The organism is Aeoliella fuhlenseeensis (genome assembly GCF_052161615.1).
In the GTDB taxonomy this organism is placed as follows: Bacteria; Planctomycetota; Planctomycetia; order Pirellulales; family Lacipirellulaceae; genus Aeoliella.
In genome coordinates this window covers 1,787,817-2,249,189 of sequence record NZ_CP197417.1, presented here as the reverse complement: position 1 = coordinate 2,249,189, position 461,373 = coordinate 1,787,817, and the positions used below count along the sequence as shown (strand labels likewise).

The window sequence follows — 461,373 nt, the reverse complement described above, 5'->3', positions numbered from 1 at the left end:
GCGTGCCGGCGCCGTGGCCGGCTTTGAGTTCGACGCGCAATAGGATGGGGGCGTCACCTTCTTGGGCTTCTTGCAGGGCGGCGGCGAACTTGAAACTGTGCATCGGGACCACGCGGTCGTCGGTGTCGGCGGTGGTGACCATGGTGGGTGGGAACTCGGTGCCGGGCTTCACGTTGTGGTACGGCGAGTAGGCCATGAGGAACTCGAAGTCCTCGGGCTCGTCGGACGACCCGTACTCGCTCCGCCAGAACTGGCCGGCGGTGAACTTGTGGAACCGCAGCATGTCGTGCACACCCACGCCGGGGAGAGCCGCGCCGAACAGGTCGGGCCGCTGCGTCATGACGGCGCCAACCAAGAGACCACCGTTGCTGCGGCCACTGATGGCGAGGCGATCGGTCGAGGTGTATTTGTTCTCAATCAGCCACTCGGCGGCGGCGATGAAGTCGTCGAAGACGTTCTGCTTCTTCTCGCGCTTGCCGGCTTGATGCCAGGCCTCGCCGTACTCGCCGCCGCCGCGGAGGTTGGGGATGGCGACGACGCCACCTTGCTCCATCCATACGGCGTAGTCGACCGAGAAGGCGGGTGTGATCGAGATGTTGAACCCACCGTAAGCGTAGAGCAGCGTCGGGTTGGTGCCGTCGAGCTTGAGGCCCTTGCGGTGCGAGATGGTCATCGGAATCTTGGTGCCATCTTTGCTGGTGTAGAACACCTGCTTCACTTTGAACTTGCCGGGGTCGAAGTCGATGGCCGGCTTGCGCAATAGGTCGATCTTTCCCGTCTCAGTGTCGAGCCGGTAGATGCTGGTGGGGGTCACCGCGTTGGTGAATGCAAAGTAGGTGTTCCGCTGATCGGCTTCGCCACCGAATCCCATGGCGGTGCCGATGCCGGGGAGCTCGACGGGGCCAAGGTACTCGCCCTCGGGGGTGTAAGTCTCCACTTCGGCGTGGACGTCCTTCAGGTACTGGGCGATCAACTTGCCGCCGACAATGTCGGCGTCGACCAGCGTGGCTTCCTTTTCAGGAACGATTTCGACGAAGCCGTCGGGCTTGGCGGCGTCGATGGCAACGATGCGTTTCTGCGGGGCCGACTCGTCGGTGAGGAAGTAGAGCTTGCTACCTTCGCTCGCCAGTAGGCTGTACTCGTGGTCGAAATTGTCCACCAACGGGCGGAATTCTTTGTCGCCAGTCTCGAGGCTTTTGACCCAGACTTGGTTCTGCGGATCGGTTCCTTTGCCGATCGACAGGACGAGCCACTTGCCATCGTCGGTCACGCTCGCGCCGAACGACCAATCGGGGTGGTCGGGCCGCTCGTAAACCAGCACGTCGTCCGACTGGGGCGTGCCGAGCCGGTGGTAGTAGATTTTCTGATTGAGCGCAACGGACTGGAACTTCTCGCCCTCGCCAGGCTGGGGGTATCTGGAGTAATAGAAACCCTTACCCTCGTGATCCCAGTCCATGCCGCCAAAGCGCACCCACTCAATTTCGTCGCTGAGCATCTTGCCCGAGTCGATTTCCATGACGTGAATGGTCTTCCAATCGGAACCCGAGGCACTTTTGGAGAAGGCAATCAGGGTGCCATCCTCGCTAACGGTAAAACCGGCCAGCGCGACGGTGCCGTCCTCGCTCCAGGTGTTGGGGTCGAGCAGCACCCGGCCGGGCTCGGTATCGCTTTTGGCGACGTAGAGTACCGACTGATCCTGCAGGCCATCGTTTTTGGAGAAGAAGTAATTTCCCCCCTTATGGCTGGGGGCCGAAAACCGCTGGTAGTTGTACAATGCTTCTAGGCGCCCTTTAAACACTTCGCGAGCCTCGATGGCGTCGAGAAAAGTTCGGGCAAATTGGCTTTGAGCTTCGACCCAGGAGTTCACTTCGTCCGATTCGCGCACGTCGGCTTCGAGCCAACGGTACGGATCGGCAACTTTGGTTCCGTGATAGGTGTCCGTGTGATCGACTCGACGCGTAGCCGGATATTCGGCTGCCATATTTCCTCCCTGAAGGACGAGCAAGTTGAGCGGCAAAGAGAGTAGAATGGTGAGCGGGGCTATTGCGATTCGCATGTCAATTCCTGGGTGCGAAGTAGATTCGAGCGGCAATAATAGGTACGGGGGTACTTACGATGGTGTTTCAAGAGCGTTTTCAATTCGAAACCGCCGGTCATGGAGATATGCACGACATCACTTCCCGAGTGGAAGAGGCGATCGCGCGAAGCTCCATTCAAACCGGCACGGCCCACATTTTCAATGTCGGCAGCACGGGCGTGGTGCTGGGGATCGAGTTCGAGTCGGGCCTGATGAAGGACCTGCCCGAGCTTATCAACCGGCTAATCCCGCCGAGCCTCGCCTATAACCACGAGGAGGCCTGGCACGACGGCAACGCCCACTCGCACCTGCAAGCCTCGTGGCTGGGCCAGGAACTGACGGTGCCCGTGACCGAGGGCCGCCCGGTGCTGGGCACCTGGCAGCAAATTGTCCACCTGGAGTGCGACATCAAGCCGCGAACGCGTTACTTGGTGGTAACGGTGATGGGCGAGTGAGAGCAGGCACCGTGTGAGCCGGGTCACGCGCGAACTAACTACTCGCGCTGCGGTAGCTCGCCAGTGCGCTTTGGAAAATCCAGCGGCATAATGCCAGCGAGACGATCGTCGCTAGAAACGCAAAGCCGGCGAGCCAAGCGTACTCGGCCGTGAGTGGTTTAGCCATCATCCGCGCGGGGACATTCACCACCACCAGCACCGGCACAATGTAAGTGAAGCCGATTCGCAGGGCGTCGCCCAAGGCGTTGCCGCCGTAGATCTCCAGTGGGTAGCGCGAGAAGTTGGTGATGTAGAACCAGAAGTCGTACAGCGACTGGTTGCGGCCCAGCCAAATGCTGGTCGCCGAGAGCGAGATCATGATGCTGTAAAGAATCAGCACGCCGCAGACGACGTAGATCGGATAAAGGACGTACTGCACCAAGGTGAAGTCCTGATGATCGATGCGCCCCTCGGCGTAAATCAGCAGCCCGAGTGCTACGAGCACGTTGCCCAGCGACGACCAATTGATCTTGCGCATCGAGAGCAGGAACTGCGTGTCGATCGGCTTGAGCATCGCGAAGTCGAGCCCGCCGGTGCGGACCAGTTCGCTGATCTCCTGCGCGTTGGGCATAAACAGGGCCTGGACGATGCTGTTGATGAACATCGTCGTAGCGATGAAGATGAAGAACTCGTACTTCCCCCAGCCCTCGATACTTTGCGTGTACTGGTACACGAGCAAGTAGAAGCCCAGGTTCATCGCCATCCACGCAATGCTCGACACCACTTCGATTACGAAGTTGGTGCGAAACGTCATGTCGCGAATTAGGCTGTTCCGCGCGAAGGTGAGGAAGAGCTTGGGGTAGAGCAGGATGTCTTGCATGGTGGTATTGTAGCCGGATTCGCCAGAATTCGGGAGTTGACCAAAGCCGCGCGAACTTTGGCGGCGCGGGCTACGTTCTCACATGATCCGCGGCTATTGAAGTATCGCTGGCCAGGGTCTTTAGTGTATCATGGCAACCGCGTTCAGGTGGAGGCCTTGGCTGTTTGGTACAGCGGTTATCAGCAGCGGGCATGTTGACATTCCGATTGGCCCCCAGAGCCTACCACCCCCGCCATGCCCGCTAGTTCCATGATTTACGGCCTCGACGATAAACCTCCCTTTCCACGGGCGGTGGTCCTGGCCCTGCAGCACGTGCTCACCATGTTCGGCTCGACGATCGTCGTGCCTCTGATGTTTGGCCCGCTCTTGTGGCCGATTCCCGAAGGTCTTCCGGAAGAGGTCTTCGCCGAGCTTACGAAGCTTCAACTCACCAACACCGCGCTGTTGATCTCGAGCGTGATGCTGTGCAGCGGCATCGCGACGTTCCTGCAGTCGACGTTCGGCTCGCGGCTGCCGATCATTCAGGGGGTGTCGTTCTCATTCCTCGCGGCGTTCGGATCAATCGTCGCGGCGTCGCACCTTTCGCACCCCATCGATTGGAGCGCCGTGCAGGCGGGCGACGTGAGCCAGGCCACCCTCGAACCCTTGATCGCGTCATGGGAAACGGCCGGCGCGGCGGGCATGCAGTCGATCGCGGGGGCGATTGTGCTTGGAGCGATCTTCGAGATCGCCGTCGGCTTCAGTGGCCTGATGGGCTACCTGCGACGTTTCTTGTCGCCCGTGGTGGTGGGCCCTGTGATCATGCTGATTGGGCTAGCCCTGTATCAGATCGGCGCACCGAACGCCGCCAGCAATTGGCCGATCAGCATCGCGACGATCGTGCTCATTAGCCTCTTCGCGCTGGTGCTCTCACGGCACATAACCCTCTTTCGCTTGTTCCCAATGCTCTCGGCCATCGTAACGATGGTCGCGGTGTGCACGCTCTTGTCGTGGGCTGGCGTTTACACGCGGGGCGTTCCGGGTTACGTCGATACCTCGGCGTTCGATCGCGCCGAATGGGTTCGCACCACAAATCTCCTCCTTCCGTGGGGCATGCCTCAGTTCGCGCTGAGCGCGACCATCGCCGTGATGGCGGGTTACTTGGCGTCGATGATTGAATCGTTCGGCGACTACCACGCGTGTAAGAACATCGCCGGCGCGGGCGACCCCACGCCGGCCGAGATCTCGCGAGGCATTGGCTTCGAAGGCGTGGCGTGCGCGATCACCGGCGTGCTTGGCGGGTTCAGTAGTACGAGCTACTCCGAGAACATCGGCCTAGTCGGACTTACGAAAGTGGCAAGCCGTTACGTGGTGCAGATCGGCGCCGTGATCCTGGTGCTATTGGGCTTGTTCGGCAAGTTCGGGGCGCTCGCCGCCGCGATTCCGCAACCAATCGTCGGCGGGCTCTACTGCACCATGTTTGGACTGATCGCCGCGGTGGGCGTGCGGCAGTTCGCCAAGGCCGACCTGAATAGCGACCGCAACTTGTTCGTGGGAGGCTTCGCGATCTTCATGGGGCTAAGCGTTTCGTTCTACTTCAGCGACTTTAGTACCGGCAAGCAGGATATCGCTTGGCTGCCTGAATCGATCCGCAACATGGTACTGGCCATCGGAAAGACAGGCATGGCGGTCGCCGCTATACTCGGTTTACTGCTCGACAACATCATTCCCGGGACGCAAGAAGAACGCGGGCTCACCGAAGGGCCGAGTATTCTGGTGCCGGAAGGGGATGATGTGGATGTGGAGTGACAAGATAGCATAAACGTGTAATGAACCACGGAGCCACAGAGGGCACCGAGGAGGGCATAATGAGTGGCTTGTACTGCACGATCCTGCTGAAGAAGCCCTTCGACGTAAATGACACTGGATGGCTGACAAAGCTCCTAAAAGCAATTTCGTCGGACGTCGTGGAGTCGCGAAAAGGACTGCACTGGGATTTTGCGGTCGAACACTGTGCTTCCACCCTGAATATCACGCATACTTCGGATCGGAGCTGTGACTACGAGGATATCTACCAACAACTCGCGATCACCTTTGAGGATGCCCCGGACGCCATCGAGCTTGCGTTTGGGTGCCGTCGGGAATGTGACGAAGTAGCATGTGACAAAATACGAAACGCATTACTTGCGGAGTTCGACGCGATCGACTGTGGCACTCGCTACTAGGGCACTCTCCGCGTACTCTGTGCCACTGTGGTTCACTACCTTAACTTGGTTCCTTCTGTAAATTCACTGATCCCGCCTACGAGTGATCTCCTCCGATGCCGACTGCCAACAATCACGAACTTCCCATCATCAACCACACGCCCCAACCCTATACCGGTCCGTCGCGGGACGAAGTGATCGCGCTGCGTAAGCAGTACGTCTCGCCGGGGGTGATCAACTACTATCGCGATCCGCTGATGGTGGTCGAAGGGCACATGCAGTACGTGTGGGATGAGACCGGCAAGCGGTATCTCGATGCGTTCGCTGGCATCGTTACCGTGAGCGTCGGGCATTGCCATCCCAAGGTGGTCGAGAAGGTCCGCGAGCAGACCGGTAAGTTGCAGCACACCACAACCATCTACTTACATCCGACGATTGGGCAGTTCGCCGAGAAGCTCGCCTCGAAGATGCCCGAGGGATTGTCGCGGACTTACTTCACCAACTCGGGGAGCGAAGCGAACGAGATCGCCATCCTCTCAGCCCGCGAATTCACGGGCAACACCGACGTGATTGCCCTCCGAAACTCCTACCACGGCGGCACCAGCACGGCGATGGGGCTCACCGCTCATGGCACTTGGAAGTTCCCCTCGAACCAGGCCATCGGCATTCATCACACGCACGCAGGCTACTGCTATCGCTGCCCGTTCGGGCTCGAGTACCCCTCGTGCGGCGTCAAGTGCGCGCACGACATCGAGAACGTCATCAAGTACCAGACGCCCGGCGTCGTGGCGTGCTTCATTGGCGAACCGATCCAAGGAGTCGGTGGCACGGTCGTTCCTCCACCCGAGTACTTTCAGATCGTGTACGACATCGTCCGCAAGTACGGCGGCATCTGCATCGCCGACGAAGTGCAGGGTGGCTTTGGCCGCACGGGCAAGCACTACTGGTCGCACCAGAACTGGGGCGTGGTGCCCGACGCCATCAGCATGGCCAAGGGCATCGGCAACGGCGCCCCGCTCGGTGCGTTCACTACCACCGAAGAAATCTCGCAGGTCATGACCCGCCGCGTCCACTTCAACACCTACGGCGGCAATCCCATTAGCATGACGCAAGGCCTCGCGACGCTCGAGGTTATAGACGAGGATGGCCTGCAGCAGAACTCGCTGGAAGTCGGCGCGTACCTCATGGATCGACTGCTAGAACTTCAGGACAAGCATCAGGCCATCGGCGAAGTCCGCGGCATGGGGCTCATGCTCGGCGTCGAACTGGTGACCGACCGCAACACCCGCGAACCCGCCACGACGCTGGCCGCCGACGTGCTCGAAGCAATGAAGCACCGCGGCGTGCTGATTGGCAAAGGGGGCCTCTTCGGCAACACGCTCCGCATCAAACCCCCGATGTGCATCACGAAAGACGACGCGGGCTATCTGGTGACTATGCTGGATGAGGTGCTAAGCTCGTAGAACGGAATTTATTCCGTTACTGCCCAGCGAATTGGCGATACCACTCTTAAGAATAACGGAATAAATTCCGTTGTACGACTATGCCCACGCTTGAAACAATCGTCGACGGCCTGAAGCTTCCCAATCCGTTCGTCATCGGTTCGGGACCTCCCGGCACCAACGCCAACGTCATCGGCAAGGCGTTTGACGAAGGCTGGGGTGCTGTGATTTGCAAGACGGTGAGTCTCGACGCCGAGAAGGTGATCAACGTCCAGCCTCGCTATGGCCGGCTGCGTAGTCGCGACACGGGGGAGATTTATGGCTGGGAGAACATCGAGCTCATTAGCGACCGCTCGTTCGATACTTGGATCGACGAGTTCAAAGAGATTAAGGACAAATACCCCGATCGCGTGCTGATCGCGTCGGTTATGGAAGAGTTCAACGAGGACGCCTGGCACGAGATCATTGGGCGGTGCGAAGAGGCGGGCGTCGATGCGTTTGAGCTCAACATGAGCTGCCCGCATGGCCTGCCCGAGCGCCGCATGGGTGCCGCGATGGGCGAAAACCCCGACATCCTTACCGAAGTCTGTAGCTGGGTGATGAAGGTGGCGACGCGGCCCGTGTGGGCGAAGATGACGCCCAACGTCACGCACATCGAAGACCCCACAAGGGCGAGTCTCCGCGCGGGTTGCCAAGGCATCGCGGCGATCAACACCATTCGCAGCGTGATTGGCGTGGATCTCGAAACGCTGAGGCCCGAGCCGACGGTCGAAGGCTACACCACGCCGGGTGGCTATAGCTGCCAGGCGGTAATGCCCATCGCCCTGCGGATGTGCATGGAAGTCGCCACGGTGATCAAGAACGAGTTCCCCGGCCGGACGCTGTCGGGCATCGGCGGCATCGAAACCGGCAAAGACGCCGCGCAGTTCCTGCTCCTAGGCTGCGACACCGTGCAAGTCTGCACCGGCGTGATGAAGATGGGTTACCGCTGCGTCCACTCGATGCAAGAAGAACTACTCGCCTTCATGGAGCACCACAAGTTCGAAACCATCGAAGAATTCAAAGGCCACTCGCTCCAGTACTTCACGACGCACTCGGATTTGGTGAAACGCCAAGCCGACGCCCGCGCGGCCAAGAAGGCCGAGCATACCAAAAAGATGATCAAGAAAGACGCAGACTGGGACGGGGAGGACTTTGTGGATCAGTCGGACGCGCTGGCGCGAGGGTGAGTTCGCGATTTTGAGTTTGCTGACGCCACAACGTTGCACCCGCGCCGTGGCTACTTACACGTAGAGTCTCCTCTAAGACGATGGAAGACCCCAAGTATTATGTGGTCCAAAGCTACCGTCACTTGCTGACGGAAGTCGAACTACGTGCGAATATGGCCCTCATATACGACATTAAGTCGAAGGGCGATTCATTTCTAGACAGGAACAAGCTGGCTTTGCTTCGCGATCCCGAGGTGGCCGCGCTGTTCGCTAAAGGCCGAGAAAATTTTCTGGAAGATGTTCTGAAGCGGCTACTCACGCTACATCCCGATGAGATCGTCCGGTGCTCACAATGCCAACACCTCGTCCGCACTCCAAAGGCGAAACAATGCCTAAAGTGCGGTTACGATTGGCACTAAGCTCGCAAGAATTCGGCCACCGGGAAATCTATGCGACACTGCAAGCGTGAGATTGTTGTGGTATATTCTGCGCATGGATCTTTTATACATCGAAACGTCGATTGTCAGCTTCGCCACCGCTTGGCCCAGCCGCGATATAACTATTGCCGGACTCCAGCAACAGGCGCGGGATTGGTGGGCGGATGAGCGCCATGCGTTTGAGTTGGTCACTTCTCAGCTCACGCTAGACGAAGCAGCGGGTGGTGATCCCGCAGCGGCCGGTGAGCGACTTCGGTTGCTCGAAGGGCTTCCGTTGGTCGACATCAATGCCGACGTTCAGTCGCTCGCTCGCTTATTGATAGCAGCCCACACCATGCCAGAAAAAGCAGCCGCGGACGCTCTCCACGTAGCCGCAGCCGCACTCGGTGGAGTAAAATACCTTTTGACACTCAATTGTCGCCACATTGCCAACGCGATCGAGTTGCCCGGCATCTACGAGATTCTGGACGAGCAAGGTTGTGGGCAGCTTTTGATTTGCACCCCGGCGGAATTTCTCGGAGCCGAGAACGATGACCAACCCCATTCTTAACCAACTCCACGACACTCGTCGACAACTTCTCGATGAAGCTGGGGGTACGCTCGAAGCCTTAGTTGCCGCAGTGCAGAAGCGGCAGCAGCAGTCTGGGCGTCGTATCATAAAGAGCCAGCCGCCACAAACATTCGGCACGCCTGTGAAGCCGGCCATCCAGCCTCCTTCCTCGCCAATTGGTGGTCGTTAGCCAGGACCATGCAAGCCGTCACTTTCCACCAATTCCGCGGCTCCATCACCCTCGCCGATGTCCCCGAGCCCGAGTGTCCGGTGGATGGCGCGGTGATCGATGTTCGCGCGACCGGGCTTTGCCGGAGCGATTGGCATGGATGGCAGGGGCACGACTCGGATATCAAGACCCTGCCGCACGTACCGGGGCATGAGTTTGCCGGTGTCGTCGTCGAAGTGGGTCGCGACGTGAGACACTGGAACGTTGGCGACCGCGTGACCATGCCATTCGTCGCCGGGTGCGGGCGGTGTCCGGAGTGCGCGAGTGGCAACCCTCAGGTGTGCGACCATCAGTTCCAGCCGGGGTTCACGGCGTGGGGGTCGTTCGCCGAGCGCGTGGCGATTCGCTACGCCGATGCGAATTTGGTTCGCCTGCCCGAGGCGCTCGACTTCGCCACCGCCGCGAGTCTTGGCTGCCGGATGGCGACGGCGTACCGCGCGGTGACCGCTCAGGGTCAAATGCGGCCCGGCGACTGGGTCGCCGTGCACGGCTGTGGCGGCGTCGGTCTGGCGGCGGTTTCGATTGCGGCGGCGCTTGGGGCGAAACCCATTGCTATCGACATTCGCGAGGCGCCGCTGGAGCTCGCGCGTTCGCTCGGCGCGGTTCATACGATTGATGCGAGCCAAACGCCCGATGTTCCTGCGGCCGTACGCGAGCTCACGGGGCGCGGTGCTGATGTGTCGCTCGACGCGCTGGGTAGCCGAGTAACGGCTACCAATTCGATCCTCTCGCTCCGCAAGCGCGGACGTCATGTGCAAGTCGGACTCTTGGCCGGCGATCAAGCCAATCCGCCCCTGCCCATGGGACCGGTGATTGCGAACGAACTCATCATCGCCGGCAGCCACGGTCTGGCGGCCCGCGATTATCCGGCGCTGCTGGACCTGGTGGTTACGGGCCGGGTGCCGGCTGGTAAACTGGTCACGCGAACGCTGACGCTCGCGGAAGCCCCGCAGGCGCTAGAGTCGCTAAATAGTTTCGGCGAAGTTGGCGTGGCGGTGATTTCATTGTAGGCCGGATTCCCAAGAACGCGAACGATGTCACCGTACCCTCTCCCAGACCCTCACCGGGTCGGGGAGAGGGTACTTCAATTTGAACTCCCACTCGTAAAGTATCGTGATCCCCGCCGTCGCTAACATTCCCGATCAGCCACTCGCCGACGCGCTCGCGCTGGTGCGCAAGGTGTTCGACGCTAACGAGATCACCGCTCGCCGAATCGAATCGACCAATGTCGTCGAGTACTATCGGCAGAGCGAGCGGGCGTATCGGATGTTTCACTCGGGCGAAGGGGCGCTCCACATTGGTCTCAGCACGGCTGATACTCCAGACGGCGACGTGGGGCATCGCCGGCATGTGGAGTTGTTCGCCGAAGTGATTGAGGACGTCGATGCCGAAAACGTCGTCGAGTTCGGCTCGGGCATGGGCTATAACGTGCGAACTCTCGCGAAAGAGATGCCCCAGCGCCGTTTCACCGGCGTTGATCTCTCGCCCCATCACACGGCCACCGCTCGCCGCGAAGCCCGCGGCATGGCGAACATCGAGTTCGTCGAAGCCAACTATCAGCAGCTCGACATTCCGTCCGGATCCTGCGACGCGCTACTTGCTATCGAAACGCTTTGCCAATGCGGCGATCAACGTGCCGCGGTCGCCGAAGCGTATCGGCTGCTGAGACCGGGAGGACAGATGCTGGTAATCGACTGTTTCCGCAAGCAGTCGCTCGACTTGGTGACGCCCGAACTTTGTGAAGCCGCGCTGTTGGTGGAGAAAACGGCCGCGGTCGATGCGTTTGCCGAGCTCGAAGTGTGGAAGCAAATGGCGACGGAGGTTGGTTTTCGCGTTGCCCGCTGCGTCGATCGCTCGGCGGAAACTTCGCGAGACCTCGCGCGGCTCTATCGACTCGCCCGCCGCTTCTTTAAGATGTCGCTGGCCGTGCAATTGATCCGCCGCGCGATGCCGAAGCTGGCGATCGAAAATGCGGTGTGCGGATTGTTGATGCCTTACACCGTGGGCTACGAGGCACACGGTTACTACACGATCACGCTTGAGAAACCCCGCTAAGTACTTGCTTCACCAATAGAAAGTCCCCTCTCCCAGACCCTCAGCGCGGGTCGGGGAGAGGGGACTCTCAACGCCATGTCCGATTTTCAAACTATCGCTAAAGTAGGCTCCCTCGCCGAGGGTTCTGGCACCACGGTCACCGTAGGCGATAAGCTGCTGGCGCTGTTCTTGCATCAGGGCAAGTACTACGTGATCGACGACCTCTGCCCGCACCAGGGGGCGTCGCTCGGCGCGGGTTATCTCGATGAGGAGGGTGCGGTGACCTGCCCCTGGCACGCGTGGCGATTCAGCGTGTGCGACGGCACGTGGTGCGACAATCCGCGGCTGAAGGTCGACACGTACGAGGTACGCGTCGAAGGAGAGGAGATTCAGGTGCGGTTGCCGGATTAGAAAGTCCCCTCTCCCAGACCCTCACCCGGGTTGGGGAGAGGGATCGTTACCTTACTCCTGCTCTTTGACTTCGATCGTTTGCTTCACGTGGCATTCGACGTTGCTTCCCATGAGCTCGCCCGTGAGCACTAAGTCGAGCGACAGATTCGACTCGACGAGTCGTCCCTCGGCGGTGTTGAACTTCGCGGATCCCTCGGTCGATTGCGCGGTGATCTTCGCATCTTCCATCGGCTTAACGGGGACGTAGGGATCTTCGGGAGCTGTGTCGCTCTTTTGGAGCTCCAAGGTCAGGGCCGGTTCGAATTGCTGGATGTCGCCCTCTGTTTTGGCGGGCTTCCAAGCGAGCGTGCCCTGCATCAATCCCAAAACTCGGTTGTCGACCGTCACCACGCGATTCGCGTCACTGCCAACAGGCAGGGCAATTTGTTCCGCCAACCGGCGGATGCCCGACTCGGTGACTAGTTCGCTCATCGCCCGCGTCGCAGGGATACCGGCGAGGCGTTTACGGACAGTCTCCGGTAGTTCGGGGATGGTCACTTCGCCCGAGGCGGTAATCGTGATGGGCACCTCGGTGGCTAGCAGCGTCTCGAACATCGGCGTCAGCATCGCGGCGAGACCTTCGGGGGCCTCAGTCGATTCCGAGTCGTAGGTGAGCTCTAGTCCCGAAGGCTGGCGAATGGTCACTTGAAATCGCTCGACCTGCTGCACGCCGGTCATCGTGCCGTCGGCATCGACCGAGTCGACTCGCCAGCGGACATCGAGCTTCTGTTCCGCGACGCTCGAGAACGTGCCGGCTTCGCCCGCGTTCGATTGAAACTCTGTCTGCTGCGAAACTTGGTAACGCAGTTCCTGCCCCGCCTCGAACTTCCACTTCGCGGCCTCTTGGGAGAGGGCCGTCGTGCAAGTGCACACTGCGAGAGCAAGTATCGAGAGTGATTTCATGGAGTATCTATCTTCACGTTCAGTTTCGAAATGTCACGCAGAGGCGCGGAGACAGCAGAGGAACGATGTCGTCGCGTGCCCTGATCTTTCCGGCGACATTGTACCACACTTCTCAGCGCATTCATCTCTCTGCGGTCTCCGCGTCTCTGCGTGAGACAAGCTTAAACCTCCAGCGACTCGCCCGGCTCAAGCACCACGGGCTTCGAATTCGTATGCCGGCGAACGCTTTCGGCCCAGGCATTGGCGTCCTGGGCGATGGGGGGCCAAGTGTTGTAGTGACAGGGAAGCACGCGTTCGGCACCCAGCAGTTTTATCGCTTCGAGGCTCGCGGCAGGGCCCATCGTAAACTGGTCGCCGATCGGCACTACGGCAAGCTCAAGCCCGCCTGTGCCAATCAGCCGCATTTCGAGAAACGCCGCGGTGTCGCAGGCGAAATAGACGCGTTTGTCCTCGGCACCAATCACGAACCCACCCGGGTTGCCGGCGTAAGAACCATCGGGAAAGCTCGAACTGTGGTGGGCGATCGTGTACTCAATTCGTGCCTCGGGCAAGTCGTACCCGCCGCCGAGGTTCATGCCGATGGTCTTATCGGCTTCGACACCTTGATTCACCAACCAGTTACAGATCTCGAAGTTCGAAAGCACCGTGGCACCGGTGCGCTTGGCGATACTCACGGCATCCGACAAGTGATCGAAGTGAGCATGCGACACCAGGATGTAGTCGGCCTCGACATCGATGGCCTTGACCGGAGCCGTTGGCGATTCGTTGAGAAACGGGTCGAGCAGGAATCTCTTACCTCCCGTTTCGATGAGCCAGCAGTTGTGTCCGTACCAGGTGATCTTCATGCGGTGTTCCTAGGGTGTAGCTATGACGGGCGTTGTGATGGCGAGTTGTTCCATGGATTACGTCCCCTCTCCCAGACCCTCACCGGGTCGGGGAGAGGGGACTATTCAACTACTCGTCGGTGACGCAGCCTTCACTGGCACTCTTCACGTTCTTGATGTACTTGTAGAGCGTGCCGCGAGTCGCCTTGTAGGGCGGGGCCTGCCAGGCGGCGCGGCGCTTGGCGAAGATTTCATCGCTCACATCTACAGTGATCAAGTTCGCCTCGGCGTCGACCGTGATCATGTCGCCGGTCTCGACCAGCGCGATCGGGCCACCGACCTGTGCTTCGGGGGTCACATGGCCGACGATAAAGCCGTGCGAGCCGCCACTGAACCGGCCATCGGTAATCAGTGCCACGTCCTTGCCGAGCCCCGCGCCCATGATGGCACTAGTGGGGGTGAGCATCTCGGGCATCCCGGGCCCACCTTGCGGACCTTCGTAGCGAATGATCACAACGTCGCCCTTGTTAATCTTCTTGGCCTCAAGGGCGTGCAGCATGTCCTCTTCGCTATCGAAGCAGTTCGCCGTGCCCTTGAACACAAGGCCTTCCTTGCCGGTGATCTTCGCCACCGCGCCATCGGGGCAGAAGTTGCCACGCATAATGCGAATGTGCCCCGTCGCTTTCAGCGGCTTGTCGAATGGCTGCACCACTTGCTGGCCCTTCTTCAGGCCCGGCAGGTCGGCTAGGTTCTCGGCCATCGTTTTGCCGGTGACGGTGAGGCAACTGCCATCGATCAGGCCATGCTCCATCAGCAGCTTGAGTACTGCGGGAGTGCCACCGACGTCGTGAAGTTCTTCCTGCACGAACTTGCCCGAGGGCTTCAGGTCCGCCAGCAGGGGCACGCGGTCGCTCGCCCGCTGGAAGTCGTCGATGGTGAGTTCCACGTCGACCGCGCGGGCCATCGCGATCAAATGCAGCACCGCGTTGGTCGAACCGCCGACCGCCATGATCAGGTTCATCGCGTTCTCGAACGCGGCACGGGTCATGATGTCGCGAGCCTTGATGTCTTTCTCAAGTAGGTTGAGCATCGCCTGGCCGGCGTCGAAGCACTCTTGTAGCTTAGCGGGGTCTTCAGCCGGAATCGTAGAAGAGTAGGGGAGGGTCATGCCCATCGCTTCGATGGCGCTCGCCATCGTGTTCGCGGTGTACATGCCACCGCATGCGCCAGCACCGGGACAACTCTTGCGAACGATTTCCTTCCGCTCATCCTCAGTGATGGTGCCGGCGAGGAATTGGCCGTAGCACTGGAATGCCGAGACGATGTCCAGCTTCGACTCGGCTTCGGTCGCCGCCTTGCGATGGCCGGGTTTGATTGTGCCGCCGTAGACCATCAAGCTCGGACGATTCAGGCGCCCCATCGCCATCAAGCAACCGGGCATGTTCTTGTCGCAACCCGGCAGCGTCACCAAGCCATCGTACCACTGGGCCCCCATCACCGTCTCGATGCTGTCGGCGATCAGGTCGCGACTCTGCAACGAGTAGCTCATGCCATCTGTGCCCATCGAGATGCCGTCGGAGACACCAATGGTGTTGAACCGCATCCCCACGAGCCCGGCCGCTACCACGCCTTCCTTCACTCGCTCGGCGAGTTTCAGCAGGTGCATGTTGCAGGTGTTGCCCTCGTACCACACGCTGGCGATACCTACCTGGGCCCGCTGCATGTCGTCCTCGGACATGCCGGTCCCATACAACATGGCCTGACTGGCCCCTTGGCTTTTGGGCTGCGTGATGTGGCTAGAGTACTTGTTGAGCATGATTCGAGAGTACGTGTGAAGGTGAGTAAGTGTTATTCGAAGTCAAGCGAGCGGGGCCCGTCAGGGCCGTGGTGGTAGGACGTGCTGAAAACGTCCCGCCTCGCTCGTCGAACTAGGGACCGCTGTGACTTCCAAGGGTTCGGCTGTTTTCTACGCCCCGAGCTTACCAGGAGAGGAAAACCGTATTAGATCAAAGCGAAGCCTCGCTTTCTACGGTGGGGAATTTGGGAGTTGAAGAGCAACTCCTCGTCCAGACTTCGCAAAACGCCGGAAAAACCATAGAGAGCACGGAGGACTCGGAGGGAATATTGCGGAAGTTAGCTCGGTCGCGTATGCAGAGGGAGGTTCTGAAACGCTCACCCGCAACCGCGCACGCTAATATGCCCGAACCCAATCCCAACACCGCATCGGCTAAGCTCCGCATCGCGCGCCGCTCCCATTGGTTGGATCGCTCACGCGACTACCATGTTCAACTCGATGGACGCTCGCTAGGCACGCTCAACTCGGGCGAGACTCTCGAATTCGACATCCCACCGGGGTCGCACAGCCTGGAAGTGCGCGTCGGCAAGTGCACCAGTCCGCTTCGGATGCTGAATCTCAAGGAGGGTGAGACCGTTGCGTTCGAATGTGGTTGCCGGCTCAAGGGTTGGCGGGCGCTTACGGCGCCGTGGTACTTGGCGCTCGCACGCAACAAGTATCTAGAGCTCAAGAAAGTGGGTTAGGGGGAAATCCAATTCGATGTCGCCTCTCCCCGACCCGGGTGAGGGTCTGGGAGAGGGGACTGCTAGTTCTACTTCTCGTCGCGCACAAAGTGGCCGAAGCCGGTGTTGGTTTGGCGGAGACGCTGGGTACCACGCCATACGACTTGCGTGGGCCGGCCGTCTTGTTCGTCCACGTCGTGCAGCACCACGGTCCCTTGCAGGCTGTGCCAGTCGCGTCCTTGAATCTCGCGAACCAACCTTAGCGGTATGGCGAACTCGACATCGTAGCCTTTGTCGGTGCGTCTGGCCGCCGCTTGCACGTTCTTGTACTCGTTACCGTTCTTTAGTCGCTTAGCCGTGACCGTGGTATTGCCGGAGGCGTCGGGTGCGGTGGCCATGATGCGAAGGCCCGTCTGGCGGTACTGCTGGTCGCGAGTTCGCTCGCTCACGCCGCGTGGATCGATCAGCAGTTCGATCTGGTCGCCCGGCATCACGCTGTCGTCGGTGATCCGCGCTGCCACATAAGCTCGGTTCCCCACCTGCCGCGCGAAGAATTCGGCCGAGCCATCGCCGGCGCCCTGCCAACCTTGCAAGTTACCCAACAGCAGTGGCTTCGCTGGCATGGCGTTGGTTCGCTCGGTGGGCCACTCGTCGATCTCGCCATCAATCTCAGGCATCTCCGCCAGCACAGGTAGCGAAAAACGCCGATCGATAACCACTGGCACCGTAAGTTCGGCGCGGAGCGGGTCGTCCCCTGTCGAGCGAAGCTTGACGTTGAACACCGAGCGGGCGAGCGTCGCGAACTCGACGGGCTTGGTGAACTCCACGCGAATCCGCCGCTCGGCAACCTTGCCCGGTTCGGCCGTGAGTTCGATCTGCATGGGGTCGACCGTCAATCCACGCAGGGGCATGCCGACGATCTCGCCGGCCATGGCGACGGGCTCCTTGAAGCGATTACGGAGGCGAACCGTGATCTCGCCGCTGGAAAATGCTTCGGATTCGTCTCCTTCGATCAAAATCGGCGCGACCTCAACACCGGTGCCGGACAGAAATTCATTAAACCGCTTGATTCCTTCTTCCGTGACCACATCCGGAGCGAGAATGCCATCGAGTCGAATGTTCGCGACATGCGGGCCATCGGGTTCCATCGTGAGCCATGTGATGTGGTCGAACTCGCCATACTCGTTGCCGCGCATCTGCGAGCCACCACCGGTCGTCGCCAGGGAGTAGTACTGTTGGTTGTTGCGTTGGTACTGCACGTAGTGATGGACGTGGCCCGCGAACACCGTGTGGGGGCGATCGACCAGCATCGCCTCGACGCGTTTCCAATTGGTGCTATCGGGATTACCTGCTGCCAGATTGCGCTCGGCGGTCGTCCATAGTGGTTTGTGGAGGAACACGAGCGTCCAGCGTGCATCGCTGTGCTTCGCTAAGTCTTGCTTCACCCATTCGATCTGCTCTTCACCAAGGCAATCGTGCGGATCTTCGCTCTGCAAACAAACGAAGTGCACGTCCTTGTAGTCGAACGAATACCATTCGACGCCAAAGTGCTCCCGCCAGATCTTATGCATTAGCGGATTGGTGACATCGTGATTGCCGGCGACGAAGAAGAATCGCATCTCCATCTGATCGATGAAACCGAGGAACTCTTTCCACTGGGCTTCAACCTTCTCGCGATCTTCCGAGTACCCTTCGATCAAGTCGCCCACCGACATCACGAACTCGGGTCGCAACAAGTTGATCTTTCGCACGGCGTCCATCCAAACACCGGGGCGGTGGCCACCAGTATGGTCGGTCATGATCGCAATCTGAAAACGTTGCGGATCGTTGAGCACCGGCTTGTCGGACCAGGGCTTCGGTCCTTCGAGTTCCGGCAGTACCACGGCCGGTGGCAGAGCGAGTGATGCTTTCGTTGCCGGCTGATCATCGTCGTGATCGTGGCCGGGATGAGCCTGAGTCACGGAACTCAAGAACGCAAATGACGAGGCGAACAGAAGCGCACAGAACAAGCGCATGGCAGGTCTCCAATCGGCGGGAAGTTGGTCTCGCCAATTGTAACTTATTCCGGCCCGCGATGGCTAAGAACGTATGAAGAGCGGTCCGCAAAACGGCCTAAAGATGCGGCGGTTTGCTGCACGTGCCCCTCCTCGTGCGCTAGCCCTCGATGATGTGCGCGCCCGCTGCCGGACGCGTCGTGAACAGCGTTGGCTCGATGTTCAGCGTCGACTGGTAGGTCTGGCCGATGCGGCGAGCCACGTCTTCGACGGCGTCGGTTTCGACGAGCGTCACCGTGCAACCGCCAAAGCCAGCCCCGGTGAGCCGCGAGCCAATAACGCCGCCACCGGTCCCGATTTGGTGTGCCGTGTCGACCAGCAAATTGAGCTCGTCGCAGCTAACTTCGTAATCGTCGCGGAGCGAATCGTGGCTGGCGTACATCAGTTCGCCCGCTTGCGCCCAGTTGTTGGCTTCGAGGGCGGCGGCCATTTCCTGCACGCGGGCGTTCTCGCCAATCACGTGGCGAGCGCGGCGATAGACCACTTCCTCGATCTGGCTTTCCATCTTGTTCAGCATCACCATTGTCGCGTCGCGAAGCGCGGTTACGCCGAGCTGCTTCGCCGCCACTTCGCACTGGCCCCGGCGAATCGGGTAGGCGCTCGACGCGAGCTCGCGCTTGACGTTCGAGTTGATGATGAGCACCGTGATGTTCGGATTTGAAAACGGTACTTGTTTCGTCGCAAGCGTCCGACAATCGAGTTGCATCAAGTGATCGAGTTCGCAAGCCGCCGAACTGAATTGATCCATAATGCCGCACGGCATGCCAACGTGAATGTTCTCGGCTCGCTGCGTAAGCTTGGCTTTCTCCGGCTTACTCAAGGATCGCCCGGTTGCCGCTTCGACCATTGTCGCGGTCGCCACTTCGAGGGCCGCGCTGCTCGATAGGCCACCACCGAGCGGCACGTTCGCGCGAATCACCGCTTGAAGCGGTCCGCAGGAAAAACCTGCGGCTTTCATCTCCTCCAGTACACCGCGGACGTACACGCCCCACTGCGGCAAGTCGTCGGCCACGGGCTCGCCAACCGGAATGGTGCATTCGCCGTCCATTGCGTCGCTGAACACGCGGAGCGAGTCCCCCTCGCCCTCGGCCCGGCCGGCCGCCATCACGACGTATCGCTCGATGGCCATCGGCATGACGAAGCCATCGTTGTAGTCGGTGTGCTCGCCGATCAGGTTCACCCGGCCCGGGGCCATGACGACCCACTGCGGGGCCACGCCATATCGCTGGAGGTAGGTTGCCTTGGCCTGGGAAACCATTTCTTCCAAGGGGATCGCCGGGAGCATCGTCGAATCTCAATCGCGTGAGGGGAATTGGGGGAAGAGAGGGGAGCCTAATCTACACGCTAGCGGGGCCGTCCTCTAGGCGCGGACCTCAAAACGGGGCCAAAAGCTCGATTATTGGCCCCGTTCGACCCGAGCTGGCGGCAGTGAGCGATTTGGACGTTTTGAACGATTTGGGGCTTGCCGGCAGCATGTCCGTACGATAGGATTTAGGCAGATGAACGTTTTGAACGATTTTTGACCGGAGGATGACCATGGCCCACTTAACCAATCAGCCACCGAGCTTGACGTCGCCAAGCCCCAAAGACCGTTTAGAGCAGCTCAAGGCACGTCGAATCGCCTTCATCGCGAACAGGCGTTTCCAGGATGCCCCGGCTACCTCGGAAATCGAACTTGTGGTCCGTATCGAGCGCGGGGACGAGGATGACGATTCCGGCGGAGGCCAGGGTCTGCCGCCGCACTTACGCCGACTCTGTTCGACGCCGCTGCTGTCGATGGAGGAAGAGCAGGAGTTTTTCTTCCGCCTCAACTACTGCAAGTTTCACGCGGCAGCCGTTCTCGCAACAATACATCCCACACGGCCCTCCAAGGCCAAACTCGACGAAGCAGAAGACTACCTGCTTCGATCTGATCGACTGCGAAACTACCTGCTGAAGGCCAACACGCGGCTGGTCATGTCGATTGCTCGCAAGTTTGCCGACGCCCGGAATCCCTTCGATGATTTGCTGAGTTCGGGTTTGTCGTTGCTAGTCCGGGCTGTGGAGAAGTTCGACTGCCAGCGTGGCTATCGGTTTAGCACGTACGCCACTTGTGCAGTACGAAGAGAACTGCACCGCATGGTCGCCAATGGCCGTCGTGACTCACTTCGGTTCGCTGCCGTCACGTCGGACGTGCTCGACAGCGTCCCAGATGTCGAGGTGGAACACCCAGGCCGAGCAGAAGCTCGCTGGGAGGCACTTAGTCGCGTGTTGAGCTCGATGATGGAAGTGCTAGACGAGCGAGAGCAACAAATCATCCGCGCACGGTTTGGCTTTGATGACGACGAGTCCAAGAATTCGTTCAGCCACCTGGGACAGCGAATGGGCATCTCCAAGGAGCGTGTTCGTCAGCTTGCAAACCGAGCGCTGGAGAAGCTGCGCGACCGCGATGAGATGGCGATGCTCGAAGCGTACTGCTGAGCACTAGAACAACTCCCGCTGGCCGGCGCGCTTCGCCGAATAGCGATCCAGATAGTTCCTCAGCTTGATTTTCCTGGCGGTGTTGTCGCTGCTCATGTAGCGGATCTTGCCATAGATGGGCCGTTCGGGCCCCCACGCTCGGTCGTAACGCCCCAACACCCAGAAGATACCGCTGTAACTATTCGGATTGCGGCCATCAAGGGCGTACTTATTGTTGAGCTCGATCATCACCCGAAGCGCCTGCTCGGGGGTGGCGGACCATTCGAGGATTTTCTTTCCCCACAGCATTCGCAGGTAATTGTGGATGCGGCCTTCGACGACGAGCTGCCTTTGTGCAGCGTTCCAGATCTCGTCGTGAGTGTTTGCATGCTCGAATTCCTCGAGCGTGTAAAGGTGTTCCCGCTCGTCAGCGGCGTGCTCGGATAGCGATTTCTGCGCCCATTCGGGGAGCGCGCTGTATCGCGCGTAGTCGCCCCGGTGCGAGCACATGTTGTAGCCCACCTCACGCCAGGTAATGAGTTCGTCGAGAAACGATTCGGTCGACGAATCAACGCCCCACCACCCCTCACGGCTGCCATTCACTTTACGCGACAGTTTCGCCGGGGACCATTTGAGTTGCTTTGCGACTTCGGCAAACACCTGATGCGCGGAGAGGTGTCCGAAGTGCAGGTAGGGCGAAAAACCACTGGCGGCGTCGGAGTCGGGATCGCCACGCTCTTCGCCGTAGCGTGCCAATCTCGATTTCAGGAACTCGTCCAGGCAGCGTCCCGCCGCTTCTTCCCCTCCTGGGAGCGACGGAACTACCTTAACGTCGTGATCGATGGGAAACTCGGAAAGCTGCGAGAAGTCCTTTGCAAGTGCAGCTACGTCGGCGGCGGGCCAGCGATGGGTGATCTCCGCGGGAAGCTCCGCGAGCTTCGGCAGCTTGTGGCCCTCTAGCGGGTCGGGCTGCGGAAAGTGTTCCAAATGAGTCGGCAAGTCTTTTTGCAGATGCCGCCGGAAGTCGAACGCTCGGGCGAACACTTTGTCTGTCGCGCGCATCGGATACAGACCGTTCGAGTCGACTGCCTCGAGCCGTACGTCGACTTTACGTGCTGCTACGCCAAGCATGCGGGGGAGGAAGAACGCCGGGAAGTCGTCTGCCACGACAACCGCTGCTCGCTTCGCGAGGGCTTCCAGCAGGCCACTGCCATCGCCCGGCGATCGTTCGAGGTACGGGTAATAGAACGCAGATCTGTCCGCGAGAGCCTGCTGATTATCAGCCATCCCTTGAATCACGAAGGCGTGCAGGCGATCGCTAGCCCACTTGTAATCGCACCGCAGGGCTTCGAGGACCACCAACGGCTTGCGCAATTCGCTGGCCCACTCCACCGCGCGCTGTAACGCAAAGTTCCAGTGCGTCCGGCGAAAGGCGATCATCCAGTAGAGAACGAAGTCGCCCGATTCGCAAACCGCATGATCATTGAGCGGTCGGACTCGAATGCCCGGCACTGCAGCATTGTCGAAAGCCGACTCGGGATAACTGGCCATAGCGATGGAAAAGGGGGGGCGGGTAAGTAGATTTTGCTAAGCGTACACGACGCGACACCAAACGAGCAGGCCGGTGAGCGTTTGACGAATCAAACGCCCAACCGGCCTGCAATCGGAGGTCGCGGGATCAATTAGCGATGCGAAACACGTGCTGCGGACGGGCAGGTCGTGGCGGGAGCCGAAACATGCTGAATGTCCGAGGCAGGCTTGGTCGACGACTGGCCCGAATCCTTCGGAAGCAGAACCTTGTCAATGACGTGGATCACGCCATTCGAAGCATCAATGTCCGTCTTCAGCAGGTTGGCGTCGTTGACCATGGCGGCGTCGCCATCGACCACGATGTTCACCGAACCGCCTTGAAGAGTCTTTGCGGTGCCAGCTTCCACGGCGTCGGTGCTGTAAACGCGGCCCGGCACCACGTGGTAAGCCAAGATCGCCTTGAGTTGGTCCTTGTTCTCAGGCTTGAGCAAATTCGCTACCGTGCCTGCGGGCAATTTGGCAAAAGCCTCGTCGGTGGGAGCAAAAACGGTCAGCGGCTCTTCGCCCGACAGGGCCTCGACCATACCGGCCGCCTTGGCAGCAGCCAGCAGCGTCCCAAACGACTTGGCCGCGGTCGCTACTTCGGGAAGCGTGCGGGATTCGGGCAAGATCACCGCGTCAATCACGTGGATCACGCCGTTGTCGCAGACGATGTCGGTCTTCACGACGGTGGCCTTGTCGACCATTACCATGTCGTCAGCCACAGCAATATCAACTCGCTGACCTTGGGCGGTGGTAGCACCGTTGAGCTTCACGACCTGCTCGGCAGTTACTTTGCCCGGCACTACGTGGTACAGCAGAATGCCGGTGAGCTTGTCCTTCGCACCTGGCTTGAGCAGGGCTTCGAGGTCTTTCTTCGGAATGGCAGCAAACGCTTCGTCGGTTGGTGCAAAGACGGTGAAAGGGCCTTCGCCCTTCAGCGTGTCCACAAGCTCGGCAGCCTTGACCGCGGCGACCAGGGTGTTGAATTGGCCAGCACCAACAGCGGTGTCGACAATGTCAGCTGCACGAGTTGTCGTGGCAGCGATGGAGACGACACCAAAGCAAAGTGTCGCCCGAAACAGGGAAGTAAATACGCGAGTCATCACCGGAACTCCTTGAGTACGGTTGGAAAAACAAAAAAGAGTGTGCGAGTTGCGACCTTGCATACTTCGAAGCAAGTGCGTCCGGCCGGACAGCGGGCGTCGTCAGAGTCGTTCGCGACGCCACTATCTCTGTAGGGCCACTGCTTCAAGACGACAACTGAACGGAGAGAAAAAAACCTCTCCTGAAGGAAGCCGATATGGCACCCGGTGGGGCTAAATGCGACCCGTTCTCGACAAGCCCGATTCGCCGGGAACTGCCGAAAGGGACGATTGTCGGCAGGTGCCGTACCCCTAAAATGGGGTGAGACGCACCTAGTGCGTTGAGAGTGCGTTTTCCATTGAATTGGCACTCACCACTTTTCCATATACTTCGCCGAGAATAGGACGCACGACCATGGCCGAAAATAAGCAAGAGATCGTTTCGCTGTTAACCACCGCTTACTGCATGGAGCTGGAAACAGTGATGAACTACCTGGCAAATAGCGTCAACCTGGATGGCGTGCGAGCGGAAGAGATCAAGAAATCTTTGTCGGCAGATATCACCGAAGAACTGGGCCACGCCACGATGCTGGGCAACCGCATTAAACAACTCGGTGGGCTACTGCCAGGCTCGAAGAACGTGAAGATTGGCTCGCAGATTCAGCCTCCCGCCGACACGACCGACGTGGTGGCGGTGATTAAGTCGGTGATCGACGCCGAAGAATCGGCTTGCGAACACTATAAGAAAGTGATCAAGACGGCCGATGGCGAAGACTATGTAACGCAGGATCTTTGCATTCGCATTCTGGCAGATGAGGAAGAGCACCTCACGCTGTTCAAGGGCTTCTTGAAGGAATACGCCAAGAGTTAGCTTTCAAGACATCGAATTCTCACGGCTCCAACAATTGCAGCCCTGAGGGTTCTTACTTCTTGTAACCTAGATCTGATCGAGACCCGCCCGGCGCTGCATCGTAAAGCGAACGTGACGGCGAGTCACTGTGATCAATCCGACAACTAGCATCGCTCCTCCTGAGAACAGGCACGTGTAGAGTGCACCTTGGTGCAGGGTGTTCTCGGGAGTGAGCTCGCCGAACAGCGGAATCAAAAGCGCAAGTCCTAGGTTGCCGTTTCGCATCGAGCACTCGATGGCAAGAGTAAAGGCATTCGCCTTATTGAATCGTAGGACGGACATCAGCGCAAAAGTGAGGTAGAAGGTGCCCAAGACCCAGATAGCCAAGATTGCCGGGGTTCGGAAGCCGTACTGAAGGACCTCGATCTGCCCACCGCCGAGCGCCCCGACCCACACGCCCGCGAGCGCAATGATGCTGCCCCACAGTGCCACTTTACCGAGCACCTGTCGGGCGCTCGGCCAGTAGTGGCCTATGGTCATTCCCGCGACGAGCGGCAGCAGCAACAGCAGCAAAATGCTCTGTATGGTCTCCCAAATTGGCATCTGAAAGTCGTCAGGGAATTCGCGAGCGCCGAAGATTTCGATGACCATCGGCGTGGCGAATAGGCATATGGCCGTCGAGGCACAGGTGGACGTGATGGAGAGTGGCACGTTGCCTCGGCCGATGAACGTGACGACGTTCGTCAGCGCGCCGCTAGGCAGCGACATCATCAGGACCAATCCAGCGGCGACCGTTGGCTCCAGGCGGGTGGACCACGAGAACGCTACCGCGAGACCAGGCAGCACCAGGAACTGTAGCGCCAGCACCATGGCGATCACACCGGGGCGGCGAAACACATCGCGGAATTGTTGAACGGTGCTGGTCGCCCCCATCCCGAACATGGCCAGCAGCAACTGCGAACTGTAAAACCACTGGGCGTACTCGCGGTAGAAGTCGTAGAACGCTTGCATGGCGAGTCGGTAGTCTAGAGGTTCGGCAGCGCGCGGTTAACGCGCGACGTACGGCTTTAGGGCGATCGGAAGGCCCTGCTGGAAATCAACGCGACCGATGTAGCCGAGCTCGCGCTTTGCTTTGTCAATCGAGTATTCCAGGTTTAAGGCCATGAACTTGAATCGAGGCTTAGTGACGATTGGCGGAGTCGTTTTGCCAATCGCCTTGGCGACGACCGCCAGCGGCTTGATCGCCCGCTTCGCCAACCAATAGGGAATGCGAGGCGGCATTTTGGTGCCAAGTGCTTCGCACACCGATCCGATGTACTCGTTGCGATCGACCAGCCGCTCGTCGCGGATGTTGTAAGTCTGCCCCACGGCGACGGGGTTTTCAATGGCGAGCATGATCGCGTCGGCTAAATTGCCGACGTACAGGTTGTCGAGGACCTTCCTGCCATCGCCAATCATCATCATTCTGCCGTTGCGCAAGGTCTCGATCACGCGTGGCAAGACGTGGCGATCGCCGTCGCCGTACATGAACCCGGGCCGGATGACGACAATCGGCAGGTCATGTTGTTCGTAGTACTTCTTGCAGATGAGCTCGGACTGGGCCTTGGTGGTGGTGTAGCCGTCGTAGCCCACGAAGTCGGGGGGCACCGTCTCGTCCTCGCCGTAGTGGTCGCCCCAGCGGTACACGCCGAGTGAGCTGATGTGAACAAAACGATCCAGCGGCCCGCCCCGCTTCTGCACCGCAGCGAGTAAGGTCTCGACGGCGTCTTGATTGATGGCCTTGTACTCTTCAAAGGCACCCCAGTCACCGACTTTACCCGCCGTGTGGACCACGATGTCCATATCGGTCACCAGCGGCGGGACGGTCGGCGCGTTGGTGAGGTCGCACTCGACGATCTCGCACCCGAAACCCTCAAGGGGTGAGGTGTCGCTACCCGGCTGAACGGCTGCGCGAATCTGATACCCGTCCTTCACCGCACGCCGCACGACGTGTCGCCCCACCATACCGCTGGCTCCCGTTACGAGCATTCGCTTGCCTGCCATGGCATGGTTCCTTTCAGGTGATCTGACGTAGGTGGGAAAGTTGGGGAAAGGTACATTTCGGGGCAAAGGCGGCCGCCGAGCCTTGCCGATCTAACATGCGTCAGCGCGCGATCTGCAGCGAATATCGGCCGCCGCATTCACTCGTTCGCAATGCATTTGGAACGGAAACTCTACGAATCGCTAATCCGTGCGGAACGGTTGCGCGGTAGCCGCATCCGTCGAACTATGAAACAGTTTGCCTGACCGGCAAAGTTTCACAAACACCGGTTTTTACCGCGGGCCTCGCCATGATTTCCCGTCTCGAAGCCACACAAGTCGATCAGTTCGTCAGCGAGTTCTACCACGCCGAGCAGCCGGTGGTGTTGACCGGTGCGGTGCAGATTCCCGCGACGGTGGACGAGGTATGCGATCGGCTCAACGCGCGGATTAACGAAGACGCCACGGCGTCGCAACGGCTGCTGTGGTACGACGTCCGGCGCGAATTGCTCGACCAAATCTGCACCACCCCCGCCGTGGTCGACGAACTGATGGACCCTGAGGCCGCGTTCCTCCGTGAGAACTGCGTCCGCATTTGGTTCAACCCCCAGGGACACATCACCCCCTGGCATTACGATGGACACTCGCTGCACGTGTTCAACTTGCAGCTCAAGGGCAAAAAGCGGTGGACCATCGTCGCCCCCGAAACTCCGTTCGCCTGCACGCCATTCTCGCACACCGTCGCGACCAAGCGGCCGAGCCTGAAGGGCAAACGGCTCTTCACCTTCGAAGTCGAAGAAGGGGAGATGTTATTCCTACCGCGTTACTGGTACCACTACGTCGAGTCGCTCGGCGTGATGAATATCAACGTCAACTGGGTGTTGATGCCGAAGGTCCACGCGGTTCCCTCGGCCACTGCCACGCGCGAGGCGGAGATGATGTGGCTCAAGTCTCGCATGGATCCGTGGCTGCCTAAGGGAGCCAAGAAAACGCTCCAGACCTACGCAGGCCACGGCAAGCCGGCGGTCGACAAGCTGACCGAAAACGTGACGGCAGGCGCTGGCATGATGCGTGTTGCGAAGGAATTCGCCCACGTGCCGCTGTGGTCCATCGCGCTCCCCGCGCACATCGCCAAGCTGCGGGCGCTATTGCGTACGAAACGGCTGCTACGCCGACTGCGAGGCCAAGCCTCGTCACCGGTTCAAGCGGGGATCGAAATGCCACGCGTGGCGAACTACTAAACAATGGGTGGTCGGGGACGACCCGGCCCACGCGAATCTCTGCAGTGGGCAACTGCTAGTCCGCTAGCCGTTTGATCGACACGTTTCGGAACTCTACCGGGTCGCTGTGTCCGGCGAAACCGAAGTAGCCGCTCATGCGGTTGATGCCGGGGTGGGGCGAGTCGGCCATGAATTCCTTGGCCTCGGCGAGGTCGGCGTCGAGGATCACGCTGCCGTTTAGTTCGACCTTCACGCGACTGCCATTGACGGTCACCTCTTGGAAATTCCACTCGCCCGTGGGGCGAAGGTAACCCTGCCGTGCGGCCGCGATGCCGTAAGCCGAGCCGTGCGTCTGACGGGGGTCGATGCTGGCGTACTTCGGGTGATCGGTATCGAGAACCTGCAGCTCGCACATCCCTTCGTAGGCGGTGTCGCCAGTGCCGGGCGACCGTATCGCCAAACCGTTGTTACCACCGGGGGGCAAACGGAACTCGACGCGAGCAACGAAGTTCTTAAGTTCGGGATCGGCGAGTAACAGCCCGCCATGCCCATCCTTGCAGCGAATGGCGCCGTCGACCACTTCGTAGCTGTCCGTGGCTCCGTGCCAGCCAGTGAGGTCTTTGCCGTTGAACAGCGGCTCGAAGGCTTGGGATTGGTAACCACTCAGCAATTCGTTGGCTTCGCTCGCCGCGATCTCACGGACGCCCAGATTGCGCCAACGGATCTCTCCGCCGTGCGTCTGTAACTGAATGGGCGCGCTGCGTACTAGCGGTGCCGCGCGGTCCCAGAAGTTCTCCATCGTGGCGTTGTCGACGACCAGTTGGTCGTTCAGCCACACCGTGGTTCGCGCGCCCACTTGGCGGATGCGAAGCTTGTTCCACTCGCCAAACGGGCGATCGGCGAGCACGAACGGATACTTGCCCCGGGCACCTTCGGTATTATTCCACAGCGCCCCGCTCCCTTGATCGGCACCAAGCTTGAACTTCTCGGGCTCGGTGAAATCCCAGATCTGCACTTGGGGTGTGCCTCGCAAGTAAACGCCACTGTCGGCGCGAGCGACCGTCTTGTACTCCAGCACTAGCTCCATGTCGCCATAGGGCTTGTCGGTGGTGAGGAACACGCCGTGACCATCGTTCACGAGTTCGCCACTCTCGACCGACCAATGCTCGCGGGCGTCAGCGTTCCACTCGGCGAGTTTCTTCTCGCGCTCGGCAGGATCCATCGCGGCAAGCGCCACGGGGTCCATCGTCGCTTCGCCGTGCCAGCCAGCGAGGTCGGTGCCATTGAACAATGGCTCAAAGCCCTCGGGCAGTTCGGCGGCACACGCGATGGAGCCGGCGATGAAGGCCAGAACAGTTAGAAGAGGAATATGCCAAGCTTGAGTCATGATGGAATCGCCTGAAATCGAAACTGAAAGGGCAGGGGAGAGCTACGAGTTTAGCCCAGGCAACGTCGCGGGTCATCAAGTGAAGAGCCGCAACCTACAGAGTTTTCCGCATCTCTTGGTGCGGGATCCCCACTTCGACGAACTGCTCGCCAACGGCGTGGTAGCCCAGTTTCTCGTAAAATCCAAGAGCTTCGAGCCGCGCGGCAAGCTCGACGGTCGCGATACCACGCTCCTGCAAGTCCCCTTCGACGGCTGTCAGCAACCTCCGTCCCAGCCCCTGGCCTTGGTACTCAGGGCCGACTGCCATCTGGCGAATCTTGGCGTGGGTTGGTGACTTCACGATGGCAATCGCACACGCCGCGAGCTGATCACCGACATACCAGCCGTAGTGCCACTGATCGCGTTCGGCTGACAAGTCCTCGACGAACAGATCGAGCCCCAGCGGCACGCGGAGCACACGATGGCGGAGCGCGAGCTCCGCTTGGTACTCGGGCGAATCGTGTTGGATTTGCCGAAAGCTCATTTGGTACTTAGCCCACAGTGACTACCGAGCCTAGATCGGCGATTGCCTCGCGAGTCGCCTGCTCAATTGCCTGCTGCCAATCAAGGCCTGCGAACTCCTTGCGAGCGTGGGCAAAGATAATGGCACGCGAACTGTTTACCACCGCGCCCAAACCCCTCGCATCAAACGCCGGAGCCACGTCGGCCGCGGTACCTCCCTGGCTGCCATAGCCCGGCACGAGGAACCACGTGTGTGGCATCCGGGCGCGGAGTTCGGCGAGTTGCTCGGGGTAGGTCGCACCTACCACGGCACCGGCAACCCCATAGCCCTGCTCGCCGGCCGACTCGCTCGAAATCCTCTCAACCAAGTCGCCCATCCGCGCGTAAATGGTGGAACCACCGGCTTCGATATCTTGCAAAAACTTCCCGCCAGGATTGGAGGTCTTCACCAGTACGAAGATCCCAGCGTCACGTGCCTTGGCGGTCGCCACGAACGGCTCCAAGCTGTCGTCCCCCAGGTAGGGACTCACCGTCAGGGCATCCCCCTGCCACGGCGACTTCTCGCCGAGCCAAGCGTCGGCGTAGCCTTCGGCGGTCGAGCCGATATCGCCCCGCTTGCCGTCGACGATCACCTGCAGCCCCCGCCGACGCGCATAGCCGACGATTTCGTTGAGGGCATGCATCCCCTGGAAACCGAGCTGCTCGTAGAAGGCCACCTGCGGTTTCACCGCCGGCACCAAGGGCGCAATCACGTCGAGAATGCCGCACGACCAGTGAAGGTAAGCGTTGGCTCGTTTGGCAATGCTCCCGCCCTGGGCGTGGAACTCACTTGGCAACGACTCCCAGCGGGGATCTAGCCCGACGACCAAAGGGGTTTTCGTGCGCTGGACGGCAGAAGCAAGGCGGTCAAAGAACATCGGCATGGGCGGGGCTCGGCAGGATGCACGGATTCGGCGAGGGGTACTGGCCCCGAAGTTTCGACCTTCGCTTCGGAAAATTCAACCCGGGCGACGTTTTCGCGCCGACGCAACGTTGTTGCTAAATCGACGACATCCTACGTTTTCCGGCCACGCTCGCCCAATCCTCTAAAAGCCCCTCGTGTCGTGTTTCCAGTCATAGATTTTCGAATTTATGGAATAAACAGATACGACAGCACAGCGCGCAGGTCGGTAGACTAGATGTTTATGGATACCATCCCGCCCCGCCAGCTTCCCCGTCTGGCCACACTGCTCTTCGCAGCAGTTCTGTCCTGCGTTGCGACGGCCAATGCCGATGAGATTCGGTTTGGTCGTGATGTCCTACCGATCCTGTCGGATCGCTGTTTTCATTGCCATGGACCGGACGAATCGCATCGCGAGGCGGACTTACGGCTCGACATCGAAGACGAGGCCAAGGCCGATCGCGGCGGGTACTCGGCGGTTGTGCCCGGCGATGCCAAAGCGAGCGCGATCCTCGAACGAATCACCACGGACGACCCCGACCTGTTGATGCCCCCCGCCGACTCGCACCGCAAGCCGCTGACGGCGCGTGAAGTGGCCATCCTGAAAGAATGGATCGCGTCCGGCGCGCCTTGGGGAAAGCATTGGGCATTCGAGAAACCCGAACGGCCTGCGATCGACGACACAGATGGCCACCCCATCGACATCCTGGTCCGCCGGCGGCTGGCGGCCGAGGGTTTAAAGCCGTCGCCCACCGCACCGCCGCATACGCTGGCACGCCGTGTGGCACTCGACCTGACGGGGCTTCCCCCTTCGCCGCTGCACGTCGCCGCGCTCCAGGCCGATGCATCGCCTGAAATGTACGGCAAGATCGTCGACGACTTGCTCGCCTCGCCCCACTACGGCGAGCGCATGGCGATGTGGTGGCTTGACGCTGCACGCTATTCGGACACCGATGGATTTCAGCAAGATGCAAACCGCAATAACTGGCCGTGGCGGGACTGGGTAGTCCGCGAGTTCAACGCCAACACTCCCTTCGACCAATTCACCATCGAACAACTCGCGGGCGACCTGCTACCCGACGCCACGCGCGACCAGCACCTAGCCACCTGTTTCCACCGCAACCATCAGACCAACGGCGAAGGGGGACGCGACCCTGAAGAGTCGCGCGTCGATTACGTTATCGATCGCGTCAACACCACCGGCACCGTTTGGCTGGGACTTACCCTTGGGTGCTGCCAGTGCCACTCGCACAAGTTCGATCCGATTTCGCAGAAAGAGTACTACCAAGTCTCGGCGTTCTTCAACAGCATCGACGAATCGGGAGAGGCAGGCAACAACGCTGGGCCCTACCTGAAATACCAATCTCCACTCGCTGACGCGGTGGTCGACAAGTCACTTAGACTCGTGGAACAGCGGCGTAAAGCCGAGCGGCTGGCTCGTGTAGAGGCCGAGCCCCATTTCGAGGCTTGGCTCGCCGACCAACTATTAACGCTTGATCCAGAATACCAGGGATGGTCGCCACTCGATGCCGAACTGATGTTCTCGAATGGCGGTGCGAAGCTGGAAAAACGCGACGACCACCACATCGTCGCCAGCGGTACTAATCCCGCTCAGGACGAGTACCACGTCCGCGCCAACTCCCCTTACTCCACGGTCACGGCGGTGCGACTTGAAGTGCTCCCCGATCCTGAGTTCGCAGGGGGTAAAATCGGGAGGGGTAAAAGTGGCGAGTTCGTGATCACCACGTTCAAGTTACAGGTAGGTAAGAAAGGTCAGTCGCAATTGCACGACGTGACGCTCGCCACGTCTACTGCCAGCAGCGAAGCCCCGCCCGAAAAGGGAAAGAACCGCAGCAAGAGTTACGGCCGGGCGTCCGACCTGTTGTACGACGATCCACGCAACGGCTGGGCCGTTCCCGATGATCAGCTCGAACAACCTCACGAAGTGGTGCTGACCCTCGCCGAGCCATTGCAACTGGAGGCGGACGACCAGCTCGTGGTCCTCATCTGGCATATTTCGGACGAACTGGGAGCCAACCTCAGCAGGTTCCGTTTGTCCGTGACCGACCAGCCTTCTCAGTTCGCACGCGTTCGCACCCCCATGCCACTGGAAGTGCTCGCGAAGTCGAATGCCACCTCGCCAACCGAGCTCCCCCCCGAGTTGATTACCGACCTCCGCGAGCAGTTCCTTGCCACGTACGAACCGTTTCAATTGGCGAAGCGTGCCGCAGATGCCGCGGACGCGGAGTATCGCAGTCTCAAGCCGCAGGCCGGCGAGGTGAACGTGATGGTGATGGCCGAGCGGAAGGAGCCACGCCCGACGTTCGTCCTCGAACGCGGCGAATGGACACAGCATGGCGAGCAGGTTTCGCCGGGCGTGCCAACCGCCGTGCTCGACTGGCCAGCCGAGCGGACCAAGACTCGGCTGGACCTTGCGCATTGGATACTCGACCGCGACAATCCTTTGACGGCTCGCGTCATTGCCAACCAGCTCTGGCAGCTTTGCTTCGGGGCAGGTCTCGTTCGCACGCCCGAGGACTTTGGTCTCCAAGGCGAGATTCCGCTGCATCCGGAATTGCTCGACTGGCTCGCGGTGGAGCTTATCGAGAGTGGATGGGACATCAAGCATGTTCTGCGACTCATCGTCACGAGTGAAACTTACCAGCAGTCGAGCGATTTCACGCCCGAGCTACTGGAGGTCGATCCCGAGAACAAACTGCTCGCGCGCGGTGCCCGGTTCCGCTTGCCAAGCTGGATGATTCGCGATGTGGCCTTGGCTTCAGGTGACCTGTTGGAATCGCAAATGGGGGGGCCCGCGAACTATCCCTACCAGCCCGCTGGCGTGTGGGAGGCGCTTTTTAAGGAGCGTTTCACCTACCGGCCCAGCCAGGGCGACCTGCAGTTCCGCCGAACGCTTTACGCCTTCTGGCGGCGGTCGTCGACACCGACTTATCTGTTCGACACCTCGCCACGACGGACCTGCGAGGTTCGTCCTCGACTCACCAACACACCGCTGCACGCGTTGTCGCTCTTGAACGACGAGAACCAACTTGAAGCCGCGCGGGCACTGGCCGTTAAGGCCATCGCCACGCACCAAGACCAAACGGCTCGCGTCGACTGGATGGTCCAGCGCGTCTTGGCGCGTTCGCCTTCAGACCTCGAACGTGAAGAACTTTCCAGCCGCGTGGACAGTTGGCTCGCGCGATACAGCGAGTCACCGGCCGAGGCGAAGTCGCTACTCGGATTTGGTCAGCCGGAACTTCGGCTCGAAGACCGAGTGGAAGAAACCGCCTCTTACACCGTACTCGCAAGCCTGTTGCTCAATCTGGACGAGGCGATTACCCATGAATAACAGTCCTGCCGCGGTCCATGAATCGGCCCGTCAACTTGCGCGACGTAGCTTCCTCGGCCAAACTGCCGGGCTGAGCCTCGGTGCGCTGTCGCTCGGACTGCTCGACAAGTTTGCGTCGGCCAGCACGAACCCCCAGCCTATTGGCCGGACCGACGTTCCGCACTTCGCCCCACGGGCGAAGAACGTCATCTTCCTAACGCAATCCGGAGGGCCATCGCAGATCGAGCTGTTCGATCACAAACCTAAGTTGCACGCCCTCGCCGGCACCGAGCTCCCCGACAGCGTCCGCCAGGGCCAGCGCGTCACCACGATGACTGCTAGTCAAAAGCAGTTGATCATGCCCTCGCGCACCAAGTTTGGTCAGTATGGCCAGAGCGGCGCGACGCTGGGCGAATGGCTGCCGTACCACCGCACGATCGTCGACGACGTTTGCTTCATCAAGTCGATGGTCACTGATCAGATTAATCATGCCCCGGCGATGACTAAGTTCCTCACCGGCAATCAACTCGTGGGTCGACCATCGATGGGGTCGTGGGCCAGCTACGGACTCGGCAGTGCCAATCGCAATCTACCCGACTTCGTGGTGCTCATCTCGAAGATGAATCGCCCTAGCGATCAACCTCTCTACGACTACTACTGGGGAAGTGGTTTCCTGCCATCGAAGTACCAGGGAGTCCAGCTCCGCTCCGAGCGCGAGCCAGTACTGTATTTAGAGGATCCGCAGGGCATGCCGCGCGAAGTGCGGCGCGAGATGCTCGACAGCCTTGCTTCGATGAATACGATGCGGCTCGAAGCCACGCGCGACCCCGAGATCGACACTCGTATCCGCCAGTACGAAATGGCGTGGCGGATGCAGTCGAGTGTTCCCGAACTGGCCGACCTCGGTAGCGAGCCCGAGAGTACGTTCGAACTCTACGGCGCCGACTCGCGCCGCCCCGGCAGCTACGCGGCGAATTGCATCCTCGCGCGGCGGATGATCGAGCGAGGCGTTCGCTTCGTGCAATTGTTCCACCCCGACTGGGACCACCATACGCAGCTGAGCAGTTGGTGCGTTGGGCGTTGTCGCGACACCGATCAAGCGAGCGCCGCGCTGGTGACCGATCTCAAGCAGCGAGGCCTCTTGGACGACACGCTCGTTATTTGGGGTGGAGAGTTTGGTCGTGGAGTGGCGGGGCAGGGGGACTGGACGACGCTCGACGCAGGTCGCGATCACCATCCCCGGTGCTTCACCCTGTGGATGGCCGGCGGCGGCGTGAAACCCGGCATGACATTTGGTCAGACCGACGACTTCAGTTTCAACGTCGTCGAAAACCCAGTACATGTGCGGGATCTTCACGCGACGGTGTTACATCTGCTGGGCATCGACCACGAGCGATTCACTTACCGCTTCCAAGGTCTCGACCAAAAACTCACGGGCGTGGAGCCCTCGCGCGTGGTGAACGAAATCCTGGCTTAGCGACGTTCGAAGCAGGGATCCGTCAACCCGCAAAGATCGAGTGAGCGCAATGCGCGGCGCGATGTGATAGGTTGGTGGGAAGTTGGCCTGCAACTTTCCACCACCGACCGGTTTGCCATGCTATCAATCGCGCGATGCATCGTTCTTGGGCTTACCCTGTTCGCCTTCGTTCCGCACGCTGGCGCGGAGCAACTGCCCAACATCATTTTCATCCTCGCCGATGATTTGGGGTACGGTGATCTAAGTTGCTTTGGCCAGAAGCACTTCGAAACGCCCCATCTCGACAAGATGGCCCGCGACGGAATGAGGCTCACGCAACACTACTCGGGATGCACCGTATGCGCCCCTTCACGCGCCTGTCTGATGACGGGCAATCACACGGGGCACGTGCATCAGCGGTTCAATGGCGACGTGCAATTCCGCGAGGATCCACACGACCTCACCGTCGCCACACTGCTTCAGCGGGCTGGCTATCATACGGCGATGATTGGCAAGAGTGGCCTATCCTGCCGAAGTGACGATGGCGCGCTACCCAATCGTAAAGGCTTCGACCACTTTTTCGGCTACATCGGCCACGGCGAGGCCCATCGCTACTACCCGAAGCAGCTCTTCAAGAATGGCGAGACGGTGCGCTACGCCGGCAACCGCGGCAAGGAAGGGAACGAGTACAGCGGCGATCTGTTCCTCACTGATGCACTCACTTACCTAGATACTCACGCGGGCAGCCCGTTCTTCCTGCACCTGTCGTTGCAGCAACCGCACGCCGACCTGCAAGTCCCGCCGGAGTGGCGTGATCGCTTTATCGGCAAGTTCGACGAAACACCTGCGAAGGGAGGCAACTATCGCAGCGAATCGCATCCCAAAGCAACGTTCGCAGGCATGGTGACCTACCTCGACGACACCGTCGGACAGATCCGCGCCAAGCTCAATGAGCTCGGCATCGCAGGTAACACACTGGTGATCTTCAGTAGCGACAACGGCCCGATGTCCGAAGGGGGTTGGGATAAGAACTACTTCCAAAGCGGGGGGCCGCTACGTGGTGGCAAGCGGGACATGTACGAGGGGGGCATTCGTGTTCCTACGATCGCCTGCTGGCCCGGAAACGTCGAGGCGGGTAGCGAGTCGAATCACATCTCGGCGTTCTGGGATTTCCTTCCCACCGCCTGCGAAGCCGCGGGCATAGCAGCACCCGAATCGATCGATGGCATTAGCTACCTGCCCGCGCTGCTCGGCAAGCCGAACCAGCGGAGGCACGAGTACTTGTACTGGGAATTCTACGAGCAAGGCGGAAAGCAGGCCGTTCGGTGGGGCGACTGGAAGGGCATCCGGCTCAACGTCAGCGACAATCGCAACGGACCCATCGAACTTTACGATCTCTCGACCGATCTCGCCGAGGAACACAACGTCGCTAGCAAGCATTCTGATGTGGTCGCTCAGATCGCGAGGTTCATGAACGACGCCCACGTCGAATCGGAGATCATATCGTTCGACAGACCGCGGAAATAGTTGCTTTTACACAGCGGCCTGCCAGTTCTCCCTGCGGCTTTCGTCGAATGGTTCGCGGGCTAGCAGCATCGCTTCGCCTTGACGCAATGGGCCGCATCCCGTACTAACCGCGGGCTCTTCCTTTTCTCTTCGGCGTTTCTTTTCTCAGCTGCGTCTCCCGTGCAGAGTCTCCCGTATGGCCACGTTGATACCCATCGACATCATTCTGCGGTCGCAAGTGATCGACCACATGGTCGCTGCACTCAAGGCGACGAAGGCCGAAGAGCATCCGTTTCCTCATTTCCTCACCATCGGATTTTTCCCTGATGCCGTGTACGACGATCTGCAAGAGTGCCTGCCCGAGGTTTACGAGTACCATCCGTTTGCCTACGAAAAGCACTCCAACGACACCGGTGAGAGCAATCGTCGGCGGTTCCAGTTAGTCAACAAGAAACTCGACACGCTGCCTGACATGAAGCGGCGATTCTGGTACACCGTGCGAAGCTGTCTTGGCAGCACCGCTGTAAAAGAAGCCGTGTTCGAGAAGCTGCGACATGGTCTCGCCTACCGTTATGGAAGCGACGCGACACGCTCTCGAGATCTTCCCGGCTTCGCGCTACCCGAGTTGTTCCACGAGACCCAAGGCTATCGCATCGCGCCCCATCCCGACACGCGCAAGAAGGTGGTGACCATGCAAATCGCGCTACCCGAAGACGAGTCGTGCCGCGACATGGGGACCGAGTTCTATCGCCGTACCCTTCGGCCCGACGCGTGGGTCCGCGAGCCCAAGGGATTCGACATCGTGAAGACGATGCCATTCCTGCCAAACACGGCCTACGCCTTCGTGGTGCTCAATACCATTCGGCTGAAGAGTTGGCACGGACGTTCGACGCTTGCCGGGCAGGCAGGGGTGCGGAATTCGCTGCTCAACATTTGGTACCAGCAGGCCGCGCATGGCAACACCGAAGTGCTTGCCGAAAACCAGTGGCTGGAGCAGCAAAGGCTGGCAGCCTAGGCGATGATATCGTCCACCACATGGCCGGCAACATCGGTCAGGCGGAAGTCGCGGCCCTGGTAACGATAGGTCAGCCGTTTGTGGTTGATGCCCAGTTGATGCATCATCGTCGCGTGCAGGTCGTGCACGTGCACCACATTCTCTTCGGCGTTGTAACCGAGTTCGTCGGTGTTGCCATAGCTGATGCCCGGCTTGATGCCACCACCGGCGAGGAACATGCTGAAGCCCTTGATGTGATGGTCGCGTCCTAGAGCCAAGTCGGCTCCCTTGCTCTGCGACATCGGGGTGCGACCAAACTCGCCACCCCACACGATCAGCGTGTCGTCCAGCATGCCGCGGGACTTCAGATCGTTGATTAGCGCCGCGGTCGCTTGATCGCTGGTCTTGGTGCTGATCGTCATCCAGTCGATCAATCGATCGTGGTGATCCCAGTCGCGATGATACAGGTGGATGAATCGCACGCCGCGCTCCGCCAGTCGGCGGGCGAGTAGGCAGTTGTAAGCAAACGAACCGTCGGCACCCTTCACGCCGTAGCTATCGAGCACGTGCTGAGGCTCGTTCGAAATGTCCGTGAGCTCGGGCACGCTCATCTGCATGCGATAGGCCAACTCGTACTGTGAGATACGTGTGGTAATCTCGGGGTTGTGCACCAAGTCGTTCTGCATGCGATCAAGCTGGCCAATCGTGTTCACCACGTCAAGTTGCCGCGAGCTAGTGATGCCGGGGGGATTCGAGGCGTAGTGCACGGGGTCGCCGGTCGAATTGAACACCACGCCTTGGTACTTGCTCGGCAAGAAACCGCTGTGCCATTGACGCGAAGCGATTGGCTGAGGATTGCGGCCCGCGCGGCTCATCATCACCACGAAGCCTGGTAGGTCGTCGCACTCGCTGCCGAGTCCGTAGTTGACCCACGCCCCCATGCTCGGCCGACCCGAGATCTGGGTACCCGTATTCATGAACGTGTGCGCGGGGTCGTGATTAATCTGTTCGGTCTTCATCGAGCGGACGATGCAGATGTCGTCCGCGATGCTACTGATGTGCGGCAGGAAGTCGCTGATCATCTGCCCGCTCTTGCCATGCTTGGCGAACTTGGCGCGTGGGCCCCAGCAAAGAAGTTCCTTGCCTTGGAGCTGGGCGAGTGGCTGGCCCGCGGTAAACGATGCCGGCATCGGCTTTCGATCCATCGCAGCGAGCTTCGGCTTGTAGTCGAAGAGCTCCAGGTGCGAAGGGCCACCCGCCATGCATAGGAAGATCACTCGCTTGGCCTTCGCTGCGTAGTGCAGCGGATTCACCACGCCTTGCCCAACCGCTGGTGCCGCTGCGGACGTTGCCGCGGCGTCGCGAGCCAGCAGTTCGCCCAGTGCTAGCGATCCAATGCCAAGCGAAGAGGTCTTGAGGAACGTCCGGCGGGTGTTCAGTGAATTGGCGAGCGACATGGCGAATGCTGTCAGGCGGGGTGTACGGGGGGATTCGAAGCAGCCTTGATTATAGCGAAACGCCCCCCATCCCAGTAAACATTGTTGCCCGAAGAATCGCCAAATTCCTGATAACTGGAATGCCGATAATGAAGAGGGAGGTTTGCCGGGCGGAAAGTCCGTCCGTAGAATACCGAAAAATGCGCAGAATCTATTGCCACTTGCCGAACTTTCGATGCCTCGCCGGCTGCGTCTGTACGAATCCGGCGTGAGCGCCGGACGTTGCGCTTGGGGAGCGATGCCACGATGGAGAGTGGCGGCTCCAGTTTTCCGACCTCTCATATCCAGGCACGCGACTGCTTGGAACTCTTGCCTTCCGAAGGACCGTAACCATGGCGACTGACTTTCGCCTGAAAGACCAACTGCCGAACGTCACCAAGCGATTGGTCGACACCTACGATAAGCTCGGCTCGATCAACCACCTCGGCCACTGCCCGCTGCCGAACTACGACGAGGTGATTGGCGTGATCGACGACCTCGACGAAATCCTCTTTCCAGGATTCCGTCGTCGCGAAGGTCTCCACCGGGGCAACGTTGAGTTTTACGTCGGCGATCTCGTCGATCGTTTGCACGACCGCCTCACCCGTCAAATTGGCCGCGCCCTTCGGCACGAGGCAGGTGCCAGCGACGATTGCACGGAGGAAGAGGATTTCGAAGCGCTCGGCCAGGCCAAGACGCTGTTGTTCCTCGACCGGCTGCCCGAACTACGCGCCACGCTGGCGACCGACGTCAAAGCGACGTTCGATGGCGACCCCGCGTGCAAGAGCCCGCACGAAGTGATTTTCTGCTATCCGGGCCTCGAAGCGATCACCGTCTATCGACTCGCCCACTTGCTGTATGAGCTCGACATTCCGTTCATTCCGCGAATGATGAGCGAATGGGCCCACGGGCGGACCGGCATCGACATTCATCCCGGTGCCACCATTGGTAACTACTTCTTCATCGACCATGGCACTGGCGTCGTAATCGGCGAAACGTGCCACATTGGCGAGCACGTGAAGGTCTACCAAGGCGTGACGCTCGGCGCGCTCAGTTTCGCGATGGACGGCGACGGCAATTTGGTTCGCGGTCACAAGCGGCACCCAACGATCGAAGATAACGTGGTGATTTACGCCAACGCAACGATCCTTGGTGGCGACACCGTCATCGGGCACGACTCGGTGATTGGCTCGAGCGTGTGGATCACCAAGAGCGTCGCCCCGCGAACTACTGTGGTCCTCGAAAAACCCCAGCTCCGCATGCGGGCCGAAGTCTAATCGCGTCCGCATAGTGGCAAGCTTGCCCGTACAGACCGGCTGTTGTAGCGGGTTGCCGAACCACTTGTTACACTGAGCCCCATGTTATTGGGGCCAGTGTTTCAAACCGAGATGGTCACCAGCGCACGGCGGGGGCGATACTTCCTGCTGCGCGTGCTGTTCGCCACAGCGCTGCTCATTTGCTTGTGGGGTTCCTACGAGGGCACTAGCGCCTGGAACGCCACGAGTGGTGGTCAGCTCTCTATCCGCCAAGCGTCCCAGCTTGCCGCCGGATTCTTCCAGGCGTTTGCGTGGCTTACGATGATTGCCGCGATGGTGGTCACCCCGGCGATCGCCGCCGGAGCGATTGCCACGGAGCGTGAACGGCGAACCATTGAATACCTGTTCGCCACCGACCTGTCGAACGCGGAGATCGTGCTTTCCAAGCTCGCTGGCAAACTGTTGCTGGTGGGTAAGCTCCTGCTCGTTGCCCTACCCGTGCTCGCCATCTTTCGTTTGATGGGCGGCATCCCAGGCAACGTGCTGGTGATGTACTTTCTTGGCCTCGCAAGCACGGTAACGCTGCTCACCGTCGGCGCGGTTTGCATTTCCGTCTGGACCCCTCGCGCCCGCGACGCCATCATTCGCGTCTACTTGGTCGAGGCGCTCGTCTTCCTCATGCCGTTCATTTGCGGCATGTGGTTCTTCGCCGGACTTGGGACGGGCATGTCAGGATGGGTCTCGCAGGTACTCGGTTACCTGATGGCCGCCTTCATGGCCATCAACCCGCTGCAAATGATGGCGGCTCAAATCGCCGGGGGTATCGCCGCCCCCAACGCTACGATGGCCGTGTGGCAAATGGTAGGCTATCAGTCGGCATTGTCACTCACCCTCGCCACCCTCTCCGTCGTGGCAGTTCGGCGAGTTCACCTACGTGCCCTCAGCGGTGGCGACAAAGTGCGAAGTCGTTGGAGCTGGCAGATGCCGCAGTTCCGCGCGCCACTCGGCGAGCACCCAATGCTGTGGAAGGAACTCTTCGCCCGAACCGCCACCACCAAGCTCGGCGTTCTCGGCCGCATCTCGATCCTCGTGCTCGTCACGTCGATGATTGGTCTCGCCCTCTACGCCTACTTCAACATTGTTACCATGTCGACCGGGTCGGGATGGGCTGACCCCGCCGAGATGTTCCTGCAGTTCACCGCCACCGGCACCGCCATGTGGGGCTCGGGCGTGCTACTGATCATGGGAGTTCGTGCTGCGGGGCTCATTGCGTTCGAAAAGGAACGCGACTGCTGGCTATCGCTCATCTCCACGCCACTCACCGGCTACGAGATCATCCTCGCCAAGGTCGCGGGCAACTTCTACGCGTTCCGCTGGATGCTCGCACCGCTCGCATTCGTGTGGGCGTTGCAGGTTTCGCTCATGCCGCAGTTCCTGATTTCTATTCCCCTCTACATTGTCGCGCTCGGCGTCACCGGGCTCTTCGCCACCACCGTAGGCCTCGCCTACTCGTTGAGAATGAGCACCTCGCTCAAGGCCATCGGCGCGACGATTGGCACGCTGTTCTTCGTCTGCGGTGGCTACTTGCTGTGCTGCTGCGTACCGATGTTTGCTTCGGGTGGCGATGAAGAGCTGGTCAAGATCGCAATGGTCGGGTTTGTTCCCTTCCATCTGTTCGTTCCTGGAATCATGCTGATTGAAGATGCCATATCGGGTGAAGAGTGGATCTTCATCGACTTCTTCCTGGGCATGCTAGGCTACGGTACTGCTTCGTTCGTGCTGCTTGGTACCCTCGTCACCCGCTTCGACGAGTTCGCCGGCCGCTCGGGCCTCAGCGATCGCACGCCCGTGGCCTACCGCGCCACCGACACCGGCGCGCCCCCCGATCCGTTCAGCCCTCCCGTCAAGTCGCCCAACTGAGCCAAACCAGCTACGCCCAACAGGCTCACTGACCAGCCACCGCTCGCTCGTCCGGCAGCGGCAACAAATGGGGCGCCATCCGCGACAACTTCACCCGCCCAATCCCACCGACCTCCAGCAGATCTTTCTGAGTCCGATAAGGTCCTCGCTCTTCGCGAACCTCGACGATCCGCCGCGCGAGAATTTCTCCCACATCCGGAAGCTGGGCCAGCTCGGGCCACCCCGCCGTGTTTACATCGACCAAGAACTGGTACTCCACCGCCGGCTTGCGGTCGATGTCCACGAGCTTCCCTGACATTCCCCCGGCGACGACCCACCACACCAAGCCAATCGCCAGCAACACGGCCATCGCCGCGGCGATGGTCGATTGCTCTCTCGGGCGAAGAAACGGCGGAAGCATGGGAGACTGCTCGCGGTCAACACAAAGCCATAGAATAAATGCCTCGAACTCCCTTTCTCCATGGATGCCATTGTGTCTAGCCAATTCCAGCAAGTCGACTGGTCGCCCGCCATTGAAGACGCCGCACGTTCGCTCATTCGCCTCGCCATCGTCGAGGATCTGGGCACCGCGGGCGACTGGACCACTCAGTCCTTGGTTCCAACGGGTGCCCCCGGCAGCGTGGCGGTGGTAGCGCGCAAGCCCGGCGTCGTGGCGGGGCTGATGGTCGTGCCCTTGGTGCTCGCCGAGTTCGGTGCCAAGGTCGAGTGTGAGTTCCAAGCCGAGGACGGGCAAACGATCCAGCGAGGCCAAACGCTTGCCGTCTTCACCGGTTCCGCCGCCGACATCCTTTCCACCGAGCGAATCGTGCTGAATTTTCTCGGCCGACTCTCGGGCATTGCGACCCTGACCAGGGAGTACGTCCGGCGTGTCGCGGGCACGGAAGCACAGGTCTACGACACGCGCAAAACTACGCCGGGCTGGCGGATGCTCGAGAAATACGCAGTGCGATGCGGAGGCGGCTTCAATCACCGTTTGGGTCTCGACCGCGCCGTGATGATCAAGGACAACCACGTCGCCCTCGCCCAACAGGAGGGAATGACGCTGCCGATGGCCGTCGAGCGAGTTCGGCACAACCTCGCCGAGCAACGGGCCACGGTCGAAGCGATCGAAGTCGAAGTCGACAACTTGCAGCAATTCGAAGCCGTGCTCCGAGCCAAGCCCGACATCGTGCTCCTCGACAACATGACGGGCGCCCAACTACGCGAAGCGGTCCGCCTGCGAAACGCGGAGATGCCGGATTTGGTTTTAGAGGCATCCGGCGGCGTGAACCTCGATACCATCGCTGCAATCGCTGCTACCGGCGTCGATCGCATCAGCGTGGGGGCGCTAACCCACTCCGCAGTGGTGCTCGACATCGGGCTTGATTGGCAATAACAACGACCGAAAATACCCGGTTTCTGGCCGATTTGACTCGGTTATGCAGCAACCTACCTTTGCCCTGAGTGGTGGACTCTGGGGAGGGGCTGCCGCTCATGGGCGCGGCGGGTCCTAGCCAGAGCTAGAGGGGACCCCGCCGCGTTCTTTTTTTACACGTAACCCTGGCGTCGAAGGCCGGCGATCGGGGCGTAAACCTGTCCAATCGATATTCTCGAAATTATCGGGAAAGTTCGTTGACACTTGTGTAAACCCCGTCTATTCTAGGTAGAAGTGGGCTGGAAATAGTTTCGGCCCGGGACGTTTTCTCACAAGTGCTATAGGGAGCTGTGCTCATGAATGTCGAAAAAGCGGCGGTACGGTGGCTCTGCCACTTCGCTCGCTTGACATTCAAAAGCTGCGGCTCCCAGCTCTCGCGTAGCACTCCTGGCGGTTCTATCTAACCGCTAGGTACGCCGTGCTCGATGCTGGATAAGCCGGTCCGTGCGTAACTGCGCCATTCCTGGCGCGGAACTTGCGCGACCGAGCTCCCCTCCGTAGCTTTTGACGCAATCCCGATCATGCTCGCACGACACGGAGGTGTCCGCCACCGCTGCGCTTCGGCGCTCAGTTAGGGGTGGGTTGTGCCCGCAGAATCCGATTGCGACGTCAATGCGTGTGTTTGATGGCAGCGTTGCGCTCTCACGTTTTCACTCTAGTGTCTACGTCCGCGCTCACCGACTCTCCCAGCCGCTTTCATGGCACTGACTTCCTGGCGTTCGAACGTTTCGTCGCTGACGACTCCTTCGAATTCACGCTAGGCAGCAGTTGTTCGTCCGCTTTGGTTAGTGCTGCGCCTCGGCGTGCGCGCTCACCGGTGGACCGGTTGTCGTAATCACTGCTAGCGCCCGTCCTACGGACGAGGCGATGCCACCATTGAACTGAGGGAAACTCCTATGAAAACAGCACGCCATTGCGCGCGCTTCGCAAGCGGCCTGATGCTTGCCCTTTGCACAACATTGTTTGTCACCACACCACAAGCTTCGGCTGCCCTGGGGGACGTTGGATTCGAGATTAAGCTCACAGAGAGCGAAATGGTGCTCGAACACCCCGGCGACATGCAGTACAAGATGTTCGCCATGTGGGATTCGCCCTACCAGCGAATCGCCGCACGCAGCATGCCATGGATCGAAGTGAAGAACGACGTAGGTTCCACCGGCAACCTGACGCAGTTCAGCATGACCATTGGCGATACCAACTACAATTTTTCGAATAGCTACATGGGCCAGTACGCCACGATGAGCAATTCGACTCCGAACGCCAGCTTCTCGTCGGTGGTTTCCACAGGCAACGTGCTGACGCTCACTTTCGCCAACGGTGGTCTCGCACCGGGTCAGATTGCCCGCTTCGGCATTGATATCGACCCGGATGCCAATGTGCCGGGTCTGTTTCCGCATCCCGACTTCCGGTTGGTGCTGTTCGACATGAATAACTTGGACGGCAATGGCGATAGTGACAATTCAATCATGACCGCGACGTTCACCGATCCGAACAACCCGGCGATGACCGCCCTGGCCGAGACCCAACTCCCCGACTACACCGTCACCGGTCCGCAATCGCAGTACTTCAATCAATTCGTCCGGCCTTATGGTGTGATGGAAGGGATTGACGTCTTCACAGGCGGAGGTGGCAACACGCCCATTCCCGAACCCAGTTCGTGGGCACTCGTTGGTCTAGGGCTCGCTGGCGTCGCAGCAGTGCGATGGCGGCGGCGTTAACAAGTCCTGTTTTCCACCGTGAACGCTGCAAGCTTCCATCGAGTGCCCCGGGCGTACTACGCTCGGTAACTCCTGCGAATCTGCACGCGTCGTCTACTGGAGACTACGGTCATGTTGGTGCAATCCGGTTTAGAAGGGTGCGTACGCGAGCGCTATTTGATGGCCTCATGCGGGGCAAGTCGGTCCGTTCATCGAAGGTCGCGATCCACATCGCATCGCCGATGTCGTCCGACGCCATGTCGCCGTCGTCAAAGCCCTCCGTGTAAAATTCCCCGCCGCTAGTTCGGCGGAGTTGATAGCAGACACCTCTCGGCGGCATTGTGGCACTTCCCTCACGCCACAATGCCGCTTCTTGCTGCGCACTTGGCAACTTTACCGACTTTGCCACGTTTACGGCTTTCGCCGCTTGTAGCGAGAAATACCAAAGTACCGGTTCTGTCGGTACCGATTACTTCTCTTGTCCCGAAGACTTTCGGGGCGCGTTGGGGTACGTTCCAAAGGCGGCTGACCCGTGCTAGCACCAGGAACGCGATCCCAGCGTACAACGAACGGCATGGGTTCGTGCGGATCGCTCGGGGAGAGCGCGTCTGCCGAACAACGAATGATTCTGGGGGGAATCTAGATGAGACGATACTTTAGCGCATGCGCTATCCTCACGCTGGGGATAGTGATGGCCAGTGGCACCAATGCTCAGCAGGTAAACACTGCCGGCCACAACGCCACCTCGAGCACTGGCGACGTTGTCTGGGCCAGTGCGCTCGGGCAACTGCAAGGCGACGTAGAGCTCGCCAGTTGCAATTCCTGCGAAACCCTGGGCGACTGCGATTGCGGCCCCAGCGGCGGCGGATTGAGCCTGTGGCCCACCGGCCGCGGCTCGCAGTTCTTTGTCGGCGGCGAGTACTTGTACTTGCGTGGTACGCCCAGCGAAGCCGTTTCCTACTTGGAGCGTGACCTCACCACCTTTACCGACACGTTCCACCAGTTCGACTTCGACTACGACAGCTCGTTCCGCGTCTACGGCGGTTGCCGCAACTGCTGTGGCGAAGAAGTTCGCTTCACGTTCAGCCGCTTCGACACGGGCAGCGACTTCATCAGTCCCACCGAAACCAGCACGACCCAGATCATCGCGCCCTTGGAGCAAACACCCATCATCGACGGTTCGCGCGTCGTCGGCTCGGCCGATATCCGCCTCGACTCGTTCGATCTCGGTTGGTCGAAGACCATTCCGTTGGGTTCGCCACTGGGCTGCGATGATTGCTGCGAACCGTGTGGCGACTGCTGCGATCCTTGCTCGAACTGGTGCCCCGCGTGGGACCTTACCTTCACCGGTGCCGTGCGTGCCGTGAATTTCGACACCGATCGTTTGTTCAACACGGTCGACTCGGGCGACGACCTGCTCGAGTACGGCAACTCGCGATCGAGCTTCGATGGCGTCGGTGCTCGCGTCGGTATGCTGGGACGTCGCTACTTCGGACGTCGCGGTGTGTTCAGCATGTACATGAAGGGCGATCTCTCACTGCTCGTCGGTCAGTACAACAGCACGCAGACTTCGCAAGACGTGTCTGGTAGCGTGCCCGGCCCCGTGGTCACTCAGACCTTCGGCGGCCGCCAAGTGGTGCCCGTCACCGAAATTGAAGCCGGTGCCTCGATGTTCGTGACCCGCAACACGAGCCTGAGCACTGGTTACTTCATCTCGGCTTGGCACGATCTTGGCTTCCGCGACGAGTACGACTTCCAGCTTCAGAACAGCTACGACGATGCCAACATCATGGCGTTCGATGGCTTCTTCGTCCGACTGGAAACGGCGTTCTAATCCCGCAGGGGCGCCTAAGTCAGCTTGCTAAAAACAAACAGCCGGTCCAGAAATGGACCGGCTGTTTGCGTTGATTCGTTCAGCAGCGGACAATTCCACCGCATTTCGCTACCAGAGCGAACTAGGCACCACGGGGGAGCAAACGCTCGCGGCGGTTGCGACGCTGGGCGCGGAGACGGGCGCGACGCTTGGTCTCGCTGGGCTTTTCGTAAAACTCGCGAACACGGATTTCCTTCTTGATACCGCTGCGCTCTACCAACTTGCGGAAGCGGCGCACTGCCTCTTGGGCTGTTTCTCGTTCGCGAAGAGTTAACTTTACCACGGGTACTCCGAACTCCTGGGGCTGTAAGGGCTTACCGGCGGGCGACTCTGTCTCCAGCCGAGTCGCGTAGTATAGCCCATTTCCGCAAATCACGTCCAGAGACCCTGCGGATTCCGAAGCAATTGCCCAAATCGGGCATTTCTACCCGCGATCGAACCCCGACAACCCGCGGAATCGCCCGGTACGCGGGATGGGAACCGGCCCGCACGGCCTCGCGCATCGCTCGGCCGATTCCGCGCAAGTGCTTGACGCCACACGGTTTGATCAAGCACGATTGCCTTCGGGGCGAGCCGCGTCGGCGACTTGCCTTGAGGAACCCTACAGCAGCGGGAGACATAGCGTTGGCCGATCGAAGTCCCTACTTGGTGCCTGCAATCTTGGTGATCCTGCTGTCGATGCCCGCCGCAGCGGTAGCGGAGCAAGACATCAAACTGGCCTATCAAAAGTCGGAAGCGATGGTTCCGATGCGCGACGGCGTTCGTCTCTACACCCAGATCTACACTCCCAAGCAGCAGTCCACCAAGCTCCCAATTCTCTTCCTGCGGACGCCCTACGGCATCTCGGGCGAGGACGGCGGGTTTACTCGCCACTTCGACACTACCTTCAAAGAGCTCGCCAAAGAGGGGTACCTCATCGTGGTGCAGGACGCTCGCGGGCGGCACAAGTCCGAGGGCAAGTTCGAATGGAACCGCCCGGTGCGTCACCATCGCGACCCCAAGGCGATCGACGCGAGTACCGATGCGTACGACTCCATCGACTGGCTGGTGAAGAACATCCCCAACAACAACGGCCGCGTCGGGATGCTCGGCGTCTCCTACCCGGGTTGGTACGTCACGATGGCGCTGGTCGATCCGCACCCGGCGCTCAAGGCCGCGAGCCCGCAAGCATCGCCCTCCGACTACTTCATCGGCGACGACTTCTTCCACTTCGGCGCGTTTCGTTTGCAGCCAAGCGCAGAGCTTCCCTATCTGTTCGACTTCGACGCCAGCACCAACGCTCGCTTCCCATACGACCAGATCGATTGCTACGAGTTCTTCCTCGATCTCGGTCCGCTGTCGAACATGAATCGCAAGTACCTGAATAACGTGTCTCCCACTTGGGATAACTTCATGGAGCACGACACCTACGACGAGTATTGGGTAGAGGGTGGAACACTCCCTCACCTCACCAGCGTCACCGTGCCGACGCTCAACGTGGTCGGTTGGTGGGACGCGGAGAATCTCGGCGGAGCGCTCGACATCTACGACAAGCTGGAGTCGCTCGACAAGAAGAATCTCAATCAACTGGTCGTAGGCCCGTGGGCGCACGGCCAATGGTATCGTGGGCCGGCGGAGAACCTGGGGGCGTACGACTTTGGCTCCGACACCGTGGTCCACTACCAAGCGAACATCGAAGCCCCGTTCTTCGCCCATCACTTGAAAGGGACACCCGCACCGAAACTCGGCGAGGCGACGCTGTTTCAAACAGGCACCAACAAATGGAAGCAGTACCCGAAGTGGCCTCCGACCGATCAGCCCACCACGAAGCTCTACCTCCAGCCCGACCGCAAGCTCTCGTTCGATCCTCCGGCGGAAGACGCTGTGGAGGAGTACGCCAGCTACACGTCCGACCCTGAGAACCCCGTTCCCTACTCCGCCCGGCCGATCATGGGATTCTGGAACGGACTCAAAGACTTTAAAGAACCCCGCTTCGACCGCGCCGGAAAGTTGTGGAAGGTCGAGGACCAGCGCTTCGTCGACGGCCGTCCCGACGTGCTGACGTTCGTTACCGAGCCACTCGAATCCGACATGGAGCTCGCCGGCCATTTGGAAGCCGTGCTCTACGCTTCGACTTCGGGCACCGACAGCGACTGGGTCGTCAAGCTCATCGACGTCTACCCCGAGCAGTACCCCGCAAAGCCGGAGATGGGCGGGTACCAACTGATGATCGCCGACGACGTGCTGCGAGGAAAGTTCCGCAACAGCTTCAGCAAGCCCGAACCGCTGGTGCCAGGCGAAGTCACCGAGTTCGCCATCAACCTTCGCACGCGCAATCATGTGTTCCGCAAGGGGCATCGCATCATGGTTCAGGTGCAGAGCTCGTGGTTCCCTTTGATCGATCGCAACCCGCAGACGTTCATCGACATTCCGCAGGCGACTGAAGAGGACTACCAATCGGCCGAACAACGCGTCTATTTCTCTACCAAGTACCCATCGCATTTGGTTCTCCCGCTAAATCCACTCCACTAGAACTCGCCATGCGGAAACCGCTTCCAGGCTGCTTTGTAATCACGCAACTTTCGATGTTCCTATCGTTTGCAGTCGCGGCGGGCGGTGCGACGCTAGATGGAGCAATTGAAGGCCCGCAGGACCCTGCTACCCCCAAGCGAGTCTTTGCGCTGCCAGTTGTCATCACAGAAGCCGGTGAGACAATTCTGCCCACCAAGCCCGAGATTCTCGCCGCTGCCAGCGATCCAGCAGCATCCTTTCGAGTGGCTGCTTCCGAGTTCTCGTTGAATATCGAGGCGGGTCCGTACTACTGCCTGTTTGCTTTCGCCGACCTCAACGACAACGGCGTCTGGGATCCGGCCACTCCCGAACCGTTCGGTTGGTACACCAATCAACCTTCAGGCGACTTTGTACCTGTAGCCGTGCGAACCGTGGGAATCAGCATCAAGCTGGAAGCTCCGACTCCTATGCCCAAAGCCGCGCAGTCCGCGGATGGTGGATCGCTGGTTCGCGTGAAGGGTTATCCCGTGCTCCAACTCACGGGCGATGCTCACGCACGCGGCTTCGCTCATGGCAAGCTGCTCGCGCCGCAAATCATCGACTTCTTTCGCTTCTACTTCCTCGAAGACAAGATGAAGTCGGCTCGCGACTACGAGCAAGGTTTCGCCAAGTTCCTCCACACCCACTTTCGTTATCCCCCCGAATTCACCGCCGAGTGCGAAGCGGTGATTGAAGGGATGAAGGCCTCGGGAGCAAGCCTGCACATTCCGGAACTCAATCGCGACTTCAACCTCACGGACCTCTACGCCATCAACGGCTACATCGAAACGCGGGCCATGCGAACGAGTTGTACGCAATTCGCCGCGTGGGGCGAGCGAACCAAGTCGACCGACGTCGATGGTGGAATGGTCACGGGCCGGAACATGGATGGCGAGATCGACCTGCGTCGCGTTACCGTCAGCCATTTCTTGCTGATGGCTGTCTCGCCAAGCGAGCCGGGGCAGAAGCGTTTCGTCTCGATGATGTGGCCCGGCTTCGTGGCGACCATTTCGGGTATGAACGAAGACGGATTCTACGCTATGGAGAACGCCGGCATCACGGCCCCGGGGCCGACGGTCCGCGACATGGTGTTCTTTTCGTGGACCATGCGTCAAGCACTCGCGACGCAGGGCGCCAACGCCACGCCCGACGAGGTGCAATCGCTCATCGACAGCTTCGACAACGCCGCCGGTGGATCGTGCGGGCCGGGCTGCATCACGTTGTTCGCAACTCCTTATGAAGGTCAACAAGCTCCCGCCTTCTTCCACGAGGGCGATCGTTTTGGCGATCGGCTGCGCTTCGCGGGCGACGTTGCACCTCACGTTCCTCAAGCTCTCGCGGCGAGCAACCATCCGCTGCTCTACGGTGTTTCCGCGCAGCGTCCAGGCAAGGTGTTCGAGACCACACCCAGTTTTTCGTCGCTCTTCCGCTACGAAGCGGGTTCGCAAAAGCTTGCGGCATGGCAACGGACATCTCGCAGCGTTGGCACAGCCGAAATGCGTGAGCTGCTCCAAACCGTCGCGCACGGCACTACGGAGTACGCGATCATCACCCGGCCGAACAAGCTGGAGTTCGACGTGGCGGTGGCTTCGATGAAGTCCGAACCGTGGGACGCCCCCTACCAGCCGTGGACCACGTTCCATTTCGAAGACGTTTTCGCCCAACCCGTCGCCCGCGATTGATCCGCGGCGCGAGGGTGGCCACAATGGTGTCTTCGTATCTGTCGCTTGCATCCTCATTGGCAAACTCCTGTGGTTAAGTCTCTATCGCTTCGTTTGGCTGGTGGTCGTTCGCGTCTGCTGGTTTGTGGATTGCTCGCTCTCCTAACCATTCTCGGAACTCCTGCTGTCATGGCCGACGAACCTTCTGATTTGGACAATCTGCTTCGCGAGTACTATCAAACACGGCGTTACTCGCAGGGGCGTCCGCAAAGCATTCGCATCACGCCCGACGGCAAATCGGTGCTGTTCCTTCGTTCGACAGCGGACTCTACCGCTCAGAGTTTGTACGAACTGAACATCGCGACGGGCGAAGAGAAGGTTCTCGCTTCCGCCGAATCGCTGCTTGGCGGAAAGCAGGAGACGCTGTCGACCGAAGAGCTCGCCCGCCGCGAACGGCTGCGGATGGTCGTTAGTGGTATCGCAGCATACGAGTTGTCGGACGATGCGAGTCGTGTGCTCCTTCCTCTTTCTGGTGACTTGTACTTGCTGGAGCGAACCTCGGGCGAGATTCGCAAGCTGGAAATTGGTGGTAAGGGTCCGGTGGATCCTCGATTCTCTCCTGATGCCAAGTCGATTGCTTTTGTGCGCGATGGAAACCTCTACGTGCTTGATGTTGCGTCGGGCAAGGTGACCGCGCTGACGACGGATGCCAACGACACCCGCGAGTACGGCGTGGCCGAGTTTGTGGCTCAGGAGGAAATGGATCGCATGCGGGGTTACTGGTGGTCGCCCGATGGAAAGCAGATTGCCTATCAGGAGACCGACCTCTCTGACGTGGAGCTTCTCTACATCGCCGATCCCGCAAACCCTGCTGCCGCTCCCCAGTCGTGGCGTTACCCGCGGCCCGGCAAAAACAATGCGAAGGTGCGACTGGGTGTGGTGAGTACCGCTGGTGGTGACACGCAGTGGGTCGATTGGGATCGTAATGCATTTCCGTATCTTGCGAACGTAACGTGGGCGAAGGGCGCGCCGCTCGCGGTGGTGGTTCAAAACCGCGAGCAAACGCTGGAAAAGCTACTTTCTGTTGAGGTGACTACGGGGACAACGAAGATCATCCTCGAAGAGACCGACTCTGCGTGGGTGAATTTGGAAACCGGCATGCCCAAGTGGCTTTCGGATGGCAAAGGTTTTCTGTGGACTACCGAGCGAAACGGCTCGTGGGAACTCGAACACCGCGATGCGAGCGGCAAATTGGTCGCGACGCTTACTCCGATGACGCTTGGTTACCGTTCGCTCGTGGGCGTTGATCACACGTCGAACACCGCCATCATCGCCGCTTCGCCCGAACCGACCGAGACGCAGCTCTTTCGCGTCCCGCTCGATGGCAAAGGGGAACCGAAGGCGATGACCTCGGAACCTGGTGTGCATTGGGCGGTGCTTTCGTCGAAGTCGGGAGTTTACATCACAGGGGGTAAGACTCTCGCAGGCGAACTTCCGATTCGCATCTTTAGTCCGGCCGGCGAGCAGCTTGGTGAGCTCAAGGGCGTGGGCACCGAGCCGAAGGTGGTTCCGAAAGTCACGATCCTTACTGTTGGTGACAATCCTGCGATGCGAGCGGCGGTCGTTCGTCCGCGTGGCGAGGAGTTCGCAGGGAAGAAGCTTCCCGTAATCGTGAGCGTGTACGGTGGCCCTCATTCGCAAACGGTGACCGCCGACGCTTCGCGTTACTTCGTGCAGCAATGGATGGCCGATCATGGTTATATCGTGGTTTCGCTCGATGGGCGTGGTACGCCGGGGCGGGGTAGGGAGTGGGAGCGTGCAATCAAGGGAAACTTGATCGAAGCCCCGCTCGAAGATCAGGTGCAGGGGCTCCAAGCTCTCGCGAAACAAGTTCCTGAAATGGACATGACACGCGTTGGGATCTCCGGTTGGTCGTTTGGTGGTTACTTCTCGGCGATGGCGGTGATGCAAAGGCCCGATGTGTTTCATGCAGGGATCGCGGGCGCGCCGGTCATCGACTGGCACGACTACGACACCCACTACACCGAACGCTACATGGGCCTCCCTGACGCCAACGCCGCGGGATACGACGCGGCGAACGTGCTCACCTACGCCTCGAAGCTTGACCGCCCGCTACTGGTGGTGCATGGAACAGCGGACGACAACGTCTACTTCCTGCACAGCGTGAAGCTGGTGGATCGTTTGTTCCACGAGGGTCGTCCATACGATTTCCTTCCGCTGCGAGGATCGACGCATATGGTGGCGGGCACCGAGCTTTCGCTTCGTTTGCAGAAGACGATGCTCGACTACTTCGAACGCCATCTGCAAGCCGAGAAGACGGCGGCCGAGTAGGCAGCCAGGGCAGGGGAGTCATGTCGCAGTTCGTCACTATTTCATTGGGTGCGACTTTACTCTTTTCACGTCTTGCAGGAGTTTTGGCGTAAGTCGCATTGTCTCCATGGCTTACGAACTCGCGGGCGAAGCTTGTGCGAAGAGTAATGTCGCAGCGCGAAGCCGCAGGTGCGACTTTACTCTCTTTCGCCCATGACATTCTTCCCTCCCTCCCCGAAGTGATTGGGCAATAACCGCTGCGATTCGACATCACGCGAAACGCATCGACGCCAACTGGGGGAGCACGGCACGTGGGGGCTGATCGGTTGCGTTTGTTTCCCACTGGCACACCGCGGGCCCATGGCGGTCTCCATCACGCTCCGGCCGGTGGTGCGTGTACTCCTCGACCGCTGAAAGAACGCGACATCGCCACCCCGGCGTAAACGCCGGGTCTAATTTCCGCGGACGCCGCATCCAGTCGTTCGCCATCCTCGGTAGCGAACCCCATTGCCCATTAGGCCCGGCATTTATGCCGGGTTTAGCTTGTCGTTGGTGGTAATTTAGGTTGTCAAAGAACGTCCTCTCTCAATCCGTGAGAATGTGTTCATTGGAACACATGCGCGGCTACTTTCAAGTCCCTTTTATGTACAAATGGCCATTTTCTCAAAATAGTTGCTGGCGGCCATTTTCAGCCGTTTCCATCGGGGTTTTGCGACTTACTCAGCAACATTGCCCCACGCCCTTGAGCACAACCTGGAGATTGCTCTCTCCCTAGCCGGAGCCCACCCGCTGGAATTATCTGCGGGGAACCGAGCGAGGATTTTTTAGAAATCTTGCCCCGCTCAATACCAATCTTCGCCACCGCTTACGTTAGGTTGGTGTGCAGCAAGCAGGCGCCGCTTCCGACACTTCACCCCGATCGCCTCCATGCATCCCCAGTCGAGCGTGGAAAACGACTCATCGCGTCCAACACCTGACCGCGCGAGCGCGCAGCTTGCCACGTTCAACCAACTATTGGCGGGATGTGAGTCGGAGTTGATGGCCACGGTTTACGCCATCTTGCCCCATTGGTGCGATGCCGAAGACGTGGTGCAGCGGACACGTTTGGTGATGTGGCAGAAGTTCGACACGTTCCAAACGGGAACAAGCTTTCGAAACTGGGCGGTGCAGATCGCTCGATTTGAAGTGCGCAATTTCCGGCGACGTCAGCGCAACGAACGCTTGTTGTTCAATGACCAACTCATGGACGCGATTGCCGAGGCGAGGTCGACGCTGACCGAAGACCTCGAGTGGCGACGCGAACGACTCGCGATGTGCATCACGACGCTGCGTGAATCGGATCGACGCATCCTTCGCGAATGCTATGGTCCTCATTCGACCACCATTCAAAACGCGGCCGTTCTTTTGGCACGGCCTGTGAATACGGTGTACAAGGCCCTGAATCGGATCCGACGGACACTGCAAGAGTGCGTGTCGACAGGCGGAGAGGGTAAACACGGAAACGGACAATGAGCACTCATTCCACCCATCGCCACCCGCAGTTGCTGCAGCTCCTCGACGAGCTGTGCGATCAAGGCCTGTCCGACGACAAGCAGCGGGAGCTCGAGTCGATCCTGACGAGCGACCGCTCGGCGCGCCTGGCGTACGTCCGTTACATGGATTTGCAAACGGCGGTTCGTGAGCACGCGGGGGGCGAAGAAGACGAAGACGGCCTGTTGCTGCCCGAATCGCTGCTGATGGATCCGTCCATCTATGAAGACTCGGAAATGGTACACGAACGCCGCGTCCGCAATGCATCGGAAGTCGATTCGCGAAGGTCCCGTAAGTGGCTCGGCCGGTTCATTGCGATCTCCGTCTGCGCGAGTCTACTGGCTGTCGTGTGCGGAGGTTTGCTATGGCTCCAGCGCAACGGCTCCCAACTTCCACAAGCGAACCAGGGCACCGAAGAAATAGCGCCGGTGATCTTGGCCAAGCTCGAAGGGGCGGTGGGTGCAACTTGGGCAGGGGAGGAACCCTACATCATCGAAGGGACCTACTTCCCACAGGGGACAGGGCTTGAGCTTCGCGAGGGCCTGGCCGAAATCCAGATGGCCAGCGGGGCGAGAGTCGTCCTTCAAGGTCCGGCGAGCGTGGGCATTGAGAGTGGCAACGCGGTGAAGCTCACCAAAGGGCGAGTCGCTGCGTACGTGCCGGCGGACTGCGGACCGTTTTTTGTGGAATCCGATCGCGGGACGTTGTCGGCGGATGCGGGTGAGTTTGGTGCCGAGGTGGACGACGATGGCTCGGTCGAGATGCGGGTGTACTACGGCAAAGTGACGCTCGCAGTCCGCGACGCCTACGGTCCGCACAGCAGCTTGCGGCTCACGGGCAGCGAAGGGGCACGGCTCGACGCGAACACTGGCGAATTGTTCCCGATGCTGCATCCCGATCATCTGCGTTTCGTCCGCTACTTGTCGCAAGCCGAGACCGTGGTAAGCCTCGCCGAACTGGTCGCCGGCGACGCGGGCACCACCGAGTTGATGCATAGCGGAATTCATTTGAAGGACGGCGAGCGGGTCGGCAGCTACCAAGATACGCTCACCGAAACGAAGGGATACCTCACCACGTCCGGTTTGTCGGGCATTGATGGGGTATTCGTCCCGGACGGAAGCGTCGGTTCGGTGCAGGTCGACTCGATTGGTCGGCGGTTTGCTCACTTCCCGGTGACTAGCGGCAAGGCGTGGAGCGGCGCGATCATGGCCCGACGACCCTCGACCGAGCATCATTTGCCGCCGCTAAAACTAGAGTTTCAAGATGGCGTGTATGGCTACGTCAATTGGCTGCACATTGCGAACAAAGCCGAAGAGCTGTCGCCCGAAGGACATGGCCTGATTGGTATCCATAGCAACGGTGGCATTACGTTCGACTTGCACGCGATTCGTCGCAAGCACCCCAACTGCGAGGCGTCCTTGTTCCGGGCCCTCGTAGGAAACTTGGAGGCGAAACCCGAGCGTTTCGAGGCCGATGCGTGGGTGCTGGTGGATGGCGAACAACGATATTTCCGCCGGGCGTTTAGTCGCGAAGACGGTCCGGCGATGATTGAGATACCCCTGACATCGAAAGATCGGTTCCTGGTGCTTGCAGTGACCGACTCGAACGGCGATACCGCCTTCGATTGGGTAGCGTTTGGTGATGCGGTGATCGAGATGAGGCTTGACCCCCGCTATCGAGAGTTCTAGGCGAAGCTGGTGCCACGGCACCTTAACCGCGGAGAGTGTTGTCCCAGAGTCGGCTCGTGCTGCGCGCTCCCACTTGGGCGTGTGACCACGGGCCAGCAGGTTAGCTCGCTTTCTATTCGAGTGCTTTCCAAGTTCCGCATTTTTAGTCCCGCTTGCCGCTAGCCGGCAAGCGTGGGTGTCTGGTGCTTTGTCGTCACATCACTTTGAGAGGTTATGTCTTATGAGATTGGCACACGCAGTCATGATCGCGACGCTGGGGGCGTTGCTGCTTTCCACTTCTGGCTTTGCAGGCACCATTAGTTTTAGTGGTCGCGATTGGACCACGGTCGACAATGGCGTTTCTACTTACACCGCCGTCGACGCCAACACAGGCCGCATCGTCGGCACCACGAACGATGGACTCGACTCAGGAATGTCGACCCTGTTCTCGGCAAGCGTGGGCGACACGCTCGAGTTCCTGCTCGACATCGACACCGGATCGCTCGGCAGTTTCTGGGACGTATCGGTGCAGTTCGGCTCGAACGATTCGACAGGCTCGTGCTGCGGTGGGAGTCTGGCCGCGGATCGCATCTTGTATCGTAGCGCTCCGAACCAACTTTACTTTCAGTCGTTCGTAAACAACGTTCAGTACTCCAACATCAACACGACGACGCCGACAGATGGCGTGAAGTTCAGCTTCACATTCGATACCGAAACCACGGCCGAGCTGACGATTAGCAACCAGATTTCGCCCGGTGTGTACGCAGTAGCCGCGGTTCAGACGGTGAACCTCACGAACATCGCCGACATCGACACGTTTCGCATCGGTTCGTACGCCAACAGTCAACCGGTGACGATCTCGGAGTTCGGCATCGTCCCCGAGCCATCGTCGTTGGTGCTGGCGGGCCTAGTGTTTGTGATCGCGGGGACCCTTCGTGGCAGCCGAAGGTTCTTGAGTGCCAAGCAGTGATCGAAGGCACTGCTTGCCCACTCCCGTGAATTGGTTTCTCCGTGGGGCGATGCCCGCACCATCCCCTGACTCAGGGTATTCGCCCCACGGGGAAGCAAGTTAATTGTTTGATTCGAGTTGCAATGAACATCGTCTGTAAAACCCTTGATCGAATGCTCGCGGTACTCGCACTTCTCGCTGCGTACGCCGTGATGATGCCGGCTCACGCCGAAGAGGCTCCGGCTCCTTACGGCGCGGTGCCTTCCGAGCGGCAACTCGACTGGCACGCGCAGGAGTACTACGCGTTCTTGCACTTCGGTCCCGACACGTTCACCGACGAAGAGTGGGGCTGGAGCCAGAGCACGCCCGATGTGTTCGATCCCACGGAGCTCGACACCGATCAGTGGGCCCGCGAGCTGAAGGCCGCGGGGATGACGGGCATGATTCTCACCGCCAAGCACCACGATGGGATGGCGCTGTGGGACACGAAGACTACTGAGTACCGCATCGGCAACAGCCAATGGGCTGCGAAGCGCGCGGCGGCGGGGCTCGACGCCGACGTGGTGCGAATGGCGGCGGAATCGGCGAAGAAGCATGGCCTGTGGTTTGGCATCTACCTGTCGCCTTGGGACATGCACCGCGATCCGGCCGTCCCGAAACCGAAGTTAAAGGGCACCAAGTACGAAGAACCCCAACTCTTCGGCGACGCATCGCCCGGCGACTACAACGACTACTACGCCGCGCAATTGACCGAACTGGTCACGATGAAGCTTTCGGATGGCTCGACGATCGACGTTCGCGAAGTGTGGCTCGACGGGGCAAGTGGCAGTGATACTGTCCAGACATTCGATTGGTTGCGGTATCGCGACATCATCCGCGAACATCAGCCTCACGCGATCATGTGGGGGCATCAAGGAGTCGACGCACGTTGGGTAGGCAACGAAGAAGGCCGCGCCCCTGAGACCAATTGGCACACGTTCGACCGGACGCAAGACGGTCAGCGTGCAACCCCTGAAGAGCTGGAGCCCGGCGTTCGCAACGGCGAGTACTGGACCCCGGCAGAAGCCGACGCCCGACTTCGCAGCGGCTGGTTTTACCACGCCAGTGAATCGCCCAAGTCGACCGACGACCTGATCGACATGTACCTGGTGACGGTCGGCCGCTCGGTCAACCTGCTGCTCGATGTCCCGCCCGGCCCTGACGGCAAGTTGGACGCAAGCGACATCACTCGGCTGCAGGAGTTTCGCGCGGCCCGCGAGCGACTGCTCGGCGAGCGATTGGTAGACGACAAGACCCAGGTTCGTACTAGTGGCACGCGTGCGGGCAACGAACAGCGATTCGGTGGCCCAAACGTCGTCGATGGCGACTCGACTACTTACTGGACAATGGACGACGGCGAGCGGACGGGATTCGTCGAACTCGATTTCGCACAGCCCCAGCGAGTAACCGGAGTCGTGGCGAAAGAACACATCGCGCTGGGGCAGCGCATCGGCGAGTACGTTATCGAAGCCGAGCTCGATGGCGCGTTTGAGACGATCGCCCAAGGGACTTCGATGGGGTACCAGCGGATCCACCTGCTAGAGAAGCCGGTGGAGACGTCGCGAATTCGCCTGCGAATCGCTCAGGCAGACGCTGTGCCCGTGGTGTCGGAGTTTGGCGCGCTCAGCGCGTCCCCCGAGCGTCCCACCAACGGTTCGAACAGCGCCCCCTAGTAATAGCCTATCACGGTTTATCAGCTCAAGGAGATGCCATGCAATACGCACCGAATCAACCACACATGGTCGTTCGCTTTCGTAGTAGCTCACCACCAAGGCGCATGGCGTTTACGCTGGTCGAGCTGCTCGTCGTGATTGCGATCATTGGCATTCTGGTCGCGCTGCTGCTTCCCGCGGTGCAAGCTGCCCGCGAGGCCGCGCGGCGGACGCAGTGCGTCAACCAGCTAAAGCAAGCCGGCATCGCGTTTCACAATCATCACGACACGCTCGGCTATTTTCCGTCCGGTGGCTGGGGGTGGTGGTGGATTGGTTTCCCGGAGCAGGGCTACGGCAAAAATCAGTCGGGCAGTTGGCTCTACAGTTTGCTCCCCTTCATGGAGCAAGACGCGCTGCACGACCTGGGGAGTGGAGCGCCCGCCGCCAGCCTGCGAACCTACGCCCGCGACCGCGTGCAGGCACCGTTCGAAGGGATGGTGTGCCCCTCGCGGCGAGTGCTGAACGTGTACGACTACCAGTCGGCGAGCGCCGCCTATCGCTTCTGCAGCCGGCCGATCGAACGGGTGAGCAAGACCGACTACGCCGCGAATGGCGGGAACATCAAGTCGACCGAACTCGCTGACGCCATCGGTGGCGGTCCCGCCGAGAACGCCGGCGGGCTGATGGCAACCAAACCCGTCGATAGCCCGAGTTACCGGATCACTGCCGAAGGGGACCAATTCCGCAATTGGAACGGCATTGCGTTCTATCGCTCGGAAGTGAAGATGCGGCAAGTCATCGACGGAACTTCGAACACTTACATGCTCGGCGAGAAGTGGATGTTCGTCGAGAACTACGAAAGCGGCCTGGACGATGGCGACAACGAACCCGCCTTCGCCGGCAACAACAACGACACCATCCGCATGACCTACTACGATCCGGCGTACGACCAGCAGTACCGCCTGCAGTCCGACACCGAGAACCCCAAGGGCTCGAACGGGCAGGCGTACGGCCGTCGCAAGTTTGGTGGCCCCCACGCCGGCGGGTTCGTCATGGCAATGTGCGACGGCTCGGTGTCGCTGGTGGAGCTCGACATCGAGCCGACGATCCACGCCGCCCGCGGTTCGCGCAATGGCGGAGAAGCTTACTAACGGTTTCAGCAGAAGAGGCCTGCGCAATCGGCGGTTCCGTTTCCTCCTACACTCCATTCGCCCCCCAATTGGTTCTAGGTTAACTCATGACTTCGACCTTCGTACTGCCTACCACGACTCAACGAACTCGCCTACATGCCCGGCTTCGCAACACCCTCGCGGCCGCCGCGGGGCTGGTAGTCTCCATGCTGGTCGTCTCGACTGCGAGCGCCCAGGCAACGTTCGACAGCATGGGACGCAGTTGGACCTCGGCTGCGGGCGAGGGGTTCTACGAATACAACGCTACGTCGATCACGCTCTACGGCGCCGAGGCGGCGGACCAAGTAGTGACGGCGCCCTTGGCGCTCACGCCCGGCACGACGCTGTCGTACGACTATTTCCTGAGTGGCGTGGGCCCCGACAATGGCGGGATGGGTGCCGACGCGTCGCTAAATTTTCGCGAAGGTATGACCGACGCCCCGTGGCCTGGCAATCTCGCAGGACCGCGAATGCTGTTCGATGGTTCGCTCAATCAAATGGACCTGCAGGACGTGAACAACAACGACTACTATTACATCTACTCGCTAACGCCATCGACTACTGGCATCCACGTGAAGCTTTACATGGAATCGGAGACGTCCGCGCAGCTTCGCATCTGGAACGGCATGGGCGAACCGGAAGGCGACCCTGTGTTCTCGTCGGTCGATACGGCGGTGGCGATGGCGTTTGACTCGGCGGTCCAAAGCCTTCGCCTGGGCCTGTGGAACTCGCCGGGCCAATACCTGACGTTCTCGAACTTAACGCTCACCCAAAGCGAGCCACCCACGGGTCTCGCCGGCGACTTTAACGGCGATGGCACCGTAAACCTGGCCGACTACACGGTATGGCGGGATAACCTGGGGGCCCACGAGTCGATCCTGCCCGTCGGCACCAGCGAAGACGAATCGACGCTGATCGACGAGGGGGACTACGCCACCTGGAAAGCACAGTTCGGCGAGTCCACGACACCGACCGGCGCGCTGATTTCGCCGGTTGCCGTGCCCGAGCCCGCGAGCTGGATGTTGGTTTGCTTGGGATGCTCGATGGGTTTTCTTGCGGTGCGAAAGTGCCGCACAGCACACACTCGCCACGGTGCGTAGGGTGTTTTGGGGATCGAGGTGTCTCGATTGCCAGGAATAAGCCGCCCGTTTGTCTCTCCACAAAGTTCGCACGCCCGCGGATGGGTCCCCAGCGCGAAAACCGCTCGGTACAATTGCATTGCCCATCGAGTGAATGGGGCAGGGTGATTGAACGCTGGCCGCCAAGCCAGCCGGTGGCACGGGGGGATTCGCGATGCAGGAAGGTGGCGTTTCGGCGGAAGAGCAGGGGATCGAGGTTCCGGCGTCGGAGGTGAATACCTCGCCGCGGTTGGTGATCGAAGGGGCCGGGTCGTTTAATTACGCCGCGTGGCAGAACTCGGTCCCGCTTCTGTCGCGAATCGCGATCGACAACACCACCGGGGTGGAGCTCTCCTCGCTCGAACTATCCTGCGTGGCGTCGCCAGCCTTCGCCCGCGAGAAACGATGGACCATCGACCGCGTGAACGCGGGCGCCATTCTCGCGCTGCGAGATTCGGAACTGGAGATCGACCCGGCTTACCTCGATTCGCTCGACGAAGCCGAGCGAGGCGTGCTGACGTTCACGCTTCGGCACAAGGGCAACGTGCTGGCCGAGGCAACGTTCCACCTCCGGGTGCTCGCGCGGGACGAGTGGGGTGGCATGGGAACCATGGGCGAACTGCTTCCGGCGTTCGTCACGCCGAACGACCCAGCGCTCATACCACTACTCCGCACGGCCGCCGAAGCCCTGGGGCAGCACGGACACCCCACGGCGCTTGATGGTTATCAATCGCTAGATCCGAATCGGGCGTACCTGCTGGCGGCGGCGGTGTGGTCGGCGGTGGCGGGGCGGGGGCTCGTCTACGCAAATCCACCAAGCAGCTTCGAACAAGTGGGGCAAAAGACGCGACGCGCGGCGACGGTGCTGGGCGATGGCCTGGCGACGTGCCTGGACACAACGCTGCTATTCGCCTCGGCACTGGAAGCCGTGGGGCTCAATCCCGTTATCGTGATGACGGAGGGCCACTGCTTCGTAGGAGCATGGCTCGTCGAGAAGACCTTCAAGCGGCTGGTGGAGCAGGACTGTCTCGAACCACGCAAGGCCATCGCGGCGCGAGAGCTTATCGTCTTCGAGACGACACTCGTCACGCACCAACCACCCGCGCAGTTTGTGGACGCCGTGGCCGTTGCAGCTCGTGCGATCTCGGAAGAAAAAGAGCATGAGTTCGTCGCGGTGATTGACGTGGCTCGAGGCCGAATGTCGCAGGTCCGCCCGCTCGCGTCGCATAGCGAACGAACGGAGCAACCGCGTGAGTCTGCCGACACGGGACCAATGCCACTGCCGAAGGCACCTGGCTTCGACGCGACGCCCGCTTCGCTCGCCGAGGAACGTCCCTCGACCCCCGCAGGCCGAATCGAGCGGTGGCAGCGGAAGCTGCTGGACTTGTCGATGCGGAATCGGTTGCTGAATTTCCGCCCCTCCAAGCAAACAGTGCCGGTTCTTTGCCCCGACGTGTCGCACCTCGAAGACATGCTGGCGAACGGGGCAAAGATGCGAATGGTTTCGCTGGCCGATGGCAATCCGCTCGCCCAGCGCGACGCCGAGCTTCACCACAAGCGGACGCAGAAAGATCTCGACCTCGAGTTCGCCCGCAAAGCGCTCGATCGTGGTGAAGTCGTCTGTCCGATTGACCAACGCGATCTTGACGTGCGATTAACCGCCTTGTTTCGCAAGGTGAAGAACGATCTGGCAGAAGGGGGGACCAATACGCTTTATCTAGCGGTCGGCTTCCTGCGCTGGAAGCAGAGCGCGAGGGAAGAAAAGACCTACCGCGCACCGCTGCTTTTGGTGCCCGTTCAACTTATCCGCCGCAGCGCGTCGTCACCTTACTACCTCACCAGCCACGAAGACGAGGTCCGCTTCAACGCGACGTTGCTCCAGATGCTGAAAAAGGACTTCGACTGCGACCTGACGCACCTTGAGTCGAATCTGCCGATGGACGATAGCGGTGTCGACGTACCGCTGGTTTTCGAACGGATGCGGCACGCGGTGCGGGACATCGCAGGCTTCGAGGTAGTCGAGGAAGCGGCGATTGCGCCATTCTCGTTCGCCAAGTACTTGATGTGGAAGGATCTCGTTGAACGCGTCGGCCAGCTCGAGCACAATCGCGTGGTTCGTCACCTGATTCACGACCCCGATAAGGCATTCGAGTCCGCTGGAGCGGGGCCGATGCCGCAGCCACACGAACTCGACCAGCGCTATCGGCCCGATGAGATCGTTCATCCGCTACCGGCGGATTCCTCGCAGTTAACCGCGGTGATGGCGGCTGCCGAGGGGCACGACCTGGTGATCGTGGGGCCGCCCGGCACCGGCAAGAGCCAGACCATTGCGAACATGATCGCCCAATGTTTGGCGGTGGGCAAAACGGTGCTGTTTGTGGCGGAGAAGACCGCGGCCCTCGACGTGGTGCACCGGCGACTCCGCGAGCACGGCCTCGGCGATTGCTGCGTCGAACTCCACTCCAATAAGGCTGAGCGCCGCCGCTTTCTCGATCAGCTGGAAACCTCCTGGCAAAAAAGAGGCAAGGCCGATGTCTCGGAGTGGGTCGAGATCAACGAAAAGCTACGCGTCCGTCGCGATCAGCTCAACGCGTACGCGGCCGCCGTGCATACTCCAGAAGCCAACGGATGGACAGCTTACCGAGCGATGGGGGAGTCGGTGCGTGGTCGAGACTTAAAGGCTCCTCCACTGACTTGGCCGCGCGACACCCGACACGACCGCACGCTGTACTCTGAACTGGAAACCAACGTTGCCTTGTTGGCGACTACCTTCGCGGCGGTGAAATCCGACCCCGCTTTAGAGCGGGTCCAGATCGCGCAGTGGTCCATGTCGTGGGAAACCGAGTTGCTCGCCGCATGCCAGCAACTCGAAACCGCGGCGAAGGCACTTGGCGATTCGCTACGGCAGTTGTCCGACTTGCTGGAGCTGCCTGAACTTGCGGATGTTTCCGCTCCACAACTCGCCCAAGTCTACCGCCTAGCCCAGGAGATGAACCGGCCACAGCTGCCGGTAGCGGATGTGTTGCAGAACCAAGACATTGAATCGCTCGCGGCGGCTCTGGACGAACGCGGTCGGATGCTGGAACGTAGCAGCCAAGCGAACGAATCCCTTCGCCTCGCCATCGCCGCCTTCTATCGAGCGCTCGGTGGTCCTGACACAGATTCTATCACCGAGGAACAGAAGAAGCCGCTTTATCACCTCGCCAACGAACTGATACGTCCCGAGTTGCCGGCTGCAGAGCTGGTTTTCCACCCTCACTTCGAGCAACTGAAACAACTATTGGCGGACCGCCCGTCGCTTGTAGCTGCTCGCCAGCAAGCCTTCGCGGCCGTCGAAGCTCGTGGGTTCAGCAGCGCGCTCATCGATCGCATCGATGTGGACAGCTTAGAAACAGAGTGGCGAAAAGCATCCGCCACTTTCTGGCCAGCCTCGATCTGGAAGAAGGGTGGCGTTCGAAAGAGGGCCAAGGCCTACATGAGTCCGCAGTCGGAGTTCGCTCCCGATATCGATCTGCCCCTCTTGCGCGACTATCAGCAAGCCGGCGAACGGTTAGTAGAAAATACTGCTTCGCTGGGATTGTCGACTCGCTGCATGACACTCGTCGACAACGACCCGACCGCACTCGCTCACCAGCTCAATTCTGCCAACCGCCTTCGCGAAGTGCTGACCGCGACCGGTCTACCCATTGAAACCATAAGGCAGGCGGTAAACAGCGCACTGGAGCCCTTGGTGCACTCCGCTAAGGGACTCTATCCGCCAGGCCGAGACGTCGAGCTAGCACGCAAGCAGCTGAAGGACAATCTGGCAGCGCTTGAGTTGTCGCAAGAACTCAAGGCCGCGGTGGACAAGGCACCCGATTGTCTCTCGGCGCAAATCAACGCCACGCGTTCACTGCGGGCAACGTTGGACGCGTTGGATGTCCCCCACCCCTCGCACACGCAGGCGCTGACTAGGCTTACCGCGCTCGACGCGAATGATCGTCGCCATCTTGCCCAAGTGTGTGGCCGCATCGCGAAAGAATTTCAGGCGGGTTGGGGTGCGTATACGAAAGCCGCGGGAGCTCCGCCGGTCGGCCTCGACTCCCCGAGCGTAGTCGCCGATGCCGCGACGCAAGCGGCCGCCATCGGCTCGCACCGAACGCAACTCAAGCAGTGGACGGCGTGGGTCGCGGTGAAGGGGCGGTCCCAGGTACTCGGGCTTGGCAGCTTCGTCGACGCGCTGCAAACGGGCGAACTCTCATCGCGTGATGCCGTGGATCGCTTCCGACTGGCCTACGCTCGCTGGTGGCTTCCGACAATCGTCGATCACCGCGAGCCGCTACGTACCTTTCAGCGTTTCCTTCACGAAGAGGCAATCAATGAGTTCTGCATGCTGGACGACCGAGCCCGAGCCGCCGCCGCTCCAAGAACTCGCAAGGCGGTGCTGCATGGGCTACCAGCCAGTGACAAAGTTCCCAAGAAATCGGAACTAGGGCTCCTTCGCCATCAAATGGGACTGAAGCGGCCAAGTAAATCAATTCGCGAGATGATCTCGGGCATGCCCCAGACGTTCGGCAAGCTGGCACCCTGCCTGCTCATGTCACCGCTGTCCATCGCGCAGTACCTGCCCGCCGATCAAACGCAGTTCGACGTGGTGATCTTCGACGAAGCGTCGCAGATCGCCACGTGGGACGCCATTGGTGCGATCGCGCGCGGCAAGCAGACGATCATCGTCGGCGACCCCAAGCAGCTGCCACCGACCAACTTCTTCGGCAAAGCCGAGTCGGATGAAGACAACGAAGAACTCGAGGATCACGAGAAAGACCTTGAGAGTATCCTCGACGAAGCCGCAGCATCGGGATTGAAGCCGCTGCAGCTCAATTGGCATTATCGTAGCAAGCACGAATCGCTCATCGCGTTTTCGAACTGGAATTATTACGGCAATCGCCTAGTCACTTTTCCAGCGGCCGAGTCCGAAGACCGGGGTGTATCGCTCCGATGCATTCAGGGTGCTCTCTACGATCGAGGCAAGAGCCGCACCAACCGCCAAGAAGCCGAGGCCATCGTCGCCGAAGCCGTAACGCGGATGCGGAAGTGCCTGGCCAAGCCTGCGAAACAACGCCTGACCTACGGCGTCGTCACCTTCAACAGCCAGCAGCAATCGCTGATTCAAGATCTGTTCGACGAAGCCCAGCGGCAGCATCCAGAGCTTGATTGGTTTTTCTCCGACGACCGCATCGAGCCCACCGCGGTGAAAAACCTCGAAAACGTCCAGGGTGACGAACGCGACGTGATGATGTTTTCCATCACGTTCGGTTTCGACTCGGCCGGCAAGTTTCCGGTCGACTTTGGTGCGATCAATCGCGATGGTGGCGAGCGGCGGCTCAACGTGGCGGTGACGCGTGCTCGTCAGGAGCTGGTGGTGTTCTCGTCGTTCTTGCCCGACCAACTTCGAGCCGACAGATCGAACGCACGCGGTATTCACGACCTTAAATCGTTCCTGGAGTACGCCCACAAAGGCCCCGAGGCGATGGCGGCGCGGATCGATGGATCGCTCGGCGAGGCCGAGTCGCCGCTGGAGTCAGCAATCGCCGCTGCGATTGAATCGCGAGGCTGGGAGGTTGTCACGCAGGTGGGCGTCTCCGGCTTCCGTATCGACTTGGGTGTTCGTCATCCCGCCAAACCAGGCGCGTACCTGGCGGGCATCGAATGCGACGGCGCGACCTACCACCGCTCCGCCGTGGCCCGCGACCGCGACAAGATCCGCCAGCAGGTGCTTGAGAATCTCGGGTGGAACATCCTTCGCGTCTGGTCGACCGATTGGTGGTACGACGCCGACTCGGCCATCGAAGAGCTCGACGCCAAGCTCAAGTCGCTCTACGAAGCGGCGCTGGTCCAACGGGAGCCCGCGGAACTGGATCCCATCGAAGACTCCGTGGAAGTTGTTGAATTCGATTCCCAGTCGTTACGTGGTCTCGATGACGATTCACTGGCAGCTCGCACTCCGCTCGTCGCCCGTCTCGAGCCCCAGGAGCAACGTCTTTACTACTCGCGCGCTGACATTGGAGAGCATTCCGCCCATCAATCGCGTTTCTTCGATGCCGACTACAGCGATACGCTTCGCGCTATGGCTCTGGCCATTGTTGAGTCGCAGGGACCCATTCGCGATGACGTGCTCGCGCGAGAGATCGCCCGTGCCCATGGTTTCGCGCGGACTGGCAACAAGATCAAAGAGCGTGTGCTGGAACTCGTCCCCAATGTTGCTAGATCGGAAGAACTAGTCGGCAACTTCCTCTGGCCCAATAGCGAAGCCAAGGAATGGATTCCATTCCGTTACGCGGCTGACGATCTGAGTCGCCGGAGCATCGAAGAAATCGCCATCCCCGAACTCATCGGCCTGGTAAAGGAGCACCCGCTCCTTGCGAGCTACGACGACCCCGCCCTCGCGCTTGCCCGCGAAATGGGCCTCGCTCGACTGGCACGCAGCGCCCGCGACCGACTGGAAATCGCCATCGAAGCATCGACCGGCGAAACGTGAGCGAGCATCGGTGAGCTCGCTTCAAAGAGAGATATTGCGACCAGAGTGGTCGCAAGAAGTGGGCGGCACAGGATTCGAACCTGTGACCTCTGCGGTGTGAATCCGGCCAGGAAGTGGCATACTCCGTGCGTTTTCCTCTACGTTCTCTGACACTCTACGCCAGGCACACGCCGATTGCAACCATTGCCGTTCGACTCGCCGTTTCTCGGACAATGGCGGTATGTTGTCCGCGTTAACGAGTAGTGTACTCGGAAACTAATTTGCCGGTAGGATGAAAAGTTGGTTGCCAAGTTTTTGGAGTAGGCTCCTTGTTCGAAACGGCTCACTGAACCTGGGTGTCCACTACTGAGCCGTACGTCACCTCGTCACCATCGGTCACCACGATCAGACGATAGTTATAGTCGTGCTTGACTAAGTAATCGCGGAGTGGCTGGAACGCTTCGTACGAGTCGTCCCAGATGGAAATATCAATCTGTACAAATCGCGGGTCCTGAGCCTGGAGTTGAGCAATAACCTCTTGGCTTAATTGGTCTCCGCGAAGGACAGGCACACCCTTGTAGGGCTTGGGGGTGAGGACAAGGTAGCTGCCCGAGTCGTCGAGCACGGCGTAGTCGGCGAGGTTCGGCGAGCCGTCAGCGAATAGATCGACGTACAAGCGGCCGTACCGCAGCGTCAAGTTGTATGGTCGCTTCGTGCTTCTTCGCTCCTCGGGGAAAGGTGAGTCAACGGCCCGCCGGGACCGCTCTTCCTGCAGGCGACTTGAAATGCCAGCTTGCTCTGCAGTAAGCGTTTCAAGCATTTCATCTAGCTCTCTTAGTTCTCCAAGTGTCTGGGTCAACTCAACCTGAGCTTGCTCAATTGCGGACAGGTAGCCAGCGCGGTCTTCGAGAAGTGCTTCGCGAACGTCCGTCAATTCGCGGAGTCGTTCGAGCGATTGCTTCAACTGAGGGTCGGCAAGTTTCCCCGAGATCGTGCGAATGGCATTCAGCTCCAACTCCAATGGATCGCATTCAGCCTGTAGCAACTGTAGCTGTCGCGTCAATTCATCAACACTCTTTGCTAGGGGCGCATCCGCGGTTACGGCTTCCGCAGCCGTGTTGCGCATTAACACCACAACGAGAATGGCAAGGAATGCAATCCCGCCAAAGGCATTGGTAATAGTATCTAATAGCAGGTCGAAGCTATCATCTGGGCTATTTCGTCTACGACGTCCCATTGGCTAATTCGCCCCCGTCAATTCGTCAATGGCTACCTGATCGGCGGGCAAGAGATCGTATCCGGTTGAGAATCCACGGGTCCTCAACTCGCCGCGTATCTCATTGAAGTCGGCTGTCGCTCCCGGATGCACGATTAGTACGAATCGCGATCGGCTAGGCGACATCTGCTTGGCCCACGTCAGCAGCGCGTCGGGGTGTCTTTTTCCTTTGAATACAAGGGGGCGTTGTTGCTCGCCGGCGATGGCGACGCGGGCTTCGGTCGAAGTAAGCTCGACAAGCCACACTTCTCGCCCTTGTGCATCGATCCGACTGTAGAAGATGCGCTGCGAATTCTTCAGTAGATTGAGTTCTTGCTCCAGTTGTTCGCACAGTTGCGATAATTCGTCGGCGCGCTTCCTGTCAGGACCTCGGCTCTGTAACACGGCCTGCTGCTTATCTCTAGCGGCGAGCAACTCGGTCGCCGCCCGACGGAACTCTTGATTGCTCTCGGTCAGAAGTCGCACCTCCTCCTCCGCCTTCTCCAGGTCATCTGCAACCGACTGTCGCGTATAGTCGCCACTGGCCGTTGGCGCATCTCGCATTGTCGTCACTTCGTTCTGCAACAACCTGAGCCGCTCCGCCTCTCGTAAGATGGCTTTCTCCAGTTCGGCAGCTACCTGGCGTGAGACTTCGGCTGCGTTTTGTGGCTTTCGACTTGCCAACTCAATCGCCATCATCAAAGTGATGAGCAGGAACACCCCCGTGACCGACATGATGATGTCTTGAAACGCGAAGAGCGACAGTGGCGAGCTATTATGGGAGCGGCGTTTCATCGGCGTGGAACGGCATGAGGCGAAGACGGTTCACAATATTGCGTTGGCAGTACTCTGTGCAGTTATCACAGAACTCTTCCTCGTTCTTGTGCATGAACGTCACGAGCAGTTGTAGCGTCAGAGCGGCCACTAGTGCGAGGAGCGTGGTGTCAAAAGCAGTCGCAAGTCCACCCGTCACGCCTTGTAGCGAGGCCGTAATTTGCGTCATGTCCGTTGTTGTTGCCAGAACGTCTCCGAAGCCCCCAATTGCCGAAGATAGCCCCAGCACAGTACCAATAAATCCAAGTACAGGAATCGCCCAAATCAAGCCTCGCAAGAGCGAGTAGCTCGACTCCATGATCGACTCGTCGTGCTCTGCTTGGCTTCGCAGAATCTCATCCACATCACCAACCCGTCCCAAGTTGCGCAGATTGGATAACGCAATGGCTATGCGATTGAAGAGCATAAAGTGCTTTGGGTCGTCTACCGTCTCGTGAATCCGCTCCATGACGGCCTCGACGGTGCCAGTCGACAGCACGAAGTCGCTGGCTTCAGGCACGACGTTGTAGCGCAGCGCTTTTTGCTGAAGCGATAGCTTCATCCACTTGGTCGCCAAGAGGGTGAGGCACCAAGCCGACGCGAAGGTGATGAAATAGGGAGTTGGCCCTCGCTCGCGGAACATATCCGAGACATAGTCAAAGCTCGGGGGAGTTAGATGCAACAGCCCATAAAACGCGGTCGTCAGGGCGGCGGCGATGGCGGCGCTCAACCACGAACCCACTCGGGTAAACCGCGCGCCGGGTAGACCGATCCTGCACTCGGGATCAGAGCGGAGGTACGAGAGCGGCGTATGATGAGGCGAATTGCGCATGAAGGAGATGCTAAGGAAGTAAGGCGAGTGGGTGTTCCCGGTGTCAACTGGCCACCGATTGCGTCCGGCGTGAAGACTCGTGAGATCGTATCTTATCGACCAGCAATTCCTCAGAGCGAAGATAGCCGATGAATAGAGCCAACGACACTGTGGCTGTGGAAAGTGCGAGCCAAGAGTAACGCTCGTCCCCCGCTCCGACGTCATAAATACCATGTAGCAGCGCAACGACTGTCAGCCCAAAAAGAATCCACTTCCAATGCGATTGCGACGCTTTTCGACTCAAGCCTACGAAGTAGCCCGCAATGCCCGTCCAGATCGCGTGCAGCAAAGGCAGGCTGATCCAGCGAGTGATGAGGGCCATAAAGAGCCAGCCATAGGAGGTTTCCGAGTCTCCGCTGCCAGCGGCGTGCTCAGTCGCATACGCATAGGTATAAATAATGGCCTCAACCGTGCCAAAGGCCAGCCCGCTCACCACTCCCAGGTAGGCGTAGGTGCGAGGCGTGGCACTGCCAGGCATCCGCAGGGTGAGGAGCAACACGGCAGCAAGTTTGCCTGCCTCCTCAATCACACCAACGGCCAAGGTCCAGCTTATCACGCGTTTCAGCAGCGAGGCTTCGTTGTCGATAGCCATCCCATCAATAAAGATTGGAAGCGCTAAGGCTTGAACGAGGACAACTCCGAGGACCCCGATCGTAGCCGTGAGTAGCCACGTGCCTAAGAGACGTATCGCGCCAAGGCGACCAGGGTCGATGCACCAGTGAAAGAAGGCGGTCCACAGAAGAGAAAAGTAAAGCGAAAAGGCAACCGAGGCCCCTACCAAGTCAACGTTTTCGACCCCTTGATATTCGATGACCAGTAACGGAAATAGAAGTGCGATAGCGAGGCAAACCACCCAGGGCCGAGCCCACGACCCGTCGTTGAACAGCCGAAACACAGGCAGCAGTTCAGACCACTTCAGTTGCTCGTCTGCATGGCTCTGCCGGCCGTTGTGGCCAGAGAAAAGCCCAGGCACGGTGGCGGCGGGTAGCCAATCGGCGTACCCCTCGGTCCACACCAAAGTCATCGAGTCGATGTTGCCGGCAGCTATTAGCGAGTGCAACTGATTCTCAGTGAAGGGGCCTTGCTTCGACCCACCAATCGCAACGAACCAACCGGAAGTGGATGCGGGTGGTGGCGTCACCGTGCTTTCTGCTGCCTGAGGCATTGATGCAGGAGTGATCTTGGCAGTGCCGGCCCGTTTTGCGAACAACTGTTCGAGCTGCCCCGCCGAGAACCAATTGGCGGAATCTTCGGAGACTTCGTGCGTGCGGCTAAGCTGTCCCCGCTGAGCCAGTTGCATCAGCTTCTCCGTAGAGAATGGCCCGCTAACTCGTCCCCGTATTCTCACATAGTAGGCATCGGCCATACAATTGCTTTCGTCGCTTACGAGTAAGGGAGTCAATTGGAGGGGAGCAGAAATAAGGGCGTGCCAATGCGTGCTGCCTGCCGCTCTAATTCAGTGTCCCACTGGACCACACCACCGCTTACCGTTCCCACCTGCGTGAACTTGATTTGCTCACCTTCCTTAGTGGCGACGGCAATCTCTCCAGTGGCGTTCGATGGAGGCGGCGGTAATGCGATCCACTTTCCATTCGCGTCGCGATCGAGACCCGCGATCCACTGGGAACGAACGGTAGGTGGACTGCACCTTCTAGCGTGAGCTTGCTTGGCTTGGCGGTACGACTCGGTGAAGTCGGGCAAGCCGGCGAGTACGGCTGCTGCTTCGCGACGTGTGGTATCCGCGTCACGATCACCCGGGACAAACCAGTAAACCGACAGATCGACCCCCGATTCATCAATTTCCTGAAGCGTCTGAGCGTAGGCCAACTTGAACAGGTAACTTCCTTCACTTCCCGTTGTCAGGATGCGACGGAGCATGTCCATCGCGAGCACGGCGTCCATCGAAGGCTGGGCGTCTACTCCGCTACGAGCACACACAGCCATATCGTGAAAAGATTTGTCCCAGTTGTCGTCGGTCAGCTTGGCAAGTAGCGGCTGCAGCTGCTTGGAACACTTGGCTTGTGGCGCGAGATCAGTAGTCACGGACTTTGACAGTAGCTCGCGTTTCTGTTCGCTGGCATAGTCTTTGAAATATGCAAATGCCGTCATCCCGCGGACTTCGTCTTCTTGCGGTTCCCTGGAGCAGTAATACCGACGGTCCCCTTGCTCGACCATCCACACATCGTTCACCAGCTTGTTGGAAATTAGGAATGACTTGAGCGAGCTAACGTCAACTTCTGAACGATTGGCTACCATCTGCAAATACTCTTTGCGGCTCGAAAACGCATTACTTAGTTCGCAAGCGGTAGACTGAGCCAACAGTCGATCACCCTCTTCTATTAACGCTTGGGCCTGGCCTGCCGACATGCTGGCCCAGTTGCCGTGCGCCTGCCAGAACGCACTCCACTCGGCCATCGATGCCCACACGGCCTTTTCGTCCAGTACTTGTCGGGCGTGCGTAGCAGTCAGAGTGTCGTCTTTGGACCCTGCCAGCGCTTCGAGGTGTGATGCAAACAGTGGTACATTGCCTACGGCACTAAATAGAGGCTCTTTCGCTTGGCGGGCGTCGTCGAGCTTTGCCTCGCGATTGATGATCGCCCGGAGCTGGGCAAGCAGTGGTTCGCCTTGCCGCTTGAGCGCGAAAGTTACGCCGGCGTGACTTCCCAGGTCGGCATTTAGCTTCGCGAGTTCAGAATGCAGGTCAACTTGCCCTTCGGAAGCATGCTGCTCCAACTCCACTAACTTTGCAGCCCACGACTCAACGGTCGCGAGGAACGCCTCGTCAATCCTCCGCTGTCGCTCCTTCACCACCTTACCAACGGCCACTAATACACCATCAAGTCGTTGCTTTTCCTCGGGTAGTAGCTCCTCCTTTTGCAGACGACTCAGCAAGGCTTGGTCGGGAGACTCAACATCCATCTGCTCAGCTTGCTCCAATGCGGCTGCTACGCGATTCGCGCGCGCCTGTTCGTTCTGGATCGCCGTCTGGACTTCCGAGTGAACGGCGCTAATCCGTGGATGCGAGAGCATGGTGGCGTCAAGCCGTGTCACGTAGTCGTTGGCTTGGGACCAATTGTGTTCGTCCAGAAGCTTGCGGACGTTCGTCTCGTGCTGGGCAATAATCGACTCTTGCTGGCTGGCGTAGCCGTAGTAAAAGATGGCCCCCGCAGTCGCCAGTACACACAGCGTCGCTACGCCGCCAATGAGGAACAGCTTCCGGCGAGCTTGCAGCTTCATCGCGTCGAGCCGCGCGATAGTACGCTGATACAATACCTGCGGAATTGCTTGGTCGAACCGCTCGGCTCGATGCAGTAGCTTGTCAATTTGTTCGTACGACGCGTTTTGGTCCAATGCACTTTCGAGAGCGTGAACCGCCGCGCCGAAGGCGGCATCGTTCGCCACGGCGTCCCGTTCGCGATCGATCCACTCAAGCGATTCCCGCGCCCGGACGGCAAGCGGATCGCTCGGTGTAAGACGGGCGGCCGTGGAAAACTCCTGCCAACGATCCGCCAATTGCATTGCCCGCTCGGTGTCAAACTCACTGTACGCGCGATCGAGGTACTCGACTAACTGCTCCAGCTGACCACGAGCGTGCCGCTGAACTTCACGATCACACAAGTCACTCACTTCGTTGACAATCGATTGAGGAACTTCGCTAATCCACGCCGGCGCGGTGAGTTCTGCGTGCAAAATGCGGAGCGTCTCGACATCGCCCTCGCGCGCGGCTTGCCGAGCATGGCTCCCCACCTCGCGAAGCCTAGCCTGCTCGTACTGCGTGACATCGGAGGCCCAGCCCGGATTCATTTCGTCGCGGCTGGCGATTTGCCTCAGCACGCTGAGTCGAGCCGAGAGCGGTGCGCGGGCCAGTGCGAGCAGTCGATGCTGTTTGATCAACTGCTCGATCGGCATCAATTCGGCGTACGCCAGATTGAGCTCAGCGGCGATGCCAACTTCCAGCTCAGGGGGTAGTTCCATCCCCCACTGCGCAAGCATCCCTTGCCAGTCTTCGATAATTGCTAGGTCGAGTTCACTGACGTGGTCCAGCAGGGCCGGCTCCTGTTCCGCGGCCTGAATTGCTTCGCTGCGGAGCCCCATCCGCAGCAGCCGCTCGACTTCGCGGAGCCGTCGATTCGCATCGCGGCAGGCACTGTTGTAAGCCACCGCGGCCTCGCGCAGCGTACCCGGGTCGGCCGTCTGCGGCGAACTAACAGCGTCGCGGATTTCGTCGATGTACCAGTAGTCGGAGGTCATTTGGGTTGAGGCTCCAATACGATCACGTCTTTCGGTTTCTTGCCCGTTGTAACGAGGTGCAGAGGCACGGTGTCGTCGAACGTGGCATCTGATGGCTCGGCAGACTGTCGCCGAAGCAAGTAGTAGATGTCGTAGTCGACGCGCACATCGCGGAACAGAGCCTTTACTAGCTCGTCATTCAGGTGCCGAAACCTGACTAGGCTGTTTAGTGCATCCTTGAGAGGAAGCAGTCGCTCCCATTGCTTAAATTCTTTACTCTCTTTGTTAGTAGGGGGAGGGGCCGCGGCCGCGATCGCGTGTAATTCAATTGGACTTCTCTCTTCCTTCATCTCCACTAACTTGGCTTCTAGCTCCTTGTTCGAGCGCAGAATTGTTGCAATCGACGCCACATTGTGAATTTCGTCATTTCCAGTCACCTGATCTCTGATTCGGAATTTCCATTCCCATTCAATGGACGGCAAAGCAACTGTGGTTGCGACCCACAGAAGTGTGCAGTCAGACCCTGCCTTCACCTGCAACGCTTGCCCTGCGGTTGCAATCTGCACCGTTTCGATCGGTGTATGAACCATAAAGCGAAGCGCGCCTTGTTCAAGGGCAACGAAGGATGGAACCTTGGGATAGACAATACTTCCGGCAAAGTCGTCCGCCTCGTTGAATCGCCGGGGAGCGAAAATAGCATCAACTTTCTTAGGCATCGCGAATGTCACAATCGTATTTGTACGACTACCGCTAGCTGAGCGGATCCCGATAGCTCCCCAAGTCACTGTCTCAAAGAAGCTCTGATTGCTGGTCGCCAGCCTTTGCCATTGAACGAAGGGGGCAGCGTTCTCTGCTAGCCTGAGTCGAACGGCCGACTGTGTACCTAACTGCAAATCAATTGTGTCCACTGCGTCTATGTGATGCATCGTTAAGGACAGCTCTTTATGCAAGTCTTTGCCATCGACTTGCTTTACAGCCGGAGCGTAGTACGACGCCGCCACTAAGCCCGATCGTGTCCCATGGCTCGCGCCTTCCCAAGCAAATTGCTTCTTCATGCCAACGGACTCGTCAATTTCAGGCGGCGTACATCTCATCTCTATTGGCCGAGCCCTTGCTGCCTCGGCCTTCCGCTTCTCCTCCTCGGCCTTCTTCTCCGCTTCCGCTTTCTTCTTCTCCTCCTCAGCCTTCTTCTCCGCTTCCGCTTTTTTCTTCTCCTCCTCAGCCTTCTTCTCCGCTTCCGCTTTTTTCTTCTCCTCCTCGGCCTTCTTCTCCGCTTCCGCTTTTTTCTTCTCCTCCTCGGCCTTCTTCTCCGCTTCCGCTTTTTTCTTCTCCTCCTCGGCCTTCTTCTCCGCTTCCGCCTTCTTCTCCGCTTCCGCCTTCTTCTTCTCGGCTTTTACCGCGTCGATCGCAACGACTTCCGAGCCTACAAAGTGACGGCTATTCCACCACATATACGCCCCCGCGCTCCCCGCCGCAGCCGACACCAACAGCAGTGAACCCACCGCAAGCATCCACACTTTCGATACCCCGCGCGAGTGTCGGCGACTCCTGTCGACGGGGCTATTAACAGGCCAGCCTCCTGGCAATGGCGGCGGCGCATGCTTCACGACTTGCGACAGATCGACATCTTCCTGCTCGATGTCCACCAGCTCGATCTCCGAATCGTCGACCATCAGCCCAGATGCCGCACTCGTTGGCGCGACGGGACGCGTGTCTGCAAGCTGCTTGCCGCTACGTGCGGCGTCGATCCACGGTCCCGCCTGGGGTGGGTTCATCGGTTGGCACAAATCGAGAGTGCCCAGCTCGTACCGCTTCCGCGCTACCACCGCCTCGGGGGTTCCATCCACGACGCAGCGTATGCGGCACTCAATACCCGGTGCAAGTTTCGTGAAGAACGTCGTGTAAGTTGCAGCCCAAGCTTGCTTTGTCGGCAGTAGCGCGAGGGCTTCGTCCAACAGCCGCAGCATGTCCACATCGAACGGGTAGACGATCCACAGCGTGCTGCTCGGCGACATCGCCATTTGCTGGGCCACGAATCCGCCCCATCCCGCGTCGCCAGTAACTTGCTGCCAGTAGTTGCACGGGCGCGGGGTGGACGATAAGACTGGGAGTTTACTCCGCGACGTCAGCATCCGCGGGTCGCCCGACCAAGTTGTCGGATGAACGCCTTCGGCACGCTGCATCGCGGCGGGGCTTGCCTGAGTTGTAGCGGGGAGCGGGAACGCGGCGTGGTGCGCTAGCTTGTTCGAACGTCCCGAGTAGTCGTTCCCGGCGTCCACCACACGTGACAACACGTGAAGGTTCTGCCCACCGAGTTGCACTCGCAAGTGACTGTAGACGGGGGGATTGGCACTTCGCCCGCTAGCATCGGGAGCAAACAGATGCCGATAGCCGCTGAGCGACTCTAGCAGGTTCGCGAGCGTGCTCGCCATCCCCGGAGTGCTGGCCACCGTACAAAACCCACGGCTGCCTGGCTTCAAACCGCGCGGAGCCGAAGTGTAAATGATCTCTTCAATCATCGCGACGCCTCCGCTTGCTGCCCACCCATGGCCGGGCCCATCTTCATGGAAGGAACCAGTCCACCGGCTTGCGTTGCCAAGATGGTGAGCAACGGTACCTCGCACCACATCGGGCGAATGTTCCGAGGCTTGACGCCCCACACTGTTTTGCGATTTACAATCGCCCGCTCGGGACTGCACCCAGTCGCACTGACGGGAATAAACCACGTTTGCTCGCTGAATTCCTCAGCGGCCGCGACTAACTCGGGCGTGAATTTACTTAGTAGTTGACGAACCAGCAGCGACAACTTCTTGATGGTGCTCAGATCTAGCGCCGATCGCATTGGGCTACCAGGAATTGGCTTCCAGGGCGGAGGAACGTTCGCCACATTCATCAAGGACCACCATGCATCGCACTTGGTGACCGCGACGATCAGCGGTTGTTGGCGACGCTCCGTTTGCTTGAGCCCCGTGTGGTTGCGAATCCGGTTGATGATTTCGTGCAATACGGTTTCTTGCCGGGCCGTGACGGGAGCCTCTTGCACTTGAAAATCGGTGGACTGGCCCGCGCAGGCGTTACGGAAACGTGGGTCTTGCGTCGGGTCAAAGCAGAAGATCACCGCGTGCGACTGCGCTAAGTGCCGAGTCACCGGATTCACTACCGTGTCACGCCCCGGGAGAAACGACTCGCCAGCATTGTCGTACAGACACAGCAATCGCGAAGCGCGGCGGGCGTTGACCACCGAAGGGTGTTGCTGCGTAGGCCGAATCGAGAACAGAAACGGACGCGGGTACGAAACCACCTGCGAACCGTACCGCACTTGGTCGTAGGCGTCGCCCTGTTCTTCAGTCTTACGCAGCTTTACGACTTCGTCCTGCCGCGGATTGAGGAACTGCTGCTCCTCGTACTCAGCCAGGATCAAATTCGACTGCGGATCGGCGTCGGTGTAGCTCACTTGAAAGTCGCGAGGCAACGTTTGCCTCAGCGACCAAGTCATTGCCGCCAGGAAGTAGCTTTTGCCACACGACGGGGTGCCAGCGATGGACACAAACAGAGGCGGCAACTCCAGCAGCGACCTGGGAATGGTCAAATGGCAACGCGGGCAAGCTAACTCCTGGCACGCCATGCCCCTCGGATCGAGCGCGTTCCCTTCGACATTGAACCGCGTTGGCAGAAATCGCAATTGATGATCGCTCGTCAAGCGGGGATCGTTAACGAGATCGGGATGAGCGGCGACCCAGTGCGTTTGGTCGGCGGAGAACGTCTCCCAGCAGTGAGGACAGGTCACGCGAGGGCGAACGGAGATACGAACTTCGGAGGCAGCTGGCATACTTACTTATTAATTTTCGTTATTTGATCTTCAGCGGTTTTCCACGGACGTTGACGCCATTGGTACTCATCTGTTCGCCCAATCGCTCGATGTCCGCCATCAACTCTCTCGACAGACTTTGGCAAGTGGTGTTGGCAAGGTGCGGCTGCAGCGCCTGCCACGCTTCCAAGGTCTGCTGGTAAGCCTCCCCCACATCGCCACGCTTCTCCTGCTGAGCGGCTTTGTCGCTTACTCGACGCGCAAAGGCGATGGCGTCGCCTGGGTTGTCGAACTTCGCGTCCGACTGCACTGAACTCGCTGAACTCGTAGGGGAGCTCTCTTCAGGTGCGGTCGATCCAGCTTCCGAAGGTGTTCCAGCCCCCGTCCCGTTGGTACCCGGCTCGCCCGCAGCTTCACGGCTCGTAGGCTCAGGCTGCGGCGGGGAGGAATCATCTGTTTCGCTTGCGGGCTCACCTGTCACCTCACTGTCTGGTTCCGCGGCGGAAACCTCAGAAACTGGACTCTCCACGACTTGGGTCTCCGTTGCCTCGTCGCATGACTCGGTTTCCTCGGCTGCAGTGGACGACTCACTCACCGGCTCCTGGCGCATGCAGCCACCCGTGCCGATGCACCAACCCAACACGCAAACTGCCAAAACACGATTCAACATCATTCGTTTCCCTCCATCCAATTGGCGAAACTGTCATGATCCTGGGCGGCTTGTGGCGTCGCCATACTTGCCGGCGTAGCACGTGGTTGGCGTCCTTGCTGATCTATGAACCTCGTAAGTAGTTCTTGCGTCCCCGACGTATTTCTTTCAATGGCCAGCAGCAGTCGACTAAGTTGGGCGAAAAGTAGGATCAAGGCGACGACAATGCTTCCGACAAACCAATAACCGAGAGCCATTCCCAGCGCCGTAAATACATCTTCTGTTGAGCGATAGTCAGCCTCCACTGCGGCCACAGCGATTAGGGGAAGGAGGCCAGTAATCAGCACCAATAGGGCAGTGATTCCAGCGACAATTTCGAAGAGGATGCACAAGTACTGTAGAGGCCAAAACCTCGGGTCGATTCTCCGCGACTTGCGATGCTGGTGACCGACGGAATAGTCGGCCTCGACGGGTGCTGGCTCGCTGTGGGATAGAGGGGGTGCAGGGGGCATCTCGAAGCCGGACGGCCCAGGCCAACTTGTGTTCGCGCGGACTTCCGCTACCGGCTCGTATCTCTCCAGCTCGAACCGCTCGCCACAACTCGTGCAACGCGTTCGCTTCCCCAGCACCCCCTCGGGCACTTCGAACTCTTTCAGGCAATGGGTGCAGCGAGTGGTAACTTGCATGAATGACAACGAGGCGGCGGGAATGAGGTAGTTCGCTGGGGAGTGTGGAATGCCGGAGTGGCGTCTATCGGCCCGGCGGACGATCAGGAGACGTACCAATGCGAGCCAGCAAGATCTCGTGCTCGCCGTTCCGAGCGATCACATCGAACCGCAATTTGGCGTTACCTTGCAGCTCTTTGCCCAATTCGATCACCTACTTGAGGTCTTCTATCGACTCGGCGATCTTGGGCAGTGATTTCTCGTAGCGACGGATCGAACTTCTCGCTTTGGTGTGCTGCTGCTTGAGGGCGACCAGCCGACCTGAAATAGCCGCCGCTTCGCTGTTGTCGCTGGGGCGCCGCGATCTGAGCCTGGCCGCCTCGGATTCGATCCGTGGGATGGCACTTCGCGCCGCCGCCAGATTCGACTCGCTTTCGGATTGTGAACGCTGTAGCCCGATAGCCGTTGAGCGTATCGAATCTCCCACCAGCGGCTTGCGACGTTTGCGACTATCGAAATAGCTAGCTCGCACGCGGAGTTCTGCACCCTCCTTTACTTCCGCCAGCTCAATTTCCAACTCGCTCGGAATCGAACCCTCCCGCCGCACTTTCTGCGAGTCGCCGCGCTCGATCGTGGCCTGCCCTCCGGCAAACTCGAACGGCACGTCAATGCCATCGATCGGTCGCATCACGATGCTCAAGTCTCCCGCCGACGGCAGGTTCTTCACCTCAATTGGCACTCGCTGCAGAGGGTTCTCCAAGTCCAGCGCAATTGCCTCTAGCTCTACCGGCTCGCGGAGGCCAATAGTGTGCTGCTCTCCCTGCCACTCAAGCCGAATCATCGCGTTGGCAAGCTCAGCGGCATGGACGGTCGGGTTCTCTGGATTCCAGGTCAAACAGAGCTGACCCTCCTCGACCGAGATCGTAGCGATAGGCTCCTCCAGTAGCCGTCCCGGAGCCGGCGGAAGCGGTCCACTATCGGGCGGACGCGGGACGGGGACAACCATGATCGAACACGTCGCACGATTCTGTGGCTGCCGCTGCACCTCGAACGTGTAGACTCCCGACACCAGCACAAAATCATTCACTAGCCGCACGTCGCACTGCTCGAACGTCACGGCGTCCAGTTGGCCGAACACGATGCTTCGGGCGGTATCCTTATCGGTCGCCGCGCCTTGGGAGTCGAGGATCGTGGCCTTATCAATCAACCCTGAGAAGGGGCTGGCGGATGCGGGAAGGCAGGACCCCAAACATCCAAATGCGATGGCCGTTGCTATTAATATACTATGGCGATAGTGCTTCCTTACCATGTCCCCCCCAAAGAGGCATTAGTAGTCGAGAAAAGGGTAGTCCATTGGACTGCTCATTTATTAACCCTTCAATTTACCCACGGCCCATCGGAGGCACAACCTAATTATGGTTGGCGAGCGGCTTTGTAGTAGTTTTTGGGGAGTGCTGGTCAGAAGAATCGGCGTGCGACCGCTACAGAATTGGATGAATCGCCATGCCGCAGTCGTTGAACCGGTAATTGCAGTCGGCCCCTATTACCCAACCTGCATAGATGCCAGAGCTCGGCGATATTCGTTCCGATCGCTATTGTGCGTTACTTGACGAGTCTCCAGCTCAATTTCACCCTACCGACTGGCGTAACGCAGCGCGGAACGCTGACGATGCAGCCCACTGGAACCCTGGCTATACTTAAACGCTGTTTTCACCTGTCCCCTGATGAGTTCCGTGGTGCATAGCGGTGGATAAGTCTTCTCTAACTGAACGCGACATATGTACCAAGTACATCACGCCGGCCCTCCGGGCGGCGGGGTGGGATGTGCATACACAGATCCGAGAGGAGTTCAAAATCACCGATGGACGCGTGATTGTCCGGGGAAAGACCACGACTCGGGGCCCTATCAAGCGCGCCGACTACGTCCGCTTCTACAAGCCCAATATCCCTATCACCGTCATCGAGGCCAAGGACAACAACCATACCGTTGGCGATGGCATGCAGCAGGCCCTGGGGTACGCCCACCCGGATTGCCTGAATGTGCCCTTCGCCATCAGCAGCAATGGCGACCGATTCTTGGTCCACGACCACACGGGTACGTTCCCGCAGACGGAATTTGAACTCGGGCTCGATGAATTTCCCTCGCCCGACGACCTCTGGCAGCGCTATCGGAAGTGGAAAGGCCTCGATGCCAGTACCGAAGCCATCGTAACGCAGGATTTCCACGACGATGGGTCCGGCAAGATGCCGCGGTACTACCAGCTCAACGCCATCAACCGGACGATCGAGGCCATCGCCAAGGGCCAGGATCGTGTGCTGCTTGTGATGGCGACCGGCACGGGCAAGACCTACACGGCCTTCCAAATCATCTGGCGTCTATGGAAGGCTGGGGCGAAGAAGCGCATTCTGTTCCTCGCCGATCGCAACATCTTGGTCAATCAAACGAAGACCAACGACTTCAATCCGTTTGGTGCCGCGATGACCAAGGTCGAGAAACGCCTCGCCGACAAGTCGTTCGAAATCTATCTCGCTCTCTATCAAGCTTTGACTGGACCAGACGAAAGCCACAAGGCCTATAAGAAGTTTTCGCCCGACTTCTTCGACCTCATTATCATCGACGAATGCCACCGCGGTAGCGCGAAGGACGACTCGGCCTGGCGCGAGATACTCGAGTACTTCACCGCGGCATCTCAGATTGGTCTCACCGCCACCCCCAAAGAGACCAAGTACGTCTCGAACATCAACTACTTCGGCGAGCCAACCTACACTTACTCGCTCAAGCAGGGCATCGACGACGGCTATCTGGCCCCTTACAAAGTGGTCCGCATCGACTTCGATAAGGACCTTGCCGGCTGGCGTCCCACATCAGGTCAACTCGACAAGCATGGCGAGGAGATCGAGGATCGCATCTACAACCAGAAGGATTTCGACCGATCGCTCATCCTCGAAGAGCGTACGAAGTTGGTGGCCAAGAAGGTGACCGAGTTCCTCCAGGGTACCAATCCCTACGACAAGACCATCGTTTTCTGCGAGGACATCGACCATGCCGAACGCATGCGGCAAGCGCTCGTTAATCTCAATCCGGCCCTGTGCGCTGCCGACTCACGATACGTGATGCGCATCACCGGCGATAATGAGGAGGGAAAGGCTCAGCTCGATTTCTTCATCTCGCCCGAAGAACGCTATCCGGTCATCGCAACAACCAGCAAACTGATGACCACCGGCGTCGATGCCAAGACCTGCAAGCTCATCGTGCTCGATCGCCGCATCCAGTCGATGACCGAGTTCAAGCAGATCATCGGCCGCGGCACGCGCATCGACGAAGATTACGGCAAACTCTTCTTTACCATCATGGACTTTAAGAAGGCCACCGAATTGTTCGCCGATCCCGACTTCGATGGCGACCCAGTGCAGATCTACCAGCCGGGCGAAGGCGACGCGCCGGTACCCCCCGAAGAAGGTTCGGACGAGCCTCCCACGGAAGGCGGAGAGGACGAACCCGGGGTAACAATCATCGATCCGATGGAACCCGGTGGCGGAGGTGGCATCCTCACCGACCCGCCCAGACGGCGAAAGTTCGTCGTTGCAGGCGTTTCTGTGACCGTAGTGTCCGAGCGGGTGCAGTACTATGGCCCCGACGGTAAACTGATCACCGAATCGCTGAGGGACTACACGCGCAAGACCGTGCTCAAGGACTACCGGTCGTTCGACGATTTCCTCCAGGCGTGGACTACCGCAGATAAGAAGGCGGCGATCGTCAAGGAACTCGAAGAACATGGCGTGCTGTTCGAGCCTCTTGCAGACGAAGTGGGCAAGGACTTCGACCCCTTCGACCTGGTGTGCCACGTAGCGTTCGACCGTCCGCCGCTCACTCGCCGCGAGCGCGCCGAGAACGTTCGCAAGCGGGATTACTTCGCTAAGTACCAGGACAAGGCGCGGCGGGTGCTCGAATCGCTGCTCGACAAGTACGCGAATCAAGGACTTCGTGCCATCGAAGACATGGACGTCCTCCGCGTAAAGCCGATCGATGAGCTTGGAACCCCCGTCGAACTCGTGCAACTGTTCGGCGGACGCAAAGGGTACCTCGACGCCTTGGCAGATCTAGAACGAGCCCTGTATGCGGAGGCTGCTTAGTTGAAGGGCAAGATTTTCAACATCCAGGACGATGGGCGACTCGTCGAGATGAGTCAAGAGGGATTCGTTTCGGAGGACGCGTTTCAAACTTTGCTCCAGGACTATCCTGATCTCCTGGCTGGCGATCAGATACAGAGTGATTCACCGCGACGCTGGTTATTAGTTAGCCGCGAGTTGGGCGTTGCCGACGAGCTCGATGGCTCGGACCGCTGGTCGCTGGACCATCTATTCATCGATCAAGACGGCATCCCAACGCTTGTAGAAGTCAAACGTGCCACCGACACGCGACTCCGCCGTGAGGTGGTGGGGCAAATCTTAGACTACGCAGCAAATGGTGTCGTCCACTGGCCGCTTGAGAAACTGCGGGCCGCCTATGAACAACATTGCAACACCGGTGGGGTTGATCCTCAAGAGAAACTGATTCAATTTCTTCCCGACGGAGTTGAGCCCGAGCAGTTTTGGCAGAGCGTCAAAAGCAATTTGCAGTCCGGGCGGGTGCGGATGTTGATCGTCGCCGACGAGATCCCCAAAGAGCTGCAGCGAATCATCGAGTTTTTGAACGAGCAACTGGATCCGGCAGAGATACTTGCCGTTGAGATACGTCACTTTGTCGGCCAAGGACTCAAAACCCTTGTGCCACGCGTTATTGGGCAGACTGCAGAGGCTCAGGCCCGCAAACAGGTCAGCGGTACCCGCAAGCCGCCACTCACCGCCGAGGAGTTACAAAGCATCGCCGACGAGAACGGAGTGGGCGAAGTGTTTAGATCCCTGGCAGCCGCGGCACAGACAAAGTTTGACGCAGTCCGCACGACTCGTAGCAACCTCGGATTCGATGGCATCGGCCCCAACGGGTCGTCGAAACTCGCGATGCTGGGACTTTACCCGGCGATCGGCAACGGACAGCAGGGCCTATACATGGAATTCTACGTGGATCGCATCGCTCACTACTGTGGAATACCCCGCCAAGCGTTGCTCAAGTCGCTGCCATCCCCGTTGAAATTCCGTCCGTACGATGACGGAGAAGTGGGCTCCGGGTACATTAAGTCCTTCGCCGAGGTGCAGCCGCTTTTGGCTATCCTGCCAAATCGGCCACAGTAAGCAGAATTAGATCAGGGAAGTCCGCGCCAATTCAAGGAAGATTACACGCCCCCTATGTCGATCTCCACCACCGTTAAATCCATTCAGGACATCATGCGCAAGGATGCGGGCACCTATGGGGATGCCCAGCGGATTGAGCAGTTGGCGTGGATGTTCTTTCTCAAGATTCTCGACGACCGCGAGGCCGAAGAGGAAATCCTGACGGACGACTACAAGTCGCCGCTCAAGGACAAATTCCGCTGGCGCAATTGGGCGGCCGACGAGGAAGGGATGACCGGCGAGGCGCTGCTCGACTTCGTCGACAACCGCCTGCTCAAAGAACTCAAAAGCTTGCCAACCGGCGCGGGGGGTAATCCCCGCGCGGCCGTCATTCGCATGGCGTTCGTCGATGCCAACAACTACATGAAGAATGGCACGTTGATGCGGCAGGTGGTCAACAAGATCAACCAGGTCGACTTCAACAGCAGCAAGGACCGCCACCTGTTTGGCGATGTCTACGAGCAAATCCTCAAAGACCTGCAGTCGGCTGGCAACGCGGGCGAGTTCTACACGCCGCGGGCCGTCACGCGGTTCATGGTCGAGCAGACCGATCCGAAGCTTGGCGACTCGATCCTCGATCCTGCGTGCGGCACCGGTGGCTTTCTGACCGCCGCCATCGACCACGTTCGCACCCACGAAGTCAAAACCGCCAAGCAGGAAGAGAAACTGCAAGCCTCGATCCATGGCGTCGAGAAGAAACACCTGCCGCACATCCTGTGCATCACCAACCTGCTGCTGCATGGCATCGACGTGCCGCTACAGGTTCGGCACGACAACACGCTTCGCCGGCCGCTGCGCGACTATGGCCCCCGCGATCGCGTGGACGTGGTGGTCACCAACCCGCCGTTTGGTGGCATGGAGGAAGATGGCATCGAGCTCAACTTCCCCAAGGCGTTTCAAACCCGCGAGACGGCCGACCTGTTCCTGGTGCTCATCATGCACCTGCTGAAGCCGGGCGGGCGGGGGGCGATCGTCCTGCCCGACGGCACCCTGTTCGGCGAAGGCGTGAAGACGCGCATCAAAGAGCGGCTGCTCAACGAGTGCAACCTGCACACCATCGTCCGGCTACCCAACGGCGTGTTCGCCCCGTACACCGGCATCAAGACCAACCTGCTGTTCTTCACTAAGGGCCATAAGGGCGACACCGCCGCGACGCGCGACATCTGGTACTACGAGCACCCCTACCCAGCGGGGGCGAAGAGCTACAACAAGACCAAGCCGATCCGCCTCGAAGAGTTCGAGCCCGAGCGCCGCTGGTGGGGCCAACCCGACGCCCGCGGTGGCTTCAAAGGTCGCAAAGCGAACGAACAAGCGTGGAAGGTCTCGGCCAAGCAGATTGCCGAGAACGGGTACAACCTCGACATCAAAAACCCCCACTCCACCGACACGGGGCCCGGCGACCCTGACCAACTGCTGACCGAACTGAACGAAGTCGAGTCGAACATCCGCGCAACCCTCGGCCGACTACGCGAAGAACTCGCCACGGCACTGGGGGGCGCGTAAGGATGATCGATTCGATAGCGATGGAGCGCGTGGTCCGCGAGACCACCCCGGCACAGATGCTGTTAGACAACCTCGAAATCTTCGCCACCGCGCCGGGCGGCGTGGCGAAGCTGCGGGAGTTGATTCTTGAATTGGGGCTACGTGGACAACTGACTCAGCAACTCGCCGGGGAAAGTGCGTTGCCGCTTCTTGACACTGTCCGAGTTGCCAGGCAAAAGCTGATGGATGAAGGTGTGCTAAAAACTGCCGCCTTGGTTGAGCCGGTGTCTCCCAAAGACATACCATACGAGTTGCCGGCCAGTTGGGAGTGGATTCAAATCGGTGACGCCCTGCGTTTGTTCAATGGTCGCGCGTTTAAGCCCACCGAATGGAGCACCTCGGGGCTCCCGATCATCCGTATCCAGAATTTGAACAACCCCAATGCACCATATAACTACTGCAATTTTGACGTCGGGGAGAAATTCCATGTTCGCGCAGGGGACTTTCTAATAAGCTGGTCGGGCACGCCGGGGACATCGTTTGGCGCGTTCGTTTGGTCAGGCGGTCACGCTGTACTCAACCAGCACATTTTTCGGGCAGAGATCGTCGGTGATGTCTACCAGAAAGAATTGCTACGGCTCGCCATCAATGTTCGACTGGATGAATTGATCGCTCAAGCGCATGGCGGTGTGGGTTTGAGACACATTACCAAGGGGAAGCTGGAGAAGGTATGCATTGCCCTCCCACCACTCGCCGAGCAAAAGCGAATCGTCGCGAAGGTCGACGAGTTGATGAAGTTATGCGACGATCTGGAGACCCAGAACACCCGCCGCACCCAGGTCCGCACCGCCGCCAGCCGCAGCTCACTCGCCCAGCTCACCACCAGCAACACCCGCAGCGAGCTCGAACAAGCCTGGCAGCGCGTGAACGACCACTTCAGCGCGCTCTACGCCGTCCCCCAAACCCTCGGCGAACTGCGGCAAACCATCCTGCAACTCGCCGTGCAAGGAAAGCTGGTGCCGCAGGACCCGAAGGATGAACCGGCCTCCGAACTCCTAAAACGCGATCTGAAACTACCTGATGGCTACAAACGCAAGAAAAAGATCGTGAAGCGAACACCGGTCAATGCACCCGCTGCACTATTCGTCAAATTGCCGAGTTCGTGGGAGTACGTGATCGTTCAAGATATGTACGATCAAAAGTTGATTATTGACTACGCCGATGGTAACCACGGATCGCTTTACCCGCGAAAGAATGAGTTCGGTGAGGCAGGAGAGATTTTTGTTTCTGCAAAAGACATTAATGGTGGCCGTGTCTACTGGGACAGATGTAGCAAATTGAACACGGAGAAAGCAAAGCAGTTGACGAAGGGTTGGTCAGAGGGTGGCGACATTTTGCTTACTCACAATGCGACTGTCGGGCGCGTCGCACGTGTCGAACCAGAAATGGGACGATTCCTATTGGGCACGTCGGTCACGTACTACCGATTGAACGAGCAGGCGCTCAACAGCGATTATTTCTATTTCGTGCTTCTGAGCCCCCTCTGGCAAGCACAACTCGAAGCCATCATGGCTCAGACTACTCGCAATCAAGTCAGCATCCAGAAGCAGGCATTTTTTCAAGTCCCGCTACCACCTCTGGGCGAGCAATCACGCATCGTCGTGAAGCTGGACAGCCTGTTCGCCGGGCTGGACGAACTCGCCACGCAGCTAGACTCCCGCGGGCGGACGACGCAGCAGTTGTTAGAAGCGGCGATTCACGGGGTACTGGAGGGGGTGTAGTGCTGCGTCGTCAACGGAACATGAGGTACTAGGTGATGCACTTGCTTAGAGTTCAATCGGCCTGCCCAAGATGCGAACTCGTGGTCACAGCTCAGACGCTGGGAGAATCCCTGGAACTCTACTGTTCCATTTGCCAAGCATCGATTGCCAGCGCGACTGCTATCGAGATCCTTGGGTTTATTTACGTACTCACAAACCCGCGGATGATTGATCTCTATAAGATCGGCGTCACAGAAAAAGACCCGAAGCAGCGGGCGCATGAAATTAGTTCCGCAACGGGCGTTCCCGAGCCCTATGAGGTCTTGGTCTACTACCCATCGACATCTCCGATGCAGGACGAAAGAGCAATCCATCTCGAACTTGGCGATGCCCGCAGCAATCCTGCGCGCGAGTTCTTCTCAGGAGACCTGCCAACCATTCTTGAAAGCTGCAAAAGAATAACCGGTTTCGACCCAGTATACTTGGATAGCAGAGTGCAAGCCTTGAATAATCCAGGTTCATTTGACCCCTGGCTACGCTTCCGACAAAAGCAAAGTATGGTGACAACGGAGAAGGTCGTTCGGGTCGTAGTTGAACGGGTACTCGCGATCACACCAACCAATACAATGAAGTGGAGCTACAAGTGCCCCAGATGCGCAGGGCCTCTCAAGAAGGCGAAAAAAGCGCAGTTGGTGGGGCAAGGCGTCTTTGCCTATTGCACTCCGTGCAAGTTGTACGTCAACAACGACGGTTGCTCACTCCGCGGTATCGAGTAACTTCCCGCTTTCAACTCACGGTACCAATTCAGACCTCCCATGAACGAAGAAGAACTGCTTCGCGATTTTGTAAGGGCCGATTCGACAACCGATGGAGTCGCGGTCTTCGTCCGAGAGTTATGGTGCGATGGCCCTGGTACCCCCGTCCATCACTGGACCAAGGTGGAGACGCTTCCAACTACCACCTCCGAGGTCACCATCCGGGCAACGATGAAAGCTTTGTTGGAAAACGAGCGCTACTTCCGCGTCTGCCCCGAATGTTTGGAGCGCAAACCAGATGGCCTGATGATGGACTCCTACTGCCAAAGCTGCGGAGCAGCGAATCACGGTATCGTCTTTTGATGTTCGCCATCATGTATAGGAAAAATCGTCACGTGGAGAAAATATGAGCAGCGCACAACCCACCGTCCGAGAGATGTGTCGCCAAGCCGTTGAAGCCTTAGGCGGCGCCACAACCAACACCGCCGTCAAGAACTGGGTACAGCAGAAGTATCCGGGCACGAAAACCAACACCATCCAGTGCCAACTGATCGCGGCAACTGTGAACCACGATTCCCGCATCCACTACGGCGTAGCGACGAAACCGCGACTTGCCAATGACCCCAACGGCGATATTTTCTATCGGCCAGCAACGGGGCAAGTTGAGCTGTATGACCCAGCAACACACGGTAGTTGGGAGATCTACGAGAAGTCGGACGGCCGGCTCGGAGTTCGTATTGTTGAGGCGACCATCGTTGATCCCGTCGACGTTTCCGGGAGCTCCTTCGCCGCCGAGGCACACCTGCGCGACTACTTGGCCCTTCACCTCGACGAAATCGAGCCGGGCCTGCAGCTCTACGTGGGCGAAGGCGACAAAACCGGCGTGGAGTTCATCACCCCAATCGGCCGGATCGATATACTCGCCATCGATAAGGACGATTGTTTCGTCGTCATCGAGCTCAAAGTATCGAAAGGCCCTGACGCCGTCGCTGGTCAGATATTTCGTTACAAGAACTGGGTCAAGAAGCATCTGGCAGCCGGCAAACCCGTCCGCGGCATCATTATCGCCCAGCACATCACCGACAAAATCCGCTACGCCATCTGTGACGACCCAGAAGTAAGTGCGAGGGAATACGAAATCCAGATCAAGTTGAAGAGCGTGGCGGGGTTGTAGCTTTCGGACGTGAAGCGAGGGGGTAAAGGCGACATCACGGGCGGATAAGTTTACCGCTTCACCTTAGAAGTACGCTATCAGCCATACAATTCGCACCGAGGGGAATCGCTAGTTATCATACGGAGTCGGTTACGCGCAATTCCATCAAAGGAGAATAGCGATGAGGGGCATTTTCGTTGCTGCTGTTCTTGCGGCCTGCCAGGGGGCGATCGCTGGTGAACCAGCCACCATTGATTTCGAGCGCCCATCCATCGGCGCTGGGTTACTTCCTGTATCTGAAACAGAGTGGCCGTGGGAGCATGCACAGGAGAACTGGCCGGTGAGAAGGGGTGGCGTAGTTGGGGCCATTGTCCCCAAAGGTCCAGCAGCAAATGCAGGTATGGTGATAGGAACGATTGTAGAGAAAGTTAACCGAAAGACAGTCGAATCGACCGATGATCTACTTTCCGTCTACGGGGAATTGAAGCCCGGCGACGAAGTGCCTGTCATATTTCATACCTACGAGGCGGCCGGCAGAAATCGCGTCCGGTGGCGAAAACGGACTGAGAAGCTAAAACTGATTACCTACCGCGAGTCCCTGGACCTTCGAGCAAGGAAGTGGCAGGTTGATGCCACTGGTGCTACGGTCTACGACAATAACTCCACTAGTGAATCAAACAATGTGAATGAGGTGAGCGCAATGGTTGTCGAGTCGGGCAAGAACTGGTTGCCCGCGATGCGGTTTCGCTGCACCAACAAAGATTGGCTATTTGTTAAGAAGTACACGGTTGTCGTTGGCGGCGACCGATTTGTGATCGAACCCAAGTACGACAAGATACTGCGTGACAATGACCACGAGGATTGTTGGGAATGGACGATTGTAATGGCAGACGAAAAAGACAATCCCGAAAACTGGAAGATGCTGAACGCGATTGCCGACGCTAGAGGCGAAGTGCAAGTGGTTTTCCACGGCGACACCTACGACAAAACGCACGCACTATCATCAGAAGAACGAGTTGGGATACATGAGATGCGAGACCTGTACTTGAGCAAACTTTCCCAGTAGCCACCGCACTGTTTCTTCTGTGGGTTGATTGCGAGTTCCAACGTCAGACTTTTTATTGGCATGAATTCTCAAAGATCCAAGTACACTCCTGGGGGAGGTGTCGAGGACAATTGCCCTAGCGGCGCACTCACCCAAACAGCTTCCCCACCCCCTCATCGTCCACCGCCACGTGCAGATACCCACTGGTGATACTCACATTGGCATGCCCCGCCGCATCCCGGACCTCCGCGAGCGTCCGACCACCAGCGAGCGCATGACTAATAAACGTGTGCCGCCCGTGGTGAATGGTCAGCCGATCAAGCCGCTTCGCGCCAAGCACTTTGCACGCCGTGCGAAATCGCTTGCGGAGCGTGTGGCGTGACAATGGGCTGCCGAGACGGCCCGAGTTCTGGCATCCCACGAATTGATCGTCAGCCGCGGCGCCTTGAGAGATCCGCTCCTCCTTCCACGCCGCCAGATCTCGGAGCGTCCCCTCGTCCCACCACAGCGGCACCACCCTTGGCCGATTCCCCTTGGCGGCCCCAGCCCGGACCCGAATGTGCGGCCGCGCGAGATCCACCACGATGTCGCCTAAGTGAAGCTGGGCAATCTCACTGACCCGCATGCCGCAACACGCCGCCAGCCGAAACACCACGCGGTTCAGCCGCGTGTTCTTCGACCGCGGCGCCTTCCGGTGCAGATCCGCCAACACAGCTGCAAGCTCTTTACGGGTGAGGATCTTCATGGGATCGGCCAACGGCGAATGGGCGGTCTTCATTGGGAGTTAGGTTCCTGCGCAGGATCGACGATGCCCAAGACGGCCTCGGGCCACGTCCCACCAGTTACCTCAAACCCGGCTGAAACCCAAGCGAATTCGGACCCACTTCGCCCATGTTGGGTCCGAACTCGTAGTCTTGGCCATTTCTGGCCGTTTTACGTACCCAGGAATTCGTCGAGCAATTGCCGATGCCCACGGGCCACGTCCCGCGGCGTGGCTAGGCGATCGAAGGATTCGCCCATCTCGGCCATCACCCGCTCAACTTCCGCCCTGTCGGGCGACACGGCGTCCAGTTGGGGTGAAAACAGCTCGAGGAACGACCCCCGATGACTCGTGTTTTCCAGCCACCCCGGGCAAACTCCTAAATCTTTGACGAACAGATCCCACCCTTCCCGGTGAACCGAAAAATTCCAGGCGTGGATGGTCGCCATCTGTTCCCAGAACTCGGACCGCTCGTCGTTGAGCGAGATTCGCCACAGCCCTAGCATTACCATCACGGCGTGATCGAGTTGCTCCGCCGAGTGCACCACGGCCATGGTATACAGCATCATCTCGGGCCAACGGACGTCCGGCATCGGCAGGTAGATCCAAGGAGATGACTCTTCGACCAGCGTGATCTCCTGCGCGTCGTCTTTCTCCCGAGCAGCCAACAGCCGCTTGAACCGATCGAACTTGGGGATCGACGAGTGCTGATTATGTTTCTCTTCCTGCTCGGCGTTGACCATCTCGTAGAGGCCTTGCAGGGAGGCCTCATCCTTCAGCACTGCGAGCGCCGTACGGATGTCGTTGGTCTTAACCGCCCGGGCGTAGAGCGCCCGGCGCTGCATCAGGTGCCGTCCTAGAAGCTGCTTCTGGTCCCGCTTGGTGTGTTCGCTGAGACCGTCGTAGGCCCGTTCGATGTACCGACGAAGCTGTCGATCGCAGACGTTCCAGTTCTGGGCGGCAGCGTATTGCTTGACCTCCTCGAAGTCGCCTCCTAGGAGCAAGATACGCAGCACTTCGTTCACACGGCGACGCACGGTTGCCATGTCCGACTTGACGATCGCCTTGCCGGGCTTTTTCGCGGGTTCGCTCACTAGGTCGCCCCCTCCAGCACGGCTTTTTGCCCGGTAAACTTCTCCCACCGCTGAACGATGACGTCGCAGTAGAGCGTATCGAGCTCCATCAGAAACGCCTTTCGGTTCGTCTGCTGGCAGGCAATTAGGGTCGAGCCACTGCCACCGAATAGGTCCAGTACGTTCTCGCCGGGAAGGCTGGAGTACTGAATCGCACGGGTGGCCAGTTCGACGGGTTTCTCGGTGAGATGGACCATTGCGGTGGGATTGATCTTCTTCACATGCCATAGGTCGGTAGCGTTGTTGGGCCCGAAGTACTGATGGGCGGCGCCTTCTTTCCAGCCGTAGAAACACCACTCATGAGCGCCCATGAAGTCCTTACGGGTGAGCACCGGGTGTTCTTTATCCCAGATGATCGCCTGGCTGAAGTACAGCTGGTGCTTTTTGAGGAACGGAGGGTAGTTCGCGCAGTTGGCGTAACCGCCCCAAATGTAGAACGCGCGACCAACATCCAGCACACGGGCAATGTTGCCGAACCATGAGTCGAGGAGCATATCGAACTCGGCGTCGGTCACGAAATCGTTGGCTAGCGGGCGGTCCTTCGCGCGGAGTTTCTTCTGCGTGGGTTTTGACTTCTCGGGATGACGCTCGAGATCGAACTTCTGGTGGTGGGTCTTGGTAAAGCTCGAGTTACCGGCGGCGATCGCGTTGTTGCTACGAGGTTCGACCTTTACATTGTAGGGCGGGTCGGTATTCGCGAGTTGGACCGATTGACCGCCGAGCAGTCGGTCAAGGTCTTCGGGTTTTGACGAGTCGCCGCACAACAGGCGGTGGTCGCCCAGTATCCAAAGGTCGCCGGGCTTTGTGATCGCCTCATCCGGTGGTGCGGGGACATCGTCGGGATCGACCAACCCTTCATCGACGTTCTTGCCCATGTACTTGGCGAGATCTTCGGCACCGAATCCGAGCAGGCCCAGGTCGAACTCGGCTGCCTGGAGGTCGAACAGCTCGGTGGGCAGGAGTTCGGTGTCCCAGTCAGCGATCGTCGCTGTCTGATTGTCGGCGATGCGGTAGGCCTTGGCCTGATCGGGCGTCAGGTCTTTCGCCACGTGGACCGGAATGGACTCGTATCCCAGCTTCTTCGCGGCCTTCCAGCGGGTGTGCCCGACGACGATCACGTCCTCCGAATCCACCACAACGGGCTGGCGAAAGCCGAAAGCCTCGAGCGACTTGGCGACCACGTCGACCGCCTGGTCGTTCTTGCGGGGGTTTTTGTCATAAGGCTTGATCGAATTGATGGGGCGGAGTTCGATGTTCATGAGAGTTTCGTCCTGTAAAGGGAAGGTGGTTTGGGGGGTCTCGGAGTTGGAGTTTCCGCGCGGATGGGTCACGCTGGGTGCGAGGTTTTGCCCACCAAGCCTCTGGTGCATCTGGTCAATGAACGGATTGTCGATCGCGTTTTTCTTGTCCCGATGCACCGGGACGGCCTGGGACACATCACCCGGACGGACAACCCCTATTACATAGGGGGTTGTCCGGGTGTGTGCTCACCCGGACATTCCGGGTGTCCTGGTGTGTTTTGTCCGGGAGTCCGGGTGGTGTTATTCGTCGTCATGATTCAGCTCAAACACGGGGTAGGTCTGGCCGTTTGATTTCTTCAACTCGCTCTCTCTCACCTGCTCGGCGGTCTTTAGTTCCATGAGGGCGGCACGGGCACGGGCGTTTGATATGCGGGCGGTCTCGGCGATGGCGGTAAGCGTCTCGGCCCTGCCGATGGTGTGCATAGCTTGAACCACGGCAGACCGATCGGCCTCGGCTTTGTTCTTGCGTTGTTGCTCCGCTCGGGCCTCGCGGGCGGCTTGGGCTTTGCCCTGGGCTTCGGAGCGAGCGTCGGTCGCCAGTCGTAGCTCAACGCCCCAGTGCCGCTCGGACGACTCAGACCGCACGCCCTCGGACACGTCGACGGCCCACAATGCGGAATGGCCAGCAGACCCGCCGACGTTCAACCACAAGCGGTGATCGCCGGTGCCTGGCTGGTACGTCTCTCGGCGACCGAGTAGCCACCATTGGCGGGCCCACTCGGCGAAGCCTGCCCAAGCTAGATCTTCGAGCTCGGGCGGATCGTGTGCGTCGCGGCTGACGCTTTTCTTCAGGTGATGGGCCACGATCATGGTGACGCCCATCGGTTGAACTACGTCGCCCATACTCCGCAGCAACTCGCCTTGGGCCATTAGGTTGCTGCTGTCGGTCGACGGCATGCAGAGATACATCGGGTCGATGAACAACACTTCGATTTCATCATTTTGAATGAACTCGCGAAGCGCGTCGGCGTGTGCGGGTTGGCCGAATTTCGGCAGGTCGGGGGACCATATCAGGTTGTCGCATTCCTCCAGGTGGGCACCAGCGGCGATGCAGACTCGCCGGGCAGTCTCTTGGATGGTCGCCATACCGCTCTCTCCGGTCATCACAGCGACGCGGCACGCGCGGTTCACCTTCAACTTGCCGAGGAAGTAGCCGCCCATCGACAGCGACACCGCAGCGTCAACGATGAATGAGGTCTTGAGCGTCTTCTGCTTGCCACCAATGATGGTCGGCTGACCGGCGACCAGCGTGTTCTCGATCAGGTATTCGACCGAGTAGTCACCTGTGCCGAGCTCTCGCGATGAGATTCGCTGGTAGGTAATCTTCGGTGAGGGCTTCAGTGGCACTGCAATAGACGCGGCCACTTTCGCCTTTGCGTAGTAGTTGGCAATGTCGACGACCTCGGCGACAGGCTTCGGCGGCTTGCATTTCGTTTCGTTCTCGGCCTTTAGTGCCGAAAGGATCGTGGCGAACGAACAACCGCGACTCCGAAGCGACCCGGCGAGGCTGCATAAGTGATCGTGGCGATTGCCGGGCCCATACTCAGTGGAGTCGTCAGCAATCCGCTCGACGCCACTCTCTTGCGAATTTTGGGGGCCCACAGCGGCCAGCAGCTTGTCGATGATCGCCGATGGCAGTTGTGGTAGCCCGATTTCCTCCAGCGACAGATTGGGCTTCCATTGGTACTGCCTCCCGGTCCAATAGAGTCGCCCGTTTTCGTCCTCCGCCGTGTGGTAGCTGGGAGGGATGATGCTTTGAGCGCCGCCGATGGTTCCATCGCTCTGCACTTTGCATCCGATGCGGACGGTCACACTATGCTTGCCGTCTGTCGTCTTGTACTTCACCGTGGCTTTGCCGATCACCAGGAGGCGATTGTCGAAAGCAGCCAGGCGATGCTCACCACCAGTGCGGCCGGAAGTGTAGGCCGGCAGCACCGGGGGCTCGCCATCGAATAGGTCGAGGAAAGCTTCGAGCTCACTGGGTCCGTCAATGTCGAAGTCGATCGCAGCGCCAGGGCCCAACTTCGTGCCGAGCTCAACGAACTCAGTTCGATCAATCAACCGCTCGGCGGTGTCATAGTCGAGCCTTTGCGTTTGCCAGTTGTGGCCCATCGGGGTAGGGGCCTTGCCGCGACAGATCGTCAGCGGCAATTGCCCCTCCAGGTAGGCGAACTCGTTCTTCAAAGTGTCCCTGTAGGCCTGTAGATCCAACGGGCCCGGGGCCACTCCATTAGCTAAAGTGCTCATTGCTGGCCCCCCGTGCTAGAGACGATGCCGGCCCGGGTGATGACGCGACGCCCGATACTCTGCAGGGCGTGGTAGCTTGGTTCGCCGGCTGTACAATCCGGCCGCCAACTAGTTTGGGTTCTGCTGTACATTGTCATTCCCCCAGTCCTTTGAGGGCTTCGCGGGCGTGATCCCGCGCCGATTGCAGATAGACGGCTTCCTCGCGTTCCCTCGCACACTCGGCATTGAACACCGACATGTCCAGCACCCGCGTGATCGTGTCCCGCAAGTCTCGAAGCATATCGTCTGGGCTCAAGGCTTCCAGCTCGTACACTGAATTGCCGCCATCGTTGCGGTCGACAAACCATTCATGGTTGCTGGAAGTTTCCTTGGCGAAGTTTTGCGAGGGCAGGTTATACTTCGCAATCTGCTCGCGGGTCACTCCGGCCTTGATGATGACCGGAGCCTCGACGCCAAAATCATCTCGCAGAATGCGACCGGCCGAGTGGGGTATCATCTCGCCTTCGGGGTCATAGTCCGAAAGCACAACGAGAATCAGATTCTCTTTTCCGCTATGCAAATATCGCGCGTAAACTTCATGGAGCGAATCAATCGAGTTGAACCCTCGCCCACTGGACGTGGGAATCTGAAACCGCCTCGTGACCTGTGTGGCCATATGGAAAACGGTGTTCTTCTCGACCAGCACCTCGACGTAGTTCGGCTGGGTTTGGAGCAGGTCGCGCCAGTAGCCGCCAAACAGAGAGTTGACCTCCTGCTGAACGAATTGGCGAACGTCACTGAACGGGGCGAACGTCTCAGCCGGGCGAGTACCATCCGTGATCGCCTCCCACGGAATTACGCCGCTGATCCGCAGTCTCGTCAGCAAGTCCGACGTGGCAGCGTAGGATTCAGGATCATTCTTGTACGGTAGTTTGCGATTGGTGTTGCGCAGAAAGGTGTAATTGAGCATCGCATAGTGAACGCCACGCAGTGATAGCGGCCAGTAGTTGCGGCGATCCTCGAAGATGACTCTCTTTACGTGGCTGACGTGTTCCGCCTTCTGATTGCTGATACCAAATCGGCGAGAACTTCCTTCTATTCGAAGTGTTGGAACCCCCTCGAAGTCGTAACCTCGCACGGAGCGGTCCCGCATGGCGTACAGGTTATTGGCTGCCTGGTTGCGGTCGACGTCGACAAGCGCTTCGCGGACCTGCTCCGTAACGCTCTTGTGCCTTTGCAAATTGTGGTCACGCAGTAGTGCGATGTACTCATCGCGGGACATATCGGAACGGCGGTGGTTGACGACGCGACACGGCGCGAGAACCTGTCCAATCCGAATCAAGGCGGCGTGCCGGCGATGCCCGCTGAGGATGAAGTTGTCCCTCGTGACGATCAACGGATCATGTACGCCACCCTCCCTACTGATCGACTTGGCGAGTTCGATGATGTCGGGATCGTCGGGGGCAATTCGCTTATATAGCAATTCATTCTCGGGCGACGGCTTGAGCGACGCCACGCGCTTGCGGGTGGTGCGGTAGCTTTGCATCGATTGGGGTTTAGTGCTTGAATCCATCCGTCGTTTCCGTAAGTTACGTCACATGCACTGTGTTAAATTGCGGTGGTTCTTATGAGCTGGGTGAATCTGGCGTCGTGCCGCGTGTTCTCTTCTTGCGCGGGCTCCGCCCAATTCACCAGCAGCGACGCGAACGCGGCAAGGGCGTCATCGCTTAGTTCGGTGTCGGTGGAGGCGATAAGAATCCCGTCGCTATCTTGCCGATTTTGAATATGTTTCGTGGCACTTGCGCCGGCCTTGCGGTCTAGACGCCCTCCGCATCTAGAAACGCTTCCGCCTCGGCAATCTCGCGATCTCTCTGGTCTGGGACGCACGGGATCGCGGCTTGTCCGGTAGCAACGCGGGTTGTGAGATCGACAAACCGGCCCCAAGCCTCATTCGTTGTAAAGCGACGACCACCGATACACAGCGTTTCCAGTCGCACACCACGAACACCACGCTGCGCCCAACGCCAGACGGTACTGACATTAACATCCTGCTGCTGAGCTAATTTCGTCAGACTGAGCCGACTCTCCTCGAACAACTTCATTTCAGGACTCCTTGCCATAAAACGAAAAAACGCCACACCCCGAGGGATATGGCGTAATTCTGCAAGGTTGCGAGGCGGCTTCTTGGAAACATCAACGATTTCAAGAAATTAATCAGTCTGCCGCGTCTTGATGAAGCTTCGAGTGGACGAAATGCAACAGCGAGACTAGCGGACGTGACTCATGCAAACGTTCGATGGCTTTCCGATAGGCATCAGGGGTAACTTTCGGTCCCCGCCCCTCTTTGAGAAGCGTGGCTGCCACTCGCGTTAGCGCTCCACTCTGAGAGATTCCCTTCTCCATTAGCTCACGTACTCGAGACTCGGCCTCCGCGGCTAGTTCGGGGCCGATCTGGGCCTTAGATCGCTTCGAATTGTGGGCTTTGGCCGTATTGAAATACTGGATTACCTCCGACGTGGTATGGCCCGTGTCGGCAACTGTCGACATCTCGTTGACGGGCATCCCACAATAGAAAACTGCCTTCTGGACTTCTTCCGGGTTCTCCTTATCAAAAGCGTCCACCACATTCTTCATCGAGACGAGGAATACCATCGACTTGACCGCAGCCGGTGGAGCGTCACGCGGAAGCCAAGCGATTCCCCCTCCGTAAGGGAATGGGCGTCCCAGATGCGGTTTTGTGAGATGCGGTTCCAAGGTGAGATGGGCGGCGGCTGATGCGATCGCCATTGTAATCCCCATGGAGAACAAGGGGTGATCCGAAGGCATTCTGCGGAGCAGGGGACTTGCCTCAATTATCCACGCCAAGGTTTTCTGTTCCGACTCGGAAAACATTCGTGCTCTCCTCTGAAGTAAGAAAAAGGGGGCGATTCCGTAGAGTGTCCGCCATCCGCACGCGTGTGGGGGAGCTCTCAAGCAGCTATCCGATCGCTCGGGCAACCTCTATTCCCTTTCCGAGGTCGCGCTCTGCGTAGATTTGGGTTACATTGGCGGAGGCGTGGCCGAGTACTATTTGAGCAGCTTCCAGTCCAAAATGCTTACGTATGCTCGTGGCTGCAGCGTGGCGAAGCTGATTGGGGCTCCAGCGATGCTCCGACTGCCAAAGTTGCAATTCCACCTGCTCCTCGGTTGTCAGCGCTTTGCGACTCCCCAGCGTAGGGTGCGGGAAAGCTCGATCACAGGCGCGGTGGATAGCGCGGCGGTACGCTGCCGTATCGTATCGATCTCCCGGGGTGCGATTGGGACTGGTCTTTCGGTTCGTACCCGGACGATTGCCGCGATTGATCGGTACCTTTCGCCTTGCACGCCGCTTCTCCCGCATCTCTGCCGTTGCTTCGCAAGGGCGGAAGCACTCCAAATTGTGCGCTCGGAGCATGTACTTTTGCAATATTTCCTGGCCCCGCGGTCCGATGAAGATCACTCTACTGCGGCCATGATGCTCGGTCTTATGTGACTCTGGTGTAAAGACCCAGACGTCGCTCGATCGGTCAACGTCCGCAGGGCGAAGCGCGCATACCTCCGCCGGTCGCATTCCTGTGAAACGCTGCAATTGAACCATATCGTTCACGACGGCGGACAAGAATGGCAATGTCGCGTCCACCACTCCTTCGTCCACTGGGAGTATCGGTGCCGTCTCGTGCGCCTCGGTTTTGCCCCTCCGAAGGCCGTCCACAGTGGACAGAGCTTGGTACGTCATTTGTGGGACCAACTGCTCGCTGGCCGCCCATTTGAACATCCGCTTCAGACGATCCACATGGTCATTGATGTAGCGGCGACTGAGTCCGTCTTCGACCATGCGTTGCCGAATTGCCTTCAGAGCAACTGGACCAAAATCGGCAGCAGCCTCCTTTCCGTACCAATCTCGCAGATACCGGAGCATCGCCTTGATGCCCGGAACGACTTTGGTGCATCGGCCGTTCTTTTGATAGTAGCCCTTGGCAAAAGAGAGATAGCGGGCAGAAAGGGCGACAACTGTTATCCGCTCCTCCGGCGGCGATTCGGGCTGCCGATCCCGTGCGAGCCACTCCGCAATGAGGCGGTCGTAGTTCCGTTTGCTCGCCACCGTGCCATGCGGTCCGAGATAGTGGGTGTGGCCAGCGATTTGCACTATCGCTTGGCCACTGGCACGATGCTTGCGGTACGAAGGAATGAGCTGTTTTGGACGAGCCATTCGGCGGGTCTCCCAGGTTACCCAGAGTTTTTGAGTACGTACTCGAAAACCTGGCAGGAAAACGCCGCGCCGTCGAACATCGACGGGTGCCACAAATCTTTATCTCGGCGGAACTTACAAACAGTGGGCGGCACAGGATTCGAACCTGTGACCTCTGCGGTGTGAACACAGCGCTCTAACCAACTGAGCTAGCCGCCCGAGGGGGGACGCGGAAGGACGCGTCCGTGAACTTCTTCGTCGAATTGCTTCGACGGGGATTTTAGCATCCGGCGGCAGGGGCCACTAGTGGTCTCACGCCAGTCGCATTTGAACCTCAGTCGGCGCGGGGCGGACTGGTGGGGGGCTCGAACCGCGGGGCGGCTGTCTCGCGCTCGTCGTCGTAGTCGATACGGGCGGCGCTTGAACTGGAATGGACAGCGTCGTTGAACTCGTCCTTCACTCCTTGGATGCCCTTCTTGAATTCCGTTAGGCTCTTGCCAAACGAGCGGGCGACCTCGGGTAGACGCTGGCCGAATAGCAGCAGCGCCACGACACCGACGATCAGAAGTTCCGTATGACCAATACCAAACATGGGAAGGGTTCCGTGCCCAGCGTTGCCAGCGGAGTGGGCTTAGATGAATCAGGCGGGGCCGAAGTCTGGCAACTTCGGTGATGACGCAAAGTCTACTACGGCGTCGCTTCTTTCGAGTCGTCCGACTTCTTTTCGTCGATCTCTTTGATGCCCTTCTTGAATTCGGTGAGGCTCATGCCCATCGAACGCGCCAGTGCAGGTAGGCGGTTGCCGAACAGCAGCAACACCACCAGCATGACAATGATGATTTCCCAATGGCCAAAACCAAACATGGTCCAATACCTCAACGCAAGGAGTGGCTCGTACGTTGTCGCACGGCCGGGTGGGCGGGTACAACTGGACTTGGAGGCCTGTGCCAACCGCCCGTTGCTCACGCCCTATTATAGGCACACAGCAACCCTAATTCTATAACCTGCTACCAGGGCGTCAAACGACGCGAAAACTGCCGATTCCGCTCATTTATTCGGAGTAATCGGCACGGCCGACCATGACGTTTTGGCCAGCCGTCGCGATGGAAAAGAATGCCTACCTATTCGACACACCCTCGCGTGGCTGGCTCGCCACCCACGGGCTGCGACCCGCAGCCGGCGAACCGTAGCGGTAGTAGACTTCGAGGCACATGGCGGCCATCGCTGTGGTATAGACCCGCCCGCCGTATCCCCCCCACACGGTGTTGGGGCTCCAGCTTCCGGCGTTCGAGCCGTCGGTGACCTGGGCGTTCACCAGCTCGCGTTTCATCCGGTCGTTCCACCGGTTCCAGGTGTGGCGAGCGGCAGAGCCATCGTTCTGCGCGTGATGCAGCGCAAGGGCTGCGTAGTACCAGTAGTAGTAGTTCGTCGAACCGTCGCCAGGAAGTTCGGCCTCCAATGCATCGAGCGCCTCGACCTGCCCGGCACTTGCGAGCGGACGGCCGAGCACCTGACGGCAATACATTGCCTCGGCAGTCATCGATCGGCTCCAGTCGGTGCGGACCTGATACGCAGCGAGCCCACCGTGCCGCCCCCGCGCGACGCGGGCGAGGAAGCCGTCGATGCGCGTCCACGTCTCGTCCGGCACGCGGACGCCGGAGAGCTCGGCACTGCGCAGTGCCATGATGACCCAGCCGAGTTGACTGACGTCGCCCTGGTCGCGACCGTCGTCATTATAGCGCCAACCACCCACGGTTTTATTCTCGCCGGCGAGCAAGTGCTCGACGGCTCGAACGACGTAGGGCTCCAGCCGTTTGTCTTTGGTCAGGGCAAACGCCTCGGCGAGTGCGAAGGTCGCCATCGAATGACAGTAGGTCCGCGCGTAGAATGACGACTCGCCCGACAGGCAGCCTCGGGCGTCCTGCGATCGAATGAGGAAGACCAAGCCGCGTGCCACCGTGTCTTGATACGAACCTTCGAGGTGCGAATGCCCCGCGCCGAGGAATGTCAGTAGCGCAAGCGCCGTGATCCCCGTGTCGGCGTCGCCACCTGCGCCCTTCCGATTGTGCCCAAGGACCATCATCTCGCGACCGGCACCCCAACGATCAGCGTCCCAACGCCCGTCGGCGGCCTGCGCCATTGCGAGCCACTCTAGCGCGCGGCCCACCGCTTGCTCGGTTTCGACGCTACCGCCGTGCTCGATGACCGATTGCAATCGATTGGGTGCCACGCGATCGGCGAGCGAAGCGGGCAGGGCAGGGGGCAGTGGCACCGTTGCAGCCACCGGCTGCGCGGGAACTTGCGTGGCAGGAGTCGGAGGAGTTTGCTCGACCACCGTCTCGGGTTCCACCGGCGCTGCGTCAGCGACTTCCTGCGGAGATTCCGTCGGTGGAGTTTCCGCAACAACAGGCTCCGCCGTCACCTCAGGCTCAGGCGGCGCCTCCGCCTCTGCTTGCATGTTCGCTTCTTGGGGAGGACTCTCCACCTTTACGGACTCCGCAGGTTTCTCCTCCGTCTTCTCGACGATCCTCTCCTCGGGTTTCTCTTCTGAAGCCTCGATCAACTCGGGCGCGACATGCTCTTCGGTGGGCTGTTCTTCGACCTCCGACGCTGACGGTGGAGTATCGGGAGCCTCGATCACGTCTTGAGGGGCCAACGAGACAATCGTCACACGAACCGGCGCGTCCTGCCCTCCACCGGGCGGCAAGGAAACGAACCGTATCGATGACGCCAGTCCGATCAAGAGCGCGTGGGCGGCGACAGAGAGCAACACGCAACGCGACATCGGTCGACGCTGCACCCAATGGAATCGCAGCGCCACCAGCGACACGACGCACACCACCCCCAAGACTACCCAGAGAGCTAGGTACCAGACCGAGAAGGCAAGGATGGGTGAGAGGGTGGGCACGCTTGGAACTCGTTGGGGAGTTTCGTCATTTCTCCGAACATAGGGGAGGCGAGCTAACGTTTCGTGGCGCCCGATTTGCTCATCGCCGTCGCAAGTTCGACGGTAATGCCAATTTGTGTCACGTGCGCTTCATGGCATGCGGCCAGCGCGTCGGCCACGTGCTGGAACGGACAGTTCGCGTCGCCGTGCAAGACGACGTCGAGATCGGGCGTCGCCTGGCGAGCAGCCCCAAGAAGGGTTACCAGTGCATTGCGATCGACAGGCTCGCCATCGAGCTCCAATCGACCATCGGCAAACACCGTGACCGCCCGCGGTTTCTTGACCACTGCCGCCTCGCCCGCGTTCGCGACCTTGGGCAGCTCCAGCTCGATGTGGTGGCTCTCCTCGGTGAACTTCGTCGCCACCATGAAGAATAGAATCAGCAGGAACACGACGTCGATCATCGGCGTCAAGTTCAACTGAATCTGATCGTCTTGGATGGTCTTAAGAGGCACAGATTATTTCATCCCAAGGCGAGCGGGGCCCGTCAGGGCCGTGGTAATGTCGCAGTTAAGTAAGTGAGTAAGTGAGTAAGTGAGTAAGCAAATCGAACTACGTCATCCTGAGGGAGCCTAGGCGAGCGAAGGATCTCGTTTGCATTTAGATGTGATTTCCTACGAAGAGTAGCTCGAACGTTCCATGATGGCAGAGGAGATCCTTCAGTCGCTGGGGATCCTCCAGGATGACACCCCCGCCGTGTCCTACGCTGCTTTTTTCTTCTTCGTCTGACTCGCTTCCGCAGAGATCAAATTCACCAACTCCTGGCCATGCTGGTCGATTTGCATCACCAGCATGTCGACGCGACCCACGAAGTACAGGTAGATGACGAGCGCCGGGATAGCGACGAACAGTCCCGCGGCCGTCGACAGCAGTGCTTCGCTAATACCGCCCGCGAGCAACTCGGGACGGCCCATCGCGTCGCTGCCGGCAATGGCGTTGAACGCGGTGATCATGCCGCACACCGTGCCAAGCAGACCAAGCAGCGGGCAGACCGTCGACACACCGTTAATGACGCGCAGGAACTTGCGAAGCACGTTGGCGGTCCGTTCGCCTTCGTCGAGTATTGCCTGCTCGACTTCCACCGCCGGCTTGCCCCACTTCCGTACGCCCGCCGCAAATACGCGGGCCATATGGCTGGGATCGCTTTCGCAGAACTCTAGCGCCTCGTGGCGATCGAGCGTGCCATCTTCCACTTGCGACAAAAAGCAATGGATGAACGCACTGGGCAGGACTCGTTTCTTCCGTAGTGCGAACAGCCGTTCGAAGACGACTACTGCCAGAACAAACGACGCAAAGATGATAGGCCACACGCTGATGCCGCCTCCCAGCAGCATCTCGAGCAGGCTTTTGGTGGGAATCTCGGGCGCTTGAGCAAGTAGCATGGGAGGCCTCGGTTCATGCCACTAGCCCCGATCGATCAGAATCGGGGCTAGGGGGCAGTTCGAATTGACAACGGTTCGCGAAGCTAACGCTCCAGGCCTTATTGAGCCGGCGTGCATTCCAGTTCGCCGACGTTGCCCACCATGTGAAGGTGGTTATGGTCGATGTAAAGCACTTCGCGGGCATCTTCGTCCACCAGGCGGTGCGGCACGGGCCAGCCGACGTTGCGAACGTCTTCGTAGTAGACGGTGCACTTGTAGTGAGCGTGATGCTGCTGAGCAGGGCCGATCAGCGGGTACTGGCGAGGCGGATCGACGTAGTCGGCGATCTTCTCCTTCACGATGCGGACGTTGTTACGATTCCGCTCGTACAGGAACGGCCAGTTGCCTTGTACCGGGTTGGCCTTCTCCATAGCAACCATCACTTCGTCGTCGCTCGGAGGATCCAGCGCGATCGGCTCCATGCCCGAGGTGATCGGTCCGAGGATCGGAACACGCTCGTAGCGTTCCTTGGCCCAGAACTCGTCTTCCTTCTTCTTCTGGAAGTACGGGCTAACAGGAACGGGAATCGCGAGCATGCCCAGGCTGGGACCGAAGGTCGTAAGACCCCAGAAGCAGCCCGAGCTGGAGAGCGACACCGCGCCGATCACCAAGCCCATGACCAGCTTGGCGGCACGAGAAGTTGTGTACGTTACTTGAATGGTCGGTTGCATGGATCAACCTTTGATTGCGAACAGAGAACTGCCGGATGAGATTTTGGATAAGCCCCGAACGCTCACGCGAACGAGTCGTTGCAGTAGTTATCGAGATAATCTGGGTGGATCTTGCGGGTTCTTTGGATTTTGACGAAAAAATTTCCTGCGCGTCATCGGTGCATGCATCTATGCAAGCACCGGCCACCGCGCTCCACCCCGCCCCCTATCCACAGCTCGCTCTTCCGCAACAAAAAAAGCTCGGCCTCTCCGAAGAGAGGCCGAGCTCTGTATCATCGCTAGCACCTAGGCTCATTGAGTCTTGGCGTGGCTGAAGTCGAGATTCCACCAGCCGTCATCCCATTCCAGGGTGACCTTCCGCCATCCCAGAGGAACCTGGGGATAGGGATAGAAGGGACCAATATACGGCCACGCGGTGGGCGAGTACTGCTTGGGATAAGTCACCGCAGCGTAGTTAGGATAGGCTGCGTAGCTAGGCCAAGCGTAGTTCGGCATGTTGGCGTTGTCGTAGCTCGGGCCACCACCGCCACCGGGAACGTATCCCGACGGTTGCGGACCCATGCCACCACCCATACCCATGCCCATGCCGCCGCCCCCTTGGCAAGGACCGCAGTAGCTAGCAGGCATCGGACCACCCTGAGGTCCCATCGGACCGCCGGCGGCACGAATCGCCGAGGCTTGCTGCGGGCTCATGGGACGAGGCATTTGCTGCCCCATGGGACGCTGCATCATCGGACGCTGCATCACTGGCGATTGGGCCATACGAGGCTGAGCGACCGGCTGCGACATCGTCTCGGTGCTGGCAAGCTCGAAGTTCTGCTCGGTGGCCGGTGCGGCCTTGGCAACTTCGGCTTCGGGCGAAACCAGCGTTTCGCTCTGGCCTGCGATCTCAAGCTTCGAGATCACTTGATCCACGCCGGCGACTGTGCTGGCAAGCTCAATCGCCTTCTGCTCCTGTTCCACGCTGGAAACCGAGCCCAGCAGCCAAGCAACACCGTCTTGGTACTTTACGCCAAGCCGGTAGTTGGACAGTTGCCCGCTCGATTTAATCGAGCCGGCCACCTGCTGCGCCATGGCGGTGTCCTCGGGCGTTTGCGCCCGAACCGCGCTGGTAGCCGTAGCTACCAGTAGCGCGCAGGCGTAAACGAAATGAATCGAACGCCTTCCCATTTTCCCCCCTCCTAGGTTTTAGTGAGCTAGTGGATTCTGCGGGGCAGGGGACCACCAACTTCAGCCCGACCCACTTCGTCGGGACTCGAGCATTGAACGATGGCGCTCTCGTGATGCACCTCGAAAAGTGCGCCTACGAGGCGACGCTATAGACTTCGGCTACCGGTGGTAGCGGAGGGGAGTTTTTTTCCGGTTTTGCCGATCATTTCGTGCGCGAACGCTAGCACCAGACACTAGCACCGAGGCCTAGCAGTCCTGCCAAGTCGCGCCCAGCGGCTCATCGCTCAGGGCAAAAGCTTGCAGCACGCGATCGGGCTCGTGGCGATTGCCTTCGAAACACATCACGACCGCCATCAAGCCGAGCGTACACCCGGAAGCAGCCCAAAAAGGCTGCTGCGTTAGAAACCCAACCACTGCCACCAAACCAACGGACACCATCGATAGCGTCATCAGAAAGTTGGTGCACAGGGCACACATGGGCCCCAAATGGCTGCGGCTCGAAACCGCCAGGGCGATACCCACGATATGGACAACCACCCAAAAATGGGGAGGGAGCAACAGGGCGGTTTCCATCGAGGTGGGATCTCCAGGCGGGGCGCACGGGTGAGTGGAGGCCAGAGCTTATGACGAATCGCCCGAATGGGTCAACATCGATTCGCCTCCCCAAAGTGGCCCTGAACCAATGTTGCGGACTATGGCACAGCGGTTGCTTTGAAGTCTTCAGCGGTCTGCGCGCGCTCATGCGCCTGCGCAGGTCGAAATCAAGTTGACCTCCCACGGTCCGCACGAGCGCACACGCTCCGAGGCCAAATTGGGGAGCAGGTAGTCGAGTGCCATCGCTCAGCTGGCACGTAAAAATACGAAGCGCACCACAAGCGAAATGCCGGCGAAACCGCCGAATTTCGGGCCTTGCGCGTGCTCCGATGCCCCGCCCGCTGACGCCGGCGGCCGAATCCTTGCGCGAACGAATTACCCCACTCTCAGGGTCGGGTGTCGGATCGCGACCACGGAACGGCTCCGACAGTCGGGCGCGGTACCGCGCAAAGGCAACCTGCGCTCTCGCGACGAATCGGGGAGATTCTATGTCCCGATCGGCTCTGATTGCTTTCACCAAAATGGTGAAACTGTTTCACCATGCGCGTGGATCGGCATTAAACCCTTTGATAGTCAGCAGTTGAAAGCGTTGTTCGGCCGCGAGCCAACAAACCGAAAGCTGCTAGACCCAAGCGTTGTACGCCGTAACTCCAGCCAAGTTAACAAGTTAAGCCGCCTTCCTACCGACTCACTGTTTTCGTGAGGAGTCATGCGGATCGCTTGCGGGCGCGCAAACTTTTCTTCACATTTCTGCCCGACCGCGTGAGCCGTGGTTTCGCCGGAATTGGCGGATTCGGAGCAAGTCAGTCGGGGCACGTATTGAACTACTGCCGATCCAGGCCGTTTGGTACACCGCTTGCATCTGGTGAGCAGCGGTGTGCGGACAGTTTGGCGATGGAGCGGCCTTTTAGCCCATGCACAAGTGAGCCATCGCAAGACCGTTCGGGGAACCGCACCTCGAAGATCCCACGATCGGATGAGAACGACAAACACAGTCAGGAACGCTAATCCAGTAGTTGTCACGATAGGAATGATGGAGCCATGACTTACGGAACTCGCAATATCGATTACGCTCTCCGCGTCGGCCTGGTCGATGCAGCCGAAAACGATAACTTCAACGACGATCAACCCCTTCAGTACGCCCGCAAGCGATCGGCGAAAGCCATCCGCAAGCGTGGCCGCAAGCCCGTCGCCTCGCCCGGCTGTGGCATTGCCGCTCGATCGAATCGTCGCTACTCGATCTAGCTTGCGTTTCGCACTTCAAGTGCAACGCGCTAGTAGAGCCCCCCGAAAAAAAATAAAACCACGCGTCCTTTCTCGAAGGACGCGTGGTTTTTTTGTTGCATTCGGTATCTTCGCAATCCTTACGGACGGCGAGTTACCTGCGGAGTCTTGGTAAGGACTCGCTTCAGCTCGCTATCGAGTTCGGTGACGTGAATGTTGCGATTAGCCACCTGGCCCTTGTCGTCCACCAGGACCATCAGGGGCAGCGTCATCACACCCATCTCGTTCGCGAGTCGGCCATCGAGACCACCTTCGTCGTACACGTGCTTCCACGGCAGACGATTCTGAGCCAAGTACTGCTCGGCTTGCTTGACGTTGCTGTCGAGGTTCACGCCGATAATGTCGAAGCCACGCGAAGCGTATTGCTGATGCAGCTTCTTCAGCTCGACAATGTCTTCCTTGCACGGCTCGCACCAAGTCGCCCAGTAGTGAATCAGCACGAACTTGCGGCGATAGCCCGCGAGGTCCACGTTGCCACCACCCACGGCATTGCCCTGCAGCGGCAGGACCTTACCAATCGAACCTAGACGGCGAATCGCGCCCTGCGCCTTCTTACCGGCGTCGGTCGTTGGGAAGCTCTTGCCCAGTTTGGTGTACCACTCGATCGCCGCTTCGTCCTCGCCCGAGAACTCCTGTTCCATACCGAGCTGAAGCATCGCCTCGGCCGTGTCGGGAACGTTCGGGTAGTCGGTCGCAAACTTCTCCAGCGACGCCAGCCAGTTCTCGCGAATCTTCGCGTAGTCGGCCTTCGGATCGAGCTGAGCCTTCACGTATTCCGACCACAGCCGCCGGAACTCGACGTGAGCTTGCAGTTCTTCCGAAGCCTTCTCTTGCTTCAGCTGCGCGGCCAGCTTTTCAATCTCGCCAATCGCTTCGACGTACTGCATTGTCTGCACCGCCGCGCTCAGCATGTCGGCTTGCTGGCGTTGCCACTGCTCGCGCTCGGGACCCGCGGGACTCGCCGCGGCGAGCTTGCTCAGCACTTCCAAACGCTTCTTGGTCACGGCAATCTGTTGTTCGTTCGTGCCGCCAAGTTCCGCGTCGAGTTTCTCCAGCTCAGCAAGCTGCGCCTGCATCTCGGCGGTGGGGGCGTTTGCGGCATCGGCACCGGCCACTACAGTCTCAGCCGATGGCAACGAGATCAGGCTCGAAGCTTCCCGCGAATCGGTAACAGTCGGCAAACCAATCAAACGCCAAGTGTCGCCGATCTGAACCATCGCACCGAGGTAAACTTGTTCGGGCTTGCCGGCGTTGTCGACCAGGGCCGAAACGTTCTCGTAGACATGGAGGTCCTTCGTGGCACCTTCGGCACCAGCCGGAACCGTCGCCGGACGGCTAGCCCCGAAGTCGAGGAAGCGAGTGTTCGCCCCCACGACCTTTTGTTCCTTGGCGAACTTCGCAAACTCCGACTGAGCCTTGCGGAGGTCTGCCGTGGTTTGAGTCTTCAGGTCCCCCGTCAGACCGAGTTGCTCGAACTCGTTACCAGCGGGGAGCAGCGTGGCGTACAGCGCGACGTCGCCCTTCTTGATCGCCTCGACCGCTACTTCGGCCACTTCGTAGGGCGAGATCTGCTTCCAGCTATCGATCTTGCCATTCTGATCGCGGTCCATGCCCCAGCGGGTGCCGGCGGTGTGGAACCAGCGGTACTGATCGGCCTTGCCGTTGTAGTCGGCGTCGATGTCGCGATAAACCTCCATGCCACTCTTGAAGTAGCTCCAAGTATCCACCACGTTGTCGCCGTTGGTGTCGCTGAATCGGCGGAGCACTTGGCCACGCGGATCGCTCACCACCCACGCGGTCTTTCCTTCAACTTTGGCGGGTTGGATGGTGCACTTATCGAGATCGGCCTCGGCGGGCTGATCGTACTCGACGTTCGTTTGAATCGGCTTGAGCCCCAGCGCCTGACGCGCCGTGGGGGCCGCGGCCGAGGCCACGGACGAAGCGGCTAGCGTCACCACGACGCTGGCGAAAACAAAGGGCGGGCGAGCGAAATGCATGGCAAATTCCTTCTAATACACAAAGCCGGGCGCGAGGGACCTGACCTACCGGGCGCGGCACTCCGCGCGGAGCGGCGAAGATTATCGAACCTCCAGGGCCGCGGCTAGGTCAATGTCCGTAGGAAAACCGCCCGCGTTACAACAGGGACAATCCGCACCCCGCTGGAAAATGACTGGAGAAAACTCGATTTCTTCGGGGGCGGGGCCCTTTGACACCGGGCGTCCCGAACCTAAAATACTGGACTTGCCACTAGTTGGTAGGCATAAGCGGGTGCGTAGCTCAGTTGGTTAGAGCGCAGCCCTGATAAGGCTGAGGTCCCAAGTTCGAGTCTTGGCGCACCCACTTTCGACACGTCGAGCTGACAGCTTTTCAGCAGTCGTTTCCGAGCGAAGCGACAGCTGAAGGCTGACAGCGTATAATTTGAAGATTACCTGGGGCCGTAGCTCAGCTGGGAGAGCGCTAGCTTTGCAAGCTAGATGTCGTCGGTTCGATCCCGTCCGGCTCCACTCGTACAATCTGACCCCGCTGTGGGTCTTCTTGCTAGCGATACCCTTAGCGGTATCGCGCGAGCCAATGGGCATAAGGTGCCGGCAAGGTCTTCCAGGCTGCGTCTTCCACGCCCAGTTCTTTCGCCGCCGCGTAGGGCCAGTGCGGGTTCGCCAGGAATGGTCGCGCGAGCGACGCGAAATCCACCTTCCCCTCGCGAACCAGCGTGTCCGCTCCCGACGCCCCGGCGATGAACCAGCTCGTCGTCCCTGGCAGACCGGTTTCGCCCAGCACACGCCCGGCGATGTTGCCCAGGAAGTTGGGTCCCCACGGAATCTTCGCCGTCGGCGTGTTAAAGCCGACCGACACGTCCACCGAGTCGAGACCTTCCTGCTTCATCTTCTTGAGCAGCTCGATCGACTCGCCGATCATCTGCTCGTCGTTGCCATCGAACTCCACCACGCCGAGCCGAGCCGCAAGCGGAAGATTCTCGGGCCAGACTTTGCGAACCGCGATGAGCGTCTCGAGCAAGTACCGCCCGCGATTCTCGACGCTGCCGCCATATTGGTCGGTTCGCTGGTTCGAGTAGGTCGACCAGAAGTTCTGGGCGAGGTAACCATGGGCGAAGTGCAACTGCAGCCACTCGAAGCCGAGATCTCTCGCTCGCTCTGCCGTTCGCACGAAGTCTCGCTGCACGCGGGCAATGTCGTCGATGGTCATCTCGCGCGGCACGCGAGTGAGTGCGCCACCGAAGGCAACTGGCGACGCAGCGATGGTTTCCCACGAGTTCGGCTCGCCCAGCGGGATGTGATCATCCCCTTCCCACGGGCGATTGGCCGAGGCTTTGCGACCGGCGTGGGCGATTTGAATCGCGGGGACGGCGCCCCACTTCTTGATCGCGGCGACAATCGGCTCGAGCGCCGCGGCTTGCTCGTCGTTCCACAGCCCCGCGTCTCCCCAGGTGATTCGCCCCTCGGGCGAGACGGCCGTGGCTTCGACAGTCACCATCCCCGCACCGCCGCGAGCGAGCGACGCGTAGTGAACCTGGTGCCAATCGGTCGCCCGACCTTCGTCGGACATGTACTGGCACATGGGAGACACCACGATGCGATTCCGCAGGTGCGCGTCTTTCAGCGAGAACGAATCGAACAAACTAGCCACACCAACTCCTCGCGCCTGTGGAACCCTTCAATGAACGTGCTCCCATAATCGCAATCCCCCCGAACAGGGTCAACGACCTCCCGCCGCCCGGCCACCCCACAGCCCTCATTCCGCTAGGAAATAAAGTCGCAGTTGGCCGAAATCGCATTGGGTGCGACATTACTCTTTTTCTCTTGCAGCGAAGTGAGGGTGTAAGTCGTTCGCATCGAACAGGTTACAAACCGAGTCGCGAGTGGCCCCCGACGAATAAAGTCGCAGGGGTAAACCGCAGGTGCGACATTACCCTTTAACTCCCTCCCCCAAGTCGTTGCGCGAGAGTGGTTGCCATGCGATAGGACACCAATCGCAACGACGATTCGGGGGAGGGCTGGGGTGGGGGCTGAGCCCGCTTGAATGTGACCGTAACGGACCCCACTCACATGCTCATCCTGAAGTAACCCACTCACATGTCATCCTGAGGGAGCCCCAGCGACCGAAGGATCTCACCCCGCAAGCAAACGCTCCCCCTCGCCAACGCAATCCCGAGCGCCAAGCCCGGGCCTCGCCGTTTTCCACTAAAACCAAGTTGTCAATGAACATAGGACCACGCATTCGTGGAACATGCACATGAGAACACAGGTCGTGCGCGCTTTCTAGTGGCTTTCTGGAAAAAAGTGGAAATAGTTTTGGGGGTGGGCAGGGGGCGACAAGTGTGGGCGGTTGAGGCGGTAAGGCCAGGCGGGAAGGCTAAGCTGCGTCGGAGTTTCACTCCGACGCACTTGCGGCTTGAAGGGTAATCTTGCGTAATTCGGAGTCCACATACTCGTAGTGAACCGAGTAGGTGTCGCTCTCGAAGCGAATCCAGTCCTTCTCCTCACCCATAAATTCAACTGCTCCTTCAGAAATCCGCAATCCATTCTCACGTGCAAAACGTAATGCCTCCGACTTCGAAGGGAACCTGCGAATCCTCTCGTCGTCGCCATCGAATGGATTAAATGTCGTCACATGGACCGGCTTTAGAAAGAGCGTCCTTAAAACCTGCCTGTCGTCAAAAACGAATTGCAAGCCCAAATCCGAGACTTCGGCGTGGTACTCATCCGGAAGGTTCTCGTTAGTGCGGTCGTATTCGTACACGACCTGCACATCGTAAGTCTCAAACAAGTCGCATAGAAATTCGCTCTTAAGTTCAGTTTCGAGCAGGTCGAGGTGCTTCATTTTGATTGCCTAACTTGTTCTATGACCGAAACGCCTCAAATCAGCAGGCCACCATTCTATTCGGGGGCCATAAGTACTCTCAAGGCATCTACCTCATGACATCGGGTGGGCGAGCCTGCCTCTCAAACGGCTGTAGCTAAACTGCGTCGGCTTCATCGGCCGACGCGGCGAAGATAACGACCCGCTCGACAACTCGTCTCGCGAAAGTGACGAGAACGATTGCCGATCTACAAGGAGCAGACTCCATTGGAGCCAAGCACGTCGAGGTTGCGGCAGAGTTCGTTATTGGCGGACCGCTTAGGGATCTTTTTTGATCCGTTTCGAAAGTGAAGGACCTGGCCCCGTTCGCTCAATAATCCAGATACACGTAAAGCGCGAGTTTCTTCTTCGCGGCTTGAAGGATAGGCTGGCGGAAGTTGGTTTCGAATTCGTCGCGTTGCGAGGCGTCGGGCACTCGGGTGACGTCGAATGCTTCGAGCTCCTGGGCCAGGTGCTTGGTTTGATCGGGGTCGTGGACGCTGTAGTCGGCGGTTGGGGGACGCTCGTCGGTTAAGAAGGGGTTCACTTCCTCGGCGAGCAGCTGCGCGTCCCACGCCGGGTTACGATAGGGACGATGCCCAACGGCCTGCAGTTCGGACGTGCGATCGACCTGAAAATCGGGATCGCGACGCACGCCTTTCTTGGAAAGCAGAAGAAACCCGCGGGCGAAGTCGACCACGTCGGCGTCGGCCCCGTCTCCTAGACACTTGGCCTTGATGATCTTCGTGGCCGGTTTATCAAAGAGGGCGGCGACGAGCCGATCGATGTCGCCCCGCCGCTCGTCATCGGCGCCCGACGGGTACCACGTGTCGCTCGCCAGCAGCGAGGCAATCGCGGCGATTAATTCGGTTTCGCCCGCAGGTAGCCACGCGAGGCACTTCATGTTCGATCGCCTCCACGACATCACCTGCTGCGCTACGGCCTCGGCCAGCGGAAGCTTGCCGGCACAGCCGTTCTGGAAGGCCTGGAAATCGAAGGAGTGGAGTTGGTAGAGGGCCATGGTAGGAATTCACGATGAAGGAGATCGCTTCGGGACACCTCCGCCGAACTGCCTTGTCATGATGCCATTCGGGATGGATGAGTGCAATGGGACTGGTTGCAGTCTGGGGCCGGGGACGGCCCGGCTCACACGGGGATAGTGGGGCGGCACGATGTTTGGGGCCCATGGAGGACACTCATCGACGACGCATTCACGGCCGGTCTTGGAACAGCGAGACCCCATAGATGGGAAAGCCATCGGCGATGAAATACGAGATGAAGGCATCGAGGCCGGCGTTCTCGGGCCTGTTGTACCAGGCAGCGAAACTCTCGATCGTGTCGAACGCCATGTACTGACCATCGAACTTTCTATCGGCTTCGAGCGCGGCGACGATCTCTGCCAACGGGTGGCCGTTCATGCTCTTCGATTTCTCGACAAGCCAACGCACGAAACTGGTAGAGAATGAATGGGACTCGGCGTCGGTGAGGGTGAGAATATTAGCTGGGCTCGTCATAGGCTCTCCATACCGGTCGGCTACGGTCAGAAACTCCGTCGGCACTGTCTTGAGCTTGGCCCGGCGCACGGCCGAAGCCAAATCCTTTTGCAGCAGGGCGAGTAGTTCGGCGTATTCGTCCATAAGTGCTCTCAAGATGCTGGGTGCCACTGCTGGCTTGTCGAGCCCACGATCGTCGACGACGTCCTCCACCAAGCAGCGAACCACGAGCTCGCCGGGTTGCGGCTGACCAGCAGTGCTGAGGAACTATAAGTCTAACGCACTGCTGGTCATCGGGCAGAGCGGCGACTACCGGGAGAGTCCTCGTGCGGGTCGGAGCTCACTCGGCCCGCGGTGCCCGACAAGCCAGCAGTGGCACCCGGCGGGGTTCTGGGCGGCCGAAGGTCGGTGCCACTCGGGGATAGGGTCGACGAAGGGCGGGTGGGGAGTTGGCTGGTTGGCTACGTCCGGGGCCGGGGACGGCCCGGCTCACACGGGGGGACCAAAAGTGTCTGTGCCAGTGAAGGTAGGTGCGAGTGCCGTGCCCTACTTGCTTGTTTGATCCTGATGCGCCGGGCGGCGGTTGCGGCGTCGTACGCCGTACCCGAGGGCGAGGAGTCCGAGGATTGCGCTGGCGGCGAAGGGTTCGGGGACGGCGGTCGTGGGGGCGAGGACCGACGAGGACTGGCCGAACTGCGATTTCCATAGGGCGTAGTCTTTGGCATCGACGCCATCGAGTCCGTCGCCACGATGGTGGATGGCGTCTTCGCCCGCGGCTCCGAGATGGTCACGCCAGACGGTGTAGTCCGCCAGGTTGACGATGCCATCGTTGTTGAAGTCGCCGGCAAGGAGGGCTTCTGGGGCGACTTGAAGCACACCACTGCCAAGGATCTGCGACCATTCGAAGTCAGCCCCCGAACCAATGGCTCCATGGGTTCCTGGGCTTTGGACCACCCCCCCCAGCACCAGCTTGTTAACGATATCAACACCTTCGTACGTCAATTCGAGTTTCGCGTTTGCCAGCAGGAAGAGGTCCGCTGAATCTGCGAAATAGGGTTGCGTTAGACTAAGAGTTCCCGCATCCACCAAGGTGTCGCCGGTGTAAGTATTCATCCCCGTCAAAGTTAGTTTGCCGGTACCTATCTTTCGCAGTGATCCGGGGCCACTGGTGTGGTCGTGAATGGTTCCATGGAACGTTGAAGATCTGTTTCCACTGCCGACGGTCAGGGCCGCGCCCGAATCGGGGTCGGAAATCGAAATGGTACCCGAGGCCTCCTCGGCTTGTGTCAGACCGCCGGTACGGAAGGTCGCCCTATCGACCATGACGATGCTCTCTGTCGAGGCGAAGACAGTGTCGTTAGTGATGCTGACGAGGCCTCCTGAGCTGATCTCCACGATGCCCGCGCCCGCATCGCTCCCCAACTGCATGCCCCACGCTCCCAATCCCGTGAGTTTGGATCCATTGCCGATGACCTTCAAACGCCCACGGCTAATATCGGCTCTCCAAGATCCGTAGACGTTACCGCCGTTCTGAATCGTCAGGGTTGCGTCGTCTACCGTTACGGCGGCCTCCGATCCGAGCATGGGAAAGGCCTTAAGCTCGATGATTCGGTTGTCGACGATGAGTTCCCCTTCGGCCACGGCCAACCGCCCAATCCACGACACCCGAGTTGGGTCGGCTGGATTCTCAGCGATCGTTAAGGTACCGGTGCCGCGATGCCGAAAAATTCCCGAAGGCTCGCTATGGAGGGTCCCGTTATAGACAGTACTTGCGCCGTTGGCTCCTGTTTCGAAAGTCTGAGTCGACCATAGCAGGGTGCCGCCGCCAGTTAGAGCTCCGATGATGGGGTTGATCGACTCGGAAACGATCTTCAGCCCGTATTCGGTATTCAAGTGAACGGTTGAGTAATGCAAAGCCTGCGGATGATCGAGGTAGAGCTCGCCTTGGTTGATGATGGTGCTGCCCGTGAAGGTATTGGCACCCTCTAGCGTGAGAAAACCAGACCCCGATTTGGTGATGCCGCCTTCTCCGGAGATCGCGCCGGACACTATGAAACCGCTGCGTATGTCCCATTCCGTCATCGAAGGCAAATGGACATTGCTCGCGATCTCAAACATCCGAAAGAACCTTGGTAGGTCGGTGGTTACTCCTTGGGTAATGGTGAGCGTGCCGTTGTCTAGCGAAGCGGATTGCGAGCCGCCTGTGTAAAGCATCAGGGAATCGACGGTTCGGTCACCGGCCAAGTCAATAACCGGATAATTGCGGTATCCCAGTCCCACACTGGCACCGGATGGCGGGACGGTGCCTTTCGACCAATTGGCGGGATCACTCCAGCTATTGCTTGCCGCGCCAGTCCAATAGTGAATCTCCTGGGCTTCTGAGCCCGAGGTCGCTACGCCTTGCAAGATGACTTGAAGGACTACTGTCAGCGCGAGGAGAGATAAGCTCGAAGGCAAGCGGGATGGCATGGCTTGTTGTTCCGTCGCCTCGAAGGGGTTCCCACGAATAGATTCCGCAGCGCATTTTAGTCGGATTGCCGGTTGAACGCACGCACAAAAAAGGGCAGAGAGCGCACCGTGCGCTCTCTGCCTGTTGGGAATCGTGTGGGTCGAACGGTTAAGGGTCGGCTATTGGCCCCCCATCGACTCTTCGATCGTCTTCTGGATTTTCTCGAGGTTGAACGAGCCGGGGGATTGGCTCGGCGGGTATTCCTTCATCGACATGAGGAATTTCGCGCCGAGTTGTTGCATGGGGGCCAGCAAGTAGACGCGGTCGAGGAACCAGTCGTCGTAGGTGTTGGCGTTGTGCTGGGCCCGTTCGAACGGGTCGCGCCGCAGGTTGAACAGGAGCGGGACGCGGAGGTCGGTGAAGGGTTCGCGCCACACGCCGAACGCCTGGCCGCGGTTTTCGAGGAACACGGCTTTCCAGTCGTCGTAACGCATGGCGACGACTTGGCCGTCGTCGTTGACGTAGATGAACTCGTGGCGGGGCGACTCTTCGGTCTCGCCGGTGAGGTACGGCAGTTGGTTGTAGCCGTCGAGGTGGTTGCGGTACTCGCGTCCGTTGAGTTCGACGCCGGTGAGTAGCTTCTCCTTAATGTCGGTGTCGCCTGCGGCGGCGGCGAACGTGGTGAGCCAGTCTTCGTGCGACACGATGCCATTGAGCATCTTGCCGGCGGGGAAGTGGTCGGGCCAGCGGACGAAGCAGGGGACGCGATAGGCACCTTCCCAGTTCGAGTTCTTCTCGCTGCGGAACGGCGTGGTGCCGGCGTCAGGCCAGGTGTTGTAGTGGGGGCCATTGTCGGTCGAGTACATGACGATGGTGTTCTCGGCGAGTCCGAGTTCGTCGAGGTAGTCGAGCAGTTGGCCGACGTGAACGTCGTGCTCGATCATGCCATCGGTGTACTCGTCGTTCCCCTTGTGGCGATGCTCGTCGCGCACGTGGGTGCGGAAATGCATGCGGGTGCCGTTCCACCAGCAGAAGAAGGGCTTGCCGGCGTCCTTCTGCCGCTTGATGAAGTCCTTGGCGGCGGCGACGGTCTCGTCGTCGATGGTTTCCATCCGCTTCTTGGTGAGCGGCCCGGTGTCTTCGATGGTTTGGCCCCCTTTTCCATCGGCTTTGCATCGGAGCACGCCACGGGGTCCAAACACTTGCTTGAACGTGCGACCGTCGGCCATCTTCATGTCGGCGGGGTAGTCTTCGTTCTCGGGTTCTTCTTCGGCGTTGAGGTGGTAAAGGTTGCCGAGGAACTCGTCGAAGCCATGCATGGTGGGCAGGTGCTCGTCGCGGTCGCCCTGGTGATTCTTGCCGAACTGGCCGGTGGCGTAGCCGTTGTGCTTCATGACGGTGGCCATCGTGACGTCGGTCTTCTGCCAGCCTTCTTTGGCGCTGGGAATGCCGACCTTGGTCATGCCGGTGCGCACGGGAACGCAACCCCCGATGAACGCGGCGCGGCCGGCGGTGCAGCTTTGCTGGGCGTAGTAGTCGGTGAACGACAGGCCCTCTTTGGCGAGTCGGTCGATGTTGGGGGTGTGGTAGCCCATCATGCCGCGGCTATTGGCGCTGACGTTCCAGGTACCGATGTCGTCGCCCCAGATGACGAGCACGTTCGGCTTGTCCTGGGCGAAGGTGGCGGGCGCGACCAGCAGCAAGCCAGCCACGCCAAGGAGTAAACCTCTGAAGAGCCTCATGTCGCAACCTCCCGAAGACAAGTTTGAAAGCGCGAACCCGGCCAGTAATTGCGGGCGAGCTCGCCGGTTCCCCTTCCCGGCGGCAGGAATATCGCCTGCCGAGGGCGACCGACTCGCAATTCGCCAGCAATGCGGCCTGCGGGGCGGATCTAGAAAAGGACTACTCCGATCCAATATATCGAGCTTGCGGGCCGGAGATGCAAGATTCCCAAGGGAAACCTTCGCAAATGCTTGCTGGGCGGGTGAGTCGGTGGCCGAAGACATGGGGGTGCGTCGGTCGCAATCTGGCAAGAAGGTGGGATGGAGGGTTGGCGAGGTGTGGGAACGGCTCCCGCCGGCGGAGGCCTTTGGGCGTGGGGGAGTCTCGGGAGGCCGAAAGTCGGCGGCATCTGGCGTGGGGTAAGCCGCGGCCCCCTTGCGTGCTAGCCTGGGATGGTTAAACTACTGGGCTTAGCAGCGACGTGTAACGATAAGTCAAGTGAAACCCGTTTGATGCAAGGGCAATTGGGCCCTTGGGAAAAGGAGTGTAGCGCCCCCCGACCGCGAGAGCCAAATTGGCCCGCTCCGGCCCCGGTGGTCGGTGCTCGCCCTCTTGGTTCCGAGCATCAGGGGTGGTTGGACGCCAGGACACGAAGCACCGGATATTTTAGTTGCCCCCAGCGAGTTTATAGGTTTCGAGTATGCCGCTTACGAAGGAACGGAAAGAAGAGCTGATCGGTGATTTTGGACGCAAGTCGGACGATTCGGGTTCGGCTGAGGTTCAAATCGCGCTGCTTACCAGCCGCATCAGCGAGATGACCGAACACATGAAGCTGCACCCCAAGGACTATTCGAGTCGTCGGGGTTTGCTGCGGATGGTGAGCCGTCGTCGCCGTCATCTGGACTACACCAAGCGACACAACCCGCAGCTATACCTCGACCTGCTGCGTCGGCTTGAGATTCGTAAGTAATCTCGCCAGCCGCGAGTGGTTAGGGCCTAATTATATTCCGCCGGTAGCTTTCGTATCCCGGCCGCCCTGGTGCGGCTGGGTGCTGGGCCGGTTGGCCATTCTCTGTTGCCACCATGCGTCCCGAGTGCCGCTGCGCGTTCTGCGTAGCGTCCGCTGTTGGGCGTATCTCGCCGATCGGAGGCCGTTCTGGCACTCTTGTTCCCTGGGGCTCCTGAAAGCCGGCTAGGACTAGCAAGAAAGAAAAGATTGTGAACAGAGTACGTGTAGAAAAGCAAATTGGCAGTCAGGTGCTCAGCATCGAGACTGGTGCCCTCGCGAAGCAAGCCGCTGGTGCCTGCATGGTTCAATACGGCGAAACCGCCGTTCTGGTAGCCAGCGCCCACGACAAGCCTCGCCCCGGCATCGACTTCTTCCCCCTCACCTGCGACTACCGCGAGCGTCACGCCGCGGCTGGTAAGTTCCCCGGTGGCTTCCTGAAGCGCGAGGGTCGTCCTTCGACGAAGGAAACGCTGACATCGCGATTGATGGACCGTCCGATTCGTCCGATGTTCGCCGATGGCTTCATGGACGAAGTGCAGATTCAAGCCTTGGTGATGTCGAGCGATCGACAGAACGACGGCGACATCCTGGCGATGATCGGGGCGAGTGCCTCGCTGTGCATCTCGCACCTGCCGTTCCAGGGCCCGCTCGGTTCGATTCGGCTGGGTCAGGTGGACGGCGTGTTCGTTCCCTTCCCGACCGCCGACGAACTGGAAGTGAGCGACCTGGACCTGATTGTCTCGGGCACCAAGGACGCCATCCTGATGATCGAGGGCTTTGCCCGCGAGATGTCGGAAGACCGGATGGTCGAGGCGCTGCTCGAAGCCCACAAGTACGTGATCGCGATCTGCGACCTGCAGAATGAGTTGGCCGAGAAGGTCCAGCCGAAGAAGATGGACTTCGTCTCGCCTCCGAGCGATGGCCTCGCCGAGAAGCTTCAGGAGATGTACTACAACAAGCTGCACGCCGCGAAGCAAACTCCCGGCAAGCACGATCGTGCTGAGGCTTGTAGCGTGGTGAAGAAGGAAGCTCTGGAAACGCTGATCCCCGACCCGAACGCCGAGGGTGCTTACTCGTTGGCCTCGTTCGGCACCAAGTGGCACGCTCTGGAAGAGAAGGTCATCCGCGACCTGATCCTCGCCGGCACGCGTGCCGACGGGCGTGATCACAAGACGCTGCGTGCGATTGAGTGCGAAGTGGACGTGCTGCCCCGCGTGCACGGTTCGGCCGTGTTCCAACGTGGCGAAACGCAGGCCCTGATCACCGTGACCTTGGGTACGGGTCGTGACGAGCAGCGCGTGGATGGCATGTTCGAAGAGTACTCGAAGCACTTCATGCTGGACTACAACTTCCCCTCCTACTCGGTGGGCGAGTGCCGTCCGATTCGTGGCCCCGGTCGTCGTGAGATTGGTCACGGCATGCTGGCCGAGCGAAGCGTGAACCCGGTTCTTCCGCCGCACGACGAGTTCCCCTACACGATTCGCGTGATCTCGGACATCACCGAGTCGAACGGTTCGAGCTCGATGGCGAGCGTGTGCGGTGCGACGCTGGGCCTGATGGCCGCGGGCGTGCCGATCACGAATCCGGTGGCGGGTATCTCGATCGGACTGGTGAAGGACGGCGACAACTTCGTGTTGCTCACCGACATCATCGGCGACGAGGACCACTTCGGCGACATGGACTTCAAGATTGCCGGCACTCAGAACGGCATCACGGGCATTCAGCTCGACCTGAAGATCAAGGGCATCACCGAGGAAATCATCCGCGGTACGCTGATCCAGTCGCGCGAAGCACGCATGGAAATCCTGCGGGCGATGCTGTCGACCATTCAGCGTCCCCGTGCCGCCACGTCCGCGACGGCGCCTCGCTTGGTTCGGACGAAGATTGCTTCGGACAAGATCGGCATGCTGATCGGCCCTGGTGGAAAGAACATTCGTTCGATCCAGGAGGACACCGGTTCGCAGATCGATATCGACGAAGACGGCACCGTCACGATCGCCGCCGCCGACGAGGCATCGCTGAAGGCCGCGCTGTCGCGTGTGGAAGCGGTCACTGCCACGGTGCAGGTCGGTCGCATCTACGACGGCAAGGTGACGAGCATCAAGGACTTTGGTGCGTTCATCGAAATCCTGCCGGGCAAGGACGGTCTGTGTCACATCAGCGAGCTGTCGAACGAGTACGTCTCGAGCGTCGCGGACATCCTGAGCGTGGGTGATTCGATCCAGGTGAAGGTGATCGCCGTCGACGAGCAAGACCGCGTGAAGCTGAGCCGCAAGGCCGTGCTGGCCGAAGCCAATGGCGACGGCGGCAATGATGGCGACGACGCCTAGCCCATCGCCAACGAGCGATGCCTGAAAACCAAAGAACGGGCCCCGCTTGCGGGGCCCGTTTTTATTGCAGGATAATGGGAGAACGGATCACGCCACTCTCGCCGCGAACACGATGTCCGACCAAACCGCCACCGCCGTCCAGCGTCTGATGGAGCAGTACACCGAGATCGCTCGGCTAGCGGGGGCGCTTGCGCACGAGATCAAGAACCCGCTGTCGACGATTCGGCTGAACTTGCAGCTGCTGGCCGAAGACATTGAGGTCGAGCCCTCGCCGCATCAGCATCGATCGCTCCGCCGCGTGGCGACCATGCAGAGCGAGTGCAAGCGGCTGCAAGGTTTGCTCGACGACTTTTTGAACTTCGCGAAAGTTCGCCGGCTGACGCTGAAGCCCACGGACCTGAACCGCGAGCTCGACAACTTGCTCGACTTCTTCGCGCCCGAGGCGGAAGCCGCGGGAGTGACGGTGCGGCGGTACTTTGATCGCGAGCTACCAACGGTGCTGTTGGATCGCGATTCGTTCCGGGCCGCGGTGCTCAACCTGCTGATCAACGCCAAGCAGGCGATGGAGCAGGGGGGCGTGCTGACCGTCGCCACCACGGCCGAGGGAGAGTGGGTGCTGCTGCACTTGATCGACACGGGCTGCGGCATGGACGATCAAACGGCGGCGCGAATGTTCGAGACGTTCTTCTCAACCAAGCCAGGCGGCTCGGGGCTGGGACTGCCGACGACGAGTAAAATCATCGAAGCGCATGGCGGCGCGATTCGCGTCGAAACCGAAGAAGGCCGCGGCACGCATTTCACGGTGTCGCTTCCCGTGCCGGCGAGGTTGCCAGGGCAGGGGAGCGGGACGAGGGAAGTGATCGTACCGGAGTAACAAGGAGTTTTTGGCCACGGATGGACACGGATGTAACACGGATTGGGAATACGGAACACTAATCGGCGCTAATCTTCGCTAATAAAGACTCCGAGGAGGCATAAGCTTCGAAGTGCCTTACTCTCTGTTACCTCTGTTTGCTCCTGTTAAACTTACGTCCATCCGTGTTTCATCCGTGTTTCATCCGTGTCCATCTGTGGCTAAGAACCATCGTCGGAACCATCGAAGCAATATAGTCCTCTAAATCGTATGTCGAAGAGCAAAACAGCCCAAGTTGGTCCTCCGATTCACGTCCTCGTGGTGGACGACGATCGCGCGCATGCCGAAACGATCGCGGATAGCCTGTCGAGTCAGGGCTACGCCTGTACCATCGCCACGAGTGGCGAGGAGGGTGCCGAGCTGATGGAGCGGCGTGGGTTCGAGATCGTCGTAACCGACCTGCGGATGCCGAAGTTCGGTGGGCTGGAGATTCTGGCCAAAGCCAAGGACGACCTGCCCGACGCCGAGGTGATCATGGTCACTGGGCATGGCACCATCGAGTCGGCGGTCGAGGCGATGCGCGAGGGGGCGTCGCACTTTTTGCTCAAGCCGCTCGACCTAGGTCAGCTTCGCAGCGTGGTCGACAACGCGGCCCTCGCGCAGCACCTCCGCCGCGCAAACGCCGAGCTCAGCCGGCGACTCGACGAGAAGTTCGGCTTCGAGAGTTTGATCGGCAACAGCCCGCCAATGGTCGAACTGATCGAGCGAATGCGACGCATTGCTCCGACCGACGCGACGGTGTTAATCGAAGGCGAAACGGGGACGGGTAAGGAACTGGTTGCCCAGGCGATTCATCAAAACAGCCCGCGCAAGAATCGGCACTTCGTGGGGCTCAACTGCGCGGCACTCAGCGAGCACATTCTCGAGGGCGAGTTGTTCGGCAGCGTGCCGGGGGCGTTCACCGACGCCCGCGATCGCATGGGAAAGTTCGAGTATGCGGATGGCGGGACGCTGTTCCTTGACGAGGTGGGCGACATGCCAGTGCCGACGCAAATCAAGTTACTGCGGGTGCTCGAGAGCCGCGAGATCACGCGGGTGGGCAGCAACGAGACGGTGAAGGTCGACGTTCGGATTCTCTCGGCCACGAATCGCAATCTGGAAGAAGCGGTGGCGAAAGGGGATTTTCGCGAGGACCTTTACCATCGCTTAAAGGTGATCAGCCTGAAGCTGCCGAGCCTCGCCGAGCGGTCGCAGGACATCCCGCTGCTGGTGGATCACTTCATGAAGGTCCATGCCGCGCGGCATGGCAAGAAGATCAAGAGCATGACCACCGCCGCCCGCCGCCGATTGATGGCGTTTCACTGGACCGGCAACGTGCGGCAACTGTCGAACACGGTCGACAGCATGGTGGTGGTCGACTACGACGAAGTGCTCGACCTCGACGATTTGCCACCGGAGTTCAACCCGCCGGAAAGCGAGTCGGGTGGTTCGAGCGCCGACGGCCTGCACACACTCGTTGGTAAGCCGCTCGCGGAGATCGAAGGCCTGTTCATTGCCGAGACGCTCAAAGTCACGGGCGGTAATCGCGAAGAAGCAGCGACCATGCTCGGGATCGGTGAGCGGACGTTGTATCGGAAGATTAAGGAGTACGAGTTGTAGCAAGTGAGGCGAGCGGGGCCCGTCAGGGCCGTGGTCGGTTGGCACGTGAGCAGATGCATGTCATCCTGAGGGAGCCCTAGCGACTGAAGGATCTCGCGGAATAATCGACACGGATTTTGTCTCACGCAGAGGCGCAGAGACGCGAAGGATGGCTTATTTCCCTTGCAAGTTGGTTCAAGCGAACAGTAGAGCAACCGAGACGATTGCGCTACTCTCAATCGCAACCTAGATCCTTCGGTCGCTGACGCTCCCTCAGGATGACATAACCTTAAGCTCTCACGGACGAACTCTCATGCCTCGCATCCAACAACTCTCTGCTTCGGTCGTGAATAAAATCGCGGCTGGTGAGGTGATTGAGCGACCGGCTAGTGTCGTGAAGGAACTCTTGGAGAACTCGATCGACGCCGGGGCGACGCGGGTCGATGTGCGGCTCGAGGCCGGCGGGCGGGAGCTGATTCGTGTCACCGACAATGGCTGCGGCATCGAGGCGGACGACTTGATGCTCGCGGTGTCGAATCACGCGACCAGCAAGATTGTCTCGGCCGACGACCTGTTCGAAGTCGCGACGATGGGGTTTCGTGGCGAGGCGCTTGCATCCATTGCCGAAGTGAGTCGCACGCTGCTGCGGACGCGCACGGCCGAGTCCGCGAGTGGGTCGGAGCTGCGCGTGAACGGCGGCGTCGCCGAGCCCGTCGTGCCGGCCGGTTGTCCGGTGGGAACGACCATCGAAGTCCGCGACTTGTTCTTCAACACGCCGGTGCGGCAGCGATTCCTTCGCAGCCCGCAAACGGAGATTGGCCACGCGACCGAGGCGTTCGTACGGATCGCGCTGGCGCATCCCGAAGTCCATTGCCGACTGGAGCACGGGCAGCGCGAGGTCCACGACCTGCCACCAACCGACGATTGGCGGGTACGCATCGCGGCGCTGTTCGGGGACGAACTCGCGGACGCGCTGATCGAAGTCGAGAGTGTCGATCCGCCGATCTCGCTCAAGGGCTACGCCGCCAATCCGCAGTACAGCCGAGCGAACAATCGCCTGCAGTATCTTTTCCTCAATGGGCGGAACATACGCGATCGGGCGCTGCAGCACGCGCTGGGCGAAGCCTACCGTGGGCTCTTGCTGACGGGGCGTTACCCGATTTGCTTCCTCAGGTTTGACATGCCGGCGAACTTGGCCGACGTGAACGTCCATCCGACGAAGCTCGAAGTACGTTTTCAGGACGGCGGGAGGCTCTACAGTCAACTATTGAGCACGCTGCGGACTAAGTTCCTGTCGAGTGATCTTCGCGCTGGACCGGGAGGGCAGGGGGTATCGCCGACGTGCGAGGAGGACCTCGCCGCTTCCGGAACGAGTTCGATCGTCGAGTGGGCGAAGGACCAGCTGACGCAGCGGCGGTTCGATTCGGCTTCCGCGCCAAGTCCTTCGATGCGACCGGTGGGCGAGCCGCTGGTGATGCATCGGCTGCCGCAGCCGTTTCGGCCGTTCCCGGAGGCAGGTGGTGTGAGACCTATGCCACGTGCGGAAGAGGTTAGTGCGGAGGGTGGGGCCGACGATATCGCCGACGCTGCGGCTAACCTGCAAGCGGCGGCGGTGGTGCGCGAGTCGGGGGCTAAAGCGATTCAGTTGCACAATCGCTACTTGATCGTCGAAACCGAACATGGCATGGAGATCATCGATCAGCACGCGTTGCACGAGCGGATTTTGTACGAACAGATTCGCGCGAAAGTCGCGGCGGGACAACTCGAATCACAATCGCTCTTGGTCCCCGAACCGGTGGACTTGGCGGCGGACGAGGCGGCGGCGGTGCTCGAGCATCGCGAGTTGCTCAAGAAACTCGGCGTCGCGGTCGAACCCTTCGGGGGCGATACGGTCCTGGTCTCTAGTTATCCGGCAATGCTCGCGAACTTGCCCCCGCGCGAGGTGCTCGGCGAAGTGGTCGATCGGCTGATGTCGTCCGATCGGCTCCCCGAGGCGACCGATTTGCTCGACGAACTGCTCCATACCGTCGCCTGCAAGGCCGCGGTAAAATACGGCGACCGACTAACCTCCGAGGAAATCACGGCCCTACTGGACCACCGCCACTTGACCGAAAACCACCACCACTGCCCCCACGGCCGGCCAACGGCCCTGGTGTTCAGCTGCGACGACCTGGATAAGCAGTTTAAGCGGATTTAAGGGTGAGGCCTGGGGCTTGAGGCTCGGGACTCGGGACTGGAGGAGATAATAGTCGTTTGAAGTGGCAGCCCTTCTCAGTCAGAATAGCGGTTTAGCAAACTTGAAGTATCGGGCAGCCCCCAGCCCCCAGCCCCCAGCCCCCAGCCCATGATTTGCGTTTCCATAGGCCGAAGTCGTCACAAGCACTTGCTCGCGGAGTACCAGGAACTGGTAAAGCGCGGCGCGAAGCTGGTGGAGTTGCGGATCGACTACGTGGCGAGCCGGCTGAACTTGCAGCGATTGCTGAAGGACCGGCCCTGCCCGGTAGTGATCACGTGCCGTCGCGAAGAGGATGGTGGCAAGTGGCAAGGAACCGAAGAAGCCCGACAGATGGTGCTCCGCGAGGCCATCGCGCTGCAGTCCGAGTACGTCGACATCGAAGACGACATTGCCGCCAAGATACCGCGCTACGGCAAGACGAAGCGGATCATCAGCTACCACAACTTCCGCCACACGCCCGACGATCTGATCGAGATCTACGATCGCCTCGCCGCGCTCGACGCCGATGTGGTGAAGATCACGACGATGGCGCAGAATCCCCACGATAATGTGCGGATGCTGGAGATGGTGAAGCAGGCGAAGCTGCCGACCGTGGGCATGTGCATGGGGGACATCGGCACCCCGTCGCGTATCTTGCTGGCAAAGTACGGCGGGCCTTTTACCTACGCGACCTTCCATCACGAGCGAGTCCTCGCGCCAGGGCAACTGTCGTTCGACCAGATGAAGGACATCTATCGCTACGAGTCGATCAATGCCGACACCGAGGTGTTTGGCGTGATCGCCGATCCGATTGCTCACAGCCTGAGTCCGCACATCCACAACGCGGCGCTCGCCGAGCAGGGGATCAACGCGGTGTACGTGCCGTTCCGCGTGCCAGCCGATTCGCTGGGGCAGTTCATCGAGGACGTGCCGAAGCTCGGCATTAAGGGCTTGAGCGTTACTATTCCGCACAAAGAGACCGTGTTCAAACATGGCATCAAAGCGACGCCGGCTGCGAAAGGGATTAAGGCCGCCAACACGCTGCTGTTCCGCGATGGCGAGTCGATTGGTTGCAACACCGACTGCACCGCCGCGATGGATTCGCTCGAACTAGCCATGGGCGGGCTCGGCCAGAAGCCGAGTCCGCTGCAAGACAAGCGAGTGCTGCTGCTGGGTGCGGGTGGTGCATCGCGGGCGATTGCGTTTGGACTTAAGCAGCGCGGCGCGCGAACCGTCATCGCCAGCCGCACTCGCGATCGTGCCGACAAGCTGGCCGCCGAGTTCGGTGCGAAGTCAGTCGAGTGGCAAGCCCGCCACACGGTGCCTGCCGACGTGGTAATCAATGGCACGCCGATCGGCATGCATCCCAACGTCGACGAGACCCCCTTCAACCGCTCGTACCTGAAGCCCTCGATGCTGGTATTCGACACGGTTTACAATCCCGAGTCGACGCTGTTGATCAAGGAAGCCCGTAGTCATGGCTGCCACGTGGTGACCGGCGTCGAGATGTTCGTTCGCCAGGCAGGATTACAGTTCAACCTTTTCACGGGACAGGAACCGCCGCTGGAGACGATGCGTGCGACTCTCAAGCGCGTGACGGGGCCAGTGAAGTAGTGGGGCTGTTGGCTATAAGCTGTAGGCCGGAAGATTTAAGTAACTGTTGACTCTCGCCATCTGCCACTCGTCCATGACTCTCGACCGTAAGTTGTTCCTCGTTGGTTACCGTGGCACGGGGAAAACGACCGTGGCGAGGGAGCTTGCCGAGCTGCTCGGTAGTGATTGGGTCGATGCGGACGACCAGATCGAGCTGCGTGGCCATCGAACGATCGCGGAGATCTTTGCCGAGGATGGCGAGCAGGGGTTCCGCGATATTGAAGAGGAAGTAGTGAGCTCGCTAGCCGCGGGACCTAACCAAGTGGTGGCACTGGGCGGCGGAGCTGTGCTGCGCGAGTCGAACCGCGCCGCGATCGCGGGGCATCACGTCGTGTGGCTCGTTGCGTCCCCCAAGGTGCTTGCGGGGCGACTCACGGCCGATGAAACCTCGGCATCCCGGCGGCCCAGTTTAACCGGCGCGGGGCTGGTGGAGGAAATCGAGCAAGTGCTCGCCGTGCGGACGCCGATCTACCAGCAGTGTGCTACGATGGTCGTGAGCACCGAAGGCCGGTCGCCCCGCGAGATCGCGGCAGAAATCCACGGCATGCTAGCCGGCAACTAACGACATGAAGTCATGCAGGCCCTTCTCGCCCTTCCGCTGCCGCTGCGATTGGCACTGGTGTTCGTCGTCGCCGCGGTACTGGCATCGCTCGCCAACGCGGCTATCTATCACTTCGCCTGGCGGCGACGCTTGCGTTCCCCCTGGCAACCTGTGCCCGAAGGCGTCGCGTCGCGGACATGGTTCGATTGCCTTCCAATCGTCGGCTGGTGGCAATTGCGGCGCGAGTCGACGATCCACGGCCCTGGGCATTGGGTCCGGCCGATGCTCATCGAGCTGTTGTTTCCGCTTGGCATCGCGTGGCTCTACTGGTGGGAGACCGAGGCGTTCGGTCTCCTTGCCGAGCAGGTGCCGGGGCAGTTCGGCAAGCTCGACTCCACGCCGCTGGTGGGCATTGTGCACATCGAGTTCTTCGCCCACGCGATGCTGGCGTGGTTCATGCTGATTGCCACGTTCATCGACGCCGACGATCGCATCATCCCCGATACGGTCACCGTCCCCGGGACCCTGCTGGGACTAGTGCTGGCGACGCTTGCCCCGATGGCGCTCTTACCTCAAATCACCAACACGCCGGTGGCCCCCATTGTCGGCGTGCCTCTCACCACTCGCGGCGGCGCGCCGGTTGATCTCTACTTAGAGCCTGTTCACTTGGCCGCCGCCAGCCCATGGCCTGCCGAACTTCTCGCTCCGGCGCCCAACGTTTACTCGCTGCTGATCGCACTTGGCTGCTACTGGCTCTGGTGCTTTGCCTTCGTCCGCCGGCGATGGCTTGCAAGGCGAGGATTCGGGCGCGCCGTGCAGTACTTCTTTGTGCGTATCGTCCGCGACTGGTGGACGGTGCCCCTCCGTGAAGTGACGGCGATTGGCACGGTGCTCGTCACGCTTGTGTGGTGGTGGGGTGGCGGGGCGTGGGTCGGACTGCTGTCGTCCCTTGTTGGCCTTGTGGGTGCGGGTGGCGTGGTGTGGCTGATTCGCATCTTCGCCGGCGCCGCGCTCCGCCGCGAGGCGATGGGCTTTGGCGACGTGCTTCTGATGATGATGATTGGCACCCTCATCGGCTGGCAAGCGGGCGTGATCGTGTTCTTCGCCGCTCCGTTTGCGGCGCTCGTCTACGGCTTGGTACAACTCATCGCCCGGCGAGATAACGAGCTCCCCTACGGACCTTTCCTCTGTGCGGCCACTGTCCTAGTGATCGTTCGCTGGGGTGCTATTTGGCTGTGGATCCAGACGGCGTTCATGGTGCCCTGGCTAGTTCCGGCGGTGCTGGTGGTGTGCCTAGTGCTGTGTGGCGCGATTCTATCGGTCTATCAAGCCGCCAAGGACCGCCTTCTGGGACCCCAGCAGGCACGGTAAACCTGCTTGAGTGACCTAGGTTTGGGAGTAAATGGCTCCCCGCCCGGTTCACTCAAGCATGCTCTGGTTCACGAACATCGACGACCTCGTTGCCCACCGCGATCGCGTTGCGCGAGGTCGCTACGGCGTGATCGAATGCGCGTCGGGCGAGTTTCGCCGGCTGTGGTTTCGCCCCTGGCCTAAGCTGATGTCGCTGCCCGAAGTGTGGCCGGTGCGGTGGAAGTTCCACGCCCGGGGCCCGCAGGACCGTTGCCTGCTGTACTTCAATCAGCCGCTTGGCATGGACAACTTTCTCGCGCTGCGGTACATCGTGTCAAGCGACGGAACGAGCTACGCCACATTCCGCGCAGCGCTCGCGGCGCTCGACCAAGTGGCTGCGATCAAGCGGACCGACGCGATCGTTTGCGACGCGGCGAATCTGCGACTCACCGATCGCCTGATGGCACGCTGGGGCTGGTCGCAGCACAAGCCACAGCGGTGGCACCGCAACTTTATCCGGCGTTTCTATGGCGAATATCCTGCGAACTGCGTGATTAGCTAGATTCGCCCTGCTAGCACCGACTGCCCCCCCGAATGCTTGCTATTGTGGCTGCCAGTCGCGGTTGCTAGGATCTGCCGCGCTAAAGCTGACAAGTGGTGCCAGCTTGCCCCGCCTCGTGCCCGCCCGCGAGATTCATGTCCCTTCGCTCCGCCACCCTCGCCTGGATGCTGCTCGCCGTCGTGATGACGACCGGTTGCGGACGAGTTGTGTTCACGCCGAAGGGTGCCCAGGCACCGGGCCAACCGATCGCGCTCACACCACAGCAGCAAACGCAACTCGCGATGCAGCAACAACAGTTGCAGCAACGTGCCGACGCGCTTGATCGCGACAATCAAGAACTCGAAGCCTTGCTTGCCCAGTCTCGACAACACGAACAGTTGATGCGCGACCAGACCGTGGCGATGCAGGAACAGCTCAAGGCGACCAGCGATCGCCTCGCCGCGCTGCACACCGACAATCAGCAATTGCAGAGCCGCACTCAGGCCCTAACGGCGAGCGTTCAGCAGCCCGTTGGTGCCGAGATTCGGGCAAACAACACACTGCTCAAGCCGCTGCAAAGCGCTAACATGCCGGGTGTGAACGTGCGGCAGGATGGCGATACGATTCGCGTGACCATTGCTGGCGACACGCTGTTCGCCCCGGGCTCCGCTCAGTTGCAGCCGGGCGCGGACCAACTGCTGCGTCAGGTCGCCTCGGACCTGATGACCAACTACCCCGACCACCGCATCGGCATCGAAGGCCACACCGACAACCAGTCGGGCATGTCGGCTCAGTACCCGTCGCCCCACCATCTGTCAGTCGCCCAGGCGACCACGGTCTACGAGCTGCTCCGGCAGTCGCTGGGGGCTTCGGCCGAGCAGTTGTTCGTCATTGGTCACGGCGCAAACCACCCGCAGGTGTCCAACGCCACCCCCGCCGGCCAGGCGCAGAACCGTCGCATCGAGCTGGTGGTCTACCCCGAAACGACTCGCCGCCAGTAAGCGGCCACTCTCGTTGGCGACTTCTTTGGGCTAAACTGGGATGGTTGTCACACCCCCAAGACTCAGCCCCCGCCCCAGCATTGATCGCGATCGTCAACTACGAAATGGGTAACCTCCGCAGCGTCCAGAAGGCGCTGGAGAGCTTAGGCTACGAGGCCGAAGTGACGGACAACCCGGCGAAGATCGCCGCGGCGGACAAGATGATCCTGCCTGGCGTGGGTGCTTACTCCGACGCCATTGCCGCGCTTCGCGAGCGGAACCTCGTCGAGCCACTTCGCAAAGTGATCGCCAGCGGCAAGCCAACGCTTGGCATCTGTCTCGGCATGCAGCTGCTGTTCGAGACCAGTTACGAGGATGGCGAGCACCAGGGGCTTGGCATTCTTGGCGGCAAGGTGGTGAAGTTCGATATCCCGCGCGAGTACAAAGTGCCGCACATGGGATGGAACCAGATCACCAAGTGCAAAGAGTCGCCGCTGTTCGCGGGCATCGACGAAGGGGCGTACTTCTACTTCGTGCACTCGTACTACATCGTGCCAACGGATTCGTCGATTGTTGCAACTACTACCGACTATCCGCAGCCCTTCACCAGCAGCGTCGAGCTGGGCAATCTGTACGCGACCCAGTTCCACCCCGAAAAGAGCCAAACGGTCGGGCTGAAGCTGCTGGCGAACTTCGCGGCGCTGTAAAACGGTCGCCGGCGATCAGTTCCCCTTGTCGTTCTGCTCGGCCATCCATTTGTCGAGCGCGATGCGCATCTCGTCGAGCTTCGCGGCGTAGGCGGGGTCGTCGATCAGATTGCGGAGTTCCTTGGGGTCCGACGCCGTGTCGTACAGCTCTTCCGGCACGCGATGCTGGTAGCGTCGAACCACCGCGGCCGCGTGCTCGTCGGTCTTTGCCTTCTCGACCCAACTCGCCCAGTAGGGGGAGTCTTCAGCGACCTTCGTCACGTGCGAAGTAAATACATTCTCGGGCTCCAAGTTGCGAATGTACTTATACCGACCATCGTGCATCGCTCGAGACGCGAAGTCGTTGAATTCGCCGTCGCCCGAATGGGTGACGAAAATCACGTCGCGATGGGTGTCCGTGTCGCCCTCGAGTACCGGCAGGAACGAACGCCCGTCGATGCCCTTCGGCGTTTCGCCACCGGCGGCCTCGAGCAGTGTGGGCAGAATGTCGACCCACTGCACCTTGGCATCGGTGCGGACGTTCTCGGCGACCTGCTTCGGCCACACCGCGATCATCGGCGTGCGGATACCTTCGTCGTACAGGTTCCACTTCGCGAACGGCCACTGGGCACCGTGGTCGCTGGTGTGCAGGAACAACGTGTTTTCGCCGAGCTTCTCGTACGCGGCATCGAACACTTGGCCCAGATCGCGGTCCATCCGCTGAATGGCTTGGTAGTACTTCGCCCGGGCTCGCCGAGTGTCGGGGGTGCGCACGTGATGAAACGGGATGTCGATATTCTTTGCAACCACGTCGGTCGCCGGTGGCCAAGGCACGTGCGGCCAGTTGGTACCGACGAACAGCACGAGCGGCTTATCACTGTCGCGCTCGTTGAGCCATTTGACGGCCTCGTTCACGCATTGGTCCTGGTGGTAGTCGAACAGCTTTGCAATATCAAAACCGTACTCGGAAGTTTGGCGGTAATGACCCACCTTGCCGAACGACACCACCTCGTATCCAAGGTTCTGAAAATACGCCGGCAGCTTCTTGATATCCTTCCGCGGTCGGGCGTGATTGAACTCGGCCCCGTTTCGCGCCGGCATCAACCCTGTCAGCAGCGCCGCACGACTGGGGGCACACGAGGGGGAGACTACAAAGGCATTGTCGAACGTCATCCCATGCTGAGCCACCCGCCGCATGTTGGGTGTGTCGAGGTCGACCGAGCCGTACAGCGACGAGTCGATCCGCGTGTGATCGTCCGAGAGGAAGACGACGATGTTGGGTGGACTTGCTGCTTGAGCAGCGAGCGAACCGAGGAAAAGGACGCAAGCGGCAATAGTACAAAAAGACGACAGCATGGCACTTCGGAAGGGGTTCGAAAGTAGCGAACAGGCACGTGCTCCATTCTAAGCCAGTTAACCCACGAACTGCACGCGAGTGGCCGGACTTTTCTCGAAGTTTGACGCTGAAATTGCAAGAATCTGGGTCCGAATTTGGGTCGAAAGCATGTCGCCTAAGGCGACGATTGGAGCCAGTAGTGGGACCGTGATTGTCCCAACGGTCAAGCTCTCTTGTCCGCGGCCTACATTGCTTGTCCCAAGTCGCTGCGAAATCTGCGTAGGGCCATGATCGTTAGCGCAATGAAGGTGAAAAGAACCAGGCCTTGGGTGATGGCGAAGGGTGGTTCGTTTTGCTTGGGAGCTAGTTCTGTGAGTGCCGGGACCTTTTGGAATAGCTGTACTACCAAGACAAAGAAATTGAAATAGAGCGACAGCACGGCGGTCGTGATGAACGTCGCACGCCATGCTCCGGCCAGCCGCCCGCCGTAGAGGGCGTAGCTCGCGACCGCCAGCGTAATGAGCGATAGAATGCCGACGGCGATTCCTGGTGTGAAACCGTGGAAGGGAAAGAAGAATCCTGTCACGCTGGTCGCCAGAGTTGACGCGAGAAAGACGGCGGTCCAGCCTCTGAACAGCTTGCCGGCGAGCAGCCCTGAGAGCACGCCAAACCCCGCGGCAATTCCCGCCAAGCTGATCAGGATGTGGACGAGCGTAAAATACTGTAGCGTCATGGGGATGCCCTGATAACTCTGCGCCTGCGGAGGAATCACAGCTTACCTTCGGCGACCCTTCATGCCTAGCTGATTGGCTGGCGGGTTCGCGCTCTGGGATCTTGAATAGAGACGCGTGAAGCGCCGTAACGGCGCGGAGCTTGTTACGGCCTACTCCTTGTGCGCTCTTAGTCGCTCCTTCAGAACGGCCAGCAGCTGGCTTTCGAACCGGTAAGGGTTCCACGCCATCGCGATGCGGCGTTCGGGTTTCACACCGTCGAAGGAGCGATACACCCGAGTGGTAGAGTGGTCGCAACTTCGGGCCATCGCGGGAATGAGCGACACGCCGTGACCAAGCGAGACCAGCTCCTGCACCGTGGTGAGTTGACTGGTTTGCTCGACCGCCACGGGCTGGAATGATCGCTGCCGACAGAAACCAATGACGCTCTCCGTCAAGCAATGCGCTTCACCCAAAAGCACGAACGGGTACGGCTCGACATCTTCGAGCACCACGCGTTTCTTCTTGGCGAGCGGATGATCTACCGGCATCGCGAGCAGCAGTTCTTCCTTGAAAAGCTCTTCGGTGTCGAGGTACTTTGCGGCGATGGGGAGGGCGAGAAGTGCCAAGTCAATCTCGCCTTGTTTGCATCTTGCCAGCAGATTGTCAGTGGTGTCTTCTTGAATCACTAACTCGGCGGCGGGGAACTCCGTGCCGAACTTCCGCAGGAACCCTGGCAGAAAGTAAGGCGCGATGGTGGGGATCACGCCGATACGTAGTCGCCCTTTATGTCCATCGTCGGCGATCCGGGCCTTGGTGTCATCAAGTATGCGGAGCACTTCCTCGGCACGGCTCTGGACCAGCCGCCCGGCTTCGGTAAGTTCGACCGCGCGTGTCTTCCGCTCGAGCAGTGGTTTGCCAAATTCCTCTTCGAGCCGTTGTATCGAGCGGCTAAGCGCAGGCTGCGAGATCGCGAGTTCATCCGCCGCGCGAGTGATGTTGCCTAGTCGAGCAACGGCCAGGAATTGGCGGAGTTGAGTGGTGTCCATAAGTCGGTGGTGTTTCCTCTTCCGTACTCCCTGCGCGGGTCCGAAGAGGGGGTTTTTGCGGGAATCTCAGCTCAACACATGCAAGTAACGCATGAAATCCATAATAGGTATGCATTGGAAACATTGCAAACAAACCCTTATATTGAGAGCTCGCAGTCGGGGCCAAGGCGGTCCGTGACGCTTTCCCAAGTCGTAAGGAGATACAAAATCATGGTGCGAACCATAGGAATCATCGCGCTTTTGGCGGCTGGAGTGGCCATCGCGCTACTCGCCGCAGACACGAACAAAGCAGCGACCGATAAGAACAAGAAGACCGACGAAGCGCCCCTGGTCGCCGAAACCGAAGACGCCAAGCCCGAGATGAAGTGCCCGGTGATGCACGGCGAATTGCCGCCGACGCTTGCCGGGTCGATGGGCATTGGCGAGTGGTGGCCCGAGCAGTTGAGCCTCGACATCCTGCATCAGAACTCGGAGAAGAGCAACCCGATGGGTCGCGACTTCGACTACGCCGCCGAGTTCAATGAGTTGGACATTGACGCGGTGAAGAAGGACCTCGAAGCGCTGATGACCGACTCGCAAGACTGGTGGCCTGCAGACTATGGTCACTACGGCCCTCTATTCATCCGCATGGCGTGGCACAGCGCGGGGACCTACCGCGTGGCCGATGGTCGTGGCGGCGCGAGCGATGGCACGCAGCGCTTCGCCCCGCTCAATAGCTGGCCCGACAACGCGAACCTCGACAAGGCACGCCGGCTGCTCTGGCCAATCAAGCAGAAGTATGGCGACAAGATCTCGTGGGCCGACTTGATGGTGCTGACTGGCAACGTCGCACTCGAGTCGATGGGCTTCGAGACTATGGGCTTCGCAGGCGGTCGCGCCGATGTTTGGGAACCGCAGAAGGACGTATGGTGGGGCCCCGAAACCGAGTGGCTCGGCGATAAGCGTTACCAGGGCGATCGCGAACTCGAGAACCCGCTCGCAGCCGTGCAGATGGGTTTGATCTACGTGAATCCCGAAGGTCCTAACGGCAAGCCCGATCCACTCGCCGCCGCCAAGGACATTCGCGAGACGTTCGGGCGGATGGCGATGAACGACGAAGAGACCGTGGCGCTGATCGCCGGTGGTCACACGTTCGGCAAGGCCCACGGCGCTGCCGACCCGCAGAAGTACGTTGGCCGCGAACCGGAAGGGGCGAGCATCGAAGAGCAAGGCCTCGGCTGGAAGAACAAGTTCAAGACCGGCAACGCCGACGCGACGATCACGAGCGGTTTGGAAGGTGCGTGGAGCGATACGCCGACCGAGTGGTCGAACAGCTACTTCGATAATCTGTTCGACTACGAGTGGGAGCTGACCAAAAGCCCCGCCGGCGCTCACCAGTGGACGCCCGTCGAAGCCTCGGCGAAGGGCACCGTGCCTGACGCGCACGACCCCAACAAGTCGCACGCGCCGATCATGTTCACGACCGACCTGGCGCTGAAGATCGACCCCGTCTACGCCCCCATTTCCAAGCGTTTCCACGAGAACCCCGAGGAATTTCAGAAGGCGTTTGCAGCGGCTTGGTACAAGCTGACGCATCGCGACATGGGTCCGCACTCGCGGCTCTTGGGTCCGTACGTTGCCAAGGCGCAGATCTGGCAAGACCCGGTACCTGAAGTCGACTACAAGCTCGTCGGCGACAAGGAAATTGCCGATCTAAAGAAGGCCATCCTCGCGTCGGGTGTGTCGAACGCCGATTTGATTTCGACCGCCTGGGCATCGGCCTCGACGTTCCGCTCGTCGGACATGCGTGGTGGTGCCAACGGCGCCCGTATTCGCCTGGAGCCGCAGAAGAACTGGCAGGTGAACGAGCCCCAGCAACTCGCCGAAGTTCTCGCGAAGCTTGAAAAGGTTCAACAGGACTTCAATAAGGCGCAGTCGGGCGACGTGCGCGTATCGCTAGCCGATGTGATTGTCCTGGGTGGTTCGGCGGCGATTGAAGCCGCGGCGAAGGATGCCGGCCACGAGGTCGAAGTCCCGTTCGCTCCGGGTCGCACCGACGCAACGCAGGACATGACCGACGCCGAGTCGTTCGCCGTGCTCGAGCCCAAGGCCGACGCGTTCCGCAACTACTACCGGCAAGGTCTCGATCGTCGCCCGGAAGAGTTGATGGTCGACAAGGCTAACCTGCTTGATCTCACCGCGCCCGAAATGGCGGTGCTGGTGGGTGGCATGCGAGTCCTTGGAACCAACTTCGAAGGTTCGGACCTCGGCGTCTTTACCGACAAGCCTGGCACCTTGACCAATGACTTCTTCGTGAACCTGCTGGACATGGGCACGGAGTGGAAGCCGGTCGCAGAGAGCGATGGTGTTTTTGAAGGAGTGGACCGCGAAACAGGCAAGACCAAGTGGACTGGCACCCGAGTCGATATTATCTTCGGCTCGCACTCGCAGCTTCGCGCCATCGCCGAGGTCTATGCCTCGGAAGATGCCAAGCAAAAGTTCGTCGACGACTTCGTCGCGGCATGGACCAAGGTAATGAACGCCGACCGCTTTGACCTCGAAGCGGCCAAGCGAAAGGATAAGGGGCAGGTCGCGAATCGCTAGAGATCGCGGCTCTGTTCGGATGTAGCGGAAAGCGGGCGAGGGCATGGAGCTCTCGCCCGCTTTTTTTCGTGTTTGACTTTACGGACTGGCCGCCGAAGGTTCCCCATCGCCGACGTTCGGGGCGCTGCCAGTACCCGAGTCATTGATGCTTCCGGGATCCTCCGGAGGGTTCGTTGCCTGCTTTTCGCAGCCTGCCAGTGCCGGAAGAGTCGCGAGTAATAGGACCGTTGTTATCTCGTAGAGTTTGGACATGGCCGAGGCTCCTGAGTGGTGTATAAAATCACCAGCCAGATCTGCAAAGCGTGTGCCGGCAAGTGTTGTCGCGACCTGCGTGCCCCGACGAGGGCAGGCTTAGCGTTCGCCGTAAGGGACAAAGTCGGCGACATCTGCTTCGTACAACAGCGCCGTCGCTTCGTCGGCGAATAGAACGCGGTCGGGCCCATCGAATGCCACGGCTTCGACGTTGTCGCCCTTGAACGGCAGCCTGGAAATCGGATGGGCTAGCGGATGATCAGCGTCGCGAACGTCGAACAGCCACAACGTATCGTAAGTCGCCACCACCAGTCGCGTACCATCCGGCAAAGCATCTGCCGCGACGGCCTGCCCGCCGAGTTCGAAGCGTTCGAGCAGTTCGAGTTCGTGCGTCTTACCCTCGGTGAAGTCATTGAGGCGGTAGACCCGAGTCGCCGTGTCGCTGCGATGCTTGGTGAGCAAGTAGATGTTCTCGCCGAGCGTGAACACGCTTTCGCAGTCGTAATTAAAATCGTGTTCCGGCGCGGGGTAGGTGGTTTGCTCGGGATAGCGTACGAAGAGCTTCTTACGGAACGTCGTGCGGCCGGCAGTTGGCTCGGGCTCGTCGAGCAAGTAGAGCACCAAGTCGCGGCGTGCGTTCGAGTTGTTCCCCAGATCGGCGACAACGAGCAAACCATCTTGCATCACCGCGATATCTTCCCAGTCGCAATTGATCGCGCCACCGATTAGCGTACCTGGCGTGTCGGGATACCGCTCGCTCGGGTACACACTGCCATCGCGGCGCACCGCGTAGATCCGCGGCTCGTCTCCCGAATCGTTGTGCATCCAAAAAACGTTGTCGTGATTCCGACTGCGGACTATGCCCGAGTTCTCAGCGGCCGGCCCCACGCCAAGTTTCCCGACAAGGCGCTGGCCGGGTGCGAGGTCGATGGGGGGATCGGCGGCGAAAAGATTCGAAGCGAAGAAAGCCACAACCAAAGTCGAGGCGAACCAGACGCGATGCATAGCGAGATCTCACGGAAGCGCAGGTAGGAACCCGACGCAGTAAACCGCGTCGGTCCCATCGCCAGCCGCCAGTACGCTAACCGGGAATCAGAGATTCGTCTAGCTTGGTGAGAGCAAATCCTATCGTTGCCCCTCAATTATCTCATTTTTGCCGCCATTTCACGAGCGACAGGACCGCCAAGGCAGCGATGGCGAGCGTGCTTGGCTCGGGGACTGCCTGGCTCGACAAGGCCACGCTGCCACTGAGCGCCGCGGCACCCAGGTTGTCGCGCCAGACCGTGTAGTCCGCCAAATCCACCACTCCATCTTTATTGCCATCGGCCGAAAGCTGGGTCGTGGAGCCGAACGAACTCTTCCAGGTAGCGTAGTCCGAAGCGTTGACCATGCCGTCGTAGTTATAGTCACCGGTGACAAACGTGAAAGGAGACTCGTCGTAGACGACTTGCCCCGTCACGGTTACTCCACCTGCGACATGGTAAGTGAAGACGAGGTCCTTCGTGCCGGAGGTTAGAAAAGCGGAGCCCAGGCTGATGGCTTCGCCCTCGGCCACGAGGTTCGTGGCTCCGGACAAGCGAAGCTCGCCTAGGTGCCTGGCCGTTGGATTCGCCGAGGTCCACGCGGCATTGCCACTTGCGAAGGAGTTCCATTGCCCTGCGATCAAGGAATCGGAGGCCGACGAGATTTGATAACCGTCGAGGGCAATCGATGCAGAGGATTGATTCTGCAAAAAGACTTCGCCCGTCGGATCGACAATGAGCATCACGGCGTCACGCGGGCCTACGTACTGAACGGGGAGAGCGCGTACGGTTCCGGAAGTTTCGCGATAGGAGAAGGCCAGGTCGGCCGCCGCTCCCAGGCCAACGTACGCTGCCCCCAGCGCACGGCGGCCGTTCGCGGCAATCGAGGTCGACCCCGAAAGGCTTAGCTCGCCAAGATGCAATGCGGAGGGATTGGACTCAGTGAACTGCGACAGGCCTTGATCGACCAAACTGTTCCAACTGCCCGGCACGAGTGCACCACTGGGCGAGGTGATCAAGTAGCTGTCGATGGAGCGCGCGGAGGAGGTCGAACTGTTGACGATGGTAAGGTTACCAGTGCGACGATTGGCCTCGAGGTAGAGGCTCTGCTGGATCGCTGCTTGCACTAGCGTTCCATTGCCACCGGCAGTCTGCGTGGTGGTCACGAAGTGGCCCGCCGGCAATGGCGAACTCGTCGTCACGGACGTGAATCCGTCTCCGGAAATCGAACCCGCGTTGACGACGGTAACCGGCGAGCCAACAGTTGGGGTGACCCCAGAGTAACTGAGCTGCAGGGTTCCAGCGAGCTGGGCGTTACCGGTGGTCGTCAGGGCAGAGCTACCCCCGGCGGTGACGGTCGTTCGCAAGCTACCTTGGAGCGAGAAGCTGGCGGCGGTGAGGTTCGCGTTGGGGCCAATGATTTCAGTAATGCCGGATAAGTTCGCTGCGCCCTGGCCTGTGAATGACGCGGCCGTGTTGCCGGTCAGGCCGCCGATGCGAAGCGTTCCACCGGAACCGACAACGATGTTGCCAGTGGCACCAAACGTATTGCCCGACAGCAGACTTCCGCCTCGGCGAACTTCAAGCACTCCGCTGTTGACCGTGGTTCCCGCATTGTTCTGAACGGCGACTTCGACAAAAGAGGTTGAGCCATTCGCGATCACAGCAACGTCCTGAAACGACTCGGTCAGTTCGGGGACGACGTTCGAACTCCAGTTCGCCGGGACATTGTAGTCGTTAGTGCCGGTCGGCACCCAAGTTACATCGGCCGCCCCTGCTGTTGTAAGAAAACAGCAGTAGGCGCTAATCGCGGCGACCAGCCGCCCGCGTGTTAGTTGGAAGTGGATCATGAAGGGAATCCTTGCGGTAGATTTCGGGAATGGCATGGGATGCGAAGGCAACGAACACAGGCACTTTCTAGCGCCGGCTCGTACGTCGCCTTTTTGCCATTAGCATTCCGCCCACCACTGCTACGGAGAGCAACGCGATGCTTTGCGGTTCGGGAACATTCGTGCCTAGCGCCAAAGCCACGACGCCGGGGAAGAGTTGCTTGAAGGCGCCGAAGTCGTCTAGATCGACGTCGCCGTCGAGATCGATGTCGCCGCCGGCGTGTCCCACAAAATTGCCATCCAGATGCGTGGCAAGGTTGTTCGCCAGGATGTTGAAGTCAGCTACCGTCACTCCTCCAACGCGATTGAAGTCGCCGAAGGTCGTAAAGGGCTCAATCACGAAACCGTTGAGAATGGCCAACTCGGCGGCGGGAGTGCCAACCGTCGAACTGTCGCCCACTACTTGGAGTACGATATCGGAACCGGTTGCCGTGAAGGGAATCGATAGCTTGCCGAAGGGATTCGGATTCGAGCCCGTGCTGAACAGCACGTCTTCGATGGGCGTCGAGAACGTCGATCCGCCGTCAACGCTCAAGCTGATATCGCCGTTGACTTGATTGGTCGACGAGTCATGGAAGTAGGCAGTCAGCAAGTAATTGCCGGGGTTCACTCCCGAGATCGTGGTATCCAGCGTGCCTCGGACTGGCAAAGTCCCTTGGGTAAAGATGAAGTCGCGAAGCAAACGAGCCAGCGGGTGATTCGCCGTCGCCGGTGTGCCGCGGTCGCGATCGTCCGTGCCCGCCGCGCCCGCAACGAAGGGGTTAGCGAACGACACCCCAATCGAATTGCCCACGTCCGTGGCGTCCGTGATAGGAGTGCCGCCGGTGCCAACTTCGGTAACCCCGGTGAAGCCGGGCTGGGTCTGCGTTGCCGTGTTGGCCGACACGTCGTTGATGTCGACTTTGAGGGCGGCCTCGCAAGTTGCCGTTCCTAGGAATAGAGCCAATCCGACGACGAGTGAATCACGTAACATATTGCTCTCTCTAAACGCGGGTGAAGTAAATTGTGCTGTAGGGGGCGGCCACCGCCGCTGGGGCACCCGAACGGAGGGGAAAAGTGGGAATGCTGCCCGTTCCCACTTCCCCCTCCGCTCCGTGCATTCACTCAAACTTGAAAAGTCTCTTTTTCAGCCACAATTCGTTAGTTCGAGTCACTGGTAGTGGATGACGCATTTATTTCGAACGCAGCCGCCGCCCGACGACTGCTACCCCCAGCATGGAAGCAAAAAGTAGGCAGGTAGCGGGTTCGGGAACGGTCGCGGCACGCAAGGATTCCACTTCCTCCGCGGTCAACGCGGTGTCGTAGATTCGAATGTCGCCGACCAATCCATCGAAGGCGCGAGCCCCCGCGGCACGATTACCTACTAGCACGACTCCCGAATTACCCGTGGCTAGGCTGGTAGTTGCATCCACGGGCAGTGCAAAGGGCGTTACCGAGGCGGTATCCGTGCCATGGTAGAAGTAGTCGACACCCGCGGTGTCGATGGTCACGGCCACGAAGGTCCAGGTGTTGACGGCGTTCTCGGGGCCGATACCAGTAACTCCCGCGTTGAGAGTCAGGTTTGTGGCTCCATGAAAGTAATTGAAGCGGCTTCTCTGCGCCGCGGAGAGCCCTGATTGCTGTAAGTTGATGGAGAACGAATCGGCCGCTGCCGCGTCCGCGGTGCCGCTCTTACCTACGACCAGCACCCGGCCCGAGACCGTGCTATTGGCGGTACCGAAGGCGGCGACGTTGACCCACATAGTGACGGTGAAGTTATTCAAGGTGCCAAGGTTGAGCGAGGAGCCACCGGCACTTCCTGTTGACGCGAGGTTTGCGCCACCAATGCCGGTGTTAGCGGTCAGATCCAGTGCGGTACCTCGGTCGGGATCCGTGGTAAAAGTGGCGGAGCCGGCTAATCCCAGGTTGCCTCCAACACCCGAGCCACTATCCTCGACGCCATTTCCCCCTTCAAAGTTCTGCCAATAGACGAGGGCGGCACCCGCGGAGGGCGCTATGGCAAACACACTTAACAACGAGACAGTCATCGCAAGCGATCGCATCATGTTGAACTCCCTAAGCAGTAGCAACCCCGGTGGATATCAAAGAAACGGAATAACAAGCGTGAGAAACGTAGACTCTGCACCGCAGGCCGCTAGTGACAGGCGCGCGGGTCTCGTTGGCAGACAAGTTCGTTCCCTATCGCGGATCACCTTGGGAACTTCCTCGAAGGCAACGAGTTGGGCGTACGTGGCTCGCCTTCTCGGCGCGGAGTTCGAGCGATGTACGCGAATCTATAAAAAGTGACGAGACAGCATAGAAGAGCGATCCCGCGGCCATCAGCCATTGGGCATTTGGCTCGGGAACCTGTGTCGAGGAGGCAACATTGGGCGGCGAAGAGGGCGTGGCTCCGAGGTTGTCTCGCCAGATCGTGAAATCCGACAAGTCGACCACACCATTCCTATTGCCATCCGCCGATAGCAAGGCGCTGGAACCAATGGTCTGCTTCCACACCAAGTAGTCGGCGGCATCGACGACGCCGCTGTGGTCGTAGTCGCCATCCACGGCGACTTGCAATAGCAGCGTGCCCTCGTGGCCCAACTGCTCGGTCTGATAGACTCCGCCACCAGTGATCGTTTCCAGTAGATCGCCATTGACGATAACTTTAACTTGCTTTGCAGCCATGTCGCTGGTGTCGATCTTCAGCTTCGTGCCGATCGCCAAATTACTCGTCTCGATCTCAAGGTGAAACGACTTGGCTTCCGGTGAAAGCGAGTAGTCCAGCACTCCTGCGCCGTTCTGGCCGTCACCTATGAACAACTCAAAATGCGTCGTCTTCACAAACCCGGCCACGACTAGCTGGTCGCTGCTGTTCAGCACGGGCTGTGGGATCTCGCCGGAGAGAACTCGCTGAAGATACCAGCCCTCGCCAGCGGCTTGTTGATCGGCAGTCGGAAAACCATGGGGCCACCATTGCAACTCGCTGGGTTCATTCTGCCGGTTGCGATTGAAGTCTTGGTACTTCTGGGGCGTTACTGGGGCGATGTGCACAGAAACATTGTCGAACTCGCCGGGTGTCGATGCACCAGCAACGGCTGCGTCTCGATACTTGGTGATGTTGACCGGCGGGCATACTGTTTCGTTCGCGTTCACGAACAAATGCACTTCGCTGTAGGGGTTGTTCGCGGCCGCGCGATAGGAGGCGCGAGCCATGTACCGATCGGCAATGAGCGAATCGCCGAGCGTCGGATCCCCCACGTCGGTCCGCAATTGCGACTGGTGATTCGAAGCCGCCCCTTCGGCGTACCAACTCGTTGTAGGATCATGCCCGTAGTCGGACATGCCAAAAAAGGACGAACCCGCTCTAAAGTAATCGGGAAACTTAGTGAGGGCCGACATGACATTGCCACCGCCCCCCGAGTAGCCCGTGATATGGATGTTGGACTCGTCGACCAACTGTGGGTAGGCCGCCTTCACGGACTCGACGGCGTCGTAGATATCGTAAACCTCTAGACCGCCCGAGTCGCGAACTCCGTCCGAGCCGTCTCGTCCCCGCATGGCCACGGAGATCGCAAAGAAGCCGGCGTCGCGAAGCCGCTCCGCGTTGGCACGGACGTTGCCGAAATTGCCATTCGTCGGAGAGTAGCCATGCATCACGACCACGATCGGGGCATCTTGCCGGGCGCTGTCGTAGTTCAACTCCGCCAGGAGGTCGAGCGGGCCCGAGGCGTCGGTGGTTATGGTCGAGCTGTAGCTAAACACCTGCTGGGTGTTGGCAGACTCGGCTTCTAATGCGGGAATGGAAAACGCCAAACCGAGGAGAAGGAGCCAGCACGCATCGAACGGGTGTAGAATCTTCACCAGCCGGACTTTCGAATAGGGGGCAATGCCTGGGCGAGCCGGCTAACGGCCCGGGGCCTCGGCTCATGGATAATATTGCCGGGGCGGCGACAACCTAATTCGGATAATCGAAAAATTGCAGCAGCTAGGGGCAGGTGGAGGCGAGGGCCCCACCGCCCTTGGGCCAATTTTGCGAAAATTCGATTCCTGCCCAAAAATCCGAGTCAACTAGGGGGCGCCTATGGCAATACTCATGGGCAGGAACGACGTCCACGAGTACCGTACCGATCAAACAGGCCTCAATACATTCAGTTCCTACTCCGAGAGCCGAGGATGGCTGCACCTGAACGCGACGCTACGAGGGAGGATCGGGAAGCGCGGCCCGATACCGACTTCATCGATCTACTCCAACAACATCGCACCCAAGTCTTGGGCTACCTGTATTGCTTGGTGCGCAACCAGGCAGACGCAGAAGATCTATTCCAGCAAGTGTCTCTGACGATGTGGGACAAGTTCAGTGAGTTCGAGCCTGGCACGAACTTCGGTGCCTGGGCGTTCGCGATTGCCCGCAACGTTTCGCTGGACTTCCTTCGATCTCGGGAGCGAGAGCGGGCCCGATTTTCCGACGAACTCGTGACCATGTTGTCTCAGCGTAATTGTTGGACTCCGCACGAAGCCGACGATCGCCTAGCGGCACTCGCCCAGTGCCAGCGAAAGCTCTCGAAGTCGGATCAGTCGCTGCTCGCCATGTGCTATGGCAGTGGGGCAACCGCCAAGGAAGTGGCCCAGTTGCTTGGCCGGCCAGCGGAAAGTGTTTACACCAGTCTCTCACGAGTACGCCGAGCGCTTTATTCGTGCATTCAACGGACCATCGCCCGTGAGGGCTTGCAATAGACATGGGAAGCCACTCCACATCACGACGATTCCGCAACCTCGTCGATCAACTGCTGGACGATCAGTTGACGGCGGAGGAAGTCGGCGAGCTAGAAGGTCTCTTGCGCGAGGATACCGCGTCGCAGGAGCAGATCCTCGATTATTGCCAGTTCCATGCGATGCTGACCTTCGATATCCGCGCTCAGCATTTGGTGGAACGCGTCATTGAAACGAGACATCGGGAAAACACGCCGACGGTAGTGCGCCGACCTGCGTCCAAGAGACTCGCCGGAATCCACGTCAAGCTGTTGCGAACGGCGGCATGGACGCTGGCCGCTAGCCTGCTGGTGGGAGTTTCCTGGCTGGGTGTTTATCAACTCACTGCGCCACGCGTTGATATGGGTCCGATTGCCAGCCACTCCAGTTCTCCGCGGCAGCTATGGCCCGAGATCACCAAAGTCGAAGTGCGTGACCAAGGGACGCAATTGACGCTTGGGGGAATGGGAACGGTCCAACTCGATGGGCAATCGGACTTCGAAATCACCGGGCCGATGCGGGCCCGCATGACCAAGGGACGGATGAAGTGCCGGGTTACCGACGTAGCGAGCCAAGGGTTTATCATCGAAACGCCGTATGGCGAAGTAGTGGACCTAGGGACCGAGTTCGGACTTGACTTATCGTCCGGCGATTCCTTGAGCGTTCTCGTCTTCGAGGGCGAAGTCGACCTGCGAGTGCCGGAGGTCGACACGGCGGATAACGAGACCACCGTTCAATTTGCTGACGCGCGGCGATTGGTTTCGGGTGACGGGGTGATTATCAATGCCTCGGGGAACGTGGACCGCTTAGTGTCCGTCTTCACCGGCGGCGATGCCACGTTTTGCCAGTCGGTAGACCTCGTTCATCAGCCACAATCGGTGATCATTGGCGTAAGCGATAACCTTCGTTCGACGGACACGCAACAGTTCTACGAAGTCGTCCCAGGGGGTATGGATGAAGACGCACGGGCCTACGTGGATCGCCCGTATCACGAGTGGAATGGAGTCGATGCAGACGGTCTGCCCTCCTACCTACTCGGGGCCGATTACATCAAGCCGTTTAATAACGACAAGATGCGTAAACAGTACTTTATGCGAGTGGAACTGGCCGTACCGGCCGACATCTACGTGCTGTTCGACAACCGCATCAGCCCGCCGGATTGGCTGCTCGAAGAATTCGAAGATACGGGCGACGACGTCGGAATTGACATGGGTCCGTGGAGCACTAAGGCAGGGCAGTATTTCGCTCCTCCCCGCGGCCGTGGCGCTGGCAACTCGATCGACGAGACAGTCTCTGTGTGGAAAAGGAAGTCTCCCGCTCGTGACGAATTCGTGTTGGGCGCCAACTCCGGTGCGAACTACCTAACTGCCATGTACGGTGTCTGTGCCGTTCCGCTGGAACTGTCTGAAGTTCGATAACCCTGCCTGTTCAAAGCCGGACGCCGTGTTTCACTCGGTGTACCCTCATCTTTCTATTGGTACTCAAATGCTCTCAATTTCACGCTCGCGTCAACGGGACTCTCGCAATCCGCGCGGCTTCACGCTCGTCGAGCTACTGGTAGTGATCGCTATCATCGGAATCTTGGTGGCTCTCCTATTGCCAGCGGTACAAGCGGCTCGGGAAGCGGCGCGGCGAAGCCAGTGCCTCAACAACTTGAAGCAGTGGTCCCTGGCGTTCCACAACTACCACGACTCGTTCAAGGAGCTCCCGAAGGGATCCGATTGTGACTCGGGCAACGCCGGCTTTATCGAGCACTGCCATTCCTATGCTGAGTTCGTGATGCCGTTCATGGAGCAGGATACGGTGTACGACCAGATCGATTTCACCGTTAACAACAATCAGGGACGGAACCCACAGATTCTCAACGAACTATTGATCGACAACTGGAAGTGCCCGTCTGACCCCGATGCCGGTCTCATGGATAACGGTCGCGAGCCGAAGTACCTACCTGGGCCCGCAGGAACCAGATCCATGGGACAGACCTACGTCCCTTGCGGAGGCCCCGTCGCGTACGCCGCCGGGGCAGGCTCAGGGGGCGGCCTCGTCTTGTGTCCAGTAAGTAGCATCGTTCCGCCCGGCCGAGATCAACAGCCTATCAACTGCTTAAGCGAGCGCGGAGGAGCCTTGCTTCCAAGCGGTAAAAGCAAAGGTGCACCGGGCCTGTTCGCTGGTGGGCCCGTGGCCTACTCGTTTCGAACTTGCACCGACGGACTGAGCAGCACCTTGCTCGTGGGTGAATCTCTACCGATTTACACGTCCCACCGTATGTACTTCGACTCGGTGTTCAACGCCGCGTCGACGAATCCTTACATCAACTGGTTTAAGGACACGAGTGTTGCAGCCGAATGCCCACCGTCGATCGATAAGCGTGTCGGCAACTGCCACGCGACGATGGGAGGATACAACAGCATGCATACCGGAGGAGTCAACGTCGGGTTCGGCGACGGTAGCTTGCGATTCCTCAACGAAGACATCGACTACCTCGTATACCAATACATGGGCAACAAGGCGGATGGGCAAGTGTATCAAGAGTAACTCGCTACGCCTTCTTTATCGACGCTTCGGTTATCTTCGCTCACTTATTTGGCTCCAGATACAGGTTTGGGTTTATGCGTGCATCTTTCGGTTTCGGTGGCGCACTGCTTTGCCTTCTTTTCAGCATGGCTGGCTGCGGCAGCGAACACGGCGATTTAGTCCATGTCATTGGTACCGTGACGTTCCAAGGGCATCCCGTCGCCCGAGGCAAAGTCTGCTTTTGCCCCGCCGATCCACAAATAGGCTCCAAGCAACGGCCCTCCACTTCATTCACCGACACCAACGGCCAGTATCGCGTCCAGGCGTACCGCGGCACCGCAGGCCTGCCCCCAGGCGACTATTTGGTCACCGTCACGGCCTCGGAAGCGGCCTTCGATGAAGCCCCTGGCTCCACTAAAGCCCTGCCGCTCAAGTACGCCGACGTACGAACGAGCGGACTCAAAGCCAACGTTCCCGCCGACGCCGACGGCGAGGTGAACATGGATTTCACGCTGCAGTAGGCCGACGCCCGCCACTCCGCCACCGCCAAGAAATCAAGAAACAGTACGCCCGGCTGGATTCGAACCAGCGACCTGCGGATTAGAAGTCCGCTGCTCTATCCAACTAAGCTACGGGCGCTCGACACCCCTACGACGCGGGCCGATTGGCCGATGTTCGCGAGGCTGCGCTAGATTCTAGTCGAAACGAGGCGGGGAGGTGAAGGTCGCGGCGCGCCTGAATTCTAGTTACCTTTGGTGCGCGAGCCGTGAATCGGGGAGCTCTGCTGGCTGCTGCTTAATGCCCTCCTGATCTCCACTTCCTTCTTGATCGTCCCGGTCCGCGGAAGTGCCGCTGCGCTGGTAGCAGAATTCGACAGGCAATCGGGCGAGCCGCCAGAAAATGCAGAGTCGGTAGAGTGTGCGGACGCCATCGTAGAAGAACAGGGCGATGGCCGTCCAGCTCGCCACCCAGCCGCCGACTCGGATGGCTTCGGCAAACGTGTGCCAAAAGTTACTGGCGTTCTCCCCACCGGACCCTTCTTCGCCCCCGAGATGATTGGAAAGGTACAGCATTCCCACGCCGACGCAGACCAGCAGTACCACCGTCGGTATCACAGTGGCTAGTTTCTGGCCGCATTCTTTCATGCGGTGGCAGAACATGGTGTGGTATGCCTCGGCGGTGCGATGCTCTTGTTGGGGTGAGCGTTGGTCGCGAGGTAGTTGAAGTAGTAGCTTGCGAGGCTTTGAAAGCCTGGGCCACATCAGTAGGCTCACCAAGTACTCGGCCAGTTCACGATCGGCGCGACGTGTTTCCAGTTCGTTGAAGTCATGCGCGGCAAAGGTTCCGCGGTAAGCGGGGATGGCTACGCAAAGTGTCTCCCGCTGGGGTGGGGTGCGGTCGTTAGGGCAGGTCTTCATCTTGCTCCTCCTGCAATACGACAGTGAAGTGGTGGTGAGTTCCTGCGAACTTTCCCCAGCAAATTTCAAGCCACTATGGCACCGTGGGCACCGGACGACGGGCACACGATTCGCAGGCTACATCGCGAGTTAGAGGATCGCGAACTATGGATGATACTGCCTATACTTTCGACCTTCATCGCATCTTGTTGGGCGATCACCCGCCGATCTTCCTGCTCGAGATCGCTGCTCGCACCGTGATCATCTTCCTCTACACACTGCTGTTGCTAAGGTGTATGGGAAAACGCGGGATGGGAAATCTTACTCCCTTTGAATTTGCCATCATCGTCGCCCTCGGCTCGGCGGTGGGAGACCCCATGTTCCAGTCCGATGTGCCGCTGCTGCACTGCATGCTCGTCATCACTCTAATCGTAGGCATGCAGCGGGGCATGGCAATGCTCAGCGAGCGAAATGCCTGGGCGGAGAAAGCCCTATCGAGCACCCCAACCATCTTGATCGTCGATGGAGTGATTCAGGTCGAAAACCTGTACCGCGAAAGTTACACTCACGAAGAACTACTAGAAGCCCTCCGGCTGAACGGGGTGGCGCAACTCGGCGAGGTGCGAATTGCCTATCTTGAACCGTCGGGTGAACTGAGCGTGTTGCGGCGCGAGCAAGCTGGCCGCGGCCTGTCGGTTGAACCCGAACGACTCGACGGGCGTCGCTGTCCGGAAGACGTGGCGGGCGAATGCTGCTGTGGATACTGCGGACTGCTGGCCAGCGATGGCGAATGGAACAAAGCTTGCAAGCATTGTGGGCATCGCCAGTGGGTAGCAGTTACCACCCCCAAAGAATCTGGTCGCCGGGAAAGCGATGTGGCGTAACAATGACCAGGACATGAACACCAACAGTCTAGGAAGTGCGATGAAGAGTTCGTTCGAAGGGACCGTAGCCTTGGTCACAGGTGGAAGTTCCGGTATTGGCAAGGCAATTGCCAAGTGCTTCGTCGACGCCGGCGGGCGCGTGGCGATTCTTTCCCGAAACGCCGAAGAGCTAGAAAAGGCGACGGGGGAGATCGACAGCGAAGGAGAGCGCGTGTTCGCCATCGTTGCCGATGTCACCGACGCGAAGGCTTTGCGAAAGGGTGTTGCCGAGATCGTCGCAAAATGGGGACGACTCGATGTGGTGGTCGCCAACGCCGGCACGAACGGCGTGTGGGCACCGATCGATGAGCTAACGGCCGACGAGTGGCGTTCGACGATTGATATCAACCTCACAGGCACCTTCTTAACGATCAAGGCCGCAGAGTCGGAGCTAAGGAAGCGAGGTGGATCGGTGATCGTCATGTCGAGCGTCAACGGCACGCGGATGTTTAGCAACGGTGGAGCCTCGGCGTACGCATCGAGTAAGGCGGGGCAAGTTGCACTCACCAAGATGCTGGCGCTGGAGCTCGCCAAACACAAGATTCGTGTGAACGCCATCTGCCCGGGAGCGATCGAGACGCCCATCAACGACAAGACGGTGATGCGTGACCGTCACGAAGCCATGGAGCGCGTCCATTTTCCCGACGGAGAGATTCCCCTAACTGATGGCGAACCGGGCACTCCCGAACAGGTGGGGACGGTGGCGTTGTTCCTAGCGTCACAAGCAGCTAGCCACGTGACGGGCTCCGTAATCTACGTCGACGGGGCACAGTCGCTTCTGCAAGGCTGACGCCTTCCCTCGGGCTCGGAGAGCCCTCCCGCAAAAGGAGCAACTCGGCTACCGGGTGAGTGTTTCGATCAACTCACCATGTTGCGGAAATAGCTCAATCAGTTCTGCGCGGGTTGGTAGTTCGAAGTCTTCGAAGTCAAATCCCGGCGCCACCGTGCAGCCCATCAGAGCGTATCCATCGCCATCAGCCACACGAGCCCCGAACCAGCTCCCCGCCGGCACGACCGCCATGGGGCGTTCGCCTCGTGCTAGATCGCGGCCGAGCAACAACTCCTCCGTACTGCCGTTCGGGTGAATCACCTGGACCACCAGTCGCGAGCCGTCGTAGAAATGCCAGATCTCATCCTGCCGAATGCGGTGCAGGGCGGAGAAGTCGCCGGGGCCGAGCAGGTAGTAGATAGACGTTGCGAACTGACGAGCGCCTGTGAACCGTCGGGGAAGGGCAGGGTGGGGAATTGATTCGGCGGACCGGTAGACCTCGCGGTACCAGCCTCCCTCTGGATGGGGCTGAAGTTCCAAACTACGGATCCAGTCGTCTTGAGTCAGCTCAGCGTGAGGCATGATAGATCTGCATTCAATTCAATAGAGTAAGTGCCAGCAACGATGAAAGCTGTGCTCCGTTGTAACTTCAGGATTCCGAATTGCAATTCCTACCACGCAATCAGCTTGCCTCGCTGGTCGTTATCGAATCACTAGGCGAGATTTACCGCACTCCTATTTTGCCCAATTAGCACAACGCGTCTGTTTCTCGGCAATTCGGCCAGCTGGCCGTGCTATCACTGGAAGGCTCTACGCTGTTGCCATGAGTCTGGCACCTGGTTTGCTTTGGGCATCGCGTCGACTAGCCGGCACCTATGGAACGGGTGACGAGATCGACCCATCAAAACTACCGCTGGGCCATCTACCTTTGCCCGGCGACTTCACGGAGGAAGGCAAGTATGGACGGCGCACTCACTGTCACTCGAGCGTCCGCAGCAATGGTCATCGTGGCCCTGGTGGCCGTGGGCGGGACGTTGCTCGTCGAGAGTTCTTCCAACCTTGGAATCCAAGGGGATGTCGAAACCCAGCGCGTGGCGGTCGACTTGGCCGATCGCGGGCTAAAAGCAATTCGCAAGGCGAGGCTCGAACGCGGGCACGACTTCGACCGTCAACTGGATCCCGCCGATTCAGGAATGATTGGCGATGCATCGAGTCCCTGCACCAGCCTCACGGGCCACCTTGAGTCGAAACAGACAACCATCAATCCTAACTTCGCTGCGGTGGCCGTCGAGCTATTACAGCGTGCGGGCGTGGGCGAGGGCGACCTGGTTGCGGTGGGCTGCACCGGGTCGCTCCCCGCCCTCAACACGGCGCTCTACATGGCCATCGAAGCCCTCGGGGCGAAGCCGATCATCGTTCACTCCGCCGCCTCTTCGCAGTATGGTGCCAATCATCCCGACATGATGTGGCTCGACATGGAGCAAGTGCTGCGTGACGAAGAGCTCATCTCGTTCCGCACCGGCGTGGCGACTCTGGGAGGCGAAGGAGACCATGCTCACGGCATGAGCAACGAATCGCAATCGGTTCTGGCAGCCTCGCTCCAGCGCAACGGCGTCGCGCAGATGAAAGTCGAGGAGCTGAGCCATTCCATCGATGCACGAATGAGCTACTACGACGTACTCGCCAATGGCAAGAAGGTCCGGGCCTACGTTAACGTCGGCGGCGGAGTGGCTTCGATCAATGGCGAGACAGGCAGCGAGATGTTTGGAAATGGACTTACCAAGACGCTGCCGAAGAATGCAACGGAGATCGACTGCGTCGCCACACGGTTCGCCAAGCGCGGCGTTCCCGTGGTGAATCTCAACAATGGCATCTTGCTGGCCAAGTCGTTTGGACTTCCCATCGCTCCACAGCAAATGCCCACTGCCGGCACCGGCGACATGCTCAACAGTTCGCGTCCCTACCACGTGGTCGTCGGCCTGCTCCTGGTAGGCGCGCTAGCCGTGGCGCGAGTTTACGTCTAATCGAACATGCAGGCTGGGCTGCAACTCACTTCCGTCACCCCCATGGAGTGGAGCCTATGGTTTGAAGAACGCGGAAATGGACAGGTCCTCTAGGCCGGAGGCATGCGGGTGCCTCCGGCCAGCGGGGCTGGATTAGAATGTCTTGATCTCTCCAGTCGTTAGATCAATCCGAGCACTAGTTCCATCGGGAAAGTACTCAGTGCATTCAATTTCGCAGTCTGGATGAGCTTGTTGAAACGCCTGTGCTCCGTCGAGCGTAAACCCTCGCCCCGTACCGATGTCCAATTTTAGTCTCTTGAGTTTCGAAAGCGGTCCGAATCGCTCAAGACTGCCGTCTGTCATGTCGGTTTGCTCAAGGTCCAGATATTCCAGATTCCTAAGCTTGGCCAACTGAGACGCGGAGGCATCTGACACATAGGTTTGACCTAAGTCCAAATGTCGAAGGTTGTGAAGTCCAGCTATCGCTACTACGCCATCGTCGCCAAGGCCGGTGCTCGCCATATCCAGTACTTGAAGCTTTGTGAGCGAAGAAAGTTGGCATACGTCCTCGTCCGACAGCGGCAGGCCTTCGATGGACAAGTGTTCCAAGCCAGCAAGTTGACTCACAACCTTCAAGACCTCGCTGGTCGCGGATGTAGATGAAAGCTCCAACCTACGCAGGCCATGAAGGGCTCGAAGTGAAGTCAGCTCAGAGTCGTCAAGCATAGCGCATTCGTGAAGTTCCAATCTCTCCAGGCGTTGTACCCTGCCGAGACTTTTGATGGCCCGGCCATTCGCTTCCGAACGAAAAATCTGCAGAGTTTCGAGGTGCGGCAACTGGGCTACGGCTTGAACGTGGTTGGTGCTCGCCGAGCCTTCTGCCAAACTAACATGCTTGAGGCGGGGTAAATCTTTGAAATGCCGCAACCCGCTGGGCGTTATGGAGGTGCAGAAGAAACTGATTCCTTCGAGTCGCTCCGCATTCACCAGCGCCGGCACGCAGTTATCGCTGATCTGGTTACCTCTTAACCAAATACTCCTAAGCGCAGGAAGATTGCAGACTTGCTTTACGTCATCATTAGTATTTGCCCCGCTCAGCCACACCGTTTCAACACTGGTAAAGATATCCTCGCCCAGTAAGAGGCGAATGACTTGCGGGCCTGGAGGGTCAGCTTCGCTCATGTGGTTGGCCAATGAAGGCGACCATTGGTAGTCATACCCCACCTGCCCCCCCGCCGCCTCGATCCGCGCCACAATCGGCCGCTCGATGCTCTTGCGATACAGATGCTTCCCCAAATACCCGCATGCCACCGACACCAGCAGCATCACGACCAGCAGCGTTCGCAGGCGGAAGCGAAAGAGAGAGCGGAGCCAGCGGGTGGTCGAGTTGGCGGGCATGGCAATAGTCTATCAGGTGTCTTGCCTGGGCGCGCGGCGAGCTGATTTCAACGCCAGTGAGCCGGGGCGTCCTCGCCCCCGGAAAGCTTGAAGTAGGTCAATGCGACGACATTGATCACGTTTCCCAGGACGAGGACAACCAGCCTCTCACGGCGACCGAATCTTGCCTCCTGGTAAATTAGTTAAAAAAGTGCCCCTTAATAGCGCTGCCCGCGATTGCCTAACCCATACCGACGGGCGCATAATAAAGTAAAGCAAATGACGGGACTTGGATGTCCCGCCTCGCTAAGTCTTTGGCAGCTAACGAGTTGGCGTTTCCCGCCACGCATGATGAATAGTCAGAGCCTGAATTACATCGAGCGGATTTATTCCGACTATTTATCCAACGCCGAAAACGTGTCGCCCGAATGGCGACAGTTTTTTCAGGAGGACGGCTGGCGTGAAGCCATCGGTGCCGTCGAATCCAACGGCACAGATGCCCATAGCGCAGAGGCCAATGCCTACAGTCCCGAGTCCAACGGACAGGGCGGCGAGGCCAATGGCACTAACGGTAGCCACCATGCCACCGCTGCCTACGAGCCAGTAGCCCCGCTTTCGGAGCGTCCCAGCCAGGCCTCGAATGCCCTGCCACCTAGCCCCACGAGCCCCGCGCCTTCGGGCAAGGTCCAGCGCGTAGGTGGCGAAGGCCGCCCCATGCGCGGCGACGTGCAACTGGTCGCCCTGCAGGAACGCGTCGACCAACTCATTCGCAACCATCGCGTCCGCGGCCACATCATCGCCCGGCTCGACCCGCTAAAGCAGCCCCGCCCTCAACCGCCCGAGCTCGACCCTGCCTACTACGGTTTCACCGAAGCCGACTACGATCGGGTATTCTCAACCCGCACATCCTACGGCCCGCAGGAGCGGACGCTTCGCGAAATCGTCGGCTGGCTTCGCAACACTTACTGCCGCTACATCGGCGCGCAGTTCATGCACATCGACGACCTGGCCGTGCGGCAATGGCTGCAGGACCGGATGGAGTCGAACGAGAACCGCATTCACCTCCGCCGCGACGAGCAGCTCCGTATTCTCCGCAAGCTGACCGACGCCGTGATCTTCGAGGAGTTCATCCAGAAGAAGTTCATGGGCGCCAAGAGCTTTTCGCTCGAAGGAGCCGAGAGCCTGATCCCGCTACTCGACATGGCGATCGAAGACGCCGGCAGCGATGGTGTCGAGGAAATCGTTCTGGCGATGGCCCACCGCGGACGGCTTAACGTCCTGGCGAACGTGATCGGCAAAGACCCGCGGCAGATCTTCCGCGAGTTTGAGGACGTCGATAGCGACCAGTTCGTCGGTCGCGGCGACGTGAAGTACCACCTCGGCTACTCGAGTAATCGCACGACCGCCAATGGCCGCGACGTGCATCTCTCGCTCTGCTTCAACCCGAGCCATCTGGAGTTCGTCAACACCGTGGCGATGGGCCGCATGCGTGCCAAGCAGGACCGCGCGGACGACCGCCAGCGGCGTCGCGGAATGGCGCTCATCATCCACGGCGACGCAGCATTTGCAGGCGAAGGCGTGGTTCAGGAAACGCTCAACATGAGCGAACTCCCCGCCTACACCGTCGGTGGCACGATCCATTTGATCGTCAACAACCAGATTGGTTTTACGACCACGCCGCAGGAGGGCCGCAGCAGTGTGTACTGCACCGACGTCGCCAAGCTGCTGCAAATTCCGATCTTCCACGTCAACGGCGAGCATCCTGAGGCCGTGGCCCAGGTGCTGCGGCTGGCGATGGACTTCCGCTATAAGTTCCAGCGCGACATCGTCATCGACATGTACTGCTACCGGCTGCGGGGCCACAACGAGGGCGACGAGCCGTCGTTCACTCAGCCACTGCTATATCAGGCGATCGATCGACACCGCAGCGTGCGCGAAGGCTATCTCGACCACTTGCTGGAACTAGGCGGCGTTAGCCGTCAGGAAGCCGAGCAGATCGCCGAGGAACGCCAAGCCCACCTGGAGCGAGAACTCGCCTCGGCTCGCAGCGATAACTTCGTTCCGCACCAGGACATGCTTAATAAAGTGTGGAAAGGTTACCGCGGCGGCAAGGAGAGCGAAGCCCCGGACATCGACACCGGTGTCGACGTCAATCGCCTTGCGCAGCTTCTGGAGGTGCAGACGCACGTTCCCGAAGGCTTCACCATCCACGGCAAAGTCAAACGTGGCATGGACAAGCGGCTTGAAATGGCCAATGGTACCGCGCCGTTGGATTGGGCCGCGGCCGAATCGCTGGCGTTTGCCTCGCTGGCGACGCAAGGCTATCCGATTCGCCTCACCGGCCAAGACGTCGAGCGTGGGACGTTCAGCCATCGCCACGCGGTGCTGCACGATGCCAAGAATGGCGCGACCTACATGCCGCTCAACCATTTGTCGCAAGATCAGGCGGTAGTCGAAATCTACAACAGCCCGCTCTCCGAAGCCGGCGTGTTGGCGTTCGAGTACGGCTACAGTCTCGACTCGCCCGACGCCCTGGTGATGTGGGAGGCTCAGTTCGGCGACTTCGCCAACGCGGCCCAGGTCGTGATCGACCAGTTCATCGCCAGCGCCGAAGATAAGTGGCGTCGGCTAAGTGGTTTGGTGCTTCTGTTGCCGCACGGCTTCGAAGGGCAGGGGCCCGAGCACTCCAGTGCTCGTCTCGAACGCTTCCTACTACTCGGTGCCGAAGACAATATTCAAGTGGTTTATCCGACGACGCCGGCCCAGATGTTCCATTTGCTCCGCCGTCAGATGCTGCGTCACTGGCGCAAGCCGCTGATCGTGATGACTCCCAAGAGCCTGCTGCGTCACCGCGAATGCTCGTCGAGCCTCGAAGAACTCGCGACCGGTGAATTTCAGCGTGTCATTCCCGACGACCAGTTCGACGACCTTGGCGATGCCGAGCGAATCCTGCTCTGCACGGGCAAGCTGTACTACGAGCTTCGCGAACGCCGCGACGAGCTAGAGCTGAAGAACATCGCGATCATTCGCGTCGAGCAGCTGTATCCGCTCCCCACCAAGGCGCTAGAGAAAGCCCTCGCCACGGCGCCCGATGGCACACCGGTGGTTTGGGTTCAGGAAGAGCCCGAGAACATGGGTGCCTGGCGGTTTATGCGAATCCATTATGGCGAACGCCTGCTCGGCCGATTCCCGATGACCGGCGTCAGCCGCCCCGCCTCGGCCAGCCCAGCCACGGGCTCTAAAGCCGCCCACGTGTGGGAACAAAACAAATTGATCGCCGAGGCGTTAGGGGAAGGTTGATCCTTCTCTAAACTCCTTCAGGGTGGCGAGGCGAACACGAATTCATGGTGAGTAGGTGAGTAAATGAGTAGGAACTTTTAATGCCTACTTAGTCACCGATCCCGCTCACCTACTAACTTACTCACCTACTAACCTAATTTACAAATCATGGCAAACGTAGCGGGCGTCGAATTGGAAGAACTTCGCGTACCCGAAGTCGGCGAGTCGATCAGTGAGGTCGTTATCGGCCAGTGGCACAAGCGCGAAGGCGACGCCGTCCAGCGCGACGAGGAACTCGTCGAACTCGAATCGGAGAAGGCCACGTTCGAAGCTCCGTCGCCGATCACCGGCGTGCTCGCCAAGATCGTCAAAGCAGCCGGCGCAACCGCTCAAGTGGGCGAGGTGATTGGCTACATCGACCCCAACGGAACGCCCGGCACGACGAGTTCCCCGGCGGCTCCCGCGCCCGTCGAGCGAGCCCCCGAGCCCGCCCCCGCACGCCGCGAAGAGCCCGCTGCCCCCCGTGCGGCTGCTCCTGCCTATGAGCAGGCCGCTCCGCCGCAGCGCGAGTACTCATCCGACCATCTGAGCCATCGCGATCGTCCGCTGGGCGAGGACCCCGATCTGGTCGAAACCGCGCCTCGCGTGATGCCTGCCGCCGCCCGCGTGCTTGGCGAGCGCGGCCTCCACGCGACCGAAGTCCAGGCCACGGGCCCGGGCGGCCGATTGCTGAAGGAAGACGTTCTGCGTCACACCCCGCCCCCCGTGCAGCCCCCTCGGCAGCCCGAACCGCCGCGGATGCCACCGCTGCCGGCGAGCATCACCGGTGCCCCCGCAGCTGCAACGGGTAGCGCCCCCCGCGAAGAACGCAAGCCCATGTCGCCCATGCGTCGTCGCATTGCGTCGCGTCTGGTCGAAGCCCAGCGTAACGCCGCGCTGCTCACCACGTTCAACGAAGCCGACCTCACCGCCGTCAAAGACCTCCGCAAAGAGCATGGCGAAGCGTTCCAGAAGAAGCATGGCGTGAAGCTCGGCTTCATGGCCTTCTTCGTCAAAGCCGTGGTCGAGGCCCTCAAGAACTGCCCCGAACTCAACGCCAGCATCGACGGCGACGAGATGGTCTACCACAACTTCTACGACATCGGCATTGCCATCGGCACCGAGCGTGGTCTCGTGGTGCCGATCCTCCGTAACGCCGACCGCCTGGGCTTTGCCGAGATCGAAAACACCATCAACGACTACGGCACTCGCGCTCGCGCGGGCAAGCTCGGCATCGACGAGATGATGGGCGGAACCTTCACCATCAGCAATGGCGGTGTCTACGGATCGCTGCTCTCGACTCCCATTGTGAACCCACCCCAAAGCGGCGTGCTGGGCATGCACGCCATCCAGGATCGTCCCGTCGCCATGAATGGCCAAGTCGTCATCCGCCCGATGATGTACCTCGCCCTGACTTACGACCACCGCATCGTCGATGGCCGCGAGGCGGTGACGTTCCTCCGCGAGATCAAGGAAGCCATCGAAGAGCCCGCTCGGATTCTGATTGAGATTTAGCATCCGATCGAACGGAATGCTCTCTCAAAGGGCTTAGAATCAACAAGCATCTTGGTGAGTAAGTGAGTAGGTGAGTAGGTACTCTGCGACACCTACTCACCAAATCACCTACTAACAAAACCACCAAGCCGCTATGAACTCTCACGACCTTCTTGTTATCGGTGCCGGCCCTGGTGGTTACGTCGCGGCGATTCGTGCCGCGCAGCTTGGCATGAACGTCGCGTGCATCGAAAAAGAGTCGCGGCTCGGCGGCACCTGCCTTCGCGTTGGGTGCATTCCGAGCAAGGCCCTCCTCGAGTCGAGCGAGCTTTACCACGAAGCCCAGCACGGCTTCGAACGGCACGGTATCAAGATCGACCAAATGTCGCTCGACCTCGATGCGATGATGGCGCGCAAAGACACGGTGGTCGATTCGCTCACCAAGGGCATCGCCGGGCTGTTCAAGAAGAACAAGATCACCCACTACCAGGGTCGCGGCCGGCTCGCTGGCCCCGGCAAGGTGGTCGTGTCTTCGAGCGAGGGCGAGCAAACCGTCACCGCCAAACACATTCTGATCGCGACCGGCAGCAAGGTTGCCCGTCTCCCTGGCGTCGAGCCCGATGGCGAGCGAATCGGCACCAGCACCGAAGCCCTCTGCTATTCGAAGCCTCCGGAGCACCTGGTGGTCATCGGTGGTGGCGTTATTGGCCTGGAGCTTGGCTCTGTCTGGCGCCGACTTGGCTCGCAAGTCACGGTGCTCGAGTACCTCGATCGCATTCTGCCCGGCACCGACGCCGAAGTGGCCGACGCCGCGCTGAAGATCTTCAAGAAGCAAGGCATCGAGTTCCATCTTGGCTGTCGCGTCACCGGTGCCGAAAGCAAGAAGAAGCACGCCCGCGTGACCATCGATGGCCGCGACCCCATCGAATGCAGCCAGGTGCTACTCTGCACGGGCCGCGTCCCGATGACCGACGGCCTGGGCCTTGAGTCCATTGGCATCGAACTCGACAAGCGAGGCCGCATCCCAGTTGGCGACCACTTCAAGACTTCGGCCAATGGCGTTTACGCCGTCGGCGACGTGATCGAAGGTCCCATGCTTGCGCACAAAGCCGAAGAGGAAGGCATCGCGTGCGTCGAAGCCATTGCCACCGGCTACGGGCACATCGACTACAACGCGATCCCCAGCGTTGCCTACACGCATCCCGAAATTGCGTCGGTCGGCAGGACCGAAGAGCAACTCAAAGAAGCCGGCATCGACTACAAGAAGGGCAAGTTCCCCTTCCTCGCCAACGGCCGCGCGAAAGCCCTAGGCCAGACCGATGGTTTCGTCAAAGTGCTCGCTGATGCCAAGACCGACCGCATCCTCGGCGTGCACATCATCGGCCCTCGCGCCGGCGACCTGATCGCCGAAGCCACCGCAGCAATGACCTTCGGCGCCAGCAGCGAAGACCTCGCCCGCACCTGCCACGCCCACCCCACGCTGCCCGAAGTGGTGAAAGAAGCGGCGATGGCCGTCACCACGGGCGCGATTCATTCGTAGAATCGTCGTACAACGGAATTCATTCCGCTAGCGTGGCCACGTAGCGGATTCTCCCTATCTCGAAACGTTCTGCATCGCTTCCCAAAGATCCATGACAGGGCAGGGGGGTATTGTGGGTGCACACCACCGCCGGACCGTGGTAGATTGACGCACGAGCCGAAAGAGCTCGTGCGTGGTGCAATCACTCTAACCATTTCGGGGGATGACAGGCCGTGAACAAGCTGCTCGGAATTGCGGTATGCGACGAGTGCAACTCGCGTATTCAAGTGCTGGAGAAGCACGCTTCGCTGATTGGCAAGGCCGTTCGCTGCCCCAAATGCCATACACGATTCGTCCTTCAACTCGAGCCCGCCTCCACCAGCGACGAAGTCGCCGTCCAGGCGCAGGCAGAAGAGTCAGAAAAGCCTCGCAAGCGCCGCTCCAAGGATCAGATTCGGCAAGAGCACATCGCCGCCGCACTCGACGGATTCCGTACGCTTCATAGTAGGCTGGCTGCCATCTCCGAGGATCCCAAGAGCTCGGAAGAGCAGATTCGCGTGTGGTGCATGGATGTCCTGCGAACCGCCTTGGGCTATGCCGACGAACAGCTCAACACGGAACTACGCGTGATGGGAGGCCGAATTGACATTGCGGTCATGGATGGCAACGAAGTGTTGATGGTCATCGAGTGCAAGAACATTCGGTCGAGACTTAATCACCACGTTCGGGACCAAGGCGGAATGTATGCCGCGACGCTTACAGCTCCCTGGGCCCTGATCACCAACGGTGATCTCTGGAAGCTCTATCGAGTGACGCCACAGAAAGGTCAGTCCCCGCGACTCGACTTGGTGTTCGACGTGTCGCTGCTTGACGAAGACGGTGTGAGCGAAGCGGACGCGGAAAACCTCTACCTGCTTACGAGCCGCGCGCTCACCAGCGGTGACACCGAGAACGAGTATCACCAGGTCCGCTGCACCAGTGCTGCCCGGACGTACGATGCACTCTTTTCTGATCGAGTAGTCTCAGCACTACGTCTTGAACTTGCTCACTCGTACAAAGGCGAGCACGAGCAGAATGTCCGCCTCCTCGACGACGATGCAGTCGCGGCATTGCACGAACTCCTAACGCCGCTTGAGTTTGGAAAGTAAGCGAAGCTCCCTTTTCATTCAACCTTACGCTCTCTCATCTAGTCATCCGGGGTCGAGAACGTCCCGGCTTGCTGGCCGCGTGAATCTCCGCGCTGAAACTCCTGGCCGCCCCATCATCGAAGAAATTAAAACTTTGTGTTGACACGGCATTTTCGCCGCGATATGATCGTCTAAAGAATTCGACGATCGAGGCCCGGCGAGCACATTGGCTCGTTGGGTCCACCTTTTCAAGGAGGGCGATATGGCCCGTGCCGAGTCGGAGTATCCTACCGAGCTGGAGCTCGAGATTCTCAAGGTCTTGTGGGCCGAGTCGCCGTTGCCGGTCCGGGACGTGCGGACCAAGCTCGAATCGGAGGCCGGACGAACGCTCGCGCATTCGAGCGTGATCACGATGCTCAACATCATGCACCGCAAGGGTTTCCTGCGGCGTGTGAAGGACGGCAAGGCGTTTCTCTTTTCCCCCAAGGTCGAAAAACAGCAGGTGACTGGCAAGATGGCCGGGGACTTGGTGTCGCGGGTGTTCGATGGCTCGCCGACCGCTCTGATGCTTAACTTACTCGAAACGTCCGATCTCGACGCCGAGGAGCTTGCCGAACTGCGTCGACTCATCAATCGCAAAGCGAAGGAGCAGAAGCCATGAATCCGCTCAACTGGATCGGCCCGGAAACGACTACCGCGCTGTCGCTCACGCTGCTCCACTCCCTGTGGCAGGTCGGCTTGGCGGTTGGAGTTCTGTGGTGCGTCGAACGCATCTGGCGCAAGATCCCCATCGAACGCAACTACACGCTGCACGCCGGCATGCTGTTGCTGACACTCGCGCTGCTTCCGATGACGTTCTATTGGGTGCAAACAACTCGCCAGGTGGCCATCGCCCCCGTTGCTCGCGCAGAGTCACTCACCCAATTTACGCCGCCACCCTCCGCGGTAGTCTCGGCCGAGTTCGATCTTCCCCCGGCAACGCAAAGTCCCACCGAACCTGCGTCCGAAGTGATTCCCACCGTCGCGCCTGCGAGTGAATACGGCGATGCAGACCCGGCGAGCAATTGGTGGCCCTTCGCGGCGATGTGGGTCGCGGCGTGTTACGTGCTCGGCGTTCTCGTAATGCTGTTGCGTTTGATGCTTGCCATTCGCCGCACCGAACGCATCCGTCGCCGCGCTACGCATATCGAGCCCGGCCCGCTTGCGAGCACCTTCGCCCGCCTAGCCCGCGAACTGGGCGTCAGCCTGGGATGCGTGCTCGCAACGTCCCGCGACGTGCTGGTCCCCACGGTGGTTGGCGTCGTGAAACCAACCATCTTGCTCCCCGCATCGGCGCTGACGGGGCTCTCGGCAAACGAGCTCGAAATGATCCTGCTGCACGAACTGGCACACGTCCGCCGGCACGACCAATGGGTGAACCTCGTCCAGCGACTGGCCGAAGTCGTGTTGTTCTTCAACCCCGCGCTGTGGTACCTCAGCCGACGCATCGCGACGCTCCGCGAATACTGCTGCGACGAACTAACCTGCCGGCAACTTTCCCCGGGCGACACCGCCGCCCACGTGGAATACGCCGCGACGCTGTTGCACGTGGTAGAACTCGCCAGCCCCGCCAGCCCTGTTCTCGCGGAACTAAGCTCCCTCGCCGCAACAGGCCGAGGCCCCTCAGAACTCCGCCGCCGCGTGGCAAGGCTATTCGGCGAACCCTTGGCGGAGCCGGTGAGATTGTCGCGACCGCAGGGCGTTCTGCTAATCGCGATGGCCTTGGTGCTTGTTGGGGCGCCGTTTGCGCAGTCGAAATCGGAAGGGGAGAGTGACACACCCACATCGGAAGTGGCTACCATCGACGCCAACGAGCGCGTCGCCGAAGCTCGCCGCCGTACGTTCGGCTTGCAAAAGACGCCGAAGATTACGATCCACCAACGTATGTGGAATGGAACCATTCCCACCATGAGCAATGTGAGCGGAGATCCAGCGGACTTGCTCTGGCGGGCGCGGGGGCAAGATGTAGATGGGGCTATGCGCGAAGCGACATTAACCGATTTGATCCTTGCTTGGGATGGTCCGAAGCTGCTAATCGAGAACGCTACTCGATCTTCGGGCGAGCATCCCTGGATTCAATCGCGCTTCTGGAACGGCGACACAGGCTGGCTGGGGGAGGGCGCGCCCACCGAGCGCCGATACTATCGATACGGCGAGATCGGAAAGCTCATGGAGCACATCGCACCATACAGCGCACTGTACTGGGTCGCCGCGGGAGGACGCTTGCCATGGGGCGGCCCCGAAGTGGTCCTCGAAGAGAACGACACGGCTCCCGCGGAAACACACTACCAGCAGGTCGGCACTGAAAATATCGATGGCGTAGAGTGCGAGATATTCATCGGCCCCGAGCGAATGGAGACGATTTGGATTGGCAAGGAAGAAGGATTGGTCAAGGCTCTCACGCGAAACTATGTCTTTACGGGACTGGCAAACTATTACTCCGACGGCGTGAAGGAAATCGCGGGGCGCACGTTCCAGGATGGGGCTGAATACTCGGACTGGCGGCGGAAGCAATCGCCCGAGATGGAGAAAAAGCTCGCGGCCCACTGGAAAGCCGCCGCGTGGGCACAAAGCGAGCCTGGAAATCTAACGGTATTCTCCGACTATCGTGAGATCGTGCCCGGAGTCGAGTGGCCCATGCGATGCGAGCATTTAGTCTCGCACCCAACTGACCGAGAGAAAGGCACGCGCAGGTTCTACCGATCCGAGACGCTTGTGCAGAAGATGGAAACCGATTTTGCGATCGACGAATTGGCTGCCACCGCTATTCCGCCACTCGGTAAAGAGGTGACGGATCGCCGAGCAGAGCCGGAAGTGCTTTACCAATGGCATCCCGACCTTATCGAATCAGAGATTGAGTTGAAGCGACTACATCTTCAGATCATTCGCGATTCGGTAAAGGCTGACCAGCAGAAAATTGACGAGACACCCATCGATTCGGTCGATGACGCCATGACTATTCTGCTGGAAGGGCCGAACGTGGATCCCTGCAAGGTATGGGTGCGCGCCATCAAGTATCTGGTAGAGCACAAGGAAACGGCCTTTCTAGTGGTGCTCAGGGCATTCGACGCTGAGACTCGCGATCATCCACTCAGCAAGCTGGCGTTCACGCTTCGGGCGATGGACGACCCCCGTGCCGTGCCGGCGCTGATTCGCGCGCTGCCGCGAACGTTGGTTCCTGCTCGAAGTGACTACGGTTTGATTCTCGAAGGAGATAACGCCGAACTACTGCGGTTTGTTCAGCAAAACGATCTCGGATCCGACGCCGGCGATCTTTTTTCCTATGGCCGGGCATTCCGCGAAGTGGTCGGCACGCTGCACAAGCTGACCGACAAGGACTTCGGCGATATGGAACTCAACGCCGTCCATCTTGGTGAAGCGCCTACTCAACGAAATGCGGCGCGGCGCCAGCTTCAAACTGCTGCGGAGCGGTGGGCCGCTTGGTGGGACGCCGAAGGCCATCAACTGGTGAGTGACCCGGCGTACGCGAAGGCTAACCTTCCTGAATTAGAGTTGGAAGAAGTGGGGGGTGCGGGTCCGTCGACGCTACCAGTTGGTGAGCAACTGCGATTGAGAAACACCTTGAGCGGCGCAAGCATTTCGTCGATCCACGAAACGAACGACCGCTGCTTCTATGACCTCGACACCGGACGCCAATCGGGTTGGCCTTCGCACCTGCCGCAGTTCGGCAAGATTGGGCTCGACTCGCCCGAACTACTCGCCTGGGCGCGCGAAGAGGGTTTCGATCTCGTGGGTGTTAGTCATACGCCCGAGGGCGAGGACAAACCGCTGTACTGCCTGCAGCCGATTGACGTGAAGGCGTGGAAGATAAGCGAGCAAGAACACCGCCAGTTGCAGGAGTCGATCACGGGCAAGTCGCCTTACCCGCTCGCGAAGCCCGTCGAACTGCTAATGCCGCGTCGAGTGATTCCGAAGCCTCACGATAGGAACTTCAGCGGCGATGCCTTTTTGTTCCTCACCCGAGAAGGTACTGCGGGCGTACTGCGCGCCACCGAGCAGGTTACCGAGACGAATATCCAGGCACGGTACTCCATGGAAGACTTGTTTGATGGCGATGGCTTCCACCGCGGTGTGGCGTTCTCTCTCCAAGAGATCGCGCCGCCAAGCACGGTGGATCGAGAAGACGGCGTCATCCCATCGACGCCGACAGACGCCGTTGGACCCATGTCACCGCCCGAGGCAGACGATCCGAGCGCCGAGCCATTGGACACCGACAAGACCGGGGAACTTGACCCCAAAGACGACGCGCCCCAGCCCGACCAAGCACGTAGCGGCGTCCCCATCCAATGCCTCGACGCCGACCAAAAACCCGTCGCCGGGGCCGAGGTTTACGTCTTCCAGCACGAAGGGGGCGACAATGGCAAGTACCGGCAGTTCGGACCGTTTACGACGGACGTCGATGGAAAGGCCCTGTGGACGGCGGCGATCTCGAACCCAACAACTGAAGACCAGCGTTACGATCGCTTCTACTACGCTCGCGTACCGGGGAAATTGGTGGGCTTGAGTCAGACGGCAATCTGGCCAGGACCGGTAGCGGTGAATCCAGAAGACGGCGTAATCGTGTTCCTATTGCCCTCACGCTCCGTGAAAGGTCAGGTAATAGTCCCCGATGGGTTCAATCCGACTGGTGTTACCGTACGCGTCAACAGCTTTGCAACAAGCCCCGAGTCGAGGACACCCCCGTTCCCTCAAAACCTGCGTCTCGCTGGAATTGAGTCGGCGATAGCTTCCATCTTCGAAACTCAGGTCGCAAGCGATGGAACATTCCATCTCGAGGATGTGTTCCGCGACGCCTCCTTGTCTTTGAGTGGCACGGCGAAAGGGCTTGGCGAATCCCAGTGGCACACGCTCGAAGGCAGACTTGAAGACATCACGCTTGAGTTCCATCGACAGGGGAAGCTTACGGGAACCGTTCGCACTTCCGAAGGCCAGCCTCTACCGAACGCGAAAGTCTCGGCTCAGATACATCCCGTAGCCGGCCAGCGCGTTGGCCAAAGAACGACGTTCCTCACAGAGACGGATGACCAAGGCCATTACGAACTCCATGGACTTCCTGAGTGGAATCTAGCACTTCGCGTGACCGACCCAGATAAGCGACTGGTGCTCAGCCCGTCTGCCCCTTTCTCGATCGCGTCGGATACGGAAATGACGCTAAATGTCACGATGGAGAAACCGGTGGAGGTCCACGTGCGCGTTGTCGATCCACAAGGCGAACCAATCGTCGGAGCTTCGCTCTCGGCGATCACAGCGGACAGCAATCATACAGAAGTTTCAGGCGCCATATCCGACTCTAAAGGCCGAGTTGTAATGCGAATCCCCTCAGGCCATTTTGAAATCTACTTCAGCGGGCTCCCCTATGGCTTCGAAGATCCTGAGCCTCGACTTCTCCACGAACTCGAAATCGATTCCGGCCAACAGACGATTAAGGATCTGGAATTCGTAGTACCCTGGGAGAAGGAAACGGACAACGAACCGCAAACCAAGGACTAACGTACCGCGCAACTCCAGGACCTCCTGTCGAACAGCCAACCCTTCGCAGCGTCATGTCTCCTGGCGACTCCACAACACCGCAGGCACTACCCCCGAAGAACGCCGCGAGAACCACGAAGCAGAGGTCGTCCTGGCGAACATCACCCGCCAAACCGGCATCGAGTTCAAGAAGGAGCGGCGTTCGATAGAAGTTCTGTTCGTCGAAGAAGACAAAGGAGTCGTAAAGTAGCCCCGGCAATTCGACCGCGGTTACTCGCAGCAGACGCCTCGCGATCAGAGTCAGGGCAATATAGGCAACCCCTCCGCGCCCTACCTGCTCAAAAGCGCATTACGTTTCCGCGCATTCCACCCCACCCATTCGTTGCTTCGGCGGCGTCGCCCCCTTATCGTGGGCGGTCCCGCCGCTGTGGGCGTCCGTCCGCAGCAAAGTTCCTTCCTACAAAATGTGGAGGTGTCTATGCAACGCAAGGTTGCCGTCTCGCGTGGTTTCACGCTGGTCGAATTGTTGGTGGTGATTGCCATCATTGGAATCCTAGTCGCTCTCTTGCTACCCGCCGTGCAAGCCGCTCGCGAGTCCGCGCGTCGCGCGCAGTGCACCAATCAACTCAAGCAGCAAGGGCTCGCGGTGCAGATGCATCACGACCAGCGCGGCATGTTCCCGACAGGTCGCAACGAAACGCGTCAAAAGGGTCAGTCATGGGCGTTCTTGCTGCTGCCGATGATGGAAGAGCGAGCGATGTACGATTCGCTGGTGAAGACCGAGCGGATGGATAGCGTGGCGAACACCGCCGCCATGCGGACGCCGGTTGAGGTTTACGTTTGCCCTAGCCGCCGCAGTGCAGAAGCCACGCGTGACTTTGACAACGACGATCAGCCGACGCAAGTGCCAGGCGTGGGCACCGCGGGCGACTACGCGGCCAACGTCGGTCATCGCCTGCTGATTGGTTTGCAAGTGACGAGCAGCGACACGCGTGGCGAGTCGATGCGTATCGACGCCGCCCAGTCGGGTCCGATCTACACCTACTCGAAGATCAAAGCCCGCCGCGTCACCGATGGTTTGTCGAACACCCTCGCGATTGGCGAGCGACACATCCCGCCGACCGATGGTCAGGACATGCCCAATGGCGAGCACTACTGGCAGGGCGACACCGCGTTCCTCGCCGCGGATTGCCCCCGCACCGTGTTCGGCGTTGCCATTCACGGCCTGCGTGAAGATGGCCGCGTCGCGAAGCCCGAAGAAGGCGAAGCCCCGCGCGAGTCGTTTGGTGGTCCTCACCCCGGCATCACGATGTTCGTGTACCTTGACGGCCACGTCGACGGCGTGAACAACGACAGCGACACCAACACCCTGGCGTCGCTTTCGGCCATCGGTGATGGCAACGTCGTGGCGATGCAGTAAGGCGGAACCCATTCCGTCAAGCAGTACCCAGAGAACCATTCAAGCGGAGTGCCGAACCCGGCGCTCCGCTTTTTTTGTGGAATCGCAAATCGCATTCGGTGGAGGGCGAGCCGGTGTTGCGCGTCCATCTGCGAGAACGAATCCAACAAGCTAGCCCCGGCAATTTCGCAACGCACCGGTGGATACGTAGCCGCAAACGAGCCATTAGGCCGAGATAGGAGTGGAGATGTTGCCAAAAGTCAACGATTCTTGCCTTTTGCTCTTTCTCGCCCGTGTAGTAAGATACCCACTGGAGACTACTCGCATGTTGCGGCTACTTGCCATTTTGTTGACCTTCATCAGCCCCGTTCAGGGGATGGGGATGGCTCACGGGCATGGCGAAGGGACGGGCGGTGTTCCGGTTGGGCACGATTCGACACTGCACGTCCATTTAGGGCACAGCCATCCGCATTCCCATTCGCACCATGGGGAGCAACCAGAAGACTCCACTCACCCCGAGGATTCCTCGAACGAGCATGACGAGAATTCCATCGACGTTGCTGGCCACGACTCGTTGCATTCACTGACCGTGTCCTTCTCGCTCTGTTTGCCCCGGGGAATCTGGGAATCGGCCAGCACCTTTGGATGCGATTGTCTGGGGGTCACCGATAGTTGCACCTTGGAACCGCCTCCGGACGTCGGTAGTGTTCCCATCTACTTGAGCACGGCCTCGCTTCGGCTGTAACCCAACCACCTCGCTGCTTGCAGGACGTGGTCAGATGTATCTGACTGCGTACGCAAGGAGATGTTGTGTCTGCGGACCTGCGTATCGCCATGTTGGCGGGCAGTCTTGTGGTGGTTGGAGGATACATTCCGTGCATCGCTATTTACCCGTTGCCATTCTGGTCGCGCTCGGTGCGTTGGCTACCGTAGGCCTGCTAACAAAAGAGCATTGGCTCGCTCTGTTCGCGCCCAAGCAAGAGCAAACAAGCGGCGAAGACTCCCCCGGCATGGCGTTGCCGAACGAGCAGGTGTTGCTCACTCCCCAGGCGCGCAAGAACCTGAAACTCACTTCTGTATCACTACAGCCTCGCGAGTACTGGCGAACCATCCAGATACCGGGCGTGGTCGTGGATCGACCTGGCATAAGTGACCGGGGCGTCGTTGCTCCCGTCACCGCCGTAGTGACTTCCATCGATCACTTCGCAGGGGAAACGGTTACCTCCGGAGATCGCCTGTTTACGCTGCGTCTCGTTGGGGAGTCGTTTCAGGCATCGCAAACCGAGTTATTCAAAGCGAGCAAGGAACACGAGATTGTTCAAGAGGAGATTGATCGCTTAACTCCACTTGCTGAGTCGGGTAGCCTCCCCAGGCGAGATCTGATTCTGCTCCGCAATCAGCAACGACGGCTAGATGTGTCCATTCAAGCGCATCGGCAAGACCTTCAAATCCGCGGTCTGTCGCCTCAGCAAATTGAGTCGATCGCCGGGGGAACGCTAGTTTCCGATGTCATCATCCACGTGCCTGATGGATGGCGTCAGGACGAGAGCGGGCAAAGCGACTTGGCATCGGTGTTCGAATTGCAGCAGGTTCACGTCGAGATTGGCCAGCATGTTCAAGCGGGCGAGCGACTTGCGACACTTTCGCAGCACCAATCCTTGTTCATCGAAGGATCGGCGTTTCGGCAAGAATTACCACTCTTGCAACGTGCGGCGGAAGAAGGATGGACGATTGATATCAAGCTGCTAGAGAACAGCGAGTTCGAGTGGTCGGAGCCAATGCCCCCCGTCACCATTCACCACATCTCGAACACCCTAAACGACGATAATCGAACGATATCCGTTTTCCTGCCGCTCGAAAACCAAGTGCGGACGTACGAAAGGGACGGCCACAGGCTTTACCTCTGGCGTTTTCGTCCTGGGCAACGAGTGCAACTCGAAGTTCGGGTTGAGCAATTAGAAAACGTCTTCGTCGTGCCCGCATCGGCAGTGGTCCACGAAGTGCCCGAAGCGTATGTGTTTCGCCAGAACGGCGACCTCTTCGACCGTAAACCGGTTCACGTTCTGCACGAAACTCCGAGCGAGGTAGTGATTGCGAATGACGGCAGTGTTCCTCCCGGAATCTACGTTGCTCAATCGGGAGCGGCTCAGCTCAATCGTGTGTTGAAATCCCAAGCGGGATCAGCCCCTTCGGGCGTCCACGTTCATGCGGACGGTTCCGTACACACCAATCATTAGGAGCCGCCATGTTAGACGCCATCATTCGATTCTCGCTTCGGCATCGCCCGTTGATCTTGGTGCTGAGCATCGCCGCGCTTGGTTTCGGCGGCTATCTCACCACAACGATGCCGATTGATGTCTTCCCCGACCTCGACCGGCCGCGTGTCGTGATCCTTACGGAGTGTCCTGGCTACTCGCCTGAAGAAATCGAGACGCTGGTTACCCAGCCGATCGAGCAGGCCGTGCTGGGTGCGAACGGCGTCGTTGCCGTTCGCAGCCAATCGAGCATGGGACTCGTCGTGATCTACATCGAGTTCGAATGGGACACAGAAATCCAATCGGCCCGACAGGTAGTGCAAGAACGGTTGGCCAACATTGCCGGCATCATGCCCGAGGGCATACGGCCGCTGATGGCACCGCCGACCTCGATCATGGGACAGGTGATGCACGTCGGGGTTCATAGGCAAACCGGCCCGAATGGCGGACGCTTAGCGAGCATCGGGGATACGGGACTCGTTCTCGAACAAGTCGAGTCGGAGTCCGGCGATACGTTCCTGGGCTGGGCTGCCAAGCAGCGGCACGATCCCTCCACTTGGACCAAGGTAACGCTCGAAGAAACCACCCCCTTGGAAGTGGCGGCCGCCAGCGACGGCGAACTCACCGTGCAGGTGGCCGTCGACGACAAGCCGCACCTTGCTCGCTTCCTGTCTCCACAACAACAAGCAAGAGAACTCCGCACCATAGCCGACTGGGTGATTCGCCCAAGGCTCTTGCAGCTGTCGGGCATTGCGGAAGTCATCGTCCTCGGCGGCGACGAGAAGCAATACCACGTCGAGATCAATCCCGAACGACTCTTCGAGTTCGGGGTGTCCGTCCAACAGGTGGAACAGGCGGTCACGAACAACAATCTGAACTCGACCGGCGGCTTCACCAATGAGGGACAGATCGAACGGCCGATTCGAGTCATTGGTCGCTTGGGGCCAGGTACCGACGAAGTGCTCGCCGACTTGCGGAAAGTGCCCGTCGACGCATCTTCCGACCGTCCGGTGCTGATCGAGCAGATCGCGGAAGTGCGAGAAGGTTCGCCCCCCAAGCGTGGTGATGCGAGCATCGACGGTCACCCCGGCATCGTCATCACCCTCGTCAAGCAGCCCCACGTCGATACTCGCGGTCTGACCGAGCGAATCCACTCGGCTTTGCTGGAAGTCGAGAACTCGCTGCCTGCCGATCTGCTCATCAATCGCGATCTATTTCAACTCAAGAACTTCATTGACAGAGGTGTTTACTACGTCGGCGAGGCCCTGGTGATCGGCGCCTTCTTGGTGGTTGTGGTGCTCGCCCTGTTTTTGCTCAACTTCCGCACAACCTTCATCACGCTCACCGCCATTCCGCTGTCCCTCGCGATCACCACCATCGTATTCCGACTACTGAGCTACTTCGTGGGGCAAGAGCTTTCGATCAACGTGATGACCCTTGGTGGGCTCGCGGTGGCGATGGGCGAGTTGGTGGACGACGCCATTGTCGATGTCGAGAACATTTTTCGCCGACTCAACGAGAACAACGCACTGGCCGAACCCAGGCCGGCCCTCACCGTAGTTTACGAGGCAAGTCGAGAGATTCGCTCGTCGATCGTCTTCGGTACCGCCGTGGTGATCCTGGTGTTCCTACCGCTTTTTGCCATGTCAGGAGTCGAGGGACGACTGTTCGCACCGCTGGGGATCGCCTACATCGTTTCGATCCTGGCATCGCTGCTGGTGTCCCTCACCGTGACCCCCGTGCTCTCGTACTACCTGCTGCCCAACTCCCCGGCGACGCATCGCAATCAGGATGGAGCCTTGCTGCGTGGGCTTAAGTGGCTCGCCGGCTACCTGGTCCGGTTTAGCATGCGTCACGCCGGTACTCTGCTCGCAATGACCTGGGGGCTCGTAGCGCTCAGCGTGTTCGTGCTCAGTGGATTAGGTGCCGACTTCTTGCCGCAGTTCGATGAGGGAAGCGTACAGATCAACCTGACGCTCCCCGCTGGTTCCTCCCTCCAAGCGTCGAACGACGCTGCGGCGATTGTCGACGCCAAGCTCAAGCCGCTCCTCCGCACGCCCACCAATCCCGATGGCCAAGTGGTGCATTTCGTTCGGCGCACGGGAAGAGCCGAACTGGACGAACATGCCCAGCCCGTCAACATGACGGAGTACATCTTGAGCATGAATCCCGAAAGCGAGAGCACTCGGGAAGAGATCATCCACTCGCTGCTAAGCGAACTTAAGCAAGAGCTTCCTGGCGTCGATGTCGAAGCCGATCAGCCGCTGGCTCATCTAATCAGCCACATGCTGTCGGGCGTCTACGCCCATGTTGCCATCAAGATCTACGGCGACGATCTCTCGACGCTCCAGCGGCTAGCCCAACAGGTGAAGGGCGAGATATCCGAAATCCCTGGCCTGACGACCCCCGTCATCGAGTCGCAGGAGTTCGTCGACGAACTTCACATCGTTTTGCGGCCCGAGGAGCTTGCCTATTACGGAGTCAGCAGGGCCTACATCGCGGGCTACGTTCAGACGGCACTGCGTGGCGACACGGTGTCTCAGGTTCTGGAGGGTTCGCGGCGATTCGATCTGGTGGTCCGGCTGCGAGAGGAGGAACGAACCGACTACTTCAGCTTGCGAAACCTGCTCATCGACCTGCCCGACGGACGGGGCCGGATCAAGCTGGAAGACGTGGCTGACTTTCCGGAGGGAATGACGGGCCCCAATCAATTGATGCGTGAGAACGTCCGCCGGCGGATGGTGGTGCGATGCAACACCGAAGGTCGTGACCTGGGTAGCGTGGTCAGTGACATCGAGCGGATTATCGGCGAGCGAATTCGCTTCCCCGAAGGCTACTACGTCGAGTATGCCGGACAGTTCGAGAGCCAACGATCGGCCACCGTGCTCATCAGCGTGATGGCCCTGGTGTCGGTGATCGGGGTATTCGTCGTCCTGCTGATGCTGCTTCCGTCGGTGCGAATCGTGCTGCAAATCCTCAACGCCATTCCCACGGCCTTCATCGGCGGGGTTGCAGCATTGGCCCTGACGGGTCAAACGCTGACCGTCGCCAGCCTCGTGGGGTTCATCTCCCTGGGGGGCATTGCCGTTCGCAATGGCATCCTACTCGTCACGCACTACTTTCATCTGATGCGCGAAGAGCAGGAAGGGTTTACGCAAAGCATGATTCTGCGAGGCAGTTTGGAGCGACTGGCACCGGTGCTGATGACCGCCATCACGGCGATCATGGGTTTGATGCCAATCGTCTTGGGGGGGCAGAAGCCAGGTCTGGAAATTCTCTACCCCGTTGCCACGGTGATCGTGGGTGGACTCATCACTTGTACGTTCTGTGAGTTCTTGATCCATCCAGGTTTGTTCTGGAAGTTCAGCGGCAAAGATGCCCTCGACAGCGTGGCGGAAGAGAAGAGCGAAGAGGAAATGCTTCGATAACGTCATCGAAGCGCGGTTAAGTTTTGCACGAAGGAGTTGTGAGATGAAGTTTCATGTAGGTTTGATCCTGGCAGCAAGTCTGCTTTTGGTAAGCGGATGCGAAAAGCCTTCCACCGCACCCGCCGCAAGCGAGTCACCAGCGGCGGCGGAATCCGAAGGTGGACACAGTCACGGCGATGGCCCCAACGGTGGTGCAGTGGCCGACTGGGGTGGTGGAAAGTACCACGTCGAGTTCACCGTGAACCACGACACCCAAGAGGCAACGGTCTACGTCCTCGATAGCAACGCCAAGGCCGCGGCACCCGTTGCGGCAGAGAAGTTGCTGCTGAGCATCAGCGAGCCCGCATTTCAGGTCGACCTGATGCCAGTCCCAATGGAGGGCGAAGCGGACGGCAAGAGTTCCCGCTTCGTCGGCAAGCACGAAAGCCTAGGCGTCGTGCAAGAATTCGCCGGCACGATTAGTGGCGAGGTAGACGGAACACCGTTCGCAGGCGACTTCGAAGAAGTCGCTCACACGCACTAAGTTTCGCATCGGCATCGAGCGGGAGAAAGTCGAATGGTCTACGTCCTTAAAGTGTTGATTACCACTGCACTTGTTGTCGCCGTCTCGGAGGCATCCCGACGCAGCACACTTCTTGGAGCAGTCTTCGCTTCTCTCCCGCTGGTGTCGATTCTCGGAATGATCTGGCTTTATTGGGACACGGGGGACAGCGAGAAAGTCGCTGCGCTTTCAAACAGCATCTTCTGGCTGGTGTTGCCCTCGTTGCCCTTCTTCCTGCTAGTGCCTTATCTACTGAGCAGGCAGGTTGGCTTCTACACGAGCATGACAATCGCCTCGGGGGTGACCGTTGGACTTTACTGGTTGGCAATCACGTTGCTCCGTCATCATGGCAGTTCGGCCTAGAATTCCAGCACCTGCCACCTGTTTCCAGCGGCGTTTTCGCCCCCCGCCACCCCCTCCAAACTATTTCTACTTTTTTCAAAAAAGTGACTAGGCCGTGTTGACATTCAGGCCAAGAGGATCATTGTGGCTGCCAGATGCAGCAACGCGAGGTAGTTTCGTGCTGTTTTGTCGTATCGAGTGGCAATGCGTCGGCATTGCTTCAGCTTGGCAAACAGTCGTTCGACTTGGTTGCGTTCTCGATACAGATGCTGGTCGTAAGCCCGCTGCACTTTGCGATTACTTCGCGAAGGGATGATGGCCGTCGCGCCTTGGCGCTCAATGGTCTCTCGTACTTGCTCGCTGTCATAACCCTTGTCGGCGATCACGTGTTCCGCCGTGAGTCCCTCCAAGAGCGGCACAGCTTGAGTAACATCGTGAGTCTGCCCGGGTGTCAGGAGGAGCTTTACGGGATTGCCGAGTCCATCGCAGACCGCATGGACCTTCGTTCCGAATCCACCACGCGATCGCCCAAGTTGCTGATCTCCCCTTTTTTTCGAGCCCCCGCCGCGTGAACGTGGGCCCGAATGATGGTGGCGTCCAGCATCACCCACTCCCAATCCGCCTCTTGAAGAGCGGCGAACACCTGCTGCCAGACCCCCTTCTTCGCCCAGCGGTTGAACCGTTGAAAGACGCTGTTCCACGGCCCAAAACGCTCTGGAAGATCACGCCACGGAGCGCCAGTACGAACGATCCACAGCACAGCATCTAGGAACAACCGGTTGTCCTCCGCACTACGCCCCGGACACCCCACCCGACCCGGCAACAGCTTCTCCACACGCTCCCACTGCTCGTCCGTCAATTCAAAACGTCGCATCTAATCCTCCTCCATGAGGTAACGGTTACTCGCCTACTTTACCCGATCCACCTAGATGCAACATAGGTATGTCAACACGGCCTAGAAAGCGCCACTCACCTGTGATCTGATGCACACATGCCACCTAAGTAGTGGACTGATGTTTCGGCACCTGGACAGAATAGGAGGAATGGCAGAAGTGGGGGTTGGGGGTGCTTCGAGGGGCGACGGTCGTTGTCATCCTGATGGAGCACTAGCGACGAGAGGATCTCGGTCGCCAATCGTTCGACGATCCCGGGGGGACGAGATTCTTCTGGGAGCATTACTCCCGTCGGAACGACGGCGTCGTTGTGCAAGCGAGCAAGAGTAAAGTCGCACCTGCGGTTTGCCCCTGCGACATTACTCTTTCGACCGCTCCTTTAGCACTCGCTCTAACCTCTTCGATAACAAGTACTTACGCGAAGGGCTTCGCACGATCGAAAAAGAGTAAAGTCGCACCCAACGAAATTCTGACCAAATCGCGACTTTATCACTCTTCAAAAAGAACTTTCGCGAGCCACGGATTGCGAAAGGCTCCTAGCGGATCGAACTGCTCGCACGCCGCGCGAAACTCGGCGAGGTTCGGATAAAGCCGAACGACTTCCGCCGAATCGATGGGGCAGACCTTGCCCCAATGGGGGCGAGCAGCGACCAACTCGCCGGTAGCGTGGGCAAGCACGGCGGCGAACTGAAAGAAGCCTTCGCGGCGTTCTGGGGCTTCGTAGGAAATGAAGCTGACCGCGTAGTAAGTATCGTCGCCGCTCGACATGGATATCGCCGTATCGTCGGCGAGCACTTTTCGGATGCAGATCGGGTAATGATGACCGTAGACACCATGAATACTTTGAAGCGCGTCGGCGAGTCCAAGCTCCGCGATCGGTTGCTGCCAACGAGCCTCGATCTCCTGCACGCCCGCGGCGTGCAGGAGCAGCGACTGCGTGAAGTCGAGCATCTCGCCGAGCCGATCGCTTGGGACAAACATCTCGATTTCGATATGGCGGAACAGCTCGTGCTCCATGGTCAGCATCGACTGCGACTTGTCGACCACCCGCCAGTTGCGAATCGCGGTCGTGATCGCCACGTTGCGAAAAAACCATCGGGCGAGCCGCGGGCTGCGAAGCACCCGCACGAGCGACAGGATAACCAGATGCAAACCAACGTCCATGCACACGAACCAGTACCAACGATAGAGCCACGCAAGACGCGACCGCGGTGCCGGGGTTTCACGCCGATGCTGCGCGAGGTACTTCCACGCGTAGGGAATCAGGAAGAACTGTTGCAGCGGAAACTCTCGCTCGGCGTCGCGCACGCTCGTCAGATCATCGTAGAGACTAAAATGTTCTTCCACCCGATACTGCTCGCGGCAGCGAATGCCAACCTCCACCACAACGCCCATGCAGCCCAGCGAACAACGTGCGGAACGGAGCAGGGCGGGGTCGCGAACCGTGGTGAGCGTCGGCTCGCCGGTCGCAGGGTCGTAGTGAGCGAGGGTCACTTCGTCGACGAAGTGCGACACGCTCTGGCGACCCGAACCATGCGTCCCCGTGGCTGCGGCCCCGGCGATCGACTGTTCGGTAATGAGCCCCAGCGTCGGCAGCGTGAGCCAGTGGGCATCGAGCTTCGGCAAGATGTCCTTGAGTCGACACCCACCGCCGAGCAAAACCCAAGTCTCCGTACCGCGTTTCTCGACCCGAAAGCCATCAAGGTACTCGGTGCTGAGAACGACTTCGTCTTCAAGTGGAGCTTCGCTCCACGAGTGCAACGCGCCAATCGTGCGAACGCGTTTCCCCTTCACGCGGACGAGTACGTCGAGCACCTCGCTCGCCGATTGTGGGGCAAAATACTGGTCGGGCGTGAAGTCGAGATTGCGGCCGAAGTTTCGAATTCTCATGGCAAGTGCGTGGCGGGGGAAACGAGGCCCAAGTCGAGCATTCTACCAGCGGCGGAATACCTGGGAGGAGCCGCCGGACCATTTGAAGGGGCCGAAAACGGAATTGGCGAACCAATTCCACCCCGCTTACGTAGTCACAACGCCTTCCACCCGCCTGATAGTCCTGCCCCAAGTCGCCGCTTGAATACTTCAATAACTCATTCGCCGGTGGATTGCACGATCGTGGGGGCCAGCTTCGCCGGGCTCGCAGCGGCGAGTGTGATCGCGCAGCGTGGACTCCGCGTGCGGGTGATGGAGAGGAAAGCCGACCCCGGCGAAAAGCTCCACACCACGGGCATCATCGTGAAGGACGCGGTGGATCAGATCGCACTTTTAGACCTGATGCCATCGGAGTTCGTCCGCGCAGTTCCAGGCGTTCGCTTGTACGCACCGAGCATGCGCTACGTCGATCTCGACGCTCCCGGTTATTACTTCCTCGCCACCGACACCCCAAACGTCATGCGCTGGCTCGCTGCGCGAGCGGAGCAGATGGGCGTCGAGGTGCTGCTCGACTCGCCGTTTCAATCGGCGACACGGGTGCGGGGTGGATACGAACTCGATGGGGTAGGGGAGACGCGTTATTTGATTGGCGCGGATGGTCCGAACTCGCAGGTGGCTCGTAGTTTGGGGCTTGGACTCAATCGCGAGTTCCTATTCGGCATGGAGTACGAGTTCGAGGGCCTTGCGCTCGCCGCCGACGATCGCCTGCACTGCTTCATCGATCGCAAGCTCGCGCCGGGCTACATCGGTTGGATCGTGCCGGGCGTCGGGGTGGTTCAGGTGGGACTCGCGCGCCGGATGCGTCCTGACGCGGATGCGATTAAACGGGTGATGGAGAAGTACCTGGCGAAGATCGCCCCCGTGCTCGACGTGCGGACGCTGGAACCGCAGTCGATTCGCGCGGGGATGATTCCTTGCGGAGGAGTCATCCGACCCGTGGCAACGGAGCGTGCATTACTCGTTGGCGACGCGGCAGGAATGGTCTCGCCGGTCACTGCCGGTGGCATTCACACCGCACTCAAGCATGGCCTCGCTGCGGGGCACGCGGTGGCTGACTTCCTCGAAGGAAAGTGCGACGATCCGTGTCACTGGTTTGCGAAGACGTATCCCAGGTTCCGCAAGAAGCGACTTCTGCGATTCCTGTTCGACCACTTTCAGAGCGACTGGTTCTTCAACCTGATGCTCGCCACCGCCCCGATGCGAATGGCGGCGAGCCAAGTTTACTTCCACCGCCGCGGTGCGCTGACGCCAGCGGGAGCCAGAGTTTCAACAACGGCGAAAGCGGTAAAAGGAGGTGAGTTTGTGAAGTAGAGTTGAATAGAACACTCAGTTCGCTTTCGTCGAGAGCAAGAACGCGAGTAGGTCGGCGAAGTCGTCGATCGACATTGTCTTTTCAAGTCCGGCGGGCATGATCGAGTTCTTCGAAGGCTCGCGATAGTCGACATCATCGCTCGACAAGTCAAAGCGATTCCCCTCATCGTCAATATACGGCTCCGTTCCACCATCCCCTCCCAGCGGCAGTCGCAAACCAACGTGTGTTTTTCCATCCATCGTTTCCAGAACCCACGGCACGTAGCGCGGCGCAATGTCGCGGCTAGGTTCGAGGATCGACGCGAGTGCCTGCCGACGATCGTGACTCGTGGCGTAGCGAGTGAGGTCGGGGCCGTAGTCGCCACCTCGCCCTTCGATCGCGTGACAGGTGCCGCAGCGAGGGCCGACACTGCTGAAGAACAGACGACGCCCGGCGTTCACATCGCCGAGCCCTTCGGTGAGTACCAGCCAGGTGTCGATGTCGGTCGCTTCGGGCTTTGGTTCTTCGAGGACTTCGACGAGACCTGCAAAACGTTGCACGCGGCTTGCTTCTTTGGCCACGGCAGGCTGGTCGCTTGCCGCAAGGCGTTCGAGCAGCGGCGCGAAATCCTTCGAAGCAGCCGCGAGACCCGCCACTGCATCCGCGCGAAGTTCGGCATCGGCCGTTTCGTTGCCGGCGACTTGCGCGAGCCGATCGAATCGTTCGGGGTGCTTGCTGAGGGCGAGGGTCCGCACTCCTTCGGTTCGCAGCCCCGCATGCGAACCGGCAAGGTAACCATCGAGCACTTCGAGCGTCAGCTGTTTGTGATCGGGCGAAAGCAATCGCAGGGCAAGGGCTTTGATGTCGTCCGAACGCTTGCCATGTCGCAGTTCGCGAGCAAGCAGTCCATCGACCACTTCCTTGGGTGGCGGCTGGCGATCGCTGTCGAGCCAGTGAATCGCAGCCAGAATGCACAGGTAATATCGTTCGTTGGGGATCTCGCCTTCGAGGAGCTTGGCGATATCGTTTCGGAGTTCGGTGAGATGGTAATCGGCGATCCAGCGCACTGCGTAGAGACGGACGTCGGGATCGGTGGACGCCAAGGCCTTTCGAAGCATCATGTCAGAGCCGTCCCACCCGTTCCAACGAGCGGCTTGAAGCCCGAGCAACATCAGCTTCTCGTCTTGCATCGCGTCCACTGCCTTCGCTTCATCGAGGCGAGCGACTGTTCGTTGGCGCGCGAATGGATCGTCGTTAACGGCATCGTTCGGTGCGTTCCCTGCAGACTCCACTGTTGTCACGGCTGCGATGTCCGTCGATGGCGTCACGTTCTCCGCGGTGCTCAACTTCCAGATACGACCCTGTCCATGCACCGGATAGCTCCGCGAAACCCAATCGGCGAAGTACAGCGAACCATCCGGAGCAACGGCGCAGCCGGTGGGCCGGAAATCAGCGTCTCCTTGGACGACCACTTCGCGCTGGGCGTCGAACGACATTCCTTTGGGCGCGAGCTTGTAGCGTTCGAGACGATGATCGCCCCAGCTCGTGACCCACAAGAAGCCTTCGTGAGGTACCACTGCACACGGGGCTTCGCCCGTGCCGCAAATCATGGGAAGCGTGCCGGGAAGTTCACCATCCCATGCCTGAAGGGGATGCACACCCGCACGGCCGTACTCGAAGCGATGACCGTAGTCGCCGGTCGGAACCACGTGAATCAATCGGCAAGGCGGACTGGCATCGGGATCGTTATCGACCGCAAACAAAGTATGTTGGCCCACGACGCACAGTCCGAACGGATTCCAGAATCCTTGCGCGACGCGAGTCAGCTTCGATCCATCCGCCGCGAAGTGGAACACCATGCCCGTCCCGCCCGAATCAGCGAACGCCTCGCCATCGCTGCCGACAAGTCGATACTCGCCGCCGAAGTTCTCACCGAGCCCCAAGTAGAAGCCACCCTCGGGATCGAACGCGAATCCGCCGAGGGCGTTGTGAGGATAGTCGACTTCCGACTCCAGATGGACGAGTGTCGTTCGCTCGTCGGCGGTTCCGTCGTTGTCCGTGTCGCGAAGCAGGAAGACATCGCGACGCGTGACAACAATCACCGCATTGTCCTTGCGGACTTGCAAGTTCATCGCAAAGCGAAAACCTTCGGCAAAGGTCGACCATGTGTCGAACTTTCCATCGCCATCGGTGTCTTTATAACGGCGGATGCGATCGCTTCCGGGGCCTTTGTACTCATCGGGTCGCTCGTGGGTGTGCGATTCGATGACCAGCAGGTCGCCGTTGGAGGTAAAACCAATGGCAATCGGCGTGACCACATCGGGTTCGGCGGCCACTCGCTCCAGCGTGTAGCCCTCGACCAGCACTCGCGGAGGTGCCGCTTGAGCCCCTGTGGAGACCCAACCACAGGTTGCCAGTGTGAGGATGCAGGCTGCTTGCTGCAACGTGAAGCGGCGACGCCAGTTGCGTGCTACTTGAACCCGCACACGCGATTTGCGATATTCAAAGTACATTCGCGATGGACCTTTGGGCGTTAGGAGTGGTGCGGGATGCAGATTTGGCCGGCTATTGATTTGCGAGGAGGAAAGTGTGTTCGTCTCCGCCAGGGCGACTACGCTCAGGAAACCGTGTTCAACGACGACCCGGTGGCGGTGGCTCTTTCGTTCCAAAACGCGGGCGCGCGGCATCTGCACATCGTCGATCTCGACGGGGCCCGCGAAGGCTCGCCGGTGAACCTGCCCGCCGTTCAAGACATCGTAGCCGCTGTCGACATGGAATGCGAGCTTGGCGGTGGCGTGCGCGACGAACAAGCAATTGCCGAACTCCTTGGGTTTGGTCTTGGCCGATTGGTGGTCGGGACCTCCGCGATCAAACAGCCCGATTGGTTCCGCGCGACGTGTCAGCAGTTCCCGAACAAACTGGTGCTGGGCATCGATGCCCGCAACGGCCTGGTGGCGACCGATGGTTGGCTGGAGACGAGCAGCGTCTCGGCCGTCGAGCTCGCGCTTCAATTCACAAGCGAGCCGATCGCCGCTATTGTCTACACCGACATTGCAACCGACGGCATGATGGCCGGACCGAACGTCGCCGCGATGCGCGAAATGCAAGACGCGGTTTCTGTGCCGGTCGTGGCTTCGGGTGGCGTGACCACACTGGAAGACGTGCGAGCTCTCGCCGAGGCGGGACTCGCCGCAGCAATCATCGGCCGCGCGCTGTACGAAGGTGCGTTTAGTTTGAGCGATGCCATCGCGATAGCCGAGGAGGTGGCAAGTAGTAAATAGCGGCTGGTGGCAACGGAGGAGGGTTGTCGTCGGCTCCGACAAGCGGTAACCAAAACTCCAAGCGACACTCTCGGGCGTCGCTCTACTCTTCTAACAACGGAGCGTTCGATGTCGAAGCATGTCGATGACCTAAGGAACATCGCTGTGTGCGGCCACGGTTCGGCAGGGAAGACCACGCTGGTGGATCACCTGCTTGTCAAAACCGGGGCAGTGCAGGGCAACCCCAGTGTCGACGCCGGAAACAGCATTTGCGATTTCGACGAAGAAGAGAAGCACCACAAGCACTCGATTGAACCTGCAATCACTCATTGCAATCATGGCGGCAAAGAGCTGACGCTGATCGACACGCCCGGGTACCCCGACCTCATTGGCCAGACGATCGGCGTGCTGCGCGGCGTCGATAACGTGCTAATCGCCATTGATGGTCACGCAGGGGTGAAGGTCAACACTCGGCGAGTTTGGAAGGAAGCGGGCGAACGGGGGCTTGGACGCATCCTCTGCATCACGAAGATGGACGACCACAGCGTCAATCTCTCGGGGCTGATGGACACCATCCACGAAGTGTTCGGCCCGCAGTGCGTCTTGTTCAATGTGCCGCTCGGCACCGGCGACGACTTGAAGGGAGTCGCGAGTACCATCGCCCCAGCCGCTGGGGTGAATGGCGCTGTGATGGATCTGGCGCACCTTGGCGAGAAGGCGATCGAAACCATCATCGAGTCGGACGACGCGGCGATGGAGAAGTACTTCGAAGGCGAAGTGCCTTCGGCAGAGAAACTGATGGAACTGGCGATCGCAGGCGTGAAGGCCGGTTCGCTCACGCCGGTAGTTTGTGTCTCGGCGAAGAAGGACATCGGACTCACCGAACTGCTCGACCTGCTCGCGAAAGTCACACTCCCTCCATCGGCCATCGAACGGAAGGGAACCAAGGATGGCGATACCGTCACCTTGAAGCCCGAGCCTACCGCGCCGCTCGCCGCCCAAGTGTTTCGCACGCGGATCGATCCGTTCGTCCAGAAGCTGAGTTTCATCCGCATTCTTTCCGGCACCCTGCACAAGGACGACATCGTTACAACTTCGGGCGAGCGGAAGGGGCTCAAGATTGGGCAGCTCCTGAAGGTTCAAGCCGACAAGACCGAGCCGGTCGATTCCGCAGGGCCGGGCGAGATCGTTGCCGTGGCGAAGACCGACGTGCTGCACATCGGCACTTCGCTCGGCGAAGTCGAACTTCCGCCGATCAAGTTTCCCACGCCGATGGTGGGACTCGCAGTCGCGCCGAAGAGTCGCGGCGACGAAACCAAGCTATCGACGTCGCTTCACAAGCTGGCGGAAGAAGACCCCACGATCCACGTCGATCACGATGAGGAGACGCACGAGACCGTGCTTACCGGCATGAGCGAGTTGCACTTGCAACTCATTCAGGAACGGCTGAAGCGGCGTGATCACGTCGAGATCGAAACGCATGAGCCGAAGATTCCGTATCGCGAAACGATCACGCAAGAAGCCGAGGGAATGTACCGCCACAAGAAACAGAGCGGCGGGGCAGGGCAGTTTGCCGAGGTTCACATTCGCATGTATCCGTTTCCAGAGGGAACCAGCGTCGAGGAGTTTGCTTCAAAGAGTCGCTTCCCGCAGCTCAAGCACATTCATTATCACGAGGCGGGCAACTTCCTGTGGGTCGATACCGTGGTCGGCGGTTCCATCCCTGGCAACTTCATGCCGGCGATTGAGAAGGGTTTTCTCGAACGGGTGACGAATGGCGTGATTGCGAACTGCAAGGTTCAGGACGTGTGCGTCGAGGTCCACTTCGGAAAAGACCATCCGGTGGACTCGAACGAAACCGCGTTTCGAATGGCGTCGTCGAAGGCCTTCGCCGAGGTGTTCAAGAAGGCAAAGCCAGCGCTGCTTGAGCCGATGGTGTTGCTGCACATCACGGTGCCGGCGGGGAACGTGGGCGACGTGTCGAGCGACCTCGCCGGACGCCGTGGACAGATGGTAGGAATGGACGCGGCCGGCGGTGGCATGACCACCGTCGAAGCGAAGTGCCCGCTGTCGGAAGTGACCACCTACGCCCGGACGCTGAGCAGCATGACCGGCGGGCAGGGGAGCTACTCAATGGACTTCGCCCACTACGAACCCGTGCCCGGGAACGTACAGGCGGACGTGTTGTCGAAGGCGAAGGTGAGGGTGGAGGAAGAGTGACAGACCATCGCGACATACCTTTGACGAATCCTTATGAGGCACCCCAGTCCGAACTGACCGGCATGGCTGCCGCTCTGCTCCGCTGGCGTATCATCCCCGGGGTATTCAGTGGTCTCGTTGGGGCGTTGGTATTGGCGTATGGGTTGTTTGTCGCAATGTATGTCACCTACGCTGGCTTTGTCATAGAAGGCCCGTCCCAATTGGTGTATTTGTCTGTTGCCGTTGGGTTGCTTTGTACTGTTGCGGGAGGTAGCTGGATCGGGGGAGCCATTTTTTGCTTTCGCAAACGATGGGGTTGGGCAGTAGCTGCGTGGCTGATAGGGCTGCTCACGTTTGCGATGTTTGTTGGGATACTGTACTTCGCTCTGCCTCTATTGAATTAAGCCCCCACGGCTTCCAAATCCAGCTCCATCGCCGAGACGCTCGCGGCGGGGAAGGTCCACTCGGTGAGGTTGCCTTTCATCTCGCGGGCCAACGGCGCGATGTCGTTCGCGTTGTAGTGCGTGATCTCGTTCATCGGTCGGCTGGCGATTTGATGCACGGTGCCGCCCGTGATTTTGCGGCCGGGGATGGCGAGGCTCGCGGCGATGTCCTTGGTTCGCTCGGTGTTCACGGCGTGGACGAACAGTTTGTCCCCCTTCACGCTCGCCACCACGTCGAGTCCATCGGGCGTGGCGTCGACCTTCGTGGCGTGTGTGCCGATGTGGTGGCGGTAGAGGCTCATCGCGCGGGCCACCGGCATCATGTACGAACGGCCTTCGTTCTCGGGCACAGGAATCATCACGGCGTTCACCTGCCAGCGCGTGCCGCAGAAATCGGCCGCGGTGGCGATCTTCAGCACGTCGCCGTGCCGCTGGTGGTTGTTGAGGATGCGAGCGTACGAAACTCCGGCCGCCCAGGTACTCGAAACGTCGCAACGATCGCGACCCGGAATCGCAAAGTGGCACTCGGTCATCGCCAGCGGGATGTCGACACCCTTCATCGAGTCCCGGACCTCGCGAATCTTATCGTCGTTCAGCTTCCAGGCTTTCATCAACTGGTCCCATGTCCGCGCGGGGTCCTTACGGTACTCGTTGCGTTCGAGCACCGGATGTCGTCGGTCGTCGGGATTGAACATGTGATGGAACGCCAGGTAGTCGAGGTGCTCGCCCGCAACCTCCGCCATGCGCGGCGCCCAGCCACTGTCGCCCCAGCCGATGAGCTTGATCGACGGATCGACCTTGCGCATCGCCTTGGCGAACTCAACAGTCTTAGTGGCCGCGGTGTCGAGCGGAAAGCCTTGGCGGTCGTAGGACGTTTCGTTGCCGATCTGCCATAGCGGGATGTTGTACGGCTCGGGCGAACCGTTGGCGGCGCGCTCGGCGTGCACGGGCTCGTTGCAGTAGGCGACCCACTCAGCGGCTTCCTCCACGCCCGCCGTGCGGACGTTGTCATGGACCTTCATGTATCGCTCGCGGCCGTCCGACTCGAAGTTGACGCACATGAGGGCGTCGGCTCCCACTTGGCGACAGAAGTCGACGAACTCGCCGGTGCCTACTTGGTTGGACTCGATTCCCCCCCAAAGCAGGTTGAGCATTGGTGGGCGCTTCGCGCGCGGACCCACTCCCTCGCGCCAACGGTAGTAGTCGGTGTAGATGCCGCCCCACCGCATAAGCGTGGGGCCAAGCTCGCGGGTGGTCTCGATCAAATCGGGCCGCCACCGCTCTTTCAGGTGATCCCAACCAGCCTCGACCGAACCATCGGTCGCCCCCAGCGGTTCCATGAACTGCATGTAGAGGTAGGGGGAGAGCTCGAACGTCGGTGTGGGATCTATTCGCAGCTCTTCGCGGCGTGGCGGGGCGGCCTGGGCCTTCACCAGGTTCGAGGTCCCTGCCGCAGCGGCCACCGCGGCGAGAGACTTGAGGGCACCACGGCGAGAGATTGGATTCTGATGCACGGAGACCACCTGGAGTTCGATGTTGTAGGAGCGAAGACGACAAGCTTGTCCCAGTTTAACCGATCCCGCCGGCCGTTTCTTGCACAACGCGTCTGCCCCTGTGGCCCGCCCTCGACACCCGGGCCTTGGGCCTTAAAATGGCGGGTCGCAGTACGTCTTTACCCCGGATGCGGCGAGCCCCAGGCGGGTTCGCGGCCCGCAACGCATAACCCCCTGAGGTCCTCATGTCCACGATCATCGACATTCACGCACGCCAGATTCTCGACAGCCGCGGTAATCCCACCGTCGAGGTGGACGTGACGCTGGCCGATGGCTCGGTTGGTACGGCCGCCGTTCCGAGCGGCGCGAGCACCGGTGCCCACGAGGCGTGGGAGCTTCGCGATGGCGACAAGGGCTACTTCATGGGCAAGGGTGTCCAGACGGCCGTCAACAACGTCAACGAGAAGATCGCTGACGAACTCGAAGGGATGGACGCGCTCGATCAGATTGGCATCGACCAGATGATGATCGAGCTCGATGGCACCTCAAACAAGAAGAACCTGGGCGCGAACGCCATTCTCGGTGTGTCGCTCGCCACCGCGCACGCGGCGGCCAAGTACTGCGACCTGCCTTTGTTTCGTTATCTGGGCGGCTCGAACGCTCGGCTGCTCCCCGCGCCGATGATGAACATCCTGAACGGCGGCTCGCACGCCGATAACTCGGTGGACATCCAAGAGTTCATGGTCATGCCGCTGGGCTTTGACAACTTCAGCGAAGCACTCCGCTGTGGCACCGAAATCTTCCACCACCTGAAGAAGGTGCTGCTCGACAAGGGCATGAACACTTCGGTCGGCGACGAGGGTGGTTTTGCCCCTGACCTGAAGGCCAACGCCGAGGCGTTCGACGTGATCCTCACCGCCATCGAGAAGGCTGGCTACAAGCCGGGCGAACAAGTGTGGTTCGCAATGGACTGCGCGGCGACCGAGTTCTATAGCTCGGAGAAGAACGTCTACACCATCGACGGCAAGGAACTCGACCCCACCGGCATGGTCGATTTGCTGGCGAGCTGGGTTGATAAATTCCCCATTTGCAGCATTGAAGACGGTTGCAGCGAGGACGACTGGACCGGTTGGAAGCTGCTGACCGAGAAGGTGGGCAGCAAGTGCCAGTTGGTGGGCGACGACCTGTTCGTTACCAACGTCGAACGTCTGCAGCGCGGCATCGACGAGAAGATCGCCAACTCGATCCTGATCAAGGTCAACCAGATCGGCACGCTGACCGAAACGATCGACGCGATCAACCTGGCCCACGCCAACGGCTACACCAGCATCTCGTCGCACCGCAGCGGCGAGACCGAAGACAGCACCATCGCCGACCTCGCCGTCGCTTGTGCCACGGGCCAGATCAAGACCGGCTCGGCCAGCCGGAGCGACCGCATGGCGAAGTACAACCAACTGCTCCGCATCGAAGAAATGCTCGGCACCTCGGCGATTTACGCTGGGCCGAAGTTTGCGGCGAAGCTGAAGTAGACGACGACTTCTTCGAGATTGTTTCCGATATCCTCCAACTCCCGTCGAAGAACTCCTTCGACGGGAGTTTTCTTTTTGGCAATCCAATGGGTGTGGAGGGGATGATGAACCAGGCGAAGAATCGAATAGTGCTGGGCGTGGTGGCGATTGGGCTGCTGTTGTGCTCGATACCAACCACTTGGATGACCATCAAGAACGCATCGCTAACGTTCCCGGTCCCCACGTTTGGCGATTCCTCGCCGTTCGGCCAGGGTGGCCCCATGATGCAGATGCCGGCGTTCAATGGCCTGGAACTCAACGTGACGGGCATCAATGGTCACATTACGCTGGGCGCGAAGGCCCCCATTTGGCTATTGGTAGTCGTCGCCGCGGGAGCCATCGGTGTCGGCGCACTCAATGCCGCTGGCATCACGTCGGTGCCCGGCACCATCCCTCTAGTTGTGCTGGGCGTGGTGGGGATCTTCTTTGCGGCGGGGTTGTTCGTCACTTTCGGCGGCGAGGCCACGATGGGGATTGGTTATCCGCTAGCGATTCTTGGTTTCGGTTTGGGACTTGCTCAATTAATTCGGCAACTGTCCGCTTCCAGTGTTCCAACAGCCTAGTAGCGGGTAAAGGGGTAAAGATAACCTACCGCTTCGCGAGACCCCGCAGCACTTCCAGACCACGTTCGATGGTTTCCACCGTTGCCGCGTAGGAGATGCGGAAGTGGGTGTCGCGTTCGCTGAAGATATTGCCGGGGATGATGAGCAGCTCGCGTGCGATTGCTTCGGCGACGAACTCGCTGCCCGTGCCCCAGGGGGCCTTGGGGAAGACGTAGAACGCGCCGTCGGGCTGGGCCACTTCGTAGCCGGCGTCGCGTAGGCCATCGAGCAACAGGTCTCGGCGCAGACGATACGTGTCGACGTAGGGCTGCATGTCGACGTCCATCGCGGCGAGCATCGCCCACTGCAAAGGCTGCGGGCCGCACACGAAGGTGTACTGCTGCAACATGGTCATCTTGTCGATCAACTCGGCGGGACCATGCATGTAGCCGAGTCGCCAGCCGGTGACGCCGTAGGTTTTGCTGAAGCCATCGACCACGATCGTCTGGTCGTTGAAGCTCGCGGGGCTCACCAGTTCGCCGTTGTAGCAGAACCGGCGGTAAATCTCGTCGCTGATCACGGCGATGTTGTGCTTGGCCGAAAGCTCGGCGATACCCCGGGCTTCTTCGGCCGTCGCCAGAACGCCGGTGGGGTTCGCGGGGCTGTTGAACAGGATCGCCTTGGTACGCGGCGTGATCGCGGCTTCGACCTTGGCGAGGTCGATGTGAAAGTCGGGGTAGGTGTCGATCTTCACGATCTTGCCATCCACCATGCCGGTGAGCGCCGGGTACATGACGAAGTGAGGGTCGAAGCAAATCACCTCGTCGCCCGGGTTCACCAGCGTCATGAGCGCGAGCACCAGCGCGCCCGAGGTGCCCGAAGTCACGAGCACGCGGCGATCGGCGTGGCCGTAGCGGGCGTCGACCTCGGCTTGCAGCCGCTCGCGGAGCGGCGTGATGCCCTGCGTCAGGCTGTAGCCGTTCTTGTCGGCGTGGATCGCGTCGCAGGCCGCCTCTTTGATGGCGTCGGGCACGGGGAAGTCGGGCTGGCCGATCGACAGGTTGATCGGATTGGCCATCTTCGCGGCAAGGTCGAACACCTTGCGAATGCCACTGCTGTCGACGTACTCGGTGCGTTTGGCGATCCAGGGATGCATGGTGGGAGAGGGGCTGGGGGCTAGGGGCTTGAGGCTAGGGACTCAAATGGAAGGGGCTTTGGTAGTAGCAGCTCACTGCCCACCGCCAACGGCTCACCGCCACTTTCACGTAGCGTAATTGGCCTGGCTTGACTGTACCAGGGCGACCATGGCCAGGATGCCGGCGATGCCGACGAGCTGGGCTCCGGAAATGGTCTCACCGTCCATGAAGCCCCAGGCGAAAGCAATCGGCGGGACGACGTACGTCACCATGCCGGCGAACAGCGGGCCGCGCTCGCGGACCATCTCGACGAACATGTAGATGCAGAGCCCCGTGCCGAGCGGACCGAGCACCGCCATAGCAATCGCCGCCTTGGTCCACGCAGCCGAGCTGGCGGTAGGGGGCTCGGTAGCGAGTTCGTAACCGGCCAGTGGAACGAGCATCAACCCGGCAAGGATCATCAGCCACGCCGATACGACCAGCGACGACTGCTGGCGAAGGTTGCGCCGTAGGTAGACGTTGCCAATGGCGTACGACAGCGGAACCGTGATCGCGAACGGCACCAACCACGCGGCGAAGTTGTGCTCGCCTGGGTCGCGGAACACGACCCACATCAGCAGCAGGAAGCCACCGAGCACGCCAACCGTCTGCTGCCACGTGGGCCTGATGCCGAGCATCGGAATTGCCGAGGCGATGGTCATCAGCGGCGTCATCGGCACGAACACCGCCAGGAAACTGTGATCGGCACCGTGCGAAAGAATCCACGGCTGGATGGCAAACGGGTAGGCATTGCCGACAAGAGCAACGAACAGAATGCGAAAGAGCGTCTCGCGGTCGATCTTGAGCGACTGCCGGCGCATCCAGACCACGGGTAGCAAGAACGCAGCGCCACCCCACAGCCGGCCGAGCGCGACGGTCGAAGGACCGAGCACCTGCGCGGCGTCGTCCATCAGTTTGAAGTTCGAGCCGAAGAACAGGCACGTCAGCGCGAAAAACAGGTAAGCCATGCGGTGCGTGCGGGGCAGGGGAGGGGGGCGGGAGCCTACGATTCTACCCCGACACCCTCCCTCAACTAGCCCCGAGCGAGCTTGCTCGGGGGTCCTTGAGGGTACCCGTAACTATCGCACGCGGGCCTTGAACCGCAGGACGCCACCTTCGCCAACGGGCAGCGGTTCCTTGATCTCCCAGCGGAGCACCACCGAGCCACCTTCGTTGGGCGACGTGGAGAAATCGGCGTCGCGGCTCGACTTGGCCGAGCCTTCGACGAACTCTAGCCGCGTGGCGAGGTTGTCGACGATCGTGACGTTGCCAATCGGCTGGTCGCCAATGTTGTCGTATCGCAGGGCGAACTCGACCTCTTCGCCAATCGCCGCGGCACCGGTCGAGGCGCACTTGATCAAGCGAATCCGCGGCGAGTCGGGCAGATCCAGGCCATAGATCTCACCCGCCTGAGTGCGGCCGATTTGCTGATGCACCTGCTTACCATCGATGACGACCTGAGCCGAGACGTCCGACGCCCACGTGTAGGCCGAGACGATCGCCTTGGCGAGGATCGGCTTCTCAGCGTTATCGATGATGCCGAGCTTCATGACGTCGAGGTTGACTTGCGGTCCGAGGAACATCTCGAGATCCGCGGCAGCCAGTCGGGTGCGAAGCGCGCCGGCTTGCTCACGCGCTCGGAACAAGCTTGGCGGTTGATCGCCCATGTTGGCTATAGGTGCTTTCTCTTCGACAGTCGTAGTGACGCGGTCGGTGCGATCGGCGGCCACCAAGCCCATCTCGTCGATGATGCCACCTGGGCCAACACGTCCGTTGTTAACGGTGAGGCCTTCGACTCGGCGTACCGCGCCGAAGCGCGGGGCGTAGATGCAAACGCGGTTGCTTGGCTTCACGATCACTCGGCCATCGAGCGTGTCGTAGTGCGTAATGGTGTCCTCTTGCTCCACTCCATGCAGCCGCCAGTCATGATCGACGCCGGCAGGAGTTTGAAAGTCGCCACCGTCGCACAGGTATTCGTCCGAAGGACCGATCAGCCCACAGCTCTGACAGCCATTGTTGCAAGGCAGTCCACCCATGGGAGGACATGGAGCTTGCATGGGATACGGAGCCTGCATTGGTGGGCAAGCGGCGCCCGTCGGCGGATACGGCTCTTCCGCTGCTGGATATTGCTCTTCCATTGGCGGGTAGTTTGTTTGATGCACCGTCGGGAGTTGCTCGGCTGGCGCCGAACTGCTTCCACTTTGGCAACCGTGGCAACTGCATGGCGGGACTTCGCCGTGGTAAGGCTGGCTTTCAGCCTCCACCTCGTTGAGCCATCCCTTCGAAGTGGACGTGTACTGAGCTTGCCGAACTGGCATCGATGCAGGTTCCGCCGCCGCAGTGTGAGCTCCAACGGCTGAGTAGCCCTTGGGCGTTATCTTCGACGCCGACTGGCACGCGCACATCATGATCACGGCAACCGTGATCACCAGCGCACGGAACCACCGCGGAAAGAACTCGATGTGTTGTGGTGCGGTAGTCGTCATGATCGATAAGGCAGCAAAGACGATTGAAAGCGTCCGTTCTATTCTTCAAGGCGAGCGGACGCCGTAAGGCGTCTGGTGTTCTCTCGCTTCTAAACGTTTGTAAGCGTGGCCTACTCTGCACTCGGTTTGCGCCCAAACTCGATGATCGGAGGGCACCCATACGTTGCGAAGCCTTGCCCCGCTGCTTGTCGCATGTCGCGGCCACCAAGTCGCAGGATGGCAATCGGTCGACCCGCGGCGTCGGCGACGGTCAACGGATCCTCGCCGTCGCGAGCCTCGTACCAAGTGGTCTTGCCGTTCACCTCGTCGACCGGCAATGCTTGGTTAGGGTCTTCGACGTAGATCACTCGCGTGACAAACATTCCCCGGGCAGCGAGTTCCAGGTCTTCGGCCGTAATATCGACGGGGACCGGGAACTTGAGTTCCGCTCCGCAAGGCGGATAAAGGCGATCGATGAGCTCGATGGTCGGATAGACCTCCTCGCCGGGCCGATCGAACAGGTTGGTAACCCTCAGGCGATAAACCAGTCCGACTTGCAAGCCCACCAACGGGTTGTCGGGCTGGGGCGTGGTGAAGTTGCCATCCATCGCGAGGCCCACCTGCACGCCCGCAGGCACGCGAATCTCGGTGGGCTGAATATAACCCGACAACGGTCCACCCCTCAGGAGTCGTTGGCTTCCAATCGCTCCCGGTGGCATGGCGCCTGCGTGCAGCGGGTGCCCGGGCGGCCCTTGGGCCGGTGCCGTGCTGGCTCCGATTGCACTGATGCAAGCAACCAAACACAGTCTGCCGATGACTATCGCTTGCACGGAGGCAAGTCGTCTGAGGCGGCGGACCGTTGTCGTGAATTGAGTCACAGTATTTACGAATGAGCTGTGAGAAGAGTTTTTGAAAAGGTGAGTAGCGGCGGAAGTTGGTGGGTGAGTAGGTAAGCAAGCATTTTCGAGTAGTTGGAGGTACGAGCCACCTACTCACTTACTGACCTACTCACCCCACCTTCCTGATTGATCTCTCTACTCGCGAGCACGGTCAGAGTGGTTACTGACAGTACTCACATTGGCAATCGGCGTTATGCGCGCCCGACTTCATCTTGTTCCACGATTTGCTTAAGGCCGAAGGAATGAGTCCGGGAACCGTGCCACCAAACATCTGCTTGGGAGCGCGATTCACTTCGTCGATCCGAACATGGTCCACAGGTGCGGGATAGTTCATGCCCGGACGCTGCTTGACGGTCATCTTCATCTCTTCCACCGGCGATGGCAGCACAACGCGAGTGCGGTTACGCATGGTGTGCTTCTGCAAGCCAGCCGGCACGCCCAGCGGAATGTGGGGCGGGCCAGGCAGACCGATCGGCGTGCCAGTGATTGGCATGCCATAACCGGGAGCCATGTTCGCCACCATGTGCGGAGGCACGCCTTGCGGAGCAAACCCCGAAGTCGGCATGCCCATCGGCATCTGGCCATAACCGTAGCCGTAGCCAGGGCCGTAGCCATTCACGTTGCAGCTTCCATCCTGGCAGTTGCCATCGGGGCATCCACCTTCGATATAACCACCTTCGCTGTACTCGCCAGCGTATTCGCCGCCAGCTTCGCCCATGTACTGGCCTTCGATTTGGCCTTCCATCGGAGCCGGCACATGGTCGGGCGTAAACGATTCGCCTTCGCTGTATTGAGCAGGGGTAATGCAACCAGCACCGCCGCCACCCATGCCGCCCATTCCGGCCGTCTTGCTCAGGTCCTTGTTACCCATCCGCAAGATGGCGAGGATCGAGCCGCGACGATCGGCTTCGGCAATCGGGTCCACACCCGGATCAAGCCGTGTGCTGACCAATGTTTCAACACCCGCGAGCGCCACTTCGGTGAACTCGGGATCTGGCAGGTAGATCACCTTGGTCACAAAGTTGCCGCTCAGCACTTGGTCGAAGTCCTCTTCCGTGAATTGCACCGGAATCGGAGCGTGAGCCAAGTAGGCATCGGTGCGGGGAGTGACCGGAGCCACTTCCAGCGTGGGATACAAGGCAACCGATTCGCGTCCTGGAAGGTTGGTGACCTTCAGGCGATAGATGGCACCTTGGGGAAAGTCTTGCTTGCCAGGAACGAACAGCGGAGCCGAGTCGAACATGCCAGCGTTGCTGACATCCCACGACACGCTCAAAGGCTCTTCGCCGAGGAACGAAATCTGCGAAGTGGGAGGCATCATCCCCATGCCGGGCATTCCCATGCCCATTCCCATTCCCATTCCCGGTCCGCAGGGCCCACAAGGAGCTCCGCCGCCGGCGTAGAATCCGCCATCTTCCATGTACGATGCTTGCATCGGACCACCCATGCCACCCATCGGCCCGCCACCAAACTGGCCGGGAGGAGGAATGACGCCAGGACCGGGGCCGCCGACGCCGGGGCCTGGTTCCATGAGTTGTTGCGCTGGTGGCAAGTTATGAGCCATTCGTGCGCCGGTGCATCCGACAGTCGTCAAGGCGGCCGCCAGCACGCAGCTGGGCAGCCAGTGTGTTAAACGCATTGTGTCCCCCCCTTGGGAATTGTCTCGCCGGGATGCCTGCTAGCACCAGACGCGAAGTGCGGTGGACGCTGTTCCAACTCGAAAGCTAGAATCCGCGACCCTCTTCGAGCTGCTGCTGTTGCTGTCAGTTGCCGGGCACACTGCACGGCAGCCGCAACAAGCGCAAGCTCTCTGGGAGTAAGAAGTCGGCGTGATACGACCCCATTCTTTGGCAAAACCGACAAAACCGGCGCATGAAGAACAAATTACGCCATTTAACATCCGTGGTCCTCGTGCTCGGATTCGCCGCTGCGGTTTACCTATTGGCCGAACCAATGGTCTCGCGCTGGCGATCGCAAAAGGAACAAGCCAAGTCGAGCGAGGCGAGCGACAAGCTCACCAATAACTTCCGCCGGGTCCTCCCCGCGAATATTCAGATCGATCCACTGGGTGACCGGCACATGTTGCTGGCGATCGCCCGCCTAGAACAGCGCGAGCACGTTACCGCTCGTCTCCAGCACCAGGCGCACGTCGAGAAGCTGCGGCTGGATGGTCGGGGCGAGTATTTGCAGCGGGGCAGGGGGAACAACCGCCACGTGCGTTGGCTGCTGGAGAGTCAACACGACGGCGTACGAGCCTCGCTCCTGCAAACTACCAATGGACGCGTGCTGTGGACCGATCGCAACATCGCTAGCGGTCGTACCATCGAGCGTGTGGACCTCTGGCAGTTGCGGCGGATGCTCAATCGCACGAACTCCGACGACCTCGCCGGTGGCCTGGCGAGCTCGACGCCATTCGCGCCACACAGCGCGACCAGCTTCGGCGGCTTGCCGATGCTGCTCGAGTCCTTACGCCTGCATTTCGAATTCACCGCGCCAGGCACCTTTCGCGCCCCCGAGCACTTGAATCTCGGCAATCAACCGGTGATCGCGATGATCGGCCGTTGGCGCCCCGAGTCGCTAGCCGGCGTCTTAACCACGTTGGACGACGTGCCCAGCGAAGAGATTACCGCCGAGCTGCTGCTCCAGCGGCTCGAAGACCGGCTATCCAAGGGCTCGCTACCCGCGCGGCTGCCGAGCAATGTGCTTATCTTGCTGGGACAAAGCGACTTGTTCCCTTACGTCATCGAGTACCGGTCGTCCGACGACCCGCTGGCGAGCGACCAGGCTCCCGCTGCGGCGCTATTTCAGCTCAGTCGCCAACCCCTCGCGCGAATGGAGTTCTTCGACGTGACGTTCGACCGCGAGCCGAGCGACATCGAGTTCCATTACGATCCGCCGGTCGAGCCACCCTCGTACGATGTGACGAACCAGTACGTCGACCGGATGCAGCGACGCGAGGCGGTGCAGCTTGCCCAGCAGCAGGCCGCCAAGCGAATGGCTAATGGCTCGCCAAGTGATGTACGGCATTGATTGTTTCGACGGTGGAGCCACCGGGGCGCCACTTCACAATGCTGATGCTGCAGTTGTCCTGCGGAAGCTTGCGCCGCACAGCGATGGGGATGCAAAGTACTTCGCCCAGATACAACCGATTTACCACGCTGTGGGCCACGATCGCGATATGCTGCCCTACGTGCTCGGCAGCGACTTGGTCGATAGAATTCACAACGCGCTGGGTCACTTCGCCCAGATTTTCGCCACCTGGATAGCCAAAGGCCACAGGATCGGCCCGGAACGCGCGATACGCCTCGGTGTCGTTGAGCTCGATCTCGTCCCAGGAGCGATCTTCCCAACGACCGACGTCCGCTTCGGCGAGGCCCTCGACCCCCACGGCCGAGAGGCCGTGCGACTCGGCGATCACGGTGGCGGTTTGCAGGGCTCGCTTCATCGGACTGGCGTAGACCGCTGCGAGAGTCTTCCGAGCCAGCGCCGCCGCGACGTCGGCCGCCTGACGCCGCCCTAGATCGACGAGCGGCTCGTCGATGTGCCGACCTTGCATCCGCGGCGGGTCGAACAAGTTGTGCGCGGTCGCACCATGTCGTAGCAGGTAAATAAGGCAGTGGTCGTGCATCAAGATCTCTGCGTTTGTTTTTTATAGCCCTGACCAAGCCTGATCGGGGTCCTAGGTGCAGCTAGTCACGACGCGTGCGCGTCGGCACCAGCTTCGCCGCGGTTTCGATCGCCGCGATCATGCCGGTGGTCTCCGCCGTCCCTTGCCACGCGCGGTCAAACGCCGTGCCGTGCGCGACGCTCGTGCGAACAATCGGCAGGCCGAGCGTGACGTTCACCGCCGCGTGCATCGCGAGCAGCTTGAGCGCAATGTGTCCTTGGTCGTGGTACTGAGCGACTACGGCGTCGAACGCCCCGTCGCGGGCCGCGATCATCAATGTGTCGGCCGACAGCGGACCAGTGGCGTCGATGCCCGCTTGTCGCATTTGAGCGACTGCGGGGGCGATGATGCGAATCTCCTCGTCGCCGAACAGTCCACCCTCGCCTGCGTGCGGATTGAGCGCGGCCACGCCAATTCGCGGCGCTGCGACTCCCAGACGCTGCATCATGTCACGCGCAAGCTCCGCAGCTTCGACATTCGCTTCGACGTTGATCATGTCGAGCGCCGTCCGCATCGAGGTGTGCAGCGTCACGTGCGCCACGCCAAGCCCACATGGCGAGCGATTCGCCACCCCCGGCGGCAGGTACAGCATCATTGCGAAGCGGGGCGTGCCACAGAGTTCGGCGAGCAGTTCGGTATGGCCCGGATAGTCATGCCCCGCTGCGTGCAGCGCCGCCTTACTGAGCGGGGCGGTCACTAGACCCTCGATCTGACCCGCCAGGGCCAGCCGCGCGGCCTCCACAACCGCCAGGTAGGCCGCCTGGCCCGTCCGCGCGTCGTGCGTGCCGATGGGGACGTCGAGCACGTCGTCGCCGCCCACCGCGAGGCAGGGCAGGGTGGTGGGGCTTGGGGTGGCCTCGGCGATCGTCGAGATCGGCTGGACCTCGATCGACTGGCCCCGAAGCCGACAGGCTCGCCGCAAAATTTCAGGATTTCCCAGGACCACCGGGCGGCAAAGCGCATGGACCCTCGCGTCCGCCCAGCAGCCCGCAATCACCTCAGGCCCCACGCCAGCGGCGTCCCCCATGGTCAGGGCTAACAGGGGTAAATGCGTGGCAGGCATGGGCGAGCTAAGCTTCTGAAGGGGGGCAGGGTGGGTACCTGCTTCGATGGTACCGTACCGGAGCCCGCCGCTGAACGGCCCCCGATCGCACCGCAAAATGCTGGAAGAAAACGGCCGGTAGGGCCGAATTTATGAGATCTGACGGTTGTACGCTCGCCGGGCCCTGATAACACTAGAGCCTCGCGCGGCGGTAGTCCGATGACAACCGCCATTTGGCGACTATACTGTAAGTCTACCGCAATTTACCCAAAGCCCCACGCCTCGCCGATTCGCGCTCGCAGGATTCGACCACATGCCCAAAGCAATGACCTTCGGTGGCATGGCCGTGGCCGGCTTAACCTTCTTGCTCTTTGGGCTCGATCTGGCGGTTGGTTTCCCGTTCGGCCGGGCGAACATGCTGATCGATATCGGCTTTGTGATCTGTGCGGTCATCCTCGGCTATCTAAGCTGGAGCGCGTACCGCGATCTTTGATCGCTGTGCGAATCCCATCGACTGCCGGAGGGCTTGCGCCCTTCCGCTATTGGCAATCGCTTACGCCGCCCGTCGCGGCAGCGTTAGCCGCGAGGTCGCCCCCGCCGCTGCCGCGCCGTAAGTTTCGACGCGGAGCCATCCACGTTGCCGCAGGTCGGTCAGGAGATCAAAGAACCCGAGCGCCGGCCGAAGCTGGCGGGGCGACTCGAGCCGTCCGAGTTGCCACACTAGGTTCATCCGCGTCGACTGGTTGAGCATCATGTTCAGCCGAGTAAGCAGCCGTTTGCACTCCATCGGCTTGCTGGGGGTGTCGAGTTCGTCGGTGACGGGCACTTCCCAAGTTCCCCAAGCAACGCCGCGCAGCGAACCTGTTGGGCTGGGATTGGTCTCCCTGTCGGCGAGAGGTACCACGGCCTCGACACCGAGCTGGGCGAGTAGCGAGGGATGCATACCGGACGATGTGGTCACCAACGTGCGTAGCGCAAGCCGCACACGCTGGGCGAGTTGCGACTGACGGCGAAAGTCGGCAACTAAGGTCGACAGATTGGTTTCCCGAGCCACGAACGCCATCTCGTGCGACTCGCGGCTGGTCACCAGCGCGGCACCCAGCGTCCAGCGTCCGCTGCCGTCCACCACGGCCCACGTTGCGGGAAGTTGACGCCGGTCGAGTTCGCTAATGGCGAGTTCCCAAGTCGCTTGATCAGCCACCTCGGAGGCACCGGAGTGGGGCATAACCAGTAGGGACACACGTGGTGGACCCACTGCACGGAGCCAGCGACTGAGCAACCGCATCGAAAACTCCTTACCTCACAAGACAGGACGATGGCCAGCCGTTAAACTCGCCCGTAGAGTGTTAGTGCCATCTAGTAAAATCGGTTAACGAAGGCCGATCCCCTCAGCCAACTCGATGGGATGTGGGTAATAATTTTCTAGGTCTGGCGAATAAGCTTTCACGTTCCAGGCGCACGATCGAGGTTGCCAAGCCTCAGTGGGAGGAAGGATTTTGAACCCATTGAACGCCGATTTCCGTCCCTTTCCGCTGCTAGCAGGGGGGCACCGCCAAACCCTGGCTGCATGCTACGTTGCCGCCACTGCTAGCTTGCCGAGCAGCGTTCAGCATCGCGTGGCGTTGGAAGATGGCGACCAGTTAGTACTGCACGACGATTGCCCGCCCGACTGGCAAGCGGGAGCCCCCGCCGTTCTGCTCGTGCATGGCCTGTGTGGTTCGCACCAGAGTCGCTACGTCGTTCGTATCGGCAGCAAGCTACTCGCCCGCGGTGTCCGCGTCTTCCGTCTCGACCTACGGGGATGCGGGGCAGGGGAGATGCTCGCACGCACGTCGACGCACTGCGGCCGTGCGACCGACCTCGAGCCCCCCATCGTCCGCATTGGCGAACTCGCACCCGACTCGCCGCTGACCGTGGTGGGGTTCTCGCTCGGCGGCGCACTCACGCTGAACTTGGCGGCAATGCCATCGGTGCCGAGCAATTTTGCCCGCATCGTCGCGGTTTGCCCGCCTGTCGATTTGTTTGCGGTCGAAGAGCTGCTCAAACGACCTTGGAATCGAAAGTACGATCAATTCTTCGCGCGCGAGTTGTGGAAGAAGGTGCAGCATCGTTCCCGTATCGTAGCCGGTGCTCCTTCGGTCGATCATCTACCCAAGCCGCGTAAGCTTCGCGAGTTCGACGAGGCATACACGGTGCCGCTGGGCGGCTATCGCGATGCCGACGACTACTACGAACAGACGAGCGTCGCCAGCCGGCTGGCGAAGATCGAGCTCCCGACGCGAATCATCGCCGCGGCCAACGACCCCATCGTGCCGCTCGAGCCTCTCGCCAGCTCGCAGCTCGGTCCCGCGACGCAGTTGCTCGCCACCGGCTGTGGCGGCCACCTTGGATTCGTCGGTCGGCGTGGTTCGGATCCCGATCGATACTGGCTCGATTGGCGTGTGATAGAATGGGTGCTGGAGGGCGATCAAGCGCCGGCCCCGCAGCCCGAATCGCAACTAGCTCGTCCCAGCGTTTGGCGAATCGCCCGCGGGCTTCGCTCACCGCAACCTTCCTCGCAACCTTCCACTGTCGCCGATTAGCACCGAACCGATTGTCATGCCCGATCCCTCCCCCACGTTGGCGACCATGGATTCCGCCGACTCGGGATGGTCGCGGCCCGACGATCGTTTCATCCCAGTCCGCGCGTGCGACCTCAGTCGCCGCCTCGCGAGCGACGTGGCCAGTTACGGACTCGACCCCGAGGCTTTTCGGCAGTTTGCTCTAGCGCTAGAAGACGTCATTGATCGAGAAACGGGCACCTTCGAGCGGCGGCTGGGCGATGCCTACGCGCGGTTCAACCCCGACCGCGACACGCAGCCCCCATACGACTTCGAGCCCCCTGCGCCGGGCGACTACGAGATCCTCCGCGCGCAGATCGACTTCCTGCTCGACAAGGCCAACTACGAAGAGCTGTCAGACGTCGAAATCACGCGGGCAGTGCTCAAGGCCAAATCACGGAACCTCACCGTCCGTGTCGATCCCTCACGCGTTGAGTTTCTGCGGCTGTGGGTGCGGGGCCGGGGGGAGACTACCCGTCGGCAGCGCTGTGCCTGGCGGCCTTGGAAGCACGAAGTGGTCGAAGTGCCACTCTACAAGCGGCTGGTTGTTCTCGCACGGCTGAAGAACGACCCGCACGTGATCCTCAAGTTGTTCAAGGACATCCCGGAAGCCGACGTGGAGGCGCTACTGCCTCACGCGGAGGTGACAATGAGCTTGTGGGACCGCATCAAACTGTTGAGCACCGGGGCCGGGACGCTCGGGGTAACGGTGAGCAAGCTTCTTAAAATTGCCATCGGTTTCGCAGCGCTCTGGAAACTCGCTTGGATATTGTTGATCGGTCTAGGCACGCTCGGCATCCGCGCGGCGCTGGGTTATCGCAGCGCGCGGATTAATCGCGACTGGCAGCGGACGCGGCACCTGTACTTCCAGAACATGGGCAACAACGCCAGCGCCCTGCAACTGCTGGTAGCGAAGGTGAAGCAGGAGGAGTTCAAAGAGACGCTGCTGATCTACGTCGCCTGCCACGCGCTCGATAGTTCTGCCGGCAGCCAAGCTCTGTGCGATTGGATCGAACTTTACCTCGCCGAGCAGTTCGACGCCAAAGTTGACTTCGATATCAAAGACGCCCAGCGGAAACTGGAGAAACTTGGGCTCCGCCCAGCAGGGGAGGGGGCCGAAGTGCTCAGCGTGGGGGATGCGACCGCGGTGCTACGCGGGGCAGGGAGGGAGGTGCGAATGCTTGAGGTGCCTCAATACACCTCGTCGTGAGTGCCGATGGTTAGCAGTACAATGCATTCGCTTCCACCTTTCACACCGATTCTGAAGAGAATCCGCAAGTCATAGCCGGCAGAGCAGGCCCAAACCCCTCCGAGGTCCCCTTTCAGTGTATGAGTTCTTAGCTTTGGATCGAAAGCATCACGGGCGACCATCTCCAAGGCATCGCGCATGTCGTCGGCCGCCTAGGGGTGCTTCTTGATAAACTTTCTGGCTGCTCGCACAAATGCGGCTGACTTGACTAGCTTACGAGTCACGGCTGATCTCGCCCATCAACTCGTCGACGGTTACTTCAGTTGCCGCACCGCTCTCAAAATCAGCATCGGCCTCATGAATATCGGCGAGTAATCTCGCACGAGCGCGAGCCGCCACCCGATGCCGCAAAAGCTCAATCAGGTTCTCTTGCTCATCCAACGAAAGCTGATCTGCCGCATCCACGATATCTGCAAAGGTAACCATTTCGGCTTCTCCGAGTAGCTTTGCCAACTCTCTCAATTCTAGCTCTCGCCTGAGAGAATTCGATACCGATTCACTCGACATTGTTCGCCGGTGCAATTTCCGCTTCGGTCCCTACCGGTGCCTGCGGCTGCTGATGCTTATGCCCCTCAAGTTGCCCCGCGGCGTACGCCACGAAGATTCCGAAGATCAAGGCGGCGGATAGCTTCCAGCGGTCGTGGTGGTGGAACTGAAGTTCGGGCAATAGGTCGCTACCGGCGATGCAGAGGAACACGCCGGCGGAGAAGGCGAGCGCGGCGGGCAGGGCGAACCACGTGGGACCAACAGCAGGGGACTCGCCAAGCAGGAACAGTCCGGCACCGAGTGGGATGGCAAGGGCGAACAAACCGTTGACCACCGACCGCGCGCCGAGCGACCAACCACTCCGCGCCATCAGCGTGCCGATGGTCATCGCGTCGAAGGGTTTGTGCAAAAAGATCACGAGGAACGTACCGAGACCGGGCAGGATGCCGCCACCGTGGCCATGCATGACGCTCGCTCCGAGCGCGATGCCACCCAGCACGCTATGCAGCGTCAATCCTACTGCCGCGCCCGTCCAGGTGATGTCGTGCACGTGATCGGAGTGGGGGGTGTGCGAGCAACCGTGGCCGTGGTCGTGGTGATGCTCGTGCTCGCCCTCTTCATCGGCGGGTGCTTCGTGGTGATGAAAGCAGAAGAACCGCTCGATAAAGAACATGATCAAAAAGCCCGCCACGAACCACAGCATCAGCCGCATCAGCACGACGCTCGGGTCGACCCCCGGCACCAGCGCCGATAAGATGGCATCCGGCAGCATGTGAAGCATCGCGACGCCAAAGATGATGCCGGCGACGAAGCTCACCGCGATCTCCATCCAGCGGTGCGTTAAGTTCCACCACACAGGAATCATGCCGCCGAACACCGAGGCGAACAGGATCAGCACGCAGTAGTAGACGAGATAGGTGATGGACGACATCGGCGTGGGTGGCGTGCAAACGGGGTGGCAGTGCGAGCGTAGCCAAGGTGCGGCGAAGCGCGTTAGTATGGCCGCAACGCCGTCTTGATTCAACCACCTGCGAGTCCCCCCAGAGTCGATCGGAACCCCATGCGAGCCCTAGTTCAGCGCGTCAGCCAAGCCAAAGTCACCGTCGCCGGCGAAGTGGCGGGCCAGATCGAACGGGGGCTCCTGGTGCTCCTCGGCGTCGGTCATCACGACACCCCAAAGGAAGTGGCCTGGATGGCCGAGAAGCTCGCGGGCCTCCGAATTTTCGACGACGCGGATGGCAAGATGAACCTATCGCTCGAGGACGTCGGCGGGGCGATGCTGGTGGTGAGTCAGTTCACGCTGTTTGGCGACTGCAAAAAAGGAAAGCGGCCAAGCTTCATCGATGCCGCGCCGCCGGAACTCGCGGTCAAGCTTTACGAGGAGCTTGTCGCAACGGTGCGTGCACGAGGTATCGAAGTTGGTACGGGGCGTTTTCGCGAGCACATGGAAGTAGCGCTCGTAAACGACGGCCCCGTTACGGTGTGGGTCGAGTCGCCCGCTTAGACTTATCTTGGTCCGAAACCACCACCCGCGCTGTAAACGGCGTCGGCTCGACCCATACTGGGTTGACCTGAATTGGGCAAGAACCCTTCGCTCTGCGGCGGGAACGCCGTTGGCTGGGGGTGCACCGATTGGGACTGAACGGGTTGCGATGGAGCCGCAGTCGGAGTTGAGTTCCATGGCACCGTGGGATTCCAAACTGGCTGGGCAGCGGGTGGATTGCTCGCGGTGGTGTTGAGCTGAGGCTGCGTCGCGTTGCCGTTCGAAGCAACGGCTGCACGAGAGTGCAACATGCTCTCGCCGGCAGCCACCCCTTCGCGCACGGTTCCCACCAACGCTTGCTTCGCTTCGTTCAGTCGCTCGACCTTGCCCGCGAGGCGCGGATAACGCTCTTCGAGCGCCTGCATCACGCTGGGTTCGCCTCCGATCATCACGCCGACGATTGCCAGTTTGGCATAGGTGCTGAAGTTGGCCCAACCGTCCTTGCCCCAAAGTTTGATGGCAGTTCCGAACGACTTCTTAACGCGCCAACCGCCCCCCTTCCATTCGATGCTGTAAATCTCGTCGAGGAATAGGTGCGACATGAAACCAAAGAACACCGCGCCCGCTTTGAAGTAACGAATGTGATCGTCGGCCGGGCCGCAGATCAGAAATGCGATGCCCGCGAAGATCAGCGCGGCGGGAACGCTATGGAACATTCCGCGATGGACGCTGAATCGTCCCAGCATCGAAGCGCCGGCGAAGCGAATGAAAAAGTACAGGCACGCGGCGACCAGCACGACGCCATCGTGAGGTAGGAACAATCGGAGTCGATCGACCAGCAGCATCGGCACAATGCCAGCAGCAAAGCCGGTGGCTTCGCGAATCGGAATGCCCGAGTTGCTATCGAGGTCCGGCAGCATGCCCGACACACCGCACAAGCCACCCGCGACGATCGCAGTTTCCATCGGTAGCCCCGACATCATCCCCGCGCCGGCATAACCAACGCCGAGCACGGAGCTCGTGGTCACGTGTGTGTAAAAGTCGGCCATGCGGAAAGTGGACGTAGAGTGTGAGCAGGGGGCGGCAAGAGAATACGTGCGAGCACACGTGCGGGCAATGTCAGCGACACGCTTTGCTAGCAGTGATAGCCCCCTGCCCGCAATGATCTAGCTCGAATGACCAATGACCAATTGAGTCTCGCGAGCTGGGGGGAAGAGTGGTCTTCGCGGTGGCTAGCCCCCCCGCTATACTCCTCGCCCAGTCCACCCACCCCGCCCCTAGCCCCCTGCTAGCAACTCCACAGTCTCGGTGCCCGGCACCAGTGAACCTCCCATGCAAACTTACGACCTCATCATGGTGATCGTGCTCCTTGGCGCGACGGCTTTTGGTTTCATGAAAGGCATGGCGTGGCAGGTCGCTTACTTGGCGTCGCTGGTGGTCAGCTTCTTTGTGGCCAAGCAATTCAGCCCGCAGCTCGCCCCCGTGTTCGGGAGCTCGGAACCGTTCAACCGCTTCGCGGCTTGGCTCGCGATTTACGTGGCGACTTCGTTTGGGATTTGGATGGTCTTTCGTGGCGTGTCCGGAGCCATCGACCGCGTGAAGCTCAATGAGTTCGATCGTCAGATGGGTGCGATAATGGGCTTTGCTCGCGGCGTGCTATGGTGCATCCTCATCACGTTCTTCGCCGCCACGCTGCTGGAGTCGCAGCGCTCGAACATTTTGAACTCGAAGGCCGGTCACTACATCGGTGTGCTGCTCGCCAAGAGCGACGGCGTCTTCCCACCCGAAGTCGAGCAAGTCATTGGCCCGTGGGTCGACCGCATCGAACAAGGCCTCGATCCGAACCAACCCGCAGGAACCGGACTACCGAACTTGCAGGGATTATTGCCAAGCGGGCAGGGGGGGCAGGGGGGCACGGCTTGGCCCACCGGCAGCACCACTCCACCGGCCGCCCAACCCGGCTATGGGGCCCCTGCCGCAAGCGGTCCATCGTCGGGTCCAACCGCCTGGCCCGCGAGCACCCAGCAACCCGTGGCACCCGCCGGCTGGCCCTCGACGAGTGCCGGCCCGACGCCGTGGCCAAACCAGTAACTCGCGCCGCGAGGGGAGTGCGAACGGAGCCCCATCGAGCTCGCTTCGCGCACGCAAACGCGCGACTTAAACATACTTAATTGTATCGCTCACGCGAAGCTTTGGCTGTTTTAGCGTGAACGTCGCGACCATAGGGAAACGAGCGAAAAGGCCCGGAAAATAGGCCCCGAAACGAACATAACAGCGATTATCGGACGTTGGGAACCGGCCGGTACCTAGGGCCCCGCTTACTTTTGCTTGTCTTCAGAACGCTTGATCCGACGTAGCACGAGCGGCTTCTCGATGGTGAATTGCGAGGCGGCTTTCGAAGGCGTGACGAAGTCGTCGAACTGGCTGCCTTCGGGCGTCAGCGCCACCTGCGTGCCACGGTCGTCGTGAGTCACTTTGCCAGCGATCAAGCCATCGGCGACAGCCTCGGCGAACGTCTCAATCCGGGGTGCGGCGACCAGGAGTTGGTCGCCTTCGGAAGTCGCAATCCGGGCAAAGCTGCAAGGCATGAATTGGCCGGCTTCGGGCCCCGACAACAAGTTGACGTACATCTGGTCGTCGTCCTGGGTGACTAGGCAATCGAGTTGCTCGACCCGGTGCTTGGACTTGGCTGAGTCCCAATCGATGACCGCCAACTTAAGCCGGTTCTCACCAAGGTGATGGACATAAATGGGATCACCTTCGGGACCGAGCCAGACGCCGGCCAAGCCTTTGGCCTGATCAACCGAGACCGGTTTGCCAAGCGGCACGGTGGACGAGATCCCCGAGCAGCCACACACGGCCATCAAGCCGCCTAGCACGGCCGCTAACGCGACGCCACTTTGAACGGAACGCATAAGCCACCCCTTGGAATGCGAATTTTCAAACCGCCGCGGGTTCGTCCAGGAACTGGCCGATGCGGCGGAACTTGTCGTAACGCTCGGCTACCAGTTGGTCCTTGGGTTTGTCGCACAGTTCGCGGAGCGATTTCACCAGGTACATCTTTAGCCGCGCGGCCATTTGATAGTGATCGCGGTGCGCGCCGCCGGTGGGCTCTTCGATCACGTCGTCGATCGCACCGAGTCGCGCGAGATGGCGCGACGTGAGCTTGAGCGCCTTGGCGGCGTTCTCGGCGTAGTCGTGGCTCTTCCACAAGATGCCGGCGCAGCCTTCGGGGCTGATCACCGAGTAGTACGCAAACTCGAGCACCGCGACGCGATCGCCGACGCCGATGCCGAGCGCGCCGCCCGAGCCACCTTCGCCAATCACGACGCAGATGATCGGCGTGCCGAGCCGTGACATCTCGAGCATGCTCTCCGCGATCACCTGTGCCTGGCCGCGCTCCTCGGCGCCGATGCCGGGGTACGCACCGGGGGTGTCGATCAAGCAGATGATGGGCAGACCGTACTTGGCCGCTTTCTTCATCTTGAGCATCGCCTTGCGATAACCTTCAGGATGCGCGCAGCCGAAGTAGCACTCGTTGCGTTCTTTGAGTGTCTTGCCTTTGTGATGACCGACCAGCATCACCTTAAACTCGTCGATCTTCGCAAAGCCAGTCCGCAGCGCGCGGTCGTCGCCAAAAAACTTGTCGCCGTGCAGCTCGACGAACTCGTCGCAAATCAGGTCGACGTAGTCCGTAAACATTGGTCGGTCCGGGTGCCGAGCGACGCGGACCGTCTGCCATTCGTCGAGATTGCTGTAGATCTCGCGAGTCTTGTCCAAGAGTGCCTTGCGCGCCGCACGGAGGTCGTCGCGGACGGTGGCGGAGTTCTGATCGCCGGCCTCCAGGGCGTGAATCCGCTCCTGAAGGGCGCGCAGCGGAACTTCAAACTCAAGTTGATACGATGTGCTGGCCATAGTTTTGATCGAGCACCTAGAAAGGCGTCTGTTGGTAACTGGGTAGGTGGATGTGGCTGCGCGACAAGGCTAATGAGCCTCGCCCGCCGGGGGTGTCTCGGGTGGCTTGGGGGGCGCATAAAATAATCGCAGCGTGCGAAGTTCCATCTGCACGTCTTTCATCGTCGCCGGGCGATCACCCGGGTCCTTCGACATCAGCCGTTTGACGAATGCCGCGAACTCGGGCGTGATGTTCTTGTCGACCACGGTAAGATCGGGCGGCTTGACCTTCAGGTGCTTGCCGAGCAGTTCTTGGAACGAGTTGGCCGTAAACGGTGGCTTGCCATTGAACAGCTCAAACGCCACGCAGCCCAAACTGTAAATGTCCGCTCGGGCGTCGACGTGCTGCCCGCGAATCTGCTCGGGGGCCATGTAGCTATGGGTCCCTTGGACGGCCGCTTTGCCGGCGAACATCTTGCCGAGGCCCGTTTTGATCTTCCGCGCGAGGTTGAAGTCGATTAGGCGGACTTCGTCCGAATCGGCGACCAGAAAATTGTCGGGCTTCACGTCGCGATGCACCCAGCCAACGCTGTGCATGTGCGAAAGCCCCGCCGCGCAGTTGATCAAAATCTCCTTGGCACGTCGCTTGATTTCGAACGAGTTGCTGACGATCTGCTGCTTGAGGTTTGGCGTCTTGAAGAACTCTAGCAGCATGTACGCCCCGTTCGGCGTCGTGTCGAACTCGTAGGTCTTGATCACCGCCGGGTGGTCGAGCGTCTTCCCCACGGCGAACTCGTGCCGCAGCTCGTTCACGGCTAGCCGCGTGTACTTGTCGCCCTTCGGCAGCCATTTCATGGCGTAGAGCGTGTTTTCGGACATCGGCCGCACGGCCCAAATCTGATACGCGGCACCCGCGCGGATCAGATGGAACATGCGATAATTGCCGACAAATTCAGTGCCTGTGGACACGCGGCGGCCTTCCGCTGGGGTTTTCGGTGTCGGTACGAACACCCTGCCGGGCGTTTCCTACAATCCCTACAGTTTATCCCGGGCGTGCGAGCGGATAAAGTGCGCTTCGGGCCCCGTTGAGGCCGCACCGCCCTACCCTGCCCCGATCAAGAATCCGGCTGACTAGCTCACGAAATGAAACAAGCGATCAGAATTCTGTGGGCTTCGCCAAATTCGCTCCTCGGCCTGTTGATTGGTCTCGTCGCGATCTGCTCGGGCGGACATGTCCAGCGGCGGCGCGGCGTGCTCGAGTTCCACGGCGGCTTCGCCCGAGTGCTGCTCGATCGCCTGCTCCCCGGCGGCGTGCTCGCCATGACCCTTGGCCACACGATCCTCGGCGTCTCGCCCATCGCCCTCGATATCGCCCGCGACCACGAACACATCCACGTCCGGCAATACGAACGCTGGGGACCGCTGTTCCTCCCCGCCTACGTTTGGTGCTCAATCGTGGCGTGGTGGAAGGGCAAACGGGCGTACCGCGATAACTACTTCGAACGCGAGGCGTATGGGGATGAAGCGTAGAACGGAGTTTATTCCGTTCCTACAAAGCCGCGACGGTTGGTTGCGCGCAAAGTTGCCCGCGAGTGACGCGGTTGGGTGCGAATAAAACGCCGAGATCTTTTTGCCACCAAGTGGTGTAACATGTCAGTCTAGGGTAAGCGAAGGCGAGGAACGAGCCGAAGCGCCGCCCTGGGTGAGTGTCTTATTCAGGCGTCGACTTAGGTCTGGGCAAGAGCGGCGAATCGGCTTGTTGCTCAACAGCAAACACCCCGCGACACATCGAACCAAACAGTAGCGTCCCAGCAGCGAAGATAACCCATCCTCAGGGGCTTCCTGGCTCGAACAATCGATGGATGGCCCCCATCGTTAGCACCCAGGGAAGGAGAGACATGTAAACGAGCATTGGGTGACGGAAACGTGGAGCATTCGCATATCTCACGCAAAGCCACCCAAACGGCATTGCGCCCACCCAAAGCCAAACGACGTACATAAGTTCGTAGTCGGGCGGGAGCCAAGAATGCAGCAGTCCACCCAGTGCAAAGCCTCCGAGTATCGACCCCATGACGATCGCGAAGCCGATTAGTCCGAGCAGGAAAGGTGATCGCATGAGTTGCTCCCGCATGATCTTGGATGTCGCTACAAGGAATTGTAGCGAGACCGCTTCCGGGCTGAAATCTGTGAACGGGACTTTTGAATTCCCGTTTATAGTATCGCGCCCACTTCCCCAGGGCGGCGTTCCGGCTCACTCATTGCCTGCGGAAACTTAATCACAGCAATTCAAGTCGCCATTCGACGAGAGCATATAACGAGCAACGATGACGCGACGAGGATCAGCACACTCGCCGGCTCTGGTACGGTGACCAATCGCGCCTGTAGCCCTAACTCGGTCGAAAGGCCGGGATGGTCTGAAGAAACCCCAGGCGAGGCTCGGAGGGATACGGAAATGTTTTCCTCGCAAATACTCGACAGAACCATGGAGAAGGAAGCGCCGTCGTCCGTGGCCACGTCACTCGGATACGTCGAGAAGATCACTCCTGAGTCGTACCGCGCTAGCAGTCCCACTGGATTTACACCAGAGAGGTAGTTGATGAGCGGCGAGCCATCGATCAGCGGGGACGCTCCTTCCACAGCTATCTCGACTCCCGTAACGGCGATGTCGAAGCGCGTGAGAGTCGCGGTGCCGTTGTCATCGATCGTGACCTCGAAAATGCCCTCGGGGCGGGCGTAGGATTTGCCACTTTTAAGACCGCCACCGAATCGCAGTCGTCCAGCCTGGGTGTCTAAAAACTCGTAAGTACGAATCTCAACAGCCAAAGCGCTGGATGCAAACGTGGCGACCGTAGCCATGAGCCACAGCAAGAAGGATCGACGAAGGCATTGCACAATCATAGCGGAAGCCATCACGAGGGTGGGGGAATTCAGAGCGCCCTTTGATCAGAAGGCGATCGATTGTCCTATGGTAGGAGAATGCGTGGCGAGCCGCAACGTAGTTTCTAATACGCGTGTTGCACCTAATGTGTGGGCAGGAGTTGGGGTGCTATCAGTCCCCATAATCCACCCGCATCAGCACCAACCCATGCGCCGGCGCATTCGGTCCCGCCTTCTTCCGGTCGCGGCCCGCGAGGACCTCAGCGACCCAACTGGGTTCCCGCGCTCCGCGCCCCACTTCGTAAAGCGTGCCGACAATGCCTCGGACCATGTTGTAGAGAAAACCGTCTCCCTCGACGTCGATGTCGATGAGCTCGCCGGCGGTACCCCCCTGCCCCACTTCGACCTTCGTCAAGGTGCGAACGGTCGAGCTTCTCTCCGATCCCGTCGTTTCAAAGCAGGCGAAGTCATGCCTTCCGACGAGTATCGCCCCCGCTTCGCGCATCGCGGCGACGTTGAGCTCTTGCGGCAGATGCCATCGGTAGCGGCGATCGAGGAGCGGCCGCACGCGGGAGTTGTGAATCCGGTAGCGATACAACTTGAGGAGCGCGTCGTGCGTCGCGTGGAAACCGGGCGGTGCCGAGGTAACCTCCGTCACCACGATGTCCTCGGGGAGCTTGGCATTGAGGCCCTGCCGCAAGCGTTCGCACGCGAGCTCGCTCGCGGTCGCAAGCCCGACGACTTGCCCCAGCGCGTGGACCCCCGCGTCGGTGCGGCCACTAGCGGTAAGGGTCACTTCTTCGCCCGTGATCGCCTGCCACGCGTCCATCAGCGTCCGCTGCACGGTGGGATTCGACGGCTGAATCTGCCAGCCCGCGTACGCGGTGCCGTCGTAGGCCACGGTGAGCTTGAGCCAGCGAACCGAGTTGACGGGTGGCTCACTCAACGCAGCTTCAGCTTCGCGAGAAGGTTATTGAGAGCCTCGGTTTCGCCGAGCGTTTCGATTTGCGACAACCCCTCGCCCACCGACTCGCAATCGACGAACGGAAAGCTACGACTTGTCGCGCTTTCGGCATAATCCCCTTCGGTGAGCACCAGGAACCGCAACTCGCCATCTTGAACGTGCCAGATTTCGGGGACGCCGAGCTTGGCGAACCCTTGAATCCGATCGAGCGAACTTGCGTGAATGTCCATCTCGATCACGAGGTCTGGCGGAGGAACTTGAGTGAGATCAAGGTCGGTAACGCCCTTCATCTTCGACGCGTTTGCAATCCAGAAGCACGCGTCGGGTTCCATACCTTTCTCGAGGTCTTCGCGACGATGGGTGACCGAACCGCCGGAAGTAACCGGAATGTTCTTGAGTAGTGCGATGGAATAAACCAAACGCTCCAGCAGACGATCGCCAGACTCATGCGGAAACGAAGGGCTCATCAGCTCGATCTCCATCATTCCGCTGTCGTAAGTCACAAATACGCGTCGTTCGCCGAGGCCATCGACGAACTTGCAGTAAGTGTCCCAGCTCACTCCTTGCAGAGTGATGCCCCGTTCCCAAAACGATGGAATCGCCGTGTCCGTGTTGGCCGACTTATCTTCGACGGTGGCCATGGGGTGCTCGTGGAGATGAAAGGAGAGGTTGCGCTGCTTCCTCTATTGTAGCTCGAAAGCCATGACCAGTCAGCAGATGCGACATGCGGGTGCCTGGGGACGAGCCATGCGAGCCCCCAGCAGAGCGAATCTGGGGGCTCGCGGGACTCGTCCCCAGGCACCCGATGTTTTCTCTACGCCAGAATAACCAGACGCCACTAAACCGCCGCCGCGCTGCGAACCAAGAGCTCCGCAATTTGCACCGCATTCGTCGCGGCACCTTTGCGCAGGTTGTCGCTCACGCACCAGAAGGCAAGGCCGTTGTCGCACGACAGGTCTTCGCGGATACGACCGACGAACGTGGCGTCGTCGCCATCGCAGTCCTTTGGCATCGGGTACTCTTTCGCGCCGAGGTTATCGACCAGCTTGATGCCGGGGGCATTGGCGAATAGCTCACGGGCTTCGGCCACCGTGATCTTCCGCTCGGTCTCGACCAAGATGCTCTCGCTGTGGCAATTGCTGACCGGGACGCGGACGCAGGTGGGGCAGACCTTAATGGTGTCGTCGCCGAAGATCTTCTGAGTCTCGTACACCATCTTCATCTCTTCCGAGGTGTAGCCCGCGTGCTTCTCGGAACCGATGTGCGGAATCAGATTAAACGCGATCGAATGCGCGAAGGTCTTGTGCTGGAACGGTTCGCCGGCGAGGAACGCACGGCTAGTGTCGACGAGTTCGGCCTGGCCGGCAACGCCCGCGCCGCTAGTCGCTTGATAGGTACTGACCACCACGCGGCGGATGCGTCCGGCGTCGTGCAGCGGCTTCATCGCGACCACCATTTGCGTCGTCGAACAGTTGGGGCTCGAAATCAAACCCTGGTGCGCGAGGGCCGCTTCGGGATTCACTTCGGGCACCACCAGTGGCACGCTCGGGTCCATCCGCCAGTAGCCACTCTCGTCCACCACCACGCAGCCACGCTCGCGGGCCCATGGCACGAACTGCGCGGCGATGTCGTCAGGGGTGCTGCCGATAGCGAGGTCGATGGAGTCGAACGCTTCGGGTGTCATCTCGACCACCGTGTGCTTCTCGCCTTTGAATTCAATCGTGCTGCCCGCCGACCGAGCGGAGGCCAGGAACGTGATCTTCTCGTACGGAAAATCTCGCTCCTCAAGCAACTGGCGGATAATCTTACCCACGGCTCCGGTAGCACCGACGATGGCAATCGACTCGAACACGGATTCACTCCCAAAGGAAATAGCAACCGACCTGTTGGCTGCCCCGCTACACCAGCGAATGGGGCAGACACCCCCTGCCCCACCCAGGTTCGGGCGAGGCGAAGGAAACCGCTCAGTATAGAACGATTAGTCAAGCTGTTCCAGCGGGTTTCGGCAGGTGGCGGAGACGAATAGCGTAGTTAGATTGCCCGCGAATCACGCGGATGGTCGCGAATGAAGCTATACCACTGGGCCCCGAAGGGGCGCAACATGCCAGCCTAGGGGAAGCGACGGCGAGGAACGAGCCACAGCGCCGCCCTAGGTGCGGGGGATGTAACGTGCGTTACGTGAGCACTAACCCCGACCAAGCTTGGTCGGGGCTACTCACGGACTTCGGTTCTGTATCGCGAAGCAGTTGCGTCCTTCAGCCCAGCACTACGCCGAATCGCCTCTCGCTCGCGGAGCGTCCGGCTTCCCCTGCACCGCCTTGTCCCCCAGCACCAGCAGCGACATCCGCCGCGCGAGCGGGTCCATCACTTTACGCACCGTCGACGGGTAAACAAACGCCAGGTTGCCGATCAGCATTGCGAGGCCAAACGTGATCATGCCCATGCACAGGGCGATGAAGAGGTGCATGCCGACCGCAAGAAACAGCATCCAGGGGCGGGTGAAGCGGGGCCAGATCAGCACGCAGTAGAACAGCTCGAAGAAAATCGTGGTGTGCGCGAGCAGGTCCATCATCCACGGAAAGTGCCCGATCCACGTCGAGGGCAGCGATTGATAACCCGTGTTGGCGACCGACAGCCAAATCGCCTCGCCGGTCCACCACGTATTGCCCTCAAGTTTGCCGAGGCCTGCGAACAGGTAGATCGCGCACATGTGGATTTGAATCAGTCGCAGAGCCAAGTTCGCGGACCAGCTTCGGGGGACTTCGACGATCCCTTTTCGCATCCGTAAGAGCCGGTCGACCGAATACCGCGCGCCGCAGGGACCCAGCATCAGGTACATGGCGAGCATGCAGTTGATTTTGTCGAGGCCAAAGTAAGCCCCCGGCGTCACGCGTGTGGCGTACATGATGGCGAAGAACGCCGCGAGCACTGCCACCCAGCGACTGAAGAGCCCGATCATCAGCATGAAAAACGTGATGAGCGCGACGATGTGAATCGACCACAGCAGAAGTGGTGATCTCACATGCTGGAACAAACTCCACGCGAAACTCGGCAGGCCCGGATCGCGGTAGCCACGTTCTATGCCGTAGAAATCGAGCGGAAGCCATCCGTTCGGCCCCATGAAGGCCCAGAGATCGAACGACCAGATGAAGTGTGTGTAGAACAGCATCGCGCCGGCGAAGACACGAATGGCCGACAACGTTTCGGGCGAGACGGGGGTGAACCAGAACTCGTTCCAGTCCTCCCAGGCATCGCCCCAGTACTCGGCTAGTCCACTGCGTATCGCGCTGATCATGGTTGTACCCCCGGAAGACTCTCTGGCGTGGTCGGTGCTGCGGGGGCCGGGTTCAAGAGTTTCGCATCGGCCGCCTCGACGTCCGATCGGCGCTGCGTTGCACGGGCAATCTCCTGATACAACGATTCGTCGTCGAGCGACTTGGGCTTAACTCCCCGCTCGGGATCGCCAAGCCACTCTTCAAGTGGCACCAAGTTGTGCATTTTCTCGATGACGGTTGCCTCAGCGCCGTCGTACTCGCGAATCAGTTCCTGCGCGTATCGGGTCAGAATGAACTGCCGGCGCTGCTCAGCCTCAGGGTGTGGCGACTCCAATTGGTCGGCAAGCATCTTGTACCGATGGTAGCGCAGCCGCGGGAACTGATCCTTCTTGTCGGGGAAAGTTCCCTTCTTAATTTCCTGCCCATCTTCGCCAAGCACGACGTAGTCGATGTAGAAACTGGGGCCTGGATCGGGACCGAAGAACCCGTGGCCGTGATTCAAATACAGTGGCTCGGCGTACCAGCGAAACCCCGGCCAGTTGGCGACCGCTGACACGGTGGGTGACGTCCGCGAATTGGCCATCGGATACAGGAACAGCATCCCCACGTGAAACGCAACCACGATGCTAATTAATATGCGAACCGCCGTGCTGGGGCCTGGACCGGCGGGGGCCTTGGGGGCTTTAGGTTGTGCGGGGGTGTCGGGCTTCTTTGTACCGGTACTCATGCTGCCTCTCCTACGAGCCTTCTCCCAACTACCACGTCGGGTCCGTCAAATTACCAAAAACTCCCAAACCACCCGATAGCAATATTCGAGGCCCTCGCTTGCCAGACCCAATGCCGTGATTTCGGGCTGTCACATGGGACAGGACGCGAAGTCACGCGGATTTAACAGGATAGACGGAGATTTTTTAGCCACGGATGAACACAGATCAAACACGGATAGAGACGTAGGAACGGACGAAGCAATCACCGAATACCATCATGCCATCGGTCATGGATGGCTGTCGTGTCGGTCGGCCAATCCGTGCTTCATCTGTGTTCATCCGTGGCCAAAAAGATCTGAAAGAACTCTCACTCGGCCGGACGGCTTGCGCCGTGCCGCTACTGGTATTGCTCCATCAACGAAAAAAGCCGTCCCCCGCGCGAGGCGAGGGACGGCTTCTGGGTCGAATCAATCGGGATCGCAGAACCGCTTAGTTGCGGGCAGCGACCTTGGTGCCGAAGTCGAAGTCGAGTTCGGTCAGCTCGCCACCACGCAGGGTGATGGTCTTTTCCTGACGCTCGCCAGCGAATTCAACGGTGACAACATAGTCAGCCCACTCCTGGCCAGCCGACAGGCGGCCGGTGGTGTACTCGCGGCTCTCGCCGGTGGTCGAGGTGCTGACGCCAGCCAGGGTAACCTTGGCTTCGGCGGGAACGTTCATCTTCAGCGTGGTGGCAACCGGCTCAGCAGCGGGGGCGCTGAACGACAACAGCTCGTCGCTACCGGCAGTCAAAGTGATCTGCTTGTTCTCGGTGACGGGCTTGCCATCGACGGTGTACTCAACACGGACGTCGTACGAGTAGTTTTGACCAGCCTTCAGGCCGTTCGAAACGTACTGACGGAGGGTGCCGGTGCTGGTGGTCAACTTGTCGTTGACGAACACCTTGGCGTCGGCAGGAACTTCCACACGCAGCATGCCGCTGGTGGTGGCAACCGTGCTGCCTTCGGTGGTGGTGGTCACGCAATCGCAATCAGCCTCGTACGAGACGGGAGTGCTGTAGCTGCCAGCCGAACCAGCTGAACCGTAGCTGCCGTTCGAACCGTACGAGCCGGTCGAACCGTAGCTGCCGCTGCTGGCGTACGAGCCGCTGCAACCCCAAGCTGCGCGACGAGCTGCCTTGCGAGCACGGTGACGTGCGAACAAGCCGCCGTTCGAACCGTGGCTGCCATAGCTGCCGCTCGAAGCATAGCTGCCCGACGAGCCATAGCTGCCCGACGAACCGTAGCTGCCGCTCGAACCGTACGAGCCGGTCGAGCCGTAGCTGCCGCTCGAACCAAACGAGCCGTAGCTGCCGCTGGAGCCGTAGCTACCAGCCGAGCCGTAAGATCCGCGACTTCCCCAGAAGGCTTGCGTGTCACAAGCCAAGGCGACCATCGCCACGAGCGCGATCGAGGTGGTAAGTGTGTGCTTCATAGCTGTTCTTGAACTCCTGAATTCACCTGTTTGACTCGGGTGTGGGTGGCCGCAGTGCCCCCAACCAACCCTCACCAGAATAGCACTGCTTAGGTTCAAATCAAGGAAGGGACGCAAAAAAGGACGGTTTTAACGATCGAGCAGGTCGGGTTGTTCGCGGGCCATGGGGGCTTTTGGTCATCGGTTGATCAGCCCGGTCGATTCCTGCTCACCTGTTCCCCTTATTTTGGTCGCACAGGCATCACATTCAGTCCATCCAGATCCAGTTCACCTGTTGCCCCCAAAAGCCCAATCCGAATGATTGCCTCGCGGGCATGAACCGGAACAAGGACCACGTGCCGCTCGTCGGTCCATCCGAAGGTCCCATGGTAAGGACCCAAGACTTCCGTATTCAGCATTGCCCGCCGCTTGTCGTAAAACGTGATCGCGACGTAAGGCATCTCGGTGCGATCCTGCCCCGGACGAATTGATTTACCGCGGATACGATAAGTGACCTCGAGTCGCGAAATCTCACGACCATCCACGGCGAAGCCTTGCAGCGCGCGGCTCGCTCGCCCAGGCTCTTCGTTGGTGAACTTTAGAAACCGCTCGCCTTGGGCCGCGTCGGTAGAGTCTTCGATCACTGCAACCTGACGTAGGTAGTGCCACCCCTCAGGACGCAGCTCGTCGCCTTCGCCCACCACGCTCTCGAAGTCGCCATTCACCAGCTTGGGATTCTTGGGATCGGGCTGCAACTGCCGCCGTTCTTCGGCCGCGCCGGTCATGGGGACAAATAGCGTGGCGAGTAGGGCCTCGGACTCCAGCTTGCCGTCTACTTTGCGGAATAGATAGAAGTTCTGTTGATACCGCTCCCCTACAGGAACGATCATCCGCCCCCCTTCGGCCAGTTGGTCGACCAGAGGCTGCGGCACTTTTTCCGGCGAACAGGTAACGATGATCTTGTCGAACGGCGCTTCCTCGGGCCAGCCCAAGAAGCCATCGCCGATTCGCGTGTGGACGTTGTCGTAGTTCAGGCGACGAAGTGTCTTCTCGGCTTGGCGACCGAGTGGCGGAACGATTTCGATCGTGTAAACGTCCTTCACCAGCCCGCTGAGCACCGCCGCTTGATAGCCCGAGCCGGTGCCAATCTCCAGCACGCGGTCGCTGTCGCGCGGATCGAGCTGCTCGGTCATGTACGCGACGATAAACGGCGACGAAATGGTTTGATCGCTACCGATAGGAAGGGCCATGTCGTAATAGGCCTTGGTCCGCTCGCTCCGCGGCACGAACTCATGGCGCGGCGTCCTTCTTATCACTTCGATGACGCGTTTGTTCTCGACCCCCGCAGCCACCACCTCTTCCTCCACCATCTGGTCGGCCAGTTGCTTCCAATTGGCGAGCGACTGAGCGTTGCATGGCGAAGCGACGGTTAGGAATAAGCAGACTGCGAAAGCATGAACGAGGGTAGAACGCATGGTCAAAACGGCCTATCGGATCTTGGCGGCTTCTCGCTCTAGGTGGGGCGAGTGTCTACAATCCCATCATACCATGATACCTGTCAGGCCCCGCGATTTCTCATGCCAACCGTTACAAACGATACGAGCTGCCCCCTGGAAGACTTTCGCGAGCAGATGTCCCGCAGCTCGCAGATGGCCTATTTCGACCACGCCGCTCTCTCCCCCCTGCCGCTGGCTTCCGCTGAGCGGATTTGCGACTTCGCACTCCAGTCGGCTGAGGTGGGCAACATCAACTGGCTCGACTGGTTGCTCGAAGCCGAAGAGTGCCGCGCGACCGCCGCGGCGATGATCGGAGCCTCGACCGACGAGATCACTTTCACCCCCAGCACCACGTTCGGCATCAACATCGTCGCCGAGGGCCTCGACTGGCGAGACGGAGATAACCTCGTCACGCTCGCCGACGAGTTTCCGACGAACCTTTACCCATGGCTGCATCTGGAGTCGCGCGGCGTCGAAACCCGCCTGGTCCCCGTCGAAGGGGGAGCGGTCGACTACGACGCCCTGTTCGCCGCGTGCGATTCGCGAACGCGTTTGATGAGCCTCAGTTGGGTTGGCTATCAGAGTGGCTATCGGATTGACCTTGCGCGGGTAAGCGAGCTCTGTCAGTCGCGTGGCATCCTGTTTAATCTCGATGCGATCCAAGGGCTGGGGGCGTTTCCGATCGATGTCTCGCAGACGCACATCGACTTCCTCGCCACCGGCGGACAGAAGTGGTTGCTTGGCCCGGAGGGGATCGGCTTCGCCTACGTCCGCCGCGAGCACCTCGACAAGCTCGACCCCATTAACGTCGGCTGGAACAGCGTCGCCAAGCCGTTCGATTACACCAACATCGACCTCACCTTCAAACCCTCCGCCGCGCGATTCGCAGGTGGCGGGTGGAACATGTGTGGCACGCTCGCCCTGGGGCAGAGCCTCAAGCTGCTCCACGCCGTCGGTGCTGAGACCATCGCCAAGCAGGTGCTCGACTATACCGATCTCGCCTGCGAGCGGCTCGCCTCGGCGGGTGCCGTAATCACCACGAATCGCGACCCACAGCATCGGGGCGGCGATCATCGATCGGGCATCGTGTTCTTCGAGCTCCCCGGGCGCGACCCCGTTGAAGTCCGAAAAGAATGCATCCGCCGCAATATTGTGCTGAGTTGCCGGGCGGGGAAGCTACGCATCAGTCCGCATGGTTATAATACGGTGGAGGACCTCGATCGCCTGATCGAGCTGATCCGCGAGGTCTAAAGGTTAAGCCTCTCACCCCCCCCCCCGTTCATCGCCATGCCACGCCGCGCAGTTTATACCGGTTCGTTCGACCCCATTACCCTGGGGCATCTCAATATCATCCAGCGAAGCAGCCAGTTGGTCGACGAACTGATCGTTGGCGTGGGCTTCAACATCGAGAAGCAGTCGCTCTTCACCGCGGAGGAGCGAGTGGGGCTCATCGAGCGGACCACGGCCGAGCTGCCCAACGTCACCGTCCGCCAGTTTAGCGGACTCGCAGTGCAGTTCGTTCGCGATTGCGACGCCCGACTGATTGTCCGCGGCATTCGTTCGCTGTCGGACATCGAGCTCGAGTTCACCATGACCTTGGCGAATCGCAAGCTCGACTCCACGATCGAGACCATGTTCCTGATGGCCGATGAAGAGTTCACGCACATCTCTAGTTCGCTGATCAAGCAGATCACGCCGCTGGCAAGCGACGATCAACTGGCTCGGTTTGTACCTCCTTCCATTATTCCGGACATTCGGGGGAAGCTCGGAGTGTAAGCGGTCTTCATCGAACGAACCTGAGCACCTGCATTGCAATCGCAATCACTCCGGCCAGTGCCAGGACGTTGCGAACATTGTCAAACAGGTTTTCGCCAACGAGCGAAAAGCTCGGGCTTTCCGAGTTCGCCGCGACTGCGGGCTGCACGGCGTTTGATTCGCTCCACGCCGACCCTGGCGCCGAAGCACTGCTGGCCTTCTCGCCCGACGACCAACTGACGGGGGCGCTAGCAAGCTTCCCCACTTCGGGCCAGTCGTTGTCGTACTTGCCGGGCTTCGCTTCGCGCCCCGAGACGTTGCCGCACCCGAACGCGACGTTGCCGAGATCGTTTTGAGGACGACACACCCCGTTCTCGCACACCACACCCTGCGGGCAGTTGGGGCAGGTAGGACACGTTTGGCAGGTGGTGCAGGGCTGCGAGGCAGGTTTCATCGCCACCTGCGGCGCGCCATCCTGCTGACCGACATTCGGCCCTAGCGATGCAAGGAACGTCTTCACGCGGCCCTCGAAACTGCCGAGCGTGGTCCCCTGCCCTGCCCCGAACAGCACGCCGGCCAGCTCGCCGCGAGCGTTAAAAATCGGTCCGCCAGAGTCTCCCTGGCGAGCTTGGACGTCGAGTTCCACTAACTCCTGCGGCAAGTGCAGCCGCGGAGCGTAGTACTGCGTGCAACGACCGGTGGCCGCACGATAGTCGCCCGAGCCATAGCCGCAGATGGTAAGAATGTCGCCGGGTTGAGGCGGATGGTTTGCCAGTCGCACTGGTTCGCACGAGGGCTTCCAGATCACGAGCGCCGCGAGATCCCAGTCGCTATCCATCTTGAGCGAGCGAGCTTGTGATACGAAGCCCGAAGGAAACGTGACCTCAATCGGGCCAGACGCTGCGTGGACCACGTGCCAGTTAGTGAGCACGAGACCGTAGTCCTCGCGAACATCCACCAGCGTTCCGCTGCCATACGCGATGCCATCGACCTCGGGCACCTTGATTCGTACCACCGCCGGATGCGGAGGTTGAGGCGCAGCGCGATACCCCCACTGTGCGCTAGACGCAGCAGTGCAGCTCATTATCAAAACGAGCAGCAAGCATCGCATGGGAGGAAGGTAGGTTAGTCTCAGGCGGGAAGGATACTCGGATTGACCAATGACGAATGTCCAATGACCAATAGACTCACGAATGCTTTGGTCATTGTTAATTCGTCATTGGTCATTCCTCAATCAGTGTCGAAGCGGGTGATGCACTGCACATTCTTCAGTTCACCAACCGAAAACGTTGCAGCTTTCGCTGGCGTTCGTTGTCGACGATCATTTCCAAGAGCCGCTCTCGCAGTGAACGAATCTCTTCGTGGTCGACTTGGTGAAGTTCGATGCGCCGCAACGGGCCGACTTCGGGAGTGCTTTGGATGGCCTGGTAGTGGGGGCGGGTGGTAAACGGCAGGAGGTGGGAGCTACGGTGGACCGATCGCATGGGCGGGGGCCTTTCATGCGGCAAGCGGACGGCCTCCTTTCTAGTCCTCTTTCCGCGCGGGAAAGTCCTGACCCGCGTGGTACAACTGCTTCAATCGATGCAGTGGTTCCGGGGTCAGGGGCAACGTCGCACGAACCTTGCGCAACGCTAAACGCAGCGAATCACTCATGGCAGGCTTCGTGGTGCGAAGTAGGTCGACGTCTGAGGGTTCGCACTTTCTCGTACGCGCCCCCAAGCCGACTGTTACAGCTTGCTGATAAAGAAATCGGCAGGAAATCGTAACGGCTGAAAACACAGCAAGTTACGACGCACACCTTCGCCCATCCCTAGAGCTGCTAGCAGCGTTCCATCCTTCCCGGTCGTTGTATTCAGTCCTCCTCTCGTGCTGCGAGAATCGCGTCGATCACCCCTTGGCTCGTGAACTCCGTGGCCACCGCCGAGGCGGGAAAACCCAGCTCGTCGAGCACGCTCGCCGTGAGCGGACTGATGGCGACGAGCTTCGCGCTCCTCAGGTCTTCACCGAACAAATGCACAAGCGCCCGTGCGATCGCCGAGCTTGTGACGGTCACCCAATCGACGCCGCCGCTCGAGAGCTGCGTACGAATGTCGATGTCCGCTTCTGCGATGTCGGTGCTGCGGTACGCGACCACCTGCTCGACGAACGCTCCACTATCCCGCAGCGAGTCGGCGAGCACCTCGCGGCCACGGCTCGCGCGGACCAGCAGGAATCGCTTCCCGATGGCGTGTGGTGCGAGCGCCTCGGCGAGGGCTTCGGCGCGGTACTCTTCGGGTTCGACATCAACGTTCAGGTCGCGGGCGGCGAGGGCTTCGGAGGTTGCCGAGCCGATCGTCGCGATTTTCGTTTTCGCCAGTGATCGCCAGTCCTTCCCCAGCTCGCGGACGCGGTCGAGGAAGTACTCCACTCCATTGCGGCTCGAAAACACCAGCCAGTCGTAGCGCTCCAAGCGGTGAATCGCTTCGTCCACCGTCCGCCAGTCTTTCGGCGGGGCGATGTCGATGGCGGGTTGCATCAGCACGTTGGCGCCGAGCTCGCTCAGGTCGTGAGCCATCGCGTCGGCTTGGTGTTCGGGACGGGTGACGAGGATCGTCTGGCCAAATAGCGGTCGCGCGGCGAACCAGCTCGCGAGCGAATCGTGCGCGGCGACTTCGCCCACGATCACCAGCACCGGTGGGCGGATCTTGCCGGGCTCGAGCACCTCTGCGACTTCGTCCAAACGGCAGCTCCAAGTCTCTTGGGACGCCAGCGAGCAATGACGCACCGCAACAACGGGAGTATCGCGAGCCTTGCCTCCAGCAATCAGTGCCCTGCTCCACTCCGCTGCTGTCGTGACTCCCATGTAGAACACCAGCGTGCCAGGAAACTTGGCGAGCCCCGCGTAGTCGAGCGAACTCGCTTCGCACTTGCCATCCTGTTCGCGACCCGTGACGAAGGCGACGCACGAAGCGTGATCGCGATCGGTGAGCGTGATGCCCGCGTAAGTTCCCGCCGCGAGCGCCGCACTGATGCCGGGCACGACTTCGAACGGAACGCCCGCTGCAGTGAGTGCCGCGGCTTCCTCGGCGAGTCGACCGAAGATGCCGGGGTCGCCCCCTTTGAGCCGCACGACCGTTTGACCGCTTAGCGCGTGCTCGACCATCCGCGCGTTGACTTCGTCCTGCTTCATCAGTCGACCCGAACCGTGGCGGCCGAGGCAAATGAGCTCGGCGTGTGCGGGGGCGTAACGGAGGAGCTGTGGGCTGGCGAGGTAGTCGTACATTACTACGTCCGCCCGCCCGAGGCACTCGGCCCCGCGAACGGTAAGCAGCCGCGGATCGCCCGGGCCCGCGCCGACCAAATAAACCATGCCTTTGTTCGAGTTGTTGTTCATGCGGCCCATTCTAAGCAGCCCGCCGTGGTGCAGTCAGAGCACCCAAGTTTTCGAGGAGTTTGGGGAGGAGCAAAGTCGCGTTCTCGTATTCTTTCATTGGGTGCGACTTTACTCCTTTTCGATCGTGCGAAGCCCTTCGCGTAAGTGCTTGTTGTTTCAGCTGTTAGGGCAAGTGCAAAAGGAGCGGTCGAAAGAGTAATGTCGCAGGGGTAAACCGCAGGTGCGACTTTACGAAGGCGGAAGGAGGAATTTGGAATCCAATTCCTTAAACCTTTCGCATTGCCGTGTCCCCTTCAGGCGGACGCTAAAGGGCGCAATCCGAGCCACGGTCAAACCCCACGTTTGCCGTTGCCCCCACTATTTAAGTTGTTCCTGCATCCATCCACCACGAGAGTGGAACGTGTTCATTGGATCACATACAGAGCGCGCTTTCTAGTCACTTTTCTGAAAAATGTGGAAATAGTTTCCTGCGAAAAACGCCCGTTTTTGCGGCATAATTGACCGATTCGCAGTGGGTTGGCCTGTCCTTTGCCCTCCCCGTTTCCCCGCCTCCTATTCTGGGGCTGCGACGTACCGGCTCCACTTGTACCATGGTCGAGCTACGGGGCATTAACCGAGGTGGAGATTCTTCGACAGAGCACAAAAATACGGGACTCGGAACAGCGGTGCTGGGAGCCTTCTCAGTGGCTCTGTGCGATGCCCCGTTTAGCGAGGAGTTGGCACGTTGAATTACGAAGCGATCTACGATCGATACTGGGGCGAAGTGTCGCGTTTGCAGCGCCGGGTTCAAGATTGCGATCGAAAGGTAGCCGACGAGATCCAGCGGTGCGTGGGGCTGGGCTCGCTGCTCGACGTGGGGTGTGGCGAGGGGCGTCTCGTCCGTCGACTGTGCTCTTTGGGATTCGATGCGCAAGGTGTGGATGTCTCGGGCGCTGTTGTTGCTGAAGCGAATCGAAGGTGCCCTGATCGCATCACAGCGGCGAACGCTCTACACCTTCCGCATGAGGATGCGTCGTTCGACATCGTTACCTGTGTCCACGCGATTGAACACTTGGAAGAATCCGATGTCCCAGCCGCGATTCGCGAATTCCATCGTGTGTCGCGGGATGCGGTTTACTTGCGCATCGCCACCACTGCCGATAGCGATTCACTTCGCCAGACGATCCAGACTCGCGAATGGTGGGAAACTCAGTGCTACGCGGCCGGATTCCGCAAGCACCCTCGCTACCTGATGGCGAGTCCGTTTGGTTCGCTGGATTCCCAACTCGACGAGTGCACCATCCTCTTGCAGAAACTGCCGCCCCAAGCGGGGCAGAAGTATTCCATTGCCGACCTGCAGGAAGAGCGACAGCTCCACATGGACATGAGTCGCGAAGCGGGCCGGCGCTCCGACGCTCACATTGTTCGCTACTTCGAGGCTGCCCAGTGCGTTCGAGCAGGCGACCGAGTGCTCGATGCCGCCTGCGGGCTGGGCTACGGATCAACGGTGCTGACGCATAACTCGCGATGCGCGAGTTACACGGGAATCGACTTCAGCTCGTACGCCGTCGAATACGCAAGGTTGAACTTCCCAGGAGGTTCGAAGCCGATTGAATTCCGCGAAGGTTCGCTCCCCGAGTGCCTAGAACCGTTCGAAGCCGGATCGTTCGACTTCATTGCGAGCTTCGAGACACTCGAGCACCTTCGCGAACCCCACCGCTACTTGCAGCAGTGCCATCGGCTGCTTACCCCCGCGGGGCGGCTGATGATTAGTGTGCCCAACGACTGGGCGGAGGCAGATGGCATCGACCCCAACCCGCATCACTTTCACGTCTACACGTGGGAGAAGATTCTCCGCGAACTGGAAGAAGCGGGCTTTCTAGTCGAACGCACCATCGCCGAGACCGTCAGCCGGCGAAAGGAGAACGGGCAGTGGGCGACCTATGGGTTTGAATGGAACGAGTACGATGTCGAGCACGTAGCCCACAAGCCGGGCGAGTGGTGCATCGTCCTGGCGATGAAGAGCCCCTTTGACCCGGGTTCCGCGAAGTTCACGAATTCGGCTTTCTGCGAGGTGGGCGAATCTCCCACGACTCACGTGATGAACTTCGCCGAGCAATACGACAACCCGTGGCTCATACCGAGCATCGTCACGCGAGGATGCCGCACCGAGCGGAGAAAGTTGCGAGAGGAGATTGCCAATCGAGTCCTGGATCGCCAAGTTCCCGACGCGGACGAAGCGGCCTCGCTGTGCGTCATTGCGTATGGAATGCTGGGTGAAGGAGCCGAGTGGGACACGATTGAAGAGCTACTCCATCGGTTCGAGCCGCACGTGGTGAAGCAAGATTGGTTAGCCGCCAAGCCGATCGAAGTCCGTTGGGGAGTCTCGCTGACTTACGTGGGAGCGATGCTGGCGCTGGAGTGCGGGCAGCGCGGACTTGCGGTGCAGTTGCTGGAAGAATGCATCGCCCTGCCCTTTCTGCGCTACGCTCCCCTGCTCGCCACCAAAACCATCAGCGCCGCCCTGCTGCGCGCGAAGGTCGCGCTGGTCGACGGCGATGTGGAGGGGGCGAAGTCATGGCTCCGGCGTGGAGCCACCGCCGCCGAGCTCGCGGTGACCCAGGACTGGCGGGCGACCTTCGGCGACCTTGAACACCAGCCTCTACCGGCGTTCTGCGAACTGGCCGAAGTGCTAGAGCTTGGTTCGCAGTGCATCGCAGGACTGACGCTGCTCGGCAATGGCTCAGTCAACCCTGGCGTTTACGACATGCTCGGCGCGAACAAATCGACAGAGATCGAACGCCTACTCACTTATCAAAAGTCGCTAACCGGTGCGATCACTTGGCACCAGGAACAAATGCGAGCGCTGCATGGGGGAATTGAGTTCTGGCAGTCGCAAACGAATGTAGCGAACCACACCATTCACGAGCTCGAAAGGCAACTGCAGTCGCAAGCCACGCAGTTGGAAGCGATGCAGCTTGCTGCCAACAAGCAGGCGAGCAACCCCATCGTCAAGCAGTACAAAAAGCTCCGCAACTCGGTGATGAAGCGACTCGGGCGGCAGACGTAGGTGAGAGCGCACATCGCTCCCTCGTAGGGGGTTGCTCACGCATCGGGCATTGGTCGCGTTTGCTGGAGGCAGTTAATGATCTCGCCCTGAACTGTCTCGACTTCGGCGCGAATAGAGTCGAATGGTTCGCGCGAGGGCGAAACGTATGTCAGGTGAATCAGCGCCCCACGTAGAAACGCAGCACCACGCAGGGCACGCTTAAGCTGCACAGCGGCGTGCCCCCGCTCTTCAAGATCGAAGTCGTACGAAGGAGGCAACGGCAAAGCCTGGGCGAGCCCGCCGCACAGTTCGCCCGCGTGCCGGAGCAACTCGGCCATGGCGTCGTTGTCCCTTTCGTCCGTAAGATTGGCGAGCGTCATGTACAACTGCGTCGCGCGTTCGAGCAAGGGATCGCGCTCACGCCTGACGGGGGAGAAGTCTTCCCCCTGCTCATCCGCTGCCCACGAATTGCTCGTACCGAAGGCCTCGTCGTCTCCATCTTCGTCCTCAAACGACGAGACCAACTCGCCAGTGTCTTGACGGAGAGATTCGTGAATGTCCGGCATTTCCTTCGCCTCTGCCGCTTCGAATGCCGAGCGAACGTCGTCGCCAGCGAGCAACCGCTCTTCGATAGTTCGCTGAAATCGCCGCGCGCGAGCCTCGCTGTGGCGGACCAGTTCCTGCCACTCCGCTTCGATTTGTGGCCAGGGTGGTTGAAAATCACTTTCGTCCGCGTCGCTTGGTATGGCAGGGCTGGGCTTCTTGAGCTTGGCTTGAACCAGTAGGGCGATGCGGTCGATGCGGGTGGCGACGATCTCGGGCGATTCGAGCGCTTCGTCGGTAAGGTGTGTGTTTTCGAGGGCATCGGCGAACGTGCGAAGGATCATCGCGTTGCGATTGAGCGCTGCGATCATCCGCTGCGGATCGCGGTGCTCCCAGTATTCGGTTTCGTCATGCACTTCGAGGTCGGGAAGAAAATGATCGAGGAGAAGGGTGAGAATCTCGACCACCGCTGCATGCCCGACGGGAGTGCCGTACTGGGTTTTGATGCTGCACCAAGGAAGTGGCTCCATGGTGCCGAGCTCCGCCTCGCTGATATACACAAGCGGTGTTAAGAATCCTTCGGGCGAAAAGAGCAAACTGAGCGTCTCTTGCCCCGGCTCGATGTTCACTAGGAGACCACGCACCACACGGGACGAATCGTGCTCGGCCACCGACCGCCACACCTCCACCTGCCCGCCGAGTTCAAGAATGAGATCGATGAGCAAATCCTCGAGCGTCTCGAGCTGCGCGGGATCGGCGAGCTTGCCACGGTAGTGGATGGTCATGCCCATTTGTTGGGAAACTTTCCAAAGAGTGATTGAGGAGAAGGCAAAACGCCTCTAGGTGATTTGACTGAATCGGACTGGGCTGAACTCGCCGTGGGCGGGGCCTTACCCGAACAAATCCATGCGTCGGTCTTCGATCGCTGGGACGGTTCTGCGAAAGGTGTCGACCAAGGACAAGTCGAGGTCGGCGACGAGTAGTTCTTCCTGGTCGCTCGCTTCGACGATCAAGTCGCCCATCGGCGCCACGACGCGGCTGTGGCCGAGCATGGTAATGGATTCGTCTTGGCCGGCCCGGGTGGCCCCGACGACGAATGCCTGGTTTTCAATCGCGCGGGCACGACTGAGATAGTCCCAATGGGTCGGCCGAGTGGCGGGCCAAGCAGCCACGTTGATCAGAACCGTTGCTCCGGCCGCGGAGAGCTTGCGGTACAGTTCCGGAAAGCGGAGATCGTAGCAAATCGAAAGACCCCACCGAATGCCGGCGAACTCGCAGACCCGGACTTCGTCACCGGGCGTGCAAGCGTCGGTTTCGCTGCCGGGGGAGGCGGAGAAGAGATGGATCTTGCGGTAGCTGCCAATGAGTTCGCCCTGGGGCCCGAAGAACGCGAGGGAGTTATAGACGTTCCCCCCTGCCCTCTCGCACAACCCCGCCAGAATTGCGATCGACGACTCGGCCGCGGCAGCCGCGAGCGCATCGAAAGAAGCCCCTGGCCAGGGCTCAGCCCACTCGCGAAACCGCTGAGGAACATAGCCCGTGTCGCTCATCTCGGGGAACACGATCACTTCGCAACCAAGCTCAGCCGCTTGGCGGGCGAAGTCGGCCATTCGCGACGCGTTGAACGCGACATCGCCGAGTCTGCAATCGAGTTGGGCGATGGCGATCTTCATCGAAGGTTTATGCACCAAGCAAGGGGATGCGAATAGAAATCATGCCCTGTTATTGTCCGCGCTACGGATAGTGCGCACTCGCGAAGAAATACCAACCATCGCCACCAGAAGGCAGGCAATTGCCATTGATCGCGGCTCGGGCACCTTCGACGCTTCAAAAGAAGCTGACGAAGCGGAACTGCGTCCAAAGTTTTCTTTCCACTCGGCGTAGTCCCGAGCGTCGACCACGGAGTCGCCGTTACCATCGGCGGCGAGGCCCGCGCCCGTTTGCCCTAGCGAGTCTCGCCATACGGTGTAGTCGGCGAGATTCACTTGGCCGTCGGAGTTGAAGTCGCCGGGGAGACGGGTGACTTCCACTCGAGTGATGGTGACCACCGCGCTCGCTGAAAAAAAGTGGTCTTGCGAGGAACCGCTGGAGTTCAGTTCAAAACTCACGGGCGTTCCATCCGCCAGAATCCCACTGAGAGTAACGTCTCTCTGGGTCACCTGAAATGGCTCCCCTAGTGATAGACTCTGAACCGGCACACCGTTGATGGCAAAGGAATCGCCGAATAAGTTGATTATGCTACCGGGATAAGCTTCGAAACCATCACCGACGCTTCCGCCGCTTATGTTCACAACGGATGTGTCCCAAGCTGCCAGACCAGAAACATAACCGCCTGAAAGATTCAGTACACTGTCTTTCAATAAGTTCGAGTGGCCGACGACCCCTCCTGAAATATTGACAATGCCTTCGGAATAGGCGTAAACCCCTTGCGGCAGGCTACCTCCTGCGACATTAATCACGCCCCCCTCGTCGGAAGTGGCTCTACGGACCCTTCCTCCCGCTAGGGTGATCACGCTCCCGTGGGACGCCCATGCAAAGTCGACGCTCCCTTGCTGGACAACAAGTTCAGAGTCGATAAGAAGGCAATTTCCGCGGAACTCGCCCCCTTCCACCAGCAGACTGGAACCGATGGCAGTCACATAACCATCGATCATGCCTCCATCTCGCAGCACAACTGATTCACCGGTACGCAATTGCTCTAAATGAACCGTCCCCTGATCCACGACAGTAGGCGTCGGATTTATCGCAGGAATTACTGTCTCGACCAGGGGAATCTCTACATCATACCCCGAGATCGCGAACACCCTTCCGTCTTGAAGGGTTCCCGAAAGCAGACTTAAACCGTCGATGGCGATAGTGCCGCCGCCAATCTCTACTCCGTTCAAACGAAACTCGCCACCGAAGAATCGCATACCGGCCTGTAGATCCGTGTCGCCAATGCCGCCACCGTAAATGTTGATCTGTGGATGGTATGGAGCAAAAGGCGACTGCTGAGCCGATAGCGCGCTGATCTGTCCCCCGGTAAGATTAAGCACCGCACCCACTAACAAATTGACGTGTCCCGTTTGCCCCCCCGACACGTTGAAAACCGCGCCATCGCTGACATACACGGAGCTCGTCGTCCCGCCTCTCAGGTTCACCCGGCTGCCCCTATTGGCCCAGAAACCACCGCCCAAAGAGCCACCTTCAATATTGACGACGACATTTGTACTACTACCGCTATCCAGACCTGCTCGAAAGTTAATGCCGACCGCTCCGGAATTCCGTACGTTCAACGTCGTATTCGAACCAATGGACTGATTGTTTCCGATGGTCGTGGGGGGCGCATTAATGATCCCAGACGGAAGCGTTTGGCCAATCGTGATATTGCCAAACTGCCCAACTAAGAGAAACGTTGCCACTCCAAGAAGTCTCGCAGAAATCATTCATCGGAACCTTAAGTGGCTGCATAGAATTGCTGCCAGTATACACGGAAGAGCTAGCTGCTGAAAACTGAGTAGAAACGCAAAAACCCCGCTTGAGCCGAAGCTCAAACGGGGTTTTGCAATCTTTCCGAAGAAAGATAAAAACTGGCGATACCTACTTTCGCACTGGTAGGCACTATCATCGGCACCGAAAGCTTGACTACTGTGTTCGGAATGGGAACAGGTATTTCCTTTCGGCTATGGTCGCCAGAAATCGACACGTGGACGGTAAAGCCACACGTGCCGCTTTGACTTGGTGATTGTCTTGGTAGACAAAAGCAAGAGTGTCATGGAGAGTGTGAATCTCTCCCTCTTTGGCCTTAATTTGTTCTCACTCTATTGAAGAGCGAAAGATTAATGTGGCCAAGCATTCGTCCGTTAGTATCGGTTAGCTGAATACATTACTGCACTTACACATCCGACCTATCAACCTGGTAGTCTTCCAGGGGACTTTCGAGCAATTGCTCAACGAAACCTCATCTTGGAGCGGGCTTCACGCTTAGATGCCTTCAGCGTTTATCCGTTCCGACCTTAGCTACCCTGCCGTGCCGCTAGCGCGACAACAGGAACACCAGAGGGTCGTCCTTCTAAATCCTCTCGTACTAAAGAAGAACCTCCTCAAGTTTCGTGCGCCCACAGTAGATAGGGACCGACCTGTCTCACGACGGTCTGAACCCAGCTCACGTACCACTTTCATTGGCGAACAGCCAAACCCTTGGGAGCTTCTCCACCCCCAGGATGTGATGAGCCGACATCGAGGTGCCAAACCGCTCCGCCGCTATGGACGCTCGGGAGCGATAAGCCTGTTATCCCCGGAGTACCTTTTATCTGTTGAGCGATGGCCCTTCCATACGGAACCACCGGATCACTAAGCCCTACTTTCGTACCTGCTCGACTGATAAGTCTCGCAGTTTAGCACCCTTATACCTTTGCGCTCGATGCCTGATTGCCAACCAGGCTGAGGGTACCTATTGGGCTCCTCCGTTACTCTTTGGGAGGAGACCGCCCCAGTCAAACTGCCCAACTGACACTGTCCGTTGCCTGGATTCACAGGAATCAACGTTAGAATTAAACCATGAACAGGGTGGTATTTCACCAACGGCTCCACCGACACTAGCGTGCCGGCTTCAAAGCCTCCCACCTATCCTACACAGTACATAGCTCAACCCAATATCAGCCTACAGTAAAGGTTCACGGGGTCTTTCCGTCTAGCTGCGGGAACGTGGCATCTTCACCACGACTACAATTTCACCGGGTCACTGGTTGAGACAGTATTCCACTCGTTACGCCTTTCATGCAGGTCGGAACTTACCCGACAAGGAACTTCGCTACCTTAGGACCGTCATAGTTACGGCCGCCGTTTACTGGGGCTTCGGTCAAAAGCTTCACTCCGAAGAGCTAACCTCTTACCTTAACCTACCAGCACCGGGCAGGCGTCAGACTCTATACTTCCTCTTGCGAGTTTGCAGAGTCCTGTGTTTTTGATAAACAGTCGGTGGAACCGATTTACTGTGGCCGGCTTGCGCCGGCATCCCTTATCGCGAACTTACGGGATCATTTTGCAGAGTTCCTTAACCAGTGTTCTCCCGAGCGCCTTAGACTACTCATCTCGCCTACCTGTGTCAGTTTTAGTACGGTTAGCTATGCTTCAACCCTTAGAAGCTTTTCTTGGACGTCCTTCCAGCGACTTCCTCTGTAAATCGAGTTCGGCGCGACAGCTTGTATTATATGGGCGGATTTGCCTACCCAACAACTTGCTGTCACCCACGGGCTGATCTAAGATCCCCGATCGCTTTTCGGACGCCGTCCCTCCATCGGTCCACATAGCTAGCGCAGGAATATTTACCTGCTGTCCATCGTCTACGCCTTTCGGCCTCGACTAAGGAACCGGCTAACCCTGGGCGGAATTACCTTCCCCAGGAAACCTTAGGCTTTCGGCGGGCAGGATTCTCACCTGCCTTATCGTTACTCATTCCGGCATAATCACCTGTAGGCCCCACCACCGCTCTTTACAGTACGGCTTGTATCTGACCTACAGCGCTCTCCTACCAATCTTTCGATTCTATGGCTTCGGTGTCGTACTTACTCCCGTTCATTATTGGCGCAGAATTGCTCGACCAGTAAGCTGTTACGCACTTTTTAAATGATGGCTGCTTCTAAGCCAACATCCTGGCTGTCACTGCAATTCAACCTCCTTAGTGACTGAGTACGACTTCGGGACCTTAGCCGATAGTCTGGGTTGTTTCCCTCTCGACCGCGAAGCTTATCCCTCGCGGACTGACTCCCGAGATAGTTACACTGGTATTCGGAGTTTGGCTCGGCAGGGTACCCCGCGAAGGGCCCCAAACCAAATCAGTATCTCTACCCCCAGTGCATAGTTGCTCGAGGCTAGCCCTAAAGCTATTTCGGAGAGAACGAGCTATCTCCGGGTTTGATTAGACTTTCACTCCTCCCCACAAGTCATCCCCTCGGTTTTCAACCCAAGTGGGTTCGGTCCTCCACGCGATATGACTCGCGCTTCAACCTGCTCATGGGTAGTTCACCCGGTTTCGCGTCTACCGCCAACGACATATGTCGCCCTATTAAGACTCGGTTTCCCTGAGGCTTCGGTCCGTAAGACCTTAACCAAGCCGCAGACGGTAACTCGCCGGATCATTATGCAAAAGGCACGCCGTCACCCGTTGCCTAAAAGGCCATAGGGCTCCGACCGCTTGTAGGCGTATGGTTTCAGGTTCAGTTCCTCCCCTAGCAGGGGTTCTTCCCATCTTTCAGTCACCATACTGAGTTCACTATCGGTCATTAGGTAGTATTTAGCCTTACGGGATGGTCCCCGTCGATTCAGTCGAGATTCCACGTGGCTCGACCTACTCAGGTACCTCTCGAGAGATTGCTAGCTTTCGCTTACGGGACTGTCACCCTCTATGGTCTACCGTTCAAAGTAGTTCTGCTAGCCGGCAATTTTGTGACTCTCATGTGAAAGGCCCTACAACCCCGCGAGGGAAACCCTCACGGTTTGGGCTATTTCGCTTTCGCTCGCCGCTACTGACGAAATCGATTTTTCTTTCTATTCCTGTGGGTACTTAGATGTTTCAGTTCTCCACGTTCTTTCAGGTATCCCGGGATCAGTGTTTGTTTGTCAACTCCCCCAGGCTTTTCGCAGACTTCCACGCCTGTTCTCCTAATGCCAAGACATCCCCCATACGCCCTTAGTAGCTTGGCCACATTAATCCAGCGCTCTTGCAAATTTGCACTTCGATAAGGAAGTCAGGAAACAGGAACTCGCTCGATCAGAATTCGACTCCGATGGTTTGGGGAGTCGAGAGAGAAAGAGAGATTCCGGAGTCGGAAACGACCCGGCTCGCAGTGCATGTGCGAGAACAAGAGATTAACGTGTCTCACGTACTATGCCACCGCTTTGGGTTGATTTCGCTATGCGAAATCGCGGTGGCGAGTAACTAGATCCACATTAGTTTTACTTCAGCCCCACCCTAACGATTAAATTTGGGTGTCTAATTGGGACGGAAGCTTTGTCTAAGGACAAAGAGCTCGGAATGGAGCCTCGCCCTGATGGCTGCAAAACCATCGGGGCTATCTCCAATTTCAAGATGCCACTCTTGCTTAAATCACCAAATTGTCAAAGAGCGATACCCAAAACAGGCAGCCAGCCCCAAAGGGACCAACCGCAAGCGGTGGGAATCAGCCGACCACATTCTGTCGGCTCCTGGGATGCAGCTCCTCGGCTTCCGCCGCTGAGCACCAGGGAAACGCAAATCTTAGCAGTGACTTTGAACTCTGTCAAAGGCCCCTAGGGGACTTTTTCAGAATTTCCTGAAGGCCGAAGCTATCAGGAGATCACCACCCTCTGCCAAGGCGAACCTTGGCGGAGGACATCGGATTTCAGCTACTGTTGATCACTCGGTTGAGTGTCAGGTGATAGCTGAGACTTCCTTTGTCGGCTCGAATTCTACGCTAACTTGAGCCAGGAACAAGGGGGGTTAAGAAATGGTTTTTTCGGAGCGTGTTTGGAGATTGCCGAAGGGCCCTCAAGAGTCCCGCCTGACTGTAGATGGCGGTGAATCTTGAGTGGAAAGTGGAGCTTCTTTCGTGACCCAGAATCGCTTGGTCCGCAATGCGATCCATCCACCGAATAGGGAGAAAAGTGCTAATTCTACCGGCATCAGGAAAACCGCCAGTATTTGTATCGCATCGCCCCTCCCACTCCCGGAGTAGAACTGCCATGCAATCTTGTGCGTGACGTTGGTCGTTCCGACTATCAACAAGCACCCAAGCGCCACGATGCAGAAAAGCCGGCGGTCGCCGGAGCTGAGCCATGCTCCGGCTAATAAAAATCCGACGAAGGCGACCGCCACTAGATTCACGAAAAGCGCGAGGATCAAACCCAGCAATCCAGGAACCGTTACGGCAAGCGCGCAAGCAACGGCTACGAGTGTCGTGAGGCCGAGCAACGTGGCGGTACTGAACTGAAATCCTGTCCGAATAGGCGTGGTTTCACCCTGAAATGGGGGCGGTGTGGCTTCGCTCATTTTCGTCGACCTGCCAAGTGCGAGTGAGTGCTGCCGCGTGACATCTGCGTTCGCGGTTCTTCGCAGTCTAGCAGTCGATCTTGGCTAGTTGCCAACAAGTTCTGCGACCGCAGGCGCTTCGAACTCGCTCGGTTCGAGCAGATCGGCTTCTGCCCGACCGACAAGGACTTCCACGGAGTCTCCAGTGCGGTGCTGGGCACTTCCGACCCGCAATTGCAACGGAATGGCCTGTTCGCCGACGGTAAAGGTTCGCTTTCGGAGGGCCTGCGCTGCACGGCTAGCGACTACTTCTGTGGTATTTATCGTGTTTTCGGGGAGCATAACGGCGAACCGGCTCTCGCTAAGGCGGGCCAGCAGGTCCATATCGCGGAGCGACTCTTGCAGCGCCTTGGCAACCATGTCGAGGGCCCGGTAGCTAGAGTGGCCACCGAATTGCGACTTCACCAGTTCATGATTTCCGAGCTCGACGACCAGAACGGCGATGGGCTGATCGGTGCGGCTGGACTCGGCAATGCGTCGGCGGAGTTCGTCGGCGAACCTCGTGCGGTTAGGGAGCGAGTCGAGGAGTGGCGCGGGTTGGTTCTTGGCCTGGCGGGCTCGATCGGCCTGTTGGGCTTTCAAGATTCGCTCTGTGAAGGGGTGCGATTCGTCGCCGTCGTGCCAGTGCCCGCAGTTGCGGCCAGCGTTTTTCGAGGCGTACAGCGCGGCATCGGCGCGGCGAACTAGACGAGGGATATCGTCCTGTCCGCTGAGTTGCGCAAGGCCTACGCTGGTGGTCACGCGCAAGTCCTTTCCTTCGAACTTAACGGGCATGTTTTCGACCGCGGTACGAATTCGTTCGGCAGCGATCTTGGCGTCGGCGAGCAACGTCGCGGGCATCACGATGGCGAATTCCTCACCGCCATAACGGCACGGAAGGTCCATGTCGCGGCAGGTTTCGGTGAGCTTGCGTCCCACCTTTCGTAACACTTCGTCGCCCGCCTGGTGGCCGTGCGAGTCGTTGAATTTCTTGAAGTAGTCGATGTCCATGATGAGCAGCGTCAGCGGTGTCCCTTTGCGGTGCGCCTCGCTGCAGCGGCGTTTCATCTCGTCATCGAATGCGCGGCGATTCGCGAGGTTGGTTAGCGAATCGGTGCGGGCCTCGGACTCATGCAGGTGAATCTCCCGGGCCTGAACTTCGATTTGCTCTTCGGCCTTGGCGAGGCGCTCCTGCAGGGCTTCGTTGGCTGCAACAATCTTTGCCAGGGCCGAAACAAGTCCGGCACCAGTCGCCTCGATGTTGCTAGTATCCAGGGCACGCAGCCCGGCGGTGATCTCGCCCATTCGGGTGGAGTGCTCCCCCACTTCGCTAGCGACACCGGTGGCCAAATCGCGGAGACGATCGGTGGCGAGTGCGGTCCGCTCGATCTCGATTTCCACTTCCTTGGGGAGCTCGGCGAGGGGTTCGGGGGCAGCGGGGGCTGGGCTTGCCGGCTGCTGGTTGCGGCGATTGGTGGCAATCCACGCACCCACGACGAAACCCAAGGCCACGGCGCCAACAGCGAAGACCAAGTTCAGTACAACGAGTAGACCGAGCGATCCGGCGGACGCAAACATGAGTGTGGATTCCAGCGAAAGGTGTCTCGTGCAATAGCTCTTCTATGACTTCAGCCCCAACTCATCCGGATGCCCACGGTGGTAAGGGTCCCCCGCTCCATGAAAAGGAGGGTCGGGCATCCGCAGAAAGCTAGGTCGAGCGAGCGGTCGGTCAAGCTCGTTTTAACCGCATTTGCGGACTTACCGAGCTGACAACTCGTTGTGCCGATTGCAACGGTTTTCGCGAGGAAAACACGACAGTGGATTTCCGCGAAAGCCTACCGCCGGGGGGTGCGGCACGAGGGCCGGGCGTGGAGTGAGCTATGGTTCACTCGGGGGCTTCGAACAGAGCGCGTATGTCACAACTTCCACCTCGAGCCCTGATTGCCGATCCCGATGCCGTTTGGCGGGAGCGGGCTCGCGCGGCACTGGTCGAGCGAGGTTTCGCCTGCGAAGTGGCAGAGGATGGCGAGCAGGCTCGGCAGTTACTCGACGCGATTGCGTTCGACCTGCTAGTAACCGAACTGGCGCTGCCCCGCAAGCATGGTCACGCCCTGATCGTCGAGACCCTGGCCCATCGACCATCGCCGAAAGTGGTAGTGCTGAGCCACCTGAGCGACGCCCGGCTGGTTCGCGATCTGTTATCGCGCGGCGTCGACGATTACCTGCACAAGACGATCCCCGCGGACCTGTTGGGGACGAAAATGCAGGCGTTATTCGAGCTTGATCGTTGGCGGGCGAGCCAGGCCGCGGCGCAGGGCAGCGATGCACCGGTCCACCACCAGACGTCGCTCGAGGCCATCGAGCACCACCTGTGGATGGTGTCGGAGTATTATGCCCGCGCGATGACCCCGCTATTCGACCAAGAGGTGATGATCCCGGAGTTGCCTCGCGGCATACGTGACTTCATCATCCGCCTGAGCGCCGACGAACGAGCGGCGGCGCAGGCCAGCATGGTCCAGGTTGCCAATACCCGATCCACGCCGCGAGTCGAGGTTCTGGCAACGGCGATCGCCCTGGAAGTGGACGATCGCATGCATCCGGTCGCGGACCCCGTGAAGTTGATGATCCGCGACATCTCGAGCACGGGAGTCAAGATGCTACACACTCGGGCCCTCCCGGCGGGGGACTTGGTGCTGTCCTGGCCCGCGGAGACGATTTCTGGGTACACGTTTCGGTTGCCGCTATGCGTAACCCGGTGCCGCCCGATTGGGCGTTTTTACGACATTGGTGGCCAATTCGACATTCCGCCTGCGGTGATCGAAGCCTCCCGCAAGGCGGCTGAAGAAGCCTTGGCGGTTACCAGTTGATACCGACCGCCGAGTTGAAGCCAAAGAAGCCCATGTTGCCATCTTGGCTCGACGCGTTGCCGGCCCCGTCCCACATCTGGCCTTCCAGAGCCACCGAGCCGAACGGCCGAATTAGCCGGCAACTCGAGGCAGGAGCCTGCCAGCGATAGCCCACTTGAAGCTCGCAGATGGTCAGGATGTCGTCGCTCGCTGTGGTGGCGTTCGTAATGAATGGCGTGGTAAGCGACAGGTCTTCGCCGGCCACCATGCGGCTCTTCGAGTCGCCGAACAGCACCGAACCGCGGGCCTTGGCGAACAATCCCGAGTCGCAATTTACCGTGCGGAAAGCTTCAAGCGAGAACGTAGGACCAAAGCCCTGGATCGATTGCTCGTAAGCCACGTTGCTCAGCACGTCGTCGCCACTGTCGGAAAGCACGCCGACGTAGTCCTGTTCGATGCGGGCGTAACGGAAACCACCGCCAACGCCAAATTTCCAGGCGCGGAACTGCGTGGACTTGGTGGCCTCGATGTCGAGCGTGTAGGCATTCACGCCGGTGGTGGCGGTGAAAGAGTCGGTGGGGATGTTCGACGAGAGATCGACGTCGCCAAACGACGGAGGGGTGAGTTCGCCCAGGCCGTTTGAGGGGGGATTGCCGGTGGCAGCGTTGGCACTATGGTCGAAGTGCCACCACGTAGCACGGAAGCCCAAGTCATCGCAGTCGCGATTCCACCCCACGAAGACGCGGGGCGAGAACTCGAGGTCATACTCGAAATCGGTCACCGCGCTACTGGAAGTGTTTCCCACGTTGTTAGTTTCGGTGAAGGCGTTATTGCTGCCGAAGTGGGGCTTCAGGAACGTGGCCTCGAAGCCGCCATAGCACTGCCAGGGGCTGCGGCGTCCGTTATCGAGACAGATGCCGTCGCCGCAGCAGGGGTCACCGCACATGGGATCGCCACACATAGTGTCGCCGCAACTATCGCAGCCGAAATTCGACGGGCCTTCGCCGTAGCCGGGGAACTCGGAGTGCCCCGACTCGCACGCACAGTGCGAAGCCAGTTGAACCTGCGACTGCGATTCCTGCGATTGGGGCTCTTGGTACTGTTGCTGCTGTACGGGAGCACGACGGGCGCGAGGGGCCGACTCGAAGCGCGTATCGGGCTCGGCCTGACGCGTGACGGGATTGTACGCCGTCCGCCCGCGACCCGGTTGCTGAGCGGCAGCGGACTGCGGCATGAGGGCAGTGAACGCCGTAGCGGCAGAGACAGTAGCAGACAGCAAAACGCGACGGCAATCCATTGCGCGATCCCCCCGGACTCGTAGCTTATAGATGAGATTGGAGCACCACGTGCGGCGAGCGCACGTGGTGCTTACAAGTCGTTATCGGCAAGCTGCGCAAAGATATCCAGTTAAACGGACTTTGCCGGCGGTGGTTTGCTAGCGTTTGAGTCTCTCCTAGAGCTCCAGATCGGCGAACGCAAGCTCGGCGGCCTCGACGCTAAACTCGTGGACGGTATCGCCCGTTAGGAGGTTGTCGGCCTTGTCCTTGATCTTCGTGGCATTGAGCGTCAGGCGGTAGTCTTCGATCGCCAGGGCGGACGCTAGGTTGAGGAAGACGGTCTTGTCGTCGCCCGTGCCGACGCTAGTGATGCTAACGGTCTGACCGTTGTTAGCGCCGCCTACAATCGCAAGCGTGTAGTTACCCGGATTGGTGGCGGAGAGGCCCATTGCCTCGCTGAACACAATAGTGAGCGAAGTAATGGGGGCAGCCAGCACCGCATTCGGTGCCGTGGCGACCTGTGGTGCCGTGGTGTCGGCGACTACCGTGAAGGTCACTTCCTCCTGATCGACACCACCTTCGGCATCGACCGCGAGAATTCGGAAGGTGAATGTACCCGTCGCGGTCGGAGTCCACGAGAAGGTGCCACCTGGGTTGATGATCACGGGCAGCGCTGCTCCCTCGGGCAACCCGCTTTCGTCGGTGTCGACTTGGATGATAATTTCCGCTGCGGTGTGATCGGCATCGCTCACACCGACGATGAACTCGACTTCGTGCCCCACTTCAATCTGAGCGGGCGTGGTGGGGTCGTCGTACGGATCGGGAAGCGTCAGATTGGGAAACTGGTTGATCGCCAGAATGCGAACGGTCGACACCACCGGCAGGCTGGCGAGCGTGCCGTCGTTCACCACGATCTCGATCAACCGATCACCGGGCGTGGGGTCTGCCGACGTGTTGCTGTACGCGAGGCTGGCGAGGATCGCCTCGTATTCGGCGATGGTCAGCGACCCGGTTACGGTGAGCACGCCGCTGGCATAGGTGTGCTCGAATCCCTCGGCGGTGAGCACTTCCGCCGCGCCATCACTTAGGTTCGTGATGGTAGCAGTGAGCGAGACGATGTTCGCGCTCGTCGTGGTAGTGATCTCCGCGTCGGGTTCCGCCAGCGGTACCGGTAGGTCGCCTTCGATGTAGGAGACTAGGAAGCCGGTACCCGCATCTTCGCCATTGAGATCGACGGTGGGAAGCTCGGCGGCAACGGTGATGGCAAAAGTCTCGCTGTCGCTCTTGGAGGGCGTGCCATCGTCAGTCACCAGAACTACGATGTTCACCGTACCAATGTCACCAGCAGCGGGTGTCCAGCGAATTTCGGCGGTCGTGTCGCCGGTTTTCACGATGGTCATCCCCGCCGGCAGATTGTCGGTGTCGAGGTCGAATGTCAGCACATCGCCTGCGTCGGCATCGGTCGCCGTGACAGGGATTACAATCTCCTCGCCAACGGTCGCTTGCTGATCGACGATGTTGGTTAGATTCGGTGAGCTGTTCGTCGCCGCTATGGCTACGGTGGCGGTACGGACGACGCTCGAGCTTTCGCCATCCTCTACCACCACTTCGATCGTACGAGCCGTGGTTGCCGGATCCGAGGAAGTATTATCGTACGTAAGGGTGCGGAGTACTTGCTCGTACAGGGCGAGAGTTGCTTCCCCGGTGATTGTGAGCACGCCCGTTGCTTCATTGAACACTGCAACCAAGCCGGTGCTTCCGACCGTGACAGCCAGCACTTCGCTGGCACCGTTGAGGCGATTGGTGATGGTCGCCGTTGCGGACTGCAAGAGATTGTCGTCGACATCAGTGATGGTCATGGTGGGGGCAACCACGGCTACGGCCCCCTCCCCTTCCTCGAACGTTGCCTCGAAGTTGGTTCCTTCGGCCGCACCATTGAGGTCCACCGTCGGGGCGTCATTGACGGCTACCACGGTGATGGTCGACACCGCGACAGCGCTCGACGCTTCGCCATCGCTGACCACCACGTTGATGGTCCGCGCGCCCGCGGTGGGATTCTGCGAGGTGTTGTTGTACGTGAGCGTGCGGAGCACTTGCTGGTACTGGGCGACCGTCGCCGACCCGGTGAGGCTCAGCACGCCAGTCTCGGCGTTGTAGCTTGCCGTGATGCCGGTGCCAGTGGTATTGACGGCTAGGACCTCTGCCGCAGCGTCAGGTCGATTGGTCAGCGTGATGGTGGCAGCAGCCAGGTTGGTATCGTCGCTATCGGTAACTGCGAGCTGCGAGGAGTCGCCTACGCCGACCGCACCACCGTCCTCGGTGAAGGTGTTGGTGAAGCCGGTGCCCGTGGTGGCGCCATTCAGGTCGACCACCGGGGCCTGGTTGGCAGCAGCCGCTACGGTGATGGTGAACGTCTCGGCATCGGCCAGCGGAGGCGTCCCTTGATCGACCACGATCACGACGATCTTGAACGTCCCCACTTGCCCGGCCGTGGGTGTCCAGGTGAAGACACCTGTCGACGAAATCGACGCGCCGGTCGGCGTCTGCGACGGCACATCGGGATCGAGCAAGAACCGCAGCGTATCGCCGGTGGGCTCACCCTCGGCGTCGAGGTCCACGGCGGTTCCGCCCGCAGAGAGGAGGTTGAGCGTAAACGCTTGGCCAACGGTCGCTTGCTGCGCCGGCACAGCGGACAAGTTCAAGTCGGGGGGGCATTCGTTCCCTGGCAGGCCGGTGCCATCAAGCACCCTTCGGTCTTCAAGCGACTCGATGGAAAGTCGACCAGTCGCTAGCGAACTTCGCTTGGGTTTGCGGAAAAACTTGGATGCGAAAAACCCTTTGCGCCGTCCGTCTCGATACTGCTTTGCCACGATGCTATCGCCTATGGGAGTGAATCTGCGAATTAACTAGGAGCTAGCCGCCCATTATTCGGACGCGCCGGGAGTTTGCAAGTGCAAGGACTTTGTTGTTACTAGGTGCCGACCGGTGCTGTCACTTCGATGCGAATGATCTGCGTGTCGAAGTCGGTGGAGCTCGTAGGTGTTTCGCGGCGAACCAGGACACCAATCTCCATGATTCCTGTGAATCCCGACGGTGGAGTCACCGTCAGTAAACCCTGCGGAGTGATGTTGTAGGTGTAGTTGATGTTGCCGATCTTGCTCGCCTCGTAGACCACGGGGTCGCCTTCAGCGTCCTGCGAACCCAATTGAATCTGGGCGGAGTTGCCCGAGACGATGCTCACCGGGGCGATGTCGTTGAGGAACGGCCGGCCGTTAACGGTATCGTTCTGCACGTTGACGGTGAAAGTGCGCTGGAATGTCTCACCCTTCGAGTTAGTCACGGTAACCGTCACGTCCACGGGGCCCGTCACTGTAGAATCTGCTTTAAGCATCATCACCGCGTTTTCGGTGTCGGTGAAGATGTCGACGCTCTCCATGACGATGTCCACCGCGGGCTTCGAGACCTCGGAGCTGGTTGGCTGCTGTACCACAGCCGTATCGCTGATCGCCGCGCGATTGGCTTCGCCTTCGACCAGAATGCCGAACACGGTGTGGTTGAAGTCGAGGTTACGAAGACTGGCGCTACCTCCTTCGGTGATGAAGAACTGCGAGTCGTTGGTATCGTCCGAGCTCTTGGCGTAGCTCAAGAGACCGGTGCGGTTGTGTTGCAGGTCAAGATGGAACTGATCGTCGAAATCTCCCAGCGTGGACCCGCCCGAGCCGGTGCCGGTCGGATCACCACCCTGGATAACAAAGTTGTTCAGAATGCGATGGAATTTAACGTTGTCGTAGAAGTTCGACTCGGCGAGTTCTATGACCTGGTCAGTGGCCCGCGAGGCTCGGTCTTCAAACAACTGGAACACCATGTCGCCGAAACCAGCCACGTTCACGCGCATCGAACGATTGCCGGTGAGCAGCGTTGCGGCGACGCCGGGGTTGCTGGTCGTAATGGTGTAGGTGAGCGGCCCCCCTTCAGGATCGTAGCCATCGAGCGGTATGTGCAGCGGCGAGCCCACCAGCAGTATGTCGTCGGGGATATCGGCCAGGAACGGGGTGTCGCCAACGGGGATTAGGACACCGGCCGCCGCGGCAAGCACCTGCAGCGATTGAATTCCCTCAAGCCGAGTTCCATTCGCGAAGATCCACGTGGGGAACGTATCGATCCCTAGCGTCTCCCCTAGCGCCGTAAGTGTTCGATCGGGACTCGTTACTTCTACGAACGGAAGTAGCTGACCACCGTCTTCGAACATCTCCTTCTGGGCCGTACAGAACGGGCACCAAGCCGCACCAAAGAACTTTGCCCCCGCGTCGTTGAGAGCCTGCGCCAGGGCAACTAAGTCAATCGTACCAATGGTCAGGGAGATGGTCGCGGCAGTGCTGGTGTCGTCCTCATCGGTTACGTTGACGGTAATACTACGTGCGCCGCTCGCTGCCGAAGCGGTATTATTGTAGGTCAACGTCTTCAGGACGCGGGTGTAGTTCTCGACCGTGTCTTCGCCGGTGAGGGTGAGGGTGCGAGTGGTCGGGTTGTAGGTGGCGGTGATATCGGTATCGAGGACATTGACTGCGAGTATTTCCGCATTTCCATCGGGCGCTGCCGCCATCGTGACTGTAGCACCAGTTAACGTCCCGCCGTTTGCACCGGTGATCACGATCGCCGGATCAACGATGACGGTTGGACCACCCTGCGGTTCGAAGACAGCCGAAACGTTTCCTTCGAGGACGCCGGAACCATTGAGATCTACGGCAACGACCGCATTGCCCACGGTCACCGTGAACTCCTCAGAGTCGACCAAGGGCGGTTCTCCGTCATCGATAACGAGGACACGGAAGTTCACAGTCTGATTCTCAAATGCAGCCGTTGGGATCCAGCGAATGATCGCGGTACGCTCTCCCGTCTTCTCAATGGTCGCCCCTGCTGGCGAGTTGTCGGGATCGAGCTGGAAGGTTAGTTCGTCGCGCGAATTGGCGTCGGTTGCCGTTATCGAGATCTGAATTTGCTGCCCGACTTCGACGTTGCCATTGGGAATAGCAGCGAGGTTGGGTGCTGCCTGCGGACCATCGTCGATCAGATCGACGTCGAATTCTTGTAGGAACACGCCACGGCGATCCCCCTGCCCCGCGCCCGACCACACGATGATGGCTTTATCGTCGATCATCGCCAGCGAGGCGTGCTGCTGGTGGCCCGAGTTAGCGCCGGCCAGGTCCTGATTGATCGCAAACGAAGCCGATTCGGGAGCTCCGGCGTTAGTAAACGTCCTGGCCCGAACTTCCCATCCCGCGCCGTTGGTCGTGCCCGTGGTCCAGGTAGCTAGCCAAGTGCCATCCTCGGCAATGCCGATCTTCGGATCGAACTGTTGGCCCGCGGTGGTGTCGTTGAGCCGCACTTCGTTGCCGAACGTGGTTCCGTTCGAACTCAATCGACGAGCGTAAACGCCCCACCCGCTGCCGTCTTGTGCGCGCGACTGCCAGGCCGCAACCACCTCGCCGTCAGGACCGGCGGCGAGACTAACGTTGGTCTGGCTGTTGGTGGTGGTAGTGTTCCAGGCAAACTGATTGCCGAGCCGAGCACCTGTGGAACTGAATCTTTGGCCATAGACGCCCCAGTCGCTGCCATCTTGCTTGAGGCTGCTCCAAGCGGTCACCAGGTTGCCGGCCGAATCGTACACCATCGCCAGCCCGTGCTGGTGATTGGCAGTGGTGGTGTTGACGAGGACTTCGCTGCCGGCCTTCACACCGGCGGCAGTGAACCGCTGTAGGTAGACGCCCGAGGCGTCGCTAGTGCTTTGCCCGCTCCAACCGATGGCAAACGCGCCATCGGCATTCATGGCGATCACGGGGTCGAGCTGCTTGCCGGCGACGGTCGTATTAACGAGTGTCTCGCTGCCGACCTTCGCACCAGCGGCGCTAAAGCGTTGAAAGAAGACACCCTGCTTGTCGCCCACGCCGCGGCCCGCCCAGACAACCACGAAGCTGCCATCGTCGTCCATCGCGACCGAGGCAGAGTGCTGTAGACCAGCGAACGTGGTGTTGACGCGCACGGCACTGCCGACTTCGTCGCCATCGGCATCGTAGCGTTTTACGAACACACCGTCCTGGTCGCCGGGGCCGTTGCCGCTGAATACGACAACGCGCCCCAGCTCGCTAATCGCAACGGCAGTCTGGGCATCCCCCGTCGACTGTGTGCGGGCGACGAGGTCGTTGACGAGCGCCTCGTCCCCAAACGAGTCGACCGCCATCATCCAACGGGCTTCGAGCGACTGGCACTGAAGCTGTCGACCTTGACGCAGGGACTCACGGGTGCGCGTGGGGCGGCGAAAATACTTGTACCAGTGGGAACGCTTCATCGTCTGGGAGACTCTCGGCGGGCAGGCTCAGTAGGGAGGGGGAGCCTCCAGTATGGATACCAGCCGCGAATCGCACAAACTTTTGGCCGCTCGCGCCACCTTTTTTCTCCCCACTTTTCGGCCGGCGGTGCCGATTTTGCGGTCCTCCCCTGGGCCAAAACGTATAATCATTTGTAGTGGTTTTCCCCCCTTGCCCGAGCGTTTCCGAAGGTCTCAAAATGTCCCTGTTCAAGTGGTTCCATGACAGCGAAAGCAGCACTCGCGAGGCCCGCCGGTGGTTTCGCCGGAGCATCGCTCGCGTGGGCCAGGACGAAGTGTCCAGTGCCGCACGGCTGGGAGCCGAAACCGAGCGCCGCTTGGAGGACGAGGTGCCGAGCGCTCTCGCCGCGATGTGGCAGCAGTTTCAACTGCTGGTGCTGATGCTGCGAGACTACGTTCACGGGACCTACCGACAAGTTCCGTTTGGGTCGATCGCAGCGGTGGCGGCGGCGGTTCTCTACTTGGCGTGCCCGGTGGACAGCATTCCTGACTTTATCCCGGGCCTGGGCTACGTCGACGACGCGGCCGTGCTGATGACCTGCCTGCGAATGGTGCGAGTCGACATCGAAGCCTACCGCGAATGGCGCGAGCTGGTAATCGCCTGACGGCGACCGGCGGCTAGTAGCCCCACGCCCAGCGTCACCGCAAGACCCGCACTCGCCGGCTCGGGCACGGTGCGAACGGGTTCGACGCCGGAGCCCATCGACGCGTTCAGCAGGGCGGTGCGGAGCAAGAACGCGTCGTGCAGATCGCTAATACGGTCGAGATTGAGATCGCCTTTTTTCCAAGCGGTCAGATCGTCGTCCGTAGGCAGCACCGTCTTCCAACCCGCGACGAAGGCGGCCACGTCGTCGGTCGCCGGGTCGCCCGATCCCGTGGCGACCACGCCATCAAGGTTCACGTCGCCGGACAGGAAGTCGGGTACCGCCGTAATGTCGAGCTGGTAGAACTGCGCCGCGTTCGCCGAGCCTGACACACGTACCGCATACGTTCCGGCAGCAACCAGCGCCATATCCACCAGCGACTCTACACCCGCCAACCCCGTGCTGTTCGCCGTGGCAAGCAGGGTGCTCCCCGCGCCGTTGTAGAGGCGGAGCATCAAGTCGCTCTGGGCGCTAGTGTTGAAGAGCCCCTGAGTTCCACCTTGAGGGCCTTCGCTGTACGTGGGCCCGCGCGGCGTGAGTGTAATGCCGACGCGGGAAGGGATGTCGATGGTAAACGACCAATAATCGTTGTCTGAGTCGTCGTCGATGCTAACAAAATCGATGTCGGTCGCGGCAACAACCGTGTCGTTCGCCGCGGTGCCGATGGCCAGGGCGGTGCTACTGGTTACCGTGCCGAGGTGAAACGCCTTTGCCGCGGAGTCGTTGCCGCCGTTTTTCTCCCATGCATCGCCGTAGTGACGCTGGGCGGCGAGAATCTCGTCGAGTTGCGGCCCGTCGAAGCTAGTGTTGATGGAGGGCTCGAGCAAAAACGCCGAGTCGCTTGACTCCACGTGGGCGATGCCGATGCCGTGGCCGATCTCGTGCATCAGCGTATTGCGAAGCGCGCGGTAGTTGTTCGAGGAGTTGCCGTAGAACGACCCGTTGTCGGTGTCGATTACCATGTCGCCGCCACTTCCGCTACCTGGGTAGCCGTTGTACGCCAGGATGTTGCTTCCGCTCGATCCATCGATCGAGTGGCCGCCGATCCTCATATCGGGTACCGCGCCGAGCGAACCTGAGGGGCTAGTACTCCCTGCGAACATCGGGGCGGTGGAATTATTCGCCTCGTGAACGAACGAGAGCCCTGAGATTTCGCCCCACCGGTTGTACGACTGCTCGAACAGCGGAAACCAGGTATCGCTACTACCAAAGCGGCTATCGAGAAAGCTACGAAGACTACTGGGCGACGTCGGCTCATCTTCTTGCGAGCCCTCGATGGTCACGCCATCGGCCACCAGGCCCCAAGTGAGCGTGGTCGGGGTTCCCTGGGTCAGCCCGCTGCCGTTGGTGGCCGTGCGGCTCCAGCGACTGGCTAGTTCGTACGCCACAGCAGAGGTCGAAGCCAACTTGATCGGCACTGCCAGCAGCGCGCAAACCAACACTCGCTTCCAAGCGAAACGCTCCATCGTCCGTTCCTTCTTCGTCAGTCCGTTCAAGCGCTCGCCCAGATTTGGGAGGCGCGTGCTATAACACCACGTTTAGTGGTGGTGATGGCCGCCAGGTCCGTGGACATGACCGTGTTCGATCTCCTCGGGCGTGGCGGACCGAATCTCGCGAACCGTCACATCGAAGTTCAGCGTCATCCCTGCTAGTGGATGATTACCATCGACGGTCACCATGTCATCCCCAACTTCGATGACGGTGAACACCAGATATCCTTCATCGGTCTCGGCGTGAAACTGCATGCCCTGCTCGATCTCGTCGACGTCTTCGAACTGATCGCGGGCAATCTCTTGTTCCAGCTCGGCGTCGCGTTCGCCGTACCCATCGACTGGCGAAATCGAGACTTGAAACTGGTCGCCCACTTTCTTGCCCGTCAGCTCTCGCTCCAGCCCGGGGACGATGTTTTCGAATCCGTGGAGGTACCACAGCGGTTCGCCCCCTTCGGACGAGTCGATCACTTCCCCCTGGTCGTCGGTCAGTGTGTAGTCGATGGCAACCACCGATTTGTCTGCGATTTGCATTATGTGCCGAAACCTTTCTACGCGGCGCGGCTGGCACGCGTTAGGATTGGGGGTGTGGGTAATCCCAACAGCCTAGCGTATCCACTCGGTGGCGCGCAGTCGGGTTCCGGCCATTGGGCGGGAAAACTCGGAAGAAACGCCCGTTCCTGGCGTACGAGCTTGCGACCCGGACATGGCTGCCCCATACTTCTATTTGTATTCGTCAGGCAAGATTTTCCCAAAGCCGGCGGAACATTTCCTCCTCAAAGGTAGAACTTCGCGACATGTCCGACATCTTTTCCTCGCCGATCGTCGATTCGTTTGAGCGAGATGGATACGTCTACCTGCCGGGCTTCTTGAACGCGACAGAAGTCGCCGAGCTACACGCGGAGCTCGCGAGGTTTATTGACGAGGTGGTACCCACGATGCCTCGAGAGGAGGTCTTCTTTGAGGATAAGAAGAAGCAGTCGACGCTTAAGCAACTGCAGCGGATGTTTAAGTACGACCGCTTCTTCCACCACATGATGTTTGGTAGCAAGTTCGAAGATCTAGCCAAGACGCTTTTGGGCCATCCGGTCCGCGGAATCAACCTGCAGTACTTCAATAAGCCGCCGATGGTTGGTCAGGCCACGCCGCCGCACCAAGACGGCTACTACTTTCAGCTCGAACCGCAGGAAGCCGTCACCATGTGGCTGGCGCTGGAACGAGCGGACGAGCAAAACGGTTGCGTTCGCTACCTTCGCGGGTCGCACCTGCGGGGCATGCGGCCTCACGCCCGCACCGAGACGCTCGGTTTCTCGCAAGGCATTACCGATTTCGGTGGCGAAGTCGATCGCGAACACGCGGTGGTGTTCCCCGCCGAGCCCGGCGACCTCTTGGTGCATCACGCAATGACCGTGCACTGGGCCGACGCCAATCGGTCGACCGACCGCAATCGCCGCGCGATGGGCTTTATCTACTACTCGCAGCTCGCCAAAGAACTGAGCAATAAGGATGAACGCGACGCCAAGCTGGCTAGAGAACTGAAGCTAGCGGGCAAGCTTTAACGATTGGCGGAGGTGCCAGCCTCTCGCTCGATCTTCGCGATACGCCGAGCGTGCCGGCCGGCTTCGAACGTGGCACCCAGCCAAGCGTCGACGATCTTGGTTCCCATCTCGAGCGTAACCATTCGCTCGCCGATTGCGATGGCGTTGGCGTTGTTGTGCTGTTTGGCGAGCCGGGCGGATTCCTCGTTCCAGCACACCGCACAGCGAATGCCGCGGACCTTGTTGGCGACAATCGCCTCCCCATTGCCGCTGCCACCGAGAACGATCGCGGCGTCGGCCTCTTCGCGAACCACTTGCTCGGCCGCCGGGCGAATGTAGTCGGGGTAGTCCACCGGCTGATCGCTGTCCGTCCCACAATCGGCCACCGCGTAGCCGCTGGCTCGCAAGTGCGCGATGAGATGCTGCTTGAGGTGGTAACCAGCGTGATCCGAAGCGATTGCGATCTTCATTCGCGAGAGTCTCTGCGAGTGGAACTTAGGTGAATGGGGCGGCTCGAGAGCGCGACTCCCCTACCCCACTCACTCTACGGGACGCCCGGCGGCGATTCAATTCCACCGCTCCCACGCAAGCGTTTAATGAGCAGAATGTGAAAACGAAAAACCCCTGGCTCGAGCGCTCGAGCCAGGGGTGCAAACTACAACAGATTGACAACGCGATCAGCGAGGCCCTTCTCGCCCATCACGATTTGCAGCTTTCCAGCCGTGGCGACCCGCTCCAGGACCTCCAGTTCCCGAAGTCGCATCAACGTTGGGTTGTCCGCAAGCAACCGAGCCGTGTTGGCCTGGCTTCGCATGGCGGCCGTTTCCTCGCGACGGACGATCAAGTTGGCCTCGGCGGCCTTTTTGGCCTCGGTTACCTTGTTCATCAGGTCTTTCATTTCTCCAGGCAGGATGACGTCACGCACACCCACCGAGATCACTTCCAGGCCCAAATCGCCTGCTCGTCGACGAAGCTGCTCGTCGAACTCGCTCGCCACCACGTCCTTGTCGGCTAGGAACGAGTCGAGTTCGCGTGTACCGACGATGGCTCGCAGCGCAAGCTGAGCTTCGCGGTACAGCGACTGGACGGCACCGTCAGACACTTGCACCGACTTACGGGGATCGACCACACGGAAGTTCACCAAAGCGTTCATCCGCAAGGTCACCTTGTCGGCCGTCATGATTTCCTGACCGGCAATGTCCAAAGCTTGCTCGCGGAGTTCGACCTCCACCACCTTGGCGTCGGCCGCGCCACGCCACCAAGCGTATTCGCCTGGCGGAAGCGTCTCGATGTACTCGCCGTCGAGAAACACAACACCCGCGCGGTGACGTTCGACCTGGCAGATGTCGAGCACTTGCCCAGCGTGTGGCGAGCGTACAATCGACTTGAAGTCGGTGTGCTGGAATCGTCCGCTACGAGCGTCGACCACTTCCACGCGTACCTCCTTGACGCCCGTCCAGTAGGCGTACATACCCGATGGAAGCACGTGGCTGAACCGGCCTTCGATCCACACCAGCGCGCGCTCGTAGTCCTTCAAGTCGACCACGACGGCACGCCCGGTGAGCGCTCTGCTCTTGACGATCACGTCGAGCTTCGAGTGCACCAGCCAAGGGTCTCGCTGCGAGACGACATCGACTTGCACATTACCCAGCGGCGCGAACAACCAGTGACGTCCGGGCGGCAATAGCCGCTCGAACTCGCCATCGCGGAACAACAGTCCGATTTCGTAGCTTCTGATCTTCTTTCGGTACAACATAGTTCTTTCCTCCCAACAATGCCGATCCATCCAAGCGGTCGGCAATCCGCCTAACATGATTTGAATTGGTGTACGAAACTTGAGGGACGACTCAGTCCCTCAAGGGGTTCGTGAAAAAACACCCTCGGGTAGCGAAACGCAACAAAGCATCACATCCCCAGACGCGGAATGCTGTTTGAGCGGTGCAGCTCGCGGCGACTGCCACACGGTTGTCTCTTGGCTGACGCAACGCGCAATGCACGCTGCGCCGCAGAAGAGCGTCCCGAGCGACGTATCTCCCCGGCATACGAAGGCGGAATCCACGCACTACAAAGCGTCGTCCGATGCTGCCTCGCACGCCATTCGCGGCCGAAGCGGGCGAAAAGTCGTGGCGAGGCGGATCCTTCGATGGTTCGCTACCCTTGGGCTCATTGGTGACGCTTTCGCGCCTTCCCTCTTAGGGAGCAGGTTTGCAGCCTGCGGCTTGGTACGGGAGTCGAACCCGCGACTTTCAGGTTCTTAGCCTGACGCTCTACCCACTGAGCTAACCAATGGTTTGACCATGCCATGCCGTCGAATATCCCATGTCCGGAACGCGCTACTGCAAACACCTTTCGATGGGCAAAGCACGCCGCTGGCCGGGCAGTGGCTGATCGCGTTTAGGACCGCAGCACACCGAGAAATGTTCGCACCGGCTACTTACAAAATGTAGACCGTCTCTCGCCGATCGTGAATGTCGACTACCTTGCAAGCGAATCACACGGAGACTGCAATTGGATCGCTAGTTCGGCAAGCTGCGGCTGGATCTCGGCATGGCGGGCCGTGGCCCGCTCCAAGTTACCAGCTTCGCATGCTAGCTCCAGCCGTTTCAAATCCTCGACAAGCGGACCGTTCGTGAAGTACCCCACTTGCCCGCGCAGCCGATGAGCGAGTAGCCCCGCATCCCGCCACCGCTCGTTAGCCACCGCGTCGGCGAGCTCCTCGGCTTGAGTGGATGCCACCTGCAGATAAGCTTGAGTCAAGTCGCGATGAAGGTCGTCGGTGACAGGCTCCACGGGCTCTGTGACTGGGATTGTGGAGGCACTCGCGACCCGCGAGAGGACCGCAAGTAAATTGCGACTCGTGAAGGGCTTGCTGATGACGGCGTCGAACTCCCGATCGTCCTCATCGCTCACTTGCGCAGTGATACACACCTTCGGGGTCGTGCGCCCGCGGTTGTCGTCGATCCTCTGAAGCGTCCGCCGGGTCTCGACGCCATCGATCCCCGGAAGCAACCGATCGAGGAGCACGCAATCAAACGCTTCGCGGCGATAGAGGTCCGTAGCCTCTTCGCCCGACGACGCGATGAAGACCTGATGTCCGTGTTTGGTGAGAAGTTCGCGGAGTAGCAGCTGATTCACTTCGGTATCCTCGACCACCAAAATGCGAAGCGACTGCGTGAGAGGAACGGCGTCGATGTCTACTGCAGCGGCGCTAGTTGTTGCGATTGGGAAGTTCGCTGAGAAGCCTGCGCAGGTGCCGACTCCCAACTCGCTATGAAGCTCCAGTTCGCCGTTCATCGCCTCGGCGATTCGCTTGCAAATCGAAAGACCAAGCCCAACGCCCGTTTGCGAGCTTCCTTTCGACTCGGACAACTGCGTGAAGGGCTCGAAGGCCCGCTGTTGGTCTTCCGCGGCAATGCCAGGGCCGGTGTCGCGCACCGTCCAGCGCACCTGCCGCTGATCGGCGTTGCCGGTAAGAGTTTCGCAAGCGATGGTCACGTACCCCGCCTCGGTGTACTTGATAGCGTTAGCCACTAGGTTCACAAGTACTTGTTGCACTCGGTGGGCGTCACCCAGAACTAACTCATTCGACTTGACTTCCGAATCGCACGTTAACTCTAGCCCTTTTGCTGCCGCCAACGGTCGCAGCAAACTCGAAACTCTGTGGGTGACTTCTTGCGGCGAGAAAGGCTTCTCGACGAGGCGGATTTCGTTGGCGTCGATGGCCGCCACGTCGATTAAATCGTTAAGCAGCGTGAGAAGCGAGTTGCCGGCATCGTGAATGATGGAGAGGTACTCGTCTCGCTGCGCTTCGTCGTCAGTCTCGCGCGCCAGCTCCGACATGCCAAGCACCGCGGTCATGGGCGTTCGCAGTTCGTGGCTGATGCTTGCCAGAAAACGCGATTTCGCGGCGTTCGCCTCTTCAGCTTGGTCCTTAGCTGCGATCATTTCCTCGGTGGTCCGAGCCAAACGGGCGACCGTCTGTTCAATCCGACGAACCGCGGGGCGAAAGACGATCAGCCCTTCGGCAACCAGCACGCCGAGGGTCAGCACCAGCAGCAAGATTTCTAAGCGACGGAGCCAACGCACCTTGGCCTCGGCCTCAAACACGTACTGCGACACGATGCGATCCATCCCTTCGAGAAACGCTCCCTCATGCTTCTCTATCTCGGCGAGGTGCGAGTCGATATCGGCATCGGGCTGCAGCAAGGCCTCCCCCGACCGAAGCATGGCTTGGTAGTCGGCCTCAATGTCACGAAACAGTTGCACTACTTTGGGGCTATTGCTGCTCAGTGGCGAACCAGATGCCACGGTTCCCCCCAGCGTGACGTGATTCGCCTCCCACTCATCGAGCGTGCGAGCGACCGCCTTCCGAAGCGCTGCCGTTTCGCCTTCCTCGGCGCGGGCGAGCTGCAGCGAGGATTTGGTGAGTTGCTGGCTGAGCATCCGTTGCCGACCGGCAATGTTGATGACATGCGAGTCGCGTTCGCCGCGATCGAGTTGCCGCTGGACGAGCCATTGGGCTCCGATCGAGAGCATTGCCACCGTGCTTAGCGCGACGACGTAACGCAGGGTCAATCGTCTGCCTTCCGAGGCGGATGTTTGGGATCGCAATGCGTCGGCTCGGTACTTCAAGGAAGGTCTCGCTTACGCTTCGTCGGCGAGCCGGCTGGCTTGCATGCCGTACTGGCGAAGCTTCTTCCGCAAGCTCGCACGCGTGATTCCGAGTAGGCGAGCCGCGTGTGCCTGGTTTCCACCTGTGTGCATTAGCACGCGATCGAAGAGTTTGCGTTCCATTTCCTCGGTGGCCTCGAGGTGCAGCGTGTCGGTGCCACCATCTATGCGAAGCTGAGAAAAGGACGCCCAATCGGTGACAAACCTTGATCGTTCGCAATCCTGCGTGCTCGCAAGAACCGGGTCGTCGGCCATTGCCCGCTTGAGGTCCTCAGCAACCAAAATGTGCCCCTTTTGCTCCACCATGGCGCGTTTCAGAACGCTCTCGAGTTCGTCGATGTTGCCAGGCCACAAGTGCTTGCAGAGCACAGCCATGGCATCGTCGGACACGCGAGTTTGCGAGATCCCAAATCCCGCCGCAATATGCCCCAACTTGCGAAGCGTGTGATGGATCAACAGCGGCATGTCCCCGTGTCGCTGTCGCAAGGGAGGCAGCGTGATCACAAACGAGTTGAGCGTGTAGTAGAGGTCCGAACGAAAGTCGCCGCTGCGCACCAACAATTCAAGGTCGTCGGTCGTGATCGCAATGATCCGGCAAGGGAGTGTCTGAGGAGTTTCCACGCCGCGCGGTTGATACCTGCCTTCGCGGAGCACCTGCAACAGCTTGCCCTGCGAGGCTATGTTGAGCCGGCCAACTTCTTGAAGCAGCAACGTGCCCCCGGTGGCGCGTTCGATGGCACTAGGCGTCGCGGAATCCGCGTAGCCGACGAGCTCTTCGTCGAAACGCCGTTCGTCGAGGCCCGGGCAGTGGACCTTCACAAAGGGGCCATCGACACGACGGCTGTGGCGATGGATCTCGCGTGCCATCGCTTCCTTGCCCGTACCATGTTCGCCCCGCAGCAAGACGGGGACATCCTGTTGCGCGACTTTGCCAATGGCCTTGAACACTGTCTGCATGGCGGGGCATTCGCCCACCAAGGCATCCGAAACGGGTGGAGGATCGACGTAAGACTCTTCCCCCTCCTGCAATACGTCCAGTCCCGCCGGCGATTGAAGCAGGGTTCGCAGAGAGAGTGCCCGGGTGATTTGCGTTCTCAACTTACCTGCATCGAGCGGCTTGGGAAGGTAGTCGAACGCGCTGAGCTTCATCGCCTCGATCGCGGTGCTCCCCGACCCTCGCGCGGTAACAAAGAGCACTGGCACTTGGGGAGCGAGTTCGTGAATCCGAGACAACACTTCGATCCCCATGCAATCGGGAAGCATGTTGTCGAGCACGATCAAATCAGGCGGGTGAGACTCCAACTCCAACATCGCCGATTGGCCATCGTAGGCGGTCTGCATCCTGTGAGGCACGTTCTCCATCGCCCGACGAACCACCACCGACACCAAAGGATCGTCATCAATCACTAGCACCGACGGCAGCTTCGCATCGCAGGTGGGGGCGTCAGAAACCATGCAGTGCGGCCGAAGCGAAGAAGCGAACAAGGGAGTAGAGTCGATAGTCACGCGCAGAGCGTCCCCCAGATCGGGGAGCAGTTCCCGTGCCGCTGGCACCTCGCGGTACCCGAAATTGTCGCAACTCACTGCGTTGTAAACATTTACGTCGCCACGGAGATTGCCCCTTCGGACTCTGCTGCCCAGGGATTGGGCAATTTGTGCGGATTCCGAAGCACGTGGCACGTTGTGGCCCTGGTGGTCTTCAACTGCGCACTACTTAAGTACAGGCCTCGCAACACGTTAGCAATCTGGCAAGACGTTCGGGCTGGATTGGGAAAATTGTCGCGGACGTGCCGCCTGTTCCGATTAAGGGCGATGGTAGCAGCCGTTGCTAGCCGCAACTCACCGTCTCCCACTCGCCGGGCCTCGGCCCTCACCTGCGAACACCCAGCTTGGGATCCCAATCATGACGCTCTCTCCCCGACACGCTTGGTGGCTGGTCCAGTGCATGGCGATCGTGGTTACGGCAGTAGCAACGACCAAGGCTAGTGAGGTCGAGTACGTATCTCCCGCGATTGGCGAAGCCTTTCAGTCCGATTTGGCGTTGCCGTCTCTGACCATGGACGACCCTTACCTCACGCCAATCTCATGCGACGAGGGGAAGGCGAGCGAGTGCACGTGCCCCGCGTGCCAGGAGAAAAAGAAGGCAGCACCCAAACCGAATCCCTGCGCGACCAGCCATAAGATACTCTTCTACGACAACGACTTTAACTACCTGGACAATCCCGACTATCACGGCGACTGCTTTGGCGATTGCCTGAAGCACATGCCGGTGGACAATTGCGGTCGCTGGGGGCAGATGGACATTGGTGGCCAAGCTCGCCTGCGCTATCACCACGAAGTAGGCATGGGGCAGGTCGCCGGTGAGACCCGTTTTCAGGACACCGACAACGACCTGTTTCTCACTCGCGCGCGTCTCTACTCCAATTGGCAGATGACCAAGGAAATCCGGTTCTACACCGAAGGCATCTACGCCGACGTGCAGGCTAACCAGGCCTACATCCCTCGGCCAATCGACAACAACTTCGGCGACTTTCTCAATCTGTTTTTCGATGTCCAACTAACCGAAGGGGCTACGGTTCGCATCGGTCGGCAAGAGCTACTTTATGGGTCGCAGCGACTCGTGTCCCCGCTGGACTGGGCCAACACCCGCCGCACGTTCGAAGGCGTGAAGGTGATGACCAAAGAAGGGGATTGGGCCGTCGACGGATTCTGGACGCACCACGTTCCCGTGCTCCCCAACGAGCTCGATCGAGTCGATTACCAGCAACGTTTCTACGGCGCTTATGGCGTTTACAGTGGCATGGAAAGCGCCAAGGTCGACCTTTACTACTTTGGCTACGACGACACTCGCCCGCTTGGCACCAATCCCCCGGGAAGCAGCGACTTCTCGATTCACACGCTCGGCATACGATTGTATGGCGAGGCGGGCGATTGGCTTTACGAGGTCGAAGGAGGTCCGCAGTTTGGGCGGCAGAGCGGTCTGGGCGTGGATCAATCCGCGGGTTTCGCCACGGTCGGCATCGGTCGCAACTTGAACCTCGCGTGGAGCCCCACCATCTGGGTCTACTACGACTACGCCTCGGGCAATACACCTGGTGGCGACTTTAATCGATTCAATCAGTTGTTTCCGCTGGGCCATAAGTACTTGGGCTTTATCGACGCGACGGCCCGCGCGAACATCGAATCACCCAACGTGCTGCTAACGATGAAGCCGCACGATAAGTGGACCCTGTTGTTCTGGTATTACCAATTCCAAGCGAACACCGCGTACGACATCGTTCCCTCGCTCGGTGGTACGCCGGCTCAAAGCACGACGAGCAAGGACTGGGGCAACGAGCTCGACATCCTGGCAACGTACAACATCAATGCCCGAACGAACATCCTGTTTGGCTACTCGCACTTCTGGGTGGGCAACAAGATCACGCCACCCGGTGGGGCGTTTGACGCCGACTTCTTCTACACGCAGTGGGAGCTGAACTTCTAGTAGACGTCGCGAACATAGCGACCCGCCGCACGTAAAGTTTGGACGTACTCCTTCGCCGCTTCCTGGCTCATTCCGCCGTGCGTGGCGATAAGATCGTGCAGCGCCCGATCGACATCCGCCGCCATCCGCTTGGCGTCGCCGCAGACGAAGAAGTACCCGCCGCTCTCGAGCCACGCGAATAGTTCTGCGCCTTCCTCCCGCATCCGGTCCTGGACGTAGATCTTCTCGTCCTGATCGCGACTGAACGCCAAGCTGAGTTTGGTAAGCTGGCCCTTTGCGGCAAGCGTGTCGAGTTCGTCCCGATACAAGAAGTCGGTGGCCGCGTGCTGGTCGCCAAAGAACAGCCAGTTCTTCCCTGTAGCGCCGGTGGCGGCACGCTCTTCGAGAAAAGCACGGAACGGAGCGATGCCGGTGCCAGGTCCTACCATGATCATCGGTGCCTTTGGATCGGCGGGGACCGTGAAGCCATGCGACGGGTGAACGAACACGCAGACCGGGTGATCCGTTCGCACTCGTTCGGCAAACATGGTCGACGCGACTCCTTTGTAAGTCCGGCCGCCGATCGTTGTCGTGGCTTTGCCCACCGTGAGATGGACCTCCCCTGGATGAGCACGCTGCGAACTGGCGATCGAATACAGCCGCGGCGTCATCTCACGCAGGCAGCCGGCGAGTTCCTCACCCGAGAGCCGCGCCACGGGGAAGCGACGCAGGAGGTCGAGCACGTCCATCGTATCGAGTTCGTCCGAATCGACGAGCTGTGCGATGGCTGCTTGCGCGACGACATCCGTCGACTTCTGCTGCAGCTTCTCTAGGAGCTCGTCGGTGATCGAACGCAGGCAATACTTCTCTAGGAGTCGTAACCGCAATTCATCGTTGACGGCATCGACGCACTCCATCACTTCTCTCACGAGCGAGTCGCAGTTGGTTGGGTACACCCCCAGCGAGTCGCCCACGTTGTAGGTGATGTCGCTATCGCCCAGATCGATGACCACGTGCGAAGTATGTTTGCTCGAACCCGCTGTGTTCAAATTCTCGCTCGACTTCACGCGGGCGGTGTAGGGATTCGCGCGACTGTATCCACTCGGTTTCGCGACGCCATTCGTGGCGTGCCCGTTCAAGGCATGGCCATTGAAACTTGCACCATTGCTGGTTACCGTGCCTGCTTCCAGTTCCTTCTTGAGCAGCTTCAGTATCTTCGCGGTATCCTTACCTCCCGGAGAACAGAGCGTCAGGTTCTTCTCCTCGCCGGACGCGATCGCTTCGGAGTACGTTTTGCAGGCGTAGCCACAGGCGCCGCAGTTGAGCTGTGCCATCGCGGCCATCATGCGCCGCTCGAGCGGCTTGCCTTCGGCCAGCTTCATCCGCTCGTCGAGCTCGATCGCGGGGTCGTGCCAAGGGAAGGCTTCCTCTTCCGCGGGTGCGTCCGAACCCATCATGCCATTCGCAGCCGACATCGCTGTTGCCATATCGTGGCTGGCTAGCATCGAACCATCGGCGCCGGCGAGGCCTGTCCAGCCCGCCAGAAAGCCATTGAGCCACGCTCGCTGCTCGTCGGTGAACGGCGCCGATTCTGGGATTAAGGATACAGTCATAGTCATGCCAACGGGTTAGACAGTTACAGCCTGGAGCATGCAAAGCTCACGAAGCTCGTCAATGGACTTACGGTGAGCAAAATCGACGAACGCCTCGTCGCGAGACAGCCGCTGGTCGAGGTACCCTTGCAGCAGCGCCGCAACACGAGGTGTTACGTCGTCGAACGGGACGCTCGCGAACAACTCGCGGCCGATGCCTTGTCGTAGGCCATAGCCGCCACCCACAAACACGTGATAGCCGGAGACAGTGTCGCCATCGGGATCGAGTGGGTTCTCGACATTCGTGGCGATCAGGCCGATGTCGCCAATGTAGTGCTGGGCGCACGAATGGTGGCAACCGGTTAGGTGGATGTTCACAGGGACGTCAAGTTCCAGCCGCTCTTCGACGTAGTCGGCGATCGTTAGCGCGTTCTGCTTGGTTGGAGCCGCGGCGTACTTGCACCCCGCCGCGCCGGTGCAAGCGATGAGCCCCGCGCGAATGCTACTTGCCTGCCAGTCGAGGCCCATTTCCTCAATCGCTACGAGGACTTCGTCGATATCGCGGTCGGCGATGTTGGGGATCAGCAAATTCTGCCACACCGTGAGGCGGATCTCGCCCGAACCGTAGCGATCAGAGAGGGAAGCGAGCCCCCGCATTTGATCGCTCGATAGCCTCCCGACGGGAAGCGCCACCCCGACGTAGCTCATGCCCACTTGTTTCTGGGCGTGGACTCCGACGTGGGCTTGGCGATGGTCGGAGTTACGTGGCTCGCATGCGTCGAGCGGCGTGCGGCGGAGCGTCCGGCCTAACTCGCGCTCAACTTCGCTCAGGAACTTCTCAAAGCCCCATTCGTCGAGCACGTACTTCAGCCTCGCTCGCTTGCGATCGGTCCGATCTCCAGTGCGAAGAAACACGCGGACAACCGCCGAAGCGACTTCGACGCATTCCTTCGGTTCGAGCAACACACCGGTCGGACGGGCGAAGTCTTGGTGGCCCGTAATGCCGCCGAGCGTGAGCTGGAAGTAGACTCCTTCGGCCAGCCCATCGCCCGCCGCCCGCACGGCGGTGAAGCCAATGTCGTTTGTGTCTTCGAGGGCACTGATGGCACCGCCGCCGTCGAAAGCGATGTTGAACTTCCGCGGCAGGCCAAACAGTTCGCGGTGATGCACGATGTGGTAGTGCATGTCGCGGGCGAGCGGAAGCGTCTCGATCAGCTCTTGCGAATCGATGCCACTTAGTGGGCTCGCAGTGACGTTGCGAATGTTGTCGCCCCCTGCCCCGTAGTTGATGATCCCCAGGTCGCGGAGGCCCATCAGCACGTGCACCGGGTCGTTGGCCTTGATCTCGCGAAGCTGAAGGTTCGCGCGGGTCGTTACGTCGCTATACCCTCCCGCGTAGCGATCGGCGAGGTCGGCTAGGCCGCGCATCTGCCACGATCGCATCGCCCCGCCCGCAAATCGCAACCGGCACATGAACGAGTCTTGTGCCGGTGCAACGTGGAACATGCCGTAGAACTTCGTAAGGAATACGTCGGTCCCCTTGGGAAACTCCCCCGCCGTAGCCCGAGCCACCAGTTCGTCCCACAGGTCTTCCGGAGGTTTCTCGCGCTTAGCTTTCTCCTCTGCGCACAGCTTGCCACCCGCGGAGACTTGCTGGTCTTGGGCTAGCGTGTGCGCGTCGCATGGATTCGATGATCGCGAGTTCGGGGAAGTTGTTGGCCCAACGGTCACCGTCTGGCCGTTGGTAATCGCACTTCCGGCGAGAACGGGAAGACCACGGACGGCCCGCGCGACGTCGCTTCCCATGGCAAAGCCTTGGAGGAAAGTTTTCTGGGCATCGGTAAAGCCGTTAGTTGCGCTCATCGCCGCGACTCACTCTTGAATAGGTTCAATCGATACCGCGCAGTCTTTGTAACTAGGCTGGTGCGAGTAGGGGTCGAAATGGGGAAGCGTCAGTTGGTTGGTCGCTTCGTAATGCATCGGCAGGAACAGTTGTCCCCGCGCCACGGTTGGTGTGACGAACGCTGTGGCAACGACCTCGCCCCTCCGAGAGCGAATCACTACGCGGGCGTGGCTCTCAACGCGTAGCTCCCGCGCGTCTTCGGGGTGGATCTCGACGTGAAGCCGCTCGGGGTAGAGCTTTTTGAGCACCGCGGACTTGCCGGTCCGGGTCTGCGTGTGCCACTGCGATGCCGTACCACGACCGGTGAGCAATAGAAAGGGATACTCCGCGTCCGGCGGCTCGGGCATCGCGCGAGACTCTTCCCAGCGGAACTTCGCGCGGCCATCGGCGTGGTAGAACTGGCCATCCTCGAAGAGCCGTCGCTGCTGGACGACTGTGGCCACCGGTTCAGTGCACGGCCACTGCGCGCCACCGGCGTGATCGAGCGCGGCGTAGTCGTCGATGCCGGTGATGTCGCAGGGACGACCTTGCGACAAACGCTTCAGAATCTCGAAAGCGGCTTCGGGGCTCGTCCACTCGGCGAACATGTCGCCGCAACCCCAGTACTCGGCGACGAGACGGAAGATCGAAAAGTCGGGGAGCGATTCGCCCGGCGGACGACGTACGCGTTTAACAACGCCGTACCGCCTTTCGCTGTTGATAAACGTCCCTTCCTTCTCGCCCCAACCCGCTGCCGGCAGCACGAGATCGGCGAGCTGTGCCGTCTCGGTGGTGTGGTACATGTCCTGCACCACCAGAAAATCGAGCTGACTCAGCAGCTCTCGCGTCTCGGATTGGTGAATCCACGAGTGGGCCGTGTTCGTGCAGACGATCCACAATCCTTTGATCTCACCGCTACGAATGCCGTCCATGATCTTGTGGTACGGCCAACTGTTTTCCGTCGGAATGCGTTCTACAGGAATGTCGAGCGCCTCGGCGACTTCGAAACGGTGCTCGGCGTTCGCGAAGTCACGTCCGGCAAACAGGCCCGTCGTATTGCTCCACATTCGCGAGCCCATGGCATTGCACTGGCCCGTGATGCTATTGGCCCCCGTGCCCGGGCGACCGATGTTGCCCGTCATCAAGGCCAAGTTGATCAGGCTCTGCGCGATGCGGACCCCCTCGTAGTTCTGATTAACCCCCATCGTCCACCAGAACGAAACCCGCCGGCCCTCGTGGATCAATCGGGCGACCTGCTCTATGGTCTCCACCGGATTACCCGATGCCTCAGCCGCTCGCTCGGGCGTGTACGGCTGAACGAAAAGTGCAAACTCTTCGAAGCCGGTGGTGCTCGCCTGAATGAACTCGCGATCGATCCAACCCTCGCGTATCAAAATGTGAGCCAGAGCATAAAACAACGTTAGGTCCGACTTTGGCTGAATTGCCAAGTGCGTCGTCGCGGCCATCGCGGTCTCGGTACGGCGAGGATCGACGACCACGATGTGCGGGCTGTTGGGATTGCGGCAGACTCGCTCCCACATGATTGGATGCGCGACGCTTAGGTTCGAGCCGACCAAGACGATCACGTCCGACTCTTCGAAGTCCTGGTAAGTGTAAGGCGGGGCGTCGAAGCCGAACGATTCTTTGTAAGCCGTGACCGCAGTGGCCATGCACTGCCGCGTGTTGCCATCGCCGTGCAGCATGCCCATGCCGAACTTCGCGAGCGCACCAAGCAGCGCCATCTCTTCGCTCACCATCTGACCGGTGCTGAGGAACGCTACGGACTGCGGTCCATGCTTCGCACCAATTTCCTTGAACCGCTCGCAGAACGTCTCGAGCGCCGTGTGCCACGAAACGGGTTCGAGCTGGCCGTCATCATTTCGCAGCAGCGGGGTTGTCGCGCGGTCGGTGGCGTCGAGCACGTTCAGCGCTTCCCAACCTTTGGGACACGCCATGCCGAGGTTGACGGGATAGTCGGTGGTCGGCGTGAGGTTCACCCCCCTGCCCTCCTTCAGGTGCACTCGCAAACTACACCCCGTCGCGCAGAAGCCGCACACCATGTCGGTCACCGCGTCGGGCCGAAGCCGCTCGGGGACTTGTCCCAGGCCAAAGCTTCCAGGCGTGCGGACAAGATCACGTGTAAGCGGGCCATCGGGTTGGTAGGTGAGTTGTCCCAAGGACTGCAATAGTCCGCGGCCAACTCCGGTCATCTTGTCGAGGGTGCGGCTGCTCATGACTTCACCCCTCCCGGCATACGAAGTGGCACGACGGCGCTGAAGTACAGCACACGTTCGAGCAACTCTCCCGCCAACACACTTAGGAAGCACAGGGCCGCAACGACCGACGCCACCATTGGTACGTCTCGAGTAACGAGCACGAGTGCCGGAAGTAGGACCCCGCCCGCAAGACCCAACGCGAATCGGGCGATCGTTGGCATCCGAAGTTCACGAGTCATCAACCGCGACGAAAGCCAAAGCGAGTGGTCGCCGTGGCGAGTGTGTCGAAACAGCGAGGCCTCGTAAGCTAGTTTTGCAAGCGAAGCCACAATCAGCAGCGGGGCAATCCAACCGCCCTGCCCCGCTCCCGCGGTTTGACACAGCAGAAGGAGTGCAAGACCTGCAACAATGGCGGTCCCCGCAAACTTGCCCAGCGTTCGCATTCCCACCCAGAAGATTCTGGCGGTGAATTGATAAATCCTGGCCGAGCAGTAGACGCCCAACGCCCCAACGACGATTGCCGCTACTTCGAGGACACCGCGGAGCGAGGGCACTAGTAAGTAAGCAGACCATCCATTGACCGCCTGTGGCAACCAACCTGCCAGCAGTGGAGCAATCACGTACGCGGCCACCACCATCGCGAGCGGCGCGTAGAGACCAAACACGACCGCTTCGCGGCTCAACCAGCTATGCCGCCAGCCGAGAACCGCACGAAACGCTAAGTGAGGCCGACCCAAGTGCAATGCGGCGGCGTTGAGTCCGACGAGCCCCACAATCACGGACGCGACGATGTCGAGTTCGGCACCCATCCCGGCGCCGAGCCAACGCGCGATGACTCCGAACGCAAGCCCGCCAACGGAAAGCTGCGTTAATACCAGCATTATCACTAAAGGCAGGTGAGCGTGTTGGGGAACGACGTGATCGGCGTCGGCAGCGGCAAGACCATCGTGCAGACTTCGCTTGGTGCAATACACCGTCGTGGGGTGCGTAAGTCCGGCGGAAGGAGTCGCCGGCAGGAACTCATCGCGACCCGTTCGCTTCACCGTTTCCGCCACGTCGACGATCGATATACGAATCGCACCGCTCGGGCAGGCTTGCACGCACGCCGGAGCCTCACCCGCGGCCAAGCGTCCGTGGCACATGTCGCACTTGCGAACAATGCCCTTCGACGCGCTATACTGCGGCACTTCGTAGGGGCAGGCCATCGTGCAGTATTGGCAACCAAAGCACTGGTCGTCGAGATGCCGAACGACGCCCGTCACGGGATCCTTCTCGTAGGCATTGGTCGGACAGCCCTTGAGACACGCGGGGGCCACGCAGTGGTGGCAAGCGGAGGTCACGTGCTGAATCACGGGGAGACCATTCTGCCCATGCAGCAAACCGACAGAACGCCACGTTTCACTTTCCTCAAGTCCATTCAGACTGTGGCACGCTGCAACGCACGCCTTGCAACCACTGCACGCATCCAGGTCCACCTCGAACGCGTACTGCTGTCCCGCGGCAGGCGTGGAAAGTGGAATGAGATCGCGATAGTGCTTAGCCTGTGCGGGTAGGAGGGTATCGTCGTGCAGCTTCGCAAACCGCTCGACCGCTGTCAGCTCTCGCGACTCTTCGAGCAGCGCCGCCAACAGGTCGCCCGGCGAGCTAGCGCTGCCGGTTTCGACGATCGGTAGTAGGTCGATGACTGCGGTCATAAGGTCCAGATGGATTCAGGTTATCGCGTCAGTTGCCCTTCGCCCGACAGCGCTCCGCCTTGCAGTTCTTCTTCGAGCAGCGTCTCGTCCCAGGCACGCACCATGTGCATCGTGTCGTCCCAAGAAGGCTCGGCGGGTGGTTTAGATAGGCATGCAGGGCGGCGATGGTCTTGCTCTTCGAGGAACGACACCAGCTCGCCGCGAAGATCGTAGTATTCTGCATGTTCGAGCACGCTGGCGCGATGCCGCGGACGATCGAAAGGGAGAGAGAGCAGCTTGCCGACGCGAGCATGCGGACCACTGGTCATCATGCAGACTCGATCGGACATGTAGAGTGCCTCGTCGACATCGTGCGTGATGAGCAACGTGGTGATCCGCTCTCGGTCCAGCACCTTCAAGATGACGTCTTGCAGGTCCATACGAGTGAGCGAGTCCAGCCTGCCGAACGGCTCGTCGAGCAGCAGCATGCGAGGCTTGAGGGCCAGCGCGCGAGCGATGCCGACGCGTTGCTGCATGCCCCCCGACATTTCCCGAGGGTACTTGTGTAGGGAGTCGGCGAGTCCCACCGCGGCCAGATAGTACTCGGCAATCTGTCGCCGCTCGCCCTTTGTGCCGTGCGGGTACACTTGGTTGACGCCGAGCATCACGTTTTCGAAGGCCGTCTGCCACGGAAGCAGGCACGGCGATTGGAAGACGACGGCTCGATCGGGGCCCGGCCCACTGATCTCGCGTCCGCCGACCACAACACCACCACCTGAGATGTCATTCAGCCCGGCGACCATTGTCAGCACGGTGCTCTTGCCGCACCCCGAGTGGCCGATGATGCTGACCATCTCCCCCTCGCGCATCACGAGGTCAAACCCATCAATCACGCGAACCGCCTCGCCGTACGGATTGGGATAGGCCTTCACGAGGCCGAAGATTTCGACGAATCGAGGGTCGAGCGGTTTGGGAGTCGAGTTGGGCATATTGTCGTTCGTGGCGTCAGAAATTTAAGTTCAAGCAACACTGACCATCGCACCCGGCATCACCGGTTTGAGATCGGGGAGTGGCAGTTCGTTCTCCACGGCAAGCTGCCGCGATTCTTCGTTCAGCTGCATCATGTAGCGGGTCACTTCGTTGCGAAGCTGCTTGAACTCGGGGTTGAAATTCAACGTCGCACGTTCGCGGGGCCGATCGAGCGTCACCGGGAACTCGCGGCCCAGATGGGCGGCGGGCCCTTTGGTAAGTGGCACAATGCGATCGGCCATGATCACCGCCTCGTCTACGTCGTTGGTGATCATCAACACGGTTCGGCGATCTTCTTCCCAGATGCGAATGATTTCATCCTGGAGTTGAGCACGCGTTAGGGCATCGAGCGCCGACAAGGGCTCGTCGAGCAGCAGCACCTCGGGCTTCATCGATAGCGTTCGCGCAAGACTCAAGCGTTGTCGCATGCCACCCGACAACTCGCCAGGCAGCTTGGCCTCGGATCCGGTGAGGCTCACCACATCGATATAATGCTGGATGTATTCACGACGCTCGTCGCGTGTCATCTCGGGGAATACCTGCTTCACGGCGAGCTCGATGTTGCCCACCACGGTTAACCATGGCAACAGCGAATAGTTCTGGAACACGACCCCCTTGTCGGGTCCCGGCTCACGCACCAATTGTCCGGCGATACGAACTTCGCCCCGATCGGGTCTCTGTAATCCGGCGAGCAGCGACACGAGCGTGCTCTTGCCACTGCCGGAAAAACCAATCACGGCGACGAATTCGTTCTGCTCGACCGACAGCGAAGCTCCTTTCAGCACTTCGTACCGCTGCGAGGCGGGGCCGAAGCCGAAATCGACGTTATCAAGTTCTAAGTAGGCCATGGTGTTTACTTCCGAAGTTCCTTAGATGGCGGTTGGTGCGCCGTCGAAGCTCACCAGGCGTTGGAAAACAACCATCATGCGATCGAGCGCCAGCCCAATCAGCCCCACCACAAACACCACCACCACCATCTTGGCGAACGAATCCGAAGCGCCGTTGTTAAACTGGTCCCAAACAAATTTGCCGATCCCTTCGGACGAGCTCAGCAGTTCCGCAGCAATCAGCACCATCCAGCCAACACCCAAAGAGATACGCAGCCCCGCGAACACGAGGGGCAACGCCGATGGCAGCACGATCTTGAACAGCCGGCTCCAGAATCCAAGCCGTAGCACTCGCGCGACGTTCATGTGGTCTTGATCGACCGACGCCACGCCGAATGCCGTGTTGACGAGGGTCGCCCACAACGAGCAGAGCGCCACCGTCACTGCCGATGCCAGGAACGCCGGGTTGATCTTGAACTCACCCAAGAGCGGTAGGTGCCACATCCACTGCATAAACCAGTGCTTGTCGGGATCCGGGATGAGCGAGCTTGCCAGAATCAGCGCGACCGGCAGCCAGACGATCGGCGACACCGGTTTGAAGATGGCGATGAACGGCGTCATCGCGGCCATGAAGGTCTTCGAAAGTCCGCACAGCACGCCAAGCGGAATGGCAATTAGCGACCCCAACAGAAATCCGGCGAACACGCAGAGCACACTCCGCGCAACTTGGTAGGGAAGCGTCGCCGGCTTGGCGTAGCCCGATGTTGTCATCTTCGCGATGCGATCTTCGGTAAGGGCGACTTGCGTGGCGGCCTCGAACAGTTCCGCTTCATTGGCGGCGTAAAGTATCTCGCGTGCCTGTGCCAGCCGGTCGGTCTCGGCGTCGAGCTTCGCGTGGCGATTCGCACTCGTGAGCTGGTCGCGCATCTTAGTCAGGTACTGTCGCTCTTCGGCAAGCACGGTCTGCGCGGCGAGTGCCTCGACCAACTCGGTATCTTTCGCACCGCGGACCGCCATTATGCTAGCGCGAAGTTGCCGGAGCCCTTCCCGCTCCGCCTTGGTTCGTTCGCGGTGGTCGCGAATCTCGGCAACGTACGCCTCTTTGGCTTTCGCATCGCCCGCGGCGACTTGCGTAGCCAGCGACTCTAGAGCGGCCTCACGCTGTTCCAGCGCTGACTTGTAGTCCATCGCGAGCGTCTCGTGCTTTTGCTGCAGCGGAGCAACCCGTTTCTCCGCACGGGCTAGCGCGTTGGCTTGGGCTTCGGCTACCTTTGCATTCGACTCCGCCACCAACGGATCGAGTTCGGCGAGCCGAGTTTCGATGCGTGCAAGCTCCTTCTCCCGTGCATCCCCATCCAGATTGAATGCACGCTGCTTGTCGTTCTCACGGTCGTGAAACGTCAGGATTGACGCCGCTGAGCGAATCGTCTCGCTGGGGCTGGGGAGCTTGCCGGACTTGGTCTGCACTCGGTCCGAAACCGCTTGCCACGCCAGCAGAAACGCCACCACCGCCACGCCCGGCACGACGATAAACCGGGTGATTTCGCGAAGTTGTTTCTCGGGCTCCTCGCGGTAGCAGAGCCGAACGACGGGCGTTAAGAAGTTCAGGCCCGCGATGTCGAGCGCGCGGACCGTGCGGTGCTTTCCCGCACAATAGGCCGCGACGACCAACAGTGCTAAGAGTGCCAGCGTTAAAGCGGTAAAGAGCATAGCGATCGGATGTATTCGTGGAAGTTGGGGAGGTTACTCGCGATTGCCAATTTTGTGCGACTTCAGGTACTCGATCGGTTGGCGGCCGTCGTATTGAACGCCGTCGATGAAATCGCTGGTCGCCGGTTTGTAGCCATCGGTATCCCAAGGGACATCGCGAGGGTCGAGCAGCCCTTCGTCCACCAGCATTTGTGCCGCTTCGAGATAGACCTGTGGCTGGTAGACTTTGCGGACCACTTCGTGGTACCACTCGGCCGGCTGTGGTTCGGCGATCTGCCCCCAACGCCGCATCTGGGTGAGAAACCACACGCCATCCGAGTACCAGGGGTACGTCGCATGGTGCTTGAAGAACACGTTAAACGCGGGCATCGCCCGCTTGTCGGTCCGCTGAAAGTAGAAGTAACCCGTCATCGAGTTCTTGATCACGTCGTAATCCGCGCCGACGTAGTCACTACGTGAGAGCAGCCTCGCGGCTTCTTCGCGATTCACGAGCTTGCCCTTGCTGTCGGTTTCGTCGAGCCACTGTCCGGCACGAATCAGGGCTTTCACGACGGCCAGGTGGGTCTGCGGGTGGTAGTCGGCCCACTCCTTGGTAACACCGAATACCTTCTCGGGCTTGTTCTTCCAGATGTCGTAGTTGGTGACGACCGGCACGCCGATCCCCTTGGCGACCGCCTGCTGGTTCCATGGCTCGCCGACGCAGTAGCCTTGCAAGTTGCCGGCTTCGAGAGTGGCCGGCATCATGGGGGGCGGCGTTACAGAGAGTTCCACGTCGGCATCGGTGCGACCGCCGATGTCGGTGGCCGTGTACATGCCAGGATGGATGCCCGCGGCGGCCAGCCAGTACCGCAGTTCGTAGTTGTGCGTCGAAACGGGGAATACCATCCCCATCTGCAGCTTGGCACCGTCGCTGAGCATCTCGTCCACCACCGGCTTTAGCGCCTGTGCAGAGATCGGATGCTTGGGCGTCGACGAAAAGAGCGCGGGATCGCTCTCCTGCATGCGTTCCCAAATGCTATTCGACACCGTGATCGCGTTGCCATTCAGGTCCATCGTGTAAGCCGTGACCACATGGGCCTTGGTGCCAATGCCGATCGTCGCGGCGAGCGGTTGGCCCGAGAGCATGTGGGCCCCGTCGAGTTCGCCGCTGATGACGTTGTCGAGCAGCGTCTTCCAGTTCGGCTGGGCGATCACCTTGACCTGCAGCCCCTCAGCCTCAAAGAAACCCTTCTCTTTGGCGATGACCAGCGGCGCGCAGTCGGTCAGCTTGATGAAACCAAGTTTCAGCTCGTCTTTCTCCAGGTCGAGCAACCGCCCGTTCTGTGCTCCGTCCTGCGTGAGGCCGCTGGCCGGCAACCACAAGCTGGTCACCACGATGAACAATGCGACTAGCCAGAAGTGCCGAGTCGCGGATAAGTGCGGGCAATCAGGCATGGAATTCTCGTCAAAACGCCGAGTGCGGGCCCTGCTCGTCGTGCGAGGGAGAAGCCCCGAGGGTCGAATCCGCCTGATTCGCGAGCCCCCATAAGCAAGCGTTATGCCAGAGAGCAAGTGAGCACCGAATGACCACCTCGGATCGCAAGTGACCCACCTGCTGGGCCGGCTGGCACCAACGCGTCCACTGGAGCGGCAGGAGGATTTCGCCGCTGCCCGCCTCGCTGGCACGGGTGCATCGAAAGCTCGCAGGCCCTCCTCGCGCGGTTCGACACCGAACGCGGAGCTTAGGCACGCTACTTGCGTTGATAAGTCGAGATGCGGCTAGAGCAACACGCGGCGAACGATCGCCCGCCTCTGGTTGAGATGCCAATGATGCGTGAGGTTCAAGATGTCCACTCTATCCCCCTCTCCCGACGAAGCCGGCACGTCGGCCGTCAAGTACGAAGGCTGGTGGATGCTGGTGATACCGCCCCTGGCACTGGGAGTTCATGCCCTGTGCAGCTACTACTCGGCTTGGTCGTACTGCAACGTCTCGACCGGCGTCGAGCCCGACTCGCTGCCGGGGATGATCAATGCCTACACGCTGGTAGCTCTTCTGCTGCTCGCCGGCATGGCCTTTTGGGGATACACCCGTTATCGGGTGGACGACGACGTCAAATCGCCCCGTCTGAAGCCACGGCTGGCAGAAGTTCGAAACCTGGGGATGACGACCATCATCCTCTCGGTAATTTGTGCCGTGGGAGTCGTGCTAGTTACGGCGTATTTGAATATGGGCAGTGTATGCGGGTGAGCCTTTATCGCAGCGCGGCCGCGCTGCGATGAACCAGCCACATGAGTGCAGGGATCGCCACGCAAAGGAGGGTCCCCGGTTCCGGCACGGGCTGCGTGAGACTCGCCAAGTTGCCACCGGCCGACAGGAACGCGCTCCGCCACATGAAGTAGTCCATGTGGTCGACCACCGAGTCGCCGTTGGTATCACCCTCCGCAATCCCTGCATTGGACGTGAGGAAGTTATTGCGGAGCACATGAAAGTCGGCGATATCGATGTGCCCATTGCCGTTGAAGTCGGCGGTGAAGGTCGCTCCAGTGACTTCAAACATCGCGTGGCGTTCGTTGCTGATCCGCAGGGCGTCGAGATAGCCACCGGCCGCCGAAAAGGCCGCCCCTGCGGGGTTGTAGCTCAAGAGGCCGATCGAGCTGAGCCCTACGGCGAGCGTAGGATCCTCAATACTGATGTCGGGCGTACCCAGCAACGACATTGAATCGGGGTTCACCCACAGTCGAAGCGAATCGGTCGCATTGCTCAGCGACAGGCGACCCACGACCAAGTGGGTTCCGCCCACAGCTAATGAAGCCGATGCCGACGCGACGACTTGGCCATCGCGCTGATAGCTAAGCGTGTTGCCCGTAAGGGCGATTAAGTCTTCGATGGGGCCATCCTCGGGGTCGCCGTTCGTAGCGGGATTCAGCGAAACGCCGATCACGGCCGACGCATGAGGATTCTGGACTAGAAACGAGAACCACACTTCGCCAGTCATCGGCTCGGCGATGGCCCGCGTATTCTGCCGCGACTCGTTGTAGTTGCCCTGCACGCGCCCCGGCAGTCCACTGCCCTGCTGCGTGATGCTGTAGCCACCCTGCGAGTACTGAAGATTGCCGGCGACGATCTGCTCGGTCCCCGTCCCGTCCCATGCCCCCGACCAACCAGTGCCGTCGGTGCGAAAACGCAAACCCGCCGGAAGCGATGTGGCTCCGTTGAAGTCCATCGTTACCGTCGACGCAACAGGCGGCACAACGGGTGCCCCCAGCACTGCGCCAGCCGCCAGCAACTGCTGACGCAGCGCGGTGTACTCCACATCCTGCACCGAAGTCTGTCCATTCAGCGCCAACACCGCGGCCGCACCCGCCGCTTGACCAGTCGACATGAACACCGGCTCCATACGGATTGAACCGTAGGCGATGTGGCTCGAACTGATCGCCACCGGCACCAGCAGGTTTTCGGCTTCGCCCACGCGCGGCACAATCGACTGGTAGCTGATGCGATAAGGCCCTTGAGCGGGGGCGACTTGCACGTCCCCTTCGTTGGTCACGTAGCCATTGGCATCGACATGCCGCTGGACGTGGTGCGAGTCCATGGCGTAACCACCCAAAGCAATTGAGTCGGCGAGCAGGAAACCCGGCTCCTGGTTCACATGGTGCTCGTTGATCACCACGTCGCTCACCATCCGGCGTGCCTCGCGAACATAGATCTGCTCGGGCCAGTTACCGTTCTCGGTGAACTCATCCGCCGGCAGACCCCAGACGCCCCAACTATTGCGAAGCGATTCGGGAACGCGGGGATGATTCTGCATGGTCCAGACGAACCCAAGCTGATAGTCGCGGTGGGCGGCGATCATCGCTTCGCGAGTTTCGTAGTCGGCCTCGGCAAAGTTCACACCCGTGTCGAGATCGTAGTTGCCGCCGATAAAATCGGTCGAGAAGCCGGTGTCGTTGTTCGAGTCGGTTTTGTTGTTGGGCATGGGGCTCGTTTTCCAGAACCTCGAGGTCTGCCCCGCATCGATGGCTCGGAATAGGAGTTCGTAGTCGGCCTCGTCGTAGTTGGCCGGCTGTGCGATCGCAACGCGGTTAGCCGGGTTGTTGGTCATCGTCATGCGGAAGTTGTACGCCTGCAGACGGTCGTCCGCCGCACCGTTGGGTCCTCCCGGGGAAGGATTCACGCCCGGCAGCAGTCCGCTGGCAGGATTTCCCGGAACCACGTACGGATCGATCCCCGAGGGAAGCTGATTTTTGTTGAGCCCCGCCTGGATGCCATTGAGCGTCTCGCCGTACGTGGCGTTTGATTCGCGGCCGACCGTGTAGCTCACGCCGGCGGCCGCCATTAGGTCGCCCTCGTAGGTGGCATCGATAAACGCTCCGCCGGTGAAAGTGTTGCCGTCCAGCGTGCTGATCGAGGTGATACGCTGGCCCGCCATTCCCACGCCGGTCGTGCGATTGAGCTGTCCCGAGATGACCGGAATGTTCTCTTCACTCACGAAGTCCTCGAAGATGGATTTGGCGACCTTCGGTTCGAACGTGAACATCATTTGCCGGCCGGCATCGGGGTCGAGCGACGAGCGGTTGATGTATTGCTGACGGGTCTCGGTAGTCCAGGCGCTGCTGTCGAGATAGTGATCGTACACGCGATTGTAGAACTCGCGGCTAAGTCCGCCGATCGAGTCGCGCGTCGCGAGGTCGGTCCAACCCAGACCATTCGAGGTGAGGCCGCCAAGGCGGGCATCAGGAGATACGACCACGACCGACTTCCCTTGGCGGGCTACTTCGACCGCCGCCATAACGGCTGCCGACGTGCCGCCGTAGACAACGACATCGTAGTTGCTCGTCGATTGCGCATCGACAGGCTGGGCGAGAATCGTGCTGCTAGCCAATACGGCTATTGTCAGCCACTTAAACATGGGGAGGACCTCAATTGCTTCTCTGTTGCCTAATCTCTGAACCGTAGCCCGAAAAAAACACCGGCGACCGAAGCGCCATGCTGCCCGCTAGGAGCTCCGGCCGCCAGTGTGCTGCTTCTGTGGATGATCGGGTGCCGCGACACCCTCACAGCGATCGCTTATTACGATCTCTTTCGAGCGACTGCCAGTGCCAAAGCACCGGCAATCAGCATCACGCAGGTGGCGGGCTCGGGGACGTTCGCGGGCGAGGCGTTTAGACCACCAAGCGCACTGTTGCCGAAGTTGCTCTTCCAGAAGCTGTAGTCCGCCGCACTGATGGGACCAGTGTTAGACGGATTGCGCGTGCCGGCAGCGAGAGCCGAAGCGTCGCCACCCAGATTGTCACGCCACACCGTGTAGTCGGCCAGATTGACGATGCCGTCGCCGTTGTAGTCGCCACCAACCGATCCGGGGGACTCCACCACGTCGCCGTAGTAGACGAGGCCCGAAATCAGCTGCCCCGTGGTCGGATCCTGATAACGGAACGTGAGGTCGCGTTCGCCCGCCGCGGCGTCCCACGCAATACCGAGATCCAGCGACTCCAAGAAACTTAGTGACTCGGCAGGTGCCCCGCCGATGGCCTCGCTCAAATCGGTGGTCGTCCAGTTGGCTTCGAACCAGTCGGGCCCATTGCCGCCGTCGACACCGCTGAAGGAGTTCGGAAGTAGCGAACCAGAGGCCGAGCTGATGGTGTAGCTGATGAAGTCGATCGCTTGGCCGAATTGATTTTGAATCGTGGCATTGCCGGTCACAGGATTCACCACGAGGGCCATGTCGTTCGCAGCACCGACGATGTTGATCGCCGCGGCTTGCTGCGTACCGGTATCGGGATCGGCGTAGAGGAACGACACACCGCTCAAATCAACGCGCGACACCCCCTTGGCGGCAGAGGTGTTCACGTCGAAGGGAGTGCCGAAATCGTGCTGAAATCCCGAGGCCGCCACGAGTCGCGCGCCCCCATTTACTTCCGACAAGGCGAACTCGGTCGCACCCGCTTCAATCCAGTTCGGCTTCGAGGGGTCGTCGTCGAACGACTTCCACCGGCCGTTCGCGCCGTTGAGGTTGCCAGCGGTGGAGGCCAAGGTGTACTCGACCAGATCGATGTTCACGCTATGCCCTGCCTCGTTAACCAGTGTCGCCGCACCCGTGTAACGATCGACGTTCAGCACCAAGCGTTGGCTGACGCTCATCGTCACGGCATTGCCGGACGTGGAAACTGCTAGGGTCTGACCGGGGCTGTTCAGCAGTTCGGGGGCGACCGTGACTTGGTCGAAGTTACCGGTGACGGGCGAGCCCGAAATCAATGTCCAGGAGTTGCCGGTGGTCAGCTTGAAGTCGCTTCCCGCGAGTCGCTCTACCAGCAATCGACCATCGAGCGAGATGCCGCCAGTCGATTGCACGCGCTGGGTGAACGTCCCCGCGCCACTCAATCTCGCAACGAGCAAACCATTGTTACCCTGCGTGTATTTTTGGACCGACACGGCCCCCATATCGTCTTCGAGGCCGAGGTTGCCCGTGCCTCCTGCGCCGACGATCAACTCGCCATTGCCCGTCGCGCCGGAAGCCTGGACGGTGATGCTTCCGCCATCGCGAACGATGAGCGATCCAGCGGTGCCCGAATCCTGACCAATGATGATGTCGGTAGGATGCGTTGCAATGGCAGAACTGATCACCGCACGGCCGGTGCCGCCAGTGGTCGAGATCGAAGCGTACTCGGGTGGTGACACCGTACGATCTGGTTGATAGTTGCCAAAGCCGATGTCCTGCCAGTTGGCACCATTTTCGAGACCGCCTTCCGGTTCGTTCCACTGGGCTTCAACGCCCACAGGACCGATCCAGTTGATGCGCTGGCCTAGCGGGTTTTGCCCGGACACTTCGCTGATCGCAAAGGTGGATAGCAAAAGAAGGGCAAGGAGTGGAGTAATTCTCTTAAGGGACATCGGGCTATACTCGCAGAAGATTATTCGTTGGATGGTGAGGTTCGTGAGCGGCAGATAAACGTTACCCGCGGCTCAGCACCCGGCGGGCACCGAACAGCGCGAGGCCGATGGCCAGGGCAGCGATGGTCGAGGGCTCGGGCACCGTTTGTCCGGCAAGCACCGACGCCAAGGTGGCTGGATCGTTTAGCGCCGACTTGCGCCACGTCAGGTAATCGACGTAGTCAACGCGACCATCGCCATTGGCGTCGCCACCGGCGCGGGTGATGCCGCTCTTCTGGTAGTTGCCCGCCAGGATGGTGAGGTCCGCGGCATTGATGACCGAGTCATTATTGAAGTCGGCACTTGGGGGCAGGAAGCTGGCGATCGCCGCCAGGGCGGGATCGATATCGAGCGTTCCGAAAGGATCCTCGACCGCGAACCCCCGCGTCTGAGTCAGGTCGCCAAAGTCGCCGGCCATGTCCGCGAGCGTGAATGACACACCGCGCAGATTGAAACCCGTGGCAGGGCTCGCCAAATCCTCGGCAGCAAGCGTAAACCCACCTGGGATAAGCGTCGGACCGTAAACGCCGGACTTGTTGCCGGTACCTTCGGTCAGCGTGAGCGAGTAGTTGCCAATCTTGGTGCCCGTGCTGTCGACGGGAAAGAAGACGGCGTTCTCGCTTTGGTTGGTACCCGACTCGGCTTCGAGAAACACCAAGCGGTCGGTGAGCGTCAGATTTTGGCCAAAAAGGAAAGTGGCCGAGCTGTTGAGCAATCCGGTCGTGGCAACAGGGCCGCTCAAGGACGCCGTGTCGGTGATCGGATTGGTGCCTCCATCGTTGTTCCAAAACGTGCGATCGAGATTCGTCGCCGAGGCCGACAACTGCACGGTGCCCGACGTCGCGAAGGTCATGTCCGCTAGCAGCTCGCCACCGATGGTGACGGCGGACAGAGTGCCACCGTTGTTGTTGAGATTGATCACTGCGCTCTCGACGCCCAGCACTGCGGCTTGCGTCATGCCGCTGGCGACCATGCCCAGGCCGAGCAATGCGCCAAGGTGCCATTTAGATACTGCCTGCATGGAAAACTCTCCCTAATATTGATTCGTTTGATGCGGTGCGGGATGCGGAGCGATCGGCTAGCTGCGTTGACGACGACGAAGGGCGGCAACGCCGCCGGCAATCGCAATGCCAACGAGCAACACGCTGCTTGGCTCCGGTACAGGGCTCCACGAGATGGCCGATAGCGATCCGCCGCCGGACAAGAACGCCTCGCGCCACAGGAAGTAGTCGGCGTGGTCGACGAAGCCATCGAAGTTCACGTCCCCCATGGCGTTGGAATTCGCAGTGAGGAAGTTGTTTCGAATCAGGGTGAAGTCGCTGATCCCCACACCATTGCCATCGAGGTCAGGATTTGGCGGAACGACGGGCATGACATCGGCAAACGAATCGCCGATGCGAAGCTCGTCGAAAGTAAACGCCGCACCGTTCTGGCTCGCTAGACGCAGGCGATCAAACCCAGCAATGGCAATCGACCGAGTGGTCGGCGTGCCCAACCCCGTCGAGGGTGGATTGACCCACATGTTCACGGTCTCTGTACCTTCGGCACTCCAAACAATCTGGGCGACCAGCAGGTCGACTTGGTTGTTGACGATCGCCGAACCGGTATTGGTCCAGGCCGTGGTGCCGCCATTATTGAGGTCCACAATTCGCCACTGCTGCGGATTCGTCGATGCAAGTACGGAGGTTGCGATCGCAAACTCGGTATTCGCACCGGCCGTGCCACTGTTGTAGAACGACATCCCGACGAAGTTGGTAAGCGCGGTGTCGGCTGTTCGCTCGGCGAGCAAGCTGATCCATGTCTCCGTCGCGTTCTCGGGACTAATCGCTTCGGACAGCACGCGGAAATTCGTGGTCGTCGCGGCACCGGACATATCCGCGGCGCCCCCGGTCACCGTGAGTGGCAACCGCGACAAACCGGTGGTGACGTTGCCGCTCACCGCGGCAGTGGTCCAATTGCTGGCGAAACCAAAATCGGAGGGACCCCCGCCTTTGCCGTCGACGGTACCGCTGCCGTAGTCGAAACCATCGTAGGCAATGAGCACGGCGTTCGCGCTGGTCGCAAATGCAAGAAGGGAAACGGTTGCAAGCCCCAGCATCAGTAGCCGAGACATCGGGTAGCAGGTCTTCATAGGAATGACTCTTCTCTATCTGCTTCGTTGTTCAAAAGGTTCGATGCCACGAAAAACGCAAACGCGGTGACAACGGGCGACTTCGGGTTAACTTTGAGCACCACGGCGGCGAGCAATTCGATAGCCGCCGACCAGCCCCAGACCTACGCCGGTGAGGAGCACAAGGCTCGAAGGTTCAGGAATAGTGCTCGGCGTCACATCGGCAAACGTTTCACCAAACCGAAATTCGTCCATTACGAACGGCTGCCCATTCGCTGACGCAAAGCGAATGGTTTGGAAGTCCGCCGTCACGTTGGCATTGGCGTCGGAGATTGCCGGCGTTCCCCCGCCGATTGCGGGGTTTATGTAAAGATGGATTCGGTCTTCGTTATGGGCGCTGGTATTGGAACCGCCGCCGAGTATCACCCGAGCCACCACGAGGACCGTCTCACCATCCACCACATCCACGTCTGTGAGGAGAAAGTTGTTGGTGATGTCGAGATCCGAGAAACCATAAACAAGGGAGCCTGAGCTATTCCGCGTGTTGGTTCCGAGATCCGCATTGGTCCCAGCGGCATCCGTGTAGAAGGAGAGTCCCGCAAAGGGGGTGCCCGTGTAGGCCCCCGGTTGAATCAAGAAGCTCCACCAGAGCTCGCCAGTTGATGTGTCCGTTGGATCGTTGTAAGCCGCATCCAAGGTCCGGAAGTTCGTCGTAGTAAGCGTCGAAGACGAACCATCGCCATTCGAGAAGTCCACGGCTCCACCAGACACCTGCAAGGTTCCGAAGGTCAAGCCGGTAGAAATTACATTGCCGGAGTTAGCACCTTGGCTCCAGGCTCCCGCAAATCCGGCATCCGAGGCAGAGCCGTTTCCACTCAGCGGGCCTTCGGCGTAATCAAACCCATCGTAGGCAAGCAGCGCAGCCTGGGAGTGAGTGCCGGTCAGTGCCAGCATCGTTAATCCAACCGAGCAGAAAGTGAGTAGGACGCTCTTCATTAGACGACTCCCCTTAATTCAATGGATGCCAAACTTAAATGTGCAAAGAACACTCGCAGCGAAACGAATGCCCGTCGCACCTTTGATCGTTCTCGGATCTGCTACCACACCCCTCAATCCGTCAGGTGAATATCGTAGGGCTCCGTGCGATCACCGTTCACTTCGAACGTCAGACCGCTGCGATCGAAGTAGGTGTACTTCTCTGGAATGAGCAGCTTGCCGAGCCCCACTTCGCCACCCGAGTTCGCGGGCTTTGATCGGACCGAAACCCGGACTTTGCAATTGCCGAGAATCACCCCCTCTCCTTGCCCCAGGGTCTCGAGCACGTACTTGCCATCAGGGCCAATTTGCCCGCGGGCGATCTCACCCACCGGCGGCTGAAACATCACGACGCCCGACTCAACCGGTTTGTCCTTGTAGTAGACGGTGCCAGAGACGGGGGCCAACTCACGCGTCTCGCCACACCCAGCCATTACCGCCATCGCCGCCACACAACACGCAGCTACCCAGTTGGAACTCATCATGATCATTGCTCCAGCGAGTAGACTTCTTGCCCGTTGACCGTCGAGGCGTACTTGAACGCATCGGTTGAAACGCCATCGGCCACCAACAACACACTGCCATCCATCAATCCGAACAGCACACCGCCCGGATGCAGGCTGGTGAAGGGCAGATGGTTGTAGGGACACTCGTCCGCTTCGCGATCGATGGGTGTGTTCGGAGCGAACTCCGAAACCTTGAATTCGTAGGAGACTTTGCCGCTTGCTAGAATGGGACTTCCCATCCACGGGCGAATGTTGCCCGGCAGTTCCGAGTACAGGCCCGGCACGCGGTCGGTGTGCACGAACTCGCCAAACAGCAGCGTATTGCTCAGGCCGTCCGTCACCTCGCGGAGCTTGCGAACTTTTTTACCCCAGCGGAAAGCACCGTTCTGCGACAGATCGCCAAACTCCGCCGAGACGTCACGGGGCTGGCGTGCTTCAACGAACGCTCCGCCCAGTCCCTGGTAGGTGGTTAGCGCACCAATTTTGCTGGTGGACGGGTCGTTACGAATGATCGGCTCCAGCGAATAGTTCGGACACACGTAGGCGTCGACGATTTCCATTCGCATCGGATCGTTGCGAGCGTTGAACGTCTTCCGTTCGATATCGATGCGGTCGTAAAGCGTCTGCTGTTCGATGTAGGGCAGCAGGTACGTAAACGCGCCATGCTCGCCTGGACCCGGCGAACCGGGGGGCAACTCACCACGGTAGGTCGAGGCGTAGTTCTGCACGCCAAGCCCCAGTTGCTTGAGTTTATTGGTGCACTGCGTGCGACGAGCGGCCTCGCGAGCGGCTTGCACCGCCGGCAGCAACAGCGCCACCAGAATGCCAATAATGGCGATCACCACCAGCAGCTCGACCAGCGTAAAACCAATCCGTGTTCGGCGGACTTCGCCACGATTCGACCAGACCATCAATCGCCATCCTCTCGAAAAGCACAAACGAGGTCGCAGCTCTCGGCGCGTTCAGCCAAAGTCGGGAACGTCCAAAAGCTTCAGCGGAAAGGACAGATCATCCGCGCTAAGGAGCAGCATTTCTTGGCAAGACCGCCGCGGACCTGTGGCCACGGGGGATGCACGGTGAGGAGTTTTCCGCCTTCTCAATCAGCAATAGCCAGCTTTGAATCAGATTCTGTAGAAAAATCTGACAATCTTCCCATTGCCGTGTAACCTGCGGGCAAACGGGCACTCCCTGCGGAAAACGCCACACCCCGTTAGTTGCGGCTGATATATATGGTGGCCCTGGTTTAAAATTTGTCATAAAACCAAGCACCAGCGGCTATTGCTATCAGTGGATCGTGCGCAGGCGGATTCCCGGCATTGCGCTACAAGGCGGACAGGCAGGTACGGGTATGCGAACTATGAGTGCGGAGCCGCGCGGCGACCAAGCGGAACGCCAACTGGGCGAAGAGGAGTTCATTGCTCTGATCGTCCGGCACGAGCGGCGGGTATGCGCCTTCATTCAGACGCTGCTTCCCCTCGACGGGGACGTGGACGACCTGATGCAGGAGGTGAGCGTCGTAGCCTGGCAGAAGTTCCGATCCTTCGTCTACCACGGCACCACGCCCGACGAGCAGTTCGTGAGCTGGCTTTGCACGATCGCCAAGTTTCAGGTGATGAACGAACGGAAGAAACGTTTGAGCAAGAAGACCGTGGTGCCATTCGACGACACGCTGGTCGAGGAGCTCGCCTCTTTACAGCTTCAGCAATCCAGCTACTTCGAAGACCGCCGGTCGGCGCTCGCCGAGTGCCTGATGAAACTTCCGCCCCGCGACCGCGAAGTCATCCGTTTGAAGTACGGCCTCAACGAACCCATCGCTGCCATCGCCGAATACCTGGATCGCAAACAGGTGACCGCTTACCAACTGATCGCGCATCTCCGCGGCAAATTGCTCGAGTGCGTTCGACTCACCCTGCAACGGGAGGGCCACTGAAATGCCTGATTCGCCACGCCCCTCCGATCCATTGGCTCGCGAGTTGTTTGATGCGCTACTCGTCAAGCTCTGGGACGAGCAACTCAACGAACAAGACGCCGTCGTCCTCGGCCAATTGCTCCGCGACCACGTTGAGTTTCGACAAGAGTATCTCGAAGCCAAGCACTCGCTCGCCAACTTAACCGACCTCTGCAAGTCGTGGCAGCACGATGCGCGCGGCCCGCGCGAACTCGTCGCCCAGCCCGTGGCGATCGCAGCCAACTCGCCACTGGCGACGCTTCGGCGCAACACGGCCCACCACGTCACCCGCTGGCTAGTAAGTGCCGCGGCCATTTCTGCGGCGGTACTGGTCGGCGTCCTGATCACTCGGCCCAATGCGCCGATGGCCGATCCCACACCCACGATCGCCGCGACCGACATTCCGGTCACCCCCGTATCCAAGCCTCCCACGATCGCCACGGTGGTCGACGCCGTCAGCACCGACATCGTCAACATGATGCCAGTGTTCGCGGGCCGCGAGCTGACGACGGGCCAAGTCATTGAACTCGACGCCGGCATCACCGAGCTCCGTTTTCGTTGCGGTGCCAACGCCGTGCTCACCGGCCCCGCGCGGCTGGCGATTGAAGGTCCCAAGCGCGTGCGGCTCGACGTCGGAAGGCTGACCGTCACCATGGACGAAGGGGTCGATGGTTTCCAGGTTTACACCCCCGATGGCAAAGTGACCGACCTTGGTACGTCGTTCGGCGTGAGCGTCACCAATAACGACAAGTCCGAAGTCGCGGTGTTCGAAGGGGTGGTCGAGCTTGAGTCCGACCGCAAGAACAAAACCCCCAAGCGGCTCTTGGCGGGCGAAGCCGCACGCTTTAGCCTGTGGCGCGGCTCGCAGGCCCTCGACGATGAGGGAACCCTCCGAGGTCTACAAAACGTCTCGCTCCGTCAGCCCGACTACACCGTGAGCGCCTTCAAGGACGCCTACGTCCGCGGGCGCGATCAAGCGCAGCGGCATGAGATCAAGAACTATGGCGACGCGACGGAGTTGCTCATCAAGTACGAGCCCGCCGCCACGCAGTCGAATCGCCGCGCGTGGATGTCGTTCGATCTGTCGCACATCTCGCGGTCGGATCTGATCGGCGCGCGGCTTCGCCTCACCGTGCTTCCCAACCAGTTGGCGGAAGAGTACGCCCTGTCAAGGAACCGCCCCTACGCCGAGTCGGACACCACCTGGGAGTTCGAGGTGGCCGGACTATGGGACGAGTACTACGACGACTGGAACGAGAACGACATCACCTGGAACAACGCGCCCGGCAACGCACCCGATCGCTTCTCCGGTCAGCTTCTCGGTCCCCAAGCACCGGTCACGCTCGGCAAGTTCACCGTGCACGCCAGCGGCGTGCGGGGCGAACAAGTGGTGCTCGCGGGTTCGCGGCTGCTCGAGTTCCTACGTCAAGACAAGGACGGCAAAGTGACGCTCATCGTGTCGCGCTGCACACCTTGCTTCTACAATTCGGGCGAGGACGTGGTGGTGCATGGCTTCGCGAGCCGCGAACATGGCGAACTGGCTGCTCCTACGCTAGAGTTGTGGGGCGAGACCGACCGCATGCCCCCTGCCCTGCCCCAGCCAGAAGCCGTCGAGCCTACAACGGTCGCGCCCGATAATGGCACCACTCCCAGCGCCGGTACCTCCTAACTTTCACCAAGCACACGCGGCCTTACCGCCAGCACTTGATCGATGACTTTTCTCCGACGACGATGCTTACTTCTCCTCACGGTTCTTGGCTCCCTCGTTAGTAGCGCACTTGCCGACGATGCCCGCCTTAGCACCCCCGCGCCACTCACCGCCGACGTAATCGTCTACGGCGACGCCTCCGGTGGTGTCGCCGCTGCGGTGCAGGCCGCGCGAATGGGGAAAAGCGTGATCCTCGTCTCACAGTTCGGCCATCTCGGTGGCATGACCAGCAGCGGTCTGGGCTGGACCGATATCGGCAACTCGTCGATCCTCGGCGGCATCTCGCGCGAGTTCTACCATCGGCTCTACAACTACTATCAGGACGACAATCGCTGGAACATTCAGCCGCGATCGAAGTACAAGAACCTAGGCCAAGGCGTCCCCGCGTTCGACGAAGAGACCGAACTCGCTTCGACGTTCGAACCCAAAGCGGCCGAGTGGGTGTTTGACCAACTGATGTTCGAAGCCGGCGTGCGAATCGTTCGCGGTCGCATCGACCTGGAAAAGGGAACCACCAAACAAGGCACCCGCATCGTCGCCCTGCATCTCGAAGATGGCCGCCAAGTCTCAGGCAAGATGTTCATCGACGCTTCGTACGAGGGCGACCTACTGGCCGCCGCCGGCGTGAGCTTCACCACGGGCCGCGAACCGAACGCCAAGTACGGCGAGACCCACAACGGCGTCACCGGCCCGCAGCACGGCAATCAGCTCCCCGATGGCATCGACCCCTTCGTCGTCCCGGGCAAGAGCAGCAGCGGACTCCTCCCCGGCGTGAATCCCGACATGGGTGGCCCTCGCGGCACCGGCGACCATCACCTGCAAGCCTACTGCTATCGCATGGTGCTGACCGACGTTCCCGAAAACCGCTCCCCTATCACCAAGCCCACCAATTATCGCGAAGAGGATTATGAGATCCTGTTCCGCGCCATCGAAGCGGGACAGACCGGCGCGTTCTTCAAAACCGACATGATGCCCAATCGCAAGACCGACTCGAACAACGCCAGCGGTATCTCGACCGACTTCATCGGCGGCAACTACGGCGACGATTGGAACTGGGTCACGATCAGCCACGCCGAGCGTGAAAAGGTCGCCCAAAAGCACCGCGACTGGCAACTTGGCCTGCTGTGGACCTTGCAGAATCACCCCCGCGTCCCTGAGAACATCCGCAAGAGCACCTCGCGTTGGGGGCTCGCCAAGGACGAGTTCGAAGACAACAACTACTGGCCCCACAACATCTACGTCCGCGAAGCACGCCGGATGGTCTCCGACTTCGTCATGACCGAACACCATTGCCGCGGCACCGCCGAAGTCCCCGAGCCCATCGGCATGGGCGCCTACACCCTCGACTCGCACAACACCCAGCGATTCCTGCACAAGGGCATGGTGAAGAACGAGGGCGACATCCAATCGCGTCTCAAAGCACCCTACTCGATCTCCTACCGCGCAATCGTCCCGCCGGCGGATGAGTGCGAAAACCTACTCGTCCCCTGGTCGCTGTCCGCCTCGCACATCGCCTTCGGCTCGATCCGCATGGAACCCGTCTTCATGATCCTCGGCCAATCCGCCGGCACCGCCGCCTCGATGGCCATCGACGACAACCTAAGCGTGCAGGAAGTTCCCTACGAAGCCCTTCGCGAACGCCTCGTCGAAGACGACCAGCGACTAACACCTTCGAGCAACTAATGGGGTAAGCCTCCTGCTTGCCAAGCGCCGCTCATCCGCTCGCAACCACGCCCCATCACAATCAACCCTTAGCCCGCGACGGAAGTCGCGGTTTTTTTTCGTGGCTTGATGCTAAGAAGTGAATTCTACGTCGACTACCTCGATGGAAATCTCACGTCCGCCAATAAAGTAGTGAGACAATATCGGGCCAATACTCGTCGGGGCCGGGTGCAAAGGATCGAAGTCGATGAACGTCATACCATCACCAACCACCTGCGTCACCGGCCAATTAAGCGCAAGGTTCGACAGCCTTGAGGTTTCGATCCAACTGAAGACGGCGCCTCCCCTGGCCGCCACGCGCACTTGGGTCCATGCATCCTTCGAAACGGCCTCCTCATCGAAGGCGAGTAGATGAATGGTTGCTGTGCGTTCGATCTTCCCTGCCGAAGTACAAAAGTCGATCGCTTGCACAACCGCACCATTGAACCCACCGAATCGACGAAGCATGGCATCAATCGACATTTGATGAAGCACTCCATTCGTGTAATCGTCTCGCTGGCACCTACTAATTGGCCCGGCAATCGACTGTCTATTTTACCGCTAGTGTCGGGTCTGACATCTCCACAGTTACCCTCGGGAGAATAAAAGGGACAGGAGAACAAGCGTGAAATGTCCCCTATGTTCTCTGAAATTTCTATTTCGGAGCTACGGTAAGAATCAACCTTACTCGTTTCTCAGCATCGAAGGATTTGAATGCTTCCATTGCTACGTATGTGCGTTCGACCTTGCCCTGTACTAGCAGTCCAACTGGGATGGCCTCGGACGGCAAACTGTCGAACTTTGCCCTAGCTTCAGCTTCGTTGAAGCCGGCAATCTGACATAGCGAGACTAAGTAGGCTTTCGCTTCGCGCCTAGTGCACGGCTCGACGTGAAGTGAAATGGTCCACGGCGACCATAGCTGCGTTTCTATGCCGCCCACGGTCGGCGGGTCCGCCTCGAAAACAGCCATGTAAACGGGAAATAGTATGCCTTTATCGGCCCCCGAACGTCCGATCTCTACGCTTACAGCTTCTTCAAGAGTGTCGAACACGGACGGTGGTTCGTTGCTGGCCATCGCCGCCTGGTACGCAGATGGAAACGCCTGCTTGGCAAATCTATCGGGCTCGGCGAAATCAAATTGAAATTGCTCGACTGCAACCAGGTCTACATGCCCTTCTACAACAGGATCATCGGCTACGCTCGCTACTGGTTCTTGGCAACCGGCAATTGAAATCATAAGAACGGTTCCAAGCCAACTCACGTACAGGTGCCTGACAGTCGTGCAACGGCATAAATCGAGCATATGTAAATCTCAAATCACTGCGGGGCTAGAACGGGACATTCTACGTGCGAGAACTTCCACTTGTTAATGTAACATTTCCACTTTACCTGCCCCGACTCCGCAAACTCCGTACCCCGAAGGGGTTGCGTCTGTCAGCCTAGGGTTGCACAGGTGCGAGGTGCACGAGCACCTGGGCTACCCTAGGTTTCGCGCAGAATCCCCGCGGCGGTCGAGGGACAACCTCGCCACTGGCCGGAGCATCGCCGAGACCGCAACGGCGGCTGGGCTGAACTGGGAGGTTCCGGGCGGCCGCGGAGTCTGGAGTAGCCGGCGCCTTCGGCGGTTCTCGTCATTCCCGCGCAGGCGGGAAACCACTCGCAAAGCCATCCCCCTGGGTCCCCGCCTGCGCGGGGATGACGTAACGAATTGGGGCCTGACGGCCGAGATAACGGAATGAATTCCGCCCATACGACTATTTCCACTTTTTTCAATAATGTGACTACAAAGCGCACCTCACATGTGTTCTGATGCACACATTCACCACATCAGTGAACATACGCTCTTTGACAACTTGAAAAACTAATTACAACGACCGGGCTGTGAGTCTGGCGAGGGGTCGCGGTACGCGCGTTTGGGATGCGTGAAGCGCCGTATCGGCGCGGAGCTTGATACGGCCTACGAGAGAGTAAAGTCGCACCTGCGGGTTACCCCTGCGACTTTATTCTGGGGACCGAGCACGCCGCACTCGTCCTAAGGTGTTTAGGCGAGGAGACTTACGCCGAAACTCCCGCAGTACCGAAAACGAGTAAAGTCGCACCCAATGAAATAGTCGCGATATGCGACTTTAACTCATGGTGCTCGCGGCTCACTTGGGCATCGAGAAACGGTACTCGCCCGAGGGCAATTGCACTTCGGTCACCGGCGATCCTTCGCCGGAGGTTTGCTCCTGAGCGACCAACGACGAGTCGGCGAGCGGCTTGCCATCGACCGTCACGTCAGCGACGTGGCGACCGCGGAGTTTCAAGGTTCCTGCGACGTTCGCCGGAATGTGGACTTGGTACTCGCGCTCGTCACCCCTCACGTTCCACTCGGTGCGGATCGGACCACGAAGGCTGTCGTACACCACGCGGCACTGCGTGAGTGAAGGGTCGAACGTCGGCTCGATCACTACCGTGCCAAAACCAGGCTGTGTGTTCTTGATCCCGCCGAGGTTCTCGACCATCCAGCCGTAGACGGCTCCGAAGGAGTAATGAGCAAACGAGTTCATACCCGGATCTTGAAAACCACGATCGGGGGTCCAACCATCCCAGCGTTCCCAGATGCTCGTCGCGCCATGCGAAATCGAGAACATCCAACCCGGATACTCGGGCTGGTGGAGCAAACGCAGGGCGACGTCTTGTCGACCGATTTCACTGAGCGCGAGCATCAGGTCCTTCGTTCCGATGAAGCCGGTGGAGAGTTTCCAGCCACGGCTTTCGATGTCTTCGACCAAGTAGTTGGCAGCTTGGGTACGCTGCTCGCCTTCGACCAGACCGTAAGCGATCGCGAGCACGTAAGCACACTGAGTGTTTCCTTCGATCCGCCCATCGGGCTCGACGAAGTTCTCGACAAACGCGGCCTTGATCCGGCGGAGCAGTTCGTCGTACTTCCGGGCGTCCTCGGATTTGCCGAGCACGGTGGCCGTATCGCGGGCGAGCTGGACGCTGCGGGCGTAGTAGGCCATGTAGATAACGTCGTTCGGGGTCTGGGCGTTGATGCTCAGCCAGTCGCCGAAGGCGTGGTAGTTCTCGGGCGGAAGCACTTCGTCTTGCGAACGTTTGCGGCAGAAGTCGATGAAGCGAACCATCGACGGGTACTGGCGGGCGAGCTGCTCGACGTCGCCATACGCTTGGTAGATTTCCCAAGGACAAATGGTCCCCGCGTCCGCCCAAGCAGGACCACCATCGTGCTCGCCCGGCATCAGCGGCGCAACACGAGGGAACTGTCCATCGGGTCGCTGAGCGTCCGTGAGATCCACCAGCCACTTGCGAAAGAATGCCTGCACGTCCGCCACACGACACGCCGTATGCACGTAAACCTGAGCATCGCCGGTCCAACCCAAACGCTCGTCGCGTTGGGGGCAGTCGGTGGGGACATCAATGAAATTCGCCCGCTGCGTCCAGAGGATGTTTTGATACAGACGATTGAGATTCGCGTCCGACGAATCGAACTCGCTGGCGAGCGGCGTATCGCTGCTAAGCGCGACACCTGTCACCGCATCGAGCGGGGGTTGTCCTTCGATGCCCGAGAGTTCCACGTACTGAAAACCATGAAACGTTTGCGAAGGTTGCCAGACCTCAACGCCGTCGCCCTTGCAAGTGTAGTAGTCGATCGCTCGTGCAAGCCTAAGGTTCGTGGTGTAGAGCTTCCCCTCGTCGTCGAGTCGCTCGCCGAAACGAAGCTGAATTCGCTGACCACGCTGACCTTTGATCTTGATCCGAGCCACGCCCGCAATGTTTTGACCAATGTCGTAGATGTACACTCCCGAAACAGGCTGAGTGACAGCTTTAGCAGGGAACTCGGCGACCTCGATTACGGGCGGACCAGGATGCCACTCGATCGCCGGGTTCACTTCGGTGCCCGTGTCCACGGCGTCGACCACTTCCAGGTGACTACCTGCATTCGCCCAACCAGGGACCTCGAGCGTCGCGTCGTACTCTTCGCCAATCAGCGGATCGGCGACTTGCTTGGGTCCATGAGTGACGAACCACGTTCGATCGGTTGCCACGGTTTGCGTCGTGCCGTCCTCATACTCAATACGCAGCATGGCCCGAACGCGTGGCTTCTTACCCCAAAGATCACGCTGCGTCCGCCAACCGACATGCCCCGCGTACCAACCATCCGCAAGCACAGCACCCCAGGCATTGGCACCATCGACCAGTTGCTCCTTTACGTCGTAGGCGCGGTAGTAAACACGCTTGCGATAGTCGGTCCAACCCGAGGAGAAGTAGTCTTCGTTTACCTTTTCGCCGTTGAGAAACAAATCGGCCCAGCCGAGCGAGGCCAAGTACACCGTCGCATGGCGTACGGGGCGATCCACCGAAAACCCACCGCGGAGATAGCTCGGCGGAAGTGTCACGTCCCGCCCAACGGCCGGTTGTCCCCAAGGCCGCATGCCAAAAGGACCAATCACGTGAGCCTGCGGCGCGCCATCGAAGGGACGAGTGATCCAGTTCTCCTCGCTGTTGGGGAGGCTGAACCAGCGATCGTCCGTCGTCAGGACGTAGTTCTCACCATTGTCATCGGTGAGCACGAGCTTCAAGCACATCCCCGTTGGACTCGGACTACTGTTATGAACAATCACCCGAACTTCATTGAGTCCTGGATGCAGGTAAGGTCCAACCTCGGCGGTCACGGGTTGCTGATGATCGGTGCACTCGGCGACACGATGGCCGTTGATGGCAACGACGCAAGTATCATCCGCCGAAACGGCAAGCCGTGCTCGGTGGGGCGAGGCGATGGCGGTCGGCAAGTTCCACAGCCCTTGAAACACACGCCTGCCTTCGTCGGCGATGTCGCCCGAATCCTTGGAGTAGCAAATCCATCGCGCCCCATGCAGCGGCACCGGCGGAGGAGTCTCCTTCATGGACCTAAGCCCGTCGTAACCAATCCATTCCCCCTGCCAGTCGTCCGGCTGCAACAAACCCACCGACCAGTGCGAAGGTTCGCTCCACCCGCCCGGCTTGCCAGCCACATCCCACGCCATCACTTTCCAGTGACACTGCTGGTGCGAAGCGAGCGGGGTTCCTTGATATTCAATGCCGAACGTGTCGGCGCTGTCGACCTTGCCCGAGTCCCACAAGTCGCCTTGATCTTGATCCAGCTTCTCGCGAGTCGAGGCGACCAGCACACGATACGACGTTTGCTTCTGACCGCGAGCATCGGAGGTGACGATCCAGCTCAACTCGGGAGCAGCAACATCGACTCCCAATGGATTGGTGAGGAACTCGCAGCGCAGACGCTCTGCCGCCAACTGGCCCTCGGGACCACGCAGAGCCAGCGTACCGGCCACCAAGCAACCAATGGCTAGAACGGAAGTTTTGATGAGAAGTGACATAGCAATCCTACTAAGCAGCAAACTGGAGGCGAGGCGCTGGTGCGGTTTGCGATCTCCAGCGAAGTCGAAAGCCGAGCAGACCCGCGACTGCGAGAATGCTCATCCATGCAGACGAGGGTTCGGGGACCATCGCGGCGGCCGACACGCTGCCGGCTTCCGAGAGATGGTCACGCCATATTGTATAGTCGGCGAGATTCACCACGCCATCATTATTTCCATCGGCGGAGAGCTGCTGCGTGGAACCGAACGATTGTTTCCATACCAAGTAGTCGGCCGCGTCCACCGAGCCATCGCGATTGTAGTCGCCCGGAACTCCAAGGGTCTGGTATTCAACCACGCCGGGACGAAACTGATCGTCGCCCAGCAAGAGAAACCCGATCTCAAGGTCGGCGATACCCGCAGTGTCCAGCAGAAACCCGAGATGAAAGCTCTGGCCCGGCTCGATGGCCATCGCCCCTTCAGGTTTCAGCTCGGACAGGGCGAACTGCGTAGGGTTCGACGCGATCCAATCCAAGGGAAGCTGGAAATCGAGGCTTTCCCACCCATCGGGGTTCAGCGATCCCGACGCCGAGCGGATCGAATAACCGTCGAGAGGCAGGGCAAAGTCGCTGGTGTTGGTAAAGATCGCTTCGCCCGAGACGGGATCTACCGCAAGAGTCATCTCGCCACCGAGCGGACCGAGAATGGTGTCGTATTCGACAATGCCGGGACGGAACGCCGCGTCGCCATTCAGCACGAATCCGAACTCGACGTCTTGCTCCGCCAGCGACACGAACGGCCGGCCGAGCGAAAGCACTTCGCCAGGCTCGATGGTGGTTCCGCCGGTGGGTTTGAGTTCCGACAGGGCACCGGGGCGAGGGCCGGATTCACGCCAGTCGGTGAAGTTCTGGTCGGCGAAGCTATCCCAGTTCGCGGGATCGAGCGACTCCGCCCCCGACGCGAGGGAGTAGCCATCGAGCGAGATCGTCGTACTGCTATTGTTGGTCACGGTTGCCGCGCCGGTCGCGGGGTCGATGGTCAGCACCAAGTTGTTGTGCATGGGACTGCCGGTGTAAGCGATGGCTCCGGTCAGCCACTCGTTGCCGGTGCCCGGAGTGAGGTACTGAAAGGTGAGGTCGTCCTGGTGCACGGTGCCGAAGGGCTCGTCGGCCGACGGAGTGTAGAATTTGCCAAGGTAGATCGAATCGGAGTTGGTCAGGCTCGCCGTGCCATTGGGGAGCAGTTCCTGCAGCGAACTGGACGTGGGATTCGCCTCGCGCCACTCGCCATTCTGCTGATCGGCGAGACTTCGCCACGCGCCGTTCGCCGGGTTGAGCTCGGAGCGCGACGATTCGATGCGATAGCCATCGAACTCGCCGCCATTGGCCGTCATGCCACTCAAGTACGCCTCGCCCGTGTCGCGATTGATGATGAGCAACAGGTCGGCCATCTCGATGTTCGCGTCGAGTTGGTAGAACTGGTTGTTGTCTTGATCGCCGGCGACGCGAATGCGGTACTCGCCCGTATCGAACAGGGGTTGCGAGCGAATCTCCTCGGCTTGCCCCAACCCTGCGAAGTCGCTTGTGCGAATCAGCGTGCCCGAGGGGTCATAAAGTTCGAAGCGGAGGTTCGACTGCGCGGCGGCGTTGAACGGCTGCCCCGCCATTTGGTAGGTCGGGCCAACGGGGGTGAGCTTCAGGTCGATCGCCCCAGGACGTGTGACGTTGAAGCGAAACCAATCCTGGTCCGTGGAGCCATCGATTCCTGCCCAGTCGTCATCGAGTGCTTCGACAATCGAGTCGATGGCGTCGGTGCCGCGCGAGATTGCCGCACGAGTCGAATAGCTGCCGAGGTTCGTGGCCGACTGGAACGTGTCATTGCCGCCATTCTTTTCGAGCGGATCGCCGTACAGGCGATTGAAGGCAAACACGTCGTCGAATTGCAACCCGAAGAAATGGTCTTGAAGGCCCCCTTCCATCACCGACTCGGCGCCCGCGATGTCGGAATGCCCCAACCCCACACCATGCCCGCTCTCGTGCGAAATGAGATTGCGAAGCGGCGCGGGGTTCGAGTGAATGCCGCTGGGCACTCCGTTTCCATCGCGGCTCGTGTCGATGCGCATGTCGCCAGCGTTCGGAAACGTGTTGTCGGCGAGCACGCCGCCGGGGTTGTTGTCGATCACCTCGCCTCCGATGCGCATGTCGCCGAACATGCCGGTGCTCTGTCCGCCCGCGTTCTGCTCGGGAATATAAACCAAGGTGAGGCCCGAAACTCGCTCGTATTGCTCGTACGCGGAGCTGATGACGGTCCACCAATTGCGATTGGTGAAGTCGGCGGTGCGTTGGGCCTGCGGTACGTTCCAACCATCGTCGAGGTAGTCGATCAGATTGGAGTTGTTCGAACGATCGTAGCTTTGGCCGTCGGGAACAAGACTCCAGGACAAGGTAATGGCGTCCCCGCGCTGCAGGCCGCCGCCACTGGCCTGCGTTTGCGTCCAGCGCCCGGCGATGTCGAAGGCCGGAGCAGGTCCACTGAAGGTCGCCATAGCCAGCGACACCACAGTGATAGACAGCAAGAGCCTCATAGGGGTTCCTTGGAGACACGGTGTGCGAGTCGCACAGCACGAAAAGAGGAGCTAGAATGCCGACCGCCGACAAGCGAGATTTCCTAAAGGTTGCACCGCCAGAACCGAAAGGTCAAGCGGGAAAAAGCGTGGAAAAATACTTTGAAATTCTCTCTGGAATCCATGTCAGAAACCGGAGAACGCAGGCATATACTCGTGAGAGAAGTGTGCCTCGCCGACCGCCCGGAATCGGTCGGCGAGAACGTCCAGCGTACGAGCGGCACGGCTTACGCAGTGGATGAGAGGGGGCGTGCCGACCTCGTCGCGGGGATTCCCTCGCACCCAACGAAGTTACCCAACCGGAACAACGAATAGGATCCACTTTTCGAATGTTAGCGAGGGAGTCGAAAATGCCCGACCAAGAAGACCTGACAATGAACCGAATGCGTTTGTTCGGCGAGTTGTTGGCGGACGTGCATTCCGACCTCTTCGCATTCATCTACTCGCTGGTGCAGCATCACGCGGATGCCGAGGACGTTTACCAGCAGGTGACATTGGTGCTGTGGGAAAAGTTCGACTCATTCGAGCTCGGCACCAACTTCGCATCGTGGGCTACGACTGTAGCTCATAATACGGCCCGTGGGTTCATCCGTTCGCGCAAGCGGAACGCCATCACCTTTGGCGACGAAGTGCTCGACGCCATCGCGGCGGCGCACACCGCGAAGCAATGCTGGGGAGCCACCGATACCTCCGAGGCACTAAGCCGGTGCCTTAAGAAGCTGACGGATCGCGACCGTCGATTGGTGGAGCGGTGCTACTCGCCGGACAGCAACTTCACGCGCATCGCCCGTGACGAGAATCGAACTGTCGGAGCCATTTACCAAGCGATCTGTCGGATTCGCAAGAACCTCTACACCTGCGTGAAACGGACGATGACGAAGGAGGGCACTTCATGAATCCAAGCGACGAAGATGCCCGTCGGCTGATCGACCTGTTGAGCCGCGGCTGGGATGGCGTACTGACGGACGCTGATAACGAAGCGATCAACGCCTTCCTACGCGAGAACCTCGACGAGCGAAGTGAGCTTTTGCTCAACATTTCGACGGTTCACCTTGAAACCAGCAAACAAATCGCCTCGGCTAAGCTTCTTGAGCGAGCGATGGGGAATTTGCAAGCCTCGCTGGAAGCCCGCGGTATGCCAGTGGACAAAGGCGTCGAGCGACGAAGTCCCGCGCGACGAAGTTTAACCTCGCGATTTGCCGAGCCGCTGGTAATCGCGGCAATTGCCGCGTGCGTGATGGTGGCCCTCGGGACTCGGTTCCTGCTTGATGTACCACCAGAACCGTCTTCGATTCAGGCGACCCCGCGTATCACCCGGCTTCTACGTCCATCGCGGCCAGTGGCGCGGGTCGTTGCCGAACGCGATGCCATTTGGGCCGAGGGGAGCGAGCTGATGGTCGGGCAGACCATTAGCGAAAACTCCCGGCTGGTGCTGCTTTCGGGCTCGGCGCAGCTTAGCATGGCGTGCGGCGCGGATATTGTGATGCAGGCCCCTTGTGAATTGACGCTGCTGTCGCAGGATATGGCGAGACTCGATTCGGGCAAGGTCACCGCCCAGGTTGCGGAGGAGGCGAAGGGGTTTGCCATTCTCGCGAAAGATCTAAGGGTCGCCGATTTGGGGTCTCGCTTCGCCCTATCGTCCGACCCCGCGGGTGTCGTCGAGGCCCACGTCTTGGAGGGATCGGTACTAGCAGAGCCGCTGAAGGATCGCCGTCCACAAGTTTCTTCCGTGGTACTCAAGTCCGGAGAAGCGATTCGAGTCAACACCGTTCGCTCGCGAGTCGACTTGATCGACGCCCGCCAGATGGATTTCGCCGACGCGCTCGTTCGATTCCGTCCGCTTCGTCCGATCCAAAGCATCTGGAATACAGGAATTGGAGCGGAGATTGGTTCAGAAGATCCTCGCTGGACAATCACTGGTGGAAGCGATGCGCTCGGGCCGTACCCTCGCAAGGCGACGATTCAGGCCGCCGAAGCGTCGTATGAGGACAATAAACCGGGGATTTCGCAGTGGATTTCGCTTAGTGCCAGTCCTTCGCCCGGTGCTCCGCCCGATTCGGTGCATACGTTCGAGACGACCTTCGACCTCGAGGGCTACGACCTTAGTACGGTGTACGTGGTGGGCTACTTCCTGGTGGACGACGCGATCAACGAGCTGCGAATAAACGGGCACCCCGTCCATTTCAATCGGTGGATGACCACTTGGGATCAGTACGATTTCAAGAGCTTCCACGCTATTGAGATCACCGACCACTTTGTCGAGGGAAGGAACACGATTTCCATCGACCTCTACAATTCGCCGTCCCGACCCGAGTCGCCCGACGCCCCCAATCCCACTGCCCTGCGCGTCGAATGGCAAGCTTTTGGTTGTGACAAAGTGGAGTGAGCTCCACCCAATCGGGGTAGTTTACGGCTAAGCTCTGTGTTCGCGCCGCTGCTGGCACAGTTGCCACCGGTCCGCGCTGAATTCTTCGTGGGCGCGGAGCTAGCGGGAATAAATTCTCGATTTCTTCGTCCACGGAAGTTTTTCTTTGTCAGAAGTGGACCTTGCGCGCCATTTACCTGCGTTCCGGGGATGCCCCAATGGGGGGCCTTATCTAGTGGCGTTCGCGTCATCCCTCTTCGCCAGCTATGTAATCGCGCGAGGTGTCAGCATGGAAGAACGGGTCGCGTTGAACCCAAGGGTTCGAACTGCGTTCACGCTTGTCGAGCTATTGGTGGTGATTGCCATCATCGGCATTCTGGTCGCCCTCTTGCTGCCGGCGGTGCAGGCCGCCCGCGAGTCGGCACGACGGACCGAGTGCGTCAACAAGCTCAAGCAATGGAGCATCGCCATGCACTTGCACCACGATACGCACGGCAAGATGCCGATGGGTTGTCGGGGGTCGCGTTCAGATAATTCGATTCCTCGTCAGACTTGGGTGATGCGATTGTGGCCCTTCATCGAGCAAACGGCCATCGATGCCGCGAACGATCCCGAGAGCCATCTTTACGACCCGCCCTTCACCATCCCAGGCACGCTCAATGGTTTGGGTGGTTATGAGTTACCGATGTATCGTTGCCCTAGTGACCCCAATGGACAAGACATCACAACGGGGACTTACCAGCGCCGCCGCGGCAGCTACGCGGTGAATTGGGGGCATGTCCCGTTCGGTGGCACTTATCGCCCCGATCGCTTCGCGCCCGGCGTGGCACCGTTTCGTCACGACGGGGGCGTCACCACCAAACCACGGGCGACACCCTTTAGCCAAATCACCGACGGTACGAGTAACACGCTTATGGTTTCTGAAGTCCTGATCGGCCAGACGAATGAGGATAAAGACTGGCGGGGCGACATCTTGAACGATGAAGGCACCTTCCGCTTTCAAACCATGAACACCCCGAATAGCTCAGTCGCCGACATCGTTGCGGATGGGTACTTCGTCGACATTCAAGACACGGCTATGCCGGTGGTAAATGGTGCCTTTACAGTTCAACAAGCCGCTGCACGCAGTCGTCATCCCGGCGGAGTGAATGCCGCGATGTGCGATGGGTCGGTCGACTTCTTTTCGGACGACATTAGCCTTACTACTTGGGTTTCGTTGGGGACGATGAACGGGCAGGAGGCGGTGTCGAGATGATGAGTTGTCTTTCGCCGTCGACGCTTCGATGTGTTCTAACGAGTGGCTTGTTCGCACTCTCAATCCTCGTGGGCTGCAACTCAGGAAGTTCTACCAAGGGGACAGTCGAAGGGACCATCACCGTTGATGGCCAACCAGCCGGCGATGGATCGATTTCGTTTGTTCCACTCGATGGCAAGTCCCCTACGGCTGGAGGAAAGATCGAAGCGGGGACCTACCGCGCCGAGGTGCCGCTTGGGCGATCGAAAGTGGAGATACGCATTCCGAAGCAAGTCGGGGAACGGAAGGCGTACAACACACCCGATAGCCATATGATTCCCGTGATCAAGGAGGTTCTACCTGGAAAGTACAACGACTATTCGGAACTGGAAGTCGACGTAAAGCCGGGTTCGAGCCAGTGCAACTTTGACCTTCTTTCGAAGTAGTTTTGCCATTCACTTAACTCGTCCAAAGAGAGAGGCTTGCCCAGCGACCAAGGGGGTGCAAGCCTCGACCACCGAAACCGGACCGAATGCCGGCAACCTATTCCATCCAGCTTGGCGCATGCTCCATGCAAGAGTTTTTTCCTAGGGAGATTCGATCGATGATGCGTATTCCAATGAGGCGGATTTCGGAACTGACGCTCGGCGTCTTCGCCAGTGTCGCCCTCACGACGACGGCTAGCGCGGTGGTCGTCATCAACAACTCACAGAACATTGCGCCTGCGGGCGGTGCTGTTCATGCAGTTCATGACCCGGCATCGGCGGGTACGCCGACACTTTTGAGCGCCTCGAGCTCCGACTTGGCCCAAGGTCTGACCGCAGCCGTCACCTACACCGGTGGAACGGGAAACGTACAAATCGAGATGGCAGCTGGGGTGAGCGCGTTTACCAATGGCTCGATTACGACGGTTTACAACGAGTCGGGCCCCAACGGCAACGCGATTGACCATGCCGCTTATGGTGCCGTCCACGGAACAACCACCATCAACTCGTTTGTTACCTTTAACTTGGGTGCGCTGTACGACTTGACTCGAGTCGACGTTTTCTTGGGCTGGCCCGACTCGGGGCGCGATGATTCGTCTTTCATCCTTCGGGCTTCGACGGATGGCGTGAATTACGCCAATCTCGCCACGTACACCAAGGGACCCGACAACACGGGAGCCATCACCACGCCGGTGACCAATCTGCACAGTGTGGTCGACAGCCTGGGTGCCGACATGGCTCCGGCGATTCAGTACGTGCAGCTTCAGTTCACCGACGCGGACAATGGTTACGCCGGTCTGGCGGAAGTGGACATTTTTGGCGAAACCCCCACTTTCGACATTGCCGACGTCAACCGCGATGGCGATGTCGATATCGACGACTTCTACGTGATCAGCAACAACTTCTTGAAAGTTCCTTCGGCCCTTGGTTTAGATGGCGACATTGTTGCGGACAACTTCGTCGATGCGGCCGACTTCCGCTTGTGGAAAAACTCGGTGAGCCCCGGACTTCTCGCCCAGATCAATGGCAGTAATGTTCCCGAACCGGCCACTGTGGTGACTCTCGCGGTCGCTGCAGGGCTAGGGCTTGTGGTCCGTCGTTATCGTCAGGCTTAACGCTGTTTCCTGTAAACATCAACTCTGATCACTTCTCACACAGGATACCGTTATGCGACTGCATCTTACTCAATGGATACGCGGGGGCGCCCTAAGCGCTGCCCTGGGGGTCGCCAGCGCGACCATGGCTGCGACGCCGTACGACTGGACGGGGGCGGCGGGTGATAATAACTACAACAATCCGGGTAACTGGGTAGTTGGCACGGACGTCTTTGGGCCCCCTTGGGGCGAGTTTAATGAGAGCGGTTACATCGGTGGCGCGGCGACCGTACGTGTAACTGACACGCCTGGACCGTTCGGCCAACTTTTCATCGGCGAAGACACCGGCGACAACGCGAGTCTAACTATCGAGAACGGGGGCACCCTCGCTCACTACGTTGGCCCGAACGACGCGACCAACGACGTCAGTGGCGGCATCGATGTCGGGTTTAATGGCGTCGGAACGCTTCGCGTGCAACCAGGTGGATCGCTCACCTCGGGCTACATCATCCTCCGCGGCACGGGCAGCCAAGTGGTCATTGATGGCAGCGGGGCCAATGCCGCCAACGTGACGCTTTCGAACCTCCCCGGTAAGAGTTCTGGCTTCGCCATCACTTCAGGTACTAGCGTGCGGACTATCGGCCCTAACGCCAATATCTTGTCGAACACGTTCGATCAAAGTGTTGGAGGCACCTACATCGCCGAGATCACTGGTCCCGATCATTCGACGTTCAAGACCCCCAATTCGGCGATCGCGAACGGCAACCTGAAAATCGAGTTCAACGGCTACACCCCCGTGGTTGGCGACTCGTGGAATCTGATCGATGCCCCCGGGTTTTCGTCGACGTTCGAGAATATCGAAGTCCCGAACCTTGCCCTACCTCTTGGACAAGGGCTGTACTTCAAGACGGTCGCGGATCCTACCAGCCAGTTCGGTCAGTTCGGCCAACTGGCTATGGAGCAACGCCTCGTACTAAAAGTGAACCGCGACACGAAGGCGATGAGCATCGTCACTGGCCAGGTGCCCGTGGCGATCGATGGTTACTCGATCACTTCGACGCTGGGGGGACTCAATCCTACAAACTGGCAGAGCCTTGATGATCTGAACGTAGGCCAATGGCGCGAGTCGCCGGTGAATGGTTCGGCCAATGCCATCTCGGAACTCGAACCTAGTGGAACACGCAACATCACCACCGGTGCCCCACTCAACCTGGGTAACGTGTTCAAACTTCCGACCGCCTCCTCGATTGGTCAGGAACTTGAGGACATTCAGTTCCAGTACTACATGCCCGATGGCAGCGTGGTTCAGGCCGAAGTGATCTACGAAGGCGAAAAGCACTACAACGATGTCGTGCTATTCGTGGATCCCGTGGACGGCGACACCTATATCCAGCACCAATCGACGGTTGGTGTCGCGATCGACGGCTACAACATCCATTCCGATTCGGGCTCGTTGCTCACTGGCAACGCGAATTGGAACAGCCTTGACGATCAAAATAGTGCTTCGTGGACCGAATCGGGCGTGACGGCCAATAACCTGACCGAGCTCCGTTCGGGGGGTACTACGGCGCTCTCGCTGGGCACCTCGCTGGACCTTGGTAGCCCGTTCAAGACGGTCGCCAATGGCGGTACCCAGGATTTGGTGTTCAGCTATTTGGTCGGCGGTGCGAGTCAGTTTGTCGAAGGGCTGGTGGTTTACAAAGAGTTTGAACTGTCCCAGGCCGACGGCGACTACAATGGGGACGGCATCGTTAATCTCGCCGACTATACCGTGTGGCGTGATAACCTGGGAGCCACGGTTGCCAGCGGAACCGGTGCCGATGGGAACAACGATGGAACGGTGAACGCGGCCGACTACGGCGTGTGGAAGTCGAACTTCGGTCAGACCGCCGGGGCAGTGAGTGCCACGCTCAGTCCATCGGCCGTGCCGGAACCATCGACTTGTATCGGCTTGGGCATGCTAGTAGTGGGAATGCTAGTCCGCCAGCAATACCGAAGGAATTAAGCTCGATCCCCACTAGGGATCGATCGCAACAACACACTACGGAGCAGCTTGGCCCCGATGGGCAGTAGGGGCCAGGCAGCTTCGTGGTGGTTTTGCTTTACAAACAGAGTTTTCCAGAGCTGCCAGCTTGCACGGAACAAACTGGCAGCAAACGCGCGAACAGAGAGCAGGCATGGCAGGCAAAACTCGAATACATCGGCTGCACCGGCGTGTGCTTCGCCTGGAGCAGTTGGAAGTTCGTTCGGTCATGGCGGCCGACGTGATCATCTCGGAATTTCTCGCCTCGAACAGCGGTGGGTTGCGAGATGGCGATGGCGACTCGTCCGACTGGATCGAACTTTACAACACCACCGCGTCGCCTATCGACCTTGGTGGATACTTCCTCACCGACAAAGCCAACGACCTCGACCAGTGGCAGTTCCCGTCGGGCACGGTGATTGGTGCGAACTCGACGATTCTTGTCTTCGCTTCGGACAAGGCGAGCAATCCACCAGCGGGCGAACTGCACACCAACTTCAAAATTGGGGCTGACGGCGAGTTCTTGGGGCTGGTTGCTCCGAATGGTGTGACGATCGTCGATGCGTTTTCGCCAGAGTTCCCACCCCAGGAGACGAACATCTCCTACGGGGTATCGATGAGCTCGCCCAGCACCACGCTGGTGGATGAAGCCACGTTCATGCGCTACCGCGTGCCGACTAGCAGTGCCAGTGACGCCACGTGGATGAATCCCGGGTTCAACGCGACGACTTGGACCGCTGGGACGGCGGGACTTGGGTACGAGGCTAGCCCTGGCAGTGCGAGCAACTTCTCCGCTCTTTTAGATGCCGAGATCGCACACGGCACCACTTCGGCGTACGCGCGGTTTGAGTTTAATGTGGCGAACGTTTCGGCGTTCTCGGCACTGCGCCTCGACATGATCTACGACGATGGATTCGTCGCGTACCTGAATGGCCAGCTCATTACCTCGGACAACGCCCCCGCGAATCCGAGTTGGAACTCAACTTCTGGTCCAATTCTGCGCTCCGATGAAGAGATCATCTCGGCGTACGTACCCTTCGACATCACCAGCCACCTCAACAAGCTGGTGAATGGCACCAATGTCCTCGCGATTCATGCATTGAATCTCCCCAGCAGTTCCGACATGCTGATGATTCCCCGACTGGTGGCATCGGCGCCTGCGCTCACGGAGCCCCTGCAGTACGGCAGCTTCGCGACCCCCACACCGAACGCCATTAACGGGGCGGTGTTCCAAGGGGTCGTCGGCGATACGAGCTTCTCTGTCGATCGCGGATTCTACACCAGCCCGTTTCAGGTGGAAGTGACGACGGCGACGCCCGGTGCGACGATTGTCTACACGATCGATGGCAGCGAACCAACCGTCGATGCCAACATGGCTGTCACTAATGGCGTGGTATACGTAACGCCGATCAATGTAGCGGCAACCACCACGCTTCGGGCGAAAGCGTTCAAGCAAGGCTTTGTCCCCACGAACGTCGACACACAGACATACATCTTCGTCGCCGATGTGATTCAGCAGACAGCCGCCTCCACGATTGCGGCAGGTTATCCCAGCTCGTGGGGTGGGCGATCTGCCGACTATGGAATGGACCCCGATGTTATCGGCCCCAACGATCTATTTGGCGGCGTGTATGCTTCGCAGATCGTTGACAGCCTATTGGCCGTTCCGACGATCTCGATTGTCGTAGACGTCGACGACATGTTCGGACCGAGTGGCATCTACTCGAATCCAACGGGTGAGGGCATCCTGTGGGAACGCCCCGCCTCGGCCGAGCTCATTTATCCTGACGGGACGGAAGGTTTTCAGATTGACGCCGGCCTCCGCGTCGCCGGCGCAGCCTCGCGCACGTTGTCGAAGAAGAACGGACTGCGGCTCCTGTTCAAGAGCGAGTACGGAGCAGGCAAGTTGGAATTTCCGCTGTTCGGCGAGGGTGTCGAGGAGTTCGACACGGTTGTTCTACGGCCGCACTTCAACGATGGCTGGGGCTGGGACGGCGCTCTCGGGGACCCCACTTTCTCCCGCGATCAGTGGTTCCGCAACACGCAGCTCGCGATGGGGCACAACGCGGCGCGCGGCAACCTGGCCCACCTCTACATCAACGGCCTTTACTGGGGGCTCTACAATCCCAGCGAACGGCCCGACGATTCCTTTAACGCCGAACATCTCGGTGGGGAAAAGGAAGAATACGACGTGATGGTAGCCGACGGGGTGCAGGATGGCACCGCGACAGCCTACAACACCATGCTCGCGATGGCTCAGAGTGTGATCTCCGCCTCAGGCACCGCCGCGAAGAACGCGGCCTACCAACTGCTGCAAGGAAATCTACCCAACGGCATCAACGACCCGGCCGCCGAAGCTTACCTCGATGTAGTGAACTACATCGACTACATGCTGCTCAATCAGTACGGCGGCAATGACGACTGGCCCGATCGCAATTGGTACGCCGCGCGCCGTCAGGGCGAGGAAAGTCTCGGCTTTCAGTTCTACGCTTGGGATAACGAGATCTCGCTGGACCTTAGCGATCGCACGAGCCTTACTGAAAACTACACAGGCGTCAGCACTGGTGCTGCGCAAGCGTACAACACACTGCGGAACTACGAAGAGTTCCGCCTGCAGTTCGCCGACCGCATTCACCACCACCTGTTTAACGGGGGGGCGTTGTACGTCAACGCCGACAGTCCTGGCTACGATCCGGCGCATCCGGAGAATAACGTTCCGGCGGCGAGGTTTGCAGGAATCGCCGATCAGGTTGCGGAGGCCATCGTGGCCGAGTCGGCGCGTTGGGGTGACCAGCACGTCAGTTTGCCGCGGACGAAGGACGACGACTGGCAGCCGTCGGTCGACTACCTGCTCAATACCTATTTCGAGCAGCGTCACGGCATCGTGCTCAATCATTGGCGTTCGGCCGGCCTGTACCCCACGACGGACGCCCCCGAGTTTGTCGTCAACGGCGCTCGGAAGCACGGGGGTTCGATCGACGAAGACGATCTGCTGACGTTCGCGAACACCAATACAGGCACCCCGGGTGTCATCTATTACACGACCGATGGAAGTGATCCTCGCCTAGTCGGCGGAGCCGTGAACACAGCCAGCGCCTTCACAGCGACCGGTGCTTTGTCGTTCGACGAGACCGTTACCGTGAAAGCTCGGATTCTTCGCAGTGGTCAGTGGAGCGCGCTCACCGAGGCCACCTTCGTGGTACCCAACGCGGACTTCGACGCGAACAATGTGGTTAACGGGTTCGACTTCCTACTGTGGCAGCGAGGCTTCGGCACCACCGACGCCACTCCAGCCGAAGGCGATGCGGATCTCGATGGGGATGTCGACGGCGACGATCTGGCGGCGGTCGAGCTGCAATTCGGCATCGGAGCGCCAGAGCCGGTGGTGGCCGCGATCACCTCGCCTGCAAGCGAGCCGGAACAAGAGCAGGAGCCCGTACTGGCAAGCCCGTTGCTAGCGGCGTCGGTGTCTCCCACCAGTCCTGAGATGGTACCGAGTAGTGTGCGGAGCACAATGCTGTCGGCCGCCCGCACCGCGGGCGCGACATCCACAGTAGCCCAAGACGCCGAGCTCGACACCTCCCCCCGCCGGCAAGATGCTTCGCAGTCATTGCGACGTTCCTCCGATCGCGATGCGGCTCGTTCAGCCGACGGCGTGCGCGGAGACGATGCAGCCGAGAAAGCGTTCGAGGATTGGTCGAAGCTGTCCCGTTTTCAACTCCGTTACTTTGCGATCCGATCGTCGTCGTGGATTCTTTGAGCTTGCAGCAACGCTCCGCCTCCGACTACTCGCGACGATCAATACGACAACCATGATTTCTTGCTTAAGATTTTCGACCCTACGCTTACTAGCGATCGCCCTCTTGGCGTTCAGCACCCGGGATTCGCGCGGCGATAGCGTTGATCTGGACCTCGAGTACAATTCTTCCTCGCTAGAGTGGAAGCTCTATGCGGAAGTCGTTTTTTCGGGAAACGGAAGCAACGGCGAGTACGGCCTCGCGGCAGTTCGCGCGCTGATTGACAACGTGCCGGTGAGCACCGTAACGCTCGCCAGTGGAATTGGCGCCATCAATCCAATCAACCAGGGCGGCCCGAATCAACGACCCGCTGCCATCGCAACGCAAGGCGGCACGATCGACATCATCTACCTGCAGAATCTCGCGGCGCCAGTCACCGTGGTCGAAGGAGTGGGAGTAGGCAGCCGGCGGCTAATTGCGTCGGGAAGTTTTCTGAACCCCACTATTCCACCTAGCTTTGGAAACGACGACTTTGGCTACACGTCCGACGGCAACTTTCTCAATCGCACCGCTCCGTCCCAGTACGGCGGGGCCTTTCCCTGGGACGCGGTCTCCCTAGCGGTGATTGACATCACCCCCCAAGGTGTTGACGGCGACTACAACAACGATGGTACCGTCAACCTGGCCGACTACACCGTGTGGCGAGATCGTCTCGGATCGCCCGCCGGCAGTTTGGAGAACGACCCCCATACCACCGTCATTGGTGCCGCTCAGTACAACACCTGGAGGTCGAACTTCGGTCTTTCGATGCCATCTAGCTCGCTTGCGTCGCAGACGGTGCCGGAACCGTCGACCTTGCTGCTCGCTGTCGCAACGGTGCTCCTTGTCGCGAGCCAACATGGCTCGTATCGCCGCATCTGGCACAAAGGTAATAAGCTCAATCGGCCTTCAACATGTTCTTAAGCACGTCCGAATCGACCGGTTTTACCAGATGCTGATCGAAGCCCGCGTCGCGCGTTCGGGACCGCTGCTCTTCTTGTCCCCAACCCGTGAGAGCTACGAGCTTGAGGTCCTTTCCGACAGACAGTTCGCGAATGCGACGGGCCGTCTCGAAACCATCCATCTCGGGCATGCCGAGATCGAGGAATACGAACGAAGGCTGGAACTCGGCGACTAGCTCCAATCCCTCCAGTCCATTTTGGGCCGAGGCCACTTGGTGTCCTTGAGCTTTAATGAGCAGGGTTAGCACGCGAATCGCATCCGCGTTGTCATCGATAACCACCACGCGCTGACCGGGTGTCACGCTGATCTGGTTGCTCGATGAAGCAATGGCGTGTTTCGCGCTCTCCTGACTCAGTGGCAAACGGACGGTGAACTCTGCCCCACGATTCTCTCCCTCGCTGGCAACCTCAACCGACCCGCCGTGAAGCTCCACGAGTCGCTTCACGAGTGTCAGTCCGATACCGAGTCCACCCTGCGCCCTCTTCAGGTGCCGGTTGATCTGGGTAAACATCTGAAACACTTCGCCGAGCATGGCCTGTGGAATACCAAGGCCGGTATCTCGGACTCGAATGGCAGCGTCGTTGTCAATGCGATCGACCGTAAGGAAGACTTGTCCTCCTTCGGAAGTGTATTTCGCGGCATTGTTCAGCAGATTCGCGAGCACCTGAGTGAGCCGCACCACGTCGCCGTCTACTACCAGACGCTCTGCGGGTAGACGTACACTCAGTTCGAGCCCCCCCGCCTCGATTAGGGGCCGACTAGTTTCCACGGCGTTGCGAACTATATCGGCGAGGCTAACCTCTGCACATTGCAACTGAATCTTGCCGTTGGTGATCCGGCTGACTTCGAGCAGGTCGTCGACAAGGCGGACCATGTGCGTTGCCTGACGGTCGACGATTTCATGAATCTCGGCCATGTCCTCTGCGGAACAATCGGTCGATCGAATCAACTGTACGGCATTGAGAATGGTCGCGAGAGGATTGCGCAACTCGTGTGCCAAGGTGGCGAGGAACTCATCCTTCCGTCGATCGGCTTCCTGAAGAGCGGTAGCGTACGTTCGGCTTTCGTCGAGCAGGCGCGAGTTCTCGGCGATCATCGCCGCGAGCTTATCTCGCTGCATTGCGACCACTTGCCGTTGACGGTACAGGTCGAAGAACACCTCTGCCTTGCTCTTCAGTACCTCGGTTTCAATCGGTTTTTGTAGAAAGTCGACTGCTCCAGCACCGTAGCCTCGAAAGCGTCGCTGCTGATCGGTGCTACCGGCCGTAAGAAAGATGATCGGTACGCTATGCGTTCGCTCGGTACCTCGCATCAACTCGGCAAGTTCGAATCCATCCATGCCTGGCATCTGCACGTCGACGAGCGCGAGTGCCACATCGTGCTGAAGTAGAAGCTCAAGCGCTTCAGTGCCCGACCGCGCCTTGAGCAAGGTTACGCCTTCGCCGCGCAGCAGCGACTCAAGGGCGATCAAGTTCGGTTCTTGATCGTCCACCAGCAGGCAATGCACGTTCAGTTTGGATTCGCCGTTGATCAAGGACCTTTGATTCCCTGTAAGTATTTCGCTATATCCACCAAGTTCATCACTCGCGCCTCGGGACAACGGTCAATCGCGGACATCGGCATCGCCGAGGCGTACGCGGAGTCGGGCTGCTGGACGATCGCCGTCCCGCCCGCGTCCAGTATGCATCTTAAACCAGCCGCACCGTCATTGTTAGCTCCAGTAAGAACAATGCCCAACAGTCCATGCCCGAAAGCGAGTGCCGCGGTCTCAAATAACACATCAATCGAAGGCCGCGAGTAGTTCACTTGCTCTTCTACTGAGAGCGATAGTACTCTTTCGGGTTCTACTAGCAAGTGGTAATCCGCCGGAGCGAAGTACACCGTCCCAGGTTCGAGCGGCACTTTGTCTTCGGCTTCCACGACGCTGATCTGGCACTTCTGCTGGAATATTTGCACGATCAGGCTCTTCTTGTCGACCGGCAAATGGACGACCACCATGATCGGCACAGGAAAGTCTCGGGGCAACTCGGGGAGGATCGCGGCGAGCGCATCGATCGCTCCTGCCGAGGCGCCAATCACTATTGCTTCGAAGCTCGCACCGACCATGTTTCACCCTAGCTTCTGGTAGATGCGTTCGCCGGGTACAAACTCAACAAACTCTTGGGCGTGCCGTGAAAACCGCAGGCTCTCCTTCGATCCCAATCCAAGAAAACCTCGTCGTGACAGCGACTGACTGAACTGGCCAATTGCGCGATTCTGTAACTCCTCGCGAAAATAGATCAGCACGTTCCTGCACGAGACTAGTTGCACCTCGGCGAATACTTCGTCCGAGACAAGACTATGGTCCGAGAAGACGATTCGCTTCCGCAACGTCTTATCAAACACCGCGGCGCCGTAGGCGGCCGTGTAGTAGTCGGATAGGGACGACTTACCACCAGCGCGGCGGTGATTCTCGGTAAACGTCGGGATGCGATCCAGGCTGTAGGTTCCCGCTTCGGCCCGGTTCAAGGCCTCGGGATTAATGTCCGTGCCGTAGAATAGCGTGCGATCCTCGAGACCTTCCTCGCGAAACAGTATCGCTAAAGAGTAAATTTCTTCCCCTGCGCTGCATCCCGCGACCCAAACCTTCAGCGACGGATACGTCCGAAGATGAGGAATCACCTGCTCGCGGAGCGCCAAGAAATAGCTGGGGTCACGAAACATCTCGCTCACCTGGACGGTGAGGTACGACAGTAGCCCCGGAAGGACCGCCGGATCGTGCAAGACCTTATCTTGCAATTGTGAAAGACTCTCGCATCCGAAGCGATCCTGCGCTTGGTGCAATCGGCGTTTAAGCGAAGCCGTCGAATAGCCACGAAAGTCGTAGTGATAGTGGCGGTAGATCGCTTCGAGCAGGAGCGCGAGCTCGATGTCTTCTAGCGGGCTTTCCATGTGCGGTTTCCTTACCTGCGAATCCACACGCGGACCAGGGACAACAACTTGTCGATCTCCAGAGGCTTTGCCATGTAGTCATTGGCTCCGGCGGCCAGGCAGTTTTCTTGATCGTCTTTCATCGCCTTTGCAGTGAGCATGATGATCGGGAGTTTCTGCCATTCCGCTCGCTTGCGAATTTCGCGTGTCGCGGTGATGCCGTCCATCTCGGGCATCATCACGTCCATTAGCACGAGATCAATAGGCGATTCAGGGGTTGCCTGTTCCAATCGCTCGATGCCCTCTCGACCATTACGAGCAATCTCGATAATCGATCCGCGTTGCTCCAAGATGCTCGTCAACGCGAACACATTCCGAACGTCGTCTTCAACCACCAGAATCCGCCGTCCTTCGAGGGCCGCTTCGCGACTGCGGGCCTTCTCGATCATCTTTTGCTGCTCGGGCGGAAGATCCGACACCACTTGATGTAAGAATAACGTCACTTCATCCAGCAGCCGCTCCGGCGACTTAGCACCCTTAATAATGATCGACTTCGAGTAACGCCGCAGCCGGTGTTCTTCGTCGGCGGAGAGATCCCGCCCCGTGTAAACAATCACCGGGGGGAATGAATAGGCGTCTTCGCGGCTCAATGTCTCCAGCAACGAATAGCCGGAGGCGTCGGGCAGCGAGAGGTCGAGCACCATGCAGTCGAACGTCTCGTTCCTTAGGCGTTCCAAACAATCCGCCGCGGTGCCAACACCCACCGTTTGAACATCGTGCGAGCCCAGTAGTTTTTGCATGCTGTCGAGCTGAACCGCATCGTCTTCGACCACCAAGACGCGCCGCATCCGCTGGATTAATCGCGTTTCGAGTCCCTTGAGCGTGTCGACGAGCTTCTCGCGGGTGACCGGCTTAAGCATGTAGCCCACCGCGCCCAGCGCGAGGGCCGACTCCGCGTGGTCGTTCGCTGAAATAACATGCACGGGTATGTGCCGGGTGCGCGAATCGTTCTTCAGCCGATCAAGGACCATGAGTCCCGAATGATCGGGCAAGCCAACGTCCAGCACCACGGCGCTCGGCAAGTACTGCCTCGTTAGGGCTAGTGCCTCCTGGGCAGTCGGCGCTACCAAGCACTTGAAATCTAGCTCATGCGCCAGATCGAACAGGATCTTTGCGAAAGGCTCGTCATCCTCTACCAGCAGAATGATGCGACTGTCGCCCGATAACACTTCGCGGTCGTCCTTGAATCGCCGCGGGATAAGCGAAAGCGTGGTCGGTGCTTCAGTCGCTACTTCCATGGGCATGGAGGGGATGCTTTCGGGAAAAGCTATCGGTGCAACGACCACATCCAGACTCCGCGGCAAGGTTACGGTAAACGCGCTCCCCTGCCCTGCTTTGCTCTCGACCCCAATGCTACCACCGAGCAAGCGAGTGAGCTCGCGAGAGATCGACAGTCCCAAACCGGTGCCGCTGTATTTGCGGTTGGCGGCGCTATCGATTTGACGAAACGCCTGCCAGATCAACTCTTGTTGCTCCTGACTGATGCCAATGCCCGTGTCGCGAACTTCGAACGTAATTCGGCCGTGCGCGTTCACCCCAATCGACAAGGTGACGCTGCCGCGATCGGTGAACTTTATCGCGTTCGAAAGGAGGTTCTTAAGCACCTGCTCCAGCCGCTGCCGATCCGTGTCGATCGAATCGGGACAATTGGCAGCAATGACCGTTTTATATTCGAGACCTTTTTGCTCCGCCAACGGCTGCATCGTGTTGCTCAAATCCTTCACCAATTGAGCAAGCCACACGGTTTCCGGCCGAATATCCATCCGTCCGGCTTCGATCTTCGACAAGTCGAGGATGTCGTTGATCAAATTCAACAGGTCGTTCCCGGCGGCGTGAATCGTCTTCGCAGAAGTTACTTGATCGTCCGTCAAATTCCCCTGCGGATTATCCGCCAGGAGTTGCGCGAGGATCAGCGACGAATTGAGCGGTGTCCGCAATTCGTGCGACATGTTTGCCAGAAAGTCCGACTTGTACTGGCTGGCCCGCTCCACTTCGCGAGCCTTCGCTTCGGTGTCCAGTCGAGATCGGGCCAGATCGTCCCGCTGCGCCTCAAGAATCTGCGTTTGCTCCTCGAGCTGCGAGTTCGATTCTTCCAACTCAAGTTGCTGCTGCTCTAGTTGTGCTTGAGACACTTGGAGCGCCCGACTCTGCTCCTCCATTTCTTCGTTGGCGACGCGAAGCTCTTCGCCCTGCACCTGTAGCTCTTCGGCCTGCCGCTGGGTTTCTTCGAGCAAGTTTTGAAGGTGCGCCCGGTACTTGGCGGATCGGACAGCAACGCCCAACGGCTCGGAAATGTACTGAAGCAGTTCGAACACTCGCTCTTCGATCGGCTGAAGGAATCCAAACTCCAGCACGGCATTGGTGTGTCCTTCGACAACCATCGGCGCGATCACCAAATGACGCGGCCGCGAATGCCCAAGGGTCGAGCCAATCCGTAAGTAGCCATCCGGAACATCCTCCAAACAGACAATGCGTCCCTCTTTGGCGGCCTGCCCCATCAATCCTTCGCCAACGGCGAAGGCCTCGGGCACCGCGGAACTTTCCGGCACACCCTGCGTTGCCGTGCGTTCGAAGGCCGCGTCGTTGCCGACGTAAAACGCGGCTGCCTTCGCGTCCATTAGCCTACAAAGGTAAGTGAGTACATTGGAGGCAAACTGCTGCGGCGATTGCTCGCCGCTTACCACCGTGCTCAGCCCGGCCCGCACCGATTGCAGCCACTGCTGACGCTGGACGGCGATGCGGTTGCGAATGAACAGAAATCCAACAACCGCCATGGTCCAGATCGTGAAGATTCCGAACCCGCGATTGAGCTGGGCGATCTCGCGATCGATGCCAGAGGAATCGGTTGCAAACGAGTAAATCATCAGCGCCGTTGCAGCAACCGCCACGTAAATCGGCGCCAAGGGATTCCAAAGCACCAGCGTTAGCGTGATGGGCACCAGATAAAATATCCACACCGCGACGCCAAGTTGCGTGTAGAGGTCGGCCACCATCACGGCCGCGATCGAAAGCACAATGAAGAAATAAAGTGGATTGCGAAACTGCCCGCTACCCAACCCATTTCCACCGCGGAGAGCGCCTGCTGCGTCGGCGAGGGAAGTGGGCGTTTGTTTCGAATTTGGCATGAGTTTTCGGAACGGCAGGTCCCCGGCGACCGGGGCTTAGGCTACGAGAGGGATAAACCCCCAGTATAAGCAGCCACCGGCTGGTAACAAACGCGGGTAAAACGCCCCCAGGTGATTGCCGATGAGCCAGCTTGGTCGCTCGGCGACCATCGATTATTCCCATTCCAGGCCCTCCGAAAGATCATCTCACGTCGTGAGGGGCTATCTCACACCTCTATTCCCAGAACGTAGTGAGACACGGGTGAGACCGCCAGGCGCGGACCGTGCTTGCATCGCAGTTACTCGCGTTCTTCCACGTATGTTTTAGTCAATTGGAAAGTCGACTTACTTTCAAGAAGTCTTGATGGCAGGAGAAAGAGTATCCGCCGTCCAAGTCCGCGAAGCGATCTTCGACGTACTGCTCCAATTCAAACCAGGTCAGACCGTCAGGGATTGGTAGCACGTTTAGCACGAACTCGGCAATCTGACACGCGGTTTGTAAATCTTCGGCCCTGATTATGGCTTGTACGCGCTCCAACTCTGCATTGTAAGGCCCCCCCTCCAAGTCGTTGAGCAATGGGACTAGTTCCGACAGATCAAACGACTGCCCCGTGAAGTGTCGCACCATCTCCATGCAATCGGTGCGAGGATTTTGTAGAGCAATAACCAACTGACCGTTATCAGCAACCCAGCTCAGAAGCCGCTGCAGGTTGTCCGCCCACTCGTTTTTCGGAATGTAGTAGAACACGTGCGAACAGACAACGAGATCTCCCATCGCTTCGAGTTCTGATTCCAAGATCGCCGCCTGCTGCGAGTGAGTGCAATGTGGTGCCAGTTCTTGATATAGCGAAGGGTTGGGCTCTACTCCAATCGACGTCTCAAAGTGAGTAGACAACCACCGCAATAGCGCTCCGTTGCCGGCTCCGGCGTCAATGAGGGTGATTCGGTTGGGCAACTTCTCGACAGTTTGTTCGAGCCATTGTCGCGCCTTCACTTTTTGATCGGTATGTTTGAGAAACAGCTGGAACGCGCGGTAGTAAGCGGGTTCAGAAGAATCAAAAGAGCGGACAAGCTGAGTGGACGAGATCATGCGTACCTGCACAGGTGAAGTGTCGTTAGCGAATAGACACCAACTAGATAGCTGGCGTTCGGGCGACGTAATACGGAAGTCTGTTCGCGAACCATGGTAGACACCTAAAAGTTGAAATCAAGGGATGCAGTCCGTGTGCGCACCTGTGCCGACCGAGTATACCTCCACCGCCGTAGAGATAACTCTGTAACACGATTCAGTCATCATTTCGAATCGCGTTCTCTCAAACACGGTCAACTGCCCAGTCGCTGCTTGGATGGCAACAGAGGAGTGGGCAACATCAGTTCGTCATTCGCGCAACCCCCTCTGTGCGGCGAACCCCATCTGTTTCTGCCCATCCTCCACGCTCGTGCATGAAAACTTCACACCGTCTTTGCGCCACATGCACCATCGCTCCATCATTCGAGTAGACAATTGCGGTCGTGCGGCAGGGGGCAGAATCTACCGATGTGGCTACATGTGGCCCGGACGGTACTTCTCCCCGCTTCGCAGATGAAGGCGGCAACCTCCCACCTCGGCTTGTTGCTCACACCACGAGCGACAATCTTTCCCAGCAAGCAAATCTAGCCATGGAACTGCATGACATCAGTAGCATTTCCGGCTACCCGCGTAGGTTCAACCTTCGAACAGACAGCTTTCGCGCTGACGACAGCAAAGGTCCCGCTGGCGTTGCCTATCTCGCGAAGCGGAGACCACGCAGGGAGCCCGTCACAGAAGTAGCAAGGAACGGACAGTCGCATCAAGACGGTCCCTCGGATCGGATCCGCAACAGCGCGGAAGGAATGAACTCGCACAAAGAGTTTGGTCCCCTGGTGCTGTTGGTAGCCGGCAGCAGCAAGCGGCGGGAACAACTGCAACGGATTGTGACACAAGCTGGCTACGAGGTGGAATTAGCACCATCAGGACGCGAGGCCTTGCGGCTCCTACGCCTTGCCAATGACTATCGTATTGTCATGCTGTGCGAGGTTCACGACCTCGACATCGTGAGCATGTGCCGCCAGATCAAAGAGTGGGAGACGCTCTCGTCCTCCGCGTCGATTATCGTGCTTCAAGATCGATTTAAAGCAGACCACGTGGTGGAATGCTTGATGAGCGGGGCGAGTGACTACATATCCGGCCCCCATTACTCGGACGAACGCGTACTGCTCGCACGGCTGCACGTTGCTGTTCGAGGCTACCACCTGAGCAGCGATGATCGGCAGGCTGACCTAAGCGCTCCCGTTCTAGTGGGGCCTCTAACGATCAATACGCTGACCTTTCGTGTGACGGTGGCCGAGCAAGGGGAAGTGAAGTTGACCAAGCTTCAATTCCACATCCTTTGTCGACTTGCCAGGCGCCCGGGGCGGGTGTTTCTGCACGACGAGCTTCGCCGCATCATCAGTGACTTCGCAGGAGGCGATCCCACCGACCAGACCATCAAGTCGCATATGTCCAATCTTCGGAAGCGACTTGGCGGCGCGGGTCGCTTCGTCAAGACCGTGCGCGGAGTTGGGTACGCGCTGCAGGTCTAACTTCGTGGCCGTTCGAACAACTACCATTCTGCAGGATAGAGAAAAGAGACAAGTTAATGCGAAATTGGAATCGCGATCAACGGAGAGTTGACGTGCTCGCGGGTTTCACCTTAGTGGAACTGCTCGTCGTGATTGCCATCATTGGCATCCTGGTGGCGCTCCTGCTACCCGCGGTACAAGCGGCTCGCGAAGCGGCTCGTCGCACACAATGCCTCAATAACATCAAGCAGCTTAGCCTTGCTGCGCTTAATCACCATGACACGAGAAAAAGCTTTCCCATTGGCATGAAGATGAAGCAGGGGCTCAGTCTTACAGAGTCCACCTTCCTCATCGAGCTGTTACCTTACGTCGAGCAAGATGCCCTTCATTCCCAGTGGAGCTTTACGAGTCCAGCGACGAACGCAACCAACAACGTAGCAACCTCCCGGGCCGCAACGCTCATCCCAGGGTTCGTCTGCCCGTCGGACCGATTTGCATCCAATCCCTATCTGCTTTCGGGTTCGCCCCAAGCGTTCCCCGGGACAACCGCCTCTGGAGCCGCCTCAGGGTACTACTCGGGTACCAGCTATGCCGGCAATTACGGCGAAGGTTCCTACTACACTCAGTACTCCCAGTTCGCGATCAAGCCCAACGGTATCTTCTTCATTACTGGCACCGATACCACGCTGAAGACAGGATTGCATTCTCTCGCTGTCAGCCACCACGACCTTTCGCCCATAAAAATGCGAATGATCACTGACGGCTCCAGCAATACGCTGATGATCGGAGAGAAGTTTCACGAAGACGAGTTCTTCGACACATGGACCGCCGCGAACAGCGGCATGAAGATGCATCAGGTGTCGGCATGGGCCTGGGCGGGAGGAATGAAAGGCGCGGCACATCTCTTCTGCTCGTCGCGCACGGGGATCAATCAATCCACACGCGACTTTACCGCCTCTCGCGACAACATCCAAGCCCAGGATCGGAGATTCAATGCCTGGGGTAGCGGACATCCGGGGGTAAGCGGGTTTGCCATGTGCGATGGGTCCGCGACCTTCCTCCTCGAAGACATCAATCAGATCACGCTCGCGAACCTTTCGGTACGCAACGATGGCAATCCCATCAGTGGCGAGGAGTACTAATCCCACCATGTTCCATCGTTCTTCAAGGCTGCTGTTCCTGCTGTTGTTCGTTGCAGGATGCGAGACGGGACCAGAGTTGGGGACTGTCACGGGGCAGTTACTCATTCAAGGCCAGCCCGGCAATAAAGTTCGGATTGAGTTCCTCCCCGACGTGGGAACCTCCGGGCCGAGTTCTGTGGCCGAAACGGATTCCGACGGTAGGTTCTCGCTCCAACTTATGGATCGCACCGACACGCCATCGGAGGGTGCCATAGTCGGACAGCACCGAGTCGTCCTCTCCGATCTCCAGCTTGCAGAATCGGCCACCGGCAGGGGTATCCCCATTCGCTTTGGCGTGCAGTACACGATGCCTAGCGAGACGCCCTTGCGACAAACGGTAGTCGCAGGACCGCAGCAGATCACGATTGAGATTCCTTAAGAGATTGGACAGGCATAGTGAAGTCTACTATCAACCACTGCTTGCATCAGTCGAGGCGGCGCACGGCTTTCACCTTGGTGGAACTGCTAGTGGTGATCGCCATCATCGGCATCCTGGTGGCGCTCCTGTTGCCGGCGGTTCAGTCGGCACGCGAGGCTGCGCGGCGCGTTGCGTGTGTGAATAGTATCAAGCAGATTGGCATCGCGCTTCATAACTTTGAGGGCACGAATGGTAGGCTGCCTCCAGGGCTGACGCAGTTCGCGAATCCGCGTTCGGGCACCAGCGTCCACGCTTTCCTGCTGCCTTACCTCGAACAGGGCAACATCGCCGACCAATGGCAATGGGATAGTTCCGATCTCAGCCAATCGAATGCGCAGGTGCTGAAGAATACCCAAGGAGGACAGCAGGCGTTATCGGCCACCGTGTTGCCCGTTTTTCTCTGCCCCAGCGATCAGTTTGCCGAGAACCCGTTTCAAACCACCTCCACCTACGTGGACGCCCCGCAGCGCGGCGTGTGGTACGCGGCGACAAGCTACGCGGCCAACTCGGGGACAACGGGATTCTGGCCACAGTACAACTACCTCTACGACGGCATGTTCAGCATCGTTGGAGCGAGCAGTCGTCTGCCTCTCGTTCAGAACGCCAAAGGGGGCGAGAAGAATCGCTTGGTTGGCTACCGCTTCTCACAGATTGCCGACGGGCTAAGTAATACCATCGCGTTTGGCGAAAAGTACCACGTTGATCCCGTGCACGAGCGCCTTTGGGGAAGTGGTTGCCAGGACAAGCTCCGCGAACCACTTCACAAGTGGTCCGGATGGGCGTGTTCTGGTGGATGGGACTGCACCGGCCACATTATGGGGGCCATGTACTACACCAGCGTATCAGGTGGCCTGCCGGTTCCTCCCATTAACCATCGGATGCGAAACAACGCCGCCTGCGACTACACCGAGCACGACAACCGCGTGCAGGCATGGGGGATCGCCCACCCTGGCGGTGCTAACTTCTTATTCGGCGACGGGGTCGTGCAATTTCTAAACGACTCGGTGGATAGAAATGTTTTTCGCGCGGCCGCACTGCGCAGGGAAGGCGAGGTGGTCAATGCTGACCTCTTCTAAGTCGTGGACTAGAGAACTTCGCAACTTCCCAAGGTTCGTCCGACGCGAATCCATTCTGCTGATAATGTCATCTTTGGTTGCGAGCGGTTGCTCCACCCCGACGCCCGAAGTGGGAATCGTTACCGGGAAAGTAAAGCTCGATGGCAAGCCGCTCTCCGAAGTGAGCGTGTTATTCACTCCTGAAGCGCAGTCAACGGAGCTGAATCCCGCTTCGGGAGCCATCACCGACACGACCGGTAGGTTCGAACTTCAATATTCGATGCCGAACAGCCGCGACCTGTCTGCGCCACACACAGGTGCTGGGGCAGTTCTCGGTTGGCATCGCGTTATTGTGTCCGACTACAAGATGATGTCCGAGCTATTGCCCGGCCCAGGGCGTGTCCCGTTGCGATACGCCGACCCGGCGTCCTCCCCTTTGCGATTCGAGGTAGTCGCAGGCGCCCAAGTGATCGATATCGAGCTCCGCGCCCCTTAGTGCGCAACCTTCCTCACACGGTTCACCACTACGCCAACGCGGCGTTGCGGTGCTTTGTCCTTAGCAAGATGGATTCTGTTTTGAAACAGGCATGTACTTTCCTCGCGGTCTGGCTATTCGCGGCTACCGTTGCCGCCCAGTCGACTTCCTACAGTCCCCCGGCGAGCTACTACAACTTGGCCACGGGTTCGGGCGCGACGCTCAAGTCGCAACTGACCTCGGCGATGTCGGCTGGCCACGTACAACGCAATTACGGCGATCTACGGTACTCCGCTGCGATCACCGACCGTGATCCAAACAACTCGAACAACATACTGCTTGTTTATAATCGCGCATCGGTCCCCGCGACCTGGGACAACGGATCGACCTGGAATCGCGAGCATCTTTGGCCGCAATCCCTGCAACCGGGCGAGGCCAGCAACAGCACCAAAGGCGCCTTGGCGGATCCTCATGCGCTTCGGCCAGCCGATCCCGGCATCAACAGCTCGCGAGGCAACAAACCGTTTGGTAGCGATGCGACAACAGGCGCTCATCGAAGCCTGGGTACGTACTACTTTCCAGGAGATGCCGATAAGGGAGACATCGCCCGGAGCATGTTCTACATGGACACACGCTGGGCCTCGTCGGGATTGTCGCTAACCGACAACGTGCCGTCGAGCAATCAGATGGGCGACCTCTCTTCCCTGCTGGCCTGGCACTATTTGGACCCGCCCGACGAGTTCGAGCGACGTCGCAATCACGCGATCTATAGCCAAAGTCTCAATCCGACTTACTACACCAACAACCGCAACGCCTACATCGATCATCCGGAGTTCGTCTGGAGCATCTACGTCGATCAAGCGAACGACAGCCGTATCACGCTTGGCGGAGCGACGGCAAATTCCGATGGAAGTTCCATCCTCAACATGAACTTCGGCCGCGCGTACGTCGGCCAATCGGTCGTGACGAGTTCGACCGTGACGCTGAACAAGGCAGGGCTGGATGGTACCTACTACGAAGTAACGACTTCCGGCATTGCAACCGGTTCGGTCACCGGAGGGCACAATGCTTTTCGAATGGGGCAAACCGACTCACGCACGTTGCAGGTCGGACTGAACACGACCACAGCGACCGCTGGCTTGAAGCAAGGGCAAATCGTCATCGACAACTTGGACATAACCACGCAGGGCGGGGTCGGGCGCGGAGCCAATGATGCCAATGACACCATCCAGCTGAGCCTCGAAGTGGTGAATCATCCGGTTGCCTCGCTCTCTGCAAATGCCGAGCTGCGAAACTGGACATTCGACCTGGGCGAAATCACTCAGGGCTCCGGACTCGTCGACGCCTTCGATGGAGTGATCGCTAACTTGGCCCAATCTTTTGGCGGTACGTTCTTCGCCGCCGATCTGGATCTAGATGCAGTCACTCTAACCGGTGGCACGGGGGGTATCTCCGTGGACCTCCTACCATTTCCAGGTCTGGCCCAGGGCGAGCAGATGACCTTCAGCGCCTTCGTCGACACGGCTACCCCTGGCACCAAGTCGGCTGAGTTCTCACTCCTGCTATCCGGAGAGAACCTGCCTGGAGCACAATCGCAGGTTTTGTCGCTGTCGTTCCTCGTCGATGTACTCGCTGGCGGACTTGCGGGTGACTTCAACAGCGATGGCCTCGTGAACTTGGCCGACTACAGCGTATGGCGCGACAACCTAGGATCGACGGCGGACCTCCATGGAAACGGAGTCAATGATGGAATCGTCAATTCACTCGACTACGACCTGTGGAAGGCCAATTTTGGAAACATGGTGAGCGGTCCTTCGGTCGGAGGAAACGTAACGGTACCCGAACCGAGTAGTTGCTTAGTTCTCGTGCTCGTAATGCTTGCAGTTAGTCCAGCTGCATGGAGGCAAAATTAGCGCTACCTTTGCCTACGCCATTCGAACGCCAACTAGAATTCACACCACACACCTGCCAGTTCCGCCCCATCCCCATTCCTTCCCGCTACTTCATGTGCCTCTCAAGTGACGGGCCTTCCATTCCTTAGGCAACCTTCCTGCTGCTAAGGACCCTACCGGCCATCACCGTTGCCAAGAAGTTGTGGCCTACGGTCCACCTACATTTTTGTTGTGAAGCGACTGCCAACCGTTGGAGTCGTCACTTCCACTGTTTTTCAAGGGAGAGTACTCGTGAAAGTCTTTAACCCATTCCGTCTCCGAGCAGGCTTTGCTTGCCTCATGGCCTTAGCCGCGGTGGCATGGAGTCCCGCCGCCCAGTCTGCGGTAACCTTGACTGGAACCAGTTACACGGAAACCTTTGACTCACTGCCAACCAGCGGGGGGAACACCAACCCTTGGACGAATGATTCGACACTTCCTGGTTGGTCGCTCTTCACCAAGAATCTAAGCCCATTTCCAAGAATTCATGCAGGTACAGGTTCGTTGAATACGGGCGACTTCTATAGTTTCGGGCTGAGTGACGACACAGACCGGGCCCTCGGTGGCGTCGCATCAGGGAATGCCATCTTTGGCTCACCCGCGACGGGAACGCTTGCTGGATACTTTGCAGCGCAGTTTACAAACGGATCTACATCCACGTTCGACTCGTTCACAGTCTCCTTTGATGCCGAACAGTGGCGCAACGGCGGAAACACCACCGCCCAAACCATGGTGTTCGAATATGGATTTGGAAGCAGTTTCGATTCTGTCTCTGGTTGGACAGCCCCAGGTGGCACGTTTGATTTTACTTCGCCGATCGTTTCAGCTTCCGCTAGTGCATTGGATGGAAATGCCGCGGAGAATCGCGCCGCAGGGCTTGGTGGCATGATCGCCGGACTTGCATGGCTGCCCGGTGAGTCACTATGGGTTCGTTGGATTGAGATTAACGACGTTGGCAACGACCACGGCATGGGAATTGACAACTTTACCATCAGCACCACGCAAGAAGGCGGCGGTGGAGGTAACAACCCAGCCGGCGACTTCAATAACGACGGTGTTGTAAACCTAGCCGACTACACGATGTGGCGCGACAACCTTGGCGGTGAGCCCGGTGTCCTGCTCAATGACACCTTCGGTGGCGTCATTGGCGATGGCCAGTATCAGTTGTGGAAAGACAACTATGGTACAGGCACCCCCACTCTCGCGGCGGGTAGCGCGCAATCTGTTCCGGAGCCAGCCGCGCTCACAGCGGTCGTCATGAGCGTGATCGCGGGGCTCGCCCTTAACTCGCGTCGCCTATGCAAGCGGTAAACCTTTACCGCCTTGGTGTGTCTACGAGCTCTTGCCGAGCTCGGTCGCCCAAGACGTAGACCGTTGCCAGCTTCCGTTGGCAATCACACTGACTTCACACCCTTTGTTCGTCTATTCAATTGAAAGGTGAGACTAATGAACCTGCAATCTGTGATGACTAGCTCCAAGCGGAGCGGCCGAGCTAAGTGCTCGTTCCGCGTCGGAGCGTGTTTTCTGGCGACGTGCGTCGCTGCACTATCGGCGACAGAATCGCTCGCGGCGATTATCCTCAGCAATCCCATCACCAACACGAATCCCAGTGCGTCGAACCCTTTCAACGCAGGGCAAACAGTTCATCCAAACGTAACCTCCACTGGTATTGGTAGAGGTGCTGGAATCAATGCCAACGCGGGTGGCGATCGATACAACGCCACCGCCTGGAACTTGGCCGCATTCGACGCGAGCGATTACTTCACTTTCTCCATCACCCCGAACTCAGGGTTCGAGATCGACTTTACGAACTTTGTCTACGTCGGCCAACGCTCCAGCACGGGTCCGAGCTCGTTTTCGTTTCGGTCAAGTGTAGACGGTTTCGCCAGCAGCATCGGCTCGGCAACCGCAACTGGCACTACCATTAGCCTTGCAGCTGCGGCTTACCAGAATATTTCCTCGCCAATCGAGTTTCGCTTTTACGGCTGGGGTGGAACCAGTGCCTCGGGCACCTTTAGCATCAACGACTTCACCTTCAATGGCGAAGTGAACTCGCTGGCTAGTCCCGACATCGATACTGCGCAACCCACGGTCAGCTTTCTTCCCAGCGTCGTAGGAGCAGTGCTCTCCGAAGTCGTAACGCTGAATGAAGTGGGCGGTGCCGCGGCCAACTACACTTCGACCATTACCGGCGACGCCATCGTTCAATCAGGTGCCAGCGGCTCCATCGGAGCGAATGGCTCGGGGGCAATCAATGTCGGGCTGAATACCAGCTCAGCAGCCTCGAAGGCTGGTACCGTCGTGGTGAATGACGGCAATCCCGACGTCGATCAGATTGCAGTGAGCGGATCCGTGTTCGATCCGAGCACTGCATTGTTTGCATCAAATGGTGCCAACAACTTGACAATTGACTTTGTCGCTCAGCCAATCGGCTCGGGCGTGTTATCCCTGGGCGAAGCGATCTACAACGCCTTGCAAACTCTCGACTACACCGCTGAGCTGGACTTCGACTCCATCAATGGCATCGGCGATACGGACGTGCTCTCCACAGACTTGGTCGCTGGAGCTTTCACCAATCTCAATGCAGGGATTGGCAACGGCGAAGGTTTCCAGGTGCTGTTCGACACCAACAACGCTTACGGTTCCTACAGTGCTACTTACACCTTGGGTCTGTCGGACTCGGACAATTACTTGGGAGCCGGAGCGGCTGGCTCGCAAGTGTTGACGCTCACTGTCACTGGTTCCTTGGTACCCGAACCAAGTTCCTTTGCCGTGCTTGGTCTCGGCATAGCAGCGATGGGTTGCCTACGGCTCCGACTACAAAAGGACCGAGGCTAACCAGTTGGCCCTACAAAAGACCAGTACCCGCGACATCAACATCCCTCCTGAATGTACTCGCCACCGCTCGCACGCGGCGCGGTCCATGTGACTACCACACCGGGTTCGATGTCAGATGCGGTACTGCTACCAGTGAGAGAGGCTGCGGAGCCAGGCAGCGGCGTCCGCAGTCTCTCAAGCTGGTTACTGGTCAAGGTAGCCCGACTACTTCACGTGCAGGCGAAACCCCCAATGACTCCTCGTAGGTTAGTCTTACTCAATCCGCTTCCAGTCCTACCTATCTTCCATCGCCAAGTGCACATTCCCATTAGAGATGCTCTGTTTCGCCTGTCCCGCGGCGTCGATAAGCTTGAGGAAAGTCGGAACGACAGCAAGCGCAGGACTAACGGAGTTATCGTCCGCCCACCGGCAAAAGTCGCTTCAACGAGAACGCCTAGGTGCCATTTCGTCCAAATGATAGAACAGGAGTGCCTCGACCACTGTCTCGTAGGTGGGAGAGTAGCTTTAAGTATCTAGAATGCCCGTTCGTCTGATCGGTGTCGGCCACACCAAGGGCTGGAGACCAGCGACATCACCACGCGGTAACCACTATCGCGTAATGCCGGCGCTGTAGAACCCTATTCCCACTTCACGAGATTGAAGCATCACTGCGGCGTAAGGGCGGAGATGTGATCTAAGTACGTTTCTAGGGGATTGTTTAGTGGCCGACTTCTCTTGACGCAGTCACCACAGAGCAGGTGGCAAGCGTTCGCACCGGTGCGTAGAGAGCAATGCCTGTTGTCGGGGTCGTGTCTATGGCCTTGGCCTTGGCCTTCCGGCGTTCATGACTCCCAAACAGACCTTGGCAGCAAGTAAGAAATCACCTGCGTCCACTTCACACGGTCGTAGGTTCGCGAGAGGCCAATTGGGTCCCTTGTGAAGTGAGGGCATCGATCAATTCTGGCAATGCGTGCAGAACTGCGGTTGGTTGCGCTTCTCGAAGTTGCGATTCTGATTGCGCACCCGTAGTGATACCAAACGTCATCGCGCACCCGGCATTCTTCCCTTCTTCTATATCAATCTGGGAATCTCCCACCTTCACAACCGCGAGGGAAGAACTGCAACCCACTAACGCGATGGCGCGATGAATCATGTCTGGATGAGGACGATTGTTCGCAACATCACTTGCTGTGACGAGTCCGTCGATCTCGCGACCGACGACCCATCCAAGTTTGTCGATTAGCGATTCGGCGGTAGTTCTGTCGTAGCCGGTATTTAGGACGGACTTGATGCCCTTGCTTCGTAACTGCCGGAAAACCAACGATGCGTCTGGCTGCTCACGGACATCTAGCTGCTGGTAGGCAGTTGTTAGCCGCCGTTTGAAATCTTCGAAAATAGAGGCCGCCTCTTCCTCTGAGTGAACTTCGCCGTCTAATGCCAAGACATCACGAATGGCCTGCAATTTCTCCTTGCCAGCCGCGACTGCCTGGACTTGCTCTTGCGAGAACTCATAGCCAGCTGCGTTTACAGATTCACGTACTGTTTTGTAGACGACGTTACCCTCGTCAACTGTCGTGCCGGCCATATCGAAAACCACCAGCTCAATCATTTCTCAACTCCATAGACCAGGCGAACGCCCAGCAGCACATATCAAAGATCCCAGTTGATGGGCGACCATTGGGTTACCAGGGGACAGCATAGCTACTGCCTGGACCGCTGGTAACCATGCAGGGCGCAGAATGACACTGTTCTTAACCAAGTTTTAACCATGCAGCTGCCGACCAGGGCGCTGGTCCTAATGCGTGGATGTCTCAGTAAACTTGGTTTATGTTCATGTGAGGGAGCGTCTTTCTATAGATTTGCCTCGGAACTTCACAAGGGCTTAACATCCACAACGCATGCTATTCCCCTTTCTAGTTCGGGAAGAATCTGCATGCCCCCTACCGCTAGCAAGATATCTCCTCGGCCGACTTCAGCGGCCGATCGCCAAGGCTCAGCGGGTTTCGCCGCCTACTGCATCGCCGCGGCGTTCGTCACCTACTTCTGCATGTACGCTTTCCGCAAGCCCTTCAGTGCGGGAGTGTACGAAGAAGTGACCCTCATGGGCATTGGCTACAAGACCGTGCTGGTTATGTCGCAGGTCGCGGGGTACACGATTTCGAAGTTCATCGGAATCAAGGTGATCAGCGAAATGCCCCCCGCGCGGCGAGCTGTCTCCATCATGGGACTGATCCTGGTGGCACACGCGGCGCTCTTGCTCTTCGCGATCGTACCACCGCCCTATAACTGGCCCTTCCTGTTCCTCAATGGCTTGCCGCTGGGGATGATCTTCGGACTCGTGCTTTCGTTCCTCGAAGGGCGACGCATGACCGAAGCATTGACCGCGGGTTTGTGTGCGAGTTTCATACTAGCTTCGGGTGTGGTGAAATCGGTGGGGCGATCGCTGGTGGTCGATGGCGGAGTCTCGGAGTACTGGATGCCGTTCGTCACGGGGCTGTTGTTCCTGCCACCCGTGTTGATCGGGGCGTGGCTGTTGGGTCGTATTCCGCCACCCGATGCCGCGGACATCGCCATGCGATCCCCCCGTTCGCCGATGACTCGTGACGACCGCTGGCGGTTTTTCCAGCGTCACGCTTTCGGGCTCAGTGGCCTGGTAGTGATTTACGTTCTGTTGACGATCATTCGCACGCTTCGAGACGACTTTGGCGTCGAAATTTGGCGCGAGCTCGATCCCAACGGACAACCTTCCATCTTCTTTTGGACCGAAGCGGTGGTGGTGCTGGGGGTGCTGCTGGTGAATGGGAGTGCGATTTTCATTCGCGATAATCGCAAGGCGTTCCTCGGATCATTCGCCCTGCTTGCCGGCGGATTCGTGCTGGTGCTCGCGGTACTGTCCGCGTTCGCCGCCGATGCCATCTCGCCGTTCGCGTTCATGATCGGCATCGGCATCGGGACCTACGTGCCGTACGTAGCGTTTCACACTACCGTTTTCGAACGAATGATCGCCCTGTTCCGCGAGCGAGCCAACATTGGTTACCTAATGTACCTTGCGGACGCCACGGGCTATCTCGCAGCGGTCCTAGTGCTAGTGTCGAAAGACTGGCTGGTTCGCAAAGGGAGCTACCTTGAGCTGCTCAAGGGAGGAAGCTTCTGGCTGAGCGTGGCGTCGCTGGTCATTACGCTCGCGTTGTTCGCGTACTACACTCGACTCCATCGCATTGCGAACCTTCCCGCAAGCGAACTCGTGGTTGTGGAGACAGCGTGACGCAAGAACGATTAGACCAACTGGAAGACGTGGCGAAGCTCCTGGCCGAGTGGCAACCTCGCAAGCTGCTGATCGTTGCCGATCGCGGTGCGTACCAGCATTCGGGAGCGGCGGAGCGATTGGCGTCGCTGGCGAAGGAGCATGATGCGACGCACTTCTTCGAGTTTCAACCGAATCCGCAAGTCGCCGACGCCGAGCAATGCAGTGAGCGGATGGGCGATGTCGACGATATCACCGTGCTAGTGGTTGGCGGAGGATCCGCGATCGACATCGCGAAGCTCGCCTGCCACCTGCACGCACAAGGAGGAGTGAAAGACCGGTGGTGGTCGCGAACGACGGACCTCGCACCTCGGCGAGCGAGACTCGTCGCCGTCCCCACCACCGCCGGCACGGGGAGCGAGGCGACGCACTTCGCGGTGGTGTATGCCAATGGCGAGAAACACTCGGTAGCTCATCCATCGCTGCTTCCCGACGCCGTGGTGCTGGATGCTTCGCTTACGGCGAGCTTGCCACCGGCGATAACCGCGGCATCGGGCCTGGACGCGATAACGCAAGCCATCGAGTCTCTTTGGGCCAAGCAAGCAACAGAGGAGTCTCTTAGCTACGCACGTCAGGCACTCGCACTTGGGCTCGCGAACCTCGAACGGACAGTGAATGCACCCGAGTTAACGCATCGCCAAGCAATGCTCGAAGCCGCTCACCTCTCGGGTAAAGCGATCAACATCTCGCGAACAACCGCCGGTCATGCGCTGTCTTATCGCTTGACCAGCAAGTACGGCGTGCCTCACGGCTTCGCGGTCGCGATCTGTTTGCTCGGTCTCCTTCGCGACATGGAGAATCGCTACGAGCAAATCGTCGACAGGAATGACCAACTCGCCATGGCACTCGCAGGGATTGCTAGAGAGTTTGGCTGTGAGTGGTCGACTTCGCATAGATTGGCGACGGTAACCGCGCGGTGGGAGGAACTACTCCAGCAAGTCGGATGTCCGACGACCTTGGCAGCGTGTGGCGCTGTTAGCGAAGGAGATCGCGTGGCACTGGCTCATGCGGTGAATGCCGAGCGACTCGGCAATCATCCCACGCCGTTGACGACCGCAGAGCTTGAGGGCGTTCTGAGCACTATTCGCTGAGCACGTCCTGTTAAGTGGGCGGATTGCTGGAGAGACGCGACACGCGAATCGCAGTACGCCGTCGAAAGTCGGTTGGCGTCGACTTGAACTCGCGGCGGAACGCACGGGTGAGCAATTCGGCTCGTTCGAAGCCACAGGCGGTCGCGATCTGAGCGATGGATAGCTCGGTGTCGCAGAGCATCTCGACGGCCTTCTGGACCCGGACGCGCCGAATCTCGTCGCGCGGCGTACGACCCAGGTGGTGACGAAACCCTATCTCCAGCGCCCGGCGACTAAGAGGAATCGCAGCGAGAATATCACCGATTCGCAAATGAGACGCAAAGTTCAGCTGGATGTACCGGATGGCTTCGGCGATGAGGTCGTCTTCCACCGCGATCTTGTCGGTGGACTGGCGAGCGATGATACGCCCGGGTGGCAATCGCAAGTCGCGAACGTCGTCGCGACCCGCCATCAGACGATCGAGCATCTCGGCGGCGCGATAACCAACGTGCTGCGGCGCGTGATCGATACCCGAGAGCGGTGGCGAGGAAACCCGACTGCAAAGCTCGTCGTGCTCGCCGCCAAGGACCGCGATGTCGTCGGGAACGGAGATGTTGGCGAGGGCACAGGTTTCGGTAACGAGTCGACCTTGCAACGAGTCGAACGTGAGGAGCGCCGTCGGCCGGGGCAATTGTTGCACCCACTCCGACAATGCATCGAGTTGCGATTGCCCATCCAGCAAATGAATGGATTCGTCAGGGGCAAACTGTGGGCAAGGGTAGCCGAGTTGTTCGATGTGCTCGACGAACGCGCTACCGAGTCGATCGTAGTAGCTGGGACGAAGCGTCGATCGGCAGTAAGCGAACTGGCGATAGCCATTGTCGAGAAAGTACTGCACGGCAAGCGCCGCGGTTTGCATTTCGTCGCAGGTGCAAGTGCGAATCAGGTTCTCGCCATAACGAAACCACGAGACGTTCACAGCCGGAATGTGCCTGGCTATGAGCTGTTCGGCAAGCGCCGAATGGGTGATGCGGGCGATCACTCCATCGCCATTCCAAGCATCGGGCAGCAGCAAGCGATCGTACTTACCTCGCGGCTCGAACGTGAAGAGCCATCGCTTGCCACGCGTTTTGGCGTAGTTAGCCACTCCTTCGATCAGCCCCGAGCCCCAGCTGGTGGCTGTATCAATCAGTAGCGCGATACGTTTTAAATGTGCGGCATCGGGCCGAAGGGGACTGGGCGAAGAATTGGCGAATGGCGAGGTCATGGTCACTCGATCGAACTACCACACCGTTTGAGTCAGTGCGCAGAACGGACTGCTACTTTCGCAGGCAATCGAAGTAGCACCCTTGGAAAGAGAGACTATTGAGTATCGACGTTTATGTTAAGAACGTGGGAACTTTGCTCGAACTCGCTAATATTGTTCTTGGAATTATCCAGGTCGCGACGAAAGGCACCTATTACCGAGGGCTACTTGTGCAGCGATGCGGCTGGAGTCGCCGCGGCATGCGCATCGCCCTGCGAGATCCGCTGCTCGGCAAGCCCAAAGGACATAGTCATGCCGCATCCGCCGGTGGCAATGACTACCGTGACACCGGGCTCGGGGTGATGAACGAACTGCAACTCGCCATTCGGGCGAACCACGTAAATCCCATGCCAGCGGGCGGAGAGATTCCAGTCGGGCAGTACCAAGAATCGTTGCAGCTCGCGGATCATCAACTGCTGGATCTCTTCGCTATCGAAGGGCGTGATGTCGGCACCGTACTCGTGGGAATCGCCAAGAACCACTTCCCCCAGGCCATTTTGAGCGGCCATGACGTGGATGCCATACCGGTCGAGTTCGGGATACTCCGCGGAGATGCGGCCTTGAACGTCGCCCAGCGAGGGGCAATGCGCGAACGACTTGTAGTGGCGCAGAGTCAGCCCCCCTGCCACGTGAGGTCCAAGCTTCCAACCGCCTGGCTGCGGAACGGTCCGCATCATTTGCAACTTGCACCTGGCGATTGCTTGTTCGCGGAACGCTTCGGGATAGAGCAGCGCGAAGTCAGCGCCCGAAGCCACAGTCACTCGATCGAACTCCCAAGTCCGTCCATCGCTCGCCTCGACGCGCGGGTAATCCACAGCGACGATCGGCGTGCCGTACTGGAGCTTTACGTTGTAGCGATCGGCGAGCCACTGGGGCATATGGCGAACCACTTGCCGAGGGTCGACACCCACTTCAGTCTCGCTAAACATCGCGCCTACTAGGCTCTCGCTTCGCACGCCAAGGCACGCTTCGGCTGCTTTCTGTGGCGTCAGCGTTCGACACTGGTAGCCGTGACCATCTGCCACGTCGACGAACTCGCTGAGTACCCGCAGTTCATCTTCGTGCTGGGCGACGAAAACGGATCCGCGAGCGGAGTACCACAGCCCCGCGTCTTCAAGAAACTCCAGCCACAGGGAACGGCTGAGCATTGCCGATTCCAGAAGGTGAGGTGGCTGACCGATGGGCCAGACCATGCCGAAGTTGCGAATCGAGGCTCCTTCGGCGTGCGTGTGGCGTTCGAAGAGCGTCACGTCGTTGCCGCGGGCGGCCTCGCGCCACGCCGCGGCGAGTCCTGCAATTCCGCCGCCAATCACTCCAACTTTCTCACGCATCGCATCGATCTCCGGCTTGTTGCTTACCTCTTCTCCAAAACTGTATCACTAGTTGCTTGCTAGTGCCACGCGGTCGACAACCTGCAGATAGTGCTCCAAAGGTGGAGTCTCGAGGTTCTCGATCTTGGCGAGATCGTCCCAGCGACGAACCCGAATTGCGTCCTCAAAGTACTCACCACGCCGGAACTCTTCGCACTCTTCATCAGTGAATGGTCCTCCTTGCAGCTCAAGGCTAAGCTGGGACGGCTCGCTCAGGGTTGCCCAGTAGCCGGGCTCTGCGGCGCTCAAGTAGCGTTTCGAGTCGACATGCAGCCGAACCGTTTCAAGGACGATTGCCGGGAAACGACGCGCGAGCCATTCGGCCGCGAGCACTTCATGCAGGTCGTCGATACCTTGCTCGGGTGCATCGCTGGGGAGGTGATGGAGCAAGTGGCCAATGTCATGCAGCAGCGCGGCGGTGACAAGTTCGTCGCTCGCACCCTCGCGTTCGGCAAGGAACGCAGCTTGGAGGGCGTGCTCGATCTGCGTGACTTGCTCGTGCCCATACTGCGAATCACCACCTTGCTCGAACATCTTGCGAACCTCGTCCGTGGTTCTCTTAAACGTGGCTGTCGTATCGGTGCTCGCCATTTGATGCTCCCCTCTTATGGGTTGTTGTGGATCCGTGGCCACCGCTAACAAAGTCTAACAACGTACTGCTGGCATCCCAGGGGGACGTGTTGCGCAGAGAACTTGACGCCCTGCGCAGCGCCCCGCGACAGCGTCTGGCGAAGAGCCCATCGAAACCCCGCCCCGATTGTGAAGGAAGTGTGCAGATTGCGCAGAGAGTCAAGAACCGCAAAGGACTACACGGCCTTTTTCTGGATTGCAGCAAAAGTTAGTCGAGCGGTCATCCAATCTTCACACTCCGCGCTCAAGATTCGCCCGGCTTCACGGTTGTGCCGTTGCGAAACAACGAGCAACCGAGAAGTGGACGGGCAATGGGTCAACTTGGTGTCGGCAACAAACTGAAACCACTAACTGGAGGGGTGTACTGATGAGATGGCAACGTTGGAAACTAGCGGCACTTGTTGCTGCAAGCGTGGTACCTGGTGCGGTGACGAACGGGCAGACCGTGCTCTTTTCCGAAAACTTCGACAGCCTGCTGCCGTCGCTACAAAGTAGCGTGAACGAGCGCGTGGGAACTGCGATCCTCACTGTCGTGGCTACTACGCCCGACACCACCGCGATTCCGGGCGTGTGGGGTGCAACCACGCCGGGCTGGACCACGGACAATACACTCAGCACGTACGATGGCAGCCCCACCGTTACGCCAGGCGTTCCGGGAACGGGTCTTCCGGCGATCGGTGTCGACGAGTGGGAAGGCTGGCGCTTTGCCAACAAGAACTTCTGGAGCGAGGCAGCCGGCAATCAGGACCGTGGCCTCTTCGGACAAACCTCGGGTGCTTCGGGCACGGTTGCAATTGCCGACGCCGACGAGTACTTCGATCTGGATAGCCAGAACGACGCCACCAATGGTGGCTACTTCAGCAGCGCACTCAATAGCCCCACCTTCGCTGTCGAAGCTGGCGGATTTTACGGGCTAGGTTTCGATTCGAGCTGGCGCCCAGAAGCGTTCGACGACGCAGCGCTGGGCGACACGGTCGTTAATCTTAATAATCAAGCGGTCGAAATCATTGCAACGTTCAACAATGGTTCGACGCAGGTGGTGAAGTGGAATTCCGATGCGAGCGACGTGCTCAACTTCAAAGACGATGCCCCCGATCAGCACTTTGCCTCGGATGGTTCGCAGATATTCTTCGAAGCACCCGCTGGTGCGACCGAGGCGACGCTTTCCTTCCGTCTGGCGAACGCCGCCAACGACTGGTGGTGGGCCGTCGATAATATTGAAGTGGTCGATCTAATTGGTGTGGCGGGCACCGTGTTGTTCGAAGACTTTGAAGACACCGTACTTGGCGACAGCGTCAACGAACGTCTCGGCGCCGGAGCCAAGGTGACTAGTGCCCCCGGAAGTGCAACGACGATTCTTGGTACTGACTATCCGACCGAGTCGTACGCCGAGGCCTTCACGCATGCAGCTCCCTCAGGGTGGGATCGCAACACGACCATCGACGCGGGCAACGAGGGCGATAACAACATTGGCGTGTTCGAATGGGAAGGTTGGAGCTTCGCCACGCCCGAGTTCTGGACGTTCGCTGATAAGCAGGGCCGCGAGGGCTTCACCAACGGTACGGGTGTCGTGGCCATTGCCGATGGCGATGAGTGGACCGACCTCGGGAGCCCCACCGGCACCATGCTGACGATGCTCGAAACTCCTGAAATCGATCTCACGGGTGTCGACTCCGGCACGCAACTCGTACTGTCATTCGACTCGGGCTACCGTGCCGAAGATGGGCAATCGATTGCGGTGCTGGCTTACTTCGATGGTGACACCGCAAATCCACTCGAGCTTCTGGCTCGCGATGGTACCAGCGGTGACGCGCTCAACGAAGCGGTGAGCCTAGTGTTCGATCCAGCCGGTGCCAGCAGTGTTCGCTTCGCCTTTGAGTACGAAGGTGGCAACAACTGGTGGTGGGCAATCGACAACATCGAGCTCTCCACTTCCGTGGTGCCCGAGCCCTCGACTGTGGCACTGCTAGTACTCGGTGGGGCGATGATGATCGGCGTCCGCCGGAAGCTTGGTTGATTTCTTCTTGGCAGTTCCTCCACGCCTTCCTTGTCGAGCATCGGCAAGGAAGGCTCGGGAGGATGCCAATCTGCTGTACCGCGTGTGTTGCTCGCTGCTACTCCTCTGTTGGAACTGACGTTTTGCTTCTTGGAGTCTGGTCGGATATGCGAAATCACTTTCTATCTTCCGTTGTGACTACTTGGCTCGGGCTTGCCTGCCTTTGGATGTCGGCTACGCCTTGCCAGGCCGTGGATCTGCTGTTCGAAGATTTCGAGGGCGTGACGCTCATGCCTGTCGTGACGTTCGAATCGGAGCTTCGCGAGCGCGAAGCTTGGCAGACTGTCGGCCCGCAGGGTCCGACCGGGTGGACCGAAGTCAACCTGACGACCTCGGTTGGTGACACGGAGAACGGCGTGCTGGAGTTCGAAGGCTGGCGGTTCGTCGACAAAGCCTGGTGGATTGCGACCGCGGGCAATCAAGGCCGCTCCGACTTTCTTAACGGCACTGGAATTATCGCGGTCGCCGATCCCGACGAATGGGATGACTTCGGCAATCCCGACGGAAGCTCCGAGACCGACTTGCTCCCCGAGAATGGTGTATTCGACTCGACACTCAAGACTCCCTCGATCAACATCGCGGGCCTTGGTAACCAAGTGAAGCTGGCCTTCAGTTCGTCGTGGGTACCCGAAGATCTACAAACGGCGACGATTCGAGCTGTGTTCAACACGGGCGCCCCGCTGGACCTTGATGTGTGGACCTCGCAAAGCACCGACCCCAACTTCAAAGACACGGCCACCAACGAGCGTGTGGTCTACGACCTAACCGGCGTGCCAGCTGGTGCTACCAGCGTGCAGTTTGAGTTTCGCATGCAAGGAAACAACGACTGGTGGTGGGCGGTGGACGACGTGCAGGTGTTTACCGGCAACGATCCCGGACCCGATGGCGTGCTGCGAGCGATCATAGATCGCGGCACGGGCGAAGTGACCATCGTCAATCAAACGGGGGCTACCGTGGATCTCCGCGGTTACTCGATCCGCTCGACCGCCGGCGCATTCGACGAAGCAGCGGCCGACTTTTTGTCCGAGTCCAATAGCAATTGGGTGCAGGCCACGCAGGTTGGCGGTGTCGCCAACGACCTAAGCGAACTACACCTCAGCAGCCACGCCTTCGCGGCCAATGGCTCGATTGAGTTTGGTGCCGACGTGTGGCAAGGCTATTACGTTGAGAATGGCGATATCCGCTTCAACTACCTAGTCGAAGGAAGCGACGATCAACTCGTCGGTATTGTGGAGTTCGTTGGCGGGAGTGGCCAACCTTACGAAGTGCTCGATCTGAATTTCGACGGCTCGGTCGACATTCTCGATTGGGAGGAATTTCGCGCTGGGTACGCGACACCTCTCGCAGGGCTTACGCAGGCCACTCGTTACTCTCTCGGCGATCTCGACTTCGACGGTCGGCATTCGTTGGCGGACTACACGGAGTTCCAACGCCTGTTCGAGCAACAATTCGGTGCGGGGGCGTTTAGTGCGATGCTGAGTGGTAACACCGTGCCGGAACCGAGTGGGATTCTGCTCGCGGCTGGAGCAGCCGTGCTCTTACTTGGTCGTCGTGTGCGAGTGCGGGCAGGCTGGTTGGTGCGACTCGCCTCTCTAATGCTGGTATTCAGCGCGGCGGGAACTTCCAACGCACAGCTCACTCTGTTGTTCGAAGACTTCGAAGACGTGCCGCTGGGACCCTCTGTCGAAGAGCAAGTCGCCGGCTCCAACGTGTGGAGCGAAGCCCCGCCCGTCTCGGTCGTACCGACCACCGGTGGTGGCACCGCGTCCTGGACCATCGATGACTCGGGTGTTCCCATTTCGGGAGCTCCCGATCCTGTCACCGGCAGCCCGGCCTTCGACGGCGTCACCGAATGGGCTGGCTGGGCCACCGCGGATCGCGATTGGTGGGTCGACACGGCCGGCGATCAGGGACGCAGCGAGTTCACGCGCGGCTCGGGCAACGTCTTCATCGCCGATCCCGACGAGTGGGAAGACGGCCCCACCAGTCCAGGCGCGAATCCTCCGTTCAACTATTACGACGCCCGTGCGAAGACGCCGGTCATCAACATTCCCGCTGGTATTCCCGCTGGGCGCATCAAACTGTCGTTCGATTCGAGCTGGCGCCCCGAAGGTTTCGACGATTTGGCCGGCAGTAACAACAATCAATCGGCTTTCGTGCGGGCGATTTACAACGGAGGCGCTCCGCAGAACGTACTTCGCTGGGACTCGGACGACGAAGGTGATTTCTACAAGCCCGACGCTACGAACGAACGAGTCTCGATCGATCTCAACTACAATGGCACGGCCACAACGCTGCAGCTCGAGTTCGCGCTTGAACAAGCGTGGAACGACTGGTGGTGGGCCATCGACAACGTGCTGGTGTCGGTAGCCGCCGAACCTCTCGCGCTGCGTATCAACACCGCCAACGGCCGCGCCTACCTCGCCGGCAACGACGTGATACCAAGCAGCATCACGGGTTTCGACGTGTTCAGTGCTAGCGGTCAACTGGTGGTGAACCCAAGTGGCGGGCTCTCGGCAACAGCAACCGAAGCCGTGGATGGCCCCATCGACCCCGACGCGATCGCGGGCAACGGGCCGGGTGAGCAATGGGAGATGCTCGGCTCGAGCACCAATCAGTTTGCCGAGGCGTTTCTGTTCGGCAGCTCGGTGTTCGATAACTCGCGAAGCGAGTCGCTGGGCCAGTTGCGATCGGGTTTGCCCGCCGATCCCGCCGCGGCCGCGGCCGGCAGCGACTTGGTGTTTACCTATTCGCTTAGCTCAGGCGATATCGTCGAGGGAACCATCGAGTACTTCTACGAAGAGGTAATGGGCCTGCCAGGCGACTTCAATCTCGACGGCAAAGTGAATCTGGCCGACTACACCGTGTGGCGTGACAATCTGGGTGCCGCGAACGACGGGGGACTCAATGGCAATGGCAACAACCTCGGCACCGTGGACGGCGCAGACTACGCTTTGTGGAAGCAGAACTTTGGTACAACTTCCGGATCGCTCGCCGCAAGCTCGGCCGGTCAACAAGTCCCTGAGCCCGCCGGTGCGTTGCTCGTCACTTTGGCCTTGTTTGGCGGCGTCTGGCAACGCTTTGGCCAACGCTTGCGAGGTAAGTGGTTGATGCCGCTCGTTGCTACATGTGCATTTGGCATTTCGGCAACAACGATCGCACTACCCCCAGCACCCTACCTGGACCGCAACTATCGCTTCGGCGACGCCGACTTGAGTGCGACCGCGGGTTCGATGATCTCCCAGCAGGACTCACAGGGCAACTACGTCACCTACGACAGCGCGGGTGCACTGGGGCAGCAGCAGCTCATCGATCTAGTGGCTGTTAGCCCCACTTCGCGGCGAGCTACCTACGTGAGCACCGCCGATCGACCGGATGGAAACGGACAGATCGGCTTGCAACTGAACTCGGCGACCGTCGACCGACAGTACCTGCGGACTGGCTTCGGCGAGGCGTTGAACTTCCCCGAGCAGTCGCCATCGAGCGCCGCGTCGCTCATCACTCCGGGTGGCTCGCTCAACTACTTCCGCATCAACGATCGTGGGTTTGAACTGTGGGCCAAGCCGACCGCCATTACCGGTCAGCACGCCATCGTGATGGACAGCCAGCAGCATGGTGTGATGATCAACAGCCAAGGGAAGTTCTCGATGCGGTACGCTAGTCGCTACGAGGTCGAGACTACGCAGCTTCCCGGCCCCGATGGTCAACTCGGCACGCCCGACGACGTGCTCCAAGCCGGCGACCCTGTACTCACGCCGGCCGACTACGCGACCGATGTCGCCGCGGTCGCCAACCAGTGGTACCACTTGTCGGTCGTACGGCCGATGGGTCCGAGTCAGGGATCGATCTTCTACATCAACGGCGTGGCCGAGGCCATCGCTTTTGGCGAATACGCCGTCGAAACCATCGTTAACATCGGCGAAGGGGAAGTATTTACGAACATCGACTCGCTCGACATTAGCCCGCTCACCGTGGGGCGTGCAACAAGTCCCACGTCTTTCGACGTGCCGCTGGCCGAGGCGCACTTTTTCCGCGGTGTGGTAGACGATCTCAAGATGTTCGTCGTCGGTCTGAACGACAACGACAATCTTCCCGGTGGTGGCAACGATGTTCTCAATGACTGGGGCGAGTATATCTTCGAGCGTGACAATGGCTACGCCCAGGCTTTCGCGCCACTGGTAGATGGCGACCTCAACGGCGACATGAACATCACGCTCGCCGATGCAGGACTTTTCGCCCAGCACTGGCTTGACGAAAAGCGAATGTCTGCCGTGAATCCGTTCACCGACGAAGAGTTCAGTCGACTGGTCGGCGATCTCGATACCCGTGCGTGGGGCGACTTCGACTACAACGGCATCGTCGATCTGGAAGATTGGGCGATTCTCAACAACGCTAACCCGATGGTGGGAGCGGCGGCACTGCGATTGATCGCCGGTGCCACCGTGCCCGAGCCTTCGTCGGGACTGATCGTAAGCTTGGCTGCCGCCGTGCTGCTGACGTTACCAGTAGTCAGAAGCCGCCGAGGCTAAGTAGAAAATACGTCCCGCGCAAGGGGGGCGAGTGGGCTGTTACGGAAGAACCATTGTAAGTGAGGAGACGCGGGTAATATGAAGACTCTATTGGATGGACGTGCCGCTCGTTCGCGCGGTTTTACCCTGGTGGAACTGTTGGTAGTGATCGCCATCATCGGCATCCTAGTCGCGCTACTTCTGCCCGCCGTTCAAGCGGCTCGAGAAGCAGCGCGACGATCGCAGTGCAGCAACAACCTCAAGCAGATTGGCCTGGCGTGCCTCAATTACGAGTCCTCGCAGGGCACACTGCCGCCGGGCGCGTATCTCGGTGAAGGAAGCGCGTGGTCGGCGTTCATCCTACCCTACTTGGAGCAAGGTAGCATCTTCTCGCACCTCACCATCGGTGAGGATCGAGGGGGAAACTATCAATGGGGCTACAACGGCGGAGAGTATGCGGACGCAGCGGCTCTTGGTGATCAGTTTCGCAACATTCAGCTCGTCGAGACGGTGATGCCCGTGTACCGCTGCCCTTCGATGTCCCTTCCCGAGCACATGTACGATCAATCCGCTGATGGTTACATCGTGATGCGTCGCGTGCCGGGTTCTTACATTGGAGTTGGCAGTGGCTTAGCGAAACTTCAGTACCCGACGTTTTGGTTGCGAGTTGGTCGACAAGATGGGGCTCCGCCACTGTGGGAGGGGGCGGACGGCGTGCTCGTCGGCGTCCACCATCAGGAGGATCGCAACAAAGGGAGAATCGCCCTGCGTCGTATCACTGACGGAACTTCGAACACCCTAATGGTCGGCGAAGCGGTTTCCGACCACGAGACTATTGAAGCCGAAGGCCGTCAAACCGAGGATCGCCGCGGCAATCGCAAGGACCATTGGTACGGCGGCAGTGACGACATCGACACCGCGATCTCGGGCGATAGTAGCTTTAGCGATCCCTCGGAGTTCCTTGGTTCCACGGCTGTCGGTATCAACTTGCAGACCACACCCGCCGAAAACCAGCGCGTCTGTCGTTCCGCTGAGTCGCCCGCCTGTCAGGCGTTGCAATTGAGCTTCGGTAGCACTCACTCGGGAATCGTCCAAATGGTGTACGTCGACGGGCATGTCGAGCAAGTCGAAGAGAGCATCGACCCCAAGGTATGGAGCGACCAAGGTTCCCGCGCCAGCCAAGTCTATACCACCGGCGGTGCCGACTATCGTTAAGTTTACCTTCGTGTTGACACTGTATCCGACTATGCTTCGACTCATTGCGTTTGGCTTTCTGCTGTTCGTTGTACTGAACCAGTGTGCGGAGGCGGATAATCGTGTGCTTGTCATCGGCATTGATGGCGCCGGTGGCCAGTACATGAACCTCGACGAACTGCCGCACTTGGCCGCTCTTGCAGCCAACGGCGCGGCAAGGCTCGACTTTCAAAACGAAGGTGCCCTCACACCGAATCCCCCTAGCGGGTACGGCGCGAGCGGCGTGAACTGGTCGACCATCCTCACTGGCGTCGGCGCGGCGACGCACGGCGTTAGCGATAACACTTTTGCCAGCAGCCAGTTCACCACTTGGCCATCGATGTTTCGCTACGTTCGCCAAGCAATGCCGACGGCCTCCACGGCTTCCATTTCGCACTGGAGTCCGATCAATACCTCCATCATCTCGAGCACCGATCTCGACCTGGAGATCTCAGGCGTGTCTGATCAGGCCGTGCGTGACCACGCGGTTGATCTGCTCGCGACAGGTGATCCAACCGCCATGTTTCTGCATTTCGACGATGTCGACCACGCGGGCCACACCAGTGGCTGGCAGAGTGCGGCTTACAATACAGCACTCGCCAATGTCGACCTGAAGATTGGCGACATTGTCGCCGCGATGAATGCTCGCCCCGGCGCCATCAATGGCACCGAGAACTGGCTCGTATTGGTAACTTCGGACCACGGTGGTGAAGGAACAAGCCACTTCGCCGCGCAAGGGCCGATAAATTGGGACGTACCACTGATCGTCAGCGGAACTTCCGTTGAAGATGGCAGCGCGATGCAGCGCGGGACACTTCGCGATGTCGTTCCAACGGCGCTTTGGCACCTGGGCATCGATCCCTTTGAACTCAACCTGCAAGGGACCGTTCGAGGCCTCGATGTCCCTTCGCCCACGGGCGTCGCTGGGGACATTAATCTCGATGGCATGGTCTTCGGCAATGGCAGCGGACTTGCCAGCGAAGACGATGTCACTGCCTTCGTCACCCACTGGTTGGCCGAGGGTGGCGGATCGATTGCCGATCGTTATCAGCGCGGCGATATCAATCTCGATGGCGTTACGAATCTGGACGACTGGGCGCTGCTTCATCGCACGAATCCATCGCTCGCGAACGCGATCGCTCGTAGCCTTGCAGGGCATCCTGTTCCCGAGCCAGCAAGTATTGTCACCGCGTGCGTAGCCTTATTGTTCACGTTTCACCTACGACTTCTACAAAGCAAGCCGAACTTATGATACGCCTCCTTCTTGCCACATTGATGCTCTCGTGTGCCTTTGTCTTTTCTTCGTGGGCAGTCGCTCACGAAGGCCCCGATCCGGTGGCCCACTGGGTGTTCAAACGCAGCACCATACGTGGCAGCGAGTGCCGGGCCGTGCTTGGTCCCGACCTCACGCTAAGCCATTCTCCCCGCATCGTGAGCGACCGCTTCGGTAGCGCAATCGACCTAACGCACAGCGAAGGCGTGGTCGCCACTTCAAGCGATTTAGGCAAGGACTCTGATCTACCAACCGAGGCGATCACCATCTCAGCGTGGCTTGCAATCGACGAAGCCGAAGAGCGTGGTGGAATCGTCGGCGCGTGCGGCGATAAGGCAGAGTTCAGTTGGCTTGTGGGTTACGACTCCACGCATCTCACCTTCGAGCTGCGCATTCCGTCGGGAGCAGTACTGCTGCGTAGTAACTCCAAGTACGAGAAGGGCCAGTGGATTCACGTGGTCGCGGTGTACGATGGCTCCACGGCCGAGTTGTACGTCAATGGCGAGTTGGAGGCAGAGAAAGCTGGTTTGGAAGGACAAATTGAGTACTCAGACAACAACCAATACGTGGTAGGAGGGATCCCCGGAGCGTCATCGAACGCATTGCGAGGCAAACTGCGTGAGGTGAGCGTCTACGACATGGCGGCAAAGGCCGCGTGGGTTACGCACGCCTTCTCACATTTGGCGCGTCTCACCGAACTGCAACCCGGTGCCCGCAACGATCAACTGTCGATGGTCGTCTCGCCGTATCTTCAGAACGGGACACAGGACGGAATGACGGTGATGTGGCAAACATCCATTCCCGCTAGCTCGACGGTACATTACGGACCCACAGCAGAATGCTCCCAGACTGTCGGCGCTGACGAGGTCTCCGAGATTCATGAGGTCCGCATCACAGGTCTCGAACCCGAGACACAGTATTTCTACCGCGTTGAAAGCACGGACGACTCGGGCCAGCAGATCACGAGCGACGTCTCGACGTTCTCAACCGCCGTGCTACCCGGTACCCCGTTTGCCTACGTGGTGATCAGCGACACGCAGGGTAGTCCGGTGGTCGCAAGTCAATTATCGAAGCACGCCTGGGCACAGCGGCCAAGTTTTCTCCTGCACCCTGGTGACTTGGTCGACACTGGGGTTAACGACGCCCATTGGACCCAGCACTTCTTCCCCGGCATGCAGGAGCTGATCTCGCGCGTGCCCATGTACCCCGTGCTTGGGAACCACGAGCAGAATGCGAGTAACTACTTCGAGTACATGTCGCTTCCAAAACCCGAATACTACTACGACTTCCGCTACGGCGACGCCCACTTCTTTATGGTCGATTCGAACCGCAACGTCGGCCCCGACTCAGAGCAGTACCAGTGGCTAGACGAGCAACTCGCGAAGTCTGACGCGAAGTGGAAGTTCGCTTGCCATCACCATCCCCCTTACTCGTCCGATGAGGATGATTACGGCGATCTGTGGAAGGTGAACGAGAGCACGCGGGGCGACGTCCGTGTGCGTCAACTCGTAAAGCTCTACGAGAAGCACGGAGTCGACATCGTGTGGACTGGCCATATTCACTCGTACGAGCGGACGTGGCCCGTGAAGGATGGCAAAGCCGCGAACGACAACGCGCCAATGTACATGATCGTCGGGGGCGGAGGTGGCAACCTGGAGACCCCCGCTCCGTCGCGGCCTTACTTCCAAAACCAAGTCCGCCGAGGTCATCACTACGTCATGGTCCACGTGAACGGAAACACGTTGGAGTTGCGCAGCTATGACCTAGACGACCGCATGTTCGACACCGTACGGCTGGCAAAGCCATAACCTGACCCCGCGGTTTAGAGCCCTTCTACTTGCAGTCATAGGGTCCGAAGCCATCGATCTTTTGCTTCGTCTAGCAATGCCGTCGCACCATCTGCAAACAGCACGCAGTGGGGCCGTCAAAGGCCACGGCTTCTACAAGGTCACCCTTGATGGGCAGGCGAGCGATTGGGTGCGCGATCGAGTGATCCACGTCTCTCACATCGAAGAGCCACAGGGTATCACAGGGGGCCACCACCCAATGAGAATCGTCGGGGAGAGTATCCGGCGGGGAACGTCGATTGCTCGGGACAGCACACGAAGATCTTCTTGCGGAAAACCGGATGGACCTGCTCCTGTCGATCGCCGAGCTCCAGAAATGGGCGCGGCACAAGAGCCCCCAAACCACCATGACGTTCTACCACCACCGCACTGCCCTTGAGTTAGGGCGAAAGGTATGGGCACCAGCGCGACGCCAAAGTGTTGCAAAACAGTTGCGGCACTTTCGCGGGCCCCGGCAAGGCTTCTAACTTTGAAGATCTAAGATTGGGTTGTCAAATAATTTAAGAAGCGGAGGGCATGGGACTCGAACCCACAACCCCTTGCGGGGCACCTGAATTCCAATCAGGCCGCTAGCCATTCGCTTACCCTCCACGCCGCCGATGGGCGTAAGTTCTTAAGATAGCTGAAGTTGGCCCATTTTCAACGGCCCCGGAAGTACGACAAACGCCGAAAACAGCGGGTTCAGTCGGGGAATCGGTAATCTCGCCACAACCAGCGGAGCGAATCGGGCAGGATCGCGCCGCCGTGGTTTCCGTTGTGGCCGCCGTCGCCGGTAACGAACTGGTGGTCGTACTCGCGAAACTTCAGCGCCGCGGCCATCTGCTGATTGCCCAACCACCAATTGCCGTGAGCGTTGTCGAGGTCGTTCGAGCCGTCTTGCAGGAAAACTCGCAGCGGCCGTTTCTCAGCCTTTCGAAGGATGCCAGGATACGCATCGCCCCCGCGGATGTTGGTGAAACTACCAATATGACTGAGTACTTTGCGAAACGCATCGGGGCGTTCCCAAGCGACGGTGAAAGCGCAGATACCGCCACTCGACATGCCGCAAATCGCGCGACCCTCGGAATCGTCCGTAAACGGATACTGCTTCGCAACTTCAGGTAGGATCTCGCTTAGTAAGAACTCCGCATAGTCGCTCGACAACGTATCGTACTCAACGGAGCGGTTCTCGGGCTGCGGATCCCAACCTGGTTTCTCAGGTAGCTGTTCCTTCTTATGCCCCGGATCGACGAACACTCCGATAGTCACGGGCATGTCGCCCGAGTGAATCAAGTTATCGAACACAATGGGGACACGCATGTCACCTGTCTCGCTGACGTAGGCGTGTCCATCTTGAAACACCATGAGCGCAGCGGGCTTGCCGGGCGAGTACTGCGCTGGGACGTAAACGCAGTAACGCCGAACGGTCCCAGGATAGACCTTGCTATCCTTCCACTCGTGCGTCGTTACGGTGCCCCGAGGTACTCCCTCGCGCCGCGACGAGTCGGGACCATGTTCGTACCGTCTCTCGGGCGCTACTTCATCGGCGATAGCGCAAGCAACCAGCCCGACGCTAAGGAACAACAAAACAGCGACGCAAGGGCGAAAGAAGTCCATCCGGCTAACCTTGGAAGTAAACGTAAGCGGCAATGATCAAGCCCATGACGAGGACCGAAGCGACCACATCGACTGCATTCCAGCTCTCCCGAGTGCGGAGGCGATCTTCTTCCGTGATCGCGCCGTAGGTAAGGCCGCTGATGCGGGCGTAGTCGGGTGGTGCGGTGGCGAGGCTCACCACAACCATCACCAGCGAGCAGATCAGGAAGATCGCCAGGCTGAAGTACTGGAAGTACATGTTGTTGATGATGAAGTTAAAGCTACCTTCGGCGTAGCCCGAATGCCATTTCAGTGCGACTGGCGTATCGATCACCAGCTTCCAGAGGCCGATTGCAAAACCCACGATCAGCGTTGCCAGACAACCTTGAGCATTCAAGCGTCGGAAGAACACGCCGCCGAAGAACACCACGAAGATGGGGGGAGCAAGGTAAGCCTGCACCGACTGGAGGTAACCATATAAGCCACCGGCGTTCGCGATCACTGGCACCCAAAGCAGGCCAAGCACCACCATCACGCCAGTCGCAATACGTCCCACCCAGGTGAGTTGCGACTGCGTCGCGGTGGGATGTAGCTTGCTGTAGCAGTCCATCGTGAATAGAGTACTACACGCGTTGAACACGCCGGCGAGCGAGCTCATCAAAGCCGATAACAAGCCGGCAACCACAATGCCTCGGATACCGGCTGGAAGTGCGTGCTTGACCAGAAGTGGAAACGCCCCCTGGGCGGCGTCACGAGCGACGGTGCCATCGGGATTGACCAGCGTCTCCATTCCCTCGACCGCGCCCACCTTCGCAATGGCGTAGGCGATCATGCCAGGGATGATGAAAATGAACACCGGAAGTAGCTTGAGGAAGGCGGCGAAGATGCTGCCGCGGCGGGCATGAGTTTCGTTGCGCGCACCAAGTGCCCGCTGCACGATGTACTGGTCGGTACACCAGTACCACAGGCCAATGATCGGAGCGCAGAACAACATGCCAATCCAAGGATAGACACCCTTGTCGCCGTACATCGAACCTGGGGAGTTGTCGAAGTACCACGCCGCGCGATCGGCCTCGCGAACGGGCTCCCAAGTCGGGGCCACACCTTCAGGCATCGCGGGTTGCCAGAGATTGAACATCTCGCTGCTGCAAATCTCGCGGAGCCTAGTCCAACCACTTTGGTCCTCGGTCGCCAGCACTTGGAGACCAAAGTAAGTCGCAAGGATTGAACCGAGAATGAGGACAAAGGTCTGCACCGCTTCCGTGTACGCCACGGCTCGGAAGCCGCCGAGCACCGTGTAGATGCCCGTAAGCACGATCACCAGGAACGAGCCGATCCAGAAACTATCGATGTGCATCTCACCAATATTGAACCCAACTTCGGGCATCAACGTGCGGAACACGATACCGCCAGCAAAGATGCCCACAGCGATCTTCGTGAGAATATAGGCTACGAGCGAAATAACCGAGAGCATCCAACGACTGGCGCCACTAAAACGGCGTTCGAGGAACTCGGGCATGGTGAAGACCATGCTCCGCATGTAGAAGGGCACCAGCACCCATCCCAGCACCAGCAAACACCATGCGTGCAGTTCGTAGTGGGCGAACACCACGCCATCGGTAGCGCCGGAGCCGGCGAGACCAACCAGATGCTCCGAACCAATGTTGGAGGCAAAGATCGACGCACCAACCACCCACCAGCCAAGATGCCGTCCTGCGAGGAAGTAGTCGTCCGTCGTGTCTTTGCTTTGGCGAATCACCCACAGTGCGAGGGCCGCCAGACCCAGGAAATACCCAACGATGACAATCCAGTCAAGCGCTGTAAGGTGTGCCATAAAACATCGCCTTCGAGAGAAAATGAGAGAAGAGTGCGAAAGACTTCGATCGACAAGCGCGGGCCATTATAGCCGATCACTCCTTGCGCAAGTCGCCGAGCCGCAATTGATTCTTAAACTCACGCAGCTTCGTGTCGCCATCGATGACCACCAGTTCGATGCCCGTCATCTCGGCGAAGTCTTCGTAGTGCTCGGTCGAAAGAGCTTGGCTGAACACGGGATGGTGCGAACCACCTGCATAGATCCACGCCGCGGCGGCGGTCTTGAGGTCGGGCCGCGGAGTCCACAGCGCGCGGGCCACCGGCAGTTTCGAGAGCGACTCAGGCGGCGAGACAACGTCCACCTCGCTCACCACCATCCGGAAGCGGTTGCCAAGATCGACGACCGTCGCATTCACTGCGGGGCCGGGCGGCGTGTCGAACACCAATCGTACAGGATCCTCTTTGCCACCGATGCCAAGCGGATGCACTTCGCAGCTTGGCCTCCCAGCCGCGATCGAGGGGCAGATTTCGAGCATGTGGGCCCCGAGCACTTGGCCGCCACCTTGCGGCAAGTGATAGGTGTAGTCTTCCATGAACGACGTACCACCCGACAGGCCGGCGGCCATCACCTTCGATGCCCGCACCATCGCCGCGGCTTTCCAGTCACCCTCGGCACCAAACCCATACCCATCGGCCATCAACCGTTGCGACGCGATGCCCGGCAGTTGCTTGAAGCCATGTAGATTCTCAAAGGTGTTGGTATAGCCGACGAAATTCTCGGACTCGAGGAATGCACGAAGTCCCAGCTCGATACGCGCGGCGTCTCGCAGCGATTGGCGACGGTCGCCATGCGAGCGGAGACAATCGGCCATCTCGTACGACTCGTCGTACAAACCACACAAGTTGTCAACCTGCGAGTCGCTGATCTCGTCCATGAACCGGACGACATCGCCGACGCCGTAGCCATTCACGGAGAAGCCAAACGTCTCCTGAGCAGCGACTTTGTCTCCTTCGGTCACCGCCACTTCACGCATGTTGTCGCCAATGCGTGCAATCTTTGCGTGGGCCAGATCGTGCTTGGCTGCCGCGGCGCGAGTCCACACGCCAACTTCGCGAAGCACTTCTGGATCTTGCCAGTGACCGACAACTACCTTCCGAGCCAGCCGCAACCGACTGCACATGAACCCAAACTCGCGGCCGCCATGCGCCGATTGATTGAGGTTCATGAAGTCCATGTCGATGGTCGACCACGGAAGGTCGCTATTGAACTGCGTGTGCAGATGCAATAACGGCTTCGCAAGACTCTTAAGGCCGGCGATCCACATCTTCGCCGGCGAGAACGTGTGCATCCACGCGACCAAACCCACGCACTGCGGAGCGGAATTCGCTTCGAGAATGAGCTGGCGAATCTCCTCGGGCCGAGTGAGCACTGGCTTGAATACCACACGCACTGGAATCTGCGAATCGGCATCGAGCGCGCTAGCTACCTGCTGCGAGTGCTCCGCTACTTGCCGCAGCGCCTGTTCGCCGTAAAGGTGCTGGCTGCCGGTGATGAACCAGACTTCGTAGTGATCAAGGGCGGGGAGGATGCTGGCCATGGATGCGTCGCGTAGTAGATGAAAGTAGGGTAGTGAGTAAGTACGAGCTATTGCTGACCGTAGTAAGCAGCTTTGCCGTGTTTGCGGAAGTAATGCTTGTCGAGCAGGTGCTGCTCGACTGCTAGAATGTTGGGATTCAGGGCGAGCGTGGCGAGGGCCATCTCGGCGACCGCTTCCAGGGCCACCGCGTTCTCGACACTCTTGGCCGCCGTCGGCCCCCATGCAAACGGGGCGTGACTCGCCACCAGCACGCCGGGCACCGCCGTTGGATCGAGATCAGCAAACGTTTCGACGATCACGACGCCGGTGTTAACCTCGTAGGCGTCTTCGATTTCCTTTTGCGTTAGTGGTCGGGTACACGGAACGTCGCCATAGAAGTGGTCGGCGTGCGTTGTTCCATAGCACGGAATCGCGCGGCGAGCCTGCGCCCACGCGGTGGCTTTGGTGCTATGGGTATGCGTGATGCCCCCGATGCCCGTGAAATGCTGGTAGAGCAGTCGATGCGTCGGAGTATCACTCGATGGCTTGAGCTTTCCATCGACCACTTCGCCCGTTTCGACACTTACCAGCACGATGTGCTCAGGACGCAACTGATCGTACGCCACGCCGCTCGGCTTGATGGCGAGCACTTCGCCGTCGTCACTCAGTCCGCTGACGTTGCCCCACGTTAGCGTGACTAGGCCATGCGACACTAAGTCGAGGTTCGCCTGCCATACTTGTTGTTTCAACGCATCGAGCATGGCAGCGCAAACTCTACTCTCCGCGACGCGCGCGGCTACGAATTTGGATCAAGTCCTTCATCACGTGATGAAGTGATCCGTGGAAGTCAGCCGTGCCGAACGCATCGTGCAGCAGCCGGTAAATGTCATACAGTTTCTCGTAGACGGCAACGTTCTCAGGAATCGGCGTGTAGACGGTTTCCTTCACGCCCGTCATGGCGGCTTGAGCGGACTCAACATTCGGGTGCGCACCGGCAACCACTGTGCCGAACACCGCGGCACCGAGGGCGCAGGTTTGTCCGGAGCGGCTGATCTTCATGGGCCGATTGCAAACGTCGGCGTAGATCTGCATGACCATCGCGTTCTTCTCGGCGATGCCGCCGCAGTTCACCACTTGATCGACCTTCACGCCATACTCTTCGACGCGGCGAATAATGGTCAGCGCGCCGAATGCCGTGGCTTCAACGAGAGCGCGATAGACCTCAGGCGCGGTGGTGTGCAGCGTTTGCCCTACTAGCAATCCTGTGAGCAACGGATCGACCAGAATTGTGCGATTGCCGTTGTTCCAGTCGAGGGCGACCAAGCCCGACTCGCCCGGCTTGAGTTTCGCGGCGGCGTCGGTCAGTTTGCGATGCGCCTCGGCGTCGTTACCGTACGCTGCGGGCGACAGGTGTTTCACGAACCAATTGAAGATATCGCCCACCGCCGACTGCCCGGCCTCGATGCCGTACATGCCCGGGACGATCGACTCCGGCACGATGCCACAGACGCCCGGCACGTCCGGCAGTTCGTGCTCTAGCGGCGAAGGCAAGCAGTCGCACGTGCTCGTGCCCATGATCTTCACCAACACGCCAGCGGTTGCACCCGCACCGACCGCACCCATGTGCGCATCGAACGCGCCAACGGCCACGGGAATTCCAGCGGGCAAGCCAACTTCGTCCGCCACCGCGGCAATGAGCTCGCCGGCCTTCTTATCCGACGCCACGGCTTTGGTCGTGTAGCGCCAACTGGCGAGCTTGGGATGCAGGGCCGCGAGAAACTCCTCACTCGGCAATCCGCCCCACTGCTCGTTGTACATTGCCTTGTGGCCCGCGGCGCAGATGCTCCGCGCGAGCGTGTCAGGATGCGTATTACCCGTGATGTACGCGGGAATGAAGTCCGCACACTCCACCCAACCGTGGGCCGCCTCCGCCACTTCCGGCGCGGTCCGCGCGCAGTGCAGCATCTTCGACCAGTACCACTCCGAAGAGTAGGTGCCGCCGCACTTGGCCAAGTACGGTTCGTTGCGCTCCTTTGCGAGCGCCGTGATCTCCATCGCCTCGGCGTGCGAAGTATGGTCCTTCCACAGCCACGCGTAGGCGGCCAAGTTGTTCTTGAACTTGGGTAGCGTGGCGAGAGCCTGCCCCGCGGCATTCACGGGAATGGGCGTCGAGCCCGTGGTGTCGACACCGATGCCAACCACCCGATCCGCGGCAAACCCCGGAGTCTTCGCGGCCGCGGCGACCGCTTCTCGGACCGAGACCAGGAAGCCCTGGATGTAGTCGGCAGGGTTCTGCCGGGCGAGGTTGGGATCGCGCGGGTCGACGAGGATGCCCGCATCGCCCGAGGGGTAGTCATACACATGACTGGCGACTTCCGCGCCAGTTGCAATGTTGACCACCAGCGCGCGAACGCTGTTGGTTCCGTAGTCGACGCCAATGGCAAACTGTTCCGCCATAACACTCAATCCCGGTGCGAGAAAACTAGACCGCCGCCTGCTCGTACTTCGCACCGGCGAGTCGAGCAGACGGCAGTATATCTAAAAATAAATAACAATTCCACAGGCTGGCGGAGTTTTTCTAGGCAAATCCACGCAGCCCACTCCCCCGCCTTACCAGCTCGCGCCGCCCTTGCGAGTGCCGCAAATCGCCACTTCCATGCCGAGGGCTTCGGCCATCGAGGCCTTGGCGAGCATCGCCTTGTCCGCCTCGTCGGCGGAGTTGGCGTAGGCAACCTGGATATGGTTGCTCTTGTGGCGGGCCATCATCTGATCGCGCGAAACGCCGTAAGTTACCGCGTGCATGATCGGCCACTGGGGGGTGGTGTCGTTCCAGCGGCGCTCGGTTTCTTCCTGAGGGAGCTCCACCACGCCGGCTCGCCCGAGGTCCATTTTCAGGCGGCCCTCTTCAATATAGACGCGGGACCAGACGACTTCGCCTGGACGCGAAATACCCTTGATCGTGCCACCACCGGCGGGGAAAAACATCGCCGGCTGGCGAACGCTCGTGGCTCCCGCCCAGCCCCCCATCAGGTGTGTGGGGGGAACACTTCCCGAGATCTCGAACACCCAGACGTAGTCGTCCACGGTGCCCGAACGGTCCCAGTCGCCCCATCGAAGGTCGTGCAGAGTGTTCTCCACCGGCTGACCCATCGCTTTGTGAACGCGGTAGGTCATCAATCCATCGAGCCCCGCGCACTCGTCCACTTCGTTGAAGTGCGGCAGTGGCTCGCCCGCGTAGAGTTCGCGTTTCCCACAGCGACTCTTCACCGGGGGACGCTTGCTGTCGTTCAGTGTTCCTTCGACCAAATCGCTCGCGGGGAGCAGGTCCTTCAAACCTTGCTGGTACTGAATGCCAATGGTGTCGCAGCCGAAATCGTCGGCAATGCGAACCGCGGCGATGTACATCTTGCATTGCAGCAGGATCTGATCGTCGGTTAGGTCCGTCTCGTGCGTGGGGCCCGTGATGAACTTCAGCCCCGCGTCCTCCATGTGCTTGCGGACGGCGAGCGCCTCTTCGTCGGAGACCTGCGTGGTCTCGTAGTAGAGCGCCGACTGACTCAGGCGTTCCTTGTAGACGCCGGTCGGGTTCAACAAGTGGTCGGGAATGATCGCGTTGAACATTCCCATGCAACCTTCGTCGAACACGCCCATGATCGACTTCTGGCTTTGCAGCTCCGCGGCAAGCGCTCGGCCGAGGTCGACCTCTTCGCCCGCGGCCTTGAGCTTAGCAAAAGGATGCACGTGGTCGAGCGGGTGCGTGACCTTGCCCTTCTTCAGCCAACTCGCGAGTTGCTCCTGGAACTTCGGGTCGGCGAAGTCGTCGGCCCACAACGTGCTGTACTCGACACCGGCCTTGGTGAGCGAGCCATTTAGGTTCAGCATCCCCACCAAGCCCGGCCACATGCCCGACCAATTGGCGAGCGTGAGGATCGGGCCGCGGTGAGTGATGAGGCCGTGCAGTACGTGGTGCGAGTACTGCCATACGGCCTCGGCGACGATAAGCGGTGCGTCGGGATCAATTCCGCGAAAAACCTCCATGCCTTCGGCTTGCGACGCAATGAAGCCGTGCTTCTCGGCTTCTTTGTAGGGATGAGCCCGCACCACTTGCCATCCCGCAGCGGCGACTGCCCTGCCGATTTCCTGCTCCATCTGATTCTGCGCGTCCCAGCATTTCTGGTTCGCGCTAAGACGCAGGTCGCCGTTGGCAATCAAGTAAACCTGGCCCGCTGGCAACTTCGTTACCTTTGGTGCCTTCGGAAGCGTGTAAGCCGCCATCGTCGTAAGCTCTCCCCTCGTTCGTTAAAAGGCATGCGTAGCCCAGCAGCTACTCGGCGGAGAACTTGAACACCGTGGTGGTGTCGTACTTCTCCCCCGGCTTGAGCAGCGTGCTGGGAAAGTTGGGTTGATTGGGACTGTCGGGATAGTGCTGCGTCTCGAGGCAAAGACCGCCACGATTCACGTACGTTTGTCCCGACTTGCCCTTCAAGCGGCCATCCAAAAAGTTGCCGCAATAAAACTGAATACCGGGCTCAGTGGTGAAGACTTCCATCACGCGGCCGGTAGTGGGCTCGTTGACGCGAGCGGCAAGGGTCATCTCGCCGTCCTTGCCACCCTTGTCGAGCACCCAGTTGTGGTCATAGCCGCCGCCGAAGGTCAGCTGCTCGTCCTCGACTTCGATGTCGCGACCAATGGCCTTGGCTTCGGTGAAGTCGAACGGCGTTCCCTTCACGTCTTTTAGGTCGCCGGTCGGGATCAGCGTCTCGTCGACGGGCGTGAACTTCTTGGCGTTGAGCATCAGCTCATGATCGAGGATCGTGCCGTTCCCTTCGCCCTTCAGGTTAAAATAGGTGTGCTGCGTCAGATTGACCGGCGTGGTCTTGTCGGTCGTGGCTTCGTAGTGGCAGATGAGCTCGTTCTTGTCGGTCAGCGTGTAAGTGACTTTGACCTTCAAGTTGCCCGGATAGCCTTCTTCCTTGTCCTTGGCGAGGTAGGAGAGCTCGATGGAGTTGTCCCCCACTGGCTTGGCGTCCCACACCACCTTGTCGAAACCAATGATGCCACCGTGCAGCGAGTTGGGACCGTTGTTCACCGGCAGGGTGTACTCTACGCCATCAATGCTGAACTTGCCCTTCGCGATGCGATTGCCGTAACGACCGACCACCGCACCAAAGTACGGCTTGTCGACCGCGTTCATGTAGCCTTCGACGCTGTCGTACCCGAGGGCCACATCGCCCATCTTGCCGTCGCGATCGGGGACCACAATCGATGTGATAATGGCTCCGTAGTTGGTGACCGTGACGGTCATTCCCGACTTATTCTTCAGCGTATAAAGCATGATGCCGTCGAAATCCTTCTTGGTAATCTCGGCATCGGCACGAAACGGCACCAGACAGACGAGAGCGGTTAGGGTGAGAATTACAAGCTGCTTCACGGTTGAGTCTCCTTGATGGAGCCGAAATTCGGCGGGATAAGGAAGGTGCCACCCTTGATCCCATAGAATAGTGCAGCCCGCTGGCCGGTTTCAACTGCCGCCCGCTCACGCTATCGCGTCAATGGTTCAAGCTACAGCGGGCGTTTTGTCGCCGAAAGCCTTGAATTGGGCGGATGTTAAGTTTGTGGAAGTCGAGTGCAACAATCGTGGACGTACCGGTAACCTGCTAAGTATCAGGAGCCGCACGGCCTGCGATCTTCACGCCGCGCGGCGGTAGGTCGCATGGCGAACCACCACGCACTCGAACGCCCGTCGCACCTCGTCGGCGCGATCGGAATCGTCGACGATCGCACGCACTTGGGCGATGGCATAGCGACGACACTCCAAGCGGATCGCCGGTAAGCCGAACGCCGCGATCACCAGTGTCGCCACGACTACCAGCAGTCCGGTCTGCAGCGAACCCGCGGCGATGAGCACGAAGCCCGTGAGTACCATCACGACGCTCGCTTCGACGGTGATCCAAAACCAGCTCCACATATCGAGCGCTCGCTCGATGAGGAGCTCGTCAATCTGAGGACGCCGACCGCTGACGAATTGGTAAAAACCGTGCCGCATGATTTCGTAGCGATGCCTCACTAGTTGATCGTCCGGCACGTCGTCGAGAGACACGCCCGTGCGGTGGGCGAGTTCGGTGATGATCACGTCGACGTCGAAACGTTCGCGAATCCCCAGCCACTCGGCGATCAGGCTGTGGATGCGGAACACTCGCGAGAGCATTCCAATGGCCAGCGCCGGGATCAAGTAACCACCCGGAACTGGGAGCACGTGGTCGGCTTCGAGTTCGATATTGAAACTCAACTGGGCGAGCACCGTGTTGACTTGAGGAATGCTCTGCCGCACTAAGTACACCGACACCAATCCGGTTACGGAAGTAAACCAGAAAATGCGGTTGAGCATCGACTGGTAGTCGGTCACGGGATTCAGCGGATTGAGCGACATGGCTAGCGGGACTCCCGAAGAAAAACGGAGGGGCTCGACTATAGCGAAGGTCCAACCGCCGCTCGACATCAATTCGTGCTAGCAGCGAGTTGTAATGTCCCACATCTGGGACTTTTTCATTGGGTGCGACTTTATTTTCGGGAGGCGCCTCAGCTGACGGAAAAAAGTGTCGTGTTTTATCGAGTGATTTCAGGGTGCATTGGTATCAGTAAAAAGAGTAATGTCGCAGGGGCAAACCGCAGGTGCGACATTACTGGTTTTGCCCCCTCCCCCAAGTCGTTGCGCGTGGTGCGTTGCCATTTGCAGTCGCTCGAAGCGCAACGACGTATCGGGGGAGGGCTGGGGTGGGGGCTGAGTTTGCGAGCGAATGTTTCATTGGGTAAGTAGGCCGGGTCAAGCTCCGCGCCGACCCGGCGCTTAAGGTGTGGCGATTTAATGGTCTCGATACTTCGCAGTGGATTCCGACGGCGGGGTTTCGTTCCTATCTCACGCCAAGGCGCAAAGACGCTAAGCAACTAGCTCCGAAGGAGCGCGCTTCGATAGGCCAGGGCGCAGCCCTGGTTTCGGGTTGGAAATAGTGTTCGCAGCTCTGACAGAGCGCGCTATCTCATGCTGGGCGCACGGGTAGCGCGTCCCGTTGGGACTAAGGTTGCGACTACCGATAAGTTCCCAGGACTTCGTCCTGGGCTGTCGAAGTGCGCCACGTTGTGGCTACGGAGCGGGTGGCGAGTGGTTAGGTGCGAGCAGAAGGTAAACCGTGAATTGCCGTATCGGCGCGGAGCTTGATACGGCCTACGGCCGCTCCCCCCCCGCACGCCCCACGCGTACGACGGACAGGGTGCATTGTAGCGGATGTACACGCTCTTGTCAATAGCGCATGTGTACGCGTGGACATTTTATGGGAAATAGTATCGGGTGGACTGGAAATGGGTGGTTTAGGCGAGCCGGCGAGCGTGAGCGACCGGAGGAAGTTAGGGTGCATTGTCTAGTTGGAAGAGTTTTTCACGCAAAGGCGCAATGACGCGAAGAAGCAGACCGCTGATCTTCGCTAATTGGCGCCAATAGCATGTCGTCATAGTTTGAGTTGAACGGTGGTTCAGACTCTTTGCGTCTTGGCGGCTTTGCGTGAGATGTGGTTCACGTGTGATCAAGAGCGACGCTCGGCCATTTGTTAGCTTGCTCAGGGACAAGATTCTTCAACCTTGTTCCCACGCTCCTGCGTGGGAACACAATGGGCGACCGCTCTGCGGTCATTCGTGGGCTAGGGCCGCGGAGCGGCCATCCATGCGTTCCCACGCGGGAGCGTGGGAACGAGAGAACTTAAATCCCCATCACGCCGCAGAGCGGCGAGGGCCAATCGAGTGATTCATGTTTTTTAGCTAGCTCGGCGAAGGCTTTTGCAATCGCCGGGGGCATTGGGGTGCTGCGGCGCTCGCGGAGGTCGACGTGGGCGCTCACGGTTTCCATGGTCGAGGCGACACGGCCTCGGGTGTCGTTGACCAGGAATTGGATGAGGTGGAAGCGGATGCCATTACAGCCAACGACGCGAGTGTAGACGGAGACCTGCTCGCCGACGCGGACTTCGGACAGGTAGCGCAGGTGCTTTTCGAGGGCGAACGTGCCGCACTGCTGGTGCTCGATGTAATGGTGGTCGAGGCCCAGTGATTCGAGCAGCGTGCGGATACTACGGCTGTAGAGGTACGTGTACCACATGACGTTCATGTGGCCCATGTCGTCGAGGTAGTCCTCGGGAATGGTCGCGTGGTGGCCGAGCGGGAGCTCGGCCACCTGTTCGACCGATGGGGTGGGGAGTTTCGAGCGGCTCACGCGTAGGCACTCGCGAGGGACGAGCGGAGCAGCGCGAGGCTTTCGGGGATCGCCTCTTTCCAAGGAGCGGTCCCTTCGAACTCTAGCGAGATGTAGCCACGGTAGTCGTGGTCGCGGAGCAGCTTCATGATGCGTGGGTAATCGAGGTCGAGCGAGTACCACACGCCACCGCCGTAGTAGGTCTTGGCCTGGACGTACACGGTCTTCGGCGCGAGCACGGCGAGTTGGTCGTAGGGGTCTTCGAGGAAGTTGCCGGTGTCCATCGTGACTTGCAGCCAAGGCGAATCGATGACGTCGACGATCCGCATCACGCCATCGGCAGTGCGACCGAGGCCCCAGTGGTTTTCGAGGCCCAAGAGGACGCCGTACTTCTCGGCGGCGGGAAGGAGCTTTTCGAAGCTATCGATCACCCACTTGAAACCTTCTTCTTCGGTGTGGCCCGGCAAGACTGGCTCGATGCCGCGGTTGGCCATCAGTTCGTCGAAGTCCTTCGAAGTGCCCCAGCGTCCGGTGTTGACGCGCATGGTGGGGATGCCGAGCTCGTGGGCGAGCTGCATGCAGTGGGTGGTATGGTCGATGTTTTGCTGCCGCACTTCGGCGTCGGGCGAGACGAAACCTTGGTGCGTCGAGAAGCCGCAAAGGGCAACGCCGTTCACGAGCGCCCGGCGCTTGAGTTCCTGCAATCGCTTGGGCGATTCGTCCTCGAACATCTGCATGTGCAGGATCTCGACCGCGTCGAAACCAAGGCGAGCTGACTCGTCGATGCATTGCTCGATGGTGAGGCGATCGGTGGGGTTGTCGCGGAATCGCCAGAAGGAATAGGTCGAGATGGCGATGGGGTTCGGTCGCGCGATCGGCTTGGCAGCGGGTGTCTCTTCAGCACGAACATTAGCACCGAGCCCTATGGCGGCGGCACCGGAGAGGAGTCCTAGCTTGGCGAAATGGCGGCGGTCGAGGGAGTGTGAATCGAGGTTCGTCATGGTGTTTATGAGTTGGGAGTGGGGATTAGTGGTGTTCAGTTTCGCCGAAAGAACCGGACGCTAGCGCGTTGCGGCTGATCGAATTAGCCGCAGGGCGCTAGCCCCGGTTTCTTCAACTTTCGCTTCGCTGTGGTTTGGAGGTGGTCGATTGGCTGGGGTCGTCCCCAGGCACCCGAAGGTAGTATCTAGGGGCTACGCCCCCTCTCCCAGACCCTCACCCGGGTCGGGGAGAGGGGACGGTTAGGTTCGTGGTTCGGGGGGAGCGGCCTTACTGTGTTGCAGTGTGCCGGATTCTAGGCTTAGGAGTTCTTGGTAGCGGTCGACGACCTTCGGCGAGGCGATGTGCGCGAGGTTGGCGGAGAGGACAATGCGTTTGATGGTGTGTTGCAATCGCAGGGCAAGGGCTTCGGTTTTGCGGGCCGTCAGCGATAGGTCGTTCTTCGTGTCGCGGTCCTTGCCGAGCTGTTCCATGTTTTTGTAGCCCGGCATGCGGGTTACTTTGCTTTCGAACTCGTCCGACCGCTCGGCCATCAGGGCGGCGAGCGTCGGCGTAACTTCGTTGGCCAGTTCGGGCCATTCGCGGCGGACTTCGTTCTTCACGCGGTCGCGGGCGCGATTGTACTGCGAAGTGGCGCGGCCCGCATCGCGGCGAAGGCGCTGGGCGTCGCGAGCGGTTCGTTGGACGGCCGCCGCGACCTGCGAGAGATCGCCGTCGGGATCGAGACCGAGCTTCGCGGCGAGCCCCAGGACGATGGCGCGATCGACCGCGTCGGCGTGCTTCAATAAGTTGGGGAACGGACCCTCGGCGCGAACCAGTTCGGCGGGCGGGAGACGACGCGGCTCGTCCTTCTTGCGAGCCTGGTCGTAAGCCGACTCGCCGGTGGTACCGTCGGTGCTGTAGTAGTCGAGGAACGCGTCGGAGGTTCGCACGGGGATGTCGACCGTCTCGCTTTCGCAAACGGCGTAAGCGTGGGCTTCGGCGAACGAGGTCTCGCCGTCCCCGTCGAAGTCGACGAGTTCAATCTTATTACCCGCGCGATCGTGCCCCGCAATGGCGGCCCAGAAGAACGAGCTGTACTCCTGATACGACTCTTCGTTGACGTCGGGCGTGCAACCAGCGGCGGGGCGATCGTGAACCTGTGCAAAGAACCCCGCGCGAAGTTGGCGAGCGAGACCTTGGTTGGGATTGGCCTCGTTGAAGATGGTCCGCGCAAAGCCACCGGCGTAGCACTGCACCATCACCATGACGACCGGCGTTTGCTCGGGGAGCTCGTCGAGCCACTCGGAGAACTCGGCGGCGGTGAACCGGCGATGGTTCCAAGTGTAGATCGAAGTATTGAACGGCGTGTTGTCCTCGCCCGAACCGCCGTGGGCGGTGGCGTAGATAATCAGTCGGTCGTCATTTCCCAGTTCGTCCCCGAGCTCGCGGAGTCGATTGCGGATCAGCCTTGGCGACGTGGCATCGCGCACTCCCTCGACGTTGTGATTGCGGTAAGAGATGTCGATGTCGTCGAGTTTGCCGAACAGCTCGATGGCGATGTGTCGCGCGGGGCTGCACTCGAAATCGGGGTCGCGGAATTGAAGATCGCGATGCGGGTCGCGGCCATCGGCGAAGTAAATATCGTGCGGCGGGTTGTCGGTTCGTTGCTCGGCCAGCAGTTGGCGGAAGAAATAGACGTTGCGTTCGAGCGAGACTTGATTGCCGTGCGGATCGTAACCCCCGCCGATGGTCAGAAAATGATCGGCCGCTTGAGACGCCGTGGCGATGGCGAACGAAACGAGCGTGAGGCTAGCTAGCGAAACTCGCACGGTGGGCATGCAGAAACTCGCAGGGTAGGCGGTGGCGTGGCAGGTTGGATTTCGCCTGAGATTTCAACCCCAGTGTAACGTGGTCGTGCCGCAATTGGCAGAGAAAACGGGTAGAACTATGGGATATAAGTAGTGAAACGAAACGGGACCGTCACCAACAAAGGGCAGCTATGGACCTGGCGGGTTTCGCGCTATAATGACGCGAACCGCACGATGGCGGCTCCCCGTTTCACCTCCCCTACCCTGTTCCCCCGCCATGGCTGGCCGCACCACGACCGTCGACATCGATCCCGTTCAGCTCGAGCGGCAACTTATGGCTACGGCCGAGGAACTCCGCGTGCAGATCGACGACCTTCGAGACACGGGGCGGATGCTGCATGGCCGGGGCTGGTCGCTGGGCACCAGTAGCAACTACAGCGTGGTGCTGGAGCGCGAACCGCTGGAGCTACTGCTGACGGCGAGTGGTAAGGACAAAGGTCGACTTGAGCGGCGAGATTTTGTCCGCGTCGACGAACGAGGCCACCGCGTCGACCGCCCCGCCGACAGCTTTCCGCTGGAGAACAAACCGTCGGCCGAGACGCTGCTGCACGTGGTGCTGGCCGAGCTGCCCGATGTCGGTGCAGTGCTACACACGCACTCGGTGTGGGGCACCCTGCTGTCCGATCGGTACTTCGACGAAGGAGGCCTCGAGATCGAGGGCTTCGAGATGCTCAAGGGCCTCGAAGGGAACGTCACGCACGAGATGAAAGAGTGGGTGCCGATCTTCGAGAACACGCAGGACATCGCCGCGCTCGCCGACGAACTTCGCACACGACTGCACGACCGCGAACGACCTATTCGGCATGGCTTCTTGATTCGCAAGCATGGCCTCTACACTTGGGGGCCGAACCTTGCGGCCGCGCGACGACACATCGAGGTGTTTGAATTTCTGTTCGAATGCATTGGGCGGACGGAGTTCGCTTCGTAAAGTTTTGTAGACTTAATGCTGACTTCCCCCGACCAGGCTTGGTCGGGGCTATTTGAAAAACTTATAGACGATTTCACTATGGCAACCATTACTGTCTCCACGACGGGCGAGCGAATCGACGACCCGCAGGCGATCGCCGAGTTCCTCCAGCCGTTTGGCATCTGGTACGAAAACTGGCCGGTCGCGGGGCGGCTGGCTGCTGACGCCACGGGCGAAGAGATCCTGGCCGAGTACGCGCCGGAGATCGAGCGGCTGAAAGAACGTGGCGGCTACGTGACCGCCGACGTGATCAACGTCGGACCGGAGACGCCGAACCTCGACGCGATGCTGGCCAAGTTCGACAAGGAGCACACGCACAGCGAAGACGAAGTGCGGTTCACGGTCGAAGGCCGGGGCGTGTTTTGGATTCACCCCGAAGGTGGCCCCGTGTTTTCGGTCGAAGTCACCTCGGGCGATATGATCAACGTGCCGGCGGGGACCATGCACTGGTTCCATCTTTGTGACGATCGCCGGATCCGCTGCATCCGGTTGTTTGAAGACGCGACCGGATGGACGCCGCACTACATCGAGGACGCGGTGCACGCAGCGCATCCGCCGGTGTGCTGGGGGGCGAACTACATCCAGGTTCAATCGCATACCAAGCCGGTGGTCGAGCTGTGATCGAGTTCCAGGGCCGGGGCATTCTACTGGACGTCGAAGGAACCACTTCGGCCGTGGCGTACGTGTACGACGTGATGTTTCCGTTCGCGCGGAAGACTCTCGCGAAGTATCTCGACGCGGCGTGGGACTCCCCTGCCCTCGTCCCCGTGCGCAGGCAAGTCGCCCTCGACACGGCTAACACGGCCGCCGAGCATGACCGTGCCGAGTTCGAGCGCGAGATCGTCCGGCAGATGGACCAGGACATCAAGGCCACGGGGCTTAAGCAGCTGCAGGGTTTGATCTGGCAGGATGGTTTCGAATCGGGCGAGCTGGTCGCCCACGTGTTCGACGACGTGCCAGTGGCGCTACGGAAGTGGAAGGACGCGGGGATCGACCTGCGGATTTATTCGTCGGGCAGTGTCCACGCCCAGCGGTTGTTCTTCGGCCATTCGTCGGCGGGCGACCTGCTGCCAATGTTCTCGGGGCACTACGACACGCAGATTGGCGGTAAGCGGGAGCCCGAGAGTTACACCCGTATTGTCCAAGACTGGGGCCTCGCCGCCGAAGAGATCCTGTTTCTTAGTGACGTCGTGGCCGAACTCGACGCGGCCCGCGACGCGGGGATGCAGACGGGTCTTTGCCTGCGGCCTGGAAATGCGGAGGTGGAGCCGGGGCATGGGCACGCTAGTTGCGGGAGCTTCGGGGAGATTGGCCTGTAAAGTCTGACTGCCGAGGGGCGGTGAGGTAAAATGTGGGTGGAGGAAAACACAAAATGTCCACAGAAGCTCAGAATCTAATCGCCAACTTTCAGGCATTGCCGTTGGCGGAACAGCAATACGTGGCGGAGGCAATCATTCGGCAATCGCACGATTCCGTAGCGGACGAAGATCTGACCACGGGCGAGCCGTTAACGTCTGAGGAATTAATTAAGCGATTCCATGCTTGGGCGTATAGCCACCCTGCGATTCGCAATCCTAATCTGGATGATAGCCGCGAAGCCATGTACGAAGGCTGTGGCGAATGAGGGTACTGATCGATACAAATATCCTTTTGAGAATTGCCAACGGGCAGTCGGATTCCCAATTTCATAAGGCAGTCGAGGCGGTAGAGTCATTAATTGCAGCGGATCACACGCTCTATGTTGTTCCTCAAAACACATATGAATTTTGGTCAGTCGCGACGAGGCCTACATCCGTAAATGGCCTCGGGATGTCCAAGAGTGAGGCGCAACATAGCATCGAGACTTTCATCCAATTCCGCATGCGCCAAGACGAGCGTTCGATCTACCCACATTGGATCGCGCTCGTCGAGAAGTACGACATTAGCGGCAAGACCACGCATGACGCGAGATTGGTGGCCGCAATGGTGCGGCATCGCATGGAGCGGCTGCTTACGTTCAACTCCGCCCATTTCGCTCGATTCGACGAGATTCAAGTTTGGACTCCCGAGGCCGTTGTCGCCGGCGGGTATTCCTAGTTAAGCTATTGGCGTCCAGCATTGCCTCCCTTCAGCCCATCGGAATCATGGAAGAACTCTTCACCGCCAATAGCCTGGCCGCCCTCGCGACGCTGTCGATTCTCGAAATCGTGCTGGGCATCGACAACGTCGTGTTTCTCGCGATTCTGGCTGGCAAGCTGCCGAAGGAGAAGCAGGCTCGGGCTCGCTTTATCGGGCTCGCACTCGCGGCTGTGGGGCGGATCGTGCTGCTGCTGGCCATCACGTGGGTGATCACCCTCGATAGTGTGATTGTGGTGACGCTGCCGTTCGATGTGCCGGGGGCCGCCGATGTGGGCCACGGGCATGGTGGCGAGGAGCCAGCCGAAGGGGAAGCCGCGGCCGAGAGTGGCGTGACACCGTTGTCGGTGAAGGACATTATTCTGCTGCTTGGTGGATTGTTCCTGATCGGCAAAGCGACGTGGGAGATCAGCCACGCCGTGGACGATCACGGCCATGCAAGCCGCACGAAGCAAAAGAGCTCGATGATGGCGGTGCTGCTGCAGATTCTGGCGATCGACCTGGTGTTCTCGCTCGACAGCGTGCTAACGGCCGTCGGCATGGTGAACCCCGACGACTACAAGCAACCCTGGGTGGCGCTCGCGATCATGGTCACCTCGGTGCTGCTCGCGATCGCCGTAATGATGGCGTTCAGCGGCCCGATCTCGCGTTTCGTGAACGACCACCCCAGCGTGAAAATGCTGGCCCTGGCGTTCCTGATTCTGATCGGCGTGGTGCTAGTTGCCGAAGGCCTGCACTCGCATGTGCCACGTGGCTACATCTACTTCTCGATGGCGTTCTCGCTTGGAGTGGAGATGCTGAACCTTCGGGCGGCCGCGGTGCGGAAGAAGGCGGCGGAGGCGGAAGCTGCTGGCTAGGAGTTCACCAAGGCGGTAGAATACGGGGTCCATTCCAACCCTCGATCTCCCTGCGGGTGACCTATGCCTCAGTTCCAGCTCACGAGTGAATTCGCCCCCGCTGGCGATCAGCCCGAGGCGATTCGTCAGTTGGTCGCGGGGCTCACCGAAGGGCGGCGCGAGCAGGTGCTGATGGGCGTTACCGGTTCCGGTAAGACGTTCACGATGGCGAACATCATCCAGCAGCTGCAGCGGCCGACGCTGGTGCTGTCGCACAACAAGACTCTCGCCGCGCAGCTGTACGGGGAGTTCAAGGAGTTCTTCCCGAACAACGCGGTGAGCTACTTCGTCAGCTACTACGACTATTACCAGCCCGAAGCGTACATTCCGCAGCGCGACATCTACATCGAGAAGGACGCCTCGATCAACGAAGAGATCGACCGCATGCGGCTGGCGACGACCAGCTCGCTGGTGAGTCGGCGTGACGTGATCGTCGTGGCGAGCGTGAGCTGCATCTACGGCTTGGGTTCGCCGGAAGACTACAAGCAGATGATGATTGGCCTCGCGGTGGGGCAAGTGATCGAACGCGACGAAGTGCTCGCGCGACTGATCGACATTCAGTACGAGCGGAAGGATTTCGATCCCGAGCGTGCCAAGTTCCGCGTGCGGGGCGACTCGGTCGAGATCTGGCCCAGCTACGAAGAGTTCGCCTACCGCGTGGAATTCTGGGGGGATGAAGTCGAGTCGCTTTCGATCATCAATCCGACCAGCGGCGCGGTGGTCGACAAGTTGCAGCAGATCTATATCTACCCGGCCAAGCACTTTGTGCTGCCCGAAGAGCGGATCGAGAACGCCGTAGATCAGATTCGCAAAGAGCTCACGGGCCGGCTGCAGCTCTTTAAAGAACAAGGCAAGATGCTCGAAGCCCAGCGGCTGAATGCTCGCACGCGGTACGACATTGAAATGATGATGGAGATGGGCTACTGCCCTGGCATCGAGAACTACAGCCAGCCGCTGAGTGGTCGCCCGCCGGGGTCGCCGCCGAACACGCTGTTCGACTTCTTCCCCGAGGACTACTTGCTGTTCATCGACGAGTCGCACGCCACGATTCCGCAGATCGGTGCGATGTACAACGGCGACCGCGCGCGTAAGACGACGCTCGTCGAACATGGTTTCCGCCTGCCGAGTGCGCTCGACAACCGGCCGCTGAAGTTCGACGAATGGCAGGAGCGTGCCAAGCAAGTGGTGTACGTCTCGGCGACGCCGGGGCCATGGGAACTCGGGCAAACGGGTGGCGAGGTGGTCGAGCAAGTGGTGCGGCCTACCGGACTCTTGGACCCCGTGATCGAAGTGGTTCCCGCACGCGGTCAGGTGCCGCATTTGCTCGAGCAGATCAAGGAGCGCGCCGCCGCCGGCGAGCGGGTGCTGGTGACCACGCTCACCAAGCGGCTCGCCGAGGACCTGTCGACCTACTTCAACGAGCAAGGTGTGCTCTGCAAGTGGCTGCATAGCGAGCTCGACGCGTTCGAGCGAGTGGAGTTGCTGCGTGATTTGCGCCAGGGGAAGTTCGACGTCTTGGTGGGTGTGAACTTGCTGCGGGAAGGCTTGGACCTGCCCGAAGTGTCGTTGGTCGCGATTCTCGATGCGGACAAAGAAGGTTTTCTGCGAAGCGAAACATCGCTGATGCAGACCATCGGTCGTGCGGCGCGAAATGTGAACTCCAAGGTCATTCTCTACGCCGACAAGGTCACCGGCAGCATGCAGCGGTCGATCGACGAGACCGAGCGGCGTCGCGTGTTGCAGCAGGAGTACAACAAGGAACATGGCATCACGCCGCAGACGGTGAAGAAGGCGATCCGTTCGGGCATCGAATCGGAGCAGCAGGCCCACGCCGCGGCGAACGCCAAGGTGGGACGTGGTGACGACGCGGTGTACATCACCGAAGAGTACATTGTGGAGCTAGAGAAGGAGATGCTAGAAGCCGCCGAGGCGATGGAGTTCGAACGCGCCGCCGCCATCCGCGACCGCATCGGACAAATGCGCGACAGCATCGGCCAGCCGGTGGACTCGATCAAGTCACGCAAAGGCAAAGTGAACAAAGGCCGCCGTGGCGGAAAGCAGCGTAATTCCTCCGACGGCGAGGGGGGAAGCAAGCGTGGGACGGGGCGGATTCCGAAGCCGAAGCGGGGGGTTTGAACGACTGACTAAGTAAAAGGAGTATGTTGTGCTTAGTGACGAACAAATTCGAGCATATCGCGCGATGACTCCTGGCGAGCGAATCGCCATGTCCATTGAAATGATTGAGGGAGGATGGGGATATCTATTCTGCGCCGACGCTGCGTTGACGGAGCGAAAGTTTAAGTTGCTCGAATCGAATCACTGGAAGCGGAACGCAAATCTCCTAGCCGCCTTTGCACGCTCGAAAGAACTCGATGGCCAGAATTGACGAACTCTTCTGCGACCTCGTGGGCACCCTCGATTCTCTGAATGTCCCGTACGCAGTGATGGGAGGATTTGCAATCCGGGCGTTCAGTGTTCCTCGTGCAACTTACGACATAGATATCATCGCTAAACTCGGCGAAGCAGACATCGCGTCCCTATTTGAATGGGTGGAGGAGGCGGAGTACGGTTGGCGAGCAGATTCCGAGCACAACCGAGTGCTCAATGTCGCTGGTATGCCTTACATCCAGCTACTCGCCTGGGATCGGCACCAATCTATCGCCGCTGACATTTTTCTATGTAGTTGCGACTACCATCGATCCGTTCTCTCGCGGAGATGGCAAGCGGAGATCAACGGCTTCAAAGCCTGGATCGTATCCGTCGAAGATCTGATTCTGCTCAAAGTCGCTGCCGGAGGCCTTCGAGACATTTCCGACATCACCGAACGGTTCTTCTGCCCCACGGAAATCGACCAGAAGTATTTGCGACATTGGGGCGAGCGGATGGGAATCACCGAACGACTTGAGCAGATACTTCCTCTGATCAGCCACTAACGCCGAAACTGCCCCCACAACTCACTACCGCATCACCACACTCACCTGCGCTGGCTCCGCCGTGCTGTCAAAATACTCAGCTCGTTCGAAGCCGCCCATGCTGCCGACGAGGCTCGTTGGGAATGACTCGCGGAGTTGGTTCAAATCGCGGACGTTGCCGTTGTAGAAACGACGGGCGGCGGCAATGCGGTCTTCGGTGAGCGAAAGTTCCTGCTGGAGCGCGAGGAAGTGGTGGCTTGCCTTCAAGTCGGGGTACGCCTCGGCCACGGCGTACAGTTTTCTGAGCCCAAGCTCCAGGTCGCGTTCGTCACGGCTTTGGCTGCTCACCGGACCATGATTCGCCGCGGCGCGGTTGCGGATTTCGGTCACCTCGCTCAGCACCTCGCGTTCGTGATTGGCGTAGCCCTGGACGGTGGCTACAAGGTTCGGAATCAGCTCGTAGCGGCGCTGCAGCTCGACCTCGATGTCGCTCCAGCTCTCGCACAGGTGCTGCCGGAGTCGCGTAAAGCGATTGAACACCGCCACGTACCACGCTAGCGGCACAAGCACGATTGCCGCGAGGATCGCCAGAGGAATGAGCACTTCCATGTCCGTCTACCTTGCTGCGCGGGACTTGAGATCGGCCACGAGATGCGGCGGCCAGAGACTTAGCCATCTCTGGCACCAATCGACTTGCTGTTCGATCTCCGGTACTTGCCAGCAACTACTATTGCTCTTGAGGCAGAACACATCGCGTTCGATTTCGAACGTGGCGGGCGGGGTGTCGAGCATGAATTCCATGGTACGCGGGTGCAACAGATCGTAGACGAAGCGTTTGTCGGACGACTTCACGTGAAACTTGCGGCTAAATTCTTCGGACTCGAAGTCGATGTCGTCGAAGCCCATGAACGAGGTAACGCTGTCGAAGAACCCCTCGGGACGGACCGCCAGTTGGGGAAGCCCGACGAAAGGCAATTCCAACAACAAGAAGCTGAAGTAGTAGGTCGTCGTGTTCTCGTCCTTCCCAGAGCCGGTCGTCACCTTGTAGGTGTAATCGCCCACCGTACAGGGCTGATGCTGGCCGTCGACTTCAATCGTTCCCTGCAGCAGGTTGTAGGCGCACCGCGAGTGCCCGTGGGTGAAGCAGCCGAACTGCGAGTATCGGCTATCCCAGTCCGATTCGTAGCCCGGGCTGTAGCTCCACCCCCGCCGCGCGGCGAGCGCGGCAAGCTCTTCTCGGCGTTTCTTGGCTTGCTGGTACGAGTAGTACGCGAGCAGGCCGAAGCCGATCAGGAACAACGGGATGATGAGGATAAAAATTTCGGGCATGAAGGCTATGGTCGGAGGGAATATCGCCAGACTCATGCGTGGGTATTCGCCAGGACCCACGCTATCTTGGAGGCAACTGCGAAGAGTCTACCAAATTGGCGGCCCGACGTGCCCAGCGCCGGAATAGGTATCGCTCCTCGTCTCGTTCTTCGACCACCTGCCACTCGAAGGCGTTGAACTCCGGGAAATAGGTGTCGCCCTCGAACTCCCCCTTAATTGTTGATAGGAGCATCTCGTTTGCCAGCGGAATGGTTTGGGCGTAAACGCTCGCGCCACCACCGCTAAAGATCGGCTTGCCAAAGGCCTTGGCGGCGTTGAGGGCCTCGGCGAGGCTTTGGCACACCGTGGCTCGGGGAACGGGCTGGGGTGAGTGGCTCAGCACGACCAAATGGGCGGCCGTGGCGTCGCGGCCAAATATCTCGAAGCTCTGCCGGCCCATGATCATGGTCGATCCGCGTGTGAGCTCGCGGTACTGCTGGTACTCCTCAGGGACATCCCAGGGCATGCCGTTTCCTAGGCCAATCACTCGGTTTTCGCTCATGGCGGCGATGATTTTCATTTTGACTTAGGGGCTCCGAACCAATACCGGATTTACAGACTCTAGCTCTTCAGGAATGATCGTACGTAGCTGAAGTCTCCAGGCACCCATTCGCACCTAAATCCCCCCATCATGCAACACCAGTTCTCAATCACCGGCGAGCGTCTCTCAGGTCATAGCGGCATTGTCGAGTTGATGGACGACCTGGGGGCGGCCCTCGCCGGGACCGGGAAAACGCACATGCGGATGCTTGGTGGCGGTAATCCGGCCCATGTTCCTCCAGTGCAAAAGGTGTGGCGCGAGCGACTGCAGGCCATCGTCGACGACACCGAGCACTGCGACCGCATGCTGGCCAACTACGATGGGCCTGGCGGCAATCCGCGATTCCGCGAGTCGTTCGCCGGGGCGCTGCGTGACATTTATGGCTGGGATGTCGGTCCCGAAAACATCGCTGTGACTAACGGTGGCCAAACCGCGTTCTTCTTTCTCTTCACGCTACTCGCCGGCGAGATGGCCGATGGCCGCTTCCGAAAAGTCGTGCTGCCCCTGGTGCCCGAGTACATAGGCTACTCGGACCAAGGAGTGGCCGAGGGAATCTTTCAGAGTTTTCGGCCTCGCATCGAACAACTCGATGGCCACTCGTTCAAGTACCGCATCGACTTCGACGCACTCAAGGTCGACGAGAACTCGGCAGCGATTTGCGTGAGCCGCCCAACGAATCCGACCGGCAACGTGTTAACGGACGACGAAGTATCGCGACTCGCCGATTTGGCGTCGGAAGCGAACATTCCGTTGATCATCGACAACGCGTACGGCGAGCCCTTCCCGGGTGCCGTGTTCGAGCCGATCGCGCCGATGTGGAATCGGAGCATGGTAATGACCTTCAGCCTGTCGAAGCTCGGCCTGCCAGGCACTCGCACCGGCATTGTCCTGGCCGACGAAGAGATCGCCAGCCGCATCCGCACGATGACGGGCATCGTCGGTCTGGCGAACAACAACATCGGTCAGGCGATCGTCGAGCCGATGCTCCGCAGTGGCGAGCTGTTGCAATTGTCGCGAGAAGTGATTCGTCCCTTCTACCAGAAGAAGGCCGAGGCTGCGCACGCGATGGTGGCGAAGCACTTCGCGGACGACTTTCCCTATTCGGTGCATCGCAGCGAAGGGGCGTTCTTTTTGTGGCTGTGGTTTCCGGAGTTGCCGATTGCCACGCGTGAACTTTACACGCGGCTCAAGAACCGCGGGGTGCTCGTCGTCCCCGGCGAGTATTTCTTCTACGGTCTGGAAGATGCCGACAACGACTGGCCCCACCGCCGTCAGTGCATTCGGGTTACCTTCTCACAAGGCGAAGAGGTGGTGGAAGATGGTATCCGTATCCTGGCCGACGAGCTCAGGCAATTGCATGCGTAGTTAGCCACTCCCACGATGGTTGCAGCGACACCAGTGGGGTTGCGCGAGCACCACTAGCTCGGTACTCGGCGGTCTTTCATACATCCTTCGCGTAGCGCGGCGGAGACTGGCACGGTGTATGCATAGCTAGTGAGGCAGGAATTCTATCCACACGCCTCTGGAGCCAATCGCCATGTCTACCGCCAGCACTAAGAAAAAACTCGACGAACTTTACGAACTTCTCGACGACATGGACGTTGCGCTACTTACCACCCGCAGGCCTGACGGCATGCTGGTCACACGTCCCATGGCTACCCAGGACCATGGCCCGGTCGCCGATCTGTGGTTCGTGACCGATATCAACACGCACAAGGTCGACGAGATCGAAGCCGATCCGCACGTGAGCGTTGGATACTACAATCACAGCTCGAAGGAATGGGTGTCGGTCAGTGGTACGGCTACCGTCACGCAAGACCGAGCACGCATTCGCGAATTGTACGCGCCGGACTGGAAGATTTGGTTCGCGGATGAAGGGGGCAATCGCGATGGCGGTCCCGACGATCCACGACTCGCGCTGCTGCTGGTCACCGCCAACTCGGTTGTGTATCTAAAGAACGATCTATCGACTCCCGCGGTGCTGTTCGAAATGGCCAAAGGCTACGTTACGGGCAAGCAACCTGACATCGGCCGGCAGGAGCAGCTTACGCCGGGGGAACTGCGCTAACAGCAGTTCTACCTCCGCCATTCGCGGCTGCCGAGCAGGTTGGCGCCGATCAGTACGCCCAGCAGGGAGAACTGCATCACCTTCACTAACAGCGTGATCAACCCTTCGTGCTGCTGTTGCGGAAGGAGTATCTGCCAGACAGGTGTGAACAGCTCGAGGAATAGAATCAAGCTCACGCAGGCAAGAGCGGCGGCGACACCTTGCATGATGCGTCGCGGCTCGCGTGGCGTGAACTTGAAGCTCATGGCAAGAGCAAGACCGGGCGATCCGATGAATAGAGCACACGCCGAATAAATCGGCTCACCGGTCACAAACGAAATGGTAACCAGTGTCGTAGCTACGGCGACAATTGCTGCGACAATCAACCCTTCGCGTTTCTCCTGCCCCGTCAGCGCCATCCGTCCGAACGGATGGAACAAAAGTGCCGCATCAGCTAGCGGCTTGGCGAACCACGTGGCTACCGCAAATAGCACGTAGAGGACGATAAAGGGGGCAACGAACGGGGCAATCGACGGGTTGTTGGCAGCCACCCCGGCAAGCACTCGGTAGAGTACGTAGAGTCCAATGACAATGCCCCACTGCGCCCCCGCCGCCTTGGTTTGCATCCACAGGAAGTAATTGAGTATCCAGCGATACACCGGCACCTTGGCCTTAAGCGTCTCAAGCACGCCAACCCGCGCGACTTCCAGCTCAGGATCAAGTCGCAAGGCCTCACGGAAATGCGTCTCAGCCTGTTTCAAATCACCACGTTGAAGGTAGGTCCAGCCGAGATTCGCGTGCGAGTACGGATCATCAGGGTCAACCTCCAGCGCTTGTCGCAGTTCGGCGGTCGCCGTCTGCATATCCCCCTTCGCCCGCCGGGCGTGGGAGCGGACGTTGAGCGCATCGACGTTCTCAGGATCTATAGCGAGCGCCGAATCGCAGTCGGCGCGCGCGAGGTCCCACTTCTTCTGCTGTGCGTACACCGAGGCTCGCGTGGCGTAGTGTTCGGCATCGTGGGGATCGAGTTCAATCGTCTCCGTTGCGGTTTTCAAAGCGGCCGGCAAGTCGTTGCGCGCAAGCTGAATTCGTGCGACCAGATGCCGAATGTCGGCCGAATCGGGTGCAAGCGCGAGTGCCTGCCTCCCCAACTCGTCGGCCTTGGCAAAGTCGTCCTGAGCCGCCCGGCACGCTCCCAGTAGCGCGTAAGCCCACGGCTCGTGCGGATTGACCTGTAGCGCCATGCCCAACTCCCGCTCCGCATCGGCGTAACGAGAACGATTGAAAAGCATCTGAGCGCGCTGGATGTGGGGATTCATGACGGACACCACTTGTAGCGTGGCGTGAGTGGAGATGATCGGAAAGTTGCTCGCGAGCTTTCGCGCGCTACGGACGACGAAGCATGCCTTACTTATCCAACCACTTCAGCACGTCGTCGTACAATCCGCCTTGATTGGCGTAGAGGGCGTAGTTCCGAGCGGACGAGAACCATTCCTGAGTGGTTGGTCGGTGCGATTTTATGGCTTGCAGTAAGTCTTTCCCCAGGATCGGTTGCGGCGGGCCACCTTTCTTGATCGACTCGGTGAGTTTGGCTTCGATCGCGAGGTCGAGGATCGCCTTGAGGTCGGCCCCCGAGTACTTAGGGGTCTTCTTCGCCAGCAGGTTGTAGTCGATGTCGCGTGTGGGCTTACCCTGGCAGTGGAGGCGCAGAATGTCGGCACGCGCTGGCTCGTCGGGCGGCGGAACGAACAGCACACGGTCGAATCGGCCCGGCCGTCGAAACGCGGGGTCCACGTGCCATGGAGCGTTTGTCGCTGCCAGCACCAAGACTCCTTCATTGGAGTACTCCGCGCCATCGAGCTCGGCCAGAAATTGATTGATCAACTGCCGGGCGGTGCCGCTCTGCATGTCCGAGCGTTTGCCCCCGAGGGCGTCGACCTCGTCGAAGAACAACACGCAGGGGGCGTTGTCGCGGGCCTGTTGAAATATCTGATGGAGCCGCTTCTCGCTGTTCCCCATCCACATATCGAGGACATCGTTGATGCCAATTGATAGGAAACCGGCGTTAATCTCACCCGCTGTTGCGCGGGCGAGGAAGGTCTTACCGCAGCCGGGCGGGCCGTACATCATGATGCCGCCGCCGATCGTCTTGCCATACGCCTGGTAGATTTCGGGATGCTCCATCGGGTAGATGACTTTCACCCGAATCTCTTCCTTGAGCTGGTCCATGCCGCCAACGTTCTCGAAGCGGACCTTTGGGCGTTCGAGCTCGGTCTCGAAGTCGCCGTCGGCCCCGGCGCCGCGATGGCGGACGCGACCTTCGAATAATTCATCGTCCTGCTCTTGGTAGCTCTGGTTGGGTAATACACCGAGGCGCGTAGAAAGCTCCTCGTCGGCCACATCGGGATCGATTTCAAGCGCCTGCTTGTAGCGAGCCACGGCGTCCGCAATTCGGCCTTCGCCAATCGCCAGACGAGCATAGAGTACACACGCCGCGGCGGGCGGATTCGGTTTGTCGAGCAGCGACTCGAGAATCACCGCTGCCTCGCTCGCACGACCCGACTGGTAAAACGCGTTGGCTAGTGCCAGCTGAATGTCGCGGCTTGATGGCGATGCTTCGAGGAGCTTCCGAAACTCGTCTACTGCTTCGTCATACCGCGACAAAGAAAGTAGCGTATCGGCCAAGTGTCGCCGGAGCGGAAGATTATCGGGTGAAACGGCGAGCGCAGCTCGAAGCGGGGCGACGGGGTCGGATTCGGCAGGCATCATAAGGTCTCAATGAATGCGGGTCAGTTGATACGCTAAGGGTGAGTGACTAAGCGCCCTCGACCACCAGTTGATCGAGGTACTCGCGACTGAAACCGCGAATCCAGAACTCGCCCTTCTTGTACTTCACTGGACGGACAGGTGCCCGGGCGACGATGAGCAGCGTAATCAGCCCAACCAGTATCCCCAGGATGGTGACGACAACTACCACGGTCGACTCGACCACGATTCCGGCAATAAGACCCACAAATAATCCAGCGCACGCCAGGGACGCGATCAGCACCCGAAAACGGCGAGTGGCGCGAAGCTCTTGCGATTCAGAATAGGTGATGTCACAGCCTTTCCGTACCACGAAATAGACGATGGCTAATATCAGGAGATTCACCAGTATCAGGATCCCAATCCAGCTTGGAGCCCAGTAGAGAGTCTGACGCCGTTCCTCAGAGGGGGATGTGGGTTGGTTTGTCTTGACGCAACGGGTTGGAAGCACCACCCCCGATCGAACCACCAAGTAACTCCCATCGACGTAGGCTTGTTGTCGACCTCCCTGCATGACGGTGGTCGCATAGTCTTTAGCATCTGTTAGGGGTGCTTGGAAGGGATTTTCAGACACAGACACAGATTCCATAAGGGCGGTACTGAAGTTCGCATAAAAGTAGCGTTTGAGCCAATAAACGCTGAAGCCTGAGCTTAGCCCACCCAACGCGTCGAGGCAATCTTGTCCGGCCCAGTTCCGACTTAAACCCTTGCTCAAAAGGCCCGGTTGTCTATTGTTCCACTAGTGCTTTTACCCCCTCCGCGGGCACAATGGGACGAAGTACGCGGTGAAACTTGGTGACTCGCCGAACCGTCCGCCAGGAATTCGACAACGATGGCCAATCGCAAAACGCTCGGCGGTGTGATTCACACCTATCAGAAATACGACCCCGCAAGGTTTCCGAGCCCCAGCGAACCGCCGCCCGACTTGGTGAGCGGGGCCTTCGAACACATGCTGATGTTCGGTGAACGGCGAGAGCTGACCGAGGAGGAACTCGCTCGCGCGGTGCGGCTTGACCCTAGTCAGATTGCAGGCCTTGGTCCCAGCATTGATGCGCTGCGGGCGATGCTCGAAGAGCGGAAGCGGAAGATTCTGGAGAAGTATGAGACCCGTAAAGTGCTGAAGCGCGCTCGGAAGGCCTATCAGTCGGCAGCAGCCGACATACGACCGTCCAAAGCCCACGCCGATCGGTTTCACCAAGCGGTATGGTCGGAACAGCTTCGCGACCTCGAGCGATTGTGGTACGCAGCCGAGAGCGACAATTCGCCCTTCGCGAGGCAAATGATGAACCTCATCGAGCGGCTTGGCGAGAAGTATCAAGTGGATGAGTTGGCGGCGAAGTACGAGTTCGTCGGACGAGAATCGATGTCGGTTCCAGAAGCTCTGGAAGTCAAAGAAGAGTTGGAGAAGATCGACGAACTTCTCAAACAACTTGAAGAAGCGTCGAAGACCGCTCAGATCGGGCTTATCGACATGGAGATGCTCAGCGAGTTCGCCGAGCCGGGCGATGTCGACCAACTCAGTTCCTTGCAGCAACAAGTGCAAGACTACCTGCGCGAGATGGCCGAGCGCCAGGGGCTCGAACAGTCGGGGGGTACGTTTCGATTGACTCCCCAAGCGTACCGCATCTTTCAAGGCAAGTTGCTCGATCGACTATTCAGTGAGATCGAAGCCTCGCGCACTGGTAGGCACACGGGCGCGATCGTCGGGGAGGGTGCCGTTGAGCTTCAGTCTACCAAACCGTTCGAATTCGGCGACTCCATAGCCAACATGGACGTAGTATCGACGTTTACCAACGCCCTGGTTCGCCAAGCTGGTAGCCCCCTGCCCCGCGGTGAGTTTCGCCTTCGCTCGGACGACATCGAGATTCACAAGACGCGCAACACCCCGAAGTGCGCGACGTGCGTCATTATGGACATGAGCGGCTCGATGCGCTACGACGGGCAGTACATTCACGTCAAACGGATGGCGCTCGCACTGCAAGGATTGCTGCGCAGCGAGTATCCGGGCGATCATCTTTCGTTCGTCGAGATGTACAGCTTCGCCAAGATGGTGCCACCGGGGAAAGTCGTGAACCTGATGCCGAAGCCTGTCACCATCAGCAATCCGGTGGTCCACCTCAAGGCCGACATGAGCCGGGACGATATCAGTGAGACGATGGTGCCGCCGCACTTCACGAACATTCAGCACGCGCTGTCGCTGGCGCGGCGTCAACTTTCGGCGCAGGATACGCCGAACCGGCAGATCGTGCTGATAACCGATGGTTTGCCAACGGCGCACTTCGAGCAAGAGACGCTCTACCTATTGTACCCACCCGACCCGCGAACCGAGTCGGCGACGCTTCGCGAGGGACTGCTATGCAAGCGGGATGGTATTACGATCAATCTGTTTTTGCTACCAAGCTGGTCGCAAACCGAAGACGACGTGCGGTTCGCCTATCGGCTAGCCGAATCGACGACGGGACGCGTGTTCTTCACCGCAGGGCGTGATCTCGATCGCTACGTGGTCTGGGACTATTTATCTCGGCGGCGAGAGATTCTGGGGTAGCACCGCGTCACACTGGGTAAGCTTGGGCCGGTTTTCGCCCAATTCGCTGGCCGTGGCATATTGTGTACTTTACCCGACCGCCATAAATTCGGACGATGGTGCCAACTAGGTATTCCTGTCAAGAAGTAGCGAATCGTAAGAAGATGGCAATCTTTCAGAATCTGGCAGCCGAAGTAAAGAAAGAGGCGGAGGTCTACATGGATCGTGGCGTCCTATCATCACCCCGCCCTCAAGAATACGTATCGCTGGGTAGCAGCACCCCGGCGCGCATCAGGACGAACAAGACGGAGCGGAGGGGCCCCAACGTGAAGCAGGCGATTAAGACCGGAGTGGTGCGGGCGTGTGCAGGACTCGCGTTTATCCTTGCATGCAAAGCTCAGGCAGCCGCTCCGGGGAGCGAGAAGCTGCTTCCAGCCACCACCGTTGCTTACGTCAGCATTGCGAATGCTGACGACTTCGAGCAGCGCTTCAAGCAGACGCAAATCGGGCAGTTTGCGCAAGACGAAAGCCTGAAGCCGTTTATCGATCACCTGAAGAAGACGGTTCCCAAGAAGTTGGGCGACATCGAAGAGCGCGTCGGCGTATCGCTGCAGGACCTGCAGAACATCGCGAGCGGCGAACTTGCCTGGGGCATTGTGAACCGCGAGACCGGACGTGCCGCTTCGATTCTGGTGGTGGACACCACCGGCAACGATGCCCAGCGCGATGAGGTGATCAAGAAGCTTGACGAGTACTTAGTGGGGCTGAAGGCGACCAAGAGCACCAGCGAAGCGGGTGGCATCACCATTCAGCAATACGACGTGCCTCCACAAGGCGACGACAAGCCCGCCCGCACCGCGGCGTACTTCGTACATGAGAACCTCCTGTGCGTCTCCGACAACGCCGGTGCGGTCGCTGAAGTAGCAGGTCGCATGTCGGGCAGCGCCACGGATGCCGTCGATTCGATCGCCGAGTACCAAGCGGTGCTCAACAAGTGCCAGAGCGACGCCGGCATTCCCGAGGCCAACGTGACTTGGTTTGTCCGCCCCTTCCCACTGGCGGACGCGATTCGCACCATCCGGCCTCGCACTCGCGAAGGTGAAGACCGCGTTGAGCAGCTTCGCAAGCAAGGCTTTGACGCCGTGAAGGCCGTTGGCGGATTGGTCAACGTCGCGCCAGATCCGAAGCACGACTTCATCCATCGCACTGCCGTCTTCGCCCCGCCCGTGAAGGGTGCGCCCGAAGGGCAGAAGTACCTGCTGGGCATGAATATCTTCAAGACGCCGAACTCCAGCGATCTGACGCTCCACAATTGGACGCCGCGGATGATCGCTCGCTACACAACCGTGAACATCGACCTGCTAAACGCGTTCGACAACATCGACACGGTGTTCGACTCGATGATTGCAGGCTACGAAGGTGCCTTTAAGACGGCCATGGATCGATTTAAAGACGATCCATTCGGCCCACGAATCGACTTTCGTAACGATATTGTCGCCAGCCTTGGCACCCGCGTCTGCATGATGACGGACTACACGCTACCTATCGAAACTGATAGCGAGCGATTCATGCTCGCGATCGACGTGAAGCCCGAAAAGGCCGAAACGCTCAAGGTCGCGATCGGCAAGTACCTAGAAAAAGACGGGTACTTGAAGAAGGACCTCGAAGGCCGCGAGATTTGGGAATTCCAACCAGAAGAGGTCGAAGAATTCGACATCGGCCTCGACGACGGCGCGCTAGTGCCCGAGGGCGAAGGCGATGCGGGTGGCGACGAGCGTCTGCTGACTCGCTCGGCCGTGTGCGTCGACGCCGGCCAGTTGTTCATTGCTTCGGACGTCGAGTTCCTTCGATTGGCGTTCAAGCAAGCTTCGGAAAACGAATCGCTGGCCGAAAGCTTCGACTACATTGCCGTGAAGGACGCTCTGGCCAAGCTCGCTCCTAAGGAGCAATGCAGCTGGTCGTTCACGCGGACCGACGAGACGATCCGCCCGACTTACGTGATGCTGAACGAGAATCGCCTGCCGCAAAGCGAATCGTTCTTCGCCCGGTTGCTCAACGAACTGCTCACCACGCCTGCGGACCAAAAGAATCAGTTGCTCCGCGAGCAAAAGCTGGATGGCCGCGAGCTACCGAGCTACGAACTCGCCCGCCGCTACTTCGGTCCTAGTGGCCGGAGCGTCCGCGCGGACGAAGACGGCTGGTTGATGACGGGCGTGCTGCTCAATAAAGCGGAGAACTGAAGCACCAGGGCCGAGACGGCTGGTGTGGCGGTTCTCAAGGGTCGGTGATCTTCGCCCAGTAAGGGCGCTGGCGGTCGCCTCGCGTGCGTGCGTCTTCGAGGATCACAGCAAGGTCGGGTCGCACCGTGCGATCACGTGGACCGATGCGACGGCCATTGAGCGTCACTTCCATCGGCTTGGTGAAATCGACGATTTCGGGACTTAGCCACACGGTGGTTCGTTCGGCTTGGTGAAAGACGCCGACTTTGTTGGTCTCATACTGACGTCCACGGACTTGGGTGGGTCGCGTGCCACGTTCGGGGGGCCAGGTTTCTGGTAAGACCATTGAACGCTCGGGAAGTCCTTCAAGCTCTAACCACCAGAAGAAGCTGTCCCACGGCCTCATGCTTCGGCACTCGAACTCCGTAGGGGCTGGGCGTCGCACGCGGCGGTTCATCCAATCGAACAGCCGCTGAATTTCATCTTGGTACGGTTCGTGGCCACGACCTCGGTATTCTACTAGCGTCGCCGTCCCAGGTACTCGAGGGCGCAGGTAGAAGTCGAGTTGCGACGCGTTATGCTCGATGTTGTCGCCATCAAGTTCGCCATCGACGAAGTACCAATCGACGTACTTAGAGTTGTCGCGGTATCGCGAGCAGTACTTGTCGGCGCGGGCCAGGAAGGGCATGACACCCGCCCAAAGATCAGGATGCGCCAGGCCGATGTCCCACGCCGCGTTGCCGCCGATGCCGTGGCCGGTAAGGAACACCCGATCGGTATCGATGGAGAACCGTCGCATCGCATCGCGAAGCGTACCGAGCACGGCTTGGTGCTCGCGAAGCGAACTGTTGTAGGTGGCCTGATGGGGCTCGAGCCAATCAACGGCGATCACGATGTAACCGTGACGCATCGCTTGGCCCATGCGTCCGAGCGTGGGGTGTGCGCCTCCTGCCCAGTAGTCGAGCTGCAACTCGGGTTGGTAGCCATGCCCGTTGAGGGTGATGATCGTGGGATAGCTTCGCAGGGGATCGTAATCGGGAGGCAATTGCACCAGATAGCGAATCGCGCCACTCGGAGGTGCCAGTTCCAGCGATATCTCGTAGAACCGAACACCGCGTTCGCTTCCCTCTGGAATTTCTTCGGGAGGACGAACCAGCTTCAGTATCTGCGCGACGCGTTCGGGCGTACCACCTTCCAGATCGCGGATCTCGGCCAGCAGCTGCGCGCGGCGTGCCGCTTCATCTTCGCATAGGTACTCCAGCACCTTATCGCGAACCTGTAGCAGCGAAGACGCGACCGCGTAATTGTCGGTCGCTTCGGTCGATCCCAGCAGCCAACCGCTCATCGCCAAGGCGACCTTTGCTTCGCTGGTAAGCGTCTCGTCGTCAGCAAGTTGCAGGAAAGCTGCGGCGCGATCGAGCGTGCTGTAGGTAAGATCCCGCTGCGCTTCGGCAAGGAACGACTGCGCAGTCTGGGCGTGGATCTCGTCCTTGATCTCCTTGATCTCTTCGCCCAACCGCTCCAGAAACGCTTGCTTGCGAACGGCCAGCTGATCGTACTCGGTCATCACCTCGCGAACTTGCTGAAGCGTCTCGCCCGCAACTTCTTCGGCGGGGAATCGCGGCAAAAGTGCTTGCACTAAATTGTGCTGACCAGCGGTGCGGCGTAATTCAATCTCTTTCAGGATACTGCGTGCACCGAGCTGCCGGAGCTGGCGGATGTTCTCCGAGAGTTCGCTTCGCTCCGGAAAGTCCGCGAGTACTTGCTCTAGTTCTTTGCGTGCTTCCGGATAGCGTTCGGCCTGCAAGTAAAGCTGCACGATCTGAAGCCGTGCTTCGTAGTCCTTCGCATCGATCGCCTGATGCAGGATCGCGGCAAGCTCGTCGGGCGGAATCGAGCTGGTCGCGAGCCGCATGTCCCACTGCACTGCTTTGGGGCTGCCGGTAAGACTTTGCACGCGAACGAATTCGGGCGTGATTTCTGTAATGCCTTGAATGATGGAGAGCGCGCCACCAGGAGCCTGCATATGAAAGGTGCGTCGGCCGAACGGATCCCATGGATCGGCGCCCAGTCTTGGACCGACGCTCACCACCCCACCACCGTGCTCCGCAACGTTCTGCCACAGGCGGATCATTGCTTGCCGGGGTTCGTCGCCTTCGACGAGCTCCTTAATGTCTTTCTTTGCAAAGTAAGTCCGCCGCAACCCATCGTCGACCATCAGAATAGGCGCGACATTGACTTCGCCCGCCATCGGCCGTGGATTGGTGGGATCCTCGGCAATGCCAGAGAGCATGGTCGGTTTACCAACCAGCACGCGACCGTCATTCAGCCGCACCGTGGCACCCCAGGCGGGGAGTGCCATGAACAGGGCGAGCAATGTCAGAAGGCGAAGTGGCACGGGGAGAGTCGTCGACAGAGGAGGGGAAACGAGCAAATGCTCTTCAAAAGGGCATCCTTTTATTGTCGCCTACCACCCACAGGGGTCAATCAGTCCGCCAGCGCAGGAATGGGAAACGAGGCCCAATTGCGCGGGTTGGTGGGGTTCTGGTGGTAGAGGGGGCATCATTGGAGTCGCTGACGGCGGACAGTTTATTCCCCTTTTTGCAGGAGCTGAATTCCGCGGTTCTAGAAATAGGGCTCTACGAGCCCGTTTCGTACTTGCCGCAGGGGTGAATTTCGACTCCACTAGCACGTTCGACAATGGCCAAGGAGGCACTGGCTTCCGCCGAGCAACTTCTTCCCGACCGAGGTGCCGCCGTGTCCCAGTTCAACGATCCCTCGAATCCATTTGCTGCCCCCGTTGCGTCGTCCACGGCCGGGGCCACGGAGTTACCACCGGGTGAACGGGGTCCAATGCCGACATCGGTGATTGTGGCACTAGTCGCTACCGGATTGATGGTCCTTTTATCAGCGATTGGGAGCGTTGGACAACTCGCAGCAGGCGAGCCGGCGATTGGCTCGCTCATTTCCGTCGTGATTGGCATCCTCATCCTGCTGGGCATCGCTAAGGGACATCGCTTGGCCCATCAGTGGGGGCGCATTCTGGTGGGGATCGGCGCCGTTCTCTACACCTTGGGTGCCGGGTTTGGTGTCGTCGGGGTAATGATGATCGCCAACAATCCAGAGATCCTGGGTGCCGACGCGCCACCCGAACTTCAGAACATCGACCTCCGTACGGCTGCCATGGTAGGCATCGCCTTCCTCTTCGGTTTTGTCCTATTGTTGTGGACCATCTTTTTCTCTTTGGGGACCAAGTCGGCAAGGCGATATTTTCGTCTCGTTTGTCCAAGCTGTGGAAATACAAAGGTCAAAGCAAACGACTTCTTTTTCAATCGCGGTAAGTGCAAACGCTGCGGGGTCGTCTGGTAACCGCGTGCTGCGATTGGGTGTCCCCTTGACCGAACGATGATGGAGGATGCACGCCGCGTAGTATCGACGCTGGAATGCACGGTCATCCAAAGGGATCAACATGCAAAGCGACTCGGCCTCCGAATCCCGATACGATCCTCGAATCGGGTTACCGGCGAGCGTGGTGGTCGCCATTTCGTGTTGGATTCTGCTCACGGCCCTTGCCACCTGGCAGCTCGCAATGATGCTCGCCCAACAACCGCGTGGAGGTCCCCTTGTCGTATGGTCGTTGCTGACCATCTCGGCGTTGGGATGTGTACTGGCGATGTTCTGGCGACCCCATCAAGTGACCTGTTGGTGGGTTCGATTTTTCAGCACGATGTTGGGAGTTTTCGCGCTATTACCCCTCCTCTTCGTCTTGGTGGTCTTGGCCTTCGTGATGCTAGGCGGAAACTTGGGGCAAGGCATCGGCACTCCCGTCGCCCTGCTCGGCATCGTTGGCGTAGCTCTCCTACCTCCAGCCGCGCTTGCATGGACCTGCCGCTACGCACTTGGCAGAGCTAGCGCCCGCCGCTACTTCGAAGTTTGTCCGGCTTGCGCAGCGAGATTCACAGCGCCTGTCCAGTTTCTGATGGCTAGGATGGAATGTGACGATTGTCGGCGGGACTAGGGAATCGGAGGGCGGTCCCTTCTGTTTACCCCAAGCGTCGGCCAAAATATGCGGTATGAAGGACCTGCAACGCGAGAGTTTGTGCCACGACCCGATCCACGGGTACATCCCCTTTTTGTCGATGGTTCCGGCCGGCGAGGTGGCCGAGCGGACCCTGCTGGACCACCCATGGGTGCAGCGGATGCGGCAAATCCATCAGCTCCAAACCGCCTGGTGGGTCTACCCGTCGGCCGAGCACACCCGTTTCCAGCACATCGTCGGTGCGATGCACATGGCGAGCCGGGTCATTGACCGGCTGTACGACAGCCTGGAGGAGACTTGCCCCGACGTGCCCAGCCGGGGGTACGTCGAGTGCCTAAGCCGTGTATCCGCCCTGCTGCACGACGTAGGGCATGGGCCATTCGGGCACTTCTTCGACGCCCACTTTCTGAAGAACTACGGCCTGACGCACGAGATCCTCGGCGCGAAGATCATTACCGACGAACTTGGGCACTTGATCCGCGGCATTCGCGAGTGCCCCAATAGCCGGATGAACGACGGCGAGCAACTCGACCCACTGCAAGTCGCGATGTTGATCCAGCGCCCCAAGACAAACGACGCCCATGAGCATCCCCGTTGGTTGGTGATGCTGCGGAGCTTGTTCTGTGGTCTCTACACGGTGGACAACATGGACTTCGTGCTTCGCGACGCCTACATGTCGGGCTACAGCAATCGCGCGTACGATCTCGATCGATTGCTGCGCTACAGCTTCTTCAGCAAGCAAGGTCTAACGATTCACCAGAAGGGCATGAACGCCTTGGTGAAGTTCATGCAGACCAAGAGCGAGTTGTTCCGCGCGGTCTACTTCCATCGCACCGTCCGCGCAATCGATAAGACGCTTGGCGATTTGTTTCGCGACAGTCGAGACTTGCTGTTTCCGGGCAACCCCATCGAGCACCTGGACGAGTACCTGCACTTCACGGAGTGGTCGCTGCTGATCGACGTGTCGCGATGGCCAAAGTCAAACGACGATCGGACACGGGAGATGGGTCATCGCTGGGCGAGACTGCTGGAACGGCAAGTGGACTGGGTTTGCATTGAAGACCGCAACCAGACGATTCGCGAGGGGGATAGCGAAGCGGCCAGCGTGTTCAGCGACGCGGGTATTCTTGAACAGGCGCTCCGCGCTAAGCTGCCCGCCGAAATGCGCGACATGGAAATGCAGATCGACTTGCCACGCCATATCTACCGTCCCGATGCCTTGGCGGCCACCGCGGGGCAGAACTTTCAGTACAATCCTTCGACCGACAAAGTTTATCCGCTGACCGACGACCAGTTATTCAAGCAACTGCCGATTGCCCATCGCGCTTGCCGAGTTTATTTGCGAAAGCAACATACGCCGGTCGAGGCGCGGGCCGTAGGTGCGGCACTCGATGCCATCGTAGGCAGCCGCAGTGAAGACGACTTGACCAATATGTAGCGCGGAAATACTTCCGTTCTTAGAACTCCATTTAGCGGAATGAATTCCGTCTTACGAAGCCATGAATCATCACGAGTACTACGAAAACCCATTGATCTCTCGCTACGCCTCGCGGCAGATGGCGGCCATCTGGGGCGATCAGAAGAAGTTCAGCACTTGGCGGCGACTATGGGTCGCGCTTGCCGAAGCCGAGGCGGAACTCGGTTTGCCAATCGCCGAAGCGCAGCTCGACGAGCTTCGAGCCAAGGTCGACGACATCGACTTTATCGCCGCCGCGGCGTACGAGAAGCGGCTGCGACACGACGTGATGGCCCACGTGCATGTGTATGGCGACCAGTGCCTGCGTGCCAAGGGCGTCATCCATCTGGGTGCCACGAGCAACTACGTGGTCGACAACACCGATCTGATTCTCATCCGCGAGTCGCTTGAGCTACTGCGTGGGCGACTGATGGCGGTGATCGAAGCTCTCGCGCAGTTCGCTACCGAGCACCGCGACCTTGCAACTCTCGGGTTCACGCATCTGCAGCCCGCCCAGCCAACGACGATGGGCAAGCGTGCAACGCTGTGGGCATACGACCTAGTGATGGACCTGGCTGAGGTCGACCACCGTCTCGAAACCCTGGCGGCTCGAAGCACGAAGGGCACTACTGGAACTCAAGCAAGCTTCCTTGAACTGTTCGATGGCGACCACGAAAAGGTGGTGAAGCTCGAACGCCGCGTTGCCGAGAAGATGGGCTTCGAAAATGTCTATGCGGTCACCGGCCAAACGTACCCGCGCAAGGTTGACCATCAGATTCTCAGCACCTTGTCGGGCATAGCAGCAAGTTGCCACAAGGCGGCAACCGACATTCGCATCCTGGCGCACCGCAAGGAGGTTGAAGAGCCTTTCGAAAAGGAACAAATCGGCTCCTCGGCCATGGCCTACAAGCGGAACCCGATGCGTTCGGAGCGCATTTGCGGGCTGGCAAGATTTGCTATGAGTCTCGAGTCAAGCGGTGCCAACACGCACGCCACTCAGTGGATGGAGCGAACGCTTGACGACAGCGCGAATCGACGATTAACACTCCCGCAAGCGTTTTTGGCGATCGACGCCATTCTGTCGATCTACCACAACGTGGCGAGCGGACTGGTCGTTTACCCACAGGTGATTGCGAAGAACCTGAATGAAGAGCTGCCGTTCATGGTCACCGAGAACATCCTGATGCAAGCCGTGACGGCAGGTGGTGATCGTCAGGAACTCCACGAGCTGATCCGCCAACACAGCCAGGACGCAGCGGCCGTGGTGAAGCAACAAGGCAAGCCCAACGACCTTTTGGAGCGGCTCAAGAAAGACAAAGCGTTTTCGAAAGTCGACATCGCGGCGGCTGTGAATGCCCAGTCGCTGGTCGGCCGGGCACCGGAGCAAGTCGATGCCTTTATCGCCGAGCTGATCGATCCGTTGCGTGCGAAGTATGGCACCGGGGCGAACGCCGAAGACTTACGGGTGTAAACGAACAAAGCCGCGGCCAATGGCCGCGGCTTCGAACGATCTTGCGATGACGAGCGATCCCTAAGCGGTCGCGCCGAACTCGGGGCGGCGGCGGCCAAGCTGTCCTTGCAGGCGATTGACGATCGCGCTGTGCATTTGGCTGACGCGGCTTTCGGACAGATCGAGCGTGGCACCGATCTCTTTCATCGTCAGTTCCTCGTAGTAGTAGAGGATGATGATGAGCCGCTCGTTGCGGTTGAGGCCCTTGGTGACAAGGCGCATCAGATCCGACTTCTGAATCCGCTTGGTGGGGTCTTCGCCCTTCTTGTCTTCGAGAATGTCGATCTCGCGGACATCCTTGTAGCTGTCGGTCTCGTACCACTTCTTATTGAGGCTCACGAGGTTCACCGCGTTGGCGTCGGTGATCAGCTTCTCGAGCTCCTTGACGTTGATGCCCATCTGATCGGCGAGTTCGTTCTCGTTGGGCGAACGGCCGAGGCGAGCTTCGAGCTGCTTGACGGCTTCGTTCAGCTTGCTGGCCTTGCTTCGGACCAAACGAGGCACCCAGTCCATGGTACGCAGCTCGTCGAGCATGGCACCGCGAATACGAGGCACACAGTAGGTCTCGAACTTCACGCCGCGATTCATGTCGAAGGCGTTGATGGCGTCCATCAGTCCGAACACGCCAGCCGAGATCAGGTCGTCCAGGTCGACTCCATCGGGAAGACGCGACCAGATGCGTTCGCCGTTGTACTTCACCAGGGGCAGGTACTGCTCGACAAGGCGATTCCGCAGCATCTTATTGTCGGGGTCGGCTTTGTACTGCAGCCAAACCTCGCCAATTTCTTCCTTCGATGCAATAGTCGTCGTGGCCATTCGGTCCTCCGTGATTCCACTAGCGCGCCACATCATGTGGCGCGAGACGTCTTAGTTTTAGATTAGATGGGGAGTTGGATATGCGTAGATGTAGTTCAGGCTTGGCGTCAACTCGCCATAGGTGATTGATTCGCTTCAAACTGCGCTTCGAGTCGCTGACGAACTGCTCCGTCGACTGTGGTCTGAGCAATGCTGCCCAGTACAAAGCCAATGACTGCGAAGATGGCCATCGCCGTGACCGCCGAGAGCACGGTGCCCTCGACTCCGCCACTCGCGATCACGCCTCGCGTCAAGGTGACAGCTGCAGCCAGGTAGCCAAGGACTCCGGCGTAAGCTCGACCCATGAATCCACCGTGTGATGCCGTTAAACTTCATCCACTCTCGCCATTTTGCCGCTTGTGAGCGCGGGATGGCTATGTCGGAAGTTATCGGCATGGGGAGAATTCTGGCTTGAGGCATTGTCGACAGATTCGCGAAACTGCCTAGCAATGCGTGTCGGTCGTGCGTGCACGAAGCGGGCGCGGACAAGTCGTCGAGAACGAGCGTCATACGCGTAGGAAAAGGGGATTGCTAGAGAAAAGGTTGTCACGTTGCGATGGATTGCAACGTGACGCGCGGGGGTTATAGCTCGTTAGCCGAGTGCGCGGCAATAGGATTGTTAAGACTGCGTTCTGCTACCGGTGCCATCATTGCAAGTCGCTCAACGAGTGCTGACACTTCGGCGGCGTCGCTCAGGCTGGCACCATCGATCAAAGTAATACCAGCAATACTCGCTAATAAGAAACGCTGGCACGTCTGCGACAATCTCTGTGCGGAAACAAACGCCGTGGGTGGGTCGTCGTCTGTAAACACCACGAGTTCAAGAGGTGGTAGCGGCGTGTGCAGCGCTACGTCTTTGAGCTTCTTGTAAGTTTCGACCACCGATTCGTCATCAGAGTGCGTAAGAACAATCTGGACGGAAGCACGATGCCAGTGATCAAAGTCCTCGCTCTGATACTCGCCGGCGACTTGGAAGACTTGCCAGTCGACCGCGGAACTCAGCGAGTTGCCGGATCGGACATCGGCGGTGCGAATTCCTCGCGCTCCGCATTGGTTGCGAAAGCGATGAACAAACTGTTGCGACTCATCGCTCCGCGCTGGTGAGTACACGACCAGCAAGGGCGGACCGGTAGCCACGGTTGCGGCATAGCGAGCGGCGCTTACCAACTGCCTGAGTTTCGCGGCTTGATCGTCCATCGAACCGACCTCGTGGGACTGCACCTTACGGCATGAATACTAATAATTGGCCACGGCACCAAACATTTGATCGGCGAGCGACGCAGCCGACGCAACCGCGATATCGTCCGGTACATTCTGCCCGGTGGTCAGGTAGCTGAGTGGCAACGGGCAGTTGCGGAACAAGGTTAGCAGATGTCCTAGACTCATGGCCTCGTCCAGCTTCGTGAGCAAGAGGGAAGTCGCCCCCACCTGGGCAAATTGCTCAGCAGTTTTTACCAGACTCCTAGAAGCGGCGGTGCTCGAGAGCACTAAATGCACCTCGTCCGCACGAGCCTCACCGAGCATCGATTTGAGTTCCTGAATCTGCACCTCGTCGCGTGGACTACGGCCGGCCGTGTCGAGTAGCACCAAATCGAGATCGGTCATCCGGCTCACCGCCTCGCGCATCTCGCGCGGGGTGGCGACCACTTCCATGGGTAAGTCGATGATATCGGCGTAAGTTCGTAGTTGCTCAACCGCAGCCACGCGGTAAGTATCCACTGTTATGAGTCCGACACGCCGCTTGTCGCGAAGGCGAAAGTTGGCTGCCAGCTTGGCGACAGTGGTTGTTTTTCCGACACCCGTGGGACCAACAAGTGCGACGAGTCGCCTCTCACCGGGAGTAATGCGAATCGGACCGGTAGTTTGAATCTGCCGCGTCACCAATTCCCGAAGCCGGTCCGCCGAATCGAACTGAGCACCACCACGCCCGTCCGCACCCAATTGGTCGATCAATTCGCGAGCCGTTGCTTCTTCGACATCGGCCTCGATCAAGTCGGTGTAGGCCTGAAACATACCACGAGGCAGTTCGTTCGAACCGCGGTCGGCTCGTGCCTCACAGAGTTGCTCAACCATCGACCGAAGGCTGCCAATTTGCTCGGCAAGCTCGTTGTCGAGATTCGCACGATAACGAGCACGGTAGTCGATCTCCTCATGCAACGACGGCACCGCGGCCGTGATCCGTTCTACAACTACAGGTTCCGGAGCGGGCGCCGGCATAGCAACCACTTCCACCTGTCGGCCGACGAGCATTCGACCCAAGAGGCTCCGATTCACCTCGCGAGTATGGACTACGGATGCGTCACTACCAAACTCGCTGCGAACGAGTTCGAGTGCCTGCTGCATCGTCTTCGCGCGGAATGATTTCACTTCCATGTCAGCCCCAACCAGTTGCTAAAACACTCTTTGAAGAATACTAAACGGCATCGGTGACCAAACCGTGTGTCACCACTTTGGTATCGCGGGTAATCTCGTTGAAACTCAGCACCGCTAGTTGAGGCAGGTGATTCTCAGTGAGCTGCTTGAGTGCCGCACGAATCTGTGGGCTTACCAACACGATCGGCGCGTGATTTTCCGTCACCAACTTCTCAACCTGCTGTCGGATTCGATTGCAAGTGGTCTCCACTGCTTGCGGCGACATCCGAATGAAAAGCCCTCGGTCGTTATGCTCCGAGCCCGCGCGGACACGGTCCTCGAGAGCAGGATCGAGCGCCACCACGTGCAGCGCGCTCTCGCCATCTCGATAACGTGTGCAAATCTGCCGAGCGAGGCGATGCCGGACGTACTCGGTGAGCAGCACCGGATCCTTGGTCCGCTGCGCGTAGTCGCCGAGGGTCTCGAGTATCAACGCGAGCTGACGAATCGATACTTGCTCGCGAAGCAGCATCTGCAATACCGTCTGGACTTCGGCGAGCGACAACGTGCCCGGAATCAACTCGTCGACCACCGCCGGCGAAACCTTCTTGAGTTCGTCGATCAAGTGCTTGGTCGCATCGCGATTGAGAATCTCGTCCGCGTGACGACGACAGACTTCAGTTAGGTGCGTCGCAAGCACGGCGGCAGGCTCGACCACTGTGTAACCGTAAAGTTCTGCCTGGTCCTGCAATCCTGGTTGAATCCACTTTGCATCCGTGCCGAACGCGGGATCCTTGGTCGGTATGCCATCCACCTCGCCAGTGGTCATTCCCGAATCGATGGCCAGCAGTAGACCAGGCTCGACGGTGGCTTGTTCGATTGGCATGTCGGCGATCTTGATACGATACTCGTTTTGCTCCAACCGCATATTGTCGCGGATGCGGACTTTGGGCATCACTAGACCAATCTCGGCCGCCACGTTGTTTCGCACACGCCCCACCCGGTCGAGTAGGTCGCCGCCACGATTGGGGTCGGCGAGTCGAATCAGCCCCACGCCAAGTTCGATCTCCATCGGATCAACGGCCAGAAAATCTTCGACACGTTCTTCTTTAGGAGGGGCAGCGGCTGTTCTATCGGCCGCGGCGTCTTCGACGCGCTTCGCCTTCTCTTTATTCGTGAGCAATCGCGACATTCCGAGACAAGCGGCGCCTAGAGTCACCAGCGGCACCGCTGGCAGGCTCGTGAAGACCAGCACACCCAGAAACCCAGCCGTCACGACGAGTGCCTGTGGCCGCGAGAACAGTTGATCCATGAACTGCTGCGGCATGTTCGACTTGGCAGTGCTCCGCGTGACGAGCAAACCAGCCGCCAACGAAATTAAGAATGCAGGCACCTGGCTCACCAAACCATCGCCAATGGTGAGCCGCGTAAACAGCGACGCGGCTTCGGCGAGGTCCATTCCCATCTGGGCCATGCCGATGATGAGGCCGCCCATAATATTGATGAGCGTAATAATGATACCGGCAATTGCATCGCCACGGACGAACTTGCTGGCACCATCCATGGCACCATAGAAGTCGGCCTGCTGCGTAACCTCTTCGCGGCGACGTTGGGCTTCCTTCTCGTCGATGATGCCAGCGTTCAAATCGGCGTCAATCGCCATTTGCTTGCCAGGCATGCCGTCCAAGGCAAACCGCGCGGCCACTTCGCTAATGCGCGTCGCGCCTTTGGTAATCACCACAAACTGGATGATCACGATGATGACGAAGATGATCAAACCAACGACCACCTGGCCATTTCCCGCAACGAAGTCGGCGAATGCCGTGATAACGCTGCCAGCGGCCTCGAGTTTGTCGGTGCCAGCGCGGGTGAGAATCAACCGCGTAGTAGCGACGTTTAGCACCAGTCGGGCAAGCGTCGTCGCCAAAAGCAACGAAGGAAAAATACTGAACTCGAGCGGCGTGCGAACGTAGATGGTCGTCAGGAGAATGATCACCGCCACGGTGATATTCGTGGCGAGTAGTACGTCCAAGAGCTCCGGAGGCAACGGCACCAGGATCACCAGCACGCTGGCCATGAAGCCCAGCGGCAGGATCAATTCCTGACCGCGGCGAAGCCAGCCGAAGATGGATGAAGTGGCGTTGGACATGCGTACGTCAGCGTGGCTTGAAATGCCGACCAATGATGAAAAAACCCGGTTTGAGTCAGGCGGCGGACGGTACTCGATGCGCCGTCGGCTGTCCAGATCGGCAGCATTCACCGCAAACTCGACCGCCGTGCCCTACTAGTCGCCGGGCGGATGTGGCACACGGACCGTGCGAAAATGGAGGCTACTTGCGGCCCTTAGCCATCGCGCAGATACTCAACAGTAGACGGTGTGCAACCAGTGCTAGCCGGTGATTCGCGAATTCATGCAGTTGGAGGGTAGGCAAGATGCGTCGAGCGAAGATTTCGATCGTTGGAGCGGGCAATGTTGGTGCAACCACGGCGCATTGGTGTGCCGCCGCCGAGCTAGGCGATATCGTGCTTCTGGACATTCCAGGTGACTTTGCCGATATGCCGCGTGGCAAAGCGCTCGACCTGATGCAAGCATCGCCCATCTTTGGTTTCGACGCCAACGTCGTCGGCACCAACGACTACGCCGACACCGCCGGTAGCGATGTGGTGGTCATCACCGCTGGCATCCCGCGCAAGCCGGGAATGAGCCGCGACGATCTGCTAGCAACCAACGCAAAGATCATGACCGCGGTCTGCGAGCAGGTGAAAGTTACCAGCCCCGATGCCGTGGTGATCGTCGTCAGCAATCCGCTGGACGCCATGGTCCAGCGAGCACTTCAGGTCACTGGATTTCCCCCTTCCCGCGTTATTGGTCAGGCCGGTGTGCTCGACACCGCACGGTACCGCACGTTCCTGGCCATGGAGCTCGGTGTCAGCGTCGAAGACATCAGCGCCCTGCTGATGGGTGGCCACGGCGACACCATGGTGCCCCTACCAAGCTGCACCACCGTGGGCGGAATTCCTGTCACCCAGCTTATCAGCCCAGAACGACTCGAAGAAATCGTCGATCGCACTCGTAAGGGTGGCGCCGAGATTGTGGGCCTGTTGAAGACAGGTAGCGCTTATTACGCTCCAGCCGGCGCAACAGCACAAATGGTGGAAGCAGTGATTCGCGACAAGAAGCGTCTTATTCCTTGTGCCGCTTACTGCGATAAGGAATACGGCGTCGGTGGTTACTACGTCGGTGTGCCTGTCATTCTTGGTACCGGGGGCGTGGAAAAGATCATCGAGCTGAAGCTCACCGACAGCGAATCGGCTGCCTTCAAAAACAGCGTTGATGCGGTGAAAGAGCTTGTTTCCGCGATGGCCAAGCTTGTTTAATTGTCAACCACCCAACCTAGCTAGCAACGCCGGCCGAACTAGGCCGGCGTTGACACTTACCCACCGGTTCGATTAGAGTCGGCTTCATCACTAAGTTTGACTTGGTGGATGAGGCGATCCAATCGCTTCATTGGCGGTAGGAGTCATGGCCATCGTTCCCTTACGAACGTTAGCCTCACGCAAGCATGTCAAAGACCTCGACAGTCGATTCTATGCCTCGCTATCCTGCCACACTCGACGTGAGCTCCGCTAGTTTGGTGCTCTGCGTTATATTCTGCCGCGTCCATGGTGCCACTGGACGTTATCCGATTTCAAACGACCCAGCAGTTACAGCTGTTCGTCCATAGTCCCGCCCGAGAACGTGCATTATGAACCGACTTGCCGTCCAAGCAGCAAGCGATCACCAATGGCAAAAACTAATCCCCACCCTTCCCGATAACGCGATGGCGACCGCACTGGTCGAACAGCGTGTTCGCTCAGCCCTAGCGGCTCCAGTGGCATCGTTCTTGCCACTGAATTACGAGCCCGGCTACGCCTATCCTCTATTGGTTTGGCTTCACGATCGTGGTGGTAGCGAGCGTCATCTGCCGCAGGTCATGCAGCATTTGAGTACACAGAACTTCGTGGCCGTCGCTCCGCGGGGCTCCCACGAGTGCAATCGTGTCATGAAGGGTCACCGCTGGGTTCAGCAACCCGCGGCTATTGCAGCGGCGGACGCCGCAGTGAGCGAGGCGATCCAATTAGCTCGCCAGGAGTTCAACATCCACAGCGAGCGAGTCTTCCTGATTGGTCACGGAGATGGTGGCTCCATGGCACTCCGTTTGGCGCTGCAATCGCCCCACCGATTCGCTGGCGCCGCTTCGCTCAATGGCCGACTTCCTCGCCGTCATGGCTTGCTTAGAAGCATCAATCGAGTGCGATCCCTGCCGCTGTTCATTGCGTCGGCTCGCGACTATCAAGGCTACCCCGAGTTGGCCGTTTGCAGTGATCTGCGACTTCTGCATTCTGCGGGTTGCAGCGTTTCGCTCCGTCAATACCCTGGCGACGATGACCTGACCACCTGCATGTTAGCGGACGTCAATCGCTGGGTGATGGAACACGTCTGCGGCAACTGAGCTCGGAAGTGGTGGCCCACTTCAAGCACCTACGGTGCTAGCATTCTTTTGCATTGACGCTAGTTTGCTGACTCTGTAGAAGCCATTCGGACGGACTGCGCTCACTCGCGAGCACGAAGCTTGCTGCGTTTTCCGCCGATGCCAAGGATGGCTAAGTGGCTGCTGCCGAACCTTCCAAATCGAACAACGACGCGCCGCCTCGCCAGCGCCGTACACTGATCGGCAGCATCCAGGCGGTGCGGCAATGGGCAAGCGCTAGTCCCATTCGTAGCATCGCCGTCGGCACTGGCCTGCTACTCTTAGTCGTCGGAACGGTGGGCACTTGGTTGTACTTGGCCGCCCTTACCGTTCAGAGCGGTATTCCGACCATTGACGATGCCCTGGCCGCCTACGATAAGCATGAGTGGGAAGAAGCGAGATATCTCGTCGCCCAAATGACCGACGCCGGGACGTTAACATCCCACGAGTACGGCGGCCCCCTCTTCGTGTTAGGAGCTACTAAAGCCGCAGAAGCCGACACGCACTGGTCTCCGGCCATGCGCCAGAGTCAGTACTTGATTGCTTCGAAGTACCTGCAGGAAGCCAAGTCGTGCGGATTTCCCAAGGGACGAACGGAAGAGGGTTGCTACTTGCTGGGTCGGTCGCTCCTTGAATGCGGCGAGACAGCGGCGGGGCTCGAGGTACTCGAAGAAGCCCTCGCGACCTCCAAAGGCGATCCGACACAACTGAACCTGTCATTAGCCACAGCCTGCATCGAGGCCGACCCTCCTGAATATCAAAAGGCGATGAAGCACATCGACGCAGCTCTTGAAGGCGAACACCTTACAGGCCGCGACCGAGTCACCACGCTTTGCAAGCGAATCGAAGTCCTTTCAAGGCTCGGAAGATTCAATGAAGCGCGGGCAACTTTGCAAGCAATCCCGAGCGATCAAATCTCTGCAAGCGAGCAAGCTCTAACTGCGGGTCGAATCGATGTCGAAGAACTTCGCCGGCATCTTGGCGTGCACCTCGATCCGGACGCTAGGCCTACAAAGCTTCACGACTCGGTGGCAGCCTCGATCGATCAGCTGAAACAAATCTCGCCATCCGACGACGCGGCAGAAGAGGCGATGCTGCTCGTCGGCGATGCCTACGCGCTCACTGGTGCGACGAACGACGCGATACGTCAGTTCGAGCGAGTCCGCAAGCTATTCACTTCTTCAACTGCTGGAGTCGCAGCGTCCGTGGGTGAGGGCGACTTGTATCGCGAGTTTAAGCGTGACGACGCTCAGGCCCTAACAGCCTATCGCCGCAGCCTGTCGATGCTCGAGAGTCCAAGCTCCTATCGCAATGCTTACCTGCCCCTGCACGACCTGCGCCAGCGAATGGTAGCCGCGCACGCCGATTTTCTTGCTCGGGACCAGTTCGAATCGGCGCTGACACTTGCTGAGCAGCTAGGCCCTCTACTTGGGAAGACCAAGCAGATAGAACTACTGGCGCACACTCGAACGGCCTGGGGGAAACATCTGATCGAGCACGCAGGCGAGCAGGGCGGCGACCGCCAGGCCGATCTTCATGAAGGGCGCCTTCGACTACGCGAAGCGGGACTTGAATACGAACAGCTAGCAAAACGTGAGTTTGCGACACGCAAGTACACCACCGCCGTCTGGGACAGCGCTCAAGCTTACTTCGACGGGCAAAGTTACTCGAGCGCGGCCCGCATGCTCGGTGACTACCTACGCAACGAGCCCGTGCAACGAAATGCACAGGCACTACTGCTGCTGGGGCAAGCCAACCTAGCACTTGGCAAAGCGGAAGACGGAATTCTCGCTCTCGAAGAGTGCATCGAGTTACACCCGCAGGACGCCGCGGTTTTCCGCGCCAGGCTTGATTGTGCCAAAGCGCTACGCGAAAACAGCCGTATTCGCGATGCTGAACAACTGCTGTTGGCGAATCTTCACAGCAGCGGCTTAACTCCCCAAAGCGCCGAGTGGCGCGAGTCGCTGTTCGAGCTCGGTCGACTGCTGCACGACACGGGCAACTTCGACGACGCGATCGACCGCCTATCTGAAGCAGTCGAGCGTGACATCGACACCGGCAAAGCACGGCTGGCGAACTACATGATTGCCGAGTCTTATCGGCAGGCTGCTAATAAGCCACTTGCAGATCTCGACAAGGCAAAAACAGCCAACGAGCGAGAAAGTAGCACCCGCGAAGTGCAAAAGCTGTTAAACGAGGCGCTACGACACTACGAAAAAGTTCGCAGCGACATCGCGGGTAGCAACTCGGTATCGCCCCTTGATCGGGCAATGCTTCGCAACTGCTACATGTTCAAAGGCTCGGCATTATTCGAACTTGGAAGAGTCGAAGGTTCACCCGAACGCTTCCGCGACGCCATTGACGAATTCTCGAACGTCTCGACCCTTTACCAGAACGAGCCCTTCGTTCTCGAGACCTTTGTCCAGATTGCCAACTGCCAACAGCGGCGAAAAGAGCCGGTGAAGGCGCGATTGAACATTGATCAGGCGCTGCAGTTGCTAGCGCAACTACCCGCTGACGCGGACTTCTTAGCGACCACAAATTTTACCCGCAGCGAATGGGAGCTGATGCTCACCGAAATGCGAAAGTGGTAACCAACGTACCGAGAAGCTGTTTTTCACCTGACCCGTTAGTTGCAATGACTGCCCTGGCCACCGACAATCTCGCCGAGTTGATTCGCAAGAAGCACCTCATTTTGGTGCAGCTTCGCGACATTGGTATGCGGCAGCAGAAGTTGGTCGACGAATCGGCCACAACGGCTTTGCTGCAACTGCTCGGTGCGAAACAACATCTTATCGCGGCGTTACAGATGGTCGAGCGAGGGCTCCGCCCCTTCCAAGCCGAAGACCCGGATAGCCGCGTTTGGCGATCTCCAGCAGATCGGTCGGCATGTGCGACCAAAGCCGCCGAGTGCCAGCAACTGTTGAGCGAAGTGATGGACTTGGAGCGGGCCCAAGAAGCTCGAATGACCGAACGTCGCGATGAAGTCGCCCAGCAACTTCGCCGTGCCAATACGGCCCATCAAGCTGCGGATGCCTACCAACAGCATCGCGGACCACACCATCGAGCGGTGGTCGCCGAAATGCCAAACGCCGATGTGCGTCTTGACCTGCTGGCGGGAGGTCGGTAGTGACGGTACCAAGCATGAACCAATCCACGCCACCATCGCCGAATAACGACGAAGCACCTCTGCTGAGGCTGGTGCACGCGCCGGTAGACGACGAGCTCTCGGCAGATAGCGACTTAGAAACGCTACTCGACGCCTGGAACATGGCCACCGAGCGGTTGGAAAGAACTCACACCGCACTTCACGCCGAAGTGGCAAGACTAAGTGACGAGCTAGAACGTAAGAACCGCGAGCTTGCGCGTAAGAATCGACTGGCCGACTTAGGGCAAATGGCTTCGCACGTGGCCCACGAGGTCAAGAACAATCTGGTACCCGTTACGTTAAACCTGAGTTTGCTTCGTCGCCGTCTGTCGGGCGACGTCGGGGCGCTCGAAACCCTGGCTCTTGTCGAGGCAGGGTTCTACTCCCTGGAGGCTACCGTGAACGATTTATTAAGCTTCACCGCCCATCGCCAACCACAACCCAGCAGCTTTCTTGTTGGCACGATGGTCGAAGAGATCATCGAATCGCTCATGCCGCAGCTTGATGCCCAGGCAGTCGACGTCGATCTGGACATCCCACCCAACACGGTGATGAGCGGCGATCGCGAGATGGTACGCCGAGCAGTGCTCAACCTGGTGCTGAACGCCCTGGACGCCATGCCCGACGGGGGCGATCTCGTCATCACCTCTTACGAGAACGACGAAGCGCTGGAACTTGAGGTGGCCGACAGCGGGGACGGCGTCCCCGAACAGTTTCGCCGCAAGTTGTTTGAGCCGTTTTTCTCAACAAAGAACACCGGTACCGGCTTAGGGCTGTCGATCGTCGAACACATCGCACAGGCCCACGGCGGCTCGGTATCGGTCACTAACTGCCCGGAAGGTGGCGCGGCTTTCACTCTGCGGTTTCCACGCCAAGGACGCGGACGCCTGGGAATGGCTGCCTAGATTATGGCTAGTGAAATGCCACGCATCTTGATTGTCGACGATCATGCTCGCGCCCGCGAGTCGGTCGCTCGTGCGCTGGAATCGACCGGCTACCGCGTGCATTCTTGTGCGAGTGCCGTTGAAGGCCTAGCGCATTTAAAATGCCACACTTGCGACGTGGTTATCACCGACCTTCAAATGCCTGGTATGGATGGCCTTGAGTTCATTCAGGAAATTGTGCGGCTTGCTATTTCCACCCAAGTGTTGATGGTGACCGCACACGCCAGCGTCGGCACGGCGGTCGAAGCCATGCGACTGGGAGCGTTCGACTACCTTGAGAAGCCTTTCGATATCGATCGGCTCGAAAGCGCCGTGGCCAGTGCTTGCTCGCAGGGTCGGATCGTAACAGGCGAGCATCGCGGAGAGACTGTGGGATCCAGCGATCGCTCCATGGTGGGTGAAAGCCTCGCCATGCAGTCGCTACGCCGGCAGATTTCCCAGATTGGCCGGACGGATGAAACCGTGCTTATCTGTGGCGAGAGCGGCGTTGGTAAAGAATTGGTTGCTCGCTCGCTGCATATGGCGAGTTCACGAGCCGGCAAGGAACTGGTTAGCCTTAACTGCCCCGTGCTTTCCGAGCAACTCACTGAGAGCGAGTTGTTTGGCCATCGTCGCGGAGCATTCACCGGTGCCGACGCAGATAGGGTCGGACGATTTGAGCTGGCACAGGGCAGCACACTTCTGCTGGACGAAATCACAGAAATCAATCTGGGCCTCCAAGCCAAACTGCTCCGCGTGTTGCAGGAACGAACCTTCGAACCAGTGGGCTCAAGCTCCAGCATTCAAGCTGATGTCCGCGTGTTGGCTTCGACAAACCGCGACCTTCGCCAAGAAGTAGCCCGTGGCCGGTTTCGTGAGGACCTCTTCTATCGACTGAACGTCGTGCCAATCGAAGTCCCACCGCTGCGCAATCGCCGCGAGGACATTCCTCATCTGGCCGCGCACTTCGTCGCGCAAGCGAACGCGCGACTCGGTGGCCCGCCACGCGAACTGGAAACCAACGCCATCGAGTTGATGGTCGATTACCACTGGCCGGGTAATGTTCGCGAGTTGCAGAACGTCGTGACACGTGCCTGCGTGCTAGCAGATCGAGAGAGCATCGCCGCGGACACCCTACGGCCCTGGCTTGAAGTGTCCCATGAAACGCCCCAGCCACCAACGGAACCGGTCGTACCTCTCGACATCACGCTCGCCGACCTCGAACGCCAAGTCATCTTGGCGACGCTCGAGAGGCACGCAGGCCATCGTGCGCGTACCGCGGCGGCTCTGGGAATTGGACTAAGAACACTAAGTGGCAAACTGCGAACCTACGGAGTTGCACCACGGGAAAGAGCCTTGGAGGACGCAGCTTAGTGGCTTGCTAGCGGCGAAAGCTGCCGATAGCAGGGCAACAATTGCCTTGTAAGCTGCGGAGATTGAGAGTCTGGCGACGACTTGGCAAACGCGAGAAGTGGCGAAAACAACTGGTTCTAGCGAGTCGGCGGGATTCCCCGGGCGAGCTCTGTGAGTTGGTACGCCCATTGCAAAGATCACCATGGCGCGGATGCGAATCGCACGCGCGAACCGAAGCGAAAGGCCCTCATGTTACCCACCTTGCTCAACCAGTCCTCCGTGCCTGTCCTAGAGCAGACCGTCAATTTTGCTCAGTCACGCCACGGAGTACTCGCAGGCAACATTGCCAACATTGACACTCCCGGGTACAAGACGCGGGACCTATCGCCTGAGTTGTTTCAAAAGAGCCTCAAGAGAGCCATCGAAGCTCGCAACGCGCCTCCCGAGCCCGAACTTTCACCTGGCTTGATGATGCCGCACGAACGCGAGCAGCACTTGGAGCAATTCGACGAGGTCAGCGAGTCCACCAAACACATCCTTTACCACGACCTCAGCGACGTTAGCCTCGAATCCCAAGTCGCCGAGCTTGCGAAGAATCAAAGTCTTCATAGCGTGGCGGTCAGTTTACTGTCGCAACAGTTTCGCTTGTTAGAGTCGGCCATCTCCGAACGGGTGGCTTAAGATGCTTACGGTTTCGACCTAAAACACTACGGGACATTAAACAATGTTTGGCAGTTTCGACATCAGCACAAGTGGCCTCGTCGCGCAGCGCATGCGCCTGAACGCCATTTCGTCCAACTTGGCGAACATGTCGACCACGCGAAACGAGTTTGGTCAGGCCGAGCCTTACCAACCTCGCTACGTCACGTTCCAGACGGACACCTCGATACACTCCTCCGGTGGTGGGGCTGGTGTAAAAGTCGGCAGCGTCGAGATCTCGAAGGCCGCGCCATTGATGAAGTACCAGCCCAGCCACCCCGACGCGGATAGCGAAGGCTATGTTCGCTATCCAAACGTCGACATGACCTTAGAGATGGTCGATGCAATGCAGGCCACGCGGGCGTACGAGGCGAATGTCGGTGTGCTGGAGATTTCCAAAGACATTACGCAGCAATCGCTTCGCATTATCGCCTAACAAGACAACGGTGACACCGCCCTCCCCTCCCCTCGCGTGCCATCATGAACAACATTGGCTCCCTCACCTCGACGACCTCGCTTCCAACCCTGCCCTCCGCAAAGGCACCGGGTGCGAGTGACTCGGCGTCGTTTAAGAACATGCTGGTGGACTCGATCAAAGAGGTGAACACCATGCAGCACGACGCCGACAAGGCGGTGGAAGCGCTGATGACAGGCGAGGATGTGAACCCAGCGGAAGTACTATCCGCTGTGCAGAAGGCCGATTTGGCGTTCAAGCTCACCATGCAGATGCGAAACAAAGCGATGGACGTGTACCGCGAAATCCGCGACATTCGCATCTAGCCCTGAATCGATGAAGCGAACGCCGGCAGGATGCTGGCGGATGTGATTAACTCCATGGACGGAACTCTGTGAACAATCTGATTGCCCAACTGCGCGATCTGTTTCAGTCGATGACTCCCGGTGCACGGATCACCGCTGGACTGCTGTTGGTAGTCGCCGTGGTAAGCGTCGCCTACCTGTTTCAGAACACCGCGGCCGGTCCCGACGCATTTCTGTTTGGAGGAGAGCGATTCTCACAGGGCGAGATCAACCGCATGGAAGCCGCCATGGCCGAAGCCCGGATTGCCGGCTGGCAGGTCGAAGGCAATCGCATCGCCGTACCAACCTCAAAGCAGCAAGAGTGTATTGCTGCTATCGCCAGTGCGGGTGCGCTGCCCGACAACTTCGCCACCTTCATGGATGCTGCAATCGATCGCGCGAGCCCTATGGAAAGCCGGCAGCAGTGGGAGCTTCGCACTAAAGTTGCTCGCGAAAACCAGCTCTCCTTGATCGTATCGAAGATGGACTGGGTGGAAAGTGCCCATGTGATGGTCGACATCCAGGAGCGTCGCGGCTTCAACCAGCGCAACAACGCCTCGGCGAGTGTTTTCATTACTCCCAAACCAGGCGAGGTCGTCGACCGAGTTCGTGCCCGTAACATCCAAAAGCTCGTGGCTGGTCCTTTTGCGAGCATGACGCTCGAAAAAGTAAACGTCACCAGTTCGAACGGCGACATCGGCGGCGGTGGCGAGCAAGTCTACGACGATCAGTACTTGCAAGCCCGCTCGGAAGTGATGAAGTCTTACCGTCAGTCGATTCTGACGGGGCTTAACTTCATTCCTGGCGTTCGCGTCGAAGTCAGTGCCGACCTCGACAACAAGAAATCGATGAACGTGACAACCATCACGCCGAGCGACGGCAAGACGGTCCGTTCTGAGACTCAGCGAGAAACCGAACAGTCCACCGTCAACGATGGTGGTGGACAACCTGGCGCACCGGCGAATGGCCCCAGCCGGCGCGGTCTGGAGGAAGGTTTGGCCCGCACCAATTCGTCGACCCTCGAGCGAGAGACTTCCACCGAAGAGAACGCAGTTGGCCAGGAAACCACGCAAGAGCTATTCGTCGGATTTAAGCCGAAAGAGCTTCGCGCCTCCATCGCCGTTCCTCGCGAGTACGTGCAAAGCATCTGGATGCAAAAGAATCCGGAAGGCGACCCCACCAAGCTGACCGACACCGAACGGCAAACGATGGAGAGCGCCCTTAAGCTCGACATCGAACGGTACGTTCAAAACATTCTGCCCCGACTCTCGCTCGGTGAGGATGAGTATCGTCAGGTGGAAGTGATCTTCATCGACTCCATCAAGCAGCCATTGCCCCCGGAACCATCGGTTGCCGATACGGCACTTGCCTGGACCGGTCAGTATTGGGGAACGCTCTCGATGCTCGGATTAGCGGGCGTGAGTTTGCTGCTTCTCCGTTCGGCAATTCGCCCCTCGACCAACACGGGCCCGACGGCTGCTCCTGCAATGGAAGTCGACTTCGGTAGCAAGACCAACGAAGCGAGTGATAGCCAAGACCCCCAAGGGGAGCGGCCCAAACTGCGCATCAAGAAAACCGAATCGCTGAAAGAGGATTTGAGCGAGATGGTCCGTGAAGATCCAGACGCCGCTGCGAGCATCCTTCGAGGCTGGATCCACAACGCTGCTTAACTGACACACTCACTCCTGACACGACTCGCCCGCATCTGCCATGACCACCGAAGTTTCCAACTCGCTCCGCAAAGCCGCCGTACTGCTTCGCAGTCTCGACGCCGATTCGGCCACGGTGCTGTTGTCACAGCTATCGGCTGACGAAGCTCGCGCCGTGCGACAGGCCATGCGTGAACTGGGCGAAGTGGACCCGCTGGAGCAGGAAGAGCTTCGCGACGAACTTCGTGGAGGTCGCGGTGTGAGAGAGCCAGACATGTTCGGCGGCGTGGAACTCGATTTTTCCATCGAGGCAAATGACATCGGCAGCCATTTCGATCGCTTCCCTGCTCCCGTGCCAGCACCGCGCGAACCCCAGCCGTTTGACTGGCTCGAAGGGAATGATCTTCCGACGCTCGCCGCAATGCTCGACCGCGAGCACCTGTCGACTGTGGCGGTTGTCCTGTCGCACCTACCACCAGACCGCGCCAGCCAGGTCTTGGCTGCCCTGCCGATCAGCCGACGTGCGGCTGCACTAGAACGCCTCGCCGATCTTGGTGAGTCGGACCGTGCTAGCCTTGAAGTCATCGAACGGCAGTTGGCCGACTGGATTGCCACCCAGAAGGCCGAACGTCAACGCCGAGCCGATCGCCTGCGATCGATTCAAGCCATTCTAGAACACTCACCCCGCGCGACGTGTGATGCGGTGCTAAGTGAACTAGCTCGCTCCAATCAGTCCTTAGCGGCGGAAGTCGGCCCGGCTCCTGCCCCACTTCCCCCACGCCAGACGTCGATCCGCGATTTCGCGACGCGCACCTACGGCGAGCAAGCGGGGTCGCTTTGGCAAAGTCGCCGCGAGCAACCTCCCATGGAAGCCCCGGCACCTACGCCTACTGCAATCGTTGTCGCGGAGAAAGTCGCTGCGCCCCCGGTGCCCGAGACTCCTTTCGAAATCGTTGCCACGCTGAACGCGAAGCAACTGACCGAACTATTCCGGCACTGCTCAGTGGACCGTGTCGTACTGGCTCTCGCGGGGGCATCCGATGCGATCTGCCAACAAGTCGAACGCCAGCTCCCGAAGTCGATCGGCAGAGAGCTACGCCGGCGAATGCACTCGCTGGCCTCGGTCCGACTGTCGGACCTGGCTCAAGCGCAGCGGGATGTGGCGACGAAGGCCGCAGAGCTGTTCCAAGACGCCGACGCTCCCCAGTTTACGACCAACTAGTTAAGCACTCTCCAGTCACGCGGTACCATCCTTGGCCACTATTATCAAACGCGGATCGCAAGCGGAACACGCCAGTGGAACGGCAGTGCGTCCGATTGCGTTCAACTTCGAGCAGATCGAGGGCCGCGCCGACGAGTACTTGCAGAGCGTCAGGCGGGAGGCAGCGAAGATCGTACAGCAGGCGCATGCCGATGCCGAAGAAGTACGCCGCAAAGCTGAAACGGCAGGGCGGGCGGCGGCTGAACAAGCCATCGAGAAGTTGCTGGACGAGAAAATCACCAAGCAGATGCGAACGCTGCGACCGGCGTTAGAAGCTGTCGCCCACCAACTAGCCGACGCCCGAGGCCGCTGGCTTGCCGAGTGGGAAGCGTCGGCTGTCCACCTTGCGGCTCGAATTGCGGAGCGTGTGCTGCGTAAGGAACTTGCCACCGAGCCGCAGGCTCCGCTGGCGCTGATCCGCGAGTCGCTTGAGCTGGCATCAGGGTCAGCCAACATCACCATCCACCTAAGTCCCGAAGATTGCCGACACCTCGCCGCGGCCTCTGGCGAGATTGTCGAAAGTCTCAAGCAACTCGCCCCCGCCAAGATCATGGCAGACGCCTCGGTTTCGCCCGGCGGTTGCTTGGTGAAAACAGAGTTCGGCGAAATCGATCAGCGCATCGAGTCGCAACTCGCCCGCATTGAGGAAGAATTGACCGCTTAGTCGGTACCGCCGCCATGAACTTTTACCTGGACACCCTGGCCCGGACGCTCCCCACACGATTGGTTGGAAGCGTAATGGAGACCACCGGCGGAACCGCCGCGGTGGCCGACTTCCCTGCGCCAGTTGGTTCGGTGGTCGACATCGAACGAAGTTCCGGCGGACAGGTGCGGGCCGAAGTCATTGGATTCCGCAACAATCGCACGCTGGTATTTCCCTACGAAAGCCTCGTGGGGGTCCGTCGAGGCGCGCAGGTTCGACTGATCAACACGCTGCGGCAGCTGCGAGTTGGCGACGGGCTATTAGGCCGAGTTATTGATGCCCATGGACGCTGTGTAGATGGTCGGCCGCAACCGATGCTTACCGACCGCACACTCGTCGAGCGAGATCCCCCGATACCGACCGAACGCCCGCGCATCGACGAAGCCTTCGCCACAGGGATTCGTTCCGTCGATACCATGCTGCGATGCGGACGTGGTCAACGCCTGGGCGTGTTCGCCGGTCCTGGTGTGGGCAAGAGCGTGCTGCTCGGCATGTTGACGCGCTACACCGAAGCGGACATCAACGTCATCGCGCTGGTCGGTGAACGTGGTCGCGAACTAAACGACTTCATTCACCGCGATCTCGGTCCGGAAGGTCTCGCTCGAAGCGTCATCGTGTGCGCGACCAGCAACGAGCCCGCAGTATCTCGAGTGCAAGCTGCCCATACCGCCACCGCCATCGCCGAGCACTACCGCGACCGAGGCAAGAACGTCCTGTTGCTCGTCGACTCGGTAACACGATACGCCACGGCCCTTCGCGAGATCGGTCTGGCATCGGGCGAGCCCCCCGCCACGCGAGGCTTTCCGCCTTCAGTATTCGCCACGCTCCCTAGACTGGTGGAACGGGCTGGTCGCAATCGGCATGGCAGCATCACCGCTTTTTACTCGGTGCTGGTCGAAGGTGATGACATCTCCGATCCAGTGGCCGACACCATGCAGGGTCTGCTGGACGGCCATCTATGGCTTTCGCGATCCATGGCCGCGAGCGGTCACTATCCGGCCATCGATATCCTACAAAGCATCAGCCGGTTGATGTCCGACATCAGCCCGCCCGAAGTCCTGGCGGCGAGTCTCCGCGTTCGCAAGTTGATGAGCGTGTACAAGGAAAATGAAGACCTGATCACAGTCGGTGCCTACCGCCGTGGATCGAACCGGACGATCGACGCTGCGATTGACATGCGAGAAACCATCGCCCGGTTCCTGCAGCAATCGCCAAGCGAGGCGTGCACGCTGGAGCAATCGACCGAACTGCTACTTGCCCTTGGCGCGCGTGCCGAAGCCTACATGAGCACCGGCGCAACGCACTCGCGGCCCGACCTTCAGCCTGCTGCCTAACTAAATCATGCCCAAGTACCAATCCAACCTGATTGCCCTGAAGAAAGTTCGGGAAGCCGCGCGTGACGCGCAGCGAGCCCGGGTTGCCGACGCGTTGCGGGCCGAAGCAGCCATCGAGGAGCAAATCACTGCCTTGGAGGCCGAACTCCGCGGCATGGCCACCGCACAACGTGAGCTCCGCCGAGGCACTCCCAACGTCTCAACCCTTTTGGAAATGGAACGATACGAACTGATGTTAAGAGGACAAGCTGCGTCATTGAGTAGTCAGAAACACACGGTCGCCCAGGAACTAGAGCGTCGCCGCGCCGATTTGGCAGTAGCTGATCAACAAGTTCGCGTGGTCGAGAAGATTGACGACCGCCGCGAGCGCGAGTTCATCCGTCAAGAAGCCCGGCGGGACCAACGGGACATGGATGAGATCGCCGCGCAGCATTTCCTCCGTCGGCAGCGGTACGAAGTCCAGTTTAGATAGTAGGTTCTCCGCTTCATGCGAGCGCTGTTCTCCCTTATTGGATACGTCTCGACCGCGACGCTCATCGCCGCGGCCATCGGGCTATTGTATCTGCGGCATTCACAGTTGATCACCAACGAGAAAGTGTTTCGCATGGTGGCAGTGATGCACGACGTCGATTTGAACAAAATCGCTGAGGGGGACAAGAGTAAGGAAAAGGAAGTACCTCCTGAGGAAGCTTCGCTCGATGACATGGCGATGATCCGCGAGGTAAAGCTTCGTGACTATGAAGTAAAGATGAACGCCTTGGAGGTTGGCAAACAAGAATTCGAACGGAGCTTCCGAGATATTAACGAAGGACGACAACGATACGACCAGATGGCGAAGGAGCTGGAAGAACGTTTGAATCAGCAGAAAGAGCTATCGAGCAAAGAGAACCTCAACGCGGTGGTGACGGCCCTGGAATCGATGGGGCCGTCCGAGGCGAAGAAACTGCTCCTGATGTTCTTCAACGAGCCTGGTGGCAAACGCGATGTCATCCTGCTGATGAAGGCGATGCAGCCCAACAAGCTCAAGAAAGTGCTGATGCAGTTTAAGACCGAAGCGGAACTGAAGGACTATCACGAACTCCAGCGTCTGATGCTCGAAGGCTATCCCGAGGCTCCCGAGATCGACAACATGCTCGAGCGTGTCCGCATGATGGACAAAGAACCTTTATAACACTCATACAATTCCCGTTCTGGTGCTATGTCAACTTCCTCCGTCAATCCGATGACTCTGCTCGCGACCCCGGCGACCGGCAACGCGCGCGCGCTTGCCGTACCCGATGGTTTCGCCGAGTCGCTCAGCAAGGCGATTCGCCGAGAAGATGCCCCCGTCGCACGACGCGAGCGCCCAGAGCCCGCAGGACCGGATCAACCGGTTTCGAAATCCGCGGAGCGATCGACGGCGCCCGCCGACGCTGACGTCGAGCAAGATACGGCGAACACCGAAGCAGATACGTCCGCCGCGCAGACTTCCGACACTCCCTCGCAGGAACAAGAACAGCAAGACGAGAAGTCGGCAGCGGAGGTTTCCGCGGACGTGGTGGCAATCTCGGAACAAGCAAAACAGCAAGCGAACGTTGTACTCCAAGAGGTGATTGCGGTAGGCGACGCCGTGGTCGAACCGGTCGTTGAAGCTATGCCTTCGTCTACCGATGCAGCGCCGCAAAAGCCAAACGCCGCCGATGGAATGCCAGCACAGGCGACAGGGGAAGTTCCCCTAGAAGTGCCGATCGCCCAGTCGACTGAGACCGCGGTGACAGCGATAGCAGAAACCATACAGGAGAGCTCGCTGGTTCAAAAAGAAGCATCAACTCAGGAAGCACAAGTCGCAACAGAATCACTCCAAGGCACACCCCTTCCTCCGCTGAAATTGCACACACCAAGCGATGTTCCGCAAGATGAGCAGCCGCAAGACGGCGAGGTGGGAAGTTCGAAACCGACGGACGGCTCCACGATTCCTCAGGAGATGGTTCCGGTGATCCCTGTTCAAGCGGCTCACGGTGAAACAGAGCGCAAGTCGAACGACGATGGTCAGCAATCAACCTCCAAAGTAGAACCCGTCACCGCGGGCGAAACAGCGTCTGCCGCGGCTGAATTAGAAGTCGACGCTTTAAAACTGCATGCCGAGGGCGAGCACGCCGCTCCTGAACCCAAAGACCGTCCGGCAGTGCAAGCCACCAACTTTCCCTCGACGCTCGAACGCACAAACTCTCTGACTTCGCGGCGTACGACTCCGACAGAAACCCCATCGCATCAAATGCCTCAGGTCGATGCCCAAAGATTTGTGAGTCGGGTCTCGCGGGCTTTCCAGGTAGCCGAGAACCGCGGGGGACCGCTGCAACTGCGACTTAGCCCTCCTGAACTGGGAGCGCTGAAAATTGAGTTGAGTATTCAGCAGGGCACGCTGACCGCGAAGCTCGAAACGGAAACGGCGGCGGCCAAGAGCGTACTCTTGGACAACCTGCCGGCGCTGAGGGAACGACTCGCGACACAAGAGATTCGCATCGACAAGTTTGAAGTGGACGTTCGGCAGCAGAACTCGGGCGAGCAGCCGAACTGGCAGGCGCAGCAGGATGGCGAGGACGCACGGCACGCTCGCGCCGTTGCCACTGGCCGCCGACCGGGCCAACAGCAAACAACGGAAGCGCCTGCGACTGGCGCAACGACTCCGACTCGAACCCATCACAACGGACAATTCAGCGCGGTTGCCTAGAGCACGCGTTATTTGGCGTTTACGCAAGGATTAGCGATGAGCCAAGTTTCCCCCACAGCGAATGCCCCCAATGGAAGCAATTCGAACAGCCGTTCGAATGCGCTGAACAATTTGGACCTCGACGCATTTCTCAATTTGATGATCGTCGAGCTACAGAACCAGGATCCTCTGAATCCACTGGAGAATGATCAGCTTCTGGCACAGATCAGCCAGATTCGCGAAGTCGGCGCTACGGATCGCCTCACCGAGACACTCGATTCGGTGTTGCTTGGCCAAAACATATCGAGTGCCACCAGCTTGATCGGGGCCGATGTCATCGCGCTCACCGAGTCAGGTGAGAGAGTTACGGGCAACGTCCGTCGAGTGTCCATCGACGGAGGCGAGCCCAAGCTCGACTTGGCCGTCGGCCCCGTTGCTCTTGCCGGCGCGGACGAAGGTCAGGTGGACGAGGGCAAATACAAGTACGAAGTTGTTTGGGATGGCCCCGAGGGAACACCGTTTAGCTTCGAGGTCGACGTAGACACCGAAACCCTGGCGAACTTCAACGGCAGCATCCAAGTTGCCAACTTGCCCGAGACGACCGGTGCCAAACGGATCTATCGTACCGATGGGACAGGAACTGGCGAACGTCGACTCGTCGGGACCGTGACCGATGGCAAGGCATCGACCTTCACCGACGCGAAGGCTTCGAGCGAACGCGGTGCCGCGCTGAGTGGGCAACCGCAGCAGCTCAGTGTGGCTCGTCGCGTCACGGTAACTCTAAACAACATCGCCCAGATCGAACCACCCACCCAATAATCGCTCGCCCCCGCCCCGCACAGCTCTCTACCACTACGCTACAAGGATACGACCATGGGTCTGCAATCAGCACTCACGACCGCCCTCACCGGTCTGCAAGCCGCCGAAACTACGATCGACGTTGTGGGCAACAACGTTGCCAATGCCAGTACGGTCGGCTTCAAGGAATCCGAAGCGATCTTCGCAACGCAGTTCTTGCAGACCGTCAGCATTGGTGGTGCCCCCAACTCGAATCAAGGTGGTACCAACCCTCGGCAGATCGGCCTTGGTGTGCGCGTGGCGGCCATCAATCCGAAGTTCACCCAGGGCACCATCGAAATTAGCTCCAATCCGCTCGACGTGGCCATTCAAGGAGATGGCTTCCTGATTGTGCAAAGCGGAACCGGGCGTCTCTACACGCGCAACGGCCAGCTCCAGCTCAACGCCAACAACGAGGTCGTAACAGCTACAGGTCAACGAGTTCTAGGTTACGGTGTCGACGACAACTTCAATCTCGTCACCGATACGTTGCAGCCGCTTCGCATTCCACTGGGTCAGGAGCGCGTCGCTCAGGCAACTCAGAACGCCTTCTTCACCGGCGTGCTCAACCCGGCCGTTGCCGAAGGCACCAAGCCCGAGGTGGTAGAATCTCTCGTGCTAGGTCGTGCCGACGTCGCCGCGCCTGAAGAAAACGATACGACACCGGACTTTGACATTAGCGATGTCGTCGCTTCAGTGGTGCCAGCACCTGGCACCGCCACGGCAACCAACGCCGGCACGGGCCCTGGAGCTTACACCGTCAATTACCGCGTCGCGTTCTTGGACGCGAACGGCAGAGAAAGCACCTTCAGTACAGAGTTCTCTGTCGACAATTCGGGAGGTGCGGGCGAAGTCGATCTCACGGGGCTACCAGCCGCCACCGGCAACTGGGTCGACCGCGTCATTTATCGCTCGGATTCCACCGGCACTGACTTCTTCCGTGTAGGAAACGTGGGGAGCGCCGCGAGTACGACCTTCACCGATAACGTTGCCGATGGCAGCCTTGGCCCCGCGATTGACGATTCAGTGATTGAGCCGGGGTCCTATAGCTACTACGTCACCTTCCTCAACAGTTCAACGGGTGCCGAAACTCGCCCCGCACCTGTGGTCGGTCCCGTCGGTATCTCTGATGTTGATGGTGGTCGGATTCGGTTGAACTTCGCTGACATCGACCCACCGGCAGACACCGACTTCAATCAGATGCGCATTTATCGCTCGAATGCCACCGGTGTTAACCATCGTCTGATTGACACCGTCGCCGCGCCAGGTACCGGAACGTTCGTCAATTCCTACGTGGACTCGACGAGTAATGCCGACATCACGGCCAGCCCCTCGACACATCCGGTGGTGAACCTAGATGGTCCGCCTGCTGTGCCCACCACAAAGCTGGTTGACCTGCTAGTCCGTCAAGGAGACACCTACACCACGCCGTTCCAACCAGGACGTTTGTCATTCTCGGCGGAGAAGGACGGAGTGACGCTCGATCCGAAATACCTCGATGTCGACGAAGATACCGAACTTCTGGAACTAATGAACTTCATGGAAGACGCACTGGGCCTCAGCGCCACGTCTGCCATCGATGCATCCAACCCGTTCCCCAATCCCAATGCGGGCGTGGAAATCACCGGTGATGGACGCTTGAAAATCACCAGCAACTTCGGCGAAGAGAATGCCATCAGCGTACCCCTTACCGCGTTCAAATTGGTACCGGAAGGAGCTATCAACAACGAAACCGTGGCCTTAAACTTCTCATCCACTCAGGCAGCCGATGGCCCCGGTACCTCGACAGAGTTCATCGTTTACGACAGCCTTGGCTTGCCGCTGAGCGTTCGAGTTACCACCGTGCTTGAAGAGAAGGACGGGAATAGCACGACCTATCGCTGGTACGCCACGAGCGCCGACAACGAACCCGGTAGCGGTCTGTCCACAGTGATTGGCGACGGTGTGCTGGTGTTCGATCAAAATGGTGACCTCGACCCCAATACAATCGCACGTATCGCGATCCGCCGTGACGATACGGCGTCGGAGTCTCCGCTCGAAATCGATCTCGACTACTCTTCGGTAAAGTCGCTCGGCGAAGTGGACGCGCTCGGTAACTTTATCAGTAACCTGAATGTGTCGAAGCAAGACGGCTTTCCGCCGGGCGTGCTGACCGACTACATCATCTCCGATGACGGCCTGATCCAAGGTCAGTTCTCCAATGGCACGCAGCGCACCGTAGGGCAGCTGATGATGGCCCGCTTTGCCAACAATGCCGGTTTGCGGCAGGTTGGCGATAGCATGTTCTCGATTGGCGTGAACTCCGGCGAACCGGTGCTAGGCAAGCCGGGACAGGAAGGCATCGGCACGCTAACCGCGGGTGCCGTCGAGTTGTCGAACACCGACATCGGCCAGAACTTGATCGAGTTGATCCTCGCCTCCACTCAGTATCGCGGTGGAGCCCGTGTAATCAGCGCGTCGCAAGACCTTCTCGACGAACTGCTCGCACTGCGGAGATAAGCAAGGACAACTTTGGCCATGATCTACTTGGGTGAGCTAGAGTAGTTGGAACGTCCGCGACTCGGGGCCGTGCCGATATTGGGGAATGCATCGATTGACAGGAAGCTGCCATGATTCACCTCACCAAGCTCAGCGGCGCACCCTTCGTGCTGAATGCCGAACTGATTAAGTACGTCGAAGCCCTGCCCGATACGTTCATCACCTTAACGACCGGAGAACACATCGTCGTCAAGGAAACACCGGAAGAAATTATTCATCGAACTATTGATTACCACCAACACAAGCTGCTGATGCCAACCGTGGCCAGCCGCAGTTCCGCAGGCGAGAGTAACAGAGCCGTTTAGCTAACCCATGGACATCGCATCCGTCATCGGAGTTGTCGTCTCCTTCGCGCTGATCATCGGATCCATTGTGGTCGGTGGTGGTTCGTTGGGTGCGTTCTTCGATGCGCCTAGCGTACTGGTGGTGTTCGGTGGCTGTATTGCCGCGGCGCTAATGTGCTTCCCACTCTCCACGTTCCTTGGTGTCTTCGGAGTCACCAAGAAGGTGTTCTTTTGGAAGGTGGAACCGCTGAGCGATGTCATCAGCCAGATCGTCAGCCTCGCGGAGGTCGCGCGACGCGACGGGCTCCTGGCGCTCGAAAGCAGGATGGGCGAAATTGACAACCCGTTTATCACGATGGGCGTTCAGATGGCCGTAGACGGGACGCGGCCCGAGGTGATGGAAGATATCCTTCGCACCGAACTCGACGCGGTGGCCACCCGACATCGCGATGGAAAAGCACTAATGGATTGCATGGGACGCTTTGCCCCGGCGTTCGGAATGATCGGCACGCTGATGGGCCTCGTCATTATGCTGGGTGACATGAGCGATCCTTCGAAGATCGGTGCGGGAATGGCGGTCGCCTTGCTGACAACACTTTACGGGGCGGTGGCGTCAAACTGCGCGTTTCTGCCGTTCGCCGAAAAGCTCGGGTACACCAATCGCCAGGAGCTGATGATCATGGAAATCGCCATTCGCGGGATCATGGCCATTCAGTCGGGAGAGAACCCGCGAATCATCGAACAGAAGCTCAACACCTTCGTGCCGCCAAAGCAACGGGTCATAGACCAAGCTGCTTAGATCTGCGCCGCCAACTCGCACGAAAGCACCAACGTGGCTATTGAAGAAGATCCACCAGCAGCCATCCCCGAATGGGTCGTCACGTTCGGCGATATGATGTCGCTGCTGCTGACGTTCTTCATCATGCTGGTATCGATGAGCGAGATGAAGCAAGAAGAGAAGTTCAAAGCGATGCTTGAGTCGATGCGTCGGCAGTTTGGGCACGAGTCGTCCGCCTCGTCCATGATGCCTGGTCTCTCTCACGGCAACTCCAGTATGCCATTCATCGCACCCAGTCATTCCCGCGCCCAGCGAAAGAACCTGCAGAAGGGTGGCAACGACACGCAGGGCGTGCCGGGCGACCATAGCCGCGTGCAGACCATCCGCCCGGGGCGTAGTGCAACCACCGGCGGCGTGATCTTCTTCGACGAAATGTCTGCCGATCTGACCGACGAAGCACGTGCAGCGCTGCAAGTGATTGCCAAGGAAGTGGCTGGGAAGCCACAGAAACTCGAGGTGCGTGGTCACACCTCTCGCCGGCCCGTGAATTCAGCCCAAGGTGTCCGCGACCATTGGGACCTCGCTTACAACCGTTGTTACAACGTGATGCAGTACTTGATTGAACAGGGCATCGAACCGCAGCGGATCCGCCTGGGCTCTGCCGGTGCGTACGAGCCCGTCGAAGAGGGCCTCGATCCTCTGGAGCGTGAACGGAATGCGCGGGTTGAAGTGCTCATGTGGGATGAGCGAGCCTCCGACCCTTCCGAAAACTGACGGTCGTAGCGAATGAATAGCCGCAGGGAGTCCTTTTTGTAAGCTAGATTTGTTGGGTCAACCGCGCAGGCTTCGTGCGCGGTCCCCTACGCTTTGACTTACAAATGGCTCGTGGTACTACAATGGCGGCAAAAACGGAAAAAACGGAGAAGGACGGCAAGAAGTCGATCGGCTTGATGGGCTTGATCAAGGCGGTGGCCTTCATTGGCGCGATTGTCGTTGTGGAGGTAGTCGCAGCCTCGATGCTTCTCCCCTCCGGCGCGGACACCGAAGCCACCGCTCACAAACTGGCCGCGGCCGAAAAGGGTCACGCTCCTGCCGACGATACGCACAGCGATCACGGCACGCACGACGAGCATGGTGAGGACAAGGCCGCGGGGCATGGCGGCGAGGGCGACCACCACGACACCATCGAAGTCGATCTGGGGCGATACAACGTCACTCGCTACAACCCCGTGAACGACACCACGCTGATCGTCGACTTCGAGCTCTTTGGCGTCGTGCTAGCAGCGGAGGAGCACGATTTCACCCATCATTTCGAGAAGAATAAGGTCCGACTGCGCGAGCAAGTCATCATGACGCTCGGCGGAGCAGACACCACCGAGCTCACCGACGCCGAGTTGGGCTTGCTCAAACGACGGATATTGGAGAAAACCAACCGCGCTCTTGGCAAACCGATGGTCCAAGAGGTGCTGTTTAGCAAGTTCAACTTCGTCGAACGCTAATCCAGCCGTGAAGTGAACGCCTTGCAGGACGCAGGGTAGGTGCCTGGCATGTCGGGAAGGGAATCCCATGGCGGACGATCGCCTCGAACAAGACGAAATCGAACGACTGCTAGCAGAAGCGCAGCAAGCCAGCGGCAAGGCTCCGGCCCCCGCACCGCCTGCGAGTCCCGCCAAGCCAGCCGCCCCGCAAGCGGCCAAGTCTGCCACGCTCGACCAGAGCGAGCTCGACGCCATGCTCGCGGGCCTATCAGCAAGCCCGCCACCGGCGGTATCGGTCGCAAAGGCCCCTCCCGTGAAGGCGGTATCGCCCGACGCCGTGTCCCAAGACGACATCGAGCTGCTGCTGAACCAGGCGGAGGCCGCTATCGCTTCGATCGATACTCCTGTGGAGCTTCCGCCCGGTGTGCTGCCATTCCGGCTCGATGATTTCGGCGGAACGCCAGCGAGTTCCGAGGCGGCGACGCTCGAGCTAGTCCGCGATGTCCAGCTCGACCTCAAGATCGAGCTCGGCCGGACCCACATGCACCTCGAAGACGTCCTAAGACTGCGGCAGGGTGCTGTGGTGCCGCTGGATAAGCTAGCAGGCGATCCGGTCGACCTTTATGTCAACGGCCGAATGATCGCTCGCGGCGAAGTGCTCGTGCTCAACGACAATTTCTGCGTTCGTGTCACGGAACTGATTGTTGGCGATAGTGCCTGCGCTTAGCAGCGTCGACCAATCGGACTGGCAACGAGCCGGCCGACCTTCTATAAATCGCCTCCTTGCCTGGCACCGCGTAGGTCTCGCGGTCGCCGAAACTACCCCTCAAGGATGGCTCGATGCGACTCGCTTCGCAAAACGGTTGGTGGTTGCTGCCGATGTTCATCGGAATGAGCGCGTGCGTAGTATCGCAGGCTCAAGCACAGAACTCCCTCGATAGCTTCCCCCCCGAGGTGAACGCAGCCGGCCCCTCGGACCGCGAACCTGCGAGCCCTTCGTCAACAACCTACCAAGTAGGTTCAGTTTCGCCCACGATGCTGCGTGAACCGGCGGACGCACCGCTCGACAAAGGACGCCGATTCATCCGTTCCACGCCACGCGGTGAGAAAAGTGCTCATCCCGCGGGCGAGCGCAGCAACAACATGCTTTCGAATTGGGCCAAAGGCTCGGGGGCCACAGCGCTTGCGGCGTTGGCATTCGTTGTAGGACTGTTCACGCTCTTCGCCTGGGTCATGAAACGCAGCATGCCGAAGAGCGCCCAAGTTTTACCGGCCGAGGCAGTTCGCATCTTGGGCCGCGTACCGCTGGGAGGCCGGCAGTTCGGTCAGCTACTGCATCTAGGTAACAAGCTTGTCCTCGTCCACGTGACCCAGGCAGGTGTCGAGAAGCTTGCCGAGATCGACGAGCCGAGCGAGGTTGTTCGATTGCTCGCTATTTGTTCAAAAACCTCCAAGGGAAGTCAGAAAGAGTTCGAAGAAATCTTCGGCCAGTTTGCCAAAGAGAAGACCGAACCCGGATTTCTAGGAACCGAAGCTTCCTTATTCACCGCCGGCAACTCCAAAGGAGGCCGGTATGCTTAAGCAAGCTTGCTTCCTGCTAATTGCGTTCACGCTGAGTTGCGCGACCGCCTCGGCAGGAGAGACGGTGCTCGCTCCTTCGACGCTGCTCGAAGGAGTCGGCGGACCCGGCGAATGGACCAAGCCCGAGCGGCTGACTTCCACGCTGCAAGTCATGCTGATGCTCACAGTGATGAGCCTCGCACCGGCCATACTGCTGATGACCACCAGTTTTGTTCGCATCGTGGTGGTGCTGGGTCTGCTGCGGCAGGCGCTCGGAACGCAGCAGTTACCGCCGAGCCAAGTGATTACCTCCATCGCCCTATTCGTGACGCTGCTGATCATGATGCCGGTGTGGAACGCGAGCTATCAAGAGGGCATTAAGCCCTACACCGACGGCAAGATTGGGCTCGACGAAGCGTTCACCAAGAGCATCGCCCCCATGCGGAAGTTCATGGCTCAGCAGATTGAGCGAACCGACAACCACGGCGACGTCGAGCTGTTCCTGAACTACCTCCCCAGCGAGATCGATCCCTCCACCGGCGAACTCTACGACAATTACGCCTACTACGATGCGACACCCGAGGAACGCGAAGTGCCACTCACTGCGTTACTTCCGGCGTTCATGCTCAGCGAGCTGAAGACATCGTTCCTTATAGGCTTCCAAATCTACCTGCCGTTTGTGATCCTCGACATCGTCGTAGCAAGCGTGACCATCTCGATGGGTATGCTGATGCTGCCACCGGTGCTCATTTCGCTTCCCTTCAAGCTGCTGCTCTTCGTGCTCGTCGATGGTTGGCGGCTAGTGATCGAGATGCTGCTACAAAGCTTCCAAATCTTCGTGTAGGCCTCCGCCATGGACCCTCAAGACGCCGTCGACCTTAGCCGCGAAGCGATGATCATCGCCCTGTTCGTCTCTGCGCCCGTGCTGGTCGCGGGCATGCTTGTGGGCCTGGTGATTGGCCTGATTCAAGCCCTAACCCAGATCCAGGAGCAGACAGTTGCGTTCGTTCCCAAGCTGGCAGCAATGGTAATCGTGATGGCCTGGACTCTCCCTTGGTTGCTCAATCGTCTGATGGAATACAGCGAGCAACTTATCTCCGACATTCCGCTATACCTCTAGAATTCCCCGGCAAGGCGAGCACAACATGGCCGGTGTGGAATGGCTAGAGTCGATGCTGCTCACCAAGATCGCCGTTTTCGCGCTCGTACTCGCGCGCATCGGTGCGTTGGTTGCTACGGCGCCGCTCTACAAACTCGAAACCGTTCCGATGACGGTTCGCGGGTTATTGGCGGTGACCTTGTCGCTGATGATCATGCCGCTGTACGTCCATCTAAGCTACACCAGCCCTTGGAACTTGATCGCGTTCGGTAGCCTGCTGATCAACGAGGTGCTGATCGGCCTTCTGCTCGGCCTTGGTCTACAAATACTCTTTTCGGGCGTGCAGATTGCTGGCCAGATTGTCGCCCAGCTTTCCGGCATGTCGCTCGCCGAAGTATCGGATCCTTCTTTCGACAGTGGGACTTCCATCTTCACCGAAATCTTCCACTACACGACGATGGCGGTTTTCGTAGCCCTAGGCGGCCACCGTCTAGTGATGGCGGCCCTGCTCGACACCTTCGAGTGGGCACCTCCAGGGCACGCGATGTTGGGCGAGTCGTTCGCCGAGTTGATGGTCGAGCTCCTTCAGCAGAGCTTCTACCTCGGCATCCAAGCCGCAGCTCCGATCATGATCGCGCTGTTCCTCTCGACGCTGGTTCTCGGTCTCATCAGCCGCACCTTGCCACAGATCAACGTGCTGGCCGTCGGCTTTGGTCTCAACGCCATGCTCACAATCGGTGCAATCTTCATCTCGATCGGTGGCGTGGCGTGGACATTTCAAGAGCCGATCGCTGACGCGCTTGATCGGATGCAAGAAGTGGTGGTTCCACTTGAGAGCACCGCCGAAGATAGCCCGCCACAAACCTAGCCCCCTGCCCCACCACGGCCCTGACGGGCCCCGCTCGCCTCGCTTGTTATGGCCGAAGAGTCTGGAGAAAAGAGTTTTGACGCAACCCCGCATCGCAGGCAACAAGCCCGCGAGAAGGGACAGGTTGCATACAGCCAAGATCTCGGTTCAGCCGCAATGCTGCTCGCCGCGGCGGGACTGCTGCAAGCGATGGGCGCGAAGATCGTCGACACGACGGTCGGCCTTGTTCAACGCAATCTCACCGAAGTGACCGACATCACCGGCGATCGACAGCTCTTGCTTGGCGAAGTGCAGAAGATCCTTCTCAGTGTCGGTGTGACGCTGCTGCCGATGATGATGCTGCTCATGCTCGCGGCGGTGGGAGCCAGCGTGTTTCAAGTCGGCTTCCTGTTCGTCCCCGAGCGACTCGCCCCCGACTTCAGCCGCGTCAGCCCACTCGCCGGCATGAAGCGGATCGTCTCGCTCCAAGGCGTAATGCGACTTGGTTTTGGACTCCTGAAGGTCGCCATTGTAACCACGGTGGCAGGCGTGACGCTGTGGCTCCGGCGAGTCGAGATCCTCGAGGCCGGTGCCCTCGACATCGGCCAACTCGCCACGCTGCTCGTCGACTTGACGATCAGCACGCTGTTATGGGTTGGCGGCGCACTGCTGATGCTCGCGATCTTTGACTTCGCCTTTCAGAAGTGGAAGCACGAGCAAGACCTCAAGATGACCCACCAGGAAATCAAAGAGGAAATGAAGAACATGCAGGGCGATCCCCAGGTCGCCGCACGTCGTCGGCAGATACAGCGGCAACTGGTGATGAACCGCATGTCGAGCTCGGTCCCCAAGGCGGACGTGGTGATCACCAATCCCACCGAACTCGCCGTGGCGCTCAAGTACGAGCACGGCGAAATGGCAGCCCCCGTCGTTGTCGCGAAGGGCGCCGGTGTGCTCGCGCAGCGAATACGCCGACTCGCCCTTGAGAACAACATCCCTATCGTCGAGCGAAAGCCGCTGGCGCAGTTGCTCTACAAGGAAGTCGAGATCAATCACCCTGTGCCCGATGGAAGCTACGCTGCGGTGGCCGAGGTGTTGGCCTACGTCTACAAACTCAAGGGGAAGAAAGTCCCGAGTAGCCCGCGACGCGCCGCCTAAGGCTCGCCGACGGGAGGAGCGAAGCGGATCTTCTCGATCAGCTTGTACCGCTGCCCATCCTTGATGTAGCCCGAGATCGCGGTGATGGCATTGATCACGTTCTCGTAGTCGAGATCGAAGTCGCACTGCAACTCGACCTCGCGCTCGCTTGCGGTGCCAGGACCACCCTCGTCGTTCACAAGGCCAATTATGTGGCCACGCAGTTTGTCGAACGCCGATGCGTCCTCATCGTCGGTGAAGGAAATATCGCCCAACTTTAGCGAGGAAAGTTTACCCTCGTCGCTCGCCGTCATCCGCAGCGTCAGCGTCGGCACCTCTGGCGGCTCCGTCGGAGCCGAACTCGCCGGCGAAGGCATGCGAATGTTGAAGTCCCCCTCGGGGAGCACGATCTTAAACGTCATCACGAAGAACACGAGCAATTGAAACACGATGTCGATCATCGACGTCATGTCGAGCTCGATGGTGTCGTGCTGTTTTCGATTTCGGATCTTCATGTTCGTAAGCGAGCGGGGCCCGTCAGGGCCGTGGTCATGGCGACTTGTATTGCAACTGCTGCGAAGTCGTTCTAGCTATTCCGAAGTCCGCATTTTCACGTCACTCTGCTGTCCTCGGAGAGCAAACGTTTCGAACTCCGCCTGCTGCGCAGCGTCGATCATCTCTTGCACCTTGCCGGTCCGAGCTCCCTTGTCCGCTCGAATCACGACGGTAACATCCGACAGCTTCACGTCCTTACCGGCGGCCTTGATGATCTGGGCCTCGCGTTTCAGGGCGATTCGCAGATCTTCGATCGTCATCAGATCGTCGCCACCCGCGTTGAGAATGATGCCCTCATCCTCTCGCATCTGTAGCGTGATGGGCTTCTCGTAAGCCACCTCTGGCGGCTTGGCGAGTTCGCTCTCGGGCAAGCGGACCTTCTGGTCCTGCTCGATCTCCGAAAAGTTAATCAGCACCATGAAGAACGCGATCAACTGGAACACCATGTCGATCATCGGGGTCATATCCCCTTTGGCGTACTTCGTCGCTTTCTTCTTGACGATTCTCATGGTGAGTTACCGAGATTGCTTGCCACCCAAAATCCACAGACACGATTCACGGCAGTCCCGTTACGGCTGCGTGGGCGACTTCTTCCCTGCATTTTGGAATCGGCTCATCAGACCTTCGCTCACAATACCCACCTCGAGTACCAAGCGGTCCAGTCGATTTCGGAGAATGTTGTAAGCAGTGATGGCAGGGATGGCCAGCATCAGGCCAACCAGTGTGGTGAACAGCGCGGTAGCGATACCTTCGGCTAGTTCCGACGGCTTTGGTGCGCCCGTGGCGGAAGCGATCACGTCGAACGACGAGATCATACCCTGCACTGTACCCAACAGTCCGACCATCGGGCTGATCGTGCCAATCAGGGCGAGGTAGCTGAGTCGATGCTCGAGCTTCATGGTTTCGTCTTCGCCCACTTCTTGCATCGCTTCGAGAGCCGGCTCGTACCCCTTCGACACTTTGCCGAGGCCCGCGGAGAGAACTTTACCAAGGAACGATTCGTCAGCGCTCGCGAGTTCGTAAGCTTCTTGAAACTGCTTGGCATTCAAGTGGGCCTCGAAACCTTCCAGCATTTCCGCCGGCATGATCGACTCGCGACGAAGCTGCAGCAGCGTCATCACGAACACGGCGACCAATGTGAACGACAATGCCAAAAACACCAAGCTGTAACTCAAACCGAGCGATTGGTAGAGCCACGTTAGGTAGTTGCGCTTCTTCGCCGGCGCCGTATCCGCCGCCGGAGTGGGAGCCGCTTCTTCGGCCGGAGCCGCCGCGGGTTCCGCGGCCTGGGCGAACGCGGGAGTCGGCTGCCCCAAGCACATCGTAAGTGTAATGGCCGCCAAAAGCGGACCAACTATCCAACCCCTTAGCCAGGCGGCCTGACCGAATGTGCCACGGTGCATCAACGCTTCCTCCACACGACAACAGGTAGGGTTTGGATTCATATAAGTCTGGTCCTCGATGCCAGAATGAGCGTCAGGCGGGGGTAGCATCGAAAAACTCCAGTGTAACTACGCTTCGGGGCCGTGGCAAAGCCTTGCTGAAAGGCCGACTACTGCCCCAATTGTTTCGCCCACCGACTTGCGGGGTACTGGGTGATCAAGGTCTCTCGCGCACGCCGAGCCTCGCCCTCTTGCCCGACGGACTCCCAAAGAGGTATCAGTTTCGCCAGCGCCTCGGCATGCTCCTGAGCGGATCGGCCGTACAGCAAATCGGTGTGCAGGTAAGCGTACAAGGCCTTCTTGGGTTGGCCCGACTGATTGTAGCAATCGCCCAGTGCGTTGTACGCCTTGGCCAGCAGGTCGCCATTCTCGGGGTCGGCATTCTGGATCACCTGCTCCACCGCCTTCAAACCTGCGTCGACATTGCCCGTCGCGGCGGTCGATACGGCCTTTCCCAACTCCGCCGCGAGCTTTTGACGTTTCGCGCCATCGCTATCGTCTTTGATCTCCAGTGCCTTGTTGAACTGGGCGAGTGCCGCTGGAAACTTCTCCTGCGCCAGGGATGCTTCGCCAACCAGCACGGCAGAACGGATCTGGTACTCTGGCCACGGAGCCTTGGCGAGCTTCTCGTACATCGTCTCAGCCGCCGCGTAGTTTCCCATGGTCGCGAGCAAGTCGCCTAGTAGCTCCGTTGCTTCGAGGTAGTGATAGTTTTGGGCGTTGGCATTGACGAACGCGTTGAGCTGCTGTCCCGCTTCGCGGATGTCTTTCGAGCCAAGCAGGGCCATCTTCGCGTTGCTATAAGCCGTGTAGTATTCCACCTCTGCTTTGACGAACGGGTTGCGAATCGTGCCGATGTTGATTGCTTGCAGACGGCTCAGCGCGCTTTCGTAGCCCGCGTTGATGGCGTTGAGCCGAGCTTGAGTGAGTTCCGAGGGTTCGTCGCGGAAAATGATACTGCGAATCTCGGTCACGGGTATTTCCGTGGTTTTGCCGCCACGGTCGATCGTCACCGAGGTCGGCGACATCTTCACCACCTGCCCTGTCTCCGAGCCCGAGGCGGTCCGAATGCGGTCGGTCGATTGGGCCAACACCGAGTTACCTAGCAGTGTCGCCACTAACATGGCACCTGCGATGACGAAAACACGATTATCCGAAGGCAACTGCATCTGTTCGTTCCGTTTCACGTGAATCATTCTTGCTCGCGGCCACCGGGTCGCGCTCAGGACTTCTTCTCTTCCAAAATCTCTTCGAGCCCAACAGCACGGCTATTTTCCGCCCGCTGAATGGACTTCATCAACTCGTTGTACTGCTCGCGAATGGGCATCGTCAGCAAGTCGGGGTAGTTCTTCACCATGTCGGCGATGATCTTACGGGCTTGTTTGAGCAAGGCGTCTTTCTTCGGATCCCCCCCCTCGGCCTTGAGCACCGAGATCGTGGCAATGTTCAGCCAGCACTCGTAGAACAACTCTTTGAAGCGTGCCTGCATTTCCGGCCGCGACTTGGCGACGGATACCGCCACTTTTCCCAGATAGTTCCAGCCCCAGACGATCGGCTTGCCTTTGTCGTTCAGTGGGCCGGTGCCGCCGATGGCATACGCGAATTTCGAAGCGTCTTTACTTCCCCATTCCTGCAGCGTGTAAGCGGCGGCCGTCTGGGCTTCGATCATCATCTCTTTCTCGGCCAAGATGATCTCGAAAATCTGCATCGCCTCGGCGAACTTCCCGGCGTGCCGGAGCGTCTCGGCGTACTGAAGCTGGAGCCCCAGCTTGCGATTGGCATCGATACCAGCATTCGGGTCGTCCAATATCTGCTTGAACGACTGAGCAGCCTTGTCGTAGTACGACTCGCGCAACTGGGCAGCGTTCGCGTCGCCCTTCAGCCCTTCGGCGAGGCGAAAGTAAGTTTGTGCAATCCACTGCCGCACCGTGGGGTCGCTCGAACCTCGCTCGTTCAGCTTGTCGAGAAACGCGACGAACGCCTCGCTAACACGCTTCGCTTCTTCAATCTTTCCGGCGGATTGCAGATCTTCGATCTGTTGCTGCAACTGCACGCCCAGGCTCAGGTAGACGCGTGTCAGCTTATCCGCGTCCCCCTCGCCGACGATTTTTTCGAGCTCGGCCATCGTCGCCACGGCTTTATCGGTCTGTGGCGGCACCACCGAAACGTAAGCTCGAAGCGCCGCCTTGTAAGCCTCCATGCCGTAGGCTTGTCGTGAGGCAATCGGGTTGTTCGTTTTCACCAGCGCCAGCGGTCCAGCCTTGGGGTCTTCGAGCAGCTTGATCGCTTCGGCGTAGTCACCAGCCTCAAGTCGAGCCTGTGCAAGGTACAGCGCCGCCGGGGCAAGCGTATCCGTAGCAGCCGCATCGGCTACCAGTGCCGGATAGCTGGCAGCCAGAAGTTCGATGGCCTTCGTGCGAACGCCATCACGATCGAACGAAGTGTCCTTCTCAATCGCTGCGCGAAGCTGGGCTTCCCACATCGTGTTGGCGATCTTCGCTTGGAATACCGGCCGCTGGTCTTCGGGCAGCTGGTTTACCAAATCGAGCGCGACGTCGAACTGCTTGTCTTTGATCGAGAAGTTCAAGAGCACGCCAAACGCCGTGTCGGCAAGTGCGGTCCCGCCCCAACGTCGCGTGATGAAGCTCGATAGCTCCTTAAGCTTGTCGGCCTCCGCAGCGCCTGCGTCGGGGCCGCCATCCTTTACGGCTTGCTGGTAGAGCTTGTCGTAGGACGCCAGTGCCACTTGCGCGGCGCCTGAGGCGGTGGGATCTTCGGGATAACGCCGCGCGAGGAAACTAGCCAGTACCGCCGAGCGATAGAACTGCTCGTCCTGCCACATCAGCCAGCAGCTCAGCCATCGACTTTCATTGACTTTCTCGACCGGTGTCTCGTCGTCAACCAAGGTCGAGGCAATGTTCAGATAGTAGAGCGCATCGCCGAAGCCCTTTGCAGCTTGCTCTTCAAGCGCTGCGACGCCTTCGGGATTGTTTTCCTTCGCGGCGGGAATTGTCTGTCGAGCTGCATTCCACGAATTAATCGCGTCTTTGGCCGCCTGAATGGCTTCGTCAAACGTCTTGACTTGTTGGCGTTCAGGCCCCGCCTTGGCACTTGCGAACTCGCTGCTCAGAATCTGGCGAGCATCGTTTTGATACCGCCCCTGAAGCTGCGCGACATCGAAGTAGTGCGTGCGAGCCTCCTCCATTAGCTTTCGCTTGTCCGCGTCCTTGGTTTCGGCGGCTGCGGCTTGTTTGCGTTTGGCCTCGGCGACCACGAACTTCAAGGTCAACCAGTCGGGTGTGCGGAGTTCGCCACCGCGGCCGGTCACGAGCCATTTGCCCTGCTTATCGAGTAGCCCCTTCGCGTCGCCATCGGCCAGCATCAACTGAGCTTGCAGCGCCAGAGCCTTGGTCACCAGCGCCCGAGTGCCTGGATTGTCGCCGCCTTGGACAACAATGTCTTCAAAGCACGCCATCGCTTCCTTGTTCTTGCCGAGCGCCAAGTACGCTTCGCCCTGGTAGACGCGTGCGTAGAAGCCGACGATGAACGAGCCGTACTTGTCGTACAGGTCTTGGAAGTCTTTGACCGCTTGCTCGTTGAGCTTCTTAAAATCGCCACTGTCCTTGGCAACCGTCTTCGATTCTTCTAACAGCGTCTGCGCCTTCAGCACGCGAACCTGCGATAACCGGGCTCGCATCTCGCGACGACGATCGATTTCGCCCGATTGCGTCTTGGGATCGAGCGCCTTGGGAAACTTCTCGAGCTGCGATTCCAGCGACTTTTCCACTTCGCCATATAACTTGCGGGCCTCGGCAAGTTGGCCGCGGGCCTCGCCCTTGATCTGCCCCTCGTTTTCCGAGGCGCCCGGACGATTCTCGAGAACGGTCAGTGCCCGCGTGGCCTGTTCGTTCAGCAGCGTTGCGAGCTGCTGCTGTGCGTCGGCCGTTCGGGGCGTACCAACATTGGCGGCAGCGTAGTTCGCCAGTTCGCCCTTGATTTGATCGGCTAGGCGATCACGCTCCGAAGCACTCGGAGTTACCCGCCACTTGTCGAGCAGCGTGACACCACGCTCGTACGGAATCTGCTTCTTGAACTCGTCCGACACCAATCGGTCGCCCTGGGCGTCGTTCAAGTAGTCTAGCGCCAGATCAAACATTCCTCGGGCGCGCATCGCCTCGAGAAATTTCGTCGAATCGTCCGCAGCCTGGGCGTAGCCCGCGAGCGCAAGGGCGATGCAGAGTATTGAATAGTGAAGACGGCTCAACATCCCTCTCCTTCTGGAGGCGATGGTTCTCTAGCAGTGCGGCAAGCACGCGGGTGGCTTGCTGAATTCGTCTCGCCGGGTTCCGGGTCCGGCAGACAGTAGACGCCACGGGCACCTTGCACGCAAACCTTCATCTTACCCCAAGCGATTGGCGAATCGCCACCCACTTGTGGTCAGAAACAAGGACGTGCCGAGGCCGACCATAGCGATTATGCGGGCAACCTGCGCAGCCCGCTCGCTTGATTATACGCAGCGGCGGCGAGAGTGTATTGCTAGACTGCCGGATTAAATAGAAGGCGGCCGGACCACCTACCGAATGCCGCATATCCACCGCAGGTCGCTAGTTGAAAACGCGAGCCTGTCCGCTACACGGTCGGATCGTCCATCAACTGATCCACCAGCCGATGCAGCCGGGCGTCGAGTCCCACCGGCATGGCGGGGGAGAACCGCAACACCTCGTCCATCAGCGGGTCGGCGGGCATGCCGAAACGGAGGCCTTCCTGACCATCGCGACCGGCACCGCCACCACCTCCGCCGAGGGGGGCAAAGAACGACTCCAAGTCGACTCGCAACTTGGTAAACGGAGTTTGGGTATCGGATTGGGTAAACATAGTTTGACCGCTACGCGACCGTTGAGACTTTCCATCCATCTCTTCGGCTCCTCATGGTGGCAAGCGATTGTCCTGGTGCACGCGCACCGACAGCCGGTTGCAACAACTGGTAATATCCCGTTCTCGGGGCCCCTGACGTAATCATTGAACCCCTTGCTGGCCGCTGGGGGGTTCGTCGAAGTGAGGTGGATTGCCGGCACCTCACTCGAGTGGTGGCACTAATACCACTCGTGATGCTTCTCAAACCTTTACCCGGTCTGATCCTGGCATGAGGAACGAATTCGTCATATCGGGTTCAACGTCGGGCTTCGGCAAGGTAATACTGGCGAAGTCGTTGGCGGGCGCGACTGACTCGTGAGAGAACCGTGCCGAGCGGTATTCCCAGAGTGTCAGCCGCCTCTTGGTGGGTCAATTCGCCCACGATCACCAGCAAAAGCGATTCGCGGAGATCGTGAGGCAATTGTTCTAAAGCGTGTTGCATCTCGTCGGTCAACTCCGAGGCCAATGGATCCACGCCATCCACCGCTACCTCTACACCCTGCTCCCCCGCGGGGTGCGGTGTGCGCGCCTTGCGGCGCCACCCGTCAATCACACGGCGGCGTAGGATCGAGGCAAGCCAAGCTCGATGGCTTCGTCCGCAATCAAATCGATCGCGGCTTCTCCAAGCACTACGCAAAGTCTCCTGAACCACGTCCTCGGCTTCGTGCGAGTCGCCCACCATTCGGTAGGCTAGTCGATACAATGCCGGCGCGTGGTCGGAAACCATGCCGTGAAAATCGGCGCGCGTAAGTGCCACTTTGCCTCTCCTCTCAGCCTGTTCCGTGCTGTGTGGAGTAATTGATTCGCGTAGTATATCACGAATCACCTCTGTTCCACCCTTATTTTCGCAGGTTCTCCCCTCCCCTATTCCCACAACTTCAAAAAAAATCTTTCCTCCCGCCCCTCCCCAGCTTTTCTTGTCGCAAGTGCTTACGCGGCTTAGAATTACGCTAGCAAGCGGGTTGGTTACGATGTCGGTTTTGCAATCCGATATCCTTTTCGAGGGCGGTCGACCCGGCTCATTTACCAGTACGACGACTCGGAGCTTCTCAGGTGGCATTGCGATTCGACCAGCATCGAGATGCTCGGCCCCGCCGGTCGCTATTAGGAGGCTTGCCCCTAAGGCTCGTTTCGCTGGTAGTGAGCCTGGGGGTGATCTTCGTCCTGATGGATGTCCTCAAGTCACCCGCCACGCGCGAGAAGCTCGCCCTCATGTTCGGCGACGCCGCCCCCGTGGCCGAACCGCCCCCCGCCGAGGACCAACCGGGCCGTCCTGCTTACTTGGCGAGCGTCGACCGCGACAAACTCGACGCCATTGAGGACAATACGACGTTTCGAGACGAGGAGTCCGATGCCTGGTTCAACCTGGTAGCGGCGGTCCGCGATGCCAGCGACGAAGATCTCAAGGCGGCGTCCGTTGGCGAGATCGTCTTCGCTCAGTACCTGGGGCAACCCAAAGTCTATCGCGGTCGCGTCGTCGAACTCGATGGCAACGTGCGACGCGTCGAATCGATCACTCCGGCGGCCAACGATCTGGGGATCACACAGCTTTATCGAGTGATCCTCCAACCGAGCCGCGACATCCGCCGCCCGTTCACGCTCTACTGCTTAGAACTGCCCAAGGGTTGGTCAGTGGGTGGAGCGATTCCCGACGGCGGCGCGATTGCCACTCGCGCGGTATTCTTCAAAAACTGGGTCTACAACTACGAAGGCGGCGTCGACCTGAGCCCCGTTTTCGTGGCCCGGTCGTTCACGCCCATCGCCGAACCAACACCGCTGGTCGAACGGGGTCCCATGATTCCATTGTGGCAAGTCTTCGCGCTCGCTGGCTTGGCCTCGGCTTTGGTCGTCGCTTGGATCGTTTGGAAGAGCAAAGAAGATCCTCGCCCCGACATTGCCCCAGATCCCGAGGAGCTCGCCCACGACTTCGAATCGCTCACGTACTCCGAAAGTGGGCCTTCGAAATGATCTCACTCAAAGGCGCAAAGTCGCAAAGTAGTTGTTCTTTGGTGAAGACATCTCTTCGCGTCCTTGCGCCTTTGCGTGAGACATTCATTACCGCCTGCCTCGTCTGCTGCTGTCTCTTCTTGTTCGCATCCACCACGATTGCTCAAGAGGAAGCGACGCCGCTCGCCAAGTCGCTGGCGCTCGACTACTGGGACGAGAGCCGATTTGCCAAGTTCGAAGATGGCGTTCCTTTGACCATCGACGAACGGCGGGAGGTCGAGCGACTGGTTTCGCGATTGTCCAATTTCGACCGGCGCGTGTTCTATGCGTCGCCCTCCACCGAAGTCACCACCGCCGAACTGCTGGCCGATCCAGCCAAGTACCGCGGCAAGCCAGTTCGCTGGTTTGGAAAGGCAGAGAAACTCATCAAACCCGAGGGCCCCTCCGATGCGTCGTCGCCCAGCGAGCCAGCGATGACCTGCATCGGCCGCGACGATTCGGGCATGTGCTTGATGATGACCCGAAGCGTGCCCGAGCGGTGGAGTCTCTTTGAACTTGAGTCCGAGCCGATTGGCGTGAATGGTGTCTTCGTCAAACTCGTCGAAACCGACGAAGGGGTCATCGCCCCGCTGATCGCCGTGCCCCACATCGAATGGATGCCGACCAAGTGGTCGCCACCCGCGGTGAATTATGGCATGAGCGTGCTCGGTATACTCGGCATAGACGTCGCGCTGCTCGACAACATCGTCCAGCGCGAGCGACTACTCGGCAGCGAAACGATGGCCTTCTACCGCATCCTCGCCGCCACCCGCGGTACAACGGCCAACGAACTCTCCAACTGGGCCCAGCGGCACATGCCCCGTCATCGCGAAGAATGGGCCGGCCTCGAAAAGTCGCCCGACCTCAACGAGCGCCGACTGGCAGCCGAAGTGCTCCGGCAAGCGAAAGAGGACCGCTATTCCGTCGCCCCGTTCTTCAACCAACCCAAGGACGAAGTGGGACAGCTCGCGGTATTCGATGGCGTGGTCCGTCGCGCGCTGCGGATCGACACCTCTGACAACGCCGATGCCGCGGCGGTTGGCATCGACCACTACTACGAACTCGCCCTGTTCACGGACGACTCGCAAAACAACCCGCTTGTATTCTGTGTACTCGACCTTCCCGAGGGGTTTCCTCAAGGCGACGACGTCCGCGAGCAAGTCAGGCTCGCCGGGTTCTTCTTCAAGACCTGGCGGTACGGAAGTCGCGAGGGAGATGGCCGATCGAGCCAAATCCGTTTCGCCCCGCTATTTATCGGCCGCGGACCTTTGCGTTTGGTCGAGCCCGCCGAGCAACCGATTTGGGGTTGGATCGCCGGAATCAGCTTCATGGGTGTGATTGCCCTGGTGTGGCTGGCGAACATCTACCGAGCGCGTGGCGACCGAGCCTTCGCGGCCAGCACGCTAGCACGCATCAAAGAACCCGTGGACCTGAGCGATCTAGACCGACCTCCGTCAGCCGAAGATACGGAACTTGGGCCCGCGGATGAGCAAGACGGCGACGATCAAGACTCCGATTATCTTCGGCGAGATCGTCCGCTAGAATAGCACCCTTCGCTCTCGCCCGTCACGATACACCTTGTCTATTCCAACGTCCTGATGCCTTCCAAGAACATCGATAAACCCCGGTACTCTGCGGACCCAACGCACAATTACGGGCTCCTCACTCCGCGGTTCTGGCATGGCATGGGGCTGGGCACTTGGCTCTCGCTGCTCGCCACGCGGCAATGCCGACTCACGCCGCGGTCGATGCTCACCGCCGCCACCATCACGCCGGTCGCGGCTTTCAATTCCATCTTCGCCATGTGGCAGAACGCTCGCTACGGGCGGACGATACACCGCCAAGTGCTCGCCGAGCCACCGTTGTTCGTGCTGGGTCACTGGCGAAGTGGCACCACGCTGCTGCACGAACTCTTGATCACCGACCCCGAGCACACGTTCCCCACCACGTTCGAGTGCATGGTGCCAATCCATCACCTCGTGACGCAGGGATGGATGGCACCAACGACTTCGTGGTTGCTTCCGAAGAAGCGGCCGATGGACAACATCGAAGCCGGATGGGACAAGCCACAGGAAGACGAGTTTGCGCTCTGCAACCTGGGACTTCCGTCGCCCTACTTGTGCTGGGCGTTCCCGCAGAACGGTCCTGTGCATTCGGAATACCTCGATCTCCGCCAAGTCCCCAAGCGCGCCCGTCGTCGCTGGCAGGCGCTGCTCAAACTGTTCGTAAAGTCGGTCGCCGTCTCGCGCAACCGCCGCATCATTCTCAAGAGCCCACCGCACACGGCCCGCGTGCAGTACCTGCTTGATGTGTTCCCCAACGCCAAGTTCGTCCACATCGCCCGCGACCCGCTGACGCTCTTTCCCTCGACCATGCGGCTCTGGAAGTCGCTCGCCGATGTTCAGGGTCTGCAGCCCGACCTGCCCGAGTACGCCTGGATGGAAGAGGAAGTGCTGAAGAACCTGGTGGTGATGTACGAGGCGTACCGCGAGGACCGCGAGTTGATCCCGTCCGGCAATCTCTGCGAACTCCGCTACGAGGACCTCATCACCAACCCACAAGCCGAAATCTCGCGTATGTACAGCGAACTCGACCTGGGCGACTACGCCCGCATCGAGCCCGGCGTGAATAAGTACATGGAACAAACCCGCGACTACAAAACCAACCGCTACTCGCTGCCGCCGGAGATCGAAGCGAAGGTGCGCGAGCGCTGGGGGGTGTATTTTGAGATGTTTGGGTATTGAAGAGGGCGAGTGGCAGACCACATGCCTTTGCTGAGTATTCCGATCCTTGGCAAACGGTGCCGCAATGACCCAATCTATCGCAAGCGAGTACGCCAACACCGACTTCGACCTGAAGTCGACGCAGCCTTTCGATCAGCTCCACAGGGAACTACTAGTCTCGTGTAGCGTACTACACTACACGAAAAGCGACGATGAACATTGGCACGCGATCATCGAGTCGGATGATACGTCGAGCGAGGCAGCCAAGAACATTGGGCAAATGCTACACGCCCTTAATACTCTATCCGCGTCAGCAAAAAGCGAACTCAAGCAATGCTATCTGCGCGAGTTTAATATCGGCTTCCACTGCGGCGACACTTGGGCCTACGTACACGCGTTGCCCTCCGAGTTAGTGAAAGCCATCGCGGATGCCGGATGCTCCATCGCTCTGACCCTTTACCCCATGCGAAATCCGGATGGCTCGCCGAAGGGATTTTAGAAGGCACTATCAAAATCCAAGGCCAGTTCGCGGAGGACATTGTGCCTCCGGCTAGGGACAATCCTCACGCTCGCGGGTGAAACGCCTCGTGCACCTTCTTCAGCCGCGTGTGATCTACGTGCGTGTAGAGCTGCGTCGTGGCGATGCTGGCGTGGCCGAGCATTTCTTGGACGTGCCGTAGATCGGCCCCACCGGCGAGCAAGTGCGTGGCGAAGCTATGCCTTAGCGAGTGGGGACTCATTTCCGTGTTCACGCCGGCAATCACCGCGCACTTTTTGACCAGCTCCCAGATCCGCTCGCGGCGCAGTGGCCGTCCGCGTGACGACAGGAACAACTCAGCGGGCTCGCTGCCTCGACGCTTCACCAGCAGTGGTCGTTCCTTCTCCAAGTATTCGGCGATCGCGCGGCAGGCTGGCTCGCCGAGTGGCACCATCCGCTGTTTGTCGCCCTTGCCATGGCACCGGCAGAAGCGCTCGCCGAGTTGTAGGTCGGCCAGCTTGATCGTCGCTAGCTCCGACACCCGGCAACCCGTGGCGTAAAGCATCTCGAGGATCGCCCGGTCACGACGCCATAGTGGCTCACCCTTCGGCGGTGATGCGAGAAACAGCTCCACGTCGGACTCCGAGAGGACCGTGGGAATCTTCTGCCACAGTTTCTGCGACACCAAGAGCGACGCTTGGTTTTCGGTCAGCACTCCTTCGAGCTGCAGGTACTTGAAGAACACCTTGAGCGACACCACATGCCGACTAACGCTCGTCGAGGCGAGCCCCTGCTCGCGAAGCCACGCGGGGTAGCCGGCGAGTTCGGCGACCGACAGCCCACCGAGCCTCCGCCCACCAAGCCACAGAATCAGCCGCTCCAAGTCGCGACCGTAGGCCCGCACCGTGTTCTCGGCGAGGTGGCACTCGCTCCGCAGGTATCGCAGGAACGACTCGCGCCAGGCGCGAACCTCGCCCGTCGAGTTCTCCCGTCGCGGTTTGATGATTTTCTTCGGTCCGGCCATGGAACTAGTCGTGGGGAAATCGAAGGGAGTGCGGTGAGTTCGGGATTCGCAGTGGCTATCTAACTTTATCGTCGTCATCGGCGAGAAACTCCCACCTGCCGCGTCCCTGGGCAGATTGGACGGTTGTTGGGTATGCTGGAGTTAAATTGGTGCGGTCGCAACGATTCTACGTGCATTAGAATTCACCCACAGAGTTGCCCCCGCGACCGACGACCTACGTGTCGTTGGAGCAACTCGCACGGTTTAACAGAGTTCCACACAGCGTAAGGGTTTCGATGAAAGTTCTGGTCGTCGGCGGTGCCGGTTACATTGGCAGTCATGCAGTTCGCGCCTTGGAAGACGCGGGGCACGAGGCGTGGGTGTTCGACAATCTCTACCAAGGTCACACCCGTGCGGTCCCCAAAGGCCGGCTGATCGTGGGCGACCTGCTCGAACGCTCTGACATCGACGAAGCACTCGACCAGTCGGGCGCCGAGGCGGTGATGCACTTTGCAGCGCTCGCGCTGGTGGGCGAATCCGTTACCGATCCGGCGAAGTACTACGCGAACAACGTCGTCGGCACGCTGAACCTGCTCGACGCGATGCGAGCCCGCGACATCTGGAAGTTTGTCTTCTCGAGCACCTGCGCGACGTACGGCGTCCCCGACAAAGTGCCAATCGATGAGACCGAGAAGCAACTGCCGATCAATCCCTACGGCGACACCAAGCTCGCGATCGAGAAAGCACTCGAAGCGTACTCCCATGCTTATGGGTTCGGCGTCGCAGCGCTGCGATACTTCAATGCGGCGGGCTCGCATCACAGTGGCGAGATCGGCGAGGACCACGATCCGGAATCGCACCTGATTCCTATCATCCTTCAAGTGGCACTTGGTCAACGCGAACGCGTCACCGTCTACGGCGACGACTACCCCACGCCCGACGGCACCTGCATTCGCGATTATATACATGTCGAGGACCTCAGCGATGCCCACGTCGCGGCGCTCGAACGACTCAAGCGCGGCGAGATGATGAAGCTCAACCTCGGCACGGGCAATGGCTTTAGCGTCAAGGAAGTCATTGACGCCTGCCGTAAAGTCACAGGCCACGAGATCCCCACCGCCATCGGCGAGCGCCGACCCGGCGATCCCGCGGAGTTGGTCGCCAACAGTGCGAAGGCGTTCGAAACGCTCGACTGGAAACCCAAGTACACGAGCGTCGATCAAGTGGTAGAATCGGCGTGGCGGTGGCATAAGGCTCATCCGAATGGGTACGAGGATAAGTAGCGATTTCTCAATGACTCGTGGTTAGCGACCGGTAGCAGTACAGGCTCTTCGAACACCCTTCCGCATCGCCCGTATGCAGAACATCATCTTTCTCGAGCGATACGAGTTCGTCCCGCCGGTCGAGTCGGACTGGTGGGTTTACTTCCTGCGTAAGCTGCTCCGGGGTTTTCTCCGTAAGACGTACAACATTCATACGTACGAATGTCGTCACGTCGAGCGGATGCGAAAGTCGATCGACGATGGCTACAGCGTCCTGATCGCGCCGAACCATCCTCGCGTTTCCGACCCCATCGTCATGGGCCTGCTCACGGGCGAGCTTGGTCACAACGTGCTCACCATGGCCAGTTGGCACTTGTTTAAGGAGAGTTGGTATCACACCTTCATCCTCCGCCGCCTGGGTGCTTTCAGCGTTTATCGCGAAGGTGCGGACCGACAGAGCGTGAACTTCGCGATCGATACGCTAGTCGCGGGTCGAAGACCCCTCGTTATTTTTCCGGAGGGAGCGTGCTCGCGGCACTGCGATGTCCTAACCGACCTGATGGACGGTCCCGGGTTCATCGCCCGCCAAGCGAGCAAGCGGCGTGAAAAGGAAGGCAAGAAACCGGTCGTCGTTCACCCTGTGGCCGTTCGCTACACCTACGATGGCGATCCTTACAAAGCGGTGGCTCCCGATCTCGCGAGGCTCGAACGGGCCTTCTCCTGGGAACCTCAAACGCACCTCACCACGGCTCGTCGACTCAAGAAACTCGGCGAGGCCATACTCGCCGTTAAGGAAGTCGAGTACTTGGGTCACACTCGCGAAGGCAATCCCTTCGACCGCGTCGAGCGACTCGCGATGGAGACTCTCGCCGAGCTAGAGGACAAATGGGGCATCAAGGATCGCTCCGGTGGGGTCGTGTCGCGGGTGAAGAACCTTCGCTCGGTGATCCTCCCCGCGATGATTGAAGGGACGCTCAGCGAAGCGGAACTGGCGGCTCGCTGGCGTGATCTCGGCAAGTGCTACTACGCCCAGCAGATGGCTCACTATCCGCGGAAGTACATCTCGGATGGTCCCAATCTCCCCGAGCGAGTGCTCGAAACGGTCGAGCGGCTCGAAGAGGACTTTACCGACAAAGCCATGAACCATGGCCCCATGCATGTTACCATCGAGGTGGGGGAAGCGGTGATGGTGGATAGCCAGCGGGACCGCTCCGCCCAGCAGGATCCGGCGATGGCTCAGGTTGCCGAGCAGTTGCAGGCAATGCTCGACGCCTTGATTGCCGAACGTACGCCCGTTGCCGAAGTCATGCCCGAGCCCCCTGCTGCTCCCGTACCCATGCCCGAAGCCGTGACGATCGACTCTCGTGTAGAACCAGCCAACAGTTAGACTTGGAATCGAATGGAAAATCTGCTCACGCAATTGCACGAGATGACCAACGGGCAACTCGGCGACTTCTTTGCCCTGCTGGCTGATAAGCAGGTGCTGGCGACGAAGGATGGGAAGCCGTATTACCGCGTGAGTTTCTGCGACGCGAAGCGCGAGGTTAGTTTTCCCATCTGGAGCGATAGCACGCACGCCGCGGCTGCGAAGGACGCTTGGCAGGTCGGCACGTTCTACAAGCTGCGGGCGGAGCTTCGCGAGACGAACTACGGACCGCAGCTCGAAATCCATCGCATCCGCCCGATCGAGGATGGCGACAAAGCGGATGGCTTCGACCCCCTGATGTGCGCCCCGCGATCGCGCTTCGATCCCGAAGCGATGTTCGACGAACTCATGGAGATCGCGAACACGTGCATTGCCGACGAGCATCTCAAGGCGCTCGTCATTGGCATCTACGAAGCGAATCGCGAGGAGCTCATGCTGCTTCCTGCGGCGCAGTTCAACCATCACGCCTATCTCAGTGGCTACCTCGAACACGTGCTGAACGTGACGCGAAACGCCAAAGTGCTCGCCGAGCAGTACGTGGTGCTTTACCCCGACATGGTTCCGCCACTGGATCTTGGCGTGACGGTCGCGGGGGCGATTCTGCACGACATTGGCAAGCTGCGTGAACTCCACACCGGACCTGCGGGGGCGAACTACACCGCGTCGGGCACGCTAATTGGTCACGTGCTGCAAGGGCGTGACATTCTGCGCGAGGCTGCCGTGGGTAGCGAGCTGTCGCCCGACCTACTATTGCGGCTGGAACACATCATTGTTTCGCACCAAAGGCTTCCCGAATGGGGCGCCCCGAAACCGCCGATGTTCCCCGAGGCCTTGATCGTCCACCACGCCGACGACCTCGACGCCAAAATGCAAATGATGGTCGCCGCGATTGCCGACGATCCGACCGAAGGGGACTTCACCTCGAAACGCAACGCGCTCCGCCAACCGATCTATCGCGGTGGAGCGCTGCCGAAGGTGGAAGAGGAAATTTAGCCTCCTGCCCACTCCGCCAGTTCGCTCGCCACAGGGCAGGAGTAATGTCGCGGTTTTCCAATATTTCATTGGGTGCGACATTATTATTTTCCCGCCTTGTGGGAGATGGCCGCAAGTCGTTCCATTGAAATGACTTGCGAGCGAAGAGTTCGACGAGCCCCAAGAGTAATGTCGCAGGGGGAACCCGCACGTGCGACATTACTCCCCTCGTAGGCCGGGTCAAGCTCCGCGCCGACCCGGCGCTTAACGCTTTCCTCTAGCGCGCACGCTGATCCCCCGCCAAGCTCGCGGCTTGTCATTTTTATCTAGTTTTTCAGGTTGTCAAAGAACATACGTCCACCTTTTCGGTGAACGTGTTCATGAGAACACAAGTGCAGCGCGCTTTCTAGTCCCTTTTCTGAAAAAAGTGGAAATAGTTGTACAACGGAATTCATTCCGTTTTTCCGTCATCTCTGCCGCAGGCGCTGGCTACCTTTGCGATCGGAGCGGTCACGATTCCTCAGGCCAGCCCCGGCCCGATTGCGGTCTCGGCGAAGCTCCGGCCGATGGAGAGTTCGCCGCTCGACCGCCAAGAAAACCCTCACGCGAACCCAGGGTAGCCCCCTGCGCTCGTGGAACTCGCGAGGGGGCAACCCTGGGCTGACATACGCAACCCCTTCGGGGTATTTGGGCCAAGTGACCCGGCGTAAACGCCGGGCCTAAAACCAGCCCCCAGTAGGTCGGTCGCGCAAGGCCGACGAGGGATAACGTCGCCACGTTTGGAGGTCAGCATGGTCGAGTCCCGTCCGACCTAGAACATTTCACGAAGTGGCAACATCGGCTGCCGGCCGGGACGGCCGGGACGGCCGACCTACTTGGGGTAGTAGAAGAAATTTGACGATTAGCCGATGTGACTGTTTGGTAGTAAATGATCTCTACAGTACAACACCTTCTCGCCTCGCCGACACCGGCGAATCCAATGGCACACGCAGCTAGAACACGGTGACCAGTGCCACCTTGTCGGTTCGTAATCAGCTGGTAGCACGAAGCAATTCAGCTACCCTTGGGTCACCTCTCTCCTCTGCATAGTCGATAGCATTCTTGCCTGCATGATCCGTGATGTCGACACGTGCTCCGGCCTCCAACAGTCGTTTGGCTACTTGGCAATAGGTGTCGGAATCGTGCAAAGCTGCCAATAGTGCCATGAGTGGCGTCCTTCCATAGCGACAACTCGTAGCATTTACATTAGCACCATGATCAATGAGATAATCGATAATCTCAACTTCTCCGGCTGAGGCAGCGCATATGAGTGCGGAAACACCATCTTCCTCCGTTGCGTCGACTGGAATACCCCTTGCAACGAGTTGTTGCACGAGTGCTAAATCACCCCAACGAGCTGCCTCGACTAGGGCGCCGACGTTTCGACCACGTTCGAGCAACATTTTGAGCAATGGATGCACCGTCGCGAACTCGTTGTGCGAACTTAACTGCAAGTGCTACGCTAAATCCTAGGGCAATACTCGCTCCCGCATAGAAGGCGGCCGCTGTCGCTCCAATCCCGACAGTTGCAAATAATTCTTGAGGCATTATCTGGTTCAGCGATATTTGGTTCAAGGCTGAAGTAGGGGAGTCCCTTTGCTGTTCCCCAGGCGAGAGGCCTCGCCCCATTCAACTAAACTCAAACGCCAGCACCGGTTCGTCGCCGCCTAGGAACGTGGTGGTGTCGCGGGCGGTGGCTTGGATTTCGCCGGGGAGGCCGATCACCTCGCCGTCTTTGACGTGGGCATCTTTCTCCAGCAGGTAATGCGCCAGGTTGTAGGCGTGGGCCATCAGGTCTTGGGGCGAACCCGTGAAATTCGGGATCTCGATTTCGCGTTTGCCGAAGGGAGCGAGGCCGGTGGTGTAGAGCCGCAGCCCTCCCAAGTCGCTCGACTCGATTTGGAACTCGACCCACAGGTGCAGTGGCATGTCGTCGCGCGACATGTGTTCGGCGACCTGGCAGAACGCACTCGGCTCGTGCACGGCGCGGCTGCCACCCCACTGAAGCCCCACGGCGCAGCTCTCGGGGAGTAGCGCTGCGACGAAGCGGGTGAGCTTCATGCACTTGGCGATGCGGTCGCGGCTTTCGTCGACCAGGGCGACGATCAAGTGGGCGGTGTGCTGGGCGAGCGCGGCTTCGGCTTGGGGCCAGTACCACGCGCGGGCGGCGGGGCCGGCGAGCTGGGCGGCGGGGATCGGTCGGTCGACCAGCGTGTAGGCGATGGTGGCTTCGCCCCACTGGAAGGTGACCATCGAGTCGGTGCGGCTTGAGATCTCAAGCGGCGCGGAGTCGGGTGCCGCGGCGTTGCATCGCTCAGCAACCGCGGTGGGATCGGGGAGTTCAGGACGTTCTAAAGCGATGAGGGCGAGCCAAGTCGAGGAATTCATGTCGATTCTCCCTTCGCTACTTGCCCACCTTTCATTGCATGCTCACCATTTTGGGCCTGAACAATTCGCGCATGCCCCTCAAGGTCCTTTAGCGTCTCGAGAAGCTCAAGGGGCGAATCATCAACCAGCTTCTCCACGCGCGAGGCAATCATGGGACTGATCTCCATCATCAGCACGCCGCCGGGACGAAGCCGGGTGGCGGCCTCGGCGATCAGGCGCTCGACAACCGTCGTCCCTTCGGCTCCGCCATCGAGGGCGAGCATCGGTTCGAAGTCGCGGACCGTTTTGTCGAGCTCGGCGAGTTCGGCCGTCGTGATGTACGGTGGATTGGAGACGATGAAGTCGAACGTCTCGCTTGGTTTGACAGCGGCGAACAGGTCGCTCTCGACGAACTCGATCCGCTCGGCGACTTGGTGCTTCGCGGCGTTACGCTCGGCGACGGCGAGGGCCTTGGGGCTAATGTCGATCGCCGTGACTAGCGATGCCTTTAAGTACTTGGCCGCGCACACGGCGAGGATGCCACTGCCGGTACCGACGTCGGCGATCGTGAGCGGGTCCTTCGCTCTCCCCTGCCCTCTCGCATGATCTAATAGCGCGACAACCAGCAGTTCGGTCTCGGGCCGGGGAATGAGAACGTCGGGCGTGACTTCGAAGTCGAGCGAATAGAACTCACGCTTGCCGACGAGGTAAGCGAAAGGCTTGCCGGCGGCCCGCTCGCGGACGAGGCCGCGGAATTTCTCGCGGAGTTCTTCACTCGCTGGTTCGTCGAACGCCGTGTACAGCAGAATTCGCTGGCAGCCGCGGCAATGGGCGAGCAGCACTTCGGCTTCGAGCCGGGGTGAATCGAGACCGCGCTGTTGGAAGAAGTCGGTAGTCCAGTTCAGCAGTCTGCCGATGGTCCAGGCGTCGGAATCAGGTTTTGCTTCGGCCGGCGTGGACATGTAGGGGAAGCTGTGGGCTATGGGCTATAAGCTGTAGGCCAGAAGCCATTGACTATGGGTAGAAGCAATGCATTTCTGGCTTATAGCCTACAGCTTAAAGCCTACAGCCTCACTCCAATCCTTCCATCGTGTCGCGGAGTTGCTGACGATCGTACTCGATCATGGCATCGGTCACGGGCTGCAGGTCGCCAGCGATGATTTGATCGAGCTTGTACAAGTTGAGCCCGATGCGATGATCGGTCAGGCGGTTCTGCGGAAAATTGTAAGTGCGAATGCGTGCGCTGCGATCGCCCGATCCGACGAGCGTCTTCCGCTCGTCCGCCCGCTTTTTGTTCTCGATTTGCTGCCAGTGGTCGTAGATGCGGCTGCGGAGTTCGCGAAGGGCCTTGGCGAGGTTCTTGTGCTGGCTCTTTTCGTCCTGGCACTGCACGACGATGCCGGTTTCGAGGTGCGTCAATCTCACGGCCGACTCGGTTTTATTGACGTGCTGACCACCCGGTCCGCTGGCGCAGAACTTGTCGAGGCGGTAGTCTTCGGGCTTGAGATCGACTTCGACTTCTTCGGGTTCGGCCATCACAGCGACGGTGGCCAATGAGGTTTGAACGCGACCCTGCGTTTCCGTTTCGGGGACACGCTGCACGCGATGGCCGCCGGATTCGTATTGCAGCTCGCGGTAGACACCTTCGCCTTCGAGGGCGAGCGAGATGCGGCTGATTCCGCCGAGTTCGGTGCCACTGGCATCCATGATCTCGACTTTCCAGTTGCGAGCTTCGGCGTGTCGCTTGTACATTTCGTACAAATCGCGGGCGAACAGGGCGGCCTCGTCGCCACCGGTTCCGGCGCGAATTTCCATGATGCAGCGACTACGGTTGGCGTCTTCGCCACCGACGGTGAGCCCGAGCAGCTCATCCCACAGCGCTTCACGCTCGGCGCGAAGCTCTTCGAGCTCGGCCTCGGCCAACTCACGCATTTCGAAGTCGGCCGATTCGGCCATCTCGCGGGCTTCGGTGATCTGATCGACCAGCGATCGGAAGCGGCGATACTTGCCCGCAAGTCGCGCCAGCGAACCATGTTCGCGGGCAGTCTGTGCCAAGCGGTCGGAGTCGCTAAGCACCTCCATGTCCACCAAGTCGCGTTCGAGCTCTTCGAAGCGGGCGAGCTTGGCATCCAGTAAATCGCGCATGGTAGCAGGTCAGGTAGGAGTAGCTGGTAAGAGGGAACCGAAAAAACGAAAAAGCCCGCGCGCAAAAACGCACGCGGGCTTCGTTGGTTCCGCAGCTACTTCTTGTTCTTGCCAAGGCTGGCGTAACCGGCCTTGGAGAACTTGTTCATGAACTTCTCGATACGACCCGCGGTGTCCACGAACTTCAACTTGCCGGTGAAGAACGGGTGGCAGGCGTTGCAGATGTCCACTTTGAGTTCGGGACGCGTGCTACGAGTGGTGAAGGTGTTGCCACAACCACAGTGCACGTTGGTTTCCTGGTACTTGGGGTGAATGCCTTCTTTCATGGCCTTCGCAACTCCGATGGGACCGCCGCCTTAGGGGTGGCGATGTTGAACTATTGCTTCTCGCCCGCGCCGGGCGAATACCTTTATCACTACCTTCCCGCACCTCCCCCCGGGCAAAGCCAGTGGAGTTTGGGGAATCCCTGATTTTACCGGCACCCGCACCCAGCGACAAGTGCTCTGTTTCGGGTAGAATCTGGGGAAAACAACGAGCTTTTCCCTCGAACCGCCCTAGCCCACCGCCTGCCGTCCATGTCCAAGCTACGAGAAATCTGGGACCGCACGATCGCCAAGCTCCGGAGCCGGCCGCACACGGAGTGGATTCCGTTGGCGATGCTGCTGGTGGTGGCGCTCGCTATTTGGGGATTTGTGGAGCTCGCCGACGAAGTGAACGAAGGGGACTTGGAGAACTTCGACCGGGCGGTGCTGATGTCGCTTCGCCACGCCGACGACCCCACGCAACCGATCGGCCCGCACTGGCTCGCCGAGGCGATGCGCGACATTACGGCACTCGGATCGGTGAGCGTCCTGGGGGGGATGACGATCGCTGCGTGTGGGTATCTGTGGCTGCAAGGCAAACACTGGGTGGTGCTGTACGTGATGGCCGCGGTACTGGGGGCGACGGCGGTGAGCTTTAGCCTCAAGGCGTTTTACGATCGCGCGCGGCCCGATTTGTTTCCGCATGGCAACGAAGTGTTTAGCGCGAGCTTCCCGAGTGGTCACAGCACCATGTCGGCGGCGACGTACCTGACGCTCGGCGTGCTACTCGCGCGCTATCAGTCGAAACGAAGCCTGCGGATCTACATCGTGGTGGTCGCGGTGGTGGTGGCGCTGCTCGTAGGGTTCAGCCGGATGTACTTGAGCGTCCACTGGCCGACCGACGTACTGGCGGGGTGGACACTCGGCGCGGCGTGGGCGCTCGCGTGCTGGGCCATCGCCGCGATGCTCGAACGTCGCGGCATGATCGAGCAACCAGCCGAGTGAGCTAATCCCAGTGACGCTTCGGCTTGGTCTCGACCTTGGCTGCACCGTCGGAGCCGAGCCAACCCCGCTTCCAAAAGAACCCAATCTGGACGGCGGTAATGGTCGCCATCAACACGAGCACGCCCACGTACGCGTAAGGAATATTGAGCTCGGGCATGTTGCCGGGGAGCTTGGTATCGAAATTCATGCCGTACACGCCCGCAACGAAGCTCAGCGGCATGAAGATCGTGGCGATGATCGTCAGGACCTTCATGATTTCGTTCATGCGATGGTCCATGCTCGAAAGGTAATAGTCACGAAGGTCGATGCACATGTCGCGATAGTTGTCGAGCAAGTCCATCAACTGGATGGTGTGGTCGAAGCAATCGCGCAGGTAGAGCTGCGTCTCTTGCCGAAACAGCTCGTTGGAGTCGGGCATCAATCGAGTGAGGGCGTCGCGGAGCGGGCGGATGGCACGACGGAGTGCAGAGAGGTCGCCGCGAATCTGATGCAGGCCGGCCATGAACTGCGGGGTATGCCTCGAGGGAGCCGCTTCGTCCAGGTCTTCGAGCATCTCACCACGACTGTCGACGATAGGAAAGTAGGCATCGATCACCGCGTCGATAATGGCATAGCAAAGGTAGTCGGACTGTCGTTTGCGAATTTTGCCGCGGTTGGTGCGGAGTCGCTGGCGAACGGGGTCGAGGCAATCGCCGGGGTGCTGCTGAATCGTTAGCAGGTATTTCTCGCCGAGGAATATGCTGAGCTGCTCGTCCTCGATTCCCTCGTGGGCGAGCAGCATTCGGACAACGATGAAGAGGTGGTCGTCGTACTCGTCGACCTTCGCACGCTGATGGACGTTGACGACGTCTTCCATCGCCAGCGCATGAAGGCCGAAGACTTGGGCGATTTGCTCAAGCATCTGCGGATCGCCCACGCCATCGACGTTGATCCAGGTGACACCTTCGCGACTCAAATATGTCTTGAGGGCGAGCGGGTCGGCGACGTCCTGCTCCTCGATCGTCTCGGCCGTATAGTGAATGACGTGGATTCTTGGAGCCGGGGCGTCGGGATGCGGCTGGATGGTGCCCGGCGACGCCCCTGGCGGCGTGTGGCGGCGAATGCGGGGCGTACCGCTGCGGGAAGGTCGTCGCTGCAACGAAAAGAACATGGGCTATGGGGTGTTGGCAGAGCAAAGGGGCGTAACCTCGGTCCGCCATTCTATCGCCAACCGCCCGCCGTCCGGAATTCCAACCCGGCACCAAACTCCCTAAGGTTCGAGATCGCTACGAATTTAACCCGCCGAGATCGGTGCTCGATTCGCCGAGTTGAGACTGCCACGTGTTCCAGGCGTCGACCAACTTAGTGAGCTGCTCCGGGTGCTGCTTTGCGAGATTGTTGGTCTCGCCGGGGTCGACCGCCATGTCAAACAACTCCCACTCGCCACCCGCACGCTTCGAGGCTTTCCACTTTCCAAGTCGCACGCCGGCGCCTTGGCCATGCTGAAAGAACAGCGGCCGCTCGCTGTCGATGACATCGCCCACGAACACGGGCGCGAGGCTCACGCCGTCGCGGAGCGTGCCGGCCAGGGACTCGACGCCGGCGAGTTCGTAGAGCGTCGGGGCGATGTCCACCACGTGGCCGATCTGATCGGTGATGCTCCCCTTCTCGACCTTCAGTCCTTGGGACCAGCGGACAATCATGGGGGTGCGACAACCGCCATCGTACGACTCGGCCTTCCAAAGTCGCAGCGGCGTGTTGACGGCCGTGGCCCAGGTCTGGCCGATGCCGGTGTAGCTTTCGTCGGTGCCGAGCTTGGTGCGATTGTCGCCCTCTCGCAGCTTCGCCTCACGGAGCGACGGCCGCCCGTCGCGCGTACCGCCATGGCGATCGTACCCCGGCGGTTCGGGGATCTCGGGCGAGGCTCCGTTGTCGGAGAGGAACAGGACGATCGTGTTCTCGTCGGCGCCGACTTTATTGAGTTCGTCCATTATCCTACCAATACCTTGATCGACACCGTCGACCATCGCGGCGTGGACGGCCATCTTCATCGCTTCGTACTCTTGATCGGACTTGCTCAGTTCCTGCCAATCGGGCGCATCGCCCGAAAGCCTGCCAAGAGGCGTATCGTCGTCGAACAGGCTGAGCTTTTGCTGCTTGGCGAATCGCTCGTCGCGGAGGGCTTGCCAGCCCTTGGTGTAGCGGCCTTTGTACTTCGCGATGTCCTCGGGGCGGGCCTGGATGGGCCAGTGGGGGGCGGTGTAGGCGACGTAGAGGAAGAACGGTTTTTCGTCCTTGACTGCCCCGTCGATGTACTTCACGGCGTAGTCGGTGATGGCGTCGGAGGCGTAGTAGTCGTCGGGCACGTTGGCGACGGGCTCTTCGCCTTCGGTCAAACTAAAAGGGTCGAAGTGATCGACCACGCCCCAAACGATGCCATAGAAATCGTCGAAACCTCGCCGTGTGGGATAGGTGCCGATGTCACCGAACGGGCGGTCGAGCTGAAGTTCATGATTCATCCACTGGATTCGCCGAGGCCCGGTTGGCCGCTCTGGGAGTTCGGTGAGGTGCCACTTGCCGGACATGGCGGTGCGATACCCTGCTTGGCGGAGGTTCTCGCCAATCGTCGGGACATCGGATTGCATCGAGCGGCCAAACTCGCGCATGCCGACGCGTTCGGGATAGGCACCGGTGAGCATGCTAGCCCGTGTCTGGCAGCACCGCGAGCAGTTGTAGAACTCGCGGAACCGCACACCCTCTTCCGCTAGGCGATTGATATTGGGAGTGTCGATCTCGCCGCCGTAACAACCGGGATCGGAGTAACCCATGTCGTCGACCATGATGACGACGAAGTTCGGCTTTGAGGCCTTGGCCTGCGTTTGGGCGAGAGTAGGAAGACAGAACTGTACAGAGGCCACGGCGGCCCCTACGAGACAAGCAGCTACTTTGAACATGATTACGCCTGGCAGGTCGAGCCCCGCGGTGCGGCGGCTTGCGACATTACTGGGGTGAAGATGATTCAACGTCGACCGAGTCGACAAACTTGCGATGGTGCAAGCTCACTTCGCCAGTATACCCAGCGAGCCCCCGCTTGTCGTGCACCGACGCGATTGTGATCGCCCGGCGTAGCAGCTTGAACTATCGGAGAGCGCCCTAGAAAGTGAGGGGCGCTCTCTGCGTCTAGTGCGCTCCGTGCGTTTCGTCGTGTATCGGAATATTCAGCGCGGTTGCGCGTCGCAGGAACTCCACGGCCGCGGCTTCGGCACAGGGATTACCCATCGGAATCTTCGACGAGGAACCGTCGCGGTGGGTGCATACCAGGTAGTAATCGAGATTCTTGCGTCCACGCCGCCCCGTCGACTCCTCCACGATGTAACGAACATGGGCGAGTTGGTCGTAGTCGACATCATGAATGGCAGTCATGCCCCAGATGCCGGAGCGGACAGAGAAGTGCTGGTCGTCCACTACCGAACGATCGAGGAATAGAGAAGGTGCTACGCCGAGCGCTGCAATGGGACCTCCGATAATCAACGCCCACCCGAAACGCGACGAGGTCCGTCTGAGCGCTAAGCCAATCGGAATCGCGAGCACTCCTCCCAGAAGCATGACCGTCGGGATCCACCAATCGTACGTGAACGTGTGCGTGGTGCCATCCACTTTCTCCTCGACGCAACCTGACGCCAGCCCCAAAAGAAGAAGCATCAAGCCCACTTGCGGTGCGCCTATTCTCCCTAGGCCGGGTGTTGAGCGGTGTTGGCAGCCATCCATTCCTTGATCCCTCAGTAGATGTTGAGTGGACTCGACGCAAACTCGTCGAATCACACGAGTCGTCTGATGTACGCTTACGTGCGTTACAAGTGGACGCAATATACGGCCAGCGGTAGCCCGACGCCAATCGTGGAAATCTGCCAATCTGGATGGAAGGGGTGAGGCACCTGACTTGACCGCCATCCTGCCTACGCCTAAATTAAACCACACGGTTAATTAACCCACTGGTTTCATCCGATGACAGATACGCTTAGCCAAACTTTTGCGGCACTCGCGGACCCCACGCGGCGGGCGATGCTTGCGCGCCTCACGCGGGGCGAGGCGAGCGTGAACGAGCTTGCCGAGCCGTTCCTCGATCGCATGAGCCTGCCGGCGGTGACCAAGCACCTGAAGGTGCTCGAAAAGGCCGGGCTGGTGGAGAAGACGCGCGACGCGCAGCGGCGGCCGTGCCAATTGAAGGCCGAAGCGCTCAAGGATGCCGTGGAGTGGATGGAGCAGTACCGGGCGTTCTGGGAAGAGAGTTTTGACCGCCTTGAAGAGTATTTAAAGACCGTAACCGCCGAAAAGAAAAAGGCGGACGTCAAGAAAACGAAATCGAAAGGGAAGCCAAATGGCCCGAAGCGAAAAGCCTAACGAGCTTCGCCTCGTCCGCGTGTACGACGCCCCCGTCCAGATGGTGTGGGACGCCTGGACCGACCCCGAGCAGGTTGGCCAGTGGTGGGGCCCTCGGGGGTTCACGATCACGACGCACGACAAGGACTTCCGGACTGGCGGCTTCTGGCGGTACACCATGCACGGGCCCGACGGGACGGACTATCCCAACCACACTGTCTACCTCGAGATCGACGAACACCGAAAGCTGGTGTACGACCACGGCGGGTACGACGACCGTCCACCGCTGTTTCGTGTGACGGTGCTGTTTAGCGAAGCGGATGGCAGGACCACCATGGACATGACCATGGCACTCGCGACGCCCGAGGCTGCCAAGGAGATCGCCAAATTCATCAAGCAGGCGGGCGGCAACGCCACGTGGGATCGCTTGGCCGAGCATCTGGCAAATCGCCGTGAAGGGGTCGAGCGTTTCGTGATCCATCGCACATTCGACGCCACGGTCGAGCAGGTGTTCGACATGTGGACCGACCCTGCACACCTCGCACAGTGGCTGCCCCCTGCTGGGTTTAAGATGGAACTCCTTCGGGGAGACATTCAGCCGGGTGGAAGCACATTCTTTCGCATGTTCAATGATGCCGACATGACACTGCACGGCCGGTGCGAGTATTTGGAGATCAATCCGCCAAGCCGCATCGTCTACACCCAGCAGTTCTGCGACGCCGAGGAGAAGCTCTGCCACCATCCCATGGCACCAGTCTGGCCTTCGACCATGCTGACCACGGTAGAGCTTACGGCGGAAGGTGCCGACCAGACACGTGTGACCGTAACGTCCGAAGCGATTGGCGAAGTCACCTCCGACGAACTCGCCGCCTTCGCCGCGGAACGAAGCGGCATGACGGCAGGCTGGACAGGATCGTTCGACCAACTGGAAGAGTTGCTAGCGAACGGTTAAATGAATAGTTTGAACTCCAAACCAAGATAGCCCCGACCAAGCTTGGTCGGGGCTATGGGTGAGTCAGGTATTTCGCTCACAGCTGATTCAGGCGCGCCGCATCTTGCTCGCGGCGAACATGGCCAACCCCAGCAATGCGATGCAAACGTTGGTCGAGGGCTCTGGCACCGTGGTCGTCGCTGTGGACGTGCTGAGAATGGCACCAAAATTCGACTTCCAGGCCGCGTAATCTAGTGCATCGACGATGCCATCGTCGACGCCATTGCCTGCGAGGCCGTGCGAACTCCCCAAGTTGTCACGCCACACGACGTAGTCGGCGAGATCCACGAAGCCATCGTCGTTGAAGTCCCCCTCGAGCCCGATGGCGATAACGTCCGCCAAGAGCGTGAGCGACAGGGTTTGGGTTTGCTCGCCCGGCAAATCTTCGCCCGAGAGCATGAACTCGAACGTCGACGAATAGCTGCCTGCCACCGAGGTGTCGAACACCGCGTCGAACGAAACTGCAGCGCCTTGCACGAGGTCGGCGAACGTTGTTAGGGATAGCCCGAGCACGTCGGAATCGCCCGTGGTCTGGACGGAGTCGAGATCAAGATTGGCCGCGAACGCAGGGCCACCAGTGAGGAGATTAAACACGGAGCCGGCGGCTAGTTCCAAGAGGCCGCTCCCCTGGTCGAACGAGCCCAGATCGATGGTCGTGTTGCGCAGGTTGGCGTTCTGAGAAAAAGAAGCCACCGGGTGGTTGAGCACGTCGAAACTCAGGTTGATCATGTCGTTGGCATCGTTCGCCCCGCGACCCTGCCCGCCAGCGGTGGTGACATCGAGATTGTCGACCGTAATCGTGCCGCTAAACTGCCCGGCAACCGAGGTATTGGCGAGGCCGGCCGCACCAAACGTCACCGCCGGTGCCGAGCCCAGGCGAAAAGCATAGGTTCCATCGGCGTCGTACTGCCCCCCGATCTCTGTCGACGAAACGCGGACGTAAGTACCATCGCTTCCCGTCTTGGCGATGCCGGGGATAGACGGAGTAGAGACAGCCTGTCCGACGTACGCTCGTCCCCAGTCGACCTCCAACGTGCTAGAACCGTTGGCGGCGGGAGTGGTTCCGGTGAGCGAGACTCGAGAGTCGTTCGCTTGGTCGACGAACACACTCCATACCCACTCGGGGTGATCGACGAACGGATTGCGATTGCGTTGGTAGTCTTCGTAAATGATGTCGTTGCGGTTCTCTTCGAAGCTGTCTGCCGGAGCCGCGTAGTGCCACTCGACGAGACGATTTAAATCTCCCAGCGTCGAACCTGGATTCCCTGTGGCGAGTTCCAAGTTCTCCGTAGCCGAATCGCTGCCATCGTACCGCACCGCCATGTAGAACATCTGGCGTGCGATCATGCCCGCGTCGGCGTTGCCGGGGTACCACTTGGTGCCTCCATCGCTGACCTCGCCGAAGGGCTGACCGTACGCCCCACCGAAGTTCAGACTTCCACGCGCCGAATTTACGCTGGGCGTGCTGGGCCGGAGCATGTGCAAGTCGGAATTGTCTGGCCCGCTGGTGTCCACTCCGCGGCTTCGCGGCCAAGTATGCTCGCGGTCCCACGAATTGCCATTGTCCCACCCCGGAATGCTACTTCCCACGTCCGACAAATCGAGAGAGACCCGGTCGTACACCAGCAGCATATGCCCGGGGCGGTTGGGGTCGGCATCGGTCACCTGCAAAGCAGTCCGCAGCGCGTCGTAGCTGAACATCGTGTGGCCATCGATGATGTTGTGCAGCTGCGATTTGAGCGTCGTGCCGGTGCCGGTGGCCGAGCTGTAGTACCCTGGCGGGATATTTGCCGCACCCACAGCGTGCGCAATGGAGACAGCCACGATCAGAGTTATGAGCAAGCGGTACAACAGCGAATTCCTCCGGCGCGCCTCCAAACCCCCTAGCCTACCCATGAGACCTCGCCACGTCGCGGGTTGAGCCGACATTCTTTGGGAAAAATCGGCTGCGACCAACCGCAACCGGGGCTCATTGATTGTCCGACCCAGCGCATAAAAATAGCCCCGACCAAGCTTGGTCGGGGCTATTAAACGCTTGTAGTTGGTAAACGGTCGAGCGACTAGATCGCGGATGCACGGCGTTTGACGTCATTCAGGCGGATCACGTCCCAGGCGAGGCCCGTCTTCTCCATGGCGAGGATCACCCAGTAGGTGACGTCGACTTCCCACCATCTGTGGCCTTGCGAGGCGACACGCTGATAGGCGTGGTGGTTGTTGTGCCAACCCTCACCGAAGGCCAGAAGGCCGACCCACCAGTTGTTGCGGCTGTCGTCCGTCGTCTCGTAGGTGCGATAACCCCAAAGGTGAGTGGCGGAGTTGACGAACCACGTGACGTGCATCACATAGACCATCCGGACACCGGTGCCCCAAAACAACATCGAGAGACCATCGAACCAGCCTCCTTCGAGGCCAATAAACGTCCCATAATAGCCCAATAGGAAGAGCCCAACAGCAAGGATGAGATGGCTGGGGAGAAACATCTTGTGCAGGAACCGCATCATGGGATCCTTCATCAAGTCGCTGGCGTAACGGTCCAGCAGATCATCACTCGACTTCTGTCCCCAATTGGGCATGAACCACAGCATGTGCGCCCACCATTTGCCGTGGCGGGGCGAATGGGGGTCGCCTTCGTGGTCGCTGTACTTGTGGTGCTTGCGATGGTTGGCCACCCAAGCGAGTGCCGATCCTTCGCCGCTCAAGCCGCCAAGCGTGGCGAGCAACCAGCGGATCGGTTTGTAGGTTTTGAAGCTGCCGTGCGTCAGCAGGCGATGGTAGCCCATGCAGACACCCAGCGAGCCGGTGGCCAGAATGAGCACGATGCAAACCACAAAGGCCTGCCAAGTGAAAAAGAACGGCGCGGCCAGTGCCAGCATGTGCACAACGCCAATCCAAATCACCACGGGCCAATCGAGGCCCAACGCCCAAGTTGCGGGCGAATTCGCTGGTGGTCGTCCATCGATCAACTGCGGCTCGCTCGTTTCGACTTTCTCCAGCTTGCGAGACTTGGACGAAGGCCGATTCTTCAGCGAGGGGACGCTGACGTTGGTGGATGTCTCGTTATTCGTATTGGTATGTAGACTCATCGTCTAGAATTTCTCCATGGGGCGAAGGTTCGCGCGGTCCAACCAGCCAGTGATACGAGTGGCAAGGTAAAAGCGTCCGGCTGCCTTTGGTGGGTTGGGTGTCGCTGAGCTCAACCTGGCTCCGCGATTCAGAGGGGGGGTTTCAATTCGGGGGGAGGGCGAAACCTGATGCTCGGTAATAGATGCCGAAAAGCTATCTCAATTCCTGGGTTCGAAGATAGAGGTTTTCACCCACGAAGGCTAGCCCACTGCGGGGATCCACCTCGCGATTTTCGGCGGTTTTAGGCTATTCGTAGTACGCGGTTCGCTACCAGCCGGTTCATCAAAATGCCAGCAATTGGCGAAACCCTCGTAAATTCTCGGCTAGGGCAAGAAGTTGTCTATGTCCACCACTTTATCGCGAATGTGCACCGTCACCGCGCCACTTTTCGCCGTGTAAAGGATCTGGGCACCCCGATCGCGGTAACTCGCCGCCACGTTTGGGTCCACGGTGGCCGGCCCGCCACTCACCACAACGGTCTCCGGAGTACTCCATGCGGCGAAGCCTGGGGGGTCGCTATTCTTGCTTCCGTGGTGAGGCGCCAACAGCACGTCGGTATCAAGCGGCGGCTCGGCCATCACGAAGTCGATGCCCGGAGCCTCCAAGTCGCCGGGTAGCAGTATGCGGCGACCCTCGAACTCGACGGCGAGTACCAAGCTGTTGGCGTTGTCGCTACCGAGGTTGCCGAGGTGGTCGGGGTAGATGACATCGGCGTGCGTCGTGGCGTCGAGTGTCAACCTGTCGCCGAGCTCGACGATTTCGATGGGAATGCCATGGGCAATGAGTGTTCGCTGCAACTCAGCGGGCGCGGAATGATCGCTGTTGTCATCGATCGGGGGGAACATTCGCGACGTGGCGAACACCCTACCAATACGAAATCGATCGACGAGTCCCGGCACGGCGTTGAAGTGGTCGATGTCGGCGTGCGAAAGCACCAAACCATCGATCGTGCGGATGCCACGCGACCAGAGGTAACCGGAGATAGCATCGGCAGCGTGAGTGCCCGACCCCAACGAGCCTGCATCGTAGAGGAGCGTGGCGCCCTCGGGCGTGGTGACGACCACGCAGATGCCGTGGCCGACGTCGAGAAACGTTGCTTGGAAATCGCGATGCTGGAATCGCGCGGCAATCGCGGGCAGCGTTCCGATGGCAATCCATAGAGCAATGATCTGCACCGTACGGCTCCAGCCAAAACGAAATCCGCCTGCCGCCAGTAGCACGGGCATCAGCACGTACCAACCGAGCACCCACCACAGCGACGGGGCCGGCGTCCACGCGTAGGCGTAGGGCCACTGGCTTGTCGAGTTCACCATTTGGTTGAGCGCGTCGATGCAACTGCCCGTGAGCCACGCGAGCGGACGCTCCAACGGTGGCACCAGCCAGCCGATGGTTAGCATGGCAACGCCACCATACAGAGCCCAACCGACCACCAGGAACACTGGCACGCACATGACGATGGCGATTGGCGACACCAGGTTGTACTGCTGAAGCAATAGCGGAAGCGACACAATCCAAACGGCCAGCGTCGCCGCGACGGTCCAGCCCGCCCAGGCGAGGGCGATTCGGGCGACTCGTTGGTACCAAGGTTCGACGCTTCGTAGCAAGAATTGCAGGGGCGATAGCGGTGCGAGCCATTTCACCGAGGCGAACCACATCAGCACGGCGACGCAGAGGAAACTGAGCTGCGTCCCTGCTTGGAACAGGTCGGAGGGATTGAGCACAAGCACCACCACCGCCGCGATGCCAAGTGAGTTGATCGCGAACGGTTGATTGTCGTACCACAAGCCTAGGCACAGCAGCACCGTCAGCACGGCGGCTCGAACCACCGGAGGCTGGGCACCCGTGAGCAAGGTGTAGAACACCACGATGACGATCGCTATCAAAAGCGCCTGCCGGCGTGGTAGCCATCCCATACCCAGCAGACTCAGCACTAAGCTCATCAAGATGCCCACGTGCATGCCCGACACCACCAGGACGTGCAGCGCACCGGTCACTCGATACGCGTCGATAGCTTCGCGAGGCATGGTGTTGCGCGAGCCCAATAGAAGCGCGGCGGCAGTGGGTGCCCGCTCGGGGCCGAGCAGCCGCCAAAGCTGGCGCTCCCACCCATGGCGCACCGAATCAATCCACCGCTCGGGCCACCAGCTACTCCCTTCGGATAATACAGTAACGCAGTCGGGCGAACCACTTCGCATGAAACAGAGCTCGCGCGAAGCACGTGAGTGGAGTGCGTAGTCGAACTGTCCCGGATTGCGCGCAGGCGACGGAGCGCGGAACTCGCCAAACACCCGCAGGCGATCGCCGGCCCCAACGCCTTGCAAATGGCCGTCGACAATCAGTTCGCAACGACCGCTTGCCTCGGTCCAGTGCTCGCCATCGCGAATGCGAACAACGTGGAGCAGCAATTGGCTTTTCTCGCCTTGCGGGATGGCTCGATAAGGCGTGTCGGGCGCGGCTGCCATGCGTTCGGGCGCGGCGTCGGCGATCGCTTCAAAGCAACATGGATACGGTTCGAGAGTCGCCATCAATCCGACTTCATCCGTTGGGTAGAGCCTCCAGTGCCAGTGATGCCACCCACCGGCGAGCGCCGCAATTGTCGCCAGCAGGCACGCACCAGCGAGCCACGCCTGCGACAGGTGGTGGAGCAGATACCACATGGCGAGCAAGAGGGTTGCCACCGCCCACCAATAGCCAAAGCCGAGCGTGGTGATTCCAAACCGCTCGAGGACAATGCCCGTTGCCGCACCAGCAGCCAATAGCACCACGGGCGCGCGGCGGCGTGCTCGCTGTGGTGGCGTTGACGTGGTGGAGGCAACTTGGCTCATGGAAACCGTTGGTGCGCGGACTTTCGAGTGCTAGCAGTTTAACTAACCGGCCCACTGGATGCCGAACGTTTTGGCCTCCGGCGGCGTATCCATGGAGGGCGCGAAGCACTCTGAGCGGTGGTCGCCGTCCTCGCCCGAGTGGGATATACTCGGCGAACTGCGACAGCTAGCAGGGCCATCCGACCCAGATCGCCCGCTAGCGTCGCCGGCGTGCCCCAGGAGGCCGCCGCCTCACCAGCACCACCACGGAGGTTGTCCCGCCATGCTAAAAAACGCCCTAAGCACGTTTTCGGAACTCGCGCTTTGGCTACTTGCTGTCGCCGCCATTGCCATGATCGGTTGCTCGAAACCAGCGGCCTCGGCCAGTGAGTCGCCCGAGCCCGCGGCTACCAAGGAAGCCGACGACACCAAAACCACAAAGCAGAAATCTAACACCATAGAGATGTCGAAAGTGCTCGCCGACGTGAAACTCATTCCCCGCGACGTGCTGTTTGGCAATCCCCAGCGGTCGCAGTCTCGACTCAGCCCCGACGGCAAGTGGCTAAGTTTCTTAGCCCCCGTGAAGCAAGAAGGGGACGAAGAAGGCCAAGGGGTGATGAACGTATGGGTCGCCCCGGCCGACGACCCCGCGAGCGCCAAGCCAGTAACCGACGACAAGCTCCGCGGCATTCGCGGGCATAGCTGGGCCTACAACAGCGAGCAGATTCTTTACACGCAAGACAAAGGTGGCGACGAGAACTGGCACGTCTACGCCACCAACGTCAACGATAAAACCACCATCGACCTGACGCCCATCGATGGCGTTAACGCAAACATCGCCGGTGCCAGTGAGCAGTTCCCTGACGAGGTGCTGGTCGGACTCAACGATCGCAATCCGCAGCTCCACGACATTCATCGTGTGAACCTGAAGACCGGTGAGCGCAAGCTGGTGCAGGAGAACCCCGGCCTCGCTGCGCTGGTGGCCGACGACAACTACAAGATCCGCCTCGGCTTCAATTACACACCGACGGGTGGCCAGGTATGGCTGGAACCCAAAGGGGAGCCCGGCGACAAGGGCTATACCGACTTCGAAGTAATCGAAGAGTTCGGCCCCGAAGACGCGATGACCAGTGGGCCGGCTGGTTTTAACAAGGCTGGCGACGTGCTGTACTACGAGGACAGCCGCGATCGCAACACGGCAGCACTCTTCGAGCGAAATCTCGAGTCGGGCGAGTCCAAGCTGTTGGCGGAAGACGCCAAAGCCGATGTCGGTGGCATTCTCGCGCATCCCACCAAGCACACCATCCAGGCCGTGTCGTTCACCTTCGCCCGTCGCGAGTGGAAAGTGCTTGACGACGCCATCCAGGGCGACATCGATTTCCTTACCAACTTCGCCGACGGCGAGTTCGAAGTCACGGGGCGGACGCTCGACGATCGCTACTGGAGCATTGCGTACATCCTCGACGATGGTCCGGTGAAATACTACATCTACGATCGCCAAGCCGAAGGGGACGCGCGGATGCGTTACCTGTTCAGCAACCGCGACGATCTCGACCAGTACCCGCTGGTGAAGATGCATTCGCCCGTTATCAAGAGCCGCGACGGACTCGACTTGGTGAGCTATCTCACTCTGCCGCCGGGCACCGACGAGGACGGCGATGGCATTCCGAACCGGCCGGTGCCGATGATCCTCGATGTGCATGGCGGTCCTTGGGCCCGTGATGGCTGGGGCTTCAATCCGTACCACCAGTGGCTAGCCAACCGTGGCTACGCCGTACTTGCCGTGAATTACCGTGGCTCGACCGGCTTCGGCAAGGACTTCATCAACAAGGCCAACGGCGAGTGGTCGCGAAAGATGCACGACGACTTGCTCGACGCCGTGAAGTGGGCTGTCGACAACAAGATTGCCGAAGAGGACAAGGTGGCGATCATGGGTGGCAGCTACGGCGGCTACGCCACGCTCGTCGGCCTCGCCTACACGCCCGAGGTGTTCGCCTGCGGTGTCGACATTGTTGGGCCCAGTAGTTTGGTGACGTTGCTCAACAACATTCCGCCCTACTGGGCACCTTTCATGCCCGTGATGAAGATCCGCGTGGGCGACGTCAGCACGCCCGAGGGCCAGGCCGAGCTGCTGAAGATGTCGCCGCTGACGCACGTCGACAAGATCCAGCGTCCGCTGCTGATTGGCCAAGGTGCGAACGACCCCCGCGTGACGCAGCTTGAAGCCGACCAGATCGTCGAGGCGATGAAGGAAAAGAACATCCCCGTCACTTACGTACTCTACCCCGACGAGGGCCACGGTTTCGCCCGTCCCGAGAACAACACCAGCTTCAACGCCGTGACCGAGGCCTTCCTCGCCGGCATCCTGGGAGGTCGTTACGAACCGATCGGCGACGACCTCGAAGGCTCGAGCATCCACGTCCCCACCGGTGCGGGCGACGTGCCCGGGCTGAAAGAGGCATTGTCGGAAGAGCAGATGGCGATGCCGAAGGTGGAGAAGAAGGAGAAGAATGCCGGAGAGGATGCCTAGATTTTCGCCTCCGGAATTCCCTTGCGTTCCCCGCCGTCAGGGACGATACTAAGCACCATGCAAGGCACTTACTGGTATTACTTCTGGTTTACCTTTACCCACCCGGGTTCCGGGGCCGGAGGTTGTGCCTGATTGTCCTTGCAAGCTAGCACGAAGAAACCAAAGCCCTGAGAACCCCATGGTTCTCAGGGCTTTTTTCGTTTCTTGGCTTGTGTCGCTTAGCTGAACTATCGAATCCTGAACCCCGAATCCTTCCTGCTACCCCCCGACCGAACATGATCATCGTAATGAAACGCAACGCAACCGAGGCGGAGATCGAACACATGATTGCCGAAGTGGAAAATGCCGGACTCAAGCCCACGCTGCTCCGCGGTACCGAGCGAACGGTAATCGCCGCGATTGGCGACGAACGCAAGTCGGGCGACTTGCGAAAGCTCGAAAGCGCGCCCGGCGTCGACAACGTGATGCCGGTACTCGCGCCCTACAAGCTCGCCAGCATCGAAACGCAGCCCGAACGATCGGTGATCAAAGCCGGTTCGCTTTCGGTGGGTGGCACGCACATTGGCATGATCGCGGGCCCCTGCTCCGTCGAGAACGAAGAGCAGATCGTCGCGACCGCCCGTGCCGTGAAAGCCGCCGGTGCCACGGCACTTCGAGGTGGTGCGTACAAGCCCCGCACCAGTCCTTACGCGTTCCAAGGCCTGAAGGAAGAGGGCCTCAAGATGCTGGCAACGGCTCGCCAGGAGACCGGCCTCGCGGTGGTTACCGAAGTCGTCTCGCCCGAGGACGTGGAACTCGTGAGCGAGTACGCCGAGGTGCTGCAAATCGGTGCCCGTAACATGCAGAACTACCGCCTGCTGGAAGCGTGTGGCCGGAGCCATCGCGCGGTGCTGCTGAAGCGTGGTCCTAGCGCCACGATTGACGAACTGCTGCTGGCGGCTGAGTACATTCTGGACGGTGGCAATCCCAACGTCATGCTTTGCGAGCGCGGCATTCGCACTTACGAAGCACACACGCGTTTCACGCTGCCGCTGGCAACAGTGCCTTACCTGCAAGCCAAGACTCACCTGCCAGTGGTCATCGATCCGAGCCACGGCACGGGTCACACGGCGCTCGTGCCGGCGATGGCCAAGGCGGCCGTGGCCGCCGGGGCGGATGGCATTATTGTCGAAGTGCATCCGGAGCCCGAGCATGCGATGAGCGATGGTTACCAAACGCTCGATTGCACGGCGTTCGCGAAAATGATGGCCGAGTGCCGCCGGGTGGCCGAAGCCGTTGATCGCACGCTGTAGAATCGGGCACGCGATCACTAGCCGGGCCGCCAAGCGGACCGCGAAGTCGCGGAGGTAATCGTGCCTCCGGCTAGTGCCAACTGCTATTTACTTCGCAGCGGCCTGATGGACTTCGCGATTTCCGTACACGATCACGAACTTCCCCGATGCATCGGGGGAGATGACGTAGTGTTCGAGCGAAGCGGGATCGACGCGGGATTCAATGCGATCACGTAGCTCCGTCTCATCGGCGTTTTGATAGAACTCGACCCACCTAGTGGCGTCCGCGGTGTCGCGGGTGGTGATCTCGATCGTATTGCCATCCACCGGCACCCACGCCAGTCCGAGTGGTGTGAGAGACGCGTCCATCGCGGCGGCAAATCCGAGATTGTCCACCGAGCCAGCCATCGTCGCGAGTGGCCGCAGGTCCTGGTCGGCAAGCTGCTGCCAGTCGGTCAGGATGGTGACTCGCCCCGTTTGCTGCCAGTAGTCGAACACCTCGCCAAGTGGTGTCCAGTCGACGAACGCAAAGGTCATCGGCCGTTTGAGTCGATCACCCAGCGAAGCCAGCCGTGGCTCGACGGCGAGCGCCGCCGCCGGGTACTTGCTCCGAGCAGGAAGTCCGCGGGCTAGACGCAGGCGCTCAAGGAAAATCAGTGTGTCGTAGTGGACCGCGGTTTCTTGGCTCGTGAAGAAGCTGGTGTTCTCGACCCGCATCTTGGCGCGGCGATCGTCCCAACTAGCGGGGGCCACCACCTGGCGAACTAGATCCGCCAGCGCTTGCGTCGCCACGGCGTCGGACGCTAAATCGTCGACGTCGTACTTCACTTCGTTACGCCATTTGTCGGCCCCGGTTTTTACGAGCGCCAGTCCGTCGGGCGTTGGCACTACTTGGAGCCGAACCGTGGCGGCAACCTTCGCCGCCAGCTCGCGTACGGTCGAGTTTTGGCTCTCTACCGAGATACCGCGTGCAACGTCTACTCCCGCCATCTTCAAGGCCTCGGGGTCGACTGTCACGGGGACGCCCGACAGTTGTTCAAGCTCGCGGAACGCCACCACCAGCGGAACGTCTTTCCAAGCCACGGCGGGCAACTTCATTGCAAGTCGCGAGTCGAGCTCACCTTCGGCCAAGGCTTCGGCGTACGATGGCCCGCGGCTCGCCGAACCGGGCTCGAACCGGCGGTCACCGGCGGGCGCGGGGAGGTCCACTGCATCCCGCGGTTCATCGACGATCGGCTCCGTCGCCTCAGCAATTACGGGCTGCGCGGGAGCCGCATCGGCGGCGTCGGGAATGAGCAGCAGGTCGAGGTTCGCCGAGTCGATCGCCAGAGGATCGATCGTGGGGAGTGGCTTCCGCTGAGGGGCTGCAGCTACCTCCGTTTCCTCGGCAGGTTCTTCCTCGGTAGGTACAGGAGGCAACGCGGGTAGTGGTTCGGGAGCAGACGCGGTCACCGGCTCCTCGGTTGCTTCGCCTAATGCTTCTAATGGCGGAAGCTCGGGAGTTTCGATCACCGGCTTGCTGACGGCTACCGACTCACTCGTGGTGTCCGATGGTTTCTGTTCAACCGGAGGCTTCGTTTCGTCGGCAGGCACCGGTGCCACCGAATTGGCGGCCACTTGCGGGGTAACTGGCTCGTCCGAGCCCGACATCCAGGCCGCAACCAGCAGACCGACGGAGAAGCAAGCCGCGCATCCCACGCCACCCCAAATCCAAAGGGACCTGCTCGCTCCGCCGCCAACGGCAGCTGTAATCTCGGCATCGCTCGCAGCGGGGTCAGCAACCGGCTCGTGGAACAGCTCGGCTTCTTGCACCAGGGACGGTGGCTGGAGCAGGTCGTCGACTTCCGTGGCGAAGTCAGCCGGGACCATGGTCGATGCGCTCGCCAAGGACGTGGTGGTCAAGCTTGGCGCGGAAGACTTCGATTCGGCCATCGCTGCCGGCAGCGCGATCAGCACCATGCTGTCGCACTTGGGGCAGGCGTGAATCTGGCCCACCGCCGACGGGTCGCGCACCTTCAGCTTGGCACCACACGTTTCGCAGATGACTGGGAAAGGCTGCATGACAGAGGCGTGCGGGTCAACGGAGTCGTTACAGAGGGGCAGAATAGTGTACGGCGGTATTACGCCGAAAGTGTGCCCGACTATTCCAGCTTACCACATCCAAACAGTGGCGCAGCCCCTACAGGCGAAATAATGGCTACGGCCAGCCGCTCCAGTTGCTTAAAACTGTGACTATTCCGTAAAGATTGCGGGGAGCACGTCCCCCCGCTTCTCGGCCTGCGCCCGGGTGGTGACGAGAATGGCGGGGGCTCCGGTAGCCGGGTTCTTGCCCACCACGTAGACCAGTTTCTGCTTCACATCGGCCGGACCGGTGGCGGTCTTATCGGGGTTGGCGAGCCGGAGGATCGAGACCAAGATGTCGCTCGCCGGTTTGTCCTTCTCGTCGAGGGCGAACGATTGATTCTTCGTAATGCCATCAAGTTGCAAGTCGCCACCCATGAGCATGATGTCGACCCCCGTTTCGTCGGCGAGCAACTGGATGGCTGTTTCCAGCGTATCGCGAGCGAAGGCAATACTCGTCACTTTCGCGAGGCCCTCTTCCAGCGACTTGGGCTCGTTTGAAGCAGTGGCAACCGCGACCATCGAGCCCTGGCCACCTCCGCCCGAAGCTTGTTCGGCGAGCAACAACTCGCCGGCCATCAGCAGGTTGTGACCGGCGGCTTCGGGAAGGTAGACGCGGAGAATCGCCTGATCCCGCTCGAAACCAACGCGCTGGTAACGCATCATCGCCCGTAGCATCGCTGGAAGTCGCGCGACCACTGTCGCGCTGTGGGGTGAAGCGGGTATCGCTGCAATCGCCCGCTCGGCAATCGCGGGCCACTCGGCGATCCGATCGGCGAAGGCCTTGGCGAAAGCTTCGGGCCTCTGATCGATGGTCGCCACCAACCGCAACTCAGCGAAGAAATCGTCGTCGGCATTCAGACTGAGTGCCGCACCCCGCGTACTCTCGGGGATCACCGAAAACAGCGTATTCCGCAGTGGCGCAACGCTCGCCGACCACATGGATCGACCGTCGTGGAACAAAAACGTCGGAGCCACGAGCACTGTCACTTGGCGATTGGCGTCGGTCGTGGCGACCAGCGACTCCATCTCGCGGCGAAGTGGCGGGGCGGCTCCCTCCAGTTCTTTGATTTCAGTGAGCAGTGCCGGACTCGCAATCACCACCCTGCTCTTCTCGTCGCCGAGTGCCTGCCCCTTCGCTGGTGGTGTGGTTCCGGGCATTGGCGTGACGACCATTGCCGCTTCAATCGCCGTGCTGCTCGCCGGTCGAAAACCAATGACTACTTCTGCTACATCGTCGAGTGGTACGTCAATCGTCTGTTGCAGGTAACTCCATCCTTGCTGCCCGCGCGGCCCGAGGGCCGCAATCATCTTCTGCCCTTCGCTTGTCGCCAAGAGTTCGGCTGGGCGCAGGGCTACGAACATCTCGCAACCAGGTGGCAATCCGGAGAGATCAATCGCCGGGCCATTGGTGGGCGATATCCACATGGTCTTGCCATCGTCGTCGATGACGGGCGTGGCTGGAGCTGCTGGTAGGTTGGCCTCCGTTGCGGTTGTACTATCCGTGGTTAATCGGTTGCCAGCGGATTCCGCATTGGGCGAACCCGCCACCGGCGGTGCTTGCGCCACAGGTGGCACGGGTGGTGCCTCGCCCGACTGCGTGAGACTCGCTACGATCAAGACGAGAAACAAGAGGCCGGCCGCCGAGGCCCCCAGGATCACCATCTGCTTCGTTTTCTTCTGCCGTCGCTCGGCACGACGCTCCGCAAGCGAAGAACTGTCGGTGCGGATCTGAAAGTCAGACATGGCGGGCAAGTGTGGAAATCGGCTAAGATGTTCACCTCAGCTTACGCGAAAGTCGCACTTCGGCAAACAGGGTTCGGGCCAAACAGAGTCACCTTGAGGAACATCGAATGAAGGCATCCGAAGCGGTTCAGCGGTATTTCGATGCGGCGGCCGACGAGTTAGATCTCTCAGCCGATATGCGGACACTTCTTTCGACGCCCGAGCGCGAAATTACGGTCCAACTGCCCGTCGAAATGGACGACGGCCGCTTGGTGTCGCTCATCGGTTACCGCGTGCAGCACAATCGCGCCCGCGGACCCATGAAGGGTGGACTGCGTTATCACCACGAAGTCGACCTCGACGAAGTCCGCTCGCTCGCCTCGTTGATGACCTGGAAAACGGCGGTCGTCAACATCCCCTTTGGCGGTGCCAAAGGTGGTGTGACCGTCGACAGCCGGGTGATCAGCTCGCGCGAGAAGGAGCGCATTACCCGTAAGTTCGTCGACGAGATCCACGAACTCATCGGCCCCGACAAAGACATTCCCGCGCCCGACATGGGGACCGACCACGAAGTAATGGCGTGGTTCGTCAACCAGTACAACAAATACGCTGGCTTCAATCCGGCCGTCGTCACTGGTAAGCCTGTCGAGCACTATGGTATCCCGGGGCGCGAAGAAGCCACGGGGCGTGGCGTGGGGATCCAGACCGTCAAGGCGCTGGGCCGACTCGGGCGCAAGGTCCGTGGCGCGACCGTGGCCATCCAAGGGTTTGGAAACGTCGGTTCGCACACTGCGAAGTTCCTGGCCGAGGCCGAGTGCAAAGTGGTGGCGATTAGCGATCTTTCGGGTGGTTACTACAATCCCGAAGGACTCGACGTGATGGAGGCAGTGCGGTACGCCCGCGAGCACCACAACTCGCTCGCAGGCTTTCCCAAGGCGCAGCACATCACCAACCACGATCTATTAGAGCTTGATGTCACGGTGTTGATTCCCGCGGCGCTAGGTGGCGTGATCACCGGCGAGAATGCCCATCGCATCAAGGCCTCGCTGATCATCGAGGCGGCCAACTCGCCCACGCGCCCCGAAGCCGACGACATTCTCGCCGCGCGAGGCATTCACATCCTGCCCGACATTCTAGCGAACGCTGGCGGTGTGACGGTCAGCTACTTCGAGTGGGCTCAGAACCGGCAGTTCTATCAGTGGAACCTCAACCGCGTTCGCGGCGAACTCGACCACATGCTGGCGACGGCGTTCGAGCAAGTATGGGACCTGAGCACCGAGCGAAAAGTCACGCTCCGCACCGCCGCGTTCATGGTCGGCATCCAACGCGTCGCCCGTGCCACGGAACTTGCGGGCGTGGTATGACGCTTCGTTCTAGATAGCCCAATAGCCCCGACCAAGCATGGTCGGGGCTAATAGTAGTTTCGATTCGACCACTACACTTCTGCAGTACGTGCTTCTACAGCGCGTCGATCACCATCTGTCCGATGGCGTCGGTGCCGTAGCCGGAGCGGTCGAGGCTCTTGCCGGCGAACTTCGGGGTGACGGCCTTCACTGCTGCGCCGATCTTTTCGCCACACGCGATCGCTGCTTTGTCGCCCTTGATGCGTCCGGTTTCGCGAAGCAGTAGCCCCAGCGAGTCAATCGTGGCGATCGGGTTGGCAATGTTCTGGCCGGCGATGTCGGGAGCCGAGCCATGTACCGGCTCGAACATGCTCGGCGCAGTACCATCGGGATTCAGGTTGCCACTCGACGCGATACCCATACCGCCGGCGATCGCAGCCCCCAGATCGGTGATGATATCGCCGAACATATTGGGCACCACGATCACGTCGTATACTTCGGGCTTCGCCACCATGTACATGCAGCAGGCGTCGACGTGGTGGTAGTCGGTCTTCACGTCCGGGTAGTCCGCGGCTACCTCCTTGAACGTCCGGAACCAAGTATCCCCCGCGAAGGTCAGCACGTTGGTCTTATGGACCAACGTCAGGTGCTTTCGCTGGCGAGTCCGCGCGAGATCGAACGCGTAGCGAATGCACCGTTCGGCACCAAACCGCGTGGCGACCATTGTCTGGTTGCTGACTTCGTGCGGCGTACCCTTGCGGACGAACCCGCCGATGCCGCAGTAGAGATCTTCGGTGTTCTCGCGAACGCAGACGAAGTCGATGTCGGCCGACGTTTTGTTCTTTAGCGGCGTGTCGATACCCGGATAGAGCGTCACAGGGCGAAGGTTAATGTACTGGTCGAGTTCGAACCGCAGCTTCAGCAGAATGCCTTTCTCGATCACTCCGCCAGCGAGACGCGGATCGTTCGGCTGGCCACCAACGGCGCCTAGGAAGATGGCGTCGTACTTCTTCAGTTCCGCGATATCCGCGTCGTCGAGCACATGGCCGGTCTCGATGTAGTGAGCGGCAGAAAACGGAAATTCCGTTGCCTCGTATTTTGCGCCGCATCCCGGGGCGGCCGCCGCGAGGACGTTCATCGCCGCGCCCACCACTTCGGGACCGATTCCGTCGCCAGCGATGATGGCAAGTTTTAGCGGGGCGGGCATGGCGTAAACTCCTCGACGAATTGCGATGAACTTAGGGTAATCCATCAGTCTACCAAGCCAATCTGGGCGTTGGCAGGCCCGCGTTTTTTCCCGGAGCCAGGGTCATTTCGCCGAGAATGCCGCGTTCACTCTTGGAACTCAGCCCCCGCGAGTAGTAGACTACCGTTGGGTGATGCCGAGGCGGTTTCGCAGGCAACCGCCTGCCGGTGCCCACTGTTCTTTTCTTTTTGATTCCGGGGAGGCTCGCTATGAAGCTCGGTCCATCTTTAATCGGCGCTGTCGTGGGCGCGCTCGTTGGCGTCGCCGCTCAGATCGGACTTGAGAGCTCCCTGGGGCGAGAAACCGTATGGTTCGCCCTTGTGGTTGGGTTGCTGACGGGACTCGGGGCGCGTCTTATGGCGGGCGGCGCGATCGCTAGGGCAAGCTTCCTCCGCGCAGGCCTAGCGGCGCTCGTTGCCCTGGCGGCCATCTTCGGTGCGAGCTACGCCTCCTCCGAGTTGACTCGCAAGAAGAGCGTCGAAGCCTACGAGACCGCTCCACTTCCACCCGCTCGTACCGAAGTCGCGGCTGCCCCGGTTGTCGACGAAGGCGAGGACTCCGAAACAACCGACCCACCCGCCGACGATGACACGGGAACCGAACCCGCGGCGGAGACATCAGCCGAAGGCGAAGAACCTGCCGCATCGGCAACTGAAGAGACCGTCGACTCAACCGAAACGGCAGACGAACCCACACCCACCGTTAACACCGCCCCCCAACTCGACCCCGCCCGCCGGGCCCTTAGTGGCGAACCCCAAAACCTGCCGCGACAACCCCTCAACGTGTGGCAACTCCTGTGTGTAACGGTCGGTGTGCTGACGGCGTACGAATTGTCGCGGGGTGGAAGTCGGCATTCGTGATAACGCAGGAGCGTGCCGTCGCTTGCTATCTCGCTAATCGGGAGTCACCCATCGCCGATGCTCGGCGGGGGCGAGCACTGCCCACGCGCGACCAAGGATCAATTCCGGCAACAATAGACCATTGAATCGGCTATCGTCCGAATCACGCGAGTCGTCACCGAGGACGTAGTATCCGTCGTCGCAATAAACTTCAGCACCTCCGCTGAGATTGCCGTACGGATAGTACTTCA

353 protein-coding genes, 5 tRNA genes, 2 rRNA genes and 1 pseudogene (2 of these 361 running past the window's edge) are annotated in these 461,373 nt (G+C 59.6%); 178 read left to right on the top strand and 183 right to left on the bottom strand.

Annotated features, from left to right (window positions below; genetic code table 11):
* Positions 1-1,981, bottom strand: partial view of a prolyl oligopeptidase family serine peptidase gene (locus tag SH292x_RS08690; protein WP_442485205.1) — the 5' portion only. 86 nt of this gene lie to the left of the window's left edge; only the first 1,981 of its 2,067 coding nucleotides appear in the window; its start codon is at positions 1,979-1,981; the stop codon falls past the left edge of the window.
* Between the two features lie 134 nt (positions 1,982-2,115).
* Between SH292x_RS08690 and SH292x_RS08685 the strand changes: the two genes are divergently transcribed.
* Positions 2,116-2,532 carry a secondary thiamine-phosphate synthase enzyme YjbQ gene (locus SH292x_RS08685; protein WP_442485204.1) on the top strand — a complete coding sequence of 139 codons (417 nt, stop codon included), beginning with the start codon at positions 2,116-2,118 and terminating at the stop codon, positions 2,530-2,532.
* Positions 2,533-2,566: 34 nt separating this feature from the next.
* On the opposite strand, the gene SH292x_RS08680 is transcribed toward SH292x_RS08685, so the two are convergent.
* On the bottom strand, positions 2,567-3,391 hold the full coding sequence (locus SH292x_RS08680) for an ABC transporter permease (protein WP_442485203.1): 825 nt from the start codon (positions 3,389-3,391) through the stop codon (positions 2,567-2,569).
* A gap of 234 nt (positions 3,392-3,625) precedes the next feature.
* On the opposite strand from SH292x_RS08680, the gene SH292x_RS08675 reads away from it, so the two are divergent.
* From SH292x_RS08675 to SH292x_RS08635, 9 genes are all read left to right on the top strand, one after another.
* Positions 3,626-5,179 carry a uracil-xanthine permease family protein gene (locus tag SH292x_RS08675; protein WP_442485202.1) on the top strand — a complete coding sequence of 518 codons (1,554 nt, stop codon included), beginning with the start codon at positions 3,626-3,628 and terminating at the stop codon, positions 5,177-5,179.
* A 59-nt stretch (positions 5,180-5,238) separates the two neighbouring features.
* Positions 5,239-5,595: a hypothetical protein gene (locus tag SH292x_RS08670; RefSeq protein WP_442485201.1), complete on the top strand. Its 357-nt coding sequence runs from the start codon at positions 5,239-5,241 to the stop codon at positions 5,593-5,595.
* Between the two features lie 95 nt (positions 5,596-5,690).
* Positions 5,691-7,037 (top strand): aspartate aminotransferase family protein, encoded by a 1,347-nt coding sequence (locus SH292x_RS08665; protein WP_442485200.1) that lies wholly within the window; start codon positions 5,691-5,693, stop codon positions 7,035-7,037.
* 80 nt (positions 7,038-7,117) lie between these two features.
* A complete protein-coding gene (preA, locus tag SH292x_RS08660) occupies positions 7,118-8,245 on the top strand; it encodes an NAD-dependent dihydropyrimidine dehydrogenase subunit PreA (protein WP_442485199.1) in 1,128 nt (375 codons plus the stop codon).
* A gap of 471 nt (positions 8,246-8,716) precedes the next feature.
* Positions 8,717-9,211, top strand: coding sequence for a PIN domain-containing protein (locus SH292x_RS08655; protein WP_442485198.1), 495 nt, complete (start codon positions 8,717-8,719; stop codon positions 9,209-9,211).
* Complete coding sequence (locus SH292x_RS08650) at positions 9,192-9,401, top strand: hypothetical protein (RefSeq protein WP_442485197.1); 210 nt, start codon at positions 9,192-9,194, stop codon at positions 9,399-9,401. The genes SH292x_RS08655 and SH292x_RS08650 overlap by 20 nt, the downstream gene beginning before the upstream one ends.
* Positions 9,402-9,409: 8 nt before the next feature.
* Positions 9,410-10,450, top strand: a complete 1,041-nt coding sequence (locus SH292x_RS08645; protein WP_442485196.1) for a zinc-dependent alcohol dehydrogenase family protein — start codon at positions 9,410-9,412, stop codon at positions 10,448-10,450.
* Between the two features lie 103 nt (positions 10,451-10,553).
* The gene (locus SH292x_RS08640) at positions 10,554-11,495 is read left to right on the top strand and encodes a class I SAM-dependent methyltransferase (protein ID WP_442485195.1); all 942 of its coding nucleotides are present in this window, start codon (positions 10,554-10,556) and stop codon (positions 11,493-11,495) included.
* A 75-nt stretch (positions 11,496-11,570) separates the two neighbouring features.
* A complete protein-coding gene (locus tag SH292x_RS08635) occupies positions 11,571-11,885 on the top strand; it encodes a Rieske (2Fe-2S) protein (RefSeq protein ID WP_442485194.1) in 315 nt (104 codons plus the stop codon).
* Positions 11,886-11,936: 51 nt separating this feature from the next.
* On the opposite strand, the gene SH292x_RS08630 is transcribed toward SH292x_RS08635, so the two are convergent.
* From SH292x_RS08630 to ilvD, 3 genes are all read right to left on the bottom strand, one after another.
* The gene (locus SH292x_RS08630) at positions 11,937-12,827 is read right to left on the bottom strand and encodes a hypothetical protein (protein WP_442485193.1); all 891 of its coding nucleotides are present in this window, start codon (positions 12,825-12,827) and stop codon (positions 11,937-11,939) included.
* Between the two features lie 161 nt (positions 12,828-12,988).
* Positions 12,989-13,672 carry a metal-dependent hydrolase gene (locus tag SH292x_RS08625; protein WP_442485192.1) on the bottom strand — a complete coding sequence of 228 codons (684 nt, stop codon included), beginning with the start codon at positions 13,670-13,672 and terminating at the stop codon, positions 12,989-12,991.
* Positions 13,673-13,781: 109 nt separating this feature from the next.
* Positions 13,782-15,467 (bottom strand): dihydroxy-acid dehydratase, encoded by a 1,686-nt coding sequence (gene ilvD / locus SH292x_RS08620; RefSeq protein ID WP_442485191.1) that lies wholly within the window; start codon positions 15,465-15,467, stop codon positions 13,782-13,784.
* Positions 15,468-15,847: 380 nt separating this feature from the next.
* Between ilvD and SH292x_RS08615 the strand changes: the two genes are divergently transcribed.
* Positions 15,848-16,189: a hypothetical protein gene (locus SH292x_RS08615; RefSeq protein ID WP_442485190.1), complete on the top strand. Its 342-nt coding sequence runs from the start codon at positions 15,848-15,850 to the stop codon at positions 16,187-16,189.
* 68 nt (positions 16,190-16,257) lie between these two features.
* On the opposite strand, the gene SH292x_RS08610 is transcribed toward SH292x_RS08615, so the two are convergent.
* Together SH292x_RS08610 and galK are read right to left on the bottom strand one after the other, a co-directional pair.
* The gene (locus SH292x_RS08610; RefSeq protein ID WP_442485189.1) at positions 16,258-18,183 is read right to left on the bottom strand and encodes a metallophosphoesterase; all 1,926 of its coding nucleotides are present in this window, start codon (positions 18,181-18,183) and stop codon (positions 16,258-16,260) included.
* A gap of 139 nt (positions 18,184-18,322) precedes the next feature.
* Positions 18,323-19,507 carry a galactokinase gene (gene galK / locus SH292x_RS08605; RefSeq protein ID WP_442485188.1) on the bottom strand — a complete coding sequence of 395 codons (1,185 nt, stop codon included), beginning with the start codon at positions 19,505-19,507 and terminating at the stop codon, positions 18,323-18,325.
* 251 nt (positions 19,508-19,758) lie between these two features.
* On the opposite strand from galK, the gene SH292x_RS08600 reads away from it, so the two are divergent.
* Positions 19,759-20,682 (top strand): sigma-70 family RNA polymerase sigma factor, encoded by a 924-nt coding sequence (locus SH292x_RS08600; protein ID WP_442485187.1) that lies wholly within the window; start codon positions 19,759-19,761, stop codon positions 20,680-20,682.
* 3 nt (positions 20,683-20,685) lie between these two features.
* Here SH292x_RS08600 and SH292x_RS08595 read toward each other — a convergent pair whose 3' ends face one another.
* Positions 20,686-22,212, bottom strand: coding sequence for a deoxyribodipyrimidine photolyase (locus SH292x_RS08595; RefSeq protein WP_442485186.1), 1,527 nt, complete (start codon positions 22,210-22,212; stop codon positions 20,686-20,688).
* 131 nt (positions 22,213-22,343) lie between these two features.
* On the bottom strand, positions 22,344-23,336 hold the full coding sequence (locus SH292x_RS08590) for a fasciclin domain-containing protein (RefSeq protein ID WP_442485185.1): 993 nt from the start codon (positions 23,334-23,336) through the stop codon (positions 22,344-22,346).
* 394 nt (positions 23,337-23,730) lie between these two features.
* Here SH292x_RS08590 and SH292x_RS08585 point away from each other — a divergent pair, with 394 nt between their 5' ends.
* Positions 23,731-24,186: a ferritin-like domain-containing protein gene (locus SH292x_RS08585; RefSeq protein ID WP_442485184.1), complete on the top strand. Its 456-nt coding sequence runs from the start codon at positions 23,731-23,733 to the stop codon at positions 24,184-24,186.
* Between the two features lie 66 nt (positions 24,187-24,252).
* On the opposite strand, the gene SH292x_RS08580 is transcribed toward SH292x_RS08585, so the two are convergent.
* A complete protein-coding gene (locus SH292x_RS08580) occupies positions 24,253-25,176 on the bottom strand; it encodes a bile acid:sodium symporter family protein (RefSeq protein WP_442485183.1) in 924 nt (307 codons plus the stop codon).
* A gap of 36 nt (positions 25,177-25,212) precedes the next feature.
* Positions 25,213-26,208 (bottom strand): NAD-dependent epimerase/dehydratase family protein, encoded by a 996-nt coding sequence (locus SH292x_RS08575; RefSeq protein WP_442485182.1) that lies wholly within the window; start codon positions 26,206-26,208, stop codon positions 25,213-25,215.
* Positions 26,209-26,495: 287 nt separating this feature from the next.
* Between SH292x_RS08575 and SH292x_RS08570 the strand changes: the two genes are divergently transcribed.
* Positions 26,496-27,425, top strand: a complete 930-nt coding sequence (locus tag SH292x_RS08570) for a cupin-like domain-containing protein (protein ID WP_442485181.1) — start codon at positions 26,496-26,498, stop codon at positions 27,423-27,425.
* Positions 27,426-27,480: 55 nt separating this feature from the next.
* Here SH292x_RS08570 and SH292x_RS08565 read toward each other — a convergent pair whose 3' ends face one another.
* From SH292x_RS08565 to pyrF, 3 genes are all read right to left on the bottom strand, one after another.
* Entirely contained in the window at positions 27,481-28,791 is a 1,311-nt protein-coding gene (locus tag SH292x_RS08565) for a 3-keto-disaccharide hydrolase (protein ID WP_442485180.1), read from the bottom strand.
* Positions 28,792-28,885: 94 nt separating this feature from the next.
* Complete coding sequence (locus SH292x_RS08560) at positions 28,886-29,314, bottom strand: GNAT family N-acetyltransferase (protein WP_442485179.1); 429 nt, start codon at positions 29,312-29,314, stop codon at positions 28,886-28,888.
* Positions 29,315-29,321: 7 nt separating this feature from the next.
* The gene (gene pyrF / locus SH292x_RS08555) at positions 29,322-30,215 is read right to left on the bottom strand and encodes an orotidine-5'-phosphate decarboxylase (protein WP_442485178.1); all 894 of its coding nucleotides are present in this window, start codon (positions 30,213-30,215) and stop codon (positions 29,322-29,324) included.
* Positions 30,216-30,470: 255 nt separating this feature from the next.
* Here pyrF and SH292x_RS08550 point away from each other — a divergent pair, with 255 nt between their 5' ends.
* The 4 genes from SH292x_RS08550 (at position 30,471) to SH292x_RS08535 (ending at position 37,540) form a co-directional block, all read left to right on the top strand.
* Positions 30,471-33,584, top strand: coding sequence for a PSD1 and planctomycete cytochrome C domain-containing protein (locus tag SH292x_RS08550; protein WP_442485177.1), 3,114 nt, complete (start codon positions 30,471-30,473; stop codon positions 33,582-33,584).
* A complete protein-coding gene (locus SH292x_RS08545) occupies positions 33,577-35,040 on the top strand; it encodes a DUF1501 domain-containing protein (protein WP_442485176.1) in 1,464 nt (487 codons plus the stop codon). Before SH292x_RS08550 ends, SH292x_RS08545 begins: the two co-directional genes overlap by 8 nt.
* Positions 35,041-35,157: 117 nt before the next feature.
* Positions 35,158-36,546, top strand: a complete 1,389-nt coding sequence (locus SH292x_RS08540) for an arylsulfatase (protein ID WP_442485175.1) — start codon at positions 35,158-35,160, stop codon at positions 36,544-36,546.
* A 175-nt stretch (positions 36,547-36,721) separates the two neighbouring features.
* Positions 36,722-37,540, top strand: a complete 819-nt coding sequence (locus SH292x_RS08535) for a hypothetical protein (protein WP_442485174.1) — start codon at positions 36,722-36,724, stop codon at positions 37,538-37,540.
* Here SH292x_RS08535 and SH292x_RS08530 read toward each other — a convergent pair.
* Positions 37,537-38,976 carry a DUF1501 domain-containing protein gene (locus SH292x_RS08530; RefSeq protein WP_442485173.1) on the bottom strand — a complete coding sequence of 480 codons (1,440 nt, stop codon included), beginning with the start codon at positions 38,974-38,976 and terminating at the stop codon, positions 37,537-37,539. The genes SH292x_RS08535 and SH292x_RS08530 overlap by 4 nt on opposite strands.
* A 371-nt stretch (positions 38,977-39,347) precedes the next feature.
* Here SH292x_RS08530 and epsC point away from each other — a divergent pair, with 371 nt between their 5' ends.
* Together epsC and SH292x_RS08520 are read left to right on the top strand one after the other, a co-directional pair.
* Positions 39,348-40,271 (top strand): serine O-acetyltransferase EpsC, encoded by a 924-nt coding sequence (epsC, locus tag SH292x_RS08525; RefSeq protein WP_442485172.1) that lies wholly within the window; start codon positions 39,348-39,350, stop codon positions 40,269-40,271.
* A gap of 81 nt (positions 40,272-40,352) precedes the next feature.
* Positions 40,353-42,170, top strand: a complete 1,818-nt coding sequence (locus SH292x_RS08520; RefSeq protein ID WP_442485171.1) for an ABC transporter permease — start codon at positions 40,353-40,355, stop codon at positions 42,168-42,170.
* 25 nt (positions 42,171-42,195) lie between these two features.
* Here the strand turns inward: SH292x_RS08520 and SH292x_RS08515 are convergent, their stop codons facing one another.
* Positions 42,196-42,570, bottom strand: a complete 375-nt coding sequence (locus SH292x_RS08515) for a helix-hairpin-helix domain-containing protein (protein WP_442485170.1) — start codon at positions 42,568-42,570, stop codon at positions 42,196-42,198.
* A 72-nt stretch (positions 42,571-42,642) separates the two neighbouring features.
* On the opposite strand from SH292x_RS08515, the gene nadC reads away from it, so the two are divergent.
* The 3 genes from nadC to SH292x_RS08500 all read left to right on the top strand — a co-directional run bounded on the left by nadC (position 42,643) and on the right by SH292x_RS08500 (position 47,115).
* On the top strand, positions 42,643-43,545 hold the full coding sequence (gene nadC, locus SH292x_RS08510; protein ID WP_442485169.1) for a carboxylating nicotinate-nucleotide diphosphorylase: 903 nt from the start codon (positions 42,643-42,645) through the stop codon (positions 43,543-43,545).
* A 935-nt stretch (positions 43,546-44,480) separates the two neighbouring features.
* Entirely contained in the window at positions 44,481-45,302 is an 822-nt protein-coding gene (locus tag SH292x_RS08505) for a PEP-CTERM sorting domain-containing protein (RefSeq protein WP_442485168.1), read from the top strand.
* 622 nt (positions 45,303-45,924) lie between these two features.
* Positions 45,925-47,115 carry an Lpg1974 family pore-forming outer membrane protein gene (locus SH292x_RS08500; protein ID WP_442485167.1) on the top strand — a complete coding sequence of 397 codons (1,191 nt, stop codon included), beginning with the start codon at positions 45,925-45,927 and terminating at the stop codon, positions 47,113-47,115.
* A 121-nt stretch (positions 47,116-47,236) separates the two neighbouring features.
* On the opposite strand, the gene rpsU is transcribed toward SH292x_RS08500, so the two are convergent.
* Positions 47,237-47,437: a 30S ribosomal protein S21 gene (gene rpsU / locus SH292x_RS08495; protein ID WP_442485166.1), complete on the bottom strand. Its 201-nt coding sequence runs from the start codon at positions 47,435-47,437 to the stop codon at positions 47,237-47,239.
* Between the two features lie 341 nt (positions 47,438-47,778).
* Here rpsU and SH292x_RS08490 point away from each other — a divergent pair, with 341 nt between their 5' ends.
* The 10 genes from SH292x_RS08490 (at position 47,779) to SH292x_RS08445 (ending at position 68,316) form a co-directional block, all read left to right on the top strand.
* Positions 47,779-49,665: a CocE/NonD family hydrolase gene (locus SH292x_RS08490; RefSeq protein WP_442485165.1), complete on the top strand. Its 1,887-nt coding sequence runs from the start codon at positions 47,779-47,781 to the stop codon at positions 49,663-49,665.
* 8 nt (positions 49,666-49,673) lie between these two features.
* Entirely contained in the window at positions 49,674-51,365 is a 1,692-nt protein-coding gene (locus SH292x_RS08485) for a hypothetical protein (protein WP_442485164.1), read from the top strand.
* 168 nt (positions 51,366-51,533) lie between these two features.
* Complete coding sequence (locus SH292x_RS08480; protein WP_442485163.1) at positions 51,534-53,696, top strand: DPP IV N-terminal domain-containing protein; 2,163 nt, start codon at positions 51,534-51,536, stop codon at positions 53,694-53,696.
* Between the two features lie 906 nt (positions 53,697-54,602).
* Positions 54,603-55,187, top strand: a complete 585-nt coding sequence (locus SH292x_RS08475) for a sigma-70 family RNA polymerase sigma factor (RefSeq protein ID WP_442485162.1) — start codon at positions 54,603-54,605, stop codon at positions 55,185-55,187.
* Positions 55,184-56,893, top strand: a complete 1,710-nt coding sequence (locus SH292x_RS08470) for an NPCBM/NEW2 domain-containing protein (RefSeq protein ID WP_442485161.1) — start codon at positions 55,184-55,186, stop codon at positions 56,891-56,893. The genes SH292x_RS08475 and SH292x_RS08470 overlap by 4 nt, the downstream gene beginning before the upstream one ends.
* Positions 56,894-57,113: 220 nt before the next feature.
* Positions 57,114-57,842 carry a hypothetical protein gene (locus SH292x_RS08465; RefSeq protein WP_442485160.1) on the top strand — a complete coding sequence of 243 codons (729 nt, stop codon included), beginning with the start codon at positions 57,114-57,116 and terminating at the stop codon, positions 57,840-57,842.
* 122 nt (positions 57,843-57,964) lie between these two features.
* Entirely contained in the window at positions 57,965-59,533 is a 1,569-nt protein-coding gene (locus SH292x_RS08460) for an alpha-L-fucosidase (RefSeq protein ID WP_442485159.1), read from the top strand.
* Between the two features lie 38 nt (positions 59,534-59,571).
* Positions 59,572-60,663 (top strand): DUF1559 family PulG-like putative transporter, encoded by a 1,092-nt coding sequence (locus SH292x_RS08455; protein WP_442485158.1) that lies wholly within the window; start codon positions 59,572-59,574, stop codon positions 60,661-60,663.
* A gap of 86 nt (positions 60,664-60,749) precedes the next feature.
* On the top strand, positions 60,750-61,781 hold the full coding sequence (locus SH292x_RS08450) for a PEP-CTERM sorting domain-containing protein (protein WP_442485157.1): 1,032 nt from the start codon (positions 60,750-60,752) through the stop codon (positions 61,779-61,781).
* Positions 61,782-61,974: 193 nt separating this feature from the next.
* The gene (locus SH292x_RS08445; protein WP_442485156.1) at positions 61,975-68,316 is read left to right on the top strand and encodes a DUF3320 domain-containing protein; all 6,342 of its coding nucleotides are present in this window, start codon (positions 61,975-61,977) and stop codon (positions 68,314-68,316) included.
* Positions 68,317-68,638: 322 nt separating this feature from the next.
* Here the strand turns inward: SH292x_RS08445 and SH292x_RS08440 are convergent, their stop codons facing one another.
* The 9 genes from SH292x_RS08440 to SH292x_RS08400 form a co-directional block, all read right to left on the bottom strand.
* On the bottom strand, positions 68,639-69,358 hold the full coding sequence (locus tag SH292x_RS08440; protein ID WP_442485155.1) for a hypothetical protein: 720 nt from the start codon (positions 69,356-69,358) through the stop codon (positions 68,639-68,641).
* Between the two features lie 177 nt (positions 69,359-69,535).
* Positions 69,536-70,345: a hypothetical protein gene (locus SH292x_RS08435; RefSeq protein ID WP_442485154.1), complete on the bottom strand. Its 810-nt coding sequence runs from the start codon at positions 70,343-70,345 to the stop codon at positions 69,536-69,538.
* A complete protein-coding gene (locus tag SH292x_RS08430; protein ID WP_442485153.1) occupies positions 70,326-71,195 on the bottom strand; it encodes a MotA/TolQ/ExbB proton channel family protein in 870 nt (289 codons plus the stop codon). The genes SH292x_RS08435 and SH292x_RS08430 overlap by 20 nt, the downstream gene beginning before the upstream one ends.
* A 43-nt stretch (positions 71,196-71,238) precedes the next feature.
* On the bottom strand, positions 71,239-72,600 hold the full coding sequence (locus SH292x_RS08425; protein ID WP_442485152.1) for a GYF domain-containing protein: 1,362 nt from the start codon (positions 72,598-72,600) through the stop codon (positions 71,239-71,241).
* Between the two features lie 32 nt (positions 72,601-72,632).
* A complete protein-coding gene (locus tag SH292x_RS08420) occupies positions 72,633-75,485 on the bottom strand; it encodes a hypothetical protein (protein WP_442485151.1) in 2,853 nt (950 codons plus the stop codon).
* Positions 75,482-77,983 (bottom strand): GAP1-N2 domain-containing protein, encoded by a 2,502-nt coding sequence (locus SH292x_RS08415; protein WP_442485150.1) that lies wholly within the window; start codon positions 77,981-77,983, stop codon positions 75,482-75,484. The genes SH292x_RS08420 and SH292x_RS08415 overlap by 4 nt, the downstream gene beginning before the upstream one ends.
* The gene (locus SH292x_RS08410) at positions 77,980-79,293 is read right to left on the bottom strand and encodes a hypothetical protein (protein WP_442485149.1); all 1,314 of its coding nucleotides are present in this window, start codon (positions 79,291-79,293) and stop codon (positions 77,980-77,982) included. The genes SH292x_RS08415 and SH292x_RS08410 overlap by 4 nt, the downstream gene beginning before the upstream one ends.
* Before the next feature lie 19 nt (positions 79,294-79,312).
* The gene (locus tag SH292x_RS08405; RefSeq protein WP_442485148.1) at positions 79,313-79,582 is read right to left on the bottom strand and encodes a hypothetical protein; all 270 of its coding nucleotides are present in this window, start codon (positions 79,580-79,582) and stop codon (positions 79,313-79,315) included.
* A gap of 1,218 nt (positions 79,583-80,800) precedes the next feature.
* Positions 80,801-81,793, bottom strand: coding sequence for a hypothetical protein (locus SH292x_RS08400; RefSeq protein ID WP_442485147.1), 993 nt, complete (start codon positions 81,791-81,793; stop codon positions 80,801-80,803).
* A 539-nt stretch (positions 81,794-82,332) separates the two neighbouring features.
* On the opposite strand from SH292x_RS08400, the gene hsdR reads away from it, so the two are divergent.
* From hsdR to SH292x_RS08360, 8 genes are all read left to right on the top strand, one after another.
* Entirely contained in the window at positions 82,333-84,720 is a 2,388-nt protein-coding gene (gene hsdR / locus SH292x_RS08395; RefSeq protein ID WP_442485146.1) for an EcoAI/FtnUII family type I restriction enzme subunit R, read from the top strand.
* On the top strand, positions 84,721-85,818 hold the full coding sequence (locus SH292x_RS08390; RefSeq protein ID WP_442485145.1) for a hypothetical protein: 1,098 nt from the start codon (positions 84,721-84,723) through the stop codon (positions 85,816-85,818).
* A gap of 54 nt (positions 85,819-85,872) precedes the next feature.
* Complete coding sequence (locus SH292x_RS08385) at positions 85,873-87,360, top strand: N-6 DNA methylase (RefSeq protein WP_442485144.1); 1,488 nt, start codon at positions 85,873-85,875, stop codon at positions 87,358-87,360.
* Between the two features lie 20 nt (positions 87,361-87,380).
* Complete coding sequence (locus SH292x_RS08380) at positions 87,381-89,120, top strand: restriction endonuclease subunit S (protein ID WP_442485143.1); 1,740 nt, start codon at positions 87,381-87,383, stop codon at positions 89,118-89,120.
* 80 nt (positions 89,121-89,200) lie between these two features.
* Positions 89,201-89,875 carry a GIY-YIG nuclease family protein gene (locus SH292x_RS08375; protein ID WP_442485142.1) on the top strand — a complete coding sequence of 225 codons (675 nt, stop codon included), beginning with the start codon at positions 89,201-89,203 and terminating at the stop codon, positions 89,873-89,875.
* 39 nt (positions 89,876-89,914) lie between these two features.
* On the top strand, positions 89,915-90,217 hold the full coding sequence (locus SH292x_RS08370; RefSeq protein ID WP_442485141.1) for a hypothetical protein: 303 nt from the start codon (positions 89,915-89,917) through the stop codon (positions 90,215-90,217).
* A 43-nt stretch (positions 90,218-90,260) separates the two neighbouring features.
* On the top strand, positions 90,261-91,028 hold the full coding sequence (locus SH292x_RS08365; protein WP_442485140.1) for an endonuclease NucS domain-containing protein: 768 nt from the start codon (positions 90,261-90,263) through the stop codon (positions 91,026-91,028).
* Between the two features lie 160 nt (positions 91,029-91,188).
* The gene (locus tag SH292x_RS08360; protein ID WP_442485139.1) at positions 91,189-92,073 is read left to right on the top strand and encodes a hypothetical protein; all 885 of its coding nucleotides are present in this window, start codon (positions 91,189-91,191) and stop codon (positions 92,071-92,073) included.
* Between the two features lie 127 nt (positions 92,074-92,200).
* On the opposite strand, the gene SH292x_RS08355 is transcribed toward SH292x_RS08360, so the two are convergent.
* The 17 genes from SH292x_RS08355 to SH292x_RS08275 form a co-directional block, all read right to left on the bottom strand.
* Positions 92,201-92,830, bottom strand: coding sequence for a tyrosine-type recombinase/integrase (locus SH292x_RS08355; protein WP_442485138.1), 630 nt, complete (start codon positions 92,828-92,830; stop codon positions 92,201-92,203).
* 155 nt (positions 92,831-92,985) lie between these two features.
* Positions 92,986-93,906: a hypothetical protein gene (locus SH292x_RS08350; protein WP_442485137.1), complete on the bottom strand. Its 921-nt coding sequence runs from the start codon at positions 93,904-93,906 to the stop codon at positions 92,986-92,988.
* Positions 93,906-95,204: a DNA modification methylase gene (locus tag SH292x_RS08345; RefSeq protein ID WP_442485136.1), complete on the bottom strand. Its 1,299-nt coding sequence runs from the start codon at positions 95,202-95,204 to the stop codon at positions 93,906-93,908. The genes SH292x_RS08350 and SH292x_RS08345 overlap by 1 nt, the downstream gene beginning before the upstream one ends.
* 282 nt (positions 95,205-95,486) lie before the next feature.
* Positions 95,487-97,430: an AAA family ATPase gene (locus tag SH292x_RS08340; RefSeq protein ID WP_442485135.1), complete on the bottom strand. Its 1,944-nt coding sequence runs from the start codon at positions 97,428-97,430 to the stop codon at positions 95,487-95,489.
* Between the two features lie 196 nt (positions 97,431-97,626).
* Complete coding sequence (locus SH292x_RS08335) at positions 97,627-99,045, bottom strand: hypothetical protein (RefSeq protein ID WP_442485134.1); 1,419 nt, start codon at positions 99,043-99,045, stop codon at positions 97,627-97,629.
* Positions 99,046-99,289: 244 nt separating this feature from the next.
* Positions 99,290-99,574: a DUF1580 domain-containing protein gene (locus tag SH292x_RS08330; protein ID WP_442485133.1), complete on the bottom strand. Its 285-nt coding sequence runs from the start codon at positions 99,572-99,574 to the stop codon at positions 99,290-99,292.
* Positions 99,575-99,686: 112 nt separating this feature from the next.
* Positions 99,687-100,364, bottom strand: coding sequence for a hypothetical protein (locus tag SH292x_RS08325; protein ID WP_442485132.1), 678 nt, complete (start codon positions 100,362-100,364; stop codon positions 99,687-99,689).
* A gap of 85 nt (positions 100,365-100,449) precedes the next feature.
* Entirely contained in the window at positions 100,450-101,700 is a 1,251-nt protein-coding gene (locus SH292x_RS08320) for a tyrosine-type recombinase/integrase (RefSeq protein ID WP_442485131.1), read from the bottom strand.
* A gap of 124 nt (positions 101,701-101,824) precedes the next feature.
* Positions 101,825-101,898: transfer RNA gene (locus tag SH292x_RS08315), tRNA-Val, on the bottom strand.
* A gap of 115 nt (positions 101,899-102,013) precedes the next feature.
* Positions 102,014-102,271 carry a Sec-independent protein translocase subunit TatA/TatB gene (locus SH292x_RS08310; RefSeq protein WP_442485130.1) on the bottom strand — a complete coding sequence of 86 codons (258 nt, stop codon included), beginning with the start codon at positions 102,269-102,271 and terminating at the stop codon, positions 102,014-102,016.
* 95 nt (positions 102,272-102,366) lie between these two features.
* Complete coding sequence (locus SH292x_RS08305; RefSeq protein WP_442485129.1) at positions 102,367-102,543, bottom strand: twin-arginine translocase TatA/TatE family subunit; 177 nt, start codon at positions 102,541-102,543, stop codon at positions 102,367-102,369.
* 253 nt (positions 102,544-102,796) lie between these two features.
* A complete protein-coding gene (locus SH292x_RS08300; protein WP_442485128.1) occupies positions 102,797-104,587 on the bottom strand; it encodes a hypothetical protein in 1,791 nt (596 codons plus the stop codon).
* 53 nt (positions 104,588-104,640) lie between these two features.
* Complete coding sequence (locus SH292x_RS08295) at positions 104,641-105,081, bottom strand: ExbD/TolR family protein (RefSeq protein ID WP_442485127.1); 441 nt, start codon at positions 105,079-105,081, stop codon at positions 104,641-104,643.
* 246 nt (positions 105,082-105,327) lie between these two features.
* Positions 105,328-106,008 carry a MotA/TolQ/ExbB proton channel family protein gene (locus SH292x_RS08290; RefSeq protein ID WP_442485126.1) on the bottom strand — a complete coding sequence of 227 codons (681 nt, stop codon included), beginning with the start codon at positions 106,006-106,008 and terminating at the stop codon, positions 105,328-105,330.
* Between the two features lie 98 nt (positions 106,009-106,106).
* Positions 106,107-106,718: a hypothetical protein gene (locus SH292x_RS08285; protein WP_442485125.1), complete on the bottom strand. Its 612-nt coding sequence runs from the start codon at positions 106,716-106,718 to the stop codon at positions 106,107-106,109.
* 291 nt (positions 106,719-107,009) lie between these two features.
* The gene (locus SH292x_RS08280) at positions 107,010-107,888 is read right to left on the bottom strand and encodes a BON domain-containing protein (RefSeq protein WP_442485124.1); all 879 of its coding nucleotides are present in this window, start codon (positions 107,886-107,888) and stop codon (positions 107,010-107,012) included.
* 246 nt (positions 107,889-108,134) lie between these two features.
* The gene (locus SH292x_RS08275) at positions 108,135-108,461 is read right to left on the bottom strand and encodes a hypothetical protein (RefSeq protein WP_442485123.1); all 327 of its coding nucleotides are present in this window, start codon (positions 108,459-108,461) and stop codon (positions 108,135-108,137) included.
* Positions 108,462-109,523: 1,062 nt separating this feature from the next.
* Here SH292x_RS08275 and SH292x_RS08270 point away from each other — a divergent pair.
* The gene (locus SH292x_RS08270; RefSeq protein ID WP_442485122.1) at positions 109,524-109,727 is read left to right on the top strand and encodes a hypothetical protein; all 204 of its coding nucleotides are present in this window, start codon (positions 109,524-109,526) and stop codon (positions 109,725-109,727) included.
* Positions 109,728-109,846: 119 nt separating this feature from the next.
* Here the strand turns inward: SH292x_RS08270 and SH292x_RS08265 are convergent, their stop codons facing one another.
* Positions 109,847-111,763, bottom strand: coding sequence for a redoxin family protein (locus tag SH292x_RS08265; RefSeq protein ID WP_442485121.1), 1,917 nt, complete (start codon positions 111,761-111,763; stop codon positions 109,847-109,849).
* A gap of 269 nt (positions 111,764-112,032) precedes the next feature.
* Here SH292x_RS08265 and SH292x_RS08260 point away from each other — a divergent pair.
* A tRNA-Ile gene (locus SH292x_RS08260) sits at positions 112,033-112,106 on the top strand.
* 91 nt (positions 112,107-112,197) lie between these two features.
* A tRNA-Ala gene (locus SH292x_RS08255) sits at positions 112,198-112,270 on the top strand.
* A gap of 46 nt (positions 112,271-112,316) precedes the next feature.
* Here SH292x_RS08255 and SH292x_RS08250 read toward each other — a convergent pair.
* Entirely contained in the window at positions 112,317-113,411 is a 1,095-nt protein-coding gene (locus SH292x_RS08250; RefSeq protein ID WP_442485120.1) for an NADH:flavin oxidoreductase/NADH oxidase, read from the bottom strand.
* Positions 113,412-114,155: 744 nt separating this feature from the next.
* Complete coding sequence (locus SH292x_RS08245) at positions 114,156-114,605, bottom strand: hypothetical protein (protein ID WP_442485119.1); 450 nt, start codon at positions 114,603-114,605, stop codon at positions 114,156-114,158.
* Positions 114,606-114,772: 167 nt separating this feature from the next.
* On the opposite strand from SH292x_RS08245, the pseudogene SH292x_RS08240 reads away from it, so the two are divergent.
* Positions 114,773-114,919 (top strand): annotated as a pseudogene (locus SH292x_RS08240) (hypothetical protein); the annotation flags it as partial.
* Between the two features lie 35 nt (positions 114,920-114,954).
* On the opposite strand, the gene SH292x_RS08235 reads toward SH292x_RS08240, so the two are convergent.
* The 4 genes from SH292x_RS08235 to SH292x_RS08220 form a co-directional block, all read right to left on the bottom strand.
* Positions 114,955-115,644, bottom strand: coding sequence for a hypothetical protein (locus SH292x_RS08235; RefSeq protein WP_442485118.1), 690 nt, complete (start codon positions 115,642-115,644; stop codon positions 114,955-114,957).
* Positions 115,645-115,834: 190 nt separating this feature from the next.
* Entirely contained in the window at positions 115,835-116,344 is a 510-nt protein-coding gene (locus SH292x_RS08230; RefSeq protein ID WP_442485117.1) for a hypothetical protein, read from the bottom strand.
* 318 nt (positions 116,345-116,662) lie between these two features.
* The gene (locus SH292x_RS08225) at positions 116,663-118,585 is read right to left on the bottom strand and encodes an autotransporter-associated beta strand repeat-containing protein (protein ID WP_442485116.1); all 1,923 of its coding nucleotides are present in this window, start codon (positions 118,583-118,585) and stop codon (positions 116,663-116,665) included.
* A gap of 159 nt (positions 118,586-118,744) precedes the next feature.
* Positions 118,745-120,307 (bottom strand): arylsulfatase, encoded by a 1,563-nt coding sequence (locus tag SH292x_RS08220; protein WP_442485115.1) that lies wholly within the window; start codon positions 120,305-120,307, stop codon positions 118,745-118,747.
* Positions 120,308-120,987: 680 nt separating this feature from the next.
* Here SH292x_RS08220 and rpsO point away from each other — a divergent pair.
* From rpsO to hisH, 11 genes are all read left to right on the top strand, one after another.
* Entirely contained in the window at positions 120,988-121,257 is a 270-nt protein-coding gene (gene rpsO, locus SH292x_RS08215) for a 30S ribosomal protein S15 (protein ID WP_442485114.1), read from the top strand.
* Positions 121,258-121,505: 248 nt separating this feature from the next.
* Complete coding sequence (pnp, locus tag SH292x_RS08210) at positions 121,506-123,626, top strand: polyribonucleotide nucleotidyltransferase (protein WP_442485113.1); 2,121 nt, start codon at positions 121,506-121,508, stop codon at positions 123,624-123,626.
* A 112-nt stretch (positions 123,627-123,738) separates the two neighbouring features.
* Entirely contained in the window at positions 123,739-124,500 is a 762-nt protein-coding gene (locus SH292x_RS08205) for a two-component system sensor histidine kinase NtrB (protein WP_442485112.1), read from the top strand.
* A 249-nt stretch (positions 124,501-124,749) separates the two neighbouring features.
* On the top strand, positions 124,750-126,138 hold the full coding sequence (locus SH292x_RS08200; RefSeq protein WP_442485111.1) for a sigma-54-dependent transcriptional regulator: 1,389 nt from the start codon (positions 124,750-124,752) through the stop codon (positions 126,136-126,138).
* A gap of 292 nt (positions 126,139-126,430) precedes the next feature.
* On the top strand, positions 126,431-128,314 hold the full coding sequence (gene mutL, locus SH292x_RS08195; RefSeq protein WP_442485110.1) for a DNA mismatch repair endonuclease MutL: 1,884 nt from the start codon (positions 126,431-126,433) through the stop codon (positions 128,312-128,314).
* A 147-nt stretch (positions 128,315-128,461) separates the two neighbouring features.
* On the top strand, positions 128,462-129,946 hold the full coding sequence (gene aroE / locus SH292x_RS08190; protein WP_442485109.1) for a shikimate dehydrogenase: 1,485 nt from the start codon (positions 128,462-128,464) through the stop codon (positions 129,944-129,946).
* Between the two features lie 73 nt (positions 129,947-130,019).
* Positions 130,020-130,547, top strand: a complete 528-nt coding sequence (locus tag SH292x_RS08185) for a shikimate kinase (protein ID WP_442485108.1) — start codon at positions 130,020-130,022, stop codon at positions 130,545-130,547.
* A gap of 12 nt (positions 130,548-130,559) precedes the next feature.
* Entirely contained in the window at positions 130,560-131,897 is a 1,338-nt protein-coding gene (locus tag SH292x_RS08180) for a prepilin peptidase (protein WP_442485107.1), read from the top strand.
* Between the two features lie 58 nt (positions 131,898-131,955).
* Positions 131,956-132,438 carry a hypothetical protein gene (locus SH292x_RS08175; RefSeq protein ID WP_442485106.1) on the top strand — a complete coding sequence of 161 codons (483 nt, stop codon included), beginning with the start codon at positions 131,956-131,958 and terminating at the stop codon, positions 132,436-132,438.
* A gap of 134 nt (positions 132,439-132,572) precedes the next feature.
* Positions 132,573-133,418 carry an OmpA/MotB family protein gene (locus tag SH292x_RS08170; protein WP_442485105.1) on the top strand — a complete coding sequence of 282 codons (846 nt, stop codon included), beginning with the start codon at positions 132,573-132,575 and terminating at the stop codon, positions 133,416-133,418.
* A gap of 80 nt (positions 133,419-133,498) precedes the next feature.
* Positions 133,499-134,104, top strand: coding sequence for an imidazole glycerol phosphate synthase subunit HisH (hisH, locus tag SH292x_RS08165; protein ID WP_442485104.1), 606 nt, complete (start codon positions 133,499-133,501; stop codon positions 134,102-134,104).
* Between the two features lie 15 nt (positions 134,105-134,119).
* On the opposite strand, the gene SH292x_RS08160 is transcribed toward hisH, so the two are convergent.
* The 3 genes from SH292x_RS08160 to SH292x_RS08150 form a co-directional block, all read right to left on the bottom strand.
* Entirely contained in the window at positions 134,120-135,439 is a 1,320-nt protein-coding gene (locus SH292x_RS08160) for a sulfatase family protein (protein ID WP_442485103.1), read from the bottom strand.
* Between the two features lie 224 nt (positions 135,440-135,663).
* Complete coding sequence (locus SH292x_RS08155) at positions 135,664-136,152, bottom strand: hypothetical protein (RefSeq protein ID WP_442485102.1); 489 nt, start codon at positions 136,150-136,152, stop codon at positions 135,664-135,666.
* Between the two features lie 150 nt (positions 136,153-136,302).
* Positions 136,303-137,178: a LysR family transcriptional regulator gene (locus tag SH292x_RS08150; protein ID WP_442485101.1), complete on the bottom strand. Its 876-nt coding sequence runs from the start codon at positions 137,176-137,178 to the stop codon at positions 136,303-136,305.
* A gap of 210 nt (positions 137,179-137,388) precedes the next feature.
* On the opposite strand from SH292x_RS08150, the gene katG reads away from it, so the two are divergent.
* A complete protein-coding gene (gene katG, locus SH292x_RS08145; RefSeq protein ID WP_442485100.1) occupies positions 137,389-139,761 on the top strand; it encodes a catalase/peroxidase HPI in 2,373 nt (790 codons plus the stop codon).
* A 78-nt stretch (positions 139,762-139,839) separates the two neighbouring features.
* On the opposite strand, the gene SH292x_RS08140 is transcribed toward katG, so the two are convergent.
* From SH292x_RS08140 to SH292x_RS08115, 6 genes are all read right to left on the bottom strand, one after another.
* On the bottom strand, positions 139,840-140,013 hold the full coding sequence (locus SH292x_RS08140; RefSeq protein ID WP_442485099.1) for a hypothetical protein: 174 nt from the start codon (positions 140,011-140,013) through the stop codon (positions 139,840-139,842).
* A gap of 99 nt (positions 140,014-140,112) precedes the next feature.
* Positions 140,113-141,018: a hypothetical protein gene (locus SH292x_RS08135; protein ID WP_442485098.1), complete on the bottom strand. Its 906-nt coding sequence runs from the start codon at positions 141,016-141,018 to the stop codon at positions 140,113-140,115.
* 142 nt (positions 141,019-141,160) lie between these two features.
* Positions 141,161-142,885 (bottom strand): PEP-CTERM sorting domain-containing protein, encoded by a 1,725-nt coding sequence (locus tag SH292x_RS08130; RefSeq protein ID WP_442485097.1) that lies wholly within the window; start codon positions 142,883-142,885, stop codon positions 141,161-141,163.
* Positions 142,886-142,952: 67 nt separating this feature from the next.
* A complete protein-coding gene (locus tag SH292x_RS08125; protein WP_442485096.1) occupies positions 142,953-143,897 on the bottom strand; it encodes a PEP-CTERM sorting domain-containing protein in 945 nt (314 codons plus the stop codon).
* Positions 143,898-144,096: 199 nt separating this feature from the next.
* Positions 144,097-144,969 (bottom strand): LamG domain-containing protein, encoded by an 873-nt coding sequence (locus SH292x_RS08120; RefSeq protein WP_442485095.1) that lies wholly within the window; start codon positions 144,967-144,969, stop codon positions 144,097-144,099.
* Positions 144,970-145,102: 133 nt separating this feature from the next.
* Positions 145,103-146,716, bottom strand: coding sequence for a prolyl oligopeptidase family serine peptidase (locus tag SH292x_RS08115; RefSeq protein ID WP_442485094.1), 1,614 nt, complete (start codon positions 146,714-146,716; stop codon positions 145,103-145,105).
* A gap of 360 nt (positions 146,717-147,076) precedes the next feature.
* On the opposite strand from SH292x_RS08115, the gene SH292x_RS08110 reads away from it, so the two are divergent.
* The 4 genes from SH292x_RS08110 (at position 147,077) to SH292x_RS08095 (ending at position 150,687) form a co-directional block, all read left to right on the top strand.
* Complete coding sequence (locus tag SH292x_RS08110) at positions 147,077-147,637, top strand: sigma-70 family RNA polymerase sigma factor (RefSeq protein ID WP_442485093.1); 561 nt, start codon at positions 147,077-147,079, stop codon at positions 147,635-147,637.
* Between the two features lie 2 nt (positions 147,638-147,639).
* On the top strand, positions 147,640-149,070 hold the full coding sequence (locus tag SH292x_RS08105) for a FecR family protein (RefSeq protein ID WP_442485092.1): 1,431 nt from the start codon (positions 147,640-147,642) through the stop codon (positions 149,068-149,070).
* A 67-nt stretch (positions 149,071-149,137) separates the two neighbouring features.
* Positions 149,138-150,187, top strand: a complete 1,050-nt coding sequence (locus SH292x_RS08100) for a DUF1559 family PulG-like putative transporter (RefSeq protein ID WP_442485091.1) — start codon at positions 149,138-149,140, stop codon at positions 150,185-150,187.
* Positions 150,188-150,312: 125 nt separating this feature from the next.
* A complete protein-coding gene (locus SH292x_RS08095) occupies positions 150,313-150,687 on the top strand; it encodes a carboxypeptidase-like regulatory domain-containing protein (protein WP_442485090.1) in 375 nt (124 codons plus the stop codon).
* Between the two features lie 44 nt (positions 150,688-150,731).
* Here the strand turns inward: SH292x_RS08095 and SH292x_RS08090 are convergent.
* Positions 150,732-150,805, bottom strand: a tRNA-Arg gene (locus SH292x_RS08090).
* 107 nt (positions 150,806-150,912) lie between these two features.
* On the bottom strand, positions 150,913-151,584 hold the full coding sequence (locus SH292x_RS08085; protein ID WP_442485089.1) for a hypothetical protein: 672 nt from the start codon (positions 151,582-151,584) through the stop codon (positions 150,913-150,915).
* Positions 151,585-151,730: 146 nt separating this feature from the next.
* On the opposite strand from SH292x_RS08085, the gene SH292x_RS08080 reads away from it, so the two are divergent.
* Both SH292x_RS08080 and SH292x_RS08075 read left to right on the top strand, forming a co-directional pair.
* Complete coding sequence (locus SH292x_RS08080) at positions 151,731-152,447, top strand: DUF421 domain-containing protein (protein ID WP_442485088.1); 717 nt, start codon at positions 151,731-151,733, stop codon at positions 152,445-152,447.
* A gap of 40 nt (positions 152,448-152,487) precedes the next feature.
* Entirely contained in the window at positions 152,488-153,276 is a 789-nt protein-coding gene (locus SH292x_RS08075; RefSeq protein ID WP_442485087.1) for an SDR family oxidoreductase, read from the top strand.
* A gap of 48 nt (positions 153,277-153,324) precedes the next feature.
* Here the strand turns inward: SH292x_RS08075 and SH292x_RS08070 are convergent, their stop codons facing one another.
* The gene (locus SH292x_RS08070) at positions 153,325-153,837 is read right to left on the bottom strand and encodes a cupin domain-containing protein (RefSeq protein WP_442485086.1); all 513 of its coding nucleotides are present in this window, start codon (positions 153,835-153,837) and stop codon (positions 153,325-153,327) included.
* 377 nt (positions 153,838-154,214) lie between these two features.
* Between SH292x_RS08070 and pgsW the strand changes: the two genes are divergently transcribed.
* Positions 154,215-155,279 (top strand): poly-gamma-glutamate system protein, encoded by a 1,065-nt coding sequence (pgsW, locus tag SH292x_RS08065; protein ID WP_442485085.1) that lies wholly within the window; start codon positions 154,215-154,217, stop codon positions 155,277-155,279.
* Positions 155,280-155,411: 132 nt separating this feature from the next.
* Here pgsW and SH292x_RS08060 read toward each other — a convergent pair whose 3' ends face one another.
* Positions 155,412-156,656, bottom strand: a complete 1,245-nt coding sequence (locus SH292x_RS08060; protein WP_442485084.1) for a leucine-rich repeat domain-containing protein — start codon at positions 156,654-156,656, stop codon at positions 155,412-155,414.
* A gap of 327 nt (positions 156,657-156,983) precedes the next feature.
* Here SH292x_RS08060 and SH292x_RS08055 point away from each other — a divergent pair, with 327 nt between their 5' ends.
* The 11 genes from SH292x_RS08055 to SH292x_RS08005 all read left to right on the top strand — a co-directional run bounded on the left by SH292x_RS08055 (position 156,984) and on the right by SH292x_RS08005 (position 177,608).
* Positions 156,984-159,935, top strand: a complete 2,952-nt coding sequence (locus SH292x_RS08055) for a 2-oxoglutarate dehydrogenase E1 component (protein WP_442485083.1) — start codon at positions 156,984-156,986, stop codon at positions 159,933-159,935.
* Between the two features lie 147 nt (positions 159,936-160,082).
* Positions 160,083-161,468 carry a 2-oxoglutarate dehydrogenase complex dihydrolipoyllysine-residue succinyltransferase gene (odhB, locus tag SH292x_RS08050; RefSeq protein WP_442485082.1) on the top strand — a complete coding sequence of 462 codons (1,386 nt, stop codon included), beginning with the start codon at positions 160,083-160,085 and terminating at the stop codon, positions 161,466-161,468.
* 133 nt (positions 161,469-161,601) lie between these two features.
* Complete coding sequence (lpdA, locus tag SH292x_RS08045; protein ID WP_442485081.1) at positions 161,602-162,987, top strand: dihydrolipoyl dehydrogenase; 1,386 nt, start codon at positions 161,602-161,604, stop codon at positions 162,985-162,987.
* Between the two features lie 212 nt (positions 162,988-163,199).
* Complete coding sequence (locus tag SH292x_RS08040) at positions 163,200-164,114, top strand: type I restriction enzyme HsdR N-terminal domain-containing protein (protein ID WP_442485080.1); 915 nt, start codon at positions 163,200-163,202, stop codon at positions 164,112-164,114.
* A gap of 241 nt (positions 164,115-164,355) precedes the next feature.
* Complete coding sequence (locus tag SH292x_RS08035) at positions 164,356-164,754, top strand: BlaI/MecI/CopY family transcriptional regulator (RefSeq protein ID WP_442485079.1); 399 nt, start codon at positions 164,356-164,358, stop codon at positions 164,752-164,754.
* Positions 164,751-169,643: a M56 family metallopeptidase gene (locus SH292x_RS08030; protein ID WP_442485078.1), complete on the top strand. Its 4,893-nt coding sequence runs from the start codon at positions 164,751-164,753 to the stop codon at positions 169,641-169,643. The genes SH292x_RS08035 and SH292x_RS08030 overlap by 4 nt, the downstream gene beginning before the upstream one ends.
* Before the next feature lie 457 nt (positions 169,644-170,100).
* Entirely contained in the window at positions 170,101-171,042 is a 942-nt protein-coding gene (locus SH292x_RS08025; RefSeq protein WP_442485077.1) for a DUF1559 family PulG-like putative transporter, read from the top strand.
* A gap of 854 nt (positions 171,043-171,896) precedes the next feature.
* Entirely contained in the window at positions 171,897-173,258 is a 1,362-nt protein-coding gene (locus SH292x_RS08020) for an efflux RND transporter periplasmic adaptor subunit (protein ID WP_442485076.1), read from the top strand.
* 8 nt (positions 173,259-173,266) lie between these two features.
* Entirely contained in the window at positions 173,267-176,704 is a 3,438-nt protein-coding gene (locus SH292x_RS08015) for an efflux RND transporter permease subunit (protein ID WP_442485075.1), read from the top strand.
* 43 nt (positions 176,705-176,747) lie between these two features.
* Positions 176,748-177,227, top strand: a complete 480-nt coding sequence (locus SH292x_RS08010; RefSeq protein ID WP_442485074.1) for a hypothetical protein — start codon at positions 176,748-176,750, stop codon at positions 177,225-177,227.
* 33 nt (positions 177,228-177,260) lie between these two features.
* Positions 177,261-177,608: a DUF3147 family protein gene (locus SH292x_RS08005; RefSeq protein WP_442485073.1), complete on the top strand. Its 348-nt coding sequence runs from the start codon at positions 177,261-177,263 to the stop codon at positions 177,606-177,608.
* 104 nt (positions 177,609-177,712) lie between these two features.
* Here SH292x_RS08005 and SH292x_RS08000 read toward each other — a convergent pair.
* Together SH292x_RS08000 and SH292x_RS07995 are read right to left on the bottom strand one after the other, a co-directional pair.
* Positions 177,713-178,461 (bottom strand): IS5 family transposase gene (locus tag SH292x_RS08000; RefSeq protein WP_442483600.1). Its coding sequence is split into 2 segments (ribosomal slippage): positions 177,713-178,134 and positions 178,134-178,461, totalling 750 coding nucleotides; the frame shifts between segments, so codons are not numbered across the junction.
* 508 nt (positions 178,462-178,969) lie between these two features.
* Positions 178,970-180,370, bottom strand: coding sequence for a D-arabinono-1,4-lactone oxidase (locus SH292x_RS07995; protein ID WP_442485072.1), 1,401 nt, complete (start codon positions 180,368-180,370; stop codon positions 178,970-178,972).
* A 207-nt stretch (positions 180,371-180,577) separates the two neighbouring features.
* Between SH292x_RS07995 and SH292x_RS07990 the strand changes: the two genes are divergently transcribed.
* Positions 180,578-181,720, top strand: a complete 1,143-nt coding sequence (locus tag SH292x_RS07990; RefSeq protein ID WP_442485071.1) for an NAD(P)/FAD-dependent oxidoreductase — start codon at positions 180,578-180,580, stop codon at positions 181,718-181,720.
* 15 nt (positions 181,721-181,735) lie between these two features.
* Here SH292x_RS07990 and SH292x_RS07985 read toward each other — a convergent pair whose 3' ends face one another.
* On the bottom strand, positions 181,736-184,213 hold the full coding sequence (locus SH292x_RS07985; protein ID WP_442485070.1) for a PVC-type heme-binding CxxCH protein: 2,478 nt from the start codon (positions 184,211-184,213) through the stop codon (positions 181,736-181,738).
* 36 nt (positions 184,214-184,249) lie between these two features.
* Between SH292x_RS07985 and hisA the strand changes: the two genes are divergently transcribed.
* A complete protein-coding gene (gene hisA, locus SH292x_RS07980; RefSeq protein ID WP_442485069.1) occupies positions 184,250-184,981 on the top strand; it encodes a 1-(5-phosphoribosyl)-5-[(5-phosphoribosylamino)methylideneamino]imidazole-4-carboxamide isomerase in 732 nt (243 codons plus the stop codon).
* Positions 184,982-185,089: 108 nt separating this feature from the next.
* The gene (locus SH292x_RS07975) at positions 185,090-187,180 is read left to right on the top strand and encodes an elongation factor G (protein ID WP_442485068.1); all 2,091 of its coding nucleotides are present in this window, start codon (positions 185,090-185,092) and stop codon (positions 187,178-187,180) included.
* 379 nt (positions 187,181-187,559) lie between these two features.
* Here the strand turns inward: SH292x_RS07975 and SH292x_RS07970 are convergent, their stop codons facing one another.
* Positions 187,560-189,116 (bottom strand): twin-arginine translocation signal domain-containing protein, encoded by a 1,557-nt coding sequence (locus tag SH292x_RS07970; RefSeq protein ID WP_442485067.1) that lies wholly within the window; start codon positions 189,114-189,116, stop codon positions 187,560-187,562.
* Between the two features lie 224 nt (positions 189,117-189,340).
* Here SH292x_RS07970 and eno point away from each other — a divergent pair, with 224 nt between their 5' ends.
* Positions 189,341-190,624 (top strand): phosphopyruvate hydratase, encoded by a 1,284-nt coding sequence (eno, locus tag SH292x_RS07965; RefSeq protein ID WP_442485066.1) that lies wholly within the window; start codon positions 189,341-189,343, stop codon positions 190,622-190,624.
* Positions 190,625-190,725: 101 nt separating this feature from the next.
* On the top strand, positions 190,726-191,226 hold the full coding sequence (locus SH292x_RS07960) for a hypothetical protein (RefSeq protein WP_442485065.1): 501 nt from the start codon (positions 190,726-190,728) through the stop codon (positions 191,224-191,226).
* 25 nt (positions 191,227-191,251) lie between these two features.
* Here SH292x_RS07960 and SH292x_RS07955 read toward each other — a convergent pair whose 3' ends face one another.
* The 5 genes from SH292x_RS07955 to SH292x_RS07935 form a co-directional block, all read right to left on the bottom strand.
* Positions 191,252-192,361 (bottom strand): pyridoxal phosphate-dependent aminotransferase, encoded by a 1,110-nt coding sequence (locus SH292x_RS07955; protein WP_442485064.1) that lies wholly within the window; start codon positions 192,359-192,361, stop codon positions 191,252-191,254.
* Positions 192,362-192,466: 105 nt separating this feature from the next.
* Positions 192,467-193,348, bottom strand: a complete 882-nt coding sequence (locus SH292x_RS07950) for a DMT family transporter (protein ID WP_442485063.1) — start codon at positions 193,346-193,348, stop codon at positions 192,467-192,469.
* Between the two features lie 111 nt (positions 193,349-193,459).
* Positions 193,460-194,866, bottom strand: coding sequence for a hypothetical protein (locus tag SH292x_RS07945; RefSeq protein ID WP_442485062.1), 1,407 nt, complete (start codon positions 194,864-194,866; stop codon positions 193,460-193,462).
* A gap of 110 nt (positions 194,867-194,976) precedes the next feature.
* The gene (locus SH292x_RS07940) at positions 194,977-195,516 is read right to left on the bottom strand and encodes a hypothetical protein (RefSeq protein WP_442485061.1); all 540 of its coding nucleotides are present in this window, start codon (positions 195,514-195,516) and stop codon (positions 194,977-194,979) included.
* A gap of 388 nt (positions 195,517-195,904) precedes the next feature.
* Complete coding sequence (locus SH292x_RS07935) at positions 195,905-197,275, bottom strand: hypothetical protein (RefSeq protein WP_442485060.1); 1,371 nt, start codon at positions 197,273-197,275, stop codon at positions 195,905-195,907.
* Positions 197,276-197,616: 341 nt separating this feature from the next.
* Here SH292x_RS07935 and SH292x_RS07930 point away from each other — a divergent pair, with 341 nt between their 5' ends.
* A complete protein-coding gene (locus tag SH292x_RS07930) occupies positions 197,617-198,774 on the top strand; it encodes a hypothetical protein (RefSeq protein WP_442485059.1) in 1,158 nt (385 codons plus the stop codon).
* On the opposite strand, the gene SH292x_RS07925 is transcribed toward SH292x_RS07930, so the two are convergent.
* Together SH292x_RS07925 and pdxA are read right to left on the bottom strand one after the other, a co-directional pair.
* Entirely contained in the window at positions 198,743-199,372 is a 630-nt protein-coding gene (locus tag SH292x_RS07925; RefSeq protein ID WP_442485058.1) for a histidine phosphatase family protein, read from the bottom strand. The two genes, SH292x_RS07930 and SH292x_RS07925, sit on opposite strands and share 32 nt — an antisense overlap.
* Before the next feature lie 61 nt (positions 199,373-199,433).
* Positions 199,434-200,474, bottom strand: coding sequence for a 4-hydroxythreonine-4-phosphate dehydrogenase PdxA (gene pdxA / locus SH292x_RS07920; RefSeq protein ID WP_442485057.1), 1,041 nt, complete (start codon positions 200,472-200,474; stop codon positions 199,434-199,436).
* Between the two features lie 292 nt (positions 200,475-200,766).
* On the opposite strand from pdxA, the gene SH292x_RS07915 reads away from it, so the two are divergent.
* Positions 200,767-200,946 carry a hypothetical protein gene (locus SH292x_RS07915; protein WP_442485056.1) on the top strand — a complete coding sequence of 60 codons (180 nt, stop codon included), beginning with the start codon at positions 200,767-200,769 and terminating at the stop codon, positions 200,944-200,946.
* Between the two features lie 60 nt (positions 200,947-201,006).
* Here SH292x_RS07915 and SH292x_RS07910 read toward each other — a convergent pair whose 3' ends face one another.
* A complete protein-coding gene (locus tag SH292x_RS07910; protein ID WP_442485055.1) occupies positions 201,007-201,654 on the bottom strand; it encodes a hypothetical protein in 648 nt (215 codons plus the stop codon).
* A 295-nt stretch (positions 201,655-201,949) separates the two neighbouring features.
* Between SH292x_RS07910 and SH292x_RS07905 the strand changes: the two genes are divergently transcribed.
* Both SH292x_RS07905 and SH292x_RS07900 read left to right on the top strand, forming a co-directional pair.
* Positions 201,950-203,035 carry a YheT family hydrolase gene (locus tag SH292x_RS07905; RefSeq protein WP_442485054.1) on the top strand — a complete coding sequence of 362 codons (1,086 nt, stop codon included), beginning with the start codon at positions 201,950-201,952 and terminating at the stop codon, positions 203,033-203,035.
* A 16-nt stretch (positions 203,036-203,051) separates the two neighbouring features.
* Positions 203,052-204,263, top strand: coding sequence for a DUF3754 domain-containing protein (locus tag SH292x_RS07900; RefSeq protein ID WP_442485053.1), 1,212 nt, complete (start codon positions 203,052-203,054; stop codon positions 204,261-204,263).
* A gap of 252 nt (positions 204,264-204,515) precedes the next feature.
* Here SH292x_RS07900 and SH292x_RS07895 read toward each other — a convergent pair whose 3' ends face one another.
* Positions 204,516-204,728, bottom strand: a complete 213-nt coding sequence (locus tag SH292x_RS07895) for a hypothetical protein (RefSeq protein ID WP_442485052.1) — start codon at positions 204,726-204,728, stop codon at positions 204,516-204,518.
* Positions 204,729-204,798: 70 nt separating this feature from the next.
* On the bottom strand, positions 204,799-205,719 hold the full coding sequence (locus tag SH292x_RS07890; protein WP_442485051.1) for a ZIP family metal transporter: 921 nt from the start codon (positions 205,717-205,719) through the stop codon (positions 204,799-204,801).
* Between the two features lie 129 nt (positions 205,720-205,848).
* Between SH292x_RS07890 and dtd the strand changes: the two genes are divergently transcribed.
* Positions 205,849-206,292 carry a D-aminoacyl-tRNA deacylase gene (gene dtd / locus SH292x_RS07885; protein WP_442485050.1) on the top strand — a complete coding sequence of 148 codons (444 nt, stop codon included), beginning with the start codon at positions 205,849-205,851 and terminating at the stop codon, positions 206,290-206,292.
* A gap of 2 nt (positions 206,293-206,294) precedes the next feature.
* Here dtd and SH292x_RS07880 read toward each other — a convergent pair whose 3' ends face one another.
* Positions 206,295-207,320 carry a metal-dependent hydrolase gene (locus SH292x_RS07880; RefSeq protein ID WP_442485049.1) on the bottom strand — a complete coding sequence of 342 codons (1,026 nt, stop codon included), beginning with the start codon at positions 207,318-207,320 and terminating at the stop codon, positions 206,295-206,297.
* 283 nt (positions 207,321-207,603) lie between these two features.
* Here SH292x_RS07880 and SH292x_RS07875 point away from each other — a divergent pair, with 283 nt between their 5' ends.
* Positions 207,604-208,362, top strand: a complete 759-nt coding sequence (locus SH292x_RS07875) for a CvpA family protein (protein ID WP_442485048.1) — start codon at positions 207,604-207,606, stop codon at positions 208,360-208,362.
* A gap of 227 nt (positions 208,363-208,589) precedes the next feature.
* Here the strand turns inward: SH292x_RS07875 and SH292x_RS07870 are convergent, their stop codons facing one another.
* From SH292x_RS07870 to SH292x_RS07860, 3 genes are all read right to left on the bottom strand, one after another.
* Positions 208,590-209,186: a hypothetical protein gene (locus SH292x_RS07870; RefSeq protein WP_442485047.1), complete on the bottom strand. Its 597-nt coding sequence runs from the start codon at positions 209,184-209,186 to the stop codon at positions 208,590-208,592.
* Between the two features lie 25 nt (positions 209,187-209,211).
* Positions 209,212-210,186: an acetyl-CoA carboxylase carboxyltransferase subunit alpha gene (locus SH292x_RS07865; protein WP_442485046.1), complete on the bottom strand. Its 975-nt coding sequence runs from the start codon at positions 210,184-210,186 to the stop codon at positions 209,212-209,214.
* Positions 210,187-210,255: 69 nt separating this feature from the next.
* Positions 210,256-211,134 carry a serine/threonine-protein kinase gene (locus tag SH292x_RS07860; protein ID WP_442485045.1) on the bottom strand — a complete coding sequence of 293 codons (879 nt, stop codon included), beginning with the start codon at positions 211,132-211,134 and terminating at the stop codon, positions 210,256-210,258.
* Positions 211,135-211,308: 174 nt separating this feature from the next.
* Between SH292x_RS07860 and SH292x_RS07855 the strand changes: the two genes are divergently transcribed.
* Positions 211,309-211,695 carry a hypothetical protein gene (locus SH292x_RS07855; protein ID WP_442485044.1) on the top strand — a complete coding sequence of 129 codons (387 nt, stop codon included), beginning with the start codon at positions 211,309-211,311 and terminating at the stop codon, positions 211,693-211,695.
* Between the two features lie 756 nt (positions 211,696-212,451).
* Here the strand turns inward: SH292x_RS07855 and SH292x_RS07850 are convergent.
* From SH292x_RS07850 to SH292x_RS07815, 8 genes are all read right to left on the bottom strand, one after another.
* The gene (locus SH292x_RS07850; protein WP_442485043.1) at positions 212,452-213,075 is read right to left on the bottom strand and encodes a hypothetical protein; all 624 of its coding nucleotides are present in this window, start codon (positions 213,073-213,075) and stop codon (positions 212,452-212,454) included.
* A 139-nt stretch (positions 213,076-213,214) separates the two neighbouring features.
* Complete coding sequence (gene truA, locus SH292x_RS07845; RefSeq protein ID WP_442485042.1) at positions 213,215-213,988, bottom strand: tRNA pseudouridine(38-40) synthase TruA; 774 nt, start codon at positions 213,986-213,988, stop codon at positions 213,215-213,217.
* Entirely contained in the window at positions 213,985-214,647 is a 663-nt protein-coding gene (locus tag SH292x_RS07840; protein WP_442485041.1) for a Uma2 family endonuclease, read from the bottom strand. Before SH292x_RS07840 ends, truA begins: the two co-directional genes overlap by 4 nt.
* A 197-nt stretch (positions 214,648-214,844) precedes the next feature.
* Positions 214,845-215,858, bottom strand: a complete 1,014-nt coding sequence (locus tag SH292x_RS07835) for an aspartate-semialdehyde dehydrogenase (protein WP_442485040.1) — start codon at positions 215,856-215,858, stop codon at positions 214,845-214,847.
* Between the two features lie 414 nt (positions 215,859-216,272).
* Complete coding sequence (locus SH292x_RS07830) at positions 216,273-217,301, bottom strand: HTTM domain-containing protein (RefSeq protein WP_442485039.1); 1,029 nt, start codon at positions 217,299-217,301, stop codon at positions 216,273-216,275.
* Positions 217,298-218,008, bottom strand: a complete 711-nt coding sequence (locus SH292x_RS07825) for a hypothetical protein (RefSeq protein ID WP_442485038.1) — start codon at positions 218,006-218,008, stop codon at positions 217,298-217,300. Before SH292x_RS07825 ends, SH292x_RS07830 begins: the two co-directional genes overlap by 4 nt.
* 469 nt (positions 218,009-218,477) lie before the next feature.
* Positions 218,478-219,461: a TIGR03000 domain-containing protein gene (locus SH292x_RS07820; protein WP_442485037.1), complete on the bottom strand. Its 984-nt coding sequence runs from the start codon at positions 219,459-219,461 to the stop codon at positions 218,478-218,480.
* Between the two features lie 221 nt (positions 219,462-219,682).
* Complete coding sequence (locus SH292x_RS07815) at positions 219,683-220,915, bottom strand: protein-L-isoaspartate(D-aspartate) O-methyltransferase (protein ID WP_442485036.1); 1,233 nt, start codon at positions 220,913-220,915, stop codon at positions 219,683-219,685.
* A gap of 102 nt (positions 220,916-221,017) precedes the next feature.
* Here SH292x_RS07815 and SH292x_RS07810 point away from each other — a divergent pair, with 102 nt between their 5' ends.
* Entirely contained in the window at positions 221,018-222,187 is a 1,170-nt protein-coding gene (locus tag SH292x_RS07810) for an aminotransferase class V-fold PLP-dependent enzyme (protein WP_442485035.1), read from the top strand.
* 36 nt (positions 222,188-222,223) lie between these two features.
* Positions 222,224-222,712, top strand: a complete 489-nt coding sequence (gene coaD / locus SH292x_RS07805) for a pantetheine-phosphate adenylyltransferase (RefSeq protein ID WP_442485034.1) — start codon at positions 222,224-222,226, stop codon at positions 222,710-222,712.
* Positions 222,713-222,719: 7 nt separating this feature from the next.
* Here coaD and SH292x_RS07800 read toward each other — a convergent pair whose 3' ends face one another.
* From SH292x_RS07800 to cobA, 3 genes are all read right to left on the bottom strand, one after another.
* Entirely contained in the window at positions 222,720-223,706 is a 987-nt protein-coding gene (locus SH292x_RS07800) for a S1 family peptidase (protein ID WP_442485033.1), read from the bottom strand.
* 253 nt (positions 223,707-223,959) lie between these two features.
* Positions 223,960-224,175 carry a hypothetical protein gene (locus SH292x_RS07795; RefSeq protein WP_442485032.1) on the bottom strand — a complete coding sequence of 72 codons (216 nt, stop codon included), beginning with the start codon at positions 224,173-224,175 and terminating at the stop codon, positions 223,960-223,962.
* A 368-nt stretch (positions 224,176-224,543) separates the two neighbouring features.
* Positions 224,544-226,064, bottom strand: coding sequence for a uroporphyrinogen-III C-methyltransferase (gene cobA, locus SH292x_RS07790; protein ID WP_442485031.1), 1,521 nt, complete (start codon positions 226,062-226,064; stop codon positions 224,544-224,546).
* 724 nt (positions 226,065-226,788) lie between these two features.
* On the opposite strand from cobA, the gene SH292x_RS07785 reads away from it, so the two are divergent.
* On the top strand, positions 226,789-229,113 hold the full coding sequence (locus tag SH292x_RS07785; protein ID WP_442485030.1) for a class I SAM-dependent methyltransferase: 2,325 nt from the start codon (positions 226,789-226,791) through the stop codon (positions 229,111-229,113).
* A gap of 35 nt (positions 229,114-229,148) precedes the next feature.
* Here the strand turns inward: SH292x_RS07785 and SH292x_RS07780 are convergent, their stop codons facing one another.
* The 7 genes from SH292x_RS07780 to SH292x_RS07750 all read right to left on the bottom strand — a co-directional run bounded on the left by SH292x_RS07780 (position 229,149) and on the right by SH292x_RS07750 (position 239,239).
* Positions 229,149-230,420: a hypothetical protein gene (locus tag SH292x_RS07780; RefSeq protein WP_442485029.1), complete on the bottom strand. Its 1,272-nt coding sequence runs from the start codon at positions 230,418-230,420 to the stop codon at positions 229,149-229,151.
* 105 nt (positions 230,421-230,525) lie between these two features.
* Positions 230,526-231,308, bottom strand: coding sequence for a nitrilase-related carbon-nitrogen hydrolase (locus SH292x_RS07775; protein WP_442485028.1), 783 nt, complete (start codon positions 231,306-231,308; stop codon positions 230,526-230,528).
* Positions 231,309-231,347: 39 nt separating this feature from the next.
* On the bottom strand, positions 231,348-233,036 hold the full coding sequence (locus tag SH292x_RS07770) for a dockerin type I domain-containing protein (protein ID WP_442485027.1): 1,689 nt from the start codon (positions 233,034-233,036) through the stop codon (positions 231,348-231,350).
* Between the two features lie 166 nt (positions 233,037-233,202).
* Positions 233,203-233,311: ribosomal RNA gene (rrf, locus tag SH292x_RS07765) — 5S ribosomal RNA — on the bottom strand.
* A gap of 147 nt (positions 233,312-233,458) precedes the next feature.
* A 23S ribosomal RNA gene (locus SH292x_RS07760) occupies positions 233,459-236,319 on the bottom strand.
* An 823-nt stretch (positions 236,320-237,142) separates the two neighbouring features.
* Positions 237,143-237,643: a hypothetical protein gene (locus SH292x_RS07755; protein WP_442485026.1), complete on the bottom strand. Its 501-nt coding sequence runs from the start codon at positions 237,641-237,643 to the stop codon at positions 237,143-237,145.
* Between the two features lie 84 nt (positions 237,644-237,727).
* Entirely contained in the window at positions 237,728-239,239 is a 1,512-nt protein-coding gene (locus SH292x_RS07750; RefSeq protein WP_442485025.1) for a diguanylate cyclase domain-containing protein, read from the bottom strand.
* A gap of 335 nt (positions 239,240-239,574) precedes the next feature.
* On the opposite strand from SH292x_RS07750, the gene SH292x_RS07745 reads away from it, so the two are divergent.
* Positions 239,575-240,528 carry a response regulator gene (locus tag SH292x_RS07745; RefSeq protein ID WP_442485024.1) on the top strand — a complete coding sequence of 318 codons (954 nt, stop codon included), beginning with the start codon at positions 239,575-239,577 and terminating at the stop codon, positions 240,526-240,528.
* Here the strand turns inward: SH292x_RS07745 and SH292x_RS07740 are convergent.
* The 3 genes from SH292x_RS07740 to SH292x_RS07730 form a co-directional block, all read right to left on the bottom strand.
* Entirely contained in the window at positions 240,518-241,804 is a 1,287-nt protein-coding gene (locus SH292x_RS07740; RefSeq protein ID WP_442485023.1) for an Lpg1974 family pore-forming outer membrane protein, read from the bottom strand. The genes SH292x_RS07745 and SH292x_RS07740 overlap by 11 nt on opposite strands.
* A 156-nt stretch (positions 241,805-241,960) precedes the next feature.
* Positions 241,961-244,654: a beta strand repeat-containing protein gene (locus tag SH292x_RS07735; RefSeq protein ID WP_442485022.1), complete on the bottom strand. Its 2,694-nt coding sequence runs from the start codon at positions 244,652-244,654 to the stop codon at positions 241,961-241,963.
* A 101-nt stretch (positions 244,655-244,755) separates the two neighbouring features.
* Entirely contained in the window at positions 244,756-248,130 is a 3,375-nt protein-coding gene (locus SH292x_RS07730) for a peptidylprolyl isomerase (RefSeq protein WP_442485021.1), read from the bottom strand.
* A gap of 218 nt (positions 248,131-248,348) precedes the next feature.
* Here SH292x_RS07730 and SH292x_RS07725 point away from each other — a divergent pair, with 218 nt between their 5' ends.
* Entirely contained in the window at positions 248,349-248,774 is a 426-nt protein-coding gene (locus SH292x_RS07725) for a YkvA family protein (RefSeq protein ID WP_442485020.1), read from the top strand.
* Here SH292x_RS07725 and SH292x_RS07720 read toward each other — a convergent pair.
* Both SH292x_RS07720 and SH292x_RS07715 read right to left on the bottom strand, forming a co-directional pair.
* Complete coding sequence (locus SH292x_RS07720) at positions 248,741-250,279, bottom strand: matrixin family metalloprotease (protein ID WP_442485019.1); 1,539 nt, start codon at positions 250,277-250,279, stop codon at positions 248,741-248,743. The genes SH292x_RS07725 and SH292x_RS07720 overlap by 34 nt on opposite strands.
* Before the next feature lie 72 nt (positions 250,280-250,351).
* Positions 250,352-250,837, bottom strand: coding sequence for an FKBP-type peptidyl-prolyl cis-trans isomerase (locus SH292x_RS07715; protein WP_442485018.1), 486 nt, complete (start codon positions 250,835-250,837; stop codon positions 250,352-250,354).
* Positions 250,838-251,100: 263 nt separating this feature from the next.
* On the opposite strand from SH292x_RS07715, the gene SH292x_RS07710 reads away from it, so the two are divergent.
* Positions 251,101-251,862, top strand: a complete 762-nt coding sequence (locus tag SH292x_RS07710; RefSeq protein WP_442485017.1) for a phytanoyl-CoA dioxygenase family protein — start codon at positions 251,101-251,103, stop codon at positions 251,860-251,862.
* Here SH292x_RS07710 and SH292x_RS07705 read toward each other — a convergent pair.
* From SH292x_RS07705 to SH292x_RS07690, 4 genes are all read right to left on the bottom strand, one after another.
* Complete coding sequence (locus SH292x_RS07705) at positions 251,859-252,311, bottom strand: ribose-5-phosphate isomerase (RefSeq protein ID WP_442485016.1); 453 nt, start codon at positions 252,309-252,311, stop codon at positions 251,859-251,861. The two genes, SH292x_RS07710 and SH292x_RS07705, sit on opposite strands and share 4 nt — an antisense overlap.
* Positions 252,312-252,496: 185 nt before the next feature.
* Complete coding sequence (locus SH292x_RS07700; RefSeq protein ID WP_442485015.1) at positions 252,497-253,597, bottom strand: slipin family protein; 1,101 nt, start codon at positions 253,595-253,597, stop codon at positions 252,497-252,499.
* 719 nt (positions 253,598-254,316) lie between these two features.
* Positions 254,317-256,416 carry an ATP-binding protein gene (locus SH292x_RS07695; protein WP_442485014.1) on the bottom strand — a complete coding sequence of 700 codons (2,100 nt, stop codon included), beginning with the start codon at positions 256,414-256,416 and terminating at the stop codon, positions 254,317-254,319.
* Between the two features lie 69 nt (positions 256,417-256,485).
* Entirely contained in the window at positions 256,486-257,967 is a 1,482-nt protein-coding gene (locus SH292x_RS07690; RefSeq protein ID WP_442485013.1) for a sigma-54-dependent transcriptional regulator, read from the bottom strand.
* A gap of 448 nt (positions 257,968-258,415) precedes the next feature.
* Here SH292x_RS07690 and SH292x_RS07685 point away from each other — a divergent pair, with 448 nt between their 5' ends.
* On the top strand, positions 258,416-259,996 hold the full coding sequence (locus SH292x_RS07685; RefSeq protein WP_442485012.1) for an alginate export family protein: 1,581 nt from the start codon (positions 258,416-258,418) through the stop codon (positions 259,994-259,996).
* Here the strand turns inward: SH292x_RS07685 and SH292x_RS07680 are convergent.
* The 8 genes from SH292x_RS07680 to SH292x_RS07645 are packed head-to-tail and all read right to left on the bottom strand — an operon-like array spanning position 259,993 to position 272,338.
* Complete coding sequence (locus tag SH292x_RS07680) at positions 259,993-261,588, bottom strand: sulfite reductase subunit alpha (protein ID WP_442485011.1); 1,596 nt, start codon at positions 261,586-261,588, stop codon at positions 259,993-259,995. The two genes, SH292x_RS07685 and SH292x_RS07680, sit on opposite strands and share 4 nt — an antisense overlap.
* A gap of 15 nt (positions 261,589-261,603) precedes the next feature.
* Positions 261,604-263,430: a NirA family protein gene (locus tag SH292x_RS07675; protein WP_442485010.1), complete on the bottom strand. Its 1,827-nt coding sequence runs from the start codon at positions 263,428-263,430 to the stop codon at positions 261,604-261,606.
* A 9-nt stretch (positions 263,431-263,439) separates the two neighbouring features.
* Complete coding sequence (locus tag SH292x_RS07670) at positions 263,440-265,683, bottom strand: molybdopterin oxidoreductase family protein (RefSeq protein ID WP_442485009.1); 2,244 nt, start codon at positions 265,681-265,683, stop codon at positions 263,440-263,442.
* Positions 265,680-267,359 carry a DmsC/YnfH family molybdoenzyme membrane anchor subunit gene (locus SH292x_RS07665; RefSeq protein WP_442485008.1) on the bottom strand — a complete coding sequence of 560 codons (1,680 nt, stop codon included), beginning with the start codon at positions 267,357-267,359 and terminating at the stop codon, positions 265,680-265,682. Before SH292x_RS07665 ends, SH292x_RS07670 begins: the two co-directional genes overlap by 4 nt.
* A gap of 20 nt (positions 267,360-267,379) precedes the next feature.
* On the bottom strand, positions 267,380-268,327 hold the full coding sequence (locus SH292x_RS07660) for an ABC transporter ATP-binding protein (protein ID WP_442485007.1): 948 nt from the start codon (positions 268,325-268,327) through the stop codon (positions 267,380-267,382).
* Positions 268,328-268,357: 30 nt separating this feature from the next.
* Positions 268,358-269,215, bottom strand: a complete 858-nt coding sequence (locus SH292x_RS07655) for an ABC transporter ATP-binding protein (protein WP_442485006.1) — start codon at positions 269,213-269,215, stop codon at positions 268,358-268,360.
* 21 nt (positions 269,216-269,236) lie between these two features.
* Positions 269,237-270,904, bottom strand: a complete 1,668-nt coding sequence (locus tag SH292x_RS07650) for an ABC transporter permease subunit (RefSeq protein WP_442485005.1) — start codon at positions 270,902-270,904, stop codon at positions 269,237-269,239.
* 33 nt (positions 270,905-270,937) lie between these two features.
* Positions 270,938-272,338 carry a CmpA/NrtA family ABC transporter substrate-binding protein gene (locus SH292x_RS07645; RefSeq protein WP_442485004.1) on the bottom strand — a complete coding sequence of 467 codons (1,401 nt, stop codon included), beginning with the start codon at positions 272,336-272,338 and terminating at the stop codon, positions 270,938-270,940.
* Between the two features lie 391 nt (positions 272,339-272,729).
* On the opposite strand from SH292x_RS07645, the gene SH292x_RS07640 reads away from it, so the two are divergent.
* The gene (locus tag SH292x_RS07640; RefSeq protein WP_442485003.1) at positions 272,730-273,131 is read left to right on the top strand and encodes a hypothetical protein; all 402 of its coding nucleotides are present in this window, start codon (positions 272,730-272,732) and stop codon (positions 273,129-273,131) included.
* Between the two features lie 4 nt (positions 273,132-273,135).
* Here the strand turns inward: SH292x_RS07640 and SH292x_RS07635 are convergent, their stop codons facing one another.
* The 7 genes from SH292x_RS07635 to SH292x_RS07605 all read right to left on the bottom strand — a co-directional run bounded on the left by SH292x_RS07635 (position 273,136) and on the right by SH292x_RS07605 (position 282,373).
* Complete coding sequence (locus SH292x_RS07635) at positions 273,136-275,793, bottom strand: FAD-dependent oxidoreductase (protein WP_442485002.1); 2,658 nt, start codon at positions 275,791-275,793, stop codon at positions 273,136-273,138.
* Positions 275,794-275,954: 161 nt separating this feature from the next.
* Positions 275,955-277,733 (bottom strand): hypothetical protein, encoded by a 1,779-nt coding sequence (locus SH292x_RS07630; RefSeq protein WP_442485001.1) that lies wholly within the window; start codon positions 277,731-277,733, stop codon positions 275,955-275,957.
* A gap of 100 nt (positions 277,734-277,833) precedes the next feature.
* The gene (locus SH292x_RS07625; RefSeq protein ID WP_442485000.1) at positions 277,834-278,832 is read right to left on the bottom strand and encodes a dockerin type I domain-containing protein; all 999 of its coding nucleotides are present in this window, start codon (positions 278,830-278,832) and stop codon (positions 277,834-277,836) included.
* 57 nt (positions 278,833-278,889) lie between these two features.
* Entirely contained in the window at positions 278,890-279,942 is a 1,053-nt protein-coding gene (locus SH292x_RS07620; RefSeq protein WP_442484999.1) for a PEP-CTERM sorting domain-containing protein, read from the bottom strand.
* 87 nt (positions 279,943-280,029) lie between these two features.
* Positions 280,030-280,917, bottom strand: a complete 888-nt coding sequence (locus tag SH292x_RS07615; RefSeq protein ID WP_442484998.1) for a PEP-CTERM sorting domain-containing protein — start codon at positions 280,915-280,917, stop codon at positions 280,030-280,032.
* 113 nt (positions 280,918-281,030) lie between these two features.
* Positions 281,031-281,441 (bottom strand): hypothetical protein, encoded by a 411-nt coding sequence (locus SH292x_RS07610; protein ID WP_442484997.1) that lies wholly within the window; start codon positions 281,439-281,441, stop codon positions 281,031-281,033.
* Positions 281,442-281,443: 2 nt separating this feature from the next.
* Positions 281,444-282,373, bottom strand: a complete 930-nt coding sequence (locus tag SH292x_RS07605; RefSeq protein WP_442484996.1) for a DUF1559 family PulG-like putative transporter — start codon at positions 282,371-282,373, stop codon at positions 281,444-281,446.
* Positions 282,374-282,810: 437 nt separating this feature from the next.
* On the opposite strand from SH292x_RS07605, the gene SH292x_RS07600 reads away from it, so the two are divergent.
* The 3 genes from SH292x_RS07600 to SH292x_RS07590 are packed head-to-tail and all read left to right on the top strand — an operon-like array spanning position 282,811 to position 286,801.
* Entirely contained in the window at positions 282,811-283,392 is a 582-nt protein-coding gene (locus SH292x_RS07600) for a sigma-70 family RNA polymerase sigma factor (protein ID WP_442484995.1), read from the top strand.
* Between the two features lies 1 nt (position 283,393).
* On the top strand, positions 283,394-285,079 hold the full coding sequence (locus SH292x_RS07595) for a CBM96 family carbohydrate-binding protein (RefSeq protein WP_442484994.1): 1,686 nt from the start codon (positions 283,394-283,396) through the stop codon (positions 285,077-285,079).
* 42 nt (positions 285,080-285,121) lie between these two features.
* Positions 285,122-286,801, top strand: a complete 1,680-nt coding sequence (locus SH292x_RS07590) for an FAD-dependent oxidoreductase (protein ID WP_442484993.1) — start codon at positions 285,122-285,124, stop codon at positions 286,799-286,801.
* A 111-nt stretch (positions 286,802-286,912) separates the two neighbouring features.
* On the opposite strand, the gene SH292x_RS07585 is transcribed toward SH292x_RS07590, so the two are convergent.
* From SH292x_RS07585 to SH292x_RS07570, 4 genes are all read right to left on the bottom strand, one after another.
* Positions 286,913-287,302: a hypothetical protein gene (locus SH292x_RS07585; protein WP_442484992.1), complete on the bottom strand. Its 390-nt coding sequence runs from the start codon at positions 287,300-287,302 to the stop codon at positions 286,913-286,915.
* Between the two features lie 172 nt (positions 287,303-287,474).
* Positions 287,475-288,056, bottom strand: a complete 582-nt coding sequence (locus SH292x_RS07580) for a hypothetical protein (protein ID WP_442484991.1) — start codon at positions 288,054-288,056, stop codon at positions 287,475-287,477.
* A 910-nt stretch (positions 288,057-288,966) separates the two neighbouring features.
* Positions 288,967-292,197, bottom strand: coding sequence for a family 78 glycoside hydrolase catalytic domain (locus SH292x_RS07575; protein ID WP_442484990.1), 3,231 nt, complete (start codon positions 292,195-292,197; stop codon positions 288,967-288,969).
* A gap of 10 nt (positions 292,198-292,207) precedes the next feature.
* Entirely contained in the window at positions 292,208-294,760 is a 2,553-nt protein-coding gene (locus SH292x_RS07570; RefSeq protein WP_442484989.1) for a dockerin type I domain-containing protein, read from the bottom strand.
* A 389-nt stretch (positions 294,761-295,149) separates the two neighbouring features.
* Between SH292x_RS07570 and SH292x_RS07565 the strand changes: the two genes are divergently transcribed.
* The 8 genes from SH292x_RS07565 (at position 295,150) to SH292x_RS07530 (ending at position 306,700) form a co-directional block, all read left to right on the top strand.
* Positions 295,150-295,695: a sigma-70 family RNA polymerase sigma factor gene (locus tag SH292x_RS07565; protein ID WP_442484988.1), complete on the top strand. Its 546-nt coding sequence runs from the start codon at positions 295,150-295,152 to the stop codon at positions 295,693-295,695.
* Positions 295,692-297,185, top strand: a complete 1,494-nt coding sequence (locus SH292x_RS07560; RefSeq protein ID WP_442484987.1) for a hypothetical protein — start codon at positions 295,692-295,694, stop codon at positions 297,183-297,185. The genes SH292x_RS07565 and SH292x_RS07560 overlap by 4 nt, the downstream gene beginning before the upstream one ends.
* A gap of 268 nt (positions 297,186-297,453) precedes the next feature.
* Complete coding sequence (locus SH292x_RS07555; RefSeq protein ID WP_442484986.1) at positions 297,454-298,419, top strand: DUF1559 family PulG-like putative transporter; 966 nt, start codon at positions 297,454-297,456, stop codon at positions 298,417-298,419.
* Positions 298,420-298,466: 47 nt separating this feature from the next.
* On the top strand, positions 298,467-298,844 hold the full coding sequence (locus SH292x_RS07550; RefSeq protein ID WP_442484985.1) for a hypothetical protein: 378 nt from the start codon (positions 298,467-298,469) through the stop codon (positions 298,842-298,844).
* A 158-nt stretch (positions 298,845-299,002) separates the two neighbouring features.
* Positions 299,003-299,998: a hypothetical protein gene (locus SH292x_RS07545; RefSeq protein ID WP_442484984.1), complete on the top strand. Its 996-nt coding sequence runs from the start codon at positions 299,003-299,005 to the stop codon at positions 299,996-299,998.
* A 52-nt stretch (positions 299,999-300,050) separates the two neighbouring features.
* Positions 300,051-301,982: a dockerin type I repeat-containing protein gene (locus tag SH292x_RS07540; protein WP_442484983.1), complete on the top strand. Its 1,932-nt coding sequence runs from the start codon at positions 300,051-300,053 to the stop codon at positions 301,980-301,982.
* 172 nt (positions 301,983-302,154) lie between these two features.
* Positions 302,155-305,760 carry a chitobiase/beta-hexosaminidase C-terminal domain-containing protein gene (locus SH292x_RS07535; protein WP_442484982.1) on the top strand — a complete coding sequence of 1,202 codons (3,606 nt, stop codon included), beginning with the start codon at positions 302,155-302,157 and terminating at the stop codon, positions 305,758-305,760.
* Positions 305,761-305,863: 103 nt separating this feature from the next.
* A complete protein-coding gene (locus SH292x_RS07530) occupies positions 305,864-306,700 on the top strand; it encodes a hypothetical protein (RefSeq protein ID WP_442484981.1) in 837 nt (278 codons plus the stop codon).
* Here the strand turns inward: SH292x_RS07530 and SH292x_RS07525 are convergent.
* The 5 genes from SH292x_RS07525 to SH292x_RS07505 form a co-directional block, all read right to left on the bottom strand.
* Complete coding sequence (locus SH292x_RS07525) at positions 306,675-308,273, bottom strand: response regulator (RefSeq protein ID WP_442484980.1); 1,599 nt, start codon at positions 308,271-308,273, stop codon at positions 306,675-306,677. The two genes, SH292x_RS07530 and SH292x_RS07525, sit on opposite strands and share 26 nt — an antisense overlap.
* Positions 308,270-308,845 carry a chemotaxis protein CheB gene (locus SH292x_RS07520; protein ID WP_442484979.1) on the bottom strand — a complete coding sequence of 192 codons (576 nt, stop codon included), beginning with the start codon at positions 308,843-308,845 and terminating at the stop codon, positions 308,270-308,272. The genes SH292x_RS07525 and SH292x_RS07520 overlap by 4 nt, the downstream gene beginning before the upstream one ends.
* A 3-nt stretch (positions 308,846-308,848) precedes the next feature.
* The gene (locus SH292x_RS07515) at positions 308,849-309,670 is read right to left on the bottom strand and encodes a CheR family methyltransferase (protein ID WP_442484978.1); all 822 of its coding nucleotides are present in this window, start codon (positions 309,668-309,670) and stop codon (positions 308,849-308,851) included.
* Between the two features lie 11 nt (positions 309,671-309,681).
* Positions 309,682-312,834, bottom strand: coding sequence for a response regulator (locus SH292x_RS07510; protein WP_442484977.1), 3,153 nt, complete (start codon positions 312,832-312,834; stop codon positions 309,682-309,684).
* 307 nt (positions 312,835-313,141) lie between these two features.
* Positions 313,142-313,903 (bottom strand): class I SAM-dependent methyltransferase, encoded by a 762-nt coding sequence (locus SH292x_RS07505; protein ID WP_442484976.1) that lies wholly within the window; start codon positions 313,901-313,903, stop codon positions 313,142-313,144.
* 782 nt (positions 313,904-314,685) lie between these two features.
* Between SH292x_RS07505 and SH292x_RS07500 the strand changes: the two genes are divergently transcribed.
* The 8 genes from SH292x_RS07500 to SH292x_RS07465 all read left to right on the top strand — a co-directional run bounded on the left by SH292x_RS07500 (position 314,686) and on the right by SH292x_RS07465 (position 323,291).
* A complete protein-coding gene (locus SH292x_RS07500; RefSeq protein ID WP_442484975.1) occupies positions 314,686-315,414 on the top strand; it encodes a response regulator transcription factor in 729 nt (242 codons plus the stop codon).
* 56 nt (positions 315,415-315,470) lie between these two features.
* Positions 315,471-316,535, top strand: coding sequence for a DUF1559 family PulG-like putative transporter (locus SH292x_RS07495; RefSeq protein WP_442484974.1), 1,065 nt, complete (start codon positions 315,471-315,473; stop codon positions 316,533-316,535).
* Positions 316,536-316,542: 7 nt separating this feature from the next.
* Entirely contained in the window at positions 316,543-316,953 is a 411-nt protein-coding gene (locus SH292x_RS07490; RefSeq protein WP_442484973.1) for a hypothetical protein, read from the top strand.
* 17 nt (positions 316,954-316,970) lie between these two features.
* The gene (locus SH292x_RS07485; protein WP_442484972.1) at positions 316,971-318,068 is read left to right on the top strand and encodes a DUF1559 family PulG-like putative transporter; all 1,098 of its coding nucleotides are present in this window, start codon (positions 316,971-316,973) and stop codon (positions 318,066-318,068) included.
* Between the two features lie 64 nt (positions 318,069-318,132).
* On the top strand, positions 318,133-318,543 hold the full coding sequence (locus tag SH292x_RS07480) for a hypothetical protein (RefSeq protein ID WP_442484971.1): 411 nt from the start codon (positions 318,133-318,135) through the stop codon (positions 318,541-318,543).
* A 68-nt stretch (positions 318,544-318,611) separates the two neighbouring features.
* Positions 318,612-320,435, top strand: a complete 1,824-nt coding sequence (locus SH292x_RS07475) for an endonuclease I family protein (RefSeq protein WP_442484970.1) — start codon at positions 318,612-318,614, stop codon at positions 320,433-320,435.
* A gap of 522 nt (positions 320,436-320,957) precedes the next feature.
* Complete coding sequence (locus SH292x_RS07470) at positions 320,958-321,764, top strand: hypothetical protein (protein ID WP_442484969.1); 807 nt, start codon at positions 320,958-320,960, stop codon at positions 321,762-321,764.
* A 135-nt stretch (positions 321,765-321,899) separates the two neighbouring features.
* A complete protein-coding gene (locus tag SH292x_RS07465) occupies positions 321,900-323,291 on the top strand; it encodes a hypothetical protein (RefSeq protein ID WP_442484968.1) in 1,392 nt (463 codons plus the stop codon).
* 874 nt (positions 323,292-324,165) lie between these two features.
* Here the strand turns inward: SH292x_RS07465 and SH292x_RS07460 are convergent.
* Complete coding sequence (locus tag SH292x_RS07460; protein WP_442484967.1) at positions 324,166-324,879, bottom strand: phosphonatase-like hydrolase; 714 nt, start codon at positions 324,877-324,879, stop codon at positions 324,166-324,168.
* A gap of 324 nt (positions 324,880-325,203) precedes the next feature.
* Between SH292x_RS07460 and SH292x_RS07455 the strand changes: the two genes are divergently transcribed.
* Positions 325,204-326,535: a DUF5690 family protein gene (locus tag SH292x_RS07455; RefSeq protein ID WP_442484966.1), complete on the top strand. Its 1,332-nt coding sequence runs from the start codon at positions 325,204-325,206 to the stop codon at positions 326,533-326,535.
* A complete protein-coding gene (locus SH292x_RS07450; RefSeq protein WP_442484965.1) occupies positions 326,532-327,665 on the top strand; it encodes a phosphonoacetaldehyde reductase in 1,134 nt (377 codons plus the stop codon). Before SH292x_RS07455 ends, SH292x_RS07450 begins: the two co-directional genes overlap by 4 nt.
* Positions 327,666-327,675: 10 nt before the next feature.
* On the opposite strand, the gene SH292x_RS07445 is transcribed toward SH292x_RS07450, so the two are convergent.
* The 3 genes from SH292x_RS07445 to SH292x_RS07435 form a co-directional block, all read right to left on the bottom strand.
* Entirely contained in the window at positions 327,676-328,911 is a 1,236-nt protein-coding gene (locus SH292x_RS07445; protein ID WP_442484964.1) for a substrate-binding domain-containing protein, read from the bottom strand.
* A gap of 203 nt (positions 328,912-329,114) precedes the next feature.
* Complete coding sequence (locus SH292x_RS07440; RefSeq protein WP_442484963.1) at positions 329,115-330,281, bottom strand: TIGR03364 family FAD-dependent oxidoreductase; 1,167 nt, start codon at positions 330,279-330,281, stop codon at positions 329,115-329,117.
* Between the two features lie 48 nt (positions 330,282-330,329).
* The gene (locus tag SH292x_RS07435; protein ID WP_442484962.1) at positions 330,330-330,911 is read right to left on the bottom strand and encodes a phosphonate degradation HD-domain oxygenase; all 582 of its coding nucleotides are present in this window, start codon (positions 330,909-330,911) and stop codon (positions 330,330-330,332) included.
* A gap of 406 nt (positions 330,912-331,317) precedes the next feature.
* Between SH292x_RS07435 and SH292x_RS07430 the strand changes: the two genes are divergently transcribed.
* From SH292x_RS07430 to SH292x_RS07410, 5 genes are all read left to right on the top strand, one after another.
* Positions 331,318-332,967, top strand: a complete 1,650-nt coding sequence (locus SH292x_RS07430; protein WP_442484961.1) for a PEP-CTERM sorting domain-containing protein — start codon at positions 331,318-331,320, stop codon at positions 332,965-332,967.
* Between the two features lie 206 nt (positions 332,968-333,173).
* Positions 333,174-337,535 (top strand): hypothetical protein, encoded by a 4,362-nt coding sequence (locus SH292x_RS07425; RefSeq protein WP_442484960.1) that lies wholly within the window; start codon positions 333,174-333,176, stop codon positions 337,533-337,535.
* Between the two features lie 78 nt (positions 337,536-337,613).
* Complete coding sequence (locus tag SH292x_RS07420) at positions 337,614-338,729, top strand: DUF1559 family PulG-like putative transporter (RefSeq protein WP_442484959.1); 1,116 nt, start codon at positions 337,614-337,616, stop codon at positions 338,727-338,729.
* 31 nt (positions 338,730-338,760) lie between these two features.
* A complete protein-coding gene (locus tag SH292x_RS07415) occupies positions 338,761-339,999 on the top strand; it encodes an alkaline phosphatase family protein (RefSeq protein WP_442484958.1) in 1,239 nt (412 codons plus the stop codon).
* Positions 339,996-341,828 carry a LamG-like jellyroll fold domain-containing protein gene (locus tag SH292x_RS07410; protein WP_442484957.1) on the top strand — a complete coding sequence of 611 codons (1,833 nt, stop codon included), beginning with the start codon at positions 339,996-339,998 and terminating at the stop codon, positions 341,826-341,828. Before SH292x_RS07415 ends, SH292x_RS07410 begins: the two co-directional genes overlap by 4 nt.
* A 547-nt stretch (positions 341,829-342,375) precedes the next feature.
* Here SH292x_RS07410 and SH292x_RS07405 read toward each other — a convergent pair.
* From SH292x_RS07405 to SH292x_RS07350, 12 genes are all read right to left on the bottom strand, one after another.
* Positions 342,376-342,457, bottom strand: a tRNA-Ser gene (locus SH292x_RS07405).
* Between the two features lie 91 nt (positions 342,458-342,548).
* Positions 342,549-343,463: an alpha/beta hydrolase gene (locus tag SH292x_RS07400; protein ID WP_442484956.1), complete on the bottom strand. Its 915-nt coding sequence runs from the start codon at positions 343,461-343,463 to the stop codon at positions 342,549-342,551.
* 4 nt (positions 343,464-343,467) lie between these two features.
* A complete protein-coding gene (locus tag SH292x_RS07395; protein ID WP_442484955.1) occupies positions 343,468-345,276 on the bottom strand; it encodes a sodium:solute symporter in 1,809 nt (602 codons plus the stop codon).
* A 76-nt stretch (positions 345,277-345,352) separates the two neighbouring features.
* A complete protein-coding gene (gene araA / locus SH292x_RS07390) occupies positions 345,353-346,855 on the bottom strand; it encodes an L-arabinose isomerase (protein WP_442484954.1) in 1,503 nt (500 codons plus the stop codon).
* 47 nt (positions 346,856-346,902) lie between these two features.
* Entirely contained in the window at positions 346,903-347,595 is a 693-nt protein-coding gene (locus SH292x_RS07385) for an L-ribulose-5-phosphate 4-epimerase (RefSeq protein WP_442484953.1), read from the bottom strand.
* Between the two features lie 13 nt (positions 347,596-347,608).
* Positions 347,609-349,291, bottom strand: a complete 1,683-nt coding sequence (locus SH292x_RS07380; protein ID WP_442484952.1) for a ribulokinase — start codon at positions 349,289-349,291, stop codon at positions 347,609-347,611.
* Positions 349,292-349,444: 153 nt separating this feature from the next.
* Positions 349,445-351,109 carry a fucose isomerase gene (locus tag SH292x_RS07375; protein ID WP_442484951.1) on the bottom strand — a complete coding sequence of 555 codons (1,665 nt, stop codon included), beginning with the start codon at positions 351,107-351,109 and terminating at the stop codon, positions 349,445-349,447.
* A gap of 49 nt (positions 351,110-351,158) precedes the next feature.
* Positions 351,159-352,265, bottom strand: coding sequence for an aldose epimerase family protein (locus SH292x_RS07370; RefSeq protein ID WP_442484950.1), 1,107 nt, complete (start codon positions 352,263-352,265; stop codon positions 351,159-351,161).
* A gap of 258 nt (positions 352,266-352,523) precedes the next feature.
* A complete protein-coding gene (locus SH292x_RS07365; RefSeq protein ID WP_442484949.1) occupies positions 352,524-353,264 on the bottom strand; it encodes a hypothetical protein in 741 nt (246 codons plus the stop codon).
* A 1,320-nt stretch (positions 353,265-354,584) separates the two neighbouring features.
* On the bottom strand, positions 354,585-355,091 hold the full coding sequence (locus tag SH292x_RS07360) for a thioesterase family protein (protein WP_442484948.1): 507 nt from the start codon (positions 355,089-355,091) through the stop codon (positions 354,585-354,587).
* The gene (locus SH292x_RS07355; protein ID WP_442484947.1) at positions 355,088-356,071 is read right to left on the bottom strand and encodes a sugar phosphate isomerase/epimerase family protein; all 984 of its coding nucleotides are present in this window, start codon (positions 356,069-356,071) and stop codon (positions 355,088-355,090) included. The genes SH292x_RS07360 and SH292x_RS07355 overlap by 4 nt, the downstream gene beginning before the upstream one ends.
* Positions 356,072-356,311: 240 nt before the next feature.
* Positions 356,312-357,889 (bottom strand): hypothetical protein, encoded by a 1,578-nt coding sequence (locus SH292x_RS07350; RefSeq protein WP_442484946.1) that lies wholly within the window; start codon positions 357,887-357,889, stop codon positions 356,312-356,314.
* 247 nt (positions 357,890-358,136) lie between these two features.
* Here SH292x_RS07350 and mtnB point away from each other — a divergent pair, with 247 nt between their 5' ends.
* The 8 genes from mtnB to SH292x_RS07310 all read left to right on the top strand — a co-directional run bounded on the left by mtnB (position 358,137) and on the right by SH292x_RS07310 (position 364,830).
* Positions 358,137-358,847, top strand: coding sequence for a methylthioribulose 1-phosphate dehydratase (gene mtnB, locus SH292x_RS07345; protein WP_442484945.1), 711 nt, complete (start codon positions 358,137-358,139; stop codon positions 358,845-358,847).
* A 78-nt stretch (positions 358,848-358,925) separates the two neighbouring features.
* A complete protein-coding gene (locus SH292x_RS07340) occupies positions 358,926-359,507 on the top strand; it encodes a 1,2-dihydroxy-3-keto-5-methylthiopentene dioxygenase (RefSeq protein ID WP_442484944.1) in 582 nt (193 codons plus the stop codon).
* Positions 359,504-360,205, top strand: a complete 702-nt coding sequence (mtnC, locus tag SH292x_RS07335; protein WP_442484943.1) for an acireductone synthase — start codon at positions 359,504-359,506, stop codon at positions 360,203-360,205. Before SH292x_RS07340 ends, mtnC begins: the two co-directional genes overlap by 4 nt.
* 53 nt (positions 360,206-360,258) lie before the next feature.
* The gene (locus tag SH292x_RS07330; RefSeq protein ID WP_442484942.1) at positions 360,259-360,510 is read left to right on the top strand and encodes a hypothetical protein; all 252 of its coding nucleotides are present in this window, start codon (positions 360,259-360,261) and stop codon (positions 360,508-360,510) included.
* Positions 360,507-360,962: a type II toxin-antitoxin system VapC family toxin gene (locus SH292x_RS07325; RefSeq protein WP_442484941.1), complete on the top strand. Its 456-nt coding sequence runs from the start codon at positions 360,507-360,509 to the stop codon at positions 360,960-360,962. Before SH292x_RS07330 ends, SH292x_RS07325 begins: the two co-directional genes overlap by 4 nt.
* 47 nt (positions 360,963-361,009) lie before the next feature.
* On the top strand, positions 361,010-361,858 hold the full coding sequence (locus SH292x_RS07320; RefSeq protein ID WP_442484940.1) for a TerC family protein: 849 nt from the start codon (positions 361,010-361,012) through the stop codon (positions 361,856-361,858).
* A 63-nt stretch (positions 361,859-361,921) separates the two neighbouring features.
* Positions 361,922-364,033, top strand: coding sequence for an excinuclease ABC subunit UvrB (gene uvrB / locus SH292x_RS07315; RefSeq protein ID WP_442484939.1), 2,112 nt, complete (start codon positions 361,922-361,924; stop codon positions 364,031-364,033).
* Positions 364,034-364,269: 236 nt separating this feature from the next.
* Positions 364,270-364,830: a DUF6036 family nucleotidyltransferase gene (locus SH292x_RS07310; RefSeq protein ID WP_442484938.1), complete on the top strand. Its 561-nt coding sequence runs from the start codon at positions 364,270-364,272 to the stop codon at positions 364,828-364,830.
* 24 nt (positions 364,831-364,854) lie between these two features.
* Here SH292x_RS07310 and SH292x_RS07305 read toward each other — a convergent pair whose 3' ends face one another.
* From SH292x_RS07305 to SH292x_RS07295, 3 genes are all read right to left on the bottom strand, one after another.
* The gene (locus SH292x_RS07305; protein WP_442484937.1) at positions 364,855-365,418 is read right to left on the bottom strand and encodes a LemA family protein; all 564 of its coding nucleotides are present in this window, start codon (positions 365,416-365,418) and stop codon (positions 364,855-364,857) included.
* 6 nt (positions 365,419-365,424) lie between these two features.
* On the bottom strand, positions 365,425-366,138 hold the full coding sequence (locus SH292x_RS07300) for a hypothetical protein (protein WP_442484936.1): 714 nt from the start codon (positions 366,136-366,138) through the stop codon (positions 365,425-365,427).
* A gap of 61 nt (positions 366,139-366,199) precedes the next feature.
* Positions 366,200-366,697 carry a dihydrofolate reductase gene (locus SH292x_RS07295; RefSeq protein WP_442484935.1) on the bottom strand — a complete coding sequence of 166 codons (498 nt, stop codon included), beginning with the start codon at positions 366,695-366,697 and terminating at the stop codon, positions 366,200-366,202.
* Between the two features lie 111 nt (positions 366,698-366,808).
* On the opposite strand from SH292x_RS07295, the gene SH292x_RS07290 reads away from it, so the two are divergent.
* The gene (locus SH292x_RS07290; RefSeq protein WP_442484934.1) at positions 366,809-368,083 is read left to right on the top strand and encodes a valine--pyruvate transaminase; all 1,275 of its coding nucleotides are present in this window, start codon (positions 366,809-366,811) and stop codon (positions 368,081-368,083) included.
* A 172-nt stretch (positions 368,084-368,255) separates the two neighbouring features.
* Positions 368,256-368,786: a pyridoxamine 5'-phosphate oxidase family protein gene (locus SH292x_RS07285; RefSeq protein ID WP_442484933.1), complete on the top strand. Its 531-nt coding sequence runs from the start codon at positions 368,256-368,258 to the stop codon at positions 368,784-368,786.
* Positions 368,787-368,794: 8 nt separating this feature from the next.
* Here SH292x_RS07285 and SH292x_RS07280 read toward each other — a convergent pair whose 3' ends face one another.
* The 3 genes from SH292x_RS07280 to SH292x_RS07270 all read right to left on the bottom strand — a co-directional run bounded on the left by SH292x_RS07280 (position 368,795) and on the right by SH292x_RS07270 (position 372,144).
* Positions 368,795-370,084: a tetratricopeptide repeat protein gene (locus SH292x_RS07280; protein WP_442484932.1), complete on the bottom strand. Its 1,290-nt coding sequence runs from the start codon at positions 370,082-370,084 to the stop codon at positions 368,795-368,797.
* A gap of 88 nt (positions 370,085-370,172) precedes the next feature.
* Positions 370,173-371,534, bottom strand: a complete 1,362-nt coding sequence (locus tag SH292x_RS07275) for an AAA family ATPase (RefSeq protein ID WP_442484931.1) — start codon at positions 371,532-371,534, stop codon at positions 370,173-370,175.
* A 46-nt stretch (positions 371,535-371,580) separates the two neighbouring features.
* Positions 371,581-372,144 carry a hypothetical protein gene (locus tag SH292x_RS07270; RefSeq protein ID WP_442484930.1) on the bottom strand — a complete coding sequence of 188 codons (564 nt, stop codon included), beginning with the start codon at positions 372,142-372,144 and terminating at the stop codon, positions 371,581-371,583.
* 258 nt (positions 372,145-372,402) lie between these two features.
* Here SH292x_RS07270 and SH292x_RS07265 point away from each other — a divergent pair, with 258 nt between their 5' ends.
* Positions 372,403-374,115 carry a hypothetical protein gene (locus tag SH292x_RS07265; RefSeq protein ID WP_442484929.1) on the top strand — a complete coding sequence of 571 codons (1,713 nt, stop codon included), beginning with the start codon at positions 372,403-372,405 and terminating at the stop codon, positions 374,113-374,115.
* A gap of 143 nt (positions 374,116-374,258) precedes the next feature.
* Positions 374,259-376,334 (top strand): hypothetical protein, encoded by a 2,076-nt coding sequence (locus SH292x_RS07260; RefSeq protein ID WP_442484928.1) that lies wholly within the window; start codon positions 374,259-374,261, stop codon positions 376,332-376,334.
* Between the two features lie 34 nt (positions 376,335-376,368).
* Here the strand turns inward: SH292x_RS07260 and SH292x_RS07255 are convergent, their stop codons facing one another.
* Complete coding sequence (locus tag SH292x_RS07255) at positions 376,369-378,711, bottom strand: tetratricopeptide repeat protein (RefSeq protein WP_442484927.1); 2,343 nt, start codon at positions 378,709-378,711, stop codon at positions 376,369-376,371.
* Between the two features lie 302 nt (positions 378,712-379,013).
* On the opposite strand from SH292x_RS07255, the gene SH292x_RS07250 reads away from it, so the two are divergent.
* The 3 genes from SH292x_RS07250 to purB all read left to right on the top strand — a co-directional run bounded on the left by SH292x_RS07250 (position 379,014) and on the right by purB (position 383,279).
* A complete protein-coding gene (locus SH292x_RS07250; protein ID WP_442484926.1) occupies positions 379,014-379,682 on the top strand; it encodes a hypothetical protein in 669 nt (222 codons plus the stop codon).
* 704 nt (positions 379,683-380,386) lie between these two features.
* On the top strand, positions 380,387-381,790 hold the full coding sequence (locus SH292x_RS07245; RefSeq protein ID WP_442484925.1) for an HD domain-containing protein: 1,404 nt from the start codon (positions 380,387-380,389) through the stop codon (positions 381,788-381,790).
* Between the two features lie 61 nt (positions 381,791-381,851).
* The gene (purB, locus tag SH292x_RS07240) at positions 381,852-383,279 is read left to right on the top strand and encodes an adenylosuccinate lyase (protein ID WP_442484924.1); all 1,428 of its coding nucleotides are present in this window, start codon (positions 381,852-381,854) and stop codon (positions 383,277-383,279) included.
* A gap of 60 nt (positions 383,280-383,339) precedes the next feature.
* Here the strand turns inward: purB and SH292x_RS07235 are convergent, their stop codons facing one another.
* From SH292x_RS07235 to flhA, 5 genes are all read right to left on the bottom strand, one after another.
* On the bottom strand, positions 383,340-384,134 hold the full coding sequence (locus SH292x_RS07235; protein ID WP_442484923.1) for a FliA/WhiG family RNA polymerase sigma factor: 795 nt from the start codon (positions 384,132-384,134) through the stop codon (positions 383,340-383,342).
* Between the two features lie 107 nt (positions 384,135-384,241).
* Positions 384,242-384,478, bottom strand: coding sequence for a hypothetical protein (locus SH292x_RS07230; RefSeq protein ID WP_442484922.1), 237 nt, complete (start codon positions 384,476-384,478; stop codon positions 384,242-384,244).
* A 277-nt stretch (positions 384,479-384,755) separates the two neighbouring features.
* Entirely contained in the window at positions 384,756-385,370 is a 615-nt protein-coding gene (locus tag SH292x_RS07225; RefSeq protein ID WP_442484921.1) for a hypothetical protein, read from the bottom strand.
* A 39-nt stretch (positions 385,371-385,409) separates the two neighbouring features.
* A complete protein-coding gene (gene flhF / locus SH292x_RS07220; protein ID WP_442484920.1) occupies positions 385,410-386,546 on the bottom strand; it encodes a flagellar biosynthesis protein FlhF in 1,137 nt (378 codons plus the stop codon).
* Positions 386,547-386,586: 40 nt separating this feature from the next.
* A complete protein-coding gene (gene flhA, locus SH292x_RS07215) occupies positions 386,587-388,674 on the bottom strand; it encodes a flagellar biosynthesis protein FlhA (RefSeq protein ID WP_442484919.1) in 2,088 nt (695 codons plus the stop codon).
* A gap of 284 nt (positions 388,675-388,958) precedes the next feature.
* On the opposite strand from flhA, the gene mdh reads away from it, so the two are divergent.
* The 28 genes from mdh (at position 388,959) to flhB (ending at position 416,172) form a co-directional block, all read left to right on the top strand.
* Positions 388,959-389,903 carry a malate dehydrogenase gene (gene mdh, locus SH292x_RS07210; protein WP_442484918.1) on the top strand — a complete coding sequence of 315 codons (945 nt, stop codon included), beginning with the start codon at positions 388,959-388,961 and terminating at the stop codon, positions 389,901-389,903.
* A 368-nt stretch (positions 389,904-390,271) separates the two neighbouring features.
* The gene (locus SH292x_RS07205) at positions 390,272-391,018 is read left to right on the top strand and encodes an alpha/beta hydrolase (protein WP_442484917.1); all 747 of its coding nucleotides are present in this window, start codon (positions 390,272-390,274) and stop codon (positions 391,016-391,018) included.
* Positions 391,019-391,173: 155 nt separating this feature from the next.
* A complete protein-coding gene (locus SH292x_RS07200) occupies positions 391,174-393,630 on the top strand; it encodes a tetratricopeptide repeat protein (RefSeq protein WP_442484916.1) in 2,457 nt (818 codons plus the stop codon).
* A 44-nt stretch (positions 393,631-393,674) separates the two neighbouring features.
* The gene (locus SH292x_RS07195) at positions 393,675-394,166 is read left to right on the top strand and encodes a hypothetical protein (RefSeq protein ID WP_442484915.1); all 492 of its coding nucleotides are present in this window, start codon (positions 393,675-393,677) and stop codon (positions 394,164-394,166) included.
* Between the two features lie 14 nt (positions 394,167-394,180).
* Entirely contained in the window at positions 394,181-395,089 is a 909-nt protein-coding gene (locus tag SH292x_RS07190; RefSeq protein WP_442484914.1) for a sensor histidine kinase, read from the top strand.
* A 15-nt stretch (positions 395,090-395,104) separates the two neighbouring features.
* Positions 395,105-396,481: a sigma-54-dependent transcriptional regulator gene (locus SH292x_RS07185; RefSeq protein ID WP_442484913.1), complete on the top strand. Its 1,377-nt coding sequence runs from the start codon at positions 395,105-395,107 to the stop codon at positions 396,479-396,481.
* Positions 396,482-396,709: 228 nt separating this feature from the next.
* Positions 396,710-397,141, top strand: a complete 432-nt coding sequence (gene flgB, locus SH292x_RS07180) for a flagellar basal body rod protein FlgB (protein ID WP_442484912.1) — start codon at positions 396,710-396,712, stop codon at positions 397,139-397,141.
* 43 nt (positions 397,142-397,184) lie between these two features.
* Positions 397,185-397,595 carry a flagellar basal body rod protein FlgC gene (flgC, locus tag SH292x_RS07175; protein ID WP_442484911.1) on the top strand — a complete coding sequence of 137 codons (411 nt, stop codon included), beginning with the start codon at positions 397,185-397,187 and terminating at the stop codon, positions 397,593-397,595.
* Between the two features lie 44 nt (positions 397,596-397,639).
* The gene (gene fliE / locus SH292x_RS07170) at positions 397,640-397,939 is read left to right on the top strand and encodes a flagellar hook-basal body complex protein FliE (protein ID WP_442484910.1); all 300 of its coding nucleotides are present in this window, start codon (positions 397,640-397,642) and stop codon (positions 397,937-397,939) included.
* A 68-nt stretch (positions 397,940-398,007) separates the two neighbouring features.
* Positions 398,008-399,627 (top strand): flagellar M-ring protein FliF C-terminal domain-containing protein, encoded by a 1,620-nt coding sequence (locus SH292x_RS07165; protein ID WP_442484909.1) that lies wholly within the window; start codon positions 398,008-398,010, stop codon positions 399,625-399,627.
* Positions 399,628-399,667: 40 nt separating this feature from the next.
* Positions 399,668-400,828, top strand: coding sequence for a FliG C-terminal domain-containing protein (locus SH292x_RS07160; protein ID WP_442484908.1), 1,161 nt, complete (start codon positions 399,668-399,670; stop codon positions 400,826-400,828).
* 31 nt (positions 400,829-400,859) lie between these two features.
* Entirely contained in the window at positions 400,860-401,531 is a 672-nt protein-coding gene (locus SH292x_RS07155; protein ID WP_442484907.1) for a FliH/SctL family protein, read from the top strand.
* Positions 401,532-401,545: 14 nt separating this feature from the next.
* A complete protein-coding gene (locus SH292x_RS07150) occupies positions 401,546-402,904 on the top strand; it encodes a FliI/YscN family ATPase (RefSeq protein ID WP_442484906.1) in 1,359 nt (452 codons plus the stop codon).
* 7 nt (positions 402,905-402,911) lie between these two features.
* Positions 402,912-403,376 carry a flagellar export protein FliJ gene (locus SH292x_RS07145; protein WP_442484905.1) on the top strand — a complete coding sequence of 155 codons (465 nt, stop codon included), beginning with the start codon at positions 402,912-402,914 and terminating at the stop codon, positions 403,374-403,376.
* Between the two features lie 15 nt (positions 403,377-403,391).
* Positions 403,392-404,075, top strand: a complete 684-nt coding sequence (locus SH292x_RS07140) for a hypothetical protein (RefSeq protein ID WP_442484904.1) — start codon at positions 403,392-403,394, stop codon at positions 404,073-404,075.
* A gap of 27 nt (positions 404,076-404,102) precedes the next feature.
* Positions 404,103-405,614 (top strand): flagellar hook-length control protein FliK, encoded by a 1,512-nt coding sequence (locus SH292x_RS07135; protein WP_442484903.1) that lies wholly within the window; start codon positions 404,103-404,105, stop codon positions 405,612-405,614.
* 36 nt (positions 405,615-405,650) lie between these two features.
* Positions 405,651-406,412 carry a flagellar hook assembly protein FlgD gene (locus SH292x_RS07130; RefSeq protein WP_442484902.1) on the top strand — a complete coding sequence of 254 codons (762 nt, stop codon included), beginning with the start codon at positions 405,651-405,653 and terminating at the stop codon, positions 406,410-406,412.
* A gap of 54 nt (positions 406,413-406,466) precedes the next feature.
* On the top strand, positions 406,467-408,929 hold the full coding sequence (locus SH292x_RS07125) for a flagellar hook-basal body complex protein (RefSeq protein ID WP_442484901.1): 2,463 nt from the start codon (positions 406,467-406,469) through the stop codon (positions 408,927-408,929).
* A gap of 110 nt (positions 408,930-409,039) precedes the next feature.
* On the top strand, positions 409,040-409,273 hold the full coding sequence (locus SH292x_RS07120; RefSeq protein WP_442484900.1) for a flagellar FlbD family protein: 234 nt from the start codon (positions 409,040-409,042) through the stop codon (positions 409,271-409,273).
* A gap of 7 nt (positions 409,274-409,280) precedes the next feature.
* Positions 409,281-410,051, top strand: coding sequence for a motility protein A (locus SH292x_RS07115; protein WP_442484899.1), 771 nt, complete (start codon positions 409,281-409,283; stop codon positions 410,049-410,051).
* Positions 410,052-410,084: 33 nt separating this feature from the next.
* Positions 410,085-410,804 carry an OmpA/MotB family protein gene (locus SH292x_RS07110; RefSeq protein WP_442484898.1) on the top strand — a complete coding sequence of 240 codons (720 nt, stop codon included), beginning with the start codon at positions 410,085-410,087 and terminating at the stop codon, positions 410,802-410,804.
* 122 nt (positions 410,805-410,926) lie between these two features.
* Positions 410,927-411,529 (top strand): flagellar basal body-associated FliL family protein, encoded by a 603-nt coding sequence (locus SH292x_RS07105; protein ID WP_442484897.1) that lies wholly within the window; start codon positions 410,927-410,929, stop codon positions 411,527-411,529.
* A gap of 67 nt (positions 411,530-411,596) precedes the next feature.
* Complete coding sequence (gene fliN / locus SH292x_RS07100; protein WP_442484896.1) at positions 411,597-412,235, top strand: flagellar motor switch protein FliN; 639 nt, start codon at positions 411,597-411,599, stop codon at positions 412,233-412,235.
* A 113-nt stretch (positions 412,236-412,348) separates the two neighbouring features.
* A complete protein-coding gene (locus tag SH292x_RS07095) occupies positions 412,349-413,089 on the top strand; it encodes a FliO/MopB family protein (RefSeq protein ID WP_442484895.1) in 741 nt (246 codons plus the stop codon).
* On the top strand, positions 413,082-413,912 hold the full coding sequence (fliP, locus tag SH292x_RS07090; protein ID WP_442484894.1) for a flagellar type III secretion system pore protein FliP: 831 nt from the start codon (positions 413,082-413,084) through the stop codon (positions 413,910-413,912). Before SH292x_RS07095 ends, fliP begins: the two co-directional genes overlap by 8 nt.
* 9 nt (positions 413,913-413,921) lie before the next feature.
* Positions 413,922-414,188, top strand: coding sequence for a flagellar biosynthesis protein FliQ (gene fliQ / locus SH292x_RS07085; RefSeq protein WP_442484893.1), 267 nt, complete (start codon positions 413,922-413,924; stop codon positions 414,186-414,188).
* A gap of 25 nt (positions 414,189-414,213) precedes the next feature.
* Positions 414,214-415,035, top strand: coding sequence for a flagellar biosynthetic protein FliR (locus tag SH292x_RS07080; RefSeq protein WP_442484892.1), 822 nt, complete (start codon positions 414,214-414,216; stop codon positions 415,033-415,035).
* Positions 415,036-415,083: 48 nt separating this feature from the next.
* The gene (gene flhB, locus SH292x_RS07075) at positions 415,084-416,172 is read left to right on the top strand and encodes a flagellar biosynthesis protein FlhB (protein ID WP_442484891.1); all 1,089 of its coding nucleotides are present in this window, start codon (positions 415,084-415,086) and stop codon (positions 416,170-416,172) included.
* Here the strand turns inward: flhB and SH292x_RS07070 are convergent.
* The 7 genes from SH292x_RS07070 to SH292x_RS07040 all read right to left on the bottom strand — a co-directional run bounded on the left by SH292x_RS07070 (position 416,169) and on the right by SH292x_RS07040 (position 423,819).
* On the bottom strand, positions 416,169-416,666 hold the full coding sequence (locus SH292x_RS07070; protein ID WP_442484890.1) for an ExbD/TolR family protein: 498 nt from the start codon (positions 416,664-416,666) through the stop codon (positions 416,169-416,171). The genes flhB and SH292x_RS07070 overlap by 4 nt on opposite strands.
* Positions 416,667-416,741: 75 nt before the next feature.
* Positions 416,742-417,215 (bottom strand): ExbD/TolR family protein, encoded by a 474-nt coding sequence (locus SH292x_RS07065; RefSeq protein WP_442484889.1) that lies wholly within the window; start codon positions 417,213-417,215, stop codon positions 416,742-416,744.
* A gap of 60 nt (positions 417,216-417,275) precedes the next feature.
* Positions 417,276-418,109, bottom strand: a complete 834-nt coding sequence (locus tag SH292x_RS07060) for a MotA/TolQ/ExbB proton channel family protein (protein ID WP_442484888.1) — start codon at positions 418,107-418,109, stop codon at positions 417,276-417,278.
* A 149-nt stretch (positions 418,110-418,258) separates the two neighbouring features.
* Positions 418,259-419,317, bottom strand: coding sequence for a tetratricopeptide repeat protein (locus tag SH292x_RS07055; RefSeq protein WP_442484887.1), 1,059 nt, complete (start codon positions 419,315-419,317; stop codon positions 418,259-418,261).
* A 53-nt stretch (positions 419,318-419,370) separates the two neighbouring features.
* On the bottom strand, positions 419,371-422,415 hold the full coding sequence (locus tag SH292x_RS07050) for a hypothetical protein (protein ID WP_442484886.1): 3,045 nt from the start codon (positions 422,413-422,415) through the stop codon (positions 419,371-419,373).
* Positions 422,416-422,777: 362 nt separating this feature from the next.
* Complete coding sequence (locus SH292x_RS07045) at positions 422,778-423,023, bottom strand: hypothetical protein (protein WP_442484885.1); 246 nt, start codon at positions 423,021-423,023, stop codon at positions 422,778-422,780.
* Positions 423,024-423,318: 295 nt separating this feature from the next.
* Positions 423,319-423,819, bottom strand: coding sequence for an RNA polymerase sigma factor (locus tag SH292x_RS07040; RefSeq protein ID WP_442484884.1), 501 nt, complete (start codon positions 423,817-423,819; stop codon positions 423,319-423,321).
* Between the two features lie 296 nt (positions 423,820-424,115).
* On the opposite strand from SH292x_RS07040, the gene SH292x_RS07035 reads away from it, so the two are divergent.
* From SH292x_RS07035 to SH292x_RS07020, 4 genes are all read left to right on the top strand, one after another.
* Entirely contained in the window at positions 424,116-425,030 is a 915-nt protein-coding gene (locus SH292x_RS07035) for a hypothetical protein (RefSeq protein ID WP_442484883.1), read from the top strand.
* Positions 425,031-425,071: 41 nt separating this feature from the next.
* Positions 425,072-426,595 carry a hypothetical protein gene (locus tag SH292x_RS07030; RefSeq protein ID WP_442484882.1) on the top strand — a complete coding sequence of 508 codons (1,524 nt, stop codon included), beginning with the start codon at positions 425,072-425,074 and terminating at the stop codon, positions 426,593-426,595.
* 51 nt (positions 426,596-426,646) lie between these two features.
* Positions 426,647-427,792, top strand: coding sequence for a sulfotransferase family protein (locus SH292x_RS07025; RefSeq protein ID WP_442484881.1), 1,146 nt, complete (start codon positions 426,647-426,649; stop codon positions 427,790-427,792).
* A 64-nt stretch (positions 427,793-427,856) separates the two neighbouring features.
* On the top strand, positions 427,857-428,270 hold the full coding sequence (locus tag SH292x_RS07020; protein WP_442484880.1) for a hypothetical protein: 414 nt from the start codon (positions 427,857-427,859) through the stop codon (positions 428,268-428,270).
* A gap of 64 nt (positions 428,271-428,334) precedes the next feature.
* Here the strand turns inward: SH292x_RS07020 and xerD are convergent, their stop codons facing one another.
* Positions 428,335-429,273: a site-specific tyrosine recombinase XerD gene (gene xerD / locus SH292x_RS07015; RefSeq protein WP_442484879.1), complete on the bottom strand. Its 939-nt coding sequence runs from the start codon at positions 429,271-429,273 to the stop codon at positions 428,335-428,337.
* A gap of 275 nt (positions 429,274-429,548) precedes the next feature.
* Between xerD and galE the strand changes: the two genes are divergently transcribed.
* The 3 genes from galE (at position 429,549) to SH292x_RS07000 (ending at position 432,933) form a co-directional block, all read left to right on the top strand.
* Positions 429,549-430,535: a UDP-glucose 4-epimerase GalE gene (gene galE / locus SH292x_RS07010; protein ID WP_442484878.1), complete on the top strand. Its 987-nt coding sequence runs from the start codon at positions 429,549-429,551 to the stop codon at positions 430,533-430,535.
* 73 nt (positions 430,536-430,608) lie between these two features.
* A complete protein-coding gene (locus SH292x_RS07005; protein ID WP_442484877.1) occupies positions 430,609-431,901 on the top strand; it encodes a 1-acyl-sn-glycerol-3-phosphate acyltransferase in 1,293 nt (430 codons plus the stop codon).
* Positions 431,902-431,913: 12 nt separating this feature from the next.
* A complete protein-coding gene (locus SH292x_RS07000; RefSeq protein WP_442484876.1) occupies positions 431,914-432,933 on the top strand; it encodes a 3'-5' exoribonuclease YhaM family protein in 1,020 nt (339 codons plus the stop codon).
* A 1,010-nt stretch (positions 432,934-433,943) separates the two neighbouring features.
* On the opposite strand, the gene SH292x_RS06995 is transcribed toward SH292x_RS07000, so the two are convergent.
* The 5 genes from SH292x_RS06995 to rpmE form a co-directional block, all read right to left on the bottom strand.
* Positions 433,944-434,372, bottom strand: a complete 429-nt coding sequence (locus SH292x_RS06995; protein WP_442484875.1) for an ankyrin repeat domain-containing protein — start codon at positions 434,370-434,372, stop codon at positions 433,944-433,946.
* A gap of 208 nt (positions 434,373-434,580) precedes the next feature.
* Positions 434,581-435,339: a DUF4261 domain-containing protein gene (locus tag SH292x_RS06990; protein WP_442484874.1), complete on the bottom strand. Its 759-nt coding sequence runs from the start codon at positions 435,337-435,339 to the stop codon at positions 434,581-434,583.
* Positions 435,336-436,280, bottom strand: a complete 945-nt coding sequence (gene prmC / locus SH292x_RS06985) for a peptide chain release factor N(5)-glutamine methyltransferase (protein WP_442484873.1) — start codon at positions 436,278-436,280, stop codon at positions 435,336-435,338. Before prmC ends, SH292x_RS06990 begins: the two co-directional genes overlap by 4 nt.
* Before the next feature lie 109 nt (positions 436,281-436,389).
* A complete protein-coding gene (prfA, locus tag SH292x_RS06980; protein WP_442484872.1) occupies positions 436,390-437,463 on the bottom strand; it encodes a peptide chain release factor 1 in 1,074 nt (357 codons plus the stop codon).
* A gap of 95 nt (positions 437,464-437,558) precedes the next feature.
* Positions 437,559-437,789 carry a 50S ribosomal protein L31 gene (rpmE, locus tag SH292x_RS06975; protein ID WP_442484871.1) on the bottom strand — a complete coding sequence of 77 codons (231 nt, stop codon included), beginning with the start codon at positions 437,787-437,789 and terminating at the stop codon, positions 437,559-437,561.
* A 249-nt stretch (positions 437,790-438,038) separates the two neighbouring features.
* Between rpmE and SH292x_RS06970 the strand changes: the two genes are divergently transcribed.
* Positions 438,039-438,770 (top strand): phosphatase PAP2 family protein, encoded by a 732-nt coding sequence (locus SH292x_RS06970; protein ID WP_442484870.1) that lies wholly within the window; start codon positions 438,039-438,041, stop codon positions 438,768-438,770.
* A gap of 1 nt (position 438,771) precedes the next feature.
* Here the strand turns inward: SH292x_RS06970 and corA are convergent, their stop codons facing one another.
* The 3 genes from corA to SH292x_RS06955 form a co-directional block, all read right to left on the bottom strand.
* The gene (corA, locus tag SH292x_RS06965; RefSeq protein WP_442484869.1) at positions 438,772-439,920 is read right to left on the bottom strand and encodes a magnesium/cobalt transporter CorA; all 1,149 of its coding nucleotides are present in this window, start codon (positions 439,918-439,920) and stop codon (positions 438,772-438,774) included.
* A gap of 115 nt (positions 439,921-440,035) precedes the next feature.
* Positions 440,036-441,772 carry an arylsulfatase gene (locus tag SH292x_RS06960; RefSeq protein ID WP_442484868.1) on the bottom strand — a complete coding sequence of 579 codons (1,737 nt, stop codon included), beginning with the start codon at positions 441,770-441,772 and terminating at the stop codon, positions 440,036-440,038.
* Positions 441,773-441,929: 157 nt separating this feature from the next.
* The gene (locus SH292x_RS06955) at positions 441,930-442,451 is read right to left on the bottom strand and encodes a hypothetical protein (protein WP_442484867.1); all 522 of its coding nucleotides are present in this window, start codon (positions 442,449-442,451) and stop codon (positions 441,930-441,932) included.
* A gap of 303 nt (positions 442,452-442,754) precedes the next feature.
* On the opposite strand from SH292x_RS06955, the gene SH292x_RS06950 reads away from it, so the two are divergent.
* Together SH292x_RS06950 and SH292x_RS06945 are read left to right on the top strand one after the other, a co-directional pair.
* Positions 442,755-443,150 carry an ArsR/SmtB family transcription factor gene (locus SH292x_RS06950; RefSeq protein ID WP_442484866.1) on the top strand — a complete coding sequence of 132 codons (396 nt, stop codon included), beginning with the start codon at positions 442,755-442,757 and terminating at the stop codon, positions 443,148-443,150.
* Complete coding sequence (locus SH292x_RS06945; protein WP_442484865.1) at positions 443,128-444,081, top strand: SRPBCC family protein; 954 nt, start codon at positions 443,128-443,130, stop codon at positions 444,079-444,081. The genes SH292x_RS06950 and SH292x_RS06945 overlap by 23 nt, the downstream gene beginning before the upstream one ends.
* Positions 444,082-444,168: 87 nt before the next feature.
* On the opposite strand, the gene SH292x_RS06940 is transcribed toward SH292x_RS06945, so the two are convergent.
* From SH292x_RS06940 to SH292x_RS06930, 3 genes are all read right to left on the bottom strand, one after another.
* On the bottom strand, positions 444,169-445,944 hold the full coding sequence (locus SH292x_RS06940) for an endonuclease I family protein (RefSeq protein WP_442484864.1): 1,776 nt from the start codon (positions 445,942-445,944) through the stop codon (positions 444,169-444,171).
* Between the two features lie 236 nt (positions 445,945-446,180).
* A complete protein-coding gene (locus SH292x_RS06935) occupies positions 446,181-447,203 on the bottom strand; it encodes an acyl-CoA desaturase (RefSeq protein ID WP_442484863.1) in 1,023 nt (340 codons plus the stop codon).
* A gap of 363 nt (positions 447,204-447,566) precedes the next feature.
* On the bottom strand, positions 447,567-450,068 hold the full coding sequence (locus SH292x_RS06930; RefSeq protein WP_442484862.1) for a ComEC/Rec2 family competence protein: 2,502 nt from the start codon (positions 450,066-450,068) through the stop codon (positions 447,567-447,569).
* Positions 450,069-450,330: 262 nt separating this feature from the next.
* On the opposite strand from SH292x_RS06930, the gene SH292x_RS06925 reads away from it, so the two are divergent.
* Both SH292x_RS06925 and aroF read left to right on the top strand, forming a co-directional pair.
* On the top strand, positions 450,331-452,577 hold the full coding sequence (locus SH292x_RS06925; RefSeq protein WP_442484861.1) for an alpha/beta fold hydrolase: 2,247 nt from the start codon (positions 450,331-450,333) through the stop codon (positions 452,575-452,577).
* Between the two features lie 287 nt (positions 452,578-452,864).
* Positions 452,865-453,869: a 3-deoxy-7-phosphoheptulonate synthase gene (aroF, locus tag SH292x_RS06920; RefSeq protein ID WP_442484860.1), complete on the top strand. Its 1,005-nt coding sequence runs from the start codon at positions 452,865-452,867 to the stop codon at positions 453,867-453,869.
* A gap of 87 nt (positions 453,870-453,956) precedes the next feature.
* Here the strand turns inward: aroF and SH292x_RS06915 are convergent, their stop codons facing one another.
* Positions 453,957-455,909, bottom strand: coding sequence for a hypothetical protein (locus SH292x_RS06915; RefSeq protein WP_442484859.1), 1,953 nt, complete (start codon positions 455,907-455,909; stop codon positions 453,957-453,959).
* 171 nt (positions 455,910-456,080) lie between these two features.
* Entirely contained in the window at positions 456,081-457,715 is a 1,635-nt protein-coding gene (locus SH292x_RS06910) for a hypothetical protein (RefSeq protein ID WP_442484858.1), read from the bottom strand.
* A 107-nt stretch (positions 457,716-457,822) separates the two neighbouring features.
* Between SH292x_RS06910 and SH292x_RS06905 the strand changes: the two genes are divergently transcribed.
* Positions 457,823-459,058 carry a Glu/Leu/Phe/Val family dehydrogenase gene (locus SH292x_RS06905; RefSeq protein WP_442484857.1) on the top strand — a complete coding sequence of 412 codons (1,236 nt, stop codon included), beginning with the start codon at positions 457,823-457,825 and terminating at the stop codon, positions 459,056-459,058.
* 94 nt (positions 459,059-459,152) lie between these two features.
* Here SH292x_RS06905 and SH292x_RS06900 read toward each other — a convergent pair whose 3' ends face one another.
* Positions 459,153-460,244 (bottom strand): 3-isopropylmalate dehydrogenase, encoded by a 1,092-nt coding sequence (locus SH292x_RS06900; protein ID WP_442484856.1) that lies wholly within the window; start codon positions 460,242-460,244, stop codon positions 459,153-459,155.
* Positions 460,245-460,492: 248 nt separating this feature from the next.
* Between SH292x_RS06900 and SH292x_RS06895 the strand changes: the two genes are divergently transcribed.
* Positions 460,493-461,143 carry a hypothetical protein gene (locus tag SH292x_RS06895; protein WP_442484855.1) on the top strand — a complete coding sequence of 217 codons (651 nt, stop codon included), beginning with the start codon at positions 460,493-460,495 and terminating at the stop codon, positions 461,141-461,143.
* Between the two features lie 33 nt (positions 461,144-461,176).
* Here the strand turns inward: SH292x_RS06895 and lepB are convergent, their stop codons facing one another.
* Positions 461,177-461,373: the final stretch of a signal peptidase I gene (gene lepB, locus SH292x_RS06890; protein ID WP_442484854.1), read on the bottom strand. It continues 403 nt past the right edge of the window; only the last 197 of its 600 coding nucleotides appear in the window; the start codon falls outside the window, past its right edge — the gene reads right to left on this strand; its stop codon occupies positions 461,177-461,179.

Excerpts from the sequence above, each read along its gene's own strand:
- SH292x_RS07120 (WP_442484900.1), top strand. The coding sequence starts at position 409,040 with ATGATTCACCTCACCAAGCTCAGCGGCGCACCCTTCGTGCTGAATGCC.
- SH292x_RS07985 (WP_442485070.1), bottom strand. The coding sequence starts at position 184,213 with ATGTACTTTGAATATCGCAAATCGCGTGTGCGGGTTCAAGTAGCACGC.
- SH292x_RS07055 (WP_442484887.1), bottom strand. The coding sequence starts at position 419,317 with ATGCAGTTGCCTTCGGATAATCGTGTTTTCGTCATCGCAGGTGCCATG.
- SH292x_RS07050 (WP_442484886.1), bottom strand. The coding sequence starts at position 422,415 with ATGTTGAGCCGTCTTCACTATTCAATACTCTGCATCGCCCTTGCGCTC.
- SH292x_RS07655 (WP_442485006.1), bottom strand. The coding sequence starts at position 269,215 with ATGGCCTACTTAGAACTTGATAACGTCGATTTCGGCTTCGGCCCCGCC.
- SH292x_RS08610 (WP_442485189.1), bottom strand. The coding sequence starts at position 18,183 with ATGCGCTTGTTCTGTGCGCTTCTGTTCGCCTCGTCATTTGCGTTCTTG.
- preA (WP_442485199.1), top strand. The coding sequence starts at position 7,118 with ATGCCCACGCTTGAAACAATCGTCGACGGCCTGAAGCTTCCCAATCCG.
- odhB (WP_442485082.1), top strand. The coding sequence starts at position 160,083 with ATGGCAAACGTAGCGGGCGTCGAATTGGAAGAACTTCGCGTACCCGAA.
- flgC (WP_442484911.1), top strand. The coding sequence starts at position 397,185 with ATGTTTGGCAGTTTCGACATCAGCACAAGTGGCCTCGTCGCGCAGCGC.
- eno (WP_442485066.1), top strand. The coding sequence starts at position 189,341 with ATGTCCACGATCATCGACATTCACGCACGCCAGATTCTCGACAGCCGC.
- araA (WP_442484954.1), bottom strand. The coding sequence starts at position 346,855 with ATGGCCAGCATCCTCCCCGCCCTTGATCACTACGAAGTCTGGTTCATC.
- SH292x_RS06945 (WP_442484865.1), top strand. The coding sequence starts at position 443,128 with ATGGCCCGAAGCGAAAAGCCTAACGAGCTTCGCCTCGTCCGCGTGTAC.
- SH292x_RS08155 (WP_442485102.1), bottom strand. The coding sequence starts at position 136,152 with ATGACGCTACAGTATTTTACGCTCGTCCACATCCTGATCAGCTTGGCG.
- SH292x_RS08460 (WP_442485159.1), top strand. The coding sequence starts at position 57,965 with ATGAACATCGTCTGTAAAACCCTTGATCGAATGCTCGCGGTACTCGCA.
- SH292x_RS07135 (WP_442484903.1), top strand. The coding sequence starts at position 404,103 with ATGTCAACTTCCTCCGTCAATCCGATGACTCTGCTCGCGACCCCGGCG.
- SH292x_RS08370 (WP_442485141.1), top strand. The coding sequence starts at position 89,915 with ATGAACGAAGAAGAACTGCTTCGCGATTTTGTAAGGGCCGATTCGACA.
- SH292x_RS07945 (WP_442485062.1), bottom strand. The coding sequence starts at position 194,866 with ATGACGACTACCGCACCACAACACATCGAGTTCTTTCCGCGGTGGTTC.
- coaD (WP_442485034.1), top strand. The coding sequence starts at position 222,224 with ATGCCACGCCGCGCAGTTTATACCGGTTCGTTCGACCCCATTACCCTG.
- SH292x_RS08005 (WP_442485073.1), top strand. The coding sequence starts at position 177,261 with ATGGTCTACGTCCTTAAAGTGTTGATTACCACTGCACTTGTTGTCGCC.
- SH292x_RS07500 (WP_442484975.1), top strand. The coding sequence starts at position 314,686 with ATGAACTCGCACAAAGAGTTTGGTCCCCTGGTGCTGTTGGTAGCCGGC.
- SH292x_RS08175 (WP_442485106.1), top strand. The coding sequence starts at position 131,956 with ATGCTCTGGTTCACGAACATCGACGACCTCGTTGCCCACCGCGATCGC.
- SH292x_RS07520 (WP_442484979.1), bottom strand. The coding sequence starts at position 308,845 with ATGGTCGGTGCGAGCTTCGAAGCAATAGTGATTGGCGCCTCGGCAGGA.
- SH292x_RS07080 (WP_442484892.1), top strand. The coding sequence starts at position 414,214 with ATGGCCGGTGTGGAATGGCTAGAGTCGATGCTGCTCACCAAGATCGCC.
- SH292x_RS08275 (WP_442485123.1), bottom strand. The coding sequence starts at position 108,461 with ATGGAAACCGCCCTGTTGCTCCCTCCCCATTTTTGGGTGGTTGTCCAT.
- SH292x_RS08415 (WP_442485150.1), bottom strand. The coding sequence starts at position 77,983 with ATGATTGAAGAGATCATTTACACTTCGGCTCCGCGCGGTTTGAAGCCA.
- SH292x_RS08185 (WP_442485108.1), top strand. The coding sequence starts at position 130,020 with ATGACTCTCGACCGTAAGTTGTTCCTCGTTGGTTACCGTGGCACGGGG.
- dtd (WP_442485050.1), top strand. The coding sequence starts at position 205,849 with ATGCGAGCCCTAGTTCAGCGCGTCAGCCAAGCCAAAGTCACCGTCGCC.
- SH292x_RS08235 (WP_442485118.1), bottom strand. The coding sequence starts at position 115,644 with ATGGCCCTCTACCAACTCCACTCCTTCGATTTCCAGGCCTTCCAGAAC.
- SH292x_RS08035 (WP_442485079.1), top strand. The coding sequence starts at position 164,356 with ATGGCCCGTGCCGAGTCGGAGTATCCTACCGAGCTGGAGCTCGAGATT.
- SH292x_RS08595 (WP_442485186.1), bottom strand. The coding sequence starts at position 22,212 with ATGGCCAGTTATCCCGAGTCGGCTTTCGACAATGCTGCAGTGCCGGGC.
- SH292x_RS07295 (WP_442484935.1), bottom strand. The coding sequence starts at position 366,697 with ATGAAAATCATCGCCGCCATGAGCGAAAACCGAGTGATTGGCCTAGGA.
- fliE (WP_442484910.1), top strand. The coding sequence starts at position 397,640 with ATGAACAACATTGGCTCCCTCACCTCGACGACCTCGCTTCCAACCCTG.
- SH292x_RS06930 (WP_442484862.1), bottom strand. The coding sequence starts at position 450,068 with ATGAGCCAAGTTGCCTCCACCACGTCAACGCCACCACAGCGAGCACGC.
- SH292x_RS07320 (WP_442484940.1), top strand. The coding sequence starts at position 361,010 with ATGGAAGAACTCTTCACCGCCAATAGCCTGGCCGCCCTCGCGACGCTG.
- epsC (WP_442485172.1), top strand. The coding sequence starts at position 39,348 with ATGGCGACTGACTTTCGCCTGAAAGACCAACTGCCGAACGTCACCAAG.
- SH292x_RS07375 (WP_442484951.1), bottom strand. The coding sequence starts at position 351,109 with ATGGCGGCTTACACGCTTCCGAAGGCACCAAAGGTAACGAAGTTGCCA.
- SH292x_RS08100 (WP_442485091.1), top strand. The coding sequence starts at position 149,138 with ATGCTCTCAATTTCACGCTCGCGTCAACGGGACTCTCGCAATCCGCGC.
- SH292x_RS07290 (WP_442484934.1), top strand. The coding sequence starts at position 366,809 with ATGCAACACCAGTTCTCAATCACCGGCGAGCGTCTCTCAGGTCATAGC.
- SH292x_RS08120 (WP_442485095.1), bottom strand. The coding sequence starts at position 144,969 with ATGATGCGATCGCTTGCGATGACTGTCTCGTTGTTAAGTGTGTTTGCC.
- SH292x_RS07545 (WP_442484984.1), top strand. The coding sequence starts at position 299,003 with ATGATGCGTATTCCAATGAGGCGGATTTCGGAACTGACGCTCGGCGTC.
- SH292x_RS08625 (WP_442485192.1), bottom strand. The coding sequence starts at position 13,672 with ATGAAGATCACCTGGTACGGACACAACTGCTGGCTCATCGAAACGGGA.
- pgsW (WP_442485085.1), top strand. The coding sequence starts at position 154,215 with ATGGACGGCGCACTCACTGTCACTCGAGCGTCCGCAGCAATGGTCATC.
- SH292x_RS08015 (WP_442485075.1), top strand. The coding sequence starts at position 173,267 with ATGTTAGACGCCATCATTCGATTCTCGCTTCGGCATCGCCCGTTGATC.
- SH292x_RS07410 (WP_442484957.1), top strand. The coding sequence starts at position 339,996 with ATGATACGCCTCCTTCTTGCCACATTGATGCTCTCGTGTGCCTTTGTC.
- SH292x_RS08520 (WP_442485171.1), top strand. The coding sequence starts at position 40,353 with ATGTTATTGGGGCCAGTGTTTCAAACCGAGATGGTCACCAGCGCACGG.
- SH292x_RS08480 (WP_442485163.1), top strand. The coding sequence starts at position 51,534 with ATGGCCGACGAACCTTCTGATTTGGACAATCTGCTTCGCGAGTACTAT.
- SH292x_RS08360 (WP_442485139.1), top strand. The coding sequence starts at position 91,189 with ATGAGGGGCATTTTCGTTGCTGCTGTTCTTGCGGCCTGCCAGGGGGCG.
- SH292x_RS07005 (WP_442484877.1), top strand. The coding sequence starts at position 430,609 with ATGCAGAACATCATCTTTCTCGAGCGATACGAGTTCGTCCCGCCGGTC.
- SH292x_RS07285 (WP_442484933.1), top strand. The coding sequence starts at position 368,256 with ATGTCTACCGCCAGCACTAAGAAAAAACTCGACGAACTTTACGAACTT.
- SH292x_RS07540 (WP_442484983.1), top strand. The coding sequence starts at position 300,051 with ATGCGACTGCATCTTACTCAATGGATACGCGGGGGCGCCCTAAGCGCT.
- SH292x_RS08160 (WP_442485103.1), bottom strand. The coding sequence starts at position 135,439 with ATGCTGTCGTCTTTTTGTACTATTGCCGCTTGCGTCCTTTTCCTCGGT.
- SH292x_RS08670 (WP_442485201.1), top strand. The coding sequence starts at position 5,239 with ATGAGTGGCTTGTACTGCACGATCCTGCTGAAGAAGCCCTTCGACGTA.
- SH292x_RS07995 (WP_442485072.1), bottom strand. The coding sequence starts at position 180,370 with ATGAGAATTCGAAACTTCGGCCGCAATCTCGACTTCACGCCCGACCAG.
- SH292x_RS07755 (WP_442485026.1), bottom strand. The coding sequence starts at position 237,643 with ATGAGCGAAGCCACACCGCCCCCATTTCAGGGTGAAACCACGCCTATT.
- SH292x_RS07265 (WP_442484929.1), top strand. The coding sequence starts at position 372,403 with ATGGCCAATCGCAAAACGCTCGGCGGTGTGATTCACACCTATCAGAAA.
- SH292x_RS06935 (WP_442484863.1), bottom strand. The coding sequence starts at position 447,203 with ATGAGTCTACATACCAATACGAATAACGAGACATCCACCAACGTCAGC.
- fliP (WP_442484894.1), top strand. The coding sequence starts at position 413,082 with ATGCTTAAGCAAGCTTGCTTCCTGCTAATTGCGTTCACGCTGAGTTGC.
- SH292x_RS07650 (WP_442485005.1), bottom strand. The coding sequence starts at position 270,904 with ATGCTCTTTACCGCTTTAACGCTGGCACTCTTAGCACTGTTGGTCGTC.
- SH292x_RS08420 (WP_442485151.1), bottom strand. The coding sequence starts at position 75,485 with ATGACCTCCGACTACTGGTACATCGACGAAATCCGCGACGCTGTTAGT.
- SH292x_RS08270 (WP_442485122.1), top strand. The coding sequence starts at position 109,524 with ATGACTTACGGAACTCGCAATATCGATTACGCTCTCCGCGTCGGCCTG.
- SH292x_RS07820 (WP_442485037.1), bottom strand. The coding sequence starts at position 219,461 with ATGAAGCACACACTTACCACCTCGATCGCGCTCGTGGCGATGGTCGCC.
- SH292x_RS07480 (WP_442484971.1), top strand. The coding sequence starts at position 318,133 with ATGTCATCTTTGGTTGCGAGCGGTTGCTCCACCCCGACGCCCGAAGTG.
- corA (WP_442484869.1), bottom strand. The coding sequence starts at position 439,920 with ATGTTCTTTTCGTTGCAGCGACGACCTTCCCGCAGCGGTACGCCCCGC.
- SH292x_RS07395 (WP_442484955.1), bottom strand. The coding sequence starts at position 345,276 with ATGGCACACCTTACAGCGCTTGACTGGATTGTCATCGTTGGGTATTTC.
- SH292x_RS08665 (WP_442485200.1), top strand. The coding sequence starts at position 5,691 with ATGCCGACTGCCAACAATCACGAACTTCCCATCATCAACCACACGCCC.
- SH292x_RS08425 (WP_442485152.1), bottom strand. The coding sequence starts at position 72,600 with ATGGCCGATGCCTACTATGTGAGAATACGGGGACGAGTTAGCGGGCCA.
- SH292x_RS08290 (WP_442485126.1), bottom strand. The coding sequence starts at position 106,008 with ATGCTACTTGCTCAAGCGCCCGAGATTCCCACCAAAAGCCTGCTCGAG.
- SH292x_RS07195 (WP_442484915.1), top strand. The coding sequence starts at position 393,675 with ATGACTGCCCTGGCCACCGACAATCTCGCCGAGTTGATTCGCAAGAAG.
- SH292x_RS06905 (WP_442484857.1), top strand. The coding sequence starts at position 457,823 with ATGAAGGCATCCGAAGCGGTTCAGCGGTATTTCGATGCGGCGGCCGAC.
- SH292x_RS08265 (WP_442485121.1), bottom strand. The coding sequence starts at position 111,763 with ATGCATTTCGCTCGCCCGCCCTTTGTTTTCGCCAGCGTCGTGGTGACG.
- SH292x_RS08325 (WP_442485132.1), bottom strand. The coding sequence starts at position 100,364 with ATGTTTTCCGAGTCGGAACAGAAAACCTTGGCGTGGATAATTGAGGCA.
- SH292x_RS07330 (WP_442484942.1), top strand. The coding sequence starts at position 360,259 with ATGTCCACAGAAGCTCAGAATCTAATCGCCAACTTTCAGGCATTGCCG.
- SH292x_RS07815 (WP_442485036.1), bottom strand. The coding sequence starts at position 220,915 with ATGCGTTCTACCCTCGTTCATGCTTTCGCAGTCTGCTTATTCCTAACC.
- SH292x_RS08085 (WP_442485089.1), bottom strand. The coding sequence starts at position 151,584 with ATGAAGACCTGCCCTAACGACCGCACCCCACCCCAGCGGGAGACACTT.
- SH292x_RS07460 (WP_442484967.1), bottom strand. The coding sequence starts at position 324,879 with ATGATTGAGCTGGTGGTTTTCGATATGGCCGGCACGACAGTTGACGAG.
- SH292x_RS07585 (WP_442484992.1), bottom strand. The coding sequence starts at position 287,302 with ATGTCGATTGATGCCATGCTTCGTCGATTCGGTGGGTTCAATGGTGCG.
- SH292x_RS07615 (WP_442484998.1), bottom strand. The coding sequence starts at position 280,917 with ATGAAGAGCGTCCTACTCACTTTCTGCTCGGTTGGATTAACGATGCTG.
- SH292x_RS07870 (WP_442485047.1), bottom strand. The coding sequence starts at position 209,186 with ATGCGTTCCGTTCAAAGTGGCGTCGCGTTAGCGGCCGTGCTAGGCGGC.
- SH292x_RS07000 (WP_442484876.1), top strand. The coding sequence starts at position 431,914 with ATGGAAAATCTGCTCACGCAATTGCACGAGATGACCAACGGGCAACTC.
- SH292x_RS07325 (WP_442484941.1), top strand. The coding sequence starts at position 360,507 with ATGAGGGTACTGATCGATACAAATATCCTTTTGAGAATTGCCAACGGG.
- SH292x_RS07750 (WP_442485025.1), bottom strand. The coding sequence starts at position 239,239 with ATGTTTGCGTCCGCCGGATCGCTCGGTCTACTCGTTGTACTGAACTTG.
- SH292x_RS08125 (WP_442485096.1), bottom strand. The coding sequence starts at position 143,897 with ATGTTACGTGATTCACTCGTCGTCGGATTGGCTCTATTCCTAGGAACG.
- SH292x_RS08570 (WP_442485181.1), top strand. The coding sequence starts at position 26,496 with ATGATTTCCCGTCTCGAAGCCACACAAGTCGATCAGTTCGTCAGCGAG.
- SH292x_RS08470 (WP_442485161.1), top strand. The coding sequence starts at position 55,184 with ATGAGCACTCATTCCACCCATCGCCACCCGCAGTTGCTGCAGCTCCTC.
- SH292x_RS07095 (WP_442484895.1), top strand. The coding sequence starts at position 412,349 with ATGCGACTCGCTTCGCAAAACGGTTGGTGGTTGCTGCCGATGTTCATC.
- SH292x_RS07915 (WP_442485056.1), top strand. The coding sequence starts at position 200,767 with ATGCCCAAAGCAATGACCTTCGGTGGCATGGCCGTGGCCGGCTTAACC.
- SH292x_RS08030 (WP_442485078.1), top strand. The coding sequence starts at position 164,751 with ATGAATCCGCTCAACTGGATCGGCCCGGAAACGACTACCGCGCTGTCG.
- fliN (WP_442484896.1), top strand. The coding sequence starts at position 411,597 with ATGGCGGACGATCGCCTCGAACAAGACGAAATCGAACGACTGCTAGCA.
- SH292x_RS08025 (WP_442485077.1), top strand. The coding sequence starts at position 170,101 with ATGCAACGCAAGGTTGCCGTCTCGCGTGGTTTCACGCTGGTCGAATTG.
- SH292x_RS07715 (WP_442485018.1), bottom strand. The coding sequence starts at position 250,837 with ATGCAAATCGCAGACAAATCGGTGGTTGCCATCGACTACACACTGACC.
- SH292x_RS08345 (WP_442485136.1), bottom strand. The coding sequence starts at position 95,204 with ATGAACATCGAACTCCGCCCCATCAATTCGATCAAGCCTTATGACAAA.
- flgB (WP_442484912.1), top strand. The coding sequence starts at position 396,710 with ATGTTACCCACCTTGCTCAACCAGTCCTCCGTGCCTGTCCTAGAGCAG.
- SH292x_RS08545 (WP_442485176.1), top strand. The coding sequence starts at position 33,577 with ATGAATAACAGTCCTGCCGCGGTCCATGAATCGGCCCGTCAACTTGCG.
- xerD (WP_442484879.1), bottom strand. The coding sequence starts at position 429,273 with ATGGCCGGACCGAAGAAAATCATCAAACCGCGACGGGAGAACTCGACG.
- SH292x_RS08630 (WP_442485193.1), bottom strand. The coding sequence starts at position 12,827 with ATGAAATCACTCTCGATACTTGCTCTCGCAGTGTGCACTTGCACGACG.
- SH292x_RS06990 (WP_442484874.1), bottom strand. The coding sequence starts at position 435,339 with ATGAATTCCTCGACTTGGCTCGCCCTCATCGCTTTAGAACGTCCTGAA.
- SH292x_RS07680 (WP_442485011.1), bottom strand. The coding sequence starts at position 261,588 with ATGACTGTATCCTTAATCCCAGAATCGGCGCCGTTCACCGACGAGCAG.
- SH292x_RS07670 (WP_442485009.1), bottom strand. The coding sequence starts at position 265,683 with ATGAGCAGCCGCACCCTCGACAAGATGACCGGAGTTGGCCGCGGACTA.
- SH292x_RS08600 (WP_442485187.1), top strand. The coding sequence starts at position 19,759 with ATGGCCCACTTAACCAATCAGCCACCGAGCTTGACGTCGCCAAGCCCC.
- SH292x_RS07380 (WP_442484952.1), bottom strand. The coding sequence starts at position 349,291 with ATGGCGGAACAGTTTGCCATTGGCGTCGACTACGGAACCAACAGCGTT.
- SH292x_RS08475 (WP_442485162.1), top strand. The coding sequence starts at position 54,603 with ATGCATCCCCAGTCGAGCGTGGAAAACGACTCATCGCGTCCAACACCT.
- SH292x_RS08685 (WP_442485204.1), top strand. The coding sequence starts at position 2,116 with ATGGTGTTTCAAGAGCGTTTTCAATTCGAAACCGCCGGTCATGGAGAT.
- katG (WP_442485100.1), top strand. The coding sequence starts at position 137,389 with ATGGTGCGAACCATAGGAATCATCGCGCTTTTGGCGGCTGGAGTGGCC.
- purB (WP_442484924.1), top strand. The coding sequence starts at position 381,852 with ATGAATCATCACGAGTACTACGAAAACCCATTGATCTCTCGCTACGCC.
- SH292x_RS08445 (WP_442485156.1), top strand. The coding sequence starts at position 61,975 with ATGCAGGAAGGTGGCGTTTCGGCGGAAGAGCAGGGGATCGAGGTTCCG.
- SH292x_RS08055 (WP_442485083.1), top strand. The coding sequence starts at position 156,984 with ATGATGAATAGTCAGAGCCTGAATTACATCGAGCGGATTTATTCCGAC.
- SH292x_RS07700 (WP_442485015.1), bottom strand. The coding sequence starts at position 253,597 with ATGTTGTACCGAAAGAAGATCAGAAGCTACGAAATCGGACTGTTGTTC.
- SH292x_RS08580 (WP_442485183.1), bottom strand. The coding sequence starts at position 25,176 with ATGCAAGCGTTCTACGACTTCTACCGCGAGTACGCCCAGTGGTTTTAC.
- SH292x_RS08515 (WP_442485170.1), bottom strand. The coding sequence starts at position 42,570 with ATGCTTCCGCCGTTTCTTCGCCCGAGAGAGCAATCGACCATCGCCGCG.
- SH292x_RS07595 (WP_442484994.1), top strand. The coding sequence starts at position 283,394 with ATGCCTGATTCGCCACGCCCCTCCGATCCATTGGCTCGCGAGTTGTTT.
- SH292x_RS07230 (WP_442484922.1), bottom strand. The coding sequence starts at position 384,478 with ATGGGTCGAGCTTACGCCGGAGTCCTTGGCTACCTGGCTGCAGCTGTC.
- SH292x_RS07365 (WP_442484949.1), bottom strand. The coding sequence starts at position 353,264 with ATGTCGCTCAATCCGCTGAATCCCGTGACCGACTACCAGTCGATGCTC.
- SH292x_RS07830 (WP_442485039.1), bottom strand. The coding sequence starts at position 217,301 with ATGATCAGCGCGATACGCAGTGGACTAGCCGAGTACTGGGGCGATGCC.
- rpsO (WP_442485114.1), top strand. The coding sequence starts at position 120,988 with ATGCCGCTTACGAAGGAACGGAAAGAAGAGCTGATCGGTGATTTTGGA.
- SH292x_RS07780 (WP_442485029.1), bottom strand. The coding sequence starts at position 230,420 with ATGACCATCCACTACCGTGGCAAGCTCGCCGATCCCGCGCAGCTCGAG.
- SH292x_RS08110 (WP_442485093.1), top strand. The coding sequence starts at position 147,077 with ATGGCTGCACCTGAACGCGACGCTACGAGGGAGGATCGGGAAGCGCGG.
- SH292x_RS08075 (WP_442485087.1), top strand. The coding sequence starts at position 152,488 with ATGAAGAGTTCGTTCGAAGGGACCGTAGCCTTGGTCACAGGTGGAAGT.
- SH292x_RS07205 (WP_442484917.1), top strand. The coding sequence starts at position 390,272 with ATGAACCGACTTGCCGTCCAAGCAGCAAGCGATCACCAATGGCAAAAA.
- SH292x_RS07495 (WP_442484974.1), top strand. The coding sequence starts at position 315,471 with ATGCGAAATTGGAATCGCGATCAACGGAGAGTTGACGTGCTCGCGGGT.
- SH292x_RS07955 (WP_442485064.1), bottom strand. The coding sequence starts at position 192,361 with ATGCATCCCTGGATCGCCAAACGCACCGAGTACGTCGACAGCAGTGGC.
- aroE (WP_442485109.1), top strand. The coding sequence starts at position 128,462 with ATGATTTGCGTTTCCATAGGCCGAAGTCGTCACAAGCACTTGCTCGCG.
- SH292x_RS07560 (WP_442484987.1), top strand. The coding sequence starts at position 295,692 with ATGAATCCAAGCGACGAAGATGCCCGTCGGCTGATCGACCTGTTGAGC.
- SH292x_RS07065 (WP_442484889.1), bottom strand. The coding sequence starts at position 417,215 with ATGAGAATCGTCAAGAAGAAAGCGACGAAGTACGCCAAAGGGGATATG.
- galK (WP_442485188.1), bottom strand. The coding sequence starts at position 19,507 with ATGCTCCCGGCGATCCCCTTGGAAGAAATGGTTTCCCAGGCCAAGGCA.
- SH292x_RS08060 (WP_442485084.1), bottom strand. The coding sequence starts at position 156,656 with ATGCCCGCCAACTCGACCACCCGCTGGCTCCGCTCTCTCTTTCGCTTC.
- SH292x_RS07745 (WP_442485024.1), top strand. The coding sequence starts at position 239,575 with ATGTCACAACTTCCACCTCGAGCCCTGATTGCCGATCCCGATGCCGTT.
- SH292x_RS08170 (WP_442485105.1), top strand. The coding sequence starts at position 132,573 with ATGTCCCTTCGCTCCGCCACCCTCGCCTGGATGCTGCTCGCCGTCGTG.
- aroF (WP_442484860.1), top strand. The coding sequence starts at position 452,865 with ATGAAACGCAACGCAACCGAGGCGGAGATCGAACACATGATTGCCGAA.
- SH292x_RS07925 (WP_442485058.1), bottom strand. The coding sequence starts at position 199,372 with ATGCACGACCACTGCCTTATTTACCTGCTACGACATGGTGCGACCGCG.
- SH292x_RS08180 (WP_442485107.1), top strand. The coding sequence starts at position 130,560 with ATGCAGGCCCTTCTCGCCCTTCCGCTGCCGCTGCGATTGGCACTGGTG.
- SH292x_RS07430 (WP_442484961.1), top strand. The coding sequence starts at position 331,318 with ATGAGATGGCAACGTTGGAAACTAGCGGCACTTGTTGCTGCAAGCGTG.
- SH292x_RS08635 (WP_442485194.1), top strand. The coding sequence starts at position 11,571 with ATGTCCGATTTTCAAACTATCGCTAAAGTAGGCTCCCTCGCCGAGGGT.
- SH292x_RS08305 (WP_442485129.1), bottom strand. The coding sequence starts at position 102,543 with ATGTTTGGTTTTGGCCATTGGGAAATCATCATTGTCATGCTGGTGGTG.
- flhA (WP_442484919.1), bottom strand. The coding sequence starts at position 388,674 with ATGTCCAACGCCACTTCATCCATCTTCGGCTGGCTTCGCCGCGGTCAG.
- SH292x_RS08105 (WP_442485092.1), top strand. The coding sequence starts at position 147,640 with ATGGGAAGCCACTCCACATCACGACGATTCCGCAACCTCGTCGATCAA.
- SH292x_RS07020 (WP_442484880.1), top strand. The coding sequence starts at position 427,857 with ATGACCCAATCTATCGCAAGCGAGTACGCCAACACCGACTTCGACCTG.
- SH292x_RS06910 (WP_442484858.1), bottom strand. The coding sequence starts at position 457,715 with ATGTCTGACTTTCAGATCCGCACCGACAGTTCTTCGCTTGCGGAGCGT.
- SH292x_RS07625 (WP_442485000.1), bottom strand. The coding sequence starts at position 278,832 with ATGCAGGCAGTATCTAAATGGCACCTTGGCGCATTGCTCGGCCTGGGC.
- SH292x_RS07425 (WP_442484960.1), top strand. The coding sequence starts at position 333,174 with ATGTCGGCTACGCCTTGCCAGGCCGTGGATCTGCTGTTCGAAGATTTC.
- SH292x_RS07865 (WP_442485046.1), bottom strand. The coding sequence starts at position 210,186 with ATGGCCAGCACATCGTATCAACTTGAGTTTGAAGTTCCGCTGCGCGCC.
- SH292x_RS07225 (WP_442484921.1), bottom strand. The coding sequence starts at position 385,370 with ATGGACGATCAAGCCGCGAAACTCAGGCAGTTGGTAAGCGCCGCTCGC.
- SH292x_RS07400 (WP_442484956.1), bottom strand. The coding sequence starts at position 343,463 with ATGGACTTCTTTCGCCCTTGCGTCGCTGTTTTGTTGTTCCTTAGCGTC.
- SH292x_RS08590 (WP_442485185.1), bottom strand. The coding sequence starts at position 23,336 with ATGACTCGCGTATTTACTTCCCTGTTTCGGGCGACACTTTGCTTTGGT.
- SH292x_RS07160 (WP_442484908.1), top strand. The coding sequence starts at position 399,668 with ATGACCACCGAAGTTTCCAACTCGCTCCGCAAAGCCGCCGTACTGCTT.
- SH292x_RS07385 (WP_442484953.1), bottom strand. The coding sequence starts at position 347,595 with ATGCTCGATGCGTTGAAACAACAAGTATGGCAGGCGAACCTCGACTTA.
- SH292x_RS07105 (WP_442484897.1), top strand. The coding sequence starts at position 410,927 with ATGGCGGCAAAAACGGAAAAAACGGAGAAGGACGGCAAGAAGTCGATC.
- SH292x_RS07280 (WP_442484932.1), bottom strand. The coding sequence starts at position 370,084 with ATGAATCCCCACATCCAGCGCGCTCAGATGCTTTTCAATCGTTCTCGT.
- SH292x_RS07580 (WP_442484991.1), bottom strand. The coding sequence starts at position 288,056 with ATGATTTCAATTGCCGGTTGCCAAGAACCAGTAGCGAGCGTAGCCGAT.
- SH292x_RS06900 (WP_442484856.1), bottom strand. The coding sequence starts at position 460,244 with ATGCCCGCCCCGCTAAAACTTGCCATCATCGCTGGCGACGGAATCGGT.
- SH292x_RS08095 (WP_442485090.1), top strand. The coding sequence starts at position 150,313 with ATGGCTGGCTGCGGCAGCGAACACGGCGATTTAGTCCATGTCATTGGT.
- SH292x_RS07435 (WP_442484962.1), bottom strand. The coding sequence starts at position 330,911 with ATGGCGAGCACCGATACGACAGCCACGTTTAAGAGAACCACGGACGAG.
- SH292x_RS08380 (WP_442485143.1), top strand. The coding sequence starts at position 87,381 with ATGGAGCGCGTGGTCCGCGAGACCACCCCGGCACAGATGCTGTTAGAC.
- SH292x_RS08650 (WP_442485197.1), top strand. The coding sequence starts at position 9,192 with ATGACCAACCCCATTCTTAACCAACTCCACGACACTCGTCGACAACTT.
- SH292x_RS06950 (WP_442484866.1), top strand. The coding sequence starts at position 442,755 with ATGACAGATACGCTTAGCCAAACTTTTGCGGCACTCGCGGACCCCACG.
- SH292x_RS07705 (WP_442485016.1), bottom strand. The coding sequence starts at position 252,311 with ATGAAGATCGCAATCGCTTCGGATCACGCTGGTTACCACCTCAAGCAG.
- SH292x_RS08220 (WP_442485115.1), bottom strand. The coding sequence starts at position 120,307 with ATGAGGCTCTTCAGAGGTTTACTCCTTGGCGTGGCTGGCTTGCTGCTG.
- SH292x_RS07795 (WP_442485032.1), bottom strand. The coding sequence starts at position 224,175 with ATGCGATCGGTCCACCGTAGCTCCCACCTCCTGCCGTTTACCACCCGC.
- pyrF (WP_442485178.1), bottom strand. The coding sequence starts at position 30,215 with ATGCCGATGTTCTTTGACCGCCTTGCTTCTGCCGTCCAGCGCACGAAA.
- SH292x_RS08645 (WP_442485196.1), top strand. The coding sequence starts at position 9,410 with ATGCAAGCCGTCACTTTCCACCAATTCCGCGGCTCCATCACCCTCGCC.
- pdxA (WP_442485057.1), bottom strand. The coding sequence starts at position 200,474 with ATGCCTGCCACGCATTTACCCCTGTTAGCCCTGACCATGGGGGACGCC.
- SH292x_RS08485 (WP_442485164.1), top strand. The coding sequence starts at position 49,674 with ATGCGGAAACCGCTTCCAGGCTGCTTTGTAATCACGCAACTTTCGATG.
- SH292x_RS07600 (WP_442484995.1), top strand. The coding sequence starts at position 282,811 with ATGCGAACTATGAGTGCGGAGCCGCGCGGCGACCAAGCGGAACGCCAA.
- SH292x_RS08465 (WP_442485160.1), top strand. The coding sequence starts at position 57,114 with ATGAGATTGGCACACGCAGTCATGATCGCGACGCTGGGGGCGTTGCTG.
- SH292x_RS08530 (WP_442485173.1), bottom strand. The coding sequence starts at position 38,976 with ATGTCGCTCGCCAATTCACTGAACACCCGCCGGACGTTCCTCAAGACC.
- SH292x_RS07515 (WP_442484978.1), bottom strand. The coding sequence starts at position 309,670 with ATGGAAAGCCCGCTAGAAGACATCGAGCTCGCGCTCCTGCTCGAAGCG.
- SH292x_RS07350 (WP_442484946.1), bottom strand. The coding sequence starts at position 357,889 with ATGCCCACCGTGCGAGTTTCGCTAGCTAGCCTCACGCTCGTTTCGTTC.
- SH292x_RS08615 (WP_442485190.1), top strand. The coding sequence starts at position 15,848 with ATGCCCGAACCCAATCCCAACACCGCATCGGCTAAGCTCCGCATCGCG.
- SH292x_RS07555 (WP_442484986.1), top strand. The coding sequence starts at position 297,454 with ATGGAAGAACGGGTCGCGTTGAACCCAAGGGTTCGAACTGCGTTCACG.
- SH292x_RS07840 (WP_442485041.1), bottom strand. The coding sequence starts at position 214,647 with ATGGCCACCGTCGAAGATAAGTCGGCCAACACGGACACGGCGATTCCA.
- SH292x_RS08310 (WP_442485130.1), bottom strand. The coding sequence starts at position 102,271 with ATGTTTGGTATTGGTCATACGGAACTTCTGATCGTCGGTGTCGTGGCG.
- mdh (WP_442484918.1), top strand. The coding sequence starts at position 388,959 with ATGCGTCGAGCGAAGATTTCGATCGTTGGAGCGGGCAATGTTGGTGCA.
- SH292x_RS08550 (WP_442485177.1), top strand. The coding sequence starts at position 30,471 with ATGTTTATGGATACCATCCCGCCCCGCCAGCTTCCCCGTCTGGCCACA.
- flhB (WP_442484891.1), top strand. The coding sequence starts at position 415,084 with ATGGCCGAAGAGTCTGGAGAAAAGAGTTTTGACGCAACCCCGCATCGC.
- SH292x_RS07510 (WP_442484977.1), bottom strand. The coding sequence starts at position 312,834 with ATGCCAAATTCGAAACAAACGCCCACTTCCCTCGCCGACGCAGCAGGC.
- SH292x_RS08560 (WP_442485179.1), bottom strand. The coding sequence starts at position 29,314 with ATGAGCTTTCGGCAAATCCAACACGATTCGCCCGAGTACCAAGCGGAG.
- SH292x_RS07575 (WP_442484990.1), bottom strand. The coding sequence starts at position 292,197 with ATGTCACTTCTCATCAAAACTTCCGTTCTAGCCATTGGTTGCTTGGTG.
- SH292x_RS08200 (WP_442485111.1), top strand. The coding sequence starts at position 124,750 with ATGTCGAAGAGCAAAACAGCCCAAGTTGGTCCTCCGATTCACGTCCTC.
- SH292x_RS08320 (WP_442485131.1), bottom strand. The coding sequence starts at position 101,700 with ATGGCTCGTCCAAAACAGCTCATTCCTTCGTACCGCAAGCATCGTGCC.
- SH292x_RS07730 (WP_442485021.1), bottom strand. The coding sequence starts at position 248,130 with ATGAAGCGTTCCCACTGGTACAAGTATTTTCGCCGCCCCACGCGCACC.
- SH292x_RS07725 (WP_442485020.1), top strand. The coding sequence starts at position 248,349 with ATGTCCCTGTTCAAGTGGTTCCATGACAGCGAAAGCAGCACTCGCGAG.
- SH292x_RS07260 (WP_442484928.1), top strand. The coding sequence starts at position 374,259 with ATGGCAATCTTTCAGAATCTGGCAGCCGAAGTAAAGAAAGAGGCGGAG.
- SH292x_RS07935 (WP_442485060.1), bottom strand. The coding sequence starts at position 197,275 with ATGGAACCAGGCCCCGGCGTCGGCGGCCCCGGTCCTGGCGTCATTCCT.
- SH292x_RS07565 (WP_442484988.1), top strand. The coding sequence starts at position 295,150 with ATGCCCGACCAAGAAGACCTGACAATGAACCGAATGCGTTTGTTCGGC.
- SH292x_RS08385 (WP_442485144.1), top strand. The coding sequence starts at position 85,873 with ATGTCGATCTCCACCACCGTTAAATCCATTCAGGACATCATGCGCAAG.
- SH292x_RS07900 (WP_442485053.1), top strand. The coding sequence starts at position 203,052 with ATGCCCGATCCCTCCCCCACGTTGGCGACCATGGATTCCGCCGACTCG.
- SH292x_RS07245 (WP_442484925.1), top strand. The coding sequence starts at position 380,387 with ATGAAGGACCTGCAACGCGAGAGTTTGTGCCACGACCCGATCCACGGG.
- SH292x_RS08335 (WP_442485134.1), bottom strand. The coding sequence starts at position 99,045 with ATGGATTCAAGCACTAAACCCCAATCGATGCAAAGCTACCGCACCACC.
- SH292x_RS07975 (WP_442485068.1), top strand. The coding sequence starts at position 185,090 with ATGTCGAAGCATGTCGATGACCTAAGGAACATCGCTGTGTGCGGCCAC.
- SH292x_RS07190 (WP_442484914.1), top strand. The coding sequence starts at position 394,181 with ATGAACCAATCCACGCCACCATCGCCGAATAACGACGAAGCACCTCTG.
- SH292x_RS08355 (WP_442485138.1), bottom strand. The coding sequence starts at position 92,830 with ATGAAGACCGCCCATTCGCCGTTGGCCGATCCCATGAAGATCCTCACC.
- SH292x_RS07535 (WP_442484982.1), top strand. The coding sequence starts at position 302,155 with ATGGCAGGCAAAACTCGAATACATCGGCTGCACCGGCGTGTGCTTCGC.
- SH292x_RS07125 (WP_442484901.1), top strand. The coding sequence starts at position 406,467 with ATGGGTCTGCAATCAGCACTCACGACCGCCCTCACCGGTCTGCAAGCC.
- prfA (WP_442484872.1), bottom strand. The coding sequence starts at position 437,463 with ATGCGCGATTTACTGGATGCCAAGCTCGCCCGCTTCGAAGAGCTCGAA.
- SH292x_RS06955 (WP_442484867.1), bottom strand. The coding sequence starts at position 442,451 with ATGCTTCTTCTTTTGGGGCTGGCGTCAGGTTGCGTCGAGGAGAAAGTG.
- SH292x_RS07895 (WP_442485052.1), bottom strand. The coding sequence starts at position 204,728 with ATGGTTACCTTTGCAGATATCGTGGATGCGGCAGATCAGCTTTCGTTG.
- SH292x_RS06970 (WP_442484870.1), top strand. The coding sequence starts at position 438,039 with ATGTCCAAGCTACGAGAAATCTGGGACCGCACGATCGCCAAGCTCCGG.
- SH292x_RS07420 (WP_442484959.1), top strand. The coding sequence starts at position 337,614 with ATGAAGACTCTATTGGATGGACGTGCCGCTCGTTCGCGCGGTTTTACC.
- fliQ (WP_442484893.1), top strand. The coding sequence starts at position 413,922 with ATGGACCCTCAAGACGCCGTCGACCTTAGCCGCGAAGCGATGATCATC.
- SH292x_RS08430 (WP_442485153.1), bottom strand. The coding sequence starts at position 71,195 with ATGCGCAATTCGCCTCATCATACGCCGCTCTCGTACCTCCGCTCTGAT.
- SH292x_RS07950 (WP_442485063.1), bottom strand. The coding sequence starts at position 193,348 with ATGGCTTACCTGTTTTTCGCGCTGACGTGCCTGTTCTTCGGCTCGAAC.
- SH292x_RS07150 (WP_442484906.1), top strand. The coding sequence starts at position 401,546 with ATGAACTTTTACCTGGACACCCTGGCCCGGACGCTCCCCACACGATTG.
- SH292x_RS07185 (WP_442484913.1), top strand. The coding sequence starts at position 395,105 with ATGCCACGCATCTTGATTGTCGACGATCATGCTCGCGCCCGCGAGTCG.
- SH292x_RS07890 (WP_442485051.1), bottom strand. The coding sequence starts at position 205,719 with ATGTCGTCCATCACCTATCTCGTCTACTACTGCGTGCTGATCCTGTTC.
- SH292x_RS07640 (WP_442485003.1), top strand. The coding sequence starts at position 272,730 with ATGTCCACTCTATCCCCCTCTCCCGACGAAGCCGGCACGTCGGCCGTC.
- SH292x_RS07610 (WP_442484997.1), bottom strand. The coding sequence starts at position 281,441 with ATGATGAGTTCCAACTGGGTAGCTGCGTGTTGTGTGGCGGCGATGGCG.
- SH292x_RS08330 (WP_442485133.1), bottom strand. The coding sequence starts at position 99,574 with ATGAAGTTGTTCGAGGAGAGTCGGCTCAGTCTGACGAAATTAGCTCAG.
- SH292x_RS08505 (WP_442485168.1), top strand. The coding sequence starts at position 44,481 with ATGAAAACAGCACGCCATTGCGCGCGCTTCGCAAGCGGCCTGATGCTT.
- ilvD (WP_442485191.1), bottom strand. The coding sequence starts at position 15,467 with ATGCTCAACAAGTACTCTAGCCACATCACGCAGCCCAAAAGCCAAGGG.
- SH292x_RS07300 (WP_442484936.1), bottom strand. The coding sequence starts at position 366,138 with ATGCCCGAAATTTTTATCCTCATCATCCCGTTGTTCCTGATCGGCTTC.
- SH292x_RS07305 (WP_442484937.1), bottom strand. The coding sequence starts at position 365,418 with ATGGAAGTGCTCATTCCTCTGGCGATCCTCGCGGCAATCGTGCTTGTG.
- SH292x_RS07115 (WP_442484899.1), top strand. The coding sequence starts at position 409,281 with ATGGACATCGCATCCGTCATCGGAGTTGTCGTCTCCTTCGCGCTGATC.
- SH292x_RS07455 (WP_442484966.1), top strand. The coding sequence starts at position 325,204 with ATGCCCCCTACCGCTAGCAAGATATCTCCTCGGCCGACTTCAGCGGCC.
- cobA (WP_442485031.1), bottom strand. The coding sequence starts at position 226,064 with ATGAACAACAACTCGAACAAAGGCATGGTTTATTTGGTCGGCGCGGGC.
- SH292x_RS07025 (WP_442484881.1), top strand. The coding sequence starts at position 426,647 with ATGCCTTCCAAGAACATCGATAAACCCCGGTACTCTGCGGACCCAACG.
- SH292x_RS08225 (WP_442485116.1), bottom strand. The coding sequence starts at position 118,585 with ATGCCATCCCGCTTGCCTTCGAGCTTATCTCTCCTCGCGCTGACAGTA.
- SH292x_RS08135 (WP_442485098.1), bottom strand. The coding sequence starts at position 141,018 with ATGCATCGCGTCTGGTTCGCCTCGACTTTGGTTGTGGCTTTCTTCGCT.
- SH292x_RS07880 (WP_442485049.1), bottom strand. The coding sequence starts at position 207,320 with ATGGCCGACTTTTACACACACGTGACCACGAGCTCCGTGCTCGGCGTT.
- SH292x_RS07960 (WP_442485065.1), top strand. The coding sequence starts at position 190,726 with ATGATGAACCAGGCGAAGAATCGAATAGTGCTGGGCGTGGTGGCGATT.
- SH292x_RS08655 (WP_442485198.1), top strand. The coding sequence starts at position 8,717 with ATGGATCTTTTATACATCGAAACGTCGATTGTCAGCTTCGCCACCGCT.
- prmC (WP_442484873.1), bottom strand. The coding sequence starts at position 436,280 with ATGTCCACGCCGGCCGAAGCAAAACCTGATTCCGACGCCTGGACCATC.
- SH292x_RS08140 (WP_442485099.1), bottom strand. The coding sequence starts at position 140,013 with ATGTCCAAACTCTACGAGATAACAACGGTCCTATTACTCGCGACTCTT.
- mtnB (WP_442484945.1), top strand. The coding sequence starts at position 358,137 with ATGGCTGGCCGCACCACGACCGTCGACATCGATCCCGTTCAGCTCGAG.
- SH292x_RS08280 (WP_442485124.1), bottom strand. The coding sequence starts at position 107,888 with ATGGGAAGGCGTTCGATTCATTTCGTTTACGCCTGCGCGCTACTGGTA.
- SH292x_RS07710 (WP_442485017.1), top strand. The coding sequence starts at position 251,101 with ATGTCCGACATCTTTTCCTCGCCGATCGTCGATTCGTTTGAGCGAGAT.
- SH292x_RS07340 (WP_442484944.1), top strand. The coding sequence starts at position 358,926 with ATGGCAACCATTACTGTCTCCACGACGGGCGAGCGAATCGACGACCCG.
- SH292x_RS07875 (WP_442485048.1), top strand. The coding sequence starts at position 207,604 with ATGCAAACTTACGACCTCATCATGGTGATCGTGCTCCTTGGCGCGACG.
- SH292x_RS07690 (WP_442485013.1), bottom strand. The coding sequence starts at position 257,967 with ATGGTTTCTGACGCCCCCACCTGCGATGCGAAGCTGCCGTCGGTGCTA.
- SH292x_RS06895 (WP_442484855.1), top strand. The coding sequence starts at position 460,493 with ATGAAGCTCGGTCCATCTTTAATCGGCGCTGTCGTGGGCGCGCTCGTT.
- rpmE (WP_442484871.1), bottom strand. The coding sequence starts at position 437,789 with ATGAAAGAAGGCATTCACCCCAAGTACCAGGAAACCAACGTGCACTGT.
- SH292x_RS08450 (WP_442485157.1), top strand. The coding sequence starts at position 60,750 with ATGACTTCGACCTTCGTACTGCCTACCACGACTCAACGAACTCGCCTA.
- SH292x_RS07145 (WP_442484905.1), top strand. The coding sequence starts at position 402,912 with ATGCCCAAGTACCAATCCAACCTGATTGCCCTGAAGAAAGTTCGGGAA.
- galE (WP_442484878.1), top strand. The coding sequence starts at position 429,549 with ATGAAAGTTCTGGTCGTCGGCGGTGCCGGTTACATTGGCAGTCATGCA.
- SH292x_RS06915 (WP_442484859.1), bottom strand. The coding sequence starts at position 455,909 with ATGCAGCCTTTCCCAGTCATCTGCGAAACGTGTGGTGCCAAGCTGAAG.
- SH292x_RS08150 (WP_442485101.1), bottom strand. The coding sequence starts at position 137,178 with ATGGACACCACTCAACTCCGCCAATTCCTGGCCGTTGCTCGACTAGGC.
- SH292x_RS08535 (WP_442485174.1), top strand. The coding sequence starts at position 36,722 with ATGGCCACGTTGATACCCATCGACATCATTCTGCGGTCGCAAGTGATC.
- SH292x_RS08245 (WP_442485119.1), bottom strand. The coding sequence starts at position 114,605 with ATGAAGCACCTCGACCTGCTCGAAACTGAACTTAAGAGCGAATTTCTA.
- flhF (WP_442484920.1), bottom strand. The coding sequence starts at position 386,546 with ATGGAAGTGAAATCATTCCGCGCGAAGACGATGCAGCAGGCACTCGAA.
- SH292x_RS07645 (WP_442485004.1), bottom strand. The coding sequence starts at position 272,338 with ATGCCTGATTGCCCGCACTTATCCGCGACTCGGCACTTCTGGCTAGTC.
- SH292x_RS07635 (WP_442485002.1), bottom strand. The coding sequence starts at position 275,793 with ATGTTTAAGTGGCTGACAATAGCCGTATTGGCTAGCAGCACGATTCTC.
- mutL (WP_442485110.1), top strand. The coding sequence starts at position 126,431 with ATGCCTCGCATCCAACAACTCTCTGCTTCGGTCGTGAATAAAATCGCG.
- SH292x_RS08080 (WP_442485088.1), top strand. The coding sequence starts at position 151,731 with ATGGATGATACTGCCTATACTTTCGACCTTCATCGCATCTTGTTGGGC.
- SH292x_RS07825 (WP_442485038.1), bottom strand. The coding sequence starts at position 218,008 with ATGAGTACCGGTACAAAGAAGCCCGACACCCCCGCACAACCTAAAGCC.
- SH292x_RS07415 (WP_442484958.1), top strand. The coding sequence starts at position 338,761 with ATGCTTCGACTCATTGCGTTTGGCTTTCTGCTGTTCGTTGTACTGAAC.
- SH292x_RS07235 (WP_442484923.1), bottom strand. The coding sequence starts at position 384,134 with ATGGCCACGACGACTATTGCATCGAAGGAAGAAATTGGCGAGGTTTGG.
- SH292x_RS08585 (WP_442485184.1), top strand. The coding sequence starts at position 23,731 with ATGGCCGAAAATAAGCAAGAGATCGTTTCGCTGTTAACCACCGCTTAC.
- SH292x_RS07045 (WP_442484885.1), bottom strand. The coding sequence starts at position 423,023 with ATGTTTACCCAATCCGATACCCAAACTCCGTTTACCAAGTTGCGAGTC.
- SH292x_RS07740 (WP_442485023.1), bottom strand. The coding sequence starts at position 241,804 with ATGGATTGCCGTCGCGTTTTGCTGTCTGCTACTGTCTCTGCCGCTACG.
- lpdA (WP_442485081.1), top strand. The coding sequence starts at position 161,602 with ATGAACTCTCACGACCTTCTTGTTATCGGTGCCGGCCCTGGTGGTTAC.
- SH292x_RS07665 (WP_442485008.1), bottom strand. The coding sequence starts at position 267,359 with ATGACCGCAGTCATCGACCTACTACCGATCGTCGAAACCGGCAGCGCT.
- SH292x_RS07060 (WP_442484888.1), bottom strand. The coding sequence starts at position 418,109 with ATGCACCGTGGCACATTCGGTCAGGCCGCCTGGCTAAGGGGTTGGATA.
- SH292x_RS07140 (WP_442484904.1), top strand. The coding sequence starts at position 403,392 with ATGCGAGCGCTGTTCTCCCTTATTGGATACGTCTCGACCGCGACGCTC.
- SH292x_RS07070 (WP_442484890.1), bottom strand. The coding sequence starts at position 416,666 with ATGAAGATCCGAAATCGAAAACAGCACGACACCATCGAGCTCGACATG.
- SH292x_RS08410 (WP_442485149.1), bottom strand. The coding sequence starts at position 79,293 with ATGCCAGCTGCCTCCGAAGTTCGTATCTCCGTTCGCCCTCGCGTGACC.
- SH292x_RS08680 (WP_442485203.1), bottom strand. The coding sequence starts at position 3,391 with ATGCAAGACATCCTGCTCTACCCCAAGCTCTTCCTCACCTTCGCGCGG.
- SH292x_RS08575 (WP_442485182.1), bottom strand. The coding sequence starts at position 26,208 with ATGGCAGGCAAGCGAATGCTCGTAACGGGAGCCAGCGGTATGGTGGGG.
- SH292x_RS07250 (WP_442484926.1), top strand. The coding sequence starts at position 379,014 with ATGGCCAAGGAGGCACTGGCTTCCGCCGAGCAACTTCTTCCCGACCGA.
- SH292x_RS07685 (WP_442485012.1), top strand. The coding sequence starts at position 258,416 with ATGACGCTCTCTCCCCGACACGCTTGGTGGCTGGTCCAGTGCATGGCG.
- SH292x_RS08285 (WP_442485125.1), bottom strand. The coding sequence starts at position 106,718 with ATGCAACCGACCATTCAAGTAACGTACACAACTTCTCGTGCCGCCAAG.
- SH292x_RS08675 (WP_442485202.1), top strand. The coding sequence starts at position 3,626 with ATGCCCGCTAGTTCCATGATTTACGGCCTCGACGATAAACCTCCCTTT.
- SH292x_RS08010 (WP_442485074.1), top strand. The coding sequence starts at position 176,748 with ATGAAGTTTCATGTAGGTTTGATCCTGGCAGCAAGTCTGCTTTTGGTA.
- hisA (WP_442485069.1), top strand. The coding sequence starts at position 184,250 with ATGCAGATTTGGCCGGCTATTGATTTGCGAGGAGGAAAGTGTGTTCGT.
- SH292x_RS07620 (WP_442484999.1), bottom strand. The coding sequence starts at position 279,942 with ATGAAGACCTGCTACCCGATGTCTCGGCTACTGATGCTGGGGCTTGCA.
- SH292x_RS07310 (WP_442484938.1), top strand. The coding sequence starts at position 364,270 with ATGGCCAGAATTGACGAACTCTTCTGCGACCTCGTGGGCACCCTCGAT.
- SH292x_RS07465 (WP_442484968.1), top strand. The coding sequence starts at position 321,900 with ATGAACCTGCAATCTGTGATGACTAGCTCCAAGCGGAGCGGCCGAGCT.
- SH292x_RS08130 (WP_442485097.1), bottom strand. The coding sequence starts at position 142,885 with ATGATCCACTTCCAACTAACACGCGGGCGGCTGGTCGCCGCGATTAGC.
- SH292x_RS07660 (WP_442485007.1), bottom strand. The coding sequence starts at position 268,327 with ATGCCCAACTCGACTCCCAAACCGCTCGACCCTCGATTCGTCGAAATC.
- SH292x_RS08565 (WP_442485180.1), bottom strand. The coding sequence starts at position 28,791 with ATGACTCAAGCTTGGCATATTCCTCTTCTAACTGTTCTGGCCTTCATC.
- SH292x_RS07490 (WP_442484973.1), top strand. The coding sequence starts at position 316,543 with ATGTTCCATCGTTCTTCAAGGCTGCTGTTCCTGCTGTTGTTCGTTGCA.
- SH292x_RS07570 (WP_442484989.1), bottom strand. The coding sequence starts at position 294,760 with ATGAGGCTCTTGCTGTCTATCACTGTGGTGTCGCTGGCTATGGCGACC.
- SH292x_RS08365 (WP_442485140.1), top strand. The coding sequence starts at position 90,261 with ATGAGCAGCGCACAACCCACCGTCCGAGAGATGTGTCGCCAAGCCGTT.
- SH292x_RS08540 (WP_442485175.1), top strand. The coding sequence starts at position 35,158 with ATGCTATCAATCGCGCGATGCATCGTTCTTGGGCTTACCCTGTTCGCC.
- SH292x_RS08070 (WP_442485086.1), bottom strand. The coding sequence starts at position 153,837 with ATGCCTCACGCTGAGCTGACTCAAGACGACTGGATCCGTAGTTTGGAA.
- SH292x_RS08205 (WP_442485112.1), top strand. The coding sequence starts at position 123,739 with ATGTCCGACCAAACCGCCACCGCCGTCCAGCGTCTGATGGAGCAGTAC.
- SH292x_RS08500 (WP_442485167.1), top strand. The coding sequence starts at position 45,925 with ATGAGACGATACTTTAGCGCATGCGCTATCCTCACGCTGGGGATAGTG.
- SH292x_RS07775 (WP_442485028.1), bottom strand. The coding sequence starts at position 231,308 with ATGAAGATCGCCATCGCCCAACTCGATTGCAGACTCGGCGATGTCGCG.
- SH292x_RS07810 (WP_442485035.1), top strand. The coding sequence starts at position 221,018 with ATGCCAACCGTTACAAACGATACGAGCTGCCCCCTGGAAGACTTTCGC.
- SH292x_RS07505 (WP_442484976.1), bottom strand. The coding sequence starts at position 313,903 with ATGATCTCGTCCACTCAGCTTGTCCGCTCTTTTGATTCTTCTGAACCC.
- SH292x_RS07590 (WP_442484993.1), top strand. The coding sequence starts at position 285,122 with ATGACTTTTCTCCGACGACGATGCTTACTTCTCCTCACGGTTCTTGGC.
- SH292x_RS07445 (WP_442484964.1), bottom strand. The coding sequence starts at position 328,911 with ATGACCTCGCCATTCGCCAATTCTTCGCCCAGTCCCCTTCGGCCCGAT.
- SH292x_RS07355 (WP_442484947.1), bottom strand. The coding sequence starts at position 356,071 with ATGACGAACCTCGATTCACACTCCCTCGACCGCCGCCATTTCGCCAAG.
- SH292x_RS07275 (WP_442484931.1), bottom strand. The coding sequence starts at position 371,534 with ATGATGCCTGCCGAATCCGACCCCGTCGCCCCGCTTCGAGCTGCGCTC.
- SH292x_RS07440 (WP_442484963.1), bottom strand. The coding sequence starts at position 330,281 with ATGCGTGAGAAAGTTGGAGTGATTGGCGGCGGAATTGCAGGACTCGCC.
- SH292x_RS07605 (WP_442484996.1), bottom strand. The coding sequence starts at position 282,373 with ATGGTCTGGTCGAATCGTGGCGAAGTCCGCCGAACACGGATTGGTTTT.
- SH292x_RS07855 (WP_442485044.1), top strand. The coding sequence starts at position 211,309 with ATGAAACAAGCGATCAGAATTCTGTGGGCTTCGCCAAATTCGCTCCTC.
- SH292x_RS07720 (WP_442485019.1), bottom strand. The coding sequence starts at position 250,279 with ATGGAGCGTTTCGCTTGGAAGCGAGTGTTGGTTTGCGCGCTGCTGGCA.
- SH292x_RS07675 (WP_442485010.1), bottom strand. The coding sequence starts at position 263,430 with ATGAGCGCAACTAACGGCTTTACCGATGCCCAGAAAACTTTCCTCCAA.
- SH292x_RS07930 (WP_442485059.1), top strand. The coding sequence starts at position 197,617 with ATGAAGAACAAATTACGCCATTTAACATCCGTGGTCCTCGTGCTCGGA.
- SH292x_RS06925 (WP_442484861.1), top strand. The coding sequence starts at position 450,331 with ATGCTAAAAAACGCCCTAAGCACGTTTTCGGAACTCGCGCTTTGGCTA.
- SH292x_RS07130 (WP_442484902.1), top strand. The coding sequence starts at position 405,651 with ATGAGCCAAGTTTCCCCCACAGCGAATGCCCCCAATGGAAGCAATTCG.
- SH292x_RS07850 (WP_442485043.1), bottom strand. The coding sequence starts at position 213,075 with ATGGCTTCCGCTATGATTGTGCAATGCCTTCGTCGATCCTTCTTGCTG.
- SH292x_RS08435 (WP_442485154.1), bottom strand. The coding sequence starts at position 70,345 with ATGAAACGCCGCTCCCATAATAGCTCGCCACTGTCGCTCTTCGCGTTT.
- SH292x_RS08455 (WP_442485158.1), top strand. The coding sequence starts at position 59,572 with ATGCAATACGCACCGAATCAACCACACATGGTCGTTCGCTTTCGTAGT.
- SH292x_RS07475 (WP_442484970.1), top strand. The coding sequence starts at position 318,612 with ATGGATTCTGTTTTGAAACAGGCATGTACTTTCCTCGCGGTCTGGCTA.
- uvrB (WP_442484939.1), top strand. The coding sequence starts at position 361,922 with ATGCCTCAGTTCCAGCTCACGAGTGAATTCGCCCCCGCTGGCGATCAG.